General features: G+C 69.1%; 379 protein-coding genes, 4 tRNA genes, 6 pseudogenes and 2 riboswitches (2 of these 391 only partly in view). Of the genes and pseudogenes, 197 read left to right on the plus strand and 192 right to left on the minus strand.

The features are described 5' to 3' along the window. Window positions 1-503, plus strand: partial view of a UDP-N-acetylglucosamine 1-carboxyvinyltransferase gene (gene murA, locus ACQQ2N_RS13735; protein WP_440222145.1) — the final stretch only. Its footprint begins 757 nt before the window's first position; 503 of the gene's 1,260 nt are visible here — the last part of the coding sequence; the start codon falls outside the window, past its left edge; its stop codon occupies window positions 501-503. Window positions 504-562: 59 nt separating this feature from the next. Here the strand turns inward: murA and ACQQ2N_RS13740 are convergent, their stop codons facing one another. From ACQQ2N_RS13740 to purM, 3 genes are all read right to left on the minus strand, one after another. Then, complete coding sequence (locus ACQQ2N_RS13740) at window positions 563-1,261, minus strand: DUF3108 domain-containing protein (protein WP_440222146.1); 699 nt, start codon at window positions 1,259-1,261, stop codon at window positions 563-565. Between the two features lie 68 nt (window positions 1,262-1,329). Next, on the minus strand, window positions 1,330-1,992 hold the full coding sequence (gene purN / locus ACQQ2N_RS13745; protein WP_440222147.1) for a phosphoribosylglycinamide formyltransferase: 663 nt from the start codon (window positions 1,990-1,992) through the stop codon (window positions 1,330-1,332). Between the two features lie 11 nt (window positions 1,993-2,003). After that, entirely contained in the window at window positions 2,004-3,074 is a 1,071-nt protein-coding gene (gene purM / locus ACQQ2N_RS13750; RefSeq protein WP_440222148.1) for a phosphoribosylformylglycinamidine cyclo-ligase, read from the minus strand. Between the two features lie 72 nt (window positions 3,075-3,146). On the opposite strand from purM, the gene ACQQ2N_RS13755 reads away from it, so the two are divergent. The 4 genes from ACQQ2N_RS13755 to hda are packed head-to-tail and all read left to right on the plus strand — an operon-like array spanning window position 3,147 to window position 6,275. After that, window positions 3,147-3,815: a DUF2066 domain-containing protein gene (locus ACQQ2N_RS13755; RefSeq protein ID WP_440222149.1), complete on the plus strand. Its 669-nt coding sequence runs from the start codon at window positions 3,147-3,149 to the stop codon at window positions 3,813-3,815. Between the two features lies 1 nt (window position 3,816). After that, window positions 3,817-4,368, plus strand: coding sequence for a CDP-alcohol phosphatidyltransferase family protein (locus tag ACQQ2N_RS13760; RefSeq protein WP_440222150.1), 552 nt, complete (start codon window positions 3,817-3,819; stop codon window positions 4,366-4,368). Between the two features lie 12 nt (window positions 4,369-4,380). Then, window positions 4,381-5,568: an AI-2E family transporter gene (locus ACQQ2N_RS13765; protein WP_440222151.1), complete on the plus strand. Its 1,188-nt coding sequence runs from the start codon at window positions 4,381-4,383 to the stop codon at window positions 5,566-5,568. Further along, the gene (gene hda, locus ACQQ2N_RS13770) at window positions 5,565-6,275 is read left to right on the plus strand and encodes a DnaA regulatory inactivator Hda (protein WP_440222152.1); all 711 of its coding nucleotides are present in this window, start codon (window positions 5,565-5,567) and stop codon (window positions 6,273-6,275) included. Before ACQQ2N_RS13765 ends, hda begins: the two co-directional genes overlap by 4 nt. A gap of 22 nt (window positions 6,276-6,297) precedes the next feature. On the opposite strand, the gene murU is transcribed toward hda, so the two are convergent. From murU to ACQQ2N_RS13785, 3 genes are read right to left on the minus strand one after another with little or no spacing between them, the layout of a single operon-like run. Then, on the minus strand, window positions 6,298-7,023 hold the full coding sequence (gene murU / locus ACQQ2N_RS13775; RefSeq protein WP_440225766.1) for an N-acetylmuramate alpha-1-phosphate uridylyltransferase MurU: 726 nt from the start codon (window positions 7,021-7,023) through the stop codon (window positions 6,298-6,300). Then, entirely contained in the window at window positions 7,023-8,051 is a 1,029-nt protein-coding gene (locus tag ACQQ2N_RS13780) for an aminoglycoside phosphotransferase family protein (RefSeq protein ID WP_440222153.1), read from the minus strand. The genes murU and ACQQ2N_RS13780 overlap by 1 nt, the downstream gene beginning before the upstream one ends. Before the next feature lie 40 nt (window positions 8,052-8,091). Continuing rightward, window positions 8,092-8,973 (minus strand): hypothetical protein, encoded by an 882-nt coding sequence (locus ACQQ2N_RS13785; RefSeq protein WP_440222154.1) that lies wholly within the window; start codon window positions 8,971-8,973, stop codon window positions 8,092-8,094. 166 nt (window positions 8,974-9,139) lie between these two features. Here ACQQ2N_RS13785 and ACQQ2N_RS13790 point away from each other — a divergent pair, with 166 nt between their 5' ends. From ACQQ2N_RS13790 to ACQQ2N_RS13855, 14 genes are all read left to right on the plus strand, one after another. Then, window positions 9,140-9,586 carry an SUF system Fe-S cluster assembly regulator gene (locus ACQQ2N_RS13790; protein ID WP_440222155.1) on the plus strand — a complete coding sequence of 149 codons (447 nt, stop codon included), beginning with the start codon at window positions 9,140-9,142 and terminating at the stop codon, window positions 9,584-9,586. Window positions 9,587-9,690: 104 nt separating this feature from the next. Next, window positions 9,691-11,097, plus strand: a complete 1,407-nt coding sequence (gene sufB / locus ACQQ2N_RS13795) for a Fe-S cluster assembly protein SufB (RefSeq protein ID WP_440225767.1) — start codon at window positions 9,691-9,693, stop codon at window positions 11,095-11,097. Then, complete coding sequence (locus ACQQ2N_RS13800; protein WP_440222156.1) at window positions 11,094-11,435, plus strand: DUF3703 domain-containing protein; 342 nt, start codon at window positions 11,094-11,096, stop codon at window positions 11,433-11,435. Before sufB ends, ACQQ2N_RS13800 begins: the two co-directional genes overlap by 4 nt. A gap of 26 nt (window positions 11,436-11,461) precedes the next feature. Beyond that, on the plus strand, window positions 11,462-11,761 hold the full coding sequence (locus tag ACQQ2N_RS13805; RefSeq protein WP_440222157.1) for a hypothetical protein: 300 nt from the start codon (window positions 11,462-11,464) through the stop codon (window positions 11,759-11,761). Window positions 11,762-11,822: 61 nt separating this feature from the next. After that, entirely contained in the window at window positions 11,823-12,584 is a 762-nt protein-coding gene (sufC, locus tag ACQQ2N_RS13810) for a Fe-S cluster assembly ATPase SufC (RefSeq protein ID WP_440222158.1), read from the plus strand. Next, on the plus strand, window positions 12,584-13,912 hold the full coding sequence (sufD, locus tag ACQQ2N_RS13815; RefSeq protein ID WP_440222159.1) for a Fe-S cluster assembly protein SufD: 1,329 nt from the start codon (window positions 12,584-12,586) through the stop codon (window positions 13,910-13,912). The genes sufC and sufD overlap by 1 nt, the downstream gene beginning before the upstream one ends. A 58-nt stretch (window positions 13,913-13,970) precedes the next feature. Further along, window positions 13,971-15,221: an aminotransferase class V-fold PLP-dependent enzyme gene (locus ACQQ2N_RS13820; protein WP_440222160.1), complete on the plus strand. Its 1,251-nt coding sequence runs from the start codon at window positions 13,971-13,973 to the stop codon at window positions 15,219-15,221. 4 nt (window positions 15,222-15,225) lie between these two features. Next, entirely contained in the window at window positions 15,226-15,756 is a 531-nt protein-coding gene (locus tag ACQQ2N_RS13825; protein ID WP_440222161.1) for a GNAT family N-acetyltransferase, read from the plus strand. Between the two features lie 153 nt (window positions 15,757-15,909). Beyond that, entirely contained in the window at window positions 15,910-16,533 is a 624-nt protein-coding gene (locus tag ACQQ2N_RS13830; RefSeq protein ID WP_440222162.1) for a PepSY-associated TM helix domain-containing protein, read from the plus strand. 11 nt (window positions 16,534-16,544) lie between these two features. After that, on the plus strand, window positions 16,545-17,060 hold the full coding sequence (locus ACQQ2N_RS13835) for a DUF2271 domain-containing protein (RefSeq protein WP_440222163.1): 516 nt from the start codon (window positions 16,545-16,547) through the stop codon (window positions 17,058-17,060). A 17-nt stretch (window positions 17,061-17,077) separates the two neighbouring features. After that, window positions 17,078-17,887: a DUF4198 domain-containing protein gene (locus ACQQ2N_RS13840; RefSeq protein WP_440222164.1), complete on the plus strand. Its 810-nt coding sequence runs from the start codon at window positions 17,078-17,080 to the stop codon at window positions 17,885-17,887. A gap of 108 nt (window positions 17,888-17,995) precedes the next feature. Continuing rightward, window positions 17,996-19,006 carry an FAD:protein FMN transferase gene (locus ACQQ2N_RS13845; RefSeq protein ID WP_440222165.1) on the plus strand — a complete coding sequence of 337 codons (1,011 nt, stop codon included), beginning with the start codon at window positions 17,996-17,998 and terminating at the stop codon, window positions 19,004-19,006. A 32-nt stretch (window positions 19,007-19,038) separates the two neighbouring features. Then, window positions 19,039-20,748, plus strand: coding sequence for a sulfite reductase subunit alpha (locus ACQQ2N_RS13850; RefSeq protein WP_440222166.1), 1,710 nt, complete (start codon window positions 19,039-19,041; stop codon window positions 20,746-20,748). Window positions 20,749-21,197: 449 nt separating this feature from the next. Beyond that, window positions 21,198-23,594, plus strand: a complete 2,397-nt coding sequence (locus tag ACQQ2N_RS13855) for a TonB-dependent receptor (RefSeq protein ID WP_440222167.1) — start codon at window positions 21,198-21,200, stop codon at window positions 23,592-23,594. Between the two features lie 355 nt (window positions 23,595-23,949). Here the strand turns inward: ACQQ2N_RS13855 and ACQQ2N_RS13860 are convergent, their stop codons facing one another. After that, window positions 23,950-24,492 (minus strand): response regulator transcription factor, encoded by a 543-nt coding sequence (locus tag ACQQ2N_RS13860; protein WP_440222168.1) that lies wholly within the window; start codon window positions 24,490-24,492, stop codon window positions 23,950-23,952. 43 nt (window positions 24,493-24,535) lie between these two features. Next, window positions 24,536-25,777, minus strand: a complete 1,242-nt coding sequence (locus ACQQ2N_RS13865; RefSeq protein WP_440222169.1) for an ATP-binding protein — start codon at window positions 25,775-25,777, stop codon at window positions 24,536-24,538. 114 nt (window positions 25,778-25,891) lie between these two features. Here ACQQ2N_RS13865 and ACQQ2N_RS13870 point away from each other — a divergent pair, with 114 nt between their 5' ends. After that, entirely contained in the window at window positions 25,892-26,206 is a 315-nt protein-coding gene (locus tag ACQQ2N_RS13870; protein WP_440222170.1) for a non-heme iron oxygenase ferredoxin subunit, read from the plus strand. A 460-nt stretch (window positions 26,207-26,666) separates the two neighbouring features. On the opposite strand, the gene ACQQ2N_RS13875 is transcribed toward ACQQ2N_RS13870, so the two are convergent. Further along, a complete protein-coding gene (locus ACQQ2N_RS13875) occupies window positions 26,667-29,618 on the minus strand; it encodes a two-component regulator propeller domain-containing protein (RefSeq protein WP_440222171.1) in 2,952 nt (983 codons plus the stop codon). Between the two features lie 713 nt (window positions 29,619-30,331). On the opposite strand from ACQQ2N_RS13875, the gene ccoN reads away from it, so the two are divergent. The 10 genes from ccoN (at window position 30,332) to ACQQ2N_RS13925 (ending at window position 40,354) form a co-directional block, all read left to right on the plus strand. Next, on the plus strand, window positions 30,332-31,756 hold the full coding sequence (gene ccoN / locus ACQQ2N_RS13880; protein ID WP_440222172.1) for a cytochrome-c oxidase, cbb3-type subunit I: 1,425 nt from the start codon (window positions 30,332-30,334) through the stop codon (window positions 31,754-31,756). Window positions 31,757-31,768: 12 nt separating this feature from the next. Then, window positions 31,769-32,395, plus strand: a complete 627-nt coding sequence (ccoO, locus tag ACQQ2N_RS13885; protein WP_440222173.1) for a cytochrome-c oxidase, cbb3-type subunit II — start codon at window positions 31,769-31,771, stop codon at window positions 32,393-32,395. Then, complete coding sequence (locus tag ACQQ2N_RS13890; RefSeq protein ID WP_440222174.1) at window positions 32,392-32,547, plus strand: cbb3-type cytochrome oxidase subunit 3; 156 nt, start codon at window positions 32,392-32,394, stop codon at window positions 32,545-32,547. Before ccoO ends, ACQQ2N_RS13890 begins: the two co-directional genes overlap by 4 nt. Continuing rightward, window positions 32,544-33,479, plus strand: a complete 936-nt coding sequence (gene ccoP, locus ACQQ2N_RS13895; protein WP_440222175.1) for a cytochrome-c oxidase, cbb3-type subunit III — start codon at window positions 32,544-32,546, stop codon at window positions 33,477-33,479. Before ACQQ2N_RS13890 ends, ccoP begins: the two co-directional genes overlap by 4 nt. A 44-nt stretch (window positions 33,480-33,523) precedes the next feature. Continuing rightward, on the plus strand, window positions 33,524-33,790 hold the full coding sequence (locus ACQQ2N_RS13900; protein ID WP_440222176.1) for a hypothetical protein: 267 nt from the start codon (window positions 33,524-33,526) through the stop codon (window positions 33,788-33,790). Between the two features lie 463 nt (window positions 33,791-34,253). Next, the gene (gene ccoG, locus ACQQ2N_RS13905) at window positions 34,254-35,681 is read left to right on the plus strand and encodes a cytochrome c oxidase accessory protein CcoG (protein WP_440222177.1); all 1,428 of its coding nucleotides are present in this window, start codon (window positions 34,254-34,256) and stop codon (window positions 35,679-35,681) included. Next, window positions 35,678-35,914 (plus strand): hypothetical protein, encoded by a 237-nt coding sequence (locus ACQQ2N_RS13910; protein ID WP_440222178.1) that lies wholly within the window; start codon window positions 35,678-35,680, stop codon window positions 35,912-35,914. The genes ccoG and ACQQ2N_RS13910 overlap by 4 nt, the downstream gene beginning before the upstream one ends. Window positions 35,915-36,037: 123 nt before the next feature. Then, window positions 36,038-37,459 carry a cryptochrome/photolyase family protein gene (locus tag ACQQ2N_RS13915; protein WP_440222179.1) on the plus strand — a complete coding sequence of 474 codons (1,422 nt, stop codon included), beginning with the start codon at window positions 36,038-36,040 and terminating at the stop codon, window positions 37,457-37,459. 137 nt (window positions 37,460-37,596) lie between these two features. Further along, window positions 37,597-38,778, plus strand: coding sequence for an MFS transporter (locus tag ACQQ2N_RS13920; protein ID WP_440222180.1), 1,182 nt, complete (start codon window positions 37,597-37,599; stop codon window positions 38,776-38,778). A gap of 112 nt (window positions 38,779-38,890) precedes the next feature. Further along, complete coding sequence (locus tag ACQQ2N_RS13925; RefSeq protein ID WP_440222181.1) at window positions 38,891-40,354, plus strand: WS/DGAT/MGAT family O-acyltransferase; 1,464 nt, start codon at window positions 38,891-38,893, stop codon at window positions 40,352-40,354. Between the two features lie 386 nt (window positions 40,355-40,740). Here ACQQ2N_RS13925 and ACQQ2N_RS13930 read toward each other — a convergent pair whose 3' ends face one another. The 4 genes from ACQQ2N_RS13930 to uvrA all read right to left on the minus strand — a co-directional run bounded on the left by ACQQ2N_RS13930 (window position 40,741) and on the right by uvrA (window position 46,886). After that, the gene (locus tag ACQQ2N_RS13930; protein WP_440222182.1) at window positions 40,741-42,993 is read right to left on the minus strand and encodes a molybdopterin cofactor-binding domain-containing protein; all 2,253 of its coding nucleotides are present in this window, start codon (window positions 42,991-42,993) and stop codon (window positions 40,741-40,743) included. Then, entirely contained in the window at window positions 42,990-43,517 is a 528-nt protein-coding gene (locus ACQQ2N_RS13935) for a (2Fe-2S)-binding protein (RefSeq protein ID WP_440222183.1), read from the minus strand. The genes ACQQ2N_RS13930 and ACQQ2N_RS13935 overlap by 4 nt, the downstream gene beginning before the upstream one ends. A gap of 118 nt (window positions 43,518-43,635) precedes the next feature. Beyond that, on the minus strand, window positions 43,636-44,040 hold the full coding sequence (locus tag ACQQ2N_RS13940; protein ID WP_440222184.1) for an acyl-CoA thioesterase: 405 nt from the start codon (window positions 44,038-44,040) through the stop codon (window positions 43,636-43,638). Further along, on the minus strand, window positions 44,037-46,886 hold the full coding sequence (gene uvrA / locus ACQQ2N_RS13945; protein ID WP_440222185.1) for an excinuclease ABC subunit UvrA: 2,850 nt from the start codon (window positions 46,884-46,886) through the stop codon (window positions 44,037-44,039). Before uvrA ends, ACQQ2N_RS13940 begins: the two co-directional genes overlap by 4 nt. A gap of 188 nt (window positions 46,887-47,074) precedes the next feature. Between uvrA and ACQQ2N_RS13950 the strand changes: the two genes are divergently transcribed. The 4 genes from ACQQ2N_RS13950 to ACQQ2N_RS13965 all read left to right on the plus strand — a co-directional run bounded on the left by ACQQ2N_RS13950 (window position 47,075) and on the right by ACQQ2N_RS13965 (window position 53,474). Beyond that, window positions 47,075-48,763 carry a M64 family metallopeptidase gene (locus tag ACQQ2N_RS13950; protein WP_440222186.1) on the plus strand — a complete coding sequence of 563 codons (1,689 nt, stop codon included), beginning with the start codon at window positions 47,075-47,077 and terminating at the stop codon, window positions 48,761-48,763. Window positions 48,764-49,024: 261 nt separating this feature from the next. Continuing rightward, complete coding sequence (gene sucC, locus ACQQ2N_RS13955) at window positions 49,025-50,191, plus strand: ADP-forming succinate--CoA ligase subunit beta (RefSeq protein WP_440222187.1); 1,167 nt, start codon at window positions 49,025-49,027, stop codon at window positions 50,189-50,191. Between the two features lie 14 nt (window positions 50,192-50,205). Beyond that, window positions 50,206-51,078, plus strand: a complete 873-nt coding sequence (gene sucD / locus ACQQ2N_RS13960) for a succinate--CoA ligase subunit alpha (RefSeq protein ID WP_440222188.1) — start codon at window positions 50,206-50,208, stop codon at window positions 51,076-51,078. Window positions 51,079-51,284: 206 nt separating this feature from the next. Further along, window positions 51,285-53,474, plus strand: a complete 2,190-nt coding sequence (locus tag ACQQ2N_RS13965; RefSeq protein WP_440222189.1) for a bifunctional serine/threonine-protein kinase/formylglycine-generating enzyme family protein — start codon at window positions 51,285-51,287, stop codon at window positions 53,472-53,474. Between the two features lie 33 nt (window positions 53,475-53,507). Here the strand turns inward: ACQQ2N_RS13965 and ACQQ2N_RS13970 are convergent, their stop codons facing one another. From ACQQ2N_RS13970 to ACQQ2N_RS14000, 7 genes are all read right to left on the minus strand, one after another. After that, the gene (locus tag ACQQ2N_RS13970; RefSeq protein ID WP_440222190.1) at window positions 53,508-55,247 is read right to left on the minus strand and encodes a hypothetical protein; all 1,740 of its coding nucleotides are present in this window, start codon (window positions 55,245-55,247) and stop codon (window positions 53,508-53,510) included. Between the two features lie 80 nt (window positions 55,248-55,327). Next, the gene (locus tag ACQQ2N_RS13975) at window positions 55,328-55,717 is read right to left on the minus strand and encodes a VOC family protein (protein ID WP_440222191.1); all 390 of its coding nucleotides are present in this window, start codon (window positions 55,715-55,717) and stop codon (window positions 55,328-55,330) included. Between the two features lie 81 nt (window positions 55,718-55,798). Beyond that, entirely contained in the window at window positions 55,799-56,314 is a 516-nt protein-coding gene (ybeY, locus tag ACQQ2N_RS13980; protein ID WP_440222192.1) for an rRNA maturation RNase YbeY, read from the minus strand. A gap of 4 nt (window positions 56,315-56,318) precedes the next feature. Then, the gene (locus ACQQ2N_RS13985) at window positions 56,319-57,182 is read right to left on the minus strand and encodes a hypothetical protein (protein ID WP_440222193.1); all 864 of its coding nucleotides are present in this window, start codon (window positions 57,180-57,182) and stop codon (window positions 56,319-56,321) included. Next, window positions 57,179-58,183 (minus strand): PhoH family protein, encoded by a 1,005-nt coding sequence (locus ACQQ2N_RS13990; RefSeq protein ID WP_440222194.1) that lies wholly within the window; start codon window positions 58,181-58,183, stop codon window positions 57,179-57,181. Before ACQQ2N_RS13990 ends, ACQQ2N_RS13985 begins: the two co-directional genes overlap by 4 nt. A gap of 71 nt (window positions 58,184-58,254) precedes the next feature. After that, window positions 58,255-58,731, minus strand: a complete 477-nt coding sequence (locus ACQQ2N_RS13995) for a hypothetical protein (protein WP_440222195.1) — start codon at window positions 58,729-58,731, stop codon at window positions 58,255-58,257. 52 nt (window positions 58,732-58,783) lie between these two features. After that, window positions 58,784-60,340, minus strand: coding sequence for a hypothetical protein (locus ACQQ2N_RS14000; RefSeq protein WP_440222196.1), 1,557 nt, complete (start codon window positions 60,338-60,340; stop codon window positions 58,784-58,786). A gap of 141 nt (window positions 60,341-60,481) precedes the next feature. Between ACQQ2N_RS14000 and ACQQ2N_RS14005 the strand changes: the two genes are divergently transcribed. Next, on the plus strand, window positions 60,482-61,741 hold the full coding sequence (locus ACQQ2N_RS14005) for a sialidase family protein (RefSeq protein WP_440222197.1): 1,260 nt from the start codon (window positions 60,482-60,484) through the stop codon (window positions 61,739-61,741). Between the two features lie 136 nt (window positions 61,742-61,877). Here ACQQ2N_RS14005 and ACQQ2N_RS14010 read toward each other — a convergent pair whose 3' ends face one another. Continuing rightward, entirely contained in the window at window positions 61,878-62,582 is a 705-nt protein-coding gene (locus tag ACQQ2N_RS14010) for a PP2C family protein-serine/threonine phosphatase (protein WP_440222198.1), read from the minus strand. Window positions 62,583-63,271: 689 nt separating this feature from the next. On the opposite strand from ACQQ2N_RS14010, the gene ACQQ2N_RS14015 reads away from it, so the two are divergent. The 4 genes from ACQQ2N_RS14015 to ACQQ2N_RS14030 are packed head-to-tail and all read left to right on the plus strand — an operon-like array spanning window position 63,272 to window position 68,749. Further along, complete coding sequence (locus ACQQ2N_RS14015; protein WP_440222199.1) at window positions 63,272-65,746, plus strand: TonB-dependent receptor plug domain-containing protein; 2,475 nt, start codon at window positions 63,272-63,274, stop codon at window positions 65,744-65,746. 32 nt (window positions 65,747-65,778) lie between these two features. After that, a complete protein-coding gene (locus ACQQ2N_RS14020) occupies window positions 65,779-66,261 on the plus strand; it encodes a nuclear transport factor 2 family protein (protein WP_440222200.1) in 483 nt (160 codons plus the stop codon). Window positions 66,262-66,272: 11 nt separating this feature from the next. Next, window positions 66,273-67,571 (plus strand): dipeptidase, encoded by a 1,299-nt coding sequence (locus ACQQ2N_RS14025; protein ID WP_440222201.1) that lies wholly within the window; start codon window positions 66,273-66,275, stop codon window positions 67,569-67,571. Beyond that, complete coding sequence (locus ACQQ2N_RS14030) at window positions 67,568-68,749, plus strand: NAD(P)/FAD-dependent oxidoreductase (protein WP_440222202.1); 1,182 nt, start codon at window positions 67,568-67,570, stop codon at window positions 68,747-68,749. Before ACQQ2N_RS14025 ends, ACQQ2N_RS14030 begins: the two co-directional genes overlap by 4 nt. Before the next feature lie 272 nt (window positions 68,750-69,021). On the opposite strand, the gene ACQQ2N_RS14035 is transcribed toward ACQQ2N_RS14030, so the two are convergent. The 13 genes from ACQQ2N_RS14035 to ACQQ2N_RS14095 form a co-directional block, all read right to left on the minus strand. Beyond that, window positions 69,022-69,107, minus strand: a tRNA-Leu gene (locus ACQQ2N_RS14035). Window positions 69,108-69,144: 37 nt separating this feature from the next. Next, window positions 69,145-69,723 (minus strand): cysteine dioxygenase, encoded by a 579-nt coding sequence (locus ACQQ2N_RS14040; protein ID WP_440222203.1) that lies wholly within the window; start codon window positions 69,721-69,723, stop codon window positions 69,145-69,147. A 56-nt stretch (window positions 69,724-69,779) separates the two neighbouring features. Further along, window positions 69,780-70,892 carry a homoserine O-acetyltransferase MetX gene (gene metX, locus ACQQ2N_RS14045; RefSeq protein ID WP_440222204.1) on the minus strand — a complete coding sequence of 371 codons (1,113 nt, stop codon included), beginning with the start codon at window positions 70,890-70,892 and terminating at the stop codon, window positions 69,780-69,782. Beyond that, entirely contained in the window at window positions 70,889-72,154 is a 1,266-nt protein-coding gene (gene ccmI / locus ACQQ2N_RS14050; RefSeq protein WP_440222205.1) for a c-type cytochrome biogenesis protein CcmI, read from the minus strand. Before ccmI ends, metX begins: the two co-directional genes overlap by 4 nt. Next, entirely contained in the window at window positions 72,151-72,618 is a 468-nt protein-coding gene (locus ACQQ2N_RS14055; protein WP_440222206.1) for a cytochrome c-type biogenesis protein, read from the minus strand. The genes ccmI and ACQQ2N_RS14055 overlap by 4 nt, the downstream gene beginning before the upstream one ends. Next, a complete protein-coding gene (locus ACQQ2N_RS14060; RefSeq protein ID WP_440222207.1) occupies window positions 72,615-73,160 on the minus strand; it encodes a DsbE family thiol:disulfide interchange protein in 546 nt (181 codons plus the stop codon). Before ACQQ2N_RS14060 ends, ACQQ2N_RS14055 begins: the two co-directional genes overlap by 4 nt. Continuing rightward, window positions 73,157-75,151, minus strand: coding sequence for a heme lyase CcmF/NrfE family subunit (locus tag ACQQ2N_RS14065; RefSeq protein WP_440222208.1), 1,995 nt, complete (start codon window positions 75,149-75,151; stop codon window positions 73,157-73,159). Before ACQQ2N_RS14065 ends, ACQQ2N_RS14060 begins: the two co-directional genes overlap by 4 nt. A gap of 52 nt (window positions 75,152-75,203) precedes the next feature. Continuing rightward, window positions 75,204-75,668 carry a cytochrome c maturation protein CcmE gene (gene ccmE / locus ACQQ2N_RS14070; RefSeq protein WP_440222209.1) on the minus strand — a complete coding sequence of 155 codons (465 nt, stop codon included), beginning with the start codon at window positions 75,666-75,668 and terminating at the stop codon, window positions 75,204-75,206. Further along, window positions 75,665-75,841, minus strand: a complete 177-nt coding sequence (gene ccmD / locus ACQQ2N_RS14075; protein ID WP_440222210.1) for a heme exporter protein CcmD — start codon at window positions 75,839-75,841, stop codon at window positions 75,665-75,667. The genes ccmE and ccmD overlap by 4 nt, the downstream gene beginning before the upstream one ends. Continuing rightward, entirely contained in the window at window positions 75,838-76,596 is a 759-nt protein-coding gene (locus ACQQ2N_RS14080; protein WP_440222211.1) for a heme ABC transporter permease, read from the minus strand. The genes ccmD and ACQQ2N_RS14080 overlap by 4 nt, the downstream gene beginning before the upstream one ends. Beyond that, window positions 76,593-77,276 (minus strand): heme exporter protein CcmB, encoded by a 684-nt coding sequence (gene ccmB / locus ACQQ2N_RS14085; protein WP_440222212.1) that lies wholly within the window; start codon window positions 77,274-77,276, stop codon window positions 76,593-76,595. The genes ACQQ2N_RS14080 and ccmB overlap by 4 nt, the downstream gene beginning before the upstream one ends. Next, a complete protein-coding gene (gene ccmA, locus ACQQ2N_RS14090; RefSeq protein WP_440222213.1) occupies window positions 77,273-77,923 on the minus strand; it encodes a heme ABC exporter ATP-binding protein CcmA in 651 nt (216 codons plus the stop codon). Before ccmA ends, ccmB begins: the two co-directional genes overlap by 4 nt. Window positions 77,924-78,000: 77 nt before the next feature. After that, on the minus strand, window positions 78,001-79,434 hold the full coding sequence (locus tag ACQQ2N_RS14095; protein WP_440222214.1) for a hypothetical protein: 1,434 nt from the start codon (window positions 79,432-79,434) through the stop codon (window positions 78,001-78,003). A 173-nt stretch (window positions 79,435-79,607) separates the two neighbouring features. On the opposite strand from ACQQ2N_RS14095, the gene ACQQ2N_RS14100 reads away from it, so the two are divergent. Beyond that, window positions 79,608-79,859 (plus strand): hypothetical protein, encoded by a 252-nt coding sequence (locus ACQQ2N_RS14100; protein WP_440222215.1) that lies wholly within the window; start codon window positions 79,608-79,610, stop codon window positions 79,857-79,859. A 418-nt stretch (window positions 79,860-80,277) separates the two neighbouring features. On the opposite strand, the gene ACQQ2N_RS14105 is transcribed toward ACQQ2N_RS14100, so the two are convergent. From ACQQ2N_RS14105 to ACQQ2N_RS14115, 3 genes are all read right to left on the minus strand, one after another. Continuing rightward, entirely contained in the window at window positions 80,278-81,003 is a 726-nt protein-coding gene (locus ACQQ2N_RS14105; protein ID WP_440222216.1) for a phosphoadenylyl-sulfate reductase, read from the minus strand. Next, entirely contained in the window at window positions 81,000-82,691 is a 1,692-nt protein-coding gene (cysI, locus tag ACQQ2N_RS14110; protein WP_440222217.1) for an assimilatory sulfite reductase (NADPH) hemoprotein subunit, read from the minus strand. The genes ACQQ2N_RS14105 and cysI overlap by 4 nt, the downstream gene beginning before the upstream one ends. Before the next feature lie 111 nt (window positions 82,692-82,802). Beyond that, on the minus strand, window positions 82,803-84,623 hold the full coding sequence (locus ACQQ2N_RS14115; RefSeq protein ID WP_440222218.1) for an assimilatory sulfite reductase (NADPH) flavoprotein subunit: 1,821 nt from the start codon (window positions 84,621-84,623) through the stop codon (window positions 82,803-82,805). A 153-nt stretch (window positions 84,624-84,776) separates the two neighbouring features. Between ACQQ2N_RS14115 and ACQQ2N_RS14120 the strand changes: the two genes are divergently transcribed. Continuing rightward, window positions 84,777-85,526 (plus strand): NYN domain-containing protein, encoded by a 750-nt coding sequence (locus ACQQ2N_RS14120; protein ID WP_440222219.1) that lies wholly within the window; start codon window positions 84,777-84,779, stop codon window positions 85,524-85,526. Between the two features lie 13 nt (window positions 85,527-85,539). Here the strand turns inward: ACQQ2N_RS14120 and ACQQ2N_RS14125 are convergent, their stop codons facing one another. The 4 genes from ACQQ2N_RS14125 to ACQQ2N_RS14140 form a co-directional block, all read right to left on the minus strand. Continuing rightward, window positions 85,540-86,070 (minus strand): O-acetyl-ADP-ribose deacetylase, encoded by a 531-nt coding sequence (locus tag ACQQ2N_RS14125; RefSeq protein ID WP_440222220.1) that lies wholly within the window; start codon window positions 86,068-86,070, stop codon window positions 85,540-85,542. 40 nt (window positions 86,071-86,110) lie between these two features. Continuing rightward, window positions 86,111-86,515, minus strand: a complete 405-nt coding sequence (gene mscL, locus ACQQ2N_RS14130; protein WP_440222221.1) for a large-conductance mechanosensitive channel protein MscL — start codon at window positions 86,513-86,515, stop codon at window positions 86,111-86,113. Window positions 86,516-86,596: 81 nt separating this feature from the next. Next, on the minus strand, window positions 86,597-87,283 hold the full coding sequence (locus ACQQ2N_RS14135; protein ID WP_440222222.1) for a fumarylacetoacetate hydrolase family protein: 687 nt from the start codon (window positions 87,281-87,283) through the stop codon (window positions 86,597-86,599). A gap of 34 nt (window positions 87,284-87,317) precedes the next feature. Beyond that, window positions 87,318-87,737, minus strand: a complete 420-nt coding sequence (locus ACQQ2N_RS14140; protein ID WP_440222223.1) for a DUF3052 domain-containing protein — start codon at window positions 87,735-87,737, stop codon at window positions 87,318-87,320. A 108-nt stretch (window positions 87,738-87,845) separates the two neighbouring features. On the opposite strand from ACQQ2N_RS14140, the gene ACQQ2N_RS14145 reads away from it, so the two are divergent. The 4 genes from ACQQ2N_RS14145 (at window position 87,846) to ACQQ2N_RS14160 (ending at window position 92,380) form a co-directional block, all read left to right on the plus strand. Continuing rightward, window positions 87,846-89,090 carry an efflux RND transporter periplasmic adaptor subunit gene (locus ACQQ2N_RS14145; RefSeq protein WP_440222224.1) on the plus strand — a complete coding sequence of 415 codons (1,245 nt, stop codon included), beginning with the start codon at window positions 87,846-87,848 and terminating at the stop codon, window positions 89,088-89,090. 97 nt (window positions 89,091-89,187) lie between these two features. Then, window positions 89,188-89,874, plus strand: a complete 687-nt coding sequence (locus ACQQ2N_RS14150; protein WP_440222225.1) for an ABC transporter ATP-binding protein — start codon at window positions 89,188-89,190, stop codon at window positions 89,872-89,874. Between the two features lie 11 nt (window positions 89,875-89,885). Beyond that, the gene (locus ACQQ2N_RS14155) at window positions 89,886-91,049 is read left to right on the plus strand and encodes an ABC transporter permease (protein WP_440222226.1); all 1,164 of its coding nucleotides are present in this window, start codon (window positions 89,886-89,888) and stop codon (window positions 91,047-91,049) included. Window positions 91,050-91,060: 11 nt separating this feature from the next. Continuing rightward, the gene (locus ACQQ2N_RS14160; RefSeq protein WP_440222227.1) at window positions 91,061-92,380 is read left to right on the plus strand and encodes an ABC transporter permease; all 1,320 of its coding nucleotides are present in this window, start codon (window positions 91,061-91,063) and stop codon (window positions 92,378-92,380) included. A 36-nt stretch (window positions 92,381-92,416) separates the two neighbouring features. On the opposite strand, the gene yedA is transcribed toward ACQQ2N_RS14160, so the two are convergent. Continuing rightward, on the minus strand, window positions 92,417-93,331 hold the full coding sequence (gene yedA / locus ACQQ2N_RS14165) for a drug/metabolite exporter YedA (RefSeq protein WP_440222228.1): 915 nt from the start codon (window positions 93,329-93,331) through the stop codon (window positions 92,417-92,419). A 117-nt stretch (window positions 93,332-93,448) separates the two neighbouring features. Further along, complete coding sequence (locus ACQQ2N_RS14170; protein ID WP_440222229.1) at window positions 93,449-93,742, minus strand: hypothetical protein; 294 nt, start codon at window positions 93,740-93,742, stop codon at window positions 93,449-93,451. Between the two features lie 116 nt (window positions 93,743-93,858). Between ACQQ2N_RS14170 and ACQQ2N_RS14175 the strand changes: the two genes are divergently transcribed. From ACQQ2N_RS14175 to ACQQ2N_RS14205, 7 genes are all read left to right on the plus strand, one after another. After that, entirely contained in the window at window positions 93,859-94,197 is a 339-nt protein-coding gene (locus ACQQ2N_RS14175) for a Rieske (2Fe-2S) protein (protein ID WP_440222230.1), read from the plus strand. Beyond that, complete coding sequence (locus ACQQ2N_RS14180) at window positions 94,194-94,718, plus strand: hypothetical protein (RefSeq protein WP_440222231.1); 525 nt, start codon at window positions 94,194-94,196, stop codon at window positions 94,716-94,718. Before ACQQ2N_RS14175 ends, ACQQ2N_RS14180 begins: the two co-directional genes overlap by 4 nt. Before the next feature lie 253 nt (window positions 94,719-94,971). Then, window positions 94,972-95,373, plus strand: coding sequence for a hypothetical protein (locus ACQQ2N_RS14185; RefSeq protein ID WP_440222232.1), 402 nt, complete (start codon window positions 94,972-94,974; stop codon window positions 95,371-95,373). Between the two features lie 83 nt (window positions 95,374-95,456). After that, a complete protein-coding gene (locus tag ACQQ2N_RS14190; RefSeq protein ID WP_440222233.1) occupies window positions 95,457-96,020 on the plus strand; it encodes a hypothetical protein in 564 nt (187 codons plus the stop codon). Window positions 96,021-96,306: 286 nt separating this feature from the next. Continuing rightward, window positions 96,307-96,783 carry a hypothetical protein gene (locus ACQQ2N_RS14195; RefSeq protein WP_440222234.1) on the plus strand — a complete coding sequence of 159 codons (477 nt, stop codon included), beginning with the start codon at window positions 96,307-96,309 and terminating at the stop codon, window positions 96,781-96,783. Window positions 96,784-96,854: 71 nt separating this feature from the next. Then, window positions 96,855-97,253: a BlaI/MecI/CopY family transcriptional regulator gene (locus ACQQ2N_RS14200; protein WP_440222235.1), complete on the plus strand. Its 399-nt coding sequence runs from the start codon at window positions 96,855-96,857 to the stop codon at window positions 97,251-97,253. Then, window positions 97,250-98,974 (plus strand): TonB family protein, encoded by a 1,725-nt coding sequence (locus ACQQ2N_RS14205; protein ID WP_440222236.1) that lies wholly within the window; start codon window positions 97,250-97,252, stop codon window positions 98,972-98,974. Before ACQQ2N_RS14200 ends, ACQQ2N_RS14205 begins: the two co-directional genes overlap by 4 nt. A gap of 647 nt (window positions 98,975-99,621) precedes the next feature. Here the strand turns inward: ACQQ2N_RS14205 and ACQQ2N_RS14210 are convergent. The 5 genes from ACQQ2N_RS14210 to ACQQ2N_RS14230 all read right to left on the minus strand — a co-directional run bounded on the left by ACQQ2N_RS14210 (window position 99,622) and on the right by ACQQ2N_RS14230 (window position 105,788). After that, window positions 99,622-101,469, minus strand: coding sequence for an SLC13 family permease (locus tag ACQQ2N_RS14210; RefSeq protein ID WP_440222237.1), 1,848 nt, complete (start codon window positions 101,467-101,469; stop codon window positions 99,622-99,624). Window positions 101,470-101,538: 69 nt separating this feature from the next. After that, window positions 101,539-102,258 carry a tRNA (guanosine(46)-N7)-methyltransferase TrmB gene (gene trmB, locus ACQQ2N_RS14215; RefSeq protein ID WP_440222238.1) on the minus strand — a complete coding sequence of 240 codons (720 nt, stop codon included), beginning with the start codon at window positions 102,256-102,258 and terminating at the stop codon, window positions 101,539-101,541. A gap of 4 nt (window positions 102,259-102,262) precedes the next feature. Then, window positions 102,263-103,069, minus strand: a complete 807-nt coding sequence (locus ACQQ2N_RS14220; RefSeq protein WP_440222239.1) for a thiazole synthase — start codon at window positions 103,067-103,069, stop codon at window positions 102,263-102,265. Between the two features lie 56 nt (window positions 103,070-103,125). Further along, window positions 103,126-103,326 carry a sulfur carrier protein ThiS gene (gene thiS / locus ACQQ2N_RS14225; protein WP_440222240.1) on the minus strand — a complete coding sequence of 67 codons (201 nt, stop codon included), beginning with the start codon at window positions 103,324-103,326 and terminating at the stop codon, window positions 103,126-103,128. A gap of 107 nt (window positions 103,327-103,433) precedes the next feature. After that, window positions 103,434-105,788, minus strand: coding sequence for a DUF6600 domain-containing protein (locus tag ACQQ2N_RS14230; RefSeq protein ID WP_440222241.1), 2,355 nt, complete (start codon window positions 105,786-105,788; stop codon window positions 103,434-103,436). 280 nt (window positions 105,789-106,068) lie between these two features. On the opposite strand from ACQQ2N_RS14230, the gene ACQQ2N_RS14235 reads away from it, so the two are divergent. From ACQQ2N_RS14235 to ACQQ2N_RS14250, 4 genes are all read left to right on the plus strand, one after another. Then, a tRNA-Gly gene (locus tag ACQQ2N_RS14235) sits at window positions 106,069-106,142 on the plus strand. A gap of 77 nt (window positions 106,143-106,219) precedes the next feature. Then, complete coding sequence (rimK, locus tag ACQQ2N_RS14240; RefSeq protein WP_440222242.1) at window positions 106,220-107,164, plus strand: 30S ribosomal protein S6--L-glutamate ligase; 945 nt, start codon at window positions 106,220-106,222, stop codon at window positions 107,162-107,164. A gap of 249 nt (window positions 107,165-107,413) precedes the next feature. Continuing rightward, window positions 107,414-108,100 carry a response regulator transcription factor gene (locus tag ACQQ2N_RS14245; protein ID WP_440222243.1) on the plus strand — a complete coding sequence of 229 codons (687 nt, stop codon included), beginning with the start codon at window positions 107,414-107,416 and terminating at the stop codon, window positions 108,098-108,100. After that, window positions 108,084-109,382: a sensor histidine kinase gene (locus ACQQ2N_RS14250; protein ID WP_440222244.1), complete on the plus strand. Its 1,299-nt coding sequence runs from the start codon at window positions 108,084-108,086 to the stop codon at window positions 109,380-109,382. Before ACQQ2N_RS14245 ends, ACQQ2N_RS14250 begins: the two co-directional genes overlap by 17 nt. A gap of 190 nt (window positions 109,383-109,572) precedes the next feature. On the opposite strand, the gene ACQQ2N_RS14255 is transcribed toward ACQQ2N_RS14250, so the two are convergent. Together ACQQ2N_RS14255 and ACQQ2N_RS14260 are read right to left on the minus strand one after the other, a co-directional pair. Then, window positions 109,573-110,493, minus strand: a complete 921-nt coding sequence (locus ACQQ2N_RS14255; RefSeq protein WP_440222245.1) for a branched-chain amino acid transaminase — start codon at window positions 110,491-110,493, stop codon at window positions 109,573-109,575. 73 nt (window positions 110,494-110,566) lie between these two features. Beyond that, window positions 110,567-111,112, minus strand: a complete 546-nt coding sequence (locus ACQQ2N_RS14260; RefSeq protein ID WP_440222246.1) for a hypothetical protein — start codon at window positions 111,110-111,112, stop codon at window positions 110,567-110,569. Between the two features lie 250 nt (window positions 111,113-111,362). On the opposite strand from ACQQ2N_RS14260, the gene asnB reads away from it, so the two are divergent. Beyond that, window positions 111,363-113,048, plus strand: a complete 1,686-nt coding sequence (gene asnB, locus ACQQ2N_RS14265) for an asparagine synthase B (RefSeq protein ID WP_440222247.1) — start codon at window positions 111,363-111,365, stop codon at window positions 113,046-113,048. Between the two features lie 46 nt (window positions 113,049-113,094). Here asnB and metF read toward each other — a convergent pair whose 3' ends face one another. After that, window positions 113,095-113,925, minus strand: coding sequence for a methylenetetrahydrofolate reductase [NAD(P)H] (metF, locus tag ACQQ2N_RS14270; protein ID WP_440222248.1), 831 nt, complete (start codon window positions 113,923-113,925; stop codon window positions 113,095-113,097). Between the two features lie 135 nt (window positions 113,926-114,060). Between metF and ACQQ2N_RS14275 the strand changes: the two genes are divergently transcribed. From ACQQ2N_RS14275 to ACQQ2N_RS14330, 12 genes and pseudogenes are all read left to right on the plus strand, one after another. Next, window positions 114,061-115,233 carry a GGDEF domain-containing protein gene (locus ACQQ2N_RS14275; RefSeq protein WP_440222249.1) on the plus strand — a complete coding sequence of 391 codons (1,173 nt, stop codon included), beginning with the start codon at window positions 114,061-114,063 and terminating at the stop codon, window positions 115,231-115,233. Window positions 115,234-115,257: 24 nt separating this feature from the next. Then, window positions 115,258-115,821, plus strand: a complete 564-nt coding sequence (locus ACQQ2N_RS14280) for a DUF3228 family protein (RefSeq protein WP_440222250.1) — start codon at window positions 115,258-115,260, stop codon at window positions 115,819-115,821. 104 nt (window positions 115,822-115,925) lie between these two features. Further along, window positions 115,926-116,459, plus strand: a complete 534-nt coding sequence (locus ACQQ2N_RS14285) for a hypothetical protein (protein ID WP_440222251.1) — start codon at window positions 115,926-115,928, stop codon at window positions 116,457-116,459. Between the two features lie 434 nt (window positions 116,460-116,893). Next, entirely contained in the window at window positions 116,894-117,331 is a 438-nt protein-coding gene (locus tag ACQQ2N_RS14290; protein WP_440222252.1) for a hypothetical protein, read from the plus strand. Between the two features lie 422 nt (window positions 117,332-117,753). Next, the gene (locus tag ACQQ2N_RS14295; RefSeq protein ID WP_440222253.1) at window positions 117,754-118,137 is read left to right on the plus strand and encodes a hypothetical protein; all 384 of its coding nucleotides are present in this window, start codon (window positions 117,754-117,756) and stop codon (window positions 118,135-118,137) included. A gap of 115 nt (window positions 118,138-118,252) precedes the next feature. Further along, window positions 118,253-118,476 (plus strand): annotated as a pseudogene (locus tag ACQQ2N_RS14300) (DUF3228 family protein); the annotation flags it as partial. A gap of 398 nt (window positions 118,477-118,874) precedes the next feature. Next, window positions 118,875-119,330 carry a hypothetical protein gene (locus tag ACQQ2N_RS14305; protein ID WP_440222254.1) on the plus strand — a complete coding sequence of 152 codons (456 nt, stop codon included), beginning with the start codon at window positions 118,875-118,877 and terminating at the stop codon, window positions 119,328-119,330. Between the two features lie 241 nt (window positions 119,331-119,571). Beyond that, complete coding sequence (locus ACQQ2N_RS14310; protein ID WP_440222255.1) at window positions 119,572-120,420, plus strand: hypothetical protein; 849 nt, start codon at window positions 119,572-119,574, stop codon at window positions 120,418-120,420. 427 nt (window positions 120,421-120,847) lie between these two features. Beyond that, window positions 120,848-120,970, plus strand: a pseudogene (locus ACQQ2N_RS14315) (DUF3228 family protein); the annotation flags it as partial. A 90-nt stretch (window positions 120,971-121,060) separates the two neighbouring features. Further along, a complete protein-coding gene (locus tag ACQQ2N_RS14320; protein WP_440222256.1) occupies window positions 121,061-121,366 on the plus strand; it encodes a hypothetical protein in 306 nt (101 codons plus the stop codon). Between the two features lie 85 nt (window positions 121,367-121,451). Beyond that, the gene (locus ACQQ2N_RS14325; RefSeq protein ID WP_440222257.1) at window positions 121,452-121,925 is read left to right on the plus strand and encodes a hypothetical protein; all 474 of its coding nucleotides are present in this window, start codon (window positions 121,452-121,454) and stop codon (window positions 121,923-121,925) included. Between the two features lie 136 nt (window positions 121,926-122,061). Next, the gene (locus ACQQ2N_RS14330) at window positions 122,062-122,646 is read left to right on the plus strand and encodes a hypothetical protein (RefSeq protein ID WP_440222258.1); all 585 of its coding nucleotides are present in this window, start codon (window positions 122,062-122,064) and stop codon (window positions 122,644-122,646) included. A 392-nt stretch (window positions 122,647-123,038) separates the two neighbouring features. On the opposite strand, the gene ACQQ2N_RS14335 is transcribed toward ACQQ2N_RS14330, so the two are convergent. The 8 genes from ACQQ2N_RS14335 to ACQQ2N_RS14370 form a co-directional block, all read right to left on the minus strand. After that, entirely contained in the window at window positions 123,039-123,620 is a 582-nt protein-coding gene (locus ACQQ2N_RS14335) for a hypothetical protein (RefSeq protein WP_440222259.1), read from the minus strand. A gap of 77 nt (window positions 123,621-123,697) precedes the next feature. Next, window positions 123,698-124,141: a hypothetical protein gene (locus ACQQ2N_RS14340; protein WP_440222260.1), complete on the minus strand. Its 444-nt coding sequence runs from the start codon at window positions 124,139-124,141 to the stop codon at window positions 123,698-123,700. Between the two features lie 85 nt (window positions 124,142-124,226). After that, window positions 124,227-126,434, minus strand: a complete 2,208-nt coding sequence (katG, locus tag ACQQ2N_RS14345) for a catalase/peroxidase HPI (protein WP_440222261.1) — start codon at window positions 126,432-126,434, stop codon at window positions 124,227-124,229. A 138-nt stretch (window positions 126,435-126,572) separates the two neighbouring features. Continuing rightward, entirely contained in the window at window positions 126,573-127,346 is a 774-nt protein-coding gene (locus ACQQ2N_RS14350; protein ID WP_440222262.1) for a hypothetical protein, read from the minus strand. A gap of 168 nt (window positions 127,347-127,514) precedes the next feature. Beyond that, window positions 127,515-127,814 carry a hypothetical protein gene (locus ACQQ2N_RS14355; protein WP_440222263.1) on the minus strand — a complete coding sequence of 100 codons (300 nt, stop codon included), beginning with the start codon at window positions 127,812-127,814 and terminating at the stop codon, window positions 127,515-127,517. Continuing rightward, complete coding sequence (locus ACQQ2N_RS14360; RefSeq protein WP_440222264.1) at window positions 127,811-129,679, minus strand: tetratricopeptide repeat protein; 1,869 nt, start codon at window positions 129,677-129,679, stop codon at window positions 127,811-127,813. The genes ACQQ2N_RS14355 and ACQQ2N_RS14360 overlap by 4 nt, the downstream gene beginning before the upstream one ends. Then, window positions 129,676-130,458 (minus strand): hypothetical protein, encoded by a 783-nt coding sequence (locus tag ACQQ2N_RS14365; RefSeq protein ID WP_440222265.1) that lies wholly within the window; start codon window positions 130,456-130,458, stop codon window positions 129,676-129,678. The genes ACQQ2N_RS14360 and ACQQ2N_RS14365 overlap by 4 nt, the downstream gene beginning before the upstream one ends. Then, window positions 130,455-130,619, minus strand: a complete 165-nt coding sequence (locus ACQQ2N_RS14370) for a hypothetical protein (protein ID WP_440222266.1) — start codon at window positions 130,617-130,619, stop codon at window positions 130,455-130,457. Before ACQQ2N_RS14370 ends, ACQQ2N_RS14365 begins: the two co-directional genes overlap by 4 nt. 227 nt (window positions 130,620-130,846) lie before the next feature. On the opposite strand from ACQQ2N_RS14370, the gene ACQQ2N_RS14375 reads away from it, so the two are divergent. After that, window positions 130,847-132,127 carry a serine hydrolase domain-containing protein gene (locus ACQQ2N_RS14375; protein WP_440222267.1) on the plus strand — a complete coding sequence of 427 codons (1,281 nt, stop codon included), beginning with the start codon at window positions 130,847-130,849 and terminating at the stop codon, window positions 132,125-132,127. Window positions 132,128-132,155: 28 nt separating this feature from the next. Here ACQQ2N_RS14375 and ACQQ2N_RS14380 read toward each other — a convergent pair whose 3' ends face one another. After that, window positions 132,156-133,406: a hypothetical protein gene (locus tag ACQQ2N_RS14380; protein ID WP_440222268.1), complete on the minus strand. Its 1,251-nt coding sequence runs from the start codon at window positions 133,404-133,406 to the stop codon at window positions 132,156-132,158. 277 nt (window positions 133,407-133,683) lie between these two features. On the opposite strand from ACQQ2N_RS14380, the gene ACQQ2N_RS14385 reads away from it, so the two are divergent. Further along, window positions 133,684-135,150 carry a diguanylate cyclase gene (locus ACQQ2N_RS14385; RefSeq protein WP_440222269.1) on the plus strand — a complete coding sequence of 489 codons (1,467 nt, stop codon included), beginning with the start codon at window positions 133,684-133,686 and terminating at the stop codon, window positions 135,148-135,150. Window positions 135,151-135,241: 91 nt separating this feature from the next. On the opposite strand, the gene ahcY is transcribed toward ACQQ2N_RS14385, so the two are convergent. Next, window positions 135,242-136,690 (minus strand): adenosylhomocysteinase, encoded by a 1,449-nt coding sequence (ahcY, locus tag ACQQ2N_RS14390; RefSeq protein WP_440222270.1) that lies wholly within the window; start codon window positions 136,688-136,690, stop codon window positions 135,242-135,244. Window positions 136,691-136,741: 51 nt separating this feature from the next. Next, a riboswitch (S-adenosyl-L-homocysteine riboswitch) is annotated at window positions 136,742-136,830 on the minus strand. Between the two features lie 126 nt (window positions 136,831-136,956). On the opposite strand from ahcY, the gene ACQQ2N_RS14395 reads away from it, so the two are divergent. From ACQQ2N_RS14395 to ACQQ2N_RS14415, 5 genes are all read left to right on the plus strand, one after another. Next, window positions 136,957-138,285, plus strand: a complete 1,329-nt coding sequence (locus ACQQ2N_RS14395; RefSeq protein WP_440222271.1) for a TolB family protein — start codon at window positions 136,957-136,959, stop codon at window positions 138,283-138,285. Between the two features lie 152 nt (window positions 138,286-138,437). After that, window positions 138,438-139,073, plus strand: a complete 636-nt coding sequence (locus ACQQ2N_RS14400; RefSeq protein WP_440222272.1) for a CDP-alcohol phosphatidyltransferase family protein — start codon at window positions 138,438-138,440, stop codon at window positions 139,071-139,073. Next, window positions 139,070-139,663, plus strand: a complete 594-nt coding sequence (locus tag ACQQ2N_RS14405; protein ID WP_440222273.1) for a lysophospholipid acyltransferase family protein — start codon at window positions 139,070-139,072, stop codon at window positions 139,661-139,663. The genes ACQQ2N_RS14400 and ACQQ2N_RS14405 overlap by 4 nt, the downstream gene beginning before the upstream one ends. Next, window positions 139,660-140,622 (plus strand): phosphatidate cytidylyltransferase, encoded by a 963-nt coding sequence (locus tag ACQQ2N_RS14410; protein WP_440222274.1) that lies wholly within the window; start codon window positions 139,660-139,662, stop codon window positions 140,620-140,622. The genes ACQQ2N_RS14405 and ACQQ2N_RS14410 overlap by 4 nt, the downstream gene beginning before the upstream one ends. A gap of 272 nt (window positions 140,623-140,894) precedes the next feature. Then, window positions 140,895-141,674: a lysophospholipid acyltransferase family protein gene (locus ACQQ2N_RS14415; protein ID WP_440222275.1), complete on the plus strand. Its 780-nt coding sequence runs from the start codon at window positions 140,895-140,897 to the stop codon at window positions 141,672-141,674. A gap of 120 nt (window positions 141,675-141,794) precedes the next feature. On the opposite strand, the gene metK is transcribed toward ACQQ2N_RS14415, so the two are convergent. Beyond that, a complete protein-coding gene (gene metK, locus ACQQ2N_RS14420) occupies window positions 141,795-142,994 on the minus strand; it encodes a methionine adenosyltransferase (protein WP_440222276.1) in 1,200 nt (399 codons plus the stop codon). A gap of 216 nt (window positions 142,995-143,210) precedes the next feature. Between metK and ACQQ2N_RS14425 the strand changes: the two genes are divergently transcribed. Further along, the gene (locus ACQQ2N_RS14425) at window positions 143,211-144,659 is read left to right on the plus strand and encodes a trypsin-like serine peptidase (protein ID WP_440222278.1); all 1,449 of its coding nucleotides are present in this window, start codon (window positions 143,211-143,213) and stop codon (window positions 144,657-144,659) included. 266 nt (window positions 144,660-144,925) lie between these two features. Here ACQQ2N_RS14425 and ACQQ2N_RS14430 read toward each other — a convergent pair whose 3' ends face one another. The 5 genes and pseudogenes from ACQQ2N_RS14430 to ACQQ2N_RS14450 form a co-directional block, all read right to left on the minus strand. Continuing rightward, window positions 144,926-145,393 carry a hypothetical protein gene (locus ACQQ2N_RS14430; RefSeq protein ID WP_440222279.1) on the minus strand — a complete coding sequence of 156 codons (468 nt, stop codon included), beginning with the start codon at window positions 145,391-145,393 and terminating at the stop codon, window positions 144,926-144,928. Between the two features lie 67 nt (window positions 145,394-145,460). Further along, on the minus strand, window positions 145,461-145,736 hold the full coding sequence (locus tag ACQQ2N_RS14435; protein WP_440222280.1) for a hypothetical protein: 276 nt from the start codon (window positions 145,734-145,736) through the stop codon (window positions 145,461-145,463). Window positions 145,737-146,188: 452 nt separating this feature from the next. Next, on the minus strand, window positions 146,189-147,166 hold the full coding sequence (locus ACQQ2N_RS14440) for a transposase (protein ID WP_440222281.1): 978 nt from the start codon (window positions 147,164-147,166) through the stop codon (window positions 146,189-146,191). Further along, window positions 147,132-147,908, minus strand: a pseudogene (locus ACQQ2N_RS14445) (IS3 family transposase); the annotation flags it as partial. The gene ACQQ2N_RS14440 and the pseudogene ACQQ2N_RS14445, both read right to left, overlap by 35 nt. Before the next feature lie 88 nt (window positions 147,909-147,996). After that, window positions 147,997-148,215: pseudogene (locus ACQQ2N_RS14450) on the minus strand (transposase); the annotation flags it as partial. Between the two features lie 1,900 nt (window positions 148,216-150,115). Between ACQQ2N_RS14450 and ACQQ2N_RS14455 the strand changes: the two are divergent. The 6 genes from ACQQ2N_RS14455 to ACQQ2N_RS14480 all read left to right on the plus strand — a co-directional run bounded on the left by ACQQ2N_RS14455 (window position 150,116) and on the right by ACQQ2N_RS14480 (window position 154,435). Then, window positions 150,116-150,247 carry a hypothetical protein gene (locus ACQQ2N_RS14455; protein WP_440222282.1) on the plus strand — a complete coding sequence of 44 codons (132 nt, stop codon included), beginning with the start codon at window positions 150,116-150,118 and terminating at the stop codon, window positions 150,245-150,247. A 198-nt stretch (window positions 150,248-150,445) separates the two neighbouring features. Next, entirely contained in the window at window positions 150,446-151,894 is a 1,449-nt protein-coding gene (locus tag ACQQ2N_RS14460; RefSeq protein WP_440222283.1) for a trypsin-like serine peptidase, read from the plus strand. A 160-nt stretch (window positions 151,895-152,054) separates the two neighbouring features. Beyond that, window positions 152,055-152,519: a 6,7-dimethyl-8-ribityllumazine synthase gene (gene ribH / locus ACQQ2N_RS14465; protein ID WP_440222284.1), complete on the plus strand. Its 465-nt coding sequence runs from the start codon at window positions 152,055-152,057 to the stop codon at window positions 152,517-152,519. Beyond that, window positions 152,504-152,974: a transcription antitermination factor NusB gene (gene nusB, locus ACQQ2N_RS14470; RefSeq protein WP_440222285.1), complete on the plus strand. Its 471-nt coding sequence runs from the start codon at window positions 152,504-152,506 to the stop codon at window positions 152,972-152,974. Before ribH ends, nusB begins: the two co-directional genes overlap by 16 nt. 7 nt (window positions 152,975-152,981) lie before the next feature. Continuing rightward, window positions 152,982-153,941 carry a thiamine-phosphate kinase gene (thiL, locus tag ACQQ2N_RS14475; protein ID WP_440222286.1) on the plus strand — a complete coding sequence of 320 codons (960 nt, stop codon included), beginning with the start codon at window positions 152,982-152,984 and terminating at the stop codon, window positions 153,939-153,941. Then, window positions 153,938-154,435, plus strand: coding sequence for a phosphatidylglycerophosphatase A family protein (locus ACQQ2N_RS14480; RefSeq protein WP_440222287.1), 498 nt, complete (start codon window positions 153,938-153,940; stop codon window positions 154,433-154,435). The genes thiL and ACQQ2N_RS14480 overlap by 4 nt, the downstream gene beginning before the upstream one ends. A gap of 18 nt (window positions 154,436-154,453) precedes the next feature. On the opposite strand, the gene ACQQ2N_RS14485 is transcribed toward ACQQ2N_RS14480, so the two are convergent. From ACQQ2N_RS14485 to ACQQ2N_RS14495, 3 genes are read right to left on the minus strand one after another with little or no spacing between them, the layout of a single operon-like run. Then, window positions 154,454-155,056, minus strand: coding sequence for a BON domain-containing protein (locus ACQQ2N_RS14485; RefSeq protein WP_440222288.1), 603 nt, complete (start codon window positions 155,054-155,056; stop codon window positions 154,454-154,456). A gap of 11 nt (window positions 155,057-155,067) precedes the next feature. Next, the gene (locus ACQQ2N_RS14490) at window positions 155,068-155,421 is read right to left on the minus strand and encodes a YraN family protein (protein WP_440222289.1); all 354 of its coding nucleotides are present in this window, start codon (window positions 155,419-155,421) and stop codon (window positions 155,068-155,070) included. Between the two features lie 5 nt (window positions 155,422-155,426). Next, window positions 155,427-157,256 (minus strand): penicillin-binding protein activator, encoded by a 1,830-nt coding sequence (locus tag ACQQ2N_RS14495; RefSeq protein WP_440222290.1) that lies wholly within the window; start codon window positions 157,254-157,256, stop codon window positions 155,427-155,429. 145 nt (window positions 157,257-157,401) lie between these two features. Between ACQQ2N_RS14495 and rsmI the strand changes: the two genes are divergently transcribed. Further along, window positions 157,402-158,229, plus strand: a complete 828-nt coding sequence (rsmI, locus tag ACQQ2N_RS14500; protein WP_440222291.1) for a 16S rRNA (cytidine(1402)-2'-O)-methyltransferase — start codon at window positions 157,402-157,404, stop codon at window positions 158,227-158,229. Between the two features lie 497 nt (window positions 158,230-158,726). Here rsmI and ACQQ2N_RS14505 read toward each other — a convergent pair whose 3' ends face one another. From ACQQ2N_RS14505 to ACQQ2N_RS14530, 6 genes are all read right to left on the minus strand, one after another. Further along, window positions 158,727-161,531 (minus strand): lamin tail domain-containing protein, encoded by a 2,805-nt coding sequence (locus ACQQ2N_RS14505; RefSeq protein WP_440222292.1) that lies wholly within the window; start codon window positions 161,529-161,531, stop codon window positions 158,727-158,729. A 227-nt stretch (window positions 161,532-161,758) separates the two neighbouring features. Further along, a complete protein-coding gene (rlmM, locus tag ACQQ2N_RS14510) occupies window positions 161,759-162,814 on the minus strand; it encodes a 23S rRNA (cytidine(2498)-2'-O)-methyltransferase RlmM (protein ID WP_440225768.1) in 1,056 nt (351 codons plus the stop codon). A 40-nt stretch (window positions 162,815-162,854) separates the two neighbouring features. Continuing rightward, a complete protein-coding gene (locus ACQQ2N_RS14515; protein WP_440222293.1) occupies window positions 162,855-163,442 on the minus strand; it encodes a nucleoside deaminase in 588 nt (195 codons plus the stop codon). Between the two features lies 1 nt (window position 163,443). Beyond that, window positions 163,444-163,779, minus strand: a complete 336-nt coding sequence (locus ACQQ2N_RS14520; RefSeq protein ID WP_440222294.1) for a hypothetical protein — start codon at window positions 163,777-163,779, stop codon at window positions 163,444-163,446. 1 nt (window position 163,780) lies between these two features. Next, window positions 163,781-165,514, minus strand: coding sequence for a glutamine--tRNA ligase/YqeY domain fusion protein (locus ACQQ2N_RS14525; RefSeq protein WP_440222295.1), 1,734 nt, complete (start codon window positions 165,512-165,514; stop codon window positions 163,781-163,783). Between the two features lie 93 nt (window positions 165,515-165,607). Continuing rightward, window positions 165,608-165,907: a DUF3253 domain-containing protein gene (locus tag ACQQ2N_RS14530; protein WP_440222296.1), complete on the minus strand. Its 300-nt coding sequence runs from the start codon at window positions 165,905-165,907 to the stop codon at window positions 165,608-165,610. Window positions 165,908-166,137: 230 nt separating this feature from the next. Here ACQQ2N_RS14530 and ACQQ2N_RS14535 point away from each other — a divergent pair, with 230 nt between their 5' ends. From ACQQ2N_RS14535 to metB, 5 genes and pseudogenes are all read left to right on the plus strand, one after another. Next, window positions 166,138-166,410, plus strand: coding sequence for a putative signal transducing protein (locus ACQQ2N_RS14535; protein WP_440222297.1), 273 nt, complete (start codon window positions 166,138-166,140; stop codon window positions 166,408-166,410). A 36-nt stretch (window positions 166,411-166,446) separates the two neighbouring features. Continuing rightward, window positions 166,447-167,382: a DMT family transporter gene (locus ACQQ2N_RS14540; RefSeq protein ID WP_440222298.1), complete on the plus strand. Its 936-nt coding sequence runs from the start codon at window positions 166,447-166,449 to the stop codon at window positions 167,380-167,382. Then, window positions 167,382-167,901: pseudogene (locus ACQQ2N_RS14545) on the plus strand (adenine phosphoribosyltransferase). Before ACQQ2N_RS14540 ends, ACQQ2N_RS14545 begins: the two are co-directional and overlap by 1 nt. A gap of 73 nt (window positions 167,902-167,974) precedes the next feature. Then, window positions 167,975-168,079, plus strand: a riboswitch (SAM riboswitch). 49 nt (window positions 168,080-168,128) lie between these two features. Then, the gene (locus tag ACQQ2N_RS14550; protein ID WP_440222299.1) at window positions 168,129-169,118 is read left to right on the plus strand and encodes an alpha/beta fold hydrolase; all 990 of its coding nucleotides are present in this window, start codon (window positions 168,129-168,131) and stop codon (window positions 169,116-169,118) included. Beyond that, a complete protein-coding gene (gene metB, locus ACQQ2N_RS14555; protein WP_440222300.1) occupies window positions 169,115-170,305 on the plus strand; it encodes a cystathionine gamma-synthase in 1,191 nt (396 codons plus the stop codon). Before ACQQ2N_RS14550 ends, metB begins: the two co-directional genes overlap by 4 nt. A gap of 117 nt (window positions 170,306-170,422) precedes the next feature. On the opposite strand, the gene ACQQ2N_RS14560 is transcribed toward metB, so the two are convergent. Beyond that, window positions 170,423-170,734, minus strand: coding sequence for a ComEA family DNA-binding protein (locus ACQQ2N_RS14560; RefSeq protein WP_440222301.1), 312 nt, complete (start codon window positions 170,732-170,734; stop codon window positions 170,423-170,425). A gap of 237 nt (window positions 170,735-170,971) precedes the next feature. Between ACQQ2N_RS14560 and ACQQ2N_RS14565 the strand changes: the two genes are divergently transcribed. After that, window positions 170,972-172,450, plus strand: a complete 1,479-nt coding sequence (locus tag ACQQ2N_RS14565) for a M20 family metallopeptidase (protein WP_440222302.1) — start codon at window positions 170,972-170,974, stop codon at window positions 172,448-172,450. Window positions 172,451-172,483: 33 nt separating this feature from the next. Here the strand turns inward: ACQQ2N_RS14565 and ACQQ2N_RS14570 are convergent, their stop codons facing one another. Beyond that, window positions 172,484-173,167 (minus strand): ribonuclease T2 family protein, encoded by a 684-nt coding sequence (locus ACQQ2N_RS14570; RefSeq protein WP_440222303.1) that lies wholly within the window; start codon window positions 173,165-173,167, stop codon window positions 172,484-172,486. 120 nt (window positions 173,168-173,287) lie between these two features. Between ACQQ2N_RS14570 and ACQQ2N_RS14575 the strand changes: the two genes are divergently transcribed. The 3 genes from ACQQ2N_RS14575 to ACQQ2N_RS14585 all read left to right on the plus strand — a co-directional run bounded on the left by ACQQ2N_RS14575 (window position 173,288) and on the right by ACQQ2N_RS14585 (window position 175,545). Further along, a complete protein-coding gene (locus ACQQ2N_RS14575) occupies window positions 173,288-173,782 on the plus strand; it encodes an SET domain-containing protein (RefSeq protein WP_440222304.1) in 495 nt (164 codons plus the stop codon). A 139-nt stretch (window positions 173,783-173,921) separates the two neighbouring features. Then, window positions 173,922-175,154, plus strand: coding sequence for a hypothetical protein (locus ACQQ2N_RS14580; RefSeq protein WP_440222305.1), 1,233 nt, complete (start codon window positions 173,922-173,924; stop codon window positions 175,152-175,154). Between the two features lie 52 nt (window positions 175,155-175,206). Then, complete coding sequence (locus tag ACQQ2N_RS14585; RefSeq protein WP_440222306.1) at window positions 175,207-175,545, plus strand: zinc ribbon domain-containing protein YjdM; 339 nt, start codon at window positions 175,207-175,209, stop codon at window positions 175,543-175,545. Between the two features lie 179 nt (window positions 175,546-175,724). Here the strand turns inward: ACQQ2N_RS14585 and ACQQ2N_RS14590 are convergent, their stop codons facing one another. The 4 genes from ACQQ2N_RS14590 to fusA form a co-directional block, all read right to left on the minus strand. Further along, window positions 175,725-176,483 carry a hypothetical protein gene (locus ACQQ2N_RS14590; RefSeq protein WP_440222307.1) on the minus strand — a complete coding sequence of 253 codons (759 nt, stop codon included), beginning with the start codon at window positions 176,481-176,483 and terminating at the stop codon, window positions 175,725-175,727. Between the two features lie 147 nt (window positions 176,484-176,630). Then, window positions 176,631-177,140, minus strand: a complete 510-nt coding sequence (locus ACQQ2N_RS14595; protein ID WP_440222308.1) for a RidA family protein — start codon at window positions 177,138-177,140, stop codon at window positions 176,631-176,633. Window positions 177,141-177,190: 50 nt separating this feature from the next. Continuing rightward, window positions 177,191-178,336 carry a dipeptidase gene (locus ACQQ2N_RS14600; RefSeq protein WP_440222309.1) on the minus strand — a complete coding sequence of 382 codons (1,146 nt, stop codon included), beginning with the start codon at window positions 178,334-178,336 and terminating at the stop codon, window positions 177,191-177,193. Between the two features lie 74 nt (window positions 178,337-178,410). Then, on the minus strand, window positions 178,411-180,459 hold the full coding sequence (fusA, locus tag ACQQ2N_RS14605) for an elongation factor G (RefSeq protein ID WP_440222310.1): 2,049 nt from the start codon (window positions 180,457-180,459) through the stop codon (window positions 178,411-178,413). A 197-nt stretch (window positions 180,460-180,656) separates the two neighbouring features. Between fusA and ACQQ2N_RS14610 the strand changes: the two genes are divergently transcribed. From ACQQ2N_RS14610 to tgt, 7 genes are all read left to right on the plus strand, one after another. Beyond that, window positions 180,657-181,394, plus strand: a complete 738-nt coding sequence (locus tag ACQQ2N_RS14610) for an alpha/beta hydrolase (RefSeq protein ID WP_440222311.1) — start codon at window positions 180,657-180,659, stop codon at window positions 181,392-181,394. Between the two features lie 52 nt (window positions 181,395-181,446). Beyond that, a complete protein-coding gene (locus ACQQ2N_RS14615; protein WP_440222312.1) occupies window positions 181,447-182,196 on the plus strand; it encodes a hypothetical protein in 750 nt (249 codons plus the stop codon). A 75-nt stretch (window positions 182,197-182,271) separates the two neighbouring features. Then, window positions 182,272-182,874: a response regulator transcription factor gene (locus ACQQ2N_RS14620; RefSeq protein WP_440222313.1), complete on the plus strand. Its 603-nt coding sequence runs from the start codon at window positions 182,272-182,274 to the stop codon at window positions 182,872-182,874. Next, the gene (locus ACQQ2N_RS14625) at window positions 182,871-184,064 is read left to right on the plus strand and encodes a DUF3142 domain-containing protein (RefSeq protein WP_440222314.1); all 1,194 of its coding nucleotides are present in this window, start codon (window positions 182,871-182,873) and stop codon (window positions 184,062-184,064) included. Before ACQQ2N_RS14620 ends, ACQQ2N_RS14625 begins: the two co-directional genes overlap by 4 nt. Further along, window positions 184,039-186,075 carry a hypothetical protein gene (locus tag ACQQ2N_RS14630; RefSeq protein ID WP_440222315.1) on the plus strand — a complete coding sequence of 679 codons (2,037 nt, stop codon included), beginning with the start codon at window positions 184,039-184,041 and terminating at the stop codon, window positions 186,073-186,075. The genes ACQQ2N_RS14625 and ACQQ2N_RS14630 overlap by 26 nt, the downstream gene beginning before the upstream one ends. Window positions 186,076-186,467: 392 nt before the next feature. Continuing rightward, entirely contained in the window at window positions 186,468-187,505 is a 1,038-nt protein-coding gene (gene queA / locus ACQQ2N_RS14635) for a tRNA preQ1(34) S-adenosylmethionine ribosyltransferase-isomerase QueA (RefSeq protein WP_440222316.1), read from the plus strand. A 40-nt stretch (window positions 187,506-187,545) separates the two neighbouring features. After that, complete coding sequence (tgt, locus tag ACQQ2N_RS14640; protein ID WP_440225769.1) at window positions 187,546-188,655, plus strand: tRNA guanosine(34) transglycosylase Tgt; 1,110 nt, start codon at window positions 187,546-187,548, stop codon at window positions 188,653-188,655. A 13-nt stretch (window positions 188,656-188,668) separates the two neighbouring features. Here the strand turns inward: tgt and ACQQ2N_RS14645 are convergent, their stop codons facing one another. Both ACQQ2N_RS14645 and ACQQ2N_RS14650 read right to left on the minus strand, forming a co-directional pair. Continuing rightward, a complete protein-coding gene (locus tag ACQQ2N_RS14645) occupies window positions 188,669-189,397 on the minus strand; it encodes a DOPA 4,5-dioxygenase family protein (RefSeq protein ID WP_440225770.1) in 729 nt (242 codons plus the stop codon). Window positions 189,398-189,543: 146 nt separating this feature from the next. Then, entirely contained in the window at window positions 189,544-191,922 is a 2,379-nt protein-coding gene (locus ACQQ2N_RS14650; RefSeq protein ID WP_440222317.1) for a TonB-dependent receptor plug domain-containing protein, read from the minus strand. 173 nt (window positions 191,923-192,095) lie between these two features. On the opposite strand from ACQQ2N_RS14650, the gene rfbB reads away from it, so the two are divergent. Then, window positions 192,096-193,148, plus strand: coding sequence for a dTDP-glucose 4,6-dehydratase (rfbB, locus tag ACQQ2N_RS14655; protein ID WP_440222318.1), 1,053 nt, complete (start codon window positions 192,096-192,098; stop codon window positions 193,146-193,148). 27 nt (window positions 193,149-193,175) lie between these two features. Here rfbB and ACQQ2N_RS14660 read toward each other — a convergent pair whose 3' ends face one another. Next, complete coding sequence (locus tag ACQQ2N_RS14660; protein ID WP_440222319.1) at window positions 193,176-193,436, minus strand: hypothetical protein; 261 nt, start codon at window positions 193,434-193,436, stop codon at window positions 193,176-193,178. A gap of 185 nt (window positions 193,437-193,621) precedes the next feature. Between ACQQ2N_RS14660 and ACQQ2N_RS14665 the strand changes: the two genes are divergently transcribed. Then, on the plus strand, window positions 193,622-193,927 hold the full coding sequence (locus ACQQ2N_RS14665; protein ID WP_440222320.1) for a hypothetical protein: 306 nt from the start codon (window positions 193,622-193,624) through the stop codon (window positions 193,925-193,927). 3 nt (window positions 193,928-193,930) lie between these two features. On the opposite strand, the gene ACQQ2N_RS14670 is transcribed toward ACQQ2N_RS14665, so the two are convergent. Next, entirely contained in the window at window positions 193,931-194,749 is an 819-nt protein-coding gene (locus ACQQ2N_RS14670; protein ID WP_440222321.1) for an intradiol ring-cleavage dioxygenase, read from the minus strand. 441 nt (window positions 194,750-195,190) lie between these two features. Here ACQQ2N_RS14670 and ACQQ2N_RS14675 point away from each other — a divergent pair, with 441 nt between their 5' ends. Together ACQQ2N_RS14675 and prpF are read left to right on the plus strand one after the other, a co-directional pair. After that, window positions 195,191-195,496 (plus strand): hypothetical protein, encoded by a 306-nt coding sequence (locus ACQQ2N_RS14675; protein WP_440222322.1) that lies wholly within the window; start codon window positions 195,191-195,193, stop codon window positions 195,494-195,496. Window positions 195,497-195,623: 127 nt separating this feature from the next. After that, window positions 195,624-196,826 (plus strand): 2-methylaconitate cis-trans isomerase PrpF, encoded by a 1,203-nt coding sequence (gene prpF, locus ACQQ2N_RS14680; protein WP_440222323.1) that lies wholly within the window; start codon window positions 195,624-195,626, stop codon window positions 196,824-196,826. A 24-nt stretch (window positions 196,827-196,850) separates the two neighbouring features. Here the strand turns inward: prpF and ACQQ2N_RS14685 are convergent, their stop codons facing one another. The 6 genes from ACQQ2N_RS14685 to ACQQ2N_RS14710 all read right to left on the minus strand — a co-directional run bounded on the left by ACQQ2N_RS14685 (window position 196,851) and on the right by ACQQ2N_RS14710 (window position 204,843). Then, complete coding sequence (locus tag ACQQ2N_RS14685) at window positions 196,851-199,433, minus strand: EAL domain-containing protein (protein WP_440222324.1); 2,583 nt, start codon at window positions 199,431-199,433, stop codon at window positions 196,851-196,853. 15 nt (window positions 199,434-199,448) lie between these two features. Then, a complete protein-coding gene (locus tag ACQQ2N_RS14690; RefSeq protein ID WP_440222325.1) occupies window positions 199,449-199,892 on the minus strand; it encodes a response regulator in 444 nt (147 codons plus the stop codon). Further along, window positions 199,889-201,736: an ATP-binding protein gene (locus ACQQ2N_RS14695; RefSeq protein ID WP_440222326.1), complete on the minus strand. Its 1,848-nt coding sequence runs from the start codon at window positions 201,734-201,736 to the stop codon at window positions 199,889-199,891. Before ACQQ2N_RS14695 ends, ACQQ2N_RS14690 begins: the two co-directional genes overlap by 4 nt. Before the next feature lie 160 nt (window positions 201,737-201,896). Beyond that, window positions 201,897-202,493, minus strand: coding sequence for a hypothetical protein (locus ACQQ2N_RS14700; RefSeq protein WP_440222327.1), 597 nt, complete (start codon window positions 202,491-202,493; stop codon window positions 201,897-201,899). Window positions 202,494-202,565: 72 nt separating this feature from the next. Next, entirely contained in the window at window positions 202,566-203,489 is a 924-nt protein-coding gene (locus ACQQ2N_RS14705; protein ID WP_440222328.1) for a response regulator, read from the minus strand. After that, entirely contained in the window at window positions 203,482-204,843 is a 1,362-nt protein-coding gene (locus ACQQ2N_RS14710) for a sensor histidine kinase (protein ID WP_440222329.1), read from the minus strand. Before ACQQ2N_RS14710 ends, ACQQ2N_RS14705 begins: the two co-directional genes overlap by 8 nt. A gap of 182 nt (window positions 204,844-205,025) precedes the next feature. Here ACQQ2N_RS14710 and ACQQ2N_RS14715 point away from each other — a divergent pair, with 182 nt between their 5' ends. Next, complete coding sequence (locus ACQQ2N_RS14715; protein ID WP_440222330.1) at window positions 205,026-206,921, plus strand: tetratricopeptide repeat-containing diguanylate cyclase; 1,896 nt, start codon at window positions 205,026-205,028, stop codon at window positions 206,919-206,921. A 239-nt stretch (window positions 206,922-207,160) separates the two neighbouring features. Further along, complete coding sequence (locus ACQQ2N_RS14720; RefSeq protein WP_440222331.1) at window positions 207,161-207,799, plus strand: response regulator; 639 nt, start codon at window positions 207,161-207,163, stop codon at window positions 207,797-207,799. 202 nt (window positions 207,800-208,001) lie between these two features. Here the strand turns inward: ACQQ2N_RS14720 and ACQQ2N_RS14725 are convergent, their stop codons facing one another. After that, entirely contained in the window at window positions 208,002-211,121 is a 3,120-nt protein-coding gene (locus tag ACQQ2N_RS14725) for an Rne/Rng family ribonuclease (protein ID WP_440222332.1), read from the minus strand. Between the two features lie 401 nt (window positions 211,122-211,522). On the opposite strand from ACQQ2N_RS14725, the gene ACQQ2N_RS14730 reads away from it, so the two are divergent. Next, window positions 211,523-212,491 (plus strand): RluA family pseudouridine synthase, encoded by a 969-nt coding sequence (locus ACQQ2N_RS14730; RefSeq protein ID WP_440222333.1) that lies wholly within the window; start codon window positions 211,523-211,525, stop codon window positions 212,489-212,491. On the opposite strand, the gene ACQQ2N_RS14735 is transcribed toward ACQQ2N_RS14730, so the two are convergent. Both ACQQ2N_RS14735 and ACQQ2N_RS14740 read right to left on the minus strand, forming a co-directional pair. Beyond that, the gene (locus ACQQ2N_RS14735) at window positions 212,476-214,032 is read right to left on the minus strand and encodes a CPBP family glutamic-type intramembrane protease (RefSeq protein WP_440222334.1); all 1,557 of its coding nucleotides are present in this window, start codon (window positions 214,030-214,032) and stop codon (window positions 212,476-212,478) included. The genes ACQQ2N_RS14730 and ACQQ2N_RS14735 overlap by 16 nt on opposite strands. Next, window positions 214,022-214,363: a 4a-hydroxytetrahydrobiopterin dehydratase gene (locus ACQQ2N_RS14740; RefSeq protein ID WP_440222335.1), complete on the minus strand. Its 342-nt coding sequence runs from the start codon at window positions 214,361-214,363 to the stop codon at window positions 214,022-214,024. Before ACQQ2N_RS14740 ends, ACQQ2N_RS14735 begins: the two co-directional genes overlap by 11 nt. 134 nt (window positions 214,364-214,497) lie before the next feature. Here ACQQ2N_RS14740 and ACQQ2N_RS14745 point away from each other — a divergent pair, with 134 nt between their 5' ends. Beyond that, entirely contained in the window at window positions 214,498-215,091 is a 594-nt protein-coding gene (locus ACQQ2N_RS14745; RefSeq protein WP_440222336.1) for an NfuA family Fe-S biogenesis protein, read from the plus strand. Between the two features lie 211 nt (window positions 215,092-215,302). Here ACQQ2N_RS14745 and ACQQ2N_RS14750 read toward each other — a convergent pair whose 3' ends face one another. Continuing rightward, window positions 215,303-215,680, minus strand: coding sequence for a c-type cytochrome (locus ACQQ2N_RS14750; protein WP_440222337.1), 378 nt, complete (start codon window positions 215,678-215,680; stop codon window positions 215,303-215,305). A 5-nt stretch (window positions 215,681-215,685) separates the two neighbouring features. Then, window positions 215,686-216,012 carry a c-type cytochrome gene (locus tag ACQQ2N_RS14755; RefSeq protein WP_440222338.1) on the minus strand — a complete coding sequence of 109 codons (327 nt, stop codon included), beginning with the start codon at window positions 216,010-216,012 and terminating at the stop codon, window positions 215,686-215,688. 430 nt (window positions 216,013-216,442) lie between these two features. Between ACQQ2N_RS14755 and ACQQ2N_RS14760 the strand changes: the two genes are divergently transcribed. Genes ACQQ2N_RS14760 through ACQQ2N_RS14770 form a run of 3 tightly spaced genes read left to right on the plus strand, consistent with a single transcriptional unit; the run spans window position 216,443 to window position 224,065 of the window. Continuing rightward, window positions 216,443-217,621, plus strand: a complete 1,179-nt coding sequence (locus ACQQ2N_RS14760) for an efflux RND transporter periplasmic adaptor subunit (protein WP_440222339.1) — start codon at window positions 216,443-216,445, stop codon at window positions 217,619-217,621. Next, entirely contained in the window at window positions 217,618-220,953 is a 3,336-nt protein-coding gene (locus tag ACQQ2N_RS14765) for an efflux RND transporter permease subunit (RefSeq protein ID WP_440222340.1), read from the plus strand. The genes ACQQ2N_RS14760 and ACQQ2N_RS14765 overlap by 4 nt, the downstream gene beginning before the upstream one ends. A 34-nt stretch (window positions 220,954-220,987) precedes the next feature. Continuing rightward, window positions 220,988-224,065, plus strand: a complete 3,078-nt coding sequence (locus ACQQ2N_RS14770) for an efflux RND transporter permease subunit (RefSeq protein ID WP_440222341.1) — start codon at window positions 220,988-220,990, stop codon at window positions 224,063-224,065. Between the two features lie 16 nt (window positions 224,066-224,081). Here the strand turns inward: ACQQ2N_RS14770 and ACQQ2N_RS14775 are convergent, their stop codons facing one another. From ACQQ2N_RS14775 to ACQQ2N_RS14785, 3 genes are read right to left on the minus strand one after another with little or no spacing between them, the layout of a single operon-like run. Continuing rightward, the gene (locus tag ACQQ2N_RS14775) at window positions 224,082-224,498 is read right to left on the minus strand and encodes a hypothetical protein (protein ID WP_440222342.1); all 417 of its coding nucleotides are present in this window, start codon (window positions 224,496-224,498) and stop codon (window positions 224,082-224,084) included. Beyond that, window positions 224,495-225,496, minus strand: coding sequence for an isoaspartyl peptidase/L-asparaginase family protein (locus ACQQ2N_RS14780; protein WP_440222343.1), 1,002 nt, complete (start codon window positions 225,494-225,496; stop codon window positions 224,495-224,497). Before ACQQ2N_RS14780 ends, ACQQ2N_RS14775 begins: the two co-directional genes overlap by 4 nt. A gap of 37 nt (window positions 225,497-225,533) precedes the next feature. Beyond that, window positions 225,534-226,565: a cyanophycinase gene (locus tag ACQQ2N_RS14785; RefSeq protein WP_440222344.1), complete on the minus strand. Its 1,032-nt coding sequence runs from the start codon at window positions 226,563-226,565 to the stop codon at window positions 225,534-225,536. Window positions 226,566-226,777: 212 nt separating this feature from the next. On the opposite strand from ACQQ2N_RS14785, the gene ACQQ2N_RS14790 reads away from it, so the two are divergent. Further along, the gene (locus ACQQ2N_RS14790; protein ID WP_440222345.1) at window positions 226,778-229,570 is read left to right on the plus strand and encodes a TonB-dependent receptor plug domain-containing protein; all 2,793 of its coding nucleotides are present in this window, start codon (window positions 226,778-226,780) and stop codon (window positions 229,568-229,570) included. Window positions 229,571-229,729: 159 nt separating this feature from the next. On the opposite strand, the gene ACQQ2N_RS14795 is transcribed toward ACQQ2N_RS14790, so the two are convergent. From ACQQ2N_RS14795 to ACQQ2N_RS14835, 9 genes are all read right to left on the minus strand, one after another. Then, window positions 229,730-229,921 (minus strand): hypothetical protein, encoded by a 192-nt coding sequence (locus tag ACQQ2N_RS14795; protein WP_440222346.1) that lies wholly within the window; start codon window positions 229,919-229,921, stop codon window positions 229,730-229,732. Between the two features lie 479 nt (window positions 229,922-230,400). Then, window positions 230,401-231,621, minus strand: coding sequence for a membrane dipeptidase (locus ACQQ2N_RS14800; protein ID WP_440222347.1), 1,221 nt, complete (start codon window positions 231,619-231,621; stop codon window positions 230,401-230,403). 500 nt (window positions 231,622-232,121) lie between these two features. Then, window positions 232,122-233,960: a dihydroxy-acid dehydratase gene (gene ilvD / locus ACQQ2N_RS14805; protein WP_440222348.1), complete on the minus strand. Its 1,839-nt coding sequence runs from the start codon at window positions 233,958-233,960 to the stop codon at window positions 232,122-232,124. A 35-nt stretch (window positions 233,961-233,995) separates the two neighbouring features. Continuing rightward, on the minus strand, window positions 233,996-235,405 hold the full coding sequence (locus ACQQ2N_RS14810; protein ID WP_440222349.1) for an FAD-dependent oxidoreductase: 1,410 nt from the start codon (window positions 235,403-235,405) through the stop codon (window positions 233,996-233,998). Beyond that, entirely contained in the window at window positions 235,402-239,865 is a 4,464-nt protein-coding gene (gltB, locus tag ACQQ2N_RS14815) for a glutamate synthase large subunit (RefSeq protein WP_440222350.1), read from the minus strand. Before gltB ends, ACQQ2N_RS14810 begins: the two co-directional genes overlap by 4 nt. 377 nt (window positions 239,866-240,242) lie before the next feature. Further along, a complete protein-coding gene (locus ACQQ2N_RS14820) occupies window positions 240,243-242,909 on the minus strand; it encodes a DUF349 domain-containing protein (RefSeq protein ID WP_440222351.1) in 2,667 nt (888 codons plus the stop codon). A 25-nt stretch (window positions 242,910-242,934) separates the two neighbouring features. Next, the gene (locus tag ACQQ2N_RS14825) at window positions 242,935-244,200 is read right to left on the minus strand and encodes a TraB/GumN family protein (protein ID WP_440222352.1); all 1,266 of its coding nucleotides are present in this window, start codon (window positions 244,198-244,200) and stop codon (window positions 242,935-242,937) included. After that, window positions 244,197-245,084 carry a carbon-nitrogen hydrolase gene (locus ACQQ2N_RS14830; protein WP_440222353.1) on the minus strand — a complete coding sequence of 296 codons (888 nt, stop codon included), beginning with the start codon at window positions 245,082-245,084 and terminating at the stop codon, window positions 244,197-244,199. The genes ACQQ2N_RS14825 and ACQQ2N_RS14830 overlap by 4 nt, the downstream gene beginning before the upstream one ends. A gap of 86 nt (window positions 245,085-245,170) precedes the next feature. Further along, window positions 245,171-246,259, minus strand: coding sequence for an aromatic ring-hydroxylating oxygenase subunit alpha (locus tag ACQQ2N_RS14835; RefSeq protein ID WP_440222354.1), 1,089 nt, complete (start codon window positions 246,257-246,259; stop codon window positions 245,171-245,173). Between the two features lie 124 nt (window positions 246,260-246,383). Here ACQQ2N_RS14835 and trxC point away from each other — a divergent pair, with 124 nt between their 5' ends. Further along, the gene (gene trxC / locus ACQQ2N_RS14840; protein WP_440225771.1) at window positions 246,384-246,836 is read left to right on the plus strand and encodes a thioredoxin TrxC; all 453 of its coding nucleotides are present in this window, start codon (window positions 246,384-246,386) and stop codon (window positions 246,834-246,836) included. Between the two features lie 212 nt (window positions 246,837-247,048). On the opposite strand, the gene ACQQ2N_RS14845 is transcribed toward trxC, so the two are convergent. Further along, on the minus strand, window positions 247,049-247,933 hold the full coding sequence (locus tag ACQQ2N_RS14845; protein ID WP_440222355.1) for a PhzF family phenazine biosynthesis protein: 885 nt from the start codon (window positions 247,931-247,933) through the stop codon (window positions 247,049-247,051). Window positions 247,934-248,072: 139 nt separating this feature from the next. Here ACQQ2N_RS14845 and ACQQ2N_RS14850 point away from each other — a divergent pair, with 139 nt between their 5' ends. Continuing rightward, window positions 248,073-248,744: a glutathione S-transferase family protein gene (locus ACQQ2N_RS14850; RefSeq protein ID WP_440222356.1), complete on the plus strand. Its 672-nt coding sequence runs from the start codon at window positions 248,073-248,075 to the stop codon at window positions 248,742-248,744. Here the strand turns inward: ACQQ2N_RS14850 and ACQQ2N_RS14855 are convergent. Continuing rightward, window positions 248,726-250,048 (minus strand): Lnb N-terminal periplasmic domain-containing protein, encoded by a 1,323-nt coding sequence (locus ACQQ2N_RS14855; protein ID WP_440222357.1) that lies wholly within the window; start codon window positions 250,046-250,048, stop codon window positions 248,726-248,728. The genes ACQQ2N_RS14850 and ACQQ2N_RS14855 overlap by 19 nt on opposite strands. Further along, window positions 250,045-250,884 (minus strand): HlyC/CorC family transporter, encoded by an 840-nt coding sequence (locus ACQQ2N_RS14860; protein ID WP_440222358.1) that lies wholly within the window; start codon window positions 250,882-250,884, stop codon window positions 250,045-250,047. The genes ACQQ2N_RS14855 and ACQQ2N_RS14860 overlap by 4 nt, the downstream gene beginning before the upstream one ends. 176 nt (window positions 250,885-251,060) lie before the next feature. Between ACQQ2N_RS14860 and tldD the strand changes: the two genes are divergently transcribed. Next, window positions 251,061-252,503, plus strand: a complete 1,443-nt coding sequence (gene tldD / locus ACQQ2N_RS14865; RefSeq protein ID WP_440222359.1) for a metalloprotease TldD — start codon at window positions 251,061-251,063, stop codon at window positions 252,501-252,503. Window positions 252,504-252,506: 3 nt separating this feature from the next. Here the strand turns inward: tldD and yjgA are convergent, their stop codons facing one another. Then, complete coding sequence (yjgA, locus tag ACQQ2N_RS14870; protein ID WP_440222360.1) at window positions 252,507-253,034, minus strand: ribosome biogenesis factor YjgA; 528 nt, start codon at window positions 253,032-253,034, stop codon at window positions 252,507-252,509. A gap of 135 nt (window positions 253,035-253,169) precedes the next feature. Between yjgA and pmbA the strand changes: the two genes are divergently transcribed. Both pmbA and ACQQ2N_RS14880 read left to right on the plus strand, forming a co-directional pair. Beyond that, window positions 253,170-254,516 (plus strand): metalloprotease PmbA, encoded by a 1,347-nt coding sequence (gene pmbA / locus ACQQ2N_RS14875; protein ID WP_440225772.1) that lies wholly within the window; start codon window positions 253,170-253,172, stop codon window positions 254,514-254,516. Window positions 254,517-254,786: 270 nt separating this feature from the next. Then, window positions 254,787-255,182: a DUF4870 domain-containing protein gene (locus ACQQ2N_RS14880; protein ID WP_440222361.1), complete on the plus strand. Its 396-nt coding sequence runs from the start codon at window positions 254,787-254,789 to the stop codon at window positions 255,180-255,182. A 39-nt stretch (window positions 255,183-255,221) separates the two neighbouring features. Here the strand turns inward: ACQQ2N_RS14880 and ispA are convergent, their stop codons facing one another. The 4 genes from ispA to tdh form a co-directional block, all read right to left on the minus strand. Next, window positions 255,222-256,112 (minus strand): (2E,6E)-farnesyl diphosphate synthase, encoded by an 891-nt coding sequence (ispA, locus tag ACQQ2N_RS14885; RefSeq protein ID WP_440222362.1) that lies wholly within the window; start codon window positions 256,110-256,112, stop codon window positions 255,222-255,224. 89 nt (window positions 256,113-256,201) lie between these two features. Continuing rightward, window positions 256,202-256,456 carry an exodeoxyribonuclease VII small subunit gene (locus tag ACQQ2N_RS14890; protein WP_440222363.1) on the minus strand — a complete coding sequence of 85 codons (255 nt, stop codon included), beginning with the start codon at window positions 256,454-256,456 and terminating at the stop codon, window positions 256,202-256,204. Between the two features lie 32 nt (window positions 256,457-256,488). Next, a complete protein-coding gene (gene tilS / locus ACQQ2N_RS14895) occupies window positions 256,489-257,814 on the minus strand; it encodes a tRNA lysidine(34) synthetase TilS (protein ID WP_440222364.1) in 1,326 nt (441 codons plus the stop codon). A 19-nt stretch (window positions 257,815-257,833) separates the two neighbouring features. Next, window positions 257,834-258,868: an L-threonine 3-dehydrogenase gene (gene tdh / locus ACQQ2N_RS14900; RefSeq protein WP_440222365.1), complete on the minus strand. Its 1,035-nt coding sequence runs from the start codon at window positions 258,866-258,868 to the stop codon at window positions 257,834-257,836. 253 nt (window positions 258,869-259,121) lie between these two features. On the opposite strand from tdh, the gene ACQQ2N_RS14905 reads away from it, so the two are divergent. Then, window positions 259,122-259,844 carry a hypothetical protein gene (locus tag ACQQ2N_RS14905; RefSeq protein ID WP_440222366.1) on the plus strand — a complete coding sequence of 241 codons (723 nt, stop codon included), beginning with the start codon at window positions 259,122-259,124 and terminating at the stop codon, window positions 259,842-259,844. Between the two features lie 152 nt (window positions 259,845-259,996). Here ACQQ2N_RS14905 and ACQQ2N_RS14910 read toward each other — a convergent pair whose 3' ends face one another. Continuing rightward, on the minus strand, window positions 259,997-262,018 hold the full coding sequence (locus tag ACQQ2N_RS14910) for a putative bifunctional diguanylate cyclase/phosphodiesterase (RefSeq protein ID WP_440222367.1): 2,022 nt from the start codon (window positions 262,016-262,018) through the stop codon (window positions 259,997-259,999). A 105-nt stretch (window positions 262,019-262,123) separates the two neighbouring features. On the opposite strand from ACQQ2N_RS14910, the gene miaA reads away from it, so the two are divergent. The 7 genes from miaA (at window position 262,124) to ACQQ2N_RS14945 (ending at window position 268,629) form a co-directional block, all read left to right on the plus strand. Next, a complete protein-coding gene (miaA, locus tag ACQQ2N_RS14915; protein ID WP_440222368.1) occupies window positions 262,124-263,068 on the plus strand; it encodes a tRNA (adenosine(37)-N6)-dimethylallyltransferase MiaA in 945 nt (314 codons plus the stop codon). 154 nt (window positions 263,069-263,222) lie between these two features. Beyond that, window positions 263,223-263,483 carry an RNA chaperone Hfq gene (hfq, locus tag ACQQ2N_RS14920; protein ID WP_440222369.1) on the plus strand — a complete coding sequence of 87 codons (261 nt, stop codon included), beginning with the start codon at window positions 263,223-263,225 and terminating at the stop codon, window positions 263,481-263,483. A gap of 6 nt (window positions 263,484-263,489) precedes the next feature. After that, complete coding sequence (gene hflX / locus ACQQ2N_RS14925) at window positions 263,490-264,836, plus strand: ribosome rescue GTPase HflX (RefSeq protein WP_440225774.1); 1,347 nt, start codon at window positions 263,490-263,492, stop codon at window positions 264,834-264,836. Between the two features lie 127 nt (window positions 264,837-264,963). Further along, a complete protein-coding gene (hflK, locus tag ACQQ2N_RS14930) occupies window positions 264,964-266,106 on the plus strand; it encodes an FtsH protease activity modulator HflK (protein WP_440222370.1) in 1,143 nt (380 codons plus the stop codon). Window position 266,107: 1 nt separating this feature from the next. After that, window positions 266,108-266,974: a protease modulator HflC gene (gene hflC, locus ACQQ2N_RS14935; RefSeq protein ID WP_440222371.1), complete on the plus strand. Its 867-nt coding sequence runs from the start codon at window positions 266,108-266,110 to the stop codon at window positions 266,972-266,974. A 12-nt stretch (window positions 266,975-266,986) separates the two neighbouring features. Then, window positions 266,987-267,172, plus strand: coding sequence for a DUF2065 domain-containing protein (locus ACQQ2N_RS14940; protein WP_440222372.1), 186 nt, complete (start codon window positions 266,987-266,989; stop codon window positions 267,170-267,172). A 164-nt stretch (window positions 267,173-267,336) separates the two neighbouring features. Continuing rightward, window positions 267,337-268,629, plus strand: a complete 1,293-nt coding sequence (locus tag ACQQ2N_RS14945) for an adenylosuccinate synthase (protein ID WP_440222373.1) — start codon at window positions 267,337-267,339, stop codon at window positions 268,627-268,629. Window positions 268,630-268,903: 274 nt separating this feature from the next. Here ACQQ2N_RS14945 and ACQQ2N_RS14950 read toward each other — a convergent pair. After that, window positions 268,904-268,988: transfer RNA gene (locus ACQQ2N_RS14950), tRNA-Leu, on the minus strand. Between the two features lie 118 nt (window positions 268,989-269,106). On the opposite strand from ACQQ2N_RS14950, the gene rnr reads away from it, so the two are divergent. Both rnr and rlmB read left to right on the plus strand, forming a co-directional pair. Beyond that, window positions 269,107-271,596 carry a ribonuclease R gene (gene rnr, locus ACQQ2N_RS14955; protein ID WP_440222374.1) on the plus strand — a complete coding sequence of 830 codons (2,490 nt, stop codon included), beginning with the start codon at window positions 269,107-269,109 and terminating at the stop codon, window positions 271,594-271,596. 127 nt (window positions 271,597-271,723) lie between these two features. Then, window positions 271,724-272,464, plus strand: coding sequence for a 23S rRNA (guanosine(2251)-2'-O)-methyltransferase RlmB (rlmB, locus tag ACQQ2N_RS14960; RefSeq protein WP_440222375.1), 741 nt, complete (start codon window positions 271,724-271,726; stop codon window positions 272,462-272,464). Window positions 272,465-272,915: 451 nt separating this feature from the next. On the opposite strand, the gene ACQQ2N_RS14965 is transcribed toward rlmB, so the two are convergent. From ACQQ2N_RS14965 to ACQQ2N_RS14975, 3 genes are all read right to left on the minus strand, one after another. Further along, a complete protein-coding gene (locus tag ACQQ2N_RS14965) occupies window positions 272,916-275,084 on the minus strand; it encodes a prolyl oligopeptidase family serine peptidase (RefSeq protein WP_440222376.1) in 2,169 nt (722 codons plus the stop codon). 103 nt (window positions 275,085-275,187) lie between these two features. Continuing rightward, the gene (locus ACQQ2N_RS14970) at window positions 275,188-276,483 is read right to left on the minus strand and encodes an amino acid permease (RefSeq protein WP_440222377.1); all 1,296 of its coding nucleotides are present in this window, start codon (window positions 276,481-276,483) and stop codon (window positions 275,188-275,190) included. A gap of 84 nt (window positions 276,484-276,567) precedes the next feature. Further along, entirely contained in the window at window positions 276,568-278,037 is a 1,470-nt protein-coding gene (locus ACQQ2N_RS14975; RefSeq protein ID WP_440222378.1) for an amino acid permease, read from the minus strand. Window positions 278,038-278,243: 206 nt separating this feature from the next. Between ACQQ2N_RS14975 and ACQQ2N_RS14980 the strand changes: the two genes are divergently transcribed. After that, window positions 278,244-278,789, plus strand: coding sequence for an NUDIX hydrolase (locus tag ACQQ2N_RS14980; protein ID WP_440222379.1), 546 nt, complete (start codon window positions 278,244-278,246; stop codon window positions 278,787-278,789). Between the two features lie 289 nt (window positions 278,790-279,078). On the opposite strand, the gene ACQQ2N_RS14985 is transcribed toward ACQQ2N_RS14980, so the two are convergent. From ACQQ2N_RS14985 to ACQQ2N_RS15015, 7 genes are all read right to left on the minus strand, one after another. Continuing rightward, window positions 279,079-280,191, minus strand: coding sequence for a hypothetical protein (locus tag ACQQ2N_RS14985; RefSeq protein WP_440222380.1), 1,113 nt, complete (start codon window positions 280,189-280,191; stop codon window positions 279,079-279,081). 480 nt (window positions 280,192-280,671) lie between these two features. Then, window positions 280,672-283,047, minus strand: coding sequence for a winged helix-turn-helix domain-containing protein (locus ACQQ2N_RS14990; RefSeq protein ID WP_440222381.1), 2,376 nt, complete (start codon window positions 283,045-283,047; stop codon window positions 280,672-280,674). Between the two features lie 40 nt (window positions 283,048-283,087). Continuing rightward, entirely contained in the window at window positions 283,088-284,053 is a 966-nt protein-coding gene (locus ACQQ2N_RS14995; RefSeq protein ID WP_440222382.1) for a ribokinase, read from the minus strand. 14 nt (window positions 284,054-284,067) lie between these two features. Next, window positions 284,068-284,631: an elongation factor P-like protein YeiP gene (yeiP, locus tag ACQQ2N_RS15000; protein ID WP_440222383.1), complete on the minus strand. Its 564-nt coding sequence runs from the start codon at window positions 284,629-284,631 to the stop codon at window positions 284,068-284,070. Next, window positions 284,628-285,527: an alpha/beta hydrolase gene (locus tag ACQQ2N_RS15005; protein WP_440222384.1), complete on the minus strand. Its 900-nt coding sequence runs from the start codon at window positions 285,525-285,527 to the stop codon at window positions 284,628-284,630. The genes yeiP and ACQQ2N_RS15005 overlap by 4 nt, the downstream gene beginning before the upstream one ends. Window positions 285,528-285,541: 14 nt before the next feature. Beyond that, the gene (locus tag ACQQ2N_RS15010) at window positions 285,542-286,312 is read right to left on the minus strand and encodes an SDR family NAD(P)-dependent oxidoreductase (RefSeq protein WP_440222385.1); all 771 of its coding nucleotides are present in this window, start codon (window positions 286,310-286,312) and stop codon (window positions 285,542-285,544) included. A gap of 50 nt (window positions 286,313-286,362) precedes the next feature. After that, window positions 286,363-287,343 carry a pseudouridine synthase gene (locus ACQQ2N_RS15015; RefSeq protein WP_440222386.1) on the minus strand — a complete coding sequence of 327 codons (981 nt, stop codon included), beginning with the start codon at window positions 287,341-287,343 and terminating at the stop codon, window positions 286,363-286,365. A 6-nt stretch (window positions 287,344-287,349) separates the two neighbouring features. Between ACQQ2N_RS15015 and ACQQ2N_RS15020 the strand changes: the two genes are divergently transcribed. Further along, window positions 287,350-287,862: an MgtC/SapB family protein gene (locus ACQQ2N_RS15020; protein ID WP_440222387.1), complete on the plus strand. Its 513-nt coding sequence runs from the start codon at window positions 287,350-287,352 to the stop codon at window positions 287,860-287,862. A gap of 50 nt (window positions 287,863-287,912) precedes the next feature. Here ACQQ2N_RS15020 and ACQQ2N_RS15025 read toward each other — a convergent pair whose 3' ends face one another. Then, window positions 287,913-289,580: a hypothetical protein gene (locus ACQQ2N_RS15025; RefSeq protein ID WP_440222388.1), complete on the minus strand. Its 1,668-nt coding sequence runs from the start codon at window positions 289,578-289,580 to the stop codon at window positions 287,913-287,915. A gap of 102 nt (window positions 289,581-289,682) precedes the next feature. Between ACQQ2N_RS15025 and ACQQ2N_RS15030 the strand changes: the two genes are divergently transcribed. Further along, window positions 289,683-290,045: a DUF6164 family protein gene (locus ACQQ2N_RS15030; protein WP_440222389.1), complete on the plus strand. Its 363-nt coding sequence runs from the start codon at window positions 289,683-289,685 to the stop codon at window positions 290,043-290,045. 1 nt (window position 290,046) lies between these two features. Here the strand turns inward: ACQQ2N_RS15030 and ACQQ2N_RS15035 are convergent, their stop codons facing one another. Together ACQQ2N_RS15035 and ACQQ2N_RS15040 are read right to left on the minus strand one after the other, a co-directional pair. Continuing rightward, window positions 290,047-291,171: a sterol desaturase family protein gene (locus ACQQ2N_RS15035; RefSeq protein WP_440222390.1), complete on the minus strand. Its 1,125-nt coding sequence runs from the start codon at window positions 291,169-291,171 to the stop codon at window positions 290,047-290,049. Continuing rightward, window positions 291,168-291,605, minus strand: a complete 438-nt coding sequence (locus ACQQ2N_RS15040; protein WP_440222391.1) for a VOC family protein — start codon at window positions 291,603-291,605, stop codon at window positions 291,168-291,170. Before ACQQ2N_RS15040 ends, ACQQ2N_RS15035 begins: the two co-directional genes overlap by 4 nt. 179 nt (window positions 291,606-291,784) lie before the next feature. Between ACQQ2N_RS15040 and ACQQ2N_RS15045 the strand changes: the two genes are divergently transcribed. After that, complete coding sequence (locus ACQQ2N_RS15045; protein ID WP_440222392.1) at window positions 291,785-292,786, plus strand: DUF2785 domain-containing protein; 1,002 nt, start codon at window positions 291,785-291,787, stop codon at window positions 292,784-292,786. Between the two features lie 6 nt (window positions 292,787-292,792). On the opposite strand, the gene ACQQ2N_RS15050 is transcribed toward ACQQ2N_RS15045, so the two are convergent. Then, window positions 292,793-294,304: an esterase/lipase family protein gene (locus ACQQ2N_RS15050; RefSeq protein WP_440222393.1), complete on the minus strand. Its 1,512-nt coding sequence runs from the start codon at window positions 294,302-294,304 to the stop codon at window positions 292,793-292,795. A gap of 135 nt (window positions 294,305-294,439) precedes the next feature. Here ACQQ2N_RS15050 and ACQQ2N_RS15055 point away from each other — a divergent pair, with 135 nt between their 5' ends. The 5 genes from ACQQ2N_RS15055 (at window position 294,440) to ACQQ2N_RS15075 (ending at window position 300,007) form a co-directional block, all read left to right on the plus strand. Further along, entirely contained in the window at window positions 294,440-296,668 is a 2,229-nt protein-coding gene (locus ACQQ2N_RS15055; RefSeq protein ID WP_440222394.1) for an O-linked N-acetylglucosamine transferase family protein, read from the plus strand. Between the two features lie 17 nt (window positions 296,669-296,685). Beyond that, window positions 296,686-297,177: a ribonuclease E activity regulator RraA gene (rraA, locus tag ACQQ2N_RS15060; RefSeq protein WP_440222395.1), complete on the plus strand. Its 492-nt coding sequence runs from the start codon at window positions 296,686-296,688 to the stop codon at window positions 297,175-297,177. 101 nt (window positions 297,178-297,278) lie between these two features. Continuing rightward, window positions 297,279-298,424, plus strand: a complete 1,146-nt coding sequence (locus ACQQ2N_RS15065) for a carboxylate-amine ligase (RefSeq protein WP_440225775.1) — start codon at window positions 297,279-297,281, stop codon at window positions 298,422-298,424. A 55-nt stretch (window positions 298,425-298,479) separates the two neighbouring features. Beyond that, the gene (locus ACQQ2N_RS15070) at window positions 298,480-299,274 is read left to right on the plus strand and encodes a gamma-glutamyl-gamma-aminobutyrate hydrolase family protein (RefSeq protein WP_440222396.1); all 795 of its coding nucleotides are present in this window, start codon (window positions 298,480-298,482) and stop codon (window positions 299,272-299,274) included. 148 nt (window positions 299,275-299,422) lie between these two features. Then, a complete protein-coding gene (locus ACQQ2N_RS15075; RefSeq protein WP_440222397.1) occupies window positions 299,423-300,007 on the plus strand; it encodes a superoxide dismutase family protein in 585 nt (194 codons plus the stop codon). A gap of 43 nt (window positions 300,008-300,050) precedes the next feature. Here the strand turns inward: ACQQ2N_RS15075 and ACQQ2N_RS15080 are convergent, their stop codons facing one another. Genes ACQQ2N_RS15080 through asnS form a run of 4 tightly spaced genes read right to left on the minus strand, consistent with a single transcriptional unit; the run spans window position 300,051 to window position 302,896 of the window. Beyond that, window positions 300,051-300,839, minus strand: coding sequence for an SDR family oxidoreductase (locus ACQQ2N_RS15080; RefSeq protein WP_440222398.1), 789 nt, complete (start codon window positions 300,837-300,839; stop codon window positions 300,051-300,053). A gap of 8 nt (window positions 300,840-300,847) precedes the next feature. Further along, window positions 300,848-301,180, minus strand: a complete 333-nt coding sequence (locus ACQQ2N_RS15085) for a hypothetical protein (protein ID WP_440222399.1) — start codon at window positions 301,178-301,180, stop codon at window positions 300,848-300,850. 10 nt (window positions 301,181-301,190) lie between these two features. After that, entirely contained in the window at window positions 301,191-301,496 is a 306-nt protein-coding gene (locus ACQQ2N_RS15090) for a hypothetical protein (protein ID WP_440222400.1), read from the minus strand. Continuing rightward, on the minus strand, window positions 301,496-302,896 hold the full coding sequence (asnS, locus tag ACQQ2N_RS15095) for an asparagine--tRNA ligase (RefSeq protein WP_440222401.1): 1,401 nt from the start codon (window positions 302,894-302,896) through the stop codon (window positions 301,496-301,498). Before asnS ends, ACQQ2N_RS15090 begins: the two co-directional genes overlap by 1 nt. 152 nt (window positions 302,897-303,048) lie before the next feature. Between asnS and ACQQ2N_RS15100 the strand changes: the two genes are divergently transcribed. The 10 genes from ACQQ2N_RS15100 (at window position 303,049) to ACQQ2N_RS15145 (ending at window position 309,805) form a co-directional block, all read left to right on the plus strand. Beyond that, on the plus strand, window positions 303,049-304,113 hold the full coding sequence (locus tag ACQQ2N_RS15100; RefSeq protein ID WP_440222402.1) for a DUF2891 domain-containing protein: 1,065 nt from the start codon (window positions 303,049-303,051) through the stop codon (window positions 304,111-304,113). 79 nt (window positions 304,114-304,192) lie between these two features. Further along, complete coding sequence (locus tag ACQQ2N_RS15105) at window positions 304,193-304,528, plus strand: HesB/IscA family protein (RefSeq protein ID WP_440222403.1); 336 nt, start codon at window positions 304,193-304,195, stop codon at window positions 304,526-304,528. 217 nt (window positions 304,529-304,745) lie between these two features. Beyond that, entirely contained in the window at window positions 304,746-304,955 is a 210-nt protein-coding gene (locus ACQQ2N_RS15110; RefSeq protein WP_440222404.1) for a cold-shock protein, read from the plus strand. A 112-nt stretch (window positions 304,956-305,067) separates the two neighbouring features. Next, on the plus strand, window positions 305,068-305,328 hold the full coding sequence (locus ACQQ2N_RS15115; RefSeq protein ID WP_440222405.1) for an RNA recognition motif domain-containing protein: 261 nt from the start codon (window positions 305,068-305,070) through the stop codon (window positions 305,326-305,328). A 28-nt stretch (window positions 305,329-305,356) separates the two neighbouring features. Continuing rightward, on the plus strand, window positions 305,357-306,043 hold the full coding sequence (locus ACQQ2N_RS15120; RefSeq protein ID WP_440222406.1) for a hypothetical protein: 687 nt from the start codon (window positions 305,357-305,359) through the stop codon (window positions 306,041-306,043). Window positions 306,044-306,050: 7 nt separating this feature from the next. After that, on the plus strand, window positions 306,051-306,932 hold the full coding sequence (locus tag ACQQ2N_RS15125; protein WP_440222407.1) for an alpha/beta hydrolase family protein: 882 nt from the start codon (window positions 306,051-306,053) through the stop codon (window positions 306,930-306,932). A gap of 61 nt (window positions 306,933-306,993) precedes the next feature. Next, window positions 306,994-308,049, plus strand: a complete 1,056-nt coding sequence (locus ACQQ2N_RS15130) for an NADH:flavin oxidoreductase/NADH oxidase (RefSeq protein ID WP_440222408.1) — start codon at window positions 306,994-306,996, stop codon at window positions 308,047-308,049. Window positions 308,050-308,095: 46 nt separating this feature from the next. Then, entirely contained in the window at window positions 308,096-308,977 is an 882-nt protein-coding gene (locus tag ACQQ2N_RS15135) for a pirin family protein (RefSeq protein WP_440222409.1), read from the plus strand. 76 nt (window positions 308,978-309,053) lie between these two features. Further along, complete coding sequence (locus ACQQ2N_RS15140) at window positions 309,054-309,392, plus strand: Mpo1-like protein (RefSeq protein ID WP_440222410.1); 339 nt, start codon at window positions 309,054-309,056, stop codon at window positions 309,390-309,392. Between the two features lie 38 nt (window positions 309,393-309,430). Beyond that, a complete protein-coding gene (locus ACQQ2N_RS15145; RefSeq protein WP_440222411.1) occupies window positions 309,431-309,805 on the plus strand; it encodes an RNA-binding S4 domain-containing protein in 375 nt (124 codons plus the stop codon). A 656-nt stretch (window positions 309,806-310,461) separates the two neighbouring features. Here the strand turns inward: ACQQ2N_RS15145 and ACQQ2N_RS15150 are convergent. Together ACQQ2N_RS15150 and ACQQ2N_RS15155 are read right to left on the minus strand one after the other, a co-directional pair. Next, on the minus strand, window positions 310,462-311,760 hold the full coding sequence (locus ACQQ2N_RS15150; protein ID WP_440222412.1) for an NTP/NDP exchange transporter: 1,299 nt from the start codon (window positions 311,758-311,760) through the stop codon (window positions 310,462-310,464). 7 nt (window positions 311,761-311,767) lie between these two features. Beyond that, window positions 311,768-312,697 (minus strand): aldo/keto reductase, encoded by a 930-nt coding sequence (locus ACQQ2N_RS15155; protein WP_440222413.1) that lies wholly within the window; start codon window positions 312,695-312,697, stop codon window positions 311,768-311,770. 127 nt (window positions 312,698-312,824) lie between these two features. Between ACQQ2N_RS15155 and ACQQ2N_RS15160 the strand changes: the two genes are divergently transcribed. Continuing rightward, entirely contained in the window at window positions 312,825-313,739 is a 915-nt protein-coding gene (locus tag ACQQ2N_RS15160; protein ID WP_440222414.1) for a LysR family transcriptional regulator, read from the plus strand. A gap of 550 nt (window positions 313,740-314,289) precedes the next feature. On the opposite strand, the gene ACQQ2N_RS15165 is transcribed toward ACQQ2N_RS15160, so the two are convergent. The 14 genes from ACQQ2N_RS15165 to ACQQ2N_RS15230 all read right to left on the minus strand — a co-directional run bounded on the left by ACQQ2N_RS15165 (window position 314,290) and on the right by ACQQ2N_RS15230 (window position 340,654). Further along, on the minus strand, window positions 314,290-315,486 hold the full coding sequence (locus ACQQ2N_RS15165) for an acyltransferase family protein (protein WP_440222415.1): 1,197 nt from the start codon (window positions 315,484-315,486) through the stop codon (window positions 314,290-314,292). 13 nt (window positions 315,487-315,499) lie between these two features. Continuing rightward, window positions 315,500-318,043: a DNA mismatch repair protein MutS gene (gene mutS / locus ACQQ2N_RS15170; protein ID WP_440222416.1), complete on the minus strand. Its 2,544-nt coding sequence runs from the start codon at window positions 318,041-318,043 to the stop codon at window positions 315,500-315,502. A 142-nt stretch (window positions 318,044-318,185) separates the two neighbouring features. After that, window positions 318,186-319,247 (minus strand): hypothetical protein, encoded by a 1,062-nt coding sequence (locus ACQQ2N_RS15175; protein WP_440222417.1) that lies wholly within the window; start codon window positions 319,245-319,247, stop codon window positions 318,186-318,188. Window positions 319,248-319,448: 201 nt separating this feature from the next. Then, complete coding sequence (locus ACQQ2N_RS15180) at window positions 319,449-325,946, minus strand: IPTL-CTERM sorting domain-containing protein (protein WP_440225776.1); 6,498 nt, start codon at window positions 325,944-325,946, stop codon at window positions 319,449-319,451. Between the two features lie 640 nt (window positions 325,947-326,586). Further along, window positions 326,587-328,779, minus strand: a complete 2,193-nt coding sequence (locus ACQQ2N_RS15185; RefSeq protein ID WP_440222418.1) for a hypothetical protein — start codon at window positions 328,777-328,779, stop codon at window positions 326,587-326,589. 397 nt (window positions 328,780-329,176) lie between these two features. Beyond that, window positions 329,177-331,513, minus strand: coding sequence for a winged helix-turn-helix domain-containing protein (locus tag ACQQ2N_RS15190; RefSeq protein ID WP_440222419.1), 2,337 nt, complete (start codon window positions 331,511-331,513; stop codon window positions 329,177-329,179). Window positions 331,514-331,642: 129 nt separating this feature from the next. Next, entirely contained in the window at window positions 331,643-331,972 is a 330-nt protein-coding gene (locus ACQQ2N_RS15195; RefSeq protein ID WP_440222420.1) for a DUF3325 domain-containing protein, read from the minus strand. Further along, window positions 331,965-333,641 (minus strand): PepSY-associated TM helix domain-containing protein, encoded by a 1,677-nt coding sequence (locus ACQQ2N_RS15200; protein ID WP_440222421.1) that lies wholly within the window; start codon window positions 333,639-333,641, stop codon window positions 331,965-331,967. The genes ACQQ2N_RS15195 and ACQQ2N_RS15200 overlap by 8 nt, the downstream gene beginning before the upstream one ends. A gap of 16 nt (window positions 333,642-333,657) precedes the next feature. Continuing rightward, the gene (locus tag ACQQ2N_RS15205) at window positions 333,658-333,963 is read right to left on the minus strand and encodes an iron uptake protein (RefSeq protein ID WP_440222422.1); all 306 of its coding nucleotides are present in this window, start codon (window positions 333,961-333,963) and stop codon (window positions 333,658-333,660) included. A gap of 71 nt (window positions 333,964-334,034) precedes the next feature. Further along, complete coding sequence (locus tag ACQQ2N_RS15210) at window positions 334,035-336,239, minus strand: TonB-dependent siderophore receptor (RefSeq protein ID WP_440225777.1); 2,205 nt, start codon at window positions 336,237-336,239, stop codon at window positions 334,035-334,037. A gap of 151 nt (window positions 336,240-336,390) precedes the next feature. Continuing rightward, a complete protein-coding gene (locus ACQQ2N_RS15215; protein ID WP_440222423.1) occupies window positions 336,391-337,965 on the minus strand; it encodes a PepSY-associated TM helix domain-containing protein in 1,575 nt (524 codons plus the stop codon). A gap of 7 nt (window positions 337,966-337,972) precedes the next feature. After that, window positions 337,973-338,236, minus strand: coding sequence for a hypothetical protein (locus ACQQ2N_RS15220; protein ID WP_440222424.1), 264 nt, complete (start codon window positions 338,234-338,236; stop codon window positions 337,973-337,975). After that, window positions 338,236-338,517: a hypothetical protein gene (locus ACQQ2N_RS15225; RefSeq protein WP_440222425.1), complete on the minus strand. Its 282-nt coding sequence runs from the start codon at window positions 338,515-338,517 to the stop codon at window positions 338,236-338,238. Before ACQQ2N_RS15225 ends, ACQQ2N_RS15220 begins: the two co-directional genes overlap by 1 nt. Window positions 338,518-338,533: 16 nt before the next feature. Further along, window positions 338,534-340,654, minus strand: coding sequence for a TonB-dependent siderophore receptor (locus ACQQ2N_RS15230; protein WP_440222426.1), 2,121 nt, complete (start codon window positions 340,652-340,654; stop codon window positions 338,534-338,536). Window positions 340,655-340,907: 253 nt separating this feature from the next. On the opposite strand from ACQQ2N_RS15230, the gene ACQQ2N_RS15235 reads away from it, so the two are divergent. The 6 genes from ACQQ2N_RS15235 to csrA all read left to right on the plus strand — a co-directional run bounded on the left by ACQQ2N_RS15235 (window position 340,908) and on the right by csrA (window position 347,242). Beyond that, window positions 340,908-341,417, plus strand: coding sequence for a CinA family protein (locus ACQQ2N_RS15235; RefSeq protein WP_440222427.1), 510 nt, complete (start codon window positions 340,908-340,910; stop codon window positions 341,415-341,417). 126 nt (window positions 341,418-341,543) lie between these two features. Next, complete coding sequence (gene recA, locus ACQQ2N_RS15240; protein WP_440222428.1) at window positions 341,544-342,575, plus strand: recombinase RecA; 1,032 nt, start codon at window positions 341,544-341,546, stop codon at window positions 342,573-342,575. A gap of 112 nt (window positions 342,576-342,687) precedes the next feature. Next, window positions 342,688-343,140, plus strand: a complete 453-nt coding sequence (locus ACQQ2N_RS15245) for a TIGR01244 family sulfur transferase (RefSeq protein ID WP_440222429.1) — start codon at window positions 342,688-342,690, stop codon at window positions 343,138-343,140. A 401-nt stretch (window positions 343,141-343,541) separates the two neighbouring features. Further along, a complete protein-coding gene (locus tag ACQQ2N_RS15250; protein ID WP_440222430.1) occupies window positions 343,542-344,048 on the plus strand; it encodes a regulatory protein RecX in 507 nt (168 codons plus the stop codon). Window positions 344,049-344,109: 61 nt separating this feature from the next. Further along, a complete protein-coding gene (alaS, locus tag ACQQ2N_RS15255) occupies window positions 344,110-346,746 on the plus strand; it encodes an alanine--tRNA ligase (RefSeq protein WP_440222431.1) in 2,637 nt (878 codons plus the stop codon). Window positions 346,747-347,041: 295 nt separating this feature from the next. After that, window positions 347,042-347,242 carry a carbon storage regulator CsrA gene (gene csrA, locus ACQQ2N_RS15260; protein WP_440222432.1) on the plus strand — a complete coding sequence of 67 codons (201 nt, stop codon included), beginning with the start codon at window positions 347,042-347,044 and terminating at the stop codon, window positions 347,240-347,242. Window positions 347,243-347,281: 39 nt separating this feature from the next. On the opposite strand, the gene ACQQ2N_RS15265 is transcribed toward csrA, so the two are convergent. Next, window positions 347,282-347,587, minus strand: coding sequence for a hypothetical protein (locus ACQQ2N_RS15265; RefSeq protein ID WP_440222433.1), 306 nt, complete (start codon window positions 347,585-347,587; stop codon window positions 347,282-347,284). 302 nt (window positions 347,588-347,889) lie between these two features. Next, the gene (locus ACQQ2N_RS15270; protein WP_440222434.1) at window positions 347,890-348,777 is read right to left on the minus strand and encodes a LysR substrate-binding domain-containing protein; all 888 of its coding nucleotides are present in this window, start codon (window positions 348,775-348,777) and stop codon (window positions 347,890-347,892) included. Window positions 348,778-348,866: 89 nt separating this feature from the next. Here ACQQ2N_RS15270 and ACQQ2N_RS15275 point away from each other — a divergent pair, with 89 nt between their 5' ends. The 4 genes from ACQQ2N_RS15275 (at window position 348,867) to ACQQ2N_RS15290 (ending at window position 353,651) form a co-directional block, all read left to right on the plus strand. Then, window positions 348,867-349,817 carry an AEC family transporter gene (locus ACQQ2N_RS15275; RefSeq protein ID WP_440222435.1) on the plus strand — a complete coding sequence of 317 codons (951 nt, stop codon included), beginning with the start codon at window positions 348,867-348,869 and terminating at the stop codon, window positions 349,815-349,817. Between the two features lie 96 nt (window positions 349,818-349,913). After that, window positions 349,914-350,006: transfer RNA gene (locus ACQQ2N_RS15280), tRNA-Ser, on the plus strand. 409 nt (window positions 350,007-350,415) lie between these two features. Next, window positions 350,416-353,022: a protein kinase domain-containing protein gene (locus tag ACQQ2N_RS15285; RefSeq protein ID WP_440222436.1), complete on the plus strand. Its 2,607-nt coding sequence runs from the start codon at window positions 350,416-350,418 to the stop codon at window positions 353,020-353,022. Next, window positions 353,019-353,651: a YoaK family protein gene (locus tag ACQQ2N_RS15290; protein ID WP_440222437.1), complete on the plus strand. Its 633-nt coding sequence runs from the start codon at window positions 353,019-353,021 to the stop codon at window positions 353,649-353,651. Before ACQQ2N_RS15285 ends, ACQQ2N_RS15290 begins: the two co-directional genes overlap by 4 nt. A 4-nt stretch (window positions 353,652-353,655) precedes the next feature. On the opposite strand, the gene ACQQ2N_RS15295 is transcribed toward ACQQ2N_RS15290, so the two are convergent. From ACQQ2N_RS15295 to xseA, 3 genes are all read right to left on the minus strand, one after another. Next, window positions 353,656-355,095: an aldehyde dehydrogenase family protein gene (locus tag ACQQ2N_RS15295; RefSeq protein WP_440222438.1), complete on the minus strand. Its 1,440-nt coding sequence runs from the start codon at window positions 355,093-355,095 to the stop codon at window positions 353,656-353,658. Window positions 355,096-355,159: 64 nt separating this feature from the next. Further along, window positions 355,160-356,812 (minus strand): acetolactate synthase large subunit, encoded by a 1,653-nt coding sequence (locus tag ACQQ2N_RS15300; RefSeq protein ID WP_440222439.1) that lies wholly within the window; start codon window positions 356,810-356,812, stop codon window positions 355,160-355,162. Between the two features lie 55 nt (window positions 356,813-356,867). Beyond that, window positions 356,868-358,220, minus strand: coding sequence for an exodeoxyribonuclease VII large subunit (gene xseA / locus ACQQ2N_RS15305; RefSeq protein WP_440222440.1), 1,353 nt, complete (start codon window positions 358,218-358,220; stop codon window positions 356,868-356,870). A gap of 220 nt (window positions 358,221-358,440) precedes the next feature. Between xseA and ACQQ2N_RS15310 the strand changes: the two genes are divergently transcribed. From ACQQ2N_RS15310 to ACQQ2N_RS15320, 3 genes are read left to right on the plus strand one after another with little or no spacing between them, the layout of a single operon-like run. Next, window positions 358,441-360,624 (plus strand): EAL domain-containing response regulator, encoded by a 2,184-nt coding sequence (locus ACQQ2N_RS15310; protein ID WP_440222441.1) that lies wholly within the window; start codon window positions 358,441-358,443, stop codon window positions 360,622-360,624. A 41-nt stretch (window positions 360,625-360,665) separates the two neighbouring features. Then, window positions 360,666-363,344 carry an ATP-binding protein gene (locus ACQQ2N_RS15315; protein WP_440222442.1) on the plus strand — a complete coding sequence of 893 codons (2,679 nt, stop codon included), beginning with the start codon at window positions 360,666-360,668 and terminating at the stop codon, window positions 363,342-363,344. Continuing rightward, window positions 363,341-363,796, plus strand: a complete 456-nt coding sequence (locus ACQQ2N_RS15320; protein WP_440222443.1) for a response regulator — start codon at window positions 363,341-363,343, stop codon at window positions 363,794-363,796. Before ACQQ2N_RS15315 ends, ACQQ2N_RS15320 begins: the two co-directional genes overlap by 4 nt. Here the strand turns inward: ACQQ2N_RS15320 and ACQQ2N_RS15325 are convergent, their stop codons facing one another. The 7 genes from ACQQ2N_RS15325 to ACQQ2N_RS15355 form a co-directional block, all read right to left on the minus strand. Next, the gene (locus ACQQ2N_RS15325) at window positions 363,797-365,266 is read right to left on the minus strand and encodes a phospholipase D-like domain-containing protein (RefSeq protein ID WP_440222444.1); all 1,470 of its coding nucleotides are present in this window, start codon (window positions 365,264-365,266) and stop codon (window positions 363,797-363,799) included. A gap of 317 nt (window positions 365,267-365,583) precedes the next feature. Beyond that, window positions 365,584-369,411, minus strand: a complete 3,828-nt coding sequence (locus ACQQ2N_RS15330; protein ID WP_440222445.1) for a hypothetical protein — start codon at window positions 369,409-369,411, stop codon at window positions 365,584-365,586. A gap of 28 nt (window positions 369,412-369,439) precedes the next feature. Then, window positions 369,440-371,260 (minus strand): hypothetical protein, encoded by a 1,821-nt coding sequence (locus tag ACQQ2N_RS15335; protein WP_440222446.1) that lies wholly within the window; start codon window positions 371,258-371,260, stop codon window positions 369,440-369,442. Then, a complete protein-coding gene (locus ACQQ2N_RS15340) occupies window positions 371,260-373,284 on the minus strand; it encodes a heme-binding protein (protein ID WP_440222447.1) in 2,025 nt (674 codons plus the stop codon). The genes ACQQ2N_RS15335 and ACQQ2N_RS15340 overlap by 1 nt, the downstream gene beginning before the upstream one ends. Window positions 373,285-373,365: 81 nt before the next feature. Beyond that, window positions 373,366-375,048, minus strand: a complete 1,683-nt coding sequence (locus ACQQ2N_RS15345; RefSeq protein WP_440222448.1) for a cytochrome c3 family protein — start codon at window positions 375,046-375,048, stop codon at window positions 373,366-373,368. Window positions 375,049-375,112: 64 nt separating this feature from the next. Further along, complete coding sequence (locus ACQQ2N_RS15350) at window positions 375,113-376,018, minus strand: hypothetical protein (protein ID WP_440222449.1); 906 nt, start codon at window positions 376,016-376,018, stop codon at window positions 375,113-375,115. A 140-nt stretch (window positions 376,019-376,158) separates the two neighbouring features. Beyond that, the gene (locus tag ACQQ2N_RS15355) at window positions 376,159-378,567 is read right to left on the minus strand and encodes a cyclic nucleotide-binding domain-containing protein (RefSeq protein WP_440222450.1); all 2,409 of its coding nucleotides are present in this window, start codon (window positions 378,565-378,567) and stop codon (window positions 376,159-376,161) included. A 111-nt stretch (window positions 378,568-378,678) separates the two neighbouring features. Here ACQQ2N_RS15355 and ACQQ2N_RS15360 point away from each other — a divergent pair, with 111 nt between their 5' ends. From ACQQ2N_RS15360 to ACQQ2N_RS15375, 4 genes are all read left to right on the plus strand, one after another. Then, window positions 378,679-380,784, plus strand: a complete 2,106-nt coding sequence (locus tag ACQQ2N_RS15360) for an acetyl-CoA hydrolase/transferase C-terminal domain-containing protein (RefSeq protein ID WP_440222451.1) — start codon at window positions 378,679-378,681, stop codon at window positions 380,782-380,784. Window positions 380,785-380,923: 139 nt separating this feature from the next. Continuing rightward, window positions 380,924-382,669, plus strand: a complete 1,746-nt coding sequence (locus ACQQ2N_RS15365; protein WP_440222452.1) for a hypothetical protein — start codon at window positions 380,924-380,926, stop codon at window positions 382,667-382,669. Window positions 382,670-382,781: 112 nt separating this feature from the next. Continuing rightward, window positions 382,782-384,020 carry a flavodoxin-dependent (E)-4-hydroxy-3-methylbut-2-enyl-diphosphate synthase gene (gene ispG / locus ACQQ2N_RS15370; protein WP_440222453.1) on the plus strand — a complete coding sequence of 413 codons (1,239 nt, stop codon included), beginning with the start codon at window positions 382,782-382,784 and terminating at the stop codon, window positions 384,018-384,020. 14 nt (window positions 384,021-384,034) lie between these two features. Then, complete coding sequence (locus tag ACQQ2N_RS15375; RefSeq protein WP_440222454.1) at window positions 384,035-384,775, plus strand: class I SAM-dependent methyltransferase; 741 nt, start codon at window positions 384,035-384,037, stop codon at window positions 384,773-384,775. Window positions 384,776-385,509: 734 nt separating this feature from the next. On the opposite strand, the gene imuA is transcribed toward ACQQ2N_RS15375, so the two are convergent. Together imuA and lexA are read right to left on the minus strand one after the other, a co-directional pair. After that, the gene (gene imuA, locus ACQQ2N_RS15380) at window positions 385,510-386,172 is read right to left on the minus strand and encodes a translesion DNA synthesis-associated protein ImuA (RefSeq protein ID WP_440222455.1); all 663 of its coding nucleotides are present in this window, start codon (window positions 386,170-386,172) and stop codon (window positions 385,510-385,512) included. Window positions 386,173-386,174: 2 nt separating this feature from the next. After that, on the minus strand, window positions 386,175-386,786 hold the full coding sequence (lexA, locus tag ACQQ2N_RS15385) for a transcriptional repressor LexA (protein ID WP_440222456.1): 612 nt from the start codon (window positions 386,784-386,786) through the stop codon (window positions 386,175-386,177). A gap of 60 nt (window positions 386,787-386,846) precedes the next feature. On the opposite strand from lexA, the gene ACQQ2N_RS15390 reads away from it, so the two are divergent. Both ACQQ2N_RS15390 and dapB read left to right on the plus strand, forming a co-directional pair. Next, complete coding sequence (locus ACQQ2N_RS15390; protein WP_440222457.1) at window positions 386,847-387,392, plus strand: hypothetical protein; 546 nt, start codon at window positions 386,847-386,849, stop codon at window positions 387,390-387,392. A 286-nt stretch (window positions 387,393-387,678) separates the two neighbouring features. Continuing rightward, window positions 387,679-388,476, plus strand: a complete 798-nt coding sequence (gene dapB / locus ACQQ2N_RS15395; RefSeq protein ID WP_440222458.1) for a 4-hydroxy-tetrahydrodipicolinate reductase — start codon at window positions 387,679-387,681, stop codon at window positions 388,474-388,476. Between the two features lie 65 nt (window positions 388,477-388,541). Here dapB and ACQQ2N_RS15400 read toward each other — a convergent pair whose 3' ends face one another. Together ACQQ2N_RS15400 and ACQQ2N_RS15405 are read right to left on the minus strand one after the other, a co-directional pair. Beyond that, a complete protein-coding gene (locus ACQQ2N_RS15400) occupies window positions 388,542-390,065 on the minus strand; it encodes a trypsin-like serine peptidase (RefSeq protein WP_440222459.1) in 1,524 nt (507 codons plus the stop codon). A 17-nt stretch (window positions 390,066-390,082) separates the two neighbouring features. Next, window positions 390,083-390,769: a 2OG-Fe(II) oxygenase gene (locus ACQQ2N_RS15405; RefSeq protein ID WP_440222460.1), complete on the minus strand. Its 687-nt coding sequence runs from the start codon at window positions 390,767-390,769 to the stop codon at window positions 390,083-390,085. 251 nt (window positions 390,770-391,020) lie between these two features. On the opposite strand from ACQQ2N_RS15405, the gene carA reads away from it, so the two are divergent. Genes carA through recJ form a run of 6 tightly spaced genes read left to right on the plus strand, consistent with a single transcriptional unit; the run spans window position 391,021 to window position 398,915 of the window. Then, window positions 391,021-392,160 carry a glutamine-hydrolyzing carbamoyl-phosphate synthase small subunit gene (carA, locus tag ACQQ2N_RS15410; protein WP_440222461.1) on the plus strand — a complete coding sequence of 380 codons (1,140 nt, stop codon included), beginning with the start codon at window positions 391,021-391,023 and terminating at the stop codon, window positions 392,158-392,160. Window positions 392,161-392,165: 5 nt separating this feature from the next. Then, window positions 392,166-392,540, plus strand: a complete 375-nt coding sequence (locus ACQQ2N_RS15415; RefSeq protein WP_440222462.1) for a hypothetical protein — start codon at window positions 392,166-392,168, stop codon at window positions 392,538-392,540. Continuing rightward, window positions 392,524-395,748, plus strand: coding sequence for a carbamoyl-phosphate synthase large subunit (carB, locus tag ACQQ2N_RS15420; RefSeq protein WP_440222463.1), 3,225 nt, complete (start codon window positions 392,524-392,526; stop codon window positions 395,746-395,748). The genes ACQQ2N_RS15415 and carB overlap by 17 nt, the downstream gene beginning before the upstream one ends. After that, window positions 395,745-396,224, plus strand: coding sequence for a transcription elongation factor GreA (gene greA / locus ACQQ2N_RS15425; protein WP_440222464.1), 480 nt, complete (start codon window positions 395,745-395,747; stop codon window positions 396,222-396,224). The genes carB and greA overlap by 4 nt, the downstream gene beginning before the upstream one ends. Before the next feature lie 16 nt (window positions 396,225-396,240). Further along, the gene (locus tag ACQQ2N_RS15430) at window positions 396,241-397,185 is read left to right on the plus strand and encodes a phosphoglycerate mutase (protein WP_440222465.1); all 945 of its coding nucleotides are present in this window, start codon (window positions 396,241-396,243) and stop codon (window positions 397,183-397,185) included. Continuing rightward, window positions 397,182-398,915, plus strand: a complete 1,734-nt coding sequence (gene recJ, locus ACQQ2N_RS15435; protein ID WP_440222466.1) for a single-stranded-DNA-specific exonuclease RecJ — start codon at window positions 397,182-397,184, stop codon at window positions 398,913-398,915. Before ACQQ2N_RS15430 ends, recJ begins: the two co-directional genes overlap by 4 nt. A 272-nt stretch (window positions 398,916-399,187) precedes the next feature. Here the strand turns inward: recJ and ACQQ2N_RS15440 are convergent, their stop codons facing one another. The 3 genes from ACQQ2N_RS15440 to ACQQ2N_RS15450 all read right to left on the minus strand — a co-directional run bounded on the left by ACQQ2N_RS15440 (window position 399,188) and on the right by ACQQ2N_RS15450 (window position 401,851). After that, window positions 399,188-399,913, minus strand: coding sequence for an endonuclease/exonuclease/phosphatase family protein (locus ACQQ2N_RS15440; RefSeq protein WP_440222467.1), 726 nt, complete (start codon window positions 399,911-399,913; stop codon window positions 399,188-399,190). Between the two features lie 313 nt (window positions 399,914-400,226). Further along, window positions 400,227-400,535, minus strand: coding sequence for a hypothetical protein (locus ACQQ2N_RS15445; protein WP_440222468.1), 309 nt, complete (start codon window positions 400,533-400,535; stop codon window positions 400,227-400,229). 146 nt (window positions 400,536-400,681) lie between these two features. Next, complete coding sequence (locus tag ACQQ2N_RS15450) at window positions 400,682-401,851, minus strand: acyltransferase family protein (RefSeq protein ID WP_440222469.1); 1,170 nt, start codon at window positions 401,849-401,851, stop codon at window positions 400,682-400,684. Between the two features lie 145 nt (window positions 401,852-401,996). Here ACQQ2N_RS15450 and ACQQ2N_RS15455 point away from each other — a divergent pair, with 145 nt between their 5' ends. The 5 genes and pseudogenes from ACQQ2N_RS15455 (at window position 401,997) to ACQQ2N_RS15475 (ending at window position 409,204) form a co-directional block, all read left to right on the plus strand. After that, window positions 401,997-402,896 carry a LytTR family DNA-binding domain-containing protein gene (locus ACQQ2N_RS15455; protein ID WP_440222470.1) on the plus strand — a complete coding sequence of 300 codons (900 nt, stop codon included), beginning with the start codon at window positions 401,997-401,999 and terminating at the stop codon, window positions 402,894-402,896. Between the two features lie 62 nt (window positions 402,897-402,958). After that, window positions 402,959-404,081, plus strand: a protein-coding gene (gene prfB, locus ACQQ2N_RS15460) for a peptide chain release factor 2 (protein ID WP_440222471.1) whose coding sequence is annotated in 2 segments (ribosomal slippage) — window positions 402,959-403,030 and window positions 403,032-404,081 — 1,122 coding nt in all. Because the reading frame shifts where the segments join, the coding sequence is not laid out codon by codon here. 114 nt (window positions 404,082-404,195) lie between these two features. Next, window positions 404,196-405,743, plus strand: a complete 1,548-nt coding sequence (gene lysS / locus ACQQ2N_RS15465; protein WP_440225779.1) for a lysine--tRNA ligase — start codon at window positions 404,196-404,198, stop codon at window positions 405,741-405,743. A gap of 252 nt (window positions 405,744-405,995) precedes the next feature. Further along, a pseudogene (locus tag ACQQ2N_RS15470) lies at window positions 405,996-407,008 on the plus strand (HD-GYP domain-containing protein); the annotation flags it as partial. Window positions 407,009-407,038: 30 nt separating this feature from the next. After that, window positions 407,039-409,204 carry an ATP-binding protein gene (locus tag ACQQ2N_RS15475; RefSeq protein WP_440225781.1) on the plus strand — a complete coding sequence of 722 codons (2,166 nt, stop codon included), beginning with the start codon at window positions 407,039-407,041 and terminating at the stop codon, window positions 409,202-409,204. A gap of 530 nt (window positions 409,205-409,734) precedes the next feature. Here ACQQ2N_RS15475 and ACQQ2N_RS15480 read toward each other — a convergent pair. Continuing rightward, complete coding sequence (locus tag ACQQ2N_RS15480; RefSeq protein ID WP_440222472.1) at window positions 409,735-410,658, minus strand: crotonase/enoyl-CoA hydratase family protein; 924 nt, start codon at window positions 410,656-410,658, stop codon at window positions 409,735-409,737. Between the two features lie 325 nt (window positions 410,659-410,983). Between ACQQ2N_RS15480 and ACQQ2N_RS15485 the strand changes: the two genes are divergently transcribed. Then, window positions 410,984-411,328, plus strand: coding sequence for a PilZ domain-containing protein (locus ACQQ2N_RS15485; protein ID WP_440222473.1), 345 nt, complete (start codon window positions 410,984-410,986; stop codon window positions 411,326-411,328). A 542-nt stretch (window positions 411,329-411,870) separates the two neighbouring features. Here the strand turns inward: ACQQ2N_RS15485 and ACQQ2N_RS15490 are convergent. Continuing rightward, window positions 411,871-413,553, minus strand: coding sequence for an AMP-binding protein (locus ACQQ2N_RS15490; protein WP_440222474.1), 1,683 nt, complete (start codon window positions 413,551-413,553; stop codon window positions 411,871-411,873). Window positions 413,554-413,764: 211 nt separating this feature from the next. Between ACQQ2N_RS15490 and ACQQ2N_RS15495 the strand changes: the two genes are divergently transcribed. Further along, window positions 413,765-414,205 (plus strand): YybH family protein, encoded by a 441-nt coding sequence (locus tag ACQQ2N_RS15495; RefSeq protein WP_440222475.1) that lies wholly within the window; start codon window positions 413,765-413,767, stop codon window positions 414,203-414,205. Between the two features lie 543 nt (window positions 414,206-414,748). Continuing rightward, on the plus strand, window positions 414,749-415,603 hold the full coding sequence (folD, locus tag ACQQ2N_RS15500; protein ID WP_440222476.1) for a bifunctional methylenetetrahydrofolate dehydrogenase/methenyltetrahydrofolate cyclohydrolase FolD: 855 nt from the start codon (window positions 414,749-414,751) through the stop codon (window positions 415,601-415,603). A gap of 158 nt (window positions 415,604-415,761) precedes the next feature. Here the strand turns inward: folD and ACQQ2N_RS15505 are convergent, their stop codons facing one another. Continuing rightward, window positions 415,762-417,549: an LTA synthase family protein gene (locus tag ACQQ2N_RS15505; protein WP_440222477.1), complete on the minus strand. Its 1,788-nt coding sequence runs from the start codon at window positions 417,547-417,549 to the stop codon at window positions 415,762-415,764. Between the two features lie 90 nt (window positions 417,550-417,639). Between ACQQ2N_RS15505 and guaB the strand changes: the two genes are divergently transcribed. The 9 genes from guaB to ACQQ2N_RS15550 all read left to right on the plus strand — a co-directional run bounded on the left by guaB (window position 417,640) and on the right by ACQQ2N_RS15550 (window position 433,010). Then, window positions 417,640-419,094 carry an IMP dehydrogenase gene (gene guaB / locus ACQQ2N_RS15510; RefSeq protein ID WP_440222478.1) on the plus strand — a complete coding sequence of 485 codons (1,455 nt, stop codon included), beginning with the start codon at window positions 417,640-417,642 and terminating at the stop codon, window positions 419,092-419,094. A gap of 2 nt (window positions 419,095-419,096) precedes the next feature. Then, a complete protein-coding gene (locus ACQQ2N_RS15515) occupies window positions 419,097-419,705 on the plus strand; it encodes a hypothetical protein (protein WP_440222479.1) in 609 nt (202 codons plus the stop codon). 4 nt (window positions 419,706-419,709) lie between these two features. Beyond that, window positions 419,710-421,290: a glutamine-hydrolyzing GMP synthase gene (gene guaA, locus ACQQ2N_RS15520; RefSeq protein WP_440222480.1), complete on the plus strand. Its 1,581-nt coding sequence runs from the start codon at window positions 419,710-419,712 to the stop codon at window positions 421,288-421,290. Window positions 421,291-421,753: 463 nt separating this feature from the next. Next, window positions 421,754-424,879 carry an anti-phage-associated DUF499 domain-containing protein gene (locus ACQQ2N_RS15525; RefSeq protein WP_440222481.1) on the plus strand — a complete coding sequence of 1,042 codons (3,126 nt, stop codon included), beginning with the start codon at window positions 421,754-421,756 and terminating at the stop codon, window positions 424,877-424,879. Window positions 424,880-424,881: 2 nt separating this feature from the next. Next, the gene (locus ACQQ2N_RS15530; protein ID WP_440222482.1) at window positions 424,882-425,508 is read left to right on the plus strand and encodes an anti-phage-associated DUF3780 domain-containing protein; all 627 of its coding nucleotides are present in this window, start codon (window positions 424,882-424,884) and stop codon (window positions 425,506-425,508) included. Continuing rightward, the gene (darT, locus tag ACQQ2N_RS15535; protein WP_440222483.1) at window positions 425,505-426,149 is read left to right on the plus strand and encodes a type II toxin-antitoxin system toxin DNA ADP-ribosyl transferase DarT; all 645 of its coding nucleotides are present in this window, start codon (window positions 425,505-425,507) and stop codon (window positions 426,147-426,149) included. The genes ACQQ2N_RS15530 and darT overlap by 4 nt, the downstream gene beginning before the upstream one ends. A gap of 17 nt (window positions 426,150-426,166) precedes the next feature. Then, the gene (gene darG / locus ACQQ2N_RS15540; RefSeq protein WP_440222484.1) at window positions 426,167-427,225 is read left to right on the plus strand and encodes a type II toxin-antitoxin system antitoxin DNA ADP-ribosyl glycohydrolase DarG; all 1,059 of its coding nucleotides are present in this window, start codon (window positions 426,167-426,169) and stop codon (window positions 427,223-427,225) included. A 38-nt stretch (window positions 427,226-427,263) separates the two neighbouring features. After that, window positions 427,264-430,263 (plus strand): anti-phage-associated DUF1156 domain-containing protein, encoded by a 3,000-nt coding sequence (locus ACQQ2N_RS15545; protein ID WP_440222485.1) that lies wholly within the window; start codon window positions 427,264-427,266, stop codon window positions 430,261-430,263. 11 nt (window positions 430,264-430,274) lie between these two features. Further along, entirely contained in the window at window positions 430,275-433,010 is a 2,736-nt protein-coding gene (locus ACQQ2N_RS15550; protein WP_440222486.1) for a phospholipase D-like domain-containing anti-phage protein, read from the plus strand. On the opposite strand, the gene ACQQ2N_RS15555 is transcribed toward ACQQ2N_RS15550, so the two are convergent. The 6 genes from ACQQ2N_RS15555 to ACQQ2N_RS15580 form a co-directional block, all read right to left on the minus strand. Then, a complete protein-coding gene (locus ACQQ2N_RS15555; protein ID WP_440222487.1) occupies window positions 432,952-435,210 on the minus strand; it encodes an AAA family ATPase in 2,259 nt (752 codons plus the stop codon). The genes ACQQ2N_RS15550 and ACQQ2N_RS15555 overlap by 59 nt on opposite strands. After that, a complete protein-coding gene (locus ACQQ2N_RS15560) occupies window positions 435,207-436,496 on the minus strand; it encodes a hypothetical protein (RefSeq protein WP_440222488.1) in 1,290 nt (429 codons plus the stop codon). The genes ACQQ2N_RS15555 and ACQQ2N_RS15560 overlap by 4 nt, the downstream gene beginning before the upstream one ends. Window positions 436,497-436,516: 20 nt before the next feature. Next, window positions 436,517-437,050 (minus strand): DUF3592 domain-containing protein, encoded by a 534-nt coding sequence (locus ACQQ2N_RS15565; RefSeq protein ID WP_440222489.1) that lies wholly within the window; start codon window positions 437,048-437,050, stop codon window positions 436,517-436,519. A 355-nt stretch (window positions 437,051-437,405) separates the two neighbouring features. After that, the gene (locus tag ACQQ2N_RS15570) at window positions 437,406-438,299 is read right to left on the minus strand and encodes a LysR family transcriptional regulator (protein ID WP_440222490.1); all 894 of its coding nucleotides are present in this window, start codon (window positions 438,297-438,299) and stop codon (window positions 437,406-437,408) included. Window positions 438,300-438,854: 555 nt separating this feature from the next. Continuing rightward, complete coding sequence (locus ACQQ2N_RS15575) at window positions 438,855-440,924, minus strand: 2Fe-2S iron-sulfur cluster-binding protein (protein ID WP_440222491.1); 2,070 nt, start codon at window positions 440,922-440,924, stop codon at window positions 438,855-438,857. A gap of 52 nt (window positions 440,925-440,976) precedes the next feature. Continuing rightward, window positions 440,977-441,594 carry a glutathione S-transferase family protein gene (locus ACQQ2N_RS15580; RefSeq protein ID WP_440222492.1) on the minus strand — a complete coding sequence of 206 codons (618 nt, stop codon included), beginning with the start codon at window positions 441,592-441,594 and terminating at the stop codon, window positions 440,977-440,979. A 228-nt stretch (window positions 441,595-441,822) separates the two neighbouring features. Here ACQQ2N_RS15580 and ACQQ2N_RS15585 point away from each other — a divergent pair, with 228 nt between their 5' ends. Together ACQQ2N_RS15585 and ACQQ2N_RS15590 are read left to right on the plus strand one after the other, a co-directional pair. Further along, window positions 441,823-442,092: a helix-turn-helix domain-containing protein gene (locus ACQQ2N_RS15585; RefSeq protein ID WP_440222493.1), complete on the plus strand. Its 270-nt coding sequence runs from the start codon at window positions 441,823-441,825 to the stop codon at window positions 442,090-442,092. A gap of 1 nt (window position 442,093) precedes the next feature. Beyond that, on the plus strand, window positions 442,094-443,434 hold the full coding sequence (locus ACQQ2N_RS15590) for a type II toxin-antitoxin system HipA family toxin (RefSeq protein ID WP_440222494.1): 1,341 nt from the start codon (window positions 442,094-442,096) through the stop codon (window positions 443,432-443,434). A gap of 187 nt (window positions 443,435-443,621) precedes the next feature. Here the strand turns inward: ACQQ2N_RS15590 and ACQQ2N_RS15595 are convergent, their stop codons facing one another. Then, window positions 443,622-444,461, minus strand: coding sequence for a helix-turn-helix domain-containing protein (locus tag ACQQ2N_RS15595; protein WP_440222495.1), 840 nt, complete (start codon window positions 444,459-444,461; stop codon window positions 443,622-443,624). Window positions 444,462-444,619: 158 nt separating this feature from the next. On the opposite strand from ACQQ2N_RS15595, the gene ACQQ2N_RS15600 reads away from it, so the two are divergent. After that, window positions 444,620-445,375 (plus strand): isocitrate lyase/PEP mutase family protein, encoded by a 756-nt coding sequence (locus tag ACQQ2N_RS15600; RefSeq protein ID WP_440222496.1) that lies wholly within the window; start codon window positions 444,620-444,622, stop codon window positions 445,373-445,375. Here the strand turns inward: ACQQ2N_RS15600 and ACQQ2N_RS15605 are convergent. Further along, window positions 445,365-446,282 carry a LysR substrate-binding domain-containing protein gene (locus tag ACQQ2N_RS15605; protein WP_440222497.1) on the minus strand — a complete coding sequence of 306 codons (918 nt, stop codon included), beginning with the start codon at window positions 446,280-446,282 and terminating at the stop codon, window positions 445,365-445,367. The genes ACQQ2N_RS15600 and ACQQ2N_RS15605 overlap by 11 nt on opposite strands. A 217-nt stretch (window positions 446,283-446,499) precedes the next feature. Here ACQQ2N_RS15605 and ACQQ2N_RS15610 point away from each other — a divergent pair, with 217 nt between their 5' ends. Next, window positions 446,500-447,573 (plus strand): YeiH family protein, encoded by a 1,074-nt coding sequence (locus tag ACQQ2N_RS15610; protein WP_440222498.1) that lies wholly within the window; start codon window positions 446,500-446,502, stop codon window positions 447,571-447,573. 220 nt (window positions 447,574-447,793) lie between these two features. On the opposite strand, the gene ACQQ2N_RS15615 is transcribed toward ACQQ2N_RS15610, so the two are convergent. After that, window positions 447,794-448,615: an AraC family transcriptional regulator gene (locus ACQQ2N_RS15615; RefSeq protein ID WP_440222499.1), complete on the minus strand. Its 822-nt coding sequence runs from the start codon at window positions 448,613-448,615 to the stop codon at window positions 447,794-447,796. A gap of 111 nt (window positions 448,616-448,726) precedes the next feature. Here ACQQ2N_RS15615 and ACQQ2N_RS15620 point away from each other — a divergent pair, with 111 nt between their 5' ends. Next, a complete protein-coding gene (locus tag ACQQ2N_RS15620; RefSeq protein ID WP_440222500.1) occupies window positions 448,727-449,155 on the plus strand; it encodes an organic hydroperoxide resistance protein in 429 nt (142 codons plus the stop codon). 120 nt (window positions 449,156-449,275) lie between these two features. Here ACQQ2N_RS15620 and ACQQ2N_RS15625 read toward each other — a convergent pair whose 3' ends face one another. The 5 genes from ACQQ2N_RS15625 to ACQQ2N_RS15645 form a co-directional block, all read right to left on the minus strand. Next, window positions 449,276-450,379, minus strand: coding sequence for a Glu/Leu/Phe/Val dehydrogenase dimerization domain-containing protein (locus ACQQ2N_RS15625; protein ID WP_440222501.1), 1,104 nt, complete (start codon window positions 450,377-450,379; stop codon window positions 449,276-449,278). A 561-nt stretch (window positions 450,380-450,940) separates the two neighbouring features. Next, on the minus strand, window positions 450,941-451,252 hold the full coding sequence (locus tag ACQQ2N_RS15630) for a YXWGXW repeat-containing protein (RefSeq protein ID WP_440222502.1): 312 nt from the start codon (window positions 451,250-451,252) through the stop codon (window positions 450,941-450,943). A gap of 118 nt (window positions 451,253-451,370) precedes the next feature. After that, entirely contained in the window at window positions 451,371-451,994 is a 624-nt protein-coding gene (gene hflD, locus ACQQ2N_RS15635; RefSeq protein ID WP_440222503.1) for a high frequency lysogenization protein HflD, read from the minus strand. Continuing rightward, complete coding sequence (gene mnmA / locus ACQQ2N_RS15640; protein ID WP_440222504.1) at window positions 451,987-453,135, minus strand: tRNA 2-thiouridine(34) synthase MnmA; 1,149 nt, start codon at window positions 453,133-453,135, stop codon at window positions 451,987-451,989. Before mnmA ends, hflD begins: the two co-directional genes overlap by 8 nt. Window positions 453,136-453,222: 87 nt before the next feature. Continuing rightward, a complete protein-coding gene (locus ACQQ2N_RS15645) occupies window positions 453,223-453,726 on the minus strand; it encodes an NUDIX hydrolase (RefSeq protein WP_440222505.1) in 504 nt (167 codons plus the stop codon). Between the two features lie 112 nt (window positions 453,727-453,838). Here ACQQ2N_RS15645 and clpS point away from each other — a divergent pair, with 112 nt between their 5' ends. From clpS to ACQQ2N_RS15660, 3 genes are all read left to right on the plus strand, one after another. Next, complete coding sequence (gene clpS / locus ACQQ2N_RS15650; RefSeq protein ID WP_440222506.1) at window positions 453,839-454,168, plus strand: ATP-dependent Clp protease adapter ClpS; 330 nt, start codon at window positions 453,839-453,841, stop codon at window positions 454,166-454,168. 47 nt (window positions 454,169-454,215) lie between these two features. Then, a complete protein-coding gene (clpA, locus tag ACQQ2N_RS15655; protein WP_440222507.1) occupies window positions 454,216-456,492 on the plus strand; it encodes an ATP-dependent Clp protease ATP-binding subunit ClpA in 2,277 nt (758 codons plus the stop codon). Window positions 456,493-456,735: 243 nt separating this feature from the next. Further along, window positions 456,736-457,251: a hypothetical protein gene (locus ACQQ2N_RS15660; RefSeq protein WP_440222508.1), complete on the plus strand. Its 516-nt coding sequence runs from the start codon at window positions 456,736-456,738 to the stop codon at window positions 457,249-457,251. Window positions 457,252-457,257: 6 nt separating this feature from the next. Here ACQQ2N_RS15660 and ACQQ2N_RS15665 read toward each other — a convergent pair whose 3' ends face one another. The 3 genes from ACQQ2N_RS15665 to aat all read right to left on the minus strand — a co-directional run. After that, a complete protein-coding gene (locus tag ACQQ2N_RS15665; RefSeq protein WP_440222509.1) occupies window positions 457,258-457,716 on the minus strand; it encodes a DUF4124 domain-containing protein in 459 nt (152 codons plus the stop codon). A gap of 151 nt (window positions 457,717-457,867) precedes the next feature. Next, window positions 457,868-458,086 (minus strand): translation initiation factor IF-1, encoded by a 219-nt coding sequence (gene infA / locus ACQQ2N_RS15670; protein ID WP_092409181.1) that lies wholly within the window; start codon window positions 458,084-458,086, stop codon window positions 457,868-457,870. A gap of 64 nt (window positions 458,087-458,150) precedes the next feature. Next, a protein-coding gene (gene aat / locus ACQQ2N_RS15675) for a leucyl/phenylalanyl-tRNA--protein transferase (protein ID WP_440222510.1) crosses the window boundary here: on the minus strand, window positions 458,151-458,656 show its 3' portion. It continues 241 nt past the right edge of the window; the window shows 506 of its 747 coding nt (coding positions 242-747); the start codon falls outside the window, past its right edge; it ends in the stop codon at window positions 458,151-458,153.

Here is a 458,656-nt window from a genome sequence, read left to right on the forward strand (position 1 = left end):
GCAACGCGCGCCCGAAGACCCTCGACGCGGTGCTCGGCAAGCTCGAGGACACCGGTGCGCACGTCTCGACGGGCGACGACTGGATCGAGGTCGACATGCGCGGCCGCCGCCCGAAGGCGATCAACATCACGACCGCGCCGTACCCGGCGTTCCCGACCGACATGCAGGCGCAGTTCACCGCGCTCAACTGCGTCGCCGAAGGCGTCGGCGTGATCACCGAGACGGTGTTCGAGAACCGCTTCATGCACGCGCTCGAGCTGCAGCGCCTCGGCGCCGACATCCAGCTCGAGGGCAACACGGCGATCATCAAGGGCGTGCCGACGATGACCGGTGCGCCGATGATGGCGACCGACCTGCGCGCCTCGGCGTCGCTCGTGCTGGCCGGCCTCGTCGCGACGGGCGACACGATCGTCGATCGCGTCTACCACATCGATCGCGGCTACGAGAACATCGAGGAAAAGCTCGGTTCGCTCGGCGCGCGCATCCGCCGCCTGCCGGCCTGAGTCCCGACAAGCCCGTCACCGGCCCCGCGCGTCGCGGGCGGTGACGGCATCGTGCCGGACTACTTCAGGGACGCCAGCCGCAGCGTGATGGTGTCGCCCTTGTTCTCGACCTGCTCGATCTGCACGGGCACCCAGCCGGTCTTCGCGGAGAACCAGCTCGTGGAGGTGCGCTTGGCACGCTTGCGCTCCAGGCACGCGGTCGCATAGCGGCCGGCCGGCACGCTGAGCTGTGCTTCGCCGCAGGACGCGTACTGCATGTCCTCGATGCCGTCCTTCATCGCCACCTTGTAGTCGTGCGAGGTGCGTCCGCGCGCGAGGTCGCTGGCCAGCGCGAGCATCACGGCGTGGCGGTCGATCGTGCCGGGCACGAGCGCGTACGTCGCATCGTCGTCGCCGTCCTGCATGCTGACCTGGTTCGCCTTCCAGTCGAACTCGGCATGGCGCTTGCGCGACTTGAACGCGGCCTCCTGGCGGAAGTCGTACCGCACGGACTCGGGCTTGTCGTCCTGCCATCGCACCGTCGATTCCTCGACGACGTCGAGGCCAGCCATCTTGGCGAGTCCCTCGGTACCGCGGGTCGTCGTCTTGAGCGTCCACGTGGTATCGGCGTTCTCGCGCAGCTCGATGGTGGTGCGGCCGAGCGGCTTGCCGTTGCGCAGCACCACGTAGTCGGCCGTGAAGGGGCTCAGCGGGGACGCCGCGAGGACAGGCGTCACGGGAAGAACGAAGGCCAGTGCGGCAAGGACGAGACGGTTCAAGCGGTTCTCCGGGGTTCCAGGCGCGCGAGTGTGCGGGCGCGCGCATGAACGCCGGCCCTGATGCGCGCTCAGGCGTGTCCGCGCGCTGACCAGCCCGACGGGCTCCACTGCAGGGGTGAATCGAGTCGCTCGCCATCGACCAGGGGCACGCTGCCATCCCAGCTCAGCCGTCCTTCCGCGGCCAGCCCGACGCAGGCGACGAGCAGGCGGTGCTCGAGCGGCAGCAGGCGGCGCGCGAGCGTCTCGGCCGTATCGCCTGCGAGGATCGGCAGCGCAACCTGCGCGATCACGGGACCGCCGTCGAGTTCGCCGGTGACCACGTGCACGCTCGCGCCGTGTTCGCGGTCGCCCGCGTCGAGCGCGCGCTGGTGCGTGTGCAGGCCCGGGTGGCGCGGCAGCAGCGACGGATGGATGTTGAGCATGCGCCCGATCCACGGCGCGAGCGCGTCGGCATCGAGGATGCGCATGAAGCCCGCGAGCACGACGAGGTCGGGCTGAAGGCCTGCCACGCGCGCGAACAGTTCGCGGTCGTAGGCGGCGCGATCGCGCTGCGCGCGCGCATCGAGCGCGATCGCGGGCACGCCGGCCGAGCGTGCGAGCTCGAGCGCGGGCGCGGTCGGGCGATCCGACAGCACGCCGGCGAGTTCGATGTCGAGGTCGCCCGCATCGCGGGCCGCCACGAGTGCGGCGAGGTTGCTGCCGCGCCCCGAGGCGAGGACGACGACGCGCAAGGTCGTGCCGCTCAGCGGATGTGCACGCGCTCGTCGCCGCGCGCGGGCACGACTTCGCCGATCGTCCAGGCCTGCAGGTCGAGCGTCTCGAGCGCGTCGAGCGTGGTGCCGACCTGGTCGCGCGCGACGATCAGCGCATAGCCGATGCCGCAGTTGAAGGTGCGCCACATCTCCTCGCGCGCGACATTGCCTTCGCGCTGCAGCCAGTCGAACACGGGCGGCAGCTTCCAGGCCGAGCTGTCGAGCTCGATGCCGAGCGCGTCGGGCACGACGCGGATGATGTTCTCGCGCAGGCCGCCGCCGGTGATGTGCGACATGCCATGCACGCTGAGCTGCTGCATGAGGCGCAGCACGGGCTTGACGTAGATCGTGGTCGGCGCCATGAGCGCGTCGGCCAGCGTGGTGCCGCCGAGGTCGAGATCGAACGGGCTGCCGGCACGCTCGACGATGCGGCGGATCAGCGAGTAGCCGTTCGAGTGCGCGCCCGACGAGGCGATGCCGATGATCGCGTCGCCGGCCTGGATGCGGCTGCCGTCGATCAGCGCGAGCTTCTCGACCGCGCCGACGCAGAAGCCGGCGAGGTCGTACTCGCCCGGCGGGTACATGCTCGGCATCTCGGCGGTCTCGCCGCCGATCAGCGCGCAGCCCGCCAGTTCGCAACCCTTCGCGATGCCGCCGACGACCGCGACCGTGGTATCGACGTCGAGCTTGCCGGTGGCGAAGTAGTCGAGGAAGAACAGTGGCTCGGCACCCTGCACGAGCACGTCGTTGACGCACATGCCGACGAGGTCGATGCCGATGGTGTCGTGGCGGTTCAGGATCTGCGCGAGCTTGAGCTTGGTGCCGACGCCGTCGGTGCCCGACACGAGGACCGGATCGCGGTAACGGCCACCGAGTTCGAACAGCGCGCCGAAGCCGCCGAGGCCGGCCATGACTTCCTTGCGGAACGTGCGCGCCACCAGCGGCTTGATGCGTTCGACGACCGCATTGCCGGCATCGATGTCGACGCCAGCGTCGCGGTAGGTGAGGGCCTCGTTCTCGTTCGACATGCCAGAAAGCCGGTGCGCGGGGCCGCGCATCATACCAGCCCGGATGGACGCGGAAGCGGGCGTTCGGGCAGACTGGTCCGCCTTCCGTCGCCCGGGTTCCACGCCATGCGCGCCATCCCGTCGTTGCGCCTGCCGGCTTTCGTGCTCGTGGTGGTCGCCGCCTTCGCGTCGCCCGCATTCGCGGCGCCGGCCACGTATACGGGCGAGGCGCCCGTGACGAGCCAGTCCGAGGGCGAACGTGCCGAAGCCCTCAAGACCGCGCTCGCCGGCGTGGTCACGCGCCTGAGTGGCGATCCGGGTCTGCTCGCGCGTTCCGATGTCGCCCAGGCCGTCGCGACCGCCGCGAAGGACGTGTTGCAGTACCAGTACCGTCGCGATGTGGTGAACGATCCCGGTGCGCCGCCGCGTGCGGCGCTCACGCTCGTCGCCGAGTTCGACAGTGCGGCCGTCGACGCGATGATGGCGCGCCTCGGCGTGCTCGGCGCCGGTCCGGCCGCGACGATCGACGGGACCCCCGGCGAGAGCCGCCTGTGGATCAGCGGCATCCGTTCGGCCGGCGACTACGCGCGCGTGGTCGGCTACCTGTCGCGGCATGCGCTGCTGCGCGGCGTGCAGCCGCAGGAAGCACGCGGCGACGGCCTGCTCGTGCAGGTGCGTACGAGCGCCGGCCTGCACGCGTTCCTCGACCTGGTCGCCGGCGAGGGCGTGCTGCGCGTGGCCAGCGCGAGTCCGCCGGTCGACGGCATCGACGCGACCCTGATGTTGTCGCCGTGAGATGTGGAGGCACCTGCCCAACCTGATCTCGGGGCTGCGCCTGCTCATGGTGCTGCCCGTGTTCTGGCTGGTCACGGGCCGTGACTACGGGGCCGCCCTCGTGCTCGCCGCGATCGCCGGCGCGAGTGATGCGATCGACGGCTGGCTCGCCCGCCATTTCGGCTGGCAGTCCCGCCTCGGCGGCATGCTCGATCCGCTTGCCGACAAGCTCCTGCTGCTCGCGGGCGTGCTCGGGCTCGCACTCGTCGAGGAGCTGCCGCTCTGGCTGTTCGTGATCGTCGTCGTGCGCGATGTCGTCATCGTCGCGGGCGCGGTCGCCTACCACAACCTGGTCGGACCGTTCGACGCGCAGCCCAGCCTGCTGTCGAAGGTCACCACGTTCGTGCAGATTGCCTGCGTGCTCGCCGAGCTGCTGCGCCTGTCGGGACTCGCGCCACTGCCGGCCGGCGTGCTCGTGTGGCCGGCCGCCGCGCTCACCGTGGCGAGCGGGCTACACTACGTCATCGCCTGGTCGCTGCGTGCCCGCCGCGACCTCTCCCGCCGCCATCCCTGAGGACCGCCCTGCATGAGTACGGTCGCGCTCGACCTGCGCCTGAAATGGATCATCACGGTCGCCCTGATCGGCTGGGTGCTGTACCTGCTCGGGCCCGTGCTCGCGCCGTTCGTCGCCGCGGCGCTGTTCGCCTACCTGTTCAATCCGCTCGTCGAGCGCCTCGAGCGCCGTGGCGTCGGCCGCGCGCTCAGCGTGAGCGTGCTGTTCCTCGTGCTCACGCTCGCCCTGGTCGGCATCGTGCTCGTGCTGATTCCCTTCATGGAGCGTCAGGTCGCGAACTTCCTCGAGCAGCTGCCGCGCTGGACGGAATGGGCGCAGACCAAGGCCGCGCCGTGGATCGAGCAGCGATTCGGCATCAGCGTCGGCACGTTCGACACCACCAACATCGTGCCGATGCTGCAGGCGCACTGGAAGGAGGCCGGCGGCTTCGCGACGAGCGTCGTCGCGGGCGTGTCGAAGTCCGGTTTCGCGATCATCGGCTGGATCGTCAATCTCGTCATCGTGCCGGTCGCGGCGTTCTATCTGCTGCGCGACTGGAACATCGTGGTCGATCGCGTGCATGCACTGATCCCGCGCTCGATCGAGCCGACCGTGGTCCGCCTCGCGCGCGAGTCCGACGACACGCTCGGCGGATTCCTGCGCGGCCAGCTCAGCGTCATGATCGTGCTCGGCGTGATCTACGGCATCGGCCTGTGGGCCGTCGGCATCAGCGTCGGACCGCTGATCGGCATGATCGCCGGCCTCATCAGCTTCGTGCCCTATCTCGGCGCGATCGTCGGCGTCGGCATGGGCATCATCGCCGCGCTCGTGCAGTACCAGGACGGGTTCCACGTCATGCTCGTGCTGATCGTGTTCGGCGTCGGCCAGACGCTGGAAGGCTATGTGCTCGTGCCGAAGCTCGTCGGCGACAAGATCGGCATGCATCCCGTCGCAGTGATGTTCGCGATCCTCGCGGGCGGCCAGCTGTTCGGCTTCGTCGGCGTGCTGCTCGCGCTGCCGATCGCGGCCGTCGTCATGGTGCTGCTGCGCTACGCATACGAGCGCTACACGCAGAGCGAGATGTACCAGGACACCGACGGGCCGCAGATCGTCGTCGACGCCGGCGCGGCGCGCGTGGTCGCCGAACCGGGCGAGCGTGTCGTCGTCGAGGCGCGGCAGGGTGGTGCGCGACGCATCATCGATCCCACCGAAGGCGCATGAGCGCACAGCTTCCGCTGGCCTTGCGCTGGCCCGCTCACCAGCGCTTCGAGACCTTCGTGACGGCAGCCGGCGACGACGTCGTTGCGGTGCTGCGCGCCGCGCTGGCGGCCGAGGTCGCGTCGCGCGTGCTGGTCAACGGCCCGGCGGGCAGCGGTCGCACGCACCTGCTGATCGCCGCCTGCGCCGCGGTCTCGGGAGCAGGGCGCCGCGCGCAGTACGCCACGCTCGCGGGCGCGACGCCAGAACGCATCCGCGCGCTGGGCGGCAGCGACCTGCTCGCGCTCGACGACGTCGACGCGGTCGCCGGTCGTCGGGATGCCGAGCACGCCTTGTTCGATCTCTACAACCGCTGTGTCGCCGATGGGACGACGCTGCTGTTCGCCGCCTCGGCACCGCCGGCCCAGATCGGCATCGGCCTGCCCGATCTCGTGTCCCGGCTCGGCGCTTGCACGCAGGTCGCGCTGCACGCGCTCGACGAAGACGCGCGCAAGGCGCTCGTGCGGGAGCGTGCCGCGGCACGCGGCATCGAACTCGACGACGGCGTCGTCGACTGGCTGTTCACGCACCAGGCGCGCGATCTCGGTTCGCTGCTGCAGCTCCTGGACCGGATCGATCGCGAATCGCTCGCTGCGCGTCGCCGCGTGACCTTGCCGTTCGTGCGCGCGCTGCTCGCACGGGACGCCGTGCAGGAACCCAGGGACGGCTGAGCGGGAACCGCCGCCAGCCGGTTCAGCGTCCCGCGCGTACGCGCAGGTCGGCCTCGAGCTCGGCGAGACGCTGCGGCGTGCCGACGTCGGTCCACGCGCCGCGGTGGTGCACGCCTTCGACCTCTCCGCGCGCGATCGCCGCGCGCAGAAGATGCACGAGTGCGAACCGGGGCGGCTCACGGCCGTCCCAGGGATGCCCTTGCGCGGCGAGATCCTCGCGCCAGCGCGAGAACAGGGCGGGGTGGTAGGTGGCGATGCCCGAGTACGTCAGGCGTGCCTCGTCCGCCTCGCCGTCGACGACGCGGCCGTCGTCGCGCAGCACGAAGTCGCCGCGCGGGTGGTGCGCGGGATTGTCGACGAGGACGAGGTGCGCGAGCGCGCGTGGCGCCGGAAGTGCTGCGACGTCGACGTCGGTCCACACGTCGGCGTTGACGACGAGGAATGGCTCGCCCTCGAAGCGCGCGAGCGCGTGCAGCATGCCGCCGCCGGTCTCGAGCGGCTCGTCGCCCTCGTGGCTGTAGCGGATGCGCAGGCCGCGCTCGTGGCCGTCGCCGAGCGCGGGTTCGAACTGTGCAGCGAGATGGGCCGTGTTGATGACGACGTCGACGATGCCGGCTGCGGCGAGGCGGTCGAGGTGCCAGTCGACGAGTCGCTTGCCGCCGACCGGGATCAGCGGCTTCGGCGTCGTGTCGGTGAGCGGGCGCAGGCGTTCGCCTCTTCCCGCGGCGAGCACGAGGGCGCGGTGGATCATGGCGTCGCGTCCTCGCGCGCCACGGTGAGGTCACGGTCGCCACGCACGCGCTCGAGCAGGTCGACGAAGCCGTGGAGCTCGGGATATCGGCGCGCCACGTCGATCGTGTAGCGCCACACGAGCGGCAGGTCGGCGAGGTAGCCCGACTTGCCGTCGCGGTAGCAGAGGCGACAGAAGATGCCGAGCACCTTGATGTGGCGTTGCAGGCCGACGAGGTCGAATGCACGCGCGAACGCTGCAGAGTCGATGGCCGCACCGATCACGCCGGCATCGACGAGGCGCAGGCGATGCTGCTCGCGCCAGGCCTCGATGCGCGCCTCGGGCCAGGCGATGTAGCAGTCGCGCAGCAGCGAGACGAGGTCGTAGGTGACGGGCCCGACCAGCGCGCCCTGGAAGTCGATCACGCCGGGATTGCGCGCGGTCGTCACGAGCAGGTTGCGGCTGTGGAAGTCGCGGTGCACGAAGCCGCGCGGCGCCTGCATGAAGGCGTTGGCGAGCAGGTCGAACGCGCCTTCGACGACATCCCATTCCTCGCACTCGGGCACGTAGCCGAGGTGACGCTGCAGGAACCACGTCGGCATGAGCTCGAGCTCGTCGACGACGCGCACGCGGTCGTACGGCGCGATGCCTGCCGTGTCGACGCGCGACTGCATCGTCGCAAGCGCGTCGAGCGCATCGCCGTAGAGCCCGTCGGCCGTGGCCTCGTCGAGTTCGGGCAGGTAGGTGCGCGCACCGAGATCTTCCATGAGCACGAAGCCCGCGTCGACATCGCTCGCGTCGACCACCGGCACGTGCACGCCTGCGGCGTGCAGGCGCGTACCGATGTCGAGCCAGGTGACGATCTCGTCGCGGTCGCGCGGCGCGTCCATGAGGATGCGCGTCGCACCGTCGGCGTCGACGCGCCAGTAGCTGCGGAAGCTCGCGTCCTCGGAGGCGCGTGCGACCGTGAAGCGGCCATGGCCGAGCCGTCGCTCGAGCCAGCGCCGGCGCTCGTCTTCACGCGCGGTGCAAGGTGCGGTCGTCATGTCGTGCGGGCGTCGTGCGAAGCGGGCAGGCGGCGAGGATTCAGGGCGTTTCGAAGCCGTCGCGGAACAGGATGTCGTAGGCGCACGCGGCGTGCCAAGGATGCGAACCCGTCGCCTCGTCCCAGGCCGTCGAGGCCGATGCCGTCAGCAGGTTCGGGCAGAGCGTGCTCGCGCCTGCCACGAGGGCGCTCGGTGCGGGAACATCGGGAACGGGTCCTTCGAACGCGTTGCGTGCGACGAGGAACGCCTGCAGAGACGACAGGCCGTCGAGCGAAGGCAATGGCCCCGTGAGCGCGTTGTCGGTCACGTTGAAGACGGACAGGTCCGGATGGCCGGCCAGTGAAGGCAACGGCCCCGACAGGCGGTTGTCGCTGACGTCCAGGCGCAGCAGCTGCGTCAGCGTGGCGAGCGACGGCAGCGGGCCCGTCAGCAGGTTGTTGCCGAGGTTGAGGTCGCGCAACTCGACGAGGGTGTCGAGCACCGGGATCGCGCCCTCGAGCGCGTTGCTGCCGAGGGCCAGGTCCTGCAACTCGACGAGATGCGACAACGCGGGTATCGAACCGCCGATCGCATTGTTGCCGAGGAACAGCAGGTGCAGGCCGGTGAGATCGTCGAGGGTCGCAGGCAGCGTGCCGGCGAGTCCGTTGCCGGCGAGGTCGAGCGCCACGACCGAGGTCTGCGCCGCGTTGCAGGTCACCCCGTGCCAGCTGCATTCCGTGCCGGCGGCGCCGCCCCAACCGGTAGAGTCGGTCCACCCGGCGCCGTGCGTGGCGGCGTGCAGGTCCAGCAGGGCCGTACGCTCGGTCGCCGGGATCGCGGCGAGAACGGCGCAGGGAACGAGCGCGACGAGCCATGCGGCGAGCACGCGGAACAGGCGAGGAGAGGCGCGCCGGAAGGCGTGGGGTGTACGGGTCACGGTCACGAACGGTTCCCTGGTGGACGCGGCACGCGCGGGCGCGCGGCGGGCGTGCCGCCATCGTAATGCCTGTGTCACGCGAAGTCGCCTGCGCCGGCCCGCATGCGTCGCCTTGCCCGGACGTCCATAAAACAGTACCATTTCAGTACCGATTGCCGCTCCGGACCTCTGCATGCTGCGTGTCAGCAAGCTCACCGACTACGCCACCGTCGTCATGACCTGCCTCGCGGCGGCCGGCGACGACGTGCTCAGCGCGCAGCAGCTCGCCGAGCGCGCGCAGCTGGAGGTTCCGACGGTCAGCAAGCTGCTCAAGCAGCTCGCGCACGCCGGCCTCGTGGCGTCGTTCCGCGGCGTCAACGGCGGTTACCGCCTCGCGCGCCTGCCGTCGGCGATCTCGGTCGCCGAGATCGTCACGGCCATCGAAGGCCCGATCGGCATGACCGAGTGCAGCGTGCACAGCGGCCAGTGCGGCCGCGAACCGCATTGCGGCGTGCGCGTGAACTGGCAACGCATCAGCCATGCGATCACGGCGGCGCTCGAGAGCGTCACCCTGGCCGACATGGTCAAGCCTCCACCCCGGCGCGGCACGGCGATCCCGTTGCGCGTCGCCGTCACCTGATCTGCAAGGCAGCCCGAATGGCCACCGAACGCAGCGACATCCAGCACCGCCTGCGCGACCGCGAACCTCCCGCGGCCGCCGGCAACGAGCGCCTCGTCGAGGCGATGAACCGGCGCTACGACGCCGGCTTCATCACCGACATCGAGACCGAGTACGCGCCGGCCGGACTGTCCGAAGACATCATCCGTTTCATCTCGGCCAAGAAGGACGAGCCCTCGTGGATGACCGACTGGCGCCTCGCCGCCTACCGTCATTTCCTCACGATGGCCGAGCCGCACTGGGCCAAGCTCGAGATCGCGCCGATCGACCTGCAGGCGCTGAGCTACTACGCCGCGCCGAAGAACCGCCCGAAGTCGCTCGACGAGGTCGATCCGAAGCTGCTCGAGGCCTACGACAAGCTCGGCGTGCCGCTGCACGAGCGTGCCAAGCTCGCCGGCGTGGCCGTCGACGCGGTGTTCGACTCGGTGTCGGTCGGCACGACGTTCCGCAAGGAGCTCGCCGAGGCCGGCGTGATCTTCTGCTCGATGTCCGAGGCCGTGCGCGAGCATCCCGAGCTCGTGCGCCGCTATCTCGGCACGGTCGTGCCGGTCGGCGACAACTACTTCGCCGCGCTCAATTCGGCCGTGTTCTCGGACGGCAGCTTCGTGTTCATCCCGAAGGGCGTGCGCTGCCCGATGGAGCTGTCGACGTACTTCCGCATCAACGCCGGCCATACGGGCCAGTTCGAGCGCACGCTGATCATCGCCGAGGAAGGCGCGAGCGTGTCCTACCTCGAGGGCTGCACGGCGCCGATGCGCGACGAGAACCAGCTGCATGCGGCGGTCGTCGAGCTCGTCGCGCTCGACGACGCCAACATCAAGTACTCGACCGTGCAGAACTGGTACCCCGGCGACGAGAATGGCGTCGGCGGCATCTACAACTTCGTGACCAAGCGCGGCGACTGCCGCGGTGCGCGTTCGAAGATCAGCTGGACCCAGGTCGAGACCGGCTCGGCGATCACGTGGAAGTACCCGAGCTGCGTGCTGCGCGGCGACGATTCGGTCGGCGAGTTCCACTCGGTCGCGCTGACGCATCACCGCCAGCAGGCCGACACCGGCACCAAAATGATCCACATCGGCCGAAACACGAAGTCGAAGATCATCGCCAAGGGCATCAGCGCGGGGCGCGGCCAGAACACCTACCGCGGCCTCGTCAAGGTCGAGAAGGGCGCGACCGGTGCACGCAACTACACGCAGTGCGACAGCCTGCTGATCGGCAAGCAGTGCGGTGCGCACACGTTCCCGTACATCGAGGTCAAGAACCCCGGTGCGATCGTCGAGCACGAGGCGACCACGTCCAAGATCTCCGAGGACCAGTTGTTCTACTGCCGCTCGCGCGGCATCGGCGAGGAGGACGCGGTCTCGCTCATCGTCGACGGCTTCTGCAAGGAGGTCTTCCGCGAGCTCCCGATGGAGTTCGCGGTCGAGGCCAAGAAGCTGCTCGAGGTGTCGCTCGAGGGAGCAGTCGGATGAGGTGGAAAACCGGCCAGCGCGAACGCTGGGAGGCCGAGCTCGTCGCTGCGGGCGAGGCGGAAGCCGGCGGTTCTCCCGATGTCGCGTTCGCGCACCTCGAGCGCGCCCACATCCTCGGCCAGCGCAAGGTGTTCGCGCACACGCTCGTGCACTGGCGCATGTTCGTGCACGGCCTGCGCCGTCGCGACCTGCGCGAGGTCCTCGGCCAGCTGCCGCGCATGCTCGCCGCGCTGACCAAGACGCTCGTGTGGGTGCCGAAGGGCAATACCGGCGGCGCGCGCGTGAGCGCGTTCAGGCCGATGCCGGTGCCTGCGGACCTGCGGCGTTTCGTGGAGTGACCGGGCAGGCTGCACAGGGAGTCGCCGTGTACGAACACTTCGAGCAGAGCCGCAGCTTCCACAACGCGCTCGCGACGTGGCTGCTCGTGCCGCTCGCGCAACTGGTGGGCGTGCCGGCCGCGGTCTTCGCCTACCTGCAGCCGGGCCGGCACGCGACCTATCTGATCCTGCTGGTGCCGTTCGTGCTCACGCTCGTGATGCTCGGCGCCTCGCTGGTCATGGATGCGCGCGGTGACCCGGGTGCGTTCCGGCTGGTCGGTTTCAGATGGCTGCAGGCCGGCATGTACGCGATCACGGCAGGTGTCGTGATCGCGAAATTTCTTTGAGGCGTCGCACCGCCGTGGACACGGCAGGGTGCGATGCAGGGAATCGTTTGGGATGGCAAGCATGTTGAAGATCGACAACCTCCACGTCCGCGTCGCCGGCAAGGACATCCTGAAGGGCCTTTCGCTCGAGGTGAATCCGGGCGAGGTGCACGCGATCATGGGCCCCAACGGGGCCGGCAAGTCCACGCTCGGCAACGTGCTGGCCGGCCGCGACGGCTATGAGGTCGTCGAAGGCTCGGTGACGTTCGAGGGCCGCGACCTGCTCGCGCGCGAGCCCGAGGAGCGTGCCGCGGACGGCGTGTTCCTCGCGTTCCAGTACCCGGTCGAGATCCCGGGCGTGAACAACACCTACTTCCTGCGCGCCGCGCTCAACGCGCAGCGCAAGGCGCGCGGCGAGAGCGAGCTGGATTCGATGCAGTTCCTCAAGAAGGTGCGCGAGAAGCTCGCCGTGCTGCACCTCAAGGACGAGCTGCTGCACCGCGCCGTCAACGAGGGCTTCTCGGGCGGCGAGAAGAAGCGCAACGAGATCTTCCAGATGGCGCTGCTCGAGCCGAAGCTCGCGATCCTCGACGAGACCGACTCGGGCCTCGACATCGACGCGCTCAAGATGGTCGCCGACGGCGTCAACGCGATGCGCGATCCGGCGCGCGCCTTCCTCGTCATCACGCATTACCAGCGCCTGCTCGACTACATCGTGCCCGACGTGGTGCACGTGCTCGCCGACGGCCGCATCGTCGAGAGCGGCGACAAGTCGCTCGCGCTCAAGCTCGAGGAGCACGGCTACGCGTGGATCGCCGAGCGCAAGATCGCCGGAGCGGCCTGATGGGCGCGGTCCTGCTCGATCGCCTGCTCGACGCGGGCGTGGCGCCCGCCGCGCACGGCGCGTGGCTCGACGACGCACGCCGCGAGGCGCGCGAGGCGCTCGTGCGCGACGGCCTGCCCGGTGCGCGCAGCGAAGCGTGGAAGTACACGAGCCTGCGTGCGCTGGCCCAGCGTGCCTACGCGCGCGGCGACGCCGGCGCGGCCGGGCGTACGGTCGAGGCCTCGCTCGTCGCGTTGCCGGGCGTCGACGGTCCGCGTGTCGTGTTCGTCAACGGCCGTTTCCGAGCCGACCTTTCGCAGCTGCCCGCGACCTCGGGTCTGACCATCGCGCCGCTCGTCGACGTGCTCGACGACACCGGCGTGCACGCACTGCTCGCGCGTCGCTTCGACGATGCGTCCCAGGCGTTCGCGCGCCTCAACACCGCGCTCGTCGACGACGGCGTGCTCGTGCGCGTCGCGCCCGGCGCACAGGTCGACGTGCCCGTGCACCTCGTGTTCGCGGGCGTGCCGGCCGACGGCGACGTCGCCTGGCAGTCGCGCGTGCTCGTCGAGCTCGGCGAAGGCGCGTCGCTGCGCCTGATCGAGAGCCATGTCGGTACGGAAGGCCAGGCGCATCTCGGCAACCTTGTCGCACAGGTCGCCGTGCGCCGCGGCGCCACGCTCGACCTGCTGCAGATGCAGGTCGCGGCCGAGGCCGGCGTGCTCGTGCGGCGCAGCGACATCGTGCTCGACGAGGATGCGCGGCTCAACCTGCGCACGCTCGAGCTCGGTGGGCAGCTCGTGCGCCACGATCTCGTCGTGGACCTCGCCGGCGATCGCGCCCAGCTCGAGTCGCGCGGCGTGTTCGCGCTGCACGGCCGCCAGCATGTCGACACCCATCTGGACATCCGTCATCTCGCACGCGACACGCGCAGCGATCTGGTCTGGCGCGGCGTCGCCGACGCGCGCTCGCGCGGCGTGTTCCACGGTGCGATCACGGTCGCGCCGGGCGCCGACGGCACCGACGCGAGCCTCGCCAACAAGAACCTGCTGCTGTCCGACCAGGCCGAGATCGATACGCAGCCGCTGCTCGTGATCCACGCCGACGAGGTCAAGGCCGCGCACGGCGCGACGGTCGGCCAGCTCGACGAGCGCGCGCTGTTCTACCTGCGCTCGCGCGGCCTGCCCGAATCCGAGGCGCGCGCGCTGCTGACGCTCGCGTTCTGCCGCGTGGCGATCGAATCGCTCGAGAATGCCGCGCTGCGCGACCACATCGACGCCGTGCTGCTCGACCACCTGCCGCGCGATGTCGTGGCACCCGGCGCGCAGGACGCGCCGAACCGACCGTGATGCACGCCGCCGCGCCACCGCGCGCGGCGGGCTGCCCCGACACACGAGCGCCTTCGCCATGACCACGTTGTCCACCCACGCCATCTCCGATCCGATCGACGTCGCACGCGTTCGTGCCGATTTCCCGCTGCTCGCGCGCGAGGTCCACGGCAAGCCGCTCGTGTACTTCGACAACGCGAATACCGCGCAGAAGCCGGCCGCGGTGATCGAGGCCGTCGACGATTTCTACCGCCGCACCAATGCCAACGTCGCGCGTGCCATGCACGCGCTCGGCGAGGAAGCGACCAACGCCTACGAGAGCGCACGCGACGCGATCGCGCGCCTGCTCGGCGCGCCGTCGCGCAACGAGATCGTGCTCGTTTCGGGCACGACCCAGGCGATCAACCTCGTCGCCTACAGCCACGCGATGCCGCGGCTCGGGCCTGGCGACACGATCCTCGTCACGCAGATGGAGCACCACGCCAACATCGTGCCGTGGCAGCTCGTCTGCGCACGCACGGGGGCGACGCTCAAGGTCGCGCCGATCACGCCGCGGGGCGAGCTCATCGTCGAGCGCTTCGTCGAGCTGCTGACGCCCGACGTCAAGCTTGCCGCGGTCACGCACGTCTCGAACGTGCTCGGCACGATCAACCCGGTCGCCGAGCTCGGCCGCGAGTGTCGCCGCCGCGGCATCCCGCTGCTCGTGGACGGTTCGCAGGCCGCGCCGCACCTGCGTCTCGACGTGCGTGCGCTCAACTGCGACTTCTACGCGATCACCGGCCACAAGCTTTTTGGACCGACCGGTACCGGCGCGCTGTGGGCGAAGCGCGAGCATCTCGAGGCGATGCCGCCGTTCTTCGGTGGCGGCGAGATGATCCGCGAGGTGCGCTTCGAGGGCACGACGTTCGCCGATCCGCCGCACCGCTTCGAGGCCGGCACGCCGAACATCGCCGGCTTCGTCGGCCTCGCCGCGGCGATCCGCTACGTCGAGGCACTCGGCATCGAACGCATCGCCGCCCGCGAGCGCGAACTGCTCGCCTACGCGACCGCTGCGTTGCGCGAGGTGCCCGGGTTGCGCATCTTCGGCGAGGCGCAGGACAAGGCTGCCGTGATCGCGTTCCTGATCGACGGCGTGCATGCGCACGACCTCGCCACGCTGCTCGACCACGAAGGCGTCGCGGTGCGCTCGGGCCACCACTGCGCGCATCCGCTCATGCAGTTCTACGGCGTGCCGGCGACGTTGCGCGCGTCGCTGGCGTTCTACAACACGCACGAGGAGATCGACCGCTTCGTCGCGGCGATCGGCCGCGTGCGCACGCTGCTGGGTTGACCCGATGACATCGGCACCGTTCGCGTTCCGCTTCGCCACCACGGCCGACGTGCCGGTGCTCGTCGCGCTCGTCGAATCCGCCTACCGCGGCGACGCGAGCCGCCAGGGCTGGACCACCGAGGCCGACCTGCTCGACGGCCAGCGCATCGACCCCGAAGGTCTGCGCACGCTCGTGGCGAGCGACACCGCGCGCGTGCTCGTCGCCGAGCGCGACGGCGTGATCGTCGCGTGCTGCGAGCTGCAGCTGCAGGGTCGCACGGCCTACTTCGGCATGTTCTCGGTGCGCCCGGAAGGGCAGGGCGCGGGTACCGGCAAGCACGTGCTCGCCGAGGCCGAGCGCATCGCGCGTGAGGACTGGGCCTGCACGATCATGGAGATGACCGTGATCGACGTGCGTGCCGAACTGATCGCGTGGTACGAGCGCCGCGGCTACGTGCGCACGGGCCTGCACAAGCCTTTCCCGTACGGAGACGAGCGTTTCGGCATTCCGAAGCGCGACGACCTGCGTTTCGAGATCCTGCGCAAGCCGCTGTGAGTTCGCCTTTCGGGGTGTTCCGCGGCGTGTCCGCGAGCGCGAGGTTGCGACGTTCCGTCGCGATGTAAACCGTTGCAAGCTCAATTGCGACTGATTCTCATTATGTGATGTAATCAACGGCTTCCCGCCCCGCGTTTCCCGACACCACGCCCGATGGACAGCAAGCCGGATCCCAGGCGTCGGTCGTACTGGTTGAAGACACTGCACCAGTGGCACTGGATCAGCTCCGCGATCTGCCTGATCGGCATCCTGCTCTTCAGCATCACCGGCATCACGCTCAATCATTCCGGCCAGATCGAGGCCAGCCCGAAGGTCACCACGCTCAAGGGCGAGTTGCCGGCGGACGTGCGCGCCGCGCTCGCGACCGTCGAGGCCGACAAGGCGCCGCTGCCCGAGCCCGTGCGGGCCTGGCTCGCGAGCGAGCTCGACGTGCGCGTCGGTGCGCGCGAGGGCGAGTGGTCCGAGGCCGAGGTCTACGTGTCGATGCCGCGTGCCGGCGGCGACGCCTGGCTCAGCATCCAGCGCGAGGATGGCGCGGTCGAGTACGAGCGCACCGACCGCGGCTGGATCTCCTACCTCAACGACCTGCACAAGGGCCGCAACACCGGCACCGCGTGGAGCTGGTTCCTCGACCTGTTCGCGGTCGCCTGCATCGTGTTCTCGATCACCGGCTTCTTCCTGCTCCAGATGCATTCGCGCCAGCGCCCGATGACGTGGCCGCTGGTCGGCCTCGGCGGCGTCGTGATGCTGCTCGTGGCGATCCTTTTCATCCATTGACGAGGTTGATCATGTCCAGACGCCTTCTCGCCCTGCTCGCCGTCCTGGCCAGCGCGCCCGCGTTCGCGGCCGGACTCGACGTGACCGTCGAGATCCCGCGCATCGACGCTTCCGAGTACCACCGTCCCTACGTCGCGATCTGGATCGAGAAGCCTGACCAGAGCGTCGCCGCGAACCTGTCGGTCTGGTACATGCAGAAGGACACCAGCGAGGGCAAGGGCACCAAGTGGCTCGCCGACCTGCGCCAGTGGTGGCGCCGCAGCGGCCGCGACCAGACCTTCCCGATCGATGGCGTGACCGGTGCGACGCGTCCGGTCGGCCAGCATCAGCTCTCGTTCGATGCGGCGAAGGCGCCGCTGTCGACGCTGCCGCCCGGCAAGTACAGCCTCGTCGTCGAGGCCGCGCGCGAAGTCGGCGGCCGCGAACTGATCCGCATCCCGTTCGACTGGCCCGCCGCGCAGAAGCAGAACCTGCAGGCCAAGGGCGAGCACGAACTCGGCGTCGTCAAGCTCGACCTCAACCCGTAACCGCCCGGAGATCCCGAATGAAGATCACGATGAAGTGGAGCGCGCTCGCGCTCGCCCTGGTCCTGCCGATGTCCGCGCACGCGCACAAGGCCTGGCTGCTGCCGTCCGATACGGTGCTTTCGGCGAAGGATCCGTGGATCACGGTCGACGCCGCGGTGTCCAACGACATCTTCTACTTCAACCACGTGCCGCTGCGCCTTGAGACGCTCGTCGTCACCGCGCCGGACGGCACGCCCGCCACGCCCGAGAACAGCGCCACCGGCAAGTACCGCAGCACGTTCGACCTGCACCTCACGCAGCAGGGCACGTACCGCATCGCGACGGTCAACGCCGGCCTGTTCGCGAACTGGGAAGAGGACGGCAAGCCCAAGCGCTGGCGCGGCACCGCCGAGACCTTCGCGAAGGAAGTGCCGAAGGGCGCCAAGGACCTCAAGGTCACGCAGTCCAACGGTCGCATCGAGACCTTCGTCACGGCCGGCAAGCCGAGCGACGGCGCGCTCAAGCCGACCGGGCAGGGCATCGAGCTCGTGCCGGTCACGCACCCGAACGACCTGTTCGCGGGCGAGGCGGCGACGTTCAAGCTCGTGCTCGACGGCAAGCCCGCGGCCGGCCTCGAGATCGAGATCGTGCCGGACGGCATCCGTTACCGTGACCGCCAGAACGAGATCAAGGCGACCACCGGCGCCGACGGCAGCTTCAGCGTGACGTGGCCGAACGCGGGCCGCTACTGGCTCGAAACTTCGTTCCAGGACGACAAGGCGACCACGCCGCCCGCGACGCAGCGCCGCGCGAGCTACGTCGTGACGCTCGAGGTCCTGCCGCAGTAAGGTTCGCCCGGGACGGCCCGCGACGGGCGGCCCCGCGCTGCCCGTCGCGTCTTTTTTTGCGCGCCGCGTGCGGCCGCCGGCTTCGATTCCCCTCGCTCCCGACACGCCATGACCGCCTTCCGCTTCCTGCTCGCCTTCGCCGTGCTCGCCTGTGCCGGTTGCGGTTCGCCGCGCCTGCAGGTGCTCGAGGGCGAGACGATGGGCACGACGTGGTCGGTCAAGCTCGCCGCGCGCGACGACGCCGACTCGACGTTGCGCGCCGGGATCCAGGCCGAGCTCGACGAGGTCGTCGCGCAGATGAGCACCTGGGAAGCCGACGCCGATCTCACGCGTTTCAACCGCTCGCCCGCAGGCACGTGGTTCGCGTTCCCGGCCGAGGCGAAGCAGGTTCTCGACGCCGCGTTCGCGCTCGCGCGCGACAGCGGCGGCGCCTACGACCCGACCGTCGGTCCGCTCGTGTCGCTGTGGGGTTTCGGTCCCGATGGCGAGCGCCACGAGGCACCGTCGGTGGAGCAGATCGCCGCGGCGCGTGCCCGTGTCGGCTGGCAGCGCGTCGCGTTCGGCGACGACGGCCGCGTGCTGCAGCCCGGCGACACGATGATCGACCTGTCGTCGATCGCGAAGGGTTTCGGGGTCGACGAGGTCGCGCGCCATCTCGATCGCGCCGGTGTCGCCGACTACCTCGTCGAGGTCGGTGGCGAGCTGCGCGCGAAGGGACGACGTCCCGACGGCACCGACTGGCATGTCGCCGTGCAGCGCCCGGTCGAGAACGACCGCACCGACGGCGTCGACGCGCAGCACGTGCTCGCGCTGCGCGATCTTTCGCTCGCGACGTCGGGCGACTACCGCCACTTCTTCGAGCAGCGCGGACGGCGCTACTCGCACACGATCGACCCGCGCACGGCCGAACCCGTCGCGCACGCCCTCGCTTCGGTCACGGTCGTGCACGCGGACTGCATGCAGGCCGACGCGCTCGCGACCGCGCTGACCGTGCTCGGTCCCGACGAAGGCTGGGACTACGCGCAGCGCCATGGCCTCGCGGTGCTGTTCATCACGCGCCATGGCGAGGGTTTCGAGGAACGCATGACGCCCGCATTCGAGAAGGTGGTCGCACGATGACGGCGCCACGTGCCATACGTCCGAGCCGCCACTTGCTCGGTCATCTCGCGACGGGCGCCGTGCTCGTCGGTATCGCGTTCGCGCTGCTCGCATGGCAGCGCGGTCCGCTGGGCTGGGGCGATCCGGGCCCGTCGCGCATCCTCGGTGCGGCGATCGTCGCGTTCGTCTACGTTGCGGCTTGCGCGCTGTTCGCGTGGAGCCGGGGTCGCGCCGCGCGTGCGTCGGCCACGGGCAGGGACGTGTCCATCGCGGTGAAGCCTGTCGCGGTCGCGGCGAATGCGTCGACACCTGCAAGGACGTCGGACATTCCGGTGGCCGGCGGTGCCGCATCGCACGCCGCCGCGGTGACGGAACCTCCGTTGCTCGTCGCCTACGCGAGCCAGACCGGCTTCGCCGAGCAGATCGCGGGACAGACGGCCGACTCGCTGCGCGACGCCGGCGTCGAGGTGCGCCTCGTCTCGTTCGCTCAGCTCGATGAGGCGATGCTGCTCGCGACGCGTCGCGCGCTGTTCGTCGCGAGCACGACCGGCGAAGGCGATGCACCCGACAGCGCGATCGGCGTGGTCGGCACGCTCATGCAGGCGGACCTCGATCTTTCGCAGCTGACCTGCGGCGTGCTCGCGCTCGGCGACAGCGAGTACGTCAACTACTGCGCGTTCGGCCACCAGGTCGACCAGTGGCTGCGCCGCTGCGGCGCGACCGCGCTGTTCGATCCGGTCGAGGTCGACAACAGCGACGACGGCGCGCTGCGCCATTGGCAGCACCAGGTCGGCCTGTTCGCCGATCGCACCGACATGCCGGACTGGGAAACACCGCGCTACGCGTCGTGGCGCCTCGTCGAGCGCGTGCACCTCAATCCGGGCAGCCTCGGCGACCCGTGCTTCCATCTCGCGCTGCGTCCCGACGATCCCGCACAGCTGCGCTGGGACGCCGGCGACATCGCCGAGATCGGTCCGCGCCACGGACCGCAGGCCGTCGCGGTGTGGCTCGCCGCGGTGGGGCTCGACGGTGGCGCGAGCGTGCCCGACGCCGACGGCGCCGCGACGACGCTCGCCGAACGTCTTGCCGAGAGCGTGCTGCCGACCTTGCCGCTGCCCGTGCCGTTCGATGCCGCGAGCGTCGCCTCCGGTCTCGTGCCGCTGCCGCATCGCGAGTACTCGATCGCGTCGATGCCGGCCGACGGTGCGATCCACCTGCTGCTTCGCCAGATGCGCCGACCTGACGGCTCGCTCGGGATCGGTGGCGGCTGGCTCACCGCGTACGCGCCGATCGGTGCCTCGATCGCGCTGCGCCTGCGTGCGAACTCGAACTTCCATGTGCCCGGCGACGCGCGACCGCTCATCCTGATCGGCAACGGCACGGGGCTCGCGGGCCTGCGCGCGCTGCTCAAGGCTCGCATCGCCGCGGGTCATCGCCGCAACTGGCTCGTGTTCGGCGAGCGCAACGCGGCGATCGACTACCACTACCGAGACGACCTCGAGCGTTGGCAGGCCGAAGGCGGGATCGAACGCCTCGACCTCGCGTTCTCGCGCGACGAGCCCCGCGGCACCTACGTGCAGCAGCGCCTGCGCGAGGCCGCCGACACGCTGCGCGCGTGGGTCGACGACGGCGCCTCGATCTACGTCTGCGGCAGCCTGCAGGGCATGGCCCCGGGCGTCGACGCCGCGCTGCGCGAGGTGCTCGGCAGCACCCGCGTCGATGCGCTGACCGCCGCGATGCGTTATCGACGCGACGTGTACTGAGCTTCCCTGTCCGGTATGGGGCGTCGACAGCGGACCATCTCCACCGCATCGGGCCGGAATCCCCTCAAGCGTGCCCGAAGCCATGGCGCACGCCGTGCGATCGAGTTCTCCGGAGATCCTCACTGCTGCCGAGTGGATTCGCGCTTTCCGCGAGGCCGGCGCTTTCGGAGTCGAACGCGCTCTTCGTTCCCGATACACGGTGGCGACCAGTCAGGACGCCCAGGCGGCGAACGCCCGTCGGCCACTGCGCCAATCCGCCGCACATCCCCGGCATCAGGACGCCAACGTATCTTTACATTCTTTATTGCGAATCATTCTCGTTAATGGTTAAATTCGCATTACGCCACGCGCTGCCATCGCGCGCCGGGGCGCCTCCACACCGTCGACCCGCGCCGCTCCTCGCGCGGGTCTTTCATGTCCGCTTCCCGCACTCCCCTGGAGATTCCCCCATGACGCTTTCGTCCTCGTCCGTCGGCGCCGCGCCGACCCGCAAGGTGCTGATCGCCGCGATCGCGCTCGCCCTCGTGTCGGGCGTGTCCGCCTCGCATGCCGCCGACGTCGTGTCCGACGACGCCGATGCGCAGTCGTCGCGCCGTTCGACGCCGCGCGAAGACGCCGAGCTCGACACGGTCCACGTCGAAGGCCAGCAGGTGAAGAACTCGCCGAAGTACACCGAACTGCTGCGCGACACCCCGCAGACGATCTCGGTCGTGTCGGAGAAGACGATCAAGGAGCAGAACCTGCTCACGCTGCGCGACATCCTCAGCACGCTGCCGGGCATCACGTTCGGCGCGGGCGAGGGCGGCGGCGGTTACGGCGACAGCATCAACCTGCGCGGCTTCTCGGCCAGCAACGACATCACGGTCGACGGCGTGCGCGACAGCGCGCAGTACACGCGCACCGATCCGTTCAACCTCGAGCAGGTCGAACTGACCAATGGCGCGAATTCGGTCTACTCGGGCGCAGGCTCGGTCGGCGGCACGATCAACCTCGTCAGCAAGGCGGCGAAGGAAGGCGACGCGACGACGATCAGCGCCGGCCTCGGCAGCGACGCCTACCGTCGCGTCACCGCCGACACCAACCACATGGTCGGCGAGCACACCGCGGTGCGCCTCAACCTCATGGCGCACGAGAACGACGTGCCGGACCGCGACGTCGAGAAGTTCGAGCGCTGGGGCTTCGCGCCGTCGATCGCGTTCGGTCTCGGCACCGACACGCATGTCACGCTGAGCTACCTGCACCAGAAGGACGACAACACCCCGCAGTACGGCATGCCGTTCTACAACGGCCGTCCCCTCGACGGCGTCGATCCGTCCAACTTCTACGGCTACCGCAACGTCGACAAGCAGGAGATCGAGGTCGACGCGTTCACCGTCGTCATCGACCACCAGTTCAACGAGACGATGTCGCTGCGCAACCTGTCGCGTGCGCAGACGGTCGACCAGCTCAGCATCGTCGATGCGGTGCAGGGCATCTGGTGCCTTCCCGGCAACGTGACGCCGACCGGCACGGCGTGCACGTCCGGCACGGGCGCTGCGCAGATCGTCGTCCCGGTCGGTTTCTACCTGCCGAGCGGCCCGCGCGGCTACGTGCGCGACACGACCAACAAGACGCTCTACAACCAGACCGACTTCACGACCTCGTTCTCGACGGGCCCCGTGCAGCACACGCTCGTCACCGGCTTCTCGTTCATGCACGAGACGTTCGAGCTCGACGTGTCGAGCCTGTTCCGCAACCCGGAAGGCAGCAATCCGTACGCCGCGCCGGCGCACCTGCCGTTCATGGACCTCTACCACCCGGACTCGTACTACACCGGCCCGATCAACAAGACGCTGACCGGCAAGACCGACGGTGAGCTCGACAACCGTGCGCTGTACGCATTCGACACGCTCAAGTTCGGCGAGAAGTGGATGCTGAGCCTCGGCGCGCGCTACGAGCGCAACGAAGGCAGCTCGACCGCCTACACGGTCTCGTCGACCGGTTCCAACATCGGCCAGATCACCGGTGCGAGTGCGCCGGCCAAGAATGCCGACGACCTGTTCTCATACCGCGCCGGCCTCGTGTTCAAGCCGGTCGAGAACGGCACGGTGTACTTCGCCTACGGCAACTCGAAGACGCCGTCGAAGGCTTCGGTCAACGGTTCGTGCACGCCGCCGCCGAACCCGCTGCCGAATCCGCCGACCGGCACCGCGAACTGCTCGGTCGATCCGGAGTCGGCCGTCAGCTACGAGCTCGGCGTGAAGTGGGACCTGTTCGACAGCCGTCTGTCGCTGACCGGCTCGGTGTTCCGCAACGACCGCGAGAACTACCGCGTCAACGATCCGGATCCGACCAACGTCTCGGGCTACCAGTCGCTCGACGGCCGCGCGCGTGTCGACGGCATCCTGCTCGGCGTGTCGGGCCTGCTCACCGAACAGTGGGCGGTCTACGCGAACCTCGCGCTGCTCGACAGCGAAGTGCTGCAGGGCGTGTCGGATTTCTCGGCAGGTGCGGGCCTCGACTACACGAAGGGCGATCCGCTCGTGAACACGCCGGAGCGCTCGCTGAGCCTGTGGACCACGTACGACATCACGCGCCAGTGGCAGGTCGGCTATGGCGCGACCTGGCAGGCCGACAACACCGTGCAGCAGCACGCCGCAACCTACCAGACCGGCCCGCTCGCCCAGTCGCCCGACTACTGGGTGCACCGCGCGATGGTCGCCTACCGCGTCAACCGCAACCTCGGGTTCCAGTTCAACGCGAACAACCTGACGGACAAGGAGTACTACACGCGCATCCGCAACAACGGCTGGGCGACGCCGGGCGACGGCCGCTCGTACACGCTGACGGCCACGTACACGTTCTGATCTTCTCTCCACGAACTCGGCGCATGCCTTGCCGACCCCGCCCCTCTCGGGCGGGGTTTTTTTCGTTTCCAGTCGTGCACCGCGGCAGGTCGTACGACCGGGCTGCGAGGCGATGCCGATCGCGGCATGCAGTCGGTGCCCGATACGGGCCAGCCCAAAGGCGGCATGAAGGCCTTTGGCTTGCGAGGTCAAAGCCTCGTCACACGGCGGTCCCTGGTCCCCGATGCCTCTCCCGCAAGGGAGCAGGGGATGCATGCCTGGTTTCGATATGCATGGACGTTCCCGTGCTGTTTCGAACAGGATGCGGAGCATCCGACACCGCCGACCATGGCCGATCCGGCATCTCGAGATGTGCTCAGTCCAGTTCGTCGAGCGGCCGCCGCTCGCGGCCCGGCTTCTTGGCGAGCTTGCGCTGCAGCGAGCGGCGATGCATGCCGAGCAGGCGTGCGGCGGCCGAGACGTTGCCGCGCGTGTCGACCATCGCCTGCTGGATGTGCTCCCACTCGAGGCGGCTCAGCGGCACCATCGACGGTGATTCTTCGTCGGGTGCAGGTTCGCCGCGCAACACGCGCAGCACCGAGGCGAGGCTCGCCGGTTTGGCGAGGTAGTCGTCGGCACCACGCTTGATCGCCTCGACCGCGGTCGCGACGCTCGCGTAGCCGGTCACGAGCACGATGCGCATGTCCGGATGCAGGGCACGCAGCGGGCCGACGAGATCGAGGCCCGAGTCGTGCTCGAGGCGCAGGTCGACCAATGCGAACTCGAACGCACGTTCGTGGGCCAGCGCGAGCGCGCTCGCCGCATCGTTCGCGGTCGCGACGACATGGCCGCGCTTCTCGAGCGAGCGTTGCAGCGTGCGCAGGTAGAGCGCATCGTCGTCGACGAGCAGGCCGTTCATGCGCGGCCTCGCGAGGACATGCCAAGCCTGCGTCGCGATGCGCTCATGCGGCCTCCGCCATCGGCAGACTGAAGCGCACGCAGACGCCGTGGCCGTCAGCGGCCGGCTGCATCGACAAGCTGCCGCCGAGGCGTTCGACCGTCGCGTGCGAGAGCGCGAGGCCGACGCCGAGCCCGCCGGGTTTGCTGCTGCCGAATGCACGGCCGGGCAGGAAGCTGTGCGCAGGATCGAAGCCCGCGCCGAAGTCACGCACCTCGCCGTGCAGGCCGTGTGCATCGCGGTCGAGGCGCAGCTGCACACGCGGGCGACCGGCCGCCTCGCCCGCGTCGGCCGCATTGTTGAGCAGGGCCTGCAGCAGGTGCCCGATGGCCGCATCGACACGCGTCGACGCCGGCATGTCGCCGTGGCGCTCGAGGTCGATCGCGGGTCGCACGAGGGTCCAGCGTTCGATCTCGGCGTCGAGGTCGACGCGTGCCGCGCCGGCGCTTGGGTCGACGCCGGCGGCCGGTACCGCGAGCGCCTGCACGCGGTCGCGGCAGACGTCGACGAGCTGGCGCATCGTGCGGTGCTCCTCGTGCAGCGAGGCGGGCACCGTGTCGTCGTCGAGCAGTTCGTCGAGCATGAGCATGAGCGTGGCCAGCGGCGTGTTGAGTTCGTGCGCGACCGAGGCCGCGTGCGTGGCCAGCGCGACGATGCCCTCGTTGCGCGCGAAGCGTTCGCGCAGCGCGGCGAGCTCGCGTTCGCGTGCGCGCAGCAGCGAGGCGAGGCGCGCGAAGAAGTACAGCACCACGCCGGCCGAGACGAGGAAGTTCACGACCATGCCGATCAGGTGCAGGTCGAACGCATCGCCGATCGGGCCGTGCACGTGCGGCAGGCCGCGGCCGAAGACCGCCGATGCCGCATAACCGAGCCCGCAGGCGATCGCGGTCGCGTGCATCCAGCGCAGCGGCAGGGCGAGCGCGGCGAACGCGATCGGCAGCAGGAACAGCGACGTGAACGGATTGGCGATGCCGCCGCTCCAGCCGATCAGCCAGGCCAGCACGACGACATCGACCACGATGTGCGCGAACAGCTCCGGTGCCGCGATGCCGTCGCCGCGTCGCGTGCGCCAGGTCGCCCAGGTATTGAATACCGCCAGCAGCGCGATCGCCGCGGCCATCGGCGCGACGGGCAGGGCTACGCCCATGACCAGCGTGACGACCGCGATCGTGGCGGCCTGGGTGACCACGGCGAGCCAGCGCAGTGCGCACAAGGTGCCGATGACGGAGGGAGCGATGCGGCCCATCGCGGCAGTATGCGCGCGGGCTTTCGTGGTGACGCGCGACCGGGCGTCGCAGGGGACGAGCTTGAATCGGCTGCGGGGTTCGGGTTCCATGCCCGGTTTCCGCGGGAGACCACGATGGGCGACTGGGTGCGCATCTGCCACATGGCCGAGCTGCTGCCGGGCGAGTACCAGACCGGCTGGGACGGCGACACGCCGATCGTCGTGTTCAACGTCGACGGCGAGCTTTACGCGCTCGAGGACGTCTGCACGCACGATGGCAGCGAACTCACCGGCGGCCCCCTCGACGGCCACGAGGTCGAATGCCCGCGGCATGGTGCGCGCTTCGACGTGCGCACGGGCGCGGCGCTGTGCCCGCCGGCCTACGAGCCGACCGCGAAGTTCCCGGTCCGCGTGGACGACGGCTGGGTGTATTCGCGCGACGATCGCTGAGAGGGTTGCCCGCACCGCGACGTGACGAGACCGGGGTCAGGTTCATTTTCCCGACCATGAGCGGGACGTGCGTGCGAGCCATCCCGGGAAAATGAACCTGACCCCATTCTCACCAGCGTGCGTGAGTGCGTGGCGCTATGCCCGCCGACTTGCGGGCCGCCTCTGGAGTTTCCGTCCGCGTCGACGAAGGCTGAGTGCATTCGCGCGACGATCGCCGAGGGCGTTCCGAGCGACGCGGTGACGTGAAAGACCGGGGTCAGGTTCATTTTCCCGGAATGTCGTGCCGACGCGAGTCGCATCATCGGGAAAATGAACCTGACCCCATTCGTGCGCCGGTGTCGGTCGTGTGGCCGTCCGTCGGCACGTGCCGCGAATCGTCCGGTACGGTCGCCATGGCTTCGCGGCGCCGACGACGGTCACGGCGGAATCGCGCGCCGGATCGCGCCGGCGATGATGGGCCTCAGACCTCGACGTCCTCGGCGACGACGCGATCGCGTCCGGCGCGCTTGGCGCGGTAAAGGCGGCGGTCGGCCATCGCGAGCAGGTCGCGTGGTGTCGTGGCTTCGGTCGAATGGGCGACGCCGATGCTGACCGTGCAGCGCACGCCACCGGCGACGCCGCCCGCAGCGATGCGCGAGCGCACCTGCTCGAAGCGCTCGAGTGCCTGGTCGGCGGTGAGGCCGCCGAGCACGATGAGGAACTCCTCGCCTCCGTGGCGCGCGGCGAACACCTCGTTGCCGAAATCGCGGCGCAGCATGTCGGCGACCGCACGCAGCACGGCGTCGCCGACCGCGTGACCGTGCTCGTCGTTGATGCGCTTGAAGTGGTCGATGTCGAGCAGGCCGATGCTGACCTTGCCACCGTCGTGTCGCGCCTTCTCGATCGCATCGGGCAGGTACGCGTCGCCGGCGCGCCGGTTCGGCAGTCCGGTGAGCGAATCGTGCATGGCGAGGTGGGCGAGCTGCTGCATGAGCTTCTCGCGTTCGAGCGTGGATTGTTCGAGCGCCTCGTTCTTCGCGCGCAGTTCGCCGGTGCGCTGCTCGATGATTTCGGCGAGACGGCGCTGGCGACTGCGCAGCGTCGCCGAGCGCCAGCGGTAGACGCCGTCGAGCAGCACCAGCACGCCCACCGCGACGAGGCCGATGAACCAGCCGCTGCGCCAGAACGGCGTCGCGACCACGACCTCGAGCGTGGTCGTGGCATGTGCGGACGCATCGCTCCAGTCGACCGGAGTGAGCGCGGCCTGGACCTCGAAGCGGAACGTCCCGGGCGGCAGGTTCGTATAGACCGCTTCGGTCGTCGTGCCGGCGTCGAGCCAGCGGTCGTCGAAGCCGACGAGGCGGTAGCGGTAACGCAGGTTGCCCGGCGCGCGGAAGTGAAGGCCCGTGAAGCCGATCGCGAGGCGACGTGCGTGCGTGTCGAGCGAGACCGTCTTCGTCGTCGGCTGCACGGCGGCGTCGACGCCGATGCGTTCGATCGCGACGGGGAGGTTGTTGTCGGAAGGCTTGCCCACGCGCCTGGGATCGATCACGGCGACGCCGGCCGCGGTCGGGAACCAGATCGTTCCATCCATCGCCGCCCAGCCGGCCGGCGAGCTGCCGCCGTTGGTCTGGCTGCTCGGCATGCCGTCATTGCGGTCGATCACATCGACGACGAGCTGCTGGCGCGTGCCGGCGTCGACTTCGTCGATGGAGCTGCGTGCGACGCGGAACACGCCATGGTTGCTCGACAGCCACAGATGGCCTTGACGGTCGTCGAGTACGCGGAAGACGGTATTGCGCGGCAGGCCGAGGCGGTGGTCGTAGACGCTGAAGCGGCCGTCGCGCAGGCGCAGCAGGCCACCATCGCTGGCGACCCAGATCGTGCCGTCGGGGTCCTCGAGGAAGTCGAAGCTGCCCATCGCCGGGAAACCGTCGCCGGGCTTCCAGCTGCGGAAGCGGCCGTCGGGCGAGCGCGCGGCGATGCCGGTCGGTGTGCCGATCCACAGCGTACCGTCGGCACTGCGGTGCAGGGCGCGCACGAAGTCGGCGGGCAGGCCGTCGTCCACCCTGTAGGTATGCATATCACCGTCGCGCCAGTGCGTGAGGCCGCCGGTGCTGCCGATCCAGAGGCTGCCGTCGACGTCCTCGAGCACGGCACGCACGTGGTTGGACGGCAGGCCGCCGGCCTGATCGATCACGGTCGGGGCATCGCCGGGATGCGCGCTGTCGCCCGGGATGCGCAGCGCACCACGGTCGTAGGTGCCGAGCCAGACGCCGCCGTCCGATGCTGCGCCGAGCGCGAGTACCGACGATCCCTTGGTTCCGGGGCCGGGCAGGGCGATGCCTTCGATCTTCCCGTCGCGCATGCGATCAAGGCCGTCGGCGTGGCCGATCCACATCGTGTGGTCGGCGGTCTCGAGGATCGTGCGCACGTAGCCGTGGCCGAGCCCGTCGTTGCTGACGATGCCGTGCGCCGGGCCGTCGGTCACGCGGCGCAACCCGTTGGTCGTGCCGAACCAGATCAGGCCTTCGCGGTCCTGCATGAGGGCGGTGCTGCCACGGCCATCGTTGAGGGCGCCGGTCGTGAAACGGTCGAAGCGTCCTTCGACGAGGCGCAGCAGTCCCTGCGACGCGGTCGAGATCCACAAGGCACCTTCGCGATCCTCGATCATCGACTCGACGCGGATGTCGAGCAGGCGCGTGGTCTGGCCGTCGGGATCGATGCGCCAGGCGCCGCCGTCGCCGCCCGCGATCACCATGCCGTCGCGCGAACCGACCAGCGTGCGCACCTGGCCCTGCGGCAGCGCATGCAGGTTGCCCCAGCGTTCGATCGTGTCGCCGTCGACGCGCAGGAGTTCACGGTAGGTGCCCACGAGCAGGCTGCCATCCGGCCGCTCGAGCAGACTGAAGATGTGCACGGCATCGAGCGCAGAACCCGCCTCGGGCTCATGCAGCACACTCGCCGTGTCGAGGCGGTGCAGGCCGTGCTCGGTGCCGATCCAGAGGTCGCCGTTGCGCGCGCGCAGCAGCGTGGTCACGCGCAACGCCGCGCCGGCGGCACCGCCGAGGGTCTCCCAGGTCGTACCGGCGTGGCGGATCACGCCGTACTGCGCGGTGCCGAACAGCATCGCGTCGTCCCGGTCGCGCACGATGCTGCGCACGCCGAGCAGGCGCATGTCGGGAACGGTGTAGGCATCGAGCACGGTGAACGTGCGGCCGTTGAAGCGTGCCGCGCCTTCCCAGGTGCCGACCCAGATGAAGCCTTCGGCGTCCTGGGTCATGCCGAGGATCAGGTTGTGCGGCAACCCGTCCTCCATCGTCCAACTGGTCACCGTGTATTCGTCGAGCGCGCGCCCCGGGTCGAGCGCGTGCGCGCCCGTGCACGCGGCGAGCGCGAGCAGCACGGCGAGGAGCAGGCGGACAACGAGCATGGCGGTGCGTTCAGGGGAGCCAGGGGTTCCGTCCACGTGCCCGCGGGTACTGCTCGCGGAAACGCGTCCGGATCAGTGAGATAAGCACGCTTGATGCCAAGTTGCATGAACGGCGGGGCGGGATGGACGTGCAGGACGCGCCCGACGCTTCCGTACGCACGCGGAGGTTGGAGCGCCACGTCGCGCGGCGTGGCGGCGGAGGCGGGTACGCCGGCGCGGTGCCGGGGACGGCGGGACGTCAGATTGTGCCAATCGCGGGCGCGGAGGCCTGCTCACGGCGCGAGGCTCAAGGGGATCCCGGCTTGCGCCGGGATGACGGTGAGGTGGTGTCGGCTCGAACCCGAAAGGCGCGCTTGTCCGCTGGGGTTTTCGAAGAGTGTTCTCGTTCTTGCAGAACCGTCATCCCGGCGCAAGCCGGGATCCCCTTGGGCGTGGGGCGGAGAGTCGAGGCCGCGCGGCTCGCGACACGGACCGTACCCAACTCGAACAGGCAGCGGAAGCCGTAAAGCAGGTGAAACGAGCTGCAGGTGAAACGAGCGGCCCTCGGAGCGGACGCTTACATCCCACGACCTCGCGATCCCCTCAGCCCAACCCCCGCCGCGTCAAACCGCCACATCGCCCGCTACCGCGCGCACGGGCCGACTTGATTCACGTCAACGGACCCGTGGAGGACCGACAGCAGACTGCAGCCGCCCCACCACGAAGGGATGGCCATGCAGCCCCGAGACACCTACAACGACCGCGTCGTACGCCAGTTCACGATCGCCACGATCGTGTGGGGCGTCGTCGGCATGGCGGTCGGCCTGCTCCTCGCCGCGCAGCTCGCGTGGCCCTCGCTCAACTTCGGCGTGCCTTGGCTCAGCTACGGCCGCCTGCGTCCGCTGCACACGAATGCGGTGATCTTCGCGTTCGGCGGCAGCGGCCTGTTCGCGACCGCGTACTACGTCGTGCAGCGCACCTGCCACGTGCGCCTGTTCGCGGAGAAGTTCGCCGCGTTCACGTTCTGGGGCTGGCAGATCGCGATCGTGCTCGCCGCGGTCACGCTGCCGCTGGGGCTCACCCAAGGCAAGGAATACGCCGAGCTGATCTGGCCGATCGACATCCTCATCGCCGCGGTGTGGGTGGCCTACGCGATCGTGTTCTTCGGCACGATCGCCACGCGCCGCGTCAAGCACATCTACGTCGCCAACTGGTTCTACGGCGGCTTCATCCTCGCCGTCGCGGTGCTGCACATCGTCAACAGCATCGCGATCCCGGTGTCGCTCACCGAGTCGTATCCGGTCTACGCGGGCGCGGTCGATGCGATGGTGCAGTGGTGGTACGGCCACAACGCGGTCGGCTTCTTCCTGACCGCGGGCTTCCTCGGGATCATGTACTACTACGTGCCCAAGCAGGCGCAGCGGCCGATCTACTCCTACCGCCTGTCGGTCGTGCACTTCTGGGCCCTGATCTCGATCTACATGTGGGCGGGTCCGCACCACCTGCATTACACCGCGCTGCCGGACTGGGCGCAGTCGCTCGGCATGGTGTTCTCGCTGATCCTGCTCGCGCCGAGCTGGGGCGGCATGATCAACGGCATCATGACCCTGTCGGGTGCATGGCACAAACTGCGCACCGATCCGATCCTCAAGTTCATGATCGTCTCGCTGTCGTTCTACGGCATGGCGACCTTCGAAGGTCCCATGATGTCGATCAAGACGGTCAACGCGCTCTCGCACTACACCGACTGGACCATCGGCCACGTCCACGCCGGCGCGCTCGGCTGGGTCGCCTTCATCACGATCGGCGCGATCTACAGCATGTTGCCGCGTCTCTACGGCGTCGAGCGCATGCACTCGATCAAGGCGATCGACGCGCACTTCTGGATCGCCACGATCGGCATCGTGCTCTACATCGCCGCGATGTGGATCGCCGGGGTCATGCAAGGCCTCATGTGGCGCGCGACCAATCCCGACGGAACGCTGACCTACACGTTCATCGAGTCGGTGCGCCAGACCTACCCCTACTACGTCACGCGCTTCGTCGGCGGCCTGCTGTTCCTGGCCGGCATGGGCCTGATGGCCTGGAACGCGTGGAAGACGATCGCGCAGTCGCGCGGCGTGCCGGTCGTGCGCATCCCCGCGCCGGCGCACGCCTGAGGAGATGCATCGATGAAACACGAGATCCTCGAGAAGAACGTCGGCCTCATGGCGATCCTCATCGTCGTCGTCATCGCGGTGGGAGGCCTGGTCGAGATCGTGCCGCTGATGTTCCAGGCGCAGACGATCGAAGCCGCACCGGGCGTGAAGCCTTACTCGGCACTGCAGCTGGCCGGCCGCGACCTCTACATCCGCGAGGGCTGCTACGGCTGCCACTCGCAGATGATCCGCACGCTGGCCTCGGAGACGCAACGCTACGGCGCCTACTCGCTGGCCGGCGAATCGGTCTACGACCGTCCGTTCCAGTGGGGGTCCAAGCGCACGGGCCCCGACCTCGCGCGCGTCGGCGACCGCTACTCGGACGACTGGCATCGCGTGCACCTGAAGAACCCGCGCGACGTCGTGCCCGAGTCGAACATGCCGTCCTATGCGTGGCTGTCGCAGGCACTGGTCGATCCGAAGCTCGTCGAGACCAAGATGCGCACGCTGCGCTGGATGGGCCATCCGTACAGCGACGAGGACATCGCCGGCGCGCGCGCCGCGGTCACCGGCCAGACCGAGCTCGACGCGATCGTCGCCTACCTGCAAGGCCTCGGCGTGAAGGCGCCCGAGGTCGCGAAGACGGAGGCCGTGCCGTGATCTCCGGACTTTTCACCGCGGTGCTGCTCGTGATGTTCACGGGCCTGTGGGCCTGGGCCTGGAGCCGCCGTCGCCAGCAGGACTTCACCGAAGCCGCCAGCCTGCCGCTCGACGACGGCCTGCGCATCCAACCCCGGGAGCCGCGTGCATGAACACGTCATGGAGCTGGTACGTCATCGCCCTGACGTTCGCCAACATCATCGGCCTCGTGTGGTTGCTGGTCGCGACCGCGCGCACGCCGAAGGACGGTCGTGCCGCGACCGACACGATGGGCCACGTGTGGGACGGCGACATCGAGGAACTCAACCATCCGCTGCCGCGCTGGTGGCTGTGGATGTTCGTGCTGACGATCGTGTTCGGCATCGGCTACCTCGTGTTCTATCCGGGCCTCGGCAACGTCGCCGGCCGGCTCGGCTGGACCTCGCCGGGCGAAGTGGAGCGCACGCTCGCCGATACGAACGCCCGCCTCGAGACCCTCTACGCGGGCTTCCGCGATCGCCCGCTCGAGGACCTCGCCTCCGATCCCGCGGCGATCAAGGTCGGGCGCAACGTGTTCGCGAACCATTGCGCGGCCTGCCACGGTTCCGACGCGCGCGGCGCGGACGGTTATCCGAACCTCGTCGACGACGACTGGCTCTACGGCGGTGATCCGCAGACCGTGCTAGCGAGCATCCTGCACGGCCGCAACGGCATGATGCCGCCGATGGCCGCGACGCTGCCCGGCAACGGCATCGACGAGGTCGCGAACCATGTGCTGGCGCTGTCGGGCCAGCCGCACGACACGCGTCTCGCCGCCGCGGGCAAGCCGAAGTTCGAGACGATCTGCGCGGCCTGCCACGGCGTCGCGGGCAAGGGCAATCCGGCGCTCGGTGCGCCGAACCTCACCGACGAGGTCTGGCTGCACGGGCGTGGCGATCTCGCCACGATCCGCACGGCGATCACCCAGGGGCGACGCGGCACGATGCCGGCATGGGAAGGCATGCTCGGTGCCGATCGCTCGCGGCTCGCTGCGGCATGGCTGCTCTCGCAGGGCGCCGCGATGCGCGAGGCCGATGCACCTGCCGTGGAGGCGGGCGCGCCGTGACACCGAAGCGGCCCGGTGCACGTCAGGCCCGCACGGCCGTCGCCGTGCCGACCCGTGACGCGCGCGTACGCCGCCTCGGCGCGATCGTCTGGCCGTCGTTCTTCTCGGCCGGCGTCGCGACCACGGTGTTCTTCGCGATCGTCGATCCGGTCGACCTCGCCGGCATCACCTGGCCGCGACTCGAGATCACGCGCCTCGGCGGCTACACGATCGGCTTCTTCATGTTCTGGCTGTGCACGTTCTCGGCGTGCGCATTCACGGCGCTGCTCGTGGCGCCGCCGCGGCGACGCGGCGCGGCGCGCGCGCGATGAGCACGCCACGACGCGACTGGGGCGGTGCGTCGGCGACATCGCCGGCGTGCGGGGCAGGGCGGGTGGCGCGTGATCCTGCGACGCGCGTGTGCGGCTGGCCGGGGAGCGGCAGGCACCGCGTGTCCGCGCCGCCCGCCCCGTGCTGCCTGTCGAACCTTCGATGGGGTGAGTGCACGGCTGCGGCTTTCGGGGATGAGTGTCGGTGCGCCGACTCGTCATCCAGCAATGCGGCGTGGCGCGATCCTTTCCCTTCTCCCCTCGGGAGAAGAGCCTGCCCCGTACCCGATACGGGGTGGCCCGAAGGGCCGGATGAGGGTCCGGATTCGCGACGAGCTTCGGACATTTTCGCATCGCCGCACCCTCTCCCCAACCCCTCTCCCGGAGGGAGAGGGGCTCAAGAGGGGTGTCGATTCGTTCCGGCCAGCAGCCCGCCGCCCGCCCGGGTCCGCATCGGGACGTTGCCATGAAAGCCGACCGCAGCATCCCCGTGCGCGTCGTCGACGGTGGCGGCGCGCTCTACGCGAAGGAGCCCAAGGTCTACCCGCGCGAGGTGACCGGGCGTTTCCAGCGCCTGCGCGTGGCCAGCGTGTTCTGGCTGCTCGGCATGTTCTACCTGTTCCCGTGGATCAGCCTCGGCGGGCAGCAGCTCGTACTGTTCGATCTGCCGGCGCGCCGCTTCCACCTGTTCGGCCTGACGTTCTGGCCGCAGGATTTCTACCTGCTGACGATGCTGCTCGTGATCGCGGCGTTGACGCTGTTCTTCTTCACCGCGCTGGCGGGACGGCTGTGGTGCGGCTACGCCTGTCCGCAGACGGTCTGGACCGAGGTGTTCCTGTGGATCGAGCGGCGCATCGAGGGCGACCGCAACGCACGCATGAAGCTCGACAAGGCGCCGTGGACGCGCGCCAAGTTCGCGCGCAAGGCGGCCAAGCAGGCCGCGTGGGTCACGTTCGCGGCGTGGACGGGCTTCACCTTCGTCGGCTTCTTCACGCCGATCCGCGAGCTCTCGCACGAGGTCGCGACCGCATCGCTCGGCGGCTGGGAAGCGTTCTGGATCGTGTTCTACGGCTTCGCGACCTACGGCAACGCGGGCTTCCTGCGCGAGCAGGTCTGCAAGTACATGTGCCCTTACGCGCGCTTCCAGAGCGCGATGTTCGACCGCGACACGCTCGTCATCAGCTACGACAGCGTGCGCGGCGAGCCGCGCGGGCATCGCAAGCGTTCGAGTGCCTTGCGTGCGGTCGACGCAGTCGCAAGCAGCACGGCCGCCAGACCACTCGGCGACTGCATCGACTGCCTCGCCTGCGTGCAGGTGTGTCCGACCGGCATCGACATCCGCAACGGCCTGCAGATCGAATGCATCGCCTGCGCGGCCTGCATCGACGCCTGCGACGCGGTCATGGACAAGATGCAGTACGCACGCGGACTGATCCGCTACACGACCGAGCACGCGCTCGCCGGCACGCCGCAGCGCGTCGTGCGTCCGCGCACGCTGGCCTACGCGGCGATCCTGGTCGGGTTCGTCGGCGCGTTCTTCTGGGCCGTCGCCGCGCGCGCACCGGTCATCGTCGAGGTGCTGCACGACCGCAACGCGCTGTTCCGCACCGTGGCGCACGGCGCGATCGAGAACGGCTACAGCGTCAAGCTCCTCAACAAGACCGATGCGCCGGTGACCTTGTCGGTGCGACCGTCGACCGACTTGCCGCTACGCATCGTCGGTCGCCCGTCGGTGACGCTGTCGCCGGGCGAGGTGTTCTCGCTGCCGATGACGCTGCGCGCCGCGGCCGACGGCGTGCACGGCCGCCACGCGATCGACGTCGTCGTCAGCGACGCGCAAGGCTCGACGCTCGCACACGGCAAGGCCCATTTCTTCGCCCCGGAGGCGCCATGACACCGAACGCTCCCGCCACGCCGCGCACGCCCTGGCATCGCGTGCCCGAGGTGTGGCTGATCCTCGTCCTGCTCGGCGCGACCGTGGTCGGTTCGGTCTCGCTCGTGGTCACCGCGATGCGAGAGCGCGACACGCATCTCGTCGTGCCCGACGACGTGCCGCGTCCTAGCCGCATCCCGCCGATCCGCGGTGCGCAGGCGCCGCACGCCGGCGAGGTGCCGACGGCATCCTGAGCGCGCATCGACGCGACATCGCGGCGCGCACGTTCGGTCATCGCACCCCGCGTACGGCCTCCGCTCCACCACCGCTGCGCGTGGCGCGGTATCGTCGGCGTCCTTCCGCCTCGCGATCCGTGCATGACCACCGCCCTCGTCTGGTTCCGCCGCGACCTGCGCCTCGCCGACAACCCCGCGCTCGATGCCGCGCGGCATGCGCACGAGCACGTCGTGCCGGTCTACATCGACGCGCCCGACGAGGAAGCCCCGTGGGCGCCCGGCGCGGCGAGCCGCTGGTGGCTGCATCACGCGCTCGTCGCGCTCGACGCCGACCTGCGCAAGCGCGGCATCGCACTGCATGTCGCACGCGGTGACTCGCTGGCGACGCTGCGCTGGCTCGCGCGTGCGACCGGCGCGAGCGCGGTGTACTGGAACCGCCTCTACGAACCCGCGATCGTCGCGCGCGACAGGCACATCAAGGCCTCGCTCGCCGAGGACGGCCTCGACGTGCACAGCAGCAAGGCCTTCGTGCTGTTCGAGCCCTGGGAGATCGAGACCGGGCAGGGCGATCCCTACCGCGTGTTCACGCCGTTCTGGCGCAACGCGCGCGCGCGCCTCGAGCCGCGGCCGCCGCTGCCCGCGCCGCGCAAGCTCGCAGGTGTCGGGATCGACGGAGGTCTTTCGATCGACGACCTCGGCCTGTTGCCGCGCATCCCCTGGGACGAGGGCATGCGCAAGGCGTGGACGCCCGGCGAGGCCGGCGCGCACGAGGCGCTCGACGATTTCCTCGACGCGGCGGTGGCGAAGTACCCGGGCGATCGCGATCGCCCGGACCGTCCCGCCACGTCGCGGCTGTCGCCGCACCTGCACTTCGGCGAGATCGGTCCGATGCAGGTCGCGTGGGCATTGCACGAGCGCACGCAGGCGGGCGCATCGGCGACGTGGCGCGACGGCAGCGAGTCCTTCCTGCGCGAATTGGGCTGGCGCGAGTTCTCGCAGCATCTGCTCTACCACTTCCCGCACATGCCCGAGCGCAACCTCAATCCGAAGTTCGACACGTTCCCGTGGGCACGCAAGAACCGGCGCGTGCTCGAACGCTGGCGGCGCGGCCGCACCGGCATCCCGATCGTCGACGCGGGCATGCGCGAACTCTGGGTGACCGGCACGATGCACAACCGCGTGCGCATGCTCGTCGCCTCGCTGCTGACCAAGAACCTCGGCCAGCACTGGCTGCACGGTGCGCGCTGGTTCTGGGACACGCTGGTCGACGCCGACCTCGCCAACAATGCGCAGGGCTGGCAGTGGACGGCCGGCACCGGCGTCGACGCCGCGCCGTACTTCCGCATCTTCAATCCCGTCACGCAGGGCGAGAAGTTCGATCCCGACGGTGCCTACGTGCGCACCTGGGTACGCGAACTCGCCGACGTGCCCGCGAAGCTGATCCACCGGCCGTGGACCGACCCGGCCATCCTCGCGCGCACCGGTTACCCGGGGCCGATCGTCGACCTCGCCGACTCGCGCGGCGATGCGCTCGCGAAGTACCAGTCGCTGCCGAAGGCCTGACGTGCGGCGGCGGGGCATGCCGGCGCTTCGGTCGGAACTGCGCACGGCATCGGTTCCGCGCTAACGTCCGATCACGGGACGGCGGCGCACCGGCGTGCGCACATGCATCCTGCGGGAGGGGATCGATGGACGAGGGCATGAGTGAAGGGCGTGCCGTGACCGTCGCGGCCACGGGCGGTTTCGTGCTCGTGACGGCGGCGACGATCGTCGGGCTCGCGGGCACCGATCTCGTGCTGCCCGCGGTGCCGTCGTTGCCGTCCGTGCTCGGCGGCGACACGGCGCAGGCGCAGCAGGTGCTCGCGGCGTTCGTGCTCGGCTCGGCGGTCGGCCTGCTGCTGTTCGGCCGGCTCGCCGCGCGTTTCGACGCGCGCGACGTGCTCGCGTGGTCGCTCGCGGCCTACGGCGCGAGTTCGCTGCTCGCGCTCGCGTGCACGTCGCTCGAGGCGCTGGTCGCGTTGCGCGTCGTGCAGGGCGTGGCGGGATCGGCTGCGGCGGTGCTCGCGCCGGGCTTCCTGCGCCGGCTCTACGATGGCGACGCCGCGGTCAGTGCGCTGGGACGGCTCGGCAGCATCGAGGCGCTGGTGCCCGCGCTCGCGCCGGTGCTCGGCGCGTGGCTGCTCGCACATGGCGGATGGACGTCGTCGTTCGTCGTGATCGGCGTGCTCGCGCTGCTGCTCGCGGGGATCGTGGTCGCGCTGCGTGCGCGACTGCCGGTGCCGGCGCGTGCCGACGGCGGCGGAAGCTATGTCGCGCTTCTGCGCGATCGCACCTACCTGCGTTACGCGACGAGCCAGGCGCTCGTGCTCGGCGGCCTGCTCGTGTTCGTGTTCGGTGCGCCGGCCGTCATGACCGGGCACATGCGCGGCACGCTCGACGACTTCATCGTGCTGCAGGTGACGTGCATCGCCGTGTTCATCGTCGCGGCGAATCTTGCCGGTCGCCTCGCGCGGCGCTTCGGCACCGAGCGCATGATCGCGACCGGCACCGCGATCGCGGCGGCTGGTGCGGTCTCGATGACGATCGCGTCGACGATCGGCGATCCGGGTCCGCGCGTGCTCGCGGCGCTGTTCGCGATCGTGGGCCTCGGACTCGGCCTGCGCGGACCGCCGGGCTTCCATCGCGCGATCGTGGCCGCGCGTGGAGACGATGCGCGTGGTGCCGCGCTCGTGATCGTGTTCGTGCTCGCGGTGGCCGGTGGCGGTACCTTGCTCGTCGCGCCGTGGATCGCCACGGGCCCCGCACCGCTCGCCGCCGCGACGGCCGTGGCGACGCTCGCGGCGCTCGTCGTGCTGCGCCTGTTGCCGCGGCTGGAGGACTGAGCGCAGCGTCCGGCGTTGCGTTTTGAACGGCGGACCCGGATGCTAGCCCGTCGTCCGCCACGGCGCGCGGCGTGTTGCGATGCAGCGCCGGACGCGGCCACGGGAGGAACGCATGTTCGAAACGAAGGGTCGTACGCGCGAGGCGATGTCCAAGGTGGACACGGCCTGGCTGCGCATGGAGCGTCCGACCAACCTCATGATGATCACCGGCGTGTTCATGTTCGCCGGTCATCTCGACCTGCCTGCCGTGCGCGCCTTGCTCGGCGAACGCTTCCTCGCCTACCGCCGTTTCCGCCACAAGGCGGTCAACACGCCGTCGTCGGCGTACTGGGAACTCGACGCCGACTTCGACCTCGACTGGCACGTGCGCCTCGCGGCGTTGCCGGGCGCGGCCGACAAGCCCGAGCTCGAGGCCTTCGTCGGCGAACTCGCGTCGACGCCGCTCGATCATTCCAAGCCGCTGTGGCAGTTCCATCTCATCGAGAACTACCGCGGTGGCAGCGTGCTCGTCGCGCGCATCCACCACTGCTATGCGGACGGTCTCGCGCTCGTGCAGGTCATGCTGTCGCTGACCGATACCGCGCCCGATCCCGAGAAGCACGCCGAACTCGCGCGCACCTGGCTCCAGCGTGACGGCGGCAACGTCTGGCAGCGCATGCTCGAGCCTGCGCAGGCCGGCCTCGGCAAGGCGATGAAGATCGGCAACCGCGTGTGGGAGAAGGCGGCCGCGATGCTCGCCGATCCTGCGGTCGCGGCCGACGTCGCACGCGAAGGCGGCGAGATCACGCGCGAACTCGCGATCGCGCTGAGCCTGCCCGACGATCCGCCGACGCTGCTAAAGGGCCCGCTTGGCGTGGTCAAGCGCGTGGCCTGGGCGGATCCGTTGCCGCTCGAGGACGTCAAGACGCTCGGCAAGGTGCTCGGCTGCACCGTCAACGACGTGCTGCTCGCGTGCGCGACCGGCGCGCTGCGCGGCTACCTGCTCGACCAGGGGCAGGATGTCGACGGCCTGACGATCCGCGCGACCGTGCCGGTCAACCTGCGTCCGCTCGAGCACGCCAAGAAGCTCGGCAACCATTTCGGCCTCGTCTTCCTCGACCTGCCGGTCGGCGAAGGCAATCCGCTGCGGCGCCTGCAGCGCATCACCGCGAGCATGCAGGAGCTCAAGCGCTCGCGGCAGGCCTTCGTCACGCTCGGCCTGCTCGCGCTGCTCGGCATGGGGCCGCAGGCGCTGCAGGGTCCCGCGCTCGAACTTTTCAGCCGCAAGGCCACCGCGGTCGCGACCAACGTGCCGGGTCCGCAGCAGCCGCTGTACCTCGCCGGTGCCGAGGTGCGCGAACTCATGTTCTGGGTGCCGCAATCGGGCTCGATCGGCGTCGGCCTGTCGATCCTGAGCTACAACGGCAACGTGCATTTCGGCCTGATCGGCGACGCCAAGCGCGTGCGCGATCCCGACGCGGTCGCGCAGCGTTTCGCGGCCGAGTTCGAGAAGCTCGTGATGCTCGTGCTCATGGAAGACTGGGACGACGACATCGAACCGGCCGGCGCGGCGGCTACGCTGCAGCGTTACATCTGAGGCCTTGCGGCTCGACGCGGAAGCCGCCGAGCGCGTTCCACACGGCACGACGTTTCCCTCTCCCTGCGGGAGAAGAGCCTGCCCCGTACTCGATACGGGGTGGTCCGAAGGGCAGGATGAGGGTCCGGCCTCGCGACGAGGATCGGGCGCCCGGGGTCAGGTTCATTTGCCGGGTGGATGCGTCAAAGCCCGGTTGCACCTCCGGGCAAATGAACCTGACCCCATGCTTCGGCGTGCTTGCCTGAGTCGAGGTCGACGCGACGTGGGTTGGTCGTCACGGGGGTGACGGCGGAATCCGCTGCGCGGGTTCCGCCCTGCGCGTGGTCGATGTACACCGCAGCCCCGCTTGTGGGGGAGCGGCGATACCGCCGGGCCTTTGCGCAGCCTCACAGCATGCGCAACAGCTCCGGCATCAGCGGCAGCTTGCGCACGCGCACGGTCGTGGTCGCGAAGATCGCGTTGGCGAGCGCCGCTGCGACGCTCGACGTGGCGAGTTCGCCGACGCCGACCGGATCGAGCGTCGACGGCATCGCATGCACCTCGACCTTCGGCGGCGCGCCGGCAGCGGTCAGCAATCGGTAGTCGGGGAAGTTCTTCTGCTGCACCTGGCCGGCCTTGACCGTGACGGCGAGGTTGAGTGCGGTCGAGAGTCCGTCGACGACGGCCGACGCGACGCGGTTCTCGAGGCCGAGCGGGTTGATCACGCGACCGACGTCGACGACGCAGACGGCGCGATGGATGCGCACGCGCTCGCCGTCCATGCCGATCTCGAACGCATGGGCGACATAGCCGCCGCCCGTCGCGTGGCAGGCGATGCCGAGGCCGTGGCCGTCGGTGCGCTTCGTCGACCACTGGATGCGCTCGGCACAGGCCGACAGCACGGCCGCCATGCGGCCGGTATCGAACATGATGCCGCCTTCGCCGGCCGGCACCTCGCGCGGCTCGCCGAGCATGTCCAGGCGGAGGCGCACGGGGTCGCGGCGTGTCTCGAAGGCGATCTCGTCGAGGAAGCACTGCGTGGCGAACGTGTCGAAACCATGCCGCAGCTTGCGCATGTCGTGGCGTGGCAACCCCGATTCGAGCGCGTGGAACTGCGTGTCGAGATGCTCGACGAAGCCTGCGGGGAACGCCTCGGCCGACACGCAGCCGCGCCACGCCGGTGCGCCGGGTTCGCGGCCGCTGGCCGGCGTCGCGGCGCAATGATGCGACCAGCCGGCGATGCGGTTGGCGCGGTCGAGCGTCGCCGTCATCGCATGCAGGCCGAACGGGCGGTAGCGGTCGTTGGCGAGATCGTCCTCGCGCGTCCACACGAGCTTGACCGGCTTGCCGACGGCCTTGGCGACCTGCACGGCTTCGGCGACGAAGTCGTTGCGCAGGCGGCGACCGAAGCTGCCGCCCGAGCGCGGCAGGCGGATCTCGATGCCCGCACGCGGCAGCCCGGTGAGCTCCGCGATCAGCGCCGATGCCGCATCGGGGTCCTCGATGCCGGCGATCAACAGGGCGCCGTCTTGGCGCAGCTCGATCGCCGCGCTGGGCGGTTCCATCGTCGCGTGGGCGAGGAACGGCAGCTCGTAGCGTGCCGACAAGGCGAGACGCGCGCGCTTGCGCGAGCCGGCCATGTCGCCTTCGTGGCGCACGACGACGCCATCGGTGGCCGCGTCGAGCAGCGCGTGTGCGGTCGCGGCGAGCGTGGCGTTGGATTCTTCGGGAAAAGGGCCCGGCGTCCACACGGGCACGAGTGCCGCGCGGCCCTTCAGTGCTGCCCAGGTCGACTCGGCGACGACGGCGATGCCCGCGACGGAGGGGCCGTCGCCGCTCGCATTCGCCGCGGCCGGCTCGAGCACGACGATCTCGCGCACGCCGGGGACCTTGCGTGCGGCGGCATCGGCGACGCTCTCGAGGCGGCCGCCGAGGTGCGGGCAGCGCAGCACGACCGCGATCAGGCCGCCGGACAGGAAATCGTCGCTTGCGTAGCGCGTGCGACCCGTGACGACGTTGCGCACGTCGGTCGTGCGCACGGGCGTGCCGAGCAGCGTGAACGTCGCCGGATCCTTGAGCGCCGGCGCCTGGGCGGGCGGCGGCTGCGAAGCGGCACCGCGCGCGAGCGCGCCGTAGCTGATGCGGCGATCATCGGGTGCGATGACGTGGCCTTCGGCCGTGCGCAGCTGCTCGACCGGCAGGTTCCATTCGCGCGCCGCGGCGGCGACGAGCATCGCGCGTGCGGTGGCGCCGGCCGTGCGCAGCGCCGTCCATGCCTCGCCGATCGGGTTGGCGATCGCGCCGGACTGGTTGCCGAAACGGTTCGAGGCGTTGCCGTCGGTTTCGCGGTAGCCGTACGGCAGCTGGGTCACGCGCACCTGCGGCCAGGCCACGCCGAGCTCCTCGGCGACCAGCATCGGGTACGCGGTGATCGCGCCCTGGCCGGTCTCGCAGGCGGGTGCGCCGATCACGATGCGGTTGCCGCGTTCGATCATGACGAACGCGGTGAGTTCGGTGAGTTCGTCGCCGAGCAGGTCGGGCGGCACCGACGACGACTGCGCGAGCGCGTCGTCGAGTCGGAAACCGACGACCAGCGCGCCGGAAGCGGTCAGGCCGATGCGCAGGAAGCGCCGGCGCGAGGCATCGAAGGCGCCGCTCACGTGCGCTTGGCCCGCGTCAGCTCGGCGGCGCGCTGGATCGCGCTGCGCACGCGCGGGTACGTGCCGCAGCGGCACAGGTTGCCGATCTGCGCGATGTCGTCCTCGCTCGGGCGCGGCTTGCGGCGCAGCAGGTCCACCGCGGCCATGATCTGGCCGGACTGGCAGTAGCCGCACTGCACGACGTCGTTCTCGATCCAGGCCTGCTGCACGGGATGCAGGCCGTCGCGCTCGAGACCTTCGATCGTCGTGATCTCGCGGCCTGCGGCTTCCAGCATCGGCACCATGCACGCGCGCGCGGCCTTGCCGTCGACGAGCACGGTGCAGGCGCCGCAGGTGCCGACGCCGCAGGCGTACTTGGTGCCGGTCAGGCGCAGCACGTCGCGCAGGAACCACAGCAGCGGCATCGTCGCGTCGCCGCTGTGGAAGAACGGTTTGCCGTTGATGCCGAGCTGGAGGGTGCCGGGCTCGATGCCCGCATCGATCGGTGTCGCTGCTGCAGCGCGGTTCTCGGGTGTGTCCTGCATGCCTGTCCGCCGTGGGAGGCGACCGTGGAGGGCGCCGAAACGGCCTCGATTGTCGCATCGCAGCGCGGTCGTGCACAGGCAGGCCGCAGGCGCCGTTCAGGCGCCTGCGGCGCAGGGATCAGGTGCAGGCGCCGCGCACGGCGTCGGGCAGGGCGACCGAACGGCCGTCGGCGGGGTCTATCCAGACCATGACGACGTTGCCGTCGCCGTACAGCGTGCCGTCGCCATCGACGAAACGGTGCGCGATCGTCAGCGAGCGCGTGCCGAGGCGTTCGACCGCGAGTTCGACGACGACTTCGCCGGGCCACTGCAGCTGGCGGCGGAAGTTGAGCGTGGTCGCGGCGACCACGGGTTTCATCGCGTCGCCGAGCCACGTGCCCTCGAGCGAGGTCAGCCAGTGCAGGCGGGCTTCCTCGAGGTAGGTCAGGTAGGTCGCGTTGTTGACGTGGTCGTAGGCATCGAGGTCGCGCCAGCGGATGCGGATCGGCACGCGCGCAAGCGCCTTCATCGGGATGTCGCTCATGCGGCCTTCGGCTTCTTCTTCGCCTCGGCCAGCGTGCGCGCGAGGAAGCGGCCCGTGTGCGAGGCCTTGGCCTTGGCGATCTGTTCGGGCGTGCCGGTCGCGAGGATCGTGCCGCCGCCGCTGCCACCTTCGGGGCCGAGGTCGACGATCCAGTCCGCGGTCTTGATCACGTCGAGGTTGTGCTCGATCACGACCACCGTGTTGCCGTCCTCGGACAGGCGGTGCAGCACCTCGAGCAGCTGCTCGATGTCGTGGAAGTGCAGGCCCGTGGTCGGCTCGTCGAGGATGTACAGCGTGCGGCCGGTATCGCGCTTGCTGAGCTCGCGCGAGAGCTTGACGCGCTGCGCCTCGCCGCCGGACAGCGTGGTCGCGCTCTGGCCGAGCTTGATGTAGCCGAGGCCGACGTCGAGCAGCGTCTCGAGCTTGCGCGCGAGCATCGGCACGGGCTTGAACAGCGTCGTCGCGTCCTCGACGGTCATGCCGAGCACGTCGGCGATCGTGTGGCCCTTGTAGGTGATCTCGAGCGTCTCGCGGTTGTAGCGCTTGCCGTGGCATACGTCGCAGGGTACGTAGACGTCGGGCAGGAAGTGCATCTCGACCTTGATCAGGCCATCGCCCTCGCAGGCTTCGCAGCGTCCGCCCTTGACGTTGAAGCTGAAACGGCCCGGACCGTAGCCGCGTGCACGCGATTCGGGCACCTGCGCGAACAGCTCGCGCAGCGGCGTGAACAGGCCCGTGTAGGTGGCCGGGTTCGAGCGTGGCGTGCGGCCGATCGGCGACTGGTCGATGTCGACGACCTTGTCGAACAGCTCCAGGCCCTGCACCTCGCGGTACGGCGCCGGCTTCTCGTTGGCTCCGTTGAGCTCGGCCGCGGTGATGCGGAACAGCGTGTCGTTGACGAGCGTCGACTTGCCCGAACCCGACACGCCGGTCACGCACGTGAACAGGCCGGCCGGGATCTCGAGGTCGACATCCTTGAGGTTGTTGCCGGTCGCACCGACGAGACGCAGCATGCGCTCGGGGTCCGGTACGCGGCGTTGCTTGGGCACCTCGATGCGGCGCTTGCCGGACAGGTACTGGCCGGTCAGCGAGCGCGGCGCGGCGAGCAGGTCGGCGAGCGTGCCCTGGGCGACGATCTCGCCGCCGTGCACGCCCGCGCCGGGGCCGATGTCGACGACATGGTCGGCGGCGCGGATCGCATCCTCGTCGTGCTCGACGACGATGACGGTGTTGCCGAGCCCGCGCAGGCGCTCGAGCGTGCCGAGCAGGCGCTCGTTGTCACGCTGGTGCAGGCCGATCGAGGGCTCGTCGAGCACGTACATGACGCCGACGAGGCCGGCGCCGATCTGGCTGGCGAGGCGGATGCGCTGCGCTTCGCCGCCCGACAGCGAATCGGCCTGGCGATCGAGCGTGAGGTAGTCGAGGCCGACGTCGACGAGGAAGGTCAGGCGTTCGCGGATCTCCTTGACGATCTTGGCGGCGATCTCGGCGCGCCAGCCGGCCAGCACGAGGCCGTCGAAATAGGCCAGCGAGCGGTCGATCGGCAGCGCGGTCAGCGAGGACAGGTTGCTCTCGCCGACGAACACGTTGCGCGCGCTGCGGTTGAGGCGTTGGCCGCCGCAGTCCGGGCAGGCGCGCGGGCTGATGTACTTGGCGATCTCCTCGCGCACGGCCGGCGATTCGGTCTCGCGGTAGCGCCGCTCGAGGTTCGGGATGATGCCCTCGAAGGCGTGCTTGCGCTGCACCTTGCGGCCGTTCTCGGCAACGTAGTTGAAGGTGATCTGTTCCTTGCCCGAGCCGTTGAGCACGGCGTCGCGCGCGGCCTTGGGCAGCTTCTCCCACGGTGCGTCGACGTCGAAGCCGTAGTGCCTGGCGAGCGACTGGATCATCTGGAAGTAGTACATGTTGCGGCGGTCCCAGCCGCGCACCGCGCCGGCCGACAAGGCCAGGTTCGGATGGCCGACCACGCGCTGCGGATCGAAGAACTGGGTCACGCCGAGGCCGTCGCAGGACGGGCACGCGCCGATCGGCGAGTTGAACGAGAACAGGCGCGGCTCGAGCTCGGGCAGCGAGTAGTCGCAGACCGGGCACGAGAAGCGTGACGAGAACAGCGTCGGCGCGGCGGCCTCGTCGTCGTTGTCGACGAGCAGGGCGATGCCGTCGCCGAGGCGCAGCGCGGTCTCGAACGATTCGGCGAGGCGCTGCTTGATGTCCTCGCGCGCGCGGAAGCGGTCGACCACCGCCTCGATCGTGTGCTTCTGGCGCAGCGCGAGCGGCGGCACCGCGTCGAGCTCGTAGGTGACGCCGTCGACGCGTGCGCGCACGAAGCCCTGCGCGCGCAGCTGGTCGAACACCTGCACGTGCTCGCCCTTGCGCTCGCGCACGACCGGCGCGAGCAGCGCCCAGCGCTTCTCCGGATCGAGCGCGAGGGCGGCGTCGACCATCTGGCTCACGGTCTGCGCCTCGAGCGGTGTGCCGTGGTCCGGGCAGCGCGGCGTGCCGACGCGCGCGTAGAGCAGGCGCAGGTAGTCGTAGACCTCGGTGATCGTGCCGACCGTCGAGCGCGGGTTGTGCGAGGTCGACTTCTGCTCGATCGAGATCGCCGGGCTCAGGCCCTCGATGTGGTCGAGGTCGGGCTTCTCCATGACCGACAGGAACTGCCGCGCATACGCCGACAGCGACTCGACGTAGCGGCGCTGGCCCTCGGCGTAGATCGTGTCGAACGCGAGCGAGGACTTGCCCGAACCCGACAGGCCCGTGATGACGATGAGCGCATCGCGCGGCAGGTCGATGTCGATGTTCTTGAGGTTGTGCGTACGCGCGCCGCGGATGCGGATCGTGTCCATGGGCAGGGGTCGGTACCGGTACGGAGGGGAGGCGGAAGCCGTCCACTATAGCGTCCGGCGTCGCAGGCGCTGAGATGGGGATGCTGCGGCACGATTCCACGGGGGCGGCGCGTTCAGGGAACGTCGGCGCAGACACGGCGCGCCGCAGATGGCAGGCTTGCAGGTCACTGACGACCCGGGGAGGGGCCATGGACAAGTCACGGCGATGGGGTGGTGCGCTTCTGGCGGGACTCGGCTGGGCCGGTGCGGCCTGGGCGGTGCCCGCGCATTACGTGGTGTTCGAGCTGGACCCGGCCGGGCGGGCCCGGCCGGTGTTCCATGCGCAGGTCGAGGTCGCGGCCGACGCGAGTGCGCGGCGTGATGCCTGGCGTGCCTCGGACACCGAGACCGAGCGCGTGACCTGGCGTCCCGTGCGCGACGGCGTGCGCGGGGCGGATCGCCAGGTCGAGGTGCCGCGCTTCCTGCGTGCCGAGTTCGCGGGCCACGACGGCGAGACGATCGAGCACCACGCCAATGTCGAGGACGACGCGCGTGCGTTCGTGCTTCGCGTGCCGGTCGCCGAGGGCGAGGTCATCGAGATCGTGACCGACGCGGGCACGCAGCAGCTCGATCTCGCCGCGCTCGCGCGCGAGGCCGACCGCCTGCCGCTCGCAGGCACGCCGCTGGCACGTGTCGAGGCGACCGAAGGCGATCCGTCCGGTCCGTCCGGCAACCGCGTCGACGTGCTCGTGCTCGGCGACGGCTACACGGCTGCGCAGCAGGCCACGTTCAACACGCAGGCGGCCAACCTGCGCACGGCGATGTTCAACGTGTCGCCGTACAAGGAGTACGCGAACTTCGTGAACTGGCGCACCGGCTTCGTCGCTTCGGTGCAGTCCGGTGCGGACCATCCGCCGTACCAGTCCGGCTGCACGACCGCGACCTGCTGTGCCGATGCGGCCGCGCAGAACGACCCTGCCGCGGGCACGTTCGTCGACACCGCGTTCGATGCGAAGTACTGCACCTCGCAGATCCATCGCCTGCTCACGGTCAACGGCACCAAGCTCTACGCGGCCGCGGCCGGCTACCCGGACTGGGACCACATCCTCGTGACGGTCAATGATCCCGTCTACGGTGGCGCCGGCGGCAGTTTCGCGGTCACGTCGGCGCACGGCGAGGCGCCGAAGGTCGTCATCCACGAGTACGGCCACAGCTTCCATCGCCTGGCCGACGAGTACGACTCGCCATACCCGGGGTTCCCCGCCTGCAGCGACACGGGCGCGACGCCGAACTGTGAGGCGAACGTCACCAACCAGACCGATCCCGCGCTCGTGAAGTGGCGCACCTGGTTCACGCCGGGCATCGCGATCCCGACGCCGTCGGGCACGCCCGGCACGGGGCTGTTCCAGGGCGCGCGCTACCAGACCAGCGGCATGTACCGGCCCGTGCACAACACCTGCCTCATGCGCTCGCTGATCACGACGTTCTGCACGGTGTGTCGCCAGGAATACGTCAAGCGACTCTACCGCGGCGGCTTCGGCGTGCCGGCGGGCGGCATCGACCTGATCGAGCCGGGCAGCGAGGTGCCGTCACCCGCCGCGCCGGTGGCCTACCAGGCCGGCACGCAGGCGACGTTCTCGGCCGACATCCTGCGCCCGGTCACCGGCAGCGTCGCCCTGCAGTGGTACCTCGACGGCGCGCCGATCGCGGGCGCGACCGGCGAGAGCTACCTGTTCCAGCAGATCGGCGCGACGCCGGCGACGCGCACGCTCGAGCTGCGCGCGATCGACGAGACCCCGTTCGTCGCCGCGTCGATGGCCGACGGCCTCGTGGTGCATTCCCGTACGTGGACGATCCAGGTCGGCAACGACCGCGTGTTCGCGCACGGCTTCGAGTGATGGTCATCGCCCGCCGCCCATCGGGTGGCGGGCATGCCCGATGGGCCTTGCATTCCGGCCCGGCCCGCATTGCAGCACGGCCGGGCTCGCGACAAGGCCACGCCGGGGCCTCGCGGGTTTTGCTTTCGCAGCAATGAGGGGCCAAACTATGCGGCGCTTTGTCCCGGGTCGGCGCCTCGCCGGCACGGGTTTTCCCCGCTTCCGGCCGTGCGTGGTCCGCCAGGATCGCGCCGGCGGCACGTCTTCCAAGAAGGTGCATGCATGAACTTCCACGAGTATCAGGCCAAGGAGTTGTTCGCCAGGTATGGCATTCCGGTTCCGGCCGGAAAGGTCGCTTCGACGCCCGAACAGGCGGTCGAGGTCGCGCAGTCGCTCGGCAACGGGCCCTGGATGGTCAAGGCGCAGATCCACGCCGGCGGCCGCGGCAAGGCGGGCGGCGTCAAGTTCTGCAAGACGGTCGACGACGTGAAGACGGCTGCGGCCGGCATGCTCGGCCGCAACATCGAGACCTACCAGTCGGCCGGCCGCGCGCTGCCCGTGAACCTCGTGCTCGTCACCGAGGCCGGCGAGATCGCCAAGGAGCTGTACCTGTCGATCCTAGTGGATCGCGGCAGCAAGACGATCTCGTTCATCGCCTCCGCGCAGGGCGGCGTCGACATCGAGCAGGTCGCCGCCGAGACGCCGGACGACATCCACACCCTCGAAGTCGACTTCGTCGAAGGCGTGCAGCCGTACCACGCGCGCCGCCTCGCGTTCGACATGGGCCTCAACGCCAAGCAGGCCGGCCAGCTCGCCAAGATCATGAGCGGCCTCTACCGCCTGTTCAACGAGCAGGACCTCGCCCTCGTCGAGCTCAACCCGCTCGCGATCCTGACCGACGGCAACCTCGCCGCGCTCGACGGCAAGGTCGATTCGGACGACAACGCCGAGTTCCGCCACGCCGACCTCGCCGCGATGCGCGACGAGACGCAGGAAGATCCGGCCGAAGCGGCCGCGGTCAAGAACAACCTCAACTACGTCACGATGGACGGCAATATCGGCTGCATGGTCAACGGTGCCGGCCTCGCGATGGCGACGATGGACGTGATCAAGCTGGCCGGCGCCGAGCCCGCCAACTTCCTCGACGTCGGTGGCGGCGCAACCAAGGAGCGCGTGACCGAGGCGTTCAAGCTGATCCTGTCCTCGGACAAGGTCGAGGCGATCCTCGTCAACATCTTCGGCGGCATCGTGCGCTGCGACCTCATCGCGGAAGGCATCATCGCCGCGGTCAAGGAAGTCGGCCTGACGATCCCCGTGATCGCGCGCCTCGAGGGCACCAACGTCGAGAAGGGTCGCGAACTGCTCGCCAACTCCGGCCTCAAGATCACGCCGGCCATTGATCTCAACGATGCCGCGCAGAAGGCGGTTGCCGCGGTCAAGGCCGCCTGAGCGAGGACGAATCCATGAGCGTTTTGATCCACAAGAACACCAAGGTCATCACCCAGGGCTTCACCGGCCAGCAGGGTACGTTCCACTCGACGCAGGCGCTGGACTACGGCACCAAGCTGGTCGGCGGCGTCACGCCGGGCAAGGGCGGCACCACGCACATCGAGCTGCCCGTGTTCGACACGGTTGCCGACGCGGTCGCCGAGACCGGCGCCGACGCGTCGATGATCTTCGTGCCGCCGCCGTTCGCGGCCGACGCGATCCTCGAGGCCGCCGACGCGGGCATCAAGGTGATCGTCGCGATCACCGAAGGCATCCCGGTGCTCGACATGCTGCGCGTCAAGAACGTGCTCAAGCGCTACCCGGACACGGTGCTGATCGGGCCGAACTGCCCGGGCGTCATCACGCCGGGCGAGTGCAAGATCGGCATCATGCCGGGCCACATCCACAAGCCGGGCAAGGTCGGCATCGTCTCGCGTTCGGGCACGCTCACGTACGAAGCGGTGTTCCAGACCACGAACGAGGGCCTCGGCCAGTCGACCTGCATCGGCATCGGCGGCGACCCGATCAACGGCCTCAACTTCATCGACTGCCTCAAGCTGTTCCAGGACGATCCGCAGACCGAGGGCATCATCATGGTCGGCGAGATCGGCGGCAGCGCCGAGGAAGAAGCGGCCGAGTTCATCGCCGAGTACGTCAAGAAGCCGGTCGTGTCGTTCATCGCCGGTGCCTCGGCCCCGGCCGGCAAGCGCATGGGCCACGCCGGTGCGATCATCTCGGGCGGCAAGGGCACGGCCAAGGCCAAGTTCGAGGCGCTCGAGAAGGCCGGCGTGACGACGGTCAAGTCGCCCGCCGACCTCGGCAAGACGCTCGCGGGCCTGCTCAAGTAAGCCTGCACGCCACGTGACGAAGGCCGAAGCCGCCGGAGTGATCCGGCGGCTTCGCCGTTTCTGCGACCGCGCGCACGCCGCGTGCACAGCCGCCGTTCACGGCGGCGTCGCGGGACTGCGTTAGGCTGCGCGCCAGGGGATCCACGCTGCCGTCATCCGATTCGCGCCGTTCGTGTCCCCGGCCACCCGGACGTCCAGGCCATGCCGTGATCGCGATCGACCCCGAACGCACGATCGAGCCGCCCGACGCGATGCCGCATGCACCGCGCATCGCGGGCTATCGCGTCGTGCGCCGGCTCGGCCTCGGCGGCATGGCGATGGTCTACCTCGCCGTGCAGGAATCGCTCGACCGCGAGGTCGCGATCAAGGTCATGCGCCCGCTGCGCCACGTCGACGAGGCGCAGGTGCTGCGCTTCGAGCACGAGGCGCGCATCATCGCCAAGCTCGAGCATCCCGGCATCGTCGGCATCCACGAGGTCGGCCGCACGCTCGACGGCGAGCTCTACTACGTCATGCCGTACCTCGCGCGCGGCGACCTCAGCATGCGCGACTACCGCGACGACGAGGCCGGCCTCGCCGCGCTCGTGTCGGCGCTGCTCGATGCGCTCGGCTACGCGCACGCACGCGGCATCGTGCATCGCGACGTCAAGCCCGAGAACGTGCTGTTCGACAACGCCGACCGCCCGCAGCTGGCCGACTTCGGCATCGCGCTCGCGCATGACCAGGCGATGTCGCGCGTGACCGGCGACGGCCTCGTCATCGGCAGCGGTGCGCAGATGAGCCCCGAGCAGGCGCGCGCGGGCACGGTCGATGGCCGTGCCGATCTTTACAGCCTCGGCGTGCTCACGTACGAACTGCTGACAGGCGTGCTGCCGTTCCATTCCAGCGATCCGCTCGCCCTCGCGCTCATGCACGCGCAGGATCCGGTGCCCGACCTGCCGCCCGAGAAGGCGCACTGGCAGGCCTTCGTCGACAAGGCGATGGCGAAGAAGCCCGAGCAGCGCTTCCGCAACGCGCAGGCGATGCAGCGCGGGCTCGAGCCGGTGCGCCGCCACCTGAGCCGCGCGCAGGGACCGGTCGGTCGCGCGCGCAGCTTCGTGCGCGCGTCGCCGCCCGCGCTGCTGGTCGCGTTCGGTGCGCTCGTCGCGGTGTCGGTCGTCACGCTCGCACTGCCGCAGGCCTGGCGCGTGAACCAGCCGCCACCCGAGCCGGTCTCGATCGGCCTCGTGCCCGAGGCGAATGCGGCAGGTGCGTCCGCCGCGGACGACGCGTTCGCGGCGGAGCTCGTGGCCGCGCGCACCTACGCCGAGGCGGGCGCATGGTTCGCACCGGCCGGCGCGAATGCTTCGGAGACCTACCTCGACATCCTGCGCCGCGCACCGGGCCACGCCGGCGCGACCGCAGGGCTCGACAAGGTTTTCACCGCTGCGGCCGATGCGCTCGTCGCCGCGTTGCCGCGCGAGAGCCTCGCCAAGGTGCGCGAACGCCACGAGCAGATCGGACTCGTCGCCGATGCCGCGGGCCGGCGTGGATCGCCTGCGCTCGAAGCCTTGCCCGCGCGTGCTGCACCGCTCGCCGTCGAGCGCGCGCGTGCGCAGGTCGCTGCCTGGAACGCCGATGACACGACCGCGTGGCTCGCGTTCGCGGCCACGCTCGGCGCGACCGACGACGTGCTCGCGCCCATGCGCACGGCGCTCGCGGCGATGCCACGCACCGGCGTCGTCACGCGCGACGGCAACGGGCCTCCGCTGCTGTTCGTGCCGCCGCGCAAGGGGTCGTCCACCGGCCTCTACGTCATGCGCGACGAGGTGCTGCTGGGCGACTACACGACCTTCGCGACGCAGACAGGTCGCGCGGCAGGGCGTTGCCGGAGCATGCTGTCGCCGCTGCGCCTGCTCGACCGTCGCGACTGGAAGGACCCCGGCTTCACACAGGGCAGGGACGAGCCCGTCGTCTGCGTCGCGCACGACGACGCACAGGCCTATGCGGCGTGGCTGTCGCAGCGCACCGGCAAGCGCTACCGCCTGCCGACGCTCGTGGAATGGCGCCACGCCGCGCAGCTCGCCGCGGCGCGTGGTGGCGCCTGCGAGCTCGGCAATGTCGCCGACAGCAGCGCAGCCGGCGGTACGCGCCATGCCTGCGGCGACGGTCGCGCGCACACGGCGCCGGCGGGCCGTTCCCGCGCGAATGCCTACGGCCTGCACGACGTGTTCGGCAACGTCGCCGAATGGACGGCTGATTGCGCCGACGCAGCCTCGGGAAAGGCATGCGCGCGGCGCCTCGTGGTCGGTCGCTCGTGGCGCAGCGGCCCGGCCGACGCGCTCGACGCGACGCGCACGATCCCGGCCGAGCGTGGCTTCGACGACGTCGGTTTCAGGCTCGTGCGCGAGCCCTGATCCACCGCGCGCTGCAGGCGCCGGTGACGCGCGTCAGTCGACCCCGGACGCGAACAGCTGGTCGTTCTCCCACGCGCCGACATCGCAGATGCCCCAGCGATCGGGTTTCACCTCGTCGCGGCAACGCGGCCGCAGGTCGCGGTCGAGGTATTGAGGTGGCGCGTTGAGCGTGTCGCAGACGTCGGTGATCGGCGAGTCGAAACGCGGCCGCCAGTCGCGCTGCGCCGGTGCGAGGAAGATGCGTTCGGGCGGGCGGTCGGTGGTCGAGCGGCGATGGATGATGCCGTTCGACGAGAACGACGTGCCGAGGCTCGCGATCAGGCAGTCGCCGCTCCACTCGCTGTACATCGTGATGCCGGCATCGTGGAACGTGGAGCTGGCGACCTGCAGGCTGACGCCCTGCACGCCGATGATGTCGATCGCGGGCTTGAGCGTGCTGTCGGTCGCGCGCCGCGTGTTGCCGGCGAACGTCGAGTAGAAGATGCGTGTCTTCGGCACGACGTTCGGCGACATGTAGCGCATGCGGATGACCGCGCTGGCCACGCTCGGCGAGTCGTACGAGAGGTTGCCCGTGAATACGGCGCCATCGGTGCGCAGCTGCGCGTTGGCACCGTCCACGAGTGCTCCCGAGGCATCCTGCGCGCGGTTGTCGCGCACGATGGTCTGGACGAGGTTGGCGATGGCGTTCGCGTACACGGCGATACCGCCGCCCATCGTGCCGATCGAGGTGCCGTCGCCGACCTGGTTGTTGCTGATGCGCGTGCATTCGACGCTGGCCGGGCAGTACCAGCCGAACGCGTTCGGATACTCGCGCACGAGCGTGAGGATCGCGTCGTTGGCGACCGCGATGCCGCCGCCACCGCCTTCGGCGCGGTTGCCGTCGACGATGATCTCGCGGGCTTCCATCGTCGTGCCGGCACCGGCGAGATACAGGCCACCGCCGACCGTGAATGCGCGGTTGTTCTCGATGCGCGCGCCGCCGACGTCCTTGCGCGGTGGGTAGCGGTCGATGTCGGGGTTGCCGGTCGCGATGTACGTGTCGCCCATGGTGGCGATGCCGCCGCCCGCGCCGTTCGCGCGGTTGTTGTCGATGCGCACGTCGTCGGCGGCGATGAACGTGTTGCCGCCCCACAGGCTCAGGCCGCCACCGTTGCTCGCGGCCGTGTTGTCGTGCACGCGCGTGCCGGGATGCAGCGTCACCGAGAAGTTGCCGGCCGGACTGCCGCCGCGTTGCGCGTGCAGGCCGCCACCCGACTGCGCGCGGTTGCCGGTGATCTCCACACCCTCGAGCGACAGGCGCACGTGCGCGTTGGTCGAGGTGGCCACGCGCACGCCGCCGCCGTTGGCGTCGCTGCGCCCACCGCTGCGCACGCGCAGCTTGCTCAGGCGCACCTCGTGGTTGCCCGCGGCCAGCGGTTCGATGCGGATGACCGGATCGCTCATGTTGCCGACGATGTCGGCGTAGGGCTGCAGGTCGTCGAGGTCAAGGTCGCAGTTCGCGTAGCCGCCTTCGATCAGCACCGACTGCGCGCCGATCCGCAACGCCTGGACCGTATGCGCCACGGTGTTGGACACCATGATGTAGTCGAGCCCCGGTCCGTTCGCCGCGGCCGCATTGAGGGCGGCCTGGATCGAGGCGTACTGGCAGCGCGAATGGCCATCCACCAGGCCGACGAGGAAGTACTCGGCCGCGTGCACGGGCGCCGCCGCGAGCACGGCGAGCGGGATCAGCAGGCGTCCGAGGCATGGCGGCCGGACGAGGGAAAAGGGCATGCGCAGGCTCCGCTGCAAAGGATTGCGGACTTCTTACGCGGTTCCGCGTCCGAAACCCGCGCCGCATGCGTCGGTACGCCTCAGGCCGACAACGGCTTCTCTTCCATGAGCCCGACGAGGTTGCCGTCCGGATCGCGCAGGAAGCCCGTCCACAGCTCGTGGTCGGGCATGCGTGCGGCGGGCTGCGGCGCGCGCTCGGACACGGCGCCTCTCGCGACGAAGGCGTCGTGCGCAGCGACGATGTCCGTCGCGCGGAAGTACAGGATCGAGTTCGCGCCGACCTGGCCGGCGCCCTGCGGCGTCGTCAGCATGAGGCGCACGCCGTCCGCATCGAGGAACGCGAGCTGCGGCCCCGCGCGGAACAGGAACGCGAGGCCGAGGATGTCGCGGTAGAACGCGAGCGCGGCGTCGACGTCGGACACGGTGATCGCGATCTGGCGGATCGAGGACAGGGCAGGTTCGGTGTGCATGGACAGGTTCACCTCGGCGTGGAACCGCCTTGATCATCGCATGGCACGTCATCGGACCGCGCCATGTGTCCGACGGAGTCGTCAACGCTCGCCTGCGTAGGGATCCGCGATCCCGAGCCCCGCGAGGATGCGTCGCTCGAGCGCTTCCATGCGTTCCGCATCGGCATCATCGATGTGGTCGTGGCCGACGAGGTGCAGCACGCCGTGCACGGTCATGTGGGCCCAGTGGTCGCGCGAGCGCTTGCCCTGCGCGATCGCTTCCATTGCGACGACGGGCGCGCAGATCACGAGGTCGCCGATCAGCGCGGTCTTCTCGTGCGGCATCGGCTCGTACGGGAAGCTCAGCACGTTGGTCGCGTAGTCGCGCTGGCGGAACTGGCGGTTGTAGGCGCGGCCGCGTTCGCCGTCGGTGACGAGGATGTTGACCTCGGCGCGCTTGCGCCGGCCGGCGCCGCGCAATGCGGCCTCGATCCAGCGCGTGAACGTCGCGGTCAACGGCACGCCGGCACGCGCGGTCTCGTTGCGCACGAACACGAGCGGCGTGGCCGCGGCGGGTTTCGCGTCGCGTGGAGGTGATGCGGATTTGCGCGTGGCCATCGCGTCAGCGCTCGAAGTCGCTGTAGAACACCGAGCCTTCGCAGGCGTCGCTGATGATCGTGACGCGGTTGGCGCCCGATTCGGGTACGCCGATCTGGCCGTGCCGCCACGCGAAATCGATGTCGGCCGGATTCGAGAGGCCGTTCGCGACGGTCAGCGCCGGCGACGTCGTCGAGAACGGCGGATCGAAGCGACGCAGGCAGCCGCCCGACGTGCCGCAACCGCTCCACGCGGCGACGACGATCGAGCCGTTGCAGTCGAGCGTGATGCCGTCGATGTTGTTGAGCGAGGTCTGGATCAGCGTGGTCGGCGTGGTGCCCGCGACCGGGTCGAAGGCGAGCACGCGGGCCGAACTGCCCCAGGTCGCGACGAGCACGCGGTTGCCGGTCCGGTCGTAGACGAGGCCGTTCGGCGTGATCGAACCGGTCGACACGGGCGTCGATACGACCGGTGCGGCGAGGTTGGCCACGTTGATCGTGTAGAGCTGGCGGCCGCTGAAATCGCTGACGTAGAGCGTGTCGACGCCGTTCGAGGTGATGCCGTTGAGGAACGATGCGCCCGCCAGCGGCAGGTCGAGCACGGGCGCGGCCGTGTCGATGTCGTAGCCCTTGACGCGGCCACTGTCGAGCGCGAACAGCGTGCCGGCGAGCAGCTCGATGCCGTACGGCGACGTCGGTGCGCTCGTGAACGTCGAGAGCGTGCCGTCGGCCGCACGTGCGAGGATCCCGCGGCCCCCCGAGGTGTTGCTGACGAGGTGACGATCCAGGCGCGCGTGGTACTCGACGCTCTCGGGACCGCTGTAGGTCTGCGCGCCCGCGATCACCGGCATCGCGACGAGTACCGCGGCGAGGAACGATGCGCGCGTCATGGCGTCGTGTTCCCGGCCAGCGCCTTGGCCGCCTGCACGGCATCCTCGCGCGACTCGTAGGCACGCACGATGCGCTGCACGAGCGGATGGCGCACGACGTCCTTCGCGTTGAAGAACGTGAAGCTGATGCCGTCGACGTCGCGCAGCACCTCGATCGCGTCGCGCAGGCCCGACTTGATGTGGCGCGGCAGGTCGGTCTGGGTCACGTCGCCCGTGATCACCGCGACCGAGCCGAAGCCGATGCGCGTGAGGAACATCTTCATCTGCTCGGTCGTCGTGTTCTGCGCTTCGTCGAGGATCACGAACGAGTCGTTGAGCGTGCGTCCGCGCATGTAGGCGAGCGGCGCGATCTCGATGACGTTGCGTTCGATGAGCTTGGTCACGCGCTCGATGCCGAGCATCTCGTAGAGCGCGTCGTACAGCGGGCGCAGGTAGGGATCGACCTTCTGGGTGAGGTCGCCGGGCAGGAAGCCGAGCTTCTCGCCGGCCTCGACCGCGGGGCGCACGAGGATCAGGCGCTGCGCGCGGTTGTCGTTGAGCGCATCGACCGCCATCGCGACGGCGAGGTAGGTCTTGCCGGTGCCGGCCGGTCCGATGCCGAAGTTGATGTCGTTGGTCGCGATCGCGTGCAGGTAGCGCGCCTGGTTCGGGCCGCGGCCACGGATCGTGCCGCGCTTGACCTTGACCGCGACCTCCTGCGCGCCCTCGGCCGCTTCGGCGGCGATCGCCTCGACACCCGACTCCTGCAGATGCAGGTTGACGGCATGCGCGTCGAGCACGTCGGTCGCGGTGAGCGCGTAGAGGTGGCGCAGCAGGCGCGCGGCGATCTGCACGGTCTTCGGATCGCCGGTCACGCGGAACACGTTGCCGCGGTTGGCGATCTCGACGCCGAGGCGCAGCTCGATCTGGCGCAGGTGCTCGTCGAACGGGCCGGCGAGGTTCGAGAGGCGCTCGCCGTCGTCGGGCTCGAGCGTGAAGTCGGAACGGTTGGAGTCGGTCATAGGCGCGCGAGGGTAGCGCGCCGCCCCGGGGGCCGCCAGCGCGGCAACCCCCAGGGTGAACGGAATGGCCGTCAGAGCTTCGGGGCGGTGACGCCGCTGTAGCGGTAGCGCACCTTGTGGCCACCGGACGACAACGCGTGCACGAGCCCGTCATCGCCGACGAACAGGCGCGCCTCGTCCTGGATCTGCCCACGCAACGCGACGCGGTAGGCGAACACCGACGTCTGGATCCCGTCGACCGTGGCGCGCCCTTCGGCACGGCAGCCCGACAAGGCGATGCTGCCGTCGCGCATGCCCGCGTTGATCCTGCGCTCGGTGGCGCGCAGGTCCACGGGCATGCGCCTCCAGCTGCCGTCGACGGACACGTAGAACGCGCCGTCCAGCACGATCGCCTCCATGCGCGTGCCGTCGGCGTCGTCGGCGACGCTGTGACGCGCGTGTTGCGCGGCGGTGCGTTCCGAGGCGGCGACGATCGGCTCGCAGGCGGCTTCGAGGGCGAAGGCGGACGGGCTCGCGAGCGTCAGGGTGAGCAACAGGCTGTGCTTCATGTGCACGGTGGATGTCCTCGTGGCGTAAACATGCGGAAGGTGGCTGGGTACGTCATTGCTCGAGGTGCGACACGTCGAAACCGTCCCAGAACAGCCGGTCGGCCGGCTGCAGGCGTGCGGACACATAGCCCGATCCCACGAGCGGGACATCCGTGAGCTCGCCCGACACGATGTATTGCCGCTCGCCGACGGGACTGATGCCGATCAGGCGTACGCGACCGAAGCGCCCGTTGGCGTCGCCGGCGGGTATCGCATCGAGACTGCGCAAGGCGCCGCTTGCACGATCGATGCGAACGAGCAGTCCGTCGGTGTCGATGCCGCCGCCCTGGTTGGGAGTGTCGACGAGTCCGGCGACCGCCAGCTCGCCGTCCTGTCGCGTGAGCGACCAGACAGTGTGGGCAGGCTCCTGCGCGCAGAGCGAGCCTGTCTCGTTCGAGCCGCCGATCACGACGCGCCCGTTGCTGCCGAAACCGCCGAGATCGAGGCCGTTGCCGGTCAAGCCGACGATACCGATGCCGTTGGTGCAGCTGCGGTGCACGTTGCCGGCGACGAACAACGTGTCCTGCGGGTTCGGCCCGACACCGCCGTCGACGTGCAGCGCTCTTCCGAAGTCGCCACGGTCGCTGGCGGCCTCGTCGAACGGCACGTAACGCACGCCGCCCAAGCCGAAGCTCGTGTCGAGCGTGCCTGACGCGGTCACCTTCGTGATCGCGTAGTCCCAGTCCGCGCCGTTGCGCTGGACCGCGCCGACCGCGTAGATCGGCATCGCATCGCCACCGCCGATGCGGAACGGTCGCGCCATGTCCGCGGCCTCGAGGTTGCAAAGATTGGTCCCCGCGCAGGCCGTGCCGATCGGAACCTCGAAGGGGGCACCCGAGTTGAATCCCGGATCCGCGGCGAGCAGGCCGTTGTTGCCGACGTTGTACTTGGCGATGACCATGCGCGGTCCGGGTGCCTGGCGCTGGGCGAGGATCGTCACCGTGACCGGCTTGGCGACGAGGTTGGTCGTGCGCACGTCGAGCCTGCGTCCGAACTCGTCGACGCTCGCGGCGATGACGCTGAGGTTCTGCCGGAACGAGCCGTCGCCGTTGAAGACGACGATCGCCGCGTCGCGGTCGGGTGGCGACGCGCTGAGCACGCGTGTCACGAGCACGAAGATCGTGTCGTCGGCGTAGGCGATGTCGTCGACGCTTTCGATCTTCGTGTCGCCGGTGCCGCCGTTGGGCAGGTTCGGGTAGACGATGTGGCTCTCGTCGAGCCGGTACGGGTTGGTCGTGGGTCCGTTCCAGAACGCGAAGCCGCCGAGCCGCTTGTAACGTGCGAGGCCGATGTTCCAGTACGGCTGCACCGTGTCGTTGGGGAGGCGCACTCGCCCGGCGACGACGATGTCGCCATTCGGCAGCACGACATGGCGATTGCCTGCGCCCAGCGAGGGAGCCGATCCCACTCCGAACGCGTCGTAGACATAGCCTTGCGCGGAGAAACGAAGATCGAAACCATACTGGGCGTTCGAGGCCGACGGCCATGCCAGCAGCGCGAGCAGCAGCACGGCCAGCCTCGATGCAAGGGCTCGCGATCGCGAGGGAAGATGGAGGTTGCCGCGCGTCATGGGGTCGTCCTTCATGGCGATGGCCGCGGTATGCGGGCCGGTCGGAAGGACGAAACGACAATGTGCGCCGCATCGGTCCATGCGCGGCGTGTCCGATGATGCGCGCTAGACTCGGTGCTCTCCTTCGCGAGGTGGCTGGGCATGACGGGACGAGGCGTGTCGGCGCATGTGGCCATGTCGGTGTTCGTCATCGCCGCGACGTTCAGCCATGCCGCGACGTTCGACGTGCGCGACTGGCCGATGCCGCCGGCCGCATCCGCGAGCTCTCAGCCCGATCTGTCGATCACGCCGCGCGGTGATGTCCTGCTCGCATGGACCGAAAAGACCGGCGACGGTGTGCACGCCCTGCGCTTCTCGCGTCAGGCGACCGCCTCGGGTTCGATCTGGTCGGCGCCACGCACGATCGCGCAGGGCAGTGGCTGGTTCGTCAACTGGGCCGACACGCCGCACATGCTCGCGCTGCCGGACGGCACGCTGTGGGCACACTGGCTACGCCGCAACGGCAAGGCCGTGTACGACTACGGCATCGCGCTCGTGCAGTCGCGCGACGACGGCGCGAGCTGGTCGGCGCCGATCCGCATCGAACCCGAAGGGGCGCGCAACGATTACGGCTTCGTCGCGATGTGGGCGCGCTCGCGCGGCACGCTCGGGCTTGCCTGGCTCGACAGCCGCGCCAAGCAGGCACCCGACGACGCGCATGCCGCCCACGACCACGGCGAGGGGGCGGGCCGCATGATGCTGCGCGCCGCGACGTTCGGCGCGGACACTGCGCGTTCGGACGAACGCATGCTCGATGCCTCGACCTGCGACTGCTGCACGACCGCGGCGGCATCGACGTCGCGTGGTCCCGTGATCGTCTACCGCGGACGCAGCGACGGCGAGATCCGCGACACGCGGATTGTGCGCTTCGAGCACGATCGATGGACCGTACCACGCGATGTCCATGCCGATGGTTGGCGCTTCGCGGGCTGCCCGGTCAATGGTCCCGCCGTTGCCGCGACAGGCAACGAGGTCTGGGTGGCGTGGTACACCGAAGCCGATGGCGCACCGTCGCTGCGCCTCGCGCGGTCACGGGATGCGGGCGACACGTTCGATGCGCCGACGTCGCTCGCGAATGGCGAGGGCGGGCTCGGTCGTGTCGCGCTCGCAAGCGAGGGTGATCACGTGTGGGCCGCCTGGCTCGCTGAACGCGATGGTGGCCGCGACGGCCAGCAGCTGTGGCTCGCGAAGCTCGCCCGAAAGGACAGCCGCGTCATGCACGCGGCCGTGGTCGCGTCGCTCGCCGCGCGCGGCCGTGCGAGCGGCCTGCCGCGTCTCGTCGCGCACGACGGTACCGCGTGGCTGGTCTGGACCGATGTCGTCGACGGTGCGACGCGCCTGCGTGGTGTGTCGGTACGCTGAGAAGAACCTCGTCGCCCCGGCCTGCGCCGGAGCGACAAGTGGTGTGGATCGAGGCTTCGGACCCCAGGCGCCCCCCGGGCGCGCAGGGTGATTCCGCCGTGGCGATGCGGTGCCGGAAAGGAGCCGTCGCCGCCGCTCAGCGGCGGCGCACGAGCACGACGGTGACGTTGTCCGAACCGCCGCCGTCGAGAGCGGCGAGAATGAGCTGGTCGACGCATTCCTGCGCGGACAACTCCGAGCGTGCGAGGATCGCGGCGATCTCGGCGTCGCCGACTTCCTCGGTGAGGCCGTCGCTGCACAGCAGGATCTGCGTTCCGGGCAGGAACTCGCCGCGCACGGTCTCCACGCGCAGCGACTGCGGATCGGTCACGCCGAGCGCCTGCGTCACCACGTTGCGGTGCGGATGGCTGCGCGCCTGCTCGACCGTGATCGCGCCCTGGTCGATGAGCTCCTGGACGTAGGAATGGTCCTGCGAGATCTGCTTGAGTCCGCCGTTCCACAGGTAGATGCGGCTGTCGCCGACCCATGCGATCTCGAACTCGCTGTCGCCGACGAGCCGCATGGTCGCGATCGTCGTGCCCATCGGCAGCGCTTCGCTGCGGCGGTTCGAGTGGCGGATGATCTCCTCGTCGGCGAGTTGCACCGCACGCACGAGCGGGGTGCCCTTGCCGATTTCGCCGACGAGCGTGTCGCGGGCGATCGCGCTGGCCACCTCGCCATGCTCGTGGCCGCCCATGCCGTCGGCGACGAGCCACACGCCGAGGTCGGCATCCGCGTAGTACGTGTCTTCGTTGTGCTCGCGGCGCAAACCGACGTGGGTGCTGTGGCCGAATTCGATCATGCGCGATGGGCGAGCCTGATGAGGGGTTGCCAGGAAAGCACTGGACGCCCCGACCCCTGGGGCTCCGCCTGGAGGCACGGCATCATGCCGCGCACGGCGGGGCCGGCGCAAGGTTCGGCCTTCCCGGGCCTTGTGCGGCGCGGCAGGAGCGGGTTCCGCCATCGTCGTGCACGGCACGGCAGGCCCCGCGCACGGGCATCGGATCGTCGCTGCGTGAGCCGACGCGCAACGTGATGCAGCGCGGGCTCGCGCGTGGCGGCCTCGCGGGGCGCGTCAGGTCTTCGCGGACGCGAGGTCGTCGCGACATGCTTCCGCAGCGTCACATGTGGCGCGTCGCCCGCACGGCCTCGCGTGGATGGCCCCCGGGCACGCGTGCTTCGCCCGCATGGGACACGCAGGTCCGTGATGCGAAAGGAAAACGGACGTATGGACGTCCATCCTTTCATCCGCAACGAAAGCGCGGTTACGGTGCCGTAACGCCTCCGGCGTGAATGTGCATATCAGCGAATGGAACTTCGGGTGCCGCGGTGCAGCACCTAGTCTCGCCGGCGACGGGTCACGGATCGTGCATTCCACGCACCGGCCATCGCGCTGCACGCGTCGGCCGATCTCCGCATGACGATCCCGTCCATGGCGTGCATGCCGGCACGCGCGATCGAAAGGGGTAGCGGGTGCACAAGCGGGTTTCCGTGCGAGTCGGACAACAGGAGGTTGTTGCGAAGAAGGCCAGGACATCGTCATTCCATCCCACGCCGCTCGCGCTCGCGCTGGCCGGCGTGTTCGCCGCGCTGCCGCAGGCGCAGGCACAGGAACCCGCCGCGCCCGATGGCAGCGGCACCGAACTCAACCCGATCGTCGTGGTCGGCTCGCGCAGTGGCCAGGCCACCGTGCTCGAGGCCAGCGCGCCGATCCAGGTCGTCAGCGGCGCGGAGCTGTCGGGCACCGGCTCGCGCACGCTCAGCGAGGCGCTGCAGAAGACCGTGCCGTCGTTCCACTTCCCGACCTCGGCGCCGTCGTCGAACGCGGCGAGCTTCGTCAAGGGCGTGGCGCTGCGCGGCCTCGCCGCAGACGAGACGCTCGTGCTCGTCAACGGCAAGCGCCGCCACGCCTCCGCCCAGCTCAACGCGTCGAGCGGCGCCACCAAGGGCGCGCAGACCGTCGATCTCAACAGCATCCCGATCAGTGCGATCGAGCGCGTCGAGGTGCTGCTCGACGGTGCCTCGGCGCAATACGGCTCCGACGCCGTCGCCGGCGTCGTCAACATCGTGCTCAAGGACCGCGCGCAGGGCGGCGAGATCGGCGTGGCCAGCGCGCGCTACGACCAGGGTGACGGCGAGACCTACAGCATCGACGGCAACGTCGGCTTCACGCTGCCGGGCGACGGCTTCCTCACGGTCGCGTTCGATGCCTGGGACATCGGCCGCACGCGCCTGTCGGTGCCCGACACGCGGCGCATGTACTTCCCGAACGATCCGCGCGAGGCGAGCTACCCGAACCGCGACTGGTTCTACGGCAGCGGCGCGAGCGAGCGCCAGAACCTGTTCTTCAACGGCGAGACCACGCACGGCGGCGTGACGTTCTACGGCTTCGGCAGCTACGGCCAGCGCAAGGACGAGGGCTTCGGCAACCTGCGCCAGCCCAACTCCGACCAGACCGTGCGTGGCCTGTTCCCCGACGGCTTCCAGCCGTGGCTCGACATCGATTCCACCGACGCCTCGGCGACGTTCGGCCTGCGCTGGAGTTCGGAGCGCGCCGGTGATTTCGATCTCAGCGGCACCTGGGGCCGCAACCGCGTCGAGAGTGTCGTCTCCAACACCAACAACGCGAGCCTCGGCCTCGACAGCCCGACGCGCTTCGACACCGGCGACCTGCTCAACGAGCAGTCGGGCCTCAACCTCGACTGGACGCGCGCGTTCACGCCGGGCTTCCTGTCGGCGCCGCTGCAGGTGGCGGGCGGCCTGACCTACCGCCACGAAGCCTACGAGGTGTTCGAGGGCGACTACGGTTCGTGGGCCAACGGCGGCGTGCCGATCCTCGACGGTCCCAACGCGGGCAATGTCTCGACGCCGGCGTCGCAGGGCTTCGGCGGCTTCTCGCCCGACGATGCCGGCCGCCTGTCGCGCAACGTCTACGGCGCCTACCTCGAGGCCGAGAACGACCTGACCGAGAAGCTGCGCATCACCGTGTCCGGACGCGTCGAGGACTACTCGGACTTCGGATCGACACGCAACGGCCGCCTCGCGCTGCGCTACGCGTTCACGCCGACGTTCGCCTGGCGTGCGAGCGCGGGCACGGGCTACCGCGCACCGTCGCTCGGCCAGTCGGCGTACTCGCGCACGATCCCGAACATCACCAACGGCGTGCTCGCGACGAACCGCCTCGCGCGAGTCGACAGTGCGGTCGCGCGTGCGCTCGGTGCGACGCCGCTGACGCCCGAGGAATCGGTCAACGTGTCGACCGGTTTCGTGTGGACGCCGACCGACCGCTTCTCGGCGACGGTCGACGTCTACCGCATCACGATCGACGATCGCATCGTGCTGTCGGAGACGCTGACCGGCGCACTCGTGCGCCAGGTGCTCACCGACGCGGGTTTCCCGACCTACTCGGGTGCGCAGTACTTCACCAACGGTGCCGACACGCGCACGCGCGGCATCGATGCGACGGCACGCTACTCGCTTCGCTTCGGTGGCGACCAGCGCCTTGACCTCAGCGCCGGCTACAACTGGAACGAGACGCATATCACCGGACGCAAGCCGACGCCTTCGGTGCTCGCCGGCAGTGGCCTCGTGCTGATCGGCCGGGAATCCTCGGCGCTGATCGAGGAGGCCAACCCGCGCTCGTTCTCGCGCATCGCCGCCGACTACTCGGTCGGCCGCTTCGACGCGAGTTTCTCGGCGGTGCGCTACGGCCAGTACCAGACGCGGCACACGAGCAACGCGGCGCTCGACCAGACCTTCGATCCGCAGGTCGTCGTCAATCTCGGTGCCGGCGCGCGCCTGTCCGAGCGGTTCAAGGTCTCGCTCGGCGTCGACAACGTGTTCGACAGCCATCCCGACGCGGTCATTCCGGCGCTGCGCAATCCGGTCGTCGCGCTGTACTCGGGCCTGTCGCCCGAGGGCGGCGGCGGACGCCTGTACTACGCGCGCCTCGACACCTCGTTCTGATACCGAACCCTCATTCTTCCGGAAGACCACGCATGAAGACCTCGCTCGTGCTCGCCCTTGCCGCGACCCTCGCGGCCACCGTATCGCTGCCGCGCGACGCCGCGGCCGAAACCCTCACGCCCGTGCGCGAACACGTCACGCCGGCGGTCCGCAGGGACGTCGTCGCCGCGATCGACGCGTGGCGCGAAGCCGTCGTGCGCCAGGACCGCGCCGCACTCGAACGCGCCTACCACGACGACCTCAGCTACGGCCACACCGACGGCGGCGTGCTCACCAAGCAGCAGCAGATCGACCGCACGATCTCGCCCGACCGCGACTTCACCGCGGTCGACGTGACCGATCTCGCGGTGCGCGCCTACGGCGACGTCGCCTATGTGACCGGCACGTACACGTTCCACGTCAAGCCGAAGGGCGAGGCCGTGCGCCTCGCGGTGCTGCCGGGTCTCGACGTGTGGACGAAAGGTCCGCAAGGCTGGCAGCTCGTCGCGCGCCAGCTCACGCGCAAGCCGCAGTGAGGGCCGCGATCATGACCACGCCATTCTCGCGCATCCCGTCGTTCCGTCGCACGCTGCTCGCCGCGGCGGTCGTGTTCGCCTCGTCGCTCGGCCATGCCGCCGATGTGGTGCCGGACCTGCAGGCGCGCGCCGACGCGCTGCAGAAGCGCATCACCAGCCTCGACAACCACCTCGACATCCCGTTCGATTTCGACAGCGGCGACCTCGATGCGACGCGCGACGGTGCATCGCAGTTCGATCTCGCCAAGGCCGCGCGCGCACCGCTCAAGGGTGCGGTCATCGCGATCTTCGTGCCGCAGGCCGCACGCACCCCCGACGGCGTGCGCGAGACGAACGAGAAGGCGCAGCGCAAGCTCGCGATCCTTCAGGGCATCGCGTCGGCGCATCCCGACAAGGCCGCGATCGCAGGCTCGCCCGACGAGCTCGAGCGCATCGAGGCCTCGGGTCGCTTCGCGATCGTGCCGGCGATCCTCAACGCGCAGTTCATCGGCAAGGACCTCGCCCAGCTCGATGCCTGGCACGCGAAGGGCGTGCGCATCGTCGGATTCACCCACAACGGCAACAACGACCTCGCCGACTCGTCGCGCCCGAACCTGCTGCGCGGCGATCGCCTCGGCGAGCACGGCGGTCTGTCGCCGCTCGGCAAGCAGGCCGTCGCACGCCTCAACGACCTCGGTGTGGTCATCGATGTCTCGCAGCTCTCGGCCGCCGCGCTCGCGCAGGTGCTCGCGACGACGCGCGCACCGGTAGTAGCTACGCATTCGAATGCGCGCGCGATCATCGACCACCCGCGCAACCTCGACGACGCGCAGCTGCTCGCGATCCAGCGCAACGGTGGCGTGGTCGCGGTCAACGCGTACAGCTCGTGGGTGCGCCCGTTGCCGAAGGAGGCGATCGACAAGCTCAACGCGATCCGCCGCGAGCACGGCGTGCCCGAGGAGCCCGGCATCGCGGGCGTGCAGCCGCTGACGGAGAAGGGCGTCAAGGTGCTCACCGCCGAGCAGTTCGAGCGCTACAGCAAGGCGTTCCACGCGGTCACCGGTGCCGCGGCCTATCGCGCGACGCTCGCCGAGTACGTCGACCAGATCGACTATGTGGTCGGCAGGATCGGCGTCGACCACGTCGGCATCTCGTCGGACTTCAACCACGGCGGCGGCGTGACCGGCTGGAACGACGTCGGCGAATCGGCGCACGTGACCGCCGAGCTGCTCAAGCGCGGCTACAGCGAGGCCGACATCGCCAAGCTGTGGGGCGGCAACTTCCTGAGCGTCTGGGCGAAGGTGCAGTCGCTCGCGAAACCGGCCCCGTGAGCGCGACGTCGCTCGATCGCCGCCGCATCCTCGGCCTGCTCGGGACGTCGCTGCTCGCGGCAGGCTGGGGCCGCCACGTGCTCGCGGCGCGGCCGTCGCGCAAGGTCGTCGTGGTCGGCGCCGGCATCCTCGGTGCCGCGATCGGCTACGAGCTCGCGCGCCGTGGCGCCGAGGTGACGATCCTCGAGAAGTCCAAGCCTGCCGCAGGCACGACCGGTGATTCGTTCGCCTACCTCAACGCCTCGACCAAGTCGTCGTCGAAGCCGTACTTCGACCTCAACGCGTTCGGCCTCGCCGGCTGGCGACGCTGGCAGCACGAGGCCGGTGCCGAGCTGCCGCTGCAATGGGGCGGTGCAGCCTACTGGCGTGACGACGAAGAAGCCTCGGCGAAGCTGCAGTCGACCCTGCGCATCGTGCAGGGCTGGGGCTACGGCGGCGAGCGCATCGATGCCGACGACCTGCGCCGCCTCGCGCCCAAAGTCGTGCCCGGCAAGCTCGTGTCGGGCGCGTTCTACGACGAGGAAGGCGCGGTCGATCCGGTCGGCGCCGTCGACGCGCTGCTCGATCGCGCCAGGCGTCTCGGCGCAGTCGTGCGCCATCCGGTCGATGTCACCGGCTTCCTCGTCGACGGCGGCCGTGTACGCGGCGTGCGCACGCGCGACGGCGACGTGACCGCCGATGCCGTCGTGCTTGCCGCGGGTCTCGGCAGCCAGGCGCTCGCGCAGTCGCTCGATGTCGCGCTGCCGCTGACCGCGTCGCAGGGCGTGCTCGTGCACACCGCGCCGCAACCGCGCCTGCTCGATGTCGTCGTGTTCTCGCCGGGCAGCACGATCCGGCAGACCCGCGACGGCCGCATCGTCAGCAGCAGCGGTCACGAAGGCTCGGCCAGCGCGGGCACGCCCGAGGAGCAGGGCCGCCGCATCCTCGGCGCGGCCGCGCGCGTGCTGCCGCAGGTCGCCGATGCGCGCATCGAACGCGTGAGCTTCGGCCAGCGCGTGCTGCCGTCCGACACGTTCCCGGTGCTCGGCTTCGCGCCGAAGGTCGCACAGCTCTACGTCGCCGTGACCCACAGCGGCATCACGCTCGCCCCCGCGATCGGCCGCTTTGCCGCGCAGGAGATCCTCGACGGCATCGCGATCGAGGCGCTCGCGCCGTTCCGACCCGGGCGGTTCGCGTAGTCGGTCCGCTTCACGACATCGCCCCGGAGGCAGGCTGGGAACGGACCTTGCCACGCGATGACGGGCCGTTCCCCTCTCCCCTTGCGGGAGAGGGGCAGGGGAGAGGGAGCGCCTGTCGTGCCGACGTGCCACGTCCACAGCAGCGTTCGCCGCCGCGAACGTGCATGACGCTGACGTATCGCACGACCGCGTGGTATTCGCTGCGACAGATGCTCGTGCGGACGCCGGAACGACGAAGCCCCGCACAAGGCGGGGCTTCGTCGGGGAATCCATGGTGCCGAAGGTGGGACTCGAACCCACACTCTGTTGCCAGAAACGGATTTTGAGTCCGTCGCGTCTACCATTCCACCACTTCGGCACGGGGCGCGGAGTATACGCGACTCCGCGCGTCGGGTTCAGTGCGTGCGGTCCAGCGAGAGCTGGCGCTGGTCGCGGCCGTACCAGTTGTCGCCGACCGGCTTGAACACCGAGCACGAGGTCATCGAGCCGCGGTAGATGTGCAGCGACACGGCCACGCCGTCGTCGCTAGGGTTGCGGATCGTGTGGTACTCGTGCGGCGGGATCAGGCTGCCGGCCGAGCCGGGACCGGCCAGCGTGGTGCCGCGCGGCTCGAAGCGGTAGCGGCCTTCGGCCTGTTCGACGAGTTCGTACGGCGTGACCTCGATCTGGCCGTGCCAGACGCCTTCGACGCACCACATGCCGGCATGGTCGTGGATCGCGGTGCCCTGGCCGGGGCCCCAGGTCATCGCGATGACGCTGTAGCCGAATTCGTCGCTGCGGTAGATCTCGCGGCGCGCGTAGTGGTCGTCGACCGCCTCGTAGACGCAGCCGGGCAGGCGCACGTTGTCGTCGCGGATGAGGCGGCACAGGCTGTTGCGCAGCGCGTCGGTGATCGCGGTGGCGCAGTCGTTGCGCACGGCCGCGTCGAGCGTGTCGACGAAGTGGCGCGAACCGGGGAAATCGAGTGCGAGCATGCGGCGGGGTCCTCGCGGAATCGGGTGCCGGCGCGGGGCCGGAAGGTGGCCCGATTCTACAGCGACCCCAGGAACCGCGCGATCGCGGCGCCGAAGCGCTCGAGGTCGACGAGGAACGCGTCGTGGCCTTGCGGGCTGTCGAGCGCGACGAAATCGACCGCGGTGCCGCCCGCGACGAGGCCGTCGGCGATCTCCTGCTGCTGCGACAGCGGAAACAGGATGTCGGTCTCGACGCCGATCACGAGCGCGCGCTCGATGCCGAGGCCGGCCAGCGCCGCGCGCGCGTCGCCACCGCCGTGTTCGGCGATGTCGAACCAGTCGCTCGCGCGCGAGAGGTACAGGTAGCTGTTCGGATCGAAGCTGCGCACGAAGCGGCGCGCGTGGCCTTGCAGGTACGACTCGATCTCGAACTCGGCGCCGAACGGATCGTCCTCGCGGCGCTCGGCGTCGAGGCGGATGCGCGCGAAGCGGCCGACCCATTCCATCGCCGAGCGGTACGTGATCACGCCGAGCTTGCGCGCGATGCTCATGCCCGCTTCGGGGTAGCGCTCGTCGTCGTAGCGGCCTTCGTCCCACTGCGGATCGAGGCGGATCGCCTCGCGCTGCAGCGAGCGGATCGCGATCGCGAACGGCTGCGCCTGCGGCGCGGTCGAGATGCTGATGTGCGTGCGCGCGCAGCCGCGGTGCTGGGCCAGGTGCGCGAGCGCGGTCATGCCGCCCATCGAATTGCCGAGCAGGCAGGCGAGGCGCGCGATGCCGAGCGCGCGCACGAGATCCTGCGCGGCGTTGGCGGCGTCCTCGAGCGTGAGGTCGGGGAAGTCGAGGCGGTAGGTCTCGCCGGTCGCCGGGTTGATCGAGGCCGCGCCGGTCGAACCCTTGCAGCTGCCGAGCGTGTTGACGCAGACGACGAACCAGCGGTCGGTGTCGATCGCGAGCCCGGGGCCGATCATGCCTTCCCACCAGCCCGACGACGGATCCTCGGCATTCGAGGCCGCGTGCGCGCCCGGCGACAGTCCCGTGTGGATCAGGATCGCGTTGTCGCGCGTGGCCGAGAGTTCGCCCCAGGTCTCGTAGGCGAGGCGCGCGTCGACGAGCGCGCCGCCGCGCTTCATCGGGAACGGCGACGGCAGCGCGTGCCAGCGCCGGGCATCGGCGACCGCCTCGGTCATGGCACGCGGCTGTCGATGGCGAGGTCGATCGGCTCGCGGCGCGTCACGTCGATCGGCGTCGACAGCACCTGCAGGTCGCCGCTCTGTGCCATCGCGTTGCCGCTGCGCGAGATGCGCGCGCCGACGATCACCTGCGGGAACATCGACAGCTTCATCGACGGCATCATGCCCATCGAGTCGTCGAGCGTGACCGTGAGCGGCAGCGCGCTGGCCGGGCCGCGATGGATCGCGAGCGGCATCGGTGGGCCATTGGCGGCGCGGGCGAAGATGTACAGCGTGCCGTCGGCAGGCACCTCGGCGGCAAGCTTCGGATCGAGCGTGACGCGCACGATCAGGCGCGGGCCTTCGCCGCTGGCGGGCGCCGTCGTGTCGTTCGCCGGTGCGGCCGGTGGCGTCGCCGCCGCGACGGGCGGTGCGGCCGCGGGAGCGACGTCGCCGAGGCCGCCGAGGCGCTGCGCTTCGGCGATCTGCGTGCGCACGCTCTGCGCGATGTCGGATTCGGGCGGCAGGTTCGGCAGCAGGCGGTTCCAGGCATCGACCGCGGCCGCGTACTGGCCGGCCTGGTAGTCGCTGATGCCGATCAGCCACAGCGCGCGCTGATGCCCCGGGTCGGCCGCGAGCACCTTCTCGAGGATCTCGCGCGCCTCGCCGACGAGGCGGCGGCCTTCGTTGGAGAGACCGACGGCCTGCGCGTATTCGACCTGCAGGTCGGTGCTGTCGGGCGCGAGATCGACCGCGCGCTTGAGCGCGTCCCGCGACTCGGGGAAGCGGCCCATCGACTGGTAGGCGCGGCCGAGCAGGGCCCAGCCGTCGGGGTTGTTCGGCTCCTCGCGCAGCTTCTTCTCGAGGCCTTCGACGGCTTGCGTCATGTCGACGCCGTGCTCAGCTTCACCGGCGCCCGCAGCCGCGGCGCGCGCGGCGATGCGCGCGGGATCGAGCGCGTCGGGCTCGCCGTAGGCGCGGTAGAGCAGGATCGCCGCGATCGGCAAGGTCACGGCGAGCAGAAGCGCCGTCGTCACCGCGGCACGCGTGCGCACGGGACCGGCTTCGGCGGCTGCGGGCGTCGTCGCCGCCAGCGTGGCGCGCTTGCGCGCGTACTCGTCGGCATCGATGACGCCGGTCGCAAGCGCTTCGTCGAGCGCCTTGAGGCGGCGCGCATCGGGTGTCGCCGCGGCGGCGCGACGGCCGCGCATGAGCGGCACGAGCGGGAACGCGAGCGCGGCGACGAGCATCGCCACGGCCCAGATGGCGAACGTCGTCATGTCCAGTCGTCCCCGGCAGGATCAGGTGTGGTGGTGGTCGGGGCGCCGGTGCGCGCCACGGCGGCGCGCCTGCGCACGATCGTCGCGACCGCGATGCCGCCGATCACGAGCACGATGAACGGACCGACCCACAGCAGCAGCGTGCCGCCGCGCACGGGCGGGTTGTAGAGCACGAAATCGCTGTAGCGATCGGTCAGGTAGCGCTTGATCTCGGCATCGGTCTTGCCCTGGCGCATCTGCTCGAACACTTCGGCGCGCAGGTCCTTGGCGAGGTCGGCGCTGGAGTCGGCGAGGCTCTCGTTCTGGCACACGAGGCAGCGCAGCTGGCGCGCGAGGTTCTGGAAGCGCTGCTCCTCGGCGCGGTCCTTGAACGGCAGCACGTCGATCGCCGCGGCAGGCAGCGCGATCGACAGCGCGAGCACGGCGGCGAGCAGCCGCGGTGCGCGCGGGAAGAACATCGTCATGGCGTCCCCTTGGCCATCTCGGCGAGCCGAGGCTTGATCTCCGTGGCGAGCACGATCGGCGTGATCGCGCCGATGCGCTTGTAGCGCACCACCCCTTGCGCGTCGACGAGGAAGGTCTCGGGCGCGCCGTAGACGCCGAAGTCGATCGCGACGCGGCCGTCGCGGTCGGCGACAATGGTCGTGTAGGGATCGCCGAAGCGTGCGAGCCAGCGCTTCGCGTCGTCGGGCTCGTCCTTGTAGTTGAAGCCGACGAGCGGGACACCGAGCTTCTTCGCCTCGGCCATGAGCAGCGGATGCTCGTCGAGGCAGGCGAAGCACCAGCTCGCGAACACGTTGAGCAGGTAGGGCTTGCCGCGCAGGTCGGCGGCGCCGAACGTGCGTTCGGGGTCGGCGAGCAGCGGCAGCGCGAACGCGGGCGCAGGCTTGCCGATCAGCGGCGACGGCACCTCGCTCATGCGGTTCTCGCGCATCCACGAGATGCCGAAGGCGAGCAGCGCGACGAGCAGCAGGAAGCCCGCGAGCGGCACGAGGCGCGCATTCATGCGTGCGCTCCGGCCGGTTGCGTCGTCGTGGCGGACGTGGACTCGGGCACCGGCTGCGGTTCGCTCGCGCCCGAACGCACGACGCGGAAGCGCCGGTCGGCCGCGGCGACGAAGCCGCCGAGCATCATGATCAGCGCGCCGAGCCAGATCCAGCGCACGAACGGCTTGTGGTAGATGCGCACCGACCACGCGCCGGCGTCGCCGAGCGGTTCGCCGAGCGCGACGTAGAGGTCGCGCGTGAAGCCCGGATCGATCGACGACTCGGTCTGGATCTGCGTGTTCTCGCCGTACTGGCGCTTCTGCGGATGCAGCACGGCGACCGTCGCCTCGTCGCGCAGGATCGTGATCGTGCCCTGGTCGGCCTTGAAGTTGGGGCCTTCGGTGTGCGCGACGCCGTCGAAGCGGAACGTGTAGGGACCAAGCACGGCGGTCTCGCCGATGTCGAGGCGCAGGTCCTTCTCGACGCTGGTCGCCTCGGTCACGAGCACGCCGGCGAGGAACACGCCGACACCGAAGTGGGCGAGGATCATGCCGAGCATCTCGGGCGTGAAGCGGCGTCCGGCCGGGGCGAGGCGCCAGCGGCGTGCCGCGTAGAGCAGGATGCCGAGGCCGACCCAGATCGCACCGGCGACGCCGATGACGCCCTTGAGCGGCAGCGCGCCCGCGACGAGCCAGGCCGCGAGCGCGGCGACCACGGCGAGGAACAGCGCAGGGCGCAACGCCCGCATCGCGGCACCGGCATCACCGCGTCGCCAGTTCACGAACGGACCGAACGGCAGCAGCAGCGCGACCGGCGCCATGAGCAGCACGAACATGAAGCCGAAGTAGGGCGGGCCGACCGAGATGCGGCCGAGGTTGAGCGCCTCGCCGAGCAGCGGGTAGAGCGTGCCGAGCAGCACCATCGCCGCGGCGCACGTGAAGAGCAGGTTGTTGATCAGCAGCAGCGTCTCGCGCGAGACCGTCTCGAACGGCTCGCCACCGGCGACCTTCGGCGCGCGCAGCGCGTAGACCAGCAGCGAACCGCCGACCGTCGCGGTCAGGAACGACAGGATGAACAGGCCGCGCTCGGGATCGCTCGCGAACGAGTGCACCGAGGTCAGCACGCCCGAGCGCACGAGGAACGCGCCGAGCAGCGACAGCGAGAACGTCGAGATCGCGAGCAGCAGGGTCCACGCGCGGAAGCTGCCGCGTTTCTCGGTGACGGCCTGCGAGTGGATCAGCGCGGTGCCGACCAGCCACGGCATGAACGAGGCGTTCTCGACCGGATCCCAGAACCACCAGCCGCCCCAGCCGAGCTCGTAGTAGGCCCACCAGCTGCCGAGCGCGATGCCGAGTGTGAGGAAGCCCCAGGCCACGTTGGTCCACGGCCGCGACCAGCGCACCCACTGCACGTCGAGGCGGCCGCCGAGCAGCGCGGCGATCGCGAACGCGAACGCGACCGAGAAGCCCACGTAGCCGAGGTAGAGCATCGGCGGATGCACGATGAGGCCGAAGTCCTGCAGCACCGGGTTGAGGTCGCGGCCGTCGGCGAGCGCGGGCAGGTGGCGCTCGAACGGGCTCGACGTGAGCACCGCAAACAGCAGGAAGCCGACGCTGACGAAGCCGAGCACGCCGAGCACGCGTGCCATGAAGTCCTCGGGCAGGCGGCGGCTGAACACCGCGACCAGCACGGTCCACAGCGCGAGCATGAGGATCCACAGCACCAGCGAGCCTTCGTGCGCGCCCCACACCGCCGAGAAGCGGTAGTACCAGGGCAGCGCGAGGTTCGAGTTCTGCGCGACGTAGGCGACCGAGAAGTCCTGCACCATGAACGCGTGGGTGAGGATGCCGAACGCGATCGCGAGGAACACGAACTGGCCGATCGCGGCGGGGCGGCCGACCGCCATGAGGGCGCGGTTGCCGATCTGGACGCCGACGAGCGGGGCGACGAACTGCACGATCGACAGCAGCAGCGCGAGGATGAGGGCGAATTGACCGAGTTCGGGAAGCATGGCGCTGGCTGTGCCTTCGGGTGGATGCAGTCGCGCGCGGCGACGGGCGGGATCAGTACGTGGACGGCTTGGCCGCGTCCTCGGGCACGTTGTGCTTCTGGTGCGCCTTGCCCATCGCTTCGGCGACGTCGCGCGGGATGTAGTTCTCGTCGTGCTTGGCGAGCACCTCGGTGGCGACGAAGCGATCGCCCTGCATCGAGCCCGTCGCGATCACCGACTGCTTCTCGCGGAACAGGTCGGGCAGGATGCCCTCGTACTCCACGCGCATGTCGCCGTCGCCGTCGGTGACGACGAACGCGACGGTCAACGACTGGCCCCGCTCGATCGACTTGTCCTTGACCATGCCGCCGATGCGGAAGCGCGCGTCGGCCGGCACCTTGCCGGCGAGGATCTCGCTCGGTGTGTAGAGGTAGGTCATGTTCTGCTGCAGCGCGAACACGGTCAGCGTGGTCGCGACGCCGACGGCGAACAGGATCATCGAGATCGCGACGAGACGGCGCTTGCGGGTCGGGGTCACGTCGGGGTCTCCGTTCGTTTCTGCTGGCGCTTGATGCGGCCGCGCAGCTCGGCGAGCACGCGGCGGCGGTGCAGGCGCGGGGCGATGTAGTCGATCGCGAGGACCACCGCGAAGATCGCGTAGGACGACCACACGTAGGCGCCGTAACCGCCCATGGCGAGGAATTCGCTCATGGCGCGGCTCCTGTGCGCAGGGCTTCCTCGCGTGCCCAGTCCTTGCCGGCCTCGAGTTCGAGCAGGCTCGCACGGGCCCGTGCGAACAGGCTGCCGAGGAACCACAGCTTGGTCGCCAGCGCCATCAGCAGCAGCGGCCACAGCATGCTCGCGTCGATCGCCGACGGGCCGAGCAGGCGCACGGTGGACCCTTGGTGCAGCGTGTTCCACCACTTCACCGAGAAATGCACGATCGGCACGTTGACGATGCCGACGAGGGCGAGGAACGAAGCCGCGCGTGCAGCCTGGCGACGATCCTCGATCGCGTGGTACAGGCCGATCACGCCGACGTAGAGGAACAGCAGCACGAGTTCCGAGGTCAGGCGCGCGTCCCAAGTCCACCACGTGCCCCACATCGGCTTGCCCCAGATCGAGCCGGTGGCGAGCGTGATCGCGGTGAACGCGGCGCCGATCGGCGCGCAGCACATCGCCAGCGTCTCGGACAGCTTGATGCGCCAGACCAGCGCGATGAACGCGTTGACGGCCATGACGAAGTAGATGAACAGGCTCATCCACGCGCTCGGGACGTGGATGAAGATGATGCGGTAGGCGTCGCTCTGCTGGTAATCGGCCGGCGCGAGCACGAGCCCGCCGTACAGGCCGACGAGGCCGGTCAGCGCGGCCAGCGCGAACAGCCACGGCGTGAACCGCCCGGCGAGGCGGTAGAACGTCGGCGGCGAACCGATCTTGTGGAACCACAGCGTCAGCGTATTCATGAGATCGAGATCCGCAGGGCCGCCGCGCACGCCATCGGAGCGAGCACGAGCGCCATCGCGAGTGCAGCCCCCAACCACAACAGCGGTGCCGTGAACGGCAGGCCTGCCTGCGCCGCGTCGCAGGCCCCGGCCGCGAAGATCAGCACGGGGACGTACAACGGGAGCACGAGCAGGGCCAGCAGCATACCAGAGCGCCGCATGCCGACCGTCAGCGCCACGCACACCGCACCGAGCAGGCTCAGCAGCGGCGTCGCCAGCGCGAGCGCGCCGAGCAGCACGGGCAGCACGTGGCGCGGCAGGTGCAGCATCTCGGCGAGTAGCGGCGCGGCGACGAGCAGCGGCAGCGCCGTGGTCAACCAGTGCACGAGGATCTTGCAGCCGAGCAGCATGGCCAGCGGATGCGGCGACAGCACGAGCTGCTCGAGCGCGCCGTCGTCGTAGTCGGCGCGGAACAGCGTGTCGAGCGCGAGCAGGCCGGCCAGCAGCATCGCCACGAACACGATGCCGGCGGCGATGCGCGCGAGCTGGTTCGGCTCGGGACCCAGCGCGAGCGGGAACAGCATCACGATCATGATCGCGAACAGCACCGGGCTCAGCGCGTCGCCGCGGCGTCGCCAGGTCAGCAGCAGGTCGCGGCGCAGCAGCGCGGCGCAGGCGCGCGAGGCGCTCGCCGTCGTCATGCAGCCACCGGACGGATCGGCAGGCGTCGCGGCGCACCCGAGGTGAACGCATAGGCGCCGTGCGAGGTGACGAGCGCCGCACCGCCGCGTGCGGCGTGTGCGTCGAGCAGGCGGTTGACGAGGTCGATGCCGCCGCGGTCGAGGTTTGCGTAGGGTTCGTCGAGCAGCCACAGCATGGCCGGCACGAGCAGCAGGCGGGCCAGCGTGACGCGCTTCTTCTGTCCGGCGGAGAGCTGCCGCGTGGGCACGTCCTCGTAGCCTTCGAGACCCACCTCGCCCAGCGCCGCGATCGCGTCGGTGCCCGGGCGCGCGCCGAACAGGCCGGTCGCGAAGCGCAGGTTCTCGAGCGGCGTGAGGTCGCCCTTGAGGCTGGGCAGGTGGCCGAGCAGGGCGACCTTGTGCGACAGCCGCGCGAGGGTCAGCGGCTGGCCGTCGAGCAGGATCTCGCCCGAGGCCGGCTCGAGCAGGCCCGACAGCACCTTGAGCAGCGTGGTCTTGCCGGCGCCGTTGTCGCCCTCGATGAGTACCACCTCGCCCGCATGCAGCGTGAAGTCGAGCGGGCCGAACACGGGCTCGTCGTTGCGCGCGAACGCGAGGCCGCGCGCATGCAGCAGGGGTGGCGCGTCGTGGGAAGGAAGGGCCGCCATCGAACCCGCAATGCTAGCCGCACGGCCGCGGAGGCGCCATGCGGCAGCGTGTCGTGGCGGTCCGGTCGCGGTTGCCGTTACTGGAAAGCCGATCCGAAGATGTGGTCCGAGTTGAGGCGCAGCACGACGCCGTCGTAGTCGGTCGAAGCCGCCGTGGCGTCGACCGCGCTGCCGAGGATCAGCGGCTTGCCGCCGTCGAGCCGCACGGCCTTGAACTCGGTCGCGTAGTTGTTGGCGCCGCTGCTGGTCGGCGCGCGGTAGGCGTAGGTGCCTTCGGTCGAGTAGCTCGTGTCGGGCGAGCCGTCCCGCTTCAGGCGCATCGTGAGGCCGAGCATGTCGGCACCCGAGGGCACGTTGCGCCCGACCAGGAACGCCTTGCCGTCGCCGCGGACCACGACATCCTCGGCCGGGGTGTTGGCGTAGGCACTGACGTAGCGGTAGGGCCGCCCCGGGATCGCGCTGCCGACGAAGCTCGTGTCGATTTGCAGGCTCGTGTACGAACCCGATCCGGACGGCGGCCCGAACACGATGCGGCGTGCGGCGGCGCGGCCGCTCGCGGTGCCGACGACCGTAATCGTGCGCAGGTCGTTGAGCGCGGCCGAGGTCGCGTTGTCGTAGATCGAGTTGCCGGGGCCGGGTTCGTCGATCGGCAGCGCGATCGACCCGACGTCGCCGGCGATGTTGAGGCCGTTCGACGACAGGATACGCGCGGCGAAGTCGGTATCGAGGTCGCTCACGACGGTGGTACCGACGACGACGAAGTTGTCGCCGATCGCCCGCAGGATCTTGGCGCCGTAGGCCGCCTTGCCGGTGAAGAACGGTGCGCGCGTGCCGCGCCGGCCACCGGCACCGTTGTCGATCGTGCCGAAGCTCGTGTCGATCGCGCCGGACGTCATCAGCCGGATCACGGCGAACTCGCTGAGGCTGCCGGAAGGCTGCGAGCTGCCCGCGATCACGATGCGACCGTCGGCCTGCACGAGCATCGAGGTCGGGCCGTCGGCGAACGCGATGCTGGTGTCGAAGCCGACGATCGCGCGGCCTGCGGTGCCGAACGTGGCGTCGGTGCTCGCGTCCGTGTTGAAGCGCATGATGCCGAAATCGGAGACGCCACCCATGCCCGGGATCGTGCCCGCGACGAGGATGCGGCCTTCGGCATCCAGGGTCATCGTGGTCACCGAGGTGAAGCCCGCATCGACGAGACGGCGGCCGAGCGTGCCGAAGCCGGTGCCGGCAAGCTGGCCGTCGGCGGTCAGCCTGAACAGGCCGATCTGCGGGCCCACCGCGCCACCCGGGACCGACAGCACGACGACACTGCCGCCGTCGGCCGTACGCGCGAAGCCGACCGCGCGTTCGTCCATCGACCCGTAGTAGAAGCGCGTCCAGCCCGGTCGGATCTGGCCGCTCGCATAGCTCGTGTCGGGAAAGATGTCACCGATCACGGTGCCGGCCACGGCGGGTCCGGCGGTGGAGGTGAGCAGGGCTAGGAGGGCGGCGAGCGGTCTGGAGGTCATCGGGGCGGTTTCCGGGGGGAATTCCGCGAGTACGCAACGGTATGGTGAATCGGGACATCGTCGGTGCGGGTTGCATGGCCCAACCAGCCGCGGAATGCGCTACGCTCGCACTCCGGTCCCGGCGACGATCCGCCGCAGGGGCCGTCGATGCCGTAGCCAGGGATGCCGCCGCCATGAGCAAGACCGCCGTGCTCGTCCCGTTCCCGATCGGTCGCCTCGACGACGAGGAACTCGAACTGCGTGCCTGGGAGGCGTTCATCGAATACGGCCGCGAGTCCGCGCCGTACCGCCGCTTGCTCGCCGAGATCCGCCGCCGCACCGGTGGCCCGGGCGAAGCCCGTTTTCCGATGCGCCCGACCTCGCCGGCACGAGTCACCCACCTGCTCGATTTCACGGCGCGGTTGCGGGCGTTGCGCAAGCGTTGAGGCTGCGCTCGCACCTATGCATCGCCGGGTGATTCGATGGCCGGGCTGCTGTCAGCCTTGGGTTGCGGGACGTGCTCGCGGAGCTCCCGCAAGGTCACGATGTGACCGTGACTCCGATGAGGAGCAGGCCTGCGGAATGCGGTCTTACTGTTTCAGCTGCGCTCAAGGGGATGACCAGCGCTTCGCGCTGTTGTGAGGCGCCTCCGGCTTTCGCCGGAATGACGACATGTAAGCTTCAGTACGGGAACGATGTCGTCGCGCGAACCCATCGCGATCCGGTCGTCACCGAGACTCCGTCATTCCGGCGAAAGCCGGAATCCCCTTGAGCGCCACGTCGGTTGTCGACGCACCTAGGAACGGCAACGCCGGGCAATTTCGCCGTGATGCGAAGCGAGCGGGCATGCCGCGAGGGCCCCCCTCACACCTCGAGATGGATCCCGCACTCGCGCTTGAGGCCGAAGTAGCGCGTGTCTTCCTCGCTCATGCCTTCGCCGAGCGGGCGCGTCGTGTGCACGTCGCCGATCGACACGTAGCCCTGGTGCCAGAGCGGGTGGTAGGGCAGGTCGTGGCGCTGCAGGTAGGCCCAGACGTCGCGGTCGCTCCAGTCGACGACCGGATGCACCTTCCAGCGACCGTGGCGGCGTTCGAGCACGCGCGACTCGCGGCGCGTACTGGCCTGGCTGCGGCGCAGGCCGGCGAACCAGGTCTGCGCGCCGATATCGTCGAGCGCGCGGCGCATCGGCTCGACCTTGCGCAGCGCATCGTAGCGCTGCAGGCCGTCGAGGCCTTGTTCCCAGAGGCGGCCGTAGCGGGCCTCCATCCAGGCGCGGCTGATCTTCGGCCGGTACACGCGCAGTTCGAGGTCGAGGCGTGCGGTGAGCTCGTCGGCGAACTGGTAGGTCTCGGCGAACAGGTAGCCCGTGTCGACGAGGATGACCGGGATGTCGGGCGACAGCCGGCTGACGAGGTGCAGCGACAGCGCAGCCTGTGCGCCGAAGCTCGACGACAGAACATGCGGGCCCGGCAAGGCCTCGAGCGCCCAGGCGACGCGTTCCTCGGCACTCTTCGCATCGAGCGCGTCGTTGAGCTCGGCCAGCGCGCGCGCGTCCGTCGCGGCCGCGGCGAGGTCGGGCAGGATGCTCATGCCGCCACCTTCGCGTGCAGGGCCGGATCGTCAGCGACGATGCCGTCGCGCACGAGGAAGTCGCCGAAGCCTTCGCCGTCGCGGCGTCGTGCCGCATAGCGCGCGAACAGGTCATCGAGCACGCCGAGGATCTCCTTTTCGTCGATGTTCTCGCGGTGCAGGCGGTTGAGGCGTTGGCCGCGCCGGTCCGCACCGAGCATGAGGTTGTAGCGGCCGGGTGCCTTGCCGATCAGCGCGATCTCGCCGAGGTAGGGGCGCGAGCAGCCGTTCGGGCAGCCCGAGATGCGCAGGTGGATCGGTGCTTCGGCGAGGCCGTGGCCGGCGAGCAGGCCATCGACCTTGCCGACGAACTCGGGCAGGTAGCGCTCGGCCTCGGCCATCGCGAGCGCGCAGGTCGGCAACGCGACGCAGGCGAGCGCGGCGAGGCGCAGCGGGCTCGCGGTCGCGTGCAGGTCGAGCCCGTATTCGGCGACCAGTGCATCGATCGCCTCGCGCCGGTTCGCGGCCACGTCGGCGACGATGACGTTCTGGTTCGGCGTGAGGCGGAAATCGCCGTCGTGGACCTGCGCGATCGCGCGCAGGCCGCTCTGCAGGCGGCGCGTGTCGCGGTCGACGATGCGGCCGGCCTCGATGCGCAAGGTCAGGTGCCAGCGGCCGTCGTGGCCTTCGCTCCAGCCGAAGCGGTCGCCGTTGTGCTCGAACGCGAACGCGCGCGCCGGATCGAGCGTGAAGCCCGCGCGCTGCTCGACCTCGGCCTTGAAACGCGCGATGCCGAGTGTCTCGATCGTGTACTTGAGGCGTGCGCGCTTGCGCACCTCGCGGTTGCCGAAATCGCGTTGCGCGGTCAGCACGGCCTCGGCGACCGCGAACACCTGTTCGGGCTTCACGAAGCCGATCACGTGGGCGAGGCGTGGGTAGGTCTCGGCATCGCCGTGCGTGGCGCCCATGCCGCCGCCGACCGTCACGTCGAAGCCGGCCAGCGCGCCGTCCTCGACGATCGCGATGAAGCCGAGGTCCTGCGCGAACACGTCGACGTCGTTGTGCGGCGGCACGACGAATGCGGTCTTGAACTTGCGCGGCAGGTAGGTCGCGCCGTAGACCGGCTCGCCCTCGTCCTCGCCACCGGCGACGCGTTCCTCGTCGAGCCAGATCTCGTAATAGGCACGTGTCTTCGGCAGCAGGTGCTCGGACAGGCGTCGCGCCCAGTCGTGCACCTCGGCGTGCAGCGGCGATTCCACGGGATTCGGCGACACGAGCACGTTGCGATTGACGTCGCCGCAGGCCGCGATCGTGTCGACGAGCGCGTCGTTGAACGCCTTCATCGTGGCCTTGAGCTCGGTCTTGACGACGCCGTGCACCTGGAAGGCCTGGCGCGTGGTCACGCGCAGACCCGAGGTCGCGTAGCGCGTCGCGAGCGCGTCGAGGGCCAGCCATTGGGACGGGGTGGCGACGCCGCCGGGCGTGCGCGTGCGGATCATGAAGCTCCACGCCGGCTCGAGCTTCTGCTGGCGGCGCTCCTCGCGCAGGTCGCGGTCGTCCTGCTGGTAGCTGCCGTGGAACTTGATGAGGACGGTGTCGTCGTCGCGGATCGCGCCCGTGTGCGCGTCGGCGAGGCTCTCGGCGAGGGTGCCGCGCAGGAAGTCGCTGGCGGCCTTGATGCGTTCGACGGGGGAGGAGGGCGAGGTCATGTCGGGTCGTGGCGGGGCGTGGAACGTGCGGTGGGCGCGAGGGCGTCGCGGGCGTGTCCGATGCGGTGGCGTGGGCGACAACAGCAGGGGCGTCGGGTCATCGCGGCGGCCTCAGTAGACGTCGCGGGCGTAGCGCCCTTCGCGTTGCAGGGTGTCGAGCCACGCCGAGGCGTCGTCGCGGTCGCGCCCGCCGTGTTCGGCGACGATGTCGACGAGCGCGGCGTGGACGTCGCGCGCCATGCGCGTGGCGTCACCGCAGACGTAGAGATGCGCGCCGCCGTCGAGCCACGCGAACAGCTCGCGGCCGTGCTCGCGCATACGGTGCTGCACGTAGATCTTCTCGGCCTGGTCGCGCGAGAACGCGAGGTCGAGGCGCTGCAGGCGGCCTTCGCGCAAGGCTTCCTGCCATTCGAGCTGGTAGAGGAAATCGCTGCGGAAGCGCGGGTTGCCGAACAGCAGCCAGTGGCGGCCGCGCGCACCGACTGCAGCGCGCTCCTGCAGGAAGCCGCGAAACGGCGCGACGCCTGTGCCGGGACCGATCATGATCAGATCGCGTTCGGGATCGGCCGGCAGGCGGAAACGCGGATTCTCCTCGACGAACACGCGCACGTGTGCGTCGTCGCCCGTCGCCGCGAGGTAGCCCGAGGCCGCGCCGGCGTGGTCGAGGCCGAACGCCTCCCAGGCGACGCGTGCGACCGTGAGGTGCGCCTCGTCGCCGACCAGCTTGCGGCTCGACGCGATCGAATACAGCCGAGGCGTCTGCGCGCGCAGCGCGGCGACGAGGGTGGTGGCGTCCCAGGTCGCCGGCCACGCGCGCAGAAGATCGACGACCTGGTGCGTGTCGAGCAGTCGCGCGAACGCATTGCGGTTCGCCGGATCGAGGATCGCCGCGAGATCCGCGTGGCCGCCGCGCTCGGCATGCGCCGCGATGAACGGACGCGCGAGCCGCGTGACCTCGCGATGCGAGACGAGCCAGTCGCGCAGCGCGTGCGAGGTGCCGGCGTGCGTGACCGCTGCCTCGCCGTCGAGCTTCAGCGTGGCCAGAATCGTGTCGACGAGCGTGGCGTCGTTGCGCGGCCACACGCCGAGCGCGTCGCCGGGTTCGTAGTGCAGGCCGGAGCCTTCGAGCGAGAGCTCGAGATGACGGATGTCGCGCGTGCCGTCGCGCGCGGTGATGCGCTGGTTGGCGAGCACGGCGGCGGCGAACGGCTGATCGCGCGATGGAAGGGCGATCGTCGGCGTCACCGCGGCGGTCGCGCGCAGCGGAATCACGGCGGCACCGCTCGTGCGTGCGGCGAGCGCGTCCCTCGCGCGCTCGAGCGTCGTCGCGGCCCAGGGCTTCGCAACCGTGTCGACGTCGACATCGGCTTCGCCGCGTTCGGCGAGGCGTTTGCCGCCGAGTTCGGCGAGGCGCTCGTCGAGGCGGCGGCCGATCGCGTTGAAATGCGGGTAGCTCGAGTCGCCAAGGCCGAGCACGGCGTAGCGCAGCGTATCGAGCTTCGGTGCGCGCTTGCCGGTCACGTGCTCGACGAACGCACGTGCGTCGTCGGGCGGATCGCCGTCGCCCTGTGTCGAGATGACGACGACGAGTGCACGCTCGGCGGCCAGTTCGCGCAGCGGGTAGGTGTCGGCACGCACGAGCCGTACGGCGAGGCCGCCGGCGGTCGCCTCGGCGGCGAGGCGCTCGGCGACACGTTTCGCGTTGCCGGTCTGGCTGCCGTAGAGCACGGTCAGGCGCTCGGGCGTGGCGGTGGCCGCGGCATGGCGTTCGGCGGGGATGGGCGATGCCGCTGCCCGCGTCGCGAGTGCGGCCGCGTAGCCCGACAACCACCACAGCGCGCCGGCGTCGAGGCCCTCGACGAGTCGTCCGAGCAGCGCCGTCCGGTCTTCCGGCAAGGGCACCTGCGGCGGAGCGGCGATGTGCGCGGACATGCGGCGGGCCAGGGAACGGACGTCTGGGCGTCCAGAATGCGTCGATCCTGGGCGATGCCGCCGCGATCGTGAAGAAACCGTTGTGCATGCGCTTATGCGCGAGTCGGGATAAGCGCTGCGCTATGCTCGGTGCCCGCCACGGAGCCGACCACCATGACCACGACCGCGACCAGCCGCCTCGCCGTGCTCATCGATGCCGACAACGCCCAGCCAGCGATCGTCGACGGCCTGCTCGCCGAGGTCGCCAAGTACGGCGTGGCCAGCGTCAAGCGCATCTACGGCGACTGGACCGGGCCGCACCTGAAGGGATGGGAGGAGACGCTGCTGTCGCACTCGATCCAGCCGATCCAGCAGTTCCGCTACACGACCGGCAAGAACGCCACCGACTCGGCGCTCATCATCGACGCGATGGACCTGCTCTACGGCGACCGCTTCGACGGCTTCTGCATCGTCTCGAGCGACAGCGACTTCACGCGGCTGGCCATGCGCATTCGCGAATCGGGCCTGACCGTGTACGGCTTCGGCGAGAAGAAGACGCCCGAGCCGTTCGTGAAGGCCTGCGACAAGTTCATCTACACCGAGATCCTGCTGCCGCGCGCCGACGACGCCGCCGATGCGCCGAAGCCGGCCCGGGAGCCCGGCAAGGACCGGCAGCTCGCGTCGCTGCTGCGCAAGGCTGTCGAAGCGGCCTCCGACGACGGCGGCTGGGCCAATCTCGGTGCGATCGGCAGCTACATCGCCAAGCAGATGCCCGATTTCGATCCGCGCAGCTACGGCTTCCCGAAGCTGCGCGAGCTCGTCGTCGCGACGAAGCTGTTCGAGATCGAGGAGCGCCTGATCGGAACCGGGCCGGCCAAGTCGGTCTATGCGCGCGAGCGCAAGCGGCGGCCGGGCAAGGGCTGACGGGCGGCGGCGATCAGGCGTCCTCGAACGCGAGTCCGGCGTCGCGCGCGGCGTCGCGCCAGGCGCCGAGAATCGTCGCGCCGAAGCAGCATGCGATGACGTCGAAGCCGTCGGCCTGCGTCGCGAACGCGTGCACCGCGATCGCGGTAGCCGCGTTGGCCGGGTAGCCGTAGACGCCGCAGCTGATCGCCGGGAACGCGATCGAGCGCAGGCCGGCGTCGCGTGCGAGCGCGAACGCGTTTCGATAGCAGGACGCGAGCAGCCCGGGTTCGCCGTGCATGCCGCCGCGCCAGACCGGGCCCACCGTGTGGATCACGTGACGTGCCGGCAGGTCGAAGCCGGGCGTCATGCGCGCCTCGCCCGTGGGACAGCGCACGCCTGGACGGACTTCGGGGATCGCGTGGCAGGCCGCGAGCAGGCGCGGTCCGGCGGCGCGGTGGGTCGCACCGTCGACGCCGCCGCCCCCGAGCAGCGTCTCGTTGGCGGCGTTGACGATCGCGTCGACGCCGAGCGTGGTGATGTCGGCCTGGATGATGCGGAGCATGCGGAGATCCGCGGCGCGACGGACGCCGCGGATCGGCGCGTCAGCGCCCCTGCTGCTGCTTGAGCAGGTCGCGGATCTCGGTGAGCAGCTGCACGTCGGCCGGCGGCGCGGCCGGTGCGGCTTCTTCCTTGCGCACGACGCGGTTGATCACCTTGATGAGCAGGAAGATCGCGAACGCGATGATCGTGAACTGGATCAGCGTGTTGAAGAACGCGCCGTACTGGACCGCGACCTCGCCCTTGCCGTCGGCGCCCGCGTCGACGAGCACGAGCTTGTAGGCCGAGAAGTCGACGCCGCCGATGAGGTAGCCGATCGGCGGCATGATGACCTGGTCGACGAGCGAGGAGACGATCTTGCCGAACGCGCCGCCGATGACCACGCCGACCGCGAGGTCGATGACGTTGCCGCGCATCGCGAAGGTCTTGAATTCGGAGATGAAGCTCATCGGAAGTCTCCCGTCGTCGCGGACCGGTCGGGGTGCCGGTCGCCGCGGCGATAGCCTACACGCAACGCATCGATCTGCGCGTCAGAGGATCGTGCCGCGCAGTGTCGCGAGGCCTTCGAGCTCGGCCTCGAAGCGGTCGCCGCGCTGCAGTGCGGCGACACCGGCCGGCGTGCCCGTGAAGATCAGGTCGCCCGCGGCGAGGTCGTAGAACTTCGACAGCTCGTGGATCACCTCGGCGACCGTGAACACCATGTCCGAGGTGCGCGTCTGCTGACGCAGCTCGCCGTTGACGTGCAGCGACAGCACGGCATCGGCGGGGTGGCCGATCTCCGAGACCGGGCGCAGCGCCGACACCGGCGCGGAATGGTCGAAACCCTTGGCCGTGTCCCACGGTGCGCCCTTCTTCTTGGCCGCGGCCTGCAGGTCGCGGCGCGTGAGGTCGAGGCCGACGCCGTAGCCGTAGACGCGCTCGAGCGCGTGCTCGACCGGGATGTCGCGACCGCCGCCCGACAGCGCGACGACCATCTCGACCTCGTGGTGCAGGTCGCTGGTCGCCGAGGGGTAGGGCACGTCGGCGTCGCCGATCACGATCGCATCGGCCGGCTTCATGAAGAAGATCGGCGCGGAACGGTCGACTTCCGCGCCCATCTCCTTCGCATGCTCGGCGTAGTTGCGGCCGATGCAGTAGATGCGGCGCACGGCGAAGCGGAGGTCGCTGCCGGCGACGGGGATGCTCGGGATCGGATGCGGAGCGAGGGCGTAGGTCATCGGGAAAAGCCTTGCGGATGAGGAGAAGGGTGGATCAGCGGCGGTGTTGGCGGCGCCGCACGAGCTTGAGGCCCGACCAGGTCGCGTCGACGGCGCAGACCTTGACGTCGACGAGGCCGAGCGGCAGCGCGAGGCTGCGGATCGTATCCTCGGTGACGTCGGTCGGCACGCGTGCGCTGCGCTTGGGCCACGACACCCACAGCATGCCCGTGTCGGGAAGCTCGGCATCGAGGGCACGCAGGTGCCCGGCAAGTACCGCGGCTTCGCGCACGAACACGTGGGCGATCGTGAACGCCTCGCCGGGTGCCGCGAACGTGCCATCGGTCGCGTCGAGGCCGACCAGCGCCGCGTAATCGGCCGGGGCGTCGACGAGGCGCAACGCGGCACCGGGCGCGAGGCCCAGCTTCTGCCACACGGGTTTGCCCGAGTAGCCGGCCGGGGGCGTACCTGACATTCGTCACCTCGTCGCCATGAAAGTGGTGCCTTGTGGCACCTCGGTCGCCGCGACAGTCTATGGCAGACTCGCCGCCCACGTCGGGGCAGGGCGGAGCACGGGGACACGATGGACGACAAGCGCGAACTCCTGAACCAGCTGCGCATCGACCGCAGCGCGCCCGAGACGGGGTCGCGCACGCCTTTGATCGTGGCCGTCGTGATTGCGGTCCTCGTCGCCGCGGGCGCGGCCGCGTGGTGGTTCCTCGCCGCGAACCCGCGCATCGTCGTCGAGACCGCGACGGCGTCGGCGCCCGCCGCGCACGGCAGCGCACCGACCGCGGTGTTGCAGGCGACCGGTTACGTCACCGCACGTCGCCAGGCGACCGTGTCGGCGCAGATCACCGGCACGCTGTCCGAAGTGCTCATCGAGGAAGGCGAGCGCGTCGAGGCCGGCCAGGTGCTGGCGCGCCTCGAGGACACCGCGCAGCGCGCCGCGCTCGGCCAGGCCGAGGCGCAGCTCGCGCAGGCGCGCGCGCAGGTCGGCCAGTTCCAGGCGCAGCTCGCACAGGCGCGCCGCGACCAGACCCGCCAGCAGGATCTGGTCGGCCGCAAGCTCGTCTCGGTGCAAGCCGCCGAGTCGGCGTCGACCCAGGTCGATGCGCTCGCCGCGCAGGTGCTCGCGCAGCAGCGCTTCGTCGATCTTGCCCAGGCGCAGCTGCGCAGTGCGCAGGTGCAGCTCGACTACACGACCGTGCGCGCGCCGTTCCCGGGCGTGGTCATCGCCAAGGCCGCGCAGGTCGGCGAGATCGTCTCGCCGCTGTCGGCCGGCGGCGGCTTCACGCGCACCGGCGTCGGCACGATCGTCGACATGGATTCGCTCGAGATCGAGGTCGACGTCAACGAGTCCTACATCAATCGCGTGCGCCGCGGCGCGCCCGCGCAGGCCGTGCTCGATGCCTACCCGGACTGGACGATCGACGCGCACGTGATCGCGATCATCCCGACCGCCGACCGCGGCAAGGCCACGGTCAAGGTGCGCATCGGCCTCGGCGTGAAGGACGCGCGCATCCTGCCCGACATGGGCGCGCGCGTGTCGTTCATGGAGCAGGCAGCGCCGGCCGATGCCGCCGCGCCGGCGCCGCCGCCGAAGGGCGTGCTCGTGCCGGCGACCGCGATCGTGCAGCGCGATGGCCGCAGCGTCGTATTCGTGGTCGAAGAGTCGCGTGCGTCTGCGAAGGCGGTGACGCCGGGCCAGGCCTATGGCGAACTGCGGCTCGTCGAAGGCATCGCGGTCGCCGCGCGCGTCGTGCGCGTGCCGCCGGCCGGGCTCGTCGACGGGGCGAGGGTGGAGGTCGCGGCGCCCGCGCCGTGACCGCGTGATCGGGGCCCGGGCGCGCGCCGCGCGTCCGGCAGGGTTTGCCGCAGGCCGCGCCTTCCGCGGCGGCGGGGCATGCAACGAGGAACGAGCGATGACGAACCTGGTCGAGATCCGTGGCGTCAGCAAGGTCTACGAGCGCGGCAAGCAGAAGGTCGAGGTGCTGCACGGCGTCGACCTCGACATCGCCAAGGGCGATTTCCTCGCCCTCATGGGCCCGTCCGGCTCGGGCAAGACGACCCTGCTCAACCTCATCGGCGGCCTCGACTCGCCGAGCGGCGGCAGCCTCACCGTCGAAGGCCAGCGCATCGACCGCCTCGGCGGCGGCGCGCTCGCGAAGTGGCGTGCCTCGAACGTCGGCTTCATCTTCCAGTTCTACAATCTGCTGCCGATGCTCAGCGCGCAGAAGAACGTCGAGGTGCCGCTGCTGCTGACACGCCTGTCGGCCGCGCAGCGCAAGCGCAACGCGGCGATCGCGCTGCAGCTCGTCGGCCTCGCCGACCGCGCCGGCCACAAGCCGAACGAACTCTCGGGCGGACAGCAGCAGCGCGTCGCGATCGCGCGTGCGATCGTCTCGGATCCGACCCTGCTGGTCTGCGACGAGCCGACCGGCGACCTCGACCGCCAGTCCGCCGAGGACGTGCTCGGCCTGCTGCAGCAGCTCAACCGCGAGCACGGCAAGACCATCATCATGGTCACGCACGATCCCAAGGCCGCCGAGTACGCGACGCACACGCTGCACCTCGACAAGGGCACGCTGGTCGGCCAGGCCGCGGCCTGAGGAGACTCGCCATGAAGTACTTCCATCTGGTCTGGGCCGCACTGTTCCGGCGCAAGACGCGCACGCTGCTGACACTGCTGTCGGTGCTCGCCGCGTTCGTGCTGTTCGGCCTGCTCGACGGCGTGCGCGTCGCGTTCACGGCAGGCAGCGACGCGGCCGGCGTCGACCGCATGATCGTGTCGTCGCGCTTTTCGATCATCCAGCCGTTGCCGCAGAGCCTCATCCCACGCGTGCAGGCCACGCCGGGCGTCAAGACGGTGACCTGGGCCAACTGGTTCGGCGGTTACTACAAGGAGCCGAAGAACCAGGGCTTCAACATCGCCATCGGGCCCGATTACTTCAAGGTCTACCCGGAGCTCGTCGTGTCCGACGGGGCGCGCCAGGCGTTCGAGCGCACGCGCACGGGCGCGCTGCTCGGCGAGACGCTCGCGAAGCGCTTCGGCTGGAAGGTCGGCGACAAGGTCGTCGTGACCGGCGCGATCTTCCCGAACAAGGCCAGCGGCGACACGACGTGGACGTTCGACGTGGTCGGCACGTTCTCGGTGCGCGAGGAGAAGCTGCGCGGCATGGAGCAGCAGCTGCTGTTCCGCTGGGACTACTTCGACGAGGCCAACGGCTACGGATCGGGCACGGTCGGCTGGATGATCACGCAGGTCGAGGATCCGAACCGCTCCGACGAGGTCGCCAAGGCGATCGACGCGCTGTCGGCCAACTCCGACCACGAGACCAGGACGCAGACCGAGCAGGCGTTCAACCTGTCGTTCGCCAAGCAGCTCGGCGACATCGGCCTCATGGTCAGCGCGATCATGGGCGCGGTGTTCTTCACGTTGCTGCTGCTGACCGGCAACACGATGGCGCAGGCCGTGCGCGAACGCATCCCCGAACTCGCCACGCTCAAGACCATGGGCTTCTCGGACCGCAGCGTGCTCGGGCTCGTGTTCGCGGAAGCCGTGTTGCTGATCGTGCTCGGTGGCGTGCTCGGCCTCGGCCTCGTCGCGATCCTGTTGCCGGCGCTGTCGGCGATGAGCGGCGGCATGTTGCAGCTGCCGCCTGTCGGTGCACGCACCTGGGGCGTCGGGTTCGCCGTAATGCTGCTCATCGGCCTGCTCGTCGGCGTGCTGCCGGCGTTGCGCGCGATGCGCCTGAAGATCGTCGACGCGCTGGCCGGCCGCTGAGGAGACACGACATGTCACGCATCAAGGGTTTCTTCCGTGGCCTCGGCATCGCCGCGCTCATCGTGCTCTCGCTCGTGCTGTGGGTCGTGCTGCCGTGGCCGGTGGTGCTCGCGGTCGCCGTGCTGCTCGCGCTGTGGATGGCGGTGACGCGCAGCGGGCGCCAGGCCGCCTCGGTCACGCGTGTGGGTCTTTCGACGGTAGGCCAGCGTCTCGGCGCGTCGTCGGTGATCGTGGTCGGCATCGCCGGCGTGGTCGGTGTGCTCGTCGCGCTGCTCGCGATGGGCGAGGGCCTGCAGGCGACGCTGCGCAGCACCGGTGACACCGATACCGCGATCGTGCTGCGCGGCGGCGCGACCGCCGAGCTCAGCTCGGGCCTCACGCGCGAGGACGTCACGCTGCTCACCCAGCTGCCCGGCATCCTGCGCGATGCCGAGGGCAAGCCGATCCTGTCACCCGAGATCGTCGTCGTCGCCAACCTGCCGAAGAAGTCGACCGGCACCGACGCCAATGTCGAGGTGCGCGGCATCGGCCCGCAGGCCTGGGCGCTGCGCCCGAACGTCAAGGTCGTCGAGGGCCGCGCGTTCACGCCGGGCCTGCGCGAGATGATCGTCGGCAAGGGTGCTCGCGCGCAGTTCGTCGGCCTCGAACCCGGCGCGACGATCTCGCTCAACAACCAGGACTGGACCATCGTCGGCGTGTTCGCCTCGGGCGATGCGCACGAGTCCGAGCTGCTCGGCGACGTCGATACGGTCGCCGCCGCGTATCGCCGCACGGGCGGCTACCAGTCCGCGACGCTGCGCCTGACCTCGCCCGAAGCACTCGACGGCCTCAAGGCGGCCATCGCGACCGACCCGCGCCTCAAGGTCGATGCGAAGACCACGCTCGACTACTACACGGCGCAGTCGGAGAACCTGTCGAAGGTAATCCGCATCTTCGGCATCACGATCGCGGTGATCATGGCGATCGGTGCGATCTTCGGCGCGCTCAACACGATGTACGCGGCGGTCGCGACGCGTGCGCGCGAGATCGCGACGCTGCGCGCGATCGGCTTCCGTTCGCCGCCCGTGATCGTGTCGGTGATGCTCGAGACGATGCTGCTCGCGCTGCTCGGCGGCGCGCTAGGTGGCGCGATCGCGTGGCTGATCTTCGACAACTACACGGTGTCGACGCTCGGCTCCAACTTCAGCCAGGTCGTGTTCCAGTTCCGCGTGTCGCCGGAACTGCTCTCGACGGGCCTCAAGTGGGCGCTCGCGATCGGCTTCATCGGCGGCCTGCTGCCCGCGCTGCGGGCGGCGAGCCTGCCGGTGACGGTGGCACTGCGCGAATCCTGACCGGATCGCTTCCAATCGTACTTCCGCGCGAAGGCCTCAGGCCTTCGCGCGGTTGCGTGTCAGCGTGATCAGTGCGACGCCGGCCAGGATCACGGCCATCGCGACGATGTCCGAGACATGCACGGTTTCGCCGGCGACGAGCGCGCCGAGCAGCACCGCGACGGGCGGATTGACATAGGCGTAGCTCGTCGCGAGCAGCGGGCGCACCGTGTTGAGCAGGTAGAGGTACGCGGTGAACGCGATGATCGAGCCGAACACGGCGAGGTAGCCGAGTGCGAACCATGCCGCGGGCGTCGGCGCGGCGGGAAAGCGCTCGCCGGTCGCCAGCGTCGCGATCACGAGGGCCACGCTGCCGCCGAGCATCTGCGCGGCCGTGTTCATCGCCGCGGGCGGCATGTCGCGGCGGCGGCTCCACACCGAACCGAACGCCCACGCGATCGCCGCCGTGGTCAGCGCGATCGCGCCGAGCGGCGAGCCGCTCATGCCCGAGCCGAGGTTGAGCAGCACGACGCCGCCGAAACCGACGACGAGGCCGATCCACTCGATGCGCCGCGGCCATTGCCCGTAGAGGCCGCCGAACACCGCCGCGAACAAGGGCATGCAGGCGACCGCGACCGCGGCGAGGCCCGACGACACCGACTGTTCGGCGTAGCAGACGAGGCCGTTGCCGAGGCCGAGCAGCAGCGTGCCCGTGATCGTCGCATTGACCCACTGCGCGCGCGTCGGCGCGGCCATGCCGCGCCAGCGCAGGAACGCGTACAGCACCGCGCCGGCGACGAGAAAGCGCAGCGCTGCCATGAGGAACGGCGGCCAGCTCTCGAGCGCGATGCGGATCGCGAGATAGGTCGATCCCCAGATCAGGTAGAGCGCGAGCAGGGAGAGCGGGACGAGCAGACGGGCATGGCGCGAGGGCTCGGACGGTGCGCCTTGCGCACCGGAAGGGCGGTTCATCGGGATCGACCGGGCAGGAGGGCGTCACGGGACGCCCGGAAACGGAAGCGTGAGGGGTGGAGCGTGGTGCGGGCAGATCCACCACCGGTCAAGGTGGTGGGGCCACCGCGAGGTGGATCAGCGGCGCGTCTGCGAGGTCGGTTCGTGAGAGATCACGGTGAACTCGCCGTCGATCGCTTCCATGCGCGCCTCGCGCGGCGCCTCGGGCTTGCCCTGCGGCGATGCCGACGGTCCGACGCGCGGCTTGCGGAACGCGTTGACGATCATGAGCACGATCGCGCCGACGACGAGCGCGGCGATCGCGAAGACGCCGAGCGCGAACAGTGCGGCGACCACGAGCAGGCCGAGGATGCCGCCGACGAGGCGGGCCAGCGGATGGCGCAGGCGAGGGCGGAAATAGGCGTGGATCATGGCAGGCCTCGTGCTCCGGCGTCGTGGAGGATCGTCCGCGCAGGGCGGACCGGCTTCGTCGGGACGTGCCGGACAGTTATTCTTGGGGCTATCGTCTTCCGGTACAAGTGGTTTCCATGACCGACGTTTCCCCGCTCTGCCGTGTCGAGGACATTCCCGACGCGGGCGCCCACGCCGTCCGCGTGGACTCCGCGACAGGTGGTTTCGACCTCGTGCTGCTGCGCGAAGGCGCCGCCGTGTTCGCGTACCACAACGAATGCCCGCACGCGGGCCGCGCACTCGATTACGTACCCGGTCGCTTCCTCGTCAAGGATCGCCGCATCATCTGCGCGGCACACGGCGCGAGCTTCGCAGTGGATACCGGCGCCTGCCTGGGCGGCCCATGCCGGAGCGGATTGTTCGCCGTGCCCGTCGACGTCGTGGATGGCTGGGTCAGGCTCAAGGAGGCGGCATGAACACGCGTATCGACACGCTGCTTCGCAGGCATGCCTGCCTGGCGGCCGTGCTCGCGGCGAGCGTCCTCGCGGGCGGCGCCTCGACGCACGCCACCGCGCAGAGCCTCGACGAGCTCCAGTTCAAGGTCAGCGTGGAGACGCCCGCCGATTTTCGTGCCGAGGCGGACCGCATCCGTGCGTCGATGGGCGAAGGCGGGCGGCATGCCGGCATCGCGTCACGCGAGAAAGGACGCGTCGAGGCCTTGCTGATCACGATGCAGTCGCTGTTCGACGCGCGCGGAGGCGGCGGTGCCTTCAACGAAACCGACCGCATCGCGGCCATGAACGCGCAGGAAGAGATCAACGCGATCCTGTTGCGCAACGACGGCGATCGCATCGTCTGCGAGTTCGTCACGCAGACGGGCAGCCATCGTCGTTCGAAGATCTGCATGACGGCCGCGCAGAGGGAGCAGCAGCGGCGCGAGAACCAGAGTGCGCTCGGAGAGCACGTGCGATCGCGCGACGTCGGAAGCGGCTACTGATTCACGACGATCAACGTACGAAGATTTTCGTTGACACCTTCACCTCCCGGGCGTAGCGTCGGCCTACCGACGATGCAGGGAGTGCGCAGTCATGGGATACCGCAATCGGAGCTGCCGGATCCTCGTGGCATGCCTGGCCATGGCAATGACCGCCATGCCGGCTTTCGCACAAGAGGCCGGGAAGGATCCGTTCGAACTTTCGGCGCACAGCGCGGCCGAATTCCGCGAACAGGCGGACGCCCTTCGCGACGAGATGGACACCGGCCGATACACGGGGCTGTCCGACCGGGACAAGGCGATCGTCCACGCCCAGCTCGCACGCCTTCAGGCGATCTACGACAAGCACGAGCGTCGTGAACGCGTCGACACGATTCCGCACGGCATCGCGGTCGTCAACGCGTCCGAGATCATCAACGGCGTGCTCGCCGACGACGCGGACGACCGCCTCGTCTGCGAGCAGGTCAAGAAGGCCGGCAGCAACCGCATCGAGAAGTACTGCGCAACCACGCGCGAACGCCGCCTGATCGCGCTGGGCGCACAGAAGGAACTGCGCCGTTGGTACCGGCCGAGTCCGAGTGCCGGCTGCGAACTCGCGACGTCGCGATGCCTCGGTGGCCTCGACGGCCTGCGCCGGACGCAGGGCCGCGTCCCCTGACATCCCCGTCTTCCGCGGGCGCCGCGCCACGCGCGAGGCGAGCGCTCGTGCCCGGACATCGCGCAACGCAGGGAGATCCGCTCATGTACCGCATCGTCACGATCATGTTCGTCGTCGCCTTGGGCGTGACGGCCCGGTGGGCGTACGCCGATCCCGTGTCATCCGATCCGTTCCCGTTGTCCGCGCGCAGCGCGGAGGAATTCCGCGGCCAGGCCGAAGCGCTGCGCACGGCGATGCGCGACGGCCGCTACGCCTCGCTGCCCGAACACGAGAAGGGCATCGTCATCGCGCAACTCGAACGTCTCGAGGCGCTGTATGCCAGGCACGAGGCGGGCAGGCGCGTCGACACGCCACCCGCGACGATCGCTGCGATCAATGCGAGCGAGATCATCAACGTCGTGCTCGGCAAGGACGGCGAGGATCGCATCGTCTGCGAGCAGGTGAAGAAAGCCGGCAGCAACCGCATCGAGAAGTATTGCGCCACGGTGAGGCAGCGTCGGCTCGCCGCGCTCGGCAGCCAGAAGGAGATGCACCGCTGGTACTCGCCGAAGCCAAATGCGGAAGGCCAGTACCCCTGCGAGTACACGGGAAGTCGTTGCTTCGGCGGCGTCGACGGGCTGCGTGACGCGCGGCGGCGCGTGCAGTGAGCCCGCGCCTCCGTACATGTCGCGTTCGCGACCCGGCGTGGGGACACGGGCGGGACGAGCCATAACGTACGAAAACCATCGTTGACAGGTTCCGCACCACCGTTCTAAGGTTGGCCCCGACGTCCCGCAGCATGACGACGCCTTCCCCGACAGGATGTCCGGGGCCGTGCATCAGGAGCCTCGGGCTCCTGTGCACGGGGCGAAAGGATCGCGCGCTTCGTTCGCCATCCCCATCACCATCACCGGCATGCCGGTGCACGCAGTCGAATGCAGGAGAGTGTGTCCCATGGTCGTTCGCAACTGGCTCTCGGGCCTCGTGTTTTCCTCGATCCTCGCCAGCGGTCTGGCCGTCGCTGCCGAACCGCTGAGCCTTTCCGCCACGTCGGCTTCCGAGTTCCGTCAGCAGGCCGCGCAGATCCGCCAGGACATGCAGCCGGGTGGCCAGTACGCGAAGGTCTCGACCGAAGGCCAGACGCGCGTGGGCAGGCAGCTCGACGTGCTGCAGAAGCTTTATGACAACCGTGCCGAGGGCAAGTCGTTCAAGAAGTCCGACGAGGTCAAGCTCGTCAACGCCTCCGAGGAGATCAACGCGATCCTCAGCGGGCGCGAGGACGACCGCCTCGTGTGCGAGCAGGTCCGCAAGCTCGGCAGCAACCGTACCGAGAAGGTCTGCATGACCGTTGCCGAGCGCCGCGCGCGCCAGGACGAGGCCAAGAAGGACCTGCGCAACAACTACACCGGCGCCGTGGGCGGACGTGACTGACACGGCAGGCCTCGCCGCGTATCGTATGCGCGGCGGGGCCGTCGACGACCGAGGACGGCCGGGGAGAAGCGATGCGACATCGACACGCTGAGCCACAGAAACCGACCGAAGCGGAACTGGGCATCCTCAACGTGCTCTGGGAACGCGGCGAGAGCACCGTGCGGGATGTCCACGAATCGCTCTACCGGGACGACGGGTCGGGTTACACGACCGCCTTGAAGATGTTGCAGGTCATGCACGCGAAGGGGCTCGTCTTGCGCGACGACTCGCAGCGTGCCCACGTGTACAACGCGGCGATATCGCGCGAATCGACGCAGCAGAAGTTCGTCAGCGACATCGTCCAGCGCGTATTCAACGGCTCGTCGTCGCAGCTCGTCCTGCAGGCGCTCGGCGGCTCACCCCACGCGAGTCGCGAAGAGCTCGACGAGATCCGCGCCTTGCTCGATCGGCTGGAGTCGGACATCCCATGAACGGCATCGTCGCGGCGGCGTGGCCATGGGTCGAGGCACTGGGCTGGAGCCTCGTGCATTTCCTGTGGCAGGGACTCCTGGTGGGAGCCGCATTCGGCGTGCTGCGCGCCTGGGTCCCGCGCGCGCGCAGCGGCGTGCGGCACGCACTCGGGCTCGCCGCCCTGGCCATGCTCGTGGCCTGCCCGATCGTGACGACGCTAGCGATCGTGGAGCCGTTCGTGATCGTGGACGCCGCATCGACGACGGCGGATTCCACCGTTGTCGTCGCATCGCGTCGGCTCGATGCCGCCGCATCGTCCGTGTCGTCCTCGTGGTCGTTGCTGATGCCGTGGCTCGTCGCGGCATGGTTCGCGGGCGTGGGCGTCATGGCGACGCGCGCCCTGCGCCAGTGGCGCGAACTCGACGTGATCGTGCGCCGCTTCGCCGAGCGCCACGCCGACGTCGACGCGCTGTTCGACGGGCTGCGCGCCCGTTTCGGTGGTTTCGCGCGCGTGCGCGTGCTGGTTTCCTCGTATATCGACACGCCGACCCTGGTCGGCTGGCTGAATCCGGTCGTGCTGCTGCCGACCGCCGTCGTGCTCGGCTTCCCGCGGCACCAGCTCGAGTTGATCCTCGCGCACGAGCTCGGCCACCTCCGGCGCTACGACCATTGGGTCAATCTGGCCCAGGTCGTCGTCGAGACGCTTCTCTTCTATCACCCCGTGGTGCACTGGATCTCGCGTGACGTGCGCCACTCCCGCGAGATCTGCTGCGACGACCTCGTCCTGCGCCTGACGCGCGGCGAACCACGCGAGTACGCGCGCACGCTCGCGGCGCTCGAGAACCTTCGCCAGCTGGCGCCGCAGCTCGCCGTGGCCGCGACCGGTGGCGTGCTCGTCGACCGCGTACGCCGCATCGTCGGCCTGCCGGAAAAGCGCAAGGAACGCCGTGGCGTCCCGCTCGCTTGGATCGGTGCGTCGGCACTCGCGGTGGCCTCTGCCGGCATCGTCTTCGCACCGGCCGAAGACGAGGCGATCACGGCATGGCAGGTCGAACGTGTCCGTCCCGCACTTCCGCACGCGGTGTTCGAGCGCGCGACCGTCGTGCCCGCAGCCGTCGCATGGTCCGCCTTGTCGATGCCGTCGATCGCCGCGCAGGAACCGGTCGTGGACGATGCCCCGGCATCGGTCGCGCAGGATCTGGCGCTGCCCTCGCGTCCGGCGTTCGCACGCCACGAGCTCGACCTCGCGCCTGCCGCCGATGTCGGATTCGCGCCCGCCGACGTGCCCGTCCTGCCGTCTCTTCCGCAGGGGGGGCGCAGCCCCGCGCTCGTGCATCGCGTCGATCCGCGCTATCCGGACGTGATCAATGCGCGCTCACGCGGGCACGTCGAGTTCGAATTCGCGGTCGACGGCACCGGCAACGTCCGCGACATCACCGTCGTGGCCGGCGACGCACTCGGCGCGTTCACGGTGGCGGCGCGTCGCGCGCTGCGCGAATGGCGTTTCGAGCCGCGCAGTGTCGTGCGTGGCGAGCGCTACCGGCAGGATTTCGTATTCGTGGACGCCCTCGCGACGGATCGTGGTTCGGACGAGGCGAACTGTGCACGCGGCACCGGCTCGCACATCTGCCGTGCGCCGCGCGGCGTGAGCGTGCTGACCGAATCCCGCCCGATGCCGACACCTGCAGCTGCGCCGCCGATCGCGTCGGCCACGAACGTCGTGCTCGACCGCGTCAACTGATCGGTCCGCTACGGCCGACTCGCGGCGTGACGGTGGGCGCTTGATCGCCGGTTCGCCGTGTCGCGATCCGGCCGTATGCCCGGGCATCTCTGCAGACGGCCCGTGATCCACCGTTCGAGGCGCCGCATGGGCGCGGCAGGTGCCGCGCTGGCAGTCTTGTCCTTGTGACCTCGAGATCGACCGACGTCGCTGCATGACGCGGTCGTGGTCTCGACGCGACTCCGTCGCGCTGCGCGGTGCCGTTCCCGTCGCCGCCGACGGCACGACGCCGGGGCAGGCGAGCGCCTTGCACGTCCCGCAACATGGCGCTCGCTCGCATTCGCACTCGACGATCCGGTGCTCGCGGCAGGTCTCGTTTCCCGTCGTCGAGGTCGTGTCGCAGGATCCCGGTGTGGGCCGTCAACCGCCCGTTGACGGGTGTCGCCAGTGGTGGGCCGATCGCTGTTCACGCGCGGGGCGCACCCGCTCGGCCGCACGTGTCGCCGGGCTTCACCCGCATGAAATCCTCGGTCGGAGCAAGGACACCTGCCCGGAGAACGGGCAGGCGCGCGCGTCGGCGAGCCTCGCGTCCGCGGAACATGTTCTGAAGCCCGTGTTGACGTGGTGCACAAGCGTGCGCACAGGGCCGCGGTCGCCGTGGCAGCGTCTCAGCCCGCGTTGCCGAACACCATGTTCACGGCGACGAGCGTCGTCACGAGGATCAGCACGGTCAGCGGCAGGCCGACGCGCAGGAAATCGCGCTTGCGGTAGCCGCCGGGACCGGCGACGACGAGCAGCACCGGATTGGCGCTCGGCAGCACGAACGTGTTCGAGGTCGAGATCGCGACGATCAGCGCGTAGGCGGCCGGGTTGCCGCCCGAGGCGAGCGCGATGTTGATCGCCATCGGCACCATCATGACCGTCGCGCCGACGTTCGAGATGACCTGCGAGAAACCGAGCGCGAGGATCGCGATGCAGGCCTGCAGTACCCACTGCGGCAAGCCGCCGAAGTAGACCATGACTTCCTGCGCGAGCCAGGCCGCGGCGGCGGTCGCGTCCATCGCCGCACCCAGCGGGATCAGGCAGGCGAGGATGAAGATCGTCTTCCAGTTGATGGCGTGATAGGCCTCGTCCATGCTGAGGACGCCCGCCAGCAGCATGCCGACCGCGCCGACGAGCATCGCCAGCGCGAGCGGGATGTTCGCGAACAGGCCGAGTGCCATCGCGAGCCCGAAGAAGAACACGGCATGCCAGATCTTGCTCGGGCGCTGCTCGTCCTGCGGAAAGTCGGTGACGACGACGAAGTCGCGCGACTCGGCGGCCAGCGCGAGATCGCGCCACAGGCCGTGAAGCACGAGCGTGTCGCCGGGACGCAACGCGACCTGCCTCACGTCCTCGCGGAACACTTCCTCGCCGCGCGTGACCGCGAGCACGCTGATGCCGAAGCGCTTGCGCATGCGCAGGTCGCCGATCACCTGCTTGATCCAGCGGGAATTGGGCGGGATCACGGCTTCGGCGATGCCTGCGCGCGTCGGATTGAACATGTCGCCGAAGTTGCGCAGGCGCGGCTGCACGCGACACAGCTGGTTGTTCGCGAACTCGTTGACCGCCTCGCGCTTGCCGAGCACGCCGAGCACGCTGCCGACCCAGATCATCTGGTCGCCGGGCGGTGCGAGACGGGCCTCGTTGCCGGTCTTGAGCGCGAGGATCAGCGGCGCGCCATGCAGTTGCTCGGCTTCGCCCACGCTCATGCCGACGAGCGGGCTCTCGGCGGTCACGACGAGTTCGACCACCTCGCCGTCGATGCCGTACATCTCGGCGAAGTAGGTCTCGGTGCGGCCCGGCGTCACCTTCTGGCGTTCCTCCTCGCTGGGCCACAGGCGCGGCGTCAGGAACGCGAAGTAGACGAGGCCGACGATCAGCAGCGGGATGCCGACCGGTGCGATCGAGAACAGCGGGAACGCCTCGATGCTCTGTGCGCCGGGTGGCAGGTTGCGGTTCGCGCTCGCGATCAGGTCGTTGAGCAGGATCAGCGGCGAGTTCGAGATCATCGTGATGTTCGTTCCGCACAGGATGCAGAACGCCATCGGCAGCAGCAGCCGCTTGAGCGGGATGCCCGTGCGCGAACTGATGCGGCTCGCGACCGGCATGAACAACGTTGCGAGGGCCTGGCTCTGCATGAATGCGGACATGCTGCCGACCATCGTGTTCATGAGGCCGGACACGCGTGCTTCGATGCCGCCCGAGAGGCGCAGGATGAACGACGCCGCCTTGCCGAGCACGCCGGTCCGGTCCAGCCCCGCGCCCATGATCATGACCGCGATCAGCGACATGACGGCATTGCCGGCGAAGCCGTCGAACAGCTGGTCCATCGGCATGAGGCGGGTGACGCCGATGACGACGATGACGAGCAGCGCGACGAGGTCGGCGCGGATCCACTCGAGCACGAGCATGAGCACGGTGAACGCGAGCAGGCCCAGGACGAGGATCATCTCGGTCGTCAGGGTCAGGCTCATGTCCATGGCGTCGGTCAGCGCTCCGGAGGGCGCGCGCGATCGCGCGTGGACGGGACTTGCCGCACGGGCTCAGCAGCGTTCAAGGATGAGGTCCCAGCTGCCGTGGCCGAGGCGTTCGCCGCGCTTCTCGAAGTGCGTGTTGATGCGCCATGCGGGGCGTTCGCAGAAGCCGCCCGCACCGGCGCGGTTGCGCCACGACGGGCTCGCATCGACGACCTCGAGCATGTGCTGCGCGTATTCCTCCCAGTCGGTGGCGAGGTGCAGCAGGCCGCCCGCGCGTACGCGCGAAGCCAGCAGATCCACGAATGCGGGCTGCACGAGGCGACGCTTGTGATGGCGCTTCTTCGGCCATGGATCGGGGAAATAGATGCGCACTTCGTCGAGTGCGCCCGGCGCGATCTCGCGCTCGAGGACCTCGACGGCGTCGTGGCGCGCGACCCGCGCATTGTCGACGCCGGCGAGCGCGAGGCCGTTCATGAGTCTGCCGACGCCGGGGCTGTGCACCTCGATGCCGATGAAATTGCGATCCGCCTCGTGGACGGCCGCATGCAGCAGCTGCTCGCCGTTGCCGAACCCGATCTCGACGACCACCGGTGCGGGGCGTGCGAACGTCACGGCGAGATCGCGCGTCGTGTCGACCGGGTCGAGGCCGTAGCGCGCCCAATGGGCGTCGAAGGCACGTTGCTGCGCGGGCGTGATGCGGCCCTGGCGCAGCACGAAGCTGCGTACGCGGCGGTCGCCGTGCGGAACGTCGTCGTCGCTGCGGTCGGCGTGGCGCGGATCGGTCATCGCGTCAGCCCACGAGGCCGTCGATCGGACTCGATGCGGACGCGTAGCGCTTGCGCGGGATACGGCCTGCGCGGAACGCCGCTCGGCCGGCTTCGACGGCGAGCTTCATCGCGTGCGCCATGAGCACGGGTTCGCGCGCCCCCGCGATCGCGGTGTTCATGAGCACGCCGTCGCAGCCGAGTTCCATCGCGATCGCGGCATCCGAGGCCGTGCCGACACCGGCATCGACGAGCACGGGCACCTTCGCGTTGTCGATGATCTCGAGCAGGTTCCAGCGGTTCTGGATGCCGAGGCCGGAGCCGATCGGTGCGGCCAGCGGCATGATCGCGACGCAGCCGATCGCCTCGAGGCGACGCGCGAGGATCGGGTCGTCCGAGGTGTAGACCATCACGTCGAAGCCGTCGGCGACGAGGCGTTCGGCGGCCTCGAGCGTCTGCACCACGTCGGGGAACAGTGTCCGCTCGTCGCCGAGCACCTCGAGCTTGACGAGCTTGTGGCCGTCGAGCAGCTCGCGTGCGAGGCGCAGCGTGCGCACGGCGTCGTCGGCCGTGTAGCAGCCGGCCGTGTTCGGCAGCATCGTGTAGCGCGAAGGCGGCAGCACGTCGAGAAGGCTCGGCTGGGACGGATCCTGGCCGATGTTGGTGCGGCGGATTGCGACCGTGACGATCTCGGCACCGGCCGCTTCGGTCGCGGCACGGGTTTCGTCGAGATCCTTGAATTTGCCGGTACCGGTCAGCAGGCGCGAGCGGTAGGCGCGGCCGGCGATGACGAGCGTATCGTCGGTGGAAGGGGAGTCGGGTGTCGATGTCATCGTGTCGATCGGTTCGCAGTCGTGGAGAAAATCGGCAGGCGTCGCGGTGGGGCCGCTCATCCGCCGCCGATCGCGTGGACGATCTCGACGCGGTCGCCGTCGGCGAGCCGGCGCGTCGCGTGCTCGCTGCGCGGCACGATCTCGCGGTTCACCTCGACGGCGACGCGGCGCTCGCCGAAACCCGTGGCGTCGAGCATGTCGCGTACCGTGGCCGTGCCGTCGACGACGCGGCGTTCACCGTTGAGAACGATTTCCATGCGCCTATTCTAGCCGCGCCGGGCCTGCATCGGCACCGTTGCGGACCGCGGAAACGAAACCGCCGCGCGGTGCGCGGCGGTTCCGGGTCCTTGCGGATGACGCGGACTCAGCGCTCGTCCCGACGCTTGCGCTCGCTGCGCTCCTCGTTGTTGCCCTGGCGATTCGGCGCCGAACGTTGTTGCTGTTGCTGTTGCTGCGGCTGTGCCTGCGGAGCGGCCTGGCGTTGCTGAGGCGCTTCGCGCTGCACGCGCTGAACCGGAGCCGCCTGCTGCGGCGCGCTGCGTTCGAACGACTGGCGCTGCTGCGGAGCCTCGCGCTGCACGCGCTGGACCGGAGCCGCCTGCTGCGGCGCGCTGCGTTCGAACGACTGGCGCTGCTGCGGGGCCTCGCGCTGCACGCGCTGGGCCGGTGCCGCCTGCTGCGGCGCGCTGCGCTCGAACGACTGGCGCTGCTGAGTGGCCTCGCGCTGCACGCGCTGGGCCGGTGCCGCCTGCTGCGGCGCGCTGCGCTCGATCGATTGCCGCTGCGTCGGTGCGCTTCGCTCGACGGACTGGCGCTGGCCAGGCGCGCCGCGTTCGATCTCCTGCCGCTGGATCGGAGTCGTGCGTTCGACCGGGCTGCGCGAGGGCGATGCGGACCGCTCCGGCGTCGACGAACCGGGCGAGACCTGGCGTGCGTTGCCACGCTCGGGCGCGAAGCGAGACGAAGGCAGGGCACGCTCGTTCGGCGCCGCACCGGCATTGCCGACGCGCGACGGTGCCGTTTCGCGCGTCACGCCGCGCTGCGCTGGCGAGGTACGCTCGGGCGATGCACCGGGTGCGGCGCGCGTCACGCGCGATTCCACGCCGGGGCGCTCACCGTCGCCGCGTGACACGGCGGCACGGTTCGGCAACGGTTGAGGCGCCGCGCCGGGTTCGCCACCGCGGCCGACCACGCGCACGCGCTCGTTCGATACGCGCCCCGGTTGCGAGGCGGCAGCGCCGCGGTTGCCGAGCTGGCGCATCTCGCTCACCGCGAGCGGCTGGTTGCCGTTGCGCTCGATCGCGCCGAGGCGCGTCTGCACGGGGGCGACGCGCGGCGGCGGTTCGGCACGCGCGATGACCTGGCGCTGCGCGAGCCCCGAGGGGGGGCGCACGGCTGCGCGACCACCTTCGGCGCGACCGACGAAGCTCGCGCGCACCGGTGCCACGTCGACGCGGCTGATCACGTCGCCGCGCGCGAACATCTGGCGGTCGACCTGCATGCGAGCGGCATTGACGGCACGCGACTGCACGAACGCATCACGCGGGATCGCCGTGTAGGCACGATCGTTGTCGCGGTACGTGTAGCGGAAGTTGTTGATCGGACGCCCGGCCGAATAGTCGCCGTAGACGTTGGTGATGTAGGTGTTGTTGATGATGGTCGTGTTGCGCACGTTGATGTTGGTGAAGTAGTCGCGCGAACCGCGGTACCACGGCACATAGACGTCGCGCGGGCCGAGCGGGAACCAGCCCACCGGGCCGCCGCCGCCGATCGACACGCCGACGCTGAAGTTGCGACCGCCGACGAACGCGACGAGCGCGGGCGCATAGACCGGGCGCACATGACGCGGGCCCGGCACCCAGCCCCAACGGTTGCTCACGTAGGTCCAGCGGCCGTAGTGGTACGGCGCGAAGCCCCACGGCGCGGTGTCGACCCAGGTCCAGCCCCACGGATCGATCCAGCTCCAGCGGCCCGAGCGGTACGGGGCCCAGTCGGCCGCGACGCTCGACGGAAACCACACGCTGCCGTAGGTGTCGACGGTGCGCCAGCTGCCATGACGGTCGAGATCGGAGTAGCCGATGATCTCCTCGGACACGTAGCGACGCGACTCGGAGCGCTCGTAGCGCTCGTCGCGCTCGTAGCACCAGCGGTCGAAGTCGTCCTCGCGCGGCAGGTCGAAGATCTCGTAGTCGCGCAGCGAGGAGTCGTTGAAGCGATACGACTGTCCACCGCGCACGGCGTAGCTCGCGTTGTTCTCGCCGTAGACATCACCGCGGCCGTCGAACACGGTCACCATGGTCGATGCGCCGTCCGGCGCGATGTCGACACGGTACTGGCCCGGCTCGTCGATCACGAACGCGAGCGTCGGCGTGTCGATCTCGTAGGTCTGGCCCTGGAAGATGCGGTGCACGCGAAGGTTGAGCACGCCCTCGGTGAGTTCGACCTGCATGAAGTCGTCGTCGAGGTTGAGCACGTTGAACGCACTGCGCTCGTCGAGGCGCAGCGTGGCGGCGCCGACTTCGAGCTCGACGCGGCTGTTGCGGTCGGCGTAGAGGCCGTCACCGGTCGACAGCGGGCGGTTGAGGCTCGCCTCTGTCCATTCATCGACACCGGCAGGCTGGAAGCTCACGTTGCCGCCGAGGTAACTGAGTCGCGCGACCCTTCCCGGCGGATCCGCAGCCGCCGTGCCCGCGCACAGCGCGAGCGCCAGTCCAGCCACCCAACCGATTGAGAGAGCTCGTGGACGAAAAGCCATGATCGTTCTCCATAGACGCGTTGCTCGACACGGCCGGTGACGCTACCCGAAGCGATGGATCCCGGACGGTTGAACGCAGGCGTATATCAGCGTACGACGGCTGAATGCATGCCTTCCGCGAACCCGTCCAAACAAGGGTTTACACGGACTTACGAAGGTTCGGAACGCGTTAGTGGCAAGCCGTGTGCATGCGCGCTTGCCGCGCCGCGCGGCGCCGCTTACTCTTGCCGCGCCTGCAAGCCGCGCGGGTGTAGCTCAATGGTAGAGCTGTAGCTTCCCAAGCTACTGACGAGGGTTCGATTCCCTTCACCCGCTCCACCCGGCTTGCCTCCTTTCCCGCCACGTGTTCCAGCCGCCACGATGTTCCCGCGCGACGGCGACCACGGACCCTCACGATGAAGATCGCGATCCTTTCCCGCAACGCGTCGCTGTACTCGACGGGTCGGCTCGTCGAGGCCGGGCGCACGCGCGGCCACACGGTGCGCGTGCTCGATCCGCTGCGCTGCTACATGCGCATCGCGCCCGGTGCGTTCGAGATGCACTACAAGGGCAAGGCCCTCGGCGGCTTCGACGCGGTGATCCCGCGCATCGGATCCTCGATCACGTTCTACGGCACGGCCGTGTTGCGCCAGTTCGAGATGATGGGCGTGCACACGCCGAACGGATCGGATGCCGTGCTGCGCGCACGCGACAAGCTGCGCTCGATGCAGTTGATCGCGCGCGAGGGCATCGACCTGCCGCTGACCGTGTTCGGCGACTATCCCGACGACACGTCCGACCTGCTGACGATGCTCGGCGAGCCGCCGCACGTCATCAAGCTCAACGAGGGCGCGCAAGGGCAGGGCGTGCTGCTCGCCGAGAAGCGCTCGGCGTCGCAGGGCATGATCGAGGCCTTGCGCGGCCTCTACGCGAACTTCCTCGTGCAGGAGTTCATCGGCGAAGCGCGTGGTGGCGACCTTCGCTGCTTCGTCGTCGACGGCCGTGTGGTCGCGGCGATGCATCGCCAGGCCCCCGAGGGCGACTTCCGCGCGAACCTGCATCGCGGCGGCAGCGCGACGGCAGCCGAGCTCACGGACGCGGAGCAGGCGGTAGCCGTTCGCGCCGCGGCGATCATGGGGCTCGGCGTGGCGGGCGTGGACCTGCTGCGCTCGCGACGCGGGCCGCTCGTGCTCGAGGTAAACGCCTCGCCCGGACTCGAAGGCATCGAGAACGCGACCGGCGTGGATGTGGCGGGCGAGATCGTCGCGTCGCTCGAACGCGCGACCGCAGCAGCGTCGACGAAACGCAGGCCCTCCCGGGCGGCCCGCCGCAACATTAACGGAACGCTGAGCGACCCTTAACGGGCATTTAAGACCGCCCTGCGTACAGTCGGGCGCACTGTAAGTTCTGCACGACACTCCGAAGCGTCAGTGACTGGGCAGATTACGGTAATCGGGGCAGTAGCTTTTGGCCCAAGCGAGGTGTGTTCCCCCAATGGCACCTCCTTGGGCCATTTTCTTTTCCAGGCTCTCCGTTCAGCCCCGGGACATGCTGGTTCACGCAGCTTCCGCATTCCCCTCCCCGCGGTTCAGCGTCCCACACCGGCATCCATGCGCATACTCGTCATCGAAGACAACAGCGATATCGCCGCCAACATCGGTGATTTCCTCGCCGACAAAGGCCACGTGGTCGACTTCGCGGGGGACGGTGTCACCGGCCTCCATCTCGCGGTCGTCAACGAATTCGACGCCATCATCCTCGACCTCGGCCTGCCCGGCATGGACGGCCTCGAGGTCTGCAAGAAACTCCGTCAGGAAGCGCGCCGGCAGACGCCGGTGCTCATGCTGACCGCGCGCGACGCACTCGAGCAGAAGCTGTCGGGTTTCGATTCCGGCGCCGACGACTACATGGTCAAGCCGTTCGCGCTTCAGGAGCTCGCCGCACGCGTCGAAGTGCTCGGCCGTCGTGGCAAGGGCGTCAAGAGCCGCGTGCTGACGCTCGCCGACCTCACCTACAACCTCGACACCTTGACCGTCGTGCGCGCCGGCAAGTCGATCCAGCTCAATCCGATCGGCCTCAAGCTGCTGCAGGCGCTCATGGACAAGGCACCGTCCGTCGCTACGCGCCAGGAGCTCGAGACGCGCGTGTGGGGCGAGGAGCTGCCCGACAGCGACTCGCTGCGCGTGCACATCCACGGCCTGCGAGCCGCCATCGACAAGCCGTTCGACAAGCCTCTGATCCAGACGCGCCACGGCATCGGCTACAGCATGGTCGATCCGGATGCGGCACCGGCGTAAGCTCCGCAGCCGCATCATCATCTCGTTCGCGTTGTTCGGACTCGGCCTCACGGCCTTGTTCGCCGCGGCGACGATCTACCTGCGGCTGCGCATGGAAGACCAGCTCATCAACGACACCTTGTCGCGCGAGCTGCGTCACTTCGTCGATTTCAAGCGCGAGTACCCGCAGCCCGACGCGCGCTGGAGCATGTCGCTGTTCGAGGCGCAGATCGTGCGCGCGGGTCGCACGGCGACCGTGCCGTTCGCGTGGCAGAAGTACGACGGCGGCGTCTACGACGTCGAGGATGTCGGCCGCGACAGCCGCCAGCGCGCCTACAAGCTCGCCGTCTACAAGGACGACGACTTCTGGGCCTACCTGCGTTTCGACGTGAGCTCGCAGAAGCTCAGCGAACGCCAGCTGCTCGTGATCCTCGGCACCTCGGTCGTCGTGTTCGGCCTGCTCTCGCTGATCATCGGCGTGTGGCTGTCGTCGCGCGTCATGAGTCCCGTCGTGGATCTTTCGCGGCGCGTGCGCGCGATGAGCACGTCCGGTCGTCCGGTCGCGTTGCGCCCGCATTTCGTCGACGACGAGGTCGGCCAGGTCGCCGCGGCACTCGACGATTACTCGACACGACTGACCCACCTCGTCGAGCGCGACCGCGAGTTCAATGCGGACGTCAGCCACGAGTTGCGCACGCCGCTCGCGGTGATCGCGTCGACCACCGAGCTGCTGCTCGGCCAGGACCTGCCCGACAAGACGCGCGAGCGCCTGCGCCGCATCGAGCGCGCGGTACGCCAGTCCACCGAGCTCACGGATGCGCTGCTGCTGCTCTCGCGTAGCGAACGCCAGGGACCGACCGACGGCGAATCGACCGACGTCGCGCGCGTGGCCGAGCAGGTCATCGACATCAGCCGGCCGCATCTCGGCACCAAGCCCGTGCAGGCACGCCTCGAGGTCGAGGAGCCGGTCACGACGGCGGCACCGTCGTCGGTGGTCGCGGTGGCGCTGACCAACCTCATCAGCAACGCGTTCAAGTACACGCAGCAGGGCGAGGTCGTCGTCATCGTCGGCCACGGCCGCGTCGCGGTCGAGGACACCGGCCCCGGCATCGCCGCCGAGGATGCCGAGCGCCTGTTCGTGCGCGGCGAGCGCGGCACCACCGCGGTCAAGGGCGCGGGCCTCGGACTCGCGATCGTGCGTCGCCTGTGCGACCTCTACGGCTGGAGCGTCTCGCTCGCGCCGCGCCCGCAGGGGGGCGCCGTCGCCGTGCTGCAGTTCGATCGCTCGCGCGAGCAGATCTGATCACGCGCGTCGCGCGTTGGCGCATGGTTTCATCGGCGTGTCCGCCCGCTTCCTTTCGCGACAGGCGCAGAGGCGCGACTGAATCGTCTGGTCCGATGCGTCGCCACGCACCCGTCGACACCATGCGCAATGACACGGCGTCATGCCGGCGAGGCGAACGGTTCGCCTCGCCGGATGCAAGCAGGCGTTCTCAGCCGACCGGGTCGAGCCAGCCCCAGCGATCCTGGGTCGTGCCCTTGAACAGGCCGAAGTAGAGATCCTGGATGCGGCGTGTGATCGGACCGGCCTTGCCTTCGCCGACCGGCTTGCCGTCGACCGACTTGATCGGCGTGACTTCGGCGGCGGTGCCGCACATGAGGATCTCGTCGGCGAGGTAGAGGTACTCGCGCGGCATGTCGCGCTCGATCACCTCGATGCCGTTATCGCGTGCGAGCGTGATCAGCGTGTGGCGCGTGATGCCGTTGAGGATCGCCGCGCTCGCGGGCGTCGTGTGCATCTGGCCGTCGAACATGAGGAACAGGTTCTCGCCGGCGCCTTCGCTGAGCAGGCCCGTGGAGGCGAGCGCGATACCCTCGCCGAAGCCGAGGCGGCGCGCCTCGCGTGCGATCAGCTGGCCCGACAGGTAGTTGCCGCCGGCCTTCGCGCCGGCCGGGATCGTGTTCGGCGCGAAACGCTGCCAGCTCGACACGCAGGCGTCGATACCGGTCTCGAGCACGCCCGGGCCGAGGTAGGGACCCATCTCCCACGTCGCGACGGCGACGTCGGTCGGCGTGTCGGCCGACAGGCCGAAACCGCCGAGGCCGCGGAACGCGACCGGACGCAGGTAGGCCTTGGTCAGGCCGTTGCGCCGGATCACTTCGCGGCAGGCTTCGGCGAGCTCGTCGATCGTGTACGGGATGACGATGTCGTAGATCTTGGCCGACAGGTACAGGCGCTTGAGATGGTCGGTCAGGCGGAAGATCGCCGGGCCGTTCGGCGTTTCGTAACTGCGGATGCCCTCGAACACCGACGAGCCGTAGTGCAGCGCATGCGCCATCACGTGCACGGTCGCTTCGGCCCACGGCTTGATCGCGCCGTTCTGCCAGATGTACTCGGGGTAGGTCATCGCCATGTCGTCAGGATCCTCGTGGGCAAGCCCGTGATTGTAGCGAGGCGGGTCCGGCCAGGCACGCCACGCCGCAGCATCAACCAGGAGGCAGCAGCCAGTGGCAGCCGTGGCGCGGCACGATCGCGAACCGCGTCTGTACTTCGCGGGGCACGCGGTCCATGTCGCGGCCCGTACGCACGACGAGGCTGTCGCCGGTCGCGCCGGGCGCGCGTTCCGGGTCCGCGGCAGACCCCACGTCGATACCCATCAGCGGTTCGGCGACGAGCCTCGCGAGATCCTGCAGGGCCGAGGTCGACGCGTAGCCGTCCCACAGCACGAGTCCGGACAACGTGACCGCATTGCGTGCGGCAAAGGCCTCGGCGACGCGCGTACGCAAGGCGTCGCTCGTCGTCGGGCAGGTCTGCGGCGTCGCGCGCATCGCCGCGGCGTGCGCTCCGGGTGTCAACTCGGCCGCGGCGGGCGGCGACGGTGTCGTCGGTGCGTCCCTTGCCGGCGCGACCTGCGCGCACGGGCGGTCGGTGAACACGGGTTCGCCGCCGGGGCCGATGCAGCGGCGGATCGTGGTCGGCTGGGCGACCGCCGCGGCACTCACGGCGAGCATCGACACGACGATCAGTTTCACGCGCAAGCATTTGAATGCAAAGCGATGCTTGCCTTGCGCGCAGCGTTCTGGTCTAGTCCGATCCATGTCCATCTGCGCTCCCGCCACTGTTTCCGCGAACGTCGCCCGTCGAGGCGGCAATAATAATGCGCGGAATACAACGGGGGCCGGCGTGCGGTAGGGGATCCATCACATCACACGCGAAGAAGGCCCGCCGAACAGCGGGCCTTCTTCGTTTTCGGGCTACGAAACTTTCCTCGGGAGACGCAACATGTGTTCGATCCTCGGCATCTTCGGCCTGCAGGCCGGCGACGACGTCCCGGCCCTGCGCCGCCTCGCGCTCGAGCTGTCGCAGCGGCAACGCCATCGCGGCCCGGACTGGAGCGGTGTCTACGCCGACGACGGCGCGATCCTCGTGCACGAGCGCCTCGCGATCGTCGATCCGGCCGGCGGCTCGCAGCCGTTGCGCTCCGCTGACGGCCAGCTCGCACTCGCGGTCAACGGCGAGATCTACAATCACCGCGAGCTCGAGCGGGGACTCGCGCAGCCGTACGCGTTCCAGACCGGCTCGGACTGCGAGGTCATCAACGCGCTCTACCGCGAGCACGGCCCGCAAGGCGTGGCGAAACTCAACGGCATCTTCGCGTTCGCGCTGTGGGATGCTGCCGAACGACGCTGCGTGATCGCGCGCGATCCGATCGGCGTGTGTCCGCTGTACTGGGGCCATGACCGCGAAGGCCGCCTGTGCGTGGCCTCGGAGATGAAGGCGCTCGTTGGCGTCTGCGCCGACGTCGCGACGTTCCCGCCCGGCCACGTCTACGACAGCCGCAGCGGTGAACTCGTGCGCTACTACGACAAGCCGTGGCGCGACTATGCCGCGACCGAAGGCGTCGAGGTCGACGCGGCCGCGCTGCGCGGCGCGTTCGAGGCGGCCGTGCACCGCCAGCTCATGACCGACGTGCCGTACGGCGTGCTGCTCTCGGGCGGTCTGGATTCGTCGCTCGTCGCCGCGTGTGCGGCGCGCTTCGCGCGCCATCGCATCGAGGAGGACGACAAGGCCGAGGCCTGGTGGCCGCGCCTGCACTCGTTCGCGATCGGCCTGCACGGTTCGCCCGATCTCGCCGCGGCCGAGATCGCCGCGAAGGCGCTCGGCACCGTGCACCACGGTTTCGAGTACACGTTCGACGAGGGTCTCGACGCGCTGCCCGAGGTGATCCGCCACATCGAGAGCTACGACGTCACCTCGATCCGCGCGTCCACGCCGATGTACCTGCTCGCGCGCCGCATCAAGGCGATGGGCGTCAAGATGGTGCTGTCGGGCGAGGGTTCCGACGAGATCTTCGGCGGCTACCTGTACTTCCACAAGGCACCGAACGCGCGCGAGTTCCACGAGGAAACCGTGCGCAAGCTCGACGCGCTGCATCTCTACGACTGCCTGCGCGCGAACAAGTCGATGATGGCTTGGGGTGTCGAGGCGCGCGTGCCGTTCCTCGACCTCGAGTTCCTCGACGTCGCGATGTCGCTCGACGCGAAGGCCAAGATGGCCGGAGGCGGTCGCATCGAGAAGGCGATCCTGCGCGAGGCGTTCGATGGCGCGCTGCCGCCCGAGATCCTGTGGCGCCAGAAGGAGCAGTTCAGCGACGGCGTCGGCTACGGCTGGATCGACGGCCTCAAGGCGCATGCCGAGGCGCAGGTCACCGACCGCGAATTCGCCGCGGCCGCGGCGCGTTTCCCGATCAACCCGCCACAGACGAAGGAAGCGTACTTCTACCGCCGCATCTTCGAAGAGCATTTCCCGGGTGCGGCGTGCGCCGAGACGATCCCGGGCGGCGAGTCGATCGCGTGCTCGTCGCCTGCGGCGATCGCCTGGGACCCCGCATTCGCGGGCGCGGCCGATCCGTCGGGTCGTGCGGTCGCGGGCGTGCACCTGTCGGCGAACGCACCCGTCGCGGCGTGATGGCATGCGAGGGCCGCGCCGTGCGCGTGGCCCTCGCGAGGCGGGCTCAACCGTCGAGGCGCTCGAGCACCGCGAGCGTGGGTTTGGCGCGATTGAGCGTGTAGAAGTGCAGGCCCGGTGCGCCGCCGTCGACGAGGCGGCGGCAGAGCTCCGCGACGACGTCGGCCGCGAACGCGCGGATCGACTCGGCATCGTCGCCGAGCGCGGTGATGCGGCGCGACAGCCAGCGCGGGATCTCGGCGCCGCACATCTCCGAGAAGCGGCGCAGCTGGCTGAAGTTCGCGATCGGCATGATGCCCGGCACGATCGGCACGTCCACGCCGAGGCGGCGCGCTGCGTCGACGAAACGGAAGTAGCCGTCCGCGTTGTAGAAGTACTGCGTGATCGCGCCGTTCGCGCCGGCTTCGACCTTGCGCTTGAAGTGGGCCAAGTCGGTGTGCGCGTCGTCGGCCTGCGGATGCACCTCGGGGTAGCAGGCGACCTCGAGGTGGAAATGGTCGCCGGTCTCGCGGCGGATGAATGCGACGAGATCGGCCGCGTAACGGAAGTCGCCGAAGCTGGCCATGCCCGAAGGCAGGTCGCCGCGCAGCGCGACGATGCGGCGCACACCGAGTTCGCGGTACGTATCGAGCAGGGCGCGGATCTCGTCGCGCGAGCCGCCCATGCACGACAGATGCGGGGCCGCATCGAGCGCGTGCGACGTGCGCAGGCCGCGCACGGCGTCGACGGTATAGCTCAGCGTCGAGCCACCCGCGCCGAAGGTCATCGAGACGTAGTCGGGCGCGCGTGCCTTGAGCTGGCGCACGGCCTTGTCGAGGCCGTCGCGCTGCTCGTCGGTCTTGGGCGGGAAGAATTCGTAGCTGATCGGGGTCGGCATGGTGCGTTCGATTCGCATGAAGCAATCATTCTATCTCTGTATCAAGATGGAAGCATATAGGTCCGGACGGCTGCTTGGGGCGTGGTGCGCGCCATCCCCTCGCCAGCCGGCCGCGAACGTGGCCTACTGCGCGCCATGCCGCCCAGCGAACCCGCGCGCCACCGCGCCGCCGCCCGAGACGACGACCTGCTGCTCCAGGAGCTGCGCGAGACGCGCGAGCGCGCGCGCCTGGGCGGATTCTTCTACCCGATCGCCTGCGCGCTGACGTTCGTCGTCACGACCGATGCGTTCTCGTGGCAGGCGTTCGCGATGACGAGCGTGTTCGTGCTGCTCGCCGCCGCACGCGTCGCGGTCAAGCTGCCGCCGGCGCCGACGCCGCGCGAGGTCCGTGCGCTGTTGCAGCGGATCTGGGCCATCGTGCTCGTGACGACGCTCGCCTGGGGCGGCTTCAGCGCGTGGGTCTACCTGTACCTGCCGGAGCCTGCACCGCTCGTTGCCGTCCTGTTCTCGGGCGCGTTCGGCATGGCCTTGTGCCACACCTTGTGCATGCGCCGGCTCCCGTCGGCGGTGACGATCGGCTTCGTCATGCTGCCGAGCATGGCATTGCTCTGGCACAGCGACGGCGCCGGCATCGCGATCATGTGGGGCATCTACATGGTCTACATGCTGCTCGTGCTCAAGCGCAGCTATGGCGAGTACCGTACGCGGCTAGAGCTGGAACAGAGCCTGCGCGAGCAGCGCGACATGTTCGAGCGCCAGAGCCGCATCGACGGCCTCACCGGCATCACCAACCGCCGCGGCTTCAACGACGCACTCGCCGCGGCGATCGAACGCGCACGTCGCGGTGCCGGCGTGGCGTCGCTGCTGATCCTCGACATCGACCACTTCAAGCGCATCAACGACAGCCTCGGCCACCTCGCCGGCGATGCCTGCCTCGTCGCACTCGCGCAGAGGCTGCGCGAGCATTTCGAGGCGACCGGTGACGTCGTCGCGCGCCTCGGAGGCGAGGAGTTCGGCGTCGTGCTCTCGGCCGACGAGGACATCGCCTGCAAACGCGCCGAGCATTTCCGTCGCGATCTCGAGCGCGAACCGCTGGCGTTCGAAGGCCGCGCCGACATCGTGACCGTCAGCATCGGCTGCGGTGCATTCGACGCGTCGAGGCACGCCGACGACGATGCGCTCTACCACGACGTCGACGCAGCGCTGTATCGCGCCAAGCTCGGCGGGAGAAACCGTACCGGGCGCGTCGAGGCGGGCCATCCGCGCGCGCGGGAAGTGCTCGAGGACGAGGCAGGCGTTACGCTGTAAGGCCTTATCCGAAGCGCCTGCAGCATGTCCATCGTTCTGACGCCGTTCGCCCGTACCCGCCTGTTCCCGCGCGAGCCACGCGCCAACACGATCCAGGACTGCTCGCCCGAAGCGTTCGAGCAACGCCTCAATGACGAAGCGCCGATGCGCGTGCTCGACGGCTATGCGCCGTTCTGCAAGCTCCACGTGCACCGCAACTGGACGTCGACGCGCTGCCTGACGGTGCCGGTCACCGACGCCAACCGCCATCTCCTGCGATCCGCCTACGAGGCGCGTTCGTCGAGCGAACTCCCCGTGCTCGTGCGCTGGTTCGAAGGCGTCGAGGTGCCGGTCGCGGGCTACCTCGTCGTGATCCTCTACAGCCGCGAACAGCTCGCGAAGGAGGATGCGCCGATCGATGCCGAATGGGGCGTCGTCGGCTGCCTCTATACCGCCGAGCCCGAGGAAATCCCGATGGCCCCGATCACGATGATGCGCAACGCGCTCGGCGTGGAGGAGGGCGGATCGGGCGTACCGATCGACCGCGCGGCCTACCGCCGCAGCGTCGCGTTCTGGGAGCGCAACGCGAACTGGCGCGACATGCCGTAAGCTCTATCCCGAAGCGTCGAAGATGTTCGACACCGGGGCGGCCGCTTCCACGCACGTCGCGGACTTCAGATGATCGTGCCTGCTCGAGGCGCGAGGGGGCTTTGATGAATCCGGTTGCCATCGTCGTGGCTTCCTTGCTCGCTGCGTCGGGGCAGGGCGAGGCATCGGCTCCGGTCGTGATCTCCAATCTTCCCAAGGATCTCGTCTCGGAGGTTTACGAAGGCGACGACGCAACGATGCCGGTTGATGACCGGTTCGTCATTGCGTTGACGACGCGAGCCGGACGGCATGGGGATGCCACGGCTCCCCTCGGCATTCGGGCTGCCTTCGAGCAGATGAAGGCGTCGCTGCCACGTTGGTATGTGAAGGCGTTGCGGGACAGCCATGGAGAAGACGAGTGTTCCGTCGTCGTGAACGGAAAGAGCTACAGCTACCTCGTGAACGCATGGTTCGGCGTGAGGTGGGGCCTCTACGAGGATGGTTCGCCTTTGCGCACGGAATTCGAGCGGTTGGAGATTCGCTCGGGGCTCATGATCGACGCCGCGTTCTCGAGTGGATTCTGCGAATACGTCAAGCATGGCGCCGACGTCGCCATGAAGCATGTTCTTGCCTATCGCACCGGTGGTGCAGCGGAGTGATGGCCATAGAGACGGTGTGCATGGGGGCGTGCGACGGCAATGGACGTCCTCATCAGGAGGCCCCGCTTTCGTAGCGGATCGGAACCTACGTACGGCAGCAGGCACTGGATCAACGTCGCCCGCATATCGCCATGAATCGCCATCGTAACGGCCGAAGCGTGTTCCGATTCGGCCCGTACCGCGCTGCGTAATGGGATAGGGCAGGGGCGCGTACGAGAAGCCCAAGGGGGCATCGACTCTGCTGGTCCTTGCCAAGAGGGAGGTAGGTTGACGTGCATGCCACGAGACAGCCGATGTCTATATCGGCGTATCGCCAGGATGCATTTACCTCGATGGTATCCCCTTCGGGCCTGTCAATGCTGCCCATCGCGTGTACTTGCGGGAGCGTGCTGATGTCATGCCTGATCTTCTTATGCGTAGGTAGGTTGACGAGAATGCGTGCCGCGACAGTTCATGCTCTTCTGATCCTTGTCGTCGTGTCGACGAATTTTGGAGGCTCTCCAGCCTTTGCGGGCGAGTCGATCTACCTGGGGGTCAAGAGGTCTGCTCTGCCTGAAGGTTACGATCTCGAGCCTCAAGGAGGACGAGGATGCTATTATTACAGCGCCTTGATTGGCGGGGTGGATTACTCCTTGGCATTTTCAGGGCCTGGTGGTGATGATGTCTTGTTGGAGTATTCATTCGATCTGAAGGGGGTTTCGCAGCAGGGTGTGCTCGCCATCATGAGGGCGGCGCTGGGTAAACCCTCGTGGGGAAGTGGTGATCGGTACGAATGGAAGCATCCCGAAGTAGAGGCTGATTTAATCTTCAGGCGTGATGCCGTCGCGTTTTCGTTCTCCGGCAAATCTGGGTGTGGACAAAAAGACTGGTAGCTTGATTGGCCGCTCGGTGAGATGAGTGGCGTAATCACCATCGACTGGATTGAAACATGCCGGCTCAGCCGCGCGCAGGAAGGGGTCATGATCGACAGGGGCGACGCCGATGCGCCAACGTGGCCGTGCTCGTCTTTCGTTTGCGAGCAGGAGGTGTAGGAAGGATGTTTCCCGGCCTTTTTCTTCTTTCGCCAACCTTGAGGGCGTGTCCGAGGGCATGGTTGAGTCAATGGAATGCACGCGCTCACGCTGTTCAGGTCGTTCGTGGTCTCGGTTAATCCTTCGAGGGAAAGGATGAGCCATGGAAGGGACTATGCGAATAACTTATGCAGGCGCATTGGGAGGGTTTTTAGTTGCTGCGAAGATATTTAATTGCCATGTGCGTTTTGTCTCTATTGCTGACGGCTTGCGCGAAGTCGGTTATGAAATCAGGCGAATGCCATCACTTTATTTTTGATGGTGGTGGCTCTGCCAGCATAAGATCGGATGCGGTTAAGGTGATGAGGATGATGCCTCTTCATTTTCAGAGAGGTCGTATTTTCAGTGTCTATCTGAATATTCCCGATGTTTTTTTGAGTGAAAATATTGACGCTGTAAGTGTGTCGGATTACTTCACGGACCTCGATGGTAATGAAGTGAAGTGCCATAATATGGGGAAGATTCGTTCCATCCGTTGTTACGCTGGTATTTCGGACTTGTCGATACAAGTATCAGCTGTTTTTACGGATGGGGCGGATGTTGATTTTCCTGAGGTCACGAAAGAGCTGGTGGTCCAATTGAGGAATTCCGCGCTGGACTGCAAGTGATTCTCTGGACCCGAGAAGGCGCGGAAGTCGGATGTTATTGGAAGGGCGGTAGGGAGATGGGCTAGCTACTAGGCCGTAGCCGATATCCGTCTACCACCTCGTTGTGATCCTCTAAAGCCGCGAACAGCTCGCGAAGGAGGATGCGCCGATCGATGCCGAATGGGGCGTGTCGGCTGCCTCTATACCGCCGAGCCCGAGGAAATCCCGATGGCCCCGATCACGATGATGCGCAACGCGCTCGGCGTGGAGGAGGGCGGATCGGGCGTGCCGATCGACCGCGCGGCCTACCGTCGCAGCGTCGCGTTCTGGGAGCGTAATGCGAACTGGCGGAGCCCATGATGCTGGCGTTCGTCGATCCGATTCATCTCCACGTCGACGTCGTCTTTGGAGATGCGGACGGATTGCGCTGCGACGACTGCGAGTTCATTGGAGCTTGAGGTCCCGGTCGCTCGAACTAGTCCTGTTTTTCAGTATCCTGGACAAGGGCATCGTCAATTTTGCTTCTTCGAAACCGTGTATCGTACGCATCCAGCTACCGGCGCGCGCAAACTATGAATTATAGGGTTGGAAAGCTTCTTGTCCTGGTGATGGTCGTATGCGGTGGTTTCACTTGTAAGCCTTCGAGCGCCTCAACGATTGTCACGTGTGAAACTTACTATTCGGCCGGTCTGAGTTACTTGAACGATGTGTCAAATACTAACGGAACTCTCTCGAGTTACGAGAAGATATCATCGGAGGTGGATAGATTTTACGATGAGTCTCTTTTAAACAGGGATCTTATTGATAGGGAATTGCTGGACATAATTGGGGCGGGCGTGAAGAAAGATCAGATATCAGATCTTCTGGTTGTGGCTTCGCTTTTCGATGCAGTGGAATCTGTTCGCAAACTTTCAAAGGGCAAGCGTGCATTGCTTGAGGAATTCAGCACGGTTATGGGCGAAGAAAGCCGAATGGCACCTATGCACGCATCGGCATGGTGTGAAAGCTACAGAGTATTCGAGTATCTGATTTCCAATAATGTCAATCGTGACGTGAACGGTCGGGTTGGTTTTATGGGATATGACGGCGTTTCGGTGAGTGCTCTTGAGTTGGCTGTTGTGGGGCACGATAACTTCGGTGGTGATATCCGTATCGTTCGTGAGCTTTCAAGAAGCGGCGACGCAAAAAGTCCGTTGCCTTGGCTGAATATATAAAAATATCCATTAATAATGGGGTTCTTGGTGATGCTGACAATCCTAAGGTTAGATATAATAATATAGAGGGTATTATTTGGGTTCTGGAGCATGATGCAAATTGACATTATGTAAGGCTTCCGACGATCGTGCCCGCCTGAGAGCAGGCACTCGATGGGATGACTCGGGCTGCGATGGTCGTGACTCGAGGCTTGCCGAGACGCAGTGAGGGTAGTGATGTCGGACTTCGTCGTGAGTTGATATGCGTGAAGCCATTGAATTTAGGGTCTATGATGATGTTGCTCGGCAATGGCTTCCCGACGATGTCGGCGTCCGCATGGGCATGGCGAGGAGGCTCCTTGTGGATGTCGGTGACCCTCTCATGGGCGTTATTGCCGACGCCCATCGCTCGATGGTCGCGCAAGGAACATTCTTCATCACCTCGTGGAAAAAAGTCGCTGTCTACTCTGCAGCGGAGCTGAAATCCGCAGACGCTTTTTTGCTCAAGATCATGTCGGTATTCGAACCATCGGCTGAGATGTGCGGAACATCGTACGATGATCGACATGCCTGCCCACAGTGCGGTTCCGGCGGGATGCAGACATCGCCCCTCGTTTTGGATACTAAGAAAATACCTCGTAAAGCCTCTTTCGCGAAAACGATCTCCGGGGAGGTCGTCGTGTCGAGAACGGCGGTGGATGTTCTCCGAGCGCATGATGTAGGAGGCTTTAGTCTTGCTCCTGTGATAGGCCGAGGGCTAAGCGCCAAGGAGTCGAGCGATTGGTTGCAGCTACTTCCGTCCGACACGAACGCAGATGTCGTTAGTCCTACGCGATTCGGCTACGACCCGTTCGGTATCGAGCAAGGAGGAGATGGTTGCCCGCTGGGAGACTGCTTGGGTGCCAACTTGATTTCCAGAGTTTTTCTGGATGAGGAGAGCATGGCGGGGCGGGCAGATGTCTTCTGCTCGCGATCGTTCGTTGGAGCACGGCGAGGTTATCTTCGCCCTGAGCGAATGATGTTCATACTGCCGAGGGTTCGCGACATCATTCAATCCCATCAACTTGGAGGGTGCGAGTTCGAGATAGCGTATCCGACTCGCGGCGACTGAGTGATCGATCTCCGACCGAGGCCGAGTCAGCTTGTCGCACTGGACGTAAGCGGGACCATGGTCAACTGATGTCTCATGTCGTGTGCGCAGAGCGCCATATCGCTTTCTCCCATGAGGTCTTGCCGAGTGACACTGTCGCCGTCAACGTGCGGTACGTGGGCGTATTCGTGTACCTGCGCGACGATAACTTTGCGCGGCGTCTGATCCAGAGTGCACCTGTCGCCGCTCGAGCGACTCGCCAACGTGATCAGAAGCTGCATGTGGCAGGAGCCACGATGACGCAATGACGCTGCGCGTGCTCGACAGCCATGTACCGTTTCGCAACGACTCCCGATCACTTCTCGTATGCCGATTTGGCTGGTCATTGATGGCGGCTGCGATCTGCTGCCAGCCCCCGATGAGGCCCGCTCGTCGAATGAGTTCCGAGATGGTGCCAATTGCGTTGCAGAACGCGTTGGGTGTGGAGGAGGGCGGATCGGGCGTACCGATCGACCGCGCAGCCTACCGCCGCAGTGTCGCGTTCTGGGAGCGCAACGCGAACTGGCGGTAGACGGCCGGGATCCTGAGCGTTCCCGCACCACCGTTGCTGCTGACGCGGCAATCTCGATGCCCGCTCCGCCGACAAGCAAGCATCGTCGACATGAACATGGGCCGATCATTGCTCGTCGCGCTGGCCATCATCGCGGGATGTCCAACGTCCTCCCGGGCTGCAGGCGAGCCTGTACCGCTGGTCGGCGTGATGGCTCATCGTGCGGAATGGTCGGGAAACGCCGTCCCGGTGTGGGGTATGCTGGGCATTTCCAGGGGCGACAAGATCGAGCTGTACCTCGACGAAGGCCGTTGGCGATATAGCATTCGGTTGAACTCCGTCCGCGTGAACACGGACGACCCGGAGCCGACGGTTGACAGCGCGTCGAGGATGTCCCGCTTGAGTGCAGGTATGTGAGAGTCGTCGGAATCATCGCCGAGGTTGCTCCGCGCGGCTACTCTGCGATGCTCATCGACATCCATGGCATCGAAGGTCTGAAGTGATGAAGAATCATTCCATCGGTATGGCAACAGCTGCCGCAGCACTATTGCTGTCAGCTTGCGGTGGCGCTCGGATCCACGATGACACGACACCTTCGTATCGCCTGTACGCAAGACTGGACGATGACCGGCTCGTAGCCTCGCTCGTCAACGAGTCGAACACCTCACTGGTGGTTTACGGGAACAGGGTCGCGATTCTTCCAGGGGAAGCGGGCTTCGCGTTGGAAATCCATCGTGAGGGCGGTGGGCGTGCACGCTATTGCGGCATGCTCGACCAGGCTGCCGCGGAAGCTGCGGAGCTCACTCCTGGTGGCGAGTATCACTACCACGATCAGGTGGAAGTCATAGGAAGGGACTATTGCCTGCAGCCCGGGAAGTACCACCTTCATGTCGTCTATCGTGCGCCGGCATTATCTGAGCGGGCGGAACCCATGGAGCTGGCCAGATCCGAGCGGCTCGACTTCCGGGTCGAGTAGCAAACGATGCGGCGGAACGCCCTCTGCACTTCCGGAACATCCATCCGTTTGCATCTGCTTGAAGGGCGGCGAGGCGATCGGCGTCGACCGCATCACGCGATGCGTTCGATTTTCCGTCTTACGTGAGGTATGAGTAATGTTGTCGCTCGACAGAAAGAGCCTTGCTTTGGTATTGATTGGCTTATACCTCTTTGCTTTGACGGAGGCTGAAGCCATGCAGCGCTTTAAATATGGCTCTAAATCTATATGTGTTGCTTCAGACATGGCCGTGCGAAAGCTGGATTTTTCTGGCGCTTTCGGCACGTCCCTCGGATCTGATAATAAAGGTGTTTTTGTATCGATTCCGTTCGATTCAAAGTCGGAAGAAGGCAAGGAAGTTTTGCTTTTTATTAAGATACCCAAGCCTTCGGAAGAGAAATTGCCCTCCGTGTCGCACAGCCAAGTTTTATCCGATATTCCAGGCTTGTCTGAGCTACCTTCAGAAAGTACTTTTGGGGAAAGGAGATTTGTTGCGGGCGACTACGATTCTCCTCTGGGAGATTACTATGTTTCATGCCGAGAGCTTCCTGGATCTCACAAATGCTCTCGGCCATTCAGATATCAGGGCATTGCCGGTGCATACTCATTTAACTGGAATGATATCCACAAGTGGAGTTCGATTGAGAGTGTGGTGATTGAAGCGTTCAAGTTGGGACAAGTGGGGGTTTGCAAGGGGCTGTAATTTTTATTGTTCTCGCAACAACGGAGATCTGGTACCGGAGATCTGGGACACCCACCATTCTGCGCAGTTCGAAACTTGGGTAGAGGGCGAGTGGGTATGCTCGCCCGCCCCTTTCGTCACCGTGAGGCGAGTCTTCCGCTCCCAGGATTGGCGCGGAACGGCGATTAGAAGGCATCCGGGGCAGCTCGTGATACGGCCTGAGGTGCCGCCGACGGAGTTGCAGCTTTCAGCCGGTTGCGCGCTCCAGCCCTCGCGCGACACCGAGGCCTCTGAGCCACCACTGTCCCATCGCGATGGCCTTGTCGATCAGGCCCTGAGCGGATCCGAGGGGCCACGAAAAGCGTGTTTCGATTCCGGGCACCTGGTGCTCCCGCGCCGTTTCGCCGGACGGGCTACGCGATGCGTTCGATCCGGCTCTTCCGGCACAGCGGGTACTCGGCTACGAAGCCCGCGATGCGCTCATGCATCGCATCGAAGCTGCTGCCGTACATGTAGAGCGCGGTTTCGGTCGGGCCACGCCAGTGGCTGTTGACCATGCCGATGCCCTCGAGCAGCGTCGCGCAGGTATCGAACACGTGGTTGACGTCGCTGGTCGCGTAGACCTCGTCGTCGAGGTCGGTGCCGTTGAGGTAGAGCGCGAGGCCTTCGTGGCTGCCGAACGCGATGCGCTCGCCGTCGGGATGCACGGTCACGTGCGAGCCCTTCGGCGCAAGCATCGCGGCGAGCACCTGCATGACCTGGTCGATGCGCCTGGGGCTCGCGTCCTCGAGCGCGATCTCGATGTCGCAGTTCTCGACCTCGCCGTTCGACGCCAGCATCGTGCCACCGCCTTCGACCGTCGCGCCGTACTTCTCGCGATCACAGACGCTCGAGAACGCATCCTCGAGCTCGGCGCGATCCATCGGCTGCAGACGTGCGTTGAGCATGGCGGTGATGCGCCCGGGGCGCTTCTTCCTGAAGAGATCGAACATCATGTCATCCGGTCTGCGCGGGATCGCGACGCCGGAGCATAGGTCACGTGCTACTCCTTGCCCCGTGCACGCTTCGCGTTTCAACCGTGAGCCGGTCGATGCATCTCGGCGGAAGCGGGCGGATACAGCTGTGTCAGGCTCGGCTCGAAAGGGGGTTGAACAACGCTCGGCCACCACTCGTTCCGGTGTGGCGCTCCCTCCAGGTGCACGGCAATGCGCTCGAGCAATTCGTCCCAGCCTTGCGCATCCTCGGGAATCGCGCATGACGCGCCACCCCGCATGAAGAAGCGTAACCAGAGCGTGTCGTGGGAGAGGTGGTCCGTCTTCGATGCGAGTACACGCTCGACCTCCGGCCACGAGACAACGGTGCGGCTGGTCGACTGGGCAAGGAAGGAGCGAAAGCTCACGTGCTCGACAATGAATGTATCGTCGAGGAAGGCGATGTGCCACTCGTCGTATGGGAGATTTCTCATCGCGCGCCGGGCGACAAGCGTGCGGTAACGTAGGAAAGCAAGAAAGCCCACCGTGTTTGCCGTCCTCTTCGACGTGGCGCTTGCCTGGCGTCGCGGCCGGTACGATCGCGACGCCAGGCATGCCGATCATGTCACCTCATCGCAGATCGTACCGATCGAGGTTCATGACCTTGGTCCACGCGGCGACGAAGTCGTCGACGAAGGCCTTCTTCGCATCGTCTGCGGCATAGACCTCGGCCAGGGCGCGCAGCTGTGCGTTCGAGCCGAACACGAGGTCGGACACCGTGCCGGTCCAGCGCACGGCACCGCTGGTGCGGTCGCGTCCTTCGAGCACATCGCGGCTCGACGCGGAGCGCGTCCACTTCGTGCGCATGTCGAGCAGATTCACGAAGAAGTCGTTGCTGAGCGTGCCGGGGCGATCGGTGAGCACGCCGTGCTTCGAGCCGCCGACGTTCGCGTCGAGTACACGCAGGCCGCCGACGAGCACGGTCATCTCGGGCGCGCTCAGCGTGAGCAGGTTGGCCTTGTCGACGAGCATCTCGGCTTCGGAGCCTTCGAAGCCCTTCGCGACATGATTGCGGAAGCCGTCGACCCTCGGCTCGAGTGGCGCGAACGAGTCGGCATCGGTCTGCGCATCGGTCGCGTCGGTGCGGCCCGGTGCGAACGGCACGGTGACCTCGTGGCCACCCTTCTTCGCAGCGGCTTCGACCGCCGCGTTGCCGGCGATCACGATGAGGTCGGCGAGCGAGATCTTCTTGCCACCCGTGGCGCTGGTGTCGAAGTCCTTCCTGATCGCTTCGAGTGACGCGAGCACCTTGGCGAGCTGCGCGGGCTGGTTCGCCTCCCAGTCCTTCTGCGGGGCGAGGCGGATGCGCGCGCCGTTGGCGCCGCCGCGCTTGTCGCTGCCGCGGAACGTCGAGGCCGACGCCCATGCGGTCGCGACGAGCTGCGGGATCGTCAGGCCCGAGGCGAGCACCTTCTGCTTGAGCGCCTCGACGTCGCGCGGCTCGACGAGTGCGTGGTCGACGGCGGGCACGGGATCCTGCCAGATCAGTTCTTCCTGCGGCACGAGCTTGCCGAGGTAGCGCGCACGCGGGCCCATGTCGCGGTGCGTGAGCTTGAACCAGGCGCGCGCGAACGCATCGGCGAACTCGGCCGGGTTCGCCATGTAGCGGCGCGAGATCGTCTCGTAGGCCGGATCGATGCGCATCGCCATGTCGGCCGTCGTCATCATCGGCTGGTGCAGCTTGCCGGGCGTGTGCGCGTCGGGCACGTTGCGGCCGGCGTCGCCGACCGGCTTCCACTGGTGCGCGCCGGCCGGGCTCTTCGTGAGTTCCCACTCGAAGCCGAACAGCGTCTCGAAGTAGCTGTTGTCCCAGCGGATCGGCGTCGGCGTCCACGCGCCTTCGATGCCGCTGGTGATCGTGTGGCCGGCCATGCCGCTCTCGTAACCGTTGGCCCAGCCGAAACCCTGGTGCTCGATGTCCGCACCCTCGGGCTCGACCTGCACGAGCGAGGCATCGCCGGCGCCGTGCGCCTTGCCGAACGTGTGGCCACCCGCAGTCAGCGCGACGGTCTCCTCGTCGTTCATCGCCATGCGCGCGAACGTGTCGCGGATGTCGCGACCCGAGGCGAGCGGATCGGGCTTGCCGTCGGGGCCTTCGGGATTGACGTAGATCAGGCCCATCTGCACGGCGGCGAGCGGGTCGGCGAGATCGCGCTCGCCCGAGTAACGGCTGCCGGGCTTGTCGCTCGTCGCGAGCCACGCGTTCTCGGGGCCCCAGTAGATGTCCGCGTTCGGCTCCCAGATGTCGGCGCGGCCGCCGGCGAAACCGAACGTCTTGAAGCCCATCGATTCGAGCGCGACGTTGCCGGTCAGGATGAACAGGTCGGCCCACGACAGGTTGCGTCCGTACTTCTGCTTGATCGGCCACAGCAGGCGGCGTGCCTTGTCGAGGTTGCCGTTGTCCGGCCAGCTGTTGAGCGGCGCGAAGCGCTGATCGCCGGTACCGGCACCGCCGCGGCCGTCGTGGATGCGGTAGGTGCCCGCGGCGTGCCACGCCATGCGGATGAAGAACGGGCCGTAGTGGCCGTAGTCGGCCGGCCACCAGTCCTGCGAATCGGTCATCAGCGCGTGCAGGTCGGCGACGACGGCATCGAGGTCGAGCTGTTCGAACGCTTCGCGGTAATCGAACGCCTCACCCATCGGGTTCGCGCGCGGCGAGTGCTGGTGCAGCAGGCCGAGGTTGAGCTGGTTCGGCCACCAGTCGGCGTTGCCCCAGCTGCCCGTGAGGGCCTGGCTGCGGGATCCGCCTGAGAACGGGCACTTCGGTTCGGTCGTCATGTCGGGTTTCCTCGGTGGCGGCTGCGGCCTGGGTGCAGGCACCTTACGCCCCTCGCATGACGAAAGAAAAGTTCGCGGTTTGGATGTTGTCGATAGATTGGGCCTATGGATGGCGCCAGGTGGGGATGCGGCGCGACGTCATTCGCGCGTGTCCGCGGGCAGGCGCGACGCGAGCGCGAGCGCGGCCTCGCGGTTGCCGGCGATCAGCGTGCGCGACACCTCGAGGTTGGTGATCCAGAAGCGCAGTTCGGCGAGCAGGCGCGGTTCGGCGCGGTAGGCGTCGAGGATGGCCTTGGCCGCGTCGTCGCCGATCGGCGCATCGCATTCGATCAGGCGCTGGCGGGTCTGCTCGAAGCTCTCGTGGCAGTGCGCCCAGACATGCGTGGACACCGCCTGCGGCGTGAGTCCGCGCACGATCCTGCGGTACTCGGGTTCGAGCCGCAACAGGTAGCCGGCCTGCACGCTGAGGCCGTTGACGTAGTAGTTCGCGAGCGTGGTGCGCAACGCGGTATCGCGGATCAGGCCGAGATCGCCTGCGTTGCGCATCTCCTGGTAAGTCGTGTCGCGCGGGATGTACGGGTAGAGCTGGCTGGCCTGGAAGAACGCGAGCACGGTCGGCCACGCCGCGCCACGCACCTTCTCGCCGGTTTCGGCGTGGCGGATCGCGGCATGCCCATAGGCGACCACCGCACCCCAGAATACGAGGCGATCGTCCATCTCCTTCACGTCCACGGCCAGATCGTCGTGGATGCGCTGCAGGTATTCGTCGCCACGCTGCGCCTCGCGGCGCGCGTCGTTCCAGTTGTCGACCTGCAGGCCGATGAACACGCCGAGGATCACGATGACGAGTTCGACCGCGAGCGCGGTGCCGTCGAGGCGGGCGAGGCGTTCGGTGATGCGTGTCAGGCGCATGGTGACTCGATGTCCTGGTTGTGGAGGCGTCACGGCGTTCGTCGCGCAACATGCGGCGTGAACGCCTGCAAGCGCCGAGGTTCGCCGATCACGTCGCGGCGATCGGCTCGGCGAAGGTCTGAGCCCAGCGACCGCTGCGTGCTGCCCGCTGGAATGATGGGTTAGGCCTCATGCGACCCGGCCTTGGCACGTGATCGGACGACGTGGACCCACGTGTCCTGACTTGGCTCCAGCTCGGGAAAAGCTCTTGCCGCCGGGTTGAATTGGCTTTTCGCCGATCTCGCCCATCACTTGGCCGAAGGCGAGTTCGTGCTGTTCCTGCGGTGTCAGTCCGGCGAGTGCGTCTCGCAGCGCGTCATTCAAGGCTGCCATCGCATCGATTCCGCCGTCTCGCATATGCCGTGCACACGCGATACCGGGTGGTTCCATCAGCTCATCTCGAAGTAATGACGGGCTTGACGTGATCATGGCTTTTCCGGCCTGCCGCAGGTGAAGTCGGTGTCGCCCACGGCGCGGCAATGCGGCGGGAAGCCGTGCCTGCGCCAGTGCTCGACGAAGCCGAGTTTCACCACGAATCGTTTCCATTGCGGTGAGCCGAACCAGCCCTGCGGATGGCGTTGCCACGCGACGTGGCTGTTCGGGAGATTGGGCGCGGCGGCGTCCGCCAGCCGGTCGAATGCGCCGAACCACAGCAGCAACTGCACATTACCGTAGGCGCCACTGTCGATATCGGCAAGCAGGTCGCCCGGAGCAAGCCGGGCGAGTAGTGCGTCCATGTCGTCGGGTTGCCACCCGGGATGGTCGAAGCTGGCGACAATGGCATTGGCCAGCACCGGATCGACGTCGTAGCGATCCAGGATCAGGCGGATGCCGATGCGGTCACCTTGCGAGTGCAGGGCGGGCAGGAAATCCAGCGCCCGGTTGAGGAAGAAGCCCTCGGCCATGCCCTGCTCGAACAGCGTCAATGCACGCGTTTCGTCCCCTTCCAGCAGGGCGAGCGATGCTTGCCACCGCACGCAGTTCTGGTACGCAGGATCGACCTGCAGGCAGCGTTGGAGGTCCGATTCCGCTTCGGCGAAGTAGCCCAGCTGCATGTGCGGCATGCTGCGCCACAACCAGGCGGTGGCGTTGTGCGGGTCCGCGGCGACGGCCTTGTCCATGTGCGACAGGACTTGTGGCCAGTCGAAGGGTGGGCGGCTGGAACCGACCATCCCCAGGACCGCATGCGGCATCGAAAGCGATGGATCCAGCTGAAGCGCTTGCCTGGCTGCTTTTCCTGCGAGCGCGGTGTAGTCGCGATCGGCGATGCCCCAGCTTTCGAGGATGCTGTAGAGGGCGCCAAGCCCCTCCCAGCCGCGTGCGAATCCGGGGTCGAGTTCCACCACGCGCTCGAACAGGCGCGTGGCTTCGGGGAGATCGGTGCGTGCGATGAACAGCTCGCGCGCCTTGAGGTAGGTGTCGTAGGCGGTGAGATTGTCGGTGTCGGCCTGCACATTCACCGCGGCCAGCGGCTTGCCCTCGCTGGCCAGTTCGGAACGCAGGGCGGACACGATCGCGTTGGCGATCTCGTCCTGGATCGCGAAAATGTCGGTGAGGTCGCGGTCGTAGGTGGCCGACCATAGGTGGCGGTCCTGCACGGCGTCGATCAGCTGCGCGGTGATGCGCACCGTGTTGGCCGACTTGCGCACGCTGCCCTCGAGCACGTAGCTCACGCCGAGTTCGCCGGCGATCCTGCGCGTGCCGAGCTCGCTGCCCTTGTACGCGAACGACGAAGTTCGCGAGGCGACTTGCAGGCCATCCACGCGCACGAGCACGTTGAGCAGCTCCTCGGAGATGCCGTCGGAGAAGTAGGCGTTGTCCTCGTCCGCGCTCATGTTGACGAACGGCAGCACTGCGATCCCGTTGGCGGCTGCTTTCGCCTTGTCGGCTTCCACGCGCGCGACGACCTGCTCGGTGGTGCGGGTGACGATCTCGGCTTCGCGTTGCGGCGACAGCACGAACTTGTCGACGGCGAAGTACGTCAGCGCCAACGCCAGAAGGGCGACGAAGGCGTGGTTCATGCGCTTGCCGGTCTGTGGCGCGATCGATTCCACGCGCGGCACGTCGTGGTCGCGCCTGAGTCCGGTCGGAGTCCATTCGAACACCCATGCAAACACCATCGCGGGCACGAAGCCGATCGCGAGCGCGACGATGACCGCACGCAGTGCCCATGCCGGGGCCCCGAACGCGGGCAGCATCGTGCTCGCGACCTGCACGACCAGCCACGCGCCGACGAGGTACAGGCCCGCCATGCGGATCACGTTGCGGCGCTCGAGCTCGGTGAGGAGGCTCATGGCGTGCGATCGGCGAACGTGCGAAGGCTGGCCCAGATGTCCGCGTAGAACACGTCGAGGTTGGCGACGCTGGTACCGATGTCGGCGATGTGCTGGCGCAGCGTGGCGAGGGCCTCGGGATCCTCGCGCAGGATCGCTGCCGCCGAGGCGATGTCCGGCGCAGGCAGGTCGACGCGGCACGGATAGTCCAGCTGGGTCGCGATGCCGGAGTAGTCACCCGTCTCGACGATGTGATCGCCGCATCCTGCGGCGAGCGCCGCCTGCACGTGGTGCGGTACGTGCCGCCGGAACCACTGCCGGTAGGCGGAGTTGCGCCCCTCGTCGGTGAACCACTGGAAGACCGGCGCCGTGTACAGGTACATCGCCAGTTCGCGCAGCTTGCGATCGGCGATGAGGCTCAGCTCCCCGGTCGAGGTCAGTTCGTCGTAGGTCGAGCGCTGCCGCGTGTTGTCGCTGTACTGCGTCGCACGATAGGCAGCCACCAGCAGCGCTTCGTCGGAGAGCTCGGCACGTCCCGCAAGCGCGTCGGCCGCGCGCACGGCGTTGGTGCGTACCTGCCGGTGGTAGCCGATCATGTTCTCGTGGTTCCACGCCTCGACGCGCAGGTCGGCCTTGAGGCGCTCGGTGAACTCGTCGCCGCGTTTCGCCGTCAGTCGATCCTCGTTCCAGTTCGCAGCCTGCAGGCCGATGAACACGCCGAGGATCACCACCACGAGTTCGATCGTGACGGCGAGCCAGTCGTGGTGCCGGAAGCGGTCGGCGAGGCGGCGCAGGATCACGGCAGGGCCTCCACGTCGGGCCTGGCCTGCAGGTCGCGCGCGCTGCGGTCGACCGCGTCCAGCTGCGCGACATGGACCATCGCCCGGCCGATCCGCGACTCGATCCACGCCGACGCCCTGCGCGGAAGGTCGCGATGCTCGAGTCCGCCCGGATCGGTCATCCCCATCATCCCCTGAGGCACCCCCGGGCCGATCATGGCACGGCCTGCACATCGCGGCGACGATTTCCGTGGCGAGGTTGGCGGAATGACCGCTTCGTGGCGCCCGGTCGCCGGCCCGTGCGCGTCACGCACGCGTGAGCCGTTCTGCCATCATCCTGCGCCATCGTGGGGAGCGGTGCCCGCATCGTGCAGGGATCGCCGTGCATTCCGAGGGAGGACAAGAGACGATGGGCAAGCTTTCGATCCTGCTGCTGTCGGCCATCCTGTGTGCGGGAGCCATGCCCGCATCCGCGCAATGGACCGCGACCGGTACCGAGGTGCCGTCGCTCGCGGCATTCGACACGCAGATGCGCACGCTCATGACGAACGCCAACATTCCGTCCGGTGCGATCGCCGTGGCGTGGGACGGGCGGCTCGTGCTCGCACGCGGCTACTCGTGGAACCCGGGGCCGAACGACATCGTCACGCAGCCGACGTCGCTGTTCCGCCTCGCGAGCGTGAGCAAGCCGATCACCTCGACGCTCGTGAACCGGCTGATCCAGGAAGGTCGCCTCGCTCCGAACGACACGATCGGCCAGTACGTGAACCTCACGCCGCGCCCCGGCACGACGGCCGACCCTCGCCTCGCCACGGTGACCGTGCGCAACCTGCTCGAAATGCTCGGCGGCTTCGGCGATCCGGCGACGCTCGGCTACGACCCGGTGTTCCGCGACCGCATCGTCGCGCAAGGCCTCGGCATCCCTTTGCCGGTGACGCACGCGGACGTCATCCGCTACCAGAGCGGCGTCGCGCTCTCCACGAATCCCGGCTCGACATACGCCTACAGCAACTACGGCTACAAGCTGCTCGGCCGCATCATCGAATCCGCGAGCGGCATGCCGTACGAGCGCTACGCGCGCCGCGTGCTCAATCCGGCCGGCGTCTGGAACCTTCGCCTCGCCAAGGCGCGCGTCGAGGATCGCGCACCGGGCGAGGTGGCCTATGCCTCGGGCGGGCAGGGCACGAGCGTCATCGACAACACCGCCGCGTTGCGGCCGTGGGAATACGGCGCACTCAACCAGGACACGATGGACGCCTACGGCGGCTGGGTCGCCTCGGCCCCCGAGCTGCTGCGCTGGATGGTCAACCTCGACGATCCGTCGTCACCGCGCGCGATCCTCTCGCAGGCCTCGCTCGACCGCATGTTCGCGCTGCCGCAGAACCAGGTCTCGTACACACCGGGCGACTACTACTACGCGAGCGGATGGTCCGTGCGCGACTACGGTGCGACGGGCCGCACCACGTGGCACGCGGGAAGCCTGCCGTCGACCTCGTCGTACGTCGTGCGCAACCGCAACGGCTTCGAGGTGGTCGTGCTGCTCAACCGCCGCAACGAATCGAACCCCAATGCGACCACGAACGCGATGGATACCGCGATCTGGAACGCGTACGGGCAGGTGACGAGCTGGCCGACGCACGACTTCTTCAACGACGTGCTGCCGACGCTCATGCGCGACGGGTTCGACTAGGCACTCGCCTTGCGGGTCGATCGGGGCGTCACATGCCCTGCCACCACGACGAATGGCGTCGAGGACGCTTGCGCCGCTCGTCACGTTCGGCGGATCGCTCGGCTTTCCATGCCGCGAACTCGGCGAGGTTCGCCGCGCTCTGCGGGATCGGCACGGACGGGTCGACCTGCACGAGGCGCGCGCCAGAGGCGGCGAGGAGACTCGCCGCCTTCGCGAAGTGGGCGTCGTCCAGGACCAGGTACATGGTCGACGACGAGAGCGCCGCGTGCGGAATGCGATTCGCCGTAGCGGCGAGTGCGTCGATGAGCAGGGCGGGGGGCATCGAACCGAGTATGAGCGTCGTCGCACGAGAGGATGCTTCATCGAGGCTCGTCGCCAGATCGCTCGAATCGCGATCCTCGACCCACACGACCGGGCTGCGCTCTGGCGTCATGTCTGGAAGGCCCGCCAGACGGCGTAGAGCATCCGCGAGGTAATCTCCCCAGTCCGTGGGCGACGTGCCGATCGGCGCGACGAGAGGTGTTTCGAGTCGCGCTTCGCTTTCCGCGATCTCGGCGTCGCGCACCTGCTGGGCGGCTTCGAGGTAAGCGGTGACACGCGTCCATGCCGCTTGATCCGGGGGATCGATCGCACAGGATTCCGGATCGATGCCGAGTGTGATGGTCGTCGCATCGCTTCCCGGCGGTTCGCCATGAGCAGCGGGTTTCATGCCCGAGGGCAATGCGATCGGGACACGCACGCGCCTGGTCGTCGGATCGATGGACGCCGTGCCGCGCCAGCGCCTGGAGCTCACCGATGTCGGAAGGTGTTCGACGTAGAGCGTCGGCAGCAGGTCATCGAGTTCCCAATGGCAGCGGATGCGGCCGAACTCGTCGTACGTGACCACGACGTTCTCGCCGTATCCTCGCTCCAGCCATTCGTCGAGCGTGATCAGGAAGCCCTTGTCCGAGACGAGGGCTTCCACGGGTGCATGCGGATTGGCCAGGGCGCCCTCCCACATGTCCATCCAGCGGCCCTCCTCTCGACGCTGCATGCGTGCATACGCGCGATCGGGGCGTCGAGTGCTCCGATCATCGCCTTGAACGTGTCCGATGGCGTGCCGGGACGGAGTCGATGCTTCACCCGATGAGCTCGGAATGACGATCCCTCGCCACTGTCCATCCGGAGAGTTCACGATGACGGTTCGTGCCGACGTCCATTCATCGGCCAGGCACGGGCTGGCAAGACCGAGACCGACCAGGCACGCGACAAAGGTTTTCCTTGGGTTCTGTATGGGCACGAACGTCTTCCTTGTGCACGCTGACGCCTCGCATTCTAGCCAGCGTGCTGTGGCGAATGGATCCGCTCTCGCGGTTCGCCGATGCGGTCCGACGTCCGGTGCCCGGCACATGGCATGCGAGCGGGGATGCGGCATGTGATCGATGCGGCGCGCGTCGAAGGAACCCGGACCATCGTCATGCAGTTTCCGAGCGGCGTGGCGCATCGGGGCTTCCTCCAAGCCGTTGCAGCGACGAGAATGTGCGAAGGACGCTGTGGCGTGAAACGACGGGGCAGGCGTGGGAGACGATCCGCGTAAGCGCGGCGGGGAGGCGAGGCTTCTTGCGCTCGCGGCACTCTATCTGTGTGGCCACGCGCTGCTGATCACGCTGCTGCGCACTCACGCGCAGGTCGTCTCGATCGCCTGCGTCACCGTCGCTGCGGCATGGGCGGCCGTGGCCTGTGCACGACGTGCGCGGCGCGCGGGCGAGACGAAGGACTGGTGGATCGTCGCGCTCGCGATGCTGTTGTGGAGCGCGGGCATGGCGGCGAACCTGCCGTTCGCGGCGACGGGCCAGGGTGCCGTCAATCCCGGCGTGAGCATGCTGCTGTTCGTGCTCTACATGGCGCCGCTGCTGTTCGTGCTGGCGTGGCGGCCCGAGGATCCGGCGGCGGTGCGCCGCATCGACGGCGGACTCGCGCTGGTGCTGGCCGGCCTGTTCTGCGCGATCGTCGCCGGTCATGCGTCCGTGGCGGGCACGCCGCTCGAGAACGTGCCGGCGCTGAGGAGCGTCTACGACGTCGGCAACGCGTTCATCCTCGGTCTCGCCTTCATCCGCTGGCTCGCCGGGGCAGGTTCGCCGCAGCGCGTGCTGTTCGGTTCGCTGGCGATCTACGCGTCGATCTATTTCGCGGTCGCGTTCTACGTCAATCATGTCGAGTCGATTGGTCCCGGCTACGGCGTATTCAGTGATCTCGCGATCGACTTCCCGTTCCTCGTGCTCGCGTTAATCGCGAGCCGCCGTGGAAGGCCACATGCGGAGATCGCGCTTCGGCGCGTCGACAAGGTCGTGCAGCTCGCCAGCCCGCTGGTGCTGCCGCTGGCCTTGCTGCTGGCTTCCGCACACCTCATGCCGTCGCAGCCGTGGCTGGCCGGCCTCGGCATCGCCGCGGCGGTGCTCGGCTACGGCATGCGTACCGTGCTTGCCCAGCTGCGCGCGCAGGAACAGCTCGAACGGCTTGCGGCCGTGGCCACGATCGATGCGCTGACGGGCATCGCCAACCGGCGCCGTTTCGACGAGCGCCTCGCGAGCGAATGGATGTCGGCACGGCCGCCGGCGATCACGTTGCTGCTCGTCGACGTCGATCACTTCAAGGCGATCAACGACCGCGTGGGCCATCCCGGCGGCGACGCCTGCCTGCGTGCGGTCGCGCACGTGCTCGGCACGCAAGCCTCGCGCTCGGGTGCGTTCGCGGCACGCTACGGCGGCGAGGAGTTCGTCGTGCTCGTGCCGGCGCGCGAAGAGGGCGTCGCACTCGCGCTCGCCGAGTCCATGCGCGAGGCCGTGTCCGGATCCGACGCGTGCAGGACCGCGGCGGGAGGTCGGGTGACCGTCAGCATCGGCGTCGCCGTGGCAAGGGCGGGTGGCACACCGCAGGATCTGGTCGATGCGGCCGATGCCGCGTTGTACCGCGCCAAGGGGGCGGGGCGTGATCGCGTCGTGCTTCATGCGCGCGATGCATCGTCGGTCACGACGGCAAGTTGAGCGCGCCTCGTGTCGCGAGCGGTGCCGGCACCGGTCCCGAAACGAGACGGGCGCCCGAAGGCGCCCGTCGCGTGGATCGCCGGAGGGTGGATCAGTAGCGGTAGTGGTCCGGCTTGTACGGACCTTCGACGGCCACGCCGAGGTAGTCGGCCTGTTCCTTCGTCAGCGTCGTGAGCTTGACGCCGATCTTCTCGAGGTGGAGGCGCGCGACCTCCTCGTCGAGCTTCTTCGGCAGGATGTAGACCTTGGCCTCGTACGCATCCTTGTTCGCCCACAGGTCGATCTGCGCGAGCGTCTGGTTCGAGAACGAGTTCGACATCACGAAGCTCGGGTGGCCCGTCGCGCAACCGAGGTTGACGAGGCGGCCCTCGGCGAGCAGGAAGATCGCGCGGCCGTCGGCGAACGTGTACTTGTCGACCTGCGGCTTGATGTTGAGCTTGGTCACGCCCGCGAGCGCGTTGAGCGCGTCGACCTGGATCTCGTTGTCGAAGTGGCCGATGTTGCAGACGATGGCCTGGTCCTTCATCTTGCTCAGGTGCTCGACCGTGAGCACGTCCTTGTTGCCGGTCGTGGTGACGTAGATGTCGCCGCGGCCGAGCGTCGACTCGACCGTGTTGACCTCGAAGCCTTCCATCGCGGCCTGCAGCGCGTTGATCGGATCGATCTCGGTGACGACCACGCGCGCGCCGTAGGCACGCAGGCTGTGCGCCGAACCCTTGCCGACGTCGCCGTAGCCGCACACCACCGCGACCTTGCCCGCGAGCATCACGTCCATCGCGCGCTTGAGGCCGTCGGCCAGCGACTCGCGGCAGCCGTAGAGGTTGTCGAACTTCGACTTCGTGACCGAGTCGTTGACGTTGATCGCCGGCACGAGCAGGCCACCCTTCTCGGCGAGCTGGTAGAGGCGGTGCACGCCGGTGGTGGTCTCCTCGGAGACACCCTTCCAGTCCTTGACCACGCGCGTCCAGTAGCCCGGGCGCTCCCTGGCGACGCGCTTGAGCAGGTTCTTGATGACCTGCTCCTCGTGGCTGCCCGAGGCCGAGTTGACCCAGCTCTCGTCGCCCTTCTCGAGCTCGTAGCCCTTGTGGATCAGCAGGGTCACGTCACCGCCGTCGTCGACGACGAGCTCCGGGCCGGTCAGCGTGCCGTCCGGCAGCTTGAACGTCAGCGCGTCGAGCGTGCAGTCCCAGTATTCCTCGAGCGTCTCGCCCTTCCACGCGAACACGGGCGTGCCGGTCGCGGCGATCGCCGCGGCGGCGTGGTCCTGCGTCGAGAAGATGTTGCACGAGGCCCAGCGCACGTCGGCGCCGATGTCCTTGAGCGTCTCGATGAGGACGGCGGTCTGGATCGTCATGTGCAGCGAGCCGGTCACGCGCACGCCCTTGAGCGGCGTCGTCGCGGCGTACTTCTTGCGGATCGACATGAGGCCCGGCATCTCGTGCTCGGCGATGTCGAGTTCCTTGCGGCCCCAGTCGGCCAGCGCGATGTCGGCGACCTTGTAGTCGCCTTCGGTCGAGAAGGTCTTGAGCTGTGCGTTCATTCGGTCATGCTCCGGTTCGGGATCGTCTCCCGCCTTGGCGGGGGTTCGATCGGGGTCCGGGCGCCGTTGCTGCGTGATCGCCTGTCGAGCCTGGGTAGGGCCGCTCGATCGCGGGCCCACGTGCAGCGCCCCTCGACAGGTGGACTCCCATTATATCCGGTGTTCGCGATGGAGCGATGAATCGATCGCCGGCGCGTCGCGGCGCATGTTGGGGGATCGGACGCCGCCTCGCGTAAGAGGAGGTCATCACCCCTGGACGATTCCCCATGAACCCTGCCATTTCCCGCACGCTCGCTTCCGCGCTGGTTGCCGCCGGCCTCTCCGCATTCGCCGGACAGGCGCATGCCGAGTTGATCTACGCGCGCCTCGTTCCCGGCGAAGGGCTGCAGGCGAACGGCGCCTCGGATGCGGTCGACCTGTCGTCCTCCGGTTTGACGGCGGTGTTCGCGAGTGCGGCCAACAACTGGGTCGCAGGCGATGCGTACAACGGCACGCGCGCCGTCGCGGTCGATCTCGCCACCGGCGTCATCGAGGTGGTGTCCCGGCGCACGCCGCAGGGCGGCCAGCCCGGCGAGATCATCCGTGGCGAGCAGCCCGTGGTGTCGGCGAACGGACGCCACGTCGCCTTCCTGAGCTACGGCACGCTCGGCACGAACTGGCAGATCGGCTACAAGAATCGCTCCACCGGTGCGCTGAGCGTCGCCAGTTCGGACGCGACGGGCGCGACCGCGACGACCGGTACCGAGACCCACCCGATCTCGATCTCGGGCGACGGTCGCTACGTCGCGTTCGCCTCCACGTCGGCGAACCTCGGCGCGACGGGTGGCCTCCGGCAGATCTTCGTCAAGGACATGCAGACCGGTGCGGTGACGATGGCGTCGAGGACGTCCGGTGGAGCCGCGTCGAACGGAACCTGCTTCCTCGAGCCGCATGCGCTTTCGGAGAACGGGCGCTTCCTTGCCTTTACCTGCACCGCCGACCTGACCGGCGGTTCGGCCTACGGACAGCTCTTCCTGCGCGACCTTCAGGCTGGCACGACCGAACTCGTCAGTCGCGTGGGAACGAGCAACACGTCGTCGACGGCCATCGTGTACCGCCCGTCGATCTCGCCGGACGGCCGCTTCATCACGTTCCAGAACCGCGGCTACGGCGGCCTCGGCTACGCGGGCAGCAGCGTGGAGAGCAACAGCGGTGTCTACATCCGCGATCGCCAGGCGCAGGCGACGATCGCGATCCCGCGCCCGGCCGAGATCCCCTCGAACAACTACGACAGCTGCAACGTCTCGTCGATCTCGAATGCCGCGACCGTGCTGCTCTCGTGCAACATGACGGTCGGCACCACCACGATCCCGCAGGTGTTCCTGTTCATTCCCGGCGAGCCCTCGCCGCAGCGCCTGACCGGCAGCACCACGGTGCCCGGCAACGGTCCTTCCGGCTTCACGCTCGACGTCAACGCATCGGGCCTGTCCATGGTGTTCTCGTCGCAGGCCAGCAACATCGACCCCAACGACACCAATGGCGCCTCCGACATCTTCGTGCTGATCGACGATTCGCTGCTCAACGACCTCATCTTCAGGACCGGCTTCGAGAACTGACCGCGAGCCCACCGCGCATCGCAGCCGACGGCCCGCATCATGCGGGCCGTCGTCGTTCACGCCTTCGTGCCGTGTCCGCGGGTGCCGCGCGCCTCGATCGCCGAGCCGCAACGGGTATGATCGCCGCATCACCCGAACGGAGCGCGCCCGCGATGCCCACGACCGAGGCCCGTCGTCCGCTCGCGTCGCGTGGCACGCGCTGGGCCAGAGCGATCGCCTCGGCACTCGCGTCGAGCCGCGTCACGCCGAACCAGATCTCGATGGTCAGCATCGTGTTCGCCGCGCTGGGTGCATGGTTCCTCGTGGAATGGCCGTCCCCCGCGGGCCTCGTGCTCGCCGCGGTCTGCGTGCAGCTGCGCCTGGCCTGCAACCTGTTCGACGGCATGGTCGCGATCGAAGGCGGCAAGCAGTCTGCGACCGGTGCGCTCTACAACGAACTGCCCGACCGCATCGCCGATTCGCTGTTCATCGTCGCACTCGGTTACGCCATCGGCCTGCCCTGGCTCGGCTGGCTCGGTGCGTTGCTCGCCGCGTTGACCGCCTATGTGCGTGCGACCGGCGGCGCGCTCGGTTTCGCGCAGGATTTCCGTGGCCCCATGGCGAAGCCGCACCGCATGGCCGTGCTCACGCTGGGTTGCCTCGCCGCGGCCATCGAGGTCGCGCTGGCCGGTTCGCTCCATGCGCTGCTCGTGGCCGCCGTCGTCATCGCCGCGGGTTCGGCGATCACCTGCGTCACGCGTACGCGTGCCATCGCCGCGCAGCTGCGCGCAGCGGGGCAGGGGCCGTGATCGCGCGCCTGCTGGTCGGCATCGTGCGCCTTCTAGTGGGCGCGTACCCGCAGTGGATCGGCAGCCAGCCCAGCGTGGCGAGGCGCATCTACTTCGCCAACCATGCCAGTCATCTCGACACGCTCGCACTGTGGGCCGCGTTGCCGCCGTCGTTGCGACGACACACGCGCCCGGTCGCCGCGAAGGACTACTGGAGCCGCGGCATCCGGGCGCTGGTCGCGCGGCGCGGCCTGCATGCCGTGCTGATCGACCGCCAGCGCGGAGCCGGCGACGGCGACCCGCTGCAGCCGCTGCACGAGGCGCTCGACGCAGGGGACTCGCTGATCCTGTTCCCGGAGGGCACGCGCAACGCCGAGGCGCTGCCGCTGCCGTTCAAGTCGGGCCTCTACCACCTCGCCGAACGCCACCCCGACGTCGAGCTGGTCGCGGTGTACCTCGACAACGCACGTCGCAGCCTGCCCAAGGGCAGCCTGTTGCCGGTACCGCTGATCTGTACCGTCCGGTTCGGTGCTGCGGTGGCGCTGCGCGAGGGCGAATCCAAGGCGGCCTTCCTCGAGCGTGCACGCGACGCCGTCGTGGAGCTCGCATGAACGTGCAGGCCTGGTTCGCCTCGCTCGTCGCCGGCACGCCACCGGCGTTCTGGTGGGTCATCGGCGGCGTGATCGCGCTGCTCGTCGTCGCCAGCACGATCGGCGCCGTGCTCGGACGCTCGCGCCCCGGCGCGACCGTCGACAACCTCAATGCGCGCATCAACGCCTGGTGGGTGATGGTGGCCGTGCTCTGCGCATGCTTCCTGCTCGGTCGTGTCGCCACGCTCGTGCTGTTCGCGCTGGCCTCGTTCCTCGCGCTGCGCGAGTTCATCACGCTGACGCCGACGCGGCGCGGCGACCACCTGCCGTTGTGCCTGTGCTTCTACGTGGCGATCCCGCTGCAGTACGGCCTCATCGGGAACGACTGGTACGGCCTGTTCGTTATCCTGATCCCGGTCTACGGCTTCCTGCTGCTGCCGGCGGTCTCGGCGATGGCCGGCGACACCGAGCACTTCCTCGAGCGCACGACGAAGATCCAGTGGGGCCTGATGCTGACGGTGTACTGCATCAGCCACGCGCCGGCCCTGCTGTTGCTGCGCATCCCGGGCTACGAAGGCCAGAACCTCCTGCTGCTCCTGTACCTGCTGCTGGTCGTGCAGATCAGCGACGTGCTGCAGTACGTGTTCGGCAAGCTGTTCGGGCGCCACGCACTGGCACCGTCGGTGAGTCCCTCCAAGACGGTCGAGGGACTCGTCGGTGGCGGTCTCTCGGCGGCCGCGATCGGCGCGGCGCTGTGGTGGATCACGCCGTTCACGCCGCTGCAGTCCGGTGCACTGTCGTTGCTGATCGTGCTGTGCGGGTTCCTCGGCGGGCTGGCCTTGTCGGCGGTCAAGCGCAGCCTCGGCGCCAAGGACTGGGGCCGCATGATCGAGGGGCATGGCGGCATGCTCGACCGCATGGATTCGGTCACGTTCGCGGCGCCCGTGTTCTTTCACGTCGTGCGCTACGGGTTCGCGTGAGCTTTGCACCGGCCGTCGAGCTCCGCGCGGGCGGCCGTGGCCGCCGTCCCCGGGCACGGTGTGGGGGAGGTGTCGGCACCCGCACGATTGCGCCGCCCGGCGTGCCACGGCACCATCGCGTCCTGCCGGATCCGTCGCGCCTGTGGGCGCCCCTGGACGGATCGCCGGCCTCCACCATCGCCTGAGGCCGGGCCGCTCGCGCCCCCGACCGTGATGTCTGCTTGCCTTGCCACTGCATGTGCGGTGGTGCGACCCGATCCAAGGATTCCGTGATGTCACCGACCCGACTCGTCTGGGCCGTCCTCAACGCGCTGCAACTCCTGTTCACGCTGGCGTGGACGGGCGTGCTGATCGTGATCGCCTACATCGTCCGCATCGTCACGCGCGGTACGCACTGGCCATTGCGCATGGCCTCCCGGTGCTGGTCGCCGGGTCTGCTGACGGGAGCCGGCGTGCGCTTCGAGGTTCACGGGGCGGAAGGCATCGACTGGTCGCGACCCCACGTGTTCGTGGCCAACCACCAGTCGATGATCGACGTCTGCGCGATGTTCCGCGCCGTGCGGGTGCCGCTGCGTTTCGTGCTCAAGCAGGAGCTGTCGCGCGCACCGTTCGTCGGTCGTTACGCGAAGGCGATGGGCATGGTGTTCATGGACCGTGGCAGCACGCGTGCGGCGGCCCGCAGCACGCGCGAGGCTGCGGAGATCGTGCGCGGCGGCGCGTCGCTGTGCGTGTTTCCCGAGGGCTCGCGCAGCCGCGACGGCCGCGTCGCGCCGTTCAAGGGCGGCGCGTTCCAGATCGCCATCGACGGCGGGGCCGATGTCGTGCCCGTCGCGATCGACGGCTCGGGGGCGGTGCTCGGCCTCGAGGGCCTCTTCCGCGTGCGTCCCGGGCGCATCACGGTCACGTTCGGCACACCGCTGCGCACGCAGGGTGCCGAGCGCGGTGAACTCGCGCGGCGTGCGCGCGCCGAAGTGGTGGCGATGCTCGGCCACGTCGAAGAAGCCCCCGACGCGACGCTCGGGGCCGTGGCACGTGGGAGCTGCGAGTCCTGAGGCGCGCGTCAGGGCTGCTCGCCTGCATCTGCGCGCACCGTGACGAAGGTGCGCCAAAGAAAAAGGGCCGCGTGAGCGGCCCTTTTTCGTTTCCATTCGGCGCCCGAAGGCGCCGGTGGATCACTTCAGCTTGGCATCGGCGCGCAGCGCCTCGGCCTTGTCGGTCTTCTCCCACGAGAACGCCGTGAACGTCTCGCCGTTGGCGAGCTTCACGAGTTCCGGCGTGCGGCCGAAGTGGCCGTAGCTGGCCGTGCGCTGGTACATCGGGTGCACCAGGTCGAGCATCTTGATGATGCCGTACGGGCGCAGGTCGAAGTGCTTGCGGATCAGCTTCTCGATCTTGTCGTCGCTGATCTTGCCGGTGCCGAACGTGGTCACCGAGATCGAGGTCGGCTCGGCGACGCCGATCGCGTAGGACACCTGCACCTCGCAACGGTCGGCGATGCCGGCCGCGACGATGTTCTTGGCGACGTAGCGCGCGGCGTAAGCGGCCGAGCGGTCGACCTTCGACGGATCCTTGCCCGAGAACGCGCCGCCACCATGGCGCGCCCAGCCGCCGTAGGTGTCGACGATGATCTTGCGGCCGGTCAGGCCGCAGTCGCCGACCGGACCGCCGATCACGAACTTGCCGGTCGGGTTGATGTGGTACTTGGTGCCCTTGTGCAGCCACTTCGCTGGCAGCACCGGCTTGAGGATGTGCTCGCGCACGGCCTCGACGAGATCCTTCTGCTTGACCGACGGGTCGTGCTGCGTCGACAGCACCACGGCGTCGATCGCGACGGCCTTGCCGTCCTCGTAGCGCAGGGTCACCTGCGACTTCGCGTCCGGGCGCAGCCACGGCAGCGGGGAGTTCTTCTTCTTGCGGACCTTGGCCTGCTGCTCGACGAGGCGGTGCGAGTAATAGATCGCCGCCGGCATGAAGTCCTTCGTCTCGTTCGTCGCGTAGCCGAACATGAGGCCCTGGTCGCCCGCGCCCTGTTCCTCCGGCTTCTTGCGGTCGACGCCCTGGTTGATGTCGGGCGACTGCTTGCCGATCAGGTTCAGCACGCCGCAGGTCTCGCCGTCGAAACCGACCTGCGAGCTGTCGTAGCCGATGTCGAGGATGACCTTGCGCGTGAGCGCCTCGAGGTCGATCCATGCACTCGTCGTCACCTCGCCGGCCACGATCGCCACGCCGGTCTTGACCAGCGTTTCGCAGGCGACACGCGCGCGCTTGTCCTGCAAGAGGATGGCGTCGAGGACGGCGTCGGAGATCTGGTCGGCGACCTTGTCCGGATGGCCTTCAGAGACCGATTCGGAGGTGAACAGATAGCTGCTCATGTCAGCAAATATCCTTCAATGCGGATGGATGGATAAAACGGGCGCGCATGATACACGCTGGCGCGCGGGTTTGCAGGGTAGCGGATATCGCCGCCATGCGTGTTGCATACGAATGCGTAACGAATCCTTTGCGGTAGGCAGCCGACAATCGGCCGCGCAGGGGTTCGTGGCCCGCGCGTCCACGTGTCGGGCCGTCACAGACAGAGGGAACGATCGATGAAGTCTCGACCACCATCCGTAGCGCTGGCCGTCGCGTTGTCCGGCCTGCTGTGCGGCGCCGCCCATGCGGTGGAGTCCGTTCCGCGCGCGTGGTCCGAACGGCTCGATGTCGCCGATGCCGACGTCGCCGCGCTCGCGGTGCCGCGCGTCGACCGCAGCGCGCTGCTCGCCGCCGACGAGGCCGCAGTCGCCGCGAAGGCGGGACAGCCCGCGACCAAGCGCATGCGCATCGCGCGAGGCGACACCGTCTCCGCACGCCCCGGGAGCAACGGCACCTGGCAGGACACCGCCGATGGCGGTCGACTTTGGCGCCTGCGCGTCGACGCGCCGGATGCGACGGACCTGCAGGTCGGCTTCACGCGCGTGCAGCTGCCCGAGGGCGCGACGTTCGCGGTGTACAGCACCTCGGAGCGCTACGCGGCAGGTCCTTACCACGCGGCCGACGTCAATCCCTACGGCCAGCTGTGGTCGGCGATGGTCCCCGGCGACGAAGCCATCGTCGAGCTGTACCTGCCGCCGGGCTCCGGCGAGCACGTCTTCGAGGTCGGCTACGTCGGGGCCGGCTACCGTGACTTCACCGGCCGCAACGGCGGCCTCGTGCCGATGGGCGGGTCGGGCGCCTGCAACATCAACGTCGCCTGTCCGCTCGGCGATGCGTACCGCGACCAGATCCGCAGCGTCGCGCACTACTCGTTCGTCGACGGTGGCACGTGGATCTGCACGGGCTCGCTCGTGGCGAACACCTCGGGGAGCACGACGCCGCTGTTCCTGACCGCGGCCCACTGCCTCGACACGAACGCTGCCGCCGCGACGATGACGTTCTACTGGAACTACCAGTCGAGCACGTGCAGCGGCAACACGGGCGTCTCGATGGGCCAGAACCAGTCCGGCGCACAGCTGCGCATGGCGCGCGCCAACGTCGACACCACGCTCGTGCAGCTCAACGCCGTGCCGCAGGCCGCGTTCAATGTCTACTACAGCGGCTGGGATGCGACGGGTTCCACCCCGGGCGGGATCATCGGCATCCACCATCCGAGCGGTGACGCCAAGAAGATCACCGAGGACGCCAACGGCATCTCGACGATGAACAACTGCATCGGCACCGGCGGCGGTACGACCGGGACGCACTGGCGTACCGGTGAACCGTATTCGCAGGGCACGACCGAAGGCGGCTCGTCGGGTTCCGGCATCTGGATCCCGTCCAGCGATGGCGGTGGCGGCGCTAAACTGCTGATCGGCGTGCTGTCGGGTGGCAGCGCGGCCTGTTCCGGCAGCGTGCCGAATGCCGGTTACGACTGCTACGGCAAGCTCTCCGTCGCCTTCGACGGCACTGCGGCGAACCAGCGCCTCAAGGACTGGCTCGACCCGGGCAACACGGGTTCGCTGCGCCAGCAGGGGCGTGACAGCCAGTCGACCGATCTCGTCTTCAGGAATGGGTTCGAGTGACGAGGCGCGCCTGACCGCCGGGGCAGACGTCGTGACGTGTGCGACGTCTGCTCTCGTCTCATTGAGAGGGCCGTCACGGAGCCGCGACCTTGGACACCCAGATGCCTGGACGCTGGCTCAGGTGCACGGTGGTGGCCTTGAAATGATCTCCCTAACGGCTTGTCGTACGTGGACCCGGACGGGGCATGGGCACTCCTGATCGTCAGGTCAGGGTGTCCACCAAACCGAAGGAATTACCGCGTTGGCTAGAATGAGTTGTCAGCCACCTACGGTATACGCTTGAAGTACTCGCGGATATGCAGGTCAGGGACTTTTGGACTGTTTGTTCCGACGTAGACCCACATCGCATCGGTGCCGACAAGAAAGTAAGTTATAGCGCTACGCTCGCCCGTTACAGCCTCAGCAGTCTCTACAACGACCATTCGCTCATTACAGAACAGTACTTTGTAAGGATTTCGCTCTTCGAAGCCTGCAAAAGGTGTGAGTTTTCCTTTCACATCCACTTGAGTATCTGGCATGCGTAGATAAAGCTGCTTGTCAGTGAACTCTACCGTCAACTTGCCCATCAAGCTGGCTAAGAAGCCGTCTTGGCTTTCCTCAAGTATGGCGTAGTTACGATTGAATGACATCGTTGCAGTTGCGTCAGACTGCCAAGTGCCAATAAGAGAAGTATCACAAGCCATGAGTGTCGGAGAGAGGCTTAGTGCAATCAAAGTCAGCGCGATTTTTCTCATGGGGGCTAACGCCTATATTAAGTCGCGCCGCTAAGCGGCGTTGGCTTTAATGAACTGTCAGGGCGCATCATTTGACACGCTCAAACTCTTCGTATTTGCCTCGGGGCTTGCCGAGCATGTAGACGCGAAGGCGTCCATCGACCACTTCCATTTCAATGTCGATCACGAATCGCTGCACTACGTACTCTGCGGGCCTGCCTTGACAATTCGGCTGTCCGTTGTGGCGAAGATTTGATTGGCGAACAATCGTTGCGGCGTCGCCAGGTATCGCTTGGTAATCGGCCACTACGCGTAAGGCGCCGCTCTCAGTGGTGATGGATTCACTCGTAATTTCGTAACCCACGCTGCGACAATCTTCCGGAAACGATGCGCGAGATTCCGCGGTCAACACCCATCGGCCAATGAGCTCGTCTGATACGGGGGCAGCCGAAGGTTGTGGGGCTGATACAACCAAAGTTGCTGCTAACAATACGGATGGAATCATCTGTGGTGTGCGCTTTAATGTCGAAGCTCAGCGGGCGGAGAAGCGAGGACTCGGAGAGAGGCGAGGACTCGGGAGGACTCGGGGCATCCGGGAGGACTCGGGGCATCCACTTTATCACTTAAGGGTGGGCGAGAGATCCGGGGCAGGGCGAGGACGACGACAGGAGTCGGGACACCTGAGGACTTGGGACGCGAGGACTTGGGGCACCCACTTATTGTCCGGACAGAGGGGAGCTCTGCGGGTTAAGCCGAGCGGCTTTTTCACGAGAGGCGAACCCGCATACGCTTGTCTGGTAAGGAGAGAAGCTGTTCTCAGATCGCGAGCTTGGTCAGCTGCCGGGCAGCGACGATGCCTTTGAGCCATCGTTGCCCCATGGTGGCCGCTTTGTCTGCCAAGCTTCGCGCCGAGCCGATGGCACGCGAGTAGCGGTTCTCGATGCCGAGCACTTGAGATTGCCAAGCCACGTCGCCCAGGCCGAGCTTCCTGAGGATGGGCGGAGTACCGGCCGCTATGCTTCCGCGCTTGTCGTGACGGGTCTGGCGTCCTGTCCAATCGACCAGTTCAAGGTAGGCCGTCGTTGTGATCGCGAGCAACGCGAAGCCGGGCGTAATGCCCGCGATCGGTGGGATCGCATCCTCCGGCAGTGTGCTCGAGAGGTGGTCGATGCGTCGCTTGATCCCGGTGTGCTCCGAGCTGCTCAGATCGTCTGCGATACCTGCGCGGATCGGATTGAGGTCGACGTAGTTCATGCACGCGAGCACGGCGGCTTCGTCGAGCAGCGCCTGGCAGGTATAGCGACCTTCCCAGAATCTCCCGGTACAGTCGTCCTCGCGGTTCGCGCGTCGCGCGATCGGCTCGTTGAGGCAGCGCATGAACCACGACAGATCGCCGAGACGCTGGCGACAGACGGCCAGGCGTTCGAGGTTGCCGAGCAGGGCCGCTTCCTTCTCGCGACAACGTAGCGAATCGATGGCGCCATCGGTCGTCGCCGGGAACAGCCTGACCCATCGGACCGCCACGTCCTCATCGGACCACATGTGCGCGGCGACCGGATCGATCCTAAGCACGACATCCGTGTGGTTGCTCATCACGGCATAGGCATAGAGTCCGATAGCGAAGATGTCCGCCAGCTCGAGCAGCCGTTGCTCGACCCAGCCACGTCGATGCTCAAATGACCGGCCACTCAGTGCGTCGATGCCGCACAGCCACGCACGGCGAACGCAGCGAGATATGCAGTGGTAGAAGCCGGATTCGTCAGGGGCGACGAGTCGATGGCGAGCTGTGGTCATGCTCCGAATGGTCGGCTACCAAGAGACTGGCGTCTGTAGGAAGAGGCCGATTGCGACGGTCGGAAAATGCCGAGATGATGGGTGTCCCGGGTGTTGCCTTCGGGTGTTGCCTTGGGTGTCCCGGGTGTTGCCTCCCGGGTGTTGCCTTGAACTCGATGCCGCGATCGCTGTGAAACAGCGCGCCCGCCTCGGGACGCCGCACGCGCAACGCCGATTGAAGCGCCCGGCGCGTCAACGCGGAAGTGCGGTCCTTGCCCAGCGACCATCCCAGCAAGCGACGCGAACAGCGATCCATGATCGTCGTCAGGTAGCGCCATTCGCCCGCGACCTTCATGTACGTCACATCGCCGACCCAGACCTGATCGGGACGCGAGATGTCGATGACATGTGCATGACTCTCGACGCTGGACAGGAATCGGGCCAGGCCAGGCCGACGGCGGTACAGGCGTGCGGAGCACGCACGTACGCCATGCTCACGCATCAAGCGCTCCACACGCCGGCGCCCAACGACTGAGCCTTCCTGCTTCAGGGCCGCATGAACGCGCGGACTTCCGTATGTCTCGCGGCTCCGTGCATGCACCGTGCGGATGCTCTCCACGAGCAACGCGTCGTCGATCAACCGCTCGCTTGGCGCACGCTTCTTCCACGCATAGAAACCCGACGCGCTGGCGCCGAACAGTGCGCACATCGTCCTCACCGGGCAGGCTTCCTGGTGGTGCGCGATGAAGGCGAAGACGTCGCCTTTCGTGCGGAAGTGAACGCGATGGCTTTTTTAAAAGGTCATGCTCGACCTTCAGCCGCTCGTACTGGCGCTTGACCTCGCGCAGCGCCTTCAGCTCGGTTGCAACCTGCTTGTCGACCTCGACGCCCTTGCTCACGATCTCACCCTCGCGTTCCAGCCTGCGCCAACGAGACAGCATGAAGGGATGGATGTAAAGCGACTCGGCGACGTCTCGCACCGAGACGCCCGGCAGCTTGCTCAGGCGTACGGCCGTGGCCTTGAAGGTGTCGCTGTAGCGGTATGTCGTGCGTGGACCTGGGCGGGGCATGGGCACTCCTGATCGTTAGGTCAGGGTGTCCACCAAACCGAAGGAACTACCGCGTCGGCTTTAATGAATTGTTAGGACGCACCCCACGCCAGACGACATAGCATGAACCCCACATAGCCAAGCCTACTATGAATGGACCAGTGAAAACTGATGGGTCTTGCGGATGCATAAAAATATAGGGAGCGGTAACCGCAACCACAGCGAGCACAATGAAGTGTGGTGACGAGCGACGAAGAAGAAGGCCCGTAATGGCGCCTAGCGGCGCGCTAATGACGGCTACTCCGCACAGGGCTGAGTATATCGGAAGAAGCCAGTGACCGAGGTAGCGCAGTAGCACGAGCCCCCACTTATCCAACACAGTATCGGAAAGCAACAAAACCAAGTATGAGTAAAGGACAATGGCTATTGCTCCCGCAACTAGGCTAACGATTATGGCTGCGCATATGCCTAACAGTTTTTCAGGAGATGTCACTTGTAGATGTGTCTTTAGCAGTAATGATGGTTTTTGTTGGGTCGACTTGGAGCGAAATTCAGTGTGCGCCCTAACGCCCGCGATCAGCCGCGGTTACGCCGCACGGCACAGCCCTTGAAGAATGCGACAAGGCCACGGACGGCGGAACCGTCGGCTGCATCAGATGGTTAGGCACCGCTGGCTCCGCCAAGAAAATTCTGTAGGGCGTAGAGGTGGAAATAGCAATGCTCCAGAGCGTGAATCTCTTTTCCTTGATGGGAGAAGTAGAAGCTCGGACCCATGCGAATGTTGACTTGGCCGGGCGGATCGATAGGGACCAGCTTAGGTCTCCTCCGGAAATCAAAATTCACAGCGTCTCCGAGTGGAGGGATGTAGCCCGCTGTCGAGGGCCAAACGTGTGCGACGTGGACATTAATGCTTCTCCACCCGCCCTGCTGGTCGCTTCCGTAGATCTCTGGGAATTTTCTCGAAAACTCCTGATATTCCTTCTGCCTTGAAGGATTTCGCTTCCTCCATTGATCCAGCGCGGAGTAAAACGAATTTAGGATGGCGCTTAAGAGAAAGCCGGCCTCTTCAATTGGGGCCTCCAGATTCGAAAGAGACTCCGTTCTCTGCTCCAATGCTTCTAGCAGCTCAAGGAAGAATCTCGCTTCTCGGAGCTTATCTTGGCTATGGTCCATAGAAGGTGCCTATCACCAGAGTTCAGCCGCGTTGTAGCGGGCTGGGGACCAGGTGGCAAGCTCTACCTGCCGCCTGGGCCACAGACCGATGTAACGTCGGCTGCAACGACTCGTTAGGCCGCGCGCGACGCTTCCGGGTACAGAACGATGGAGACACCCAATCTTCTCGCGTCCGCGTACGCCTCACGTAGTTCGGGGGTGAATCCGGCGAGATCGGGCGCCTCCGGCAGCAGGACAACCGTTCCGAACTCAACCCTGGACCAACTCAGCTCAGCGAGCCAATCTGCAGCTCTACTCCGGGCGCCGTCCGCGTCTGCGACCGCGATGTCGACCATGCAGATCGCGGCAACTAGTTCTCCCGGTGCGAAATCCGGATGATCTGGGCTTGCTTGTAGATTTGCCCGAAGTAGGTGCATCAGCGACCTAACTACATTTATCCCGCTGAGGAGCGGGTTATCACCGCATCATCAGTCTGCTGTTGCGCCACGTCAAGCAATTCCACCCTTGTGGATCATGAGCTTGCACATTCTCCACGCGAACATTCCGTGAGCGATTTCCGCGGATATCTCACCGGAAGCGGTGATATCCAGATATCACCGCTTCCGAGCGGTCTATCACGCGGGGGCGAGGTAGGACTCGGGAAGCCCGCTCGTCGGCTGGGCTAGCGTCTTGGCGTGATATGCCAAGCGGTGTTTGGGATAGGGTACGGGACACCCATTTTTCCTGCATTTTTCCTCGGATGGCTGTCATGACAGCCCCCACGTGGTCGGCGCTGCCCGCTCGGAGGAACGCGCTCGACCCGGGCTACGCCGGCACGCTGCGCCCGCAGGGCCGTGACAGCCGGTCGACCGATCCCGTCTTCAGGAACGCACTCGAGTGAGGGCCTCGTGCGGCACGATCGTCTCGGTCGTGCAGCATGCTCGCAATCCCGGGTTCCCCTCGGCGGCGTGGATCGCTACGCTCGGGGGTCCGGCACGGATGCAGGCATTGCGGATCGTTCCGCGCGTGAGTCGCGCCGCCGATGTCGCGACATGCCTGCCGCCCGCTCCGGATGTCATGGAACTTCTGGAGAATCGTTTTGACCGATGTCGTAACCCTCGCGCGCGTGATCACGCGCCCGCTCGCCGCCGCCGTCGCGGCGATCCTGATGTCCACCGCCGTCCACGCGGCGGTCCCCCACGCCAACCTTCCCAGTACCGCCGCCGGCTTGACCTGGCAGGCCGCCGAACGCATCTCGGCCCCCGCCGTCGACACCGTTGCGCTGCGTAGCTACGAGGAACAACCCAAGCTCGGCACGCCGCTGCGTTACGGCGTCGTGCAGTCGATCGGCAGCCAGCTCATCGATGCGGGCGTGCCGCGCAACGGCCAGTGGCAGGCGCTGCCGGATGGCCGCCTCGCATGGCGCGTCGAGTTCGCGTCGCCCGATGCCGTCAGTCTCGACGCCGCACTGAGCGGCGACCTGCCGGCGTCCGCCGAGATCTACCTGTCGAACGAGGCGGGCGACTACGTGCTCGGTCCGATCCGCGCGGGCGACCGCAGCGCCGACGGCCGCATCTACACCCCGATCGTGCCGGGCGCCGTGACGCGCCTCGAAGTGGTCGTCGCCGCCGCCGAGCGTGATGCGCTGCGCCTGCGCCTGGACAGCGTGACGCACGCGTACCGCGGCCTGTTCGGCCTCGAGAACCAGCCCGGCGTGCTGTCGGGCTCGTGCAACGTCGACGTCACCTGTCCCGAGGGTGACGGCTGGCAGGACCAGATCGACTCGGTCGGCCAGTACATCTTCCAGCAGGGCTCGAGCTCGTACGTCTGCACGGGTTCGCTGGTCGCCACGACGGCGGGCACGCAGGTGCCGTACTTCCTCACCGCGAACCACTGCATCAGCACGGCCACGGTCGCGAACACGATTCGCGTCTACTGGAACTACCAGTCGGCGACGTGCCGAGCGCCGGGTTCGTCGGCGAGCGGCCAGTCCCTGCCGCGTCCGGCGACGTTCTCCTCGGGCAGCACGCTCAAGGCCAACTCCTCCGCCAGCGACTTCAGCCTGCTCGAGCTCAACGCGGCCATTCCGGACGTCGAGCATCCGTACTACGCCGGTTGGGACCGTCGTGACCAGGGTGCCGCCTCGGCCGAGGGCATCCATCACCCGGCGGGCCACGAGAAGCGCATCTCGCACACGGCGCAGGCGCTGACGATCACGAGCTACCTGAGCAACACCGTGACGCCGACCGGCACGCATCTGCGCGTGATCCAGTGGGCCAGCGGCACCACCGAAGGCGGCTCGTCGGGCTCGGCACTGTTCAGCCCCGAGAAGCGCATCATCGGCCAGCTGCACGGTGGCTACGCCTCGTGCACGAGCAATACCTCGGACTGGTACGGCCGCATCGCGACGTCCTGGAACGGTGGCGGCACCGATTCGACGCGCCTCAGCAACTGGCTGGATCCCGCAGGCACCGGTGCGGAGACCCACGACGGCTACCGTGGTGGCGCGACCGTCGACGCGATCTTCGCCGACGGTTTCGACGAGTAAGGCCCTCCCGGGAGGTGGCGCCGTGCCGCCTCCCGGTGGTTCCCGAGCAGGGCCTCGATGGACGCTTCCGGGTGTCGATGCTCCCGTTCGGGCGTCGACCGCCGCGCTCCGGTAGAATGCGCGCCCCGCGTCGTTTCCGGCCGGTCCCGGCCGATACCCCATGAACACAGTCGAAGGCACCTTGCGCGCCGCGCCCGATGCGCGTTTCGCGATCGTCGCGAGCCGCTGGAATCCCGGCATCGTCGATGCCCTCGTCGCCGGCGCCGAGCGTGCGCTGGCCGAGCACGGCATCACGGCCGAGGCGATCGACCTCGTGCGCGTGCCCGGCGCCTGGGAGATCCCCGTGGTCGCAGCGACGCTGGCTGCACGTGGCGGCCATGCGGCGATCCTCGCGCTCGGCTGCGTCGTGCGCGGCGACACGCGCCACTACGAGCACGTCGCCGACGGTTGTGCGCAAGGCCTCATGCGCGTGGCCGTGCAGCATCGCGTGCCCGTGCTCAACGGCGTGCTCGCCGTCGAGGACCACGCCCACGCGCGCGAGCGTGCCGGTGGCGTGCACGGCAACAAGGGCGAGGACATCGCGCTCGCCGCGCTCGAAATGACCGATCTATGGAGAAAGCTGTGACCGCGCCGCGTCCTTCCGGAGTCGACCTCGCCGCGCGTTCGCGCGCCCGCCGCCGTGCTTTGCAGGCGATCTACGCCTGGCAGGTGGGCGGCAACAAGATGGCCGGCGTGATCGAGCAGTTCCGCCACGAGCAGGACATGGAGATCGCCGATCTCGAGTATTTCGAGGATCTGCTGCGCGGCGTCGAGAAGCACGTCGATGAACTCGACGCCGGCCTCAAGGGCCACCTCGACCGCGAAGTCGCCCAGCTCGACCAGATCGAGCGCGCGGCACTGCGCATGGCCGCCTACGAATTCCGTTACCGCCCCGACGTGCCGTACCGCGTCGTGATCAACGAGGCGGTCGAAGTGACCAAGCGCTTCGGCGCCGACCACGGCCACACCTACGTCAACGGCGTGCTCGACAAGCTCGCGGCCGACTGGCGCAGCGTCGAGTACCGCGGCGGCTCGCGCTGACGGCCGCGTGGCCGAGTTCGACCTCATCGACCTGCTCGCCGCGCGCTGCGCGGCGTCGCGTGCGGATGTCGTGCTCGGCATCGGCGACGACGGCGCGATCCTCGCGCCGCCGCCCGGGCAGCACCTCGTCGTCGTCACCGACACGCTCGTCGCGGGCGTGCATTTCCCGTTGTCGACGGCGCCGTTCGATCTCGGCTGGAAGGCCCTCGCGGTCAACCTCAGCGACCTCGCCGCGATGGGCGCCACGCCGCTCTGGGCCAGCCTCGCGCTGACCTTGCCCGAGCCTTCGCGCGCGTTCGTCGAAGGCTTCGCCGACGGCTTCGCGACGCTTGCGTCGCGCCATGGCGTGGCCTTGATCGGCGGCGACACGACGCGCGGCCCGCTCGCGGTGACGGTGACGCTGCACGGTGCCGTGCCGCCGGGGCAGGCCTTGCGTCGCGACGGTGCGCGTGCCGGCGATGCGGTCTACGTGACCGGTTCGCTCGGCGATGCGGCGGCGGCGCTGCAGGTGCTGCTCGATCCCGCCGCGGGCGAGGTCGATGCGCGCCTGCGCACGCGCCTGGACCGTCCCGAGCCGCGCGTCGAGGCCGGCCTCGCATTGCGCGGCGCCGCGAGCGCCTGCATCGACATTTCCGACGGCCTCGTCGCCGACCTCGGCCACGTCGCACGGCGCAGCGGCGTCGCGATCGAACTCGAGGTCGACGCGCTGCCGGCGTCACCAGCGCTGTTCGAGGCGCTGCCGGACCGCGTGCCGCGGCGCGCCGCACAGGCCGCGGGCGGCGACGACTACGAACTCGCGTTCACGCTCGATCCCGCGCGCGAAGCGGCGATGCGAACGCGCGATGGTGGCCTCGGTGTCACCTGGACGCGCATCGGTCGCGTCGTCGAGGGCGAAGGCGTGCGCCTGCTCGATCGCCATGGACACGACATCGTCCTGCCGCGTGCAGGCTGGGAGCATTTCGCATGAGACTCGATCGCGAGCAGCGCCGCGCCGTGCTCGGTCATCCCGCAGGCTGGATCGCGAGCGGTTTCGGTTCGGGTCTGAGTCCGTTCGCGCCCGGCACGGCCGGATCGCTCGCCGCCTTGGTGCCGTGGCTCGCGCTGCGCGAGCTGCCGCCGATCGCCCTCGCAGTCGTCATCGTCGCGGCGTTCGCGCTCGGCGTGTGGGCGTCGGAGGTCGTCGTGCGCCGGCTCGGACTGCAGGATCCCGGCGTGATCGTGTGGGACGAGTTCGTCGGCCAGTGGATCACGCTGGTGCCGCTGCTCGTCTGGCCGCAGGCACCGTGGTGGTGGATCGTGGTCGGCTTCCTCGTGTTCCGCGTCGCCGACATCGCCAAGCCGTGGCCGGCCTCGTGGGCCGACCGCACGGTGAAAGGCGGCTTCGGCGTCATGCTCGACGACGCCTTCGCGGGCGTGTGGGCCGCGCTCGCACTGGCCGGGCTGCTCGCGCTCGCGGCCTGATTCTCGCTGGACGGCGCCTCAGCGCGCCGGCGCGTCCTTGTACTCGAAGATCTTGACCACGCGCTCGACGCCGTTGACGTTGCGCGCGATCGTCGTGGCGATCTCGTCCTCTTCCGCGCTGACGATGCCGAGCAGGTAGACCGTGCGGTGCGCGGTGCTGACCTTGATGCGGGTCGGATCGAAGCCCGGTGTGCTCACCGCGTCGGTCAGCGCGAGCTTGACGCGCGCGGTGAGGCGGTTGTCGTTGCGGCGTGTCCAGAAGCCTTCCGGCTCCATGACGTCGATCTCGTTGACGATGCGGCGCACGCCTTCGAAGCCGGTGACCGTGGCCTCGGCGCGCTGCTTGAGCTCGGGCGTGCGCACTTCGCCCATGAGCAGCATGACGCCGTTGTAGACCGCGATCATGACGCGGTTCTGCAGCACGAGTTCCTTGTCGCGGTTGATCGTGTCGTAGGCGCCGAGCTGGATGCGCTTGTCGTCGACGACCGTGCCGAAGCCGCGGCGGTCGTGCACCGACGAACCCGTCGCGACCGCACCGCCGGCGACGACCGCGATGCAGCCGCCGAGCAGCGGCAGGATGACGAGGACGGGCAGCAGCAGGCGGGGCAGGGTGGAAGGCATCGTGGATCCTCTCAGGCGTCGAAGGCGTTGCGGTGCCAGTCGATCTCGGGCGCTTGCGCGCTGCCGGTGATCGCGAGCACGTCGAAGCGGCAGGCATGCCGCGCGAGGTCGGGACGGGATTGCAGGAACAGCCCTGCCGCGGCGACGAGGCGTGCGCGCTTGCTCGCGGTCACCGAATCGAGCGCGCCGCCGAAACCGCCGGAGCGGCGGTAGCGCACCTCGATGAAGACGACGGTCGTGCCGTCGCGCATGACGAGATCGAGCTCGCCGTGGCGGTAGTTCACGTTGCGCGCGACGAGCGCGAGGCCGTGCCGCTGCGCATGCGCGAGGGCGAGGTCCTCGAACGTGGCGCCGGCCGCGCGCACGCGCGTCAGGGCACCATGGTCGGCGCGAGGGCACCTTGCGCAGGCCGCGCGACGCCGCCCGAGAAACGCGCCCACGACAGCACGCGATGGATGCGTCCGAAACTGTCGGCGGCGAGCTGGCCGGTCGCGCCGTCGAGGTAGGCGTCGGGATTGGCGAGCAGCCAGTCCATGTACGGCAGCAGCGCGTACGCATCCATGCCGAACGCGAACAGGCGCGCGCCGACACCGCCCGCGCTGGGCAGGTCGTGCGAGACGAGGTTGCGGTCGGGGCGACCGGTCACGGGCGTGAACAGCCACGTCGCGTCGCAGAACTCGACGCCGTCGAGGTCGCGGTCCATGCCGGGGCTGACCTCGCCCGAATGCACGTGCGAACTCGCGTAGACCGGCACGTTGAAGCCCGCGAGGCGTAGCTGCGGCAGCAGCAGGCGGGCCTGCTGCGGGCGCATGCTGATGAACACGCCGCTGCCGGCCGGCGCGACCTTGCCGGTGCCGTCGGGCGAGCTCGTGTCGCCGAGTCCCGGCGTGGCCTGCAGGATCGCGGTCTTGTAGTTGAACTCGGCGTCGCGCACGCGCGCCTCGCCGGTGATGCTGCCGCCGTGCGCCTCGAACTGGGCGCGGAAGGCGCGACCGGCGCGCTCGGCCCAGTCGGCTTCGGTGACGAGGATCGCGCTGCGCGTGATGCCGAGCGCGAGCATGCGGTCGGCCGCCTGCGCGCCTTCGGCCTCGGGCAGCAGGCTGAACTCGGCGCTGCCGCGCGGCGGCGTCTCGCCGGTGTCGGGATGGTTGAGCGCCAGCACGCGCACCGGCAGCTGTTGGCGGAACAGCTGGCCCACCGCTTCGCGCTGCAGCGGGCCGACCACGAAACCGGCGCCGTCGGCGACCGCGCGCTGGTAGGCCGCGATCGCGTCCTGCGGCGTCGCGCCGGCATCGTAGACGCGCAGTTCGGGGCGCTTGCCGCTGTCGTCGTTGTAGTAGGCCGCGAGGAAGCCGTCGCGGATCGACTGCGCGACCGCGGCGACCTGGCCACCGAGCGGCAGCACGAGCGCGATGCGGCCGAGTGCCGTGTAGCCCTCGCGCTGGTAGCTCGCGTCGTCACCCGCGATCAGCGTGCCGACCGGGCGCTGCGGATGCGGCAGGTCGCGCGGCAGCACCTGGCCCTTGCCGCGCAGCGCCTGCTCGATCCACGGCAGCAGCGCGTCGCCGGGACGCAGCGAGGTCGCGCGTGCGCGCAGCGTGCGGTCGTCGAGCGCGGACAGCACGGCGAGGATCTCGGCGCGGTTCATGTCGCGGTCCGCGCCGGTGAGGCGCTCGTCGAGCTGGGCACGCAGGCGCGCCGCGGCGAAACGGTCGCCGTTGGCGGCCTCGGTACGTGCACGCAGTTCGAGCACGCGCAGCTGCAGCGCGGGCGGCACGCTGCCTTCGGGGATCATGAGCAGCGCGCCTGCGCGCTGGGCGTCGTTGGCGCGCAACGCGAGCTCGGCTTCGAGCAGGTCCGCGCGCAAGGCTTCGTCGGACGCGAGTCGGCGGCGCTGCACGCCGTCGAGCGCTCGTGCGACGCCATCGAAGTCACCGGCTTCGCGGCGCGTCTCGGCGGCACGCAGTCGGTAGTGCGCCTGGGCCTCGCCACGGCTCGCATCGGCGAGGTCGAGGAACGCCTGCGCCGCGGCGTCGAGATCACCTTCTTCGGCGAGCTGCTCGGCGCGTTGCGCGCTGGGGCCGCCCGATCGGTCTTCCACCGGCGCACCGACCGGCGCCGAAGCGCAGCCGACGAGTGCGAGCAGGAGGAAGGCGAGGGCGAGCACGCGTGGCACGGGTCGACGGAGCATCACGGTCATCGGAACACGTTCGACGGAAAGTCCGATGATAGCCCGTAAGCCCGTCGCGCACCGGCGACCGTCCCGGCGTGCACGCCGGCGCGGTGCGTCGTCGTTCATGCCGGCCGCGCGCGCGGCTATGCTCGCGCCCTGCACTGGAGACGCCATGGATACCAAGAAGGGCCGCCTGTGGGTGGTCGCCACGCCGATCGGCAACCTCGACGATCTCGCGCCGCGCGCCGCGCAGGTGCTGCGCGAGGTCGACCTGGTCGCCGCCGAGGACACGCGCCACAGTGCGCCGCTGCTCGCGCGCGTCGGCAGCCGCGCCGCGATGCTCGCGCTGCACGACCACAACGAGCGCGAGCAGGCCACGCGCATCGTCGAGGCACTCGTGGCGGGCAAGGATGTCGCGCTCGTCGCCGACGCGGGCACGCCGCTGGTCAGCGACCCGGGCTTCCGTCTCGTGCGCGCGGCACGCGAGGCAGGGCTCGCGGTGTCACCCGTGCCGGGACCGTGCGCCGCGATCGCCGCGTTGTCGGTCGCCGGACTGCCGAGCGACCGCTTCGTGTTCGAAGGCTTCCTGCCTTCGCGTGGCGCGGCACGTCGCGAACAGCTCGGCACGCTCGTCGCCGAGTCGCGCACGCTGATCTTCTACGAATCGAGCCACCGCATCGCCGAGACGCTCGCCGACATGGTCACGGTGTTCGGCGGCGATCGCCGTGCCGTGGTCGCGCGCGAGCTGACGAAGGTGTTCGAGACCGTGCTCGACGACACGCTCGACGGCCTTGTCGCGCGCGTGAACGCCGATGCGAACCAGCAACGCGGCGAGTTCGTCGTGCTCGTGGCCGGCGCGAGCGGCGAGGGTGCCGATGCGACGCTCGCCGAAGGCCGTCGCGTGTTCGCGCTGCTGCGCGAGGAGCTTCCGCCGGCACGTGCGGCCAAGCTCGCCGCCGCGATCACCGGTGCGCCACGCAAGCAGCTCTACGAGGGCTGAGCGGGTCGGTGGCGAAAGCTGGGCCGAAAAACTGGGGTCAGGTTCATTTTCCCGGGAAGTCTCGCGCCAGGCGGGAAAGCGCGGCCAGGAAAATGAACCTGACCCCATTTCTTGGCGCTGCTGCGCGAGGAGCTTCCACCACCGACGCGTGCGGCCAGGCTCGCCGCCGCGATCATCGGTGAGCCGCGCGAGGAACTCCACGAGAGCTGAGCGGGATCCGGACGAAAGCTGGGGCCGGAAAACTGGGGTCAGGTTCATTTTCCCGGCGAGCCACTCGCTCGCCCTGGAAGCGGCAACGGGAAAATGAACCTGACCCCAGGCCTTGTCGCAGGTTCGCGGAACGCGCGTGCTGTGGTGTCGCGAGGTGCACGGCGGAATCGCCTTCGGCGGTTCCGCGCTATCCGCAAGGCACTCACGCCTCGTGAAGCACGACGCCGGCGCGAGGCCGGCGTCGTTTCACTCACCGGGCACGCGTCTCGCGCGTGCCCGGCTTGCCTTCACTCGCCGCCGAACGAGTCGGCGAACACGCGGTCGGTCGCGAGGCGCACGACGAGGCCGTCGTGGTCCGAGACGCCGATCGCGGTGGTGCTGTTGCGCTCGTCCTGGTCGGCGGCGTCGAGGTTGGCGCGGCCGTAGGCGAAGCCCGCGAACCAGGCCTTGGCCGGGCCGTTGAGCATGGCGTGGTCGAGCACCTGCATGATCGGCACGTCACGGCCGCGGTCGATCGAGGTCGCCGAGGCACGCGTGTAGCCGAGGATCTCGCCGAACTGCTCGGTGAACAGGAACGAGTACTGCTCGTTGGCCGGCAGAGAGGTCACGGCGTTCCACAGCGGCGGCGAGACGATGTTCGGCGTGCCGAGGTCGACCGTGTTGGCGGCGTCGTCGTAGGTGCCCTGCAGCAGACCCGTGATGTGGACGAAACCGTCGCTGTGCACGTAGTCGTTGTAGTCGCCGATCACGAGCAGCGGGCGCGTCGGATGGTTGGTCTGCTGCTCCTGCACGCGCAGCGCCATCGACTTGGCCTGCGTGAAGCGCTTGGCACGGTTGCGGTTGACCTCGTCGAGCGTGCAGCTCGTGCCGGTCGGCGCGTCGACGCAGCTGCGCGACTTCGGGTGCACGACGATCGTCGCGAACGGCTCGCTGCCGAACGTGGCCTCGAGCAGCAGGGCCGGGCGGTCGTGCAGCGTGCGGGTCTGGCCGTCGCGCGGATCGACCCAGGTCTCGGTCTTGTCGAGCTGCGTCACGGTGACGTTGCTGACGCGGCCGCTGTGCACGAGGTAGCCCACGTCGATGCCGCCGACGTCGTTGCCCTCCTCGAGGTACGCCGTGTAGGCGACGCCGTGGTCGGCGAGGATCTTGTCGGCGAGCAGCTGCAGCACGGCGAGGTTCTCGACCTCGACCACGCCGAGCACGTCCGGCGTCTTGAGCACGTTGCCGATGTAGTCGGACAGGCGCGCGAGCTTGAGCTGGAGCGCCGCCGCGTTCGGCTCGCCGCCGTTGCCGCAGGTCGAACTCGTGTTGGTCGCGTCGGTGTCGCACAGGCGCAGCACGTTGAACGATCCGATGCGCAGCTCGTCGCCCTGCTGGCCGGCCGGCACGGCGCGCGGCAGCACGTTCGGCTCGGTCACGGTGAAGCTGGTCGGCCACACCTCGTAGTCGCCGAAGCTGTACGAGACGACGCCCGTCGCGGTGAAGCGCGAGCCACCCGTGATCGCCGTGTTGGCCGGCACCGCGCCGAGCACGTCGGCATCGATCTCGAACACGTGCGGGTTGCCGAGGAACGCGCCGGCCGCCGGATTGCCGGTGCCCGGCACGAGCGGATACAGCGTGCCCGGGCTGCGCAGCGAGCGCTCGCCGCTGGCCGACGCGAAGATCTGCGCGTAGGTGTCGGTGGAGAAGTACTGGTTGCCGCGCGCCACGATGCCGTTGTCGATCTGCACGAGCATGCCTTCGAAGCACTCGAAGTTCGTGTCGCCGCAGCTCAGTGCGGCCGGATCCTGCGACGGCGTGGTCGCGTCGAACACGACCGCGGTCGGCAGCGGACGCGAGGTGTTGGTGACGCTGAGGCCGCTGACCGCGTTGATCTCGGTGAGGCCGAAGTACTCGATGACATTGCCGGTCAGCGTCACCTCGTCACCGACCTGCACGGTCGGCGTGCTGCCCGTGTAGACGTAGATGCCTTCCGAGGTCATCGGGTCGTTGTCGACGGCGTTGTCGGGCGTCTGCATGAAGAAGCCGGCCGGACCGCGCGCGGTCACGATGTTGCCGACCGTCTGCACGCGCTGGCCGACGACCGGCGATTCGGCGCCCGGGCCCTGGATCGCGTGGATCGCGAGCGTGGCGATGTCGTCGTTGAGGATCGTGCCGGTCGCGGTGAGCGACGCAGGCGTGGCGCCGGTGATGCCGGTCAGGGCGAGCGAGAACGTCTCGTTCGGTTCCGGGTCGGTGTCGCCGTTGACGAGCACGGTGATGGTCGTCGTCGTGGCGCCTTCGATGATCGTGGCGGTGCCCGAGACGGCCGTGTAGTCGCTGCCCGCCGTCGCGCTGCCGTCGGCGGTCGCGTAGCTGAAGGTCACGCCGCCGGCCGGTGCCGCGGCGCTGAGCTGGGCGGTGAACACGAACGGTGTCGTGCCGGTGTTGCCCTCGGCGATCGAGACGTCGGCCATGCTGAGCACGGGCGTGCCGGGGCCGGTGCCGCCGCACGGTGCCGCCGTGGTCGCGCTGTTGCGCGGCGTCGGCGTGGCGACGTCGAAGTCGGCATTGTTGCTGCCGGTGTTGGTGCAGCCGGCGGTCTTGCGGATCGCCGCGGTGCCGTTGGTCAACACGGCCGTCGGATTCGGGCAATTGGCGGTCGGGCCATAGCCGACGAGGTCGACAAGCGCGGCCCCGGTCGGGCAGGCGCCCGTCTGGGACGTCGTGTTGCGGACGAGGATGACCTTGCCGGCCGTGCCGCCCATCGCGATCGTGCCGACGAGGTCGGGTGCCGGCAGGGGCGCGATCGTGTTGTTACCGGCGGCCTGCTGGATCAGGTAGTACTGGCCAGGCTGCAGCGTGACGCCGGCCGGAATGTCGGTCTTGTTGTTCCACGTCGTGCCGGCGGCCGAGGTGTACTGCACGGACCAGCCGCCGATGTTCTCGGGCGTCGTGCCATTGTTGAAGAGTTCGATGAAGTCGTTCGTGAAGACCGCGCCACTGTTGCCGCCGCCGCCGTAGGCCTGGCTGATGACGATGTCGGCGTGCGCGCACGTGCTGGCGCCGGCGATCAGCAGCGCTGCGCCGGTGAGCTTGAGATGTCGGAACATGGATTCCCCGCTGGACGTTTGAAACAGAACCGCAACGATAGCCGCCGATTTTGACACAGGCGTTGCGTGCAGGGGGCCGAAGGTCATGCCGCCCCGGTATCGGGCCCCGTGGATAGCGGTGCGCCGCGGTCCCGGAGACGTTGCACCCTGCTGCGGCGGCATGTCGCAACGCAGCTGGCCCGTGCGCCGCGGAGCCGTCCCGCGCGCCGGAAGGATCGACGCCGTGCTCAGCGCACGCGCGCGAAGACCGTGATTTCCTCGCGATCGTGATAGAGCTGCCGTGCGCGCCACTCGAAGCGCCGCCCCGCCGCGGCCAGCGCTTCGGCGAAAAGGTCGTGGCAGAGCGCGACCTCGTCGTAGCGCTTTTTCATCGGCAGCTTGAGGTTGAACACCGTATGCCGGCACCAGCCCTGGGCCAGCCATTCGGCCATGCGCGCGGCGACACGACGCGGCTGCTCGACCATGTCGCAGACCATCCAGTCGACCGGCTGCGCGGGGCGGTAGCGGAAGCCGTCCTCGCGCAGGTGGGTGACCAGGCCGCTGTCGAGCAGGCTCTGCGCCATCGGGCCGTTGTCGACCGAGGTCACGTGCAGCGAGCGACGCACGAGCTGCCAGGTCCAGCCGCCTGGCGCCGCACCGAGATCGACCGCGGTCATGCCGGGCTTGAGCCAGCGTTCGCGCTCGCCTTCGTCGAGCAGGGTCAGCAGCGCCTCCTCGAGCTTGAGCGTCGATCGGCTCGGTGCGGCAGAAGGAAAGCGCAGGCGCGGGATGCCGCCTGGCCACGGTGCCGCGGTGGCGAGATCGGCCTCGGCGACGAACGCGACCGGCGTATCGGTGAGGCCGACGTGAAGTCGCAGGCCCGAGGCGGGATCGAGCAGCTTCTCGCGCTTGAGCGCGGCGACGAGGGCGTTGTTGAGCGCGCGGCACAGGCCGGCGAGTTCGCGGCCGGCGTCGCTGTCGGGCGATTCGATCCAGGCGTCGGCGTAACGACGCCCGGTGGCGCGCACGACCGGCAGGATCACCGACAGGCGGTCCTGCGCGGGCAGCGATTCGAGCCGTGCCAGCACGCGCAGGCACTGGCGTGCGAACGTGAGTCCGCGCCACGGCGTCGACGTGTGGAAGCGCGCGGCGGCGTCGGCATCGGGCAGCACGAACTCGACGTAGCCGCTGTCGCGGCGACTGCGCGCGAAACCGCCCGTCGCGAGCGCCGCGTCACGTGCGGAGAATTCCTGCGCGCATTCGCTCTCGAAGCCGGGGCGGCAGTAGGCGAGCACGCCGTGCATGGTCGTCAGTGTCGCCGTGTGGTGGACGTGGGCACGGCGCTCAGTACGCCGCGCCATCGTGGCCGCGGTAGAGGCGGAACACGTCGCAGGCGGCGTCGCGCAGCACGTCGCGCTGCACGCGGATGCCGCGTTTCTCGAGTTCGCCGACCCAGTCGGCCGGCATCGGGCCTTCGTCGAACTCGCTCAAGGCCATGACGTCCTCGGCGCGTGCGCCGATGAGCACCTCGTCGATGCCGGCCCAGATGCTCGCGCCGTAGCACATCGCGCAGGGCTGCGCGCTCGTGGCGAGCGTGTAGCGGCCGCCGTCGTCATTGAGGCGGAAGCGGCCCGTCGCGGCCTGTGCGGCCATGAAGGCCATGACCTCGGCGTGCGCGACCGAACAGTTCTGCGGCACGACGCGGTTGACGCCCGCGGCGACGAGGTGGCCGGCGCCGTCGAAGATCGCCGCGCCGAACGGACCGCCCGAACGCTCCTGCACGTTGCGGCGCGCGAGGCGGATCGCGAACGCGACCTGCGCTTCGGCATCGGCCGCGTGCACGCCGCCGGCGATCTCGTCCTGCAGCCAGGCCGGCAGCTCGAGCGCGACGCGCAGCGGGAACGTCGAAGGCACGGAAGCGGAGTCGTTCATGTCATTCCTTGCCGGCGTTGGCGGCATCGGTGCAGCGGCCGGCCACGCAGGCGCAGCCCTGGATGTCGGGGAAGCCGCAGATCCCGGCCATGCCCGATTTTGCGCAGGCCGCGCGCACGCGTTCGGGGAAGGTCGGGCTGGCCTTGTTCACGCAGGCCGGGTAGTAACCGCAGCAGTTGCCGACATCCTTGACCGCGCAGTCGGCGTCGACGCGACAGTTCGCATCCACCTCGCCGGGCGGCGCATCGGCTTGCGCAGGGCCAGCCGACGCGCAGGCGCCGAGCAGCAGGCCGAGCACGAGCGTCGCGAGCAGGCGCGGCAGCGCGGGCCGGAACACGTTACTTGCCTGCCGCCTTGGCCCACGCGTCGCGCAGCGTGACGACGCGGTTGAACACGGGCGCACCCGCAGCGTGGTCGCGGCGGTCGGCGACGAAGTAGCCGAGGCGCTCGAACTGCCATACCGACTCGGCGGCGACGTCGCCGAGCGACGGCTCCAGCCACGCGCGTACGATGCGGCGCGAGTTCGGGTTGAGGTGGTCGCGGTAGGTCTTGCCGTCGGTGTCGTCGTCGGGATCGGGCACGTCGAACAGGCGGTCGTAGAGGCGCACGTCGGCGGCGACGGCGCGCGTCGCGTCGACCCAGTGGATCGTGCCCTTGACCTTGCGGTCGGCGCCGGCTTCGCCGGGGCGTGTGGTCGCGTCGAGCGAACAGCGCAGTTCCGTGATCGTGCCGTCGTCGCTGCGCACGACCTCGTCGCAGCGCACGATGCCGACGCCACGCAGGCGCACTTCGCCGCCCGGCACGAGGCGATGGAAGCCCTTGACGGGCTCGGCCATGAAATCCTCGCGCTCGATCCACAGCTCGCGCGAGAACGGCACGTCGCGCATGCCGAACGCTTCGTTCTTGGGATGGTTCGGGAACGACAGCGTCTCGACGTGGCCTTCCGGCAGGTTGGTCAGCACGAGGCGCAGCGGATCGATCACGGCGAGGCGGCGGGCCGCGCTGCCGTCGAGCTCGTCGCGCACGCAGCCTTCGAGCACGCCGTATTCGATCACCGAGTTCTGCTTGGTGACGCCGGCGCGCTCCCAGAACGCGCGGATCGCGGCTGCCGGGAAACCGCGGCGGCGCGCGCCCGAGAGCGTGGGCATGCGCGGGTCGTCCCAGCCGTCGACGAGGCCGTCCTGCACGAGCGCCATGAGCTTGCGCTTGCTCATGACCGTGTAGTCGAGGTTGCCGCGCGCGAACTCGATCTGCTGCGGTCGACCCGGCACGCAGGCGAACCCCGCCGCACGCACCGATTCGGTCAGCTCGGGATGGCCGGGCAGGTCGACGTGGTCGAGGCACCAGTCGTAGAGCGGGCGGTGGTCCTCGAACTCGAGCGTGCACAGCGAGTGCGTGATGCCCTCGATCGCGTCGGAAAGGCAATGCGCGTAGTCGTACATCGGGTAGATCGGCCACGCATCGCCGGTGTTCTGGTGCGTCAGCTTGCGGATGCGGTAGATCGCCGGATCGCGCAGGTTGATGTTGCCCGACGCCATGTCGATCTTCGCGCGCAGCGTGCGCGCGCCGTCGGCGAACTCGCCCGCGCGCATGCGGCGGAACAGGTCGAGGTTCTCCTCGACCGTGCGGTCGCGGAACGGCGAGTTGCGGCCCGGCTCGGTCAGCGTGCCGCGGTAGGCGCGTACCTCGTCGGCGCTGAGGTCGCAGACGTAGGCCTTGCCGTCCTCGATGAGCTTGATCGCGCTGCGGTAGAACACCTCGAAGTAGTCCGAGGCGTGGCGCAGCTCGGCCCAGTCGAAACCGAGCCAGCGCACGTCGTCCTTGATCGCCTCGACGTACTCGACGTCCTCCTTGGCGGGATTGGTGTCGTCGAAGCGCAGGTTGCAGGTGCCGGCGAAATCGCGCGAGATGCCGAAGTTGAGGCAGATGCTCTTGGCGTGGCCGAGATGCAGGTAGCCGTTCGGCTCGGGCGGGAAGCGCGTGCCGACGCGGCCGTCGTGCTTGCCGCCGGCGCGGTCGTCGCTGACGATCTGGCGGATGAAGTTGTTGGGCGTGCTGGCGGCGTCGGTCATGCGCGAGGGCGGCCTGCGCCGCGTTCCGTGAAGACAAGCCGCGCAGTGTAGGGCGGGCGGTGGCGGGCCGACAACCGAGCCCGGGTGGCGGCTTCAGCGGCTGCGCTGGCCGGGCAGGGTGCGCAGGCGCAGCCGTACCGGTCCGCGTGCATCGCGCACGTCGACGACCACCTCGTGCTGCAACGCCTCGATCGTGCCGGCCTCGGCGAGCATCGCGGCGACCGTGCGCACCGGGCGCATGAGGTCGCGCCAGTGGTAGCCGATGCGCATCGATACGGCCTGGGCCGCTTCGCTGAGTGCGATCGTGCGGCCCGCGCCGCGTGCGAGCAGCAGTTCAATGAGGCACTCGCGGATGCGGTCCGCCAGGGCATCGTCGGTGAGGTGGACGGTCATCGGCGCAACAGGCTCGCGTGGGCGTGGAGGCCGTCCTCGGCCGTGGTCGAGCAGATGGGTGCCGCGACCGTCCCCGGCGACACCTTGCCGCCGCACGTCCCGCCGATGCGCTCGCGCGCGCCGTCTCCCCCGGTGCGGGCGATCATAGCGCGTCGGCACGTCCGTGCACGGACCGTTTGTCGCACGCCGGGTCTTCCGGTAGCGTTCGCGAGACGCCCCGGATCCCCCGCATGCAGATCGTCTACCGCGCCGCGACCATCATCGATGCGAACCTCGTCAAGGGTGTCCTCGAGCAGGCCGGCATTCCCGCGTTCGTGAGCGGGCACTATCTCGCCGGTGCAATGGGTGAACTGCAGGTCGCCGACCTCGTCCACGTGATGGTCGCCGACATCGATGTCGAGCGCGCCGCGCCGCTCGCCGCCGAGGTCGATGCGGCGTTGAGCGAGGCGCGCGACGCCGTCGAAGACGACCTCGACGGCAGTCTGGCGCCCGCTGCGGGCTGACCAATCCCGCCCTCCTTTCCTTTTCCGGATCCGCCCATGACCGTTGCCGTCCACGCGCCGCTGCCGCGGCGTGCCCTCGTCGAGATGACCGGCGGGGCCGTGCTCATCAGCACGACCAGCCTGTTCGTCAAGCTCGCCGACGTCGGTCCGACCGTCTCGGCGTTCTACCGCATGGCCTTCGGCGGCGGCATCCTGCTGCTGGGCCTGCTCGCGCTGCGGCGCTGGACGCCGGTGAAGCTGTCGTGGATCGCGTGGCTGCTGGTGCCTGCGGTCGCGTTCGCGGTCGACCTCATGATGTGGCACCGGAGCATCCTCTACATCGGGCCCGGTCTCGCCACGCTGCTCGGCAACTTCCAGGTGTTCGTCATGGCGCTGGCGGGCTGGCTGATCTACCGCGAGCGCCTCGGCGTGGCGTTCCTCGCGGGCGTCGTGCTCGCGATGGTGGGGCTGTACCTGCTGGTCGGTCCGGAGTGGTCGCAGGTCGGTGAGCGCTACCGCCTCGGCGTGATCCTCGGCATCACGACCGGCCTCGCCTACGCGGTCTACCTGCTCACGACGCGCCACGCCCAGCGCAGCGGCAAGGTGCCGCTCGCGCCGGCGCAGCTGCTGTGCGTGAGCTCGCTGCTGTGCGCCGCGCTGCTCGGTCTCGCCGCGCTGGGCGAAGGGGGCAGCCTCGCGATCCCGACGGCACAGGCCTGGTGGTCGCTGATCGGGCTGGCGCTGGTCGGCCAGGTGCTCGGCTGGATCCTGCTGCTGCGTGCGATGCCGCACCTGCCGGCCTCGATGGTCGGCCTGCTGCTGCTCATGCAGCCCGCGCTGTCGTTCGTGTTCGACGTGCTGTTGTTCGACCGCCCGACCCGCATGCTCGACTGGGCCGGCGTCGGCCTGTCACTGGTCGGCATCTTCATCGGCTCGTACCGGCCCGCGCCGGTCGCCGAGCCCGATGTCGGCAACGATCCGGAGGATGCGTGATGGACCTGCACGCCTGTCTGCGCGACATCGCCGATTTCCCCTCGCCGGGCATCGCGTTCAAGGACGTCACGCCGCTGCTCGCCGACCCGGCCGCGTTCGCCGACGCGATCGCGCGCCTCGTCGCACCGTTCCGCGACGCGGGTGTCGACGTGGTCGCGGGCATCGAGGCGCGCGGCTTCGTGTTCGGCGCGGCCGCCGCGCTCTCACTCGGCTGCGGCTTCGTGCCGCTGCGCAAGCCCGGCAAGCTGCCGGCGGCGACGCTCGGCGTCGACTACGCGCTCGAGTACGGCAGCGACCGCATCGAGGTGCATGCGGATGCGTTCGCAGGACGCATCCGCGTGCTGCTCGTCGACGACGTGCTCGCGACGGGCGGCACGCTCGCCGCGGCGGTCCGTCTCGTCGCGGAAGCGGGGGGGCACGGTCGTCGGCGGGGCGGTTCTCGTCGAGCTCGATGCGCTCGGTGGCCGCGCGCGCTGGGAGGTTGCCGCGCCGCTGCATGCGGTGCTCCACGTCGCCTGACGTGGTTATGATGATTGGGGATATGGACGTCCATACGTCTTGACGTCCCGTGATGACGAAACTAAAGTCGCCGAACTCATCGAGATCGGCGGAGGGGCTGGCCCTGTGATGCCGAGGCAACCACAGCATTCGTGCTGCACGGTGCCAACTCCAGCGGGTTCTACCCGGGAGATGAGCTGCCTTCCTCGCGCAGGCCGCCGCTCCCGTTTCGTCATCCGGAGAGCATCATGGCGGCACTACTGCGAAACGATCAGGATTCCGACGGCGCGACGACGCGCCTCGATGCCGGCATCCTGACCCTCCACGATTTCGCGCTCGCGAGCGGCGTGCGCCTCGCATCGGTCGATGTCGCGTGGCAGGACTGGGGCCGCGCCGACGCGCCCGTCGTCGTCGTGCTCGGCGGCATCTCGGCCGGCCGCAACATCGGCAGCTGGTGGAAGGAGCAATGCGGCGAGGGTCGTACGCTCGACCCGCGCGAACGCCGCCTCGTCTCGATCGACTGGCTCGGCGGCGCCGACCGCTCCAGCGGACCGGCCGAAGGCGAGGCGTTCCCCGCGATCGACAGCCGCGACCAGGCCCACGCGCTGCTTGCCGTGCTCAACCACCTCGGCATCGCGCGCGTCGAGGCGATCGTCGGTGCCTCGTACGGCGCCTGCGTCGGGCAGCATCTGGCCGTGCAACTCGCGGGTCGACTCGGTCGGCTCGTCGTGATCGGCGCCGCGCACCGCGCGAGCCCGTGGGCGCTCGCGCTGCGCACGCTGCAGCGCGCCGGCATCGAGGCGGCCGAAGGCGCTTCGGCCAAGCGCGAGGCGCTGGCACGGGCGCGCCAGATCGCCGTGCTCGGCTACCGCACGCCACGCGAGCTCGAGGAGCGCTTCGGCGAGCTCGGCGCCGCGGACGGCGTGCTCGGCTGGCTCGGTGCGCACGGCGAGCGCTTCGCCCAGCGTTTCCCGCCTGCGAGCTTCCTGTGCCTGTCGGCGTCGCTCGACGCGCACGTCTGCGACCCCGCATCGATCCGCGTGCCGACCACGGTGGTCGCGATCGATGACGACCTCATCGTGCCGCCGCAGCTCGCACAGATCTTCGTCGACGCGCTCGGGGAGCGCGGCACGCTCGCGACCGTGGCGTCGCGCTACGGCCACGACGCATTCCTCAAGGAGGACGGCGCGATCGCGGCGATCCTCACCGATGTTCTCGAAAAGGAGGTGACGGCATGAGTGCTTTCGATCCGGCCACGCTGGCCGTCCGAGCGGGCGTCGATACCGACACGGCGTACGGTGCCGTGATGCCGCCGCTCGTGCTGTCGACGAACTTCAGCTTCGCGGGCTTCGGCGAAAAGCGCGCCTACGACTACTCGCGCTCGGGCAACCCGACCCGCGACATCCTCGCCCACGCGCTCGCCGACCTCGAAGGCGGCGTGGGCGGTGTCGTCACGGCGACCGGCATGGCCGCGGTCAGCCTCGTCACCGCGCTGCTGCAGCCCGGCGACCTGCTCGTCGCGCCGCACGACTGCTACGGCGGCACGTGGCGCTTGTTCAACGCGCAGGCGAAACGCGGCCTGTACCGCGTCGCGTTCGTCGACTTCCACGATCCGCTCGCGCTCGCCGCTGCGCTGGCCGAGAACCCGCGTCTCGTCTGGATCGAGACGCCGTCGAATCCTCTGCTGCGCATCACCGACATCCGCCACGTCGTCGAGGCCGCGCACGCGGTCGACGCGCTGACCGTGGTCGACAACACGTTCCTGTCGCCGATCCTGCAGCGACCGTTCGCGTTCGGCGCCGACATCGTCGTGCACTCGACGACCAAGTACATCAACGGCCACTCCGATGTCGTCGGCGGTGCCGTGCTGTGGCGTGACGCCGCGCTCGGCGAGCAGCTCGCCTGGTGGAGCAACTGCCTGGGCCTGTCCGGCGCGCCGTTCGACAGCTACCTGACCCTGCGCGGCCTGCGCACGCTCAAGGCACGCCTCGCCTTGCACGAGGCGAATGCGCGCGTGCTCGCCGACCTGCTCGATGGCGACGACGCGGTCTCGATCGTGCACTACCCGGGTCTGGCGACGCATCCGGGTCATGCGCTCGCGCAGCGTCAGCAGGCCGGTTTCGGCGCGATGCTGAGCTTCGAGCTCGCCGGCGGCACCGAGGCGGCGCGGCGCTTCGTCGAAGGCCTGCAGTGCTTCACGCTGGCCGAATCGCTCGGTGGCGTCGAGAGCCTGGTCTGCCATCCGGCCGGCATGACGCATGCCGCGATGGCACCCGAGGCGCGCCAGCGTGCCGGCATCGGCGACGGCCTGCTGCGCCTTTCGGTCGGCATCGAGGACGAGGGTGACCTCGTGCGTGACGTCACCGCGGCGCTCGAGCGCGCACGCTCGGGCGAGGTCCGCGCGCGTCGCGTATCGGCGGCCTGAGCCTGCGGGGCGCGACGACGGATCGGGTCGCCGCGTGTCCGGGACGGGTCAGTGGAAAGGGCCGCGGCATCCGTGCCGCGGCCCTTTCGCGTCCCCCAGGGCAGTACGTGAATCGGATCACTCGGTCGACGCGACCTTCGCCTTGCCCGGCTTGGCCGCCTTGCCGCCGATGACGATCACCTCGCGGTTGCGCTCGACGGTCTTGTCGCCGACGCCCTTGACGTTCACGAGCTCGTCGGCGCTGGCGAACGGGCCATGCGCATCGCGGTAGGCGACGATCGCCTCGGCCTTGCTGAGGCCGATGCCGTGGAGGCCGTCGGCGATCTCCTGCGCGCTGGCCGTGTTGATGTCGACCGGGCCGGCGGCGAAGGCCGGGAACGCGAGCGCGAGGGCGAGCACGGCGGCGCCGAGCAGGGACATGAGTTTCATGGTGGATCTCCTTGGACGAGTGCGGAATGGGCTTGCGGGACCGGGTGTCGTGTCCCGGCCAGCACAGTCTCGGTATCCGCCGTGCGCCACGCGTCCGCGGTCCGTCGCGTGCGTGCGTCAGTACCCATGGTCGCGTCGCGTAGGCGTTTTCCTACGCGGGAGGGCGCCTTCGCGGGGGCAGGAGTAGAATCTCCGGTTTTCACCAACCGGCGCGCCTCACGCGCGGCAGGAGAACCCATGGATTCACGCCAGATCAGCGACTTCGTCGGTGGCCTCTGGGACGAGCAGATCGTCCCGCAGCTCGTCGAGTACATCCGCATCCCGAACAAGTCGCCGATGTTCGACGCGCAGTGGGCCGAGCACGGCTACATGGACCAGGCCGTCGCCCTCATGGAGATCTGGGCCAAGGGCCAGCCGATCCCGGGCATGACGATCGAGGTCGTGCGCCTCGAAGGCCGCACGCCGCTGATCTTCATCGAGGTGCCGGGCCAGGGCGACGACTGCGTGCTGCTGTACGGCCACCTCGACAAGCAGCCCGAGATGACGGGCTGGGCCGAACACCTCGGTCCGTGGAAGCCGGTCATCGAGGGCGACAAGCTCTACGGCCGCGGCGGCGCCGACGACGGCTACGCGATCTTCGGCTCGCTGGCCGCGATCCTCGCGCTGCAGGCGCAGAAGCTGCCGCACGCGCGCTGCGTGATCATGATCGAGGCCTGCGAGGAGTCGGGCAGCTACGACCTGCCGTATTACGTCGATCACCTTGCCGCGCGCATCGGCAAGCCGTCGCTGATCGTGTGCCTGGATTCGGGCTGCGGCAACTACGAGCAGATGTGGCTGACCACGTCGCTGCGCGGCATGACCGGCGGCAACCTGCGCGTGGACGTGCTCGAGGAAGGCGTGCATTCGGGTGATGCCTCCGGCGTCGTCGCGTCGAGCTTCCGCATCCTGCGCCACGTGCTGTCGCGCCTCGAGGACGAGGCCACCGGCCGCATCCTTCCCGGCGAGCTGCACGTCGAGATCCCGGCCCAGCGCATCGAGCAGGCGAAGCGCAGCGCGGAAGTGCTCGGCGACGACGTGTTCTCGAAGTTCCCGTTCGTCGACGGCATGACGCCGATGAACGACGACATCGCCGAGCTCGTGCTCAACCGCACCTGGCGCCCGGCGCTGTCGATCACCGGCGTCGGCGGCCTGCCGGCGCTGGACTCGGCGGGCAACGTGCTGCGTCCTTTCACGGCGTTCAAGCTGAGCCTGCGCCTGCCGCCGACGGCCGATGCGGTCAAGGCCGGCGAGTTCCTCAAGAACCTGCTCGAGAAGGATCCGCCGTACGGTGCCAAGGTGACGTTCCAGCTCGAGAAGGCCGGCAGCGGCTGGAACGCGCCGGCGCTGTCGTCGTGGCTCGAGAAGTCGGTCGACGAGGCCTCGCGCACGTTCTTCGGTCCGCCGCCGGCCTACATGGGCGAGGGCGGCTCGATTCCGTTCATGGGCATGCTCGGCGAGAAGTTTCCCGGCGCGCAGTTCCTGATCACCGGCGTACTCGGCCCGCACTCGAACGCGCACGGTCCGAACGAGTTCCTGCACATCCCGACCGGCAAGCGCGTCAGCGCCTGCGTGGCCAAGGTCATCGCCGATCATTTCCTGGCGAGCGAGCAGGGCCTCACCCAGGGCGTCGCCGCAAGTCATGCGCACACGGTCAAGGGCGGCGACGGCTGCTGCTGAGCGAGACCGGGCCGGGCGCGACGCGCCCGGCCTTCAGCGCGATGCCGGAATGCGGATCGCCGCGTCGCGCGGACAGCGCATGCCGACGTCGCGCCCGCAGCGTCGCGGCGCGAGATCGCGATCGACGCACACGCGCACCTCGGCGAGGTCGCGCGAGCGGCACGTCACCGCGAGCATGTCGGTGCGCAACGTCGGATTGGCCTCGACGAACGCGGCACGGATCGCCTCGGCGCGCATCGGCGACGGTCGCATGCCGGATGCGAACGCCGGCGGGATCCTGATCGACGCGAACGCGCGTTCGGACTCCGCGAAATAGTCGGCCGGATCGAGTCCGCTGCAGCTGCCGTGTGCACGCCACTGGTGCTGCACGAGCTTGCGGCTCGGCATGAAAGCGAGTGCGCGATCGACCGTCGCGCGATCCGGGAACCGTGACGTCGAACAGTCACGCGGTGCACCGCCACCCTCGTGCTGCGGCCACAGACCGTGCAGCACGAAGCCGTAGCCTCGGCGTCCGCACTGCTCGCGGTCGTCGGGGTTCGACTCGCAATAGGTCGGCGACCACGACAGCGCGACGAGGTAGTACCCGGGTGTCCCTGCAGCGTGCATCCGAGCGGAACGTGCGGGTTCGCCCCGTTCGTCACGCGGCTGGAGGGCGACCGCGACGGCGGCCACGGCGAGCGTGGCGATCGCGATCAGGTTGCGTTGCAGGCGCGTCATCGGCGGCGATCATCGCGCATGGACCCGGGCGGTCGCCAGAACATCGCGGCATCACGCCTTCATGCGCATGTCGCTTATGATGGCGGCTTCCGCATCTCTCCACACGGCACGATCGACTCCATGACCCGACGCATCCAGCAGCGCCGTTCGCCGATCCACGGCAACGGCGTCTTCGCCAAGACCGCCATCCCCGCCGAGACCGAAGTCATCGAGTACCAGGGCGAGCGCCTGACCCACGCGCAAGCCGATCGCCTCTACAGCCACACGACCGAGTCGGGCCACACCTTCCTGTTCACGCTCAACGACCGCTACGTGATCGACGCCAACCAGGGCGGCAACGTGGCGCGCTGGATCAACCACAGCTGCGAACCGAACTGCCGCGCGGTGCTCGAGGAGCACGGCAAGGGCAACACCAGGCACGATCGCGTGCTGATCGAGACGCTGCGTCCGATCGCGGAAGGCGAGGAGCTCACCTACGACTACGGCATCACGCTCGAGGATCGCCTGACGCCGCGCCTGAAGAAGATCTGGGCCTGCCGCTGCGGCGCGAAAACCTGCGTCGGCACGATGCTGCGGCCCAAGCGCAAGCGTCCCGCAGCGGCTGCGCGAAGCTGAATCCCGCGCATCGGCGTGGTCACATGGCGTTGACGGCCGCGGAAAGACCGCTCACCCTGACGCATCGTTCACATGGATACGCCCCGGGGGGAGCTGCGTATGCCGACACCACGATTCCGTGCCGGATGAGCGTTCTGTCGTGACCCAGGACAAGATCATCGCCACGGTCGCGGTCTCCGACGAGGAGATCGCCCACCTGCGCCTGCTCATGCGCAAGGGCGTCAACGAACTCTCGCATGCATGGCGATGGGGTTCGGAGACCGGTGCCGACCTGCTCGTCGTCGATGCCGGCGACTTCTCCGGGCAGATGGCGCGCGTACGCGCCCAGGCGATGGGCGTGCGCGTCGCGATCGTCTGCGACGCGGGTGCCGACGCCGAGGGCGACCTCGCGCTGCGCCGCCCGTTCAAGCTCGCGAACGTGCTCGAGGTGCTCAACCAGGTGACCGGAACCGAGGTCGCGCCTGCGCAGATCGTGCCCCCGAGGCAGAACCAGTACTTCGCGCCGGATCCCGACTCGGTACCGTCCGCTCGACCTGCATCGGCGTCGAAGCCTGCGGTCGACGTCGCGCTCGGCCTCGAGGACATGATCCGCGGCAATCCGGAGCTCGATCCGTTCGCCAACTTGAAGCCACCCGGGCATCTCGATGCATCGGTCGGTTTCGAGGGCACCGACGGCGGAACCCGCCGCAGCGAACTGCGTTCGGCCAAGGAGCCCGAGACGCGTCGCGCCGACACGCCGTCGGCGCTGCCCAATCTGCTGCCTCCCTCCAAGCGCTCGCTCGGCGAGGACCGTACCGCGCACCGCTTGCGCGAGTACATGACGGGCGACCTGATCGGCGGTCCCTCGCGCATCGAGTGGGAAGGCACCGTTTCGCTGACCCTCGATCCCAAGAACCAGGTCTTCCATTCCGAAGGCACGCTCGCGCAACTCGAGGCGTATTGCCGCGGCCAGCCGCGTCGCCACGAGTGGCGTCCGGTGACGAACGCGGAACTCCTGCGCATCCGCGAGGAGCAGCCCGCCCAGGCCTACCAGCGCCTGATCTGGCTCGACGCCCTGCTGCGTTCGGGCGGGCGGCTCGCGAACCAGCTCGACCCCGGCGGCACGTTCTCGATCAAGCGCTGGCTCGAGATCCGTGCCGAGTACCCGCGCCACGCGCGCATCTCGGCGGCGATGATGAAGCCGTTGCGGCTGCACGAGATCGCGGCCGCGGCGGGTGCGTCGATGGACGACGTGTTCGACACGGTCAACGCCTACGACGCGATCGGCTGGCTGGTATGGACGCCGCGCGCGCCGCGCCACGCGCCTGCACCGAAGGAAGAGAAGTCGCTGCTCGGCTTCGTCAGCAAGCTGCGCAACCCGTTCTCCAAGTGACCCCCGGCACACCGGCGGCTAGACTCGCCGGTTTTCCCGAGGGGTATCCGGCATGAGCGATCTTCCCGACTGTCCCGCGTGTGGACAGCAGAACACCTACCCGGACGAGGCGAGCTTCATCTGTCCCGACTGCGCCCACGAATGGCCGCAGCACGCCGCAGCGGGCGAGGAAGACGACGTGACGGTCGTGCGCGACGCGAACGGCAACGTGCTGCAGGACGGCGACGCTGTCGTGATCGTCAAGGACCTCAAGCTGCGCGGATCGTCCGACGTGCTCAAGATCGGCACGAAGGTGCGCGGCATCCGTCTCGTCGACGGTGACCACGACCTCGAGGGTCGCGTCGACGGCGTCGCGATGATGCTCAAGTCGAAGTTCGTCAGGAAGGCCTGAGGCGGTCGCGGACCGGCCGCGCACGACGTGCCGGCCTTCACGGCTGACGGCGTGCATCGTTCTGGCACTCCCGCGAGAATCGCGACCCCGGCCAAGGTCATGCGATGTCGGGTTTCGCGTCGAGCCGGTTGCCGGCGCGACGCACGGGAGCGGGGAGGACCGCTCCCGTGACGTGACGATCAGTCGACGCTGAAGTGCTGCAACTGCACCGGCGTCGCATCGCGATTCGACGACGAGTACAGCGTCGCGGTCGCCGATGCACCCGCCGCGAGCGTGAAGGTCCACTGCATGCCGAGGGTGATGTCACCATTGGTGAACGGCAGTCCCGAGCCGTCGAAGTTCGTCACCGAGGTGTCGGCCAGCAGGCCGAAGACGTCGGTCGTGGCGGCGAACGGCCTCGCCATCACGCCCACGCTGTCCGGCGTGCGCGATTCGGCGAAACCCGCCGTGCCGTCGGTGATGCGGATGTGGCCGGGCGCGACGAGCGTGGCGCTGTCGCCCGCAGCCGTACCGTTGACATCCCAATCCGTCGCCTGGAAAAGGTGCAGCGTGATCGTGGATGCCCCGTTGTTGGTCACGGTCATCGTCGTCCGGACCTCGCCGTTGCCGCCGCCGCCGACGATGACGTGGGTCTTGGTCGCCGAGAAGTTCCGGGTTGCGACATTGGCCCACGTGATCGTGGCCGTGTCACCGGTGTAGTTCTGTGTCGTCGGTACTCCGAAGATGGTCTCCTGCGTGTCGCCTTGGATGCGGAACCACCAGCCGGCTTCGAAGATCGCATCACCGGTGCCGACACCCGTGAAGTTCGCTTCGGGCGTTACGTCCCAGTGCGACGTGGTCAGCACGTAGTTCGCGCCGCCGTTCGTGATCGTGCCTTGCGCGAGTGCGAGTGCAGGCGCCGCCGACAAGGCCGCCGCCAGGAGCAGTTTCTTGAGCATGTTCCTTTTCCCCAAGTAGGTTTCCGACCGGAACGAGCGCCGATCGAGGCGGTGTCACGCCGCGCCCCGGATCATCTCTTTGATGCCGCGCATGTGCAAGTGGTCATGGTTCGCGGTCGGGGTCCGGAAATATTTCGTCTGAAACGATCATCCTGCCGTCGCCACGACCGCGTTGCACTGCAGCTCGACACGTGCGTCGAGCGCGAGTCCCGATGCGGCGAACGCCATGCGCGCGGGGTAGCGACCCTGCTTGAAGTAGGTGCGGTACACGGTGTTGAACGCCGGCCATTCCTTCATGTCGAGCAGCGCCACCGTGCATTGCACGACATGCTCGAACGACGAGCCGTGGCGGGCCAGCTTGGCGCCGATGTTGTCCATCATCTGGCGCGTCTCGGCCTCGATGCCGCCGGACGCGAGCTTGCCGTCTGCGCGCGTGCCGAGTTCGCCCGACAGGTAGAGCATGTTGCCGACACGTACGGCCTCCGAGAACGGCAGGTTCGCGAGTGGACCTGCCGGCAGGGCGTGGTACTCGACGTCGACAGGCGCAGGCCTGGTCTGCACGGAAGCGGGCTTCCCGTCCGCCTCCGCAGCCGATGCGACCAGCGGCAGATGGGCCATGAACACGGCGAGCAGGATGGACGCGTGGACGGGCTTCATTGTCGGACTCCAGCGGGTGAAGGGGGCGGGGGACGTCGAAGGCAGGCGCGTCAGGCGCCCCACGCCTCGCCGAACAGGCGCGCGAAGTTGCCGCCGAGGATCTTGCCGATGCGTGCATCGGAGTGCCCGCGCGAGGCGAGCAGCGCGGCGATGCGCGCGAAGCGGTCGGCGCGGTTGAGGTCGGGCAGGAAGGTGTAGACATCGGGTCGCTCGCCCGGCGCGGAGATGCCGAGCGAGCGCCGGCGCGCGACCTCGTCGGCGAATTTCTTGCGGAACGCATCGTCGAACTTCACGGGCGAGACGGTGCCGTCGGTGCCGATGCCCACGTGGTCCTCGCCGCACACGTTCACCGCGTGCTCGATGTGGCGCACGAGATCGTCTGCGTCCGGCTGGCCTTCCTTGCGCAGGAACGGCATCAGGTAGATGCCGGCGACGCCGCCCTTGTCGGCGAGGGCCTTGAGCTCGGCATCGGTCTTGTTGCGCGGCAGGGCGGCGAGCGCCGCGCAACCCGTGTGGGTGATTGCGACCGGCCCCTTCGCCGCGGCGATCGCCTCGCGCGTCGTGCGTTCGCCACCGTGCGAGAGGTCGATCAGCAGCTTGCGCTCGTCGAGGCGCTCGACGAGCGCCTTGCCGAACGTGCTGAGACCCGCATTGCCGGGTTCGAGGCAGCCGTCGCCGACGAGGTTGCGGCGGTTGTAGGTGAGCTGGAACACGCGAACGCCGAGGTTCGCGAACGTGTCGACGCGGTCGAGGTCCTCGCCGATCGGCGTGGCGTCCTGGAACGCGAAGCCGAGGCCGACGCGGCCGCTGCGCTTGGCCTCGACGAGGTCGGCGGCGCGCCGGATCACGAGCATGCGGTCGGGGTGCGCGGCGACCTGCGCGTTCCAGTACGCGATGTTGCGGATCGTGGTGTCGTAGTCGTCGGCGTAGCTGCCGACGCCGCTGACCGTGATGTTGACCATGGTCAGGCCCGACGTGCGCAGGTCGTCGATCGAACCCGGATCGAGGCGCGAGTACGGTTCGGCCTCGTAGCGCCCGGGGCTGCCGCAGGCGTCGATGACGGTCGCCGATGCGTAGCCTGCCCAGGCCTTCGGCTCGACGGCCCATGCGGAGCGCATCATGCCGGGCAGCAGCGGTGCTGCGGCGAGTGCGCCGAGCGTGGCGAGGAAGCGGCGGCGGTCTTCGGTTCGGGTCACGACAAGGGTTTCCGGCATCGCCCTCGCAGCGGGGCGATGCCGAGTGTGGCCGATCCGCATGTTTCCGTGGAGGGTCAGTCGTCCTCGGCCTGCGGCTTCCAGGCCTCGACGAGCTGCTTCTGCAGCTGCGGCGGCACGGCCTCGTAGTGGCTGAACTCGAGCGAGTAGCGCCCACGGCCGCCGGTCATCGACTTGAGCTCGGTCTGGTAGTCGGTGACTTCGGCAAGAGGCACCTGTGCCTTGATCACGAGTTCCCCGCCGCGCATCGCATCGGTGCCGTTGATGCGCGCGCGCTTGCCGGCGAGGCCGCCGGTGACGTCGCCGACATGCGATTCGGGCACGTTCACGTCGAGGTTGACGATCGGCTCGAGCACGATCGGCCGTGCCTTGCCGATCGCGTCGAGGAAGGCCTTGCGACCCGCGGCGACGAATGCGACCTCCTTCGAGTCGACCGCGTGGTACTTGCCGTCGTAGACGATCACGCGCACGTCCTGCAGCGGATGCCCCGCGAGTGCGCCGTGGTCGAGCACCTGGCGTACGCCTTTCTCGATCGCGGGCAGGAACTGGCCCGGGATCGTGCCGCCCTTGATCTCCTGCGCGAACTCGAAGCCGCTGCCACGCGGCAAAGGCTCCACGCGCAGGAACACTTCGCCAAACTGGCCGGCGCCGCCGGTCTGTTTCTTGTGGCGATGATGGCCGTCGGCACGCGCGGTGATCGTCTCGCGGTAGGCGATGCGCGGCGGGCGCGTCGTCACCTCGACGCCATAGCGCTCGCGCATGCGCTCGAGCACGAGCTTGAGGTGCAGGTCCGACAGGCCGCGCACGATGGTCTCGTTGAGCTCCTTGTTGTGCTCGACGCGCAGGCAGGGATCTTCCTCGCCGAGGCGGGCGAGGGCGATCGCGAGCTTCTGCTCCTGCCCCTTGTGCGCGGGTTCGACGGCAAGCCCGAACATCGGCTGCGGGAAATCGAGCGGGGCGAGGTGGATGTGGTCCTCGTCATGCGAGTCGTGCAGCACGGCGTCGAAATGGATGTCCTCGATCTTGGCCACGGCGGCGATGTCGCCGGGCACGGCCTCGTCGATCTCGACGTGGTCCTTGCCCTTGAGCTTGAACAGATGACCGACCTTGAACGGTTTGCGGCCGTCGTCGATGAACAGCTGGGTGTCGCGGCGCACCGTGCCCTGGTAGACGCGGAACACGCCGAGCTTGCCGACGAACGGGTCGTTGACGATCTTGAACACGTCGGCGATGACGTGGCGCGACGCGTCCGGCACGGCTTCGACGGGCACCGCGTCGTCGCCGCTGCCCTTGTGGAACGGCGGCGGGTTGGCCTCGAGCGGGTTCGGCAGCAGGCGCACGGCGAGATCGAGCAGCTCGGGCACGCCGGCGCCCGTGCGTGCCGACACGAAGCAGATCGGCACGAGGTGGCCCTCGCGCAGGCATTGCTCGAACGCGTCGTGCAGCTCGCTGCGCGTGACGCCGTCCTCGCCGCGTTCGAGGTAGTGGTCCATGACGGTCTCGTCGACTTCGACGACCTGGTCGAGGATGCGCTGGTGGGCCTCGGCGACGGACGAGAAATCGGCCTCGCCGCTCGGGTTGAAGAAGCAGTCGACCACGCGCGTGCCACCACCCGCGGGCAGGTTGATCGGCAGGCATTCGGAGCCGAATTCCTCGCGCAGCGCGTCGGTCAGTGCGGCGAGGTCGACGCCTTCGGCATCGATGCGGTTGACGACGAGGATGCGGGCGAGACGGCGTGCGTGCGCGTGGTCCATCATGCGCCGCGTCGTGTGCTCGATGCCGGCCGTGGCATTGACGACGATCGCGCAGGTCTCCACGGCGGCCAGCGCCGACAGCGTCGGGCCGCGGAAATCGGCGAAGCCCGGCGTGTCGATCAGGTTGATGTGGCAGCCGTCGCGCTCGATCGAGGCGATCGACGCGGCCATCGAATGCCGGCGTTCCTTCTCCATCGGGTCATGGTCGGAGACGGTGGTGCCGCGCTCGATCGTGCCTGCCGTGGTGATCGTGCCGCCGGCATGCAGCAGGGCTTCGAACAGCGTGGTTTTGCCGGCGCCGGCATGGCCTGCCAGGGCGATGTTGCGGATGTTCTCGGTGGCGTGGGACACGGAAAGCCCTCCATGCGAGTCGCATGCTTCCGTGTCCTGTCGGCTCGGCGTCCGTGCCGTGGTCGCGACGGGTGACGAGGCCGGGCGTGCTGCCGGCGGGTGTCGCAGCCTTGCGCGATCGCGAGGGAGGGTCAAGGCGCGCCGCGTCACGCGCCTGCTGGGCCATAATCACGTTCTTTGCCAGGGACAATCGACGCATGCCTCCAGCCACCTCCGATCCGGTCGCCACCGTCGTCTGCGTGCACGGCGCGGGCGCGGGCGGCTGGGAGTGGAACGTGTGGTCGCGCGTGCTCGCATCGCAGGGTTTCACGGTCGCCGCGCCGGACCTCGTGCCGGCTGTCGCCGGCCTCGAGGCGACGACGTTCGCCGACTACCGCCGGCAGGTCGTCGACGCCTGCATGGGCCAGCGTGGCCGTCACCCCGTGGCGCCACTCGTGGTCGTCGGGGCGAGCCTCGGCGGCTTGCTCGCGTTGTCGGTGGCCAAGGCCGTGCGCGCCGATGCGCTCGTGCTGGTCAATGCGTTGCCGCCGGCTGGCGTGCTCAATCGGCCACTCGGTGCGCCGCATCCGCCGCGCGTGCGCTGGGGCAGCGAGCGCTCGATCACCTCGACCTGCCGCGCGCTGCCCGATGCCGACGATGCCGCCCGCCTGTATGCGTTCACGCGCTGGCGCGACGAGTCGGGGCGCGTGCTCGACGAAGCACGCGTGGGCATCGCGGTCGACCCGGTTCGCTGCCCGACGCTGGTGCTGGCCAGCGAGTGCGACGACGACATCCCTCCCGCCGCGAGCCGTGCGTTGTCGGTGCGCTGCATGGCGGACTTCGAGATGCTGCCGCGCGCCAGCCATGCCGGCCCGCTGCTCGGCACGTCGGCGGCGGCCATCGCCGCGCGCGTCGCATCGTGGCTGCACGGGCGGCTCGCCTTAACGGCGGTTTAGCGCGCACTTTGTATGCTGCGCGCGCTCAATCGACCCGGATCCCGCGCCCCGCATGCCAGTGTCCTTCCATGCCACGGAGCGTCGGGCCGACGAGGATGACGGCACGTCGCCGTCGATTCCCGACTACGCCCGCCGTTTCCGCGAGCGTCACGCGCTGTGGCATCGCCGCCATTTCACGCGCAATGCGGTGCTCGGCCTCCTTGCGCTCGCCCTCCTGCTCAACCTCGGCTGGGTACTGACGCTGCATGGCGTCATGCTCACCGGCGAAGCGCCCGATGCCGGTGTCGCGATACAGGTCAGCGTCATCGAGCCGCCCACGACGTACGAGGTACCGCCCGAGCCGGAGCCGCCGGCGTTCGAGCGCAGGCCATCGCGCATCGTCGTCGCGCCCCCCACCGCGAAGACGCCGCCACCGCCGCGCGTCGAGGAAGCGCCGTCGACGACGAGCGCGCGCATCGGCAGTGCGGGAACGCCGGCGCCGAAGCTGTTCAACCCTGACGGTTCGCTACGCCTGCCCGAAGCGGGTGCCGTACGCATCGGCCCCGCGCCGGAGCCCGAGAATCCGCAGGCGGCGGCGAGCGCGCGCTGGGCCGAGATGCAGGAGCGCGGCGAGAACCCGCTCGACTGCACGCGCACGCGCTTCGCCAAGGGCTTCCGCACGGACCAGTCCGTCGGCGATCGCGTCGCCGGCAAGTACCTGTCGTGGATCGGCCTCGCCGACCAGCAGGGCATCGCGGAGCGTGCCGCCGCGCGCGAGCAGCGTGCCGCCGACGGCTGCGATCCGCCGCCGAAGGTACCTTAGCGTCGCGACATCGGTCCGCGCGCATCGGGCGGCCATTTGCTACTGTCCGGCGTCCCCGCTCAACGATGGTGATGGATGATCCGCGTCATGCTCGCCGAGGACCAGGCCATGGTGCTCGGCGCCTTGTCGGCGTTGCTCAAGCTCGAGCCCGACCTCGACGTCGTCGGCAGTGCGCTCGATGGTGAATCGGCGTGGCGCGAGCTGCAGCGCCTGCGTCCCGACGTGCTCGTGACCGACATCGAGATGCCGGGCCTGACCGGCCTCGAACTCGCCCAGCGCATCCAGCGCCACGAGATCGCGACCAAGGTCGTCATCGTCACGACGTTCGCGCGGCCGGGCTTCCTGCGTCGCGCGCTCGACGCGGGCGTCTCCGGCTACCTGCTCAAGGATGCGCCGGCCGAGAACCTCGCCGAGGCGCTGCGCATGGTGCATCGCGGCGGGCGTGCGATCGATCCGCAGCTCGCGCTCGAAGCCTGGTCCGAGGCCGATCCGCTCAACGACCGCGAGCGCCAGGTCTTGCGCCTTGCCGGTGAAGGCACCTCGGCCGGCGACATCGCCACGCAGCTCAACCTCTCGCACGGCACCGTGCGCAATTACCTGTCCGAGGCGATCGGCAAGCTCGGCGTGAACAACCGCATCGAGGCCTACCGCCTCGCACGCCAGAAAGGCTGGCTTTGAAGCGTATCGCGCGCGCCGCCGCGGGCATCGTGCTCGCGGCCATGTCGATGGCGTCGACCGCCATGGCCGCGTTCGACCACGAGGCCTATGTCTGGCAGCGCGTGTGGGCGCCTTCGCATGTCACCGCGATCGCCGCATCGCGCGATCTGTTCACCGGCTGGCGGGTACTCGCCGCGCAATGGCATCCCGACGAAGGCCTCGTGCGCGCGCGGGTCGATCTCGACGTGCTGCGTGCCGACGCGCGTCCGGTCGTCGCGGTGCTGCGCGTGGACGGCTCGACCGCACGCGTCGATGCCGTTGCGCTCGGCGACGAAGTCGAACGCATCGTGCAGGCATGGCGCGAGGCCGGCATCACGCTCGCCGGTGTCGAGATCGACCACGATGCACCGTCGTCGCAGCTGGCGGCCTACGCCGTCGTGCTCGAGGCGTTGCGCGCGCGCCTGCCGCCCGGCCTCGCGCTCTCGATCACGACATTGCCGGCATGGACTCCGGAACCCGCCTTCGCCGACGTGCTCGCACGCGTCGACGCCGCGGTACTGCAGCTGCACGCCGTCGATGCGCCGACGCTCGGCCTGTTCGATGCGACGCGCGCACGCGCACGTCTCGAAGCGTTCGCGGCCGTCGCGCGGGTGCCGTACCGCATCGCCTTGCCAGCCTACGGTGCGGGCCTCGTGCGATCCGCCGAAGGTGTGCTCGTCGAGAGCGAGGCCACGCTCGCGCGCGGCGGCGGGCGTGTCGAGGTCGAGGCCGATCCGCGCGAAGTGGCCGCGTTCGTGCGCGAGGTCGAGCGCGCGCCGCCGCGAGGGCTCGTCGGTGTGGCCTGGTTCCGCCTGCCGTTGCCGGCCGACCGTCGCGCCTGGAGCCTCGCGACCCTGCGCGCCGTCATCGATGCGGCACCGCTCGTCGCACGTGTCTCGGCGAGCCTCGCGGGCGAAGGCGCGGCACGTGACGTGGTCGTGCGCAACGACGGCACGCTCGCGGCATCGTTGCCATCCACGTTGCGTATCGAGGCCCCCTGCGAGGCCGCCGACGCGCTCACGGGTTACGCACTGCAACGGTCGGATGCGACGTTGCGCTTCTTGCGGACCGCCGACGCCGCACGCCTCGCCGCCGGCGATGCGCGCACGATCGGCTGGGTCCGCTGCACGACGAAGGACGAGGTGCATGTCGCGATCGAACACGAAGACTGACACGCGCAGATCACCGCGCCTGCGCAGCGTTGTCTGGCTGCTCGCGCTCGCCGTGGCGCTGCCCGCCCAGGCCTGCGGTCCCGATTTCCCGAACCGCCTGCTCGACGACCGTGCGGCCGCGCTGCAGGGCCTGCCCGAGGGCACGTTCCTGTTCGAATCGAGCCGCCTGCTGCAGGTGGTGCCCGATGCGCTCGTCGAAGGTTCCGGCGCGCCGGACGAGCCGCCGCGAGGCCACGACGCGGCGTCGCTCGCATATGCGCATGCGGCCGAGTCGTTCCACGAAGGCTCCTTCGTCGCCGCACGCGCGGGCTTCTCGGCATTGCTCGCACGGCCTCCCGAGCAGCAGGGCGACCGCGGCCTTGCCGCGCGCTACTCGCTCGCGCGCACGCTGCGTGTGCTGGAGCAGGGGCCTGCGGCCGAACTCGAGTTCCGCCGGGTGCGCGAGGCCGTGCTCGCCGGTGCGGCCGATCCCGAAGGCCTTGGCCTCGCGAGCTTCGGCGAGGAAGCGCGCCTGCGCCTCGAGGCCGGCGATGCCGCGGGTGCGGTGCGCCTGTATGCCGAACAGACCGCGCGCGGTTCGATCAAGGGCAGCACGTCGCTGTTGTTCGTGGCGCGCCAGCTCTTCGATGACGCGGATCTGCGCCAGAAGGCGCTCGGCGACGCGCTCGTGCAGCGCCTGCTCGCGGCCTACCTCTATACGCGCGCCGGCGAGCTCGACGCGGGACGCATCGACGCCTTGCTCGACGAGATCGAGGCGCAGGCGATCGTGTCGTTCGACGGCGCCGATCGCCTCGCCGCGGCCGCCTACCGGCAGGCTCGCTACGACCTTGCTGCGACGCTTGCGGTGCGCACCGACAGCGCACTGTCGTGGTGGGTGCGCGCCAAGCTCGCGCTGCGCGCGGGCGATACGGCGGGCGCACGCGAGGCCTACGCAAAGGCCTCGCAGGCCTTCCCGCAGGGCGAGAACTGGGCCGACGGCGTGTTCTACACGGACGACTACGGCTACGGCCCGTTCCGTCCGCGTTGCCGCGTCGAGGGCGAGATCGCGATCCTCGCGCTGCAGCGCGGCGACTACGTCGAGGCGCTCGGGTTCCTGTATGCCGGCGCCGAACAGTACTGGGAGGACGCCGCCTACGTCGCCGAGCGCGTGCTGACGCCGGACGAGCTCAAGGCCTTCGTCGATGCGAACGTGTCGGCCGGTACGGCCGCGACGCCCGCGGCCGACGATGCATGGGTGTCCAAGCCGCATGTGCAGCGCCTGCGCGAACTGCTCGCGCGCCGCCTGCTGCGCGCCGGGCGCGGAGACGAGGCGATGGCGTACTTCGATGACCAGGGCCTGGCCGAATCGGCGCGTCGTTACGTCGACGCGATGGCGGCGTCGACGCGCGGCGGACGCATCGCACGCGCCGAGGCGCTGTTCACGGCGGCCAGCATCGCGCGCGACCAGGGCATGGAACTGCTCGGCTTCGAAGGCGATCCGGATTACGCGAACTACGGCGGCAACTACGATCTCGCGCCGCCGGGGCGCTACGACGACCAGTTCAACTGGATTCCCGAGCCGCGCAAGGACATCGCGCTGCCGGCAGGCCTCGCCGGCGCCGACGAGGCCACGCGGCTCGTCGCGAGCCGCGCCGCACCGTTCGAGCGCTTCCACTACCGCTATGTCGCGGCCGATCTCGCGAGCCGCGCTGCCGACCTGCTGCCGGCACGCTCGCAGGCGTTCGCGGCGGTCCTGTGCAAGGCGACCGGCTGGATCAATGCGCGCGACCACGCACGCGGCGAGGCCTTGTGGCTGCGCTACGTCCGCGAAGGTGCGTTCGTGCCATGGGCCGGCGATTTCGGCTACTCCTGCGAAGCACCCGATTTCCCTGCGGCCGAGAAGCGGTTGCAGTTCGAGCGCATGCAGGCCTTGCGGCACGCCGTCAACGTGGTCGGACCCTGGCTGCTCGGGTTCGGCGTGCTCGTGGCGATCGTCGTCGTGCTGCGGCGCCGGCGTCGCGCGTTGAGGTGAGGTTTGTCGTCCGCGCAAGGCGGAATCCGCTGCGCGGGTTCCGCCCTACCGGAGAAGCGCGTCACGTGCAGGGCGGAACCGCCGCAGGCGATTCCGCCGTGGCGGGTATCGTCGCCACATGCTTGCGGACGCGGCTTTGCCTCGTTGGAGGCTGCTGCCGCGCACCACTTCGCATGACGGCGGAATCCGCTGCGCGGGTTCCGCCCTACCGGAGAAGCGCGTCACGTGCAGGGCGGAACCGCCGCAGGCGATTCCGCCCTGCCTGGGTTCATCGGGATCATGCCGGGATCTACCTTCTTCGACGCAGGGTCGAACGCTCCCGCGGACCGCCTCCGTGAGATTCAGGCCCGCAGCGCCTACAATGCGCGCCCCCTTGGTCCGTCCGCGCCGCGTTGAAGAAGTCCGATTTCCACTTCGAGTTGCCGCCCGAGCTCATCGCGCAGGCACCGCCGGCCGAGCGCTCGGCGGGGCGCCTGCTCGTGCTCGACGTAGCCGCGGACTCGCGCGACGACCGCGCCATCACCGACCTGCCGTCGCTGCTCGCACCGGGTGACCTGCTCGTGTTCAACGACACGCGCGTGCTGCCGGCGCGCCTGTTCGGGCGCAAGCCGTCGGGCGGTGCGGTCGAGATCCTCGTCGAGCGCGTGACCGGCTCGCACGAGGCCACCGTGCAGCTCGGCGTGAGCAAGAAGCCCAGGGAGGGCGGGGCGATCGAACTCGGCGACGGCTCGATCGCGCGCGTGCTCGGCCGCGACGGCGAGTTCTTCCGCCTGCGTTTCGAATCGTCGGATCCGCTCGACAAGCTGCTGCCGAAGCTCGGCCGGCTGCCGTTGCCGCCGTACATCACGCGCGAGCCCGACGCGGGCGACGCCGAACGCTACCAGACGATCTTCGCGCGCGAGCCCGGCGCGGTCGCCGCGCCGACCGCGGGCCTGCATTTCGACGACGCGCTGCTCGCGGCCCTGCATGCGCGCGGCGTCGAGACGGGCCACGTCACGCTGCACGTCGGCGCGGGCACGTTCCAGCCGATGCGCGCGGAAAGCCTCGACGACCACGTCATGCACCGCGAGTGGCTCAACGTCGGTGCCGGACTCGTCGAGAAGGTGCGCCAGACCCGTGCACGCGGCGGACGCGTCGTCGCGGTCGGCACGACTGTCGTGCGCGCGCTCGAGAGCGCAACGCGCGACGGCGAGCTGCTGCCGTTCGCGGGCGAGACCCAGATCTTCATCTTCCCGGGCTACCGCTTCACGAGCGTCGATGCGCTGCTGACGAACTTCCATCTGCCCGAGTCGACGCTGCTCATGCTGGTCTCGGCGCTGGCCGGACGCGAGCGCATCCTCGAGGCCTACCGCCATGCGGTCGAGCAGCGCTACCGCTTCTTCTCCTACGGCGACGCGATGCTGATCCTGCCTACGCCGTACCCGCCGTGATCGGCGTGCGACCTTTCAACGCCCACGAGCCCCGTCGATGATGCAGTTCTCGCTCCTCCACCAGCGCGGTCCCGCACGCCGCGGTCGCCTCACGTTCGATCGCGGCACGGTCGAGACGCCGGCTTTCATGCCGGTCGGCACGTACGGCTCGGTCAAGGCGATGCTGCCGCGCGACATCGAGGGCATCGGCGCCGAGATCATCCTCGGCAACACGTTCCACCTGTTCCTGCGCCCCGGCCTCGACGTAGTCGGCGATTTCGGCGGCCTGCACCGCTTCATCGGCTGGGACAAGCCGATCCTGACCGACTCGGGCGGCTTCCAGGTGTTCTCGCTCGCGCACAAGCGCAAGATCACCGAGGAAGGCGTGACGTTCGCCTCGCCGGTCGACGGCTCGAAGGTGTTCCTGAGCCCCGAAGTGTCGATGCACATCCAGCGCGTGCTCGATTCCGACGTCGTCATGATCTTCGACGAGTGCACGCCGTATCCGGCCACCGAGAAGGTCGCGCGCACCTCGATGGAGTTGAGCCTGCGCTGGGCGCTGCGCTCGCGTCGTGCCTTCGACGAGGGCGGCAATCCGAACGCGCTGTTCGGCATCGTGCAGGGCTCGGTCTATCCGGACCTGCGCAAGCGCTCGGCCGATGCGCTCATCGACATCGGCTTCGACGGCTACGCGATCGGCGGCCTCGCGGTCGGCGAGCCCGAGCACGAGCGCAACGCGATGCTCGAGGCCGTGTCGCCGATGCTGCCGGTCGATCGCCCGCGCTACCTCATGGGCGTCGGTCGTCCCGAGGACATCGTCGAGGCGGTGCGCCGCGGCGTCGACATGTTCGACTGCGTGATGCCGACGCGCAACGCGCGCAACGGCTTCCTGTTCACGCGCCACGGCACGCTGCGCATCCGCAATGCGAAGTACACGCGCGACACGCGCGTGATCGAGGACGGCTGCACCTGCTACACCTGCGCGTCGGGCTTCAGCCGCGCCTACCTGCGCCATCTCGACCGCTGCGGCGAGATGCTCGCGAGCCAGCTCGCGACGATCCACAACCTGCATCACTACCAGCAGCTCATGGCCGGCCTGCGCGCGGCGATCGAAGCCGACACCCTCGACGCGTTCACGGCGGCGTTCTACGCGGACCGCCGCGCGGACTGATCGCACGCGGCGCTCAGGTCTCGAGCGGTCGCGTCGGCACGATGTTGGGCAGGATCTTCTCGATCGGCGGCGCACCGGATTCGCCCGGACGCTTCATGCCGTAGGCGTTCACCGGCTGCGACCGGTTCACCCACAGCGTGTAGTACAGATGGTCGGCGCGCGGGTCGTCCGAGTTCGGATGCAGCAGGATGGTCAGGCCGAGGCTGTTGAGCTGCAGCCACGGCACCACGACCGGCAGCAGGTCGTTGGTGAAACCGAAATAGAACGACGGCGTGACGTGCGGTCCGCGTGGCTCGAGGTTCCAGTTGCCGAGCTCGACCGGGAAGCGCTCGATCACCCATTGCCGCAGGCGTGCGGCCTTCGCGTACGTGTCCTCGTCGAAATAGACGTGCGCGTGATAGCTGCGGATGTCGGTGTACGGGCGTGGTGTGTCGGGCAGGCCCGATGCGCCGTCGCGCGGGCGCACGCTGGCCGGTCGCGTCGCGGGTTCGAGCGCGGTGTGCTCGCCCCACGGGCTCGTGCCGGTGTCGCGCGGCGGCACGATGGCGCGGAACGCGGGATCACCGAGCGCGGCCTTCGATGTCGCGTCCGCGTCCGCGGCATGGGCGAGACCGGTCAGGCCGAGGCCGCCCGCGGCGAGACCTGTCGCGCGCAGGAAGCGTCGCCGTGTCGGGGCGAGGAGATCCGCCCAGGCCTGGTCGTCGTCGCTGCCATGCAGGTGACGCTCGTCGTCGTCGGAGATGGCGCCCGTCATCGCGGGCGCAGGTTCGTCATGCGGATTCAAGGCGTGTCTCGCAGGCAGGAACGAGGCAGGTCGCCACGGATGCATCGAAGCCGGCGTGGCGATGTGGAAGCCTGCGCGGGAGTGCTCCCGCGCAGGTCGTGGGCTCACCAGGTGTAGGCGACCTTGCCGTACACGAACGCACCGTTGAAACCGAACGGCGAGTAGCTGCTGTAGCGGAACAGGCCGCTCGGCGCGGTCGCCGGGTTGCCCCAGTTCACGTTGCGCACCTCGTCGGGATACTCGTTCAAGGCGTTGTCGGCGCCGAGCGTGAAGGTCCAGTCGTCGTGGCGGTAGCTCGCCGCGAGGTCGAGGATCCACTTCGCACCGAAGGTCTGGTCGTTGGCCGGATTCGTCTGGCGCACCGTGTTCTCGCCGTAGCGCGTGAGGCCGGCACGCAGGCCCCAGTTGCCGATCGTGTAGTCGCTGCCGAACGTGACCTTGTCGCGCGGTGCGCCTTCGGTGATGCGCCCGATCTCGACGCGGCCGATGCGCTGGAAGCCGAGCGCATCGAGCTCCGGTGCATTGGCCTGGATGTGCGTGATCTTGGTCTTGTTGTAGTTGTAGCCGGCCGAGAGGTCGAGCGCGCCGTCACCGAGCGCCACGCGCCATGCGGCGAGCACGTCGATACCGGTCGTGCGCGTGTCGACCGCGTTGGTGAAGTAGCGGCCGCCGTTGACGCCCGGATAGCCCTGCGCGGCGAGGAAGTCGCGCACCGCGGTGCCGGTGAGGTTCTCCGACAGCACGACGCGGTCGTCGATGTCGATGCGGTAGAGGTCGACCGTGAGGCTCAGGTTGTCGAGCGGCTGGGCGACGAAGCCGAGGCTCGCGTTGGTCGATTTCTCGGCCTTGAGTGGCTGCGCGCCGAACGCGCGCGCGACCGGCAGTTCGACCGGGAACGTGCGCACCTCGAAGATCGAGCCGCCGATCAGCACCGCCGACGTCGCCGAGTAGTACTGCTGCGCGAGCGACGGCGCGCGGAAGCCGTTCGACAGCGTGCCGCGCAGCGCGAACGCGTCGCTGACCGCGTAGCGCAGCGCGAGCTTGCCCGAGGCGGTGTCGCCGAAGTCGCTGTAGTCCTCGTAGCGCGCGGCGACCGAACCGCTGAGCCTGTCGGTGAAGTCGGTGTCGAGCTCGAGGTAGGCCGAGTAGCTGTCGCGACCGTTCGAACCCGCATCGCCGGGCTGGAAGCCCGGAAACACCTGGGCGCCCGGGCTCGCGCCGGCCACGCCGCCGGTGCCGGCGATGTACGACGACGGTTCGCCGGCGCGGATGGTGTAGGTCTCGTCGCGGTACTCGCCGCCGAACGCGAGCGTGACCGGGTTGGCGAGGCCCCAGTCGAGGTCGTTGGCGATGTCGAGGTTGACGACGAGCTGCTCGTTCTCGAGTTCGCCGGCGTCGAACGAGGTCGGGCTGGTCGGCCCGAGCGAGGCGTTGAGGCTGTTGCGCACGCCGAAGTCGAGCGTGTTGGCGCCGTAGTTCGCGCTGACGTCCCAGCGCCAGCCACCTGCGCTCGTGCCGCGCAGGCCGGCGACCAGCGAACGGTCCTCGGACTCGGTGGCGATGATCGGCAGGAAGCCTTCGGGATAGATCGAGACGATGTTGTTCGCGTTGCCGGCCTGGCGGTAGTTGCCGGCGGCCTCGGCATCGCGCTTGCTCGCGTTCGCGAACGCGTAGAACTGCACGGCATCGGAAAGATCGATCTGCGCATTCGCGAACAGCTTCGTGTTGCGCGTGTCGGCGTCGCCGAAGCGGTGGTTCTTGCGGCCGTAGCTCACGTCGCCGGGAAAGCGGAAGTCGACGCCGGCGCGATTGGTCGGATCGGCCTCCACGTACTGGCCCGACAGGTGCAGCCAGCCCCGCTCGCCGAGCGCGAAGCCCGCGTCGCCGCCGAGATCGACCTGGCGACCGTCGCCGGCACTGTACTGGCCGCCTTGCAGCGAGACGCTGCCGTCGCCTGGCGAGCCCTTGAGCACGACGTTGACGACACCCGCGATCGCGTCGGAACCGTACTGCGCGGCGGCGCCGTCACGCAGCACCTCGATGCGCGCGATCGCGGCGATGGGGATCGCGTTGAGATCGACCGGCGACGAACCGCGGCCCTGCGTGCCGTTGACGTTGAGGATCGCCGCGGTATGGCGACGCTTGCCGTTGACGAGCACGAGCACCTGGTCGGGCGACAGGCCGCGCAGCTGGGCCGGGCGCACCGAGTCGGTGCCGTCGGTGAGGCTCGGGCGAGGGAAGTTGAGCGAAGGCAGCAGCCGCGACAGCGCGGTCGCGAGTTCGGTGCTACCGGTCGCGGCGAGGTCGTCGGGCCGCAGCACGTCGATCGGCGACAGCGACTGCGTCTCGGTGCGCCCGGTCGCGCGCGTGCCGGTGACGACGATGTCGTCGAGCTGCGAGGTCGTGGCCTCCGACTGCGCGAGGACGGGCGGGGAGATCAGGCCGAGCAGCAGCAGCGGCGACAGCGTGGCGGGCGAAGGCATCGAGGGCTCCGTGGCATGCGTTGAGGGTGTGCTTAACTAATTCGCAACGCCTCCACGCGTCCACGCACATGCCGCCATAACCATATGCGGCGTCCCGCACGGCTCGCCCGCGCGAGGCCCCCGCGATACCATCGCGGGCTGCGCCGCACGGCGGCTTCGACGAACGGAACTCCATGAAAACGCTTCTCGTCACTGGCGGTGCCGGCTTCATCGGCGGCAACTTCGTGCTCGACGTGCTGGGCCTCGGCGGCTACCGCATCGTCAACCTCGATGCGCTGACCTATGCCGGCAATCCGGACACGCTGGCCTCGGTGGACGGTCGCGACGACTACCGTTTCGTGCACGGCGACATCGGCGATCGCGAGCGCGTCGCCGCGCTGCTCGCCGAGCATCGTCCCGACGCGATCGTCAATTTCGCGGCCGAATCGCACGTCGACCGCTCGATCGACGGTCCCGCCGCGTTCGTGCAGACGAATGTCGTCGGCACGCTCGCGCTGCTCGAGTGCGCGCTCGCGTACTGGCGCGGCTTGCCGCTCGATCGCCAGGACGGCTTCCGCTTCCTGCACGTGTCGACCGACGAGGTCTACGGGTCGCTCGGCCCGGTCGGTCGTTTCACCGAGGAGTCGCCGTACCAGCCCAACTCGCCGTACTCGGCGTCGAAGGCGGCCTCCGACCACCTCGTGCGCGCGTTCCACCACACCTACGGCCTGCCGGTGCTGACCACGAACTGCTCGAACAACTACGGGCCGTTCCAGTTCCCCGAAAAGCTCATCCCGCTGATGATCCAGAAGGCGCTCGCGGGCGAGTCGCTGCCGGTCTACGGTGACGGCCGCAACGTGCGCGACTGGCTGTACGTGGTCGATCACTGCCGCGCGATCCTGCGCGTGCTCGAGATCGGCCGTGTCGGCGAGGTCTACAACGTCGGCGGCGACGCCGAGCGCGAGAACCTGCATGTCGTGAAGACGATCTGCGCGCTGCTCGACGAGCGTGTGCCGCTCGCCGACGGCCGACGCCGCGAGTCGCTCGTCACGTTCGTCAAGGATCGTCCGGGCCACGACCGCCGCTACGCGATCGACGCGACCAAGATCCGCCGCGACCTCGGCTGGCGTCCGAGCGAGAGTTTCGAAAGCGGCATGGCGCGCACGGTCGAGTGGTACCTGGCCAACGCCGACTGGGTCGCACGCGTGCTCGACGGCACCTACCGGCTGGAGCGCCTCGGAACCTGAGGCAACACGCGACTCCGCAACGCAGGATCAGGCGTCCTCGCTCCTGACCTGCTCGGCGTGGAAGCGCGCGCGCAGTGCCGCCGCATCGGCATCGAGGATGCCGATCGCGTGGCCGGCATCCTGCAGGCGATCGGCGAGCCATGCATGGTCCGCCTCCTCGGCCTGCGCGAGGATCGCGTCACCGGCTTCCCGCCATGCCGTTGCGGCGTCGTCGGATCGTTCCTGCGCGAACTCGGCAGCGAGTTCCTCGACGAGGGTCTGCAGCGCGGCGCGATCGAGTGGAATCATGGTGGTCGACGTCCGGCCACGCCGCCTGAAGGGGCGGCTTCGGAGCAGCGGATGGCTCCATCCTACTCCGGCCGCGTGAACGCTCCGGATCGGCGCGTCGCGTGAGGCCGCGTCGTCGCACCGCGGTGGCGAGCCTCGACGTTGCAATGTTTATCTTTATACTCGCGGCGAGGAGGATGCCCGCGATGATGCGCGTACCCGTGGCCCATCTGTGCAGCGACACGCCGAACGAGGACGGCACGTGGACAGCCGTCACGATCCTCAATCGCGCCCCGCACGGCATCATGGTCTGGGCGGGCAGGCTCGATCGGGATGCCTCGATCGTGTCGGCCGAGGACGTCGCGCCGCGTGACTACGTGCGGCGCGAGAGCGTGAGTTTCATGGCCTGGCCCGATGCGCTCGAGTACTTCAAGGATCGCGAGGTCGAGCCGCTGCTGCGCGAGCTCATGTGGCGAACCTCGCGCAGGTTGCGTGCGGATTCCGCGTTCTGAGGTTCAGGCCGGCTCGAAGCCGTCCTTGAAGATCGTCTCGGCGCTCAGGCCGACACCGACCTCGAGGTAGCCCACGTAGCCGTTCGTGGTGTCGCCCGTGACCGTCGCGAGCTGGTGCACGGCCTGGTCGTCGCGGAACACGTTGTCGTTGGCCAGCGTGACGCCGTTGAGGTTGTTGGTGCTGCCGGGATACAGCGAGGTCTGCGCATATACCGTACGGCATACCGCCTCGGGAATCGCGAGCTGCGAGGTGCGCACCGCGTTCGCCCCGCTCGTGGCCTGGTCGACCGATCGGTAGATCTCGAAGTGGATGTGCGGCCAGCGACCCGAGTAGCAGCCCGGGAAGATCGTCGTGAACGTGACCTCGCCGTTCGCGTCCGACACCTGCACGCCGCGCAGGTAGTTCTGGCCGGTGACGCCTTGCGAGTACAGCGAGTAGCCGCCCGATGCATTGCAGTGCCAGAGGTACACGGCAGCGCCCGCGATCGGTGCGCAGCTCGTGGTCGTGCTGACGAGCTGCAGCGTGATGCTCATGAGCGTGCCCGTCGCCATCGTTGTGCCGGCCGTACCGAAGCTGCGGCGGATGTCGGAGCGCACGATGCCGCTCTGGGTGAGCACGTTGGGACCGTTGGTGCCGTCGCCGGGGTAGGGGCCCGCCGTCTCCGACGGGATCAGCGTGCAGGCGAGCGCGCCACTCGGCAGCGTCGCCGCGATGCCGGCGGCACCGAGCAGCTTGAGGACGCGGCGGCGTTCGAGCACCTGCAGGGTTTCGGCGAGCGAGGCATGGTGGCTGCCGAGCGTGGGCAACAGGATCGACGTCATGGTGTTCTCCGGCGGAACGCGGCTGAGGGAACGGGTGGTGCCACGTGACGCCGGGCGGTCCTTCGGCACGTCGTGGCACGGTGCCCACGATTGCGCGCGACTGCGCATCGCATGCGCAGGAAACGAGGACAATCGGTGCAGGAAGGTGCCCGGACGACCTCGAGCGGGCTGATCGACGCCTCGCAAGCGGTGCGGGGGAGGTGCGGTGAAACCTACCGTGCGGGTAGCCGTTTTCGAGCCGAAGGAACGCCAGTTTCGGTGTTCACGATGCCTCGTACTGGGAAGGCCAATTTCGAGATCAGAACTTTCTTTGTGTTTTTCTTTAAGCATAATTCACAAATTTACGCGGCTCCCATCACAATATTCCTGAACGGGGCGTTTGTGCCCGTGCCGGACCCGCTAGCCTCTCGTGTCGGACAAGGGGATCGGGAGCCAGGCGGGATGATGTCGGTCAACTTCGCGCATGCGCGCGAGCCGCAGCCACTCGGCGACGGCACCTGGCGCGCGCTGACGCTGATCAACCGCGGCGAGCACGGCGTGCTCGTCTGGGCCGGACGCCTGCGCGCCGATGCCATCCGTCTCGAAGCCGACGACATCGTCTCGACCGACTACGTGCAGCGCGAGACCGTCAGCTTCATGAGCTGGGACGATGCGATCGACTACTTCCGCGGGCGCGAGTTCGAGCCGTTGCTGGCCGAGGCACTGGCGACCGCACGCCGCCGCGATGCGGTGAGCCGCCCCTTCTGATCGCCGCGCGATCCTGATCCTGCTCCGGGGGCCGCCGACGCGCCGTGTACCCGCGGCATTCCTCCCGTCGCGTCATGGGAGAATGGGGGGCGACGCCGATCCCCGGCGTGTCCGAGCGATGCCCACGATGATCCGAGCCAGGCCGCAGATCCGCATTCCCGCCACCTACATGCGTGGTGGCACGTCGAAAGGCGTGTTCTTCCGCCTCGAGGATCTGCCGGAGGCGGCGCGGTCTCCCGGAGCGGCGCGCGATGCCTTGCTCGTGCGCGTGATCGGCTCGCCCGACCCGTACGGCAAGCACACCGACGGCATGGGCGGTGCGACCTCGAGCACGAGCAAGGTCGTCATCATCGGGCCGTCGACACAGCCCGGTCACGACGTCGACTACCTCTACGGCCAGGTGCCGATCGACCAGGCCTTCATCGACTGGAGCGGCAACTGCGGCAACCTTTCCTCCGCCGTCGGACCGTTCGCGATCGCGAACGGCTTCCTCGAGACCTCGCGCGTGCCGCGCGACGGCCTCTGCACGGTGCGCATCTGGCAGGCCAACATCGGCAAGACGATCGTCGCGCATGTGCCCATCGTCGACGGCGAGGTCCAGGAGACGGGCGATTTCGAACTCGACGGCGTGACCTTCCCGGCGGCCGAAGTGCAACTGGAATTCATCGATCCCGCCGACGAAGGCGACGGCGACGCTGGCGGCGCGATGTTCCCGACCGGTCGGCGCGTCGACGATCTCGACGTGGCGGATGTCGGCGTGTTCAGGGCGACCATGATCAATGCCGGCGTGCCGGTCGTGTTCGTGGACGCCGCTTCGCTCGGCTACGACGGCACCGAACTGCAGGCCGCGATCAACGAGGACAAGGCCGCGCTGGCGCGACTCGAGGCGATCCGCGCCCACGCCGCCGTTCGCATGGGACTCGTCGCCGATGTCGAGGCCGCCGCGAAGCGACCGTTGACGCCGAAGGTCGCGTTCGTCGCGCCTCCGAAGGATTACGTGTCGTCGAGCGGCAAGCCCGTGAAAGCGGCCGACATCGACCTGCTCGCGCGTGCGATGTCGATGGGCAAGCTCCATCATGCGATGATGGGCACGGCCTCGGTCGCGATCGCCGCCGCCGCCGCCGTGCCTGGAACGCTCGTCAACGCAGCCGCGGGTGGTGGCACGCGCGACGCGGTGCGCTTCGGCCATCCATCGGGCATGTTGCGCGTGGGCGCCGACGTGGCCGAGGTCGACGGACGCTGGGCGGTCACGCGCGCCGCGATGAGCCGCAGCGCTCGCGTGCTCATGGAGGGCGCGGTGCGCGTGCCGGCGGAAGTGCTCGCGCGCTGAACCCGGCTCTGGCGAGCGGGCCGCTCAGGTCCTTCGAAGGAAGGCCTCGTCGAACGTCTCGGCCGGCACCGGTCGGCCAAGGTGGAAGCCCTGCAGCTCGTCGCAGCGCAGCAGCGTCAGCAGCTTGGCCTGTTCGGCGTCCTCGACGCCTTCGGCCACCACGCGCAGGCCGAGGGCATGGGCGAGACCGATCGTGTTGCTGACCAGCGCGTGCGACTGCGGGCTCTGCGCGATGCCGGCGATGAACGACTGGTCGATCTTGAGCACGTCCACCGGCAGCCGCGACAGGTAGTGCAGCGACGAGTAGCCCGTGCCGAAGTCGTCGATGTGGACGAGGCAGCCGAGGCGACGCAGTTCGTCGAGCAGGGCGATGCTGCGCTCCATGTCTTCCATGAGCAGGCCTTCGGTGATCTCGATGTCGAGGCCGTGGTCGGAAGGATAGGCCGAGAGCAGCTTGCGGGCCGTCTCGACGAAACCCTCGTGGCGCAGCTCGCGCGCCGACACGTTGATCGCGATGCGCAACTGGCCATGGCCGGCGTGGCGCCAGCGTTCGGTCATCGCGAGCGCCGTGCGCATGATCCAGCGGCCCACGGGCAGGATCAGGCCCGTTTCCTCGAGAATCGGCACGAACTCGGCCGGCGACATGAGGCCCTCGACCGGATGGCGCCAGCGCAGCAAGGCCTCGGCCCCGGTCAGCTGGCGCGAGCGCACGTCGAACTTCGGCTGCAGGAAGATCTCGAGCTGCTGCTCGGCGAGCGCCTTGCGCAGGTCCTCCTCGAGTGAAAGGCGGCGCTGCGCGCGCTGGCTGAAGGCCTCGTTGTAGACGGTCACGCGTGCATGGCGCTGACGTGCCTCGGTGAGTGCCGCGTGCGCGTTGCGTTCGATCTGGTCCTGGCCGCCGTCGTGGCGCCCCGTGTCGAGAAGGCCGCAGTGCAGGGCGACGTGCACATGTTCGCCCTCGACGTCGTAAGGCACAGCGGCGGCGCGCTCGAGCAGGCTGTCGAGGCGCAGCGTGGCCTCCTCGAGCGACACGCCGGTGTTGAAGGCTACGCCGAACGTGTTGTCCGAGAGGTGGGCGAGGATCACGTCGGTGTCGAGCTGTGCACGCAGGCGCTGCGCGATCTCGTGCAGCAGCGTCATGCTGAACTCGTGGCCACGCGAATCCTGGAAGCGGTGCAGGCCGGCGACGTCGACCAGGCCGACGGCGATCCCGTCGCGGGCATGGCGCTCGGCGACCTGCTCGCGGAACAGCGCGCGGTTGGGCAAGCCGGTGAGCTCGTGGTAACGCGCCATGTACTCGAGGCGCTCGGTCTTGGCGATGAAGTCGAGCGCACGCGTGATGTCCTTGGCCAGGCGTTCGAGCAGTGCCATCTCCTCGACGTCGAACTGGTGCGACTCGCGGCTGTGCAGCAGCAGCACGCCGGACGGACCCTGCCCGAACGGCAGTGCGATCATCGATCGGTGGTCTTCCCGTTCGCCCGGGCGCAGCGCGAGCGGCATCGTCTCGCGGAACGTGGCGATGTCGCGCACGAACACGATGTTGCCGCTGCGCAGCGAGTGGCGCATCGCCTCGAACTCGTCGTTGGCGGGCGCGCCGAGCACGCTGCTGGTGCGGTCGCGCAGCATGGTGTCGCCGTGGTGGTGGCTCACCATCGTGGGCCCGTTTCCGTCGATGCCCTCGATGATGAGCGCCGACGCGAACGAACCCTGCTCGACGGCGAGCCGCACGACGTCGGCGAGGATCTCGTCGCTGTCGCGCGCCGCGAGCAGGGCACTGCCGAGCGCGCTGAGCACGGCATGGATGCGCGAGAGCTGGCGCAGCTTGGTCTCGTTGGCGATGCGCTCGGTCACGTCACGGTCGATGCCGCGGTAGCCGACGAGTTCCCCGGCGTTGTCGAACAGCGGGTGCGCCGTGCTCTCGACGATGCGCACCGAGCCGTCGCGATGGCGGTAGCGCAGCAGCCAGTCGTGCCAGCCGCGCTTCTCCTCGCGATGCTCCGCGAGTGCCTGCTCGATGTCCGCCCGATCCTGCTCGCACAGCAGTGCGGTGTCTTCCGTGCCGAGGATGTCGCGCATGCCGTAGCCGAGGATCGTCTGCACCGAGTGGTTCGTGTAGGTGTAGATGCCGTCGGCGTCGGTTTCCCAGATCCAGTCCTGTGTCGCCTCGACGATGGAGCGGTAGCGGGCCTCGCTCTCGAACAGTGCGCGCTCCATGCGGCGCCGCTCGTCGCGGTCGCTGGCGATGCGCAATGCGCGCTCGACCGAGGGGGCCAGTCGCTTGAGGTTGTCCTTGAGCACGTAGTCGATCGCGCCGCGCTGCAGCGCCTCGATCGCGAGTTCCTCGCCGATCGTGCCCGACACGAAGATGAAGGGCGTGTCGCGCGACACCGTGGTGACCACGCGCAAGGCCTCGATGCCGCTGAAGCCCGGCATCGAGAAGTCGCTGAGCACGATCTCGGGGCGGAACTCGGCCAGTTCGCGCACGAGCGCCTGCTCGCTGGTCACGCGCCGGTGCTCGATCGCCTTGCGCAGCGAGCGCAACGCATGCAGGACGAGGTCGGCGTCCCCTTGCTGGTCTTCGACGAGCAGGATCTTCAACGTGTCCATGGCGTTCTCAGCCGGTCAGCTCTCCGGCGTGTGGTTGGCGAGCATCCAGTACATGCCGATCTTGGTGACGGTCTCCGCGAACTCGACGAAATCCACGGGCTTCACGACGTAGCTGTTGACGCCGAGCTCGTAGCTTGCGAGCAGGTCGCCTTCCTCGCGCGACGAGGTCATCATGACGACCGGGACCGATCGCGTGCGCGGGTCGTTCTTGAGGATCTTGAGCACCTCGAGTCCGTCCATGCGCGGCATCTTGAGGTCGAGCAGGACCATGCGCGGATTGCCGACCGGACGGTTCTCGTACTTGCCTTCGCGGAACAGGAAGTGCAGCCCCTCGATGCCGTCGCGCACCCATTCGATGCGATTGGCGATGCCGCGCTTCTTGAGCGAGCGCATCGTCATCTCGGCGTCGGCGGAGGAATCCTCGACGAGCAGGATCTCGACGCTGTGGAGGTCGTTCATTCGATGGGCCCTCGGTACGGAAGCGTGAACGAAAACGTGGCGCCGGCGTCCGGTGCGCCGACCGCGGACACGCGTCCGCCGTGGCGCAGCACGATGCGCTGCACGATCGCGAGGCCGACGCCGGTGCCTTCGAACTCCTCGTCGATGTGCAGGCGCTGGAACACGCCGAAGAGCTTGTCGACGAAGCGCATGTCGAAGCCGATGCCGTTGTCGCGCACCTGGTAGCGCACGTGGCCGCCTTCGACCGCGCCGCTGATCGACACGCGCGCGTCCTCGCCGCGTCGCGAGCTGTACTTGATCGCGTTGGAAATGAGGTTGACCCAGACCTGGCGCAGCAGGGCGGGGTCGCCCGCCGCATCGGGCAGCTCGCCGATCGTGACGACGGCCGTCTGCGTCGCCTCGGTGCGCGCCTCCTCGAGCGCGGCCTGCACGAGGTTGGCCATCGTGATCGTCGTGATCTGCAGCGGCTTGCGACCCATCCGAGACAGCGAGAGCAGGTCGTCGATGAGCAGCCCCATGCGCCGCGAGCTGTCGCTGATCGCCGTGAGGTAGCGCGCGCATTCGGCGTCGAGCGCACCGGCAGCGTCCTCCTCGAGCATGCGCGCATAGCCGTGGATGTGGCGCAGCGGGGCGCGCAGGTCGTGCGAGATCGAGTAGCTGAAGCTCTCGAGCTCGGCGACGGTCTCCTCGAGCTGCTCGGCCTTGGCCTCGAGTGTGGTGTTGAGCTCCTGGATCTCGTGCTCGGCGCGCATGCGCTCGCTGATGTCCTCGGCCATGCCGATGAAGCCGAGCAGGCGGCCGTCGTCGTCGCGGATCGCGCTGACCGTCAGCTGGCCCGGGAACGTACGACCGTCGCGCGTGACGTAGGTCCACTGGCGCGTCTCGGCGAGCTCGCGGCGCGGGATCTCGGTGAATACTTCCGGCCCGGGCAGCACGCGCGTACCGAGTTCGCGGGTCAGCTCGACGGCGCGGTCGGAGATCTCGTCGGGGTCGTGGAACCGGGCGACGTTCTCGCGGCCCTCAAGCACGTCCTCGGCCGCATAGCCGAGCTTGCGGCTCGCAGCGCGGTTGAACACGATGATCTCGTTCTGTGCATCGACCGCGATGACCATGTGGCCGGCACCGTTGAGCATGGCTTTCTGCACGGCGTCCGAGCGCGCGAGCGCGGCACGCATGCGCTCGGTCGCATCGAGCTGGCGACGCAGGATCACGAAGCCCACGCCGAGGATCACGAGCGCGACGCCGGGTCCGTACAGCAACGAGCCACGCAGGTTGACCACCGCGTCGGCGGCGCGCTGCGACCGCTCCGTGAGGAGCTCGCGCTCGGCCGAGCCGAGCACCGCGATTGCGGCCTGCAACGCATCGAACGAACGCGTGCCCTCGGAAAGGAAATGTTCCTGCGCGGCCCTGATGCCCTCGCGTTCGATCTGTACGGATCGTCGCTCCATCGACGCGAAGCGCTCGCCGAGCAGCCTGCGCACCTGGGTGACGTTCGCGCTCTGCACGGGGTTGTCGCGGACGAGCTCGACGAGCCGGTCGACGGCTGAATTGGCCTGGTCATGGTGGCCGGCGCGTGCCTCGGCCCAGGAGGAGGTCCCGAGCATGAGATGGGTGCGGTGATCGGCCTCCATCAACAGCGAGGCGCGGTCGACGGCTTCGATCGAAGACAGCACCTCCACGGTGTGCGCGACGAGGCGGTTGTACGATTCCGATTCGCGTCCCTGACGGAACGACTGCGCCGTCGCGAGCACGAGCAGGCCGATCGCGAACGCGAAGATGACCCAGTCCCAGCGCCGCCGCAGGCGCATGAACCCACTCGGTGTGAACGTGTCAGGTGCCTGCATGATGCCCTCTCCCCGCTACTGATCTACCCGCTCGTACACAAAGTGTCAATGTGCGAAGAGTGGTGGATCCGGGCAGGGTTCAGCCAGCGCCGACGGAGGCTTCCGCGGGCAAGGTATGCGGTGCAGGTCGACCGGCCGCCGGGATGCCGGCGGCCGGTGTTCACGATCGGCTGATCGACGTGACGTAGACGAGTTCGCACGCACCGTTGCCGGTGTCGTCGCGCGTCAGCGAACTCCGCCACCGCCAGCCGGACGGAAGCGATGCCTCGATCAGCAGGCCCTCGATGTGCACGACGTCGCCGGCCCGCACCCGTCCGAGCCACGTGGCAACGGACGGGGTGGCCGGCACCATGTGCATGTTGCCGAACTGGCGGGAGATCTCCACCCACGGCAGCGGAAGCGGCTTCTGCTCGCTCCAGCGCAGGTACATGTAGCGCACGCTCTGGTGGAAATCGAGTTTCTCGAGCAGGGCGCTGTCGCTCATGGCACCCCAGCCCAACGCGAGGTCCATCGGCGAAAGCGGTGCTCCGGCATCGAACCGGTAGTCCTCCCGCGACAGCACGCGCGCGTGAACCCGGAATTCGGCGAGCGGCTGCACGGTGTAGTCGCCGTGGAGGAAGCTTGCGGCGTCCGCGAGATCGACCTGCCGCGGGGCGTCCGGCGCCAGGATGCCGGGCGGTCGCGAGCGTGCGAACGGAGGGGAGAACCACCAGCCTGCCAGGGCGGCGGCCAGGGCGATGGCGAGCCAGCGATTCATCGCGGGAGTCTAGCCGGCGCCGTGCAGGAATCGCACGCCGGCCTGCGCGGGCTCGCGAGGGACGCGTCGCCTTCAGCGGGCGGCGCCGTCGCGCAGGCGCCGCCAGTAGTCGAGGATGCGCCCGGGCAGCGACGGCGCCGGGGAGCGGGCGACGTGCTCGACCTCGTGGCGGCGCTGCAGGCGTGGCGTTGCACGCAGCTGGGCGTGGCGTTCCAGTGCCGAGGCGAGGCTGCGCCGCAACAGTTCTCGCACGGGCGGCGCGAGCAGGAAGCGGAAGACCTGGCCGTGGTTGATCAGGTCGATCGCGAGGCGGCTGTCCTGCATCGGCGAGACGACGATCACGAGCATCGCCGGACGCAGTTGCTTGAGGCGCTTGATCGCGTCGACGGTGTCGTCGCCCTGGCCGCCGAGCACGGCGACGAGTACGGCGGTTTCGCGTGCAACCAGTTCGGCGAGTGCCGCCTCGAGCGTCGCGACCGTACCGACCCGGATCGCCGCCGGCAGCATCGAGCGAACCTCGCCGCCGAGCTGGCCTGACGCGTCGAGCACGAGCACGTCGGCGGCCGGCGTGGCGGGCGCCACATCCGCGACCGCCGGCGTGGTGCGCGCGGCGGCGAAATCCTCGCGCGCGACCGCCGCGGCACCGAGCACGGTCTCGACGAGGCGGGGACCGTCCCACGGCTTCTCGAGGAAGCGGTAGATCTCGCCGTCGTTGACCGAACCCACCACGGCGTCCATGTCGGCGTAGCCGGTCAGCAGCAGGCGCATCGTCGAAGGCGAGCGCGCGGCGACCTCGCGCAGGACCTCGACGCCGCCCATGCCGGGCATGCGCTGGTCGCTGACCACCGCGTGCACCTCGCGTGTGCGCACCCAGTCGAGCAGTTCGGGCGCCGACGTCGTCGCGAGCACGTTCGCACGCCCGCGGAACAGCATGCGCAGCGAGCGCAGGATGCGCTCCTCGTCATCGATGAACGCGATCGTCGGCAGGTCAGCCATGCGCGACGGCCTCGCGTTCGAGCGGCAGCGCGACCGCGAAGCGCGTGCCGCGCCCCGGGGTGGAGGCGACGCGGATGAGCCCGCGGTGCTGCTCGACGATCTGGTGCGCGATCGCGAGGCCGAGGCCGGTGCCCTGGCCGACCGCCTTGGTGGTGAAGAACGGGTCGAAGATGCGCGCGAGGTCGGCCTCGGCGATGCCCTTGCCGTTGTCCTCGACGAGCACGAGCGCGCGTGAGCCCATCACGTGCGTGCGCACGACGATGCGGCCACCATCGTGCTCGATCGCCTGCACGGCGTTGTTGACAAGGTTGAGCAGCACCTGGTTGATCTGCGCGGGCGAGCACTCGATCGGCGGCACCTCGCCGGCGTGGCGCACGACCTCGATGCCGCGCCGCTTGAGGATGTGCTGGACGATGCGCAGCGCGCTGTCGACGAGCTGGTTGAGGTCGGCCTTCTGCGTGCGTGCCTGGTCGAGGCGGCTGAAGTCCTTGAGGTTGGCGACGAGCTCGCCGATCTGGCCGAGGCCGTGCAGGGTGTCGTCGAGCAGCGCCGCAGTGTCGTCGAGCATCGCGACGTCGAGGTTCGCGCGCTCGGTGCCCAGTGCGTCGACGCGCTCGGGCAGGTCGTCGGGCGGCGTCTCGCCATCGAGCAGGCCGGCCGTCACCGCTTCGTAGGCGCCGATCAGGCGCGTGGTGTCGGCGAGCGTCGCGCGCGTCATCTCGACGTTGTTGCGCACGTAGCCGAGCGGCGTGTTGATCTCGTGGACGAGGCCCGCGACCATCTGGCCGAGCGAGGCCATCTTCTCCGACTGCACCAGCTGCAGCTGCGAGGACTTCACGCGTGCATAGGCGCGTTCGAGCTCGCGCGTGCGCTGGCCGAGACGCGCGTCCATCGCGCGCAGCACGTCGAGCACCACACCCGTGCCGAGGTAGCGGCCGGTGTCGTCGACGACGATGAAGTCCTCGGTGATCGGGCTCGGGATGCGCTCGGCGATGAGGCGCGCGGCCTCGTCGATCGGCATGGATGCGGGCAGGACGAGGGCTTCGCGGTTGGCCAGCGAGGCGATTGGGCGCTTGCCGTACAGCTCGCGACCGTACGGCATGAGCAGCACGCGCATGAGCGCGTAGCGGCTGATCGCGCCGACCGGGATGCCGTCGTCGACGATCGGCAGCGACAGCAGGCCGGCGTGGCGTGCGTCGAGCAACCGGTCGGAGACGTCGAGCGTCGGCGTCGACGAAGCCAGCGGCGTGGTGTCGCGCAGCAGCGTGGCGAGATCGGACGCCGGCGGCGGGGCGGGAGGGGGCGTAGCGGGAGGGAGTTCGGTGCGCAGCATGCTCGATCGCGCGGAGGTCATCGCACGTGGTTCGCGAAACGTGATGGCGTTCATTGTGTGCAGGCTTCGCGAAAACCTCGTGACAGCTTCGCGGCAACTCGTGGAATGCGCTGCCGTCCTCGTTCATGCGATGCCGTCCATGCTGCGGCGGGTTCACGGATCGCGCATGCGGCAGTACAGTCGCAGGCTTGACGGGGGGCGGGATGGACACAGGAAGGATCGCGTGGCGCATCGTCGCCACGCTGCTCGCGACGGCGGCCGGGACGGTCGTCGCGCAGGTGAAAGACCAGGCCGGGCCGCACGAGGCGACGCTCAAGGAGTGCACGCGCATCGTGCGCAACGATCCGAATGCAGCCGTGCCGCTCGCCGAATCGGTGCTCGCCGCATCGCCGCTGCTGCCCGACACCGAGATCCGTGCGCTGGTCTGCCTCGGCCAGGCGCGCGCGACGCTCGGCGACCCGGCGGCCGCCGCGAAGATCGTCACGCGCGTGCTCGAGCGCGTCGACGAACAGGCGGTCGTCAAGGGCGAGGCCGCTTACGCGCTCGGCCAGGCCGGCGGCATCCTGCAGACGATCGGCCAGTCGCAGCGTGCTGCGGCACTCTACGAGCGCAGCCATGCACTGACGCGCGAGGACGGCTCGCCGCGCGCCGAGATGCTCGCGCTGCTCAACATCGCAGGCCTGCAGTCCGGGGCATTGCGCAACCACGAGGCCGCCGAGCCCTACTTCCGCCGCGCGATCGAGATCTCGCGCGAGATCGGTGCCGAGTCGAGCTACATGCAGTTCAACTACGGCCTCAACCTCATGCTGTGCAAGCGGCCCGACGACGCGCTGCGCGAACTCGCGCGCGCGGTCGAGCTTGCCGACGCGGCCGAAGGACAGCAGGGCGTGCGCCATCGTGCCGAGGCCGTGCGCGCGGAGATCCTCATGGACCGCGGCGACTTCGCGGCTGCGCGTGAGGCGCTGGAGCCCGCGCTCGCGGGCCAGCGTGCGCTGCCCGATGCGCTCGGCGAGGCGACGAGCCTGCGCCGCCTGGCACGCCTGCAGCGCCTCGAGGGGGATACGCGCGAGGCACTCGTCACGGCGACGCGGGCCGTCGAGCTCGCGAGGAACGGCGGTTACGCCGAGGACGAGCAGACCGCCTTGCGCGAGCTCGCCGAAGTGCACCGCGCGCTGGGCCGGTTCGGCGAGGCGATGGACGTCGTCGAGCACCGCCATGCGCGCGAGATCGCGGCGCTCGCGGACCAGAACCTCAAGAGCCTCGCCGGCATGCAGGCCGACCTCGAGAACCAGTCGGGCGCCCGACGCGTCGAGAAGCTCGAGTTCGACAACCGTCTGCAGGCCCTGGAGGTCGAGCGCGTGACCCTGCTGCGCAACCTCGCGATCGGCGGCCTCGTGCTCGTGCTCGGCGGCGGCCTGATGCTCTATCGCTTCCAGCGCGACATGAATCGTCGACTGCTCGCGATGAGCACCACCGACGCACTCACGGGGCTGGTCAATCGCCGGCTCGGCGCGCGCCGGCTCGCCGACCTCGCGATGCCGAACGGTGCGCGGAACGTCGTGCTGCTCGTCGACGTCGACCATTTCAAGGAGATCAACGACACCCACGGGCACGCCGCGGGCGACCACGTGCTCGTCGAGCTCGCGCGTCATCTCAAGGCCTTGTGCCGTGCCGACGACCTCGTCGCGCGCTGGGGCGGCGAGGAGTTCCTGATCGCCTGCCGGCAGCCCGACCTCGCGCATGCGCGCGCGTTCGCCGAGCGCCTGCGCGCCGGCATCGCCGGGCGACCGATCCGGCTCGCCGACGGTCGCTCGCTGTCGCTGAGCGTGTCGGTGGGATTCGCACCGTTCCCGTTCGTGCCGGGACGCGTGGACGAGGACTGGCATCGGGTCGTGGCACTCGCCGACCGCGCGCTGTACGCGGTCAAGCGTTCGGGGCGGGACGCCTGGGCCGGCTTGTGGAACGCGGGTAATTCGCACGTCGCGCTCGATGCGGTCGAGCGCGACCCCGACGGTGCCGCACGCGAGGGCATCGTCGTGCTCGAGAGTTCGCGCCCGGTCGCGTGGTCGCCCGAGGCTGCCGCATCGGGCCGCGACTGAGGTGCGAGGCCGTGGTCCACACGGGTTTTCAGGCCGCGACGGCATGGATCGATCCGCGTCCACGATGTGACGGAGTTCACTTTTTGACCCTGCCTCACGCCTCCCGGGCGTGCGGGCATGCCTTATGCTCGACCGAAGGGAGAGGGCAGGTCGTCCGCGGTGCGCGGCGGCCACGGGATGGAAAGTCGCGTGCCGTCGCCACACCGGCGGGCGTGACACCCAGAGGAGAACCACGCCGCATGATGCGCATCGCGCTGATCGACGACCACGAACTCGTGCGCACGGGTTTCCGGCTCATCCTCTCGACGCAGCCGGACATGAGTGTCGTCGGCGAAGCCCCCGACGGCGAAACCGGGCTCGCGATGCTGCGCGAACAGCGCCCCGACATCGCCCTCGTTGACGTGCACATGCCCGGCGTCAGCGGCATCGAGGTCACCGAGCGCGCACGCAAGCTGCAGCTTCCCACGCGCATCGTCGTCGTGACGATGGTCAGCGAGGCCGCGTTCCCGAAGCGCCTGCTCGAGGCCGGGGCGATGGGCTACATCACCAAGGCCTGTCCGTCGGGCGAACTGCTCAAGGCCGTGCGCCAGGTCGCCGACGGTCGCCGCTATCTCGCGCCCGATGTCGCGGAGGCACTCGCACTGCACGCGATCGAGGGCACGCGCGGTTCGCGGTTCGAGGTGCTGACATCGCGTGAACTCGAGGTCGCGCTGATGCTCGCGCGTGGCGAGTCGATGCCGAAGATCGCCGACCGCCTGAGCCTGAGTCCCAAGACCGTCGCGACGTACAAGTACCGCACGTTCGAGAAGCTCGACATCGACAACACGGTCGCGCTCGCGCACCTGCACGGCCTGCTCGATCCGGGAACGCGCATGTAGTGCGTACGGTGGGCAGCTGCGGAACGCTGCTCGCCGCGTGTCGTCGCGGGGACGCGATGCGTCGCGTCATGCCTCGCGGAGAGGGCGGGTCCATACGAGGGCGCCCCAAGCGTGAAGTCGGAACGTGTGCGGAGACGACGGGAAAGATCCGCGCCGGATGCATGCGTATCCCCGGGGCGCGGCGCGCCCCGGGGACGGCGGATCAGGTCCCGGCGGTGTCGTCGTGCGGACGCTTCTTCGAAGCCTCGTCACTGCTCGACGCGGCATCGGTGGTGGTCGCATCGATCGTCGCCGCGTCGGCCGCAGGCTCGACGGTGCTATCGGCCGTCGCAGCGTCGGCGGCCGCGACCGTGTCGGCGTCCGGTGCAGGTGATGCCTCGACCGTCGCGGTTTCGTCGGCCGTCGCTTCGACCGGTGTTGCGGTCGCCGGCGTCGTGTCGACGGTCGGCTCCGTTGCGTCGACGGCGGACGTCGCGGCATCGGTTGCCGCAATCGACGAAGCGTTCTCCGGCGACACCACGGCCGTGTCGTCCTGTGCCGGCTCGGCAGTCACGGTCGTCGGCGCGGCAGGCGCGGATGACGGTTCGGACACGTGCTGGACGGGCGTCCCGGCGGCCGCCGTCGACGGCTCCAGCGTCACCGACGCATCGGGTACGAGGGTTTCCATCACGGCCGTCGCCGGCGTCGCGGCGGAAACCGGCGAGGCAGCAGGCGCAGTTTCGTCGTTCCTCTCCGCCACGGCCGCGGGCTTGCGCGGAGTCGAGAACAGGTCTTCGACGAGATCGGCCTGGGCGGGACGTGCGACCGGCGTGAACGCGCTCGGCTTCGACGTGGCCGGCTCTGCCTCGACGGCGGGTGCCGGAGAGGCCGGGCGCGGACGCTCGGCGGCGGCCTCGGCGGTCAGCGGCGTACCGGCCGGACGCACTTCGGCGTCGGGCGAGACGCGTGCTTCGACCTCGGCGCTGTCATCGTCCGCATCCTCGTCGTCGAAATCGTTCGACAGCGCGGCATCGCCGGCGGCACCGGCGGCGAGCGCGTCGGCGTCACCCTTGCGGCGGCGGCGGCCACCACGGCGGCCACGGCGGCGCTTGGCCGGTGTACCGGCTTCGCCGTTCGCGGCGTCGTCGGCCGCGGCGGCGACCACGGGATTCACGGGCAGCGTCGTCGCTTCGTCGGCGTTCGGCGCGGCCGTGTTCGCGACGACGGCAGCGGCGGCCGCCACCGGAGCGGCGACGGGCGCCGACGGCGCAGCCGCCGGAGCCGGCGCGGGCTTCGCGGCCTGGGCCTGGCGTGGCTGCTGCGGATTCTGCGGCTTGCGCTCCTCGCGCGGGCCGTCCTGGCGCGCAGGACGCTGGCCCTGGGCCTGGCCGCCTTGCGGCTTGTTGCGCGCTTCGTCGCGACGGTTGTCGTCGCGACGACCTTCTTCACGGCGCGCCTCGTCGCGACGGCCGTTGCCGTCGCCGCGACCGCCCTGGCGATTCTGCTGCGAGCGCTGCTGGCCCTGGCCGCCACGACCGTCGCGGCCGTCACGGCGCTGCTGGCCGTTCGGACGTGCGGGCTTGGCAGTCGGTGCGGCCGGCTTGGCCGGCTCGGCGGCCGAAGCGTCGCCACCACCGAACAGCCTGCCGAGCCACGCGAAGAAGCCGCCGCGCGGGGCCGGCGCGGTCGCGACCGGAGCCGCGGCCGGCGCTTCGGCGGCGTCGGCTTCGGGCTTGAGCGGGGCAGGGCTGGCCGGGATCACGCGGCTCACGGCCGGCTGCTCGGGCTCTTCGCCGGGTTTGGCGAGCTGCGGCAGCGGCGTCGCCTGCACGGGCGTGACGCGCTTGTAGCTCGGCTTGACGTCGTCGCCGACGTCGGCGCTGCGGATGCGCTCGATGTGCAGGTGCGGCGTCTCGAGCTTGTCGTCGGCCACGACGATGACCTGCACGTCCTGGCGCACCTCGATCTCGCTGAGGTGGCGGCGCTTCTCGTTGACGAGGAAGTTGGCGACCTCGGGCGGCGCCTGCACGAGCACCTGGCCCGTGTTGTCCTTCATCGCGTGTTCCTCGACGAGGCGCAGCGCGGACAGCGACAGCGACTCGACGCTGCGGATGCGGCCGTGGCCGTCGCAGCGCGGGCACACGCTCTGCGTCGACTCGCCGAGCGACGGGCGCAGGCGCTGGCGCGACAGCTCGAGCAGGCCGAAGCGCGAGATGCGGCCGATCTGCACGCGGGCGCGGTCCACGCGCATCGAATCCTTGAGGCGCTCCTCGACCTCGCGCTGGTGGCGCGGGCTGTCCATGTCGATGAAGTCGATGACGATGAGGCCGCCGGCGTCACGGATGCGCAGCTGGCGCGCGATCTCGGCGGCAGCCTCGAGGTTCGTGTTGAACGCGGTTTCCTCGATGTCGCTGCCCTTGGTCGCCTTCGACGAGTTGATGTCGATCGCGGTCAGCGCCTCGGTCTGGTCGATCACGATCGATCCGCCCGAGGGCAGGCGCACCGTGCGCTCGAACGCGTTCTCGATCTGCGTCTCGATCTGGAAGCGCGAAAACAGCGGTACCGTGTCCTGGTAGAGCTTGAGCTTGCGCAGGTTGTTCGGCATGACCTGCTGCATGAACTCGCGGGCGTCGTGGTAGACCTCCTCGCTGTCGATGAGGATCTCGCCGGTGTCGTTGCGCAGGTAGTCGCGCAGCGCGCGGATGATCAGGCGCGATTCCTGGTAGATCAGGAACGGTGCCGGGCGCGAGGTCGCGGCCTCGGCGATCGCCTTCCACAGCTGCAGCAGGTAGTCGAGGTCCCACTGCAGTTCCTCGGCGTCACGGCCCATGCCCGCGGTGCGGATGATGAGGCCCATGTCGTCGGGGACCTGGAGCTGGTCCATCGTGTCCTTGAGGTTCTGCCGATCCTCGCCCTCGATGCGGCGCGAGACGCCACCCGCACGCGGGTTGTTCGGCATCAGGACGAGGTAGCGGCCGGCGAGGCTGATGAACGTGGTCAGGGCCGCGCCCTTGTTGCCGCGCTCTTCCTTGTCGACCTGGACGACGACCGACTGCCCTTCCTTGATGAGCTCGCGGATGCCGGCCTTGTTCGGGTCGGCGCCCGGAGTGAAGTACTGGCGCGAGACTTCCTTGAGGGGCAGGAAGCCGTGGCGGTCGCCGCCGTACTCGACGAAACACGCTTCGAGCGACGGCTCGACGCGCGTGATGCGGCCCGCGTAGATGTTGGACTTCTTCTGTTCCCGCGAGGGGATCTCGATGTCCAGGTCGAACAGCGTCTGGCCATCGACGATGGCCACGCGCAACTCCTCACGCTGAGTTGCGTTGATCAACATGCGCTTCATTGTCGTGTTCCCTAAAAGGCGCTCGAACCGCTGCCGCGCGTTGGCGCGCAAGCCCCATCGGGCTGCGCGCCGCGCGATCCGGCTGGACCGGTTCACCGGCCGCGGGAGCGCCTGTTGCCTGTAATCGCCGACGCTTTCCGGGCGTCGACCGTCATGTGGTGCAATGCGCAACCGGAGACCCTTTGCCACCGCGAAGGCGGCAAGCAATCTCCGATTCGAACCGTTACGATGTCCGGTCTTTGAGGAACCTGCACGACGCTCGACAGAGATCCGGCGGCAGGGCCCGAACGGGCGTGACGGACGAATGCGCCGTTGTGGAGCCGCCGGCTTGCCCGTTTTCCCGGGAGCCGGCTGGCGGCGCGAAACGCCGACCGAGTGTAACAGTCGGGAACATTTTTTCAATGAAGACACAGACTTCGGCCAACTTTGCAGAGTCGGCCCCAACTGGCGTGCAACTCGTCAAGGTCGGCGAGGACAAGGACGGCCAGCGCATCGACAATTTCCTGTCGACCCGCCTCAAGGGGGTGCCGCGCAGCCTCGTCTACCGCATCCTGCGCACCGGCCAGGTGCGCGTGAACGGCCGCCGCGCCAAGCCCGAGACCCGCCTCGCGGCCGGTGACGAGGTGCGCATCCCGCCGGTCCGCGTGGCCACCCCGAACGACCCTGGCACCCCGGCGCCGTCGCAGCTGCAGCGCATCGAAACCGCGATCGTCCACGAGGATCGCGACTTCCTCGTCCTCGACAAGCCGAGCGGCATCGCCAGCCACGGCGGCAGCGGGGTCAGCTTCGGCGCGATCGAGCTGCTGCGCGCGGCGCGCCCGAACGACACCCTCGAGCTGGTCCACCGCCTCGACCGCGACACCAGCGGCGTGCTCGTGTTCGCGCGTCGCCGCCCGGCCCTGACCGGGCTGCAGACCGAGATCCGCGAAGGGCGCGCGACCAAGCGCTACCTGGCCCTGCTGCGCGGCCATTTGCCGCAGGCCCGCGTGACCGTCGACGCGCCGTTGCAGAAGTCGATCCTGCAGGGCGGCGAGCGCATGGTCCGCGTCGACCCGGCCGGCAAGCCGTCGGTGTCGCATTTCCACCGCATCGAGTCGCTCGACGGCGCGACCTATGCCGAGGTCGCGATCGAGACCGGCCGCACCCATCAGATCCGCGTGCACGCGGCGAGCATCGGCCACGGCGTCGCCGGCGACGAGAAGTACGGCGACCGCGATTTCAACAAGCGCGTGCGCGAAGCCGGGCTCAAGCGCCTGTTCCTGCACGCGGCGCGTTTCGAGTTCTCGCTCGGGCCGCGCGACTACAGCTTCAGCGCGCCGCTGCCGGCGGACCTGCGCGATCCGCTCGGCGCGCTTCAGAACAGGAGATAGCGCGCGCTGACCTCGGCCGAGCGCAGCACGTCGGCCGGCAGGCTCGCCGCGAGCAGCAGGCTTGCCGCGACGTGGGCGACGAGGTTCGGCAGCAGCGCGCGATGGCGCTGCCAGTTCGCGATCCAGGCGAGCCCGGCGACGAACGTGAGCTGCATGAGCATCGCGTTCGGCGCATGCAGCAGCGCGAACAGGGCCGCCGCGGCGACCAGTGCGGTGCGCCGCGATCCGGTCACGCGTTCGATCAGGCCGGCCACGATCACGCAGACCAGGAACTGCTGCAGCGCGGCCCAGCCGAGGTAGCGCAGCACGCGCGCCCACGATGGCGGCTGCAGCAGCGTGCCGGGCTCGTGCAGTGCGAACGCGAGTGCGACGGCGATCGCGACGGTCGCGAGGGCGACCGCCCAGCCACGGCGTCGTTGCGTGGCGGTCGGCAGCGTCGGCGCGGCGCCGAAGAGCAGGCTCGCCGCGAACGCGAGCGTGACGACGATCGCCGCGATCGCCGCCGGTGCGAGGTCGTCGTCGAAGAATCCGCCCAGCACGATGACGAGCGGTGCCGCGATCACGCCGGCGAGCTCGAGCGCGGCGCGCAGGCGTGGCGCGACGGGCGGCTTCACGCGCAGCGCGAACAGGCCGAGGCCGAGCAGGGCGGCTGCGAGCGCGCCGGTCCATGCCGGCCACGCGCCCGGACGCGACGTCCACGCGGCGGCTCGGGCCTGAACGTCGGACCACGCCGATGCGGGCACGACGACCGCGGCCGGATGCGTCTCGCGCACCGCGTCACGCGCGGCCAGCGTGGTCTCGACGCGTGCGTCGGGCAAGGTGTAGACCGGCCATGACGAAGCGGTCGTCTGCGGTTCGCGCAACGCTGCTGCGAAGGCAGCGGTCTCGCGTGGTGCCGGCAGCGCGATCGTCACGAGCCTCGTCGCGTCGATCGCCGAGGCCGGGCGCAGCGCGACGTCGGCGAGCCGTACGTCACCACCGTCGTCGGCACGGACGCGGATGCGCAGCATCGCCGCGCGCACCGGCGCCGTGACGGTCGCGCCGTCGCAGCGCCACGCGAGCGCATGCAGGTCGAGCTCGACGCGCGGCGTGCGCGCCGGCACCTCGCGCTCGGCGCTGTCGCAGAGCGCGCCGTCGAAACGCTCGCGAAGCGAGGCCGACACGTGCAGCGGCACGGCCGCGTCGAGCGAGAACGCGAGGGTCGTGTAGTGGTGCAGGTCGAGCGGGCCACGCAGCACGAGGCCGATTTCGGCGGCATCGCGACCGAGCACGACGTGCACGCCGTCGTCGCCGAGGCGCGACGGTGCACCGAACGCACGGCCCGCGATCACGTCGCCACGATCGCGCAGGTTCCAGTGCAGCGGCGTGTCGCCGTGTGCGAGCGCGCCGAGCGCATGCACGGCGTCGTCGACGAGCGAGGCGCGCACCTGCGCGCGCGCGAACGCGTCGAGCGCGAGCATCACGACCAGGGCAGCGAGCGCGGTCGCGAACGTCGCCGCGACGCGGCGCAGGGCAGGCGCGCGCGGTGGCTCAGCGTGCAAGCAGCGCTTCGACTTTCGCCGCGCAGATCGCGTCGTTCTCCGAGAGGCCGCCGACGTCGTGTGTCGACCACGTCAGGCGGCAATGGCCGTAGCCCACCTCCATGTCCGGGTGGTGGTCTTCCCGGTGCGCGATCCAGGCGACCGCGTTGACGAAGGCCATCGTGCGGTGGAAGTCGTCGAACCTGAAATCCTTCGTGATGCGGTCGTCGTCGCCGGCCAGGGTCCAGCCCGGCAGCACGGCGAGGCGCTCGCGGACGGCAGCGGCGTCGAGGCCGTCGGCCTTGCCCTTGCGGGGCTTGCAGGAGGCGCGGGAAAGCTCGTCGAGGGTCATGGCGTTCTCGTCGGTCGGTCGGTGCGGCAGGCGCCGCGTCGGGGTTTGCATCCTCGCGCGTCGCCCCCAGTTCGGTGGTGGCGCGCGTCGCGCACCGGAACCACTAGAATGGGCGATCCCTCGGGACACTCCAGATGATCGATCTTACCGAATCCGCGCGCGAGCACTTCAGCCGCCTCATCGAGCAGCAGCAGGTCGACGGCCTCGGCATCCGCCTGCGCGCGGTCTCGCCGGGCACGCCGCGCGGCGACTGCCAGCTCGAGTTCTGCGAGCCGCACGAACTGCGTGGTGACGAGTGGGAGGTCGACTGCGGCGATTTCTCGCTCTACATCGAGTCCGACAGCGTGCCCTTCCTCGACGGTGCGCACGTCGACTACTCGCGCGACGCGACCGGCGGCCAGCTGTCGATCCGTGCGCCGCGCCTGCGCGGCGCGCCGCCCGAGGAGGGCGCGAGCATCGTCGAGCGCGTGCGCTACGTGATCGATGCCGAGGTCAATCCGCAGCTTGCCTCGCATGGCGGCCGCGTGACGCTGCGCGAGGTGACCGCCGACGGCATCGTCGTGCTGCAGTTCGGCGGCGGCTGCCACGGCTGCGGCATGGTCGACGTGACCTTGCGCGACGGCATCGAAGGTACGCTGCGCAGCCGTGTGCCCGAGATCACCGGCGTGCGCGACGCGACCGACCACGAGTCGGGCGACCAGCCGTATTACGCGCGCAAGGCGGGGTGAGTCGGGCATCCGTGCTGCGGCGGTGACGCCGCTGGATGCAGAGCCAGGCGCGGAAAGGCGCTGGATTCCCACCTTCGCGGGAATGACGGGATCGGTAAGTGAATGCCGGGCGTGGGCGGCGTGACCAGCCACGAGGACCGTCGCCGCATCGGACTTTCATCCGGCCCTTCGGGCCACCTTCTCCCGGAGGGAGAAGGTGCCGTGAAAAGGCTTACTCGGCCTTGGCCTTGCCCATGAAGGGCTTGAGGTCGTTGAGCTTGCTCGGCAGCGCGGCGTAATACGCGGCGAGATCGTTGATGTCCTCGTCCGACAGCGTGGCGGCGAAGCCGGCCATGATCGGATTCTTGCGCGTGCCGTCCTTGTAGGCGTGCAGCGCGTGCGCGAGGTAGTCGGCATACTGGCCCGACAGGCGCGGGTACATCGGGTCGATCGAGTTGCCGTCGGTGCCGTGGCAGGCCTGGCACGGCAGCGACTTGGTCTTGCCGGCTTCGATGTCGCCCTTCACGCCTGCCGCGAATGCGGGTGCCGTGGCGACGAGGCCGAGGGCGAGCGTCAGCGTCGCGCGCTGGATCTTGTTCGTCCGGTTCATCTGCGTCACTCCGCGGTGTTCAGGCTGGACAGGTACGCCGCGATGTCGCGGATGTCGGCATCGCTGAGGCTCTCGCCCTGCGCGCGCATCGTCGGATGCGTGCGGTTGCCGGTCTTGTACTCGGTCAGTGCGGCGACGACGTACTCGTAGTGCTGCCCGGCGATGCGCGGCACGTGGTAGTTCGGGTAGGCGTTCCTCCAGCCCGTGATGCCGTGGCAACCGGTGCAGGTGTAGGTCTTGATCTTGCCTTCCGCAGGATCGCCCTTCGCATCGTCTGCATGGGCGGTGGTGGCTGAGAACAGGGCAACGGCGAAGAGCAGCGCTCGGGTCATCTCGAAGCTTCCGGATCCGGCTGGGTCGTGAGTCGGGAAAGGTGGCAACGCGGAAGTATAGCGATTTGAAACGTTCAGGCCAGCGCGGCCGCTGCGGCGCGGCGGCGCAGCGGTGATCGCCGGCGCGATCCGGTGCACCTTGCGGCGCGTCGCCTCGCGATCATGATCGACGGGTGGGACGTGGCCCGTGAAGCGAGGACCATCGATGACGCTGCCCGCTCGCTCGTGTACACGCGCATCGCGCGACGCGTCACCGGCGACATGCCCTCCGACCCCACACTCTCGAACGCGCAGTTGGCGCACGCACGCAACCGAATGCCCATCCGCTGCATCGAAGGACGCCGATGCGGGTGCTGTGCCCGTGTTGTATGTATATGGTGATGTAGTTTAGTATAACACCATAGCAATAACGGGGGCCCCGATGATCGCCATGTTCCGTACCTGCCGCGGCGTCCTGCCCGCGTGCCTCGCCGTCATGCTCGCCGCCTGCGGCGCGTCGGAGGACAAGGCCAAGGAGGCCGCGACCACGGCCGCGGTACCGGTCGAAGCCGTCGCCGCGGCACCGCGAGCGATCCGCGCCAGCTACACGGGCACGGCGACGCTCGAGGCCGACAGCGAGGCACTCGTCGCCGCGAAGACGTCCGGCGCCCTCATGCAGCTCATGGTGGAGGAGGGCGACACCGTGCGTGCCGGCCAGGTGCTCGCGCGCATCGACGACGAGAGTGCCCGCCTCAACCTCGCCAAGGCCGAGGCGACGCTGCGCAAGCTCGAGAACGACCACCGCCGCTCGAGCGAGATGTTCGCGCGCAAGCTGCTCAGCGTCGAACAGAGCGACAAGATCCGCTACGACCTCGAGACCCAGCGTGCCACCTGGGAACTCGCGCGCCTCGAACTCTCGTACACGCGCGTCGTCGCGCCGATCGGTGGCGTGATCTCGCGACGCCTCGTCAAGGTCGGCGCGTTCATCAAGCTCAACGATGCGCTGTTCCGCATCGACAACTTCGACCCGCTGCTCGCCGTGCTCAACGTGCCAGAGCGCGAGCTCGCCACCCTCGGCGTCGGCCAGGAGGTCGCGATGCGTGTCGACTCGCTCGCGACCGAACGCTTCGGCGGGCGCATCGCGCGCATCAGCCCGGTCGTCGATCCCGCGACCGGCACGTTCCGCGTCACCTGCGAGTTCCGCGACAAGGAAGGGCGCCTCAAGTCCGGCATGTTCGGCCGGCTCGAGGTCGCCACCGCGCAGCGCGACCGTGCGCTCGCGATCCCGCGCGCCGCGCTCGTGGAGGAGGACGGCGAGACGGCCGTCTACGCGATCGTCGCGGCACCGGCGAAGGACGCGGATGCGGCGAAGGCCGGCGACGACACGAAGGCCGCCTCTACCGCGCAGCCGATCGCCGAGGCCGGTGACGGCAAGCCGGCCTCGACGCCGGACGCCGCCACGGCGGCACCGTCGTGGGTCGTGCAGCGTCGCCTCGTCAAGCTCGGCTACGGCGACGCGGGCTACGTCGAGATCCTCGAAGGCCTCGCCGAAGGCGATCGCGTCGTCACGGTCGGCCGCGCCGCGGTGCGCGACGGCACGCCCGTGCAGGTGCTGGAGGGCGTGCCGTGAACCTCGTCGCCTTCGCCACGCGCCGCCGCGTCACCGTCGGCATGACCACGCTGACGCTGGTGCTGTTCGGCCTCATCGCGCTCGCCGGACTCAAGGTCAACCTGCTGCCGGATCTCTCGTATCCGACCCTGACCGTGCGCACCGAGTACGAGGGCGCCGCGCCGATCGAGATCGAGAGCCTCGTCTCGCAGCCCGTCGAGGAGGCGCTCGGCGTGGTCAAGAACGTGCGCCGCATCCATTCGGTCTCGCGCACCGGGCAGTCCGACGTGGTGCTCGAGTTCACGTGGGGAACCGACATGGAGATGGCGAGCCTCGAGACGCGCGACAAGCTCGACGTGCTCACGCTGCCGCTCGAATCCAAGAAGCCCGTGCTGCTGCGCTTCAATCCGTCGACCGATCCGATCATGCGGCTCGGCCTCACCGGTGCGTCGACGGGCGGCTTCAACGAGGCCGAGCTCAAGCAGCTGCGCCGCTTCGCCGACGACGAACTCAAGAAGCGCCTCGAGCCCGTCACCGGCGTCGCCGCGGTCAAGGTCGGCGGTGGCCTCGAGGACGAGATCGACGTCGCGCTCGACCAGCAGAAGCTCGCCCAGCTCGGCCTCACCGTCACCGACGTCGTCGCGCGCCTGCGCAGCGAGAACGTCAACGTGTCGGCGGGCCGCATCGACGAGGGCAGCCAGCGCTACCTCGTGCGCACGATCAACCAGTTCACCGACCTCGGCCAGATGCGCGAGATGCTGGTCAAGGTGGCCGACGGCGTGCCGGTGCGCCTGCGCGACATCGCCGAGGTGCGCCAGGCGTACAAGGAGCGCGAGGGCATCGTGCGCATCGACGGGCGCGAGGCGATCGAACTCGCGATCTACAAGGAAGGCGACGGCAATACGGTCGCGGTCGCGACCGCGGTCAAGGCCGCGCTCGAGAAGCTGCGCTCGACGCTGCCGCCCGGTGCAGGCCTGTCGACGATCGACGACCAGTCGGTGTTCATCCAGCACTCGCTCGACGAGGTGCGCAACGACGCGCTGATCGGCGGCACGCTCGCCGTGCTCATGATCTTCTTCTTCCTCGGCCACGCACGCAGCACGTTCATCATCTCGCTGTCGCTGCCGGTCTCGCTGATCGCGACGTTCTTCTTCATGGGGCAGGCCGACCTGAGCCTCAACGTGATGTCGCTCGGCGGCCTCGCGCTCGCGACCGGCATGGTCGTGGACGATTCGATCGTCGTGCTCGAGAACATCGCGCGGCTGCGCGAGAAGGGCTTGTCGGTCATCGACGCGACGGTCAAGGGCGCGAGCGAGGTCGGCATGGCCGTGACCGCGTCGACGCTGACGACCGTCGCGGTGTTCTTCCCGCTCGTGTTCGTGCAGGGCGTCGCCGGCCAGCTGTTCCGTGACCAGTCGCTGACGATCACGTTCGCGATGCTGATCTCGCTGGTCGTCGCGATGACGCTGATCCCGATGCTGGCGTCGCTGCAGGGCCGCGCGCCGCTCGCGTTCCGCGAAGAGGCGAAACCCGCACCCGCACCCGCACCGCTGCCGCGCAACCGCGTGCTGCGCGTCCTGCGCCGTGGCCTGCGCGCGATCGGCGAGGGCCTGTTCCAGATCCTGCCGCGCGCGCTGGTCGTCGCGGTCGGTCTCGTCGGCAAGCTGTTCGCGCTGACGATCGGCCGCGTGCTCTCGCTCATGGGGCGCGTCGTGGTCGGCGGCTACGATCGCGCCGCGGGCGTCTATCACCGCATGCTGCCCGGCGCGATGGACCGGCCGTGGCTCGTGCTCGGCACCTCGGCACTCGCCTTCGCGGCGAGCCTCGCGCTGATTCCGACACTGGGCATGGACCTGATCCCGAGCCTCGCCCAGGGCCGCTTCGAGACGACGATCAAGCTGCCGCCCGGCACGCCGCTGGCCGAGACCGACGCGCTCGTCGCGCGTCTCGCCACGCAGCACGCCGCCACGCCGGGCATCGCCTCGATCTACGGCGTCGCCGGCACCGGCACGCGCCTCGACGCGAATCCCACCGAGTCGGGCGAGAACATCGCGCGCCTGCTCGTCACGCTCGCGCCGGGCGCCGGCGACAAGGGCGAAGCCGCTGCGATGGCGGCGTTGCGCGAGACGCTCGCGTCGCGTCCGGGCGCGCAGGTCAAGTTCGCGCGGCCCTCGCTCTTCAGCTTTTCGACACCGCTCGAGGTCGAGCTGCGCGGCTACGACCTCGACGCGCTGACGGCGGCCGGACGCGCGCTCGCCGCGCGTCTCGCCGCGTCGGACCGCTTCGCCGACATCAAGTCGACCGTCGAGGACGGCTATCCCGAGATCCAGATCCGCTTCGACCAGGACCGCGCCGCCGCGCTCGGCCTGACCACGCGCCAGGTCGCCGACGCGGTCGTCGCCAAGGTGCGCGGCGAGGTCGCGACGCGCTACAACTTCCGCGACCGCAAGATCGACGTGCTCGCCCGCGTCCGCGAGGCCGATCGCGCCAGCGTCGACGACGTGCGCAACCTCATCGTCAACCCGGGCGCCGCGCGTCCCGTGCGCCTGTCGGCGGTCGCGGACATCGAGGCCACGCAGGGCCCGAGCGAGATCCACCGCGTCAACCAGGAGCGCGTCGCGATCCTGTCGGCCAACCTGCGCCACGGCGATCTCGCCAGTGCGGTGGACGAGGTGCGCACGATCCTGCGCGAGCATCCGGTCGGTGCCGGTGTCGCCGTGCACATCGGCGGGCAGGGCGAGGAGATGGACGCATCGGCGCGCTCGATGCTGTTCGCGTTCGCGCTCGCGATCTTCCTCGTCTACCTCGTCATGGCCTCGCAGTTCGAGTCGCTGCTGCACCCGTTCGTGATCATGTTCTCGATCCCGCTCGCGCTGGTCGGCGCGGTGCTCGCGCTCAAGCTCACCGCGACGCCGATCTCGGTGGTCGTGTTCATCGGCCTGATCATGCTCGCCGGCATCGTCGTCAAGAACGCGATCGTGCTGGTCGACCGCATCAACCAGCTGCGCGAGGAAGGCCATGCCAAGCGCGAGGCGATCGTGCTCGCGGCCGAGTCGCGCCTGCGTCCGATCGTCATGACCACGCTGGCGACGCTGCTCGGTTTCCTGCCGCTCGCGATCGGGCTCGGCGAGGGCTCCGAGGTGCGCTCGCCGATGGCGATCACGGTGATCGGCGGCCTCGCCGTGTCGACGCTTCTGACGCTGGTCGTCGTGCCGGTGGTGTACGAGCGCCTCGACCGCAAGGCCGATGCCTGGTACGTCGCGCGTGCGGCACGCCGCGCCGGCGCCGGCGATGCCGACGGCGAACCGCGCGGCGACGCGCCCGCCACGGCATCGGGCGGAGCGCACGCATGACCACTCCATCGTCCGTCATATGCGGGGCTCGGCCATGACCCTCGCCGAACTGAGCCTCAAGCGTCCCGTCACGGCGGTCATGTTCTTCGTGTCGATGACCGTGATCGGCCTGCTCGCGGCGTTCCGCCTGCCGCTCGAGTACATGCCCGACATCGAGGCGCCGTTCCTGTTCGTGCAGATCCCTTATCCCGGTTCGACGCCGGCCGAGATCGAACGCACGATCACGCGCCCGATCGAGGAAGCGCTCGCGACGATCCCGGGCGTGCAGCGCATGGACTCCAACTCGCGCGCCGACGTCGCCGAGATCTTCATGGAGTTCAAGTGGGGCCAGAACGTCGCGACCAAGGCCGTCGAGGCGCGCGACAAGCTCGACGCGATCCGTGCCGAGCTGCCCGACGACCTGCAGCGCATGTTCGTGCTCAAGTTCTCGACCTCCGACCAGCCCGTGATCCAGCTGCGCATCTCGAGCGATCGCGATCTTTCGAATGCGTACGAGATGCTCGACCGCAAGCTCAAGCGTCCGCTCGAGCGCGTGCCCGGCGTCGCGCGCGTGCAGCTCAACGGCGTCGCCCCGCCCGAGGTGCGCATCGAGCTGTCGTCGGACCGCCTGACCGCGCACGGCATCGGCCTCGACGATCTCGCCAAGGCGTTGCGCGACGCGAACTTCTCGACCTCGGCCGGCCTCGTCCACGACGGTGGCCAGCGCTGGCGCGTGCAGCCGCAGGGCGAATGGCGCTCGCTCGACGAGGTGCGCAACCTCGTCATCGACACGCACGGCCTGCGCCTCGGCGACATCGCCGAGGTCACGCTGCGGCCGTCCGAACTCGACTACGAGCGCCGGCTCGACAAGCGCCCCGCGATCGCGCTCGAGATCAGCCGCGAGCGCAGCGCCAACCTCGTCGAGGTCGGCCGCCTCGTGCTCGAGGAAGTCGAGCGCATCTCGCACGAGCCCGAGATGAAGGGCCTGCAGCTGTACTTCATGCAGAACCAGGCCAAGGGCGTCACCGATTCGCTCGGCGAGCTCGGCAAGGCCGGCGTCGAGGGCACGCTGCTGTCGGTGCTCGTGCTGTTCTTCTTCCTGCGCGACTGGCGCGCGACGCTGATGGTGTCGCTGGCGATCCCGATCTGCTTCGTCATGACGCTGGGCTGCATGTACTTCCTCGGCATCAGCCTCAACATCCTGTCGATGATGGGCCTGCTGCTCGCGGTCGGCATGCTCGTCGACAACGCCGTCGTCGCGGTCGAGAGCATCTACCAGTACCGCGAGAAGTACCCGGACCGGCCGTGGTACTGCGCGGTCGAGGGCACGCGCGTGGTCGGCGTCGCGATCACCGCGGGCACGTTGACCAGCATCATCGTGTTCCTGCCCAACCTGTTCGGCGAACGCAACCCGATCGCGATCTATCTGACCCAGGTCGCGGTGTCGATGTCGATCGCGCACCTCGCCTCGTGGCTCGTCGCGATCAGCCTGATCCCGATGCTGTCGGCACGCCTGCCGACGCCGACCTTCATCGGCCGCGAGACGATGATCACGCGCCTGCAGCGCCGCTACGCGCGCTTCGTCGGCTGGTCGCTGCGCCATCGCGGCTGGACCATGCTCGGCGTGCTCGCGCTGCTGCTCGCCAGCGTCGTGCCGATGAGCCAGACCAAGAGCGACATGTTCCCGGCCGGCGACACGCGCGATCTGCGCCTGAGCTACGACCTCAACGGCAGCTACCACCTCGACCAGCTGCGCCGCTCGGTCGCGCAGGTCGAGGACGTGCTGCTCGCCAACAAGGAGGCCTGGGAGATCCGCGCCGTCTACAGCTATTACGACGAGCGCGGCAACGCCTCGACGTCGGTGCTGCTGACCGAGGCCGACGAGGCGAAACGTCCGGCGTCGGAGATCATGGACGATATCCGCAAGGCGCTGCCGAAGCTTGCGATCGGCAGCATCGGCTTCGATCGCCAGGGCGGTGGCGGCGGGTCGTCGAACGGCATCCGGCTGTCGATCGTCGGTGATTCGAACGATCGCCTGCGCGAGGTCGCGACCTCGGTGCTGCCCGTGCTCGCTCGCGTGCCGGGCCTGCACGACGTGCGCCTCGCCGAGAACGCTTCGGACCGCGAGGTCGCGGTGCGGGTCGACCGCGAGCGCGCGCGCGCCTACGGCTTCGGTGCGTCCGACGTCGCGCGTTACGTGTCGATCGCGCTGCGCGGCGCGCAACTGCGCGATTTCCGCCGCGGCGATACCCAGATCCCGACCTGGCTGCGCTTCCAGGATGCCGACGCGCAGAGCGTGCAGGATCTTTCCGACTACACGCTGCGCGCGCCCGACGGTACCGCGGTACCGCTGCTCGCGATGGTCGACGTGCAGACCCAGGGCGCGGCGTCGGTCATCGCGCGCCAGAACCGCCAGACCGCGCTGCCGATCCAGGTCAACACCGACGCCGACACGACCCAGGACGAGGCGCGCAAGCGCATCGAGGCGGCGATGGAGACCGTGAGCCTTCCGGCAGGATATCGGTGGACGTTCGGCACGAGCTTCCGCGAGGCCGACGAGACCGGCCAGCGCATGGCGTTCAACCTGATCATCGCGCTCGTGCTGGTCTACGTGGTCATGTGCGCGATGTTCGAGTCGCTGGTGTTCCCGGCCGCGATCATGACCACGTTCGTGTTCTCGGTGTTCGGCGTCTACTGGCTGTTCTGGCTGACCGGCACGACGTTTTCGTTCATGGCGATGATCGGCGTGCTGATCCTCATGGGCATCGTCGTCAACAACGGCATCGTCATGCTCGTGCACATCAACCAGCTGCGCCACGAAGGCATGTCGCGCATGGAGGCGCTCGTCGAAGGCAGCCGCGACCGCCTGCGTCCCGTGCTCATGACGATGGGCACGGCGATCCTCGGCATGGTGCCGCTGTGCATGGGCGGCGTGCAGGTCGGCGGCGACGGCCCGCCGTACTTCCCGATGGCGCGCGCGATCGTCGGAGGCCTCGTCTTCTCGACGCTGGTCACGCTGCTCGCGCTGCCGGTGATCTACGCGCTGCTCGACGACGCGCGCGACTGGCTGCGCGATGTCGTGCGCGACGCGCGTGCGGGCCGCGTGCGCCGCCTGCGCGTGCCGGCCGGCTGAGGCCGCCGGCCGCGCGTCAGTCCGCGCTTCCCGGCAGCGGGAACGTGCGGCCGTCGTCGAGGTACAGTGTGCCCTTGCCGAGGATCTCGCTGCCGAACGTGCTGATGAAGCGCGCCTCGACGCGGCCCTTGCCGAGGCTGCCCTCGAGGCGGAATGCGAAGTCCTCCGCACCCGGCAGAGCGCCCGTACGCATGAGGTCGGTCTCGATCACGCGGATCTCGCCGATGTGGCGTGCGACGACCGGGTCCTCCTGCAGCGCGGTGCGGGCCTGGTCCTTGAACACGTCCATGCCGGCCGAGAGCAGCCAGGAAATGCCCGCTGCGGCGGTGACCGCGAGCAGACCGAAGCCGAGGATCAGCGCCCAGGCCCAGCCCGGCAGGCCTTGCCGGCCCGGATGCGGGACCGGCTGCGGCGGCGCGTGGCCACCCGTCACGGCGCGCGCTCGTCGGGGTAGATCGCCACGTGGGCGACGCCGTCGGCACCGATCCAGCCGCGGTACATGCCTTCGGTGTTGAACGGCATCGCGAAGCGTCCATCGGCGCCGAGCACGATCGCGCCGCCGTCACCGCCGAGCGCGGGCACCTCGCCGTTGATGACGGCTTCGCCGGCCTTGGTCGGCGATTCCTTGAGCAACCCCATGCGGGTGCAGATCGTGTGCGCGGCGGCCGTGCGCAGGTAGAACTCGCCCCAGCCCGTACCCGAGACCGCGCAGTTCGCGTCGGCCCAGGTGCCCGCGCCGATCACCGGCGAATCGCCGACGCGGCCGTAGCGCTTGTTGGTCATGCCGCCCGTCGAGGTGCCTGCGGCGAGCTTGCCGGCGCGATCGAGCGCGACCGCGCCGACCGTGCCGAAGTGTTTCGCGGTTTCGAGATCCGTGCTGGCCTGGCCGGCCTTCTCCTCGCGCAAGGCCTTCTGCAGCTGCTCCCAGCGACGTTCGGTGCGGAAGTACGACGGATCGACCAGCGTCACGCCGACGCTCTTCGCGAACGCCTCGGCGCCGTCGCCGACCATCATGACGTGCCTGGACTGCTCCATGACGGCGCGCGCGAGCGTGATCGGGTTGCGCACGCGGTGCACGCCCGCGATCGCGCCGGCGCGTCGCGTCGCACCGTCCATGAGCGAGGCGTCGAGTTCGTTGGTGCCGTCGTGCGTGAACACCGCACCCTTGCCGGCGTTGAAGTTCGGATCGTCCTCGAGCGTCGTGATCGCCGCCGTGACCGCGTCGAGCGCGGGCTTGCCTGCCGCGAGCTCGGCGTGGCCGCGCGTGAGCGCGAGCGTCAGCGCCTTGCGCACCTCGGCCTCGATCTCGGGCGTCATCGTCGCGCGCTCGACACCGGCGCCGCCGTGGATCACGAGCAGCGGCTTCGCGGGCGTCGCCGCGAACGCGGCAGGACAGAGCGCGGCGAGGAGCAGGGCAGGCAGGCGTTTCATCGTGTCGGGCATTCCGGGAAAGTGTTGGACGGGGCGTTCAGCGCTGGGTGGTTGCGGTCTTCGCGGCATCGTCTCGGCGCTCGAGGACGCCGTCGCGCACGTCGACGCGCGACGTGAACGCGGGCGACTCGACGCGCAGCGCGGCGAGGTCGACGCGGCTCCCCGTGCCGATACCGGTCACGCGCAGGCCGGTGAACGTGAGCGGCGTGGCCGCCTCGACGCGCTCCGGGCCGTGTACGGGTTCGACGAGCCAGGCGAGGCCACCGCCGCGCGTGAACACGCGGCCGCGACCGTCGCCTTCCAGGCACAGTGCGGTGTCTTCGTCGATGCCGAGGCCGACGAGGTCGTCGCGGCCCTCGTCATGCGCGGCGCGCGCGAGGAATGCTACGAGTCGGCCGAGCCGATCGCGCTCGGCGAAATGGCTGTCGGTGAGGATGCGATCGAGATGCGGCAGGCGCAGGAAACCGTGATCGAGCGTGAGGCCGGGACCGAGCGGATCGCGCAAGGCCTGCGCCGAGGTGATGCTGCGGCCGTCGAGCGCGCCGTAGACCGTCGCGCCGAGGATCGCGAGGCCGGCACTCGTGCCGCCGAGCGGCTTGCCGTCATGCACATGCTTCTCGAGCGCGGCCGCAAGCGGTGTGCCTTTCCAGTAGCGCAGGTAGCGCGACTGGTCGCCACCGGCGATGAAGATGCCGTCGGCGCGACGCACCGCCTCGAGCAGCGTCGCGTCGTCGGCACCGCGGCGGTCGTGGAACACGAAGGTCTGCAACGACGCGACCGGACCGAAGCGTTCCTGCCACTTGCGCTGCAGTTCGGCACCGAGCGAGGCACGCAGGATCACGAGATGGCCGCGGCCGGCGTGTTCGGTGAACCACGTGAACGCCTCGTCGGGCCATTCGCCGCCACCCATGAGCATGAGTCCGGGCGTCGTCTTCGCCTGCACGTCGCGTGCGGGATCGCCGATGGCGTGGTGGACGTGGCCGGGATCGGCGAGCGCCGTGCCCGCAGGCAGCGCGAGCACGAGGACGAGCAGTGCGGCGGCGACGAGGCATGGGAGACGCAGGCGCATCGACGGTGTCCGGTGTCGGAACATGGGCGCGGCAGTCTCGCACCAAGCTCCGTCGATGCCCACTGCCATTCGTTGCCGCGGCGCAGCGTGGCGGAAATCCGCGCGTCGTCGCAGAATGCGCTCGCCGTCGCGACGCGCCGTGCCGGGGGAGAACGGACGGGGCGATCGGACGGGGTCCGGCCATGCCGGGTCCATCCCTCCAGAGAACGACCATGCACACCCATGTGAACGTGTTGCCGCTCGCGCTGGCGATTTCGGGCGCGCTTTGTGCTGCCACCCTTTCCACCCCCGCCTCCGCGCAGGGTACGCCCGCGTCCGACAACGTCGAGGCGCTCGAGGCGATCCAGGTGACCGGCTCGCGCATCCCGCGCGCGCAGGTCGAAGGCCCCGCGCCGGTCACCGTCATGACCGCCGAGGAGATCAAGGCCAACGGGTTCATCAGCGTGCCCGACGTGCTGCGCGCGATGACGCAGAACGGCGGCGAGACGCAGAGCCAGCAGTCGGGCAGTGGTGCCGATTTCTCGCCCGGTGCGCAGCAGGTCGACCTGCGCGGCCTCGGGCCCAACCACACGCTCGTGCTCGTCAACGGCCGCCGCATCGCCGACTTCCCGATGCCGTTCAAGGGCCGCAGCAACTTCACCGACATCTCCAACATCCCGGTCGGCATGATCGAGCGCATCGAGATCCTCACCGGCAGTGCCTCGGCCGTGTACGGTTCCGACGCGATCTCGGGCGTGGTCAACTTCATCCTCAAGAAGCAGGCCGACGGCACCACGCTCGATTTCCGCTACGGCGACACCGAGCGCGGCGGCGCCGAGTCGTACACGCTGAATCTCTCGACCGGCTTCACGCGCGGCGACTTCAACCTCGTGTTCGGCGCCGAGCTGCTCGACCAGAAGCCTCTGTGGGCGTACGACCGCAAGATCCAGGACTCGACCGCCGATGCGCCGACCTCGCGCTCGCAGACGCCGCGCCGCACGTTCCTGCGCACGGACTACTACGACGACTACATCGATCCGACCGAGGAGCGATGCGCCGCGCTCGCCGGCCTCAACGGCGGCACCACGATCTACGCGTTCCGCCAGAACTACGGCCAGTTCTGCGGCAGCCGCGAATCGATCGGCTACGGCACGATCCTGAGCGAACGCAAGGGCATCAACACCTACACGTCGATGACGATGCCGCTCGGCGATACGCTGAACTGGTTCGCCGACGTGCAGCTCGGCCACAGCAAGGTCGAGCTGTTCCGCGACGTCGCGCAGTGGAGCTACATGGCGCCGGACGGCAACGAGGAAGGTTACTTCTACAACGACGCCACGGGTCAGGTCGAATACTGGGGCCGCCAGTTCACGCCCGAGGAGATGGGCGGCCTCAAGCGCGGCATGATCGAGACGACGCAGAAGACCTTCAGCTTCACGACCGGGCTCAAGGGCAGCTTCGGCAGTGCATGGGACTACGAGGCCTCGCTGAGCCACTCGCAGTACAAGGCGCGCATCAGCTGGCCGCAGATCGTCGCGGCGGCGGCCAACAACCTGTTCCTCGGTCCGCAACTCGGCATCGACGATGACAGCGGTTACCCGATCTTCGATGCCGATCCCGATCGCCTGTACACGCCGCTCACGCGCAGCGAATACGATTCGATCGCGGCCCGCACCGTCTACAACCCCGAATCGCGCAGCGACACGCTCGCGTTCACGCTGTCCAACACGAACCTGTTCGAGCTGCCGGCCGGCCCGGCGGGTTTCGCGGGCGTCGTCGAGGTCGGTCGGCAGGACTACGACCTCAAGCCCGACCCGCTCGCGACCCAGTACTACTACTACAGCTGGAAGGATTCCGACGGCCACGGCAGCCGCAACCGCTGGGCCACGGCCGGCGAACTGCGCCTGCCCGTGTTCGAGAGCGTCAACGTGAGTCTCGCCGGCCGCTACGATGACTACCGTTTCGCGGGTCGCAGCGCCGACAAGTTCACCTGGAGCGCCGGCATCGAGTGGCGCCCGCTCGACAGCCTGCTCGCGCGTGGCTCCTACGGCACCGCATTCCGCGCGCCGGACCTGCATTACGTCTACGCCGGCACCGGCAACGACGAGACCTCGGGCGCCGACTACTACCGCTGCCGCGTCGAGGAACCCGACACCGACATCACCGACTGCTCGTACTCCGACGAAGGTCTGATCCGCACGCGTGCGGGCAGCCGCTCGCTCGGTCCCGAGACGAGCACGTCGTGGACCGCCGGCTTCGTGTGGTCGCCGATGGCCAACCTCGACGTCTCGATCGACTGGTTCGACATCGACATGCGCGACCAGGTGCAGGATCTCAGCACCGACCGCCTGCTGCAGCTCGAAGCCAACTGCCGCCTCGGCAGCGACGTGAACGGCAACGCCGTGGATCCGTCGTCGCCGAGCTGCGTCGACGCGATCGCGCGCGTCAACCGCCTCGCCAACGGCAACCTCTACGGCGTCACGGTCAACCCGATCAACGTCGCCCGCGAGCGCACCAACGGCGTCGACCTCAGCGCGCACTACCGCCTCGAGACCGGCATCGGCGACTTCCGCTTCAGCGGCAACTACACGTGGACGCACGAGCATTCGTTCCAGCAGTACACGGGCGACGCGACGATCGACCAGTTCGCGGTCAACAGCGGTTTCGACATCCCGCGCAGCAAGGCCAGCGCAAGCGTGTCGTGGGAGCGCAACGCCTGGACGGTCACGCTGCACGGCCAGCGCCTCGGCCGTCTTCCGAACTCCGACTCCTACGACCAGATCGTCGACCTCAGCGAGGGCGAGAAGGCCTGGATCGGCGCGACCTACCGCTACAACGCGTCGATGCAGTACCGCTTCAACGAGCGTGCGCAGCTCGCGTTCTCGGTCACCAACCTGTTCGACAAGATGCCGCCCAAGGATCCGACCTACACGGCGTATCCGTACTACGACATCTCGTGGTTCGACGCGATGGGCCGCGCCTACTACGTGCAGTACACGCAGCGCTTCGGCGGCGGCGCGCTCTGACGTCTCACCCCGCGCACGCGCACGGCGTGCGCGGGGTCTTTCGGGACGTGTCGATGCGCCGGGACGAGGGGCGCGTGTGCGTGGATCGCGTCATTCTTGCGCCCCCTCTCCCCCAGCCCCTCTCCCGCAAGGGGAGAGGGGAGACCAGCGCATCGTCGGTCATGCCGGCGCCGGCGCGTCTTTTGCGATGCTCCCTCGCGAGCCTTCAGCGTGCTCGATCTCGTGTCGCGGTTGTTCGAACGGCACGGTCGCCGTGCGCGCTTTCGGCTGCTCGGAGAGCATCACCGCGACGATCCGGGTTTGCCTCGCGGACGCTCCGCGCTCGGTCATCGTGTCGCCGATCCAGAGCATGTCGCTCCAGCCCCTCTCCCCTCGCGGGAGAGGGGCTGGGGAGAGGGGGCGGAAGCGTGACGAGGTTCCGACCTCATGTGTCGCGTACCCGTCGCGGCGGCGGGTGCTCGTCGCCGAGCAACGCATCGACGTCCGAGGAGTCTATGGAGCATGTCGCTCTAGCCCCTCTCCCCTCGCGACGATATGGGGTCAGGTTCATTTTCTCTGGGCGATGTCCGCACTGCGTCGGGCGACGAGGGAAAATGAACCTGACCCCAGATTGTGGACACGGGGCATGACGAGGGCCGCCAGGCCCGCAGCATTCACGTCGCCGCTGTCACGCGTCGAACAGCAGGTCGTACTTCAGGGGCATGCTTCTTCGGTGCGACGCCGGTAAAGCTGGGGTCAGGTTCATTTTTTCCTTCACACCCCGCAAGGCCGGGTCATCGCTGCAGGAAAAAAATGAACCTGACCCCATGCTTCGCGTGTACCGTCGCTGTTCAGCGCTTCGCCGCGGCCGCCTCGGCCGCACGCATGACGCGCAGCAGGTTGCCGCCCCAGATCGCCTCGACCTGGGCGTCGGTGTAGCCCGCACGCAGCAGGCGGTCGGTGATGCGCTGCAGGTTCGAGACGTCGTCGAGGCCGGTCACGCCGCCGCCGCCGTCCCAGTCGGCGCCGAGGCCGACGTGGTCGGGGCCGGCGACCTCGAGCACGTGCAGCAGGTGCTTCATGTAGTCCTCGAACGTGGCCTTCGGCACCGGGTACTTCGCATCGATCTCGCGGCGCTGGCGCGCGAGGTCGCGCCGCTGCTCGGGCGTGGCGTCGCTGCCGAACGCCTTGTAGAACGCCGACAGCGCCGCCTTGCGCTCGGGGATGTCGGGCGTCTCGATGAGGTAGGCGCTCAGCGAGTTGACCTGGATCACGCCGCCCTTGGCGGCGAGCTTGCGGATGCGCGCGTCGTCGATGTTGCGCGGGTGCTCGTGCACGGCATCCGGGCCGCTGTGCGAGAGCACGATCGGCGTCGTCGAGAGCTCGAGCAACTGGTCGAACACGGCGTCGCTCGCATGCGACTGGTCGATGACCATGCCGAGCCGGTTGGCCTCGGCGACGAGCGCGCGCCCCGCCGGGCTCAGGCCGTTCCACTCGGGGCCTTTCGCGTCGGTCGACGAATCGGCGAACGCGTTGTTCGAGGTGTGCACGAGGCCGAGCATGCGTGCGCCGAGCGCGTAGTACGTCGACAGCAGGCTCGGATCCTGCGCGAGCGGCGACGCGTTCTCGATGCTGATGAACACGATGCGCTTGCCGGCCTTCTTGATGCGTGCGGCATCGTCGGCGCGCAGCGCGAGTTCGAACTGTGCCGGGTTCGCGGCGACCATCTCGCGTATCGACACGAGTCTCCGCAGTCCCGCATCGCGCGCCTTGAGGTCGCCGGCCGGCGTGCGTTCGCCCTGGCCCGTGTAGACGACCCAGAAGCCGCCGTCGAGGCCGCCTTCGACCATGCGCGGGTAGTCGACCTGCGAGAAGTCGGTGTCGTGGCGGTGGCGATCGAGGATGTTCCAGCCCGGACGCTCGAAGAACGCGGGCGTGTCGAGGTGGCTGTCGAGCACGAGCACGCGCTTGTGCAACGCGATCGCGCGCGCCGACGGTGCGTCGTCGGCGTATGCGTGAGGCGCGGTGGCGAGGCAGAGCGGAAGCAGGGCGGTCGCGAGGAATCGGCGCATGCGTCTGGACGTCGGCGGGGAGTGGACCTCGATCAGAGCACAGCGGGGCAGGCCCGCAAAGGGCGCGTCGGGCATGAGGGCATCACGGGCGTGACCGAAGCTTGCGCTGCGAGGCAGTGCATTGATCGCGCGCGGTCCTGACCACATGGCGGATGCAGAGATGCTTGATTTCTGTCCCGGGACCATCCTTCCATCGCGTCGCGCCGTCAGCGGCACTGTCGTAGGGTGTTTCCCGGCACTCGGCGTCGCTCCTTTGCACAGGCTCGACGCATCTTCCCTCAGTGGCCTGTGCTCAGCTCCTCGCTCTCCGGGAGAGGGGCGGGATCGTATGACGACCGATCATCGACACGGTCCCGGACCCTCATCCGGCCCTTAGGGCCACCTTCTCCCGGAGGGAGAAGGGAAGAGATGCAACCATGTGCGGCTACCGCGGAAACGAGTCTGCACACCGACATGCATCACCGGGACCGTCGTGCTCGACGGCGGGAGCGCCGGACGCCTCACCCGTCGAGCAGCGCCTTGTCGCGCACGGCGCCCTTGTCGGCACTCGTCGCGAGCAGCGCGTAGGCCTTGAGCGCGGTGCTGACCTTGCGCGGTCGCGGTTGCGCGGGCTTCCAGCCCGTGGCGTCCTGCTCGGCGCGGCGCGCGGCCAGCTCGTCGTCGGAGACGAGCAGGTCGATCGCGCGGCGCGGGATGTCGATGAGGATGCGGTCGCCGTCGCGCACGAGGCCGATCGCGCCGCCCGCGGCCGCCTCGGGCGAGGCATGGCCGATCGACAGGCCCGAAGTGCCTCCCGAGAAGCGGCCGTCGGTGAGCAGCGCGCACTTCTTGCCGAGGCCTTTCGACTTCAGGTACGAGGTCGGGTAGAGCATCTCCTGCATGCCGGGTCCGCCCTTCGGGCCTTCGTAGCGGATCACGACGACGTCGCCGGCCTTGACCTCGTCGGCGAGGATGCCCTTGACCGCGGCGTCCTGGCTCTCGAACACCTTCGCGGTGCCTTCGAAGACGTGGATCGATTCGTCGACGCCGGCGGTCTTCACGACGCAGCCGTCGCGCGCGATGTTGCCGTAGAGCACGGCGAGGCCGCCTTCCTGCGAGAACGCGTGGCCGACGTCGCGGATGCAGCCCTCGGCGCGATCGGTGTCGAGGCTCGGCCAGCGCGTCGCCTGCGAGAACGCGACCTGGGTCGGGATACCGGCCGGGCCTGCCTTGTAGAACGTGTGCACGGTCTCGTCCTGCGTGACGCCGACGTCCCAGGCCGCGATCGCGGCGTCGAGCGTCCTCGCGTGCACGGTCGGCACGCCCGTGTGCAGCAGGCCGCCGCGCGCGAGCTCGCCGAGGATCGCCATGATGCCGCCGGCGCGGTGCACGTCCTCGATGTGGTACTTCTGCGTGTTCGGCGCGACCTTGCACAGCTGCGGCACGCGCCGCGACAGGCGGTCGATGTCGCGCAGCGTGAACGGCACCTCGCCCTCCTGCGCCGCGGCGAGCAGGTGCAGGATCGTGTTGGTCGAGCCGCCCATCGCGATGTCGAGCGTCATCGCGTTCTCGAACGCCTGGAACGTCGCGATGCCGCGCGGGAGCGCGGTCGGATCCTCGCCGCCGTACCAGCGGTGGCAGAGTTCGACGGCGAGCACGCCGGCACGCTTGAACAGCGTCTCGCGATCCGCATGCGTGGCCAGCACGGTGCCGTTGCCGGGCAGCGACAGGCCAAGAGCCTCGGTGAGGCAGTTCATCGAGTTGGCCGTGAACATGCCGCTGCACGAGCCGCAGGTCGGGCAGGCGCTGCGCTCGACCGCGGCGACCTGTTCGTCGCTCGCGTTGGGATCGGCGGCCATGACCATTGCGTCGATGAGGTCGAGCTTGTGGTCGGCGAGGCGCGTCTTGCCGGCTTCCATCGGTCCGCCCGAGACGAACACGGTGGGGATGTTGAGGCGCAGCGCGGCCATGAGCATGCCGGGCGTGATCTTGTCGCAGTTGGAGATGCACACGAGCGCGTCGGCGCAGTGCGCGTTGACCATGTACTCGACGCTGTCGGCGATGATCTCGCGCGAGGGCAGCGAGTACAGCATGCCGTCGTGGCCCATCGCGATGCCGTCGTCGACGGCGATCGTGTCGAACTCCTTGGCGACGCCGCCGACGCGCTCGATCTCGCGCGCGACGAGCTGGCCGAGGTCCTTGAGGTGCACGTGACCCGGCACGAACTGCGTGAACGAATTCGCGATCGCGATGATCGGCTTGTGGAAGTCGTCGTCCTTCATGCCGGTGGCGCGCCACAGCGCGCGCGCGCCGGCCATGTTGCGGCCGTGCGTGGAGGTCCTGGAACGGTAGTCGGGCATGGTGGTGCGTGTCCTGGTTCGGTCGCGCGGCGTGGTCAGCTGACCACGCCGAGCATGCGCAGGATCGAGCGCGCGGCCTCGCGGCCGTCGAGCACGGCGCGCACGACGAGGTCGGCGCCGCGCACGTTGTCGCCGCCCGCGAACACCTTCGCGTGGGCGGTCTGATAGGGCAGGCGCGGTGCGCCGCCGACGCGCAGCTTGCCGGCGGTGTCGAGCTCGATGCCGACCGGCGCGCACCAGTCGGGCGGGCTCGGCAGGAAGCCGAACGAGAGGATCACGATGTCGGCCGGGATGACCTGCTCGCTGCCCTCGACGACTTCGGCGCGCGCACGGCCCTTGCCGTCGTCGACGAGGCGCGTCTCGGCGATCGCGACGCCGTCGACGATCCCGTCGCCGGTGATCGCGACCGGCTGTGCCTGGAAGCGGAAGATCACGCCTTCGTCCCTCGCGTTCTTCACTTCCTTGCGCGAGCCGGGCATGTTGGCCTCGTCGCGGCGGTAGACGCAGGTCACGCGCGCGGCACCGAGGCGCACCGAGGTGCGCACGCAATCCATCGCGGTGTCGCCGCCGCCGAGCACGACCACGCGCTTGCCGGCGACGTCGGGCAGCACGTCGCCTTCGCCCGCGGTGCCGAGCAGCTGGCGCGCGTTGGCGATCAGGAACGGCAGCGCCGCGTGCACGCCGGGCGTGTCCTGGCCGGGAATGCGGCCGTCGACGAAACGGTAGGCGCCGGTGCCGAGGAACACGGCATCGTAGTCGGCGAGCAGCGCATCGAAGGCGACGTCGCGGCCGATCTCGACACCGAGGCGGAAACGCACGCCGAGCTCCTCGAGCACGGCGCGACGCGTCCTGACGACTTCTTTCTCGAGCTTGAACGCCGGGATGCCGAACGTGAGCAGGCCGCCGATCTCCTCGTAGCGGTCGAACACGTCGACGCCGACGCCGGCGCGCACGAGGCGGTCGGCCGCGGAAAGGCCCGCGGGGCCCGCGCCGACGATCGCGACGCGCTTGTCGGTCATCGCGGGCGCGGCCGACGGACGCCAGCCTGCCGCGATCGCGGCATCGGTGACCGAGCGCTCGATCGCGCCGATCGTCACCGCGCCGAAGCCTTCCTCGAGCGTGCAGTCACCCTCGCAGAGGCGGTCCTGCGGGCAGACGCGGCCGCAGATCTCGGGCAGCGGGTTGGTCTCGTGCATGAGCGTCGCCGCATCCTCGATGCGGCCGTCCTTGACGAGCTTGAGCCACTGCGGGATGCGGTTGCCGAGCGGGCAGGCCCACGAGCAGTACGGATTGCCGCAGTCGATGCAGCGCGAGGCCTGGTCGCCGGCATCGCCGTTGGTGAAATCCTCCTGGATCTCGCCGAAGCCGACGATGCGGATCGGCACGGGCACCTCGCGCGGCGTGCTGCGGGCGAACTTGAGGAACGGGAAGGGCTTCTCGCTCATGCCGCCGCCCGCAGTTCGTCGGCCAGCGCGGCCAGGCTCGCGGCCTTCGGCTTGACCAGCCAGACCTTGTGCAGCACCTCGCGGAAATCCTCGAGGAGGCGGCGCGCCCACGCACTGCCCGTGAGGTCGATGTGCGACTGCATGAGTGCGCGAAGGTGCTGCAGGTGATTCTCCATGCCCTCGAGCGAGATGCGGTTGATGTCGACAAGCTCGTGGTTGTAGCGGTCGACGAAGTCGCGTTCGAGGTCGAGCACGTAGGCGAAACCGCCCGTCATGCCGGCGCCGAAGTTGAGCCCGGTGCGGCCGAGCACGGCGATGGTGCCGCCGGTCATGTACTCGCAGCCGTGGTCGCCGACGCCCTCGACGACGGCGAGCGCGCCCGAGTTGCGCACGGCGAAGCGCTCGCCCGCGCGGCCCGCGGCGTAGAGCTCGCCGCCGGTCGCGCCGTACAGGCAGGTGTTGCCGATGATGCTCGACTCCTGTGTCGCGAACGTAGTGCCTTCGGCCGGGCGCACGACGATGCGGCCGCCGGCCATGCCCTTGCCGACGCCGTCGTTGGCGTCGCCCGTGAGCACGAGGTGCACGCCGCCGGCGTTCCACGCGCCGAGGCTCTGGCCGGCCGAGCCGGTGAGCTCGAGCGTGATCGGATGCTCGGCCATGCCATGGTCGCCCCACAGGCGTGCGACGTCGCCGGACAGGCGCGCGCCGATCGCGCGGTCGACGTTGCCGACGTCGTAGCGGAACGTGCCGCCCGATTTCGTCGCAACCGCGGGATGCGTATCGCGCGAGGTCGCCAGCGCGACTTCGGTCGAGCCCGGTGCGAGCGGACCGGCCGCGCAGACGCCGCGCACGGCGTCGGCCATCTCGGCGCGCGACAGCAGCGGGGAGAGATCGAGCTTGGCCTGCTTGGCGGTGATGCCGGGCAGGATGCGCAGCAGTTCGGTGCGGCCGACGATCTCGTGCATCGAGCGTGCGCCGAGGCTGGCGAGGATCGCGCGCACGTCGTCGGCGATGAACTGGAAGAAGTGCTGCACCATCTCGGGCGCACCGAGGAAATGCTTGCGGCGCAGGATCTCGTTCTGCGTCGCCACGCCGGTCGCGCACGAATTGAGGTGGCAGATGCGCAGGTACTTGCAGCCGAGCGCGACCATCGGGCCGGTGCCGAAGCCGAACGAGTCGGCGCCGAGGATCGCCGCCTTGACCACGTCGAGGCCGGTCTTGAGGCCGCCGTCGGTCTGCACGATGACGCGGTCGCGCAAGCCGTTCATGACCAGCGTCTGGTGCGTCTCGGCGAGGCCGAGTTCCCACGGCGTGCCCGCGTAGCGGATCGAGGTGATCGGGCTCGCGCCGGTGCCGCCGTCGTGACCCGACACGGTGACGAGGTCGGCGCCGGCCTTGACCACGCCCGCGGCGATCGTGCCGACGCCGGCGTGCGAGACGAGCTTGACCGAGACCAGCGCCTGCGGATTGACCTCGCGCAGGTCGTGGATGAGTTCGGTGAGGTCCTCGATCGAGTAGATGTCGTGATGCGGCGGCGGCGAGATGAGGCCGATGCCGGGCTTGGCGTAGCGCAGGCGCGCGATGAGGCCGTTGACCTTGTCGCCGGGCAGCTGGCCGCCTTCGCCGGGCTTGGCTCCCTGCGCGACCTTGATCTGCAGCACCTCGGCGTTGACGAGGTAGGCCGGCGTGACGCCGAAGCGACCCGAGGCGACCTGCTTGATCTTGGACATGCGCTCGGTGCCGTAGCGCGACGGATCCTCGCCGCCTTCGCCCGAGTTCGAGCGTGCGCCGAGGCGGTTCATCGCGGTCGCGAGTGCCTCGTGCGCCTCGGGCGACAGCGCGCCGAGCGACATGCCGGCCGAGTCGAAGCGCTTGAGGATGCCGTCGGCGGCCTCGACCTCGTCGACCGGGATCGCCTCGACGTCGTCGCGCAGCGCGAGCAGGTCGCGCAGTGCCGACGGCGGGCGCGTGTTCACGGCCTCGGCGTACTGGCGGTAGCGCGAGGCATCGCCGGAGCGCACGGCCGCCTGCAGGTGGCCGACCACGCCCGGGTTGTACATGTGGTACTCGCCGTCGGGCACGGCCTTGAGCAGGCCGCCGGCCGGCAGTGTGTAGTTCGGGTTGCGCGACGCGGCGAGCTGCTCGCGGTACTCGTTCTCGATGTCGACGAAGCCGGCGCCGCCGATGCGCGACGGCGTGCCCGGGAAGCACATGTCGACGATCTCGCGGTCCAGGCCGATGATCTCGAACAGCTGCGCGCCGCGGTAGCCGGCGATCGTCGAGATGCCCATCTTCGACAGGATCTTGAGCAGGCCCTTGCGGATGCCGTGGCGGTAGGTGCGGCCGATCTCGTGCACGGGCTCGTTCTGGCGGCCCTTGATCTCGCCGCGGCGGTTCATGTCGAACAGCGTCTGGTACGACAGGAACGGATACACCGCGGTCGCGCCGAAGCCGATCAGGCAGGCGAAGTGGTGCGGGTCGCGTGCGGTGCCGGTCTCGACGAGCAGGTTGCAGTCGCAGCGAAGCTGCACGCGGGTGAGGTGCGCGTGCACGGCGCCGGTCGCGAGCAGCGCGTGGATCTGGGTCAGGCCCGGCACCGGGTAGCGGTCCGACAGCAGCACCACGGCCGCGCCGTTGCGCACGGCCTCTTCGGCCTGGCGGCAGACGTCCTCGAGCGCGGCCCTGAGGCCGGTCGGCTCGTCGTAGTAGAGGTCGATCTTGACGTGGTTGTCGACGATGTGCGGCAGCGCGAGGATCTGGCGCAGCTTGCGCTGCGACAGCACCGGCGCGCTCAGCAGCACCTGGCGCGCGTTCGCGGCCGACTCGTCGAACAGGTTGCCCTCCAGGCCGATCTGGGTCACGAGCGACATCACGAGGCGCTCGCGCAGCGGATCGATCGGCGGGTTGGTGACCTGCGCGAAAGCCTGGCGGAAGTAGTCGTAGAGCGAGCGCGACTGCTGCGACAGCACGGCCATCGGCGTGTCGTCGCCCATCGAGCCGGTCGCCTCGGCGCCGGTCTCGGCCAGCGTCTTGAGCACGACGTCGCGCTCCTCGCGGGTCAGCGCGAACTGCTTCTGGAAGCGCGCGAGCATGTCGGGCGGGAACGGCTCGGCCGCGAGCGCGGGATCGATCAGGTGCGACTCGAGGAAGATCACGCCGTCGCGCAGCCACTGGCGGTACGGCGCGCGCGCGGCATTGATGCGGTCGATCGCCGGCGAATCGAGCAGGCGGTGGTTCTGCAGGTCGACCGCGATCATCTGGCCCGGCCCGAGGCGGCCCTTGGCGACGATGCGCTGCTCGGGCACGTCCCACAGGCCCGTTTCCGAGGCGACGATGAGGTGGCCGTCGTCGCTGCGCGACCAGCGCGCCGGACGCAGGCCGTTGCGGTCGAGCGCGCAGACCGCGTGGCGCGCGTCGCACATGACGAGGCCGGCCGGGCCGTCCCACGGCTCGGTGTGCAGCGCGTGGTACTGGTAGAACGCCTCGAGGTCCTGGTCGATGCTGTCGTCGGCGCTCCACGCCGGCGGCACGAGGATGCGCATCGCGGCGAGCAGGTCGATGCCGCCCGCGACGAGCACCTCGAGCATGTTGTCGAGGCTCTGCGAATCCGAGCCGCGCGTCGACACGAGCTCGCCGAGGTCCGACAGCTCCACGTTCGGCGAGCGCAGCTTGCCCTGGCGTGCCGTGGCCCAGTTGCGGTTGGCCTTGATCGTGTTGATCTCGCCGTTGTGCGCGAGCAGGCGGAACGGCTGGGCGAGACGCCAGTTCGGCAGCGTGTTGGTCGAGAAGCGCTGGTGGAACGTCGCCGCGTCGCTGGCGAGGTCGGTGCGCTGCAGGTCGGGGAACACGTCGCGCAGGCGTCCCGGCGCGGCCATCGCCTTGAAGCCGATCGTCGCCTGCGACAGCGTGACGACGTAGAACGCGGTGTCGGCGGCGAGCACGAGCTCGGCGCGGCGGCGTGCACGGAACAGCGCGCGCTCGAAGGTCTCGTCGTCGAGCGTGTCGGGCGCGTCGACGAACACCTGGCGGATGCGCGGGCGGCTCGCGATGCCGAGCGGTCCGCAGGGCTCGTCGGCGACCGGCACGTCGCGCCAGCCGGCCACCGCGAGGCCTTCGGCGCGCAGCGTCGCGGCGAGCGCGTCCTGTGCGCGCTCGCGCGTGGCGTCGTCGTGGTCGAGGAACACGATGCCCGAGGCGAAGCGCGTGGCGAGCGTGATCGAGGCTTCGGCGGCGAGCGCGCGCAGCCATGCATCGGGGCGATGCAGCAGGATGCCGCAACCGTCGCCGGTCACGCCGTCGCCGTTGACGCCACCGCGGTGCGACATGCGCGCGAGCGCGGAGAAGGCCTGGTCGACGAGCCACGCACTGGCGTGGCCTTCGATGCTCGCGATCAGTCCGAACCCGCAACTGTCATGGTCGAAGGACGGATCGTGGAGGCATGGCGTTGGGCTGTGCGACATCGAAAAAGCGTCCTGCGCAGGCATGCCGCGCGCGTCCATCCCGAGGGGCGCGCACGGCGCAAATTCGTTACAAGCGAATCCATATCGCGACGCGCACGATCGGCGATCGGCGCTCCTGCAATCAATCACACTTGCTGCGAAGCGTCAATTGGAATGGACGTCCGAACGGCAGGGCACGACGTCGCGGCCTCGGCGTGTCGCGGAGGTTCGAGGGCGTGCGTGATGCGGGAAATCAGCATGGATTCGTTGCAACTGAATCCATCGCCGACGATGCGGAGCAGGCGCGCGTCATCGTGAAGCCTTGGCGCCGCGTGTTGCGCGGCGCCAAGGCGTTTGGACGTCTGGACGGGTATCCGCCGCGAGGTCGCGGCGGACGATCAGAGCGTGTCGAGTACGCGCGACAGGGCGGCGCGCAGGCGTGCGTCGTCGGCCTCGGCGGAGGCCTCGGTCGCCGCGGGCGCATGCGTCGTCCAGCGCGCCAGCAGCGTGCCGAGCGTGTCGGACGTGCTGCCGGCCGTGTCGCCGCGCAGGCGCGCCGACAGGCGCGCGACCTGCAGGTCGAGGCGACGCTGGCGCAACTCGGCGGGTGAGTCGACGCCGGCGAGCTGCTCGAGCTCGATGAGGTCGTCGACGGCGGCATCGGCATCGACCGTCGACGTCCCGGAACCCGTGCCGGCCGCATCGACGCGCGCCTGCATCGAGGTGTTCGCGATCGCGAGCGCGGGCAGGGCCTCGCGCAGCGTCGCGGCTTCGCCGGCGTCGAGGCGACTGCGTTCGAGATCGCGCACGATCGTGTAATGGGCCAGCCAGGTGTCGAACGCGACGCGGCGCTTCGCACGATCGCGCCGCGCGTGGGCCTCGCGCAGCGCGTCATGGGCGCTGTCGTGGCGCCGTCGCAGCGCGCCGTCGCGCACGCCGAGTGCGCGCCACGTTTCCTCCAGACGCGCGATCGCGCCGCGGTCGGGTGCCGCGTCGGCGGCGGCGAGTGCTTCCAGTTCGGTGCAGATCGAGGCCGCGGCGTCGAGATCCTCGCGCTCACGTGCCTCGCGCGCGCTGCGCTCGCCATCGGCGCGCGCGAACACGGCGTCGATGGCGCCACGGAAGGCGCGCCATTGCGCTTCATCGCGCGCGCGGCGACCGTTGCCGGCGGCCTGCCAGCGCTTCTGCAGGTCACGCGCGCTCGCAATCGCGGTACGCACGTCGGCTTCGGTCGCGAGCGCCTCGGCCGCGGAGATCAGGCGCGCCTTGGCCGCTTCGACCTCGGCGTTGCGCGCATCGAGCGTAGCGTCGATCGTCGTCAGCGCGGCCTTGAGGCGTGTCGCGAGTGCCTTGCGTTCGCGCGGATCGACGCGGTCCAGCGTCGGCAGCGTTTCCACGAGTTCGCGGCGCAGCGCCATGAACGTGCGTGCGTCGGTGTCGTCGCCCGTCGCCTCGGCGCGCGCGAGCAGCGCGCCGATGCCTTCGGCATGCGCCTTGCGCAGCTCGTCGCGCTTGCCGAAGTAGGCGCGTGTCGGTTCGATCGCCTCGCGGCAGAGGCCGTGGAAGCGGCGCGACAGCGTGTCGCCGCCCGGACGCTTCGATTCCAGAGCGTCGAGCTGCTTCCACTCGGCCTGCGCCTCACGGACGCGCGTGGCGACCGCGTCGGGATGCAGGCCGGAGGCCGGCAATGCGGCGATCTCGTCGCAGAGCTGACGGCGACGGTGCGTGTCGCTCCAGCGCTGCCAGCCGGCGAGGCGGCCGTGATGTTCCTCGACCTCGGCGAGCCGGCGGCGCAGCGCGGCCGGCACGCTCGCGCCGAGCGTCGCCCGCAGGGTCGCGATCTCGGTCCAGCGTGCGTTGGCGACGGCGACATGGCCGGCCTCGAGCGCCGCAGCGACCTCCTCGAGGGCCGGCGCGAGCGTGGCCAGCGCAGTGTCGCGGCGCTCGTTCTCGCGCTGCTTCTCGATGCGGGCCTGGTCGAGCAGGGCATCCTGGCGGAGTTTCGCGATCGTCGCCTCGATGGCGGGCGGCGGGGCTTCGGCGGCGACGCGGGCTTCCTCGTCGAGCGCATCGAAGCGTGCGAGCACCTCGGCTTCGTCCACGGCGAGCTTTTCGCGCACGCCCGGGTCGGTCATCGCGGCGGCGCGTTCGGCGAGGTCGCGGTAGGTGGCGCGCAGCGATTCGACGCGTTGTGCGGCGTCGCTCGCCGCGAGCGCGTGCCGGAACGCCGGCAGCTCGTGGGCGAAGCGTTCGCGCTCGGCGGTTTCGTGGCGGCGTGCGGCGACGAGCGCCGGATCGCGCATGTCGGTGTAGAGCGCGAGCGCGGCGTCGTGGCGGCGTACGAGTTCGGACGGTGCGTGTGCGGCGACGCGCGCCCAGCCGTCGGCGATCGCGGCAGCTTCGGCGTCGTCTGCGCCGCTGCGCACGAGACGCTCGAGGCGCTCGCAGAGGCCGCGCGCGAGGTCGTGGATCGTCGCGGCGTCGCCGCGCGCGATGCGCAACTCGGTCACGCGCTCGTCGGCGCGGCGGCTGATCTTCTTGTCCGAGCGGCGCGTGCGCTCGGCGATGCGCACGAGCTGGGTCTCGTCGTCGATGCGCGCGAACGCGGCGTCGCGTACGCCGGCGTCGTTGTCGGAGGTCGCACGCTCGACGAGCAGCGCGGTACGCGTCGTGCGCTCGAGCGCAGCGAGACGCAGCGCGGGTTCGGCCGCGTGCACGGCGAGGTGCTCGATGAGGCGCGCGTCGTCCTGCGCGCGCAGCAGACGCAGGCGCTCGTCGAGCGGCGCCGACGCGGCGTGCCGGCCGGCGAGCAGGTCGAACCACAGTGCCTGCGCGGCCGTGCGCACGCCGGCGTCACGGTCGTCCTGCGCGAGCGCCTGGGCAAGGCGCGGATCCGCGCAGCGGCGCAGCGCGGCGAGGCGCACGCCGGCGTCGGTGTCCTCGCGCGCGAGCTTGGGCAACGCGGCGACGAGGTCGGCACCGGAGTCGCCGGCGACCGCGGCGCGACGGATCGCGTCGTCCTTGGACTGCCAGCGGGGCTTGGAGAAGAGGCGGGCGAAGCTCATGGGCGGGCAGTCCGGGCGTGGGCGGTCAGATGAGGCGCCTGAGGATGCGGAAGCCCGCCACCCAGGTACCGAACATCATGCCGAAGTTCGTGAACATGAAGACCAGCAGCGTGCGCGAGATGCGGTTCTTCCACCAGCCGGTCCAGACGGTGACGTCGTCGCGCAGGCTGTCGAAGTCGGCCACGCGCGGGCGATGGAGCCAGGCTTCGATGCCGGCGCTGACCGCGCCGGCCGGCACGCCCGGCCGGAACGGCTTGAGCGGCGCGACGACGAACGCACCGAACGCGGCAAGCGGATGGCCGCCGCCGGCGAGTGCGCCGATCGCGGCGCCGATGCCCGTGCACAGCACCCACACCCACAGCGCGTCGGTTCCGAACTCGGCGCCGCGGTAGAACAGTACGGCGATCGCGAGCGCGATCAGCGCGAACACACCGAAACCGATGATGCGGCCCCATGGCTTGCGCGGGGGCAGTTCGGCGAGGCGCTTCTGCAGCGGCGCGGGATCGTCCTGCTGGGCGGGCAGCGCTTTCTCGATGCCGGCGAGATGGCCGGCGCCGATCACCACGAGCACGCGCTTCGGGAGCGTCTCCGCGTTGGCGGCCTCCTCGCGCAGGCGCGCCGACATGAAGCGGTCGCGCTCGGCGATCATCGCCTCGAACAGCGGCGGCGATTCCTTCGCGAACTCGTTGAACATGCTGCCGAGCATGTCGCCTTCCTTGAGCTTCTCGATCTCGCTCTCCTGCACTTCCTCGCGCGAGAGCAGGTTGCCGGCGAGGCCGGCGACCACGGTCATGCGCTCGAAGAAGCCGACGCTGCGGATCGCGCGGCGCAGCGTCACGCTGACCTCGCGGTCGACCAGCCAAACGGGCAGGCCGCGCGCCTCGGCACCGTCGATCGCGGCCTTCATCTCGGCGCCCGGCTCGATGCCGAACTGCTCGGCGAGGCGGCGCTGGAAGGCCGACAGCGCGAGGCTGGTCGCGACGAGTCCGGCCTTGCCCTGGCGGATCACCTGGAACAGGTCGAGGTTGCGGAAGGCCTCGGGGTCGCGCATGGTCTTGAAGCGCGGCTCGCAGAGCTCGACCGCGACCGCGTCGAAGGTTTCACGCTCGAGTATCGCGCGCACGGCCTCGACGCTCGCGCGCGAGACGTGGGCGGTGCCGAGCAGCACGTATTCGGTGCCATCGCGCACGACGCGCGAGATCGGCTGCGCGGCGAGCAGGTCGTGGTCGGCGTCGGCGTTCGTGTCGGCGGCTTCGGGCGCCGCAGTATCCTGGGTCATCGGGGTGTTCAATCGCGGAAACGCTTGAGGAGGTCGGCGTAGGCGTCGATGCGGCGGTCGCGCAGGAATGGCCAGATGCGGCGCACGGATTCGCTGCGCGCCATGTCGATGTCGACGACGAGCAGTTCGCGACGATCGGTCGACGCCTGGGCGAGGAACTCGCCCTGCGGTCCGGCGACGAAGCTCGAACCCCAGAACGCGATGCCGCGGCCGCCGTCGGGCGCTTCCTCGAAACCGATGCGGTTGCAGGCGAGCAGCGGCAGGCCGTTGGCGACCGCGTGGCCGCGCTGCACGGTGATCCAGGCGTCGCGCTGGCGGTCCTTCTCGCCTTGCTCGTCCTGCGGATCCCAGCCGATCGCGGTCGGGTAGAGCAGCAGGTCGGCACCGGCCAGCGCCATGAGGCGCGCGCCTTCGGGGTACCACTGGTCCCAGCACACGAGCAGGCCGAGCTTGCCGACCGAGGTTTCGATCGGATCGAAGCCGAGGTCGCCCGGCGTGAAGTAGAACTTCTCGTAGAACGCCGGATCGTCGGGGATGTGCATCTTGCGGTACTTGCCCGCGATCGCGCGCGAGCGGTCGAACACGACCGCGGTGTTGTGGTAGAGCCCGGCCGCGCGGCGCTCGAACAGCGAGGCCACGACGACGAGGCCGAGCTCCTCGGCGAGCGCACCGATGCGTTCGGTCGAGGGTCCCGGGATCGGCTCGGCGCGGTCGAACTCGTCGACGCTCTCGTGCTGGCAGAAGTACGGGCCGTTGTGCAGTTCCTGCAGCAGCACGAGCCTGGCGCCGGCGGCGGCCGCCTCGCGCAGGCCGGCCTCGATCGCGTCGAGGTTGGCGTCGCGGCTGCCGCGGTCGGATTCCTGCAGCAGCGCGACCTTGAGGGTCTTCGGGGTCATTCGGCGTCCGGTGGTCGGGAGGCAATCGGCGAGTGTAGCGTGATCCCCGCGCATGGGGTCGCCGCGGCCTTGGCTCAAGAGCCCGTTCAGGCGACGCCGGCGTCGCGCCAGGCCTCGCGCAGGCGTTCGTGGAAGTGATGCACGCCGTTCTCGCGCAGCGGGCTCAGGCGCCCGGCCACGTACGAGCCCGAGGCGAGGCCGGCCTGCACGGCCTCGCAGATCGTGATGTCCTCCTGCTGCACCTCGTCGCTGAAGGCGGCGTCGCGCGCTCGGCGCTCGCGCTCGGCCGCATCGGGCGTCGCGGACGGGTAGAAGTAGTCGAAATCGACGCGGCAGTGGCCGGCATCGAGCGGCACGACGCGGTTGGTCTGCAGGCGGTCGGGCAGGATGTTGAGCATCGTGTTCGGGTAGACGAAGGCGTAGATCGCCTCGCCGGCGCCGTAGAGGTCGTCGTCGCCGTCGAGCGGACTCGTCTGCAGCGAGTGCCAGGTGCCCGTCACGGTCTCGTAGCGGCGGTAGTCGAGCAGGCGGTTGAGGCTCGGGTGCACATGCGGCAGGTGGTAGCCCTCGAGGTAGTTGTCGACGTAGGTCTTCCAGTTCGCGGCCACCGTGTAGCTGACGCGGCGCGCGAACGCCCAGGTCTCGATCGGCGTCGCGCCGAGGCGTGCGTCGACGTCGCCGAGCAGGTCGGCCAGCGGCGGCACGTGTGCATCGACGGCGACGAACACGAGGCCGCGCCAGGTCGCGACGCCGACCTCGGGGAGGCGCACGTCGGCGGGATCGAAGCCTTCCGCGCCGCCCATCTCGTGGGCGCTGCGCAGCGTGCCGTCGAGCGCGTAGGTCCATCCGTGGTAGCGGCAGCGCAGCGCGCGCGCGCCGCGGCCGTCACAGGTCGCGAGCGGTCCGGCGCGGTGGCGGCAGACGTTGTGGAATGCGCGTAGCGTACCGTCGGCACCGCGCACGACGAGCAGCGGCAGGCCGCCGACCTCGGCCACGACGTGGTCACCCGCGCCTGCGAGCTGGCCCGCGTGCGCGACGAGCTGCCAGCTGCGCGCGAACACGACGCGGGCCTCGTCCGCGAACGCCTCGGGCGAGGTGTAGAACGGCGCGGGCAGGGCGCTCGCGCGCTCGAGTGCCTGCGGGGCGAGCCATGCGGCGGCGGGCTGGAAAGGCATCGTGCTGGCCGTGCGGAAGCGGAGCGCGAGTATCGCGCAGCCGCGATGCGCCGACACGGGCGCCTTGCAAGCACGGCGTGCGCCGCCATGTCGCGGAGTCCTGCAACCGACGATGCCTGCCGCCATGGCCGACGACGCGATCCTCGTTCCCTGCGCCCATTGCGAGGCGATGAACCGCCTGCCGCCGACGCGCCTCGCCGATGCGCCGGCATGCGGGCGTTGCGGCAAGCCCGTGTTCGCGGGCGCACCGCTCGTGCTCACGGTGGCGACCTTCGATCGCCATGCGTTGCGCAGCGGCCTGCCGTTGCTCGTCGACTTCTGGGCGCCGTGGTGCGGGCCGTGCCGCACGATGGCGCCCGCGTTCGAGCAGGCTGCGCGCGTGCTCGAACCGTCCGTGCGGCTCGGCAAGCTCGATACCGAAGCCGAACCCTCGCTCGGCACGCGTTACGCGATCCGCAGCATCCCGACGCTCGTGCTGTTCGCGCAGGGTCGCGAGATCGCGCGCCATTCCGGCGCGATCGGCGCCTCGCAGATCGTCGACTGGACGCGCGCGCAGCTCGCGGGGTTTCGCGGGTAGCGAGGTGTCATGAGGTCTGCGGCGGTTCCGCCCTGCGCGCCGCTTGCCGGGGTGCGCGTGGAGCTCGTCATCCTTCCGCCCCCTCTCCCCTCTACCGCGAGGGGAGAGGACTTCGCGCTCTCCCGCCGCCATTTCCCGTGACGGGAAATGGCGCTGCATGCGAAAGCGGCGGAGCGCGCATTCCGCCGCAATGTCCGGATGTCGAGCGTCGATCAGCCCTCGAGCGGCCAGCGCACGTGGCCGTCGACGACGGTCTGGGTCTGGCCGCCGACCCATACGGCGCCATCGGTGTCGATGCGCACGAGGATCTCGGCATCGCGGCCGATCTCGCGCCCCTGGCTGACGCGGTAACCGCGCGCGAGCGGACCTTCGGGTTCGGCCGAGGCGATCCACGCCGCGACGAGGCCGTTGGCGGCGCCCGAGGCGGGATCCTCGACGATGCCGACGCCGGCAGGAAACGCGCGCACGACGAGGTCGTGGCCCGGCTCGCTGCTGCGTGCGAACGCGCACAGGCCGAGGCTGTCGGTGGCCCTGGCGAGCGCGGCGATGCGCGCATGTTCGGGTTTCCAGGCGCGCAGCGCGGCCACGTCGGCGAACTCGGCGACCCACCAGCGGCGGCCGCCTTCGACGAACGCGGGTGGCAGCGGTCCCGTCGCGACGCCGGCGAGCACCTCGCCGAGCAGCGGATGCGCGTCGAGGCCGGTCTGCAGCACGCGGGCACGCGGCGCCTGCACGAACAGGTCGCGCCGCCCTTCGCGTGGTTCGACGCGCACCGGCAGCAGGCCGGCCTGGCATTCCTGCACGAGCACGCCGTCACGCGGCGTCACGAGCCCAGCCTCGAGCGCGGCGTGCGCGGAACCGATCGACGGATGGCCGGCGAACGCGATCTCGCGCGACGGCGTGAAGATGCGCACGCGGTAGCTGGCCTGGTCCGTGGTCGGCGTGAGCAGGAACGTGGTCTCGACGAGGTCGGTCCACGCGGCGAAGCGCTGCATCGCCTGCGTGCTCCACGCGTCCGCGCCGGCGACGACGCCGAGCGGATTGCCGCCGCCGGCACGCGGCGTGAACACGTCGAGCTGGAAAAAGCGGAAGGTCATCGGCGGCGCGCGGCAGGTGCGGGAGGCGCATGGTAGGGCGAGGCGCGGCCGACGTGTGTGTGCGTTTCGTTCAATCGATCGCGGTGCGACGCCGCAGCTGCACTAGGATGGGCGGTCGACCGAACGCGAGGATGCGCCGATGATCACCGTCCACCATCTCAACAACTCGCGCTCGCAGCGCGTGCTGTGGCTGCTCGAGGAGCTCGGCCTGCCGTACGAGATCGTGCGCTACGAGCGCGACGCGAAGACCATGCTCGCGCCCCCCCAGCTGCGCAAGGTGCATCCGCTCGGCAAGTCGCCCGTGATCACCGAGGGCACGCGCACGATCGCCGAATCCGGCGCGATCGTCGAATACCTGGTCGGCCGCCACGGCCAGGGCCGTCTCGTGCCGCCACCCGACAGCGAGGACCGCCTGCGCTACACGTACTGGCTGCACTACGCCGAGGGCTCGGCGATGCCGCTGCTGCTCATGTCGCTGGTGTTCTCGCGTATCCCGAAGGGGCCGATGCCGTTCTTCGCGCGGCCGATCGCGCGTGCGATCAGCGCGAAGGTGCTCGGCATGCTCGTCGAGCCGCAGCTGACGCGCCACCTCGATTACCTCGAGGACGAACTGTCGGCGCGCGAGTGGTTCGCGGGCGACGCGTTCACGGCCGCCGACATCCAGATGAGTTTCGTCATGGAGGCGCTCGCCGCGCGCAGCGCGGAGGTCAAGACCAAGCCGCGCGTGCAGGACTGGCTCGCACGCATCCATGCGCGCCCGGCGTATGCGCGCGCGATCGAGCGCGGTGGGCCTTACGAACTGATGCGCTGAGCGCGCGCGAGGCACCACGCGCCGGCGGCGTGCACGGGCGCGAGCAGCAGCAGCCAGGGCAGGTTGGCCTGCACGAACCACGGCAGCACCTTCGCGAACAGCGCGAAGCCGGCCATCAGAACGAGCACGACGCCGAGCGCGCGCGCGAAGCGCGACGGACGCCAGCCGGTGCGTCGCGCGCCCCACCAGGCCGGCACCAGCAGCAGGCACAGCGGGTTGAGCACGAGCAGGTTCTCGTTGGCCCAGGCCGAGCGGTGTTCGGTGAGTCCCCACAGGCCGAGCAGCACGAGGCCGGCGAGGCCGCAGGCGAGCGCGAGCACGAGGGCGAGCGCCGAGAACGCGCCACGTGCCCACGCCGCACGACGTCGCGCGTGCAGGGCCAGCAGTGCGCCGCCGAGCACGAGGCCCGCGGCGAGGAAGCCCCAGCGCAGGTCGGGCGGCAGCGCGGGCGGATCGGGCAGGCGCGCCGGTGCGAGCACGCGCTCGGACGACACGAGTGCGATAGGCTGGCCGTCCGCGCCCGGCACGCGCACCTCGCGCAGGTGCGACATGAGCTGCATCGGGATGAAGGCATCGTCCCAGAACGACAGGCGGCGATCGGCGTAAGGGCCGAGGCCCGCGTCGAGCACGCCCATGAGCAGCGGCTGCGGCGACATCAGCGCGTCGGTCAGCAGGCGGAACGTGTAGCCGCGCGACGGCGCCGTGAGTTGTGCGCGCAAGGCACCGCCGAGTGCTTCGTCGAGCGCGTCGCGCACGCGCGTCGAGCAGTTCGAGGTGAAATACTCGTAGCGGTAGAAGGCGTTGTCGGGCTCGAGGTTCCAGGCCAGATAGGCGGCGAGCGCGCGGGCCTGGTCGGGCTGCAGGGCGAGCTGCTGCTCGACCACCCAGCGGCCTTGCGCGGCGTAGGCGGCGATGTCCTCGTCGGCGTACGCGGCGTCGATGCGGTAGCGCATGTGGCCGCGCATGAAGTTGGCGAGGAAGTCCTCGTCCTCGAAATCGAAGATGCCGTAGTTGTAGCTGACCGCGCGACCGCCGGCGGGATCGCGTACGACGATCGCGTTGTGGCCGAAACGCTCCCAGTAGATCTCGCCGGGACCGAACGTGAGCAGGCTGATCGAAGGCGCCGCGGGTTCCGTGCTGCCTTCGCCCGTCGCCGGTGTGGTCGGTTCCGATGCGGCCGCGCCGCCCGGGGGCGGTGCGGGTACTTCGGCGAGCGCGGTGCCCGCGAGGACACCGCACATCAGCACGCCGCCGAGCAGCGCGCCGAACCTGGCGCGCCAGCGCGCCGCCGACGCGGCGATCACGCCTCGTGGACCCGCACGGCGAACTGCTGCACGCGCCGCGCATCACCCTTGGTGACGCGGAACAGGAAGCCGCCGAGCGTGGTTTCCTCTCCCGGCTGCGGGACGTGGCCGAACTCGGAGGTCAGCATCGCGCCGATCGTGTCGAACTCCTCGACCGCGAAGCGCGACTCGAAGCGGTCGTTGAAATCGAGGATCGGGGTCTGCGCGCTGACGAGGATGCGTCCGTCCGGCAACGGCTGGATGAGGTTCGGCGCGTCCTCGTCGTCGTGCTCGTCGTCGATGTCGCCGACGATCTGCTCGAGCACGTCCTCGATCGTGACGAGTCCGCCGACACCGCCGTATTCGTCGACGACCACGGCCATGTGGTGGTGCGACAGGCGGAATTCCTTGAGCAGGATGTTGAGGCGCTTGGACTCGGGGATCAGCGCGACCGGTCGCAGCAGCGTGCGCACGTCGCGCGCGGCCTCGTCGTGGAAGCAGCGCAGCAGGTCCTTGGCGAGCAGGATGCCGAGGATCTCGTCGCGGTCGGCACCGTGGACGGGATAGCGCGAATGGCCGGATTCGATGACCGTGCGCAGCACGTCGTCGAAACTCGCGGTGGCCGGGATCGACACCATCTGCGAGCGCGGCACCATGATGTCGCCGACGGTCTGGTCGGTGACCTCGATGGCGCCCTCGATCATCGACAACGTGTCGTTCGAGAGCAGGCCGTTGGCCTGGGCGTGCCGCAGCTCGTCGATGAGCTCCTCGCGGCTGGTCAGTTCCCCCGAGAGGGCGTGGGTCAGGCGTCCGAACCACGAACGCTGGGGCAGGGTACTGGGAGGTTCCTCGCTCATCGAGCCGCTGGCGCATGCCCGTTCGGGCGGAACGCCGGAGTGTAGCAAATGCACGTGACAATGCGATTTGCGCGGTTTGGCGGTTCAGGCAGGTGCCGTGGCGGGGCTTCCGGCGCTTGTTTCCGGCCCCGGCCACCCTCATTGTCGCGGCATTCCCCGCGTCCCGGATCTCCCGCATGACCGATCTCATCGCGCAGGCCGAACACCGGCTGCTGCGCCCCGGCGGCTTCTCGGCTGTCGACCTCGACCGCGTGTTCGCGCGCCTCATGACGCCGTCGATCGACGCCGCCGACCTGTACTTCCAGCATTCGCGCAGCGAGTCCTGGGTGCTCGAGGACGGCATCGTCAAGGAAGGCAGCCACGCGATCGAGCAGGGCGTCGGCGTGCGCGCCGTGTCGGGCGAGAAGACCGGTTTCGCGTATTCCGACGAGATCGTGATGCCCGCACTGCTCGAGGCGGCCGGTTCGGCGCGCGCGATCGCGCAGGCCGGCGCGAACGGCAGCGGCCGTCCGCTCGCGGTGACCAGCGCACGCGCGCTGTACCCGGCGATCGATCCGATCGATACCTTGTCCAGCGAGGCCAAGGTCGCGCTGCTGCGCGAGATCGACGCCTACGCGCGCTCGCGCGATCCGCGCGTGCAGCAGGTGATCGTGAGCATCTCGGCGACGCTCGACACGGTGCTCGTGGCGGCGTCCGATGGCACGCTCGCCGCCGACGTGCGTCCGCTCGTGCGCCTCAACGTGCAGGTCATCGCCGAGCACGCGGGCCGGCGCGAATCAGGCAGCTCGGGCGGCGGTGGACGCTACGGCTTCACCGAACTGCTCGAGAACGGCCGCGCGCATCGCCTCGCCGACGAGGCCGTGCGCAGCGCGCTGGTCAACCTCGAAGCGGTCGACGCACCGGCCGGCTCGATGACGGTCGTGCTCGGCCCGGGCTGGCCCGGCGTGCTGCTGCACGAGGCGATCGGCCACGGCTTCGAGGGCGACTTCAACCGCAAGGAAACCTCCGTGTTCTCGGGCAGCATGGGCCAGCGCGTCGCCGCGCCGGGCGTGACGATCGTCGACGACGGCACGCTCGCCGGACGTCGCGGCTCGCTGAGCGTCGACGACGAGGGCACCCCGACCAACTGCACCGTGCTCGTCGAGGACGGCATCATGAAAGGCCTGATCCAGGACAAGCTCAATGCGCGCCTCATGGGCGTCAGGCCGACCGGCAACGGTCGACGCGAATCGTTCGCGCACCTGCCGATGCCGCGCATGACCAACACCTACATGCTGCCCGGCGAGCGCGACCCCGAGGAGATCCTGCGCTCGGTCAAGCGCGGCCTCTACGCGGTCAACTTCGGTGGCGGCCAGGTCGACATCACGAACGGCAAGTTCGTGTTCTCGGCGAGCGAGGCCTACCTCATCGAGGACGGCAAGGTCACGCGGCCGGTCAAGGGCGCGACGCTGATCGGCGCGGGTGCCGAGGTGCTGCAGCGCGTGTCGATGATCGGCAACGACCTTGCGCTCGACGAGGGCGTCGGCGTGTGCGGCAAGGAAGGCCAGAGCGTGCCGGTCGGCGTCGGCCAGCCGACCCTGCGCATCGACGCGATGACGGTCGGCGGCACCGCGGCGTGACGTTCAACCCTGCGCGGCCTCGTGCTGCTCGCGCAGCGTGCGGAACAGCTCGCGCGCGGCACGCGGCGGCTTGCCTTTCTCGGCCTCGTGGCGGGCCTGGCGCACGAGGTTGCGCAGTTGTTGGCGATCGGCGTCAGGATGCGCCTCGAACCATGCGGTCAACGCCTCGTCGCCTTCGGCGAGCAGGCGGTCGCGCCAAGCTTCGAGCTGGTGCAGCGCTGCGGTCTGGCGGTATGACTGCTGGCGGTCGTTGTCGAGCAGCGCACGCACGGGTGCGAGGTCCTCGTCGTCCAGCCTACGCATGTGCTTGGCGAGGAACTGCACCTGGCGCTTGTGGGCGATCTGCTGGCGGATGAGGCGTGCCTTGCGCACTTCCTCGAGGATGTCCTCAGGCAGTGGCAGGCGCGCGAGGCGGGCTTCGGGCAGGGCGACGAGCTGCTCGGCGAGCTTGAACACGGCGATCGCGTCGCGGCGCTGCTGGCTGCGGCTCGGGCCGTCGAAGGTGTCGTCGTCGTGGGTTTCGTCGGACATGGCGAGGGTTCGAAGGTCCGCCTCGGCGGACGCGGAATGGAGTGGCGGTCGCGATGTGCGGCCGTCGTGGCGACAGGGCCGGGGCGCATCGCGCACGGCATGACAGGAACGAGAGGATAAGCGGTGACCGCAACGATGACCAATCGCGACGACAGCCTGGTGCAGCTCGATCGCCTCGCCGAGCTCACCGAGGACGTGCTGCGGCGCTGCCGCGACAAGGGCGCGAACGAGGTCGACCTCGGCGTCAGCGTCGACACGGGCCTGAGCGTCGGCGTGCGCCTCGGCGAAGTGGAATCAATCGAGCGCACGCGCGACCGCGGGCTCACGCTCACGGTGTTCTTCGGCAAGCGCAAGGGTTCGGCGAGCACGGCCGACCTCAGTGCCGACTCGATCACCAAGACGATCGACCACGCCTGCGCGATCGCGCGCCACACCGAGGAGGATCCGTGCAACGGCCTCGCCGACGCCGACCTTCTCGCGCACGATTTCCCGGACCTCGACCTCTGGCATCCGTGGGACATCACGGCCGAGGCCGCGGTCGAGCTCGCGCTGGCCTGCGAGGACGCCGGCCGCGCGTTCGATCCGCGCATCAACAACTCCGAGGGGGCCGCCGTGCAGGTCGGCGAGTCGCTGTCGGTCGAGGCGACTTCGCACGGCTTCTTCGCGCGGTCGCGCGACACCCGCCACATGATCTCGGTCGCGCTGCTCGCCGAGGACGACGCCGGCATGCAGCGCGACTACTGGTACGAATCGGTGCGCGCCGCGTCGGATTTCCCCGACGTCGCCTCGATCGGCCGCATGGCCGCGCAGCGTACCGTCGGCAGGCTCGGCGCCCGCGCGATCGGCACGCGCCAGTGCCCCGTGCTGTTCGTGCCGCAGGTCGCGCGCAGCCTCGTCGGCAACTTCCTCGGCGCGGTCAGCGGCGGCGCCCTTTACCGGCGCGCGAGTTTCCTGCTCGACCACGTCGGCAAGCCCGTGTTTCCGTCGTTCGTCGACATCGTCGAGCGGCCGCACCTGCGCCGCGGGCAGGGCTCGTCGTCGTACGACAGCGACGGCGTGGCGACGCGCGACTCGGACCTCGTGCGCGGCGGCGAACTCGCGCGCTACATCCTCGGCACCTACTCGGCGCGCAAGCTCGGCCTGCGCAGCACCGGCAACGCCGGCGGCGTGCACAACATCCTCGTGAGCGGCGCCGGTGGCGACGATTTCGCCGCGCTCCTCAAGCGCATGGGCACCGGTCTCGTCGTCACCGAGCTGATGGGGCAGGGCGTGTCGCTGATCACCGGCGACTACTCGCGCGGTGCCTCGGGCTTCTGGGTCGAGAACGGCGAGATCGTGCATCCGGTCGAGGAGATCACGATCGCCTCGAACCTGCGCGACATGTTCGCCAACCTCGTCGCGATCGGCACCGACGTCGATCCCCGCTCGCACATCCTCACGGGCTCGATCCTGCTCGACCGCATGACCGTCGCCGGAGGCTGAACCGAGGGCCCGGAGTCGCCGTCCGCGCACGTCGCCGTCCGCGGACATCGTTCGGCGCTCGAAGCCGGGCGTGCGCAGGCGCCGCGAACGCAGAAACCCGTTCGGTTTCAACCCTTTCGCTCCCGTGTGCATCCGATCTCCTGCGACGTGCGAACGGTTCCGTCCACGTCGCGACGCCCCGGGTCCATGACTTCCGTCGCTTGATGCGCCGGCTGCATGGACCCACCTTGGAGACGCGACGCCGTCGCGCCCTACCAGAGGAGATCCGTGATGACCGAAGACCAGGTTTCGCAGGTTCCCGATGTCGCCCCGGTCGGCGACGAACGCACGTGGGCGATGCTCGGCCACCTGTCGGCGCTGTCGGCGTTCTTCACCTTCGTCGGCTGCGTGATCGGCCCGCTCGTGATCTGGCTGGTCAAGCGCGACACGCTGTCGTTCGCGGGCGACCAGGCCAAGGAGGCGCTGAACTTCAACATCACGGTGCTGCTGGCCGGTCTCGGCCTGTGGGTGATCACGCTCGTGACGTTCGGCATCGGCCTGCTCATCACCATCCCGCTCGGCTTCGTGCTGTTCCTGGGCTGGCTCGTGTTCACGATCGTCGCGACGATCAACGCGAGCAACGGTGTGCGCTACCGCTACCCGATCACGTTGCGCCTCGTGCAATGATCTTCGGCCGGCGCGGGGCGTATCGCCTCGCGCCGGTGGTCAGCTGGCCCGCGTCGCGATGAAGCGCGCGAGGTCGCGCAGATGGGTAGCCGGCTCGCCGAGGCCGTCCACGACGTCGAGTGCTTCCGCCGTGAGGGCGTCGAGATGTGCGCGCGAGGCCTCGAGCCCGAGGATCGCCGGGTACGTCGGTTTGTGGTTCGCCGCGTCCTTGCCGGCGGTCTTGCCGAGTGTGGCCGCCTCGCCCTCGATGTCGAGGATGTCGTCGCGGATCTGGAAGGCCAGTCCCACGCAGTGCCCGTAACGCTCGAGGCGCGCGAGCAAGTTCTCGTCGCGGCATCCCGCGGCAAGTGCGCCGAGGCGCACCGAGGCGCGGATCAGTGCGCCGGTCTTGTGCACGTGCATGCGCTCGAGTTCGGAGGCGTCGAGGCGCTGGCCTACCGCCGAAAGATCGAAGGCCTGTCCGCCGGCCATGCCGTGCGAGCCGCATGCGGCGGCGAGCACGCGCATCATCTCGACGCGTGTCGCGGCATCGTGCTCCGCCGTGTCGCGTGCGAGCACCTCGAACGCGAGCGCCTGCAGCGCATCGCCGGCGAGGATCGCCATCGCCTCGCCGAAGGCGATGTGGCAGGTCGGCCGCCCGCGGCGCAGGGCGTCGTCGTCCATCGCGGGCAGGTCGTCGTGCACGAGCGAGTAGGCGTGGATGATCTCGACCGCGACCGCGCAGGCGTCGAGCGTGCCGGGTGATGCGCCGAACGTGTGGCCGGTCGCGTAGACCAGCAGCGGGCGCATGCGCTTGCCGCCGCCGAGCAGGGCGTAGTGCATCGCGCGGTGCAGGTCGACCGGAGGCTGGTCGGCGGGGGGCAATGCACGCTCGAGCGCACGATCGGCATGCGCCGCGAACGCGAGCAGGGTTTCGGAGAGCTCGTGCATGACGGGAAGCGGGGCGTTGATGACACGCGCTCCTGCGGCGATCGGTGGAAAGGAAGCGATGTCGTCGCGCGGGGCGGGCCCGCGCCGGATCACGGCGTGTCGGGCGCGAACGGCTCGGCCGAATCGGGCGACGAGGGATCGAGCAACTGGCGCACGCGCAGTTCGGCCTGGTCGAGCGCGCCTTGGCAGCTGCGGTACAGCGCGACACCGCGCTCGAACGACTTCAGTGAATCGTCGAGGCCCATGTCGCCCTGTTCCATGCGTGCGACGAGCTGCTCGAGCTCGTCGAGGGATTGCTCGAACTCGGCGATCTGGTTCGTGGCGGGGGCGGCGGTCGGCGACATGGCGCGAAGGCTAGCGGCAGCCCTGCCGACGGTCAATGCGCGCGTGCCCACGCGAGGCGACAGCCATGGCTCGCGAACAGCGCGGCGCCTGCGTCGCTGGTCCAGAGGTCGGCGACAGCGAGCAGGTCGCCGCGGTCGTCGACCACCAGCGGCAGGCGCGCACGCTCCCATGGCGGCAGTCCTGCTTCCTGGAACAGGTCGCGCAGGTCGCGATGATGCGCGCCTTCATGCAGGCGCAGGCTCTCGCCGCCGCGACGGAAACGCACGCGCACCGTGTCCGCGAGCGGTGACGTCGCGAGCCCCGCGTCGTCGACGAGCGCGAGCGTGCCGAGTCCTGCCGGCAGCGCGAACACCTCGCCGTGCCAGCGATGCTCCCAGTCGACCGGCACCATCTCGAGCGGACGGCGCGCATACACGAGCTCGCGGTAGCGCCGCAGTTCGGTGCCGGGCCAGCGTACGCACGGCAGCTTGTCTTCGCCGGCTTCGGCGAGCTGGCGCACGAGCTCGCCGACCTGGTGCTGGGTCGGTTCGGTCAGGCCGATGTCGCGCAGCCAGCGCCTCAGCACGGGATCGCGCAAGGCATCGGGCAGGGCGAGCCAGTCGCGGAAGCGCAGCGTGGCTGGATCGAGGCCTTGCAGGATGGCGAGCGCCTTGCCGACCTCCGCGTCGACGAAATCCGCCGCGGCACGTACCCACGATGCGCTCTGCGCGATGCTCGCGTCGGCCTCGGGCCAGCGCTTGCGCAGGCGTGGCAGCACGTCGAGGCGCAGGTAGTTGCGGTCGATCAGCGTGTCGCCGTTGCTCGGGTCCTGGACCCAGCGCAGGCCGTGGTACTCCGCGTAGGCGCGCAGCGCCGAGCGCGGCAGCGACAGCAGCGGACGCCAGGCGAAGCCGTCGCCGAACGGACGCGCGTCGCGCATCGCGGCGAGGCCTTCGGGACCCGCACCGCGCAGCAGCTTGAGCAGCACCGTCTCGGCCTGGTCGTCGCGGTGATGCGCGAACGCGAGGATCTCGCCCGGCGCGAGCTGGTCCTGCAGGGCGCGATGACGCGCGCGTCGCGCCGCGGCTTCGGGACCGAGTCCGACGCCGCGCTCGACCTCGACGCGCAGCAGCGTGAACGGGACCTCGCAGGCTTCCGCGACGCGCCGGCAGTGTTCGGCCCATATCGCGCTGTCGTCGTGCAGCGCGTGGTCGACGTGGAAGCAGCGCAGGCCGCGCTCGCGCGCGGCCGGCATGCCGGCCAGCGCGTGCAGCAGCACCGAGGAGTCGACGCCGCCGCTGAACGCGACCGCGATCGGCCCGGGCGGCAGGTGCGCGAGCGCGGGTTCGAGCTGGTCGCGCAGCCGGCGCGGTTTCACCGTGCGGTCGCCGTCGCGATCAGGTCCAGGAACACACGACCTTGCCGCACAGGCCGCTCTCCATGAGCTCGAAACCACGCTGGAAGTCGTCGATGTGGATCTGGTGCGTGAGCACCTTCTGCAGCGGGAAGCCGGTGAGCACCATCTGGGTCATCTTGTACCAGGTCTCGTACATGCGGCGGCCGTAGATGCCGTGCATGACGAGGCCCTTGAAGATCACCTTGTCCCAGTCGATGCCGGCGCCGCGCGGCAGGATGCCGAGCAGCGCGATGCGACCGCCGTGGTACATGCAGTCGAGCATGTCGTTGAACGCACGCGGGTTGCCGCTCATCTCGAGGCCCACGTCGAAGCCCTCGATGTGGAGGTCCTTGACGACCTCGCCGAGCGACTGCTTGGACACGTTGACGACGCGCGTCGCGCCCATGTCGGCGGCGAGCTTGAGGCGGTAGTCGTTGACGTCGGTCACGACCACGTTGCGCGCACCGACGTGCTTGGCGATGCCTGCGGCGATGATGCCGATCGGGCCCGCGCCGGTGATCAGCACGTCCTCGCCGATGAGGTCGAATTCGAGCGCGACGTGGGCGGCGTTGCCGTAGGGATCGAAGAACGCGGCGAGCTCGGACGGGATCTGGTCCGGAATCGGCCACAGGTTCGACGCCGGCATCGCGATGTACTCGGCGAACGCGCCATGGCGGTTGACGCCGATGCCGACCGTGTTCGGGCAGAGGTGCTGCTTGCCGGCGCGGCAGTTGCGGCAGACGCCGCAGACGATGTGGCCTTCGGCCGAAACGCGCTGGCCGACCTCGTAACCGGTCACGCCGGCGCCCTTGTCGACGATGCGGCCGACGAACTCGTGGCCGATGACGAGGCCTGGCTTGATCGTGCGCTGCGACCACTCGTCCCACAGGTAGATGTGCAGGTCGGTGCCGCAGATCGCGGTCTTCTCGAGCTTGATCAGCACGTCGTTCGGGCCGATCGAGGGCAAGGGAACCTCTTCCATCCATATTCCCTTGGTCGCTTCCCGCTTCACCAGGGCCTTCATCGTCTGCTGCATGGAATGCGACTCGTGTGAAAGCGCCATTATAGGCGGACCGGCGCGAAACGGATTCGCGGTGTGGACGCGATGTCGACGGCGTAATGGAATGGAGGTGGCCGATTCGGGGCGCTCCGGGGCTTCGCCGGCATATCCTGTCGACAAAAAGGCGCCGGAGGCACTGGAGCCGGGGGGGCGCAAGGCGTTAAGCTGACTCGCTCGGACGCTCACCCGCGTCATTCCTGTGCAGTGCATCAACGGAGTTCAGACACACATGCAGAAGATCATGCTTGCCGCCGCCGTATGTCTCGCCGTCAGTTCTGTCGCTTCGGCGCAGACCCTCAGTGTCTCCGGTGCGGCAGCTGCCCGCGGCGCGGAAGTCACCCTCGGCGCCACCTCCATCTCGCAGATGGCCGACAATACGCCGGTCACCAACAACGGTGTGTCGTGCGGCCAGACGGGCGTCAACACGGGCGAGAACCATTTCTGGCGCCGTTTCTACCTTGCGACCGACCATTCGCCGGGTCCGACCGCGACCGTCTCGAGCGTGACGATCGCGCTGGAGAACGGTGGTCCGACGGGTGGTTTCCCGGTCACGGTCAACGTCTACACGATTCCCAGCACGGTGGCCGCGGAGACGATCCCGACCGCGCAGCTGACGCTGGTCGGCAGTGGCACCGGCACGCTCGGTGCGGGCGGTGCGCTCTCCACGGCCACCATCCCGGTCACGATGTCGGGCACGGTCACGACGGCGACGCAGGACCTCGTCGTCGAATGGACGAACGGCGTCGGCGTGACGACGGTTCCGCCGTTCTTCCCGGGTGGCAACCCGTCGGCACAGACGCATCAGTCGTTCCTTTCGGCACCGGGCTGCGGCATCACCGAGCCGCTGGCGACGGGCTCGGGTGCGCTCGCGGGCTTTGCCAGCGCGCACTGGATCATGATCGTCAACGGTACCGGCCTGCCGGTGTCGCTGCAGGAATTCAACGTCGACTGATCGTCGAACGCCTGCTGTACCAGAACGCCCGGCATGTCCGGGCGTTTTTTGTTCTGAGCAAGGGGCACCGGGCTCGAGGGGGGCGCACCATGGGCTGCCGGACGGGCGCGGTCGGAGCGCCGCCGATCCTCGCTGCCGCGGAATCGGCGACCTCAGGTCGCCGCGCGTTCCGGCGTGCGCCTGACCAGTGCGACCGCGGCTTCGTGCTCCATCGAGCGATGGAAGTGGAAGCCCTGCAGGCGGTCGCAGCCGGCCGACTGGAACCAGGCGAGCTGGGCGGGCGTCTCGATGCCTTCGGCGACGACCTCGAGGCCGAGGCTGTGCGCTAGCGCGAGCATCGCGCGCACGATCGCCGCGTCGCGCGGGTCGACGAGCACGTCGATGACGAAGCTGCGGTCGATCTTGATGCCGTCGAACGGCAGCTGGCGCAGGTGCTTGAGCGACGAGAAGCCCGTGCCGAAGTCGTCGAGCATGACGCGCACGCCGAGCTCGCGCAGGCAGTCGAGGCTCACGATCGCGCGCTCGGGCAGTTCCAGCGCGATCGATTCGACGATCTCGAGCTCGAGGCAGCCGGCCGACAGGCCGGTGCGCTGCAGCAGCGTGGTGATCGTGTCGGGGAAGTCGCGTCGCTGGAAACTGTAGGCCGAGATGTTGACCGCGACAGGGATAGGTTCGCCACCGGGACGCTGCCACGACAGCGCCGCCGTGCAGGCGCGCTCGAGCACCCACATGTCGAGGTCCTCGATCATGCCGAGCGCCTCGAGTTCGGCGATGAACGCGTCCGGGTAGAGGCGGCCGCGGGTCGGATGCTGCCAGCGCACGAGCGCCTCGAAACCGCAGATCTCGAGGCTCCAGCCGTCGAGCAGGGGCTGGAACTCGAGCACGAGTTCGTCGCGCGCGAACGCGGCGCGCAGTTCGGCCTGCAGCACGAGGCGTTGCTGGGCCTCGGCATCGAGATCGGGTGCGTAGAAGCGGTAGCGCATCGCGCCCTCGCGGCGTGCGCGTGCGCGGGCCATCTCGGCGCGCGACTGCAGCGCGTCGGCCGTGGTCGCATCCTGCGGGGCGAGCGCGATGCCGATGCTGGCCTCGAGCGCGAGTTCGCGGCCGTTCCAGAACAGCGGCCGCGCGAGGATGTCGAGCACCTGTTCGGCGATGCGGCCCGCGCCTGCTTCGGTGTCGAGGCCGCTGCCGTGCAGCGAGAAGTGATCGGCGTCGGGGCGCGCCGCGAACAGGCCGCGCGAGCGCGCGATCTCGTCGATGCGTTCGGCGCTCGTCGCGAGTGCGAGGTCGACGCCGTCCATGCCGAATGCCGCGGCGATATGACCGAGGTTGTCGACGCGCACGAGCAGCAACGTCGTGTCCTGCTGCTGCTCGAGCTGCCGGGCGAGCATCGACAGCATGTGCTGGCGGTTGGGCAGGCCCGTCATCGGGTCGAAATGGCGCAGGTGCTCGGCGGCGTCGGTGGCGCGCTCGGCGCGGTCGCGCTCGTCCTCGAGCAGCCAGACGACGAGGCCGTAGCCGATGAAAAGCTGGGTGAGCACGCTGGCGACGCCGACATGGCGCATCCACGGCCAGGTGATGCCGTAGCCGGCCTGCGCACAGTACGAGGCGAAGATGTGCAGCAGGTCTGCGGCGTAGAGGATCAGCGCAAGCGCGGTGAGCTGCTGGCCGAGTCGGCCGCGCGGCCAGCGGATCGCGATCGCGAAGCCCATCGCTAGCGCGGCGAGGCCGCCGACGAGGTAACGCAGGCCGACGCGCAGGAAGAAGCGCTCCTGCACGTATTGCGGATCGAATGCGAACGCGAGCGCGCCGAACAGTCCGAACGATGCCGCGAGGCCGAGTGCGGCGAGTACCTGGCGTCGCGACCAGCGATGCGTGCGCCAGATCGCCAGCGTGCCCATGATGAGCAGCGCGACCTGCACGTAGGCCGAGACGAGCGACACCGACGAGATGGCCAGGCGCAGCGGGTGCGAGGCCGGCATCGAGCCGAGCAGGGTGATCGAGATCGCCGAGGTGGACAGGTACAGCGCGAGCGCGAGGAAGCTCAACGCCCACAGCAGGAGGTGGTCGCGCCGGAACACGCGGTGGTAATGGGTGAAGACGACGCTCTGCGTCAGTGCGACCAGCGAGCCGGCGCCGTACAACACGAGCTGGAGGATGGTCCAGTCGTCCATTCGCGCCTCGGCCTTCCCCCGTGAAGCGGGTATCTGAGCGCAGTCGCGCGTGGTTTGTCAAAAGGACACGGCGGCCCGAGACGCCGCGGACGCTACAATCCAGGCATGCCTTCGACCGACAATCGACCGCCCGCGATCTTCCTCATGGGGCCCACGGCGTCGGGCAAGACGGCGCTTGCGTTCGCGCTGGCCGATGCGTTTCCGTGCGACCTTCTCGGCGTCGACTCGGCGCAGGTCTACCGCGGCATGGATGTCGGCACGGCCAAGCCGGATGCGGCCACGCTCGCACGCTACCCGCACCGCCTCATCGACCTGCGTGATCCGTCCGAGCCTTATTCCGCCGCCGACTTCCGTGAGGACGCGCTGCGCGAGATGCAGGCCGTGTCGGCCGCCGGCCGCATTCCGTTGCTGGTCGGCGGGACCGGCCTGTATTTCCGTGCCCTCGAGCGCGGCCTGTCGGACCTGCCGCGCGCCGATCCGGCCTTGCGCGCCTCGCTCGCCGCCGAAGCCGCCGACGTGGGCTGGTCCGGCATGCACGCGCGCCTGGCCGGGCTCGATCCGGTTGCCGCGGCACGCATACGACCCGGGGATGCGCAGCGCATCCAGCGGGCGCTCGAGGTCATCGCCGTCAGTGGCCGCCCGTTGAGCGAGCAGCAGGGCGGCGTGCGTGCACGCTTGCCGTGGCGCGTGCTCAAACTCGCGTTGCTGCCGCGCGACCGCGGCGTTCTGCACGCACGCATCGCGCAGCGCTTCGATGCGATGCTGGCCGGGGGGCTGCTCGACGAGCTCGCGCGCCTGCGTGCGCGGGGCGACCTCGATCCGGACCTGCCGTCGATGCGCGCCGTGGGTTACCGCCAGGGCTGGGATCATCTGGACGGCCATGCAACGCGCGAGCATTTCCGCGAACTCGGCATCTTCGCGACGCGCCAGCTGGCCAAGCGGCAGCTCACGTGGCTGCGCACGGAACTCGACGCGCTGACGCCCGATCCCGACGACGTCGGCGTCGCGTCGCACGTGCGCACGACCGTGGCGGCGTTCCTGGGTGCGTGAAGAATGCGCGGCGTGGCGCATTTTATTCGCACGCAGGTTCCGCTAAGCTGCCGAACATGAACCGGAAGCGTTCCGGGCGCCTGGCCTGCAGGGGCCGCCTTCGCGCCGCGCGATTTTTTATCCGGTTCGGAACGACGTTACTGGAGAACAAGAAATGTCCAAAGGGCAGTCGCTGCAGGATCCCTTCCTGAACGCCTTGCGCCGCGAGCGCGTGCCGGTCTCGATCTACCTCGTCAACGGCATCAAGCTGCAGGGCACGGTCGAATCGTTCGACCAGTTCGTCGTCCTGCTGCGCAACACGGTCAGCCAGATGGTCTACAAGCACGCGATCTCCACCGTCGTGCCGAGCCGCAACGTGCGCATCGCCGGTCCCGACGCCGCGCCGGGTGGCGAGTCCGCCGAACACCACGAGTAAGCCGAACTGTTCGATCGCTCCAGAAAAGGCGAGCGTGCGCTGCTGCTGCAGCCGCACGCCCCGGGCCAGTCCGATCCCGACGTCCTCGAGGAATTCGCGGAACTCGCGCGTTCCGCGGGCGCGACCGTCGTCGGCACGCTGGCCGCACGCGTGGACACGCCCAATCCGCGCTATTTCGTCGGCACCGGCAAGGCCGAGGAGCTCAAGACGCATCGCGTCGTGCTCGATGCCGACCTGATCCTCGTCAACCACGCGTTGTCGCCTGTGCAGGAGCGCAACCTCGAGAAGCTCACCGAGTGCCGCGTGGTCGACCGCACCGGCCTGATCCTCGACATCTTCGCGCAGCGTGCGCGCTCGCACGAAGGCAAGCTGCAGGTCGAACTCGCCCAGCTCAAGCACATGTCCACGCGCCTCGTGCGCGGCTGGACCCACCTCGAGCGCCAGCGCGGTGGCGCGATCGGCCTGCGCGGCCCGGGCGAGACCCAGCTCGAGATCGACCGCCGCCTGCTCGCCGAGCGCGTCAAGCAGCTGCAGCGCCGCCTCGACAAGGTCGAGACGCAACGCGCGCAGGCACGACGGTCGCGCGAGCGCAGCGCGCTGCCGGTGGTCGCGCTGGTCGGCTATACCAACGCGGGCAAGTCGACCCTGTTCAATGCGATGACCGGCGCGGAGGTCTACGCGGCCGACCAGCTGTTCGCGACGCTGGACCCGACCCTGCGCCGCATCGACGGCCTCGCCTGCGGGCCGATCGTGCTCGCCGACACGGTCGGCTTCATCCGCGACCTGCCGCACGACCTCGTCGCGGCGTTCCGCTCGACGCTCGCCGAGGCGCGCGACGCCGACCTGCTGCTGCACGTCATCGATGCGTCGGATCCCGAGCGCGACACACGCGTGGCGGACGTCGAACGCGTGCTCGCCGAGATCGGCGCGACCGACATTCCGCAGGTGCTGGTCTTCAACAAGATGGACCGCATCGACGCCGATGCGATTCCGGCCGAATCGCCGGATCGAGAGGGCGCGCCACGCGTCTGGGTGTCCGCGCGCGACCGCCTCGGCCTCGACCGCCTGGGTGACGCGATCGCGAGCGTGCTCGGCCGCGAGCGCATCGCCGGTACCGTCGAACTGCCTGCCACGGCGGGGCGCCTGCGCGCGCGCCTGCATGCGCAAGGTCTCGTGGCCGCCGAGCGCGTGCGCGACGATGGTGGCTGGGATATCGACGTCGACGCGCCGCGCAACCTCGTCGAACCGCTGTTCGGGCTGCCCGACGGCGACGGCGAACGCCTGCGCGGGGCCTTGCTTGCCCCGTCCGGGGACCCTACCTACAATCCCGAGTCCCCCTTGCATCGCAGATGACACCGCGGGCGCAGCCGGCCCGCGGCGGCACCCGGATCGAGCAACGAAGGTGGTGTGCGCCATGAGGCGCGTGCCGCACGCGCATGCCGCGCCTCCGCACGGCGTGCCACCCAACAGGAACCGAAGCATGGCTTGGAACGAACCCGGCAGTGGCAAACCGCGCGACCCGTGGAAGAACAGCGGCAAGGAGCCGCGCAACGACGTCGAGCTCGCGGTCCAGCGCCTCAAGGAGATGTTCGGACGCCTGTTCGGTGGCGGAGGTGGCGGCGGTGGTCGCTCCGACGGTGCCGGCGACGGCTCGGGTGGCATCGTCGTTGCCGTGCTCGGCCTCGCGATCGCGTGGGTGCTTTTCGACTCGTTCACGGTCATCAAGGCGAACGAGGCCGGTGTCGTGCTGCGCTTCGGCAAGCTCGCGCGTTCGATGCCGCCGGGCTTCAACCTCAAGTTCCCGCGCCCGATCGAGGTCGTCGAGAAGGTCGACGCGACGCAGATCCGCGCGATGTCCGACTCGGTGCGCATGCTGACGCGCGACGAGAACTTCGTGCAGGTCGATTTCAACGTGCAATACCAGGTCGCCGACGCGACGCGCTACCTGTTCGCGACCAAGAATCCCGACGAGACCCTCAAGCAGGCCGCCGAGAGTGCCGTGCGCGAGGTGATCGGCACGGGCAAGCTCGACGCGATCATGCCCGACCAGCGCGTGGAACCGGCCGAGGGCGAGGAGCCGGTCGCCAATCCGAGCGCCGAGCTCGCGCTGCAGGCCAAGCGCGTCGTCCAGCAGACGCTGGACCGTTACGACGCCGGCCTCATGGTCACCGAGCTGAACTTCCAGAACGTGCGTCCGCCGGCCGAGGTCAAGGAGTCCTTCGACGACGCGATCAGCGCACGCGAGGATCGCCAGCGCGCCAGCAACGTCGCCGATGCCTACGCCAAGCGCGTCGTGCCGGAGGCGCGCGGCGAGGCTGCGCGCATCCTCGCCGAGGCCGAGGGCTACAAGGCCGAACGCATCGCCAAGGCGGAGGGTGACGCGCAGCGCTTCAGCCTGATCGCGAGCGAGTACCGCGCCGCGCCCGAAGTGACGCGCAAGCGCCTCTACATCGAAACGCTGCAGCAGGTCGTCGGCAACACGCCGAAGGTGATCGACTTCTCGTCGGGCAAGAACCTGCTCTACGTGCCGATGCCCACGCAGGGCTCCGCACCCGCGGCGCCGTCGCCCGACGCCGCGGCCGCGGCAGTCGCCACGCCCGAACCGACGCGAGGAGGCCGCTGACATGCGCTCGTTCAACGCCATCATCCTTCTCGCCGTCGTCGTCGTGCTCGGCGTCAGCAGCGTCTTCGTCGTGCGCGAGGACCGCACCGCGATCCTGCTGCAGTTCGGCCGCATCGTGTCGGCCGGCCACGAGCCCGGCCTGCATTTCAAGCTGCCGTTCATCCAGCAGGCGCTCACGTTCGATCGTCGCCTGCTCACGCTGGACGCGGCTGCCGAGCGTTACCTGACCTCGGAAAAGAAGGACGTCAACGTCGACTTCGTGGTCAAGTGGAAGATCGTCGATTCGTCGAAGTTCTACACCGCCGTGGCCGGCGACGAGACGCGCGCGCAGCAGCGCATCGCGCCGATCGTCAAGGACGGCATGCGTACCGCGATCAACTCGCGCACGCTGCAGGAAGTCGTCTCGAGCGCGCGCTCGGACCTCACCCTGTCGCTCGTGCAGCAGGCCAACCGTGCCGCGCAGAACCTCGGCGTCGAGATCATCGACGTGCGCATCAAGCGCGTCGACCTGCCCGAGGAAAGCTCGGTGCTTCGCTCGGTCTACGAACGCATGCGTTCGGAGCGCAAGCAGGTCGCCGATTCGCTCCGCGCGGAAGGCAACGAGGCCGCCGAGCGCATCCGCGCCGACGCCGACCGTCAGGTGCAGGTCATCAAGGCCGACGCCTATCGCGAGGCCCAGAAGGGCCGCGGCGAAGGCGACGCGAAGGCTGCCGAGGTCTATGCGGGTGCCTACGGCACCGATGCCGAGTTCTACGCGTTCTATCGCAGCCTCGAGGCGTATCGCGAATCGTTCCAGCGCACCTCCAACGGCGTGCTCGTGCTCGATCCGAAGTCCGAGTTCCTGCGCTACCTGCAGGACAGCAAGTAAGGACCGCGCGCGATGCCCGGCGACCTGCTCGCCGCGCTGTGCCTCGTGGCGGTCATCGAGGGGCTGTTCCTGTTCGCCGCGCCGTCCGCCTGGCGGCGCATGGCCGAGCAGGTGCGGCAACTGGATGATCGCCGCCTGCGCGTGATCGGCGCGGTGCTGGTCGCGTGCGGACTCGCCGCGCTGGCGCTCGTGCGCTGACGCGGCGCTGGCAACCGCAACACTTACGACCGACAATCCACCCTGCGCCGGCGCGAGCCGGCAGGGCACCTCATGCGGGCCGCCCGGCCACGCCCGTCGACGCGATCGCGCGCGCGGGAGGCCGCGGGTGCCTCCCCCGATCCTGACATGCAAGCGAGAACATCATGGGCCATTCGGTAGTCATCCTCGGCGCGCAATGGGGCGACGAAGGCAAGGGCAAGATCGTCGACCTGCTGACCGAGCGCGTCGGCACCGTCGCGCGCTTCCAGGGCGGCCACAACGCCGGCCACACGCTCGTCATCGGCGGCAAGAAGACCGTCCTGCACCTGATCCCGTCGGGCATCCTGCGCGAGGGCGTGAAGTGCCTGATCGGCAACGGCGTCGTGCTGTCGCCGGCCGCGCTCAAGCACGAGATCGCCGAGCTCGAGGAGCAGGGCGTCGAAGTGCGCTCGCGCCTCAAGATCAGCCCGGCGACGCCGCTGATCATGCCGTACCACATCGCGGTCGACCAGGCTCGCGAAAAGGCCTCGGGCGCCAAGGCGATCGGCACGACCGGCCGCGGCATCGGCCCGGCCTACGAGGACAAGGTCGCGCGCCGCAGCATCCGCGTCGCCGACCTCATGTACCCGTCGGAGCTGCCCGACAAGGTCCGTGCGGCGGTCGAGTACCACAACTTCGTGCTGACCCAGTGGCTCAAGGCCGAGGGCGTGGACTACCAGAAGACGCTCGACGAGGCGCTCGCGTTCTCCGAGTACCTGCGCCCGATGATCGACGACGTCTCGACGCTGCTCTACGACGCGCGCCGCAACGGCGAGAACATCCTGTTCGAGGGCGCGCAGGGCGCGCTGCTCGACATCGACCACGGCACCTATCCGTACGTGACCTCGTCGAACACGACGGTCGGCGGCGCGCTCGCCGGCACCGGCGTGGGCGCCTGCGACATCGACTACGTGCTCGGCATCTGCAAGGCCTACGCGACGCGCGTCGGCGGCGGTCCGTTCCCGACCGAGCTCGATGACGCGATGGGCGAGCACCTGCGCAAGGTCGGCAACGAGTTCGGCGCGAGCACGGGCCGCCCGCGCCGCTGCGGCTGGATCGACCTCGTCGCGCTCAAGCGTGCGACCCAGATCAACGCGATCAACGGCCTCGCGATCACCAAGCTCGACGTGCTCGACGGCCTGCCGAGCATCAAGGTCTGCATCGCCTACGAATACCGCGGCAAGCGCCGCGAGCTCGCCCCGCTCGATGCCGACGGCTGGGCCGAGTGCAAGCCGGTGTACCTCGAGTTCCCGGGCTGGGACGAGCCGACCTCGGGCGTGCGCGAGTGGAACAAGCTGCCGGCCGCCGCGCGCGCCTACCTGCGCGCGGTCGAGGAGCTGTCGGGTTGCCACCTCGCGCTCGTCGCGACCGGTGCCGACCGCGACGACACGATCGTCCTGCGCGATCCGTTCGCCTGATCGACATCGCATGCGCGCCGGTGCACGCCGGCGCGCCTCCCTCCCGCGTGATCGACCACGATGGCGTACCCTCGCAGGGCGAGGGGGCGTGCGCCGTCGTGGCCGCGCCGTTGGCACGGCACTCAGCCGTCGCGGCGCATCATCGTGTTCTCCTGGCATGGCAGCCGCGCAGGAACGCGTGTCACGACGGATCCGGAAACGAAAAAGCCCCGCATGCGCGGGGCTTTTCGAGGGGTCCGGATGATCGTCTCGCGACGTTCCCGAACCGGATGTGTGGTGCCCAGGAGAGGACTCGAACCTCCACGGTTTTACCCGCTAGTACCTGAAACTAGTGCGTCTACCAATTCCGCCACCTGGGCATGCCCGCAGGGCAGAGCCAAGCGGGGCGCGAACGATACTGTCAGGCTCGTAGCCTGTCAATGATTCCACGCGGCGATCGTCGATCGCCGCGCCTGCAACAAGAGGAGTTCCACCAACGTGACGAAGAGAATCACGAAAGGCGCCCCGCGCGCCGCCAAGAACACGACCCCGGGCGCCGCGCCGGCGCGCGCCAAGGGCGGTTCCGCAGCCGCAAAGAAGACCGGTGCCAAGCGCGCGAAATCCGCGCCGGCGCCGTGGTTGCCGCCCGTGTTCGATGCGCCGAAAGGCCGCACGCGCGCAGCGCCTGCAACCGCACCCGCGCCACCGCGCACGTCGAAGGGCCCACGTCCCGGAAAACAGCCGTTCCATTCCGCCGACGTCGCGCCGCCGCGCGGCGCACCGCGGGGACGCACGGGCGACGAGGCACCGCGCGCGCACGATCCGTTCGCCGACCGCGAGGCGCAGCGTTACGCACGTCCGATCCCGAGCCGCGAGGCGATCCTCGCGCTGCTGTCCGAACACGCGACGCTCATGAAGACCGAGCTCATCGCGCAGACGCTGGGGCTCAACACCGAGCAGGACGTCGATGCGCTGACCAAGCGCCTCGCCGCGATGGTGCGCGATGGCCAGTTGCTGCAGAACCGCCGCGGCGGCTACGGCGTCGCCCAGAAGCTCGACCTCATTCCGGGCGTCGTGCTCGCCAATGCCGAGGGTTACGGCTTCCTGCGTCCCGACGGCGGCGGCGAGGACCTCTATCTTTCACCCGCGCAGATGCGTCCCGTATTGCACGGCGACCGCGTGCTCGGCAGTGTCGTCGGCGTGGATCGCCGCGGGCGACGCCAGGGCGCGATCGTCGAGGTGCTCGAGCGGCGCTCGTCGCGCCTCGTCGGCCGCGTCATCGTCGAGAACGGGCTCGTGCTCGTCTCGCCCGACGACCGCCGCGTGCACCAGGACATCCTGATCCGCCCGGGCGAGGACCAGGGCGCGCGTGCAGGCCAGATCGTCATCGCCGAGATCAGCGATCCGCCCACCGTGTACCGCGGACCGATGGGACGCGTCCTCGCCGTGCTCGGCGAGCGCCTGACGCCGTCGATCCTCGTCGAGATGGCGATCGCGAGCCACGGCCTGCCGCACGACTGGCCCGACGACGTGCTGCGCCAGGCGGCCGAGGTCGAACCGCAGGTCACCGAAGCCGAGATCGCCGGTCGCAAGGATCTGCGCGGCCTTCCGCTCGTGACGATCGACGGCGAGGACGCGCGCGACTTCGACGACGCCGTCTATGCCGAGCCGAGCGCGAACGGCTTCCGCCTCGTCGTTGCGATCGCCGATGTCTCGCACTACGTGCCGGCCGGCAGCGCGCTCGACGAGGAAGCGTACAAGCGCTCGACGTCGGTGTACTTCCCGGGCTTCGTCGTGCCGATGCTGCCCGAGACGCTCTCCAACGGCATCTGTTCTCTCAACCCGAGGGTCGATCGCCTGTGCATGGTCTGCGACATGCAGGTGGATCGCGAAGGCAACGTCACGAAGTCGACGTTCTACGATGCCGTCATGCGCTCGCATGCGCGCCTGACCTACACGCGCGTGTGGCAGGCGATCGGCGAGAAGGACGCCGACGCGCGCGCCGAGGTCGGCAAGCTCATGCCGCGCCTCGAGGCCCTTCACCAGCTCTACAAGGTGCTCGCCAAGGCACGCCAGAAACGCGGCTCGATCGATTTCGAGAGCACCGAGGTGAAGTTCCGCCTCGCCGCGTCCGGCGAGGTCATCCAGCTCGGCTCGGAGCCGCGCAACGATGCGCACAAGCTCATCGAGGAATGCATGATCGCGGCGAACGTCGAGGCCGCGAAGTTCCTCATCCGCAAGCGCATCCCGGCACCGTACCGTGTGCACGAGCCGCCGCCGTCCTCGAAGTACGAGGACCTGCTCGAGTTCCTGCGCGAGTTCAAGCTGAGTCTGCCGCCGGCCGGCGAGGTCCAGCCCGCGCACTTCGCCGCGCTGCTCAAGAAGATCCGCAACCGCCCGGACGTCAGCCTCATCGAATCGGTGCTGCTGCGCTCGCAGAGCCTGGCCGTCTACCAGCCCGAGAACACCGGCCATTTCGGCCTCGCGCTCGAGGCGTACGCGCACTTCACCTCGCCGATCCGCCGTTACCCGGACCTGCTCGTGCACCGCGCGATCCGCCACGCGATCGCCGGCGGCAAGGGCGCCGACTACCGCTACTCGCCGACCCAGATGGGTTCGATGGCCGTGCATTGCTCGCACAACGAGCGCCGCGCGCAGGAGGCCGAGCGCGACGTCGACGAGCGCTACAAGTGCGCATGGATGGAGAAGCACGTCGGCAGCCAGTTCGACGGCGTGGTCTCGGGCGCGACCTCGTTCGGCCTGTTCGTCGAGCTGACCGAGTCGAAGATCACCGGACTCGTCCACATCACCCAGCTGCCGAACGACTATTACCACTTCGATCCGGTGCGCCACATGCTCGAGGGCGAGCGTCGCGGCATGCGCTTCCGCCTCGGCGACAAGGTCCGCGTGCAGGTGCTGCGCGCGAGCCTCGAGGACCGCAAGATCGATTTCCGGCTCGTCGTCGAGGGCGGCGACACGCGCCGCTGAGGTCGCTTCCCGGTCGCCCCCGCGCGCAGCGGGGCGCGACCGGCTCCGCGGCGTGCCGACGCACCGCGCTTTGCGCGGGGGCGCCGGCACGTCACACTGCGTACCCCCAAGGTTCCCGTGAAGCCCCATGAGCAACGAACTGCTGTACGGCATCCACGCCGTCGAAGCCGCGCTGAACCACGACGCCGGCAACATCGTCGAGCTGTACGTCGAATCCGGCCAGCAGAATCCGCGCCTGAAGGAGCTCTCCGAGCGCGCACGTGAACTCGGTGTCAAGCCGCATGCGCGCGACCGCGAGGCGATGGACCGCATGACCGGTGGTGCACGCCACCAAGGCGTCGCCGCACGCTACCGCGCGCCGCCGCCGCGCAGCGAATCGGAGATTCCCGCGCTGATCGAAGCCGCCGGTGCCGATGCGCTGTTCCTCGTGCTCGACGGCGTCACCGATCCGCACAACCTCGGCGCCTGCCTGCGCAGCGCCGAAGGCGCCGGCGTGACCGCGGTGATCGTGCCCAAGGACAAGGCCGTCGGCATCACGCCGACCGTTCGCAAGGCCTCGGCCGGCGCCGCCGACCGCGTGCCGTTCATCGCCGCGACCAACCTCGCGCGCGCGCTGCGCGTGCTCAAGGACGCCGGCGTATGGCTGACCGGCCTGGACGGCGAGGCGCCGCAGACGCTGTATTCGATCGACCTCAAGGGCCCGATCGCGCTGGTGATGGGTAGCGAAGGCGAGGGCATGCGCCGCCTCACGCGCGAAGCGTGCGATCACCTGGCTCACATCCCGCTGCGTGGCAGCGTCGAGAGCCTCAACGTGTCGGTCGCGACCGGCGTCGCGCTGTTCGAGGCCTTGCGCCAGCGCGCGGGGTGAGGTGATCGCTGGCGGAGTCCGCTGCGCGGGTTCTGTCCTTTGCGAGGCCGGGTGGCCGGAATCGCGACGGGTTCGAACCCGTCGCGTCAGGTGGCGGGCTTACCCTTTCGGCTGCAGCTCGACAGCAGCATGGTCTGGCGCGTCTTTCCCTTCTCCCTCCGGGAGAGGGTAGCCCGAAGGGCCGGATGAGGGGACGATCACGCGACGAGCTTCTGACGTCGTCACGCCGCCTCACCGTCCCCCTAAAGCTGGGGTCAGGTTCATTTTTCCCCGTGATCCCGCTCGCTGACAGATGGCACGTCGGCGGGAAAAATGAACCTGACCCCATTCTTCCGGCGACGGCTACGTCGAGTTGCGTGCGTCCCGCGTATGTCGCGTTCGGCCAAGAGCGCCGCGCAGGTGACCCCGATCACGTACCACCCGGGATGCACGCATCCCGGGTGGCTTCCCCTCAACGCCCGAACGCGTCGAGGATGAACGCGTAGACGTCCGCGGTCTCGTCGATGAGCTTGCTGGTCGGCTTGCCCTGGCCGTGGCCGGCGCGCACGTCGATGCGGATCAGCGCGGGACGCTTCGGGTTGATCGCCTGCAACGCGGCGGCGAACTTGAAACTGTGCGCCGGGAACACGCGGTCGTCGTGGTCGCCCGTGATCACGAGCGTGGCCGGGTAGTCGACGCCGGGTTTGATGTTGTGCAGCGGCGAGTACGCGCGGATCGTGCGGAAGCCTTCCTCGTCGGTGACCGAACCGTAGTCCGATTCCCATGCACGGCCGATCGTGAAGTCGCGGAAGCGCAGCATGTCGAGCACGCCGACCGCCGGGATCGCCGCCGCGAACAGGTCGGGGCGCTGCAGTTCGACCGCGGCGACGAGCAGGCCGCCGTTCGAGCCGCCGCGGATCGCGAGCGACTTCGGCGAGGTGACCTTCTCGGCAACGAGGTACTCGGCCGCGGCGATGAAGTCGTCGAACACGTTCTGCTTGTTCGCCTTCATGCCGGCCTCGTGCCAGGCGCGGCCGTACTCGCCGCCACCGCGCAGGTTGGCGACGGCGTAGACGCCGCCGCGCTCGAGCCATGCCATCACGGCCGGCGAGAACGACGGCGTCACCGAGATGTTGAAGCCGCCGTAGCCGTAGAGGATGGTCGGGTTGTTGCCGTCGAGCGCGAGGCCGCGCTTGGCCGAGATGAACATCGGCACCTTGGTGCCGTCCTTGCTCGTGTAGAAGACCTGGCGTGTCTCGTAGGCCGAGGTGTCGATCGGGTAGGCCGGGGCGACGATGCGCTCGGCCGTGCCGGTCTTCGTGTCGAGCCGGTAGACCGCGGCCGGGTCGACGAAGCTCGTGTACGAGAAGAAGCTCTCGGTGTCGCGTGCCTTGCCGGTGAAGCCGCTCGCCGTGCCGAGGCCGGGCAGGGCGACCTCGCCGAGCGCGCGGCCGTCGAGGCCGAAGCGGCGGATCACGCTGCGCGCATCCTTGAGGTAGGAGGCGACGATCTGGCCGCCGACGAGGCGTGCGCTGGCGAGCGTCTCGGGTGCCTCGGCGACGATCTCGCGCCAGTTCGAACGTGCGGGCTTGCGCGCGTCGATCGCGATCACGCGGTAACGCGCGGCGCCGTCGTCGGTGAGGAAGTACAGCGTGCTGCCCTCGCTGCCGAGGAAGTCGAAGCTCGCGGTCCACTCGCCGACGAGTTCGCGCACCTTGCCGCCCTTGGCCTTGAGGTCGCGGATCAGCACGAGGTTCTTGGGCTCGGTGCTGCGCCAGACGCTCAGCAGCAGGTAGCGTCCGTCGTCGGTGACGGTGGTGCCGAAGCCCCAGTTCGGCTCGTCCTTGCGCTCGTAGACGAGGCGGTCGCGCTCCTGCGGCGTGCCGACCTCGTGGTAGTAGACCTTCTGGAACGTGTTGACGGCCTTGAGCGCGTTCTCGCCACTGGGCTGGTCGTAGCGGCTGTAGTAGAAGCCCTTGCCGTCCTTGCTCCACGCGGTGGTCGAGAACTTGACCCATTCCAGCGTGTCGGCGAGCGGCTTGCCGGTGCCGACGTCGAGCACGCGCCACTGCTCCCAGTCCGAGCCGCCCGAGGACAGGCCGTAGGCGAACAGGCGGCCATCGGGGCTGAACTCGCCGCCCTTGAACGCGACGGTGCCGTCGGTGGAGAGCTTGTTCGGATCGAGCAGCACGCGCGCCGGGGCCCCCGGCTTGTCGGTGACGTAGAGCACCGACTGGTTCTGCAGGCCGTCGTTCTTCGAGAACGCATACAGCGCGCCGTGGCGCTCGTACGGCGATGTGCGCTCGTAGTTCCAGAGCTGCTCGAGTCGGGTGCGCAGCTCGTTGCGCTGCGCGATGCCGCGCAGGTGTGCGAATGTCGTTTCGTTCTGCGCGGCGACCCAGTCGGCGGTCTCGCTGGCGTCGATGTCCTCGAGCCAGCGGTACGGATCGGCGATGCGCGTGCCGTGGTAGGTGTCGACGTGGTCGACCGTGCGCGAGACCGGGTAGCTGATCGTCGGCTTGGTCGGTGCGGTGGAGGCGGCGCGTGCGCCATCGGGTGCGGTGGCGGTGTGCATGCAGGCGGACAGGAGGAGGCTGGAAGCGGAGAGGCCGATCAGGGCCGGGGCGTACGTGCGCGGCATGGGGCGGTCCGGTGAAGGTATCCGCCGACTATAGCTATCGCCGCGCGCTTGGCCAAACGGCGAAGGTCACGCTCCCGGGGCACATCGGCGGTGCGCGCAGGCCTCAGCGCGGTGCGCGGCTGCCGAACACGCGGAACAGGCCCCACGCGACCGCGGCGATCGCTGCCGCACCGAGCAGGGTCTGCCAGCCCGACGAGACCAGCAGCAGCGCACAGGCGACGAGTGCGCCGGCACCGAGCAGGCGCTCGCGCGTGCCGGACGGGCGCTGTGGCGTGCCGACGAGCAGGCTCAGGCCTGCCGCGGCGTAGCCGAGCACGACGAGCAGCACGGCCATCTCGATGATCGTGCCGAACTGCTGCGCGGCGGTCGGCGCGAGCGTCAGCAGCGCGAACGCGCACATCGACACGGCGACGATGGCCAGGCCCCAGCCCGCTGCGCCGTTCGGCAGCATGCGGCCGAAGACCGCCGGCAGGTAGCCGCGCTGCGCGGCGCGCGCGCCGGTCTCGCCGGTCACGAGCATCCAGCCGCCGAGGGTTCCGGTGGCCTTGATCGCCGCGGCGATCGCGATGACCGGCACGGCCCATTCGCCGAAGATGCGGCCCGCGACGAGGGCGAACGGCGCGCTTGAGGCGGCCAGTTCGGCACTCGGCACGATTCCCATGACGAGCACCGAGGCGACGAGGTAGACCACGCCTGCGATGAGGATGCCGGCGAGTGTCGCGCGCGGCACGTTGCGATCCGGATCGCGCACGATCCCGGCGACCATCGCGCCGGTCTCGAGTCCCACGAAGGCCCAGAAGATCGGTGCAAGCGAGGCGAACACGACCGAGGCATCGGAGCGGTCGGTCACGTTCCATGCGGCCTCGTAGATCGCCGTGTCGAAGCTGCCCCAGCCACCGAGCAGCACGACGCTGACCGGCAGCAGGCCGAGCACGACGCACAGCGACTGGAAACGTGCGACCTGCTTCGGGCCGAACAGGTTGATCGCGAACATGAGCAGGATCAGCGCGATCTGGCCGGCGATCTGTACCGTGGGGTTGCTGCCGTCGAACGGCAGCACGGTGACGAGGTAGCCGAACGCGGCGACCGCGATCGCGTTGTTGCCGATCCACGAGGAGATCCAGTACAGCGCGGTGGCGAGGAAGCCGACGTCGCGACCGAGCGACGGCCGTACGTAGTCGTCGGGCGACTGCATCTGCGGGTATTCGCGCGCGAGCCGCGCGAACGCGCCGCCGAGCACCACCGCGAGCACCGTGCCGAGCAGCCAGCTCAGCGCGGTCACCGCGCCCGATCCCGCGAGCGTCGCCGGCAGCAGGAAGAACCCCGAGCCGATCATGTTGTTGGCCACGACGAACGTGGCGAGGACGGGTCCGATCTTGCGGACGCTGCTCGAGGTCATGCGCGGGGTCTCGACGCGGAGGATGGAACGAGGGGTGGTATGCAACGCAAGAGGCCGGCGGGGTCACCGCCGGCCTCGGGTGGATCAGGCCTGGTTGCGCAGCTTGCTGTTGCGGTAGCCGTAGCCGAAGTAGATCACGAAGCCGATCACCGTCCAGCCGGTCATCAGCGGCCAGTGCTCGCGGAACGGCTGCCAGAACAGGTACAGGCAGGCGAGCGCGCCGAGCGGGCAGATGATCGTCGCGAACGGCACGCGGAACGGACGCGGCAGGTTCGGCTGGGTACGGCGCAGGATCAGCACGCCGATCGACACGGTCGCGAACGCGAGCAGCGTGCCCATCGAGACGAGCTCGCCGAGCAGGCCGATCGGCAGGAAGCCGGCCAGGATGCAGGCCACGAAGCCGACGATGACCGTGCCGACGTGCGGGGTCTGGAACTTGGGGTGCACGCGCTTGAAGATCTTCGGAAGCAGGCCATCCTGCGCCATCGCGTAGAAGATGCGCGGCTGGCCCATGAGCATGACGAGGATCACCGAGCTCAGGCCCGCGATCGCGCCGATCTCGACGACGTGCTTGAGCCACAGCAGCGACGGGTAGGCCTCGAGCGCGGTCGCGACCGGCTTCGGCGTGCCGAGCTGCGTGAACGGCAGCATGCCCGTGAGCACGAGCGAGACGATGATGTAGATGATCGTGCAGATGGCCAGCGAGCCGAGGATGCCCATCGGCATGTCGCGCTGCGGGTTCTTCGCTTCGCCCGCCGCCGTCGATACCGCGTCGAAGCCGATGTAGGCGAAGAACACCACCGCGGCACCGCGCACGATGCCGTCGAAGCCGTACTGGCCCGGCCCCTGGTTCTCGGGGATGAACGGAACCCAGTTGTCAGGATTCACGTACTGCAGGCCGAACGCGACGAACATGAGGATCACGACGACCTTGATCGCGACGATGATCGAGTTCACGAACGCCGATTGCGTGATGCCGACGTAGCACAGCGTGCTGATCGCCGCGACGATCGCGACCGCGGGCAGGTTGAACAGGCCGCCGGTGTAGACGATCTTGCCTTCGACGACATTGAGCGGCGCGGTCGAGAGCGAGGCCGGCAAGGCCATGCCGAAACTGCCGAGCAGGCTGTTGAAATAGCCCGACCAGCCGACGGCCACGGTCGATGCCGCGAAGAGGTACTCGAGCACGAGGTTCCAGCCGATGAACCAGGCCACGACCTCGCCGAGCGTCGCGTAGGAGTAGGAGTAGGCGCTGCCCGAGACCGGCAGCATCGCCGCGAACTCGGCGTAGCACAGGCCCGCGAAGGCACAGGCGACGCCCGCGAGCACGAAGCTCAGCACGATGGCTGGGCCGGCATGGGCCGCTGCGGCATGGCCGGTCAGCACGAAGATGCCCGCGCCGATCACCGCGCCGATGCCGAGCATGACGAGCTGGGTGCCGGTCAGGGTGCGCTTGAGCGTGACTTCGCCCTGCAGCGAACCTTCGACCGGTTCACCGGCGTCGACGTGCGGCGAAGCCTGCACAGGCTTCGTTACGAAAAGGCCTTTGGACATTGTATCTCCCCGGTACGCGTGGTCATCGGACGCGCGTGGCGCGTCGAGAGTGCGGGCCCGCATGGACGCGGACGTGGCGTCGTACGATGCCAAACCGGCTCCGCCAGCACAAGCGCGTGACGCGTTGGTGAAGGCCTGCGCACGGCACTTGCCCGCGTCGCCGCGGACGTGCAGGCTCGCGCGCCCCCGCTCCCGAGCCAGGCCGCATGACCGTTCCCGATGATGCCACCGCCCGTGCGTTCGATGATTACGCCCGCCGCGTCGATGCCGCCGGTGCGGCCGAATTCCTCACCTTTCTCGCGAGTTCTGCCGATGCGTACGAGCGCCACCACGCGGTCGGCCACTTCACGGGCGCGGCCTGGCTGGTCAGCGCCGACGGGCGTCGCGTGCTGCTGACCCACCACCGCAAGCTCCAGCGCTGGCTGCAGCTCGGCGGCCATGCCGACGGCGACCGCGATCTCGTCGCCGTCGCGCTGCGCGAGGCCGAGGAGGAGTCCGGCCTGTCCGGCCTCGTCGTCGAGCCGGCGATCTTCGACCTCGACCGCCACTGGATCCCCGAGCGCAAGGGTGAGCCGGGGCACTGGCACTACGACGTGCGTTTCGTCGTGCGGGCGACCACCGACGAGGCGTTCGTCGTCAGCGAGGAATCGCTCGAACTCGCCTGGCGCGACATTGCGGGACTCGCCGCCGACCCGGAGACCGACGCGTCGCTGAAGCGCATGGCGGTGCGCTGGCTGGCGCGGGAAGGCTGACCGTCCGGGCCATGCTTCCGGCCCGGGACGCCGTGGCGTGTGCCGGGCAGGGGCCTGCTCGCCAACGAAGGCGTGGATGCCGTCTTGCGTGTCTCCGGGCGCACCTTCGGGGTCGAGAGGCGTACGGCCCACGATTCATCCACGGCGCTGCCGATCCGCCCATGCGTCGCCCCGGCGCAGGCCGGGGTGACGAAGTCGTGCGCGGGCGCGATGCTGTCGGCGACGATGCCACGTCGCACGTCGGAACCGCCGCAGGCGACTCCGCCGTGGACGCGCGATCGCGAGGCGATCAGTCGTCGAATCCGTCCGCGAAGATCGCGTCGGTGGCGACCGGCACGAGCAGGAAGCTCGCGACGCTCTGGTCGGCGAGGCGGCCCGTGCCCGCGATGACGCCGCTCGCGTTGATCGACACCGCACTCGCGAAACGCGTGAAGCCGGTCGTGTCGACGGTGCGCGTGAAGAGGTCGTGGCTGGCACCGTCGATGTGCACGAAAGCCTGCAGGCCCGGCACGATGCCGTTGGCCGTGCCGATGCCGGCATTGCCGACGATCACGCCGGCCGCGTTGATCGCTGTCGCGCCGCCGTTGCTCTGCGACAGCGTCGCGCCGGGGATCTCGGTGTAGGTGCCATCGGCCGCGAACACGACCGGCACGAGTGCCGGGTTCGCCGCGGCGAGGCCGAGGCCGACGGCGGTGCCGCCTGGACTGATGCCGGCGGCGATGGTCGGGAAGGCCTCGGTCTGGCTGCTCATCGGCAGCACGGCCGGCGTCCCCACCTGGCCGACCGTCGCGTGGATCGTCGAGAAGCCCACACTCCAGTAGCCGACGAGCTTGCCGGCCGCGTCCACCGCGGTCCAGCGCGCGTGCTGGTTCTCGACCATCGGGTCGGCGACGCCGTAGTCGACGAGGCCGCCTGCGGCCGTCCATACGAAAGCATGGCTCGGCGCACCCGTACCGAAGCCCGAAAGGCCGCCGACCGCGATGCCGGCATCGTTGATGTCGGCGACGTTGGCCGCCTCGCCTGCGATGTTGTGCATGACCGTGTAGGTGTCCGGCGCGGCGGTCGTCCACAGCAGTCCGGCGACGCCGCCGAAGTCGTAGTCGGTCGCGGTGCCGACGATCTGGCCCTGGTTGTTGATCGCACGCGCGATGCCTTCGACCTCGACGCCCGGCGTGACCGCCAGCGTGTGCGCCGTGCCGGAGGCGTCCCAGTAGACCGCGTGGCGCAGGAAGTCGGCGTCCTGGTAGCTGCCGACGGCCTCGCCGAGGTCGTTGACGTCGTTGACCGAGACACTGGTCGCACCCGGCACGTCGAGGCGCACGAGCTGGTAGGACGGCGCCTGCCCCGCGTGCAGCGGAGCGCTCAGCACGAATGCGAGCAGGGCGGGCAGGGGGCGGAGCACGGAACGCGGCATCGACGGCATGACGGACCTTGGCGGGGGCGGGAGGACGACGCGGCGATCGCCGCGCGGGGCGCCCCGACCATCCCGCCGATCGCGCGCCGGCGCTTGTAGAAACCTTGTAGCGACGCTGTAGGTGACGGTAACAGAAGGATTTTCTTCATCGTCGGGTCATGCGGGTGACGCCTGCGCCGCAGGATCGATGCGCAGCGGTGCGTCGGATGGCGATGCCGCTGTGCCGGCCCGTATGCCGGATGTCGCCACGCGACGTGCCGATGTCGCTCGCGGCAGAATCGCCTGCGGCGGTTCCGCCCTGCTCGTGGTGCGTCACGCTCTGCCGCACACGGCCGTCTCGTAGGGCGGAACCCGCGCAGCGGATTCCGCCGCAGGGAACTGTGGCACCGGGGATGCATGATCGATGTCGGCGATGACGCCGTGCACGACCGGGTCGGAGCTGCGCAAAAAAGATCCTCGCGCCCGCGGTCAGGGGAGCGCGTCGTCGAGCAGCGCCGTGCGTTCGCCGGCGAGCGTTGTCGCGCGGTCGCGGGCCTGGGCGGCGGCCGGCGCGTTGCCGAGCGCCGCGTAGATGCGTGCGGCCGACAGCGCGGCGCGCGCATCGTGGTCGGCGTAGCCGGCGATGCGGCCGTTGACGGACACGGCATCATCGACGCGGTTCGCGGCGATCAGCAGGCGCACGTAAGGCTCGGCGACCATGAGCAGCGCTTCGGGCGCCTCGCGTGCGAGCACGGGCTGGAACGCTTCGGCATACCGTGCGAGCGCGTCGTTGCGGCGTCCCTCGTGCTCGGCCTGGAAGGCCTCGGCGAGCGCGGTGATCCACGCTTCCGCATGCGCGGCATCGGCGTCGGCCCATGCGCGCAGGCCGGCGACCTCGGCCGCGGCCTCGGTCGTCCGTCCCAGACGTTGCAGCGCGCGGCTGCGCACGAGCCAGGCCCGCGCGTAGTCGCCGCGGTGGCGGCTCAGCAGGTCGGGCACGTGCGCTGCCGCCGCGAATTCGGCGGCGCTTTCGTCGCGCCCGCGCAGCAAGGCGCTCGCGGCGAGCACACCTTCGGCCGAGGCGCGCAGCGCGCCGTCGTGGTCGGGATCGCTCGCGTCGAGGATCTGCGACAGCAGGCCGTCGGCCTCGTCGAGCCGACCCGCGGCGACCGCGACCTGCGCGCGCGCGAGCATGAGGTCGCCGCGCTGGCGCGGGTTCTGGACCCGTCGCTCGAGGTCGAGCATGCGGGATGCGGTTGCCCGCGCGGCATCGATGTCGAGCAGCTGCACCTCGGCGTCGGCGCGCGCGGCCAGCGTGGCGGTGAGGGCGTCGTCGGCATGCAGCGTCGCGAAGCGCGTGTCGGCGCCGCGCAGCACGACGAGGGCCTGCGCGGGCTGGCCGCGCTGCAGCGCGTTCATGCCGAGGTTGAGGTCGACCGCGGCGACGCCGAACGCGTCGTCGCGCATCGCGTGCAGCGTGCGCGCGCGGCCGTAGTGATCGGCGGCGTCCTCGAGTCGCATGCGCTGGCTCGCGATGCCGCCGAGGCCGATGTGGGCGCGTGCTTGGGCGCCGGCATCGGCGCCGTCGGCGGCGAGTGCGAGTGCGTTCGTGTAACTGCGTTGCGCATCGTCGAGCCGCCACAGGCGGAACTGCGCCGCGCCGAGGGTCGTCCAGGCGCGTGCGCGCAGCGCAGGCGGCGCGTCGGCGGGCAATGAGGCGAGCAGGCGCTCGGCGAGTGCGCGCGAGGCGTCGTAATCGCCCGCGAAGAACGCGAGCGAAGCCTCGCTCAAGGCGATGTCGGGGTGCGTGCGCAGCGCCGGCGGGGCAGCCTCGAGCAGATGGCGCGCGACGTCGACCTGGCCCGCGAGTACGGCCGCGCTGATGCGCCGGCGCAGGGTTTCGCGCGCGAGCGTCTCGTCGTCGACGGCATCCTGCGGTGGCGCGCGGCCGAGCTTGATCACGAGTTCGTCGGCGGCCGCGCGCGTGGCACGCACGGGGTCGGCATCGCGCGTGTCGACGACGAGCGAGGCCTCGCCGACGCGGCGTTCGAGGTGCACGCGCCACTGGCCGTTCGCGAACGAGGCCGAGGCGCGCACGGTGCCGGCGGCGATCGGCGCGAGTCGCGTGGCGACATCGCCGTCGGGCGAGGCGGTGACCGCGACGACGACCTCGCTCGCCACGACGGCGAGTCCCGCGCGCTGCAACTGGCTCGCGACGAGATCCATGAGGCCGAAGCGCAGCCACGCCCACTCGGCGCCCGCGTCGACCTCGACGGGCAGCACGGCCGTGGCGACGGGAGCCGCCGCCACGTCCGCATCCTTCCTGACGTTCACGAACGACGTCACCGCGACGCCGAGACCGATGACGAGCAACGCGAGGAGTGCGGACACGAGCCCGCGTCGCGGGCGTGGTCGCGGCGTTGCGGGATCGCTCGCCGCGGCTTGAGGCGCAGCGGCGGCGAGCGGTGCATCGTCACCGGCGACCGCGCCGTCGTCCGCTTCGCCGATCGCTTCCTTCGGGCGCGGCGCGGAGGCTTCGACCGGCAGCTCCTCCTCGACGTCGAGCACCCAGCGGTAGCCGTGGCGCGGCACGGTGCGGATCACGCGCTGCTCGTTGCCGGTGTCGCCGAGGTGGCGGCGCAGGCGCATGACGGCGTGGTTGAGCGAGGCTTCGCTGACGTCGACGCGGCCCCAGACCGCGCTCGCGAGCTCGTCGCGGCCGATCGGGCGGTCGCGGTGGCGGATCAGGTAGACGAGGCAGTCGATCGTCGCGAGCGGCAGGTCGACGCGCACGCCGTCCTCGAGCAGTTCGCGTGCCCGCGGATCGAGCCGGAAGCGTCCGAAGCGGTAGACCGGTGTCGCCATGGGGCCAGTCTGGCAGAGCCTGCGTCGCGGCGCGTGAGGATCAGCGCTGACCGGTGGCCGACGTGCCGGACGTGAAGCCGCAGTAGGCTGCGAGCGCGGCCGTCGACTGCGCATCGGACGCGGGCGTCGCCGCGAGCAGCGCCTCGACCTCGCCGCGTGGCGGCACGCCGGTCTGGGCCCCGGGACGCGTGCAGGCGAGCGCGGAGGCCGCGCAGGCTTCACGCAACGCGCCATCGAGTGCCGCACCGCGCGCGAGCGCGGCCGCGAGCACGCCGCAGAACGTGTCGCCGGCCCCGGTCGTGTCGACCGGTTCGACCGCGAAGCCGGGCTGCACGAGGCGCGTGTCGCCGTCGCGTGCGCAGGCGCCGCGTGCGCCGAGCGTGACGATCACGCACGGGATCGCGAGCGCGTCGAGCGCGCGCGCGATGTCGCCGTCGATGCCGGTGACCAACGCGAGCTCGCCTTCGTTGACGATGAGCACGTCGAGGTCGGCGAGCAGCTCCGCCGGCAGGGCCTGCGCGGGGGCCGCGTTGAGCACGACGCGCACGCCGGCATCGCGCGCCGCGCGCGCGTACGCCGCGACGCTGGCCAGCGGTGTCTCGAGCTGCAGCAGCAGATGGCTCGTGCCGGCGAGTTCGGGCAGGTGCGCGGGACGCAGTGCGCCGTTCGCGCCGGGTGCGACCGTGATCGCGTTCTCGCCCGCGTCGGACACGCAGATGAACGCGGTGCCGGTCGGCTCGTCGCTGCGCACGAGCGCGAGCGTCACGCCCGCGTCGCGTAGCGAGGCTTCGAGTTCCGTCGCGTAGGCGTCGTCGCCGAGCGCGACGAGCATGCGCGTCGCGGCGCCGCCGGCACGCGCGGCGGCGACCGCCTGGTTGGCACCCTTGCCGCCCGGGAACGTGCGGAAGGCGCCGCCGAGCACGGTCTCGCCCGGCGCCGGGATGTGCGGCGCACGCACGACGAAATCGAGGTTCGCGGATCCCGCGACGAGGATCGCGCCGGTCATGCCGCGTGCTGCGCTCACGCGCGCCCCGAGAACTCGCCCGTCGTCGTGTTGACGTAGACCTTCTCGCCGTTGGTGATGTACTCGGGCACCTGCACCTCGATGCCGGTCGACAGCTTGGCGGGCTTGGTGCGCTTGGTCGCGCTCGCGCCCTTGAGCTCCGGCGCGGTGTCGACGATCTCGAGCACGACGGTCTGCGGCACCTGCACGGCGATCGGCGCATCGTCGATGATCTGCACGAAGCAGCCCTCGATGCCGTCGACGATGTAGCCGGCCGCGTCGCCGACGACATCGGCGTCGAGCGTGTACTGCGTGTAGTCCTCGTTGTCCATGAACACGAACGCGTCGCCGTCCTTGTACGAGAATGCGACCGCGCGGCGCGTCACCTCGGTTTCCTTGAGGTCGTCGTCGGCGCGCAGCGAGATGTCGAGCTTGGTGCCGCCCGGGATGCTGTACATGACGAAGCGGAACGTGACGTTGCCGCCGCGGCCCTGCGGCGAGCTGCGCTCGATTTCGCGGATCTGGTAGACCTTGCCGTCGTGCTCGACGACGTTGCCGCGCTTGATCTCGGAGGCTTTCATGGTGCGGGTGGTTCCGTGGCAGGAGTGGGGGAGACGAGGCCGCGGGCCTCGAGGAAGCGCTTCTGGCGAACGGTCGCGTCGCGCGACGCGACCGGGTCGGGATCGAAGTCGTCTTCCTGGTTGGACAGGTTGCGCGTGAGCAGGTGGCCGAGGCCCGGGTACGAGGCGATCTCGCAGATGCCGCCCACGGCGGTGACGGGCGCGCAGAAGGCGGTCGCGCCGCGTGCCGGTGTCAGCGTGTCGGCGTCGCCCTGCACGATCAGCGTCGGTGGCACGTGCGCGCCGCTGTGGTCGACGGGCGAGTAGGCCTCGGCCTTCGCGCGTCCGTCGAGCAGCTTGCCGAACCATCCGTCGCGCGCCATGTCGAGCGCGGGCGAGAACAGGATCATCGCAACGGGCGTGACGCGCGTGCGCTGTCCGCCCGCAACGGCCGGGCAGCCGGCGCTCGCCGCGGTCGCAACGAGATGGCCGCCGGCCGACACGCCATAGGCAGCGATACGGCTGGCATCGATGCCGAGTGCCGACGCGTCCCGGCTCGCCCACGCGAACGCGGCGCAGGTGTCGTCGAGCGCCTCGATCGGCGTCGAGCCGCCGTTCGACAGGCGGTACTCGACCGCGATCGCGACGAGGCCGAGGTCGGCGAAGCGGCGCGCCGACGTGAACGTCCATTCGGGCGAGCCGCTGCGCCAGCCGCCGCCGTGGAACAGCAGGATCGCCGGCGCGGGCTTCGCTGCGGTGTTCGCCGGCGCGAACACGAACGCCGACAGGTCGCGGTCGCCGACGTGGCGGTAGGTCACGCGTCGCGGCTCGGGCTTCGCCGGTTCGGTCGCCGTCGACGCCGGTGCGAAGCAGGCGAGCAGCAGCGCGGTGAACACGCCGACCAGACCTCCATGCATGGCCGTGCGGGATCTCACTTCGGCGCGAGGCGCACGGCGCCGTCGAGGCGGATCGTCTCGCCGTTGAGGTAGCGCGTGCGCACGATCGTCGCGACGAGGTCGGCGAACTCCTCGGCCTGGCCGAGGCGCGACGGGAACGGGATCGACGCCGACAGCGACTCCTGCACGGCGGCCGGCATGCCGTCGACCATCGGCGTCCAGAAGATGCCCGGCGCGATCGTCATGACGCGGATGCCGAAGCGCGCGAGCTCGCGCGCCATCGGCAACGTCATCCCGACGACGCCACCCTTGGAGGCCGAGTACGCCGCCTGGCCGATCTGGCCTTCGTAGGCCGCGACCGAGGCCGTGTTGACGATGACGCCGCGCTCGCCGTCCTCGCCCGCGGGCTCGCCCTGCATCGCCGCGGCGGCGGCCTTGGCGACATTGAACGAGCCGACGAGGTTGACCAGCACGGTGGTGCGGAACTGGTCGAGCGGCATCGGTGCGTCCTTGCCGAGCACGCGGCCCGCACCGAGGATGCCGGCGCAGTTGACCGCGACATTGAGCCCGCCGAGGAACGCCTTCGCCGCGGCGATGTTCGCGCTGACGCCGGCCTCGTCGGTGACGTCGGTGCGCAGGTAGGTCGCGTTGGCGGCGCCGAGCGCCTCGACCGCGGCCGCACCCTTGTCGTCGTTGACGTCGAACAGCGCGACCTTGCCGCCCGCGGCGACGACATGGTGTGCGACCGCGAGGCCGAGCCCCGAGACACCACCGGTGATGACCGCCTTGACCTGATCGAGCTGCATGGAATCCTCCGTCGTCGCGGGCCACCGAAGGCCGCGCAAAGACGCCCATTCTACAATGCGAGGCGGCTTTCGAAGCGGCGCGGGCGGCCGTCGAGCGGGTCGTTGAACATGAGCCCGCGCGCGAGCAGGCGCAGCGGGTGGCTGAAATCGCCGTCGGCGCGTGGCGCGAGATCGGGGTACAGCGTGTCGCCGAGGAGCGGCGCGCCGAGCGCGGCCATGTGCACGCGCAGCTGGTGCTTGCGGCCGGTCACGGGCTCGAGCGCGTAGTGCCAGTGCGTATCGCCGCGCGCGAGTACGTCGATGCGCGTCTCGCTGTTCGGTTCGCCGTCGACCTCGCGCATGCGGAAGAACGGTTCGCCGGGTCCGATGCGACTGCGCAGCACATGCGGGAACGCGAGCCCGGGCAGGGCCGGCGCGAGCGCTTCGTAGCGCTTGGCGATCGCACGTTCGCGGAACAGGGCCTGGTAGCGCGAACGGCTTCGCGGGTCGGCCGAGAACAGCACGAGGCCCGAGGTCTCGCGGTCGATGCGGTGCAGCGGCACGAGATCGGGATTGCCGAGGGCCTCGACGAGCCGGCGCAGCAGGGTCTGGGTGACGAACCGGCCGGAAGGGACCACGGGCAGGAACGCGGGCTTGTCGGCGACGACGAGGTGGTCGTCGACGTGCAGGATCGTCGCCTCGAACGGGATGACGGGCTCGTCCTCGACCTCGCGGACGTAGTGCACGCGCAGGCCTTCGCGATACGGATGATCGGGCGAGAGCGGCGTTCCATCGCGCCCGGTCACGCGGCCGCGCTCGAAGCGGTCCAGCCAGGTCTCGCGCGGGATCGCCGCGAAGTGCGCGCACAAGGCGTCGAGCACCGTCGCCCACGATCCTGGCGGCAGGTCCAGCGTGCTCGGCGCGCCGGCATCGGTCAGGCGTCGCGTGGTCATGGCGGGGCGGCGGCCATTCATCGAATCCGGCGGCAGAGTGGCTATGCTCGGCAGGCCTCCAGGCGCGCATCGCGCGGTCTGCCGGAGCCTGCGGAGCATACGTCGATGAGCGGCATCTGGCAGCAGGTCACGAGTACGGTCGCGTCCGAATTCTCCGATCTGCCCGATGTCGCCGAACTCACGCGTGTCACCGTGAGGCTGCTGCTCGCCGCGATCCTCGGCGGCCTGCTCGGCTTCGAGCGCGAGCAGAAGGGCAAGGCGGCTGGCGTCAAGACGCACATGCTCGTCGCGCTCGGCTCGGCGATCTTCATGATCATCCCGCTGCAGATCGGCGTGCAGCCGGCCGAGCTCACGCGCGTCATGCAAGGCATGGTCGCCGGCGTCGGCTTCCTCGGCGCCGGCACGATCCTGAAGGCCGAGAGCGAGCAGCGCGTCAAGGGACTCACCACGGCCGCCGGCATCTGGATGACCTCGGCGATCGGCATGACCGCCGGCCTCGGCCAGGAGAGTTCGGCGGTGCTGTGCACGCTGCTCGCGCTGATCGTGTTCTCGGTGATGCCGCGCATCATGCGGCTCGTCGACAAGGACGACGGCGACGACGAGCGCAAGCCGGGCTGAACGCACCAACACCTGGCGGCACCGATGCGTCACGCGTCAGTCCACCCGGATCATTCGAAGCCGTGCGCGAACACGCGGTCGGACGGCACCGCCGGTGGCTGCAGTTCGTAGGCGCCGATGTCGCAGGTGCCACCCTGGTCGGGACGCGGATGGTCGATGCAGCGCGGCGCGAGCAGCGGGTCGAGGTATTCGACCGTGGTCGCCGTCGGCGCGCAGGCGTCCACGAGCGGTCCGTTCGTGCGTGGACGGTAGTCGCCGATGGTCACGTCGACGAACGCGGTCGCGTCGAGTCCGGTGCGGTTGCAGGCGCCCGTGCCGGAATTCAGGCCGGGGAACGGATCCATCGTCGCGATCGCGGCGGCTTCGAACTGCCACGCGCCGCCCGTGTAGAGGCCCGAGGTCGCGTCGGCGGGGACCGTACTGCCGTCGTCCTTGACCTGCACGTTGCGGGCGAAGGTCGAGAACCGAGTACGTGCGGTCGAGGCCGGTCCGCCGACGCGTGACGCGTACGACACGGCATAGCGTCCCGTGTAGCTGATGCCGTCACGCCAGCGCAGCCGATTGTCGGCGACGACGACGCCGTCGAGCTCGAGCACCGGACCCCACGACTGGATCGCCGGCGAGCCCCACGAGCAGTTGCCGATGATCGACGTCTGCCGCACGTAGGCGCGCGCGCCGCCGTCGAACGCGAGGCCGGCGCCGTCGCCGCGCGTACCCGGGCAGCCGTTGCCGGCCTGGTTGCCCTCGACGCGGGAACACGCGTTGCCCTGGCACTGCACCGCGAACGCGTTCGGATAGTCACGCTGCATCTGCAGCTGCGAGCCACCGATCGCGTAGAGACCGCCGCCGATCGTCTCGGCGACGTTCCAGGACAGCTGCAGTTCGTGCACGTCGAACAGCGAGCCCGTGTCGAGGTAGACGCCGCCGCCCTTGTCGGCGCGGTTGAGCACGATGCGCGAGCCGGTCGCGTCGCGCTGGATCTCGGGCTCGCCGAAACTGCCGATCGTGATGGATGACGCGAACGCGGCGATGCCGCCGCCGAGCGTGGCCCGGTTCGAGGCGATCTCGGTGCGGTCGGCGCGGATGCGTGCCGTGGCGCGTTCGAGGAAGAGGCCGCCGCCGCGGCCGGTCGCGGAGTTGTTGAGCACGCGTACGCCGGCATGCAGTTCGAGGATGCCGCCGAAGCCGTTCGCCGGACCGCGCATGACGATGCCGCCACCGTCGCCCTCGGCATGGTTGTCGAGCACGTCGACGTCCTCGAGCACGAGGCGTAGCGTGCCGCCGGCATCGATGCCGCCGCCGTGGCCGTCGGGACCGCCGGTGCCGTCGCGAAGCTCGAGGTGGCGCAAGGTGACGTTGCGCATCTCGCCCGAGGCCTGGATGCGCATGACGGCGTTGATACCCGCGGCGCCGGCTTCGAAGCCGCCCAGCAACGCGCTCCTGCCCGTGCGCGTCGCGTTCTCCGCGCAGCCGGACCAGCCGCCCGACACGATCAGGGACTGGTCGACGATGGCGACGCGTTGCAACGTGAACTCGTCCGCGACAAGGCGGATCTCGTCCTCGCCGGGGCCGTTCGCGGCGGCCGCGTCGATCGCGGCCTGCAGCGTGCGATACGGGCATTCGGCCTGACGGCCGACGCGCAGGATGTCGGCGTGGGCGTTCTGAGGCACGGCGGCCGCGATCGCGAAGGCGAAGATCGGAAAGAGGGATCGGTTCATGGTCGTGCTGGTTTCCGCGTGGACATGCCGCTCATGACGCAAACTGCCATCCGAACCTATCGCGGCGCGACGCGAGCGCACCGAGCCACTAGACTGCGCGGCATGCGCCATCTCCTCCTCAACCTGCGCGACGTGCCAGACGACGAAGCCGACGAGGTGCGCGCGCTGCTCGCCGAGCACGCGATCGCGTTCTACGAAACCGAGCCGAACCGCTGGGGCATCTCGGCGGGCGGCCTGTGGACACGCGACGCCGACGATGCGGCCAGGGCCAAGCCGCTGCTCGCCGACTACCAGCGCGAGCGCGCCGAACGCATGCGCGAAGCCCACGACCAGGCGCGACGCGACGGCACCGCGCCGACGTTCTGGCGTTCCTTGCGCGGCCAGCCCGTGCAGGTGGCCGCGATCCTGTTCGCGATCGGCTGCGTGCTCGCGCTGAGCCTGTGGCCGTTCCTGCTCGGCGACTGAGTCAGCGCCGGCGGAACGCCGACGCGTGCTGGGCCACGATGCCCTCGGGGACCTCGGACGGATCGAGCAGGCCATAGGCCTCGGGCCAGCGACCGTCACGCGGCAGCCGGAACGTGCCCATGAGGCGATCGATCACGGGCAGATGGATCGCGTAGTGCGCGTCGACGAATGCGCGATCGCGCGCGTGGTGCCAGTGGTGGTAGCGCGGCAGCACGAGCACGTGTTCGAGCCAGCCGAAGCGCGTGCCGAGGTTCGCGTGGGCGAGCACGGCCTGCACGCCGGCGAGCACGACATAGGCGTTGACGACCGCCTGTTCGAAGCCGATCACGACCAGCGGCACGAGCACGAGGCTGCGTGTCAGCACGATCTCGACGAGGTGCATGCGCGAGCCGGCCAGCCAGTCGAGGTGACGGCTCGAATGGTGGATCGCATGGACGCGCCACAGCAGCGGCACGCGATGGTAGGCACGATGCAGCAGGGCCTGGCCGAGGTCGGCGACGAACACCGCGAGCACGAATTGCAGCCACGCGGGCAGGGCACGCACGCCGTGCTGCACGACGTGTGCGTGGTCGCCGAGCGCGGCGGCCCACGAGGTCGACGCCGTCACCGCGATCAGGATCGCCTGCACGAGCACGTGGCTCGCGAAGAAGTAGGCGAGGTCGGTGCGCCAGCCGGGCCGCAGCGTGCGCTGGGCACGCTGCGCGAACGTGCGTTCGAGCGGCACGAACGCGATCGCCGAGAACAGCACCGACAGCACGAACCAGTCCAGACCGAGCGAGAACGGCGTCGGCTGCAGCGTGTCGAACTCGACCGTCGCGCCGCCGAGCAGCAGCGCGAGCGTCGCGGCGCCCACACCGGTCGCGGCGATGTGGCGGTCGCGCCCGCGCAGCACGGCGAGCGTGCCGCTCGCGAATGCGGCGACGATGCCGGCCAGCAGCAGGCCGCGCGCGAAACGTTCCGAGTACAGCGCGCGGATGTCGCGGCTGGTCAGCCACTCGGGGAAGTGGAAGCAGGCCACGGCGAGCAGCGCGAGCACGCCGAGCATCGCCGCCGTGCACGCGAGCAGCGAACGACGCGTGCCGGTCGTCGCGTCGTCGGCGCCGTCGACCGGCGCAGGCGTGTTCACGCCGCGGGCGGCTGCCAGGGATCGTAGCTGCCGATCCACCAGAGGTGGCCTTCGGGATCGCGGCAGCCGTAGCCGCGGCCGCCGTAGCCCTTGTCCTCGAGCGGATCGACGATGACGGCGCCGTGCGCAACCGCATTGGCATGGTGCGCGTCGGGATCGTCGACGGCGAGGCAGCAGCACTGCGTCTCGCGGCCGCCGATCGCCTCGGGTTGCGCGATGCGTGCGCCCCAGGCGTCGTCGGCCGTCGAGCTCAGCATGATCATGCCGTTGCCGAAACTCAGCTCGGCATGCGCGATGCCGCCGCGCTCGTCGGGGTAGACCGCGTGGCGCTCGAAACCGAGCGCATTGCACAGCCACTCGATCGCGGCCGGGGCGTCGCGGTAGCGCATGGTCGGGATCACGGTCGACACGGTCGCGCGGGCGGGCGATGGCATGCGGCGTCTCCTTGCGGGCGGCGCGCGCAGCATAGCGCGGTCGACGGTGCGGCCGCGGCCATGCACCGGGCGGATCCCGGCCGGGCGGAACCTCACGGCGCATCGGTGGTCCGAGAGGCCCGCGCGCTGGCCGCGCCCCGTCGCGTCTGCGACGATGCCCACCCCTGCAAGGAGCCGGCATGGCCTCGATCCTCGCCCCGACCACCTTCGCGGTCGCCTTCCTTTTCGCCGCAGGCTCCGCGACGGCTGCATGTCCGCCGCAGGGCAGGACACGCGCCGACCTGCTCGCGCTGCGCGACGCGGGCTTCGTCGTCGCCACGAAGCCCGATGCGAAGACGGCGTCGGGTCTCGCGGCATCCTCGCCCAAGGGTGGCATCGGTACCGATGCGAAAGCCGATGTGAAACCGGCCGATGCCGCGCCAAAACCGCTCGATGCGCTCGCGCTCGGCCTCGTCGACTGCCTCGCGAATCCCGATCCGGTGCTGCGCGACGAGGTCGCCTACGGCGCGCTCAACCACTGGATCCTCGGCGAGCAGCTCGACAAGGCCACGCGCGAGCAGCTCGCGACGCAGCTCGTCGAACGCCTCGAGTCGAATGCGGCCGACAGCGGTGGCTTCCGCAAGCCGTTCGCGGCCCTCGTGCTGGCCGACCTCGTCGCCGCCGACAACACGAAGCGCTACCTCTCCGATACACAGCTTCGCGGCATCGCCGACGCGGCGACTGCGTACATGGCATCGATCCGTGACTACCGCGGCTTCGAAGCCGCGGCCGGCTGGCGCCATGGCGTCGCGCACGCGGCCGACCTGCTCGGCCAGCTCGCCGCGAACCGCCGCGTCGACAACGAACGCCTCGGCCGCATGCTCGTCGCGATCTCGGCGCAGGTCGCTCCGGAGTCGGGCCACTTCTACCTCTACGGCGAGCCGCAGCGCCTCGCCGTACCGGTGTTCTACATCGCACAGCGCGGCCTGCTGCAGGCCTCGGAATGGAGCGACTGGTTCGCCGACATCGCCGACGTGCCCGAGGACGGTTCGATGTTCACGTCGCAGGCCGTGCTCGCGCGCCGCCACAACCTGCAGGGGCTGCTGTTCGCGCTCTACGTGAACGCGAACGAATCCTGGGACGAGGCCTTGCGCGCGAGCCTGCTCGAGCCCGTCACCGGTGCGCTGCGCGCGTTGCAGTAGCTCGATTCAGACCACGCCGCCGGGCTCGTCACGGCGGAAATCGCGCGCACCGAGCTTCCGTGTCGTGCGCAGCACGCCTTCGCGCACGATGCGCTGCAGGTGGATATCGACGATGGTCGTCTCGTTCGGCGCGATCCACGGCAGCAGATCCGTCATGGCGGCATCGAGCGCACAGGTCCAGTACTCGACGAAGCGTTCCTGCTCGCGCGGTTCCACGCGCAGGCCGTAGGGTGGGCGCGGCACGAGTGCAGGGCGCGCGATCTCGCCGTCGCGACGACCGGGAATCGCCTCGCTGCCGGCGAGCACGGCGTGGTTGAGATGGAACGTCAGCGCGCCCGAGCGCCGGTTGGCCTGGCGGTCGACGAGGAAGCCGCTCGGCAACTGGTTCGGATCGGCCTGCGGTCCCGCAGTCAGCAGCAGGTTCACGTCGGGCGAGCGCCCGAGTGGATCGAGCAGGCGGAAGATCACCATCGCGTGCGGATCGTGGATGTAGGTACGGTCCGGCAGCACCGGCACGCGCTCGACCTCGAGGCGGTTGCCGACCGCCTGCTCGACCGCATTCTCGCGCTCGAACGCCGCGCACAGCGATGCATAGCCCGCGGCATCCTCGACAGCGAGGCAGCGCAGGATTGCCTCGACCGTGACATGCGGCGCGCCGTCGTCGCGTACGCTGCGCATGATCCCGCAGGCATCGCCCGAGTGCGCCATGCCGGGCAGGATCTTGAACGCGCTGCGCACCGCACGCGTGGTCGAGGCGACGCGCAGTTCGCGCAGGCGCTTGCGTGCGGTCGGCAGCGGCTCGGCCGGATCCGGCGCGGGCTGCTCGAGCACCACGTGCGTCGCGTTGAGGTTGGCCGCGGCGAGGCGCACGACGCCGTCGGAGCCGTTCTCGCCCGTGTACGCGTTGATGTGGTCGTAGAGCTTGCGGTCGATCGTGCCGCCGCTGAGCACGAACAGCATCACCGGCGCCGCGCCGCCGGTCAGGCGCAGCTTCGGCGAGGTGTCGATCCATTCCGAATTGAGTGCGCAGGCCTCGGGACTGCCGAGTTCGAGCCAGTCGAGCACGCCCTGGCCCGGCTCGATGCCGCTGAACCAGCTCTTGAGCGCGGCGAGGCGGCCCTTGCCGAGCTGCGCGAGGGCCGAGCCGAAGTTCGCCGGCGCGAGCATGACGAGGTGGCTCATCGGGCAGGCGTCGGCGCGTCCGGTACGCAGATGGAAGCGATGCAGCCACTCGCGCACGACCGGGCCGCCGGTCGAATGCGTAATGCAGACGAAGCGGCGGCCGGGACCCGCTTCGGCGAGCACGCGCGTGATCGCCGCGTCGAACGCGCGCGCGAGGTCCTCGACGCGCACCTCGTCGCGGAAGCTCACGTACTGGGCGAGATGCACATGACGCACGTCGAGGGCGGGACCCCCCGTGCGTCCGGCTTCGCTGATCAGCCGGGCCGGCAGCGCGCCGTAGGTGGCCGTGTCGGTGACGCCCCATCCATGCACGAACACGACGAGTTTCGCGGCCATCGCTTGCCTCCGTTGCGAGCGCCGCACGCTACGCGGCGGGCCGCGGGACGGTCAAGGCGCGGCGAAGCGCACGGGCAGGTGCGGGCGCGAGCCGTTACCATCCGCCTCCTTATCGTGACCCGAGGATCGACCGTCTTGTCGACCGTTTCCGTGGATCGCCTCGGCGAGGTGCGCGCGTTCGTCGCGTCCGGCCGGCGCGACCTTGCCGAGCAGGCCTGCGAGTCGCTCGTGCGCCATCATCCCGACGAAGCCGCGCCGCGTGCCTTCCTCGCCGCGCTGCAGCTCGATCGCGGTGCGACGGCCGCGGCCATCGCGAACCTGCAGGCCGCCGCCGCGCTCGCGCCCGACGACACCGGCATCCTGCTGCAGCTCGCCGTCGCACGCTTCCGCAAGGGCGATCGCGACGCCGCGCGCGCGACGCTCGAGGCCTTGCTCGCCGTGCAGCCGGGCCATGTGTCCGGCGCGTTCCATCTCGCGTTGCTGTGCGAGGATTCGCGCGATGCCGCGGAGGCGGAGCGCCTCTACGCCGTCGCACTCGCTGGCGAGCCTGGTCATCGCGAGGCCCGCCTGCGTCTCGGGGGCCTGCTGCGCCGGCTGGGGAGGAACGCCGAAGCGTTCGCCTGCCTGCAACCGTTGTGGCGCCCCGCGGCGCCGGATCCCGCGCTGGCCGAAGCACTGGCCTGCACGGCGCTCGATGCAGGCGATGCGCGTGTCGCGGCCGACATGGCCTCGGTGGCGACGCGCCTCGCGCCTCAGCGTGTCGATGCCTGGCTCGCGTTCGGCCTCGCCCTGCGGCGACTGGGCAATGCGCCGCTCGCCTACGAGGCCATGCGCGAAGTCGTCGCGCGTCATCCCGGGCATGCGCTGGCGTGGTGCGAACTCGCGATCGACGCGCTCGATCTCGGTAACGGCGAGGCCGCGCGCGAGGCCTTCGCGCGTGCGCAGGCGCTTGCACCGGACTGGCTCGCGCGGCACTGGATCGATGCGCTCGCCTTGCCGGCACTGCTCGATTCGGAACACGATTCCACGGCCTGGCTCGCGCGTTTCTCCAAGGGTCTGGACGCACTCCGCGCGACCCTCGAGGCCGATGCGCGCGATCCCGCGGCGCTTGCCGACGCCGTCGCGCGCGTCGTGCCGTTCCGGCTTCACTACCACGCCGCCGACACGACCGCGCTCACCAGCGCCTATGGCGACCTCGTCGCGCACGCCGTGCGTGCCGCCGCGCCCGCAGCGCTCAAGGCACCGCTCGACTGGGCGCCGCTCGCACACGGCGGGCGCGTGCGCGTCGGCTTCGTCAGCTGCGAGATGCGCGAGCACACGATCACGCGCTATTTCGAGGGCTGGCTGACCGGCCTCGACCGCGCGCGTTTCGAGGTGCAGGCCTTTCATCTGGGCGAGGCCGGCGACGCGGTCACCGCGCGCATCGCCGCGCGCGCCGATGCCTTCCACGCGGTCGGCGGCACCGGACTGCACGACGTCGCCGCGCAGATCCGGAACGCGCGGCTCGACGTGCTCGTGCACGTCGAAGTCGGCATGGACAGCCGCATGCAGCAGCTCGCCGCGCTGCGGCTCGCGCCGGTGCAGTGCGCGGGATACGGTCATCCCGTCACGACCGGCATCGACACGCTCGACGTGTTCCTGTCCAGCGACGCGATGGAGCCTGCGGATGCGCAGCAGCACTACCGTGAGCGTCTCGTGCGCCTGCCGGGTCTAGGTGTGGTGCCGTCGCCGACGCCGCCAGCGGGTGATGCCGGCTGGTTGCCGCGCGCGGCGGGGCGTCCGTTGCTGATGTGCCTGCAGGCGCTGTTCAAGCTCGAGCCAGCCTTCGACGATGCGGTCGCGCGCATCGCGATGGCCACCGATGCGGTCGTCGTGTTCTTCACGGCGCCGCATGCGCTTGTCGCGCGTTTCCAGGCCCGCCTTGCACGTGCGTTCGAGCGGCACGGCGGTGAGGCGAGCCGCCATGTCGTGATGGTCGACCGGCGCACGCACGCGGACTATCTTGCCGGCGTCGCCGCAGCGGATCTCGTGCTCGATTCGTTCGGCTTCTCGGGTGGCGCGACCAGCCTCGATACGCTCGCGGCGGGCACGCCCGTCGTCACGCTCGAAGGCCGTTTCGCGCGTGGACGCCAGACCGCCGCGATGCTGCGTCTGCTCGGCGAGGACACGGCTCTCGTCGCGCACGATGTCGAGGACTACGTGCGGCGCGCGATCGCGCTGTGCGCCGATGACGCCCTGCGCTCCGAGCTGCGCGGCCGCCTTCGCGTCGCTGCGCCGCGCCTGTTCGACGCGCCCGACGTGCTGCCGTCGCTCGAGGCTTTCCTCGAGCAGGCTGCGCGTGATGCCGCCATGCCTTCGTCCTGACACCCGAGGGTCACGCGATGACGCCCACGACGCCCGATCTCTGCGACGCCTTCGAAGGCCGCGTGCAGGTCCTTGAACCGCGATTCCGTCCGTTCGGCGGCCGCGCGGCGTTCTCGGGCCGCATCACGACCGTGCGCTGTTTCGAGGACAACTCGAAGGTGCGCGACGTCGTCGCAACGCCGGGCAAGGGCAGGGTGCTCGTCGTCGACGGCGCCGGTTCGCTGCGCCGCGCGCTGCTCGGCGACCTGCTCGCGCAGAAGGCCGTCGAGAACGGCTGGGAGGGCGTGCTCGTGCACGGCTGCGTGCGCGATGTCGAGGTGCTCGCGACGCTGGACCTCGGCGTGCTCGCGCTCGCCGCGCATCCGCTCAGGACCGACAAGCGCGGCCTCGGCGAGATCGACGTCGACGTCGCGTTCGCGGGTGTCGCGTTCACACCGGGTGCGTGGCTGTACGCCGACGCCAACGGCGTGATCGTGGCCGCCGACGAACTCGTCCCGCCTGCGGCCTGAAGACTCGCGCCCGCGCCGTCGGGACGTTCGGCGCGCATTCCGCTTCGCCCTCGCATGATCCAGCGCGCCACGAAGGAGGGCGCGCCATCGACACGTTCGGGATCGAGGAAGAGTACTTCGTGGTCAGCCCGGCCACGCGCCAGGCGGTGACGCGCCTGCCCAAGGCATTCGTCGCCGATTGCCAGAAGCGCGTCGGACGCGCGCGGGTCAGCCACGAGATGCTGCAGTCGCAGGTCGAGGCCGTATCGCCGGTGTTCCGCCATGCCGATGCTGCGCGCGAGGAGATGGCACGCCTGCGACGCGGCATCGCCGAGGTCGCGGCCGAGCAAGGCCTGCGCATTCTTGCCGCGGGCACGCACCCGCTCGCGTCGTGGCATACGCAGTCGACGACCGAAAAGCCGCGCTACACGCGCCTCATCGACGATTTCCAGATCGTCGGCCGACGCAACCTGTTGTGCGGCATGCACGTGCACGTGGCCGTGCCGGCCGGCGTCGACCGCGTGCACCTCATGAACCGCCTCATGCCGTGGTTGCCGCTGTTCCTCGCGCTGTCGACCTCGTCGCCGTTCTGGAGCCGCGAGCGCACCGGCCTGCTCGGCTACCGGCAGGCGGTCTACGCGGAATGGCCGCGCACCGGCATTCCCGACTTCCTCGACGGCCAGGCCGGCTACGACGCGTTCGTCGACCTGCTCGTGCGCAGCGGCGCGATCGACGGGCCCGGTTCGCTGTGGTGGGCGATCCGTCCCGCCGCGCGCTATCCCACACTCGAGCTGCGCATAGCCGACTGCTGCACACACCTCGACGACGCGCTCGCGATCGCGGCACTGTTCCGCTGCCTCGTGCGCGGTCATCTGCGCGATCCGGAGTGGGGCGCCGTGCGCACGCCGATGACGCGTCGCGTGATCGAGGAGAACCGCTGGCGCGCGATGCGCGGCGGCATCGAGGCGACCTTCATCGACGAGGCCCGCGACGATGTCGTGCCCGTCGCCTCGCTGCTCGCGACCCTGCGCGAACGCCTCGCCGACGATGCGCGCGCGCTCGATTGCGAGCGCGAGATCGCCGCACTCGATGCGATCCTCGACCGTGGCTCGAGTGCGCACGGCCAGCTGCAGGTCTACCGCCGTGGCTGCGAGGCCGGCCACACACGCCTCGAGTCGCTGCGCGAGGTCGTCGACTGGCTTGTCGACGCGACCGTGCCGGGTCTGCACGGCGTGCCTGCGACCGAGGCGTTCCACGCTTCGCCGTGAGCGCGACGTGCGGCGCCGACGCGGCTAGCATGGGCTTCCCACGCGGAGGACGACGATGAGCAACACCCGCAAACTGCTGATCGGCGTGTCGCCGCGCATCCTGCGCCAAGTGCCGGCCGAGCTGGGGTTTCGCGGCAAGACGCTGCAATACCTCGAACAGTCGGTCGCGCACTGGGTCATGTCGCTCGGCGCGATGGTGGTCATGGTGCCCACGGTCGAGCGCGACAGCCTGATCCGTCCCTCGCACATCGACATCCCGGACTTCGTCGATTCCCTCGACGGCCTGATCCTGCAGGGCGGTGCGGACATGGACCCGCGCACCTACGGCGAAGAGCCGACCCATACGGTCGGTGCGGTCGATGCGCTTCGCGACCGCTTCGAACTCTCGCTCGTGCGCGGCTTCGCCGAGGCGGGCAAGCCCGTATTCGGCATCTGCCGTGGCATGCAGCTGATCAACGTCGCGTTCGGCGGCACCCTCTACCAGGACCTGCGCGCCGACGGCGCCACGAAGGAACACCACGTGATCCGCGAGGCCTACGACGAACACGTGCACGGCCTGCGCATCGATCCGCAGGCCTGGTTCGCGACGCTGCATCCTGGTCTCGAGGTCGCGCGCATCAATTCGATCCACCATCAGGGCGTCAAGGTGCTCGGCCGCGGGCTCGTCGCCGAGGCCTGGTCCGACGACGGCATCATCGAAGTGATCCGGCACACTGGCGAGAGCTTCGTCGTCGGCGTGCAATGGCACCCCGAGTTCCACGATGGCCGCAATCCGGAACTGCTCGCCGCCGATCCGCTCATGCGCGCGTTCCTTGACGCGGCGCAGGCGAGGCGCGATCGCGCGTCCTGATCCGCGCTGCGATCGAGTCCGGTGCGGCATGTCGTCCGCACGGCGTGCACGCGGGCGCGTTTCATGCGACGTTGTCGTTCAGCTTCGTAGACTCGCTTGTCGTCCGTGCATGCGTTCCGCGCGCCTTCCTTCCCCAACGGAGAGATCCATGAAGAAGTTCCTCGTCATCGCCGTCATCGCTGCCCTGGCTGCGTGTTCGAAGCCCGAGAGCGAGCCGGCGCCCGCGGCGCTGCCGAAGCCCGAGACGACGACCGTGCCGAATCCGCCTGCCGCGACGCCGGTCGTCGCCGACTCGAAGGCCTCGGTCATGCTCACCTCCACCGAGGGCAACACGGCCACGGGCACGCTCGACCTCGTCGCCGAGGGCGACGGCGTGCACATCCGCGGCGAGATTCGTGGCCTCACGCCCGACAGCGAGCATGGCTTCCACATCCACGAGAAGGGTGACTGCACCGCGCCCGACGCGAGCAGTGCCGGCGGCCACTTCAATCCGGACGGTCACGACCACGGCAAGCCCGACGGTGCCGCGCACCACGCCGGCGACATCTTCAACATCAAGGCCGATGCGGCCGGCGTTGCGACGGTCGATGCGGTCGCCAAGGTCAGCCTGCGCAGTGGTACGCCCAACGATGCGCTCGGCAAGGCCATCGTCGTGCACGCCAAGGCCGACGACTACACCTCGCAGCCGGCCGGCGATTCGGGCCCGCGCATCGCCTGCGGCGTGATCCAGTAAGACAGCGACATGAGGCCTGCCGGCATCGTGCCGGCAGGTCGGCTCACAGGGACAGCGTGCGTCCGCCGTCGACCGGCACGTTGATGCCGTTGATGTAGCCCGCAGCCGGCGAGGCGAGGAATGCGATCGCGGCAGCGATTTCGGACGGATCAGCGAAGCGCTGGGCCGGCACGGTCGCGAGCATGCGTGCGGCGACGGCTTCGGCCGTGTCGCCGGTCGCGGCGACACGATCGGCGAGGATCTGCTCGAGGCGTTGCGTGCGCGTGTAGCCCGGCAGCACGTTGTTGACGGTGATGCCCGACGGGCCGAGCTCGGTGGCCAGCGTCTTCGACCAGCTCGCGACGGCACCGCGGATCGTGTTGGACACGCCGAGGTTGCGGATCGGTTCCTTCACCGACGTCGAGATCACGTTGACGATGCGCCCGTAACCGGCTGCACGCATGCCCGGCAGCACGGCCTGGACGAGGATCTGGCCCGCGGCGAGATGCTGGTTGAACGCGATGCGGAACGCGTCGAGCGAGGCCTCGTGCGCGCTGCCGCCCGGCGGTCCGCCCGTGTTGTTGACGAGGATGTGCACGCCCTGTCCGGTGGCGAGTGCCTCGACCCGCGCACGCAGTTCGGCGTGCTCGTTCATGTCGGCGGCGACCCAGCCGTGGCGCTGCGCCGACGACACGCGCGGCAGCTCCGCGACGACCGCCTCGAGCGCGTCACGCGATCGCGCGAGCACGGTCACGTCGGCGCCGAGCGATGCGAGTTCGACCGCAGCCGCACGGCCGATGCCCTGCGAGGCGCCGCAGACCAGCGCGTGCTTGCCGGAAAGGTCGAGGTCCATGGTCGTGCCTACTGGATGCGCGCGAGCTTGAGGATCATGCCGGCGACGATTTCCTCGTCGCTGGCACCGTGCGGCGGTTCGATCGATTCGAGATCGAAGCCCATGTTCGCGGCGTCGTCCTCGTCGAGGCCGTCGAACGCACGGAACTCGGCGTCGAGCAGAGCCATGCGCGCCTGCGTCTCGTCGTCGAAGCGCAGGATCTCGCCGCTGCTGTCGAGTACTTCGGCAATGCCGGTCTCGAGCACGTCCAGGCGTGCCCATACCAGCGTGTCGCCGATGCCGGCGATCCACCATTCGGTCGAGGTCTCGCCGGGCTGCATCGTGATCGTGTCGTCACTCATGATTCGTTCCTCAGATCCAGCCGAGCGCCTGCGACAGCGCCGTGAACACCACACCGAACACCATGCCCCAGGCGCCGATGAAGCCCATGCGCGCGACCGGATCGAGCATGCGGTCGCGCAGCGCACGGTAGCGGCGCATGAGATACCAGCCGAACGGGCGCGGGCCGAGCATGAAACCGCTGACGCGGCGACGCTCCTCGGGATGGTGGTCGCGCAGGTGCACGGCCACGAGCACCCACGTCATCGCGTAGGTGGTGAGGCCTGCAACGATCAGGCCGAGGCCGCCGAGCAGCAGGAATTCGCGTGCCAGCAGCATCAGAACTCGGCCTGGCCCGGCGCGCGCGGGTAGGGAATCGCGTCACGGATGTTGGCGAGGCCGCAGGTGTAGACCACGAGACGCTCGAAGCCGAGGCCGAAGCCCGCATGCGGCACCGTGCCGTAGCGGCGGAAATCGCGGTACCAGCCGTAGTGGGCCGGATCGAGGCCGAACTGCTGCATGCGCGCGTCGAGCACGTCGAGGCGCTCCTCGCGCTGCGAGCCGCCGATGATCTCGCCGATGCCAGGCGCGAGCACGTCCATCGCCGCGACGGTGCGGCCGTCGTCGTTGAGGCGCATGTAGAACGCCTTGATCTTCTCGGGGTAGTTGGTCACGACCACAGGGCGGCCGACGTGCTCCTCGGTGAGGTAGCGCTCGTGCTCGGTCTGCAGGTCCGCGCCCCATTCGACCGGGAACTCGAACGACTTGCCCGATTTCTTGAGGATCTCGACCGCATCGGTGTAGTCGATGCGCTCGAACGGCGCATTGACGAAGCCTTCCAGGCGCGACATCGCGTTCTTGTCGACGCGCTCGGCGAAGAACGCCATGTCGTCGGCGCGTTCGTCGAGCACGGCCTTGAACACGTACTTGAGCAGCTGCTCGGCGACGCGCGCGTCCTCGGCGAGGTCGGCGAACGCGATCTCGGGCTCGATCATCCAGAACTCGGCGAGATGGCGGGCCGTGTGCGAGTTCTCGGCGCGGAACGTCGGGCCGAACGTGTAGACCTTGCTGAGTGCGAGGCAGTAGGCCTCGACGTTGAGCTGGCCCGAGACGGTCAGGAAGGTTTCCTTGCCGAAGAAATCCTTGCGGAAGTCGATCGCGCCCTTCTCGGTGCGCGGCAGGTTGGCGAGATCGAGCGTCGAGATGCGGAACATCTGGCCGGCGCCTTCGGCGTCGGACGTCGTGATGATCGGCGTGTTGATCCAGTAGTAGCCGTTCTCGTGGAAGAAACGGTGCACGGCCGCGGCGAGCGTGTGGCGCACGCGCGTGACCGCACCGAACAGGTTCGTGCGCGGGCGCAGGTGGGCGACCTCGCGCAGGAACTCGAGCGAATGCGGCTTGGGCTGGATCGGGTAGGTCTCGGGATCGTCGACGAGGCCGATCACCTCGATGCGACTGGCCTGCAGCTCGAAGCCTTGGCCCTTGCCCTGCGACGGGACGAGTTCGCCTTCCGCGACGATCGAGCAGCCGCTGCCGAGGTGCAGGATCTCGTCGGCGTAATTGGCCAGCGTGTCCGGCGCGACCACCTGGATCGCGTCGAAGCACGAGCCGTCGCTGAGATTGACGAACGACAGGCCGGCCTTCGAATCGCGGCGCGTGCGTACCCAGCCACGGACGGTGATGGTGCTGCCTGCGGCGATCGAGCCGCTGAGCGCTTGCTTGACACTGACGACGGACATGCGGGAACGACTCCGGGAACGCCGCACGCGGCGGCAGGGTGATCGGGATGACCGAACGCGACATGATAAGTCATCTCCTCCCGTGGATCGTGGCCATGCGACGCCTCGCCGTTCCCGCCCTGCGCGTGCTTCTTCTCCTCGCAGCCTTGTCGATGGCTGCCCCGACTGTCGTCGCGGCCGCGCCGGAGCCCGATGCCGTCCCGCGCCTCGACGAGGCCATGGCCGGCCGTTTCGCGCGGCTCGCGCTGTCGTGCATCGAGCGCGAATACCCGAACAAGATCACCCACGAGCTGCGCGGCGACGGCGATGTCGGTGCGCCGCGCGTGCTGTATCCGGCCTTCTACGGCTGCTTCGACTGGCACTCGTCGGTGCACGGCCACTGGCTGCTCGTGCGCCTCGCGCGCACGTTCCCGCAGGCGCCGTTCGTGGCCGAAGCTCGTGCCGCACTCGCGCGCAACCTCACGCGCGAGCGCATTGCCGGCGAACTCGCCACGCTCGCGCGCGGCAGCGAGACGTTCGAGCGCCCTTACGGTCTCGCATGGCTGCTGCGTCTCGGCGCCGACCTGCGCGCCTGGGACGATCCGGCCGCGCGCGACATGGCCGCCACGCTCGCGCCGCTCGAGCACGAGGCCGCGGCGCGTCTGCAGCGCTGGCTGCCGAAGCTGACCGCACCGATCCGCTCGGGCGAGCATGCGCAGACCGCGTTCGCGTTCTCGCTCGTGCTCGAGGCGACCGCCGACGGCAGCGAGCCCGTGCTGCGTGCGGCCGTGCTCGCGCGATCGCGAGATTTCCACCTCGCCGACCGCGATTGCCCGCTCGCCTACGAGCCGTCGGGCCAGGATTTCGTCTCGCCCTGCCTCGGCGAAGCCGACCTCATGCGGCGCGTGCTCGAGCCGCGCGCGTTCGCGCGCTGGCTCGACGGTTTCCTGCCGCGCATCCCGCGCCGCGCCGATGCGGCCTGGCTCGAGCCCGGCGTGGTGCGGGACGCGAGCGACGGCAAGCTCGCGCATCTGGACGGGCTCAACCTGAGCCGCGCCTGGGCGCTCGAAGGGATTGCCGACGGCCTGCCGCCGAGCGATCGGCGCATCCCGGCCCTGCGCGCCGCTGCGGCACGGCACGCGCAGGCAGGGCTCGACGCGGTCGGCGGCGAGCACTACGCCGGTGCGCACTGGCTCGGCAGTTTCGCGACGCTGCTGCTGACCCGCGGATCGCCTTGAGTTCGACGCCCGCGGGCTGCATATCGGATCCCGGTGCGGTGCTACCATCGCGCCGCGACGCCTTCCACGGACAACGGCCATGTCGATCCAGCTCACCGATGCCGCGCTCCAGCGCATGCACGACTTCCTCGCGCGTGATCCGTCCGCGGTGGGCGTGCGTTTCGGCATCAAGCGTACGGGCTGCTCGGGCTACGCCTACACCGTGGACCTCGCGCGCGACGTCGCGGATGGCGACAGCGTGATCGACCAGGATGGCGTGCGCGTGCTGATCGACCGCAAGGCGCTTCCATTCGTCGACGGCACCGAGATCGACTTCCAGCGTCAGGGTCTCAATGCCGCGTTCGTGTTCCGCAATCCGAACGCGACGGGCGAGTGCGGCTGCGGCGAGAGCTTCACGGTCGGCCCCGCGGACTGAAAAAGTTCATCCGGAAGGGACTTTCGGGGCTATCGCATCACCGAAAAAGTTGGTATAGACTCGGCCCCGCTGTGTTTGCACGGTCGCGTTTGCCCGTGGGCCGATGCCGGGATCTCCGCTTCGTCGACTGCTCTCCGAGCCCTGCATTCCCAGTGTAGTTGGGAGGCCCCCTTGTCGGGGCACTGGGCGTTCTACGTTATTGTTTTGGAGAGTTTCAATGTCGGATCGTCAGGTCGGCACCGTGAAGTGGTTCAACGAGAGCAAGGGTTTCGGTTTCATCAGCCGTGAGAACGGCCCGGACGTGTTCGTGCATTTCCGCGCGATCAACGGCTCGGGTTTCCGCACGCTGCAGGAAGGACAGCGCGTGAGTTTCAAGGTCGTGCAGGGCCAGAAGGGCCTGCAGGCCGAGGACGTCACGGCGGCCTGATTTTCCCCGCTCGCCAAGCTTTCGCGTCGGGGCCGCGGCGTTCACGCCGCGGCCCCGTTGTTTTTCAGGGATTCGTAGCCATCTCCGGTGGCTTGCCCACGACAGGATGCCCATGATCACTCTCAACGTGCGCGGTCTGCCGCGCGAGACCACCGAGCGTTCGCTCACCGAGCTGTTCGGCAAGTTCGGCAAGGTGCACAAGCTCAAGATGGCCATCGATCCGTTCAAGAACGAGTGCAAGGGCTTCGCCGAGCTCGCGATGGAAGGCCACGAGGCGCGCGCCGCGATCGCCGGACTCGACGGCAGCTTCCAGGAAGGCGGCGCGCTTCGCGTGAGCCTCGCGAGCGATCGTCCGCAGCGCGGGCGTCGCTGATCCACGACGGCGGCCGGGGAGGGCACGCATGATCGAACGTTCGAAGTCCCTGCACGCGACGGCGGCCTTCGCCGTCGCGATGCTCGCCGCGTGCTCGGGCAAGCCGCAGGAGGCTGCCCCGCAGCCGTCTGCATCGCAGGCCGCGCCTGCGCCCGCCGCCACGGTCGAGGCGATCGCTTCGGCGCCTCGCGTACGCGGTGTCGTCGAAGCGCGTGAAGGCTTCTTCACGGCGTGTGGCGAGACCACGCGCCGGCGCATCACGAGCATCGGCGACGGCGTCGCCGATGCCGTGAGGACACTCGATGCGAAAGGCGAGGCACCGCGCTTCGTGATCGCCGAAGGTCGTCTTTCGGGTCAGGACGGTGTCGAGCTCGACGCGCTCGAACTCGCGGGTACCGATGCATGGACTTGCGAGTCGCGCCTCGACGGCATCGCCTATGCCGCGCGCGGCGCGCAAGGCGAATGGTCGGTCGAAGCGACCGCCTCCGCGACGACGCTTGTCGCCGCACCCGGTGCGGCACCGCTGGTCGTGCCGTACGTCGCGCCGCGCATGGAGCGCACCGCGCCACCGTCCGAGGGGCCTGTCGCGATCACGATCGAGCGCGTGCCGTGCGAGGAACCGCTGACCGGCAGCGTCTACGGCTGGAAGGCCACGGTCGTCCATGGCGGCCGCACGCTGGTCGGCTGCGCCTGGCACGGCGACCTGCGCCGGTGAGCGCGCGGTGACACTGGCACCGATCTCGGCCCCCGAGGTTCGTGTCGAACCGGTCGTCGCCCCGGATGGTGCGCGCGCCGAACTCATCCTCGTCGCGCCACCCGCACCGCGTGCCGCGCTGCTGTGGATTCCCGCGCTCGGCGTGCCCGCGAAGCATTACAAGCCGTTCGCCGAGGCGCTCGCCTGCCACGGTATCGCGGTCGCGATCCACGAATGGCGCGGCGTCGGGTCGAGCGACCGGCGCGCCTCGCGTCGTGTCGACTGGGGTTACCGGGAGCTGCTCGAGGCCGACCTGCCCGCGAGCGAAGCCGTCGCGCGCGCGGCGTGGCCCGGGTTGCCGTGGATCATCGGCGGGCACAGCCTCGGCTCGCAGTTCGCGAGTCTGCACGGTGCACGGCGTGGCGGCGACGCGTTCGCGGGCCTGCTGCACGTCGCCAGCGGTGCACCGTACTGGCGCACGTTCCCGGGCAAGCGCGCGATGCTGTGGTGGCTGTTCCACGTCATGCCGCTGCTGACTGCCGTCGTCGGCCATTTCCCGGGGCGTCGGCTCGGCTTCGGTGGCAACGAGGCGAGCACGGTCATGCGCGACTGGGCGCGCACGGGGCGCCTCGGACGCTACGTGGTGCCGTCGGTCGCCTTTGAATTCGAGGCCGCGATGGCGCGTTTTGCCAGGCCCCTGCTCGCCGTGCGCATGCGTGACGACTGGCTCGGTCCACGAGCATCGTTCGACTGGCTGCTCGGCAAGTTCCCTGCGGCCGGCATCGAACGCGTGCTGCTTTCGCCCGACGTCTTCGCCAACGGCGAGGCCACGCACTTCTCGTGGATGAAGGCCTCCGAGCCCGTCGCCGCTGCGGTCGATGCCTGGCTCACGCGCGACGTGCTCGGCTGACGCTTGCGGCCGCGCACGCGTGGCCCCAGATCGGCCGACTCCCGCCGTCCGGAAACTCCCCATGCTGTTCGAACCGCTCGCGTTGCGCGACGTGTGCCTGCGCAACCGCATCGGCGTCTCGCCGATGTGCCAGTACTCGGCCGTCGACGGCCTGCCGCAGGACTGGCACTTCGCGCATCTCGGCGCGCGCGCGACCGGCGGCGCCGGCCTCGTCATCGCCGAGGCGAGCGCGGTCGAGCCGGTCGGACGCATCTCGCCGTTCGACACCGGGCTCTGGAACGACGCGCAGGTCGAGGCGTGGTCGCGCATCACGCGCTTCATCGCGTCGCAAGGTGCGGTCGCGGGCGTGCAGCTCGCGCACGCCGGGCGCAAGGCCAGCGTCGATGCGCCGTGGCGCGGCGGCAAGCCGGTGCCGGCGGAGCAGGGCGGCTGGACACCGGTCGCGGCATCGGCGCTCGCCTACTCGGCCTCGAGTCCGGTGCCCGATGCGCTCGACGCCGACGGCATCGCCGGCATCGTGCAGGCGTTCGCCGCGTCGGCCGAGCGTGCGCTCGCGGCCGGCTTCGAACTCGTCGAGATCCATGCCGCGCACGGTTATCTGCTGCACGGCTTCCTGTCGCCTCTGGCCAACATGCGCGATGACGCCTGGGGCGGCGATTTCGCGAACCGCGTGCGCCTCGTGCTCGATGTCGTCCGCGCGGTGCGTACACGCTGGCCCGAGCGCCTGCCGCTGTCGGTGCGCCTGTCGGCGACCGACTGGGCCGACGGCGGCTGGGACGTCGAGGAGAGCATCGAACTCGCACGCCTGCTGCGTGGTGAAGGCGTCGACATCGTCGACGTGTCGAGCGGCGGCCTCGTGCCGACGCAGAAGATCGTCACCGGCCCCGGCTACCAGGTGCCGTTCGCGGCACGCATCCGCAACGAGGCCGGCATCGCGACCGCGGCGGTCGGCCTCGTCACCGAGCCTGCGCAGGCGCAGGCGATCCTCGACGCCGGTCAGGCCGACCTCGTCCTGCTTGGTCGCGAGCTGCTGCGCGACCCATCGTGGCCGCGTCGCGCCGCGCACGTGCTCGGTGCGCCGCTCGACGCGCCACCGCAGTACGCGCGCGCGTGGTGAGCGGCGCGCTAAGCTCGCGCCTTCCTTCGCCCCCGCCGGAGCCGTGATGGAAACGTCCAACGTCAAGCTGATCCCGCCGCGTGAGCACGACCTCGGCGACGGCTTCGTCGTGCGCCGCATGGTGCCGTCGATGCAGGCGCGCACGATCGGCCCGTTCGTGTTCTTCGACCACATCGGTCCCGTCGAGATGGCGCCCGGGCGTGGCGTCGACGTGCGTCCGCATCCGCATATCGGCCTGTCGACGATGACCTACCTGCTCGAGGGCGTGTTCACGCACCGCGACAGCACCGGCGTCGTGCAGGACATCCGCCCCGGCGAGGTCAACTGGATGACCGCGGGCCGCGGCGTCGCGCATTCCGAGCGCACGCCCGCGATCGAGCGTGCGCAAGGCCATCGCATGCACGGCGCGCAGTTCTGGGTCGGCCTGCCGCAGGCCGATGCCGAGGTCGCGCCGTCGTTCTCGCACCACGACGTCGACGACCTGCCCGAATGGATGACCGACGACGGTGGCGTACGGCTGCGCCTCGTCGCTGGCGAGGCCTTCGGCCACCGCTCGCCGGTGCCGGTCTACTCGCGCCTGTTCTGCCTCGACGTGCGCCTCGACGACGGCGCCGCGTTCGAGCTTCCGCCCGAGCATGCCGAGCGCGCGATCCAGGTCATGGAGGGCACGCTCGAGGTCGACGGCCTCGAGATTCCGATGCACCGGCTCGCCGTGGTCGCCTCCGGCGCGACGGTGCGCATCGTCGCGAGTGGCACCGCGCGTGCGATCGTGTTCGGCGGCGATCCGCTCGACGGCGAGCGCTTCGTCTGGTGGAACTTCGTCGCGGCCTCGCGCGAGCGCATCGCGCAGGCGAAGGACGACTGGGCCAACGGCCGCTTCGACGCCGTGCCCGGCGAGACCGAGTTCATCCCGCTGCCGGAGCGCTGAACGATGCCGCGCCGCACGAGGCGTCCGCGCGCGGTCGGCGCTATGCTGCACGCCTGATCCTCCGCGGAGACGAGCCATGAGCCAGTCCACCACGTCGACGCCCGCCGCGCCCGCGCGCCGCTACGACACGTTCCGGGCGTTCTATCCGTTCTACCTGTCCGAACACGCCAACACGACGTGCCGCCGCCTGCACTTCGTCGGCAGCTCGCTCGTTCTCGGCATCGTGCTGCTCGCGATCGCGAGCGGCAACGCATGGTGGCTGCTGCTCGCGCCTGTCGCCGGCTACGGCTTCGCGTGGGTTGGCCATTTCGGCTACGAGAAGAACAAGCCCGCATCGTTCAAGCAGCCGCTCTACAGCTTCATGGGCGACTGGGTCATGTACTGGGACATCCTGCGCGGGAAGATCCCGTTCTGAGCACGAAGGCCGCGACACCGGGCGCCTCCGCGAACGGCGTGCGCCTCGACATCTGGCTGTGGGCCGCACGCTTCTTCAAGACGCGCAGCCTCGCCAAGCAGGCGATCGAAGGCGGCAAGATCGACGTCGACGGCGAACCCGCGAAACCCGCCAAGACCGTTCACGAAGGCCATCGCCTGCGCATCCGCCGCGGCGACGAACGCCTCGAGGTCACGGTCGTCGCGCTGTCGTCGATGCGCGGCCCTGCACCCGTCGCGCAGGCGCTCTACGAGGAAACGCCCGAGAGCCGCGCCACGCGCGAACGCGACCGCGAGATGCGCCGCCTCACCGGCGCCGGCCTCGCGCATCCGCAAGGCCGCCCCGACAAGCACGCACGGCGGCAGATCAGGGAGTTGAAGGAAGGACTCGAGTAGGTCGAGGTCCGTGCGCGGACGTTGTTCGCGTCTTCGGGTGCTGCGTGTTGCCGAAGAAGTTGAAGGCGGAATCTGCTGAGGGGACTCTTCACGATGTTCGTGATTGGCCTCGATGTGCTCCGCCGTGCCGAATACTTGACCACGTCATCCCGGCGAAAGCCCACGGCTGTCCGGGGAAAATCCGCGCACTACGTCGCGCCGTCAGCCGGGCTCTCGCTTGGTGTTTCCCGTCGTTCGGTGTCGCGCGACCGAACAGGCTCGACGTGTCCTTCCGGCGTCGCGTTGCGCTTGAGCCCCTCGCCCTCCGGGAGAGGGGTTGGGGAGAGGGTGCGGGATCGAGACTACGTCTGATCATCGTCACGATTCCGGACCCTCATCCGGCCCTGCGGGCCACCTTCTCCCGGAGGGAGAAGGGAAGAACGTGCGCGATGCCGTGTTGCCGCGAAACGAGTCGGCATCTCGGCATTCGTCGATGGAAGCCTGGCGCGGCGACGCTTTCCGGCCCACGCTTCGAACGTCCCCCGGACAGCCGTGGGCTTCCGCCGGGACGACGTGCAGGAGAGGTCGTCGTCACGTGACGCCTCGTTCTCGGACGCCACTCCGTTGAACACAAGCGCACGGCGCATGGAACGGCGATGCGCAACCCGATCCACCCCTCACCCCGCCCCCGTGATCTCCGCCTCCCGCCGCTTCTGCGCCCGCCCGAGCCAGCCGCCCGTGACCGCCCATACGAGTGCGAGCACCGAGCCGATGACCATCGCGAGTGCGGGATGGTCGGCGAGCAGGTCGAGGCCGCGCTTGGCCCAGCCGCTGACCGCGTCGCCGCCGCGGTAGACCACGGTGTCGATAAAGTTCTTCGCCTTGTACTTCTGTTCGGCGGAGACGACGGTGTAGAGCATCTCGCGGCCCGGGCGCACGAGCGCGTACTCGCCTGCGCGGCGTACGACCATGACGACGACGAACACCGCGAACACGGGCGCGAACGCGAGCCACAGGAAGCCCGCCGCGATGACCAGCGGCACCGCGACGAGCAGCACGCCGACGCCGAGGCGCTGCGCGATGCGTCCCGTGAAAAACACCTGGGTCAGGATCGCGAGCGTCTGCACCACGGTGTCGATGAGGCCGAACACCTGGGTCTGCTTCGTCTTGTCGGGGAAGTTCTCGGCGACGAGGCGCGCCTGCTCGAAGTACAGGAACGTGTTCGCGGTCGCGAGCAGCAGCACGAACGCGCCGATGCCGAGCAGGTAGGGCGACTTGAACACGGCCGTCGCACCGGCGAACGGATTGCCGCCGAGCGGACGCGCACGGTCGGCATCGTGTGCAGAGACGGCACCCTGGCGATCGCGCCAGCGGTGCATGTAGGCCGCTGCACCGATCGCACCGACGAGGGTCGCCGCCGACAGCACCATGAGGCCTGCATGCCCGAGCGGTGCGACGAGCGCGGTGCCGAGGATCGGTCCGACCAGGCCGCCCGCGCTCGCGCCGCCGGCCATGAGCGCGAAAAGGCGCTTGGCCTGGCCCGGCGCGAACACGTCGGCGAGCGTGCTCCATGCCAGCGAGATCGTCAGCATGTTGAACACGGAGATCCAGATGTAGAACGTGCGCGCGATCGCGAGGTCGTCCGGCTTGATCGCGAAGCACGCCGCGAACACGAGCATGTTCATCGCGAAGAAGCCGAACGTCCACGCGAGGATCGTGCGCCGCGCGACCTTCGAGGCGAGCCAGCCGAACAGCGGCAACGCTGCGAGGGTCGCCACGAACGTGCCCGTGAACAGCCATTGCAGGTTGTCGACGCCTCCCGCGACGCCCATCGTCTCGCGCACGGGCCGCAGCATGAAATAGCCCGTGAAGACGAGGAAGAACAGCAGCAGGCCCGCGCCGACGGCGGGGGCCTCGTTCGTGTCCGTGCCGAACAGGCGCGTGACGAGGCGGGCGAACGGGGACGTCGTGGTCATCGCGTGATCAGCCCAGCAGCGTGGTCAGTTCCTTCTGCTGCTTGTCGTCGAGCAGCGGTCCCGTGCCGGCCTTGAGCTGGTCGGCCTGGCGGTCGGGTCGGCTCGTCGCCGGAATCACCGCGGTGACGGCCGGGTGGCTGATCGCGAACTTGAGGAACATCTGCGACCACGAGGTCACGCCGACCTCGCCGGCCCATGCGGGCAGCGGCACGTCCTTGACCCTTGCGAACAGCTTGCCGTCGTCGAACACGCGGTTGACCAGCACCGCGACGCCGGTGTCGCGCGCGAGCGGCAGGATGGTCTTCGCGGCGTTCGACGAGTTGGCCGAGTAGTGGATCTGGATGAAGTCGAGCTTTTCGGCGCGCATGATCGCCTCGAGCTCGGGCAGGCCGCTGTCGATGTAGTGGGTGACGCCGATGTAGCGCGTCTTGCCCTGTGCCTTGAGCTCGCGCGCGTACGGCAGCTGGATCTTCCACTGGCGCAGGTTGTGGACCTGCAGCAGCTCGACCTTGTCGGTGTGCAGGCGCTCGAGCGAGGTCGCCCACTGCGCCTCGGCGTCGGCGCGCGAGTCGGCCGCGATCTTGGTGGCGAGGAAGGTCTTGTCGCGCCAGCCGCCTTCCTTGAGCAGGTCGCCGAGCACGGTGTCGGCGCCCGAGTAGTTCGGCGAGGTGTCGAACACGCTGCCGCCGCCGTCGAAGAACACCTTGAGGACCTTCTTGAGCTCCTCGTACTTCTCGCTGCCCTTGGTCGCCTCGAAGCTGCCCGAGGTACCGGCGCCGATGACCGGGATCTGCTCGCCCGTCGACGGAATCGGCCGTGTCAGCAGCTTGTCCGGCGAGGTGGCGGCCCAGGCGTCGTCGAACAGCGAGCGGCCGACGGTGAGGCCGAGGGCGGACGCGGTGAGGCTCGTGGCGAGGAACTGGCGACGGGTCGTCATGGGCGGACTCCTTGAGGCGGATCGCGCGCGGCGTGGCGCCGCACGCAGGGGGAAACCCGAGACTCGACGATTGCGGCGGGTCCGGAAACCCTTCATAAAGCGAATCAATTTCAAAAGAATTGCGAAGATGAAGGCATTCGCCGATCTGCTCGTGTTCGTGCGCGCGGTCGAACTCGGCAGCCTCTCGGCGGCTGCGCGCGCACTCGAGCTTACGCCGGCGTCGGCCAGCGTCGCGCTCAAGCGCCTCGAGGCCGAACTCGGCGTGCAGCTCGTCGCGCGCTCGACGCGCAACCTGCGCGCGACCTCGGAAGGCGAGCGCTTCCTGCGCGCCTGCCGCGAGGCCTTGCGCGTCATGGACGAGGCCGAGGACGTGCTGCGCGGCGACGGCGCCGAACTGCGCGGACGCCTCACGCTGTCGGCACCGTCGGATCTCGGCCGCAACCTGCTCGCCGGCTGGCTCGATGCGTTCCTCGCCGAGCATCCGCGCCTGCAGCTGCGCATGGACGTCTCCGACCGCATGGCCGACGTCTACCGCCAGCCGTTCGATCTCGCGATCCGCTACGGCACGCCGCCCGATTCGCAACTCGTCGCGGTGCCGCTGCTCGCGAACTGTCGGCGCGTGCTGTGCGCCTCGCCGGCCTACCTCGCACGTCGCGGATCACCCGCGACGCCCGAGGCGCTCGCGACCCACGACTGCCTGCGCTTCGTCGTGCGCGACGGCATCCACCAGCGCTGGACATTCCAGTCGCCGGCCGGCGACGCCGTCGCGATGCAGGTCCGCGGCGACCGCGTCAGCGAGGACGGCGACCTCGTGCGTCGTTGGGCGCTGGCCGGCCACGGCATCGCCTACAAGTCATGGCCCGACGTCGCCCACGATGTCGCCGAAGGCCGCCTCGTCGTGCTGTGCCCCGACTGGATCGGCGAACACGCACCGCTCAACCTCGTCTGCGCCGACCGCCGCCTCGTCAACCCGCGCGTACGACGCCTGCGCGATTTCCTGCGCGCACGCTGCGCGGAACTGCCGGTGATGCCGGGGGGGTGATGTTGTCTCGGGGACATGCGCTTTCGCCTTGGCGCACCGTCGCCTCGACTCTCCCCACACCACGTCATTCCGGCGGCTCTCGACAGCCGAATGGCTGGTTAAGCCGGAGGCGCTTCGCGACAGTATGAGGCGCGGGTCATCCACTCGATCGCGTCCGATTCTGTGTCTCGTCATTCCTGCGAAAGCCGGAGGCGCTTCACAACAGCGCATAGCGCTGGTCATCCATTCAAGCGTTGCAGAGGGGAGGCGGGCGTCGTGCATCTTCGAGAGGCGCCTGCTCATCCGGAGCGCACTTCAAGTCGCAGCGCTCAAGGGGATCCCGGCTTCCGCCGGGATGACGTTGTTTCTCATATGTGCTGCGTCGTGAGGGACGTGCGTCATCACTTCGGCGCGCCGTCGACTCGACAACACCATCCCACGTCATTCCGGCGGCGCTCGACAGCCGAATGGCTGGTCAAGCCGGAGGCGCTTCACAACAGCGCAAAGCGCTGGTCATCCACTCAAGCGCCGCAGAGGAAAGCGGGGGTTGCGCTTCTCGTGAACCGCCTGCTCATCCGGAGCGCACTTTCGAAACGCCCGAAGCCTTCACCCACCTCCGACGCAGCCACACGTTCATCGGATCCGACCACACCCGCGCGAGCAGCGCGCCGAGTCCCCATGCCGCGAGCACGGTCGGGACATGCCACAGGAAGCCGAGGTGCTTGTCGGCACCGAAGGCCTGCCACAGCGTGACCACGGAGAACACGACGAACATGTGGGTCAGGTAGATCTCGTAGCTGCGGCGGCCCATCGCGGACAGCCAGCGCAGGCCGCGCGGCATCGCGGGCGGCGCGATGCGGGCTTCCCACTGCAGTGCGACGACGAGCAGCGCGGTCGACAGCGTCAGCGCGAGCACGTAGCCGTTGCCGACCCACGGCCACAGCACGTAGCCGAACAGCATCACCGCGGCGATGCCGACGCTGCCGAGCGCGCCGAGCAGCAGCACGAGTACGCGCGGTGCGGCGTACCAGCGGTCGCAGGCGATCGCGGCGAGCACGCCGGCGGCGATCGCGGCCATGCCGGGCAGATAGGCTTTCTCCTGCCAGATGTCGTTGCCGGCGAGTGCGGCGCGCGTGGCCGGCAGCGACAGCGCGAACACGGCCAGTGCGACGACGAGCACGGCGCGGCTGCGCAGCAGCAGGCAGGCGAGCGGGAAGCCGAGGTAGAACGCCTCCTCGATCGACAGCGACCACAGCACGTCCCAGCCGCCCGGCAGGTAGCCGGTCACGCCTTCGTACCAGTTGAGGTGCAGCCCGGCGACCGCGAGCACGGCGCGCGCGAGCGACTGGCGCTCCGTGTCGATCACGTAGTGCGGCACGCCAAGCACGTGCAGCAGGGCGAGCACGCCGACGACGAGCACGAGCGAGGGCAGGATGCGTGCCGCACGCATCGCGTAGAACGCGCGCAGGTCGATGCGGTCGAGTGCGCCCCAGCGTGCGAGCGCGTGGCTCGTGATCAGGAAGCCCGAGACCACGAAGAACACGAACACGCCTTCGTAGCCGTTGTACATGAGCGAGCCCAGGAAACGCCGCGGCAGCCAGGTTTCGAGCCAGCCGTCGCGGAGCGGGATGCGCAGCGCGAGGTGGTGCACGACGACGAGCAGGATCGACAGCCCACGCAGCAGGTCGATGCCGTCGAGGCGTGCGAGAGCCGTGCGCGCACCGTCGCGGGCATCGCCGGCGTGCAGCGCGGTGGCGAGGTCGGTCATCGCCACGCTGCGCTCAGAGCATCTTCTTGAGGCGGTAGACGAGGTCGAGCGCGGCGCGTGGGCTCAGCTCGTCGCCGTCGACGGCGCGCAGCGCTTCCTCGACCGGCGACGGCATCGGCGGCGCGAACAGGCCGAGCTGCGGTGTCGACGCGACCGCCTGCGTCGCCGCCGCGGATGCCGCCGGAACCTCGTGCGCACCCGATTCGAGCGCGAGCAGCACGCGGCGTGCCTCGGCGATCACGGGTTTGGGCAGGCCAGCGAGCGCGGCGACCTGCAGGCCGAAGCTGCGGTTGGCCGGGCCGTCCTTGACTGCGTGCATGAAGACGAGCTGGTCGCCGTACTCGACCGCGTCGAGGTGCACGTTGGCGATCGCGTCGTACTGCTCGGGCAGGCGCGTGAGCTCGAAGTAGTGCGTCGCGAACAGCGTGAACGCGCGGTTCGTTGCGGCGAGGTGGGTCGCGCAGGCCTGCGCGAGGGCGAGGCCGTCGTAGGTGCTGGTACCGCGGCCGATCTCGTCCATGAGCACGAGGCTGTGCGCGGTCGCGTTGTGCAGGATGTTGGCCGTCTCGCTCATCTCGACCATGAAGGTCGACTGCCCGCGCGAGAGGTCGTCACCCGCGCCGATTCGCGTGAAGATGCGGTCGATCGTGCCGATCGTCGCGCGTGACGCGGGCACGTAGCTGCCGACGTGCGCGAGCAGCACGATCAGCGCGTTCTGGCGCATGTAGGTCGACTTGCCGCCCATGTTCGGGCCGGTCACGACGAGCATGCGGCGCGCGTCGGAGAGGTCGAGGTCGTTCGGCTCGAACGGGTCGTCGCGCACCTGTTCGACGACCGGATGGCGCCCGCGCTCGATGCGGATGCAGGCCGCGTCGACGAGCTCGGGCTCCGACCAGTCCAGCGCGTGCGCGCGGTCGGCCAGCGCGGCGAGCACGTCGAGTTCGGCGATCGCCGCGGCGGCCGACTTGAGCGCGCCGAGGCGCTCGCCGAGCAGATCGAGCAGTTCCTCGTACAGCGCACGCTCGCGCATCAGCGAGCGTTCGCGTGCCGACAGCACCTTGTCCTCGAAGCCCTTGAGCTCCTCGGTGATGTAGCGCTCGGCGCCCTTGATCGTCTGGCGGCGCGTGTAATGTGTCGGCGCCTTGTCGGCCTGGCCCTTGCTGATCTCGATGTAGTAGCCGTGCACGCGGTTGTAGCCGACCTTGAGCGTGGCGATGCCGGTCGCGGCCTTCTCGCGCTCCTCGAGGTCGATCAGGAACCGGTCGGCGTTCGTCGACAGCTGGCGCAGCTCGTCGAGCTCGGCGTCGAAGCCTTCGCGGATCACGCCACCGTCGCGCTGCAGCGCCGGCGGCAGGTCGACGATCGCGCGGGCCAGATGTGCAGCCGTGTCGGCGTGCTCGCCGAGATGGTCGAGCAGCGCGTCGACGAGCGGGCTGTCCGCACCGGCGAGGCGCTCGCGCAGCGCCGGCGTGCGCGCGAGGCCGTCGCGCAGCGTGGACAGGTCACGCGGGCGCGCCGAACGCAGCGCGACGCGCGCGAGGATGCGCTCGAGGTCGCCGATGCCGCGCAGCTCGTCGCGCAGGCGCTCGCCGGCGTCGCCGAGCAGCGCGCCGATCGCGTGGTAGCGGCGCCTGAGCACCGTGCGGTCGCGCAGCGGGCGGTTGAGCCAGCGGTGCAGCAGGCGCGCGCCCATCGGCGTCACGCTCGCATCGAGTACGCCGAGAAGGGTCACGTCGCGGTTGCCCGAGGCGTGCCAGTCGAGTTCGAGATTGCGGCGCGTCGCGGCGTCGAGCGCGATCGTCTCGGCCGCACTCTCCGCCGCGAGTCCGGTCAGATGGGGCAGGGCGGCCTTCTGCGTGTCCTCGACGTAGCCGAGCAGCGCACCGGCCGCGCCGATCGCGAGTGCGAGGCCGTCGGCGCCGAAGCCGGACAGGTCACGCGTGCCGAAGAACCGGCACAACTCGCGACGACCGGTCTCGCCGTCGAAATGCCAGGGCGCGCGCTTGCGCAGGCCTGGCAGCGAGGTCACGACATTCGGCCACGCCACATCCTCGCCGACCAGCGTCTCGACCGGTTGCAGGCGTGCGAGCTCGGCCGCGAGTGCCTCGGCCGTCGCGACCTCGCAGAGCAGGAAACGCCCCGCCGTGAGGTCGACCCAGGCCAGGCCGTAGCCGGTGCGGCCCGCGCTGATCGCGAGCAGCAGGTTGTCGCGGCGTTCCTCGAGCAGCGCCTCGTCGGTGACCGTGCCGGGCGTGACGATGCGCACGACCTTGCGCTCGACGAGGCCTTTCGCGAGTGCCGGGTCACCGATCTGCTCGCAGATCGCCACCGACTCGCCGAGCTTCACGAGGCGCGCGAGGTAGCCTTCGGCCGCGTGGTAGGGCACGCCGGCCATCGGGATCGGCGCGCCGGCCGAGTTGCCGCGCTGGGTCAGCGTGATATCGAGCAGTCGCGCCGCCTTGCGCGCGTCGTCGTAGAACAGCTCGTAGAAATCGCCCATGCGGAAGAACAGCAGCACGTCCGGATGCTCCGCCTTCGCGGCGAAGAACTGGCGCATGAGCGGGGTGTGTTCGGCCGTGTTGATGGCGGCACCGAAGGCAGCGACGAGGGGCCGCGAAGTCTAGCGCAGCGCGTCTCCGCCGCGGCCGGTTCATGTGGATGCCGGAGCGTCCGCATGCCGCGGCCCTCGCGGCACGGCGTCACTCGAAGCCGTGGCGCAGGATCACGTCGCCTGGACGCCATGACGGCGCGCCGATGCTGCCCACGAGGCCGGTCTGCGGACCGCCGATGACCTGCAGCGGCGCGGCGTTCCCGCTGGCCGTCGCGTCGAACACCACAAGCCGGGCGCCGACTGCGCTTTGGTTGTTGCTGATCGCGACGACGAGGCGACCGTCCGGCGTGAGGTTGACGCCGCTGGGTGCGGTGCTCGCATCCAGCGTGAGCTGCGTGGCAGGTCCGGAGATCTCGCGCAGCGGTGCGGCGTCGCCCGTGGCCTGGTCGTCGAAGAACAGGATGCGTACCGCGTTTCCGCTGTCGGGAGCAGGGGCGATCGTCGCGATGACGAGCTCGCCGCGCGCCGCGTCGTGCGCGAGTCCACCCAGCCAGCTGCCGAAGCGCGTCTGCGCTCCCTTCACGATGCGCTTCGGCGCGGTGTTGCCGCTGTCGGTGCGGTTGAACACGAGCAGCTTCGGCGCATACGGCGCCGCGGGGTCGGTATCGACGAGCGCGATCTCGTCGGTGGCCGCGAGATAGGCCATCGCGTACGGGTAGTTGAGCTCGGTGACGCTGCCGGATCCACCGCCCCAGGACAACGAGCGCAGCCGTGCTGCCGACGTCCCCGATGCCGTGAGTTCGAACGCAGCCGGGCAGCATCCGCTGCTGATGGTCAGCAGCTCGCCGTGCGCGGTGTCGACGGCCAGCGTGCGAACCTGGCCGAGGATCGGCGGCGAGAGCACGCGCAGCGGCGCCGCGTCGCCGCTCGCGGACTCGGGATAGACACGGATGGCCTGTCCCCAGAAGTCGGCGACATAGAGCACGCCCTCGATCGGTTCGTGGACGATCGCTATGCCGCCGACCAGCGTCGACGTCGGTCCGCCGAGCGTGCCGAGGGGCGCGACGTTGCCGTTTGCCGTATCCGCGAATCCCCGCACGAGCGCGGTCGAATTCGTGCTGCCATACCCACCGATTAGGATCTCGGCATGGGCGACGGTGGTGGCGACCGACAGCGCGAGGCTGGCGAGCACGAAGCGGATGCGTGTCATGGCGGGCTCCAGGGGGAGCCTCTTGTTACGCAGGATGGCGCGGCATTCCGCAATGCCGATGCGTCGGCGCAGATCCGGCGACGCGCGCGGGTGGCGCGCGTGCCGACGGCATGTCCGATCCGCATGACCGAGCATCGTGGTGCGCCGAGGCCGCGGAGGGCCTGCGACGACGGGGCATCCATGCCTTGAGGCCGTTCCCCGTCAGATCACCTGCCGCTTGCGACGCCACGCACCGAGGCCGCCCATCAGCAACGCCATACCGAGCAGCGACCACAGGTCGAGCGTCGGCACGGCGACCGGCGGCGGGCCGCCTAGGACGTAGACGAACGTGGTCGGGCCGGGGCCGTTGTCGGGATCGTTCGAGACACCCGACGCATCGTTGAGGCCGTCGCCGTCGCTGTCGTAGTGCACGACGGCCTGGTTGCTGATCGGGCCGGGCACGGTCGCGACGACGTCGGCCTCGATGAGAATCGTCACCGACGCGCCCGCGGCGAGTGCGCCGTTCCAGCGCACGGTGTTGCCGGCGAGGTCGACGACACCGCCCGAGGCGCTCGCGCTGGACAGCGCGAGTTCGGCCGGCAGCACGTCAACGAGTTCGTCGCTGCCCGGTGCATCGACCTGCGGGCCCGAGCCCGCGTTGTGCAGCACGATCTCGTAACGCACGGGCTGCAGCGGCGTGCCGACCTGCACGATGCGCTTGGCCGCCACGAGCAGGGCGGACGCATCGTCGTCGAGGATCGTGCCGGTCGCCTCGGCGCGCGCGAGCGTGACGGTGGCCGGCTGCGGCGCCGACAGTGTGAGCGTGAACGTCTCGTCCCCTTCGACGAGGGTGTCGCCGAGGATCGGCACGCTGATCGTCTGCGTTTCGCCGTCGGTGCCGGCGAACGTGAGCGTGCCCGACGTCGCCGTGTAATCGGCCGGCGCGGTCGCGCTGCCGTCGGCGGTCGCATAGGCGACGTCGACGCCACCCTCGACCGCTCCGTCGAGCGTGACCGTGAACACGAGCGCGGTCGTGCTGGTGTCGCCCTCGACGATCGAGGCGTCGTCGATGCGCAGGCTGGCCTGGTCGTCGTCCTCGTTGGTCACGGCGACGTCGTCCGCGTCGACGCCCTGGTAGGCCGGATCGCTGCTCGTCGCGGGCGCGGTCACGATCGTGTAGGCGATGTCGCCGTCGACCATGTCGTCGTCGACACCGGTCACGGTGACGGTCTGCGCGGTGTTCCAGTTCGTCGCCGTGAACACGAGCGAGGTCGGCGAGACCGTGCCTTCGGTCGTGTCGCTGCTCGACAGGCCGATCGTGACGTCGGCCGTCGGTGCGCTCGCGAGCACGACCATGAACGTGACCGTGCCGCCGGCTTCGGTCGTGACGAGGCCGCTGGTTGGCGTCACCACGATGCCGCCGTCGTTGTCGGTGATGTGGACATCCACGCTCGCGATCGAGATCGTGTCGTAGCCGCCGCCGCTCGCCGCGTGCGTGATCGCGCCGGTGTGGGGGCCTTCGGGCAGCGTGTCGTCGACGGCGTCGACCGCGACGGTCTGCGCGACATTCCAGTTCGCCGACGTGAACACCAGCGAGGCCGGTGTTGCGGTGACCTGCGCATCGGCCGTCGCGGTGATCGTGACGGGCGACGTCGGCGCACTCGTGAGCACGACCGTGTAGCTCGCACCGGCACCGCCTTCGGTGACGTCGAGCGACGTCGGCGTCACGGTCACGCCGGCATTGTCGTCGTCCTCGTTGGTGACGCCGACGTCGGCCGGATCGATCCCGTGGTAGGTCGCATCGGCGCTCGTCGCGGGGGCGGTGACGATCGTGTAGGCGATGTCGCCGTCGACGACGAGGTCGTCCACGCCGGTCACGGTGGCAGTCTGTGCGGTGTTCCAGTTCGCGGGCGTGAACACGAGCGAGGCCGGTGCGACGGTGCCTTCGGTCGTATCGTTGCTCGACAGGCCGATCGTGACGTCGGCGGTCGGCGCGCTTGCGAGCACGACGGTGAACGTGGCCGTGCCACCGGCTTCGGTCGTGACGAGGCCGCCGGTCGGCGTGACGAGGATGGCCGGTGCCGCGTCGTCGTTGAGGATCGTGCCGGTCGCGATGTCGCTCACGTCCACGGAGGCGTTCGACGAGCTGCTCATCGCGAGCGTGAACGTCTCGTCGGCCTCGTGGCGCTGGTCGCCGTTGATCGTGACCGCGATCGTCTGTGTCTCGCCTGCGTTGCCCGCGAACGTGAGCGTGCCCGATGCGGCGACATAGTCGTTGTCGGTCGTCGTCGCGGTGCCGTCGGCGGTCGCGTACGCGACCGTGAAGCCGCCTTGCACGGCGGCATCGAGCGTGGCCGTGAACGTCATGACCGAAGTGCCCGTATCGCCTTCGGCGAGGTTCACGTCGGCGATCGTGACCGCGGCGCTGTCGTCGTTGAGGATCGTGCCGGTCGCCGCGCCGCCGGGTGTGGCATTCGGATTCGACACGCTGCCGAGCGTGACCGTGAAGGTCTCGTCTTGTTCGACCCTGGTGTCGCCGTTGATCCTGACCGCGAGCGTCTGCGTCTCGCCTGCGGTGCCCGCGAAGGTCAGCGTGCCTGCCGCGGTGATGTAGTCGCCGTCGGCGACCGTGGCGGTGCCGTCGGCCGTCGAGAAGCCGACCGTCGTGCCGCCCGGCAGTGTGTCCGCGAGCGTGACCGTGAAGATCATCGACGTCTCGCCGGTATCGCCTTCGACGAGGCTCGCGTCGCCGATCGTCAGCGTCGTCACATCGTCGTTGAGGATCGTGCCGATGGCCGTGTCGGTGATCGTGACGCCGCTGTTCGACACCGTGTTCATCGACACCGTGAAGGTCTCGTCCGGCTCGACCACGGTGTCGCCGTTGATCGTCACGTTGAACGTCTGCGTCTCGCCCGCGGTGCCGGTGAACGTGAGCGTGCCGGTCGTGGCGACGTAGTCGTTGTCGGCGGTGGTCGCGCTGCCGTTGGCGGTCGCGAAATTGACGGTGAAACCGCCCTGCACGGCGCGGTCGAGCGTCGCGGTGAACGTCATGGGCGACGTGCCCGAGTCGCCCTCGGCCATCGACGCGTTGGCGATCGTCACGGCGGCGGTATCGTTGTCGAGGATCGTACCGGTCGCCGTGTCGCTCGTGGTCACGGTGAAACCGCCGGCGCTCGTGAAGTTGGTCATCGCGACCGTGAACGTCTCGGTGCCTTCGACGACCGCGTCGTCGAACACGGGCACCACGAACGTGCGCGTCTGGCCGGCGAGCCCCGTGAAGGTGAGCGTGCCGCCGGTCGGCAGCACGCCGCCGACGTAGTCGGCTGCATCGGTCGTGCCGGGCGAGAGCGTCCAGTCGACGCTGAAGGCGCCGCCCGTGGCGTTTCCGAGCGTCGCCGTGAAGATGAAGCTGCCGCCTTCGGTCTGTATCACGTCGGCGATCGTCACCGCCGTGGCGTCGTCGTTGAGGATCGTGCCGATGGCCGTGTCGGTGATCGTCACGCCGGGGTTCGAGACCGTGTTCATCGAGACCGTGAAGGTCTCGTCGGCCTCGACCTTGGTGTCGCCGTTGATCGTGACCGTGAACGTGCGCGTCTGTCCGGCCGCTCCGGTGAAGGACAGCGTGCCGGTCGCCGCGACATAGTCGTTGTCGGCTGTGGTCGCCGTGCCGTTGGCGGTCGCGACGTTCACGGTGAAGCCGCCCTGCACGGCGTTGTCGAGCGTCGCCGTGAACGTCATGGCCGTGGTGCCCGCATTGCCCTCGGCCACGCTCACGTCGGCGATCGTGATCGCCGCGTTGTCGTCGTTGAGGATCGTGCCGGTGGCGGTGTCGGTGATGATCAGCGAGCCGGGCGCCACCGTGCCCAGTGCGCTCGGGAACAAGACGCGGAACGTCTCGTTCGACTCGACCTTGGTGTCGCCGTTGATCGTCACGTTGATCGTGAGGGATTCGCCTGCCGTGCCCGAGAAGATCAGCGTCCCGCTCGCGGGCAGGTAGTCGCCGTCGGCGACCGTCGCGAAGAGGTCGGTCGTCGTGTAGTCCAGCGAGAAGCCACCCTGGACGGCCTGATCGACCGTCACCGTGAACGTCATCAGGCTCGTGCCGGTGTTGCCCTCGGACATGCTCACGTCACCGACGGTGATCGTGGCGGTGTCGTCGTTGAGGATCGTGTGGATCGTGGTCGCCTGCGCGCCGATCACGGCGCCCTGCGGTGCCGACAGCGTGAGGCCCAGGGTCTCGTTCGCTTCGACGATCGCGTCGTTGGTGACCGTGATGCCGCTCGCGATCGACACGAGGGCGCCGTCGGCGGTTCCGACGGGTACCGTGATCGTGCCGGTCAGGTTGTAGTCGGCCGCGGTCGCCGTGCCGCTCGTGACCGATACGGTCGCGCGCGTCGGCAGGCGCGTCGGCTGGCCGTCGCTGGTGGTCACGCGCAGCACGTTGCCGATGCCGGCGGCTTCGGCTGCACTGCTGGTGGGCGCGGCGAACTGCAAGGTCACGACGGGCGAAGCGAACGGCGACTCGACGCTGCCGAGGTCGACCGTACCCTGCTGGATGCGTGCATTGCCGGGCTGGTCGACCGTCGCACCGCCCACGCTCGCGTTGTCGCCCGTGTTGGCGGCCAGACTCGATGCGGACGCGATCGGGAAGTAGGGCGGCGAACCCGTCAGTGCGCCGAGGCCGGGATCGCCCGTCAGGTAGTTCGTCCACGCGATGCCGCAGGGCTGCGACGGGTGGTCGTTCCCGATGAGGTTGGTCGTGCCACTGCTGAAGGTCAGCGGGGCGGCGGTTCGCGAGCAGTCGGTCGGTGCGTTGTTGGCGACGATCGTGTTGGCGAGCAGGGTCGTGGACTGGGCCACGAGCCCCGCCGCGCCGCTGCTGGCGCTGTTGGTCGCGATCGTCGTGTTGATGAGGGTCGTGTCGCCGGCGGCGGCGAACACGGCGCCGCTACCCATAGCCTGGTTGGTCGCCACGGTGCTGTTGTGCAGCGTGAGGCTGCCCTGGTTGAACACGGCACTGCCGTTGGCCTGGGTCAGGTTGCCGGAGAGCGTGCTTCGGCTGAGCGATGCGCTTCCGCCGACGGTGACATGCAGTGCGCCGCCCTGGTTGGCGGTGTTCTCGCGCAGGACGGAACGCGTCGCGTTCAACGAGCCGGCATTCCGGATGGCGCCGCCCGAGGTCGTGGGGACGCTGCCGCCCGACAGCGTCACGCCGTCCAGGCTCAGGTCGCCGCCGCTCGTGATGTCGACGAGGCGGAACGCCGGCGTGCCGGCCGCGGTGTCACGCGCAAGGGCTCCGTTGGCGATCCGCATCGACGACGTGATCGGCGGAAGCGCCGTAAGCGTCGCGAACGGCGTGGCGAAGGTCACGGTTTGGCCGCCGAGCTGGATGTCGTCGTCCGGGCTTCCGTTGAGGTTCGCGCAGCGCACGGCATCGCGCAGGTTGAGACGTCGCACGCCGTTGGTCGCGCCGCCAAGCGTGTACGGGAACGCGAAGCTGCTGCAGCTCGACGTCTGGCGCTCGTAGGCGCCCATGTCGATCCTCGGCGACGCACCGGCGCCTGCGTCCGTGACGTTCGGATCGTCGACGCGACGCGTCGCGCCGGCGAGGTCCAGCGGCAAGGCGTAGAAGCTGTCGCCTGCGTCGATGGCCGGCGAGAACGGGCGCAGCGACCAGTCGTACAAGGCCGGGTTGTAGTTGAGGCCCGTGTTGGCCGCCGTGGGGTTCACCAGCGGATTCACGAAGAAGTCCTCGGCCGTGTAGCCGGTGTTGATCGTGGCGCCGGCGAAGCCTTCCGCTGCCGTGTGCGTGACGGTCGCGAACGTGCCTACCAGACTCCCGCCCTGGTTGCCCCAGACGATGCTGTTGCGGATCGCAGAGGTCACGACGGAAGGCGCAGCGGCGATCGCCACGCCTCGTCCACCCGCGATCGTGGTGTTGATGACGGTCAGGTTGTCGGCATCGTTGTTGACGTAGATCGCACTGCCCGATGGTGCGGCATTGCCGGCGAACAGGCTGTCGCGAACGGTCAACGGAGCGGTGACATCTTTCGAAACGGCGCCGCCGAAACCGCCGGCCACGTTGCCGAGGAAATGCGAACGGTCGATGCTCAGCGCTCCCCCCGAGAGCTGGGTATTGATCGCGCCGCCATGGCCGCCCGCCTGGTTGCGCTGGAACAGCGAGTCGGCGACTGCCACGACCGAGTTTCCGGTCGCCAGGATGGCGCCGCCGCCGTAGGCCGGTGCCGTGTTGTCGAGAAACCTCGAGTTGACGACGGTCAGTGCCGCGCTCGCGACCCGGACGGCGCCTCCGTCACTGATCCCCGCGCCGCCGCCGTTCGAAAGCGTGAGGTTGTTCAGCACGAGGTTGCCACCCGAGGTGACGGCCAGGAAGCGGAAGCCCGTGGCGCTCGATCGCGTGATCGTGCCGTTGCGGATCGTGACTGCCGTCGTGATCACGGGCAGGGCGAGGCTTTCGCCCGTGTCCGTGAAACTCGCGCTCGTGAACGTGATCGTGTTCCCGCCGAGGTCGATCGTATCAGCGCCGGGACAGTTGGCGCTTTGCGCCTGCTGCACGGCCGTGACGAGTTGCGCAGGCGTCGCGATCGACGGGGGAATGAATCCTGCGCACGTGCTCTGGGCCTGTGCGGCGACCGACCCCGCGAGTGCGAGGCACCCGATGACCCACGTCGCCACGGCGCGTGCCGTGCGCGGAAGCATGTTCTTCACGATGACATCCCCTGAGCGAATCAAACCAGGCGTCGCGGCCGCCGACGGGTGCCGGCCACGGACGATGCGGAACTAGACTGGGCCGGCCTGCCTTGGCAGAAGCGACGAACGGCGAGCATTCCTGTCACCTCGGCGCGACGCAGGCCGGGCACGGGCAGATAGGGATGCCATGGCCTCGGCGGTCGCGATGCACGTCGCGAGCTCGGCCCGGCATGGGGTGGCGTTCCCGGCCATGCGTGCATGGCGAACGGTCACGCGGTGGATCGAGGAGGTCGATGCGACGTCCACGGTGACGGAGGGCGAAAGGATCGCGATGGCGTCGCGCGTCGTCGCGCAAGGCGTCCGGCACCGGGCAGCGTCGCGCCTCGAGGGCTGCGTGCCGAGGTCGACCACACGGAAGCGGCCAGGCCGCAGGCCGCGCGCGTATCCCTTCGCCATGGTCGATCCCCATCGATCCCTTGGGGGGAGTGTAGCCGACGGCAGGCATCGCGTGCGTGATCCCGCGACAAAGTTGCGATGCGAACGATCGTTGCACCCGACCGGACGTGAGTCCGGCTTTGGCGTTTGCCCGGATGCGGGCGAGGAGGTCGCGCCACCCTTGGGCGGCGCGACCGGACTCGGACACCTGTCCTCAGTAACGCACGTGCACGCCCTGGATCACGTGCATGTCGGGGTAGCCGACGTTGGCGGTCGGCGTCGGCAGCGGGATGCTGCACGAGGTCGCGCTGATGAAGCTCGGATGCGTCTGCGGCGAGGTGGTCGAGCCGATGTAGAACGTCGTGCCGTTCGTGTTGCCGTCTTCGGTCGAGACCTTCACGACGAGGTCGTGGCCGACCGTATCGGCGACCACGCCGTGCACGGGCACCTCGACCGAGGCGAGCAGGGCATCGGCAGGTGCGGCCATCACGGTCTGGCCGATCAGGTTGAGCTGGCCGATGTCGATCGTGTCGGCGGTCACCGCATGCGGGATCGTGTAAAGCGAGACGGTCATCGCGGGCGCACCGGTGGTCTGTTCGACCGACACCTCGACGCGGGTCACCTCGGCCGCAGTCGTCACGCCGTGTTCGCCGAACGCGTAGCGGCGCCAGTACTGGTTCGCGGCCGTGGTGCCGTTGCTGTTGCCGCAGGCCACGGAGTTCTGCGCGACCGGCGTCGCGTCACTGGTCTGGGCGAGCACGGCGGAGCCTTCGAAGCCGTGTGCGAACAGGCGGTCGACGATCTCGAACGTGCACGTCACCGCCACGTTCACGATGTCGGCGCCGGCGACCATGCCGTTGCCGTTGCTTACGGAGCAGGTCTGCGACGGGTTGGACGGCAGCGCCGACACGGTCACCGCGTAGTGGGATCCGTCGAGGATCGGCGTCGCGAACGTGAACGTGCCGTCCGCGGCGATCGGCAGTGTGTCGCCACCGTTCTGCTGCAGCACGAGGCCGCTGCCGGCGAGGCCGCTCACGGTGCCGCCGATCGTGTAGGCCTGCGGCGGCGTGCCGCCGAGCTCGAAGAAGTAGGCGGAGCCGGGCATGCGTGCGTCGGGCGACCGCCACAGCCACGAGCCGACCAGTGCCGTGTCGCCGTCGAACGTCACCGGGAGTCCGAACTGGAAACCGTTGGTGCTGTCGCTGGCCACGAAGCGCTGCGTCTCGACGAAGCTGCCGGTCGAACCGTCGAACGCGTAGACCGCACCCTGCGCACTGGCGTTGTGCCAGCCGTCGGCGCCGATCAGCGCGGTCGTGCCCTGCAGCGCGACCGAATGGCCGAACTTGTCGTGCGGCGCGCCGTCGCTGGCGACGACCTTCTGCACCTGGGTCCAGCTGCCTTTCGATTCGGCGAACACGTAGACCGCGCCCTGCATGTCGTTCCCGCCGGGTTCGGCGCCCCAGGCGCCGACGATGAAGGTCGAACCCGAGAGGGCGGTCGCGTAGCCGAAGTACGCGTTCGGCGCGGCGTCGGAGGCGACCAGCTTCTGGGTCTGCGACCAGGTGCCACCGCTGCGAGCGAACACGTAGACGGAGCCCTGGTAGGCCTCGTCGGCGTAGGCGCCGATCAGCGCACGATCACCGTCAAGGACGACCGAGTACCCGAAGATGTCGCCGGGGCCGCCGTCGCCTGCGACGATCTTCTGGCCCTGCGTCCACGTGCCGCCGCTCATCTCGTAGACGTAGGCCGCGCCCTGGAAGCCGTTCGTGCCGATCTCGGCGCCGTCGGCACCGATGATCGCGGTCGTGCCCTGCAGCGCGATCGAATAGCCGAAGTTGTCGAACATGCGGCCGTCGGGATCGGCGAGCTTCTGCGTCTGCGTCCACACGCCGTCGATGCGCTTGAACGCGTAGACCGCACCCTGGGAATAGTTGTCGTTGACCACCGTGCCGTAGGCACCGATCAGGGCCGTGTCGCCCTCGAACGCGATCGCGTCGCCGAACAGGCCGAAGGTATCGCCGTCGTCGGCGACGAGCTTCTGGGTGCGCGTCCAGACGCCGTTCGTCTTCTCGAACACGTACACGGCGCCCTGGGCGTCGTGGTCGCCGATCTTCGCCTGCTGCGCGCCGATCATCGCGGTCGTGCCGTGCACGACCACCGAGACGCCGAACTCGGGATCGAAGCCCGGATCGGTCTCGGTGACCTGCTGGGTCTGCACCCAGCCGTCGTCGCCGAGTGTCTGGCGCACGGCCGCGCGCAGGTCGGCGGGCGCGGAGGATCGGGTCAGCGTGGGCGGGGTCGGCGACGCGGCGTGCAGCGGTGCCGCGCAGGCGAGCACGGCCAGGGCGGCCATGAACCCGAACGAGCGCAAGCGATGCGCAGCCGGGTTGGAAGCAGAACCGTTCATGCGGGGATATTCCTCGAGGATGTGGAGCGGACCGACGCCCTGCGCGTGCCCATCCGCCTCGCACCCTCGCAATCCGGGGGATGGAAGCGGCTTGGACCTCGAGTCCCGCGCGGTGGCGACGGGCAGGGCGTGGTACCGATGCGGTGGTCAGTGGAGCGTCAGTCCTTCCCGGATGCGTCGCGTCCACGATGTGGAGCGCGGACGCGATGACCGCCACCGTCCACGATGCGCGGTCCGCGCAGGGCGGCGTCGGGCACGATCGCCGAAGGTCGGCCGCTGTTCCTTCAAAGGGAGTGAAAACGGACGCAAAAGCGACGCAATCGGCGCGCAGACGCGGCGGATCGGCCACTTCGATGTCATGCGCACGCCATCGACGGCCCTGCCGCGGTGCGCGGCGTCAGCGCGTCGCGGTCGCGATCGGGCGTTCCCCGGCGAGCTCGCGCGCGCGCTGCAGGGATCGGCCGGCGGCTTCCGATTGGCGCATCGCCTCGTGGGTGCGTGCGGCGATGAGCGCGCTGCGCAGGTCGCGGTCCGCCCAGGGCGCGACCCGGCCGGCCAGCGCGGAGGCGTCCTCGATCCTGCCGGCCTCCACGAGCGCCGCCACGTACGGCGTGGCCACGGCGAGGATGTCCTCGGGGATGGCCGAGCGCTCGGCCCGGGCCAGCGCGTCGGCGAAGCCGTCGAGGGCGACGTCGGCGCGCCCTTCGAGCCGCGCCTGGCGCGCGTCGAGCAGGACCTTGAGCAGCGCGCGCCGGTCGTTGGGCGAGCGTGTGAGCCACGCGTCGAGACGGGCCGATTCCGCCGCGGCAGCCGGGGCGTCGCCGGCGGCCTGGATCGCACGCACGCGCATGGCCCACGCGCCGAAGTAATCCTGCTCGTTGGCCGTCTCCAGCGCCGGAGTCAGCGCGGCCTGCGCGCGGCGTGCGGCATCGGCCCAGTCGCCGCGCGCGAGCGCGATCCCGGCCAGCGTGGCCTCGGCCTCGCTGCGCACCGCAGCGTCCTCGACGGCATCGCTGTCCTCCGCGATGCGCCGCAGCAGGGCCGTGGCCTCGTCGAGGCGACCCACGCCCTCGAGGGCGACGGCGCGGCTCAGCACGTTCCACCAGCGTTCGCGCGCGTTGGGTGCCTGGGCATCCTCGCGTCCGAGCCGCTCGGCGGCGGCGAGCGCCTTGTCGTGCTCGACCAGCATCGTGTAGGCCTCGATCAGTGAGCGCAGCGCCGAATCGCGCGCTTCGGGCACGGCGAGCACCTCGAAGCGCTCGGCGGCCTGTTCGAACTGCGGGACGGCGACCAGAGGCTGGCCGCGCACCATCGCGATCGCGCCGAGGTTGAGATCGGCGCGCGCCACGCCGAACGCGTCGTTGGCGGACTCGTGCAGCAGCCGGGCCTGGCCCATCGCGGCGGTGGCGGCGTCGATGCGGCCTTGCATCACGTCGACGCCGCCGCGGCCGGTCCAGGCCGCCGCCTTGGCCTTGGGATCGTTGACGAGCTTGAGCAGGTCGAGCGCCTTGTCGAACGCGGCGCCGGCCTCGTCGTACTTCTGTTCGCGGAACGCGACCACGCCGATCTGGGTGATCACGTGCGCACGCATGCGCGGATCGCGGTCCGGCGGAATGGACTCGAGCAGTGCTTCGCAGCGCGCGCGGCTGGCGTGGTAGTCGCCCTTGTAGAAGTCGACATACGCGAGGCTCAGCGCGATCTCGGGGCGCGCGAGCTGTTCGGGCGTGGCCTGCGCGGCGATCGCGCGGGCCACGTCGAGCTGGCCGGCGAGTCCGGCCGCGGCGATGCGCTGGGCGAGTTCCTCGACACCGTCGGGTGCGCCGGGTCGGACCGCGGGCGTATGGCCGAGGCCGACCAGCAAGGTATCGGCCGCACGCCGCGCCGCGACGAGCGCGTCGCGATCCTGCGCCTCGACGACACGTTTCATGCCGGACGGCCCGTAGGCGGAGAGCCGCACGTTCCACGACGTCCCGACCTGCGCGATCGCGGGCTTGATCCGCAAGGTCGCCACGTTGGTGACCGACGGGTCCACCTCGAGCGTGTCGGCGTCGATGCGCTTCGCGTTGACGAGGCCCACCGTGGTCTCGCTCGGCGTCGTCGTCAGTCCGCTGTCGCGCAACTGGTTCGCGATCAGGTCCATCGCGCCGAAGCGCAGCCAGGCCCAGTCGCCGGACGAGACGACGTCGGCGGGCAGGACCATCGCGGCGAGCGGTGTGGTCGTGGCGTCGAGCGGCGTGGAGGGTGAAAGTCGATCGGGTTCGCGGCCCGAGAACCACCACGCGCCCGCTGCCATGATCGCGACGACCATGGTCGCGGCGACTGCGAAGCCTTTGCGCAATGGACGGCGCGGCGGGGAGACTGGCGTGGTCGCCGTGCCAGCCGGCGCGGGGGCAGGCTCGACGGATTCTCTTGCCGCGTCGGATGTGAGCTCGCGCGTAGGCTCGACGGTCCAGCGGTAACCGAGGCGTGGCGTGGTGCGGATGCACGAGGCGTCGCCGATGACGCGGCGCAGGCGCATGATCGCCTGCGTGATCGAGGCCTCGCTGACGTCGGTGCGCCCCCACACGGCCGAGGCGAGTTCGTCGCGCCCGACCGAGCGGTCGCGGTGCCGGACGAGATGGATCAGGCAGTCGACCGTGCTGACGGGAAGGCTCTCGACGACCTCGCCGCGGCGAAGTTCGCGGGTCAGCGGATCGAGCAGGAATTCGCCGAAGGCGTAGACGGTGGAAGGCATGGCGGTAGCTTAACCGCGCGCATGGATAACGCGGCGGCACGACTCCGCAGTTGATCCTGCACAGGTGCCTGTCCTGATCTCCACGCGGGCGCATCGGCCGCAGGGGCGCCGACGCGCGGGTGCCTCGGGTCAGTCGGTCCGCGATACCGCGCGCCGCGGCACCAGCAGCCTGAGCCACTGCGCCTTGTGCGCGAGCGTGAACGCGATCATTAGCGCCGCTCCCGCGAGCGCCATGATCCAGACGAGCACCGCCATCGTCGCGTGGTCGACGGCGAGGCAGAGCGCGAGCGAGGCCACTATCGCACCCGCACCGAGCGAGCGCAGAACGTTGGCGGTGCGCGGCACGGGGCCACGCGCACCGAACACCTGCGGCCAGTGCGCTTCCATTGCGAGGGTGAGCCAGCCCATGCCGGCGATCGCGCATGCGAGTGCGCCGGCGAGCAGCAGCGGATCAAGCATGGGCGGCCTCCGCGCGTGCGGCACGCGGATCGACGGCATCGCCGGTGCGGCCGAGGCGGCGGGCCGCGACGAGGGCGAGCGTGGCCGTCGCGAGCAGGGCGAGGTCGAGGCCGGCGACGGGCCAGTACGCGCGCGACAGCGTGTGCAGAAGGTGGTCGCCCGTGGTGACTGCGTTGAGCACGACCGCGGACACCGCGAGCGCGGCGATCGCGAAGCACTGCTCGCGCCATGCGGGGTTCGAGAGGCCGCGCGCGACCGGCGCGCTGCGCACGAACGCGTGCAGCATCGCGAGCGCCCAGGCGGCCCAGAACAGGTAGCGCTCGAGGTCGCCGCGGCCCGGCCAGCCCTGTGGCAGTGCCTCGGGCAGCAGGCGGTTCGCGACGAGCATGCCGCAGGCCGCGACGATCATGCCGGTGACCGTGGTCACCGCGAGCGCATCGACGACGCGTGTACCCTGCAGGCCTTGCTTGGCGTGCTGGCGCTTGCGCTTCTCGACGAAGAAAAGGAAGCCCGTGACGATGCACACGCAGCCGGTCAGGCCACCGAGCACGTAGAGCCAGCGCAGCAGCCAGTGGCGGAAGTGCTGCAGGTGCAGGCCGGTCAGGAACTCGTTGACGCTGCCGACCGCGGTGGTCGGCGGATCCTCGCGCAGCACCTCGCCGGTCGCCGCCTTGAAGTGGATGCCTTCGCCGGTCAGCGCGATGCGGTCGGTGCCGGCGCGGTAGAGGCTCACGTAGGCGTTCGCCGCGCCGACGTGCTGCACGGCGAGGAAGCCGACGTCGCCGGCCATGTCCCTGGCTGCCCAGCGGCGCTGTGCCTCGGCGACCATCGCGTCGACCGAGGCGAGCGTGGCGCTTTCGGGCGAGCGATCGTGCGGCAGGCCGGTCTCTTCGGCCTCGATATGCTCGTGGTGCTCGTGCAGCGCATTCAGCTGCGTGTGCGTGACCGGGAAATAGATGCCCGCGAAGATCACGAGGCCCGTGAACGCGAAGAAGAAGTGGAACGGCAGCGCGACCACGCCGGTCATGTTGTGCAGGTCGAGCGTGCTGCGCTGACGGCTCTTGGCCGGGCGGAACGTGAAGAACTCGCGGAAGATCTTGCGGTGCATGATCACGCCGCTGACCAGCGCGACGAGCATCATCAGCGCGGCGAAGCCGACGATCCAGTAGCCGAGGCTGTTCCAGTACAGCGTGAGGCTGTAGTGCAACGGGTAGAAGAACTGGCTGCCGATCTTGAGGTGGTCGTCGGGCAGCGTCGCGCCATCGCGTGGATCGATCGTCGCGTAGGCCCAGATCGATTCCTCGGGATCCTTCGCGCCGGGCACCTCGTAGCCCGCGAACACGCCGAGCACGGGATCGCGATGCGTGGTGTACGCGCCCCAGCGCACCGGCGTGTCGAAACGCTCGGGCATCGGCCCGTCGACGCGCGGGCGCATCTCGTCGATCGCCGCGGGTGTCGGCTGCATCGCCTCGAAGACCGGACGCAGGATGCGGTCGAACGACGGCATCGGCTGCGGCTCGAAGCGCGAGGCCGGGATCGCCCAGCGGTCGATCTCGCGATCGAACACCGACAGCGAGCCGAAGAAGAACACGACGATGAGCACGAAGCCGAGCACGAGGCCGAACCACGTGTGGAGCCACGCCATCGCGAGGCGCATGTTCTGGAACATGGGGTTGCGTCTCCGGTCAGCGCAGGATGAGGTGCTGCGCGAAGGTTCCCGCCGCGGCCATCGCGGCACCGCCGCCGGCCAGCACGATCCACACGCGCGCGAGGCTGCGCGCGACGAACGCCCAGCAGAACGCGGTGAGGTAGACGAGGAACGCGACGATGCTGGCGAGGTGCTCGGCATCGTGGAAGGCCATGCCCGCGCCGTACAGCGACGGGATCGCGAGCGCGATGAGGCCCCACGCGAACGCATACCCGCCGAACACAGCGGCGGCGATGCGGACAAGCAGCGGGAGACGCGAATCGGTGGCGGTCCTGGCAGTCATCGGCGACGGACTCCTGGCATTGCGGTGTTCGTGGAGCCGCGGCGCGCGCCCTCGCGCGCCGCGGCCGGCGATCAGAAGCGGTACGTCACGTTGAGGTCGACGCTGCGCGGCGCGCCCCAGGTGTAGGTGCTGTACCAGCTGAAGATCGTGTAGTACTTCTTGTCGAGCAGGTTGTTGACGTTGACCGACGCCGACAGGTTGTCGTTGAAGCGGTAGCGTGCCATCGCGTCGAGCACCCAGTAGCCATCGACCGTGTGCTTGACGCTGTCGCCGCCCGGCGTGGAGATGTCGCCCCAGGTCTCGTCCTGCCAGCGCGCGCCGCCGCCGAAGGTCAGGCCCTTGAGGGTCTGCTGCGGCGAGTAGCTCGTGTAGAACGTAAAGCTGTTGGACGGCGTCAGCGTGGTCACGCGCGCGCCCTGCTGGCGCGAGAGGTGATGCGAATAGCCCGCCTGCACCTGCCAGCCCGGCAGGATGCGGCCCGAGGCCTCGATCTCGAAGCCTTCGGTCTCCACGCCCTTGGCGGCGCGGTAGGCGATGCCGCCGGTCGGCGTGAGGCCGCCGCTCTCGATGCCGAAGTTGTCCTGCTCGAGGCGGAACACCGCCGCCGACGCGTTGAAGCGGCCGTCGAGGAACTCGGCCTTGATGCCGAGTTCCATGTTGTTGCCTTCCACCGGCGCGAGCGTGCGGCCTTGCTCGTCCTGCAGCGACTGCGGGCTGAAGATGCTCGTGTAGCTCGCATAGGCCGAGTAGTGCTTGCCGAGGTCCTGCACGAGGCCGACGTAGGGCACGAACTCGCCGGAGGCGTCGAGGTCCTGCTCCTTGTTGCGGTAGTTGGAGAGACGGCCACCGGTGATGAGCTTGGTGGTGTCGTGCAGGTTCCAGCGCACGGCCGTGTAGAGGCCTTCCTCGCGCGTGGTCTCGTGATTGGTGTAGTCCGGATTGGCGCCCCAGGCCGGACGCGGCACGTCGCCGTTCCAGTGGTAGTAGTCGGTGACGTTGAAGTCGTAGGTCGGGTCGTTCCACCAGCCCGAATTGCGCCACACGCGACGTGACGCGCCCGCACCGACGACGAGCTCGTGCTCGCGGCCGGCCAGCGAGAACGGGCCGCTCGCGTAGGCGTCGGCGGCGTTGCTGATCGTGCGGCCGATGTACTGGCCCGCCCACATGCTCACGCCGGTGCCGTCGGCCGGGTTCGGGAAGCCCGAGGCGGCCGCGCCGAGGTTGGCGTCGTAGCCGTTGATCTGGTGGTTGAGCTGCAGCTTGGCGGTCCAGCCGTTGTCGAACGCGTGCTCGAGCGTGGCGAAGCCGGTGCGCGTGTACTGGTCCCAGTGGCTCCAGTTGGCGCCGTTGTTGAACGAACGCGGACGGTCGTTGAACTGGCCTTCCGAATTGAGGAGCGGGATGCCGCCCCAGGTCGACGCGGTCGGCATGCTGTCCTGGAAGTCGCCGCCGATCGTGAGCAGCGTCTGCGGGGTCAGGTCGGCCTCGAGGATGCCGTAGAACACCTGCGTCTCGCGCTTGTAGCGGTCGAGGTTGGTCTCGGCATCCTCGTACGCGGCGACCGCGCGTGCACGCACGCTGCCGCTCGTGTTGAGCGCGCCGCCGATGTCGATCGAGCCGCGGTAGTCGCTGTCGCTGCCGACACCGAGCGTGGCGCTGCCCGCGAAGTCGCGGGTCGGCTTCTTGCGGATCAGGTTGATCGTCGCACCGGGTTCGCCGCTGCCCGTGAGCAGGCCGGTCGAGCCCTTGAGCACCTCGATGCGGTCGTACAGCGCCATGTCGGTGAGCGTGTTGCCGGCCGAGTAGGCCGAGTCGCGGCGCATCGGGATGCCGTCGTACTGGAAGTTCTGGATCGCGAAGCCGCGCGAGTAGTACTCGGTGCGCTCGCTGTCGTAGGTGACGATCGCGATGCCCGGCGTGAGCGCCATCACCTGGTCGATCGAGGTCAGGTTGAAGTCGTCCATGGTCTGGCGCGTGACCACACTGATCGACTGCGGCGTCTGGCGCGGCGTGAGCACGAGGCGCGTGGCCGTGGCGATCGCGCCGGGCGTGTACGAGCCCGAGTTCTCGGTGATCTCGCCGAGTGCGTTCGCGGTGACCTCGACGGTCTCGAGCGTCTGCTCGTTCTCGACTTCCTTCTTCGTCGTGTCGGCATCCTGCGCGTGGGCGAACGCGGCGCCGCCGAACAGCGCGGCGGCGACGGCGACGTGGATCGCGCGTGCGAGCGGACGGCGCGCAGGCGTGGAAGGAAGGGCCGCGACCGCGGCGTGACGCATGGCATTCATGGAACGGGATCCTCGAAGGGAAGGGGAAACGGTGTCGGGGTGTCGCTTTTGTGTGTTGCTAATGCGAATCATTATCAATCAATTGGACGGCCGAAGCGAGCCGCGGCCGCGCGGCCGGGCGTCGCAGGTCGGTGTCTCGGGGTCAGTCAGGCGTTTGTGGAAGCGCCCACACGCTGTGCGGATCGCCATCGCGAGCGCGACGCGACGTGGCGCGTGCGAGGCCGGCGAAAGCGCCCGCGAACGCGAACGCGAGCGCGTCGATCCAGAACAAGGCCATGCGGCCTTCGGCGGCACTGATCCAGAACCAGCGCCCCGTGCACGCGCCGTGCACGAGCGGGATCGCGAGCGTGAGCACGGCGGTCGCGGCGAGCAGGTCGCGCGCAGCGAGCGCGGGACGACGCAGCGCCGCCCATGCGATCGCGGCGAGCCAGGTCGCGAAGCACGCGCTGCGCAGGATCGTGTCGACGTGCGTCGGCGCGAACGCTTCGGCGAGCGGTGCGGCGACGAACGCGGCCGAGATCGCCGCGCACAGGCCGATGCAGACGCCGACGGTCGCGCGCGCCATGTTCACGCTCGAGCGCGTCTGCTCGAGCTGGCGCCGCCGACGGCGCGACTCGATCCATAGCAGGTTGCCCGAGTAGAACAGGAACGCACCGCCGACCCCGAGCACGAAGTACAGCCACGGCACCGCGTGGTTGCCGTATTCGCCGAAGTGCAGCGCATAGGCCGAGGCCAGCGTCGCGTGGTTGGCGTCGCGCGTGCCGGGCAGCTGGTCGGCGAGCAGCGCGCCGGTCGAGGCGTCGAGCGCGACCGCGCCGAGCGGGCCGAGTGCACGCGGCGCGGCGCCGGTGATCTCGACGACCGCGTTCGCGTCGCCCGCGTTGACGAGCTTGAGGTAGGCCGGTTCGAACGAGGCGAGCCCGCGTTCGTGCGCGACCTCGCTCGCACGCTGCGCCCACAGCGCGAGCGAGCCCGGCGGCGCCGGCGTGTTGGCGGCCGCGCGCACGGGCGCGGTGTCGAGCGCGGCCTGGCTCGCCTGCATGAGGCGGCCTTCGTAGATCAGCGGATCGAGCGCGAGCATGAAGATCGGCAGCAGGCACAGCAGCGCGCCCGTGATCGCGAACATGATGTGCATCGGCAGGCTCAGCACGCCGACCACGTTGTGCGCGTCCTGCCAGAACTGCTTGAGGTTGCGTCCAGGGCGCAGCGCGAACAGGTCCTTCGCGAGCTTGGGCAGGTGGATCACCGTGCCCGAGACGAGCGCGAGGCCGTAGAGCAGGCTCACGATGCCCATGAGCCAGATGCCCGCGACGGGCATGCCGAGCGAGTAGTGCAGTTCGTTGACGAGTTCGGCGAGGCCGGCATGCGGCGGCTTGCTGTCGCCGTCGAGGTCGTCGAGCGTGGCGTACTTCCAGGTGCCGTCGGCTTCGGGCCAGTAGATGACCGACTCGGGTGATTCGTCGCCGGGAAACAGCATGCCGACCCACTGGCGCGAGGCGGGGTGCCTGTCGAGCACGCCGTCGAGCAGGCGCTGCGCATCGTCGAGCGTCTGCATCGGCCGCGCGGTCGCGTGTGGCGCCTGCCACAGCGGCAGGTCGTGATGGAACACCGTGATCGCGCCCGCGTAGAACGCGACGAACAGCGCGAAGCCGGCGATCAGGCCGGTCCAGGTGTGTACGGTCGTGAAGGTACGCAGCGTGGTCGACGAGAGCTTCATGCGCGCCTCACTGCACGAGCGCTGATGCGCGAAGCGCCGCGAGCAGACCGAAGCCGATGCCGGCGATGCCGGCGAGCAGCATCCACGCGCGCGCCGCCGTGCGCGGCACGAACGCGAGCGCGGCGAAGCCGATCCACAGCGGCACGAACGCGATGATCGCGGGCACGATCGCGCCGGACCAAGGCCCCGGCGGCAACCACGACACGAGACCGGTCATGGCGATCGCGGCGAGCAGGCCCGCGATCGCGGCGGCGAAGGCGCGACTCGCCATCAGCCCTCGTCCCGCGCGTGGCGCGTCGCCGGCACCAAGGCCCAGGCGAGGTAAGGCATCGCGACGAGCATCGGCATCCAGCAGGCGAGCATCACGCACAGGCCCGCGCCGACGCCGAGCACGACGATCCACGCGGCGAGCGAGGCCGCGGCGAGCACGAGGCCCGGCCACGTGCCGAATGCGCGAAGCCGTCGCAGCGCCGGCACGCGGCCGTTCGGCGAGGCACCGTACAGCGCGATCGCCGAGGCGATCGCGAGCACGGCCGCGAGGGAGGCGGTCATCGTCATCGCGCCGTCGTCACCACTGGTAGCGCAGGCTGGCCATCACGGTGCGCGGGTAGCCGTAGTAGCACCATGCGGCGCTGTTGCAGGCCGTGAGGTAGCGCTTGTCGGTGAGGTTGCTCGCGTTGAGCTGCACGCGCCACTGTTCGATGTCGTAGTGCAGGCTCGCGTCGACGAGCGTGTACGACGGCGTGCGCCAGTCGTTGTAGATGTCGCCGTAGTGGTCGCCGACGTAGCGCACGCCCGCGCCGAAGCCGAAGCCCGACAGCGCGCCCTGCGTGAACGTGTGGTCGAAGCCGAGCGAGGCCGAATTGCGCGGCTGCAGCGCGATCTGCTTGCCGAGCGCGCCGGCGTCGTTGGTCTTGGTGACTTCGGAATCGATGTAGGCATAGGCGCCGTACAGGCTGAAGCCGTCGCCGATGTTCCAGCGACCCTCGAGCTCGACGCCGCGCACCTCGGTCTCGCCCTGCTGCACCGAGTACAGCGTGTGGTCGGGATCGATCGTGAGCGTGTTCTCCTGCGTGATCTCGTACACCGACAGTGTCGCGAGCAGGCGGCCGCCGGCCGGCTGGTACTTGATGCCGGCCTCGATCTGGTCGCCCTTGGTCGGCTTGAACGTGCTGCCGTCGAACGCGCGGCCGACGGTCGGCTGGAACGACTGCGAGTAGCCGACGTACGGTGCGAAGCCGTTGTCGAACACGTAGTTGACGCCGGCGCGGCCCGAGAACTTCTTGTCCTTCTGGCCGGTGCTGCCGCCGGCGAGCAGGTCCTTCGTATCGGTGTCCACCCAGTCCTGACGTCCACCGAGGCTGAAGATCCAGCGGTCGACGCGGATCTGGTCCTGCACGTAGACGCCGGTCTGCTCCTGGGTCTGGCGCGTGCTGCTGAGGTAGTCCGGCGTCACCACCGGCGCGCCGTAGACCGGATCGAAGAGGTCGAGCGGCGCGACCGCGTACGAGCCGTCGGCGTTGAACATCACGAACGCCGACGCGTAGTCGGTGCGCAGGCGGCGGTAGTCGAGACCGGCGAGCACGGTATGGCGCACCTGGTCGCCGAACGTGAACTCGGCGTGGTTGTCGATCGTGAAGGTCTTCGTCGCTTCCTCGGTCGCCCACAGGTAGCGGAACAGGCTGCGCTGGTCGGCGAGCAGGCCGAACGCGCCGACCAGCGTGCTCGGATCGATCTCGGTGTCGCCGTAGCGCAGGTTCTGGCGGAAAGTGGCGGCGTCGGAGAACACGTGCTCGTACTCGTAGCCGAGCGACGCGATCGTCTTGACGTAGCCGTTCGCGCCGGGCTCGCCCGTGAAGCGGTCGGTCGGAATGCGGCCATTCGGGTTCGGCAGCAGCGTGCCTTCGGCCGGCAGGAAGCCCGCGCCGGCGACCGTGTCGGCCTTCTGCCAGCGACCGAGCAGGGTGAGCGTGTTGGACTCGTCGGGCTTCCACGTCAGCGCGGGCGCGAAGTAGTAGCGGTCGTCGTGGATGTAGTCGACCGGGTCGTCGCTGTTGCGCGCGAGGCCGGTCAGGCGGTACAGCCAGGTGCCGTCGTCGGTGAGCGGACCGCCCATGTCGAACTGCGCCTGGCGCAGGTCGAAGCTGCCGGCCTGCAGCTCGACTTCGCCGAACGCGGTCTCGGTCGGACGCTTGCTCACGTAGTTGACGAGGCCGCCCGGCGGCATCGCGCCGTAGTTGATCGATGCCGGGCCCTTGAGCACCTCGATGCGCTCGAGGCCGTACGGTTCGATGCGCGTGATGCCGGTGCCCGAGCCGTCGGCCAGCGAAAGGCCGTCGAGGTAGCGCGCCGGCGTGAAGCCGCGCACGAGCAGCCAGTCGCTGCGCGAATCGGGACCGTAGCCGCCGCCTTGCGCGCCAGCCGTGTACCACACGGCTTCCTCGACGCCGTGGATGCCGCGGTCGCGCATCTGCTGGTCGGTGATGACCGAGATCGACTGCGGGATCTCGAGGATCGGCGTGTCGGTCTTGGTCGCCGCGCCGCTGTCCTTGGCGATCGGCGCGGTCACGGTGACCGTCTCGAGCGAGGTGTCGTCGTCATGCGCCTGCGCCGATGCGGCGACGGGAAGGGCGAAGGCGATCGCGGCGGCGAGAGCACGCAGGCGGGAAGGGGTAAGGTTCGGGCGCATGGAGATGGATCCGGAAGGGGCGGTGGAGCGGCGGAAGAATGCCGCTGCGAATGCGAATGATTCGGATTTTCTCACGAAAAGTGAACGTTTTGTGGTCTGCGTCACATCTGCGAAATGGTTCCATGATCCGTTCAGGCGGACGTCCGGATGGCCGACCAGGCGCGCCGCGCCCGTCCCTTCGGGGGCTCGCAGGCTCGACGCCTCCGGCGCGATCCGCTACCGTTCCGGGTCCGATCCCGCGTCCGGCTGCATCGTGTCCGACACCGGTTCCCACGACGATCCGCATCTCCAGCAGCTCGCCCAGACCGTGGCCTCGCTGCTCAACACGCGCGGCATGACCATCGTGACGGCCGAGTCGTGCACGGGCGGCTGGATCGCCAAGGCGCTGACCGACATCGCCGGCAGTTCGGGCTGGTTCGAGTGCGGCGTCGTCGCGTACAGCTACGAGGCCAAGGAAGCCCTGCTCGGCGTGCAGCCGCAGACGCTCGAGCGCACCGGTGCGGTGAGCCAGGAGACCGTCGTCGAGATGGTCTCGGGCGCGCTCGCGCGCTACGGCGCCAGCGTGGCCGTGGCCGTGACCGGCATCGCCGGGCCCGGCGGCGCGACCCCGGGCAAGCCGGTCGGCACGGTATGGATCGGCTGGAAGCGGCGTGGCGGCTACGCCAAGGCCGAGCTGTTCCATTTCGACGGCGACCGCGAGGCCGTGCGCCGCCAGACCGTCGCCTGCGCGCTCGAGGGCGTGCGGCGGATTCTTACGAACTGACGCGCCGACCGGCGCTGGCCGGGCGTCGGCGCTGTGGGATAATCACGTTCCTGCCGCGACGTCTCAGCCCGTGAGAACCGCACGCGGCACGCTTGCTCCCACGACTTTCCCACGAGGTGGTACCCGATGGACGACAACAAGCGCCGCGCGCTCGCTTCCGCGCTTTCGCAGATCGAGAAGCAGTTCGGCAAGGGCGCGGTCATGCGCATGGGCGACCGCACCGATGAGGGCATCGAGACCATCTCGACCGGCTCGCTGGGCCTCGACATCGCGCTCGGCGTCGGCGGCCTGCCGCGCGGCCGCGTCGTGGAGATCTACGGTCCGGAATCCTCGGGCAAGACCACGCTGACGCTGCAGGTCATCGCGGCCTGCCAGAAGGCCGGCGGCACCGCCGCGTTCGTCGATGCCGAGCACGCGCTCGACCCGAGCTACGCTGAAAAGCTCGGCGTCAACGTCGAGGACCTGCTCGTCTCGCAGCCCGACACGGGCGAGCAGGCGCTCGAGATCTGCGACATGCTCGTGCGTTCGAATGCAGTCGACGTGGTCGTCGTCGACTCGGTCGCGGCGCTCACGCCGAAGGCCGAAATCGAGGGCGAGATGGGTGATTCGCACGTCGGCCTGCAGGCGCGCCTCATGAGCCAGGCGCTGCGCAAGCTCACCGCCAACATCAAGAAGTCCGGCTGCCTCGTCATCTTCATCAACCAGATCCGCATGAAGATCGGCGTGATGTTCGGCAGCCCCGAGACGACCACGGGCGGCAACGCTCTCAAGTTCTACGCCTCGGTGCGCCTGGACATCCGCCGCATCGGCGCGGTCAAGCGCGGTGAGGAAGTGATCGGTTCGGAGACGCGCGTCAAGGTCGTCAAGAACAAGGTCGCGCCGCCGTTCCGCCAGGCCGAGTTCGAGATCCTCTATGGCGAGGGCAGTTCGCGCGAAGGCGAGCTCATCGAGCTCGGCGTCGCCCACAACCTCGTCGACAAGTCGGGCGCCTGGTACAGCTACAAGGGCGACCGCATCGGCCAGGGCAAGGACAACGTGCGCAACTACCTCAAGGAGCACACCGCGATCGCCAACGAGATCGACGTGGCGCTGCGCGAGAAGCTGCTCGTGAAGTCCGGCAACTCGCCGCTGCCGGCGGTCGAGGTCGAGGAGGCCTGACTGGCCCATGCACGCCGGCACGCGTCGAGCGACGCGTGGGATCGCGCGGTTCGGCGCGATCCTGCTGGCGTGCGGCCTCGCGGCCGTGACGTCGGCACGCGAGGCCGTGGACATGACGTCCAAAGCCCCGCGCGAGCTCGTGCCCGGCGTGCTGATCACCGGGCAGGTCGCGCCGGGCGATGTCCCCACGCTGCACGCGCAAGGCGTGCGCACGATCGTCGCGATGCGCCCAGACGGTGAAGACGCCGGCCAGCCGAGTGCAGCCGACGTCGAAGCCGCGGCGCGTGCGCAAGGCGTCGCGTTCGCGAACGTACCCGTGGCGGGACGTATCGGGCCCGCCCAGGTCGCTGGTCTCGCCGCCGTGCTCGCGCGTACCGAGGGGCCGGTGGTGCTGTACTGCCGGAGCGGTCGCCGTGCCGCGCTGACGTGGGCACTCGCCGAAGCCTCGCGTCCGGATGGACGCGATGCGGCCGCGATCCGTGCGGCGCTCGAAAGCGCCGGACAGTCCGCAGGCGGACTCGAGGCCGAGATCACCTCGCGCATCGCCGCGCGGCCTTCGCCGTGAGACTTGTCATGGCTTCGTACGCTCCTTTCTCTTCTCCCTCCGGGAGAAGAGCTGCCCCGTACCCGATGCGGGGTTACCCGCAGGGTCGGATGCGGGTCCGGGATCGCGACGATGATCGGGCGTCATGACGATTCCGCACCCTCTCCCCAACCCCTCTCCCGGAGGGAGAGGGGCTCGAGCGCAACGCCGCTCCGGGAGGGCACGTCGGACCTGTGCGGTCGTGCGACGTTGAGCGTCAGCACGCACCATTCGATGGCTTCGATGGCTTCGATGGCTTCGATGGCCGCGCGGCGCGGTGGTGGGGTATTCCCCGCACAGCCGTGCGCATCCGCGCGCATGTCGATGCGTTCGACGCGTACAGGCGTCGCGTTGCATACGTGGCGCATGCAACAGGTCTGTCGATGACGGACAGAGACGACACCCGGCGCGCGCGCCGCACGAAACCCGTACCCTCTGCCCTCGGCAAGGCCGTCGACCTGCTGTCGCGGCGTGAGCAGTCGCGACGTGAGCTCAAGACCAAGCTTGCGCGTGGCGGCTACGCGCGCGAGGAGGTCGAGGCCGCGGTCGAGACCGTCGTCGACAAGGGCTACCAGGACGATGCGCGTTTCGCTGCCGTGCTCGCGCGCACGCGCGCCGGCGCCGGCTACGGGCCGCGCCGCATCGCCGCCGAACTCAAATCCCACGGTGTCGCCGATGCGGCGATCGCCGAAGCACTCGCCGAGACCGACGCGGACTGGCCCGCGATCGCGCGGCGTCAGCTCGAGCGTCACTACGGCCGTGGCGGCACGAGCGACCCCAAGGAGCGCGCGAAGCGTGCGGCGTTTCTCTTGCGTCGGGGCTTCGATGCCGCCACAGTGGGCGCCCTTACGCGCGCCGAATTCGGCGATCCGGGCGACACCTTCGATTGAGAAGGCGGCGCCGAGGACGCAGATCCGGCGTGTCCGCAGTTCCACCGGCTAGCCAGATTCCATGAAAACCAGCGCCGACATCCGTTCCGACTTCCTCGCGTTCTTCCGCTCCAAGGGCCACGCGATCGTGCCGTCGAGCTCGCTCGTCCCGGCCAGCGATCCGACCCTGCTGTTCACGAACTCGGGCATGGTCCCCTTCAAGAACATGTTCCTCGGCAGCGAGAAGCCGCCGGCCGCACGCGTCGCCGACGTGCAGCGCTGCCTGCGTGCGGGCGGCAAGCACAACGACCTCGATTCGGTCGGCTACACGGCGCGCCACCACACGTTCTTCGAGATGCTCGGCAACTGGTCGTTCGGCGACTACTTCAAGCGCGACGCGATCCTGTGGGCGTGGGAACTGCTGACCGACGTCTGGAAGCTGCCGAAGGAGCGCCTGCTCGTCACGGTCTACCACACCGACGACGAGGCCTACGCGATCTGGAACGAACAGGTCGGCGTGCCGGCCGAGCGCATCGTGCGCATCGGCGACAACAAGGGGGCGCCGTATGCGTCCGACAACTTCTGGCAAATGGCCGACACGGGTCCGTGCGGCCCGTGCACCGAGATCTTCTACGACCACGGCGACCACATCGCCGGTGGCCCGCCGGGCTCGCCCGACGAGGACGGCGACCGCTTCATCGAGATCTGGAACCTCGTCTTCATGCAGTTCGATCGTGCCGCCGACGGCACGCTGACGCCGCTGCCGGCGCCGTGCGTCGACACGGGCATGGGCATGGAGCGCCTCGCCGCCGTGCTGCAGCACGTGCACACGAACTACGAGATCGACCTGTTCCAGCACCTGATCAAGGTCGCCTCGGCGCTGACGTCCACGCCGGACCTCGAGAACAAGTCGCTGCGCGTCATCGCCGACCACATCCGTGCGTGCTCGTTCCTGATCGTCGACGGCGTGCTGCCGTCCAACGAAGGCCGCGGCTACGTGCTGCGCCGGATCATCCGCCGCGCGCTGCGGCACGGCTGGATGCTCGGCGTGCGCGGTGATTTCTTCTGGAAGATGGTCGAGCCGCTCGTCGCCGAGATGGGCGAGGCCTACCCGGAACTCGCCGAGAAGCGCGACCGCGTCGAGCGCGCGCTCAAGGCCGAGGAAGAGCGCTTCGGCGAGACGCTCGAGCAGGGCATGAAGCTGTTCGCCGAGGTCGCCGCACGTTCGGGCGATACGATCCCGGGCGTCGACGCATTCCGCCTCTACGACACCTACGGTTTCCCGGTCGACCTCACGGCCGACATCGCGCGCGAGCGCGGGCTCACCGTCGACATGGCCGGTTTCGAGAAGGCCATGGACGAGCAGCGCGAACGCGCGCGTGCGGCGAGCAGCTTCGAATCCAAGGGCCAGCTGCCGGCCGAGGTCGCCTCGCAGCTCGCGCCGACCACGTTCCTCGGCTACGACGCGCTCGCCTCCGACGGCGAAAGCGTGGCCGCGATCGTGCGTGGCGGCCGCCGCCTCGATTCGCTCGCCGACGGCGAGGAAGGCATCGTGCTGCTCGCGCGCACACCGTTCTACGCGGAGTCGGGTGGCCAGGTCGGTGATACCGGCGAACTCGTCACCGCCGACGGCCGTTTCGTCGTCACCGACACGATCAAGCTCGGCGGTGCCTTCCACGGCCACGTCGGCCGCTGGCAGGGCCGCGTGCCGCTCGCCGCGGGCGCGAGCGTCGATGCGCGCGTCGACGGCGTGCGCCGCGCGTCGATCGTGCACAACCACTCCGCGACCCACCTGCTGCACGCCGCGCTGCGCCACGTGCTCGGCGAGCACGTGACCCAGAAGGGTTCGCTGGTCGCGCCGGATCGCCTGCGCTTCGACTTCGCGCATTTCCAGCCGGTCACGCGCGAGGAGCTGCGCCGTATCGAGGATCTCGTCAACGCCGAGATCCGCGGCAATGCGAGTGCCGACGTCGCCCACATGTCCTACGACGCCGCGATCGAATCGGGCGCGATGGCGCTGTTCGGCGAGAAGTACGGCGACGAGGTGCGCGTGCTGCGCATGGGCGCGTTCTCGACCGAACTCTGCGGCGGCACGCACGTCGGCCGCACCGGCGACATCGGCCTGTTCAAGATCCTGTCCGAAGGCGGCGTCGCTTCGGGCGTGCGGCGCATCGAGGCGGTCAGCGGTGCGGCCGCGATGGCGCACGTCGTCGACGAGGAAGCGCGCCTCGGCGCGATCGGCGAGCTGCTGTCGGCGAGCGCCGGCGACGTGGTCGACAAGCTGCGCCAGCTGCTCGATCGCCAGAAGAAGCTCGAGCGCGAGCTCGACGGCTTCAAGGCGCGCGCCGCGAGCGCGGCGACGGCCGACCTGGCCGACCACGCACGCGAGGTCGCCGGCATCAAGGTGGTCGCCGCACGCGTCGACGGCCTCGATGCCAAGGCGCTGCGCGACGGCGTCGACACGCTCAAGCAGAAGCTCGTCGACTGCGTCGTGCTGCTCGCCGCGGGTGCGGACGGCAAGATCTCGCTCGTCGGTGGCGTCGGCGGTGCGGCGCTCGGTCGCATCAAGGCCGGTGACGTCGTCGCGCACGTCGCCTCGGCGATCGGTGGCAAGGGCGGCGGCAGGCCGGACATGGCGCAGGGGGGCGGCAACGACACGCCCGAACTCGCCGGACTGCTCGCGGCGCTGCCGGAGTGGGTCGGCGGCCGTCTGGGCTGACCGGCACTTGCATTCGCACAACGTCGGTGCATCGACGAAAAGCCCTGTGCGGTTCGTCATTTGCGCCGTTTGGACGCCTGTCTTAGTATCGAATGGTTAGGTACCGCGTCGCCTGCGGGGGCGGGTGATGCGGTGTCGGACATGCCATAGCGGTTGGTTATGGGGTATGCGTCGCGAGTCCAGCGAGGGAGGCTGGCAGCGACTACCGGAGGAGAAGGTCCCCTGTACGCACAGGATGTGCAGCAGGACGATCCCGAATCCGGACCGACAACACATGCGTCAAGGAGAGTAGGAAATGCTGATTTTGACCCGTCGAGTCGGAGAGACTCTGATGATCGGTGACGAAGTGACGGTCACCGTCCTCGGCGTGAAAGGCAACCAGGTGCGTATCGGTATCAACGCCCCGAAGGATGTCGCCGTTCACCGCGAGGAGATCTACCAGCGCATCAAGCGCGAGCAGCACCCGGACGAGGCTGGTCCGGTCGAGCAGGTCTAAGGAAACCGGTCGCCACGCTGCGGTGGCACCAGGGTCGAATCATCGCTGCGCCGGCCGCTTCATGCCGGCACCGATCAGGGGGTCGGCGCGATGATGGCGACGTGAAGGCATCGCCTGCCGATGCCGCTCCCGTCGACGAAGACACACGAGCACGAACACCAGGACGGGGCCCGCTTCGGCGGGCCTCGTGCTTTCTGCGTTTTGCCCACCGGCGGCGGGCCGCCACAAGCGGGGGTCAGGTTCATTTGCCTTGATGCGCAGCTGACTTTCGAAGCGCACATCGGGCAAATGAACCTGACCCCGGCGTCTGGTCGCGATCGTTCGCGCCAGAATGGCCAGCAGCATTCGTGATCAGGTGGAGAACGACGACGTGCTTCACGCCTCGCCGTCGCTCGCCTCGAGGCTCTCAGGCAGGCCCGGCAGGGCCGTACCGACGTTGTCGCGACGCCACAAGCTGGGGTCAGGTTCATTTGAGTTGATGCGCAGCTGACCTTCGAAGCGCACATCGGGCAAATGAACCTGACCCCGGCACGCGGAAGCGCACGCGCACGCTGGGCAAATGAGCCTGGCCCCGGCTTCTGGTCGCGATGGTTCGTCGCCAGAATGGCCAGCAGCATTCGTGGTCGGGTGGATCGGGACGACGTGCTTCACGTCTCGCCGTCGATCGCCTCGAGGCTCGCGAGCAGGCGCGGCAGCGCCGGGTTGAGGTTGTCGCGTCGCCAGTAGATGACCTGCTCGATCGTCGGAGCGTCTTCGAGATCGCGGTACGCGAGACCGTGCAGCGTGATCCGCCGCATCGAGGACGGTACGAGGGCGATGCCGAGCCCTTCGGCGACGAGGCTCACGATGCTCTGCTGAAGGTGCGTCTCGAGGCGGATGTCGGGCGCCACGCCGGCGCGCAACAGGTGGTCGTGGATCGTGCGCCGCAAGGTCGGCGCGACATCCTCGGCGACCGCGACGAGCGGCTCGCCGGCGAGCTGGCCGGCGCGCAGCGACGCGTGAGCCGAGAGCGCGTGCGCGGAAGGCAGCGCGACGCACAGCGGCTCCTCGTGGATCACGCGGCTGCACAGTCCGTGCGTGTCGTCGACGCGGAAACCGATGCCGGCATCGAGGCGGCCATCGAGGATGCGCGCGGGCAGTTCGGCGGGAAACGTCTCGTGAAGGCGCAGCGCGACGCCCGGATGCGCGGCCGTGAAGCGCAGCGTCATCGGCGGCACCGAACTGTGCGCCGCGTGCATCATGAAGCCGACGTGCACCTCGCCGAGTTCGCCCGTGTGCGCGAGACGCGCGTTGCGTTCGGCCTGTTCCGCTGCCGTCAGCACGGCCCGCGCGTCGTCGGCGAAGCGCAACCCGGCCGCCGTCAGCGCGACATGCCGCGAATCGCGCTCCACCAGCCGCACCCCGAGCGTCTTCTCGATCGCCGCGATCTGTCGGCTCAACGGCGGCTGCGTCATGTGCAGGCGCTGCGCGGCACGTCCGAAGTGCAAGGTGTCGGCGAGCGCGACGAAGCAGCGCATCTGGCGGAGGTCGACCATTCCGGAACGGCATCGATCATGGCGTGGAAAAGCATTGGAGCACATCGATGCGCGTCCGTACGCTCGGCGCCCTTCATCACGGGATCGCCATGCCGTCCGTCGTCGCCGTTGTCCTTCCCGTGTTCGCACTGATCGGCCTGGGCTGGCTCGTCCGGCGCACCGGTGTCCTCGACGGACACGCGACCGGTGGCCTCAACGGCTACGTGGTGCATCTCGCGCTGCCGGCGCTGCTGTTCGACATCGTCGCGCGCGCCGATCCCGCGCAGCTTTGGCAACCGGGCTTCGCGGCAACCTGCACGCTGTCGGCCGGTGCCGTCTTCGCCGTGACCGTACTGGTGCGCAGGCATGCTTCGCGTCCTCTCGCCGATGCCTCGATCGACGGTCTCAATGCGTCGTACGCGAACACCGGCTTCATCGGCTTCCCGCTCGTCGCGGCCGTGCTGGGACCCGTGGCGATGCCGGCCACGCTCGTCGCGACGATCGTGACGGTCTGCGTCCTGTTCGCGGTTGCACTGGTGCTGGTCGAAGTCGGCGTCAACGCGGGGCAGGGCGCGCGCCATGTCGCGGCGCGCGTGGGCGGTGCGCTGGTCCGCAACCCGTTGCTCGTCGCACCGGCGCTGGGCCTGCTCGTGATGCTGTCGGGTTGGACGCTGCCGTCACCGGTCGTGCGTGTGCTCGAGCTGCTCGGTGCCTCGGCATCGCCGTGCGCACTCGTTGCACTGGGCCTGTTCCTGGCCGAGAGGCGCACGCCGGGAGACGCACCGGCCGGCACGGTCGCCGCGCTAGTGTCGGCGAAACTCGTCGCCCATCCGCTGCTGGCGTGGCTGCTCGCCACGCAGGTGTTCGCGCTGCCGCCGATGCTGGTCCATTGCGCCGTGCTGCTCGCGGCACTGCCGACCGGCACCGGCCCGTTCATGGTCGCGGCGTACCACGGCCGTGAGGCCGCGCTGACGGCCCGCGTCGTCCTCGTGTCGACCCTCGTATCGCTCGTGACGGTCACCACGTATCTCGGTACGGCGTCGGGCGTCGTCGTGGAGTGAGGATCGGGGGCGGGAGCGATGACGGCTTCCACGCGGGGAGCCATGCTGCTACAGTTCGCGGCCCGGCAAGCGGTCAACACTTGCCGACCAGATCCCGGAGAGATGCCCGAGAGGCCGAAGGGGCTCCCCTGCTAAGGGAGTATAGGGTCAAAAGCTCTATCGAGGGTTCGAATCCCTCTCTCTCCGCCAGTATCGAAAAGCCCCCGACATCGGGGGCTTTTTCGTTTCCGCGGTCACCACGTGTCAGGGCTGCTTCCGCGGTCTGCGTGCTCGCGTCGACGGCGCATCGTCCTGCGTGGACGACCGCGTCGCGACCGGTCGAGCCGGTCAGATGAAACCGAAGATCTTGAGCAGCACGATGCCGCCGAGCGGCACGCCCATGAGCCACAGGATGATGCCCTTCTTCATGTCGTCACTCCTCGAAATCGGGGCCTCAGTGTCGTCCGCCGCGGCTGAACGTGTCGCGAGCCTGCACGGGGCGGTCTCCTGGCGTTAACGCACCGATCAGCCACGCGGCATCGCGCCGTGTCGCGGCGATACTCGCGTGCAGACGCGGCCGCGTGGTACATCGGCGGACTCCCGCCTGCTGGAGTCGCGCGTGTCCCACGGTTTCGACGCCTTGCGCATCCTGCGCGGCGCCCTCGACCTCGACAGCGAAGCACGTGAGGCGTTCGTCGTGCACGCGTGCGCCGGAGATGCCGCGCTGCTCGCGGAAGTACGCAGCCTTCTGATCGAAGCGCAGCGGGTCGAGTCGGAGGACATCGATTCGCAGCCTGCCGCCGACGAGGGCGTCGATCCACTCGTCGGCACGATGCTCGGGCCGTTCCGCGTGGTCGCGCGTGTCGGTCGCGGCGGCATGGGTGTGGTCTACCTCGGCGAGCGCGAAGGCGCCGACTTCTCGCAGACCGTCGCGATCAAGGTCGTGCGGCGTGGCTTCGATTTCGACGAGGTGCGCGCGCGCTTCCTGCGCGAGCGGCGCATCCTCGCGGCGCTGTCGCATCCGAACCTGGCCCGTTTCATCGACGGCGGCGTCGCCGTGGACGGGCGCCCGTGGTTCGCGCTCGAGTTCGTGCACGGCGAGGCGATCACGCGTTGGTGCGATGCGCACCGGCTCGACGTGCGCGCACGCGTCACGCTGTTCATCGAGGCCTGCGCAGCGGTGCAGCACGCGCATGCGCGGCTCGTCGTGCATCGCGACCTCAAGCCCGCCAACATGCTTGTCGACGAGCGCGGCTCGGTGCGCCTGCTCGATTTCGGTGTCGCCGGCCTGCTCGCCGACGATGGCGACGATGCCTCACCCGCGACGATCGGCCTCGCGCGCGCGATGACGCCCGAGTACGCGGCGCCCGAGCAGCTCGCGCGTGGCCAGGTCGGCATCCAGGCCGATGTCTACGCACTCGGTGTCGTGCTGTTCGAGCTCGTCGCGGGCGTGTTGCCGCACGACTTCGGCGCGCGCGACATCGACACGGTCGCGCGTGTGGTCGGCGGGACGCCGCCGCCGTCGCCGGCGGTCGCGATCACGCGTGCCGCGAAGGATGGGCAGGGCGACGCGGTCGCGCAGCGGCTCGCGACCCGCCGCACGAGCCTGCGCGCGTTCCAGCGCAGCGTGCGCGGCGACCTCGCGCGCATCCTCGACAAGGCGCTCGCTCGCGAGGTCGCACACCGCTACGCGACCGTCGCCGAGTTCGCCGACGACCTCGCGCGCTGGCTGCACGGCGAGCCCGTGCGCGCGGCGGGCCGGCCGTTCGGCTACCGCCTCGGCACGTTCGTGCGGCGGCATCGCGTCGCGGTCGGCCTCGCCGTCGCGGCCGTGGTCTCGCTCATCGCGTTCGCGGGGTATCACGCGGCACGGCTGAGTGCCCAGCTCGAGCGCACCGAGGCGCAGCGCAACCGTGCCGAGGCTTCGCTGGCCTTCCTGCAGGACCTGCTCGCGAGCCCCGATCCGGCGCTCGGGGTCGGCAGCGAGACCACGCTGGGCACGTTCCTCGGCCATGCCGCGCGCGCGGTTGCCGACAGCGACCAGCTCACGCCGGACATCCGCGATGAACTCGCCGTGACGGTCGCGGGAAGCCTCAAGAGCATCGACCGCTACGACGAGGCGCTCGCGATCGTACGCGAGGTCGCGTCGCGTGCCGCTGGAACGCCGGGCGAGCGCATCACGCGCCTGCGCGCACGCACGCTGGTCGGCGAGATCCTCACCTTGACCGGCACGTACGACGAAGCGGTCGCCGAACTCGCCACGGCGTCCGCGCAGGCCGAAGCCGAGCACGTCACGGATCCGCTCGTGCTCGCCGAGCTCTACAGCGCGCAGTCGATCGTGCACAACCACGTCGGCCAATGGGACGCGAGCATCGGCTTCATCGACCGTGCGATCGCCGTCGCGAAGCCCGTGCGCGAGGCGCAGCCGAAGTTCTATGCGAACCTGCTCGGCTTCGCGAGCATTCCGCGTGCCTATCCGAAGACCGACCTGCCGGGCGCGGAGCGCTTCCTGCGCGAGTCGCTCGCGTTCCAGCGCGAGCGCGACCTTGCCGACACGGGCCTGTACGCCTCGACGCTCGGCGAGCTCGCCCAGGTGCTCGTCGACCAGGGGCGTTTCGAGGATGCCGGGCCGATGCTCGAAGACGTCGTCGCGAAGATGCAGCAGCATTTCGGCGCCGAGCATCGCGAGACCTCGTTCAAGATGACCGGCCTCGCGCTGCTGTACTTCCGCTGGCATCGCTTCGACGAGGCGCGCGTGTGGCGTGATCGCGCGAATGCCGCGATGCGCACCGCACTCGGTGCCGAGCATCCGTTCGTCGCGCTCGGCCTCGTGCAGTCGGCCGATCTCGCGTTCCAGGCAGGCGACCTGAGGCGCGCGGCCGAGGATGCCGCGGCGGCGGTACCGATCGCCGACGCGCAGGACAAGGACGAGTTCTCCACGCGCGCCGCGTTGTACAGCGACGCGCGAGCCTGCGCCGGCGGCGACCGCGACGCGGTGGAACGGCTCGTCGCGCGCAACGCCGCGCTCGGCGACGCATTCGGCATCCGCGCGTTCGATGTGCGCCTCGCCACGGCGCGCTGCCTGCTGCGCGTCGGCCGCCGCGACGAGGCGCTCGCCGTGATCGACTCGTTCGATGCGCTGCGGCGGGCGGGCAAACCGCTGTCGCGCAACGACTACGTCGTGCCCGCGATCGAGGCCGTGCGTCGCGCGGCCGGGGCGCCGTGAAGCGTCTTGCGCGCCGCACGCGCCATGAAGCGGCCGCGATCGCGGCGTTGGCCGGTTACGTCGACGCAGTCGGCTTCCTGAGCCTCGGCGGCTTCTTCGTGTCGTTCATGAGCGGCAACTCGACGCGGCTCGCCGCAGGGCTGGCCGGCGCAGCGCATGATGCACTCGTCGCGTCCGCGTTGATCGCGACCTTCGTCGCCGGCGTGACCGCGGGATTCCTCGTCGCGCGCCGCTCCGCGCGTCCCGCGATCGTCGTCGCGCTCGTGGCCGCGCTGCTCGCCGTCGCGGCGCTGCTCGGCAGCGGACGCGAACCCTGGTTCGCAGCGTTCGTCGCGACGTTCGCGATGGGCGCGGTCAACGCCGCGTTCGCGCGCGAGGGCGGCTTGCCTGTCGGCCTCACCTACATGACCGGCACGCTCGTGAAGCTCGGCCAGGCGATCGCCGAGGCCTTGTCCGGCGGCGACCGTGGGGCATGGTGGCCATACGCGTGGCACTGGGCCGCACTCGTCGCGGGCGCGACGCTCGGCGCGCTCGCGCACGGCTGGGCGGGCGTCGCCGCACTGTGGGGCGCGAGCGGCGCGGCTGCGCTGATCGCCGCGGCGCTGTGGCCCCGTCGCGGCACGCATTGAGCGATCAGGCCGGCCGGTCGCGGATCACGAGCAGGCGTTCCTCGGTCATGTCCTGGATCGCGTAGCGGATGCCTTCGCGGCCGAGGCCCGAATCCTTGACGCCGCCGTAGGGCATGTTGTCGACGCGGAAGCTCGAGACTTCGTTGACGAGCACGCCGCCGACGTCGAGCTCGTCCCAGGCGCGCATCGCTTTGTGCAGGTCGTTCGTGAACACGCCGGCCTGCAGGCCGAAGTCGCTCGCGTTGACGGCCTCGAGGGCTTCGTCGAAACCCTTCACGCGCTGCAGCAGCGCGACCGGACCGAACGCCTCGAGGCAGGCGACCTTCTGGTCGGCTGCGACGCCTTCGAGCACGGTCGCCTCGAGCATCGCACCGTCGCGCTTGCCGCCGCAGAGCAGTGTCGCCCCCGCAGCGACCGCTTCCTGGATCCAGTCGTCGAGGCGCTTGGCTTCCTTCTCGTCGATCATCGGGCCGACGAAGGTGTTCTCGTCCTTCGGATCACCGGCGACGAGCGTCCTCGTCGCGGCGACGAAGCGCTCGCGCAGTTCGTCGTAGACCTCGTCGTGGACGAGGATGCGCTGCACGCCGATGCAGCTCTGGCCGGACTGGTAGAACGCGCCGAAGATCAGCCGCGCGACGACGTCGTCGAGATGCGGTCGCTGGTCGGCATCGACGATGACGGCCGCATTGCCGCCGAGCTCTAGCACGACCTTCTTCTTGCCGGCCTTGGCCTTGAGGTCCCAGCCCACCGCGGGTGAGCCCGTGAACGACAGCAGCTTGAAGCGCTCGTCGGTCGTGAACAGGTCGGCGCCGTCGCGGTGCGCGGGCAGGATCGAGAAGGCGCCTTTCGGGAGATCGGTCTCGGCGAGTACTTCGCCGATGATCAGCGCGCCGATCGGCGTGCGGCTGGCCGGCTTGAGCACGAACGGGCAGCCCGCCGCGATGGCCGGCGCGACCTTGTGCGCGGCGAGGTTGAGCGGGAAGTTGAACGGCGAGATGAACGAGCACGGCCCGATCGGCACGCGCCGCGTGAAACCGCGATAGCCCTTCGCGCGTGCGGAGATCTCGAGGTTGATCACCTCGCCATCGATGCGCACGGCTTCCTCGGACGCGATCTTGAACGTGTCGATGAGCCGCGAGACCTCGCCGCGCGAGTCCTTGATCGGCTTGCCGGCTTCGATGCACAGCGCCATCGCGAGCTCGTCGGCGCGTTCGCGGAAGCGCGTGACGCAATGCTCGAGCACGGCCTGGCGCTGGTACGGCGTGAAGCGGCGCATCGGTGCGGTCGCCTCGACCGCCGCGGCGATGCCCGCATCGATCGCCGCCGCATCGGCGAGCGCGACGCGCGTGGCGACCTCGCCCGTGTACTTGTCGGTGACCTCGAGGTCGGTGTTCGGGCGCTTCGCCTCGTTGGCGAGGTAGTACGGATAGGTGGACTCGAGCATCACGGGCTCCGGAGGACGGGCTAGGGCGGCGAGCATGCGCCGCGCCGGCTGAGGGCAGGCCGACTCACGGCGGCGGCTGCACCGCCGCGCTGAGCGCCTGGATCTCGTGGTTGAGCACGCGGTCGTTGTCCGAGTAGTCGACCGCGAGGTCGATCAGGTGCACGCCGGGCGTGTCGAGGCAGTGCGCGAGCGTCGCCGCGAACGCCTCGGGCGAGTCGGGGCGATGTCCGTGCGCACCGTAGCTCTCGGCATAGGCGATGAAGTCGGGGTTGCCCATGTCCATGCCGAAGTTGGCGAATCGCATGTGGGCCTGCTTCCACTTGATCATGCCGTAGGCATCGTCGCGGATCAGCAGCACGACGAGGTCGAGGCCGAGGCGCACCGCGGTCTCGAGTTCCTGCGAGTTCATCATGAAGCCGCCGTCGCCGGCGACCGCGACGACCTTGCGTGCAGGCTTGACGATCTTCGCGGCGATCGCCGACGGCAGCCCTGCGCCCATCGTCGCGAGCGCGTTGTCGAGCAGCAGCGTGTTGGGTTGCGTGCAGCGGTAGTAGCGCGCGAACCACAGCTTGTACATGCCGTTGTCGAGGCAGAGGATGCCGTCGTCCGGCATCGCCTTGCGCACCTCGGCGACGAGGCGCACGGGATGGATCGGGAAGCGTGCGTCGTCGGCGTTGCGCGCGAGGTGTTCGCAGAGGTGTTCGCGCACGGTGTCGAAGTACTCGAACGACCACTGCGGCTGCGCCTGGATGGTCTCGGCGAAGCGCCAGATCGTGTTGGCGATGTCGCCGACCACCTCGATCTGCGGGAAATAGACCGTGTCGACCTCGGCCGCGAGGTAGTTCACGTGGATGACCGTGCGCAGGCCGCGGCGCATGAAGAACGGCGGCTTCTCGATCACGTCGTGGCCGACGTTGATGATGCAGTCGGCGTGCTCGATAGCACGGTGCACGAAGTCACCGTCCGACAGCGCGGCGTTGCCGAGCCACAGCGGGTGGGTCTCGTCGATGACGCCCTTGCCCATCTGAGTCGTGAAGAACGGGATGCCGGTGCGGTCGACGAACGCGCGCAGCATGCGGCTGCTGGTCTTGCGGTTCGCGCCCGCGCCGATCATCAGCAGCGGGCGCTTCGCGCCGCGGATCGCCTCGACCGCGCGGTGCACGGCCTTGTCGTCGGCGACCGGGCGGCGCGAATAGCTCTGCGGGATCACGATCGCGTCGCTGGACTCGCGCGCGATGTCCTCGGGCAGTTCGAGGTGGGTCGCGCCGGGGCGCTCCTCCTCGGCGCGGCGGAACGCCTCGCGCACGCGTGCCGGGATGTTGTCGGCCGAGACGATCTGGCGCGTGTACTTGGCCAGCGGCTGCATCATGTCGACGACGTCGACGATCTGGAAATGGCCTTGCTTGGAGACCTTGACCGGCTTCTGGCCCGTGATCATGACCATCGGCATGCCACCGAGCTGGGCGTACGCGGCCGCGGTGACGAGGTTGGTCGCGCCCGGGCCGAGGGTGGCCAGGCAGACACCGGCCTTGCCGGTGAGGCGGCCGTAGGTCGCGGCCATGAAGCCCGCGGCCTGTTCATGGCGCGTCAACACGAGGCGAATCGACGAGGTGCGCAGCGATTCGAGGAGGTCGAGGTTTTCTTCGCCCGGGATGCCGAAGACGTACTCGACGCCTTCGTTCTCGAGCGCCCGGACGAACAGGTCGGAAGCCTTCATGCGCGTCGCTCCGGCAGGAGGTCCGGGCATTGTGCCGTGTATCGGCGGCGCGTGCTCAGTCGGTGTCGGTCCTGAGCGCGATCTCGCCGTCGCCGAGCAGCGCGGTGACGCGGCCGGCCGCACGGACCTCGCCGATGCCGCGCACGACGCGGCGCGTCTCGGGCTCGAGCAGGATCGCGTAACCGCGCGACAGGGTCGCGAGCGGACTCACGGCGTGCAGCGTGCGCGCGAGTTCGGCGAGATGGCGGCGGCGACGGTCCAGGCCGAGCAGCGTCGCCTGTTCGAGTGCACGCCGCGCAAGCGTGCCGCGGCGCGTGGCCTCGTCGAGGCGCTTGCGCGGATGTGCGGCGCGCATCCGCGCACCGGAGCCGTCGAGGCGCACGCGCACGCGACGCGAGGCCGCCTCGATGGCGCGCAGCAGGCGCGCCTGGACCTCGTCGAGCTGGCGCGCGCCGCGTGCGAGGCGTGCCGACGGGCGCTGCGCCTGCAGGCGTGCGTGCAGGTGGTCGAGGCGCTGGCTCGAGGCTTCGAGGCGACGCTTCATGCGCGAGCCGAGCCAGGCGAGATGGCCGGCGAGGTGGCGCGCGAGCTCGTCGCGGTCCGGCACGAGCCGTTCGGCCGCGGCCGACGGGGTCGCCGCGCGCAGGTCGGCGACGAAATCGGCGATCGTGAAGTCGGTTTCGTGACCGATCGCCGACACGACCGGGATCGCGGACGCGGCGATCGCGTGGGCGACGCCCTCGTCGTTGAAGGCCCAGAGATCCTCGAGCGAACCGCCACCGCGTGCGAGCAGCAGCACGTCGTGGCGGGCCGCGGCCGAGGCCGCGCGCAGCATCGCGACGATCGCCGGCGGTGCCTCGCGGCCCTGCACGGGCACGGGCAGGATCTCGACGTCGACGAGCGGGAAGCGGCGCGCCAGCACGTGCAGCACGTCGCGTACCGCGGCACCGCTCGGCGAGGTGATCACGCCGATGCGCTGCGGGCGCGCCGGCAACGGCCGCTTGCGCGCGGGATCGAACAGCCCCGCGGCCTCGAGGCGGGCCTTGAGTGCTTCGTACTCGCGTCGCAGCGCGCCTTCGCCAGCGAGCTCCATGTGCTCGGCGACGACCTGGAACTCGCCACGCGCCTCGTAGACGCTCGCGCGCGCCCGAACGAGCACGTGCATGCCGTCGACAGGACGGAACGGCAGCCAGGTGCTGCGCGGCTTGAACATCGCGCAGCGCACCTGCGCGGCGCTGTCCTTGAGCGTGAAGTACAGATGCCCCGACGCCGGGCGCGCCACGTTCGACAGCTCGCCCTCGATCCAGATCGAGCCCAGTGCGTCCTCGATCAGGTCGCGCGCGAGCCTGTTCAATGACGATGGCGTGAACACGTGGCGGGGAGAAGCGTCGGAAGGCGTTTCGGGCATCGCTTAAAAGCCGTCGGCTTTGGTAAGGTTGGGCTTCGGGTCGACGCAGGGTGACCGCGAGCGGGGCAGGGAGTCTGCCCGGTTCCGGCGCCGCTGGCCATCGGGGGATGGCTGGTGCGTCGAAGGGTTTCGCACAGGCGGCCGCCCGGATAACATCGGTAAAGTGCCGCCATTTCCACAAGTCGCCATGGGGCGGCAGGTGTCGTGGCGGTGCGGGGGAATGGGGAAACAGGCAATGGTGGACGGCGGATTCACGATCGCGGGCGCCACGTCGCGGCCTCTCGAGATCCTGCTGATCGAAGACAACCCCGGCGACGTGCGCCTCGTCGTCGAGGCGCTGCGTCACGGCAAGCTGCTGCACAACCTGCGCGTCGCGTCGAGCGGCAGCGAGGCGCTCATCCTGTTGCGCCGCGAGGGCATGCACGCCCATCACGCGCGTCCCGACCTGATCCTGCTCGACCTCAACCTGCCGGGGTTGTCGGGTCACGAGCTGCTGCAGCTGCTCAAGAGCGATCCGCAGCTGGCGCGCATCCCGGTCATCGTGCTGACGGGATCGGTCGCCAACGACGACATCGTGCGCGCGTACGCCTCGCACGCGAACTGCTACATCCGCAAGCCGGTCGATCTCGACCAGCTGCTCTCGGTCATGCAGAGCGTCGGCAACTTCTGGTTGTCGGTCGTGTCGCTGCCGGAGGGAACCAGCGCCGAGCGCCTCGGCGCATGGCGCGTGCTGCTCGTCGAGGACAATCCGGCCGACGTGCGCTTCGTGCGCGAGCTGCTCGCCCAGCCCGAGATCGAGTTCTTCACGGCGCCGCGCCTCGCCGATGCGCTGCAACTGGTCGGCGAAGGCAGTTTCACGATCGCGCTCGTCGACCCGGGCCTGCCCGATTCGTCGGGCATCGACACGGTCAGCGCGCTGCAGCGTGCTGCGCCGCTCATGCCGATCGTGGTCATGAGCGGCCTCGACGACCAGGCGCTCGCGCTGCGCTCGATCCAGCTCGGCGCGCAGGACTACATCGTCAAGAACGCCCTCGACCGTGCCTCGCTCGCGCGCACGCTGCGCTATGCGGTCGAGCGCAAGCTCGTGCAGGAACGCCTTGACTACCTCGCCACGCACGATGGCGTGACCGGCCTTCCGAACCGGCAGATGTTCCTCGAGGAGCTGAGCCAGGCCGTCTCGGCCTGCCATCGACGTGGCCACGACGCCGCGGTCATGATGATCGCGCCCAGTGGCATCGGCCGCATCAATCAGCTGCACGGCCACGACATCGGCGACATGGTGCTCGGCTCCGCGGTCGCGCGCATCCGCGAGGTGCTGCCGCGCGGCGTGTTCCTCGCCTGCACGGGCAGCGCCGAGTTCTCGGTGATCCTCACCGAGACCGACGCGATCATGGATACGCCACGCATCGCCGAGGAGCTGATCGAGGCGGTCGGCAAGCCGGGGCGCATCTACGACAAGCAGTTCTACCTCGGTGCCAACGTCGGCATGAGCCTGTTCTCGATCGACGCCGAGGAACCCGCCGCGCTGCTCAAGTGCGCGGAGACCGCGCTGTACCAGTCCAAGAGCGTCGGCAGCAACACGTTCCGGTTCTATTCCGCGCAGATGAACAGCGCGGCGCTCGAGCGCGTCGCGCTCGAGCACGACCTGCGCCAGGCGCTGGAACGCGACGAGTTCGAGCTGTTCTACCAGCCGATCTTCGAGGTGGACGGCTCTCGGCTCGCCGGCGCCGAGGCACTGCTGCGCTGGAACCATCCCGCACGCGGACGCCTCGCGCCGGACCAGTTCCTCGAGGTCGCCGAGCAGTCTGGCCTGATCGTGCCGATAGGTGCGTGGGTGATCGAGCAGGCCAGCCGCGAGGCCGCCACCTGGCCGCTCGTTGGCGGCAAGGCCTTGCACATCGCCGTCAACGTGTCCTCGCACCAGTCCTCGAGCGAGGAGCTCGACGGCGTGGTCGCACGTGCGCTCGCGGCGAGCGGGCTGGACGCGTGGCGACTCGTCGTCGAGCTGACCGAACACGTCATGCAGAGCGGGGAGTCGCGCGGCACGCTTGCGGCGTTGCGCGCGCGCGGAGTCAAGGTCGCGATCGACGACTTCGGCACGGGTTTCAGTTCATTGGCCTACCTGCGTCGCTTCCCGGTCGACCTGCTCAAGATCGACCGCAGCTTCCTCGCCGGCGTCGTCGAGGACGAGCGCGACGCGGCGATCGTGCGCACGATCGTCGCCATGGCCAGCAACCTCGGCCTCGAAGTCGTCGCGGAAGGCGTCGAGACGCAGGCGCAGCTCGCTTTCCTGCACGGTCTCGACTGCCGCCTCGCGCAAGGCTATCTGCTCGGCAAGCCGGTCGACGCGGCGCGATTCGCCCAGGGTGTCCAGCTTGCTGGAGGCCGCGGGGTCGTCGGCTGAAAGGCGCGCTCGCCACGGCGTTCCGCCACGATCCGGTGTACGTGAGCTGCATCGCGGCGCTGGTCGTCATCGCGACCGGGGCGTTCGCGTGGCACGCCGTGACCGGCGACGAGGTGCTGCAGATCCGGCCCGCGACGGCGTTGCTCGCCTTGCTCGTCGCGCTTGCGTTCGCGTTCCGCTTGCGTCCGCAGCGGCGCCACGGTGCGGTGGTCTGCGGCGCGATCGTCGCGCTGGCCTGCGGGACGCAACTCGTCACGTTCATCGTTTCCGGCTCGGCATCGCCGTGGGACGCCTCGAACACGACGCCGATCACCCAGAATGTCGCCGCGGGGCTGTTCTGCATCGGCGCCGCACTCGTGCTCGACGGCCTGTTACCGGCGCAATGGGGCCGGCACATGCTGCTCGGGCTTTCGGGAGCGATCGGCGCCGCCCTGGGCCTGTTCGGCGCGTTCGCGCTGTCGGGCGACCTGCCCGAACACCTGTCGGCGTCGATGACGGGCACGATGCGCCTGCCGAGCGCGCTCGTGCTCGTCTTCGCTGGGCTGGGCCTGATCGCGTCGGTGCGCCTGCGCAGCCGGGTGGATGCCGCGAAGGATGCGCGCGGTCGCCCGCTGGAGCCCGTGCGCGACCGCACGGGCCTCGTCGTCGCGAGCGCCGTGCTCGTGCTGTCGCTCGGCACGACGGCGTTGCTGTGGCGCGTCACGGTCGACGAGGCGATCGCGAACGTGGAGTCCCAGGCCGCTTCGGCCGTCGACCGTTTCGCCGGCGCGGTCGCCGCGAATGCGCAGAGTCCCATCGCGCTCATCGACGGGCTCGTGGGCCTGTTTCAGGCGTCGGATCATGTCGAGCCCGACGAGTGGTCGCGCTACCTCGGAAGCGTCAACCTGCGTGAGCGCTTCGTGGGCGTGATCGCGGCCGGCCATGCGACCAGTTCGCTGCCGGTCTCGACCGACGCTGCCGGTGTGCGCAGCGTCTCCGTCGACGGCAAGGCCGTGATGGTGTGGCCGGACTCACCCGCCGAGGAGACCATCCCGATCATCTACGTGAGTCCCGACGACAGCGTCGTGCGCCAGGCCATCGGCTACAACATCGCCGCCGATCCGGATCACCTGTCGACGATACGGCTCGCGCGCGCGAGCGGTCATGCGCGGGTGTCGCCGCGCATCGATTTCACGCGCTTCCACGATCCGCGCCAGCGTGTCGGGTTCGTCGTCATCGCCCCCGTGCAGTCGGGTTACGGCGGCAACGGCGATCGTGGCTTCGTCTACGCATCGGTCGACGTCGCGCGTGTCGTCGCGCGTTCGCTGGCCGACGTCGGCCAGCCCGACCTCGCCCTTCGGATCGTCGACGACGCGGCCACCGCCGACGCGCCGCCGCTGTTCGAGGACGCCGACTTCGACGCGTCGGGAACGGTGTCGTCGCAGCCGGTAGAGCTGCCGGGGCGCACGTGGACCGTGCACGGCGAGCTGCGGCCCGCCGCGGTGGCGGCGGCGACCTCGGGACTCTCGTCGAAGGTCCTGGCCGGTGGACTTCTTGCCTCGCTGGTGCTGTTCGCGATCACCTGGATCCTGGCGGGGCATCGCGCACGCGCCATGCATCTCGCCAGCCTCATGACCGCCGAGCTGCGCCGCAGCGAGCGCGCGCAGCAGGCGATCACCGAGACCGCCAACGCCGGCATCATCACCGCCGACAGCAAGGGGCGGGTGCTCTACATGAATCCGGCCGCGGCGCTGATGTTCGGCGTCGATGCCGCGCGAATGGCGGGCGAGTCGCTGACACGGCTGATGCCAGAGCGCTTCCGCGATGCCCACCAGTACGGCCTGGAACGCGTGCTCGCCGGTGGTCCCGCGCACGTCATCGGGCATGCGGTCGAGCTGTCGGGCCTGCGCGGCGACGGTGGCGAGTTCCCGCTCGAGATCCTGCTGTCGGCGTGGCGCAGCGACGACGAGACCTTCTTCACCGCGTTCCTGCGCGACATCACCCAGCGCAAGACCGCCGAGGCCGTGCTGGTGCAGAAGACCCGCGAGCTCGAGCGCTCCAACGCCGACCTCGAACAGTTCGCCTACGTGGCCTCGCACGACCTCCAGGAGCCGCTGCGCATGGTCGCGAGCTACGTGCAGCTGCTCTCGCGTCGCTATCGGGGGCGGCTGGATGCCGACGCCGACGACTTCATCGCGTATGCGGTCGACGGCGCGACGCGCATGCAGCGCCTGATCCAGGACCTGCTCGCCTATGCGCGCGTCGGGCGTTCGGGGGCGTCGCCGGTGCCGACGAACATCGCGCGCACCGCGCAGGCGGCCACCGACGCGCTGCAGGAAGCGGTCGCCGAGACGGGCGCCATCGTCGAGATCGATGCCGACTGCGAGGCGCTCGCGATCCCCGCGCAGCTGACCCAGGTCATGCAGAACCTCATCGGCAACGCGCTCAAGTTCCGCGGCGAGGCGTCGCCGGTGATCCGCGTGACCGCATCGTGCGACGGCGCATCCTGCCGCGTCGCGGTCGCCGACAACGGCATCGGCATCCTTCCGCAGCACCGCGAGCGCGTGTTCGCGATCTTCCAGCGCCTGCATACGCGGACGCAGTACCCGGGCACGGGCATCGGACTCGCGATCTGTCGCAAGATCATCGAAAGCAACGACGGCACGATCTGGGTCGAATCCGACGAGGGTGCCGGCAGCACGTTCCACTTCACATTACCCGCCGTACAGGACCTCACATGAGCCATGACACCGTGCTGGGCGGTCGCCTGATCGAGATCCTCCTCGTCGAGGACAACGAGGGTGACGTACGCCTCACGCGCGAGGCCTTCGCCGAAGGCCACATCCGCAACCGCCTGCACGTCGTCAACGACGGCGAGCAGGCGCTCGCGTTCCTGCGTCGCGAAGGCGCGTGGAAGGACGCCCCGCAACCCGACCTCGTCCTGCTCGACCTCAACCTGCCGAGGCTGGACGGGCGCGAGGTACTGTCCGCGATCAAGGTCGATCCGCGTCTCAAGCACATCCCGGTCGTCGTGCTGACGAGCTCGCGCACCGAGCAGGACCTGCTGCGCGCCTACGACCTGCACGCGAACTGCTTCATCACCAAGCCGGTCGAGTTCGAACAGTTCATCGAGGTGATCCGCAGCATCGAGAACTTCTGGCTCACGATCGTCGTGCTGCCGCCGAAGGAGTGATCAGTCGGTATCGGCGCGAGGGGCAGGGGACCGCGAACGCCGTGCCTCGCGCCACCGCGCGAGCAGGCCGAGGCTGAACCACGCGCCGAGCAGACCGAGCGGCCATGCGAGCACGCGTGGCCACGCGAACGCGACGATCGACAGCACGAGCAGCAGCAGGGCACCGACGACCAGCACGCCGTTCTCGGCCTGGCCGAGCACGCGTCGGTTGGTGATCGCCGCGCCGACCGTATTGGCCAGTCGCAGGGCGCCCGCGGCGGCGCGTCCGGAACTTCCGCCGCCTCCACCCTGGCGTTGCACGAGATGGGCGCGCCGGCGACGCCGGTCGCGACGATGCTCGCGCAGCACGATCTCGGTCGCGTTCTCGAGATCGGCCTCGTACTGCTCCTCCATGAGCCTGGCGAAATCCTCGTCCTCGACGGCGACGTCGATCTCGCAGTTGCCGACCCAGCTGGCCATGTTGAGGTTGCTCGAGCCGACGCGTGCCCAGCGCCCGTCGGCGACCGCGGTCTTGGCGTGCAGCATCGAGCCGTTCCACTCGTAGACACGCACGCCGGCCTCGAGCAGCGGTCGATAGCCGGCGCGCGACAGCGCACCGACGGCCGGGATGTCGCTTGTGCCGGGCACGAGCAGGCGCACGTCGACGCCGTCGCGCGCAGCGGCGGCGAGTGCCTGAACGTAAGGCGCGACGCCGACGAAGTAGGCATCGGTGAGCCACAGGCGATGGCGCGCCATCGCGGCGATGAGCTGGTCGAGACGGTACAGGCCTGCCGCGTTCGGCACGGTCGCGACCACGCGTACGTCGATGTCGCCGACCGGCGGCGGTGCCTCGCCGTTGGCCGCGGACAGGATCGCGTCCGAAAACGGCGCGCCGACGCGCGACCAGCTGTCCGCGAACGCGTGCACGAGCTCGCGTACCGCGGGGCCGCGCAAGGCCACGCCGGTGTCGCGCCACGGTGCGATGCCACGTGCCTCGTCGCCGAGCCATTTCGCGCTGACGCAGATGCCCGAGACGAAGCCGATTTCGCCGTCGACCACGAGCAGCTTGCGATGGTCGCGCGAGAGCCAGCCGAACGGGCTCGCGAGCCGTGGTGCGTTGAACGTGCGCACCTCGCCACCCGCGGCGACCAGCGGGCGCCAGAAGCGTGCCGGCGACTGGCCGAGGCAGCCGAGCCAGTCGCGGATCACGCAGACGTGCACGCCTGCCTGCGCGCGCTCGACCAGCGCATCGCGGAAGCGCTGCGCGAGCGCGTCGTCGCGGAAGATGTAGTTCTCCATGAGCACGCTGCGCTGCGCGGAGGCGATCGCGGCGAGCCAGGCCTCGAAGTTGGCTTCGGCGTCGATGAGCAGGTCGACGTCATTGCCGCCGATCAGTGGCGCGCCGGCGGTACGGCTGAAGGCCTGCTGGGCCAGCAGGCGCAGTTGCGGATGGGCACCGGTCGCAAGCGGTGCGGCGTGACGTGAGGGCATCGGGCGAGTGTAGCCGCGAAGCGTGACCGCATCGTGCAAGCGTCGTCGCGCCGAAGGGGCTGCGATTCAGGCAATCGGACCGACGGTGCGGAGATCACGAAGTCCGACGGCACGGCCACGGGACCACGAAGCACGTCGCGGGGTGACGTCCGATGACATGAGATGGGGTCAGGTTCATGAGATGGGGGCAGGTTCATTTGTCCCACGAAGCGATCGCACATGCGACGGACACTGCAGGACAAATGAACCTGACCCCAGGCTGCGGTGCGATCACGTCAACGGACAAATCAACCTGACCCCATTCTTTCGGTGGGCCGTCACCGCATCGGCGCGGCCGGCTTCGTCGCGTGGGTCATCGGCGTTGCGCGCGTCGACGATGTCGTGGAGGTGGTCGTCGTGGCAGGCGAGGGCGCCGGAACGTCCGCCGTCGTCGCGCGCACCGACGGATCGTTGCTGACGTACCACGGTGTGCCGTCCTTGCGCAGGTACAGGCGGCGGCTTTCCTCGAGCGTGAACGGACGCGAGCCGATGCGGCCGAAGATCGCGACCTGGTGGCCGCTCTCGTCGACGGCGCGGTCGCGCTCGAGGCCACGCGACAGCGACAGCGCCGGCTTGCCCGTCGGGTACCACGCGATCAGCTGCGGCTTCGGCTCCGGGGCGAAGCCGTAGAAGTTGGGCTGCGTCTCGGGCGAGGTCAGTTGCAGCACCTTGAGTCCTTGCGCACCGTCGGCGACGTAGGCGAACAGGGACGCGTTGGTCGTCGCGACGACCACGTCGCGCGCATCCGCGATGCGTCCGTTGGCGCTGAACATCTGGTAAAGCGACGGCTTCTCGGGATTCGTCACGTCGACGATCGCGAGGCCTTCGGCGCCGTTGGCGACGTAGGCGTAGGTGCGTGCCACGTGCAGCTTGTGCGGATCGCGCAGGGCGAGGAATGCGCCGGGCACTTCACGCGCAGCCTCGGGGCGCGTCACGTCGACGACGTGCAGGCCATCGGCCGCGGTGACGAACAGGTAGCGGAACTGCACCTGGCTCGCACGCGCGTCCCTGATCGGCACGGTCGTGACGAGCTTCGGCGCGAGCGGGTCGTCGACGTCGACGACGACCACGCCGGCATCGGCGATCACGTAGATCGTGGTGCCCGCGATCGCGAGGTGGCGAGCGCCCTTGAGCACGCCGCCGGCGTTCCAGGTCATCGCGCGGGTCAGGTCGTTGTTGCGCGCCTCGCCGTCGGCCAGCGTCTCGATGTCGGTCGCGATGAGGCCTTCTTCGGCATCGGTGATGAACGCGTACTTGTAGACCGCGTGCATCGGCTGCTCGGCGTTCGGGCCGCGCATGAGCTCGCCCTGGTTGCGCGACGGCGCGACCGGCTGCGTGGTCGCCATGGCGACGCAGGTCGCATCCTTCGACGCGATGCGCGTGTCCTGGCCGAGCGGCGAGAACGGCGCCGTGACGATCTTCTGCGAGAAGCCCTTGTTCGCGATGCTCGCGACGTCGTAGACGCGCATGCCGTTGCGGCCTTCGGCGACGAACACGTACTCGCCGCGCAGCTGCAGGCACGATGCGGTGCCGGCCGCGTGCTGCTGCGCCTCGGGCAGGCGCAGGTCGCGCTGCTCGTGTTCCTTGAACCAGTCCGGGTAGGCGTACTTGTGCAGGTAGCTGCCGACCACGGCCTGCGGTTCGTCCCACTCGGTCACGCGCACGGCGTTGATCTCGCCGTCGCCGCCGACCCAGGCGTTGTAGCCGACGAAGTCGACGAACTTGGTACCGAGCAGCAGCAGCTGCGCCATGATCGCGTTGTTGTCGTTGGCGCGCGAGAGATGGCAGTCCTCGCAGTCCTTGGTCTCGGTCTTGCGCTCGGTGTGCGGGTAGTGCGGCGCGAACGCCTGCGAGCTGTAGCCGGCCGAAGACACCGGCGGCTGCTGGATGTAGATCTTCTCGCGGTTGATGTTGGTCGAGGACAGCACCAGCGCCGACGACGAGCGCACCGGCGCGATCTTGCCGTCCTTGATGCCGCCGTGCTTGCCGAGGAAGAACATCTCGTCGCGCGCGACCTGCGGGTTGTAGGTCGCGAAGTTGCGCGTGAAGCCGCCCTCGTACTTGTGGCGTTCGGTCTTCCAGTTGGCCTGGATCGGCAGGTGGCAGCCGCCGCAGCTCGTCGTCCACGAGGTATGGCAGGCGTAGCAGAGCATCTTGTCCTCGGAGTGCGCGCGCTGGTCGGCCGGCACGTCGGCGCCCCATTTCAGTTCGTCTGTGCCCATCGCCATCGTGTGGGCGCGCGTGGCCTTCTCGTTGTAGGCGCCCGAGAGCGGATCGGTGGTCTGCTTGACGAGGCTCATCGTCCACTCGAGGCCCGGCGTCACCGCCGAGCGCTGCACGAGCGAGTCGCCGACCCATTCGAAGCGCTTCTTGCCGTCCGGGTTGCGGATCAGCAGCAGGTTGGTGCCGTAGCTCGACGCGGCCGGGCCCGAGGTCTTGAGCGTGGGCAGGGCATCGGCGGTGCCGTGGCAGTCCTGGCACTGGATCTCGACCGCGCCCATGACCTCGGCCTTGAGATAACCGTTGCCGTGGTTGTCCTGCGAGAAGTGGCAGTCCACGCACTGCATGCCGACGTCGACGTGGATCGAGGACATGTGCACGCCCTTCTTCCACTTGTCGGGATCGTTCGCGGCGATCTGGCCGCCATCCTTGTCGAGCAGGTTGCCCTTGCGGTCGCGCTTGTAGATCGCGCGGAAGTTCCAGCCGTGGCCGTGGTAATCGGCGAACTGCGTGTCCTTGAGCTGCGGATTGAGCAGCGAGACGTCCTTGACGAACTCGGGGTCGCCCCACTTGCCGCGGATCGCCGCTTCCTCGGGGTTGCGGTCGAGGATCTTGCGCATCTTCTCGGCGTCGGGGTACTGCTGCTCGGCCGGCCACATGAAAGGCGCGTCCGATTCGTAGTCCCACATCGTGTAGCCGAGCATCGAATTGATGAACATGTTCGGCTGGTGCATGTGGCAGATCATGCACTGGCTGGTCGGGATGGCCCGCGTGAACTCGTGCTTGAGCGGATGGCCCGACACGCCCTTCGGGATCGTCGGATCGGCGGTCTGGCTCGTGCCGGTGTTGCCGAACTTCGCGTAGATCGCCGAGTGGCGCGGGTCGCGGTCGTTGGCGTAGACGACGTGGCAGGCGCTGCAGCCCGACGAGCGGTAGTCGCCCGGGTTGTCGTTGGTGCCGAGCATCCAGATGAAGGGATCGTTGAGGCGCGTCTTGTGGATGTTGAGCACCGGGATCGACACGCGCAGCGCCGTGCCGGGACCACGGAACGACTGCTTGAGGTCGGGGCGGCCCGGTTCCTCGAGGCGCTGGATCTGGCCGAACTCGTTGGGCAGGCCGATCTCGGCGAACACGTTGTTGACGTTGCGGCCGCCGCGCTCGAACACGCGGAATACGTCGCCGGGCGGCACCGTCTCCCACGACGGCATCGGGCTGATCTTGGGCAGGATGCCGCGCTTGTCCATCGCGGCGTCGTTGGGGATGCCGTTCTCGACGCTGACGGCCTCGCCCTCGCGGTTGTAGGCCTCGCCGAGGATCGAATGCTTGTACGGCAGGATGCCGTTGTTGTACGCGGCCGCGCCCCAGAACATCGCGGCATTGGCCATGAGGCTCTTCTCGTTGGCCTGGATCACGGGCAGGTGGCAGGCGCCGCAGGCCTCGCGCGCGATGCGCAGGTCGCCCGGGTTCACGAAGCGCACGAACTCGGGCGACTCCTGCAGCAGCCACGTGTAGCTGCGCTCGGGATTGGCCGCCGAGGTCCAGCGCGACGGATAGCGCGGCAGCACGTGGGCACGGTCGATCGCGGCGCGGTAGTCGACGCCTTCGGTCACGCCGGCCGGAGCGCGCACGTTCGCGTCGCCACCGTGGCAGTCGGTGCAGCCGAGCACGACGGCCGGCGTCGCGTGCATGGTCTTGCGGTCGGTCGCGGTGTGGCAGCTCGTGCAGCCGGCCGATTTCGCGTCGGCCTGCTCCCAGGTCTGGAATGCGGGGGCCGACGGCGCGGTGACGTACTCGCGCTCGACCTTCTCGGGCTTGCTGCTGTCGGCCCACGCGGGCGCAGCCAGCATGCCGGCGAGCAGGCCGAACACAGCGACGATGCGTTTCATGCCTTCGCGTCCCCCAGTCAGGTGAAGCTCAGTACGTGAAGATCAGGTTGCCGAGCACCGTGTAGTAGCGGGTGTCGTCGCCGTAGAGATCCTTGAGTCCGCGCCCCGGCAGCAGCGTCGCGGCCGACAGCCGGAACACGACGTTCTGGGTGAAGAACGGACGCCAGATCCACGCCGCCGAGACGTCGGTGCCGATGTCGCGGTCAACGTTGGGCTGCGCGCGCACGGCGCGCAGGATCGCGGTGTCGTCGAACCACAGGTGGTTGACGTTCGTGGACAGGCGCGACTGCGGCGTGAGGTCGAAATCGGCGCCGAGCCCGACCAGGCGGATGCCCGGGTTGTCGAAGTTCGACTGGCCCTGCTCCTTCGACGAACGCAGGTTCGCGAGCAGGCCGTTGCGCGAGGCGAGTGCGACGCCGCCACCGCCGATGAGCGGGATGTTCTGGCGCACCCAGTAGCTCGTGTCGGCACCGGCGAAGATCGGGTTCTCGAAGATCGCGTCGAAGCCGGTCGAGCGGTCGTCGAACGGATCGTCGTCGCCCGAGGCCCACGCGACCGAGCCGCGCACGCGCGTCCAGTCGAAATCCATTGACGCCTCGGCCGCGAAGAAACCCGCGCGGATGTCGGTGCCCTGCGGCACGAACACGCCGGCCGACTGGTCGCCGAGCGCGAGATAGGCCGCGACGGTGAGGTTGAGGCGCCCGATATGGCCGTCGCCGTTGTAGCCGATGTAGCCGACGTCGTAGGTGCGCGGCGCCTCGCGGCCGATCGCGGCCGGTCGCTGGATGAAGCCGTTGGAGTCGTAGAAGCTCTCGTCCTCGCGGTTGCGGTTCCACGCGACGATCGCCTGCGAGGTGAAGCCGATGAACGGGAAGTCCTGGCGGTACAGGCTCGCGAGCAGGATGTCGTCCTCGCGCGGCGACTCGGTGACGTCGTTGAGGCCCGAGTTGAAATCCTTCTCGAGGCGACGGAACCAGGCGACGTTGTATTGCCACTTGTTGTTGTCGCGGTTGCCGAAGAAGCGCACGCCGAGTTGGTTGTCCTGGAACAGGAAGCCGCGGAAATCCGACGAGAACGGCTGGATGCCGACGCGCACCTCGTCGACGTCGTAGCGCGCCGACACTGTGCGCAGGTCGCGCGTGACGAACAGCTCCTGCACGCCGACGAAGCCGTCGTCGCGCACCTTGCCCAGGCGCGGGTCGAGCTGCAGCGCGCGCACCTCCTCGGTCTGCACGCGGTTGTAATTGAAGGCGAGCGCGGCCTTGAACTCGATGTCGGGTGGCTTGAATGCGGTGTCGCCCTTGTAGAGCAGGAAGCTGGTCAGGAACGTCTGCGCGAAGATGACCTGGTCGGTGTCGCCGAGCACGTCGTTGGAGCCCGGCGTGGGACTCGATTGCGGTCCCACCGGGGTCGGGATGCCGCGCGGCTCGAGCAGCGTGTCGGAGATGCCGGTGAACGCGAAGAACCAGTCCTCGCCGAACACGGGCTTGTCGCCCTTGAGCACGTTCTGGTTGTAGGGGTCGTACCACGGCGTGTTGACGCCGAGCGATTCCATGATGCGCCAGCGGTCGGGCACGGGCACGAAGCTGCCGGCTTGGTCGACCGGTGCGGGATTGACCGCACCGGGGTTCTGCTCGACGAACATCGGCAACGGCTCGGGCGGATGACCCGGTCGCCGGCGCGGGATCTGCGAGGCGTAGGGATCGTAGGTCGGCGCGGGCAGCAGGCCGATCAGCTGCAGCCAGGTCGCGTTGAGCTCCTGCGCATGCAGCGCGGGCGCGGCGAGTGCGCCGACCGCGGCCGTGGTCGCGAGCAGCAGGGCTTTCGTGCGGAATGCGGCGTGGCGCATCACTTGCCCTCGCAGACGTATTGCTCGTTGGACCCGTTGAACGGTGATTGCGGGCATTGCACGTAGAGCAGGCGCGCGCCCTGCGGCGACAGACGGTCCGCGCGCATCGCGGTCGGCGCGTTGCCGACCCCGTTGCCGAGCGAGACGCCGGCATTGTGCAGGCCGAGGAACGCGACGAGGTCGCTCTGGTCGGTGCCGTCGCCCGAGGCGCCGATCGCGCCGACCAGCGTGCCGTTGCGGTAGATCGGCACGCCGCCGCCGAACAGCGTGATGCCGTTGGGCAGGCGGTCGATGCCGGTGCAGTTGCGCGGCGCTTCGCCGAGCGCGGGCAGGTCGGTGCCGTCCACGCTCACCGCGAGGCCGAGCTGCTGCAGGTAGAACGCGAGGAACAGCGCGGCCTGCGTGTAGTCGAGGTCGAGCTCGAGGCCCGTGTTGAACACGCTCCACTGCGCGATCGGCAGGCTCAGCGGGCCGGGCGGACGGCCTTGCACGCCGTCGGGATAGAACGGCCGCGACAGGTTGCCGATCGCACGCGTCGAGTAGGCGACCGCACCGTCGGCGAGCGCGTTGTTCGCGGGCACGAACGCGCGCAGCGCGGTCACGTAGGCGAACGGGTCGCGCGTGGTCGCGGTGGTCAGTGCGAGGCGGCCGCCGGCGAGGTCGAGTGCGCCGTCGAACAGCGCGACCGGCGCCACGCCGTCGAGGTCGGCCGCGGCGAAGCCACCCGAGAAGAACGCCGCCGTGCGTGCCTTCTGCGTGGTCACGTCGACCGCGTCGACGAGCGCATCGCGCGAGCGCACGATGCCGAGCACGACGCCGTTCGAATCGACCACGACGATGGTCTCGCCGGCCGGCGAGCCGAGCGGCTTGCGCACCTGCGCGCGCGTGCGGTTGGCGACCGTGAGCGACTCGCGCAGCAGCACCAGCACTTCGTTCGCGGTCAGTGCGCCCGTCGCCTCGGTGCCCGCGCGCGGCGGGAAGCGGTTGGTGCCGGTGCCGTCGTCGACGACGAACGCGTCGAGGCCCGGGAAGTTGACCGGATCGGGACGGATGCCCGATTCGACCTGGCCGAACGCGAGGCCGCGCGAGATCGTGCCGCTGAAGAACCCCGGGATCGCGAACACCTCGCCGACGCCGGGTCCGAGCGTCGCGAACGCCGGCGCGCTGGCCGGGTTGCGCGCGAGCTGGTTGAACTCGACGTCGGTGAAGCGCAGCGACAGGCCGCCGGCCGTGATGCGGTCGGCGCGACGGTCGGTCGGCGCGGCGAAGCCGAACGTGCCTGCGAGCGCGATGTACTCGTCGAGGTTGCGGTCGACGTCACCGGCGAACGTGTCGACGCCGTAGATCTCGTCGGCCGACACGCCGATCGCGCCGACCGGCACGCCGGCCTTGTACAGCGGTACGCCGCCCGGATCGGCGGCGATTCCGATCGGTGAACGATGCGGGCCCGCGCTCGGGCCCACGCCGTCGAAGCGCGCGCTGATGTCCGAGCACGGCAGCTGCGAGAACTGCACGCCGAACAGCGGCCCCGAAGGCGCCGTGATGTCGCCGGGATTGAAGTGTTCCTGCGCGACCTGGCCGGCCGTGCGCGAGGTGAACGCGTTGCCTTCGGACGAGAAGTACACCGAGGTGATCGCCTTGGCGATCGCGGTGAGTTCGCTCGGGATCTCGAGGCCTTCGAGGCCGCCGTCCACGCCGCGCTGCGAGTCGACGCGCTGGGTGCGGCGCGCGCCAGTCATGCGGTAGGCGGCGAGCACGTTGCCGACGCGGTCGACGATCGTGATCGTGGCCGGGGTGTTCTGCGCCGACGCTTCGGCGACGGCCTGGGCGATGATCGTGCGCAGGTCGTCGGGCGTCAGGAACGAGTTCGCGTTGGCGCAGGAGCCCGTGCAGCCCGAATCGCCGCCTGGGCCCGGATCGGGACCCGGCGAGGTTCCGCCATCGCCGACCGTATTGCTGCCGCCGCCGCAAGCGGCCAGCAGCGAAACGCCCAGCACGAGCGCGCCGAACCTGACGATCCCCATCGTACCTCCCGTCGCTAGCAAACAGCTGGCAAGTCGGTAACCCCTGGCGCGGCGATCATAGCTCAGCCCCGACACGGCCGCCTATCGGCGCCGGTCGAGGGTCAGCATGTCGGACTGGTGGTAGCGGTGGCAGGCGATGCAGGTGCTCGCGAGCTTGCCGTCGGGCGCCTCGCCGCCGGCGTGGCACTGGCGGCAGTTCTCGATGCCCGGGATCAGCAGGTCGTTCGAGGCCTTCGAGCGCTCGGCGCCGGCGTGGCAGTCGGCACAGGCCATCGTCGTGTGGCGCGCATGCGTGAAGCCTGCGCCCGTGTACCAGGCCCCGGCGACGCGCACCGGCGCGATGCGCCAGTCGCCGTCGGGGCCCGAAGGCGGCGCGATGCTGTGGCAGGTCACGCAGGCCTTGCCCGTGAACAACGTGCGCGCGGCTTCGCGGGCGCGGTCGCGCGCCCATGCGAGCGCTTCGACCTGTTCCTGGCGCGACAGCGGCGGCGAGCCGGGACGACGGCGTTCGCGCACGATGGTCGGTGCGCGTGCATCCTCGTAGCCGCCCTCGAGCGCGCGCCGCGCGTAGAACTCGTCGAGCGTGTAGACCACCGCGCCGACGTTCGCATGCGGCACCTGCCGGTCCGGTGCGAGGGTGTCGAAGCCGAGCGCATGGCATTCGCGGCACATCGTCTCGAACGCGATCGGCTTCATCGCCGCGCCGCCGGGCTCGGGCGTGTGGCAGCTCGCGCAGGTGAGCGTCTTGCGGCCCTTCGGCGTGTTGAGGCCGTCGCCCTTCAGGTGCACGGCGTGGTCGAACTTGAGCCCCGAGTTCTCCTTGAGCGTCGCGTTCCACGGCGTGACCTTCGGCGTGAAGCGTCCGTCGTTGCCCCAGGCGGGCAGGTTGACGTGGAACTGCGGATGGTCGACGCCGAAGTCGCGGATGTCGGGCAGGCTGCTGGCCTTCTGCGTGCGCACGGACAGGTCGGCGTGGCAATCGGCGCACAGGCGCTGGTCGCGGTCGATCATGCCGCGCGTGCCGTTGTGGTCCTTGTGGCAGGTCGCGCAGCGCGCATCGCCGAGCTCGGGCACGTTGAAACGTGCGGGATCGGCGTGCGCGGGCGTACCGGCGTGGCAGCGCGTGCACGCGGTGTCGCGCACCATGAGGAACGCGTTCTCGTGGCAGCTGCGGCAGTCCTGGCCGAAGAAGTGATGCGCGGCATCGAGTTCGCCGCTGCTCCACGAGGCGAGGCTCGGCAGCGGTGCGACGCGCAGGGCCTTGTCGAGCGGCGCGGCGACGTGCGAGGCCATCGGCAGCAGCAGCCCGAACACGAGCACCGCGAGGAAGCCGATCCACGACGGCCAGCGCTTGGCGAGCCAGGTCTGCGAGAGGCTGGTCGGCTTGGCACGGCGCGCGCTCGCAGCCGCCTGCTCGCTGCGGTCGAGCGGTGCGACCTCGACCGCGGCGTCGTAGTCCTGGCGCGCCTCGAGCAGGGTGATGCGCGTCGTGCCGATCTCGATCGTGGCGCCGGCACCGACCGTGGTCGCGTAGGTGATCTGGCCGTCGACGCGGATGCCCGCGATGATCAGCGACTCGACGCGGTACTGGCCGCTGCCGGTCGGCGTCACGCTCGCATGCCGCAACGCGGCGCGCAGGTCGGGCAGGAAGATCGCCTGGTCTGACGCGCGGCCGATCGTCAGCACCTCGCCGTAGTGGATGTCCTCCTCGTAGGAGACCGAGCCCTTGCCCTTGCGCAGGACGCGGCGGATCAGCCAGCGCATCGCGTCGGCTCCGTGGGGGCGGGGTGGGGCGCATGCAGGACGGGCAGGTCGGCGTGCACGGCGCTCACCAGTAGAAGAACACGACGACGATGTGGCCGAGCAGCGCGGCCAGCAGCGAGAACGACAGCGGCACGTGCACGTACAGCCAGATCTCCATGACGGCCTGGTACTGGATGTCGCGCGCGACGCGCGTGGCCAGCGCGCGCTTGCGCGAGAGCATGTCGATGAGCTTGCGCAGCGCTTCGGTCTGGCGGTCGTCGGTCTGACCGGCGAGGAAGTCGACCATCGCGACGAGGGTCTGGCCGGCCTGCAGCGGTTTGCCCGCGCCGCCCGACTGCGTGGCGCGTTCGGCGATGGCCTGGCGCACCTTGGCGATCGCGAGGTCCGAGCCATCGCGTGCGCGCAGCTGTGTCCACACGCCGCCGCCGAGGCGCGTGTTCTGGATCGAGCGCAGCACGACGGCGTGGATCTCGGGCGCGATGCCGTCGGCCAGCGCGAGCGCGTTCTGGTCGATCTCGGCGACCTCCTCGAGCATCGCGTCGCGTGTCGCGCTGTCGCGGTTGCGCGTCATGAGCGTGGGATAGCGCAGGTAGGCATAGACGCCGAAGAAGCCGCTGAAGATCACCGCGAGCATGAGCACGAGGGCGAGCGTGTGCAGGTTCCAGCCGAACTGGAAGCCCGAGTGCAGCAGCGCGATCAGGATCAGCGCGGTGCCGAGGTAGACGTGCGCGGACAGCCATCCGAGCGTGCTGCCGAGCGTGCTCGCGTAGCTGCGCTTGCGCACGCCGAACAGCATGAGCCAGACGATCAGCAGCGCGCCGATCGTGCCGAGCGTGTAGCCGAGCCAGGTCCCGCCGTTCGGCGCGATGCCGGGGTCGTGCCAGACGTACGCGGTGATCGACGCCACGCACAGGGCGAGCGCGATCCAGAGGTAACGCGAACGTGCGTGGGTGAGGAAGGAAGCGTGCACTCGTGGCTCCGTGGCGCGATGGCGACGTGGCGGGAGGAACGAAAAGCCGTCAGCGCGGTGGCGCGCCTCCGCGTGCGAGCCCGTGCACGGCGCGCCGAAGCCGCGAGGTCGCGTCGCGCGTCACGGCGCGATCGCTCGGCTCAGCGACGCGACTGCGCATAGGCCGGGAATTCCTCGGGGCTGATGCGGATCGCCGCACCGGTCGGGCAGGCGCGCACGCAGGCGGCACCGCCTGCCTGGTCCTTGCACATGTCGCATTTGACGGCCTTCTTGGCCTGGCCGTCCTTCTTCGCGGCGGGATCGTACGGCGCCTCGCCGGGGCCGGGTCCACGGCCGAGCAGCAGCCACTGCAGCAGGCCCGGCTTCTTCGGCGGCTTGCTGGCCATGTGGATCACGCCGTAGGGGCAGTTGCGCTCGCAGTTGCCGCAGCCGATGCAGTTGTCGGCGATGAACACCTCGCCGTTCGGTGCGCGGCGCAGCGCGTCGGGCGGGCAGTCCTTCATGCAGTGCGGATGTTCGCAGTGCCGGCACGAGGTCGGCACGTGCACGTCGGCGTAGGTCGGGCCGGCCTCGCGGTCGAGCCGCGAGGTGCCGCCGTGGGTCTCGGCGCAGGCCTTCTCGCAGTTGTCGCAGCGCACGCACAGCGACTCGTCGATGAGCAGGATGTCGGTCGCCTCGCCGGCGCCCTGCGCCATGAGGAACGAGATGATGTCGCCGCCGCCGGGCAGCGCCTGCATCGCGAGGTTCGCGGCGGTGCGGTCCTTGTACTCTTTCTGCAGGCGCAGCTTGAGCACGGGAATCCTGTTGAGCAGGCGCTTGAACGCGTCGCCGTCGAGGCGGATCGTCTCGGTCGCGATCGCCGCGCGTGCGCTGGCCGAGCGGCGCGATTCGCCCATCAGCGCCATCTCGCCGACGTAGTTGCCCGCCGCGACGTAGGTCAGCACGACATCGCGGCCGCCGATGTTGCGCGAGATCGTCAGCGAACCGACACGCACGAGGTGCAGGCAGTCGCCGACCTCGCCTTCCTGGAACACGATGTCGCCGGCCTTGTAGCGCTTGAGCGTCGCGCCCTCGGCCATCTCGGCGAGTTGCGCGACGCTGGCCTCGGGCGCGAAGCGCGACTGGATCGCGCGCACGATGAACACGCGGTCGATCTCGCGCTTGACCGCCTCGACCGAGGCGATCAGGCGGTTCATCGAGCGCCGCGGCGTCTCGACGAGCACGCAGTTGGGGCCGGCGGTGACGGTCGCCGAGCGGCGGCGTCCCGAGATCAGGCTCATCTCGCCGAAGAACTCGCCGCGTCGCAGCACCACCGGCGCGGCCTGGCCTTCGATCGCGACGCGCACCTCGCCTTCGACGATCGAGTAGAAGCTGTTCGTGTAGTCGTTGCGCGTGAAGATCACCTCGCCGTCGGCCGGCGTGCGGATGTCCGAGTCGAGCATGAACTCGCGCATCTGCAGAGGCGTGATGTGCGAGAGCACCGGCACGCTGCGCTGGATCTGGCCGAGCGCCTGCTCGAGCGAGGCGAAGCCCTGCAGGCTCGCGAACTTGGCCTTGAGCAGCGGCGCATCGGCCGGCTCGACGACGTCGCCGCAGATCGTCTCGACCACCTCGTAGCCCTGGTTCATCGCCTGCTTGATGAGCGGGTAGCCGCCGAGTGCGCCGACGATGTAGAGCTTCGGCACGTTCGATTCGTATTGCGCGCTGATCGCAGGCACCGAGGCCGGATCCTTGCTCGGGAACGTGACGCCGCAGGCCTCGACGAAGCCGCGCGGCGCGGTCGCGCCGAGGCGTGCGATGACGCGGTCGACGAGGATCTGCGCGCGGCCTTTCTCGGTGGTGAGGATCATGCGCCCCGGCTTGCGCCCGGCGCTGAGCGCCTCGACGCGCTCGGGCGCGGCGTTGTAGTAGCACTCGATGAGACCGTCCTCGATCGCCTTGAGGATGCCCTGTTCGTTGCCCTTCTTGGCGCGCGCGAACTCGTCCTTGCGGTTGACGATGACGACGTTGTTCTGTTTCGCCAGCGCGATGGCGTTCTCGATGGCGGCGTCGCCCGCGCCGACCACGACGATCGTCTCGCCCTCGTACGCGTCGGGATCGTCGAGCTGGTACTGCACGAACGGCAGGTCCTCGCCGGCGACGCCGAGCTTGCGCAGGTTGCCCTGCAGGCCGATGCCGAGCACGACCGCGTCGGCCTCGAACGTCGCACCGTTGCCGCACCGGATGTCGAAGACACCGTCGGGGCGGCGCTGGATCGCGCTGACCTCGTGGCCATGGCGCACGTTGACCTTGAGCCTGGCGGTGGCGTCGTCCCACGCGCCGAGGATGGTCTCGCGCAGGCCCGCCGCGAACGGGATCGGCGAGCGCAGCGGCAGGATCGCCGGCTCGTCCATCACGTACTTGCCCTTCTGGTAGCGGTAGATCGTGTTGGACAGGTGCGGCTCGGCCTCGAGCAGCACGTGCGACGTGCCACGCTCGGCCGCGCGCGCGGCCGCGGACAGCCCGCCCGGCCCGGACCCGACGATCGCGATCGTGAAACGCTCGCCCATGCGCTGCCTCCGCCCCTTCGGCGGATCATGCCCCAAAGCGTGCCGGCGCGCGCGGTGGCGTTCAGGCCGGGGCGGGTAGGTTCATCGGCGGACAGGATCGGGGGACACGAGATGGGCGAACGGAGCGGCGACCTCGCCACCTGCGTCGAGCGCGTGCTCGCGCGGGGTGGGCGCGATCTCGTCCTCGCCGCGCCGCTCGGGCTCGGCAAGCCGAACCGGCTGCTCAACGCGATCTACAAGCGCATAGCCGACGATGCCTCACGAAGCCTGACCCTCTGCACGGCGTTGTCGCTGTCGGTGCCGCGACCGTCGGCGGGCCTCGAGAAGCGTTTCGCCGGGCCGTTCCTCGCGCGCCATTTCGGCGCCGATTATCCCCACCTCGACTACGTGGCCGCGATGCGCGCGGGTACGCTGCCGCCGAACATCCGCGTGCAGGAGTTCTACTTCCAGTCCGGCGCGATGCTGCGCGCACCGCGCGCACAGGCCGACTACGCGAGCCTCAACTACACGTTCGTCGCGCGTGATCTCGCCGACGCAGGCATCCACGCGATCGTGCAACTCGTCGCGCAGCGCGGCGAGGGCGCTGCGGCGCGCTACAGCCTCAGCAGCAACCCCGACGTCACGCTGGACCTGCTCGATGCGATCGAGCAAGCCGGCGGCGAGCGCCCGCTGGTCGTCGGCGTCGTGCACCGCGGCCTGCCGTTCCTCGGTGGCGATGCCGAGGTCGCCGGCGACCTGTTCGACCTGCTGCTCGACGAGCCCGGGCACGATCAACCCCTGTTCGCGTTGCCGCGCGAGGACGTCGACGATGCGGAATATGCGATAGGCCTGCACGCGAGCACGCTCGTGCGCGATGGCGGCACGCTGCAGATCGGCATCGGTGCACTGTCCGACGCGCTCGTCGAAGGCCTGCGCCTGCGCCATGCGCGCAACGCTGACTACCTGCGCCTGATCGCCGGCCTCGGCGGGCCGACGCCGGCGCACATCGGCCGCCACGGCGGCGTCGCGCCGTTCGAGCTCGGCCTTAACGGCTCGAGCGAGATGGTCATGGACGGTTTCATGCATCTGCGCCGCGCCGGCATCCTGCGTCGCCTCGTGTTCGACGATCTCGCCCTGCAACGCGCGCTCGACGCGGGCATCGTCGGCACCATCGTGCGCGAAGGTGACACGCAGCGTCTCGTCGAGGCCGGCGTGCTGCCGCAGCGGCCCGACCGAGTCGCGATGGCGCGGCTCGATGCGCTGGGCCTGTGGCCCGACGGCCACGACGAACGCGTCGACCTCGGCGACGCCGCGCAGCGCGAGGCCTTCGACCGCGCAATCCGTGGCCGGCGCCTGCGCGGCGGGCGCTATCTGCAGGGTGCGTTCTACCTCGGTTCGGCCGAGCTCTACGCCTGGCTCGCGGCGCTCGACGGCGAGGACCACGAAGGCCTCGCGATGGGCCGCATCTCGCACATCAACCGGCTGCGCCGCGGGCACGAGGCACTGGCTGCCGTGCAGCGCCGCGACGCGCGCTTCTTCAACACCTGCATGATGGCCAGCCTGCTCGGCGCGGCCGTCTCCGACACGCTCGACGATGGTCGCGTGGTCAGCGGCGTCGGCGGGCAGTACAACTTCGTCGCGATGGCCCACGAGCTCGACGGCGCCTGCTCGGTGCTCATGCTGCGCGCGACCCGCGAGGTCGACGGCCGCACGACCTCGAACCTGCGCTGGGCAGGCGGGCAGGTGACGATCCCGCGCCACCTGCGCGACGTGTTCGTGACCGAGTATGGCGTCGCCGACCTGCGCGGGCGCAGCGACCGCGACTGCATCGAGGCGATGCTCGCGATCTGCGACGCACGGTTCATCGACGGGCTCGTCGCCGAGGCCGTCGCGGCCGGCAAGCTGCCGAAGGATTTCCAGGTTCCGGATGGCTGGCGCGCCAATACGCCGTCGGCGCTGTCCGGACGCCTCGCTGACGCAAGCCGGCGAGGCCTCCTGCCGGCGTATCCGTTCGGCAGCGATTTCGATGCACTCGAGCTGCGCCTGCTCGCCGCGTTGCAGTGGCTGCGCCTGCATTCGAAAGGTCCGGGAGGCTGGCTGAAGCTCGCCGGTGCCTTGCTGGGGCATGTCCCGGACGAGCCGGCCGCGCTCGCGCGCATGGGACTCGCGACGCCGGCCTCGTGGCGCGAACGCCTCGAGGCACGGCTCGTCGCCGCAGCGCTGGGCAGGACCGCATGAGACGACCGCACGCCCTCCTGCGCCATGACCGATCGCGTCCGGGCGTTCCCGTGGCGCGTCGCGAACCGTTGGCGCGGATCGTGCTGCGACAACGGGCATCGGACTGGCCTAGACTGGACCGCATGAAAGGAACGCCACCATGAGCGACCTGCATCGTCGGCTGCTGCACGACCTGCCCGAACGCCATGCCCCGCGCGGCGCCGCGTTCGCGACCGAGACCCGTGCCGTGCGCGCCTGGGTCGCGGCGTTGCCGCTCGCCAATTTCGCCGCGACAGCGCGCCTGCTCGTCGATGCGCTGCGCTCGATGAACGGCCAGCGCGTCGGCGCATCGGAGCGCCTCGACGCGCTCGAGATCCTGCGCGCGCCGGTCAACCAGCTTGCCGGCCTCGTCGACAAGCAGATCGTCGGCACGAGCTTCCCGCTGCCGCCGCAGCGCGCCGAACTCGGCATCCTCGCCCAGGAGTTCCAGTCCGAGCTCGCCACCGGCTACCGCATGGCGCTGTACGACTTCTGCGCGCCGAACGGCACCGTGCCGCTGCTCAAGGGCAAGGCCGTCGCTTTGTGTGCCGCACGCGCGCTGCACCACGCCGGCGCACGCCTGCACAAGGCCTATCTTCTCTATCGGACGCCGCCGGTCGGCGCCTGGAAGGCGTTGCACGACGTCTACCGCTTCGCAGCCGCACTGGGCCTCGACGACCGCGCGATCGACGACCAGGCCAACGGCCCCGCCAGTGCACGCGAGATCTATGCGCACGCGATGCTGCTCGCGCTCGCCAATCCGTACCGTTTCACCCAGCGCGAGCTGCTCGAACTGATCGCGCTGACGCGCGCGTTCTCACCGCATGCGGTGATCCGCAAGGGCGGCAGCGACGGCATCGGCCAGCATCCTGTCGACTGCGAGGCCGATCGCGGTCCGGGCTATCTGCCCGAGGAGCGCACGGCCGTGAGCGACGGCGTGCTGACGATCGACCTCGGTGCGCTGTTGCGCATCATCGACGAACAACTCGCACACCTGCCATCGAGCGTACGCGTGGTGTCGTTCCGCGTCCGTGGCGGCTCGGCCGTCCAGGGCGATGCCGACCTCGTGCGCCGCCTCGTCGACGGCTGGACCTCGGACGGCCAGCGCGAGCACGCGCGCCTGCCGGGTGGCTATGCGTTGCAGAGCGTGCTCGGCCTGCAGGACCTGCACTTCGTGCTCGCCGGCAACGAGGATTTCGACAGTTTCATGCGCCAGGTGCGCGGCACCGCGATCAGCGTGTCGGATCGCGACGGCGCGGCGACTTGGGCCGCCTCGTCCGAGCAGACGCGCGCCCAGCGCATGCAGGCCAAGGTCATCGACCAGGGTCTCGGCGGGTATCGAGTGCTGTGGGAGCGGGGAGGGCCCGGCGAGACGGTGCGCGCCAAGGTGGGCGAACTTGTCGGCCTCGCGGTCGCCGACGCGCAGGGCGTCATCTCGGACTGGATGGTCGGCGTGATCCGCTGGATGCGCATCGACGACGAGAGTCGCGTCGACGCCGGCATCGGCCTGCTCGCGCGTCGATCGCTGCCGGTCGGCGCCTGTGCCGTCGACGACGGCGGCAACCTGCGTGGCGGCGAGTCGCGCGGCCTGCTGCTCGTGCCGATGCGTGCCGACGAGGATGCGCCGTACACGTCGCTGCTCGTGCCGGGCCTGTTCGAGCGCGAGCCGGCATCGATCGAGCTGACGCTGCCGGCCGATCCGAACCGCTGGCTGTCCTCGGCCTGCGTCGTCGAGGCCGAGGAGGTGAGCCTGCAGGAATCGGCCGGTGCCTACCTGCAGTTCGCGCTCGCCGGCATCGACCTCGCCGACGAATCGCCGGCTGCGGACGACGGCGAATCGCTGCACGCGCGCGCCGCGGCGATCTGAGGGCGGTGGGCAGTCGCGGCCGCGCCGGGTATCCTTGGCAGGTCCGGCACCGGCACGGCGCCATGTCCGATCACCATCCTTCCTGCGGGCGCCTCGTGCGCCGTCCCCGAGCATGACGTCTCCCACTCCTGGCATCGTCCCGCGTCGCGGCAGCGTCGGCGTCCGCATCGGTCCGACCCTCGTCGGCGGCGCGGCCCCGGTCGTCGTGCAGTCGATGACCAACACCGACACCGCCGACATCGTCGCGACGACGAAGCAGGTCGCCGAACTCGCGCGCGCCGGCTCCGAACTCGTGCGCCTGACCGTCAACACGGCCGAGGCCGCCGCCGCGGTGCCGCGTATCCGCGACCGGCTCGCGATGATGGGTTCGAGCGTGCCGCTGATCGGCGATTTCCATTACAACGGCCATCAGCTGCTGGCCGACGAGCCGGCCGCCGCCGAGGCGCTGGCCAAGTACCGCATCAACCCGGGCAATGTCGGCTTCGGCAAGAAGAAGGACATCCAGTTCTCGACGATCATCGAGACCGCGTTGCGCCACGACAAGCCCGTGCGCATCGGCGTCAACTGGGGTTCGCTCGATCCGTCGATGATCGCGGCGATGATGGACGAGAACAACGCACGCACCGAGCCCTGGGACGCCGCACGCGTCGCCCAGGAGGCGCTGATCCGCTCCGCGCTCGATTCAGCGCAGCGTGCCGAGGAACTCGGCATGGACCGTTCGCGCATCGTGCTGTCGTGCAAGGTGTCGGGCGTGCAAGGCCTCATTTCGGTCTACCGCGACCTCGCCGCGCGCTGCGACTACGCGCTGCACCTGGGCCTGACCGAAGCCGGCATGGGCTCCAAGGGCATCGTCGCCTCGAGTGCCGCGCTCGCGGTGCTGCTGCAGGAAGGCATCGGCGACACGATCCGCATCTCGCTGACGCCCGAGCCGGGTGAATCGCGCACGCGCGAAGTCGTCGTCGCCCAGGAGCTGCTGCAGACCATGGGCTTGCGTGCGTTCACGCCGATGGTCACCGCGTGCCCGGGCTGCGGCCGCACGACGAGCACGCTGTTCCAGGAACTCGCGCGCACCGTGCAGGACCACGTGCGCGCGAAGATGCCCGAGTGGCGCCTCAAGTACGACGGCGTCGAGAACATGACCCTCGCGGTCATGGGCTGCATCGTCAACGGCCCCGGCGAGTCCAAGCACGCCGACATCGGCATCTCGCTGCCCGGTACGGGCGAGAGTCCCGCGGCCCCGGTGTTCATCGACGGCCAGAAGGCGATGACCTTGCGCGGCGACACGATCGCGCAGGATTTCGTCGGCGTCGTCGAGGACTACGTCGCGCGCCGCTACGTGCAGCGCGCCTGAGGTTCCGGCAAGGCATGGCGAAGCAAGGCGAGATCGACTACGTCGCGCGCATCGGCGAGGGCGGCGCGGCGCATGCACAGGGCAAGCCGTTCTCCGATGCCGACTGCGGACGCATGCTGGCCGACCTCGGTGGCGTGTTCATGGTGCTGCCGCCCGCGCCGGCGCGCCTGCTCGATCTGGGCTGCGGAAGCGGCTGGACCAGCGTGTTCTTCGCGCGGCGCGGCTACGACGTGACCGGCCAGGACATCGCCCCCGACATGATCGCGCTGGCCGAAGCCAACCGTGCCGCGGCCGGCGTGGACAACCTCGCGTTTACGGTCTGCGACTACGAGTCCCTCGGCTTCACCGACACGTTCGACGCGGCCGTGTTCTACGACGCCTTGCACCACGCCGAGGATCCGCACGCCGCGCTCGCTGGCGTGTACAAGGCGCTCAAGCCCGGCGGTGTGCTCGTCACGATCGAACCCGGCGTCGGCCATGCCGAGGCCGAACACTCCAGGATCGCGGTCGACATGTTCGGCGTCACCGAGCGCGACATGCCGCCCCGCGACATCGTGCGCATGGCCCGCGCGATCGGCTTCCGTGGCGCGCGCGTCTACCCGACGCCCAAGATGCTCGCGATGATCCAGTACGAGATGCCGGTGCTCGCACGCCTGCCGGACTGGCTGTCCGACCTCGTGCGCTGGGGCGGCATGGGCTGGCTCATGCTCGTCGCCAAGCGCTGGCGGGGTGGCATGGTGGTGTTGCGCAAGTAAGCAAGGCGGCTGCGAAGGCAGGCGGACCGATGGCTGCTCGGTCTGGAGCTGCGGTGTCCTGCCCGAGCGTTCCCGATAGTCGTCTGTCATGCGATGGTCCCGGGTGACATGCTTGCATGAGCATGTCGACGCAGGTCATTGATTCATCGCATTCTTCATGACTCTCATCAGGCTCTTTCGAGCTGGCGTTGCTGCGTGGTGACGCAGGCGGAGGGAACCCTTTCCGTCTCGTCCGCGATGCTGAGGTGAAGTGGGTAGGGCGTTCGGATTGCACGCCGGAAACGGGTCGATGCCGTTTTGTCTGAGCCCTGCGCAAGCGCACGCCTTGGGGCGATGGGTGCGCCGTTCGAGATCCATCAACCTACGGTGGTGTCGAGCCATGGGACACGCCGCCCCGGCGCAGGCCGGGGCCCAGCGCCTGTCTGTGGAGCAAATCGGATGGTCCCCGTCCCGCGATGCAGCGCAGGCTCACATTCCGAGTTTCGCATTCACGCCCAAGTGGCATCGAAAGGCACTGGGCCCCCGGCCTGCGCCGGGGCGACGGGGTTTTTGCTTGCAGGGGCGATGTGAGTGGAACGAAATCCGCTGCGCGGGTTCGGTCCTGCACGAGCGCGTGATCACACTCGCGGCGTTGCAGCGCTTCGCGCGTAGGGTGGAACCGCCGCAGGCGATTCCACCGTGATCGGAGTGCTTCGTGAATGGCGCGGGAAGCCGCAGCGTGTCGGCGTCGTGGCTCAGGCGCGCAGTGCGATCGGCTCGCGGCGTGTCGTACCGAAATCGCCACGGCACTTGAGGATATCGACGCAAGTGCCTGACGAAGAAGCCGAAACACGCAGGCGAAGTGCGGCCGGGCTGGACTGTTCCTGGGCGTGCAGCGGGCGGAACAGGATCGCGAGCGCGTCACTGCTTTCGGCGGCGAGCTGCAGGCGGCGCAGCTGGCGGTAATCGACCTGAGGCAGCCAGTGCAGCACGGCGGCGCAGCAGCCCGCGCGCAGGCATTGCTCGGCGCTCCAGTGCGAATCGGCCGTGCCGGCATCGATGCGCACGACGTGGTCGAGGTCGACCCCGGCCGCAGCTAGGGCGGGGGCGTAGGGAATGTACGGCGGCGCGATCATCGCGACGCGACGGCGTGCGCGCGTCATCGCGGCGAGTGCGGGCATGACGAGCTCGAGCTCGCCGATGCCGTCGTGGTCGACGAGGATCTCGGTCAGCGCACCGAGCGGCAGTCCGCCGCCCGGGAGGCGCGCATCGAGCGCGTCGTTGCCGGTCGGCTGCGTGCGCAGATCGGCCCGCGAGGCGCTGCCGGCGCGCCAGACGCCCGGATGGCGCAGGACGTCGCCGAGTCCCGAGGGACGTGCAGGGGACGCCATGAACGGCGAAGTCAGGACGGCGGCCATGCTCAGGTTCTCCGGATCATGCCGACGTAGAGGCCTTCGATCGCGAACGGGGTGCGCTCGGGGTCGACGTCGATCGGGGCGAAATCGGGATTCGCCGGCAGCAGGCGGATGCGGCCCTGGCGGCGTTCGAGGGTCTTGACGGTGACGTCCTCGTCGATGCGCGCGACGACGATGCGACCGTCGTCGGCGGTGTTCGTGCGGTGCACGGCGATGAAGTCGCCGTCGAGGATGCCGGCGTCGCGCATGCTGAGGCCGACGACGCGCAGGAAGTAATCCGGCCGCGGACGAAACAAGCTCGCATCGATGCCGAACTCGCCTTCGATGTTCTCGGTGGCGAGGATCGGGGAGCCGGCGGCGACGCGCCCGACGAGGGGAAGCATGGTCACCGCCGGCCCCCGCGAGCGGGAAGGCAGGCGCAGGCCGCGATGCGGCGAGCGTTCGAGTGCGCCCTTGCGCACGAGCGCCTCGACGTAGTCCTGTGCGGAGCTGTGCCGTGCGAAGCCCAGGGCTTCGGCGATTTCGCGCAGCGTCGGCGGACGGCCGTGCTCGGCGGCGTAATCGCGGATATGCTCCAGCACGCGGCGTTGGTTGGCAGTCAGGTCGTCGAGGTTCATGGCGTACGAATGTACGTACGTACACCCGGCGATGCAAGTTTTTTTTGCAGGGAGTCCGCGATGCGGTTCACCGGGGTGCTCGGGCTGGTGGTCGTGGGCTTGGCAGGCGTCGCCCTCGGGGCGGCGGAATCCTCGCCTGCGACGCGTGCCGAAGCGTTCTACCGTGCCTACGTCGCATCGGGTGCGAGCGGACTGCCCGAGCCTGCGCAGCAGCAACGCCTCGCGCCTTGGCTGAGTCCGAAACTGCTCGCGCGATTCGATGCGGCGCGTGCGATCCAGGCCGAGTGCATCAGCTTGCATCCGACCGACAAACCGCCCCTGATCGAGGGCGACCTGTTCTCGAGCCTGTTCGAAGGCGCGCAGGCGTTCGATGCCGGGGACGCCGGGATCGAGGGCAACACGGCCCGCGTCACGATGCGCTTCCGATACGGCGACGAGAGCTCGGCCGACGTCGTGCGCTGGAGCGACACCTACGAACTCGTGCGTGCGTCCGCCGATGCGGCATGGACGCTCGACGACATCGTCTACGGTGGCGAGTGGGCCTTCGGCCCCGGACGCGGCACGCGCCTCGCCACGTTGCTCGACGGGCTCGGGCGCTGCGAGTGAGGTGATGCGCGCGCTCTTGCATGCCTGCGTTTCGAATGCTCTTCGTGGCCACGAGCAGGGCGGAACCGCCGCAGGTGATTCCGCCGTGACCCGCGTTGTCGCATCACCACGGTATGGCTTCGATCGCACGCCGGTAAGCGCGGGCGGAATCCATTGCGCGCATTCGGCCGCAAGGTCGTCACGTCTGCGGCGTGCGAGTCGGAAGAGGCGCGCATCGCGCACCGCGATGGACGAAACGGGAGGCGTGGCCGATCATGCGGATTCTTCGGATTGCACGGATTCCCGCATGAGCGAGCGTATCGCCCTTGTCGTCCACGGTGCCGGCGGACGCATGGGCCAGGCCATCCTGCGCCTCGCCGCGGGCATGCCCGCGGTGCAGGTCACGTCGGCGCTCGTGCGCGCAGGTTCCCCACTCGAAGGTCAGCCACTCGCCGCGACGCTCGGCGCTGTCGCGCCTGACCTCGCGTATCGCGCCACGCTCGATGAGCGTGACGCCGCCGGCGTCATCCTCGATGTCGCCGGACCCGGAGCGTTCGATGCCGCGCTCGCGTTGGCGCGCTCGCGTGGCTATGCATTCGTGAGCGGCTCCACGGGCCTCGACGAGGCTTCGCATACCGCGCTCGACGAGGCCGCGGCCTCGATCCCGGTCCTGCTCGCCGCGAACTTCAGCCTCGGTGTCGCCGTGCTTGCGCACCTGTCCGCGCAGGCGGCGAAGCTGCTTGGTGTATGGGATTGCGAGATCCTCGAGGCGCACCACCGGCACAAGCGAGACGCGCCTTCGGGCACCGCGTTGCTGCTAGGCGAGCGCGTGTCGCGTGCGCGCAATGGTGCCGAAGCGGCACCGATCGATCGCAACGGCGTGCGTGTTGACGGCCAGATCGGTTACGCCGCGTTGCGTGGCGGCGATGTCGTCGGCGAGCACGCGGTGTGGTTCGCGGGCGAGTCAGAGCGCCTCGAGCTCGTGCACCGCGCGACCAACCGTGACGTCTTCGCGCACGGTGCGCTCGCGGCCGCGCGCTGGCTCGCCGGCAAGCCGGCGGGGCGTTACACGATGGACGACGTGCTGGGCCTGACGCGCGACTGAGGCGCGTGCGGCCCGCCCGACACGCACCGCGACCTGCGTATCGAGGAGCGGCGTGCGCCAGTGCGTCAGGGCCGCGTGCGTGGATCGAACGGACGCGGCGGCGAGACGCGCGGTGCTCCGGATGCCCGCGCCGAAGCGGCCTGTCGCTGGGCGGTGGTGCGCGGCACGAGGCCGGCCGGCAACGTCACCGGCACCGTCGCAGCGAGTCCGGCGACGGTGCGCGTGTTCGTGCCCGCAGGGTCGAGCCAGTCGCGCAGGCGCACGGCCGGTGAGGTGCCGTCCCACGCGGCCGACAGCTTGCCGTAGCAGTCGATGCCGGTATCGGGCTGCGTCGGCGCGGACATGCTGCACGTCGCCGTACCGCCCGACAGCATGCCGATGAGGCGCTTGCCGCGCCCGCTGCCGTCGCCGGCCGGGATCCACAGCCCCGAACCAGACGAACCGCCTTCGGTGGTGCCTTGCGCATAAGGTCCGGCCAGCCAGTGCGTGTTCGCGCTCGTGCCGCCGGTATTGATGCAGTTGTTCGTCGTGCGCGGCGGATTGGCCGAGCGCGTGACCTTGGCGACGTCGCCGCGCGGATGATGCAGGCCGATGCTCGACGACGGCGCCACGCCGCCCGCGTCCCAGCCCGCGTAGTAGACGTTCCACGCGGGGTCGGGTGCCTGGGTGAGCTCGACGAGCGTGAAATCGGCGTCGGCGCGCGTCGCACGCAGCGTCGCGCCGGTCTGGTTCTGCGCGAGTGACCAGCCGGTCGTCGGCGAGCACTGCGTCGAGCGGTAATTCCAGTACACGCGCATCGAGGCGACTTCGGCCGCGGTCGACATGCAGTGCGCGGCGGTCAGCACGAGGTTGCGGCGATTGCCCGGCACGGTGTTGAGCAGCGTTCCGGTGCAGATGTAGCCGAGGCCGTCGCTGCCGCGGAACTCGTAGTAGGCGAGTGCACGCTTTTCGTCCGGATAGGGATCGCCGAGCGGGCAGGCGACGTTGATGTTGCAGGCGCCCGAGCCGGTCGGATTCGCCTTCGCCACCTTGAACAGGTCGCGGAATCCGGCGTCGACGTGGGTCAGCACGAGGTCGGGCGCACCACCTTCCGAGGCGGGCACGCGCAGCTCCACGCTCGCGAGGTCGCCCGGCACCATAGGTACCCACAACGGTGCACCGTCGTCGGCCGTGTAAGGACCTTCGTAGTGGCCACCGCTGCCGGTCACCCACAACGCCGCGCCGGGCGGCAAGGCGTAGCGCGCAAAGCCGAGGTGCAGGTCGGTCGCGCCGGGCACCTGCACGTCGACGCGCCACAGCCGCGTGCCGTCGTCGAGCACCTGCCATGCGCCGTCGACGCGCGCGTCGATCATCACGTCGTGGCCGAGCGCGATCGCGAGGCGCTTGTCGGGCATGCCGTCGCGCGTCGCCTTAGCGTCCGCCTCGCCGCGCAGCACGGCGGCGTCGATCGCGGGCAGCATGATGCGCGCCGGCACGGCGATCGACTTGGCGGCTCCCGCGAGCGACGGCGGGCGCTCGCCCTGGCGCGCGTGCACGGGCAGGGCGCACAGCGCGAGCGCGAGCAGCGGAATGGCGAAGCGCAGGTCCATGACGGGATCTCCCGGGTTCAGTCCAGATGGGCGGCGTCGTCGCGACGCTTCGCGCCGATGCGTCGGTCGATCGCACCGAACAGCTTCTTGAACAGGCGCGAGAACTTGCCGCGCTTGGTCTTGCGCAGCTTCTCGTCCTCGCTGGTGAGCCAGGCGACCTGGATCACGCGGCGCTCGCCTTCGAACGGCAGATGGCCGTGGAACGAGTTGTCGGCACGGCCGAACGCGACGAAGGTGCCGTAGACGGGTCGCACCTCGGGCGACACGAGGTCGTCGATGCTGTCCTGGCGGGCGAGGAAACGCAGGCAGCCCGCGCTCGTGTCGGGCCAGTCCTCATTGAGGTAGAGCAGGGCGGTGGCGATCTTCGAGCGGCTGTCGGTGTGGATCGTGCCGTGGCGACGGTTGAGCGACTGGCAGATCGTCACCAGCGACGGGCGTGCACCGAGGCCGGCGATACCGAGGCGTTCGCCGACCGCGTCGGCGAACGCAGGCGAGACGAGTTCGTCGATGAGCGCATTGACCGAGGGGCCGCAGTCGCCGGCTTCGTGCGGAAAGAACCCCGCGTTGCCGTAGCGCGGGAAATCACGCGCGAGCGCCGCGCGTTCGGTGTCGGGCAGCTGCTGCGTGGCGACGAGGAAGGCAAAAGGTTCGCGCCGCAGGACGGTGTCCCCGCGGGCGAGGCCGTCGATGCTGAGGATGCCCATGGCCGCGTTCCGGTTCGGAGGGGTGAAAGGCGCGATTCTAGCGGTTCGGACGGCCGCACGTGCGGCATCTTGCGCAGGCATTCGGACGGCCGTGCGGGTGGACAGTGCCCGCTCATCCGCCTATCATTCCGTCTCGCCTTGACCCCATTTCTACGCCCGAATCCACGGACCGGCCTCGCACGGACCGCGGGTTTCGTCGCATCCGCGCCAGCCCGGCGCCGATCGACCAGGGCCTCCACGCAGGCGAACGCATGACCCATCCAGCCATCCTCGCGCTCGCCGACGGCAGCCTCTTCCACGGGCAGTCGATCGGCGCCGACGGCAGCAGCACCGGCGAAGTCGTCTTCAACACGGCGATGACCGGTTACCAGGAAATCCTCACCGATCCGTCGTACTCGCGACAGATCGTCACGCTGACGTATCCGCACATCGGCAACACCGGCTGCAACGCGGCGGATGCCGAGTCGACCGCCGTGCACGCGGCCGGCCTCGTGATCCGCGACCTGCCGCTGCTCGCGAGCAACTGGCGCAGCGAGGAGGCGCTCGACGCCTACCTGCGCCGCAACGGCGTCGTCGCGATCGCCGATATCGACACGCGTCGCCTCACGCGCATCCTGCGCGACACGGGCGCGCAGTCCGGCTGCATCGTCGCGGGTCCCGATGCGAAGGCCGAGGCCGCGCTCGCCGCGGCACGCGCGTTCCCGGGCCTGGCCGGCATGGATCTGGCCAAGGTCGTCTCGATCACCGCACGCGAAGCGTGGAACGAGGGCTCGTACGATCTCGACGCCGCGACGTTCACGACGCCGTCGACGCGCTTCCACGTGGTCGCCTACGACTTCGGCGTCAAGCGCAACATCCTGCGCATGCTCGTCGACCGCGGCTGCAAGGTCACGCTCGTTCCGGCGCAGACGCCGGCCGAGGACGTGCTCGCGCTGTCGCCCGACGGCGTGTTCCTGTCCAACGGCCCGGGTGATCCGCAGCCCTGCGATTACGCGATCGCCGCGATCCGCGCCTTCCTCGCCGCACGCGTGCCGGTGTTCGGCATCTGCCTCGGCCACCAGCTGCTCGGCCTCGCCGCCGGCGCGACCACGATCAAGATGAAGTTCGGTCACCACGGTGCGAACCATCCGGTCATCGACATCGCCACGGGCCGCGTCATGATCTCGAGCCAGAACCACGGCTTCGCGGTCGACGAGGCCACGCTGCCCGCGAACGTTCGCGCGACGCACCGTTCGCTGTTCGACGGCTCGCTGCAGGGCATCGAGCTGACCGACGTTCCCGCTTTCGGCTTCCAGGGTCATCCGGAAGCGAGCCCCGGCCCGCACGACGTGGCCGGCCTGTTCGACCGCTTCATCCACCTCATGGAGGCGCACGCGGTCGCCGCGGCGTAAGGCAGATGATTCCGTACCGGACCCCGTCGTCGATCCTCTCCGCCGTGTTCGCCGTCGCGTTCGCCGCGTCGGCCTCCGCGGCACCGCCGGCCAAGGAAGCCGCGCCGCAGCCCCAGCAACGCGAGACGCCGTACGAGGCGCTCGAGAAGCAGGTCGGCTCGCGTGTCGTGATCCACACCGTCAACAACACCACGCGCACGGGCACGCTCGTGCGCTACACCAACGTCGGCCTCGCCCTGCGCGTCGAGAACGGCGGCTACGAACTCTCGATGCCGCGCAAGAACGTGCGCGCCGTGTTCGTCGTCGTGCCCGCCGCCGATCCGTTGTTCCCGACCGACAAGACCTCGCTGGAAGCCAAGCCCGGTGCCAAGAAGAACTGACCTCAAGACCGTCCTGATCCTCGGCGCCGGCCCGATCGTCATCGGGCAGGCCTGCGAGTTCGACTACTCCGGCGCGCAGGCCTGCAAGGCGCTCAAGCAGGAGGGTTACCGCGTCGTCCTGGTGAACTCGAACCCGGCGACGATCATGACCGACCCGGAGACCGCCGACGCGGTCTACATCGAGCCGATCACCTGGCAGACGGTCGAGAAGATCATCGCCAAGGAGAAGCCCGACGCGCTGCTGCCCACGATGGGCGGCCAGACCGCGCTCAACTGCGCGCTCGACCTCGCCGACCACGGCGTGCTCGAGAAGTACGGCGTCGAGCTGATCGGTGCCAAGCGCGAGGCCATCCGCATGGCCGAGGACCGCGAGCTGTTCCGCGTCGCGATGGCCGAGATCGGCCTGGAGTGCCCGAAGGCCGAGGTCGTGCGCACGTTCGAGCAGGCCATCGAGGCGCAGGCCAAGGTTGGCTACCCGACGATCATCCGCCCGAGCTTCACGCTCGGCGGCTCGGGTGGCGGCATCGCCTACAACCGCGAGGAATTCGAGGAGATCGTCAAGCGCGGCCTCGAGCTTTCGCCCGTGCACGAGGTCCTCGTCGAGGAGTCCGTGCTCGGCTGGAAGGAGTTCGAGATGGAAGTGGTCCGCGACACCGCGGACAACTGCATCATCGTGTGTTCGATCGAGAACTTCGACCCGATGGGCGTGCACACGGGCGACAGCATCACGGTCGCGCCGGCGCAGACGCTCACCGACAAGGAATACCAGCGTCTGCGTGACGCCTCGATCGCGGTGCTGCGCAAGATCGGCGTCGACACCGGCGGCTCCAACGTGCAGTTCGGCATCAACGCCGAGGACGGCCGCGTCGTCGTCATCGAGATGAATCCGCGCGTGTCGCGTTCGTCGGCGCTAGCCTCGAAGGCGACCGGCTTCCCGATCGCCAAGGTCGCGGCCAAGCTCGCGGTCGGCTACACGCTCGACGAGCTGCGCAACGAGATCACGGGCGGCCTCACGCCGGCCTCGTTCGAGCCCGCGATCGACTACGTCGTCACCAAGATCCCGCGCTTCGCGTTCGAGAAGTTCCCGGCGGCCGACGCGCGCCTGACCACGCAGATGAAGTCGGTCGGCGAGGTCATGGCGATCGGCCGCACGTTCCAGGAATCGCTGCAGAAGGCGCTGCGTGGCCTCGAGACCGGCAAGAACGGCCTCAGCCCGCTCGGCGACGCGACCAGCGACGAGGCGCTCGCCACGCTGCGCCGCGAACTGCGCGAGCCCGGTCCGGAGCGCATCTTCCACATCGGCGACGCGTTCCGCGCGGGCTTCTCGCGTGACCACGTGTTCGCGCTGACCCGAGTCGATCCGTGGTTCCTCGTCCAGATCGAGGACCTGATCGCGACCGAGGGCGTCGTGCGTGCGCAGGGCCTGCCCGCGATCGATGCGGCGCGCATGCACACGCTCAAGCGCAAGGGCTTCTCCGATTCGCGCCTCGCCGAACTGCTCGGCACCGACGAGAACGCCGTGCGTGCGCTGCGCCGCGCGTTCAACGTGCGTCCGGTCTACAAGCGCGTCGACTCGTGCGCGGCCGAGTTCGCCACGACCACCGCGTACCTGTACTCGACGTACGAGGAGACCTGCGAGGCGGAGCCGACCGACCGCGACAAGATCATCGTGCTCGGCGGCGGTCCGAACCGCATCGGCCAGGGCATCGAGTTCGACTACTGCTGCGTGCACGCGGCACTCGCGCTGCGCGAGGACGGGTTCGAGACCATCATGGTCAACTGCAACCCGGAGACGGTCTCCACCGACTACGACACCTCCGATCGCCTGTACTTCGAGCCGCTCACGCTCGAGGACGTGCTCGAGATCATCGACAAGGAAAAGCCGAAGGGCGTCATCGTGCAGTACGGCGGGCAGACCCCGCTCAAGCTCGCGCGTGCGCTCGAAGCGGCCGGCGCGCCGATCATCGGCACCTCGCCCGACTCGATCGACCTCGCCGAGGACCGCGAGCGCTTCCAGAAGATGATCCAGAAGCTCGGCCTCGAGCAGCCGCCGAACCGCACCGCGCGCAACGCCGACGAGGCGCTCGCGCTGGCGCGCGAGATCGGCTACCCGCTCGTCGTGCGCCCGAGCTACGTGCTCGGCGGCCGCGCGATGGAAGTCGTGCACGACGACGCCGACCTGTCGCGCTACATCCGCGACGCGGTGCGCGTGTCCAACGACTCGCCGGTGCTGCTCGACCGCTTCCTCGACCACGCGATCGAGGTCGATGTCGACATCGTCGCCGATGCCGATGGCGGCGTGCTGATCGGTGGCGTCATGGAGCACATCGAGGAAGCCGGCGTGCACTCGGGCGACTCGTCGTGCTCGCTGCCGCCGTTCTCGCTGAGTGCCGAGCTGCAGGATCGGCTGCGCGACCAGGTCGCGCGCATGGCGCGCGAGCTCAAGGTGGTCGGCCTCATGAACACGCAGTTCGCGATCCAGGGCGATTCGATCTTCGTGCTCGAGGTCAATCCGCGCGCGTCGCGCACGGTGCCATTCGTGTCCAAGGCCACCGGCGTGCCGCTGGCCAAGATCGCCGCGCGCTGCATGGTCGGGCGCTCGCTCGCCGCGCAGGACGCGACGCGCGAACTCGTGCCGGACTACTACTCGGTCAAGGAAGCGATCTTCCCGTTCCTGAAGTTCCAGAACGTCGATCCGATCCTCGGTCCCGAGATGCGCTCGACCGGCGAGGTCATGGGCGTGGGCCGCAATTTCGGCGCCGCGTTCGCGCGTGCGCACGAAGCCGCCGGCATCGCCGCGCCGGTCGTCGGCAAGGCGTTCCTGTCGGTGCGTGATTCCGACAAGCAGCGCCTGCTGCCGATCGCGCAGGACCTCCTGCGTCGCGGTTTTAGCCTCGTCGCCTCGAGCGGTACGGCGACGTTCCTCGGCGAGCACGGCGTGGTCTGCGAGCGCATCAACAAGGTGCTCGAGGGCCGCCCGCACGTCGTCGACCTGATCAAGAACCGCGAGATCGTCTTCATCGTCAACACGACCGAAGGCAAGCAGGCGATCTCCGATTCGTTCTCGATCCGCCGCGAGGCGCTGCAGCAGCGCGTGACCTATTCGACTACCATCTCCGGTGCCAGGGCTCTGCTGCACTCGCTCGATTTCCGCGACAGCGGCGAGGTGCACAGCCTGCAGGAACTGCACAGGGAATTGAACGCATGAACCGAGCTCCCATGACCCAGAAAGGCGCCGACCGACTGCGCGCCGAACTGGATCGCCTGAAGTCCGTCGAGCGCCCGCGCATCATCCAGGCGATCGCCGAAGCGCGCGCGCACGGCGACCTCAAGGAGAACGCCGAGTACCACGCCGCACGCGAGATGCAGGGCTTCACCGAAGGCCGCATCAACGAACTCGAGGGTGCGCTGAGCTACGCCGACGTGATCGACATCAGCAAGCTGTCGGCCGGCAAGCGCATCGTGTTCGGCGCGACGGTCGACCTTGCCGACGAGGACAGCGGCGAGGAAGTGACCTACCAGATCGTCGGCGACCTCGAAGCCGACATCAAGCAGCGCCTGATCTCGGTGTCGTCGCCGTTCGCGCGTGCGCTCATCGGCAAGAACGAGGGCGACTCGTTCGAGTTCCAGGCGCCGAACGGCACGCGCAACTACGAGATCACCGGCGTCCGCTACGTCGACTGATCCGGCGCCGGGCGCGATGCGCACCGCCACGATCCTGCTTCCTGCATTGCCGCGCTGCGTGGCCTCCGACGAGGTCGCGCAGGGCGTGCTCGCGCGTGCGTTCGCGCGTGGTGACGTCGCTGCGCCCGCGAGCCCGGGACGCGAAGCCGCCGTGCGCGGCACGTTCACGTGGATCGGTCGTGGCCTGCCGACCGCGGCGCTGACCCGCGAGGCCGATGTCGGCGATGCGGCCGGTGCCGCGTGGCTGCGTGCCGATCCCGCCCACGTGCGCGCCGACATGACGACGGCACGCATGCTCGCCTGCGGTGCGCTCGGCCTCACGGACGAGGAAGCCGACGCGATCGCACGCGAGCTCAAGCCCCTGTTCGGCGACAGCGGTCTGCTGTTCGACACGCCGCGTGCCGATCGCTGGTACCTGCGCGCGCTGCCGGGCAGCGAACTCGTCGACGCGGCCGATCCGGACGAGGCGATCGGCGACGACCTCAAGCTGCATCTTCCCGCCGGCGCGGCCGGCAAGCGCTGGCGCGTGCTGTTCAACGAGGTGCAGGTCGTCCTGCACAACCATTCGGCCAATGCCGCACGCGCGCGGCGCGGCGCGGTCGCGGTCAACGCGCTGTGGTTCTGGGGTGCGGGTAGCTTGCCCGAAGCCGTGCGCGGCGATGTTGCGCGTGTCGCGACACCCGATCCCGCGCTCGCGACACTTGCACGGCTCGCCGGTGCGGGCGTCGTCGACGGTAATCCCGCGCGTGCCTTCGAGGACGCCGGTGAAGGCCGCGTGCTCGTCGATCTCGCCACCTCGCGTGGTATCGCGCTCGAGCAGACCTTGCAGGCACTCGCGCAGCGCCTCGACGCGGGCGATCTCGATGCGCTCGATCTCGTGTTCGAATCGGGCGAACGCGTGCAGCTGCGTCGTGCGCATCGCTGGCGCCTCTGGCGCCGCGTGACACCGCTGCGCGCATGACGCCCGTCGCGATCCGGCGTCGCGAGGTTCCGGCCGACGTCGGCGGAGCCTGGCCCGACGACGTGCATCCGGTCCTGCGCCGCGTTTACGCCGCGCGCGGCGTCTGCGACGCACGCGAGGTGCATCACGCGCTCGCGGGCATGGCCGCGCCGCATCTGCTCGGTGGCCTCGATGCCGCGTGCACGCTGCTTGCCGACGCGATCGCGCGCGACGCACGCATCGTCGTGGTCGGCGATTTCGACTGCGACGGCGCGACCGGCACGGCCGTCGCCGTGCGTGGCCTGCGCATGCTCGGCGCGCGCCACGTCGACTACCGCGTGCCGAACCGCTTCCTGCACGGTTACGGCCTGACGCCTGCGCTGGTCGGCACGCTGATCGATCCCTCGCCGGACCTCATCGTCACGGTCGACAACGGTGTCGCGAGCCTCGCCGGCGTCGCCGCGGCGCGCGCGCGCGGCATCGCCGTGCTCGTGACCGATCACCACCTGCCGGGTCCGGCGCTTCCCGACGCCGACGCGATCGTCAATCCGAACCTCGAGGGCGATGCGTTCCCGAGCAAGGCGCTGGCCGGCGTCGGCGTCGTGTTCTACCTGCTGCTCGCGCTGCGCGCGAAGCTGCGCGGCGACGGCGCGTTCGCGCAGCGTGCGGAGCCCGACCTGTCGACCCTGCTCGATCTCGTCGCGCTCGGCACGGTCGCCGATCTCGTGCCGCTCGATTTCAACAACCGCGTGCTCGTCGACGCGGGCCTGCGCCGCATGCGCGCGCGGCGGGCCTGCGCGGGCGTGCTCGCCCTCGTCGAGGCGTCCGGGCGCGACGTCGCGCGGCTCGTGCCGTCCGATCTCGGCTATGCGCTCGGCCCGCGCATCAACGCGGCCGGCCGCCTCGAGGACATGGCCCTCGGCATCGAATGCCTGCTCGCCGACGATGCGCACGTCGCGCGCGAGCTCGCGCAGCGCCTGTCGTCGATCAACGACGAGCGCCGCGAACTGCAGACCAGCATGGTCGAGGACGGCGAGGCGCTCGTCGCACGCTGGCTCGCCGAGCGAGGCGATGCCGCGCTGCCACTCGGCCTCACGCTGTTCGACGACGGCTGGCACGCCGGCGTCGTCGGCCTCGTCGCGTCCAAGCTCAAGGAACGCCTGCACCGTCCCGTGGTCGCGTGCGCGCCGGCCGGGGACGGCAGCGACGAGGTGCGTGCCTCCGCGCGTTCGATCCGCGGCGTGCACGTGCGCGACGTGATCGCCGAGGTCGATGCGCGCCATCCCGGTCTCGTCACGCGCTTCGGCGGCCATGCGATGGCCGCCGGCCTGAGCATGCCGCGCGCGTCGGTCGACGCGTTCGCCGACGCGTTCGATGCCGTCGTGCGCGAACGCTCGGCGCGCGAACTGTTCGAGCCTGTCGTGCTCAGCGACGGCGAACTCGGCCCCGACGATCTCGATCTCGCCCTCGCGCAGGCACTGCGCTACGCCGGGCCGTGGGGGCAGGGCTTCGCCGAGCCGCAGTTCGACAACCACTTCGAACTCGACGGCTGGCGCCTCGTCGGCGAACGCCACTGGCGCCTGCGCCTGCGCATGGAAGGCCGCGCCGAGACCGTCGAGGCGATGCTGTTCAACGCCGAACCCGGCGCGACGCCACCGTCACGCCTGCGCGCGGTCTACGCGCTCGACGTCAACGCCTGGAACGGCCGCGAATCGCTGCAGCTCGTGGTGAGGCATTTCGAGGCGGAGTAGGGGTTCACGGCGCTTTCCCTTCTCCCTTCGGGAGAAGGGGGTCCGAAGGGCCGGATGAGGGGCCGGTCTCGCGAAACGCATCCAGCGCCGGGGTCAGGTTCATTTCCCTTGACGTGCGGCTGGCCTCAGAGGCAGCCATCGGGGCAAATGAACCTGACCCCGGCTTGTGGCGCCTGCTCGCCAGCGTTGACGCCCGGAGCGGTCGCGGATGTCTGCAGTTCGCGCTGTGGCATTTCAAGGCGACACGGGCGATCGCATCGCCGTCGGTATCGTCACGGTCCCTGTGTCGACACCTGGCGGGGCGTCTTCCTCGTCACCGAGCAGGTCACGACCGCGTGGTCCGACAGCGCGGTGCGCGAACCTGCGAGGTCGAACGGGCCGGCGTGTGTGAGGGCTCGTGCTTCGGTCATTCGAAGATCTGGCGTCGCGAAGATGTGGTCGATCGTCGATGTTGTTCCGCGATGTCCAAAGAATGTCGCGTCGCGAACGTCGGCGAGCGTCCACCCGGCGTCGAGGATCCTGCGCACGGAGAGGGATTCCCTCGGCACATTGAAGTCCCCAATGAGGAGGGATGGCTGCGAGGAGAGCTCGCTCGCCCTCGTCTCGATCCAGTTCCAGACCTTTGCACGGGAGGCCGCATCGCGGTACCACGGCACGCGCAGGCCGATCAGCAGGACATCGGCATCGGGAATTCTCGCCGCGATCACGTTGGACGGCAGATGCTCGTCGATTGCGGGTGCACGTGGATCGATCGCTTCGAGCGGAACCCGCGAGGCGATGAGCACGCGGTTAGCGCGACCATCCGCATCGCCTGACGCAAGTTGATGGCACCAGCCGGCGGCCGCGACCACCTCGCGGAACACCGCTTCAGCGTTGCGCGGAAAGAACTCCGTGATCACGAGGATGTCTGCGCCGATGGCGGCGACCGCGTCGGCGGCTTCCGGACGGAAGCGCGTCTTGCCGGCGCGATGGTTGACGTTCCAGGTCCCGACGATCATGCGCAGGTCGCGGAGGCTTTGCAGTCTCGATCATTGCATGGGCGCTGCGTGATGAGCGCGCGAACGCCGCGAGGCATGTCGCGACGATGCGCAACGGATCGGCGCACTGGAGTCTGCCTCGTCGGGGTCAGGTTCATTTGCCTCGACGCGCGGCAGGCCTCGGAGGCCCATCGGGCAAATGAACCTGACCCCAGGCTTGTGGCGGCCCCCGACTTGTGGCGACCTGCTCGCCAGCGTCGACGTCCGGAGTGCCTTGCCGCGAGGTACTTCGAAACCGGGTCGCGGCCAACCGCGTTCCCACACCTGCGCACGCTCAGCGCATGCGCGACGTGGCGTCCTGGTCGAGTCCGCTGGCCTGCCTCAGCAACGCGACGAGTTCCTGAGCCTGCGAGCGGCTCAGGCGGATCGGCGTCATCCTCATTGCGACGGGTGCCTTGCTCACGAGATTGAGTGCCACGAAGCGCTGGCCATCGTACGACTTCATGTCGAGAACCTGCACGACCTCGGAGTAGAGCGTGCGCTTCTCGAGTGGAATCTCGCCGATCTTTCGCCTCACGCTTCCGCCGAGCATCGCCCCGGTCATGCTGCCTTTGCTTCTCGTCAAGCGCCAGATCGCGATCACGGCGATGACGGCAAACGGAACGAGCGGAAGATATTGCATCCTGGTAGGCCCCCCTTGGCCTTTCGCGACGCCGCCGCCTTGCGCGGAGCAGCACCACGAGAGTAGCAAAGACGAGGCCGCTGTCGATCCCGTGCAGCGCGGCGAGCTCAGATCGCACCAGCGTCGCGTTCGCGCACGCGACGCTTCAATCCGAACAACGGCCGCAACACGCCGATCCGGCGGATGACCTCATAGGCTGCGAAGCACGCGGCGAATGTCGCGACGACGAGCAGCGGGCCTTCGATGACGGGCGATATGCCGAGCGGCTTGAGGTGCCAGGCGAACACGATGATGAGCGTCTGGTGGAGGATGTAGACCGGGAACACGGCCTCGGCGAGGTAGCGCAGGGCAGGGCTGTCGGGCGGGTTGATCTGGCGCGCGAAACCGAGGATCGCCGCGATCGCGCTCCACTGGGCGATGCCCCACACCAGGCGTTGCGCGTTGCGCAGTGCTTCGGGCGGCGTGATGTCGCCGCTGTAGACCGAGAAGTAGACGGCGATGCCGAGATGCGCGGCGACGGCGACCGCGAGCGACGGCCAGCGCGCCGCGCGCAGGCGCTCCCACACGCCGTCGGCGCGCGCGACGAGGTAACCGAGCAGGAATACGGGGAAGTACTGCGCGTGGTTGTACCCGTCGCCGAACAGTGCGTGCGTGGACGGGAACATGCCGACCAGCCCGAGCCGCACGAGGGCGAGGTAGAGCGCGGGCACGAGGAGGATCGCGAGGCCGGCGAGGCGTCGACCTGCCGCGTTCGAGAGCGTCGCCATGAGGCGCGGGGCGAGGCGCACGGCGATCCACAGCACGAGCGTGTAGACCCACAGGTAGGCGACGAACCACAGGTGGTTCCAGGTCGGCACGGTCAGGCAGCCGTCGTCGTCGCAGAAGCTGCCGTCGGCCTTCAGGTAGCGCCACCAGAACGCGAGGTAGCCGTCGTGGTAGCCGCCCGGGTAGCGTGAATCGAGCAGCTCGTAATAGGCCTGCGGCACCACGATCACGAGCATGCCGAACACGAGCGGCACGAGCAGGCGCCACGAGCGCGGGCCGATGAAGCCCTGGGTGCCCTTGCCGAGCATGAACGCGGTGGCCACGCCCGAGACCAGGAACAGCAGCGACAGCCGCCACGGCGCGCTGAACATAATGAGCGGCTCGAGGGTCGGGCCGGCGGCCGCGCTCTTCACATGCCAGTCCCAGCTCACGTAGTACATGCCCACGTGGTAGAGCACGAGCAGGCCGAACGCGCAGACGCGTACCCAGTCGAGGTCGTGGCGGCGGGACATGCGGATCTCCTTCGGAATCAGGGGGCCAGCGTGGCGCCGAACCCGCAACACCGCGACCGTCGGGGGACGATGTGGCGCCAAGGTGGGACGAGCGGTGGCCCCGAGGGACGGCCGCGGGGCCGCGACGCACGTAGAATCCGCGCCCATGACTGCCCCAGCCGGCGCCTACGAGCGCTACCAGCCGTGGCGGCGTTGGGTCGAGATCGGCTTCTGGCTCGGCGTCATGCTGCTCAACACGGTCTCCAACACGATCATCGCGCAGACCGATGTGGCGCGCGGCCGCAACGGCATCGCGCCGTGGGAACCGGCGGTCTGGGAGGTCACGAGCAGCATCCTCTGGCTCGTCGTGGTGCCGTGCGTGGTGGTGTTCTCGCGGCGCTTCCCGCTGTACTGGGACACCTGGCGGCGCAACCTCAAATGGCACGTCCTCGCCACGGTGGTGGTCTGCCTGATCCACGTCGGCGGCATGATGGCGCTGCGCCAGCTCGCCTACGCCACCCAGGGCCTGACCTACGACTACGGTCCCTGGGGCGAGGTGTTCGTCTACGAATACCTCAAGGACTTCCGCTCCTACGCCTCCATCCTGCTCACGATCGAGGCCTATCGTCTCGTGCTGCGGCGCCTGCAGGGCGAGGTCAGCCTGCTCGCCGCGCCCGACGAGGGACCGGCCGTCGAACCGATCGACCGCCCCGAGCGCTTCCTCGTGCGCAAGCTCGGGCGCGAGTTCCTCGTCGCCGCGGCCGACATCGAATGGCTGCAGGCCTCGGGCAACTACGTCAACCTGAACGTCAAGGGCCGGGCCTACCCGCTGCGCAGCACGATCGCGGGCATCGAGGCGCGCCTGGATCCGAAACGCTTCGCGCGCGTGCACCGCAGCTACCTCGTCAACCTCGAGTGCATTGCCTCGATCGAACCGCTCGAATCGGGCGACGCGCGCCTGCATCTCGTCGACGGCACCGTGGTGCCGTGCAGCCGGCGTTTCCGCGCGGACCTGCGTGACCGCGCCGGCGCGACCGAGCAGCCGGCCCTGCGCGAAAGTGCCTGAGGTGAACGGGCGCGCGGATTTGCTATCCTTCGCGCCCTTTTTGTTGCAATGCAGTGACGACCATGGAAACCAATCCGATCCATGCGCGCATCGCGGACCTGACCGGTCGCGTGGCGTCGCTCCGGGGGTATCTTTGACTTCGATACCAAGGCCGAACGCCTGGAGGAAGTTACCCGTGAACTCGAGAGTCCGACCGTATGGGACAACGCCCAGCGCGCCCAGGACCTCGGCAAGGAACGCGCCCAGCTCGAGCGCGTCGTCAACGGCATCCGCGAACTGACCACCGCGCTCGCGGAAGCCTCCGAACTGCTCGAACTCGGCGAGGCCGAGGATGACCAGGCCACCGTCGACGGCGTCGCCGCCGACGTCGAGGCGCTGGCCGGGCGCGTCGACAAGCTCGAATTCCAGCGCATGTTCTCGGGCCAGATGGACGGCGCGAGCGCGTTCGTCGACATCCAGGCCGGCGCCGGCGGCACCGAGGCGCAGGACTGGGCCGAGATGCTGCTGCGCATGTACCTGCGCTGGGCCGAATCCCGCGGCTGGAAGACCGAGCTGCTCGAGGTGTCGGGCGGCGACGTGGCCGGCATCAAGTCGGCGACGTTCCGTGTCGAGGGCGATTACGCCTACGGCTGGCTCAAGACCGAGATCGGCGTGCACCGCCTCGTGCGCAAGTCGCCGTTCGATTCGGACAACCGCCGCCACACGAGCTTCACCTCGGTGTTCGTCTCGCCCGAGGTCGACGACAAGATCGACATCGACATCAACCCCGCCGACCTCAAGACCGACGTCTACCGTTCGTCCGGCGCCGGTGGCCAGCACGTCAACAAGACCGAGTCGGCGGTGCGCATCACGCACGTGCCGAGCGGCGTCGTCGTGGCCTGCCAGACCGAACGCTCGCAGCACGCCAACCGCGATCGTGCGATGAAGATGCTCGCGGCCAAGCTGTACGAGATCGAGATCCAGAAGCGCAATGCCGAGAAGGACGCGCTCGAGGCGACCAAGTCCGACATCGGCTGGGGCAGCCAGATCCGCAACTACGTGCTCGACCAGTCGCGCATCAAGGATCTGCGTACCGGCATCGAGCGCAGCGATACGCAGAAGGTGCTCGACGGCGACCTCGACGAGTTCATCGAGGGCAGCCTCAAGGCCGGCCTCGAGGCGGGCGCGAAACGCCTCGACGCCTGAGATGCGTGCCCGGCATGCGGCCGGGCATGGCCTCTTTTTCCACGGTCGCGGCGCCTGTCGCGATCCTGCAATGAACAGTGCACCCGGGCGGGTGCGCCCATGACGGTACGAACGATGACGACGAGCGGCGATACGAACGGGAACCCGGCGGAAGACCTGCAGGCCACGGCCCAGGACGAGAACAAGCTCATCGCCGAGCGCCGCGAGAAACTGCGCGCGTTGCGCGGGCAGGGCATCGCGTTCCCGAACGATTTCCGCGTCGACGCGTTCACGGGCGACCTGCAGTCGGAGTTCGCCGACCTCGAGGCCTGGACCGCCGAGAAGATCGACGGCCTCGCGCGCCAGGTGCGCGTCGCGGGACGCATCGTGCTCAAGCGCGTGCAGGGCAAGGTCAGCTTCGTGCAGCTGCAGGACATGACCGGCCGCATCCAGCTGTTCGTGCACCAGGGCACCGTCGGCGACACCTACGAAGCCTTCAAGGGCTGGGACGTCGGCGACATCGTCGGCGCCGAAGGCCTGCTCATGCGCACCAAGACCGGCGAGCTGTCGGTCAAGGCCTCGACGCTGCGCCTGCTCACCAAGTCGCTGCGTCCGCTGCCCGACAAGTGGCACGGCCTCGCCGATGTCGAGCAGCGCTATCGCCAGCGTTACGTCGACCTCATCGTGACCCAGGCCTCGCGCGAGGCCTTCGTGCTGCGCTCGCGCGCGATCGGCTTCATGCGCCAGTGGCTGGAAGCGTCGCCGCGCCGCTTCATGGAAGTCGAGACGCCGATGATGCACGTGATCCCGGGCGGCGCCACGGCGCGCCCGTTCACGACGCACCACAACGCGCTCGACATGACCCTGTACCTGCGCGTCGCGCCCGAGCTCTACCTCAAGCGCCTCGTCGTCGGCGGCTTCGACCGCGTGTACGAGATCAACCGCAATTTCCGCAACGAGGGCGTGTCGACGCGGCACAACCCCGAGTTCACGATGCTCGAGCTGTACCAGGCCTACGCCGACTACAACGACGTCATGGACCTCACCGAGGCGATGCTGCGCGATACCGCGCAGGCTGTGCTCGGCCGTACCGCGCTGACCTGGGAAGGCCGCGCGATCGACCTCGGCCCGGCCTTCCGGCGCTGGCGCATGGAAGACGCCGTGCTCGAGCACAACCCCGACATCCGCCGCGAGGAGCTGCGCGACCGCGAGGCGATGGCGCGCCACGCCACACGCCTCGGCGTGCACGTCAAGCCGGCCTACGGCTGGGGCAAGCTGCTGCTCGAGATCTTCGAGAAGACCGTCGAAGGCACGCTCGTGCAGCCGACCTTCATCACCGCGCACCCGGTCGAGGTGTCGCCGCTCGCACGCGAGAGCGACACCGATCCGGGCATCACCGACCGCTTCGAGCTGTTCGTCGGCGGCAAGGAGATCGCGAACGGGTTCTCCGAGCTCAACGATCCCGAGGACCAGGCCGCGCGCTTCCAGGCCCAGGTCGATGCAATGGAGGCCGGCGACGACGAGGCCATGCACTTCGATGCGGACTACATCCGCGCGCTCGAGGTCGGCCTGCCACCGACCGGCGGCCTCGGCGTCGGCATCGACCGGCTCGTCATGCTGCTCGCCGACGTGCCGTCGATCCGCGACGTGCTGCTGTTTCCCTACATGCGTCCCGAGGCCTGAGAAGCGCTGCACGGAAGGGTTTCAACCCACCTGCCACGATTCTTGCATTCGTTTACACTCCCAATACGCGGTGTGCTAGCCTCGCGGCCCGTGTCTGGCGGACCGAGGCGGACACTCCAGGCAGGTTTGGCGCTGTGGCTCCGGACTGCGAACCGTGTGTGGCGAGATGCCTGCGTGGTGTGCATGAAGAGTCCAGTGGAGTGAACCGATGTGAATGTCCTGATCGTCGACGACCAGCCGTCCGCCCGCACCATGCTTCGACACGTGATCGAAGGCATCGGGCCGGCCGTGCAGGTGTCGGATTTCGGCAACCCGGTTGAAGCCCTGCGCTGGTCCGAGACGCATACGCCGGACCTGCTCCTGCTCGATTACCGCATGCCCGAGATGGACGGGCTCGAGTTCGCACGCCGTTTCCGACGCCCGTTGTCACGTCGTGACGTGCCGATCGTGCTGATCAGCGTGGTCGGCGACGAGCCCGTGCGCCAGGCCGCGCTCGATGCCGGCGTCATCGATTTCCTCGTCAAGCCCGTGCGTCCGCGCGAGCTTCGTTCGCGCTGCAAGAACCTGCTGCAGATGCGCCGCCAGGGCGAGACCGTCAAGGAACGCGCGCGTTCGCTCGAGCAGAAGGTCATCGAGGGCGTGCAGGAGGTCGAGCAGCGCGAGCGGGAGATGCTGTTCCGCCTCGCCAAGGCCATCGAATACCGCGATTTCGGTACCGGCCTGCACCTGCTGCGTATGGCGCGCTACTCCGAACTCATCGCCGAGGAACTCGGCATGGCCGAGGACGACGTCAGGATCCTGACGCTGGCCGCGCCGCTGCACGACATCGGCAAGATCGGCGTGCCCGATTCGATCCTTCTCAAGCGCGGCCCGCTCACCGACGACGAGATGGCGGTCATGCGCAAGCACCCGCTGATCGGCTTCGAGATCCTGCGCGACAGCCAGAGCCGCTTCGTGCAGACCGGCGCGCAGATCGCGCTGCGCCATCACGAGCGCTGGGACGGCACCGGCTATCCGGACGGCCTGCGCGGCGAGCAGATCCCGCTCAACGCGCGCATCGTCGCGATCGCCGACGTGTTCGACGCGTTGACTTCCGAGCGTCCGTACAAGCGCGCCTGGAGCAACGAGGAGGCGTTCGCCTACCTGCACGAAAACGCCGGCACGCTGTTCGATCCGGCCTGCGTCGAGGTGTTGCTGGCCAACCAGTCCCGCGTCCTCGACATCCAGCAGGCGAAGCTGGCACCACCCGTGCTAGGCCTCTGATACACCCTTCGCGGACGGCACGGAGACGCCGGATGCACGCGCTGACCGCCAAAATCCAGTCACGCTTCCAGAAGCGCCCCGACAGCGAGCACGGGCAGGCGTTCATCCGCCTGACCATCGTCGCCCTCTGGCTGGTCTACCTGATCGGCTACTCGACCGCGCACGGTTTCTCGGGCCCGGTGCTGCCGTACGCGCTCGCGATCCTGCTGGTCGAGTGGGTGGTCGGCTCGGCGATCATCGCCCACATCGCATGGCGTCCCGGCGTGTCGCATCCGCGCCGCTGGGTCGGCATGGTGCTCGACTACGCCTCGATGGGCGCGATGATGATGCTCGGCCCCGAGCTCGCACCGCTCTACGTCGTGTTCATGTGGGTCACGATCGGCAACGGCTTGCGCTACGGGCCGCGCTATCTCGCCGCCGCGGTCGCGCTCGCCGCGGCGTCGTTCCTCGCCGTCATCCTGTTCACGCCGTACTGGCAGGCCAACGCCGCGCTCGGCTGGGGCCTGCTCGCCGGCCTCGTCATGATTCCGGGTTACCTGACCTCGCTGCTGCGCGCGCTGACGCGCGCGACCGAGGAAGCGCGCCGCGCCAACGAGGCCAAGAGCCTGTTCATCGCGAACATGAGCCACGAGTTCCGCACGCCGCTCAACGGCATTGCGGGCATGTCGGAGCTGCTCGTGACCACGCGCCTGAGTGCCGAGCAGCGCGAATACGCCGAGATCATCCAGGCCTCGGCGCAGTCGCTGCTCGCGCTCGTCGAGGACGTGCTCGACATCTCGCGCATCGAGGCCGGCAAGCTGCGTCGCCACGACGTCGATTTCGACCTCGCCGAGACGATGCGCAGCATCCAGCTCATGCTGCAGACGACCGCGCACAACAAGGGCCTCGGCTTCGAGATGCGCCTTGCCGACGGCGTGCCCGTGCGCCTGCACGGTGACGTCGATCACCTGCGCCAGATCCTGATCAACCTCGTCTCCAACGCGATCAAGTTCACCGAGCACGGCAAGGTCACCGTCGACGTGCGCACGACCGCGCGCATGGGCCACGATGTCGGCCTGCGCTTCTCCGTCCGCGACACCGGCATCGGCATCCCGCTCGAGGCGCAGGGCCGCATCTTCCAGGCCTTCGAGCAGGCCGACAGCGGCCACGCGCGCCGCTTCGGCGGCACCGGCCTCGGTACCACGATCGCCAAGTCGCTGGTCGAGCTGCTCGGCGGCACGATCGCGTTCGAGAGCACGCCCGGCGTCGGCTCGCACTTCTGGGTGGAGGCGCCGTTCCGTGTCATCACGGGAGCGCGTCCCGCGCAGCCGGCCGATGCGCCGGCCGCGACCGACAACATCATCGCGTTCGACGATCCGTTCGTGCGTCATCGCGCGCGTGCACGACCGCTGCACCTGCTCGTGGCCGACGACCAGCCCGCCAACCTCACCGTGCTGTGCCGCCTGCTCGAGAAGGCCGGCCACCGCGCGCGTGCGGTGCACAGCGGCGACGAGGTGCTCGCGGCGATGGAGCGCGATCGCTACGACGGCGTCATCACCGACCTGCACATGCCCGGCATCAGCGGCATCGACACGATCCGCCAGGCCGCGATCATGCAGGCCGGGCGCGAGCGCACGCCGTTCATCGTGCTCAGCGCCGATGCCACGCAGGACACGATCCGCGTGGCCAAGCAGGCCGGAGCGCGCGCCTTCCTGACCAAGCCGATCGTCGTCGCCAAGCTGCTCGACACGCTGGCCGAGATGGCCGCGGGCTCGTTCGGCGACATGGCCGCGCCGGCCCCGGTACAGGCGCCGCCTCTCGTCGCGGCGCCGGTCGATCCGGGCGCGGTGATCTCGCGCGAGGTCCTCGACGAACTGCGCGAGCTCGAACTCGGCGACGACTTCATGAAGCTGTTCATCGACGAGTGCCTGCGCGATGCCTTGCAGTGCATCGTCGACGTCGAGAAGACCGCGCAGGCCGAACGCTGGGACGATTTCCGCGACCAGTGCCACGCGCTCAAGGGCGTGGCCAGCAACATGGGCGCCGTGCGCCTCGCCGAGGCCGCGTCGGCGGCGATGAAGCTCGGCAACTGGGAAGTGCCGCGCGAATGGCGGCGCCTCACGCGCGAGTTCCGCGAACATCTCGAGAGGGCGCGCCTCGCGCTCGCCGCGACGTCGACCGGCGCCAAGCGCCATGAAGGCGAGCCGGAGCGCCGCTGATCCGGGCGTTGCTTGCCGTTCGCAGAAGGACGGCTCGCCCTGTACCCGACGTAGGGCAGTAGGCCAGATGCGGTCGAACGAGGGACGGCGAACCGGGGTCCGAACCGGGGTCAGGTTCATTTGCCTTGGTGGGCGTCTCGAAACACCGCGTGCACCTGGGCAAATGAACCTGACCCCAGCTGTCGGGCGTCGGATGTACTTTCAGCCTTTCAAGCTCGTCTTACGCGGCGAGAAACACGCATCGCCGGAGCGGCGCTGGGCTGCTTCGCAGCGCCGAAAGCCGGAGTCTGCAAATGGGGTCAGGTTCATTTGCCCTGACGCATGCCAGATCATCGAGACGTCCGTCGAGGCAAATGAACCTGACCCCAGCTCTCAGGCTTCGGACGCACACACGCTCGCCCTTTCCATGCTCGTCTTCGGGAAGAAGAGAGGAGACGCACATCGTTTCGGTGGCGCGAAGGATGGCCTCGCGTAGGAGGAAACCGGAGGCTGCGTTGCGCAGCCTCCGGTACATCGACAGGTCAGGCGGATCAGCCCGCCTGCACGAGCGGCAGGTCGGCGTGCTCGGTCGCCGCCGACGTCGTCGGACGCTTTTCCTGCGCGCGCACGAGGCGCTCCATCGTGCGCAGCGACTTCTCGCCGAGCTGCAGCGCGGTGTCGACCCACACCTCGGTGATGCGCATGAGCTCGGACAGCGTGATCGGCTGCGCGATGTCGCGCACGCGGTTCATCGCGGCGCGCGCGTGCGAGATGCGCTGGTTGCGGCGGATGAAATCGTGCACGGCCTGCACGCCTTCGCCGCGCGGCACGAGGATGTCGACGATGCCCATGCGGTGCATCTCTTCGCTCGTGTACACGTTGCCGTTGAGCATCATCTCCTCGGCGAACTTCGGCGCGACGCGCTTGCACAGGAACGAGTAGGCGCCCATGCCCGGGAACAGGTCGAACAGCACCTCGGGCAGGCCCATGCCGACGCCTTCCTCGGCGATGATGGTCTGGCACGACAGCGCGGCCTCGAAGCCGCCGCCGAGCGCGTCGCCCTGCACGAGAGCGATCGAGTGCGCGTCGCGGTCGAGATGGGCGTGGAACGCGTACACGCCTTCGACGCAGGCACGTGCGTAGGCGAGCAGGAGCTCGCGGTTCTGCTCGCGGATCAGGCGGCAGAACAGGTCGAGATCGCCACCGAGGTTGAACACGTCGGCATCCGAGGCGAGCACGACGTGGGCGAGGCGCGCGTCGGGCGAGGCCGTCGCGTCGATGCGCGCGGTCGTCGCTTTCTGGAATGCACGAACCTCCTTGATCAGCGCCGGGGAGAAACAGGCGCGATACCCACTCTCCCTCGGCGTACGTGCGGCGTGCATGAAGCACCACGAGGTGCGAGTGGCGTCGTCATGCTGCGGGCGCAGCAGGCGGAAATCCGAGGAAGAGCGGGAGAGGAGGTCGGCGGCGTTCATGGGGGGGCAGTCCTTGTTGGAGTGTTCGCCGCTCGCCGGACCGCTCGGCGTGAGCGGCTGCTCAGCACCTGTGCCCATCCCCTGTGAATGGCCACGCGATCGGGGATCAGTCTAGCGTACGGCTGCCGCATTCCGAGGCGCAGGGCAACCCCTTTGTGTGATTGCCGGCACACTTCCGGATGACGTGTTGCGCTGCGCCGCACAACGTCTCCCTGCTTGCCTCGCGACGGCGTTTGTACGAAGGTCGCAGGGATGCGCGGAATCGCGCGAAGCAAGGTCTCCAGGCCCAGCCAGGCCCGCCCCTGGCGGTGACTCCAAGGATGCGATGAACGAGCACAACGCCAGCCGCCACCAGCGCCACGCGCGCATGGCGATCCAGTCCACCGTCCTGATCAGCTGCGGCCCGTCGTCGTGGACGTCCGAGATCGAGAACCTGTCCGCGACAGGCGCCTTGCTCGTGCGACCCGAAGACTGGACCGGCCGTATCGGCGACCGCTGCGTGCTCGACATGCTCATCGACGACGACCTGCACGTGAACCTCGAGGCGACGATCGTGCGCATCACGCCCGAGCACCTGGGCTTCGCCTACTCGCACATCCCGGCCGATCGCGAGAGCGCGCTGTGGAACCTGCTCGGCCGCTACGCCGACCACGTCGACGGGCCGCGTTGAGCTCTTCTCGTATGCAGAGCGGAACCCGCTCTAACACGAACTGCGCTGGATGCTCGAGCGGGTAGCCATGCATGCGTAGGGCGGAACCCGCGCAGCGGATTCCGCCGTGGGCACCGTGGTGCGCGGCATGTCCTGATGCCTGGGCGGCAGATTTCGAGGTGTTCGAGACGCCTTGTCGTCCGGCTCCATGTCCCGGGTGATCGCGAAGACCACGGCGGAATCGCCTGCGGCGGTTCCGCCCTACGCGAGCGACTCACGTGCATGGGCAGGTGTAGGGCGGAACCCGCGCAGCGGATTCCGCCACAGGCGCCGTGGTGCGCGGCATGTCCTGATGCCTGTGCGATGAACTCGGAGGTGTTCGAGATGCCTTGTCGTCCGGCTCCATGCCCCAGTTGATCGCGAAGACCACGGCGGAATCGCCTGCGGCGGTTCCGCCCAACGCGAGCGATTCACGTGCAGGGCAAGGGCAGGGCGGAACCCGCGCAGCGGATTCCGCCGTCCAGCGTCACGCCGCATCGCGCGGCGTGACCGGAGCAGGGCGCTCAGTTTGCCGGCGGGGCGTCGCGCAGTTCGCGGCGCAGGATCTTGCCGACGTTGGTCTTGGGCAGCGAGTCGCGGAACTCGATCGCGCGGGGCTGCTTGTAGCCGGTGAGCTCGGTACGGCAGTGTGCCTTGATTGCCTCGGCGGTGAGCGCGGGGTCCTTGCGCACGACCACGAGCTTCACGGCCTCGCCGGTCTTCTCGTCCGGCACGCCGATCGCGGCGACCTCGAGCACGCCCGGCATCGACGCGACCACGTCCTCGATCTCGTTCGGGTACACGTTGAAGCCCGACACGAGGATCATGTCCTTCTTGCGGTCGACGATGTAGAAGAAGCCCTGCTCGTCCATGCGCGCGATGTCGCCCGTGTGCAGCCAGCCGCGCGCGTCGATGACCTTGGCGGTCTCCTCGGGACGGTTCCAGTAGCCGCGCATGACCTGCGGACCCTTCACGCAGAGCTCGCCGATCTCGCCCACCGGCAGCAGCGTACCGTCGTCGTTCTGCACCGAGACGTCGGTCGACGGTACGGGCAGGCCGATCGAGCCGTTGTACTCGGCGAGGTCGAGCGGATTGATGCAGACGGCCGGCGCGGTCTCGGTGAGGCCATAGGCCTCGGCGAGCGTCGAACCCGTGACCGATTTCCAGCGCTCCGCGACCGCGCGCTGCACGGCCATGCCGCCACCGAGCGTCATGCGCAGGCTCGAGAAGTCGAGCTGGTCGAAGCCCGGGGTGTTGAGCAGGCCGTTGAACAGCGTGTTGACGCCCGTGATCGCCGTGTAGCGCACCTTGCCGAGCTCGGCGACGAAGCCCTTCATGTCGCGCGGGTTCGTGATGAGGTGGTTGAGGCCGCCCATCTTCATGAAGGTGAGGCAGTTCGCCGTGAGCGCGAAGATGTGGTACAGCGGCAACGCGGTGATGATGACCTCTTCGCCTTCGCGCATGCCGCTGCCGATCCACTCGGACGCCTGCTGCATGTTCGCGATCATGTTGCGATGGGTCAGCATCGCGCCCTTGGCGACGCCGGTCGTGCCGCCCGTGTACTGCAGGAACGCGAGGTCCTCGGGGCCGATCTCGACCTTCGGCAGCGTGCCGCGCGAGCCGGCCGCGAGCGCATCGTTGAAGCGCACGGCCTTCGGCAGCGAGAACGGCGGCACGAGCTTCTTGACGTGCTTGACCACGAAGTTCGTGATGAACGATTTCGGGAAGCCGAGGCGGTCGCCCAGTGCGCTCGTGATGACGTGCTCGCACGGCGTGCCGTCGATCACCGACGCCGCGGTGTGGGCGAAGTTGTCGAGCACGAGCAGCGCACGCGCGCCCGAGTCGACGAGCTGGTGCTTGAGTTCGCGCGCCGTGTACATCGGGTTCGTGTTGACCACGGTGAGGCCGGCACGCAGCGCGCCGCAGACCGCGATCGGGTACTGCAGCACGTTCGGCAGCATGATCGCGACGCGATCACCCTTCTTGAGGCCGAGGTCGTTGACGAGGTAGCTGCCGAACTGGCGGCTCAGCAGGTCGAGTTCGCCATAGGTGATCGTTCGGCCCATGTTGGAGTAGGCGGGCCGGTGGCGGAAACGGTCGAAGCTCGCGTCGAGCAGGGCCGCGATCGAGGCGTAGGCTTCCAGATCGATGTCGGGCGCGACGCCCTTGGGGTAATGGGCCAGCCAAGGACGATTGCTCTCGGACATGCTTCCTCCGTCGGGACTGCCGCGCCGGGCGGCGCGACATGGCGCATCGAATCGCGCGGAGCGCGCCGTGGATGCGGGGTTCGCGCGATTGCAGCACAGCGGGCGAAGCAGCGGCAAGGCGCAGTGCAGCGTGGCGCTTGCGCGCGAAGGCTTGGAAGTGGGAGGGTTTGCGGACCGCCCGCCCGAGCCGCGTCCGATGCCGTCATCTTCGTTGTTCCACCGAAACGTCGTCCGCTGCCTCGTGGCGGTGCTGCTCGTGGCCCTCGCGGCCTGCTCGCGCACGCCCGACGAGCAGGTGCTGCGCGAGACCGTCACGGCGATGCAGGGTGCGCTCGAGTCGCGTGACCCGAAGGCCTTCATGGCCGGCATCGCCGACGATTTCACCGGCGCGCAAGGCAGCGTCGACCGCGAGGAACTGCATCGCATCCTGCGTGCGCAGGTGCTCGCGAACGCGTCGATCGGCGTCACCACCGGTCCGCTCGACATCGTGGTGCAAGGCGACCGCGCGACCGTCTCGTTCACGGCGACCTTCACGGGTGGCGGAGGGCGTTTCCTGCCCGAGCGCGGCTCGGTCTACACGATCACGAGCGGCTGGCGCCGCAGCGGCGACGACTGGGTCTGCGTGAATGCGCAGTGGGAGCGGAAGCTGTAGCGTCCTGCAGGGCCGGCGATGCTCCATGGTGGCAGGGCGGAGTTCGCAACGCCGGGGCGAGACTCGCAATGGTGGGTCGCGGCGCGACACGGGTCTTTCCCTTCTCCCTCCGGGAGAAGGTGGCCCGCAGGGCCGGATGAGGGTCCGGGATCGCGACGAGTTTCGGACGTTGTCACACCACCGCACCCTCTCCCCAACCCCTCTCCCGGAGGGAGAGGGGCTCAAGAACAGCGCTGGCTGGCAGATCTCGATGAAGTGCGTGTGCGAGTCTCCATAGCTGGGGTCAGGTTCATTTGCCTGACGGGCGACTCCGATGTCCGCGGCGCCTGGAGCAAATGAACCTGACCCCAGCTTCGTGGCGTCGCCATGCTGACGTCCCTTCACGACGATGCCTTGTTCGGAGGAAGTTCGAACTCGAGGGCGATCTGCCTCGCGGGAGAGGATTTCGGTCTCCCGCCACCGCGCCATCTCGTCGCACAGGGCACCCATCGTTTGAGAGGCCCGCGCCGCACATGGATAATGCGCGGCTGATCCGGAGGTCCGATGCCCGCACGCCTACTCGACGGCAAGCGCATTGCCGATGAACTGCTCGACCGCCTCGCCACGCGCGTCGAGGCCCGCGTCGCCGCGGGCAAGCCGAGGCCCGGGCTCGCCGTGATCCTCGTCGGCGACGAGCCTGCCTCGTCGGTGTACGTGCGCAACAAGCGTCGCGCCTGCACGCGGGTCGGCTTCCGATCCTTCGATTTCGACCTGCCGTCGACGACCACGGATGCCGAGCTGACCGCGCTCGTCGATCGCCTCAACGCCGATCCCGAGGTGCACGGCATCCTCGTGCAGCTGCCGCTGCCGGACCACGTCGACGCGCCCGCGATCATCAACCGCATCGATCCGCGCAAGGACGTCGACGGCTTCCAGGCCGAGAACGTCGGCCGCCTCGTGCTGCGCCAGCGTGGCCTGCGTCCGTGCACATCCAAGGGCGTCATGACGCTGCTCGCGCACACCGACCTGCCGGTGCGCGGCCGCCATGCGGTCGTCGTCGGCGTGTCCAACCACGTCGGCCGGCCGCTCATGCTCGAGCTGCTGCTCGCGGGCTGCACGACCACGGGCTGCCACAAGTTCACGCAGGATCTGCCGGGACACGTGCGCGCGGCCGACATCGTCGTCGTCGCAGCCGGTCGCCCGGGACTCGTGCGCGGCGAGTGGATCAAGCCCGGCGCGATCGTCATCGACGTCGGCATCAACCGTCTTGCCGACGGTCGTCTCGCCGGCGACGTCGAGTTCGAACCGGCCGCCGAGCGTGCGGCGTGGATCACGCCGGTGCCGGGCGGCGTCGGCCCGATGACGGTCGCCACCTTGATGGAGAACACCGTCGAGGCCGCGGAGACGTTCTTCGACTGATCAGGGCTTCGGCGGCGCGGCTTGCAGGCGCTTCATCGCGTCATCGCGTCATCGCGGTGCACGTCGATCCAGGCTACGGCGTCGTCGGCGTCCGGCGGCAGTGTACCCATCCATGTATCTCGTCGCCGTCGAGGCGATACCCGCGACCTCGCCCTCGATCAGGGCTTCGGCGGCATGGCTTGCAGACGCTTCATCGCGTCATCGCGGTGCACGTCGATCCATGCTGCGGCGTCTTCGGCATCCGGCGGCGGCGTGCCGATCCAGGTGCTCGAGTCGCCGTCGAGGCGATAACCCGCGACCTCGCCGTCGCCGTGGTAGACATCGACACGGTCGCGATCGTCGCCGCGCACGTGCACCACGTGGCGCGGCGGCTGCGGATCGGCGCGCAGGAAGCTGCCCGCGAACGCATCGCGGCAGCGCGTCTCGCCGAACAGCCACGCCAGCGACGGCACGATGTCGGCCTGCTGGAACGGCGCCTCGACCACCTTGGGCATGTCGACGGCACCGGCCACCACGAGCGGGACGCGTGCGAACGCACGCTCGCCGTGCGAGGCGTACTCGAACGCGGCCAGCGGCGTCATCGTGCGATGGTCACCGAGCACGAGCATCACGCCGTCGTCGAGGAAACCGCGCGCCTTGAGCGTGTCGTAGAGGCGGCCGATCTCGGCATCGACGTAGCGCATCGTCGACTCGGGGTCGATCGCGCCGCTGCGCGGATCGACGAAAGGTGGATGGCTCGTGACCGTCAGCAGTATCGCGACGAACGGCTGTGTCGCGTCGCGCGTGTCGAGCCAGCTCAGGAAACGGTCGTAGAACACGCGATCCTCGGCCGCGCCGAACTGCCAGCGGCGGTGACCTTCGTAGAACGCGTCGTCGGCGCCGTCGACCACGTCGAAACCGAGCCGCTTGAGCCAGTCGCCGATGCCGATGAAGCTCGTGTCGCCCGGGGTCAGGAACGCCGACTGGTGGCCGCTGCGGCGCGCGAGGTCGGGCAGGGTGCCGGTGTCGAGCACGTAATGGTCGAAGCGTGCGTCGCGCACGCCAGGCGGCGTGAATGGCACCTGCGCCGTGCCGATCGCGATCTCGCCGCCGCTCGTGGTGAAGCCGTTGGCGTAGAAGCGCGTGAAGTAGTGGTTGTCGCGCGCGATCGCGTCGAGGCGCGGCGTCCAGTCGGCGGGCCCGCCGAGCAGGCCGCTGTGCCAGGCCGACAGCGACTCGGCGAGCACGATCACCACGTTCGGCCGGCGCGGATGCGCGTTGCGCTCGCAGATCTGCGGCAGCGCCTCGAGGCGAGCGCGCTGGCGCGCCATGTGCGCGTCGCCGTAGGCACGCAGGCGGCCTTGCGGCAGGTTCGCCTCGACCACGTTGCCGGTCAGCCACGCGTGCACGTAGCGCACGGGCAGGGTGCGCGCATGCAGTGCGAACACGCCGGCGACGAGCGCGCCCGCGCCGAACACGAGGGCGAGGCGCGGCCGCCGCGGCGACGGCAGGCAAGCCAGCACGAGCACCAGGATCAGCGCTATCGCGACGGCCGCCTTCACGCGGCCCGCGGTGCCGGCGACGCTCGCGGTCACCACGCTCCAGTTCGCGCCTACATCGCCGCCGAGCTTGAGCACGTCGTCGAGCAGCAGGCGTTGCGAGAGCAGGTCGAACACGGCGAGATCGAGCGCGGTCACGGCCACCGTGAGCACGAGCAGCACGGCCGCCGCGACGCGCACGATCGCGCCGCGCGCTAGGCAGGCGACCAGCGCGAGCAGCGAGGCGAACGCGACCAGCCACGCATCCTGGCCCAGCGTCGGCACCGTGAAACAACCGTGGCAGCCCGTGTAGCCGCCGGCCATCGCCTCGACGAGGTGCGCGCGCGTCGCCGCGACCATGATCAGGGCCAGCCATGCGACGAACAGGGCAAGCCCTTGAAGCGGTTTGGGAAAACGTGTCGTCGGCATCAGGGGCGGGCGGCTGCGGCAGGTCGCGCCATGGCGCGAAGGGGGTGGAAACCGCTAAAATAGCGTACTGACCGCATCCCACGCCCGCCCATGCGTCTTCTCGCTGATGCCCTGACGTTCGACGACGTCTATCTCGTTCCCGGACACTCCACCGTCCTCCCGCGCGACGTCGACACCTCGACGCGCCTGACCCGCGACCTGCGCCTCAACGTGCCGATCATCTCGGCCGCGATGGACACGGTCACCGAAGCCCGCCTGGCCATCACGATGGCGCAATGCGGCGGCATCGGCATCATCCACAAGAACATGCCGTTCGAGCAGCAGGCCGCCGAAGTGCGCCTCGTCAAGAAGTTCGAGGCCGGCGTGATCCGTGATCCGCTCACGGTGCGCCCCGACACCTCGATCCGCGACGTCATGCGCATCACGCGCGAGCACGGCATCTCGGGCGTCCCGGTGGTCGACGGCAGCAACCTCGTCGGCATCGTGACCAGCCGCGACATGCGCTTCGAGAAGAAGCACGACGATCCGGTCAAGAACATCATGACGCGCAAGGAGCGCCTCGTGACGGTGCGCGAAGGCGCGGGCGAGGATGAAGTCCTCGCGCTGCTGCACAAGCACCGCATCGAGAAGGTGCTCGTCGTCAACGACGAGTTCGAGCTGCGCGGCCTGATCACCGTCAAGGACATCCAGAAGGCGCGCGACAACCCGCGCTCGGCCAAGGACGCCCGCGAGCGCCTGCGCGTCGGTGCCGCAGTCGGCGTCGGCGGCGACACCGAGCGCCGCGTCGAGGCCCTCATCGAGGCCGGCGTGGACGTGCTCATCGTCGACACCGCGCACGGCCATGCGCAGTCGGTCATCGACCGCGTGCGCTGGGTCAAGAAGACGTTCCCGAATACCCAGGTCATCGGCGGCAACATCGTCACCGGCGATGCCGCGCTCATGCTGCGCGATGCCGGCGCGGATGCGGTCAAGGTCGGCGTCGGCCCGGGCTCGATCTGCACCACGCGCATCGTCACCGGCGTCGGCGTGCCGCAGATCACCGCGATCGACCTCGTCGCCAACGCGCTCAAGGACGACATCCCGCTGATCGCCGACGGCGGCATCCGCTACTCGGGCGACGTCGCCAAGGCGATCGTCGCGGGCGCGTCCACCGTCATGCTCGGCAGCATGTTCGCCGGCACCGAGGAATCGCCTGGCGAAGTCGAGCTCTACCAGGGCCGCTCGTACAAGAGCTACCGCGGCATGGGCTCGCTCGGCGCGATGGAGAAGGGCTCCAGCGACCGCTACTTCCAGGACGCTTCCGATCCCGAGAAGCTCGTGCCCGAGGGCATCGAGGGCCGCGTGCCGTATCGCGGCTCGCTGCGCAACATCGTGCACCAGCTCGTCGGCGGCCTGCGCGCCTCGATGGGCTACTGCGGCTGCGGCACGATCGAGGAGATGCGCACGCGCCCGCAGTTCGTGAAGGTGACCGGCGCCGGCGTGCGCGAGGCGCACCCGCACGACATCGAGATCGTCAAGGAAGCCCCGAACTACCGCCTGAGCTGACCATGCCGCCACGCCGCCACGCCTTCGCGCTGCTCGCCGTGTTCGCGGCCGGCATCGCGCATGCGGGCGATGCGGAACCGCCGGCACGGCTGCAGGTGAAGATCGGCGACGCGCGCGCGGTCGTGGAGACCGGCAAGGTCGCCGAGGTGGTCGTCGACGGCAAGCCGCTCAAGGTGCTGATCGAGGAGCTGCCGACGCGCCGCTTCGACGCCGCCGGTTTGCGCTTCGACTATCCGCGCAACTTCTCGTGGGAACACGACGACGAGACCTGGACGCTCGACGGCAGCAACGCCGTCGTGATCATCACGCGCGGACTGCTCGGCGGCGACGCGATGGCCGCCGACGTGCTCGACGGCATCGAGGACGAGATCGGCGCCGGCACGCGCGCCAAGCGCGAGAAGGTCGTGCTCGAGACGCCGAAGGGCCGCATCGAAGGCGTCGCCGCGACCGTGCGCGTCGCCTCCACGGCGATCCGCAACGAGGCCTACGTGGTCGGCCCCGGCGTGCGCCCGGTCATCCTGCTGCTGCAGGACACCCTCGACGACGCCGGCCACCTCTCCACCGAATTCACCGACATGCGGCGCCGACTCGCCGCGACCCTGGAGTTCTGATCCCTTGGCCGACATCCACAGCGACAAGATCCTCATCCTCGATTTCGGTGCGCAGTACACCCAGCTCATCGCGCGGCGCGTGCGCGAGATCGGCGTGTACTGCGAGATCTGGGCGTGGGACCACGATCCGGCCGAGATCGCCGCCTACGGCGCCAAGGGCATCATCCTGTCGGGCGGCCCCGAATCGACCACCCAGCACGGCGCTCCGGCTGCGCCGCAGCAGGTGTTCGACGCGAACCTGCCGATCCTCGGCATCTGCTACGGCATGCAGACGCTCGCCGCGCAGCTCGGCGGCGCGACCGAAGCCGCCGACGCGCGCGAGTTCGGCCATGCCGAAGTGCAGCTCGTCGCGCACGATGCGCTGCTCGGCGGCCTCAGCGACCACCACGGCGAGCCGCGCCTGGACGTGTGGATGAGCCACGGCGACCACGTCGCCAAGGCGCCGCCGGGCTGGACCGTCACCGCCACGACCGACCGCATCCCGGTCGCCGCGATGGCCAACGAAGCCAAGCGCTGGTACGGCGTGCAGTTCCATCCCGAGGTCACGCACACCAAACAGGGCGAGGCGCTGCTGCGCCGCTTCGTCGCCGACATCTGCGGCTGCCGCACGCTGTGGACCGCCGCGCACATCATCGACGACCAGATCGAACGCGTGCGCGCGCTCGTCGGCAGCGACGAGGTGATCCTTGGTCTTTCGGGCGGCGTGGATTCCTCGGTAGTCGCAGCCCTGCTGCACAAGGCGATCGGCGAGCAGCTCACCTGCGTGTTCGTCGACACCGGCCTGCTGCGCTGGCAGGAAGGCGACCAGGTCATGGCGATGTTCGCCAACGAGGCCGAAAAAGGCGGCATGGGCATCAAGGTCGTGCGCGTCAACGCCGCCGAGCGTTACTTCAAGGCGCTCGAAGGCGTGGCCGATCCGGAAGCCAAGCGCAAGATCATCGGCAACCTTTTCGTCGAGATCTTCGAGGAAGAGTCCAACAAGCTCGCCAACGCCAAGTGGCTCGCGCAGGGCACGATCTACCCCGACGTGATCGAGTCGGCCGGCAGCAAGACCGGCAAGGCCCACGTCATCAAGAGCCACCATAACGTCGGCGGCTTGCCCGCGCACATGAAGCTCGGCCTCGTCGAGCCGCTGCGCGAACTGTTCAAGGACGAAGTGCGCCGCCTCGGCGTCGAACTCGGCCTGCCGCGCAGCATGGTCTACCGCCACCCGTTCCCGGGCCCCGGCCTCGGCGTGCGCATCCTCGGCGAAGTGAAGGCCGAATACGCCGACCTTCTCGCCAAGGCCGACGCGATCTTCATCGACGAGCTGCGCAAGGCCGACTGGTACGACAAGACCAGCCAGGCCTTCGCCGTGTTCCTGCCGGTGAAATCGGTCGGCGTCGTCGGCGACGCCCGCGCCTACGAATGGGTCATCGCACTGCGCGCCGTCGAGACCATCGACTTCATGACCGCGCACTGGGCCCACCTCCCGTACGACCTCCTCGGCACCGTCTCCAACCGCATCATCAACGAACTCCGCGGCGTCTCGCGCGTGGTGTACGACATCAGCGGGAAGCCGCCGGCTACGATTGAGTGGGAGTGAGGGGGAGCGTAGCGGTATGGCGAAGCGAGGCGCAGATCGCTAGCAAGCAGTCAAGAAGTTCAGGCTACGGAGAGGGGGTCTATAGCATTTGTCCTGCTGTGTCCCATGTATCTACTTCATGAGTCCAGCGGCGTAGAGTGCCGCGGACGAACGGCCAAATCCTCAGTCTTGGCGCAAAGTGCATGTATCGGCGACCGGTAGAGGATGAAGCACCGCATTGTGGGGCGTCGTCGATGGGTGAATCAGCGACTTCCTTCCCCGCGCAAGTTTTGGTGCATGACCGCGTGCAGCTACGCTGACCTTTGAACTTATCCGAACCTGCGTTGGGCGTGCGCAGTACAGCGAACGACGAGCGTTGATCCATCGCGAACGGGTTCAAGGGTTGGTCTTGGGGCCAGTGCGAGTAGCACGATGTCGCGATCCCCAAGCATAAGAGTGCCGAGAACAACAACGGAGCGTGTTCATGATCAGAACGGTCAAGCAAGCCTGCCGGTTCAATCCCATCATCCGCGACTACCGGATGAGCCAAGGGATAGAGAACCTCGCAGACCTCATCAATGACGCGGGCGACGGCAGCGAGTTCTTCTCGCGCAACTTCGTCACCCACGGCATGGATCAGCTTTTTCGCGAAGGTCTGCTGCGTCTCTCCGGCAAGTCAGATCAGGCGGTGTTTGAACTGACCCAGGCGATGGGTGGCGGTAAAACGCACATGATGATCGCGCTGGGTCTACTGGCACGGCACGCACATCTGCGCAAAGACGTTCTGCCTGCCGATTTGGCTTCACGCGTCGATTTTGGGCAAGCGCGCATTGCTGCGTTCAACGGCCGCAATAACCCCGACAACTTCATCTGGGGCGAAATCGCCACCCAGCTCGGGGCTGCAGAAGCCATCAAGCCGTATTGGGCAAACGGTCCGAAGGCCGTCGACCAGCGCCAGTGGAAGGAAATCATCGGTGACAAGCCGACGCTGATCCTGCTCGACGAACTGCCGCCCTATCTGGACAACGCCAGCACTCAAGTGTTCGGCCAGGGCACACTGGCCAACATGGCGGTCTACAGCCTCTCCAGCCTGATGAGCGCTGCGCTAGAGCTGCCCAACTGCGCCATCGTGGTCGCCAACCTCTCGGGCAGCTACAAGGCCCAGACCAAGGCGCTGTCCGACGCCATCTCCAACCTCCAGCAGGAAACCCGTCGTCAGGCGATGACTATCACGCCGGTGCAATTGGCGGGCAACGAGATCTACGAGATCCTCAAGAAGCGCCTCATCGACGAACTGCCGGACAAACGTGTCATCTCCGATATCGCCGAGGAGTACGCGCAGCAGATCAAGAAGGCCGAAGATGGTGGCTACATCGTAGCCAGCAGCATCGAGCAGATCGCCGAGCAGGTGCGGGAAACCTATCCCTTTCATCCCTCCTTCAAGCACCTCGTCGCGCTGTTCAAAGAGAACGAAGGCTTCCGCCAGACCCGTGGTTTGATGCAGTTCACCGCGCGCCTGCTCAAGAGCGTGGACGAGCGAGAGACAGACGACGTCTTCCTGGTCGGTACACAGCACCTCGACTTGAACGATGAGCAGGTTAAGGATGAGATCGAGCGTATTGCGCCCAAGTTGATGCCAGCTGTGACGCGCGACATCGCCGATGCAGGCAACGCCATCGCTGAGCACATCGACGTCGAGTTGGCCGGGGATGCCGCGCAGCAGCTCATGACCTTGTTGCTGTCATCCAGCCTGTCGCGCGCCGTCGGTGGACGCATTGGTCTGTCGGAGAGCGAGCTGATCGAGTTCCTGGCCGCTCCGCAGCGCAAGCCCGACGAGTTCCTGCAAGCTTTGCAGCGCCTGCGCGAATCGGCGTGGTATCTCCACCGTGAAGAGCAGCGCTTCTTCATCAAGGAAACCGAGAACCTGTCGCGCCAGATTGAGCGCAACGCCAAAGACGTTCCTCAACCCAAGGTCGATCAGGCGCTCATCAATCGCCTCACGGGCATCCTCGTTCCGGTCAGCAAGATCGCCTATCAAGACGTGCAGGTGCTGCCAAAACTTGGCGAGCTCAGGCTCGGTGGCCCCCGCACTCTGGTCGTCATCAAGCCCGACGGCAAAGTGCCGCCCAATGAATTGCAGAACTTCTTCGACTACCAGCAGGAGAAGAACAACTTGCTGGTGCTGAGTGGGCAGGACAGCATGCTGGCCGATGCAGTCGAGGAGCGACTGCGCGAGCTGTACGCCATCGAGCAAATCCACAAGCGCCTCAAGTCGGGCGACACCTTGTTCGAGGAAGCCCGCGACCGCTTTGAGGAATCGGAAGACCGCTTCGGCAAAGCGCTGTCCGCCGCCTACAACTGCCTCTACATTCCCATAAACGATGCAGTGGACGGCAGCAACAAGCTGGGCAAAGTCAGCATTGACCAAGGGCTCAAGCTCGGTCAAGGCGATCAGTCCGCCGAAACACAGATCGAAAAATTGCTGGCCAGTCCGCGCGCCGACTACAAGCTTGTGGCCGAGTTGGGCAAGGACAACTTCGACGAATGCTTCGCGCAGGCCGAGGAGTACCTGTGGCCGTCCGCCAAGGACAACCGCCGCACCCCTTGGAAGGATGTCGCCACGCGCGCCAAGTGCTCGCCGATCTGGCCGTGGATGCCGGGTGCCGGTGGCCTCGACACCCTCAAGACCGAAGCTCTGAAACAGGGCCGCTGGCGCTTGGGCGAGGATGGCTACATCGAGAAGGGCCCGTTCCCCAAGGACAAGGCCACCGTCAACGTCTCCGTCATCAACGTCAAGCCGGACACTGGCGAAACAGTGCTCAGCCTCACGCCGCGCCACGCGGGCGACAGCCCCATCGTCTATTGGTCGAACAAGCCCGACGTTTCCGACAAGGACACCAAGGTTGATGACCTGGACAACTTCGCCACCGGCGAGGGCACGGTCTACTTCATGGTGAAGGAACCCACCGGGCGCTACGAAAGCGGCCCAGCTACTCGCTGGCTCGCCGACCTCAAAATTCGCCATCAGATCGAGCCTGCGGCGGACAAGCGCCGCGTCACCTTGGCGGCTACACCGCACGCCGACATCTTCTATACCTTGGACGGCTCCAACCCCAAGGACGGCACCCGCTACGACGTGCCGTTCGAGATCGGTTCCGCCAGCTGTCGCCTGCTGGTGTTTGCCCGCGCGGGCGAGGCCAACAAAACAGCGGACTTCCAGATCCCCGCCGGCGGCGACAAGACCGTTCAGATCGTCGACAGCAAGCCTGCGCGCCTGCAAAGCAAGCGCGTTGCGCTCGACACCACCGGCCGAGTCTTCAGCGTCATTAACCGCTTCCGCGATCAGTCGGGCACGCGCTTCAAAGGCGTGCGCGTCGAGATTGGTGAAGCTGAGAATACCGTGACCGTGCGCTTTCAGGAGCGCGAAGTCACCGCCGCCATCATCGAAGGCGTGGTCAACAGCCTGCGTGACGTACTCAAGGAGCCCGACGCGCCGCTCAACATTGCCATTGCCGACGGCATCGCCTTCGACAGCGGCTTTGCACTCAAAGAATTCGCCAAGCTCGCCGGGATCGAGCTGAAGCCGGGCGACATCAATCAGGAGGAATGAGGATGGCTAAAGCCGCAGGCAACACACCATCGCCCAAGGTGCGTGCGCAAGTGCTGCACACTCTGGGTTTTGGCGTGCCTGCGACTTCTGATCCGCATCACTTCAAAGTCATCATTCCCAAGGCCAGCGCAGGTAAGGTTCAGATCAGTGAACACCTCGGCTTGCAAGCTGCAAGCAACGACAGCGCGGTGATCGACCGCGTTCTGCTGGATCGCCCGCGCTGGACCGCCATCCGCGCCGAGGTGCAACGTGCCTTCAACGCCCGTCTGGCCGCGCATGGCATCAAGCCCGGCGCGTGGAAGGTCGGCGACAACCCTGTGGATCGCTTGCTCGGCAAGGAATTGTGCGTACTGGCTTGGGCCGTCGAGCAGATGGAGATGGAAAAGATTCCAGTCGCCGTGCGCAACTGGTTGGCGCTGCGCCCGGAAGAGCGCTGGTGGCTGTTTGGCATGACAGCGATGAGCACCGGCGGCGTGATGGACGCGGGCAAGGGTTGGCGCGCGGCGCTCAAGCACGCCTTGGGTGATGTTGCGCAGAGCGAACTACTGGCACCTCGTGCGCGACGTGGCAAGTCTGAGCAAGGCGCTCTCCAGACCTCATTGGGCCTGTTCGGGGATGATGCTCCATGAACGCCGTGCCCCCGCAGCCCAAGATCTACCACATCGCCCACGTGGATCGTCTGCCGTCCATTGTGGCATCAGGTGGCCTCTTGTCGGACGCAGTGGTGCAAGCGCAGGCGCTGGGTGGAACGATGATTGGCATGAGCCACATCAAGCAGCGCCGATTGACCGAGCTTCAGCTAGCCAGTCATCCTGGCCTGTTCGTCGGTGCCTGCGTGCCGTTTTACTTCTGCCCGCGATCCGTGATGCTGTATTTGATCCACCGCCGCAACGCAGAACTGGCCTATCAAGGTGGACAAGCGTCCATCATCCACTTGCAGGCAGATTTAGGCGCAGTGGTGGCTTGGGCCAACGCACAACCTGCTCGCTGGGCATTTACGCTATCCAACGCCGGATCGACTTACTTTGAAGACCGGAATGATCTCGCATGTCTTGGTGAAATCAACTGGACGGCGGTGCAGGCAACCAACTGGAGTGGCGGCCTGAAGGAAGGCAAACAAGCCGAGTTCCTTGTGGAGCAGCGCTTCCCCTGGCATTTGATCGAACGCATCGGTGTTCAATCGGCATTCGTTTACAACCAAGTCGCTAACGCCCTCCCAGCGCAAGGACACCGGCCCACGGTCGAAGTCCTGCCTGGCTGGTACTACTGAATGAGAGGAGCACAGTCATGATCGAGTACACCTCGGGCGACATCCTCCAATGTGAGGCAGACGCACTGGTCAACACCGTCAATTGTGTCGGTGTAATGGGGCGTGGCATCGCCTTGCAATTCAAGAACGTCTACCCCGAAAACTTCAAGACTTACGAGGCCGCCTGCAAACGCAAAGCTGTGCAGCCTGGTCGCATGTTCGTTTTTGAGACGGGTCAGCTCACGTTGCCGCGATTCATCATCAACTTCCCGACCAAGCGCCACTGGCGCGGCAAGAGCCGTATTGAAGACATCGATGCGGGCCTTGTCGATCTGGTCAATGTCATCCGCAACAAGGGCATCCGCTCCATCGCCATACCGCCGCTGGGCGCAGGCTTGGGCGGGCTGGACTGGAACGAGGTGCGACCACGCATCGAGCGCGCACTGACAGAGCTTCCCGAAGTACGCGTGCTGGTGTTTGAGCCCAAGGGAGCCCCTGCCAACGACAAGATGGCACACGTGCGCGAGGTACCCAAGATGACGGCGGGTCGCGCCGCCTTGGTGGAACTGATGCAGCGCTATCTTGGCGGCCTGCTTGACCCCTTTGTCACCCTGCTGGAAGTCCACAAGCTGATGTACTTCATGCAGGAAGCAGGCGAGCCGCTGCGTCTCCAGTACGTCAAGCATCACTACGGCCCTTACGCCGAGAACCTTCGGCATGTACTGAAGGCGGTGGAAGGTCATTTGATCGCGGGTTACGCCGACGGCGGCGATGCGCCGGACAAGCCGCTAACGTTGGTGCCCGGTGCGGTGGAAGACGCCAAGGATTATCTGGATCAACACGACATCAGTCGCGCCCGTTTCGAGCGCGTAACCAAGCTGGTCGAGGGCTTCGAGTCACCTTACGGGCTAGAACTCCTCGCCACAGTGCATTGGGTGATGAGCCGCGAGGGTGCCACACAGCACGAGAGCGTAGAACGTCAGGTCTATGGCTGGAATGCACGCAAGCAGCAGTTCACCCCACGCCAGCTTGCCATTGCCGAAGAGCGGCTGCGCTCCCACGGCTGGCTGTCACCTGACGTGGCTTCGGCCCATTGAGGATTCATAAGGGAATGCAAAAAACAACAATCACTCTTATGCCCTTGGCCCTGAAAGATGCGCCCGCGCTGATCGAGACAGTTTTCCCTGCTCAGAAAGTGTCGTTCGAGGCACAGAAGGAGCGCAAAGCAGGACCGGGCCAGACACTGACTGCGCTTGGGTCATTCTGGAAAGGTCGCAAACCGCTGATATTGGTGCGCGCCATCGTGCTGGCCAGCCTTCTGCCGCCGACCAATGACGCGAAAGCAGACCTCGCCATTTTTGAAAAGCTCATGGCTTTCGACGATGAGGGCTTGGCACGCCGCGCGCTGGTCGGCAACGCTGTGTCGCCTGCCGAGATTGCGGCGCGCATTCAGCTCGACGAACCCTGGGATTATTTCAAAGCAACGATCAAGCGTGGCGATGTCACCGGTGGTGATATTCGCTGGATGCGTTTCCCGATGGACGTAGATGCCGAAGGCATCTCGTTGCGGTGGCAGCGCAGCTTGAGTGACGACGACAAGCTGGTGATCTATCGCAAATTGATTGCCACCTACGCCAGCTATGAGGAGAAGGCCAGTCTGGGCAAGCGTCCGGAAGAGCTGGATCAGGAGTGGCTGTATGCCCCGGTTTGGGCAGAGGTCAATCGTCACTACGCCCATTTGGGTGTGAATGTGAAATCCCTTTCCGAACTCGTGGAGCAACTGGGCATCCTGCGTTATGGCCATCGTCCACGCGTAGGCGACACCTTCTCAGGTGGCGGCTCCATCCCGTTCGAGGCCGCGCGCATGGGCTGCGACGTCTATGCCTCAGACCTCAACCCCATCGCCTGCATGTTGACGTGGGGGGCGTTGAACATCATCGGCGCTTCACCCAAGCGACAGACAGAAATAGAAAAACTTCAGCGTGAGGTGGCCAAGGCAGTAGACAAAGAAATCACCGATCTTGGCTTCGAACATGACGAACAAGGCAATCGGATAAAGGCCTACCTTTACTGCCTTGAAGCAAGGTGCCCGGAAACAGGCTGGCTTGTTCCTTTAGCGCCAAGCTGGGTTGTCTCACCACGGCAAAGGGTTGTTGCCAAGCTCGTGCCGAATTCTGAGCTTAAGCGGTTCGATATTGAATTGGAGCTTGGCGTTTCCGCGTCTGCACTTGAGGCTGCGCAGAAAGGAACTGTTTCCGACGGCGATATGGTCTATGAGCTTGATGGCAAAACCTACCGCACTTCAATCAAAACCCTACGTGGTGATTATCGCAAGGAAGATGGCAGCACCGGCAACCGTCTGCGTCTTTGGGAAAAGAGTGATTTCAAACCGCGCCCAGACGACATATTTCAGGAGCGCTTGTACGCGATCCAGTGGATCACCAAGGACACACTTTACGCGGGAAGGCAGGATACATACTTCGCTGCACCTACCAAAGCTGACATCGAGCACGAACGGGCAGTTGAAAAGCTCCTCGCTGAAAGGCTGAATCGCTGGCAGAACGAAGGCTTGGTGCCGGACATGGCCATCGAGCCGGGTGACAAGACCGACGAGCCGATCCGAACGCGTGGCTGGACACACTGGCATCACATGTTTTCGCCGAGAGATCTTCTTAAGTTGGCTTTGCTGAGAAAACATATCGGCGAGCCCGAATTGGTTCCGGAACTCTGCGGGACGCTTGATTTCTGCTCAAAACTATCGCGCTGGATTGTGAGGTATTCATCTGGTGGCGGCAGCGATTTTACGTCTAACGTATTCTCAAATCAGGCGTTAAACACCCTCTACAACTGGGCAAACAGGTCTTTCTTTGATCACATCTTTGTGCAGAACTATAAAAATGCGCCCGTGCGTACAAACGCATCTGTGGTTTGCGCACCTAGCCGTGAACTAACCCAAGAACAAGATATTTTCATTACTGACCCACCATATGCCGACGCAGTGAACTATGAGGAAATTACCGAGTTCTTCATCGCCTGGCTGCGCAAAAATCCACCCAAGCCCTTCGACGATTGGGTGTGGGATTCGCGTCGTGCACTGGCGGTCAAAGGCTCCGGCGAAGACTTTAGGCGAGGCATGGTCGCCGCCTACAAGGCAATGGCCGAGCACATGCCCGACAACGGTATGCAATGCGTAATGTTTACCCATCAGGACACCACCGTCTGGGGCGACTTGATCGGCATCTTCTGGGCGGCTGGTCTGCAGGTGGTGGCGGCTTGGTATATCGCCACCGAAACCACCTCCGAGCTCAAAAAAGGTGGCTACGTCCAGGGCACCGTCACCCTGATGCTCAAGAAGCGCGCCCCAGGCGAGCGCACCGGTTTCAAGCAGCGCCTGCTGCCCGCTGTGCGACAGGAAGTGGCGCGGCAGATCGACACCATGATGCACCTCAACAAAACCGTGGCCGACCACCACGGCGAGCCGGTATGGGGCGACTCCGACTTGCAGATGGCAGGCTACGCCGCCGCGCTCAAGGTGCTGACCGCCTACACCCGCATCGGCGACGAGGACGTCACCACCTTCGCCCTGCGCCCGCGTGCGCGTGGTGAAGTTACGGTGGTGGACGAAATCGTCCAGCAGGCAGCGGAAACCGCATCCAGCCTGCTCGTTCCCGAAGATCTCACCGCCGACGCCTGGGGCCGGCTCACTGGCATCGAGCGATTTGTACTGCGGATGATGGACATGGAAACCGCAGGCGCGGGCAAACTGGACAACTACCAGAACTTCGCCAAGGCCTTCCGCGTAACGGACTACACACGTGTGATGGGCTACATGCGACCCAACAACGCACGCCTCAAGCGCGTCAGCGAATACGCTTCACGCGATCTGACAGATGCCACCGAGATCGGCGTGACGCGGTTAGGTCAGCTCATCATCGCCTTGCAACAACTGCTCAAGGACACCGAGGCGCAAGTCATCGTCGAACAACTGCGATCCGAGATGGCTGACTTCCTGGAGGCCCGATCCCTGCTGGTGGACATGCTGGCTTTCATCGAGCGCAAAGCACCCGAATCTGAGGTGCGCTCGGCCGCCGAGGTATTGGGTGCGCGTCTCAAGAATCTGCGCTTCGGCGACTGAGGTCTTGGGCCATGAGCATCCGGCGCTTCTCCTCGCGTACCCATCGGCTGGATGCCAGCTTCCTGATGCAGCATCTGGCCGGTGCGCGGAGCTACAAGCGCATTGCGGGCTACTTCACCAGCTCGCTGTTCGAAGTGGCTGGCGAGGCACTGGAGCACATCCCCGAGGTCAAGATCGTCTGCAATGTGGACATTCACCCGGACGACCTGAAAGTGGCGCAACTGCGCGAGAGCAAAATGCTCGGCCGCTGGAACGAGCGCGCCCTGGAGGCCGAGGCTCTGCTGAACCGCGAACGCTATCGGCGGCTGGACGCGTTCCTCGCCAAGCATGGGCAGGCGGTGCGAATCGCGCCGGATGACATCTGCGGTTTCGTGCACGGCAAGGCCGGCGTGATTACCTTAGCCGATGGCCGCAGGCTGGGTTTCATCGGGTCGATGAACGAGACGCGCAGCGGCTGGCAGCGCCACTACGAAATCCTGTGGGAGGACGAATCGCCGGAAGGCGTCGCGTGGATCGAGGAAGAATTTCACTTCCTCTGGAACGCCGCCAAACCCCTTCCGCAGGCCGTGATCCGCGAGGTACATCGGCGCGGCTACCGGCGAGAGATCGAGTTCATCGAGATCGACGATGACGAAAACCTTGCCCCTGCGGCGCTGATTGAGTCGCCTCTCTACCGAGAAGGCCAGCAGTTACAGCCGTGGCAGCAAGGGTTTCTGACCGAATGTCTGCGCCATCAGCGGCTTTACGGCACGGTGCGCCTGCTGTTGGCCGACGAGGTCGGACTGGGCAAAACGCTGTCGCTGGCGACGGCCGCACTGACGCTTTGCCTCTTATCCGACAAAGACTATGGGCCACGCCGCCCGGTTGTCATCTTTGCCCCGGCCACGCTGACCGAACAATGGCAGACTGAGATGCTGGACAAGCTGGGCATCCCGACCGCACGTTGGGATACCGTGGGCAAGGTCTGGCTGGACGCGGACGAGCGAGTGTTGTCGCCTGCCGGGCGCGAACAGATTGCTCATTGCCCGCTGCGCATCGGCATTGTCTCCACCGGCTTGATGATGCGCGACTCGCTGGAGAAGCAGCACCTGCTCGGTATGCGCTTCGGTGTCGTGATCTTGGACGAAGCGCACAAAGCCAGAACCCGCCAGGGTTTCGGCAAGGAAGCCGGAACACCGAACGAGCTGCTGTCCTTCATGCGTGAGATCGCAGCCCGTGCCGATCACGTGCTGCTGGGCACAGCCACGCCGATCCAGACCAACCCTGCTGATCTATGGGACTTGCTGGGCATCCTGCACCAAGGCCCAGGCCGCTTCGTGCTTGGCCACGACCTGGCGCCGTGGCACCGGCCCGACGACGTGCTCGACATTCTTGCGGGCCGCATGGAGGTGGAATCGCTCACCCATGCGTGGGAACTGTTGCGCTCGCCACTTCCGCGCATGGAATCAACCAGTGAGTCTCGTGCCCGACGTTTGTTCTCCGCGATCCGGCAAGACTTGGGATTGCAGAACGGGGAGTGGCAAACCAACCGTTCGCTGGCCGATCTGACGGAGGAAACGCGGGAGATTCTGGAAGAGGAGCTGGAGCGCCGCATGTCAGGTGCAACGCTTTTCCAGCGCGAAAATCCGCTGGTGCGTCATGTCGTGCTGCGCAAACGCCAGCAGCTTGAAGATGCGGGGCTGCTGGCTCGCGTCGGCGTGGACGTGCATCCGGAACGAGAACAAGTATCGGAACAGCGCGCTTTCGATGCCTTGTTTGAGGGCAAGGCACTGCGCACGTCGGAAGACTTCCGGCAGGCCTATGGCGAAGCCCGCGCTTTTGGCAAGGCACTGGCCAAACGCGGTAAAGGCAGCGGCTTCATGAAGAACCTGATGGAGCAGCGCATTTGCTCCAGCATCCACGCGGGCTTAGCGACGGCCCGGCGCTTGCTGCAAGGCGATGCCGAGCACGAGGAGGACGAAGAGCAGGAAGTTGACCTCAAGATCGAGACGGGCGAGGAACGCGAAGTTCTGCAACGCCTGATCACCCGACTCGAGCGGCTGGAAGCCGACCCGAAGATGGAGGCCGTCGTCCATTTTCTCGACAAGGAGAAATGGCTTTGGTTGGGCGTCATCATCTTCAGTCAGTACTACGACACGGCAAAGTGGCTGGCGGACTCACTGGCGGCGCGCTACCCGGAAGAAGCTGTCGGTCTGTACGCGGGCGCGGGTCGCAGCCGTCTGTACCAGCGCGGCGACAGCGTGAGTGTTGAGCGAGAAACCTTAAAGCGGATGGTGGCTGAGCACCAGATTCGTGTGATGGTAGCGACCGATGCCGCTTGCGAAGGCTTGAACCTACAAACCTTGGGTACGCTGATCAACGTCGATCTGCCGTGGAACCCCACGCGCCTCGAACAACGGATTGGCCGCATCAAGCGATTTGGACAACGACGCGAAACCGTCGACATGCTGAATCTCGTGTTCGAGCAAACCGTAGACGAAAAGATCTACGAGCGCCTGTCCGAGCGCATGAAGAACCGCTACGACCTCTTCGGATCGCTGCCCGACACCATCAAGGACGAGTGGATCGATGACATCGAAACACTCGGTGAACAGTTGGACGAGTACATCAACGCCCAAAAGACAGCGACAGGCTTCGACCTGCGCTATACCGGCACGATGATGCCTCCAGAAAAAGACTGGCGAGACTTCACTGAGGTTTTGTCACGGCGTGATTTGGCGACGCTAATGAGTTCAGCGTGGGGATAGTGCTTGGCGCTTCACCTAGCGACGCAAGCTCCCTCCCCAACAACGCATCCACTTCCCCCGCATGGAACTGCGAGGCGAACAGCGGCACCGCGAACACGACGTGTTCGCCGTCGTTCTCGCGCTTGAGCACATAGGCGAGTTGCAGGCGGGCGAGGGAGCGGCGGAGCATCTCGGCTTCGAGGGCGATGCCGGCGGTGTCGAAGTCGGCGAGCAGGCTGGCGAGGGTGATCGGGGCGGCGTCGCTTCGTGCGGCGTGGAAGGCCTGGGCGACGCGGTAGACCAGGATGCGGTCGATCTGGCACGCGACGGGATCGGGGCTGAGGCGGGCCCAGCCGGCGAGGGCATCGGCCATCGCTTCGGATTGCAGGGCCTGGTGCAGGCGGCGCGGGTCGACGAGGCGCTGGTGGCGTTCGAGGTGTTCGAGCACCTGCTGGCAGGCGATCGCGACGAGGTTGGCGCGCTGGCCGCAGGTGGTGGCGAGGAACTCGGGCAGCGTCGCGTCGGTGAAGCGTACGCCGAGGCGCGCGAGCGGTTCGGTGGCGAGCGCCACGCAGGCGTCGCGCTCGAGGCCGCCGAGGTGGATGATCTCGCCGAAGTTGCGGATCGGCGAGGCGTAGTCGAGCATCGCAGCCTCGTACAGATCCCAGAAGCCGGCCAGCATGAAGTGGCAGCGGCCTTCCTCGCTCAGCGCGCGCAAGGCGTTGAGCTGCGCGTACTGGTGCTGCGCCTCGTGGCGCATGAAGAGATCGGTCTCGTCGATCAGCAGCAACAGGCGGCGGCCGCCGGCGCGTTCGGCGAGTGCGTCGACCAGCGCATCGATCGGCGTGTCGGCGGGCAGGCGCAGGTCGGCGGCGATGCGCTCGAACAGGCGATGGTCGCGCAGCGACAGGTAGTGGCAGCGCACGCGCGGATGGCCTTCGAAGCGGCGCTCGATCGCCTTCATGAGGCTGGTCTTGCCGAGCTGGCGTCCGCCGACGAGCAGGTAGTTGCCGGGTTCGCGATGCAGCACGCGCGCGAGTAGCGATTCGCGGCCGAAGAACGCCGACGGCCGCGTGACGCCGCCGCGGGTCTGGTACGGCGAGATGCGCGTGACGCGCAGCTGGCGCGCGAGCAGGTTGACGAGCACGTCGGTCGCCGAAGGCTGCAGCAGCCACTCGGTCTGCGTGGCCTGATCCGCGCACACGCAGAGGTTGGCCGGGTCGTTCGCGAACGCGAGCAGGGCCGTGTCGTGTTCGACCGAAGGGCTCAGCACGAGCACCACGTCCTGACCGTTCGGCAGCTCGCGCAGGCGACGCACGATGTCCTCGGCGGGCAGCGTCGGATCGGGCTGGTACAGCCACAGGCGCTCGAGCGCGACTGGCAGCGAGGCGGGTAAGGTCCAGGCGTGGACGTGGCCCGGCAAGGCCCAGTCCTTGGCGCGGATCGAACGCGCCTCGATGCGCGTGGCGAGGCGTGTCGCGCGGTGCTCGACATCGTCGGCGACGTGGCGCAAGGCCTCGCGCCAGCGGATCGTCGGCACGCTGGCGGCGAGCAGCAACTGGTTGCGATGGCGCAGCCAGCCGAGGTGGCGATCAAGCGTGGGCAGACCGTCGAGCGGATGGCGCAGCACGCGCTGCGGATCGCGGATCGAGAGAATTGCCGCAGGGCGCGCGACGAACACGAGCACGGCGACGCCGGCCATCGCGACGAACGCGAGCACGAGGACGAGAGTGAGGACATCGACCAGCGTCCACGGCTGCGACACGCGGCAGTCCATCGGCGTGAGGCTGGCCGGCGGTGCGGGCGTGCCGGGGCGGCAGCTCCAGGACTGCGTCTGCGGATCGATGCGCAGGATCAGCGCGGTACCGCGCAGGCCCGAATGCTCCGGGAAGCGATCGGTATAGCGGAAGCGCACTTCGTATTCGGCGGGTACGTCGATCGTCAGCGTGGCCTGGGCCGGATCGTGCACGCCGGGCACGCGCGCCTCGGTGGGCCATCGCTTCTCGATGAGCCAGTCGGAATGCGCTTCCTCGCGTGCGAGCATCATGTCGATGCGCGCCTGCTGCAGCAGCATGATGGTCTCGCCGTCGCGCTGCATCTTCCACGTGAGCCACGGGTTGAGCCACGGCGCGAACAGCGCGCTGCCGACGAACCAGGTGACCGCGGCGATGAGCACGGGGCGCAGCCAGCGCCACGCGCGCGAACGGGAATCGGTGCTCATGCCTGCGCGTCGTCGAGGCTTCGCGCGATCAGAAGGCCGGCTTCGCGGATCGCCGCGCAGCGCCATTCGAGCCACAGGCCATCGGCATGGCGACGCGCCACGAGCAGGTTGTGCCAGTACAGGCTGCGCAGCAGCGGATCGAGCAGGTACGGGCGTGCCGGCGCGAGCCGCGGCTTGGCCAGCCACTCGCGGATCGGCGCGCGGTGCGCGGGTGTTTCGAGCAGCGGCAGGAAGGCCTGCCAAAGCGGCGGATGGCTGGCGAGCTGTTCGACGAGGGCTTCGTCGCTTTCGTTGGAAGACTCGTGCAGCAGCGCGAGCGCAGCGCTCGCGAGCAGCGGATGGCCGCCCGACAGGCGCAGTGCGCGATCGGCGGTCGCGGTGTCGACCGCGTGCGGAAGCGCCATGCGCTGCACGTCGGCGACGGTGAGCTCGGGCCAGCTTTCGCTCGCGGCGATGTTGAGCAGCGAGAGGTCGCCGCCCTGATACTTGAGGTCGGCCAGCGCGGCGCCGCCGCAGATCAGCACGTGCAGCTGGCCGCTGAACATCTCGCTCAGGCTGCGCAGGATGCCGGCGAGCAGGTCGCGCTGTGCCGGTGCGCCTTGCTCGAAACGGCTGACGAGGCAGAACAGCGGTCCGGGATGGCGCAGCAGGCGCGCGAGTTCGGCTTCGAAGGCGTGATCGGTGTCGACGCCGGTGAAACCGCACTGGTGGGCGAGGGCGGCGAAGTAGGTGTCGGCGCCGGGTTCGGCGCTGAAAGGCGGCTGCAGGTGCAGCACGCGCGAACTGCCGTAGCGCGCTTCGGCTTCGGCGAGCATCGCGGCGCGTTCGGGCGGCTGGCCCCAGTGCGCCTGGGTGAGCAGCAGCGCGACCGGGTAGGGCCGCAGCTGCTGCAGGCGATCGAAGAGTGCCGACACGGCCGTCGGTGTCGCGGGTCGGCTCGTGGCGGTCGCGACCGGGGTGCGTGTCGTTTCGACCGGGAACTCCGCCTCGAATCCCGCGGAGGCGAGCAGCTGGTTGGTCTCCACCTCGGTCAGGCGCAGGTAGTTCGCGCAGGCCAGCACCTTGTCGCGGTGCTTGCGGTTCGGCAGCGACTGGCCTTGCCGCCAGTTGTTGACCGCCTCGCGGCTGATGCCGATCTCGCTGGCCACGCCCGCGGCGCTCGCCCGGATCCTGCGCATGTGCTGGGCGAGCAGATCGGGGAAATCGGAGACGGGCATGACGTCGAAGGAGGGAAGGGAGCAGCCGGCCACCCTACCGGTCGCGTCGTCCATGTCAATCGTCGTCATGCGCCGCTCCGATGCCGGGCTCAGGCCGATGCGGTCGTCGCGGGCGGATCGACCACGAACAGGCGGCGCGTGATGATCTGGTGCGCGGCGAAGGCGAGCACGCCGCTGATGACGAGCGTGATGAGCCAGCGCTTGAGCACGCTGCCGAGGCTCTTGTTCGCCTCGAGACGGTCCAGGCGCTCGAAGCGCGACGGCTCGGCGTTGGCGTAGGCCACTTTCACGGTGGCGTCTTCTTCCATGTAGCGCTCCGAGTTGGATTCGGAGGTCGAGAACGTGCCCGTGTGCGTCGTGCCGCCGGCCTCGAACGTGTAGCTGAAGTGGTAGGTGTAGGTGGTGCGACCCTTGCGACCGCTCTTCTCCTCGATGTCCTCGAGCTTGACCGGCGCGACGACGACGCTGTGGTCCTTGAGGATAGCGCTGGCCTGACGCCAGCCGTTGAAGCCGGACCATGCGAGCACCGTCGTGAACACGATGAGCGCGGCGACGCACAGCCACATGGAAACGGTCGAGATGCGGGCGTGAGCGGACTCGGAGACGGGAATGTTCTTGATCATGGGAAGCCCCTGGAAGTGATGGTGGGCGCCGGCGGCGGAAGGCCGCTCGGCGTGGGGGCAGTCTCGTGATCGGCGCGGTTTTGATGAATCTCCAATGCGTCAAGCGCGGGGGGATTCCGGTTGACGGAGTGTCAAGTGGAGGGCTCGGTGCAGCGCTGGGCAGAGTTGGTCAGTCGGCGACGAGCTTGGCGCGTAGGTGTCCAACCGCCAGCGCTGCGAAGCACGGCGGGTGGGGGAGAGTCGTCGGCGAGGCATCCGGAACGCAGGCGTGCGACGACGAGCGTGGTGTGGCGTTGGGGCTGCCCGTCGGCGATGCGTCTGGCGCAGAGGCGTGCGAAAGCCAGCGCGGCGTGGCTTATCCGTCAGCGAGGTGCTCGGCACGAAGACGCGCGACGGCGAGGTCGACGAACGTACGCACCTTGGCCGGTACGTGTCGACCTTGCGAATGGATTACGTGGATCGGCAGCGGCGGTGCTTCGTGTTCGGCGAGCACGATGCGCAGGCGGCCTTCGCGCAGCGCCGGCGCGATCTGGTAGAGCAGCACACGCGTGAGGCCGAAACCGTCGAGCGCGGCACCGATCGCGGCCTCGTTGGTGTTGCACTGGAGCGCGGCATGCACGGTGACGCGCTGGTCGTTCGCGAACCGCCACTCGGGCGACGCCCAGGCGCTGGTACCTGCGACGATGCGGTGGTCCTTGAGATCGGCGGGCGAAGCGGGCTCGCCGTGGCGTTCGAAGTAGGCCGGCGATGCACAGAGGACACGACGCACCGAGCCGACCGGCATCGCGATCATTCCCGAATCGGCGAGATGGCCGATGCGCACCGCGACATCGATGCCTTCCTCGACGATGTTGACGGGACGGTCGACGAAGAACGTGCGCCCCGCCATGCTCGGGTAGGTATCGAGGTACTCGGTCATGATCGGCAGCACGTGCATCGGGCCGAACATCGCCGGCGCGGTCACGACGATCGTGCCGGAGGGCGTGGCGTACGCACCGGCTGCAGCGGCTTCGGCCTCGGCGATGTCGGCGAGGATCCGCCGGCAATCCTCGATGTAGCGCGTGCCGGCCTCGGTCAGCTTGACCGACCGCGTCGTGCGCACGAACAGCCGCGTACCGATCGCCTCCTCGAACATCGCCACTGCGCGCGTGACCGCCGGAGCGCTCATGTGGAGCTGTCGCGCGGCCCCCGAAAAACTCCCGGTCTCGGCGACCTTCGCGACGATGCGCATGACGTGCCAGCGATCCATGCCGATCAGGCCTCGCGTGTGGGCGAGCGGTGGGTGTGCCGCTGCGTGTGGGAGACGATCGACGTGGGGGTGTGCATCGTCGGGATGATAGACGGCGTGGCGACGCGCCGGGTCACGCCGCTGCTCTTCCTTCTTCTCCGTGAGAAGAGTGTGTCCGGCATCATCACGTGCATGTTGCACCATCTCTTCCCTTCTCCCTCCGGGAGAAGGTGGCCCGCAGGGCCGGATGAGGGTGCGGACGGAGTACGACGTCGAGCCTTGTCTCGAGCCCGCCCCTCTCCCCCGGCCCCTCTCCCGCAAGGGGAGAGGGGAGGCAAGCCGCTCTCGGTGAGATGTCGACATACACGCGTGATGTACACCGCGAACCGTGCACAGCTCGCGTAGGGCGGAACCGCCGCAGGCGATTCCGCCGTGACTCGCGATGTCGCAGCAAGCTTGTGCAAGGTGCTGCCACGTACAACTCCGCGCTTGTGCATGGTGTTGCCACGTATCACTCCGCACGTCGGCGGAATCCGCTTCGCGGGTTCCGCCCTACGGAAGGATTTTGCGAGCGGTCTACAGCGCGAGCTGCACCGCATCCGACGTCGCGTCCTGTGCGGCGGGAACGGCGCAGCAGATCAGCACCTCGTTTTCCGCATGCGGTGCAGTCGGTTCGCTGCGGTACGTGACCTTGCCGCCCAGCAGCGGTGTCTTGCAGCTGCCGCAGGTGCCGGCGCGGCAGCTGAAGGGCGGACTCAGTCCGCGGGACTCGGCGAGTTCGAGCAGGCTGCCGGATTCGGGTGTCCAGCGGGCTTCCTTGAGCGAGGTCGTGAAGACAACGGGCACGGGCTCGGTCGCTGCGGGTTCGAGCGGCGTCGCGGTCGAAGGCAGCGGCGTCGATCGCCGCAGCGACGACGGACCGAACGCCTCGGCGTGGATGCGGTCGTCGGCGATGTTGCGCCCGCGCAGGCCGTCGTAGAGCGACTGCGTGAACGTGGCGGGGCCGCACAGGTAGAAGTCGTAGTCGTCGAACGGCAGGAAGCGCGTCAGCATCGCCATGTCGATGCGGCCCTTCACGTCGTAGTCGATGCGTTCCCTCGCACCGGTGGCGTCACCGAGGACGCGGATCACGCGGATCGCGCCACGTGCGGCGTCGACGATGCCGTCGAGCTCGCGCGTGAACGCGAGGTCGGTCAGCGTGTGCGCGGCCTGGAACAGCACGGTCGGGCGGATGCCGCGCGTGCGCAGGCCTTCGTAGAGGATCGCGCGCAGCATCGCGAGCATCGGCGTGACGCCGACGCCACCGGCGAGCATGACGACCGGGCGCTTCCCGCGCGGATCGATCGTGAAGGCGCCGGCCGGCGCGCGCGCATGGATCACATCGCCGACGTGGATTGCGTCGCGCAGATGCGTGGACACGCGGCCGTCACGCTTGACGCTGATGCGGTACTCGCCATCCGAACTCGTGCTCGACAGCGTGTAGGTGCGCAGGAGGGGCACGTCCGAACCCGTCGGCGTGACCTGGATCGGCAGATGCTGCCCGGCCTCGTGCGGCAGCAGGCCGGCGCCGTCGTCGGGCATGAGGTGGAACGAGCGGATCGACGCGCTCTCGTCGACGATGCGCGTGACCTTGTATGGACGCCAGCGCGTGCCGAGCGCTATCGCCTCGAGACGCTTCGCGGCCTCGTCCCAGTCGCCGGTCATGAGCACGTTGGGCGACCAGCCGTCCGTCGCGAACGTCCAGCGGATCGCGAGCGCGCCGCGCCGGCGCACGACGCGACGTGCGCGGAACGTCCACAGCCGCTCGGCGCCTTGGAACGCCGCGATCTCCGGCGAATCGAGCACGACCTCGGCATCGCCGCTGAGCTGCAGCACGTCGCCCGATGCGAAATCGATGAACACGAGCCCGGCCTTGCCGTTGAGCAGCATGTTGCCGAGCGTCGAGAAGAACAGGTTGCCCGCGAAGTCGGGGATCGTGAGCGTGCCGTCGTCGGCGATGCGCACGAAGCCGGGCTTGCCGCCGCGATGCGACACATCGACCTGGCGGCCGTCGTCGCGATCGGCGTACGAGGCGACGAAGAACGTGTCGGCCTGCGTGATGGTCGCGCGCGCCTCGGCATCGAGCGTGGCGCTTTCCTCGACCGGCGCGGTGAACGGCACCGCGGGATTGCGCACGAGGCCGTAGTCGCGCAGCTGGATGTACTGCGGACAGTTGCCGAAGCTCTGCTCGACATCGAACACGATGCGTCCGGCGGTCGCGTCGACGACGTGACCGTTGACGCGATTACGTCGGCGCGTGTCGAGCTCGATGCCGAGCATGCCGATCGGCCGGCCTGCGGTGAGACCCGACACCGCGGGGTCGCCGGGATCGCGCGTGGCCTGCAGCACCAGCTGCGTCGGACTCGGCGAGATGATGAAGCCCGGTTCGCCGACGAGCACGCTCGCCCAGGCGTCGTCGTGGTCGTCGACGCTGCCGACGATCATGAAAGGCATCTTCGCGAAGAACGCGCGGTGCTGCTCCGGCATGAAGCGGCGGATCACGCGCTGGCCGACATCGTCCATGCGCTCGGAGACGCCGACGGCCTGCTGCAGGCGTTTCTCGCCGGCATGCCAGATCGCAGATGTGGACGCTTGCAGGGTGGTCATCGCCATCTCCTCGAACGATGCAGGGCCGGGCCATGCAGCTCCGGCACGACGATCACGCCGCGGCCGACAGGCCGACCGGCGTGCGCGCGAACGCCACGAAGCGCGGCAAGGCTTCGATGCGGGCGAGCCAGGCGTTGACGGCGGGGTAGCGCGCGAGGTCGACATGACCTTCCGGTGCGCGCGCGACGTAGCTGTAGAGCGCGATATCGGCGATGGTCGGGTGGTCGCCGACGAGCCACGCGCGGTCCGCGAGATGCGCCTCGAGCCTGCCCAGCAGCGTGTGGGCACGGGCGATCACCTCGTCGGCATCGAAGGCTGCACCGAACACCGTGACGAGGCGCGCCGCGGCGGGGCCGTAGGCGAGTTCGCCCGCAGCGACCGACAGCCAGCGCTGCACCGCCGCTGCACCGGCGGGATCCTGCGGCAGCCAGTCGGTGCGGCCGGACTTCGTCGCCAGATAGACGAGGATCGCATTCGAATCGGCGACGATCGTTCCGTCGTCGTCGAGCACGGGAATCTGCCCGAAGGGATTCAGGGCGAGGAACTCCGGCGACTTGTGCGCACGCGCGGCGAGATCGACCTCGATCAGCTCATGCGGCAGGTCGAGCAGCGAGACGAGCAGGCGGGCGCGATGGGCGTGGCCGGACAGCGGGTGGTGGTAGAGCTTCATCGTGAGGTCCTCGTCTGAAGGACGGGCTCATTCCCGTCCACGTGGACCAGTGTCGGTGTCGCGCGCGTCGAACAGAACGGGCGGCGTTCGGACTTCATTATTCCTTTCAGTGGAATAGTCGGTGCGGGACGTGTGCTTGGTGGCCGTTCGGCGTCATGCATTGATCTGATATACGGGTAATTGACGAATATCTTTTATTGAGGTAAAAGACGTTTACCCGTTATCCGGATGATCGCGATGACCGCGTCCCCGCCTGTCCTGACGAATGCCGCCCAGCTCGGCGCGACCCTCCACGCGGCCCGCAAAGCGCGCGGCGTGACGCAATCGGACCTGGCCGGGCGCATCGGCCTGAGCCAGTCCCGCATCTCCCATCTCGAGATGCACGCCGGCGAGCTCAGCTTCGATCAGCTGCTGGCGTGGTGCGGCGCGCTCGGACTCGAGCTCAGCGTCGGTACGCGCGTCACCGCGACGCGTGTCGAGGACACGGCGGACTGGTGAGATGGGGCGTCGCTCGCATGCCCGCAGCCTGTCGATCTGGACCAACGGCGTCCGCGTCGGGCGCTGGACGATCCCGGCGCGCGGCGCGATGGAGCTGCACTACGATGCGGCGTGGGTGAACGCCGAGGTCGGCCGTCCGCTCTCGCTGTCGCTGCCTTTCACGCTCGACAACCTGCCGCTCAACGGCGACAAGGTCACCCACTACTTCGACAACCTGCTGCCCGACAGCGACGCGATCCGCAAGCGCGTGGCCGAGCGTTTCCGCACGGGCTCGACCGATCCGTTCGACCTGCTCGCCGCGATCGGCCGCGACTGCGTCGGCGCGGTGCAGCTGCTCGGCGACGACGAGGCGCCCGACGGTTTCGACCGCATCGACGGCGTGGTGCTGTCGGACGAGGACGTCGAGCGCCACATCATCGAGACCGTCTCGCCGCGCGCGTTCGGTGCGCAGTCGGATCCCGATGCGGATTTCCGCATCTCGCTCGCCGGCGCGCAGGAGAAGGCCGCGTTCCTGCGATGGAAAGGGCAGTGGCTCGCACCACGCGGGGCGACGCCGACCAGCCACATCGTCAAGCTGCCGCTCGGCCTCGTTGGCGGCAAGCGCGCCGACTTCACGACGTCGGTCGACAACGAATGGCTGTGCCTGCGGCTGCTCAAGGCCTACGGCCTTGATGTCGCGGAGGCCGAGATCGCGACGTTCGGCACGCAGCGCGTGCTCATCGTCGAGCGCTTCGATCGCCGCGTCTCGCCGGACGGACGCTGGCTCATGCGCCTGCCGCAGGAGGATTTCTGCCAGGCCGGCGGCTGTTCGCCGCTGCGCAAGTACGAGAGCGACGGCGGCCCGGGACTCAAGGCCTTGTTCGCGACGCTGCGGCAGTCCGTCGGAGCCGAGGCCGACATGGCCACGCTCATGACCTCGCAGTTGCTGTTCTGGATGCTGCGTGCACCGGACGGGCACGCCAAGAATTTCAGCCTGCGCGTGCTGCCGCGCGGTCGCTTCCGGCTCACGCCGCTGTACGACGTGATGTCGGCCTATCCCGTGATCGGCAGCGGACCGAACCAGTGGTCGCCGCGAGAGCTGCGCCTCGCGATGGCCTTGCTCGGCACGAACCGCCACTACGTGATGCACGACGTGCAGCGCCGGCACTTCAACAGCACGGCACAGAAGGTCGGCTACGCGCCCGATGCCGAGGCGATCATCGAGATGATGCTCGCGCGCACGCCGGCGGCGATCGCCGAGGTGAGCGCGGATCTGCCGCGCGATTTCGCCGGTGCGGTCGCCGAGGCGATTCTCGGTGGACTCGAAAGGGCCGCCGCATCGCTCGCGGCGATGGCGCCGTAGAGGCTGTCCGCGTTCCCTGCGCACGCCCCGCCGGCCCCAGACAGGCGAGGCGACATACGCGGAGCACGTGTCGGCATGCGGGCCAGGCCATGGCCCTGACGCGGCCCGGCAGTCCTGCGCGACGGGAAAAAATGAACCTGACCCCGGTGCGGAAGCCGGTCCGCGCGATGGCGTGATCGTGCCGCCCTCAACCGCGTGAAGCGTCCGCGCGCGCGAGCGCCGCACAGACGAGTTCGGTCTCGCGGTCGAGCGGGAAGCAGCACTCGATGTGCAGTTCGTCGAGGGTGATGTCGCGCGGCGTGCCGAACGTCGTGATCGTCGAGAAGAAGCTCAGCAGACCGCCCTCATGACGCAGCACGGTCGACATGACCGGCCGCGGCGCGGTGGCGACGTCGCGCCGGCGCCAGTGTGCGGGGATGCCGGGGTAGCGCAGCACGTCGTCGAGCAGCGTCCTCGCGGCGTGGTCGGTCGGCACCGTCGCGACGCGTTCCTGCAGGTGACGCAGCAGTGCGCCGGCGATCTCTTCCCAGTTGTCGACCACGCGGCGCACGTCGTCGGGATCGAAGAACTGGCGGATCATGTTGGCGTGTCGGCTCGGCCCGCCCATCGCCGCGCCGGTCACGCGCAGCGCCGCCGCGTTCGCGGCGAGGATGTTCCAGCAGCGGTCGAGCACGAACGCGGGGTAGGGCTCCTGCTGGGCGAGGATGAAGTCGATCGCGCGGCGGATGCGCGCGAACTCGGGTTCGTCGAGCGAGGTTTCGCGGTACGCCGGCGCGTAACCGGCCGCGAGCAGCAGGCCGTTGCGATCGCGTAGCGGAAGATCCAGCGCGTCGGCGAGCCGCTCGACGACGTCGCGGCTCGGGCGCGAACGTCCGGTCTCGATGAAGCTCAGGTGGCGGTTCGAGAGGTCGGCGTCGGCGGCGAGGTCGGACTGGCTCAGGCGGCGTGCGCCGCGCCATTCGCGCAGCAGCACGCCTAGATCGCGCGTCGCGGGATCACGCGGCAGGGCTCGTGGCAAGGTGTTCATGCGCGCATTCTAGGGGCGTGCCGCATCGGAACGATGACGTGCGGGGTCATGATCCGATGACTTCGCACGTCATTCCCTTGTGCCCGCATCGCGGCGAGGATGCCGTTCCACGGGTCGGAGCGAACGGCCCATCCCATCGATCACACGAGGTTTCCGCGATGAGCACGACGACCGACCACGCCCGCACGTTCCGCGACCTGCATGTCCGCGGGCGCCCGCTGATCCTGTTCAACGCCTGGGATGCCGGCAGCGCGAAGGCGATCGCCGAGGCCGGTGCGCCGGCGATCGCGACGGGCAGCTGGTCGATGGCGGCCGCGCAAGGCTTCGAGGACGGCGAGCGCATCGGCCTCGCGTTCGTGCTCGAGCAGGCGCGCGCGATCGTGCGCAGCGTGGCGTTGCCGGTCAGCGTCGATTTCGAGGCCGGTTACGCGGACGATGCGACCGGTGTCGCGACCTCCATCGCCGCGCTCGCGGCGACCGGCGTGGTCGGCTGCAATCTCGAGGACGGCGTGCCCGGGCAGAAGCGCCTGCGCAAAGTCGGCGAACAGGTGGATCGCCTGCGCGCCGCGCGAGGTGCTGCGAAGGACTTCTTCCTCAATGCGCGTACCGACGTGTTCCTGCAGACGCCCGCGGCCGAGCATGCCGCGCATGTCGACGAGGCGATCGCGCGGCTCGTGGCGTACGCCGAGGCCGGTGCCGACGGCATCTTCGTGCCGGGGCTCGCCGACGAGGCGCTGATCCGCAAGGTCGTCGACGCTTCGCCGCTGCCGGTCAACATCATGGCCGGCGCCAGCGTGCCGCCCGCATCGAGGCTCGCGACGCTCGGCGTGGCGCGCGTGAGCCACGGTCCGCGGCCGTGGCTCGCGGCAATGGCGTTCCTGCGCGGTGCGGCGACCGAGGCGTTCAGCGCCTGAGGTTCGTTCGCGTGCTGACGGGCGCGGGCGAGGCCGTGATCATCGCCTCGAATGCATCGGCGGCCTTGCTGCGGTAGCGCTCGGCGTGGCGCAGCAGCGAGAACGGGCGTGTCACGGGTGGCGTGGCGACCTCGCGCAGCAGGCCTGCGCGCAGCCACGGCGAGGCGACGTGGCGTGACGCCAGCGTCGCGCCGCGGCCTGCGGCGACCGCGCTCAGGATCGCTTCGTTGCCGGGCAGCACGAGCGGCACGTCGAGCGCGTCGATCGCGATGCCGGCGTCATGCATCGCGCGTTCGAACGCCTCGCGCGTGCCCGAGCCGCGTTCGCGCAGCAGCCACGGCGTCTGCGTGAAGGCGCCGCGCGCGACCGAGCGCCGTGTCGCCCACGGATGCTCGGGCGCGACGACGACGACCATGTCGTCGGTCGCGACGACGCGCGGCACGAGCGCGGCATGGTCGACGCTGCCTTCGACGAGGCCGAGTTCGACGCGGCCTTCCTCGACGGCGTGGGCGACCGCCTCGGTGTTGCCGATCGCGACGTGCAGGCGGATGCCGGGATAGGCCTCGTGGTAGTGCAGCAGGCGAGGCGGCAGCCAGTAGCTGCCGACGGTCTGGCTGGCCATGATCGCGAGATCGCCGCGGCGCAGGTCACCGAGGTCGGTCAGCGCGGTCTCGGCCGTGCGCACCTCGCCGAGCACGGCCTCCGCATGGGCGAGGAAGGCGCGCCCGTTCGGATTGAGCACGATGGCGCGGCCGACGCGGTCGAACAAAGCCACGCCGTGACGTGCCTCGAGCGTCGCGATCGCCGCGCTGACCGCGGACGGCGTCATGTGCAGCGCCTCGGCGGCGCGCGTGACGTGTTCGCGGCGTGCCACGGCGACGAACACGCGCAGCTGGTCGAGCGTCATGGCGGCCCTCCCGTTCTGTATCGTTCGATCTGATCGAATGATATGCGCATGAAGTGTCGATGGAAACGGACGATGATCGCGCGCAGCATCCGCGCCCGACCCTCGGCCACGCGCCGTCGCCGAGGGTTCGGCGCCTCTGGGCGCGCCGGCGGATCACCGCTCGCGCCATCGCCGCCGGCCTCGCCTACGACGCGCGACGACACCGCATCGAACCCGCATGTCCACGTCCGCCACGCTGCCTTCATCGTCCTCCGCCGGGGATTCGTTCGCCGCACGACAGCTGCGCAACGCGCGCGGGCGTGCGCCGGGCCTGCTGCTGGTCGGTGCCGTCGCCGCGATCGCGGTGCTGCTCGGGTCACGGCCGGCGATCGCCGCGCTGGGCCTGAGCCCGCTCACGCTCGCGATCCTGATCGGTGCGCTGCTCGGCAACACGGTGCTGCCGCGCGTCGCGCGCCACCTGCCGGTCGATGCGGGCATCGAGTTCTCGAAAGGCATGCTGCTGCGCGCCGGCATCGTGCTTTACGGTTTCCGCCTCACGTTCCAGGACCTCGCCGCGGTCGGCTGGAATGGTTTCGCGATCGACCTCGTGGTCGTCGCGGGCACGTTCTGCGCGGCGGTCGCGATCGGCACGCGCGTGCTCAAGCTCGATCGCGAGACGGCCGTGCTGGTCGGCGCGGGCAGCGCGATCTGCGGCGCGGCGGCGGTGCTCGCGACCGAATCGGTCATCAAGGCGCCGGCGCACAAGGTCGGCGTCGCGATCGCGACCGTGGTCGTGTTCGGCACGCTCGGCATGATCGTCTACCCGTGGCTGTACCCGCATCTCGGCATGGACGCGCACACCTACGGCGTCTACGTAGGCTCGACCGTGCACGAGGTCGCGCAGGTGGTCGTCGCCGGCGGTGCGGCCGGTGACGAGGCCGCGCGCGCCGCGGTGATCGCCAAGATGCTGCGCGTGATGATGCTCGCGCCGTTCCTCGTCGTGCTCGGCCTGTGGTGGGCGCGCGGCGGCGAAGCGTCCACGTCGGCCACGCGCGGCGTCGCGGTGCCGTGGTTCGCGGTGCTGTTCATCGCGGTCGTCGCGCTGCATTCGCTGGTGCCGATGCCGGCCGCGACGGTGCAGGCGATCGAGCGCGTCGACGCGGTGCTGCTCGCGATGGCGATGGCCGCGCTGGGCATGCGCACGCGCGTCTCGGCGCTGCGTGCGGCCGGCACGCGCCCGCTGCTGCTCGCGGCGATGCTGTTCGCGTGGCTGGCCGTTGGCGGCTACGTGCTCAATCGCGTGCTGGGCTGATCCGCGCTTTCGATCGCGTTAGCGCGGGGGCGGATCTCGTCATTCCTCCGGCCCCTCTCCCCAGCCCCTCTCCCGCAAGGGGAGAGGGGAGCGTCTGGTTTCGACGCCGATACATCGTCTCGATTCCAACACATCGTCTCTGTGCCAACACATCGTCAAATGCCCGGCCTGGATGGGGTCGCGTTTCGCCCATGTCGGCTTTCGATGCGGAGTCGATCCGTCATCCCGTCGCCGCGCGCCAGGCGCGCGGCGACATTCCGGACTGGGCCTTGAACGCGCGCGACAGCGCGGCTTCGCTGCCGTAGCCGACCTCGGTCGCGATCACCTTGAGCGGGCGGCCGCGGCGCAGCGCCTGCTGCGCGAGGTTGATGCGCCAGCCCTGCAGGTAGCCACCCGGCGTGTCGCCGACGGTCTCACGGAACGCGTGCGCGAAGGCACTGCGCGACATCCCGGCCGCGGCGGCGAGCGTATCGAGCGACCAGTCGCGCGCGGGTTCGTCGTGCATCGCGACGAGCGCGTGGCGCAGGCGTGCGTGGCCGAGTCCGGCGAGCATGCCGCCACGCAGGCGGCCCGATTCCATGAGGTGGCGCAGGATCTGGATCAGCACGACCTCGAACAGGCGGTCGACGAGGGCTAGGCGTCCGCAGCGTTCGGCGAACGCTTCGTCGAACAGCAGCTCGAGTACGTCGCGGGCACCGTCGATCGCGGCGAGCGGCACACGCACGAACGGCGGCAGCGCGGCGGCGATCGGGTTCGCGGCGCCGCCGTCGAAGCGCAGGTTCGCGCAGGCCATGTCGGCGCCACGTGCGGCGTCGGTGACGAAGCGGTGCGCGAGCGGGCGCGGGTAGAGCAGCACGGTCGGTTCGTCGAGGTGCACGGTCTCGCCCGCGTGCGTGATTTCGATCGGACCGCGGCGCACGAGATGGAGCTGGCCGACGTCGCCGTCGCCGCCGATCTCGTTGAGCCCGCACAGCGCGCCGCTGTGGAACAGGCGCGCGCTGACCGAGAAGCGGTCGAGCAGGGTTTCGAGGCGATCGGCCACGTTTCGATACTCGCGATCAAGTTTCGTGGATCATAGGCCACCTCGCGTACCGCCGGTGCGCGCACAGTACGCCTCGCCACGGCGACCCGCCGAACCCCAAGGAGAACCACGATGTCGATCGAAAAAGTGCTCTACACCGCGACCGCGACCGCCACGGGCGGCCGTGAAGGCAAGGCGCGCTCGTCGGACGGCGTCCTCGACGTGACGCTGTCGACGCCGCGCGAGCTCGGCGGTGGTGGCGGCCCGGGTACCAATCCCGAGCAGCTGTTCGCGGCCGGTTATTCGGCGTGCTTCCTCGGCGCGCTCAAGTTCGTCGCGGGCAAGGCCAAGGTCGCGTTGCCGGCCGACACGACGGTGACCGGCAAGGTCGGCATCGGCGCGATCCCGACCGGCTTCGGCATCGAGGCCGAACTCACGGTCCACGTGCCGGGCGTGCCGGCCGACACCGTGCGCGAGCTCGTCGACCAGGCCCACATCGTGTGCCCGTACTCGAACGCGACGCGCGGCAACATCGACGTGAAGCTCGTCGTCGCCGAGTGAGGGAGGGCGGCCACGTGCCGCCTCGTAGACATCGCGTGCCGGCTCGGCACGCAGGCGGGGCTGCCGATCGCAGGCCCCGCAGGTGACGGGACCGGGCGCGTGCCCGGTCCGCGTCGGCGCTTACTGACCGCGCATGCGGCCCTGGAAGTGCGGTGCGGCGGTGCCGAGATGCGGCAGGCGCAGCTTGCCGATCGTCGCGATGCGCTCTTCGGCCATGCGGTCGGCGGCCTTGTAGGTCGGGATGCCGTCGCGCTTGGCGATCTCGAAGATGCGCGAGACGTTGTGGTAGATCGTGCGCATCATGCGCATCGCGCGCTCGCGGTTGTAGCCGTCGATCTCGAGCGAGATGTTCATGACGCCGCCCGCGTTGACCGCGTAATCGGGCGCGTAGAACACGCCGCGCTTCTGCAGCTCGTCGCCGATGCCGTCGTGGGCGAGCTGGTTGTTGGCCGCGCCGCAGATGACCTTGCACTTGAGGCGCGGCAGCGTCTGCTCGTTGACCGTGCCGCCGAGCGCGCACGGGCTGTAGACGTCGGCGTCGACGTCGTAGATCTCGTCGAGGCCGACGGCGGTGCAGCCGTAGTCGTCGACGGCGCGCTGCACGAGCTCCTTGTTGATGTCGGTGACGAACACCTTGGCGCCCTGGTCGCGCAGCAGCTTGATGAACTCCATGCCGACGTGGCCGGCGCCCTGCACGGCGTAGCTGCGCTTGCCGACGTCCTCGTCGCCGTAGGCGGCGTTGAGCGCGGCCTGCAGGCCCTGCAGCGTGCCGTAGGCGGTGAACGGCGACGGGTCGCCCGAGCCGCCGTGGACCTGATGCACGCCGGTCACGAACGAGGTCTCGCGGAACACCCACTCCATGTCGTTGACGTCGATGCCGACGTCCTCGGCGGTGATGTAGCGGCCGTTGAGCGAGTTGACGAAGCGGCCGAACGCGCGGAACAGCGCCTCGGACTTGTCCTTGGCCGGGTCGGCGATGATCACGGCCTTGCCGCCGCCGAGGTTGAGGCCGGCGACCGCATTCTTGTAGGTCATGCCGCGCGACAGGCGCAGCACGTCATTGATCGCTTCCTGCTCGCTCTTGTACGGCCACATGCGCAGTCCGCCGAGGGACGGGCCGAGCACGGTGTTGTGGATCGCGATGATCGCCTTGAGGCCGGCGTCCTTGTTGTGGCAGAAGACGACTTCCTCGTGGCCGGTCGTGGCGAGCGTTTCGAAAATCATTGCGTGCTCCGGAAGCGGATGGTCGCGGACGCAGGACGTCCGTGTGCATGGGGGGAGGGCGGGGATCGCGCGATCGTCGCGGGTGTCGATGCTGGGGACGAAGGGGCGGGGCCCGGCCACGGAGTCGCGTAGTCTAATGGGGCCTCCGGATCGCCACAAACGGGCCGCATGCCTCTTGACGCGCGCGGCGGGCTGCGATGGGCACGGGCGATGCAGAGGCTCGCCGTTACATGTCGCCGCGATCGGGAAGACGAGGTTGTCTCGCGGGCGTCGGTTCGATGTCGTGCCGACGCGGGGCTCTCGACGGTCAGCCTGCCGTGTCCGTCGATGGTCCGTATCGACGGGTCGCAGGTTCAACGTGTCCTTCCGAGGTGATGTGGCGCTCGAGTCCCTGTTCCTCCGTGAGAGGGATCGGGAAGACGGCGCGGGATCGTGCCACGGCCGATCGTCATCGCGATCCCGGACCTTGATCCGGCCCTGCGGGCCACCTTCTCCCACAGAGAGAAGGGAAAGTAGTTTCGACGTGTGCCCGGTGCGCGAAGCGCACCGGGCGATGAAGGATCAACGGCCCCAGCGGCCGGCGTGCCAGTGCCAGGTCGGGCCGCGACGCTCCCAGTAGCCGGCGCGGTAGTGCTGGCCGTGGCGTGCCGGCGTGTCGTAGCCGGCGACCCAGACGTGACGATGGCCGGTCCAGTTCCAGTGGCCGGGCACCCAGACGTGGCCGCGGCGCACGACCACGCGCTCGTGGCGCGGCGGTGGCGGGGCTACGCGCACGGAGACATACGACACGCCGTGCGCTTCGGCGCTCGGCACGTGGACGGCAGCGGCCAGGGGCAGGCCGATCAGGGCGGCAAGGGCGATCTGTCGGAACATGGCGATGTCCTCTCGTGATGGGCAACGTGGCCGTGGCCACGATGTCCCTCAACGAGCGGTCGCCGGAGGCGTTGACGCGCGCGTGCCGCCGCATTCAGCCGCGGTTTGCCTGATCGGTTCAGCCGCGATCGAGCGTGCAGCGTGCGAGCAGGCCGCGCGCGAGCATCGTGTACTCGCGCCGGCGCAGCAGCAGGCGCCACTGGCTGCCACCGACCTGGCGCCACAGCACGGCCGCGCGTACCGCGGCGAGCAGCAGGGCGCGGATCTGTTCGACGCGTCGCGCGTCGCCGAGGTACATCGGGTTGCCGTGCACGACGATGCGCGGGCGCAGGTTCGACAGCGTCGAGGCGTAGAGCTCTCCGAGGCGGCCCTGCACGTTGGCGCTGTCGGTACCGACGAGGTCGACCTGGCGCTGCACCGAGACGATGCCGTCGTGCAGCTGACCGAGCATGGCCGGACGCGACGCGAGCTTGCGCTCGAGCCGCAGCGCCGAGACGCACAGCTGCGTGACCGCGGGGTCGCGGCCGGCACCGTCGAGGTTCGCGATCAGCGTATCGAGGCCGAGGCGCACGCCGCCGAGGCCGCCGAACACGTCGGTGGCGCTGTCGGCGTCGATGCGGAACACGCTGGCGAGGCTGGCCTCGACGGTGGCCGCGTCCGCCTTGCCTTCGGTGGCGAGTCCGCGCACGAGGCTGCACGCCTGGAAGACGCCGGCAAGGGCGATGACGCGGTCTTCACGCATGCAGGTTCTCCTCGGATGACGCACAAGATGGGGTGGCCTTCCAGCCGCCGAAAGGGGCGTCGCTGCGTTCGATGACGGCACCGCCGAGGCAGACCGGGCCATCGTAGAACACCACCGACTGTCCGGGCGTCACCGCGCGCTGGGCCTCGTCGAACACGACCTCGCAGGTGTCGCCGTCGACGCGCACGAGGCAGGCCTGGTCGGGCTGGCGGTAACGCGTCTTGGCCGTGCAGCGGAATGCGCGTGCCGGCGCGGCGCCGTCGATCCAGGTCGCGCCGCTCGCGGCGAGGCGTCGCGACATGAGCCAGTCGTTCGCGCCACCCTGCACGGCGTAGACGACGTTCGCGTGCACGTCCTTGCCGACCACGTACCACGGCTCGCCGCTCGAATCGCGACGGCCGCCGATGCCGAGGCCGCCGCGCTGGCCGAGCGTGTAGTACCAGGCACCCTGGTGTTCGCCGACGGTTTCGCCGTCAGGCGTGCGGATCGCACCGGGCTGCGCGGGGATGTAGCGCGACAGGAACGTGCGCAGGTCGCGTTCGCCGATGAAGCAGATGCCGGTCGAATCCTTCTTCGCGTGCGTCGGCAGTGCGGCCTCGGCGGCGAGCCGGCGCACCTCGGGCTTGGGCAGCTCGCCGACCGGGAAACGCGTCGCGGCGAGCTGCTCCTGGCCCAGCGCGTGCAGGAAGTAGCTCTGGTCCTTGTTGTGGTCGACACCGCGCAGCAGGCGCCAGCGGCCGTCGACGCAGTCGTTGCGGGCGTAGTGACCCGTCGCGATCGTGTCGGCGCCGAGTGCGCGTGCATGGTCGAGAAAGGTGCGGAACTTGATCTCGCGGTTGCAGAGAACGTCGGGATTGGGCGTGCGTCCGGCGCGGTACTCGGCGAGGAAATGCTCGAATACCTGGTCCCAGTACTCGGCGGCGAAGTTGCGTGCGTGGAACGCGATGCCGAGGCGTGCGCAGACCGCGAGCGCGTCCTTGCGGTCCTGGTCGGCATGGCACTCGCCGAGGCGCTCGTCCTCTTCCCAGTTCTGCATGAACATGCCGGCGATCGGCACGCCGGCGCGTTGCAGCAGCAAGGCCGTAACCGACGAATCGACGCCGCCGGACATGCCGACGATCGTGAGCGGCTCAGCGCCCATGGCGGGCGTCCACATGACGCGGGGCGTCGGCAGGTGACGGAAATCCGGCACGCCGCGGCGGCGCGCCGGCGGGTGATACCGCGTGCGTCACAGGGACGGGGTGCCGACGGGCAGGGCGCGCACCGCGTCGAGCGGCAGGCGCCGTCCGCCGATCCAGTCGTCGACGCTGTGCAGCACCATCGGGCTGCGCAGGCGCGCGGCCGCGGCGGCAATCTCGTCGCGGGTCATCCACACGGCACGCAGGATGCCGGTATCGAGCGGGCGCGTCGGGTCGTGGCGCAACGGGCGCGCCGCGAACGTGAAGCGCACGAACTGGCTGCCCGAGGCTGTGCTCGTCCATTGCTGCACGCCGAGCAGGCAGTCGAGTTCGACGTCCCAGCCGGTCTCCTCGAGCGTCTCGCGCAACGCGGCGGCCTGCAGGGTCTCGTCGGGCTCGAGATGGCCGGCCGGCTGATTGAGCACGACCTGGCCGTGCACGCGCTCCTCGACGAGCAGGAAGCGGCCTTCGTCCGGCACGACTGTTGCTACGGTCACCCTGGGACGCCAGATGCCGACGTCGTCCGTGAACGCGGGGGCTTTGCGATGGTCCATGTTCATTGCGGCGGGAGTCTAGCGCAGAAGCGCGCCGAGACAGGCGCTGCATCACTTGAACCGGGTGCACCGCAACATATACTGGACCGGCAACGTCTTTCAGCGGAACCCCATGTCGCAACACGAACACGAGCACGAAAACGAGCGCACCCACGGCCTTGCCGTGGAAGTCGCGCCGCCGGAGGTCGCCAAGCCGCCGCTGTACCAGGTCGTCATCCTCAACGACGATTTCACGCCGATGGACTTCGTCGTCGTCGTGCTCGAGACGTTCTTTTCGATGGATCGCGAGAAGGCGACCCAGGTGATGCTCCACGTGCACACGCGCGGCAAGGGCGTGTGCGGCGTCTATACGCGCGAAGTCGCCGAGACGAAGGTCACCCAAGTCAACGAGTTCTCGCGCACGCACCAGCACCCGCTGTTGTGCACCATGGAAAAGGCCTGAACGGCCCCCTATATCCGACGCAGTAGTCATCCAGAGAGGCAAACCGGATGTTCAGCAAGGATCTCGAGCTCACCATCGGCCAGTGCTACAAGGAGGCCCGCGAGCAGCGCCACGAGTTCATGACCGTGGAGCACCTGCTCCTCGCGCTCCTCGAAAACCCGTCGGCGACGGCCGTGTTGCGCGCCTGCGGCGCCGACCTCGGCAAGCTCGGCCGCGACCTGCGTTCCATCATCGCCGAGACCGTTCCCGTGCTGCCGCCGAGCGACGAGCGCGACACGCAGCCGACGCTCGGTTTCCAGCGCGTGCTGCAGCGGGCCGTCTACCACGTGCAGTCGTCGGGCCGGAAGGAAGTCACGGGCGCCAACGTGCTCGTCGCGATCTTCGGCGAGAAGGACTCGCACGCGGTCTACTTCCTCGGTCAGCAGGACGTGAACCGCCTCGACATCGTCAACTACATCTCGCACGGCATCGCCAAGATCGGCCAGGAGCCAGGCCAGGCACCGAGCAGTTCCGAGGCGCCGCGCGAGGGCGAACCCGCCGGCGACGAGCCGCGAGGCAACCCGCTCAGCGAGTATGCGAACAACCTCAACGAGCTCGCCCGCGAGGGCAAGATCGATCCGCTGATCGGTCGCCAGGAGGAGGTCGAGCGCACGATCCAGGTGCTGTGCCGCCGCCGCAAGAACAACCCGCTCTACGTGGGTGAGGCCGGCGTGGGCAAGACCGCGCTCGCCGAGGGTCTGGCCAAGCGCATCGTCGAAGGCCAGGTGCCGGACATCCTGCTCGACGCGACGATCTACGCGCTCGATCTCGGCGCGCTCGTCGCGGGCACCAAGTACCGCGGCGACTTCGAGAAGCGCCTCAAGGCCGTGATCGGCCAACTCAAGAAGGAGCCCGGCGCGATCCTGTTCATCGACGAGATCCACACGATCATCGGCGCGGGTTCCGCGTCGGGCGGCACGATGGACGCGTCCAACCTGATCAAGCCGATGCTCGCGTCGGGCGAGATGCGCTGCATCGGCTCGACCACGTTCCAGGAATACCGCGGCGTGTTCGAGAAGGACCGCGCGCTCGCGCGGCGCTTCCAGAAGATCGACGTCGTCGAGCCGACCATCGCCGACAGCATCGAGATCCTCAAGGGCCTCAAGTCGCGCTTCGAGGAACACCACCACGTCCAGTACACGGGCGAGGCGCTGCGTGCGGCCGTGGATCTCTCGGTCAAGCACATCGCCGACCGCCTGCTGCCCGACAAGGCCATCGACGTGATCGACGAGGCCGGCGCGCGTCAGCGCCTGCTGCCCGAGGAAGAGCGAAAGGGCACCGTCGACGTCGCCGAGATCGAGTTCATCGTCGCCCGCATGGCGCGCATCCCGCCCAAGCAGGTGTCGGCCTCGGACCGCGACGTGCTGCGCAACCTCGACCGCAACCTCAAGATGGTCGTGTTCGGCCAGGACGTGGCGATCGACTCGCTCGCGAGCGCGATCAAGATGGCGCGCTCGGGCCTCGGCAATCCGAACAAGCCGATCGGCAACTTCCTGCTCGCCGGCCCGACCGGCGTCGGCAAGACCGAGGTCACGCGCCAGCTTGCTTTGCAGCTCGGCGTGGAACTCGTGCGCTTCGACATGTCCGAGTACATGGAGGCGCACTCGGTGTCGCGCCTGATCGGTGCTCCCCCGGGCTACGTCGGCTTCGACCAGGGTGGCCTGCTGACCGAGCAGATCGTCAAGCATCCGCACTGCGTGCTGCTGCTCGACGAGATCGAGAAGGCGCATCCCGACGTCTACAACGTGCTGCTGCAGATCATGGACCGCGGTGCGCTGACCGACACGAACGGCCGCGAGGCGAACTTCCGCAACGTCATCCTCGTCATGACGACGAACGCCGGTGCGCAGGCCGCGGCCCGCCGCACGATCGGCTTCGTCGAGCAGAACCATGCGACCGACGCGATGGAAGTGATCCGCAAGGCGTTCACGCCTGAGTTCCGCAACCGTCTCGACGCGATCGTGCAGTTCGGTGCGCTCGATTTCGAGCACATCCTGCGCGTGGTCGACAAGTTCCTCATCGAGCTCGAGCTGCAGCTGCAGGAGAAGCACGTGTCGCTCGACGTCGACGCCGAGGCGCGCAAGTGGCTCGCCGACCACGGCTTCGACCCGCAGATGGGCGCACGCCCGATGGCGCGCGTGATCCAGGACAACGTCAAGCGTGCGCTCGCCGACGAGCTGCTGTTCGGCAAGCTCGTCGACGGCGGCAAGGTCAGGCTCACCGTTCGCGACGGCGAGCTCGACGTCGAGACCGAGTCGTCCGAGGCCTTGCCCGCGGTCGTCTGAGGTCGCGTGTCGTGACTCTCCGAGCCGCCGGCCGCGAGGCCGGCGGCTTTTTCATGCGCGTGCGTCCGGACGACGGAGGTTCCCCGGCGTGCAGCCGAAGGCCGCTCGTGCTCCACGCCGCTGCGGTGTGTGTCCTCGCGGTTCCGGTCGGCGGCGAATGTGAACAAGTCGGCAATTGCCGCGTCGCGTGCGTGCCAGCATGCGCGCGGCCATCCCGCCCCGTTCGCTGCCAGAGGCCCCTCCATGAAGCCTGTTCGCACGCGTCTGCTGCTGTTGCTGGCGTTCGTCTCGCCGTTTGTGATCCCGCTTTCCGCGGTTGCCCAGGTCACGCCCTGCGTGCCCGACAGCCTCTCGGCCACCCCCGTCAACTGGAACGTCGATTTCGCGACCGACGTGCAGCCGATCTTCGACGTCGCCTGCAGTGGCTGCCACATCGGAGGTTCTTCGGGTGGGCTCAGCCTCGCCCCCGGCTCGGCCTACGCCAATCTTGTCGGCGTGCCGGCGAGCAACGGCAATGCCGGCATCCCGCGCGTCACCGCGGGCGATCCCGACGCGAGCTTCCTGTTCAAGAAGCTCAACTGCACGAACCTCAACGACATCGAGGATATGCCGTACGGTGCGCGCATGCCGCGCAGCGGGCCGCCGTACCTGAGCCTCGCCGACCAGGCGATGATCCTCGACTGGATCGAGCAGGGCGCACGTACCGCGGCCGACCCGAACCTGCTGTTCCGCGACGGATTCGACGGCCGCGCGGAATGATCCCGGTCAGGGGCTGGGGCAGTCGCGCAGGCGACGCGCTTCCATGTCCGCGATCTGGGCAGGCAGTGAGGCGCGTTCCTCGGGCGACATGATCTCGGTCGAGCGTCCGTCGAGCACTCGGCGGCCGGCTTCGGCGCCGAGCGCGAGGTCTTCGCAGTGCCTGGCTTTCGCCTTCGCCACGCGTGCCTCGAGTTCGGCCATGCGCGCCTGTTCTTCCGCGGAGAGCACGGGTTTCGGCGCGGGGGCCGGCTCGGGAGAGGGAAGCGGTACCGGCACCGTCGCCGGCGCACTGCCGGGTTTGGGCTTCGGACCCTTGATCAGCACGGCACCCGCCGGCGGCGGCGTGTCGGTGAAGTGCATGCCCCCCTGGGCATCCTTCCACTGGTAGACGTTCGACGCGTGCGCGCATGGCACGGCGAACATCAGGGTCATGAGCAGCGGGAGAAGTGTGGGATGGCGTGGCATGGCGGTATCCGGGGGCGCGGTGCGGCAAAGCCGTCACGGGAGCAGGTCCGGAGCGTGCCATGGTCGCGGGCCTGGGGATCGGAACGGTGTCGCGTTCCCCGGATCACGGCGCGGCAGTGGGGGTACGCCGGCGTCGCGGCGTGCACCCGGGTCACTTCATGCGATAGGTGATACGACCCTTGGTGAGGTCGTACGGGGTCATCTCGACCTTGACCTTGTCGCCGGTCAGGATGCGGATGTAGTTCTTGCGCATGCGGCCCGAGATATGGGCGGTGACCACGTGGCCGTTCTCGAGCTTCACGCGGAACATGGTGTTGGGCAGGGTCTCGAGGACCGCGCCTTCCATTTCGATGACGTCGTCTTTGGACATTGTTCCCTTGGGGGCGGGCTCGGCGCGGCCGAGAAAGCTCGCCATTGTACACGATAGCCGCCGGTCACGTCTCCGGGGCCACCCCAGGTCCGGCGAGCGTCGCCGGAACCAGTCCCGCGAACCCCGAACGCCAGCCCGCGGCAGGGGCGGGCAGCGTGGCCAGGCGTTTCACCTCCGACGAGAACGTTCGGCGCGGCATCTCGGTCCCACCGAGCGTGAACAGGTGCGGAGAGCTCACCTGCGCATCGAGCAGCGGCATGCCCATCGCGGCGAGGCCATGCGCGAGCGCGAGCAGGGCGACCTTCGAGGCGTGGTCGCGGCGGCTGAACATCGATTCGCCGAAGAACATGCGGCCGATCGACACGCCGTAGATCCCGCCGACCAGCTCGTCGCCGTCCCGGACCTCGACCGAGTGCGCGTCACCGCTTTCGTGCAGGCTCACGTAAGCGTCACGCATCGCCGGCGTTATCCAGGTACCGCCGTCGGCATCGCGCGGCGCCGCGCAGGCATCGATCACCTCGCCGAACGCGGTATCGACGCGGATCGACCAGGTGCATCCGCGAAGCCAGC

Origin of the sequence: Dokdonella aquatica (genome assembly GCF_051987395.1) — a bacterium.
Classification (GTDB): domain Bacteria; phylum Pseudomonadota; class Gammaproteobacteria; order Xanthomonadales; family Rhodanobacteraceae; genus Dokdonella.

Excerpts from the sequence above, each read along its gene's own strand:
- ACQQ2N_RS15075 (WP_440222397.1), top strand. The coding sequence starts at position 299,423 with ATGAAGAAGTTCCTCGTCATCGCCGTCATCGCTGCCCTGGCTGCGTGT.
- ACQQ2N_RS15575 (WP_440222491.1), bottom strand. The coding sequence starts at position 440,924 with ATGACCACCCTGCAAGCGTCCACATCTGCGATCTGGCATGCCGGCGAG.
- ACQQ2N_RS14540 (WP_440222298.1), top strand. The coding sequence starts at position 166,447 with ATGACCGTTGCCGTCCACGCGCCGCTGCCGCGGCGTGCCCTCGTCGAG.
- ACQQ2N_RS15045 (WP_440222392.1), top strand. The coding sequence starts at position 291,785 with ATGGCCTCGATCCTCGCCCCGACCACCTTCGCGGTCGCCTTCCTTTTC.
- ACQQ2N_RS15070 (WP_440222396.1), top strand. The coding sequence starts at position 298,480 with ATGAGCAACACCCGCAAACTGCTGATCGGCGTGTCGCCGCGCATCCTG.
- ccmB (WP_440222212.1), bottom strand. The coding sequence starts at position 77,276 with ATGACGACGGCGAGCGCCTCGCGCGCCTGCGCCGCGCTGCTGCGCCGC.
- ACQQ2N_RS14155 (WP_440222226.1), top strand. The coding sequence starts at position 89,886 with ATGAAGTACTTCCATCTGGTCTGGGCCGCACTGTTCCGGCGCAAGACG.
- ACQQ2N_RS13840 (WP_440222164.1), top strand. The coding sequence starts at position 17,078 with ATGAAGATCACGATGAAGTGGAGCGCGCTCGCGCTCGCCCTGGTCCTG.
- ACQQ2N_RS14530 (WP_440222296.1), bottom strand. The coding sequence starts at position 165,907 with ATGACCGTCCACCTCACCGACGATGCCCTGGCGGACCGCATCCGCGAG.
- hflD (WP_440222503.1), bottom strand. The coding sequence starts at position 451,994 with ATGCGTGAAGACCGCGTCATCGCCCTTGCCGGCGTCTTCCAGGCGTGC.
- ACQQ2N_RS15295 (WP_440222438.1), bottom strand. The coding sequence starts at position 355,095 with ATGCTCGAGTCCACCTATCCGTACTACCTCGCCAACGAGGCGAAGCGC.
- ACQQ2N_RS14690 (WP_440222325.1), bottom strand. The coding sequence starts at position 199,892 with ATGAACGACCTCCACAGCGTCGAGATCCTGCTCGTCGAGGATTCCTCC.
- ACQQ2N_RS14220 (WP_440222239.1), bottom strand. The coding sequence starts at position 103,069 with ATGACATCGACACCCGACTCCCCTTCCACCGACGATACGCTCGTCATC.
- ACQQ2N_RS14590 (WP_440222307.1), bottom strand. The coding sequence starts at position 176,483 with ATGCTCAAGAAACTGCTCCTGGCGGCGGCCTTGTCGGCGGCGCCTGCA.
- ACQQ2N_RS15475 (WP_440225781.1), top strand. The coding sequence starts at position 407,039 with ATGCACGCGCTGACCGCCAAAATCCAGTCACGCTTCCAGAAGCGCCCC.
- ACQQ2N_RS15590 (WP_440222494.1), top strand. The coding sequence starts at position 442,094 with ATGGGGCGTCGCTCGCATGCCCGCAGCCTGTCGATCTGGACCAACGGC.
- ACQQ2N_RS14585 (WP_440222306.1), top strand. The coding sequence starts at position 175,207 with ATGAGCGATCTTCCCGACTGTCCCGCGTGTGGACAGCAGAACACCTAC.
- ACQQ2N_RS15135 (WP_440222409.1), top strand. The coding sequence starts at position 308,096 with ATGGAAACGTCCAACGTCAAGCTGATCCCGCCGCGTGAGCACGACCTC.
- ACQQ2N_RS14125 (WP_440222220.1), bottom strand. The coding sequence starts at position 86,070 with ATGCTCCGCATCATCCAGGCCGACATCACCACGCTCGGCGTCGACGCG.
- ACQQ2N_RS14080 (WP_440222211.1), bottom strand. The coding sequence starts at position 76,596 with ATGAATACGCTGACGCTGTGGTTCCACAAGATCGGTTCGCCGCCGACG.
- sufC (WP_440222158.1), top strand. The coding sequence starts at position 11,823 with ATGTTGAAGATCGACAACCTCCACGTCCGCGTCGCCGGCAAGGACATC.
- ACQQ2N_RS14610 (WP_440222311.1), top strand. The coding sequence starts at position 180,657 with ATGCCTCCAGCCACCTCCGATCCGGTCGCCACCGTCGTCTGCGTGCAC.
- ACQQ2N_RS14785 (WP_440222344.1), bottom strand. The coding sequence starts at position 226,565 with ATGCGCCTGCGTCTCCCATGCCTCGTCGCCGCCGCACTGCTCGTCCTC.
- ACQQ2N_RS15545 (WP_440222485.1), top strand. The coding sequence starts at position 427,264 with ATGCCCTTGGCCCTGAAAGATGCGCCCGCGCTGATCGAGACAGTTTTC.
- ACQQ2N_RS15560 (WP_440222488.1), bottom strand. The coding sequence starts at position 436,496 with ATGACGACGATTGACATGGACGACGCGACCGGTAGGGTGGCCGGCTGC.
- ACQQ2N_RS14515 (WP_440222293.1), bottom strand. The coding sequence starts at position 163,442 with ATGAACGACTCCGCTTCCGTGCCTTCGACGTTCCCGCTGCGCGTCGCG.
- nusB (WP_440222285.1), top strand. The coding sequence starts at position 152,504 with ATGGAGAAAGCTGTGACCGCGCCGCGTCCTTCCGGAGTCGACCTCGCC.
- ACQQ2N_RS13970 (WP_440222190.1), bottom strand. The coding sequence starts at position 55,247 with ATGCCCTTTTCCCTCGTCCGGCCGCCATGCCTCGGACGCCTGCTGATC.
- ACQQ2N_RS15340 (WP_440222447.1), bottom strand. The coding sequence starts at position 373,284 with ATGGGGATCGTCAGGTTCGGCGCGCTCGTGCTGGGCGTTTCGCTGCTG.
- ACQQ2N_RS14185 (WP_440222232.1), top strand. The coding sequence starts at position 94,972 with ATGGACACCGGCCGATACACGGGGCTGTCCGACCGGGACAAGGCGATC.
- ACQQ2N_RS15140 (WP_440222410.1), top strand. The coding sequence starts at position 309,054 with ATGAGCCAGTCCACCACGTCGACGCCCGCCGCGCCCGCGCGCCGCTAC.
- ACQQ2N_RS15630 (WP_440222502.1), bottom strand. The coding sequence starts at position 451,252 with ATGTTCCGACAGATCGCCCTTGCCGCCCTGATCGGCCTGCCCCTGGCC.
- ACQQ2N_RS14795 (WP_440222346.1), bottom strand. The coding sequence starts at position 229,921 with ATGCTCTGGATCGGCGACACGATGACCGAGCGCGGAGCGTCCGCGAGG.
- ACQQ2N_RS14725 (WP_440222332.1), bottom strand. The coding sequence starts at position 211,121 with ATGAAGCGCATGTTGATCAACGCAACTCAGCGTGAGGAGTTGCGCGTG.
- ACQQ2N_RS15400 (WP_440222459.1), bottom strand. The coding sequence starts at position 390,065 with ATGGACCTGCGCTTCGCCATTCCGCTGCTCGCGCTCGCGCTGTGCGCC.
- ACQQ2N_RS15115 (WP_440222405.1), top strand. The coding sequence starts at position 305,068 with ATGATCACTCTCAACGTGCGCGGTCTGCCGCGCGAGACCACCGAGCGT.
- asnS (WP_440222401.1), bottom strand. The coding sequence starts at position 302,896 with ATGTCCGTCGTCAGTGTCAAGCAAGCGCTCAGCGGCTCGATCGCCGCA.
- mnmA (WP_440222504.1), bottom strand. The coding sequence starts at position 453,135 with ATGGGCGCTGAGCCGCTCACGATCGTCGGCATGTCCGGCGGCGTCGAT.
- ACQQ2N_RS14860 (WP_440222358.1), bottom strand. The coding sequence starts at position 250,884 with ATGAGCGAGGAACCTCCCAGTACCCTGCCCCAGCGTTCGTGGTTCGGA.
- hflK (WP_440222370.1), top strand. The coding sequence starts at position 264,964 with ATGGCTTGGAACGAACCCGGCAGTGGCAAACCGCGCGACCCGTGGAAG.
- ACQQ2N_RS15570 (WP_440222490.1), bottom strand. The coding sequence starts at position 438,299 with ATGGATCGCTGGCACGTCATGCGCATCGTCGCGAAGGTCGCCGAGACC.
- ACQQ2N_RS14135 (WP_440222222.1), bottom strand. The coding sequence starts at position 87,283 with ATGACCTACGCCCTCGCTCCGCATCCGATCCCGAGCATCCCCGTCGCC.
- ACQQ2N_RS15105 (WP_440222403.1), top strand. The coding sequence starts at position 304,193 with ATGTCGATCCAGCTCACCGATGCCGCGCTCCAGCGCATGCACGACTTC.
- ACQQ2N_RS15190 (WP_440222419.1), bottom strand. The coding sequence starts at position 331,513 with ATGCCTTCCACCGTCTACGCCTTCGGCGAATTCCTGCTCGATCCGCTG.
- gltB (WP_440222350.1), bottom strand. The coding sequence starts at position 239,865 with ATGTCGCACAGCCCAACGCCATGCCTCCACGATCCGTCCTTCGACCAT.
- ACQQ2N_RS14210 (WP_440222237.1), bottom strand. The coding sequence starts at position 101,469 with ATGAGCCTGACCCTGACGACCGAGATGATCCTCGTCCTGGGCCTGCTC.
- ACQQ2N_RS13760 (WP_440222150.1), top strand. The coding sequence starts at position 3,817 with ATGTGGAGGCACCTGCCCAACCTGATCTCGGGGCTGCGCCTGCTCATG.
- ACQQ2N_RS15220 (WP_440222424.1), bottom strand. The coding sequence starts at position 338,236 with ATGGCGAGTCGCGCCTTCGCCGCCGCGATCGCGGGCCTGCTCGCCGCG.
- infA (WP_092409181.1), bottom strand. The coding sequence starts at position 458,086 with ATGTCCAAAGACGACGTCATCGAAATGGAAGGCGCGGTCCTCGAGACC.
- ACQQ2N_RS14430 (WP_440222279.1), bottom strand. The coding sequence starts at position 145,393 with ATGAGAAAAATCGCGCTGACTTTGATTGCACTAAGCCTCTCTCCGACA.
- ACQQ2N_RS15300 (WP_440222439.1), bottom strand. The coding sequence starts at position 356,812 with ATGAAGGCTTCCGACCTGTTCGTCCGGGCGCTCGAGAACGAAGGCGTC.
- ACQQ2N_RS14205 (WP_440222236.1), top strand. The coding sequence starts at position 97,250 with ATGAACGGCATCGTCGCGGCGGCGTGGCCATGGGTCGAGGCACTGGGC.
- ACQQ2N_RS14290 (WP_440222252.1), top strand. The coding sequence starts at position 116,894 with ATGCGTGCCGCGACAGTTCATGCTCTTCTGATCCTTGTCGTCGTGTCG.
- mutS (WP_440222416.1), bottom strand. The coding sequence starts at position 318,043 with ATGCGCCAGTTCTTCGCCGCGAAGGCGGAGCATCCGGACGTGCTGCTG.
- clpA (WP_440222507.1), top strand. The coding sequence starts at position 454,216 with ATGTTCAGCAAGGATCTCGAGCTCACCATCGGCCAGTGCTACAAGGAG.
- ACQQ2N_RS15335 (WP_440222446.1), bottom strand. The coding sequence starts at position 371,260 with ATGCGCCACGCCGCATTCCGCACGAAAGCCCTGCTGCTCGCGACCACG.
- tldD (WP_440222359.1), top strand. The coding sequence starts at position 251,061 with ATGACCGATCTCATCGCGCAGGCCGAACACCGGCTGCTGCGCCCCGGC.
- ACQQ2N_RS15485 (WP_440222473.1), top strand. The coding sequence starts at position 410,984 with ATGAACGAGCACAACGCCAGCCGCCACCAGCGCCACGCGCGCATGGCG.
- lexA (WP_440222456.1), bottom strand. The coding sequence starts at position 386,786 with ATGAACCTCGACGACCTGACTGCCAACCAACGCCGCGTGCTGGAGCAT.
- ACQQ2N_RS14565 (WP_440222302.1), top strand. The coding sequence starts at position 170,972 with ATGGATTCACGCCAGATCAGCGACTTCGTCGGTGGCCTCTGGGACGAG.
- trxC (WP_440225771.1), top strand. The coding sequence starts at position 246,384 with ATGGCCGACGACGCGATCCTCGTTCCCTGCGCCCATTGCGAGGCGATG.
- ACQQ2N_RS15645 (WP_440222505.1), bottom strand. The coding sequence starts at position 453,726 with ATGGACCATCGCAAAGCCCCCGCGTTCACGGACGACGTCGGCATCTGG.
- ACQQ2N_RS13855 (WP_440222167.1), top strand. The coding sequence starts at position 21,198 with ATGACGCTTTCGTCCTCGTCCGTCGGCGCCGCGCCGACCCGCAAGGTG.
- clpS (WP_440222506.1), top strand. The coding sequence starts at position 453,839 with ATGTCGCAACACGAACACGAGCACGAAAACGAGCGCACCCACGGCCTT.
- hflC (WP_440222371.1), top strand. The coding sequence starts at position 266,108 with ATGCGCTCGTTCAACGCCATCATCCTTCTCGCCGTCGTCGTCGTGCTC.
- ACQQ2N_RS14060 (WP_440222207.1), bottom strand. The coding sequence starts at position 73,160 with ATGAATGCGCGCCTCGTGCCGCTCGCGGGCTTCCTGCTGCTCGTCGCG.
- ACQQ2N_RS14115 (WP_440222218.1), bottom strand. The coding sequence starts at position 84,623 with ATGTCCGCGCACATCGCCGCTCCGCCGCAGGTGCCCTTGCCGGAAGAC.
- ACQQ2N_RS15620 (WP_440222500.1), top strand. The coding sequence starts at position 448,727 with ATGTCGATCGAAAAAGTGCTCTACACCGCGACCGCGACCGCCACGGGC.
- ACQQ2N_RS14730 (WP_440222333.1), top strand. The coding sequence starts at position 211,523 with ATGAAGACACAGACTTCGGCCAACTTTGCAGAGTCGGCCCCAACTGGC.
- ACQQ2N_RS15660 (WP_440222508.1), top strand. The coding sequence starts at position 456,736 with ATGAAGCCTGTTCGCACGCGTCTGCTGCTGTTGCTGGCGTTCGTCTCG.
- ACQQ2N_RS15595 (WP_440222495.1), bottom strand. The coding sequence starts at position 444,461 with ATGAACACCTTGCCACGAGCCCTGCCGCGTGATCCCGCGACGCGCGAT.
- ACQQ2N_RS15195 (WP_440222420.1), bottom strand. The coding sequence starts at position 331,972 with ATGCTTGATCCGCTGCTGCTCGCCGGCGCACTCGCATGCGCGATCGCC.
- ACQQ2N_RS15205 (WP_440222422.1), bottom strand. The coding sequence starts at position 333,963 with ATGACTGCCAGGACCGCCACCGATTCGCGTCTCCCGCTGCTTGTCCGC.
- lysS (WP_440225779.1), top strand. The coding sequence starts at position 404,196 with ATGACGACGAGCGGCGATACGAACGGGAACCCGGCGGAAGACCTGCAG.
- ACQQ2N_RS14535 (WP_440222297.1), top strand. The coding sequence starts at position 166,138 with ATGCAGATCGTCTACCGCGCCGCGACCATCATCGATGCGAACCTCGTC.
- ACQQ2N_RS15580 (WP_440222492.1), bottom strand. The coding sequence starts at position 441,594 with ATGAAGCTCTACCACCACCCGCTGTCCGGCCACGCCCATCGCGCCCGC.
- ACQQ2N_RS15160 (WP_440222414.1), top strand. The coding sequence starts at position 312,825 with ATGAAGGCATTCGCCGATCTGCTCGTGTTCGTGCGCGCGGTCGAACTC.
- ACQQ2N_RS15320 (WP_440222443.1), top strand. The coding sequence starts at position 363,341 with ATGAGCCATGACACCGTGCTGGGCGGTCGCCTGATCGAGATCCTCCTC.
- ACQQ2N_RS14250 (WP_440222244.1), top strand. The coding sequence starts at position 108,084 with ATGCGGCACCGGCGTAAGCTCCGCAGCCGCATCATCATCTCGTTCGCG.
- pmbA (WP_440225772.1), top strand. The coding sequence starts at position 253,170 with ATGACCAATCGCGACGACAGCCTGGTGCAGCTCGATCGCCTCGCCGAG.
- ACQQ2N_RS14505 (WP_440222292.1), bottom strand. The coding sequence starts at position 161,531 with ATGTTCCGACATCTCAAGCTCACCGGCGCAGCGCTGCTGATCGCCGGC.
- ACQQ2N_RS13755 (WP_440222149.1), top strand. The coding sequence starts at position 3,147 with ATGCGCGCCATCCCGTCGTTGCGCCTGCCGGCTTTCGTGCTCGTGGTG.
- ACQQ2N_RS15450 (WP_440222469.1), bottom strand. The coding sequence starts at position 401,851 with ATGTCCCGCCGCCACGACCTCGACTGGGTACGCGTCTGCGCGTTCGGC.
- ACQQ2N_RS14710 (WP_440222329.1), bottom strand. The coding sequence starts at position 204,843 with ATGACCTCCGCGCGATCGAGCATGCTGCGCACCGAACTCCCTCCCGCT.
- sucD (WP_440222188.1), top strand. The coding sequence starts at position 50,206 with ATGAGCGTTTTGATCCACAAGAACACCAAGGTCATCACCCAGGGCTTC.
- ACQQ2N_RS14005 (WP_440222197.1), top strand. The coding sequence starts at position 60,482 with ATGACGGGACGAGGCGTGTCGGCGCATGTGGCCATGTCGGTGTTCGTC.
- ACQQ2N_RS14835 (WP_440222354.1), bottom strand. The coding sequence starts at position 246,259 with ATGCCTTTCCAGCCCGCCGCCGCATGGCTCGCCCCGCAGGCACTCGAG.
- mscL (WP_440222221.1), bottom strand. The coding sequence starts at position 86,515 with ATGAGCTTCATCTCCGAATTCAAGACCTTCGCGATGCGCGGCAACGTC.
- ACQQ2N_RS14780 (WP_440222343.1), bottom strand. The coding sequence starts at position 225,496 with ATGAAACGCCTGCCTGCCCTGCTCCTCGCCGCGCTCTGTCCTGCCGCG.
- carA (WP_440222461.1), top strand. The coding sequence starts at position 391,021 with ATGACCCATCCAGCCATCCTCGCGCTCGCCGACGGCAGCCTCTTCCAC.
- hda (WP_440222152.1), top strand. The coding sequence starts at position 5,565 with ATGAGCGCACAGCTTCCGCTGGCCTTGCGCTGGCCCGCTCACCAGCGC.
- ACQQ2N_RS14000 (WP_440222196.1), bottom strand. The coding sequence starts at position 60,340 with ATGACGCGCGGCAACCTCCATCTTCCCTCGCGATCGCGAGCCCTTGCA.
- ACQQ2N_RS14670 (WP_440222321.1), bottom strand. The coding sequence starts at position 194,749 with ATGACGTCGATCCTGTTGCCCACGCTCGGCAGCCACCATGCCTCGCTC.
- ACQQ2N_RS14020 (WP_440222200.1), top strand. The coding sequence starts at position 65,779 with ATGAAGACCTCGCTCGTGCTCGCCCTTGCCGCGACCCTCGCGGCCACC.
- ACQQ2N_RS14975 (WP_440222378.1), bottom strand. The coding sequence starts at position 278,037 with ATGTCCAAAGGCCTTTTCGTAACGAAGCCTGTGCAGGCTTCGCCGCAC.
- ACQQ2N_RS14255 (WP_440222245.1), bottom strand. The coding sequence starts at position 110,493 with ATGGCGATGACCTACCCCGAGTACATCTGGCAGAACGGCGCGATCAAG.
- ACQQ2N_RS13990 (WP_440222194.1), bottom strand. The coding sequence starts at position 58,183 with ATGACCGACTCCAACCGTTCCGACTTCACGCTCGAGCCCGACGACGGC.
- ACQQ2N_RS15180 (WP_440225776.1), bottom strand. The coding sequence starts at position 325,946 with ATGCTTCCGCGCACGGCACGCGCCGTGGCGACGTGGGTCATCGGGTGC.
- ACQQ2N_RS13780 (WP_440222153.1), bottom strand. The coding sequence starts at position 8,051 with ATGACGACCGCACCTTGCACCGCGCGTGAAGACGAGCGCCGGCGCTGG.
- ACQQ2N_RS14285 (WP_440222251.1), top strand. The coding sequence starts at position 115,926 with ATGAATCCGGTTGCCATCGTCGTGGCTTCCTTGCTCGCTGCGTCGGGG.
- dapB (WP_440222458.1), top strand. The coding sequence starts at position 387,679 with ATGAGCGAGCGTATCGCCCTTGTCGTCCACGGTGCCGGCGGACGCATG.
- ACQQ2N_RS14700 (WP_440222327.1), bottom strand. The coding sequence starts at position 202,493 with ATGAATCGCTGGCTCGCCATCGCCCTGGCCGCCGCCCTGGCAGGCTGG.
- ACQQ2N_RS15555 (WP_440222487.1), bottom strand. The coding sequence starts at position 435,210 with ATGAGCACCGATTCCCGTTCGCGCGCGTGGCGCTGGCTGCGCCCCGTG.
- ACQQ2N_RS14970 (WP_440222377.1), bottom strand. The coding sequence starts at position 276,483 with ATGACCTCGAGCAGCGTCCGCAAGATCGGACCCGTCCTCGCCACGTTC.
- ACQQ2N_RS14480 (WP_440222287.1), top strand. The coding sequence starts at position 153,938 with ATGAGACTCGATCGCGAGCAGCGCCGCGCCGTGCTCGGTCATCCCGCA.
- ACQQ2N_RS14615 (WP_440222312.1), top strand. The coding sequence starts at position 181,447 with ATGCCAGTGTCCTTCCATGCCACGGAGCGTCGGGCCGACGAGGATGAC.
- ACQQ2N_RS14425 (WP_440222278.1), top strand. The coding sequence starts at position 143,211 with ATGAAGTCTCGACCACCATCCGTAGCGCTGGCCGTCGCGTTGTCCGGC.
- yeiP (WP_440222383.1), bottom strand. The coding sequence starts at position 284,631 with ATGAAAGCCTCCGAGATCAAGCGCGGCAACGTCGTCGAGCACGACGGC.
- ACQQ2N_RS14665 (WP_440222320.1), top strand. The coding sequence starts at position 193,622 with ATGATGCGCGTACCCGTGGCCCATCTGTGCAGCGACACGCCGAACGAG.
- ACQQ2N_RS14120 (WP_440222219.1), top strand. The coding sequence starts at position 84,777 with ATGACCACGACCGCGACCAGCCGCCTCGCCGTGCTCATCGATGCCGAC.
- ccmD (WP_440222210.1), bottom strand. The coding sequence starts at position 75,841 with ATGAGCGAATTCCTCGCCATGGGCGGTTACGGCGCCTACGTGTGGTCG.
- ACQQ2N_RS14650 (WP_440222317.1), bottom strand. The coding sequence starts at position 191,922 with ATGCCTTCGCCCGCCACGCTGTCGCCGCTGCTGCTGCTCGGCCTGATC.
- ACQQ2N_RS13950 (WP_440222186.1), top strand. The coding sequence starts at position 47,075 with ATGGACAAGTCACGGCGATGGGGTGGTGCGCTTCTGGCGGGACTCGGC.
- ACQQ2N_RS15200 (WP_440222421.1), bottom strand. The coding sequence starts at position 333,641 with ATGTTCCAGAACATGCGCCTCGCGATGGCGTGGCTCCACACGTGGTTC.
- ilvD (WP_440222348.1), bottom strand. The coding sequence starts at position 233,960 with ATGCCCGACTACCGTTCCAGGACCTCCACGCACGGCCGCAACATGGCC.
- ACQQ2N_RS14800 (WP_440222347.1), bottom strand. The coding sequence starts at position 231,621 with ATGCGCCGATTCCTCGCGACCGCCCTGCTTCCGCTCTGCCTCGCCACC.
- ACQQ2N_RS14325 (WP_440222257.1), top strand. The coding sequence starts at position 121,452 with ATGAAGAATCATTCCATCGGTATGGCAACAGCTGCCGCAGCACTATTG.
- hfq (WP_440222369.1), top strand. The coding sequence starts at position 263,223 with ATGTCCAAAGGGCAGTCGCTGCAGGATCCCTTCCTGAACGCCTTGCGC.
- ACQQ2N_RS14945 (WP_440222373.1), top strand. The coding sequence starts at position 267,337 with ATGGGCCATTCGGTAGTCATCCTCGGCGCGCAATGGGGCGACGAAGGC.
- ACQQ2N_RS13875 (WP_440222171.1), bottom strand. The coding sequence starts at position 29,618 with ATGCTCGTTGTCCGCCTGCTCCTCGCCGTGCTGCTCGCGCTCGCCGCG.
- ACQQ2N_RS14720 (WP_440222331.1), top strand. The coding sequence starts at position 207,161 with ATGATGCGCATCGCGCTGATCGACGACCACGAACTCGTGCGCACGGGT.
- ACQQ2N_RS15155 (WP_440222413.1), bottom strand. The coding sequence starts at position 312,697 with ATGACGACCCGTCGCCAGTTCCTCGCCACGAGCCTCACCGCGTCCGCC.
- sufB (WP_440225767.1), top strand. The coding sequence starts at position 9,691 with ATGAACCGGCGCTACGACGCCGGCTTCATCACCGACATCGAGACCGAG.
- ACQQ2N_RS14310 (WP_440222255.1), top strand. The coding sequence starts at position 119,572 with ATGCGTGAAGCCATTGAATTTAGGGTCTATGATGATGTTGCTCGGCAA.
- ACQQ2N_RS15605 (WP_440222497.1), bottom strand. The coding sequence starts at position 446,282 with ATGACGCTCGACCAGCTGCGCGTGTTCGTCGCCGTGGCACGCCGCGAA.
- ACQQ2N_RS14190 (WP_440222233.1), top strand. The coding sequence starts at position 95,457 with ATGTACCGCATCGTCACGATCATGTTCGTCGTCGCCTTGGGCGTGACG.
- rfbB (WP_440222318.1), top strand. The coding sequence starts at position 192,096 with ATGAAAACGCTTCTCGTCACTGGCGGTGCCGGCTTCATCGGCGGCAAC.
- ACQQ2N_RS14410 (WP_440222274.1), top strand. The coding sequence starts at position 139,660 with ATGAACGTGCAGGCCTGGTTCGCCTCGCTCGTCGCCGGCACGCCACCG.
- ACQQ2N_RS14675 (WP_440222322.1), top strand. The coding sequence starts at position 195,191 with ATGATGTCGGTCAACTTCGCGCATGCGCGCGAGCCGCAGCCACTCGGC.
- ACQQ2N_RS14175 (WP_440222230.1), top strand. The coding sequence starts at position 93,859 with ATGACCGACGTTTCCCCGCTCTGCCGTGTCGAGGACATTCCCGACGCG.
- ACQQ2N_RS14295 (WP_440222253.1), top strand. The coding sequence starts at position 117,754 with ATGAAATCAGGCGAATGCCATCACTTTATTTTTGATGGTGGTGGCTCT.
- ACQQ2N_RS14200 (WP_440222235.1), top strand. The coding sequence starts at position 96,855 with ATGCGACATCGACACGCTGAGCCACAGAAACCGACCGAAGCGGAACTG.
- ccmA (WP_440222213.1), bottom strand. The coding sequence starts at position 77,923 with ATGGCGGCCCTTCCTTCCCACGACGCGCCACCCCTGCTGCATGCGCGC.
- ACQQ2N_RS14355 (WP_440222263.1), bottom strand. The coding sequence starts at position 127,814 with ATGATCACGTCAAGCCCGTCATTACTTCGAGATGAGCTGATGGAACCA.
- ACQQ2N_RS13845 (WP_440222165.1), top strand. The coding sequence starts at position 17,996 with ATGACCGCCTTCCGCTTCCTGCTCGCCTTCGCCGTGCTCGCCTGTGCC.
- ACQQ2N_RS14575 (WP_440222304.1), top strand. The coding sequence starts at position 173,288 with ATGACCCGACGCATCCAGCAGCGCCGTTCGCCGATCCACGGCAACGGC.
- ACQQ2N_RS13800 (WP_440222156.1), top strand. The coding sequence starts at position 11,094 with ATGAGGTGGAAAACCGGCCAGCGCGAACGCTGGGAGGCCGAGCTCGTC.
- ACQQ2N_RS13920 (WP_440222180.1), top strand. The coding sequence starts at position 37,597 with ATGAGTGAAGGGCGTGCCGTGACCGTCGCGGCCACGGGCGGTTTCGTG.
- ACQQ2N_RS15600 (WP_440222496.1), top strand. The coding sequence starts at position 444,620 with ATGAGCACGACGACCGACCACGCCCGCACGTTCCGCGACCTGCATGTC.
- ACQQ2N_RS15565 (WP_440222489.1), bottom strand. The coding sequence starts at position 437,050 with ATGATCAAGAACATTCCCGTCTCCGAGTCCGCTCACGCCCGCATCTCG.
- ACQQ2N_RS13975 (WP_440222191.1), bottom strand. The coding sequence starts at position 55,717 with ATGCACACCGAACCTGCCCTGTCCTCGATCCGCCAGATCGCGATCACC.
- ACQQ2N_RS14195 (WP_440222234.1), top strand. The coding sequence starts at position 96,307 with ATGGTCGTTCGCAACTGGCTCTCGGGCCTCGTGTTTTCCTCGATCCTC.
- ACQQ2N_RS15365 (WP_440222452.1), top strand. The coding sequence starts at position 380,924 with ATGAGCGACCTGCATCGTCGGCTGCTGCACGACCTGCCCGAACGCCAT.
- prpF (WP_440222323.1), top strand. The coding sequence starts at position 195,624 with ATGATCCGAGCCAGGCCGCAGATCCGCATTCCCGCCACCTACATGCGT.
- recJ (WP_440222466.1), top strand. The coding sequence starts at position 397,182 with ATGACGCCCGTCGCGATCCGGCGTCGCGAGGTTCCGGCCGACGTCGGC.
- ACQQ2N_RS15415 (WP_440222462.1), top strand. The coding sequence starts at position 392,166 with ATGATTCCGTACCGGACCCCGTCGTCGATCCTCTCCGCCGTGTTCGCC.
- ACQQ2N_RS14415 (WP_440222275.1), top strand. The coding sequence starts at position 140,895 with ATGTCACCGACCCGACTCGTCTGGGCCGTCCTCAACGCGCTGCAACTC.
- metF (WP_440222248.1), bottom strand. The coding sequence starts at position 113,925 with ATGCCGACCCCGATCAGCTACGAATTCTTCCCGCCCAAGACCGACGAG.
- ACQQ2N_RS14620 (WP_440222313.1), top strand. The coding sequence starts at position 182,272 with ATGATCCGCGTCATGCTCGCCGAGGACCAGGCCATGGTGCTCGGCGCC.
- ACQQ2N_RS13915 (WP_440222179.1), top strand. The coding sequence starts at position 36,038 with ATGACCACCGCCCTCGTCTGGTTCCGCCGCGACCTGCGCCTCGCCGAC.
- ACQQ2N_RS15610 (WP_440222498.1), top strand. The coding sequence starts at position 446,500 with ATGTCCACGTCCGCCACGCTGCCTTCATCGTCCTCCGCCGGGGATTCG.
- ACQQ2N_RS15030 (WP_440222389.1), top strand. The coding sequence starts at position 289,683 with ATGCGCCATCTCCTCCTCAACCTGCGCGACGTGCCAGACGACGAAGCC.
- miaA (WP_440222368.1), top strand. The coding sequence starts at position 262,124 with ATGCCTTCGACCGACAATCGACCGCCCGCGATCTTCCTCATGGGGCCC.
- ccoG (WP_440222177.1), top strand. The coding sequence starts at position 34,254 with ATGAAAGCCGACCGCAGCATCCCCGTGCGCGTCGTCGACGGTGGCGGC.
- ACQQ2N_RS15625 (WP_440222501.1), bottom strand. The coding sequence starts at position 450,379 with ATGATTTTCGAAACGCTCGCCACGACCGGCCACGAGGAAGTCGTCTTC.
- ACQQ2N_RS14440 (WP_440222281.1), bottom strand. The coding sequence starts at position 147,166 with ATGACCACAGCTCGCCATCGACTCGTCGCCCCTGACGAATCCGGCTTC.
- thiS (WP_440222240.1), bottom strand. The coding sequence starts at position 103,326 with ATGGAAATCGTTCTCAACGGTGAACGCCGCGTCGTCGACGGCACGGCC.
- ACQQ2N_RS14495 (WP_440222290.1), bottom strand. The coding sequence starts at position 157,256 with ATGACCGTGATGCTCCGTCGACCCGTGCCACGCGTGCTCGCCCTCGCC.
- ACQQ2N_RS14820 (WP_440222351.1), bottom strand. The coding sequence starts at position 242,909 with ATGAGCTTCGCCCGCCTCTTCTCCAAGCCCCGCTGGCAGTCCAAGGAC.
- ribH (WP_440222284.1), top strand. The coding sequence starts at position 152,055 with ATGAACACAGTCGAAGGCACCTTGCGCGCCGCGCCCGATGCGCGTTTC.
- ACQQ2N_RS15165 (WP_440222415.1), bottom strand. The coding sequence starts at position 315,486 with ATGACCGACCTCGCCACCGCGCTGCACGCCGGCGATGCCCGCGACGGT.
- ACQQ2N_RS15585 (WP_440222493.1), top strand. The coding sequence starts at position 441,823 with ATGATCGCGATGACCGCGTCCCCGCCTGTCCTGACGAATGCCGCCCAG.
- yedA (WP_440222228.1), bottom strand. The coding sequence starts at position 93,331 with ATGAACCGCCCTTCCGGTGCGCAAGGCGCACCGTCCGAGCCCTCGCGC.
- ACQQ2N_RS15355 (WP_440222450.1), bottom strand. The coding sequence starts at position 378,567 with ATGGGCGAGCGTTTCACGATCGCGATCGTCGGGTCCGGGCCGGGCGGG.
- ACQQ2N_RS14320 (WP_440222256.1), top strand. The coding sequence starts at position 121,061 with ATGAACATGGGCCGATCATTGCTCGTCGCGCTGGCCATCATCGCGGGA.
- ACQQ2N_RS14395 (WP_440222271.1), top strand. The coding sequence starts at position 136,957 with ATGAACCCTGCCATTTCCCGCACGCTCGCTTCCGCGCTGGTTGCCGCC.
- ACQQ2N_RS15080 (WP_440222398.1), bottom strand. The coding sequence starts at position 300,839 with ATGGACCTCGACCTTTCCGGCAAGCACGCGCTGGTCTGCGGCGCCTCG.
- ACQQ2N_RS14845 (WP_440222355.1), bottom strand. The coding sequence starts at position 247,933 with ATGACCTTCCGCTTTTTCCAGCTCGACGTGTTCACGCCGCGTGCCGGC.
- ACQQ2N_RS15405 (WP_440222460.1), bottom strand. The coding sequence starts at position 390,769 with ATGGGCATCCTCAGCATCGACGGCCTCGCCCGCGGGGACACCGTCCTG.
- metX (WP_440222204.1), bottom strand. The coding sequence starts at position 70,892 with ATGACCGAGGCGGTCGCCGATGCCCGGCGCTGGCACGCGCTGCCGTCG.
- rraA (WP_440222395.1), top strand. The coding sequence starts at position 296,686 with ATGACGCCCACGACGCCCGATCTCTGCGACGCCTTCGAAGGCCGCGTG.
- ACQQ2N_RS14055 (WP_440222206.1), bottom strand. The coding sequence starts at position 72,618 with ATGACGATGTTCTTCCCGCGCGCACCGCGGCTGCTCGCCGCCGTGCTC.
- rlmB (WP_440222375.1), top strand. The coding sequence starts at position 271,724 with ATGAGCAACGAACTGCTGTACGGCATCCACGCCGTCGAAGCCGCGCTG.
- yjgA (WP_440222360.1), bottom strand. The coding sequence starts at position 253,034 with ATGTCCGACGAAACCCACGACGACGACACCTTCGACGGCCCGAGCCGC.
- ACQQ2N_RS13870 (WP_440222170.1), top strand. The coding sequence starts at position 25,892 with ATGGGCGACTGGGTGCGCATCTGCCACATGGCCGAGCTGCTGCCGGGC.
- ACQQ2N_RS14550 (WP_440222299.1), top strand. The coding sequence starts at position 168,129 with ATGGCGGCACTACTGCGAAACGATCAGGATTCCGACGGCGCGACGACG.
- ACQQ2N_RS15010 (WP_440222385.1), bottom strand. The coding sequence starts at position 286,312 with ATGCAGCTCGATCAGGTCAAGGCGGTCATCACCGGTGGTGTCTCGGGG.
- ACQQ2N_RS14905 (WP_440222366.1), top strand. The coding sequence starts at position 259,122 with ATGCAGAAGATCATGCTTGCCGCCGCCGTATGTCTCGCCGTCAGTTCT.
- ACQQ2N_RS15480 (WP_440222472.1), bottom strand. The coding sequence starts at position 410,658 with ATGAACGCCGCCGACCTCCTCTCCCGCTCTTCCTCGGATTTCCGCCTG.
- ACQQ2N_RS15020 (WP_440222387.1), top strand. The coding sequence starts at position 287,350 with ATGAGCGGCATCTGGCAGCAGGTCACGAGTACGGTCGCGTCCGAATTC.
- ACQQ2N_RS15210 (WP_440225777.1), bottom strand. The coding sequence starts at position 336,239 with ATGCGTCACGCCGCGGTCGCGGCCCTTCCTTCCACGCCTGCGCGCCGT.
- ACQQ2N_RS15665 (WP_440222509.1), bottom strand. The coding sequence starts at position 457,716 with ATGCCACGCCATCCCACACTTCTCCCGCTGCTCATGACCCTGATGTTC.
- rsmI (WP_440222291.1), top strand. The coding sequence starts at position 157,402 with ATGGATACCAAGAAGGGCCGCCTGTGGGTGGTCGCCACGCCGATCGGC.
- ACQQ2N_RS15245 (WP_440222429.1), top strand. The coding sequence starts at position 342,688 with ATGACGTCCAAAGCCCCGCGCGAGCTCGTGCCCGGCGTGCTGATCACC.
- ACQQ2N_RS15230 (WP_440222426.1), bottom strand. The coding sequence starts at position 340,654 with ATGCGCCCGAACCTTACCCCTTCCCGCCTGCGTGCTCTCGCCGCCGCG.
- ACQQ2N_RS14105 (WP_440222216.1), bottom strand. The coding sequence starts at position 81,003 with ATGAGCATCCTGCCCGACCTCGCCGCGGCCGCGACGGACGCGCGCGCG.
- ACQQ2N_RS15085 (WP_440222399.1), bottom strand. The coding sequence starts at position 301,180 with ATGAGTGACGACACGATCACGATGCAGCCCGGCGAGACCTCGACCGAA.
- rlmM (WP_440225768.1), bottom strand. The coding sequence starts at position 162,814 with ATGCACGGCGTGCTCGCCTACTGCCGCCCCGGCTTCGAGAGCGAATGC.
- rimK (WP_440222242.1), top strand. The coding sequence starts at position 106,220 with ATGAAGATCGCGATCCTTTCCCGCAACGCGTCGCTGTACTCGACGGGT.
- ACQQ2N_RS14940 (WP_440222372.1), top strand. The coding sequence starts at position 266,987 with ATGCCCGGCGACCTGCTCGCCGCGCTGTGCCTCGTGGCGGTCATCGAG.
- ACQQ2N_RS15150 (WP_440222412.1), bottom strand. The coding sequence starts at position 311,760 with ATGACCACGACGTCCCCGTTCGCCCGCCTCGTCACGCGCCTGTTCGGC.
- ACQQ2N_RS14170 (WP_440222229.1), bottom strand. The coding sequence starts at position 93,742 with ATGATCCACGCCTATTTCCGCCCTCGCCTGCGCCATCCGCTGGCCCGC.
- ACQQ2N_RS15110 (WP_440222404.1), top strand. The coding sequence starts at position 304,746 with ATGTCGGATCGTCAGGTCGGCACCGTGAAGTGGTTCAACGAGAGCAAG.
- ACQQ2N_RS14065 (WP_440222208.1), bottom strand. The coding sequence starts at position 75,151 with ATGCTTCCCGAACTCGGTCAATTCGCCCTCATCCTCGCGCTGCTGCTG.
- ACQQ2N_RS14755 (WP_440222338.1), bottom strand. The coding sequence starts at position 216,012 with ATGACCCGAGCGCTGCTCTTCGCCGTTGCCCTGTTCTCAGCCACCACC.
- ACQQ2N_RS13985 (WP_440222193.1), bottom strand. The coding sequence starts at position 57,182 with ATGACGCGCGCATCGTTCCTCGCCGCGGTACTCGTCGCGATGCCGGTG.
- ACQQ2N_RS14330 (WP_440222258.1), top strand. The coding sequence starts at position 122,062 with ATGTTGTCGCTCGACAGAAAGAGCCTTGCTTTGGTATTGATTGGCTTA.
- ACQQ2N_RS14595 (WP_440222308.1), bottom strand. The coding sequence starts at position 177,140 with ATGAAGCCCGTCCACGCGTCCATCCTGCTCGCCGTGTTCATGGCCCAT.
- ACQQ2N_RS15270 (WP_440222434.1), bottom strand. The coding sequence starts at position 348,777 with ATGGTCGACCTCCGCCAGATGCGCTGCTTCGTCGCGCTCGCCGACACC.
- ACQQ2N_RS14095 (WP_440222214.1), bottom strand. The coding sequence starts at position 79,434 with ATGACCTCCAGACCGCTCGCCGCCCTCCTAGCCCTGCTCACCTCCACC.
- ACQQ2N_RS15430 (WP_440222465.1), top strand. The coding sequence starts at position 396,241 with ATGCGCACCGCCACGATCCTGCTTCCTGCATTGCCGCGCTGCGTGGCC.
- ACQQ2N_RS14280 (WP_440222250.1), top strand. The coding sequence starts at position 115,258 with ATGTCCATCGTTCTGACGCCGTTCGCCCGTACCCGCCTGTTCCCGCGC.
- ACQQ2N_RS14660 (WP_440222319.1), bottom strand. The coding sequence starts at position 193,436 with ATGATTCCACTCGATCGCGCCGCGCTGCAGACCCTCGTCGAGGAACTC.
- ACQQ2N_RS14375 (WP_440222267.1), top strand. The coding sequence starts at position 130,847 with ATGGGCAAGCTTTCGATCCTGCTGCTGTCGGCCATCCTGTGTGCGGGA.
- ACQQ2N_RS15025 (WP_440222388.1), bottom strand. The coding sequence starts at position 289,580 with ATGAACCGATCCCTCTTTCCGATCTTCGCCTTCGCGATCGCGGCCGCC.
- ACQQ2N_RS14630 (WP_440222315.1), top strand. The coding sequence starts at position 184,039 with ATGTCGCGATCGAACACGAAGACTGACACGCGCAGATCACCGCGCCTG.
- ACQQ2N_RS14980 (WP_440222379.1), top strand. The coding sequence starts at position 278,244 with ATGACCGTTCCCGATGATGCCACCGCCCGTGCGTTCGATGATTACGCC.
- ACQQ2N_RS15515 (WP_440222479.1), top strand. The coding sequence starts at position 419,097 with ATGCCGCCACGCCGCCACGCCTTCGCGCTGCTCGCCGTGTTCGCGGCC.
- ACQQ2N_RS15330 (WP_440222445.1), bottom strand. The coding sequence starts at position 369,411 with ATGAAACGCATCGTCGCTGTGTTCGGCCTGCTCGCCGGCATGCTGGCT.
- ACQQ2N_RS14910 (WP_440222367.1), bottom strand. The coding sequence starts at position 262,018 with ATGGACGACTGGACCATCCTCCAGCTCGTGTTGTACGGCGCCGGCTCG.
- greA (WP_440222464.1), top strand. The coding sequence starts at position 395,745 with ATGAACCGAGCTCCCATGACCCAGAAAGGCGCCGACCGACTGCGCGCC.
- ACQQ2N_RS15090 (WP_440222400.1), bottom strand. The coding sequence starts at position 301,496 with ATGCTGCTGGCACGCGAATTCCTGCTGCTCGGCGGCCTCGGCCTGATC.
- ACQQ2N_RS14245 (WP_440222243.1), top strand. The coding sequence starts at position 107,414 with ATGCGCATACTCGTCATCGAAGACAACAGCGATATCGCCGCCAACATC.
- ACQQ2N_RS13995 (WP_440222195.1), bottom strand. The coding sequence starts at position 58,731 with ATGAAGCACAGCCTGTTGCTCACCCTGACGCTCGCGAGCCCGTCCGCC.
- ACQQ2N_RS14145 (WP_440222224.1), top strand. The coding sequence starts at position 87,846 with ATGGACGACAAGCGCGAACTCCTGAACCAGCTGCGCATCGACCGCAGC.
- ACQQ2N_RS14830 (WP_440222353.1), bottom strand. The coding sequence starts at position 245,084 with ATGACCCCGAAGACCCTCAAGGTCGCGCTGCTGCAGGAATCCGACCGC.
- tgt (WP_440225769.1), top strand. The coding sequence starts at position 187,546 with ATGCAGTTCTCGCTCCTCCACCAGCGCGGTCCCGCACGCCGCGGTCGC.
- ACQQ2N_RS13825 (WP_440222161.1), top strand. The coding sequence starts at position 15,226 with ATGACATCGGCACCGTTCGCGTTCCGCTTCGCCACCACGGCCGACGTG.
- ACQQ2N_RS14455 (WP_440222282.1), top strand. The coding sequence starts at position 150,116 with ATGACAGCCCCCACGTGGTCGGCGCTGCCCGCTCGGAGGAACGCGCTC.
- ACQQ2N_RS14525 (WP_440222295.1), bottom strand. The coding sequence starts at position 165,514 with ATGACCGACGCCGCCAGCACGCCCAACAACTTCATCCGCCAGATCGTC.
- ACQQ2N_RS15530 (WP_440222482.1), top strand. The coding sequence starts at position 424,882 with ATGGCTAAAGCCGCAGGCAACACACCATCGCCCAAGGTGCGTGCGCAA.
- ACQQ2N_RS15550 (WP_440222486.1), top strand. The coding sequence starts at position 430,275 with ATGAGCATCCGGCGCTTCTCCTCGCGTACCCATCGGCTGGATGCCAGC.
- ACQQ2N_RS14560 (WP_440222301.1), bottom strand. The coding sequence starts at position 170,734 with ATGAAACTCATGTCCCTGCTCGGCGCCGCCGTGCTCGCCCTCGCGCTC.
- ACQQ2N_RS15040 (WP_440222391.1), bottom strand. The coding sequence starts at position 291,605 with ATGCCATCGCCCGCCCGCGCGACCGTGTCGACCGTGATCCCGACCATG.
- ACQQ2N_RS15120 (WP_440222406.1), top strand. The coding sequence starts at position 305,357 with ATGATCGAACGTTCGAAGTCCCTGCACGCGACGGCGGCCTTCGCCGTC.
- ACQQ2N_RS15440 (WP_440222467.1), bottom strand. The coding sequence starts at position 399,913 with ATGATCGTCGGGACCTGGAACGTCAACCATCGCGCCGGCAAGACGCGC.
- darG (WP_440222484.1), top strand. The coding sequence starts at position 426,167 with ATGATCGAGTACACCTCGGGCGACATCCTCCAATGTGAGGCAGACGCA.
- ACQQ2N_RS15310 (WP_440222441.1), top strand. The coding sequence starts at position 358,441 with ATGGGGAAACAGGCAATGGTGGACGGCGGATTCACGATCGCGGGCGCC.
- ACQQ2N_RS14880 (WP_440222361.1), top strand. The coding sequence starts at position 254,787 with ATGACCGAAGACCAGGTTTCGCAGGTTCCCGATGTCGCCCCGGTCGGC.
- ACQQ2N_RS15185 (WP_440222418.1), bottom strand. The coding sequence starts at position 328,779 with ATGAACGGTTCTGCTTCCAACCCGGCTGCGCATCGCTTGCGCTCGTTC.
- ACQQ2N_RS13820 (WP_440222160.1), top strand. The coding sequence starts at position 13,971 with ATGACCACGTTGTCCACCCACGCCATCTCCGATCCGATCGACGTCGCA.
- ispA (WP_440222362.1), bottom strand. The coding sequence starts at position 256,112 with ATGCACGAGCTCTCCGAAACCCTGCTCGCGTTCGCGGCGCATGCCGAT.
- ACQQ2N_RS13935 (WP_440222183.1), bottom strand. The coding sequence starts at position 43,517 with ATGCAGGACACACCCGAGAACCGCGCTGCAGCAGCGACACCGATCGAT.
- ACQQ2N_RS14160 (WP_440222227.1), top strand. The coding sequence starts at position 91,061 with ATGTCACGCATCAAGGGTTTCTTCCGTGGCCTCGGCATCGCCGCGCTC.
- ACQQ2N_RS14010 (WP_440222198.1), bottom strand. The coding sequence starts at position 62,582 with ATGATCGAATTCGGCCACAGCACCCACGTCGGTTTGCGCCGCGAGCAC.
- ACQQ2N_RS15490 (WP_440222474.1), bottom strand. The coding sequence starts at position 413,553 with ATGTCCGAGAGCAATCGTCCTTGGCTGGCCCATTACCCCAAGGGCGTC.
- ybeY (WP_440222192.1), bottom strand. The coding sequence starts at position 56,314 with ATGGCCACGCGCAAATCCGCATCACCTCCACGCGACGCGAAACCCGCC.
- ACQQ2N_RS15455 (WP_440222470.1), top strand. The coding sequence starts at position 401,997 with ATGACTGCCCCAGCCGGCGCCTACGAGCGCTACCAGCCGTGGCGGCGT.
- ACQQ2N_RS14695 (WP_440222326.1), bottom strand. The coding sequence starts at position 201,736 with ATGCAGGCACCTGACACGTTCACACCGAGTGGGTTCATGCGCCTGCGG.
- ACQQ2N_RS13925 (WP_440222181.1), top strand. The coding sequence starts at position 38,891 with ATGTTCGAAACGAAGGGTCGTACGCGCGAGGCGATGTCCAAGGTGGAC.
- ACQQ2N_RS15100 (WP_440222402.1), top strand. The coding sequence starts at position 303,049 with ATGGCTGCCCCGACTGTCGTCGCGGCCGCGCCGGAGCCCGATGCCGTC.
- xseA (WP_440222440.1), bottom strand. The coding sequence starts at position 358,220 with ATGCCCGAAACGCCTTCCGACGCTTCTCCCCGCCACGTGTTCACGCCA.
- ACQQ2N_RS14180 (WP_440222231.1), top strand. The coding sequence starts at position 94,194 with ATGAACACGCGTATCGACACGCTGCTTCGCAGGCATGCCTGCCTGGCG.
- ACQQ2N_RS14100 (WP_440222215.1), top strand. The coding sequence starts at position 79,608 with ATGAGCAAGACCGCCGTGCTCGTCCCGTTCCCGATCGGTCGCCTCGAC.
- sufD (WP_440222159.1), top strand. The coding sequence starts at position 12,584 with ATGGGCGCGGTCCTGCTCGATCGCCTGCTCGACGCGGGCGTGGCGCCC.
- ahcY (WP_440222270.1), bottom strand. The coding sequence starts at position 136,690 with ATGAACGCACAGCTCAAGACCTTCTCGACCGAAGGCGACTACAAGGTC.
- ACQQ2N_RS15275 (WP_440222435.1), top strand. The coding sequence starts at position 348,867 with ATGCCGTCCGTCGTCGCCGTTGTCCTTCCCGTGTTCGCACTGATCGGC.
- uvrA (WP_440222185.1), bottom strand. The coding sequence starts at position 46,886 with ATGGACACGATCCGCATCCGCGGCGCGCGTACGCACAACCTCAAGAAC.
- ACQQ2N_RS13865 (WP_440222169.1), bottom strand. The coding sequence starts at position 25,777 with ATGGGCCGCATCGCTCCCTCCGTCATCGGCACCTTGTGCGCACTGCGC.
- ACQQ2N_RS14740 (WP_440222335.1), bottom strand. The coding sequence starts at position 214,363 with ATGACCCTCGACGAGCTTTCCCGCGCCTCCTGCAAGCCCCGCAAGGGC.
- ACQQ2N_RS14025 (WP_440222201.1), top strand. The coding sequence starts at position 66,273 with ATGACCACGCCATTCTCGCGCATCCCGTCGTTCCGTCGCACGCTGCTC.
- tdh (WP_440222365.1), bottom strand. The coding sequence starts at position 258,868 with ATGCAGCAGACGATGAAGGCCCTGGTGAAGCGGGAAGCGACCAAGGGA.
- ACQQ2N_RS14995 (WP_440222382.1), bottom strand. The coding sequence starts at position 284,053 with ATGACCGGCGCGATCCTCGTCGCGGGATCCGCGAACCTCGATTTCGTC.
- ACQQ2N_RS14990 (WP_440222381.1), bottom strand. The coding sequence starts at position 283,047 with ATGGCGACACCGGTCTACCGCTTCGGACGCTTCCGGCTCGATCCGCGG.
- ACQQ2N_RS14850 (WP_440222356.1), top strand. The coding sequence starts at position 248,073 with ATGATCACCGTCCACCATCTCAACAACTCGCGCTCGCAGCGCGTGCTG.
- ACQQ2N_RS14745 (WP_440222336.1), top strand. The coding sequence starts at position 214,498 with ATGATCGATCTTACCGAATCCGCGCGCGAGCACTTCAGCCGCCTCATC.
- guaB (WP_440222478.1), top strand. The coding sequence starts at position 417,640 with ATGCGTCTTCTCGCTGATGCCCTGACGTTCGACGACGTCTATCTCGTT.
- ccoO (WP_440222173.1), top strand. The coding sequence starts at position 31,769 with ATGAAACACGAGATCCTCGAGAAGAACGTCGGCCTCATGGCGATCCTC.
- ACQQ2N_RS14965 (WP_440222376.1), bottom strand. The coding sequence starts at position 275,084 with ATGCCGCGCACGTACGCCCCGGCCCTGATCGGCCTCTCCGCTTCCAGC.
- ccoP (WP_440222175.1), top strand. The coding sequence starts at position 32,544 with ATGAACACGTCATGGAGCTGGTACGTCATCGCCCTGACGTTCGCCAAC.
- ACQQ2N_RS15345 (WP_440222448.1), bottom strand. The coding sequence starts at position 375,048 with ATGCGCTGGCTGATCCGCCGCGTCCTGCGCAAGGGCAAGGGCTCGGTC.
- ACQQ2N_RS13860 (WP_440222168.1), bottom strand. The coding sequence starts at position 24,492 with ATGAACGGCCTGCTCGTCGACGACGATGCGCTCTACCTGCGCACGCTG.
- metB (WP_440222300.1), top strand. The coding sequence starts at position 169,115 with ATGAGTGCTTTCGATCCGGCCACGCTGGCCGTCCGAGCGGGCGTCGAT.
- ACQQ2N_RS14705 (WP_440222328.1), bottom strand. The coding sequence starts at position 203,489 with ATGGCTGACCTGCCGACGATCGCGTTCATCGATGACGAGGAGCGCATC.
- ACQQ2N_RS13765 (WP_440222151.1), top strand. The coding sequence starts at position 4,381 with ATGAGTACGGTCGCGCTCGACCTGCGCCTGAAATGGATCATCACGGTC.
- ACQQ2N_RS14485 (WP_440222288.1), bottom strand. The coding sequence starts at position 155,056 with ATGCCTTCCACCCTGCCCCGCCTGCTGCTGCCCGTCCTCGTCATCCTG.
- ACQQ2N_RS15130 (WP_440222408.1), top strand. The coding sequence starts at position 306,994 with ATGCTGTTCGAACCGCTCGCGTTGCGCGACGTGTGCCTGCGCAACCGC.
- ACQQ2N_RS14790 (WP_440222345.1), top strand. The coding sequence starts at position 226,778 with ATGCACACCCATGTGAACGTGTTGCCGCTCGCGCTGGCGATTTCGGGC.
- ACQQ2N_RS14335 (WP_440222259.1), bottom strand. The coding sequence starts at position 123,620 with ATGATGTTCGATCTCTTCAGGAAGAAGCGCCCCGGGCGCATCACCGCC.
- ACQQ2N_RS13910 (WP_440222178.1), top strand. The coding sequence starts at position 35,678 with ATGACACCGAACGCTCCCGCCACGCCGCGCACGCCCTGGCATCGCGTG.
- ACQQ2N_RS14770 (WP_440222341.1), top strand. The coding sequence starts at position 220,988 with ATGACCCTCGCCGAACTGAGCCTCAAGCGTCCCGTCACGGCGGTCATG.
- ACQQ2N_RS14040 (WP_440222203.1), bottom strand. The coding sequence starts at position 69,723 with ATGCTCGCACTCGATTTCCCCGGTTCGCGCCACTTCGTCGACACGCTC.
- ACQQ2N_RS15050 (WP_440222393.1), bottom strand. The coding sequence starts at position 294,304 with ATGGCCGCGAAACTCGTCGTGTTCGTGCATGGATGGGGCGTCACCGAC.
- ACQQ2N_RS13830 (WP_440222162.1), top strand. The coding sequence starts at position 15,910 with ATGGACAGCAAGCCGGATCCCAGGCGTCGGTCGTACTGGTTGAAGACA.
- ACQQ2N_RS14890 (WP_440222363.1), bottom strand. The coding sequence starts at position 256,456 with ATGTCGCCGACCGCCGCCCCCGCCACGAACCAGATCGCCGAGTTCGAG.
- ACQQ2N_RS14370 (WP_440222266.1), bottom strand. The coding sequence starts at position 130,619 with ATGACCGATCCGGGCGGACTCGAGCATCGCGACCTTCCGCGCAGGGCG.
- ACQQ2N_RS15505 (WP_440222477.1), bottom strand. The coding sequence starts at position 417,549 with ATGCCGACGACACGTTTTCCCAAACCGCTTCAAGGGCTTGCCCTGTTC.
- ccmI (WP_440222205.1), bottom strand. The coding sequence starts at position 72,154 with ATGACGACGTTCGCCATCTGGGCCGTGGCGATGCTCGTCGCCGCGCTC.
- ACQQ2N_RS15005 (WP_440222384.1), bottom strand. The coding sequence starts at position 285,527 with ATGCATGGAGGTCTGGTCGGCGTGTTCACCGCGCTGCTGCTCGCCTGC.
- ACQQ2N_RS14275 (WP_440222249.1), top strand. The coding sequence starts at position 114,061 with ATGCCGCCCAGCGAACCCGCGCGCCACCGCGCCGCCGCCCGAGACGAC.
- darT (WP_440222483.1), top strand. The coding sequence starts at position 425,505 with ATGAACGCCGTGCCCCCGCAGCCCAAGATCTACCACATCGCCCACGTG.
- ACQQ2N_RS15175 (WP_440222417.1), bottom strand. The coding sequence starts at position 319,247 with ATGACACGCATCCGCTTCGTGCTCGCCAGCCTCGCGCTGTCGGTCGCC.
- ACQQ2N_RS14715 (WP_440222330.1), top strand. The coding sequence starts at position 205,026 with ATGGACACAGGAAGGATCGCGTGGCGCATCGTCGCCACGCTGCTCGCG.
- trmB (WP_440222238.1), bottom strand. The coding sequence starts at position 102,258 with ATGACCGATCCGCGCCACGCCGACCGCAGCGACGACGACGTTCCGCAC.
- metK (WP_440222276.1), bottom strand. The coding sequence starts at position 142,994 with ATGAGCAGCTATCTGTTCACCTCCGAATCGGTCTCTGAAGGCCATCCG.
- csrA (WP_440222432.1), top strand. The coding sequence starts at position 347,042 with ATGCTGATTTTGACCCGTCGAGTCGGAGAGACTCTGATGATCGGTGAC.
- ACQQ2N_RS15265 (WP_440222433.1), bottom strand. The coding sequence starts at position 347,587 with ATGCTGCTGGCCATTCTGGCGCGAACGATCGCGACCAGACGCCGGGGT.
- ACQQ2N_RS14140 (WP_440222223.1), bottom strand. The coding sequence starts at position 87,737 with ATGTCAGGTACGCCCCCGGCCGGCTACTCGGGCAAACCCGTGTGGCAG.
- ispG (WP_440222453.1), top strand. The coding sequence starts at position 382,782 with ATGACGTCTCCCACTCCTGGCATCGTCCCGCGTCGCGGCAGCGTCGGC.
- ACQQ2N_RS15015 (WP_440222386.1), bottom strand. The coding sequence starts at position 287,343 with ATGCTCCGCAGGCTCCGGCAGACCGCGCGATGCGCGCCTGGAGGCCTG.
- imuA (WP_440222455.1), bottom strand. The coding sequence starts at position 386,172 with ATGGCCGCCGTCCTGACTTCGCCGTTCATGGCGTCCCCTGCACGTCCC.
- alaS (WP_440222431.1), top strand. The coding sequence starts at position 344,110 with ATGAAAACCAGCGCCGACATCCGTTCCGACTTCCTCGCGTTCTTCCGC.
- sucC (WP_440222187.1), top strand. The coding sequence starts at position 49,025 with ATGAACTTCCACGAGTATCAGGCCAAGGAGTTGTTCGCCAGGTATGGC.
- ACQQ2N_RS15225 (WP_440222425.1), bottom strand. The coding sequence starts at position 338,517 with ATGACCGCCTCCCTCGCGGCCGTGCTCGCGATCGCCTCGGCGATCGCG.
- purM (WP_440222148.1), bottom strand. The coding sequence starts at position 3,074 with ATGATGCGCGGCCCCGCGCACCGGCTTTCTGGCATGTCGAACGAGAAC.
- ACQQ2N_RS14350 (WP_440222262.1), bottom strand. The coding sequence starts at position 127,346 with ATGCGCCTGACACGCATCACCGAACGCCTCGCCCGCCTCGACGGCACC.
- ACQQ2N_RS15215 (WP_440222423.1), bottom strand. The coding sequence starts at position 337,965 with ATGAAGCTCTCGTCGACCACGCTGCGTACCTTCACGACCGTACACACC.
- ACQQ2N_RS15360 (WP_440222451.1), top strand. The coding sequence starts at position 378,679 with ATGGGCGAACGGAGCGGCGACCTCGCCACCTGCGTCGAGCGCGTGCTC.
- ACQQ2N_RS15325 (WP_440222444.1), bottom strand. The coding sequence starts at position 365,266 with ATGCCCTCACGTCACGCCGCACCGCTTGCGACCGGTGCCCATCCGCAA.
- katG (WP_440222261.1), bottom strand. The coding sequence starts at position 126,434 with ATGACGACCGAACCGAAGTGCCCGTTCTCAGGCGGATCCCGCAGCCAG.
- ACQQ2N_RS13790 (WP_440222155.1), top strand. The coding sequence starts at position 9,140 with ATGCTGCGTGTCAGCAAGCTCACCGACTACGCCACCGTCGTCATGACC.
- ACQQ2N_RS15525 (WP_440222481.1), top strand. The coding sequence starts at position 421,754 with ATGATCAGAACGGTCAAGCAAGCCTGCCGGTTCAATCCCATCATCCGC.
- ACQQ2N_RS14760 (WP_440222339.1), top strand. The coding sequence starts at position 216,443 with ATGTTCCGTACCTGCCGCGGCGTCCTGCCCGCGTGCCTCGCCGTCATG.
- ACQQ2N_RS15375 (WP_440222454.1), top strand. The coding sequence starts at position 384,035 with ATGGCGAAGCAAGGCGAGATCGACTACGTCGCGCGCATCGGCGAGGGC.
- ccoN (WP_440222172.1), top strand. The coding sequence starts at position 30,332 with ATGCAGCCCCGAGACACCTACAACGACCGCGTCGTACGCCAGTTCACG.
- ACQQ2N_RS15390 (WP_440222457.1), top strand. The coding sequence starts at position 386,847 with ATGCGGTTCACCGGGGTGCTCGGGCTGGTGGTCGTGGGCTTGGCAGGC.
- ACQQ2N_RS14150 (WP_440222225.1), top strand. The coding sequence starts at position 89,188 with ATGACGAACCTGGTCGAGATCCGTGGCGTCAGCAAGGTCTACGAGCGC.
- ACQQ2N_RS13940 (WP_440222184.1), bottom strand. The coding sequence starts at position 44,040 with ATGAGCGACATCCCGATGAAGGCGCTTGCGCGCGTGCCGATCCGCATC.
- ACQQ2N_RS15250 (WP_440222430.1), top strand. The coding sequence starts at position 343,542 with ATGACGGACAGAGACGACACCCGGCGCGCGCGCCGCACGAAACCCGTA.
- ACQQ2N_RS14685 (WP_440222324.1), bottom strand. The coding sequence starts at position 199,433 with ATGGACACGTTGAAGATCCTGCTCGTCGAAGACCAGCAAGGGGACGCC.
- ACQQ2N_RS14810 (WP_440222349.1), bottom strand. The coding sequence starts at position 235,405 with ATGAGCGAGAAGCCCTTCCCGTTCCTCAAGTTCGCCCGCAGCACGCCG.
- cysI (WP_440222217.1), bottom strand. The coding sequence starts at position 82,691 with ATGACCTCGCCCTCCTCCCCCGTCGAACGCATCAAGGCCGCCAGCGAC.
- folD (WP_440222476.1), top strand. The coding sequence starts at position 414,749 with ATGCCCGCACGCCTACTCGACGGCAAGCGCATTGCCGATGAACTGCTC.
- ACQQ2N_RS13835 (WP_440222163.1), top strand. The coding sequence starts at position 16,545 with ATGTCCAGACGCCTTCTCGCCCTGCTCGCCGTCCTGGCCAGCGCGCCC.
- ACQQ2N_RS14750 (WP_440222337.1), bottom strand. The coding sequence starts at position 215,680 with ATGAACCGGACGAACAAGATCCAGCGCGCGACGCTGACGCTCGCCCTC.
- recA (WP_440222428.1), top strand. The coding sequence starts at position 341,544 with ATGGACGACAACAAGCGCCGCGCGCTCGCTTCCGCGCTTTCGCAGATC.
- ACQQ2N_RS14400 (WP_440222272.1), top strand. The coding sequence starts at position 138,438 with ATGCCCACGACCGAGGCCCGTCGTCCGCTCGCGTCGCGTGGCACGCGC.
- ACQQ2N_RS14570 (WP_440222303.1), bottom strand. The coding sequence starts at position 173,167 with ATGACGCGCCTGCAACGCAACCTGATCGCGATCGCCACGCTCGCCGTG.
- ACQQ2N_RS14360 (WP_440222264.1), bottom strand. The coding sequence starts at position 129,679 with ATGAGCCTCCTCACCGAGCTCGAGCGCCGCAACGTGATCCGCATGGCG.
- asnB (WP_440222247.1), top strand. The coding sequence starts at position 111,363 with ATGTGTTCGATCCTCGGCATCTTCGGCCTGCAGGCCGGCGACGACGTC.